The sequence below is a fragment of the Paenibacillus sp. FSL R7-0297 genome, from assembly GCF_038009025.1.
Classification (GTDB): domain Bacteria; phylum Bacillota; class Bacilli; order Paenibacillales; family Paenibacillaceae; genus Paenibacillus_AQ.
Genome location: NZ_JBBPAQ010000001.1, coordinates 3,800,733 through 4,262,105, shown reverse-complemented (window position 1 = coordinate 4,262,105; position 461,373 = coordinate 3,800,733). Strand labels below are relative to the sequence as shown.

Sequence of the window (461,373 nt, the reverse complement as noted above, 5' to 3'; positions counted from 1 at the left end):
CAATCCGCAGGAACGGAATCTCGCCGCGCAGGAAACGGGCAACGGCAATCTCATTCGCTGCATTGAAGGCGGTTGTAGCCGTCCCCCCCATGGTGCCGCAGTCGATAGCCAGCTTCAGGGCCGGGAAGCGCTCATAGTCCATCTCACGGAAAGTGAGACTGGCTACTTTGGCCAGCGACAGCCGCTCAGCAGGCGACTGCCAGCGGTCCGGATAGGTGAGCGCATATTGAATTGGAACCCGCATATCGGGCGTTCCCAGCTGCGCAATGATACTGCTGTCACGGAATTCCACATAGGAGTGAATAATGCTCTCCGGATGCAGCAGCACATTAATCTGTCCATACGGGAGGGCAAACAGATGATGCGCTTCGATTACTTCCAGCCCTTTGTTAACCATAGTTGCCGAATCAATTGTAATCTTGGCCCCCATGCTCCAATTCGGGTGGCGCAGTGCATCCTCAACAGTAACATTCTTAAGCTGTGATCGCGTATAATCACGGAAAGATCCTCCGGATGCTGTGATGGTAATCGAAGCAACATCTTCGCGGTTCTCGCCATTTAAGCATTGAAAAATAGCCGAATGCTCGCTGTCAATCGGCAGGAGCTTAACACCTTTGCGGCCCGCCAGCTCTGTAACCAGGTGTCCGGCGGTAACCAGCGTTTCCTTGTTGGCCAGTCCTATATGTCTGCCGGCTTCAATCGCCGCCATTGTAGACTGCAGACCCACGCTGCCCACAAGGGCAGTCACAACAGTCTCTGCGTCACCGCCAGCGGCAATCTCCACCAGACCTTCATGTCCGCTGTAGAGCTCTACGCCGGCAGGCAGACTGGATCTGATCTCTGCAGCAAGCTCCGGTGTAGACACAGAAACGCGGCGCGGATGGAAGCGGCCCACCTGCTCCAGCAGCAGCCGGGTATTCGATCCCGCTGCCAGCCCGTCCACCACAAAGGCTTCCGGATGCATGGCTACGACATCGAGTGTCTGGGTGCCGATTGAACCCGTAGAGCCGAGAATACTGATTCTTTTCACAGTTGAAACCTTCTTCCTGTCGTTAATAGTAAGGCATCAGCATTACGATATGTACGAAAGGAAATACGATAATCCAGCTGTCACAGCGGTCCAGGATGCCTCCATGACCAGGCAGCAACGAGCCTGAATCCTTAATACCGTACACCCGTTTATAAGCAGACTGTACAAGATCTCCGAGCTGACCCAGAACGGCGCAGGAAACCCCGATAAGCAGTGCGCGTCCGATGGTCAGCAGATCAGGAACCAATAGGGCAAAAACAATAGATATCACGGCAGAGATTAATACTCCGCCAAGGGCACCTTCGATAGTTTTGTTAGGACTGATCGCCGGCCAGAGCTTATTGCGTCCGAAGCTTCGGCCGACAAAATACGCTCCGGCATCACTTCCCCAGATGCAGCACAGCAGCAGAAATGTCCAGAGGAGCCCATGTCCATCTCCCGCACCGCGGGCGATAGCCATATAAGAGAAGCCCATCCCTATGTATACAATGCCGGTGAACATCAAAGCGGTGATCTTAATATCCAGCTTGTTCTTGCTGAAGACCGTAACCAGCAGGAATAACAGCATGAGCAGCCAGATTCCCTGCTCCCACGATAATAACTCGGAAGTCCCCAGCAGATTCCAGGGGATCATGAAGCATACTACGGACGCATAACCAAGTACAGCAGTCCCTCCGAAGGTTGCTGTACCTGTCATTTTTACAAATTCATAATAGCCGATGAGGGCCATGGCAGTCAGCAACAGCTGATACGGCCAGCCTCCCAAAAAGCACAAGCCCAAAAACAAGGCTCCGGCAACAATTCCGGTAATCACTCGCTGCTTCAAAGATTCCCATCTCCCATCAGGCTACTTCAATCCACCATAACGGCGTGTGCGGCGCTGATATTCCGCCACAGCCTGCATCAGATGCGTCTTGTCAAACTCCGGCCAGTACACATCTGTAAACCATAATTCACTGTAGGCAATCTGCCAGAGCATAAAGTTACTGAGGCGCATTTCTCCGCTCGTACGGATCAGCAGATCAGGGTCAGGCAGTCCGCCGGATAAGAGCCTGCTGTCAATCAGTGCTGAAGTAATCTCATCAGGTGTCAGAATACCTGCCTGGATATCCTTGCCCAAGCCGCGCATACAGTCTTCAATCTCTTTACGGCCACCGTAGTTCAGCGCAAAATTAAGTATAAGTCCGGTATTCCCTTCGGTCCGGGCAACCGCTTCTTCCATAGCCCTGCGGGTATGGGAAGGCAAAGCCTCGGTATCCCCCATTACACGTACCTGTACATTCTTCTCAATCAGTTCATCCAGTTCAATGGCCAGAAATTCCACAGGCAAGCGCATCAGGAAATCAACCTCATCCTTCGGCCGCTTCCAGTTCTCCGTGGAGAAAGCGTACATGGTCAAGAACTCTACTCCCAGGTCATTCGCCGCGATTGTCGCACGTTTGACCGCCTTCATCCCGTTCTGATGGCCCACAATACGGGGCAAGCCGCGCCGTTTCGCCCAGCGTCCGTTGCCATCCATAATTACAGCTACATGCCGGGGAATATTATCCGGTGAAATCTCGACTGGCTCCTGCCTGTCTTTACGGCTCAGCCATTCTTGAATCCGTTTGATCATTTCCGTTTCCTCCAAGCTCTTATCAGAAAGAGACAAACCCCACCATAGACGGAGGGGCCTGAAGTCTCTTGAATTTCATTATACTTCCATAATCTCTTTTTCTTTGGACAAGAGCACTTTGTCGACTTCAGCTATGAACTTATCCGTTGATTTCTGGATATCTTCCTGATGTCCATGTGATTCGTCTTCCGAAATGCCGTTCTTCTCCATCTTCTTGATGTCATCGTTCGCATCGCGGCGGATGTTACGGATGGCTACCTTTGCTTCTTCTCCGAACTTCTTGGTGAACTTTACAAGCTCGCCGCGGCGTTCTTCAGTAAGCGGTGGAATGGACAAACGGATGATTGTACCGTCATTGGCAGGCGTAATCCCGATATCTGACTTCATAATCGCCCGCTCGATGTCAGACATCGATGTTTTGTCCCACGGCTGGATCAGCAGTGTCCGGGAATCCGGTGTGCTGATGTTAGCCAGCTGATTAAGAGGAGTCGGAGCACCGTAGTACTCCACTTGAATGCGATCCAGCAGTGACGTCGAAGCACGTCCTGCCCGCAGCGTAGCCAAATCGCGTTTTAGCGACAAAATCGCTTTTTCCATACGCTCTTCGGCATTTTTCTTCACCGATTGTGGCATTAATTTACACTCCCTTTAACAATCGTCCCGATCTTTTCGCCGAGAACGACACGTTTAATATTGCCTTGCTCTGTAATAGCAAACACAATGAGCGGTATATTATTATCCATGCAGAGAGAGGAAGCGGTGGAATCCATAACACCAAGGTTCTTGTTCAGAATATCCATGTAAGTAAGTTGCTCGTATTTCACGGCAGTGCTGTCCTTGAACGGATCCGCGGAATAGACACCATCTACTTTGTTCTTCGCCATCAGAATCACTTCGGCTTCAATTTCGGCCGCTCTGAGCGCTGCCGTTGTATCCGTCGAGAAGAACGGATTCCCCGTTCCTGCGGCAAAAATAACTACACGGCCCTTTTCCAGATGCCGGATTGCCCGGCGGCGGATATAAGGCTCAGCAATTTGCTGCATGGCAATAGAGGTCTGAACCCGTGTAGGGACATCGATCTGCTCCAGGGCATCCTGAAGTGCCAGCGAGTTCATGACTGTTGCCAGCATCCCCATATAATCCGCTGTCGCCCGGTCAATGCCGCTTGCACTTCCCGCGATTCCGCGCCAGATGTTACCTCCGCCGCACACAATGGCAACCTGAACTCCAAGCTCAACGACTTCCTTGACCTGCTCCGCGATGGAGATGATCGTTTCGGCATCGATGCCATAGCCATTCTGTCCGGCAAGTGATTCACCGCTAACCTTAAGGACTACTCTCTTAAATACCGGCTGTTCCAATTGTATACCCTCACTTTCTTACAAAAGACGGAACACTACGTGATATGTGTTCCGCTCTTTTGATGCTTGCCTTTATTCAGTTCTTAATACAAAATGCTTCTCAGCTATTATTGGTTCACTTGTGCCATTACTTCTTCAACAAAGTTATCGACTTTCTTCTCAAGACCTTCACCCAGCTCGTAACGAACGAAACGGCGGATGGAGATGTTTTCGCCAATAGTGCTGATTTTTTCGTTCAGCAATTGGGAAATAGTCTTGTCTGGGTCTTTAACGAATGGCTGTTCAAGCAGGCAATATTCTTCATAGAACTTGCTGATGCGGCCCTCAACCATTTTTTCAACGATTTTTTCAGGCTTGCCTTCGTTCAGCGCCTGGTTCTTAAGAATTTCTTTTTCTTTCTCAACATCTGCAGCCGGTACTTCTTCACGGCGAACATACAGCGGGTTCGCTGCTGCGATTTGCATTGCGATATCACGCGCGAAATCTTTGAAGGAATCTGTTTTACCTACGAAGTCAGTTTCGCAGTTGATTTCTACCAGAACGCCGATACGGCCGCCAGCGTGGATGTAAGATTCTACTGTACCTTCAGTAGCGATACGTCCAGCTTTGTTAGCTGCTGCGGACAAACCTTTTTCACGAAGCAATTCAGCTGCTTTAGTGATATCATTGTTTGCTTCTTCAAGTGCCTTTTTACAATCGAGCATTCCTGCTCCTGTTCTTTCACGAAGTTCCTTTACTGCCTTTGCATCTACTGCCATTGTTATTCCCTCCAGATAATTGTCGTTGTCATACGCGGGCTCAAGGCCCATTATCCTAAAAAAAGGGCAGTGAGAGGTTATCCACCTGCCAACCACCCTTTTCATTTAAGTTCTTGTTTTATGTCCCGGATACTACTTAAGCAGTAGTTGTGTCTTCGCCCTGATGAGCTTCAACAACAGCGTCAGCCATTTTACCAGTCAAGAGCTTCACGGCGCGGATAGCGTCGTCATTGCCTGGAATTACGTAGTCGATTTCGTCCGGATCGCAGTTAGTATCAACGATAGCTACGATAGGAATACCCAATTTGCGAGCTTCTGCTACAGCAATACGCTCTTTACGCGGGTCAATGATGAACAGCGCGCTTGGAAGACCTTTCATGTTCTTGATACCGCCCAGGAATTTCTCAAGACGATCTTTCTCTTTGCGGAGAAGGATAACTTCTTTCTTAGGCAATACTGCGAAGGTACCGTCTTCTTCCCAAGCTTCCAATTTCTTCAGACGGTCAATACGCTTCTGAATAGTCTGGAAGTTAGTCAGGGTACCACCCAGCCAACGTTGGTTAATGAAGAACATACCCGAACGTTCAGCTTCTTCTTTTACGGAATCCTGTGCTTGTTTCTTTGTTCCTACGAATAGGATTGTGCCGTTGTCGCCAGCGACGCTCTTTACAAAGTTGTAAGCTTCCTCTACCTTTTTGACTGTTTTCTGCAAGTCAATAATGTAAATTCCGTTTCTTTCAGTGAAGATATAACGATCCATCTTTGGATTCCAACGACGAGTCTGATGACCGAAGTGTACCCCAGCTTCGAGAAGCTGCTTCATGGAAATTACTGCCATCTTCACACACCTCCTAATTTTGGTTTATTGTGTGTCTCCTCCGCCGCGTGTCATCTTTCTACAAGACTTTCTTCAGAAGAAAGCACCTCTTGTCGAAATCAACCGGCGTGTGTTTTAACACCGTCAATTACTATACCATATTAAAACATTCTATGCAACGATTACTGTGAATTTATAAATTTCTTATCCAGAACACTTATTTCTCCACAGTAATCAGCTTATCAATAATAGAGTCCATGCTCTCGCCCTTGGCAAAACTGTAGCTTCCGTATTGGATAATCTTGTTCACTTTACGGCTGTTCGCCGTCTTAAGAAACTCCGCTTTATCTTGAATAACTCCGGCATTGGCCAGCACATCAGCAGTTTGGGCGAGTGTAATTCCTGTAGGAATCCGCACAGAAATATCGCCGTTCACTGCAACCGCAGGCGCTTCCGGACTGGCTGGAGCTACAATCCCCGTGTCTGCAGCGCTGCTCTCCGGCTGTACAGGCGCTGACGGCTTGCCGGGAGTCACAGCTGCACTCGGCTCCACTGCGGCCTTAGGTGTGGCTGCAGGAGCCGGAGAAACAGTTGCCGCCTGCTCGGCGGGTACCTCGGAAGACTCAGGCTTTCCCGGAGGAGTGCCTTGCTGTGTTTCCTCTTCCCCGCTGACCGCCCCTTCATCTGCGGACTGCACATGATCCACCACGGTCAAATTCAGCCGCTCCGCTTCCTTGATCAGCTGTTCTTTGGAGAGCGGAGCAGCCTTTCCAGCAATCATCAGCTGCAACAGCAGTGCGCCAGCAATCAGCCCGACTCCTAACCCGAGCATGAAGAACCGGTTCTTGATCATACCGATTCCTCCTGATGGGCCAACTGCAGAATCAGCTGGACCTCGCCCCGCTGGAGACCTGCAGTCTTGGCGATAGAATCTATCGATTTGCCTTGTTCATGCAGTTCGAACAATCGCGGATACCTCAGCTTAATAGAGCTGACCGGCTTTTGCCTAGCAGGCTGGGCTTCAGCTTCAGCAGCGGGTGCTGCAAAAGCATTCTCCGCAGACTGAGCAGCCGAAGGCTCCCTTGAGAAGGTTGTCGCCAGCTGAAGCAGACCTTTTTCTTCAGCCGTCAGCCGGGCATCCAGAAGCAACAAGCTCTTACTAAGCCCAGTCACCTGCTCACGCAGTGCGCCAATCTCTTCCTGCAGGGCTGTTTTGTTACTCTGCGACTGCGCTTTGATGCTGCCGACCAGTTGAAGCAGTTCTGTATTCTCATGTTCGATATCTGCCATATATAACTCCAGAGCGGCCTCCGTCTCCTTAAGGCTCTTCTTCTCATCCGAGTCTTCCTTGCTGGCCTTTGCCGGCAATTTCAGGGCATAAACGATAGCTACAGCGCCTACCAGCACGATATATACCCATGGGTCCAAGTGTCTAATCTCCTTTTACATTCAATTCATTGAAGCTTACTCTTTCAATAGCTTAACTGGACTCAAAGACTGAGATCTATCCGGTGTCCTTTATAGGGATGCTCGGCATCGTGGACAGTCTCCGGCTTCCGTGGCTGACGCGGATTAGCGTGGCTGTCCGGCTGATTCTCCTTGCCCCCGTCCCGGAGGGCTGATTCGGAAGATTCGTCTACCTCACTGGAGCGCATGGCGATTTCCTGGCTATGCTTGACGTTCTGGCCTGCCAATTGCTGCTGGTCAAGCGCCGGACGTTGCTGCTGGCTGTTCTGAACTTTAGCGGCATCATGTGTCCGAGGCAGGGCGATTTGCAGTTCCACCGGTTTCAGACTCATACGATCTCATCTCCCATAGTCCATTTAGAATCAAGGAATAGCAGGCCGCCCCCGCTGCCTGCTTAAATGTACGGTGTTATCGTTATGTCCCCTTCACTGTAAACAAAGGATACCCGTTCTGTAGGATCTTTAACGAATCTGGTATACCTGCCAATAACAATCTTTGAACCACCATAGATTGTTTTGATAACATCCACCCGTGCTCTGCCTGTATCCTCAAGCATCCGCTCGATCTCGAGTACGCGTTCTTTGATTCTCTTTTCATCACGCATATGGGATTGCTTGGTCGCATTGAGCTTCACGCGGAGCGCCACCTTATCTGGGGAAAGCTGACCGTTGTTCGCCAACTGATTGAGAAGGTATAGTGCCTTATTGGTCTTGTCTTCATTCTCAAGAAGTTGACGCAATTCCTGGCGCAGCTCATTAATCTCATTTCTCAGCTCGGGAACAACGCCCACCTCAACCGCTGTAGCCGTCGACATCGTATTTCCGATAGTCCGTGCAACAACTTTATCGCCTGCCTGTACTATCCCGCCTACAATCAAACCTTTGGCACCGTTGCAGAGCACATCACGTCCTGCTCGGATGTTGGAATGCATAATGCTTTGCGAGACAATCACGTCTTCTCCGGCCACCACATTGCCATCCTGGATAAATGAGACTTTGACATTTTTCCCGGCGTTTACGAGACCTTTATTATAGCCGATAATTCCGCCGGTAATTTCGATGGAACCGCCAGATATCAGCTCGGCACCTTCCACCCCCCCAACCACTCGGATATCTCCAGCTGATTTGACAGTAAAGCCGGTAAGTACGTTGCCGCGTATGACAACCGTGCCGACAAAATCAATATTGCCTGTACTGTAATCCACATCACCATTGACCTCATATACAGGGAATACATTGATCTTGCCCTTGTCTGTCAGCGTAACCAATCCATCTATCGCCGAATACATGGAGGTCTCTTCCTGATCCACCAGTACATTCTTGCCAACCTTGAAATGGGCTTGCTTCCCTGCTCGATACGGAAGCTCCTCCCCAGTCACTGTCTTTCCGCTTACACCATTCTCTGCCGGAACGATTCTGGCTATAAGCTGGCCCTTCCTCACATTGTGAAGCCGGACCAGATCCTTGTAGTCAACCTTGCCATCTTCTTTCTCCAACGGCTTACGGTCTTCCTCCAGATCCACGGTCAGGACCATCCGTCCATCCTTGCCATTGACAGCAGGCTGGCCGATTGCGATTGGCACCCTGTTCCAGAAATATTCTTCCGGGTTGCTGCAGATCCGCTGAACAATATCCCGCTGGATACCAAATCGAATGTTGTGACTGACCAGGAAGCTTTCAAGATCCTCAATTGTACAGGAGAAATTCTCATCCTTCTTGATGAACTGGAGGTAAGCAATCCCTTTATCATCCGAAAACGTAATACTTAGGTATTGGCCCAAAACATATTGACCGATCAAATTCTGCTCCCCCTTATCACCGGCGCCCGGTTAATCATTTTGCATAAGAAGATCACGGTTCTTCTCAAGTGTTCCTCTTAGCCGCAAAATAGCCTTCGAATGAAGCTGTGAGATCCGTGAAGGAGAGAGTGACATCACTTCAGCGATCTCGCTCAAAGATAAATCCTCATAATATAAAAGGGACACGACGGTCCGTTCTTTCACTGTTAATTTCTCGATGCCTTTAGTCAGCGTATCACGTAGATAGAACTCATTCACTTTCCGGTCCGGATTCTTAGCCTTATCATCCACCAGAATAGACATCCGTGTCTCTGATTCTTCTTCACGAATAGGATCTTCTAATGAGCAGAGCGACATGACTGCAACATCCTGCAGCATAGTCTGAAACTCCGTTTCTGTAATGTTCAGATACTGGCTCATTTCATCGTCACTAACGGATCTCAAATACTTCTGTTCCAGCTGCTGGTAGGCATCCTCGATTTTTTTCGCTTTTTCGCGCACGGATCTGGGAACCCAGTCACTTTGCCGCAGAGAGTCAAGGATCGCTCCTCTCACCCGCCAGGAAGCATAGGTCTGAAATTGCAGTCCCCGCTTGTAGTCGAATTTCTCGATGGCATCAATCAGTCCCATCACACCATTGCTGGCCAAGTCATCTTTGGATACATTTTTGGGTAATCCCACTGCCAGACGGCTTGATACGTAATCTACAATATGGAGATAACTCTCAATCAGCTTTTTTTTGGCCTCAGGATCACCTTGCTCTTTCCATTGTTCCCATAGTCCATCTGTTTCTGACTGAGCAGCTTTATGCTCGTTCAACGGCTTTCACCCTTCCCAAAGTTTAGTCAGCGGGTACCATGCGGCGCAAGATTACGGACTTTCGCCGCAGCACTCGCTTATTCTTCTTTCAGGTGACGAACGGCCTTGGCCAATTCTTCAGGATCTTTCATAGAGACCAGTTTTGGCGGCTGCAGAGGTGTGAAACCACTCAAGTCCACACTTCCCGCTTCCGGTTTCGGTGTCAGCAGGTCCTTCAATTCCTGATCCTCTTCCGGCGTCTGAATATCAAGCTTGGCACCAAGTGCCTCACCGTTATCTTCAAATCCGGCTTCAAGGTCTGAAGATTCAGAGGATTTCCCAATAATAACACCCAATACCCATCTTAGAAGGAAAGCAAGCACAAACCAGATAATAAATCCATATATTCCCCGGATCAGGCTGGTTCCAACTAAATTATGTCCGTAGTTTGTAAGAAACGTAAATAGAAATCCAATCAACCCGAGGCCTGTGCTTAATAATATTTTCTTGCTCATGGCTATATTTCCTTCGGGCCTTTTTGAACGCTGCGGATAAAGAGCACCCCGGTATTGCAGGCGATCTCTATCGTACGTCCATAATTGCCACCCGTGTCCTCCGCGATCAGCGGAATGTTCAATGCGTCCAATGCTAGTTTGCAGGATTCCACATTACGAGGCCCGATCCTCATGGTGTCACTCCCCCCGGAAAATGCGAACATCTGCGAGCCTCCGGCCATCTTGGCCACAATCCGGCTCCGGACCGCCCCTAGCGCCAGCAGGCGGGATAAAAGCTCAGGAACAGCGGTATCGGCAAACTTGGCAATATTCATCTGTCCTTCCCGGGCAATATCTGACGAGGGCAGCATGACATGTGCCATACCTGCAAGTCTTTTGCCGGGATCAAACAGTGTCAGGCCAACACAGGAACCAAGACCGGTCGTACGGATAAGACTGTCCTGGCTGCCAATGTTAAGATCCGCCATGCCTACTTTAATAATGCTCTGTTCTTCAATCATTATCAAACGGTACTCCTAATGCCTTAAATATTTTGGGGAATGATTCGGGATCGGGAATAAGGAAAAATTGCCCTTCAATCTCATTTTGGCCTTCCAGGAACGTCGTATCGATCAGTAGCGCATCATCACCCATCTGACCGAACTGCAGCAGCCCGTATCCAAGAATCGCACCGGCCATATCCATAGCAAGCGCTGGTACTGTCGGATACATGGAGAGTGAGGTGAAGTCAGCCAATGATGAAAGGTAGGAACCGGCAAGGATATTGCCGATTTCGCTCAGTGCGGATAACTCCATTTCACTGAGCTCTTCACCGCCTGAGATCTCAATTCCGGCAATCCGGCTTAGCAGATTGGTCGCTGCTTCCGGAGAGAGAATGAAGAACAGATTGCCAGGAGCTTCACCTTCTACACGGAGGAAAACAGCATACACCAATTCTTCAGCTCCGCCGACCTTATCGGTAATCTCCTCAAAACTGAGAAGCTGTACCTTAGGTACAGCCATATCAATCGGCTTATTAAGCAGCTGTGACAACGCGGTGGCGGCGTTGCCGGCTCCAATATTCCCGACTTCTTTCAGCACATCCATTTTGAAGTCCTTGAAGTTTTTGAATAGCTCCACTGGCTAGCCCTCCAGGCTTTCCAGTTGCACGATTTCGCCCTTGTTCAGAACTTCGGACAAGTTAAGCATAATCAGCAGACGGTCTTCTCCAATTTTGGCCACCCCGTCCAGATACTTCGCTTTGATCCCACCTACAACATCCGGTGGTGTATCAATAATGTCACGGTTGAGATCAATAACATCATTCGCAGAATCGACGATGAAGCCTACTTCCATCTCATTCACATTCACAATAATGATCCGGGTCTGGTCCGTATGCTCTGCTTCCTCAATACTGAAACGACCGCGCAGATCAATTACAGGTATAACTACACCGCGCAGATTGATTACACCTTTGATAAACGAGTAGGTCTTGGGGACGCGGGTAATGGGCATCATACGCTCGATAGTCTGGACTTTCTCCACTTCAATGCCGTATTCTTCAGTGCCAAGCTTAAAAACTATGACTTTGATATCTTCAGCCATGGAATGAACCTCCCTGTTCTATCCTGATTATTTAATAAAAGCATTCGGATCAATAATAAGTGCAACTTGTCCATCACCAAGAATAGTGGCTCCGGAAATCCCTTGAACATCAGGCAGATACTTGCCGAGATTCTTGATGACAATCTCATTCTGCCCGATAAAGTCTTGAACCGCCAAGGCAACCAGACGTTCTCCCTTACGTACAACCACAATCTCTGTTTCCTCTTCGGTGCTTTCATCATAGTCCGGAATAGAGAAGATCTTGCTCAGTGAAACGAGCGGAATGTGGCTGCCCCGGAATTCCAGCATTTTGTTGCCGTGAATGGTACGGATCTGGGACTGTTTCACAATACCTGTCTCTACTATAGATGAGAGCGGAATTGCATATTTCTCTGAACCCAGACGAATCAGCATGGCTGCGATGATCGACAGTGTCAGCGGAAGCTGAACGGAGAAGTTCGTTCCTTTACCCGGTGTAGAGTAGATGGTGACGTTGCCGCCCAGTGAGGAGATCTTTGCTTTGACTACATCCAGACCGACCCCGCGGCCCGATACATCAGAGATTACCTCTGCTGTACTGAAGCCCGGAGCAAACAGAAGCTGATACGCTTCATCATCAGACATTGCATTGGCCTGCTCCTGGGTAATGGCGCCCTTCTTAACAGCAGACCCCAGAATCTTCTTCGGATAGATGCCTCTGCCATCCTCTTCAATCTCAATAAAGACATGGTTGCCGCTATGGAAAGCCCGGAGGTGGACGGTCCCTGTCTCCGGCTTGCCGGCAGCGACACGGTCCGCTATGGACTCAATACCGTGGTCTACTGCATTACGCAGCAAATGCACAAGTGGATCACCAATCTCGTCAATTACAGTACGGTCCAGCTCTGTTTCAGCACCGGTAACGATCAGATCAACTTTCTTGTCAAGCGATTTAGCGAGATCGCGCACCATCCGCGGGAACCGGTTAAATACGGTATCCACCGGTACCATGCGCAGCTTCATCACTATATTCTGCAGATCCCCGCTGACCCGGCCCATATGTTCAACCGTTTCGGTAAGATCCCCGTTCTGCACTTCGGAAGCCAGCTGTTCCAGACGAACGCGGTCTATAAGCAGCTCACTGAACAGATTCATGAGTACATCCAGACGCTCGATGTCCACACGGATCGTACGCGAAGGAGAAGGCGCTCCGCCAGCTCTGGCCGGTGCTGCCTTATTCTCTTCCTTGCCATGTGCGGAAGCAGCCGGTGAAGCGTTAGAGGCAGCAGGAGCAGCCTCCGCCGCAGGACCCGGGGCAGGCGCTTCTGCGGTAGCTGCAACACTTTCCTGTCCCATCTGACGCAGGGATTCCTGATCAAGCGCTACGGCTGTAACCGTATCGATCTCCGACAAATTCAGAATCATCTTCTGAATTTCACTGGCATCCTTTTGGGTTATGTAGTAGAGGGAGAATCCGTAATCGAATTTCTCCTGCTCTATGTCCTGAACCGAAGGGAAGGACTTAACCACTTCTCCTGAACGCTCCAGAAGGTCGAAGACCATATAAGCACGCACTGCCTTAAGCTGACAGTCCTTGCGGATAGCAACATCAACATACAGCACTTGATGGCCTTCCTGCAGCGACTGCTCCAGCACAGAGTACTGGAATTCATCCAGAAACACCTGGGCATCCGTGGCATTGCCAGCAGCAGCCGCAGTAACTTCTGCAGCAGCTCCACCAGCAGCGGGAACCTCTCCCCGGACAATAGCCTGGAGGGAAGATACAATTGCCGATACATCAGCCTTCCCCTCTCCCCCGGCTGTGATGTCCTCCACCATGGATTCCAGAGCATCAATACTCTTGAACAGGGTGTCAAAAATGAAATCCTGCATCCGAAGTTTATTGTTACGCACCAGATCAAGCACATTCTCCATTTGGTGCGTAAGCGAAGCCAAATCCTCAAAACCCATTGTAGCCGCCATACCTTTCAAGGTATGGGCAGAGCGGAAAATCACCTGGACAATACTCAGATCTTCAGGATTTGCTTCCAGCCCCATCATGCTTTCGTTCAATGACTGCAGATGATCATTTGACTCATCAATAAACATGGATAAATATTGGTTCATGTCCACTAACGAGCACCTCCCCTTCGAGTTCGCTTTTCCTTTATTTAACGGCTTGCACCAGCCTTGGAGCAATTTCTTGCAAAGGCAGGATATGTTTCACGCACTGTAGCTCCACTGCAGACCGCGGCATTCCGTAAACGACACAGGTCTCTTCACTCTCGGCAAAGGTTGACGTCACACCCGAGTCATAGAGTGCCTTCATCATTCGGGCCCCGTCGCTGCCCATCCCGGTCATAATGACCGCATGACGTTCAAGCGAAGTAAGCTGCAGTACCGATTCGAACAGTGTATCTACAGAAGGCCTATGTCCGTTGCGGGCTTCTTCCTTGGTAAGCTCAATCACATATTGGCCGCCGGCCGCCAGAGCAACCTTCAGATGATATCCGCCAGGAGCTATATACGCAGCCCCCTGCCTCAGAACCATGCCATGCTCCGCTTCAGCAACCTCCAGCGCGCTGAAGGTATTCAGCCGCTGAGCCAGCGATTTGGTGAAATTAGGCGGCATATGCTGAACAATGACAATCGGTGCCGGAAAATTACCGGGGATGTTCTCCAGGAACGCCTTGAGCGCCCGCGGACCGCCGGTAGAGCATCCTACCGCCACCAGCTTGCGCAGGCCCCTATTTCCGTTCACAGGGCCTGCCTGCGCAACAGGAGGATCAAAGAAGCCTCCTGCAGCCGTCTCAGCGGCAGCAGCCCGCAGATCGGGCAATGCTGCTCCCGTATCCCCTTGAGTCCGGCTTCTGAAGCGTTCGGATGCAGGTGGTGGCACTGTTGGAGCCGGCTTGCCCGGCCGCTTCGTAACTTCACTGACCGGGCCTTTCACTGGAGGGATCTTGTCTGCCGGCAGCTCCTGAGGGGCTCTGCCCTTCGGCATCAGCGCACTCTGAGCCGGCTTGCGCAAGGAGTCCGTTTCTTTCTTAAGCGGCTCTGCCTTACGTTTCAATGGTTCTATGACCGTGCGCGGAGCAGCAGGCGGCGCTGGCAGAACGTGCTGATCAGGAGGCAGCAGTTCAGGGGCCTTGTAAGCAGAAGCGCGTGCTTCACGCTGTTCGCGCGCCAGCATGGCTTCCTTCATCTGCTCGCGGAGTGATTCCCCGACTGCGATAATATCCTGGGAGTTTGAAATGGACGGCTTTCGGATGAAATCGAAAGCCCCCCATTCCAAAGCCAGAATGGTTTCCTTCATCCCCTCCTCATTAATCCCCGACAGCATAATGACTGGCAGCGGACGCTGGGCCATTATTATTTTCAGCGCCTCCAGACCATTCATTTCCGGCATTTCCACATCCATGGTTACCAGATCCGGACGAAGCTCGTTCACCTTCTCAATAGCTTCACGGCCGTTGGACGCCGTTGCTGTTACCTGAAAGTCAGGATCGTTTTCAATTAAATCGGAAATGATTTTACGCATAAAAGCAGAATCATCAACGACCAAAACCTTGTATGGCCTCATAGCATTTCCACCTCTGTCCCTCAAATTCAGAACAATTATTTGTTTCGTTTCAACCACTTGCTGATAAATCCCTTGATGCCCTGTACTTTAGCGGTTTCTACTGAATCAACAGCCAGATAGCTCAGCGCAAGCCGGTGCACATCTTTAGCTGCTATACTGTTCGGAAAAGCCACTGAGAATGGAATTTGTTTCTTCACTGCCTGAACTACATGGGGATCACTGCTTATATAGCCCAGAAACGGGAGTTCGAGCTGCAGAAACCGGCTGGCGGCCATGCGGATTTTATCACTGGTCACTCTTGCTTCCCGTTCATCCCCCGCCTGGTTGACAATCAGCCGGAATGAAACCTCAGGATGCGAGTTATGAACAACTTTCATCAGCGCGTATGCATCCGTAATCGCGGTAGGCTCAGGCGTCGTTACAACCAGACAGTCATCTGCAGAAGTGATAAACTTCATCGTTTCCTTCGACAATCCAGCCCCTGTGTCAAAGAGTATAAAGTCCATCGTGTCGGCAATTTGCGCAATCTGAGCGGTAAAGTAGTCCAGATCAGCTTCTGAGAGTGAGAATAGCTCATCCATTCCGGAACCGCCAGCGATAAAAGGTAAGGATTCCGGACCCAGCTGAATGATCTGTCCGATATCGGCTTCCCGCTTAAGCAGATGGTACAGATTGTATTTCGCTGACACGCCCATAAGCACGTCTATGTTAGCCATGCCGATATCGGCATCGAACAACAGAACTCTCCGCCCCAGGGATTTCAGTGCAAGCGCAAAGTTAAGGGTGAAATTCGACTTTCCGACTCCCCCCTTTCCGCTGCATACGGTAATGATCCGGGCAGAGACTCCGCTGCCGGTGAGCTGCCTAGAATCCTGGGTGGATACTAACCGTCTTAAAGCTTGCGCCTGATCCATCACTCGCCCCCTGTTCCCAGCAGCATTCCGGTAATCTGCTCTCTGGTAGCCATCAGAAGATCATCAGGAACATTCTGGCCATTCGTAATATAAGAGAGCTTTAGCGGAAAATCATTCAGAACATTGAAGAGCGGGCCATAGCTGCCTGTTTCATCCAGCTTCGTGAAAATAACCTTATCCAGCGGGTATCTGCCAAAGTGCTCAGCGATCTTTTTCATGTCGCGGCTTTTTGAGGTCAGGCTAAGCACCAGGAAGGTTTCGCTTTTGAGCTCCTTGGCAAGCAGGCTCTGCAGTTCGGCCACCAGCATTTCATTGCGGTAGTTCCGGCCTGCAGTATCCATAAGTATCAGATCACAGCCCTCCAGGCGGAACATGGCTCTTTGCAGATCCCCGGGCGACTGGACAACCTCCAGCGGCATATTCAAAATGGATGCGTATGTTCTAAGCTGCTCGACCGCTGAAATCCGGTAGGTGTCCGAGGTAATCAGGCCCACTTTGCGGCCCTGCTTAAAGAGCTGCTCCGCCGCCAGCTTGGCAATGGTCGTTGTCTTGCCTACACCTGTAGGTCCGGCAATGTATACGATCTTTGTATCGGGAGCAATTCCTTTGCCGATGCGTCCAGCCAGGAATTCACCGATTTGCTCTTCCAATGCTTCACCGAAGCGGTCCGCCCTCCAGCCGCTGCCTTCTCCCCGGTAGCGCTCCAGAACATTTCCAATCCATTCATCCACAAGTACTGCGTCTGTCTCCTGATCAATCAGACGGCTTTTGAGCACTTCCAGTGCGTCCGGCAATTCAGCTGCCCCGGAGGAATAACGCGCTATACGCTCCATCCAGTGCTTCATATCCCTGATTTCACGAAGGACATCGCTCTCTTGTGCAGGAACACCGCCAGGGGCAGGCTCTTCGGCGACAAGGGAATCATAGATTGCCGAGAGAGATTTGCGGCCCTCCTCCGGATTTGGAACCGGCTGCGGCTCTTTAGCGGGTGCAACCGCCGTAATGTCCGGCTCCTCTGTCTTAGATAGTGCCTCCATCACCGCTACGCCTCCGCCGCCCTGATCACCAGGATCAGAAAGTGCAGCGGCAATCTCGGCAAATGAGCGGGCTGATGTTGGAGCAGATGCTGAAGCCGCCTTTTGGTAAGCTTGCGGAACAGCGCTTCGTGGTATATTCATCGGTTGAGCAGGTGCTTTCTCGGGCACGGCCGGCTTCTGGGCATTCTCAACGGCTGCCACGACTTCGATTTTCTTCTTGGTGAACATGCCCATAAATCCGCCGACTTTAACCTCTTTGGTGCTTAAAATGACGGCGTCGCTTCCAAGTTCGCTGCGGATGGAATGCATGGCGTCAGGCATCGTATCGACCACATAACGCTTCACTCTCATAAATTCACCACCCCAACGCTTTGAATTTCAATATTTGGCTCGAGCTCGCTGTAAGACAACACCGGAATATCCTGCATCGTCCGTTCAATCACCTGCCGCAGGTACATTCTAATGGTAGGAGATGTCAAGACGATCGGCTGCTGTCCGGATTGCAAGAGACGGTTGATCTGCTCCGTAAGCCGCTGATAGACGGTTTGAGTGGAAACAGGATCAAGTGCCAAATAGCTGCCTTGCTCTGTCTGCTGAACACTTTCGGTAATCTTCTTTTCAAGTGTGGGACCTACTGTAATTACACGCAATGTTTCACCCGATTGTGAGAATTGCTGTGTAATCTGCCTGGACAGGGACTGCCGGACATATTCCGTTAGAATATCAGGGTCCTTGGTGTATGTGCCATAATCCGCCAGAGTCTCGAAGATCGTTACCAGATCCCGGATGGAAATCTTCTCACGGAGCAGCTTGCCAAGGACTTTCTGAATATCACCAACCGCCAGTATGGAAGGAATGAGTTCGTCCACCAGAACGGGATAGTTCTCCCTGAGATTATCGACCAGCTGTTTGGTCTCCTGACGTCCCAGCAGCTCATGACCGTGACGTTTGATTAGCTCTGTCAAATGTGTGGCCACAACCGAAGGGGGATCCACTACCGTATAACCGGATAACTCCGCCCGTTCTTTAACAGATTCATCAATCCATAATGCAGGTAATCCAAACGATGGTTCGATAGTCTCAATCCCGCTAATCGACTCGTCATCATAACCGGGACTCATGGCAAGATAGTGATTAAGTAATAATTCACCGCCGCCAACGTTATTTCCTTTAATTTTGATGACATATTCATTCGGTTTTAGTTGAATATTGTCGCGAATACGAATAACCGGCACGACTAGACCCATCTCAAGCGCACATTGCCGTCGAATCATGATGATACGGTCGAGCAGATCGCCGCCCTGTCCCGTATCTGCCAAAGGGATCAGGCCATAGCCGAATTCGAACTCGATCGGGTCAACCGTCAGCAGATTAATGACACTTTCGGGGCTGCGCACTTCTTCAATCTGCTTCTCCTCTACCAGCTGTTCATCGGCAATCTGCTGCCTGCTGGCCTTCTGGCCCATGCTGTAGGCCGCATAAGCCATCAGACCCGCTAGAGGCAATGTAGACATCACCGTGATCGGGGTGAAGAAACCCAGAAAAGCAATGGTCACTGCTACAATATAGAGAAGCTTCGGATAAGAAAGCAATTGTCCAGTCAAATCTTCAGCCAGATTGCCTTCCGAAGCCGCCCGGGTTACGATCAGTCCGGAAGCGGTGGAAATAAGCAGTGCCGGAATCTGGCTGACCAAGCCATCCCCGATCGTCAGTATGGAGTAGGTCGAAAGTGCATCCTGGAAGGACATTCCGTGAATTGTCATCCCGATAATAAAGCCGCCGATCAGATTGATCAGCAGGATGATAATACTTGCAATGGCGTCACCTTTAACGAATTTACTCGCACCATCCATGGCTCCGAAGAAATCCGCTTCGCGCTCAACATTACGCCGGCGTTCGCGCGCCTGCTGCTCATTGATCATCCCTGCATTCAGATCCGCATCGATACTCATCTGTTTACCGGGCATCGCATCCAGTGTAAAGCGCGCCCCCACCTCGGCAACGCGCTCAGAGCCTTTGGTGATAACAATGAACTGCACAACAACCAGAATCAGGAAGACGATGAAACCTATAGCGATTTGTCCACCTGCAATCCAGCTTCCGAATGTAGCTACCACTTCACCGGCATGACCATCACCAAGAATCAGTTTGGTGGTGGAGATATTCAAGGCTAACCGGAACAGTGTAGTGATCAAGAGTAATGAAGGGAAAATCGAGAACTGCAGCGGATCTTTCGTATTCATTGCGACCAATATAATGGTCAGGGCTATTGAGATATTGACAATTAACAGTACATCCAGAAGCCAGACAGGGATGGGCAGAATCATCATAAGCACAATGCCGATAACGCCCAGTAGAACTGTTAGATCTCTAGCTTTCAATGTCCTTAACCTCCCCCGGCTTATCTCCTCTTACCTTTAAGCTTGTATACATAGGCCAGCACTTCGGCAACAGCCTGGAACAAATCGGCCGGAACCACATCACCGATTTCCGCTCTCTGGAATAGCGCCCGTGCCAGCGGCTTATTCTCCATAGTCACAACACCATGCTCCTTGGCCAGCTCCCGGATACGAAGCGCCACATAATCCTGGCCCTTGGCTATAATCTGCGGAGCCTCCATTTTGGAACCGTCATACTTCAGGGCAACCGCAAAGTGGGTCGGGTTCGTGATGATAACATCGGCCTTAGGGACCTCCTGCATCATCCGCTGCATCGCCATTCTGCGCTGACGTTCCCTGATTTTACCTTTAATGATGGGGTCGCCCTCCATCTTTTTGTACTCGTCCTTGATGTCCTGCTTGGACATTTTCAGACTTTTCTCATGCTCGTATTTCTGATAAATATAGTCCAGAACGGCCATGATAAAAAGAGCCGCCGCAATCTTGATGCCCAGGCTCATGGTCAGCTTCGCAGCGAAGCCGAACACACTTTCAGCGCTAACACGTGCGAGGGAAGCAAAGCTCTCCTTCTCCCCCCAGAGCGTGCTGTAGACCAGATAGGCTATCAGCACCAGCTTGAAGATCGACTTGAGAAACTCTACAAACGAACGCATGGAGAAAATATTCTTGAAGCCTTTGATCGGATTAATCTTCTCGAACTTAGGTGTAATCCCTGCACCGCTAGCCATGAATCCCACCTGCGCGAAGTTGGCCACAAGCGCCAGAAGGAAGGTGATGCCCAGCAGGGGAGCCAGCAGAATCAGAATCTGCAGCCCGTACTGGTTGAAGAGCTTGGAGATATTCTCCGCTGTTACTTCCATCATCATCCGGTTCTGAAACACATCTGTGAACAGCTTGACAAAGCGTTCTTTCATGAAACCGCCGAAAATGCTCAGCGACAACAATGCCGAGAACAGCACCACTGCGCCGGACATCTCCGCGCTCTTGGCTACCTGCCCTTTCTTGCGGGCGTCCTGCCGTTTCTTCGGGGTGGCCTTCTCAGTCTTATCTCCCCCGAACAGCTGAAGATTTAATTTATATCGTTTTGGCTTAGCCATGACACTCTCTCCTTACCGTTACCTAAGGACTCTTCCCCACGAGGCCAAGTAAGTTATGCATGGACTCAAACATAATGTCGAAGAGATTCTGGAACAGCACAGCCAGCCCCGGCATCAGTATAAGAAGTAGCGCCAGACCTACAATGATTTTGAGCGGAACCCCGATGACGAACACATTATATTGCGGAGCAGTTCTCGCCAGGAAGGCCAGACCCACATCCGTTAAGAATAGTGCTGTAACCAGCGGCGCCGACATTTGAAAGGCCAGCATGAAGGATTGTGCGAAGGTGCGTATCAGGAATTCCGACAAGCTTCCGTCGATCATTTTGAGGAACAGGTCATTGTCGATAGGCACCCATTTATAACTGTAAACAATGGCATCCAGCAAATAGTGATGTCCGTTCATCGTCAGAAACAGCAGCAGCGCAATCATATACTTGAAGTTACCGATAATAGGGGCTGATGCGCCAGTCATCGGGTCAATTACATTGGCGATACCAAACCCGATCTGAATATCGATAAAAGAACCCGCCGTCTGAATCGTCATAAACATCAGATACGCGACAAAGCCAAGCAGCAGTCCGATTAAAGCTTCTCTGACGATCAGCAGAATAAAATTCAGATCCTGCGGAACGGTGATGTTCATCCCGCCTGAGCTGAAGATAACCATGGAAACAAAAAAAGACAAACCAATTTTGAATGTTGTCGGCACACTTTGCGAAGAAAAGACAGGAACGACAACAAAAAAAGCAGTAATTCGACAAAAAATCAGCAGAAAGACAGGAAAACTTTGCAGCAGGGTCTCTATATTCATAATCTCAACCGATATACATATAGAGGCTGCCCAAAATTTGACTGGTGAAATCCACCAGCTTCGTTATAATCCACGGACCGAATAGCAGTAATGCGAGCAGTACGGCAACGATTTTGGGAACAAACGCCAGGGTTTGCTCCTGAATCTGGGTTGTGGCTTGAAATATACTGACGATCAGTCCTACCACCAGACCAAGAATCAGCATGGGTGCGCTGGTTTCCAGCACCAAATATACGGCTTGGCCGGCTAGACCGATAATAAAATCCGCATTCATCCCTTACGCCTCCTCTTAAGGGTCAGGTGTTAAAACTTAGCAGCAGTGATTTGACTACTAGGTACCAGCCGTCCACTAGTACAAAGAGCATAATTTTGAAAGGCAAGGATATCATGACCGGCGGCAGCATCATCATCCCCATGGCCATAAGCGTACTGGATACTACGATATCAATAATGAGAAAGGGTATAAAAATCATAAAGCCCATCATAAATGCTTTTTTCATCTCACCAATCGCAAACGCCGGTACCATAACTGTCAAAGGGATATCATTGTAGCTGGCCGGTTTGACTGTTGCATTGTTGCCGGTATAGTTCATGAACAGCAGCAGGTCCTTGGTATTGGTCTGCTTGAACATAAATTCCTTCAGCGGTTCCTGCGCTTTATTGAGCGCCTCGCTCTGGGTCAGCGTGCCTTTCATATACGGCTGTAAGGCCGTTTCATTCACTGTTGCCAGTGTCGGTGACATAATAAATAGTGTCAGGAACAGAGCCAGTCCCACAAGCACCTGGTTTGGGGGCATTTGCTGCGTACCGAGCGAAGTTCTTACGAACCCCAGTACGATTACTATTCGGGTAAAGCTTGTCATTAACACCAGAAATGAAGGAGCTATGCTCAGAACCGTTACCAGCAGCAGTATGGAAATTGAACTCGTGCCACCGCTTGCAGTATCGTTATCACCGACCTGAATACTAATGTTGGGAATAGGATCCGCGTGAACCGGATGCAGAAGAACAATACTGAATATACCTAGAAGCAGTAACGAAAGAATCAGCTTTTTTTTCATAAATCCCTCGACTCATTCTTAAGGTCATCATCCCGCAGCAGCTCTTCGAGCTTCTCTTTACGCTCAGGCGCAAGCGCAAGCTTGGACTGCAGCGTCTCATAGAAAGACGAAGTCTCATTAAGTTCAATTTCCTGGGACGGGACTTCACCGCGCAGCTTTGATTTGATTTTGGCGATAAGCGGTGTAATAAAGTTGTCAGTGCCTGACGTTTGATCTTCGAATGCGGAAATGATTAAAGCAACTTCTGCCGGATCGGTGATTTTATCCATCATGGATATATTCTCACCCACTCCGATAAGATAGAGGCTGCTGCCGAGTTCGATGATCTGAATCGACTTATTCGGACCGAGCCCCATCGCACCAAGTGTACGGATGGAACGGCCGCTCATCAATGTCTGATTGCGGCGTCCCAGAAAACGGATCAGCAGCACGATAAGAATGACAATTACTGCAAGAACAAAAACAACTTTGAGCAGATTCAGCAGGGCATTACTACCGTCTCCGAGCGTTCCGGAATTGGCTAACATACCTGATTCCTACACACCCAACGTTTTATTGATAGCTTCAATTACACGGTCAGCCTGGAAAGGCTTAACGATAAAGTCCTTCGCTCCGGCTTGAATTGCATCAATGACCATAGCCTGCTGACCCATGGCTGAACACATGATGACTTTGGCATTGGCATCTACTTTTTTGATTTCTTTTAGGGCGGCGATTCCGTCCATTTCAGGCATGGTGATATCCATCGTGATCAGATCCGGACGCAGTTCCTTAAATTTCTCTATAGCCTGTGAACCGTCCTGGGCTTCACCCACTACCTCAAATCCGTTCTTCGACAAAATGTCCCGGATCATCATTCTCATAAATGCTGCATCGTCCACGATTAGAATTCGGTTAGCCATTTTTACAAAATCCTCCCTAAGTATGCTTATTGTAATTTTTGTATACGGTCCCACTGGCTGACGATATCCGTAACGCGGACACCGAAGTTTTCGTCTATAACTACGACTTCCCCTTTGGCAATGAGCTTGTTGTTAACCAGAATGTCAACAGGCTCGCCCGCCAGTTTGTCCAGTTCGATAATCGAACCTTGCGACATTTCCAGAATATCTTTGATCTGCTTCTGGGTCCTTCCTAATTCTACGGTCACTCTCAGTGGTATGTCCATCAATAAATTTAAATTATTTTCGTCAATATTGCCAAAAGCCCCTGCACTGAGGTTAGCAAATTGTACCGGCTGCACATTCACATTGCGATTAGGTGCAGAATTCTGCGGCGGCGCCTGCGGATATGGCATTCCTTGAGGCGGCATTCCGTAAGGCGGCATACCCGGCATTCCATAGGCTGGCATACCGGCCGGAGGATAATAATAGCCACCTTCAGGCATTCCCGGATATGGCGGCATCCCCTGCGGCGGATATTGAGGAGGGATCCCTCCAGGGTCAGGTGCCGGCATCTGCTGCTGTACCGGAGGTGCTGCCGGAGCAGGTTCTGGTGCTGCGGCGGGTTTGGGAGGTGTTGCGGTCGACGTAACGGCCGCTTCCTGGTCAGCCTGGCTGACATCGCCCAATAGCATGGTCACCATGTCTTTGGCGAACGGTACCGGTAACAGCTGCATAATCGTGGAATCGATCAAATCGCCGATCTTCAGCCGGAACGAAATCTGGATTAATGTTTCATCATCCGGCAGGCTTCCAACCCCTTCTCCACTGGACATATTTAGAATATCGATGCCTGGAGGAGAAATATTGACGAATCTGTTAAATATAGTCGACATGGAAGTAGCGGATGAGCCCATCATCTGATTCATGGCTTCCTGCACGGCGCTGATATGAATTTCATTCAATTCCTCGTCTTTGGGTTCTCCTTCACCGCCAAGCATTAAATCGGCAATGACCTGTGCATCCCTGATCTTGATGACCAGTGAATTGATCCCTTGGAAACCGTCCACATACTGTACATGAACTGCGACATGGGGTTTAGGAAATGCATCCTCGAATTCACTGCGGGTAATAATCGATACCTTTGGAGTCGTGATATCAACCTTTTTGCCGAGCAGAGTAGATAGCGCAGTCGCTGCACTGCCAAATGTGATATTACCGATCTCTCCCAGCGCATCCTGTTCAAAAGGTGTTAAATAATCATCCACTGTCTTCGGCGAGGGAGCCAGGTTACCTTCCGCAGACTGTCTAAGAAGAGCATCTATCTCTTCTTGGGACAAATAATCTTTACTCGTCAAACTCTTCAACCCCTTCGCTGACAATCTCGTCTATTTGCACAGCCACTCGTTCTTTGATTATCCCAGGACTTCCGATGAATTTCAGCTTGTCCCCTACCTTGATTGACAGTCCGGAATCCACAGTCTTGTTAAGAGAAATCACGTCGCCGACACTGAGCCCGAGAAATTCAGCAATGGATAACCTCGATTCACCCAGCTCTGCTACTATCGGAAGCTGAGCCCGGTGAACTCTTGCCCGGATGGCTTCAAGCTCAACCTCATCCCGCACCTTCTTCTCGGATACAAACCACTGGTGAACAGACAGCCTCGACATAATCGGCTCAAGAACAACGTGAGGGATACAGAGGTTGATCATCCCGGTGGTATCTCCAATTTTGGTGCTGAGGGAGATAAGGGCAATCGTTTCATTTGGCGATACAATTTGCATAAACTGCGGATTCGTTTCCAGTGCTTCCATCCGTGGATGGATGTCCAGAACTGTCTTCCAGGCTTCCTGCAGACTTTCGAAACATCTGCTGAAAATCCTCTCCATAATTGTCGTTTCGATTTCAGTCAGGGCGTTAATCTTCGAAGGTGCTATACCAAATCCGCCAAGCAGTCTGTCCAGCATGGCAAAGGCAATGTTCGGATGCACCTCCATAACCATCCGGCCCTCTAGAGGTTCGGCTTCAAAAATATTCAGTATCGTCATTTTGGGAATGGAGCGGATAAACTCATCATAAGGGAGCTGCTCTACTTGAACGACACTGATTTGTACAAAAGTGCGCAATTGGGCCGAAAAGTACGTTGTCAGGTAGCGGGCAAAGTTATCATGGATCCGTGTAAGACTTCGGATATGATCTTTGGAGAAGCGTACAGCCCGTTTGAAATCGTAAGAGCGGATTTTTTTCTGGGTTTCTTCTTTTTTCAGTTCGTCGGCATCCATTTCACCGGATGAGAGTGCAGCAAGCAGAGCATCAATTTCATTTTGTGATAGTACATCAACCAATTTCAATCACCCCCCCATCAAAGAATTATCCCGCCAGCAGTTACATTGGTGCCAAGATGAATTTGGTGAATTCTATCTGGGTAATCGTGCCTTCAGTCAAATTCTTATTGATTATGTTCACCAGCTTGCTGCTGAATTGATCTTTGCCGCTGGCCCCGTTTAATTCCTCAGGCCGGGCATCGGCAATCGCTTTGATAATAAGCGGTGTAATTTTAATAGCTTTTATCTTTTCGAATTCTTCCTTGGACTTCGCTGAATCTAGCTGAAACGCGATGTCAACTGAAAGGATATAATCGGGATCGGCAAGATTAGTTTTGATATCAGTGATTACCGCCGTCAAGGCGACGATTTCATCCGCGCTTAGTCTCTTAGCTTCCACGTTCTGGACAGCCTGGTTCACATCATTCGCATCACTGGGGAAAAACCTGTCCATTAGTAAAAATGCGGCTACTACAATGAGCGTAATCGCCAGTAAAATCGTAATGAGCCATGGCATCATCTTCTTCATGAAAGCTCCTCCATCGATTGGACTTTAATGGTGGCAGCATGTGTGCCTATGTCCCTGTTGTATTCCTTGATCTTCTCAATGACTTCATCAGCCTTTTCAAGCACAATCAGCCTTTTGCCGGTTACAAGCGTGATATACGTATCCGGGGATTCCTCAACCATTTCAACCAGCAGGGCATTTAACCACATCGCCGCCCCATTCAATCTTGTTACCGAAATCATAACAGGCCTCCTAACAAAATAGGGGGAGGAGTCCCCCCCACGACTATAATAACGATACCGCCACAGGCGAAAAGTTATTATTATACAGCAAGTTTATGACTAACCCTCATATTCCCAAAAACTTAACGCTTGAGGTTAACTACTTCCTGGAGTACTTCATCTGAAGTTGTAATAATACGTGAGTTCGCCTGGAAACCACGTTGTGACACGATCATCTCCGTGAACTCGTTCGTCAGATCGACGTTAGACATTTCCAGCTGGCCTGCAACAATTGAGCCTGTTCCCACTTCAGCATTGTTGGCAGTAGTCGGTTCCAGTGCTCCCTCTGCGTTGGCATTCAATGTCATCCGGTACAGATTGCCGCCGATTTTCTCAAGACCTTGCGGGTTGCTAACTTTGGCAACGGCGATTTGAACCCCTTGTTCAGTCGTCCCGTCAGCCATCGTCTGAATAATCGTACCGTCACTCGAGATAGAGAATGCGGTAGCCTCTTCAGGCAATTGAATGGATTCCCCATCAACACTCACGACATGAAGACCATCGGAAGTAATGAGATTACGATTAGAATCCACATGGAAATCTCCTGCGCGCGTAAGGAAAGGCGTCTCCTGATCACCCGTGAGTTTTACCAGGAAGAATCCGTCTCCGTCAATCCGCAGATCCGTCGGATTATTGGTTGTCATTGCACTGCCTGCCAAATGCATTGTGTCCACAGAACCAATGCTTACCCCTAACCCGATCTGTTTGGCATTAACCCCGCCTTGTCCGCCTTCAACAGGTGCCGTAACACCGGATACCGTCTGGCTCATGATGTCCTTGAACATTACGCGGCCTGATTTGAAGCCGATGGTGTTGACATTGGCAATATTATTACCGATAACGTCCAGCTTGGTCTGGAACCCGCGCATACCTGATACTCCTGAATACATAGATCTTAACATTGTTTATCGTCCTCCCAGATATAGAGTCTTTCAGACTCTTAATTGTTAGAATATTGGAAATTGGAGTGATGTCCGCGTCAGTCGGTCGGCGGCCATTTCGGCTCTCCAGTTAGGACCAGCCGGTTCAAGAAATGATTACTGCACTGTCAATCTGTGTGAATACGTTATCTTTCATCGAATTGCCGTCCATAGCCGTAACTACAGTACGGTTCGCAACACTTACGATTAACGCCATATCTTTCATCAGGATCAGCGATTCTTTGCTGCCCTTGGCCGCTGCCTTGTCTACCGCAGACGAGATTTGATCCAATTGGCGGCTGCCAAGCTCAATTCCCCGCTGCTCAAGCCGCTTTGCCGCATGATTGCTGAACTTCAGCATATTTTTCTGCAGCACGCTCTCAAAAGAAGCTTCAGAGCTTACTGAACTCTTGGCTGACTGCTGACGCTGAAGCGTTGAAGGGTGTACACTCGCCGGATACAGTTGGCCTATTGTCAGTCTGTCGCTCATGTGGTCCCCCCGCTCTCCCCGCCGCCCGTCGGAGTATCACTGCCCGCTGCCGGTTCAGCAGAAGGATTCTGAATTTGTGTGATATCTGGTAAGGCGATCCGCTCACTGCCTACAACCGCGTACTGTACACCGCTGCTCACAACAATGGATTCTACATTGCCTGATTTCGGTAATTTGGTTTGGGCATCCATCCAAGTGACATCTTTGCCAATCAGACCGGATACAGAACCTAGTGACTGATTCAGTGCCGTAAGCTGGGTGGAAATGTTCATTAACTGTTCGACAGATGAGAACTGGGCCATCTGGGCGATAAATTCCTTATCCTCCATCGGCTGCATAGGGTCCTGATTCTGCAGCTGGGTAATCAATATTTTAAGAAATTGATCCTTGCCCAGTGTCGAGCTGCCTGTTGTCTTGGTAGTTGAACTATCCGATACATAATTCCATGAGTTACTGCCAGAAACGGGATTCGTTGTTGCCATTTCATTTCACCTCGCTTGTCCAGTTATTATATTTTGGCCGAAAAACTGCCGTTCTGATTATTATCTTGCTGCGTTGCCGAAACCCAATCTTTCCATTCTCCATTAAGCTCTGCGGCAAGCACCGCATCTGCGGATTCTTCCTGGCGCTCTCGAGAGCGTCTACCCTGCTGTTGTCCGCCAGCTCCCGTCTGTTGCCCCTGCTGTCCAGTCCATTGTGACTGAGCTGATGGGTTGTTCTGAGTCACCTCAAGTTTTTCTACCTGAAGGCCTTGGGACTGTAAAGCTAAACGAAGCTGGTTCATCTGCTGTTCAAGAATATCCTTCGTTCCGCTATGCTGGGTCAGGAATTGGGCAACCAGATTACCATTTTGCATCGATATCTTCACATCGACTTGTCCAAGATTCTCCGGGAATAGAGTGATTGTAGCTTCAGCTACTCCGCCTTTTTTGACGATTTCCAATTTACCGCTGATAAAAGTGTTCATTTCCTGAGCGAATTGCTGAACCGGCACCGGTGAGGATGGTGCTTTCAGTGGTGCGGAAATTCCGTTACTAAGCGATAATTGGCCTGCTGTAACGATTTCAGGCTCGCCAGCTGATATTTTGGCGGCTGGCAAAGCTTCCTCGGACGTTGCCGTCTCCTTCACTGGAGCTATCCCCGTGGAAGGAATCTGAGGGCTCTCTTCTGCAGTTACATTTGTACTATTTAGTGCTGTTGGTACTGAAGCAGACTCCGTCTTAACTGTGGCATCCAAAAATGTACGGATATTTGAAACTACTCTTCTACTATCATCAACATTCTGTTTGGTTTCTGTTCCGGATGCCTGCTTAAGCGATACTGACGAAGCCTCTGTTGTACTTACAGTCTTAAGCTTGGGTTTGTTATCGGCAGGCACGCTTTCAGCCAGAATAGCTGAGAATTGATTTAACAGTGCAGCACCTTTGGTTGCCGTTTCTTCACTTCCGCTTACAGCTGCATCCTGAACCAGTTGGACCAGGCTGTTCAGCTCATCCTGGACTGCAAAACGCAGGGTTTCCGGGTTCTGGGCAAGGGGCGACAAACCTGCTGTTGCCAATGCTCCAGTGTCTAATGCGCCTGTCTGATCAGCCGGAGTATTACCGGATAAGAGCGCCGACACTTGAAGAATCCACCCTTGAAGAGCAGCGAGCAGCGCGGGATCAGCCTCCAGACTTGCATCCAGATTCTCCATGTCCTGAGTGAGGCTTTCAAGAAGTTCTGCTTTCTTGGCATCTGTACTGACGGATTCCTCACCCTTGGTCTGTACCGCGTTCAGAAGACCCTGCAGCAAGGAAGCCAGATTGCCCAATAGAGGTGCTTCCGTCCCTTTAGAAGTAGTGCCTCCCATGCTCTGTACAAGCGTCTGGGCAAAAGGTGTAGCCGTACCGGCAGTTCCACTGGTACCCGTTGACGTTCCACCGGCAACAGCCAGGTTACCTGCACTTAATGTTTGTACGATTAAACTCATCTTTTTCACCTCCCTTCAAGTATTATTTACCGCCCATCAGCCGGTTTACAATTTTGGCTGTCTGTGCGCTGTCATTCTTGGTCATCTCCACCAGGATAGAGGATCGTACAGTATCACTAACTGTATTCAGTATAGTGATGACCTTGTCCGGGCTAATGCTGTACATCGAACCCAGCAGTGTAGCCGCGTCAGCAGCAGGCATTGAAGTAAAAGTCTGGCTGAGCTTTTCCTGATCAAGATTGGCTGAGGCTGCAGCCGTGGTTGTACCGGCTTCATCCTGTTTCAGTCTCGATTGAAGGGCTGCAATAGCCATATCGGTTGAATTGGTTGTTTCTTTTAGCTTTATAGATACATCCGCAGCTTTTTTCGGGTCCATCTTTTCCAGGATGGCCGTTTTGCTGGCATTGCTCATCACACTGAAAATTTGGACCATTTCATCTGTAGTCAAGTTCTCCATAATCGGTGCAGCTTTAGAGGCTTTCATTCCCGCATACAGCTTGGCCAGATCCGTGACCTGCTTGAGATATGGATCTTCATCTTCCTCAGTGGCTGCAACTGCCGCCGCTTCTTCTTTCATCCCGTCAATCTGTTTCTGAAGCGCCTCAGCTTTGTTAGCCTCGGACGTCTTATCTTCTTCTGCCTGTTTCAGCTGCGCTGCCTGCGCGTTAAGCTGAGACTTCAGCTCTTTAATTGTACTCTCCGAGCTGGCCGCCTGCTCTTTACTTTCAGCTTGCGGATCATCTGCGGTTTCTCCGGCGGTATCCGAATCCGGATCTGTGGCAGGTTCAGGCACCCATTTCTCCACAACAGGAATCTTGTTCGCAATCTCAAGGACATTATTGCGGATATCCATATTAAATAGGGTCAACAGTACTCCAAGCAGTACAAGCGTGAAGATGATTGGGATCATCAAGAATAAAAAACGCTCAAATTTACCTGCCGACCCTTCATCTTCAAGTTCCATTTGATTATTTGCCACTAGCGGAAACCTCCCGGGTTAGAGGGATTTCATCGCGAAGCGGACGGTAGCCATCTCATCCAGTTCGTTTTGTTCCCGTAAACTCATATTCTGCAGAAATGCTGTTTGTGCTTTGTCTTTGGCCTTGAGCCATACCTTCTCATCCAGAACCTTGGTACTGAGATGGTCCTGCTTGCTCTGAACCTCTATATGCGCCCGGCTGATATCGGAATGTTTGCGGGCAATGCACTTATCCAGATAATCCACATAATCCTGCATTTCGCGAAGCTTAGCCATAGGTGTCTTTTGCTCAGCAGCACTCTGTAAGGACAACATCACCGCATTGCGCTGTATAATTAATTCATCAAGGCTTTTTTCCTGTGCCTGCAGTTCTCCGAGCGCGCTTGAGAGCATCCACTCTGCCTGTGTTTTTTCGTTACCCTTCAAGTCCACCACTTTTTGAAAAGTATAATGGAATCTCATGATCAATCAACTCCTCGAGAACTGTGAAATTAAAGACTGCTGCACTTCGCTAAGAGTTACCTTCTCGTTTACTTTTTGCTTGGTGAAATCCCAGATGCTGTCGATGTAATGCATCGATTCATCGATTTGGGCGTTCGACCCTCTTTGGTAAGCTCCGATATTGATCAGATCCTCGGAATCCTTATAAACCGCCATAAGACGCTTTACATTCTCGGCTGCAGCAATCTGCTCTTCCGGTGCTATATCCTTCATAACACGGCTAATGCTGGAGAGAACATCGATTGCCGGGAAATGTCCTTTATTCGCGATATTCCGGTTCAGGACAATGTGTCCGTCCAGGATACCTCGCACAGCATCGGCGATCGGCTCATTCATATCGTCACCGTCAACCAGCACGGTATAAAATGCGGTGATTGATCCAGTAGGGCCTGTTCCAGCCCGTTCCAGCAGCTTAGGCAGACTGGCGAACACCGAAGGGGTGTACCCTCTCATTGCAGGAGGTTCTCCTACCGCCAACCCAACCTCGCGCTGGGCCATGGCATAGCGGGTAACCGAGTCCATCATCAGCATGACATTCAGTCCGCGGTCACGGAAATATTCGGCGATTGTAGTAGCGATCAAGGCACCTTTGATCCGGATCAGCGCCGGCTGATCCGAAGTAGCCACGATAACCACCGAACGCTGCAGTCCTTCCGGCCCCAGGTCGCGCTCAATGAAATCAAGTACTTCCCTGCCCCGTTCACCGATAAGGGCAATAACATTCACATCTGCCGAAGTGTTACGGGCGATCATTCCCATCAGTGTGCTCTTGCCGACACCAGAGCCCGCAAAAATGCCGACCCGCTGTCCTTTACCGATGGTGAGAAGCCCGTCAATCGCTCTGACCCCGATGCTGATAGGTTCAGCTACACGCGGACGGTTAAGCGGATTGGAAGGAATGTTGAAGGTTGAACTGTGCGGCATACGGGCAGGAATGAGTGAGCCGTCAAGCGGCTGGCCCAAACCGTCAAGCACCTTGCCCAGCAGCTCCGAGCCTACCTGTACACTCAGCGGCTTGCCTGTGCCGACAACATCACAGCCAGGCCCAATAGCCTGCAGTTCTCCAAGCGGCATCAGCAGCACCTTGTTGTCACGAAATCCGACGACCTCTGCCTGAAGCGGCTTAGTTCCTTTCGCGGGATAAATAAAACACACATCACCGATGCTGGCATCCGGTCCTTCCGACTCCACCATCAGTCCGATGACCTGGGTAACCTTGCCGTTAATCCGGACCGGGTCAAAATTACGCAGCTGTTCTTTGTACCTTCCGCTGTCAAGCATCGTCTTCCCCATTTCTGTGTTCACCTACATCCAGGGCAATTCGCAGCAGTTCCTTTTTGATCTCAGCCAGTTGGGTATCCACACGTGCGTCGATGCTGCCAAAGGAGGAGCGGATGACACAGCCCTGATCCTTAACCGTTGAATCCGGAAGAATCTGCAGTTCTGCCTGTGAGTCCACAGCAAGTGAAAGCTCTTCTCGCGCTGCATTAACAAATGCGAACTGTGCCGGAGAGACACATAAGGAAATCAATCCCTGCTCGCGCTTGCGGGCCAGATTCTTGCGGATCAGCTCCATTGCAAATTGCGGTTCCACGGTCAGCTGCTTATCCACTATTTTCTCGGCGATATCGCAGCTCAGCTCTACAAGAAAAGGTTCAGCTTCTTGAATAATTACATCTTTTGCCCGGTACGCTTCCTGAAGTACGGTTCTTGCTTCCTCCATCATCTCGGCAAGCCGCTGGGACATCTCCTGCTCCGCATGGGCGAGACCTTCCTGGTAGCCTTGCTGAAATCCTTCGGACTTGACGGCTTCCACAAGATGCTCGTCCTGCTCTCTGCGCTGCCGCCACCATTCTTCAGCTTCATTCCGTGCTGATTCCATAATATTCTCAGCTTCCTGAGAGGCACTGCGGACCTGCCCTTCAGCAAACTCCTGGGCATCTTTCAGCATTTGCTTGCGTGCCTGCTCTGCCGCTTCCCTGGCGGGATCCTGATAGTGGACTTCGCCTGGAACCTCCTCGGCAACAGGATCTTCTGTAAGCCCTGCATGATGTCTGGCCTGCTCCAGCCGCTTCAGTACATCTACCGGAACATATTGAGAATGTTTGATCAGCTTAGACAATAATGTCATCTCCTCCGCCACGGGCGATGATAATTTCACCAGACTCTTCGAGTCTGCGGATCGTGCCTACGATGCGGGTCTGTGCTTCCTCCACATCACGCAGCCGCACAGGACCCATGTATTCCATTTCTTCGCGGAAGGTTTCGGCCATACGCTTGGACATATTGCGGAAAATAACATCCCGCACTTCCTCGCTGGCCACCTTGAGCGCAAGCTGCAAATCCGCATTGTCGATATCTTTGATGATGCGTTGGATTGAACGGTTGTCCACATTGACGATATCCTCGAAGACGAACATCCGCTTCTTGATTTCTTCCGCCAACTCCGGATCCTGTATTTCCAGCGAGTCGAGAATGGTACGTTCTGTACCACGGTCAACGCCGTTCAGAATCTGTACAATCGATTCAATACCGCCCGCATTTGTGTAATCCTGGGTAACTGTAGCCGACAGCTTCTGTTCCAGAACCCGTTCTATTTGCGTAACAACCTCTGGAGAGGTGCTGTCCATAATCGCTATTCTCCGGGCAACCTCTGCCTGCTTCTCCTGAGGAAGGGAAGACAGGATAGAGGCAGCCTGTTCAAACTGCAAATAAGAGAGCACTAGTGCAATAGTCTGGACATTTTCGTTCTGGATAAAGTTAAGAATCTGGTTCGGGTCTGCTTTGCGGGCAAAATCGAACGGTCTTACCTGCAGCGTCGCCGTCAGTCGGTTAATAACTTCAAGCGCCTTGGCTGAACCCAGTGCTTTCTCGAGTATCTCCTTGGCATAGTTAATACCACCTTGAGAGATATATTCTTGAGCCAGACAGATTTGATGGAATTCTGACATGATCGACTCTTTCTCCACGCTGTCCACCTTACGGACATTCGCAATTTCCAGAGTCAGCTGCTCGATTTCCTCATCTCTCAAATGTTTAAATATTTGTGCCGATACTTCAGGCCCTAGTGTGATAAGCAGGATCGCCGCCTTTTGACGGCCGCTAAGTCCCTGCTGGCTAGCTTTTGCCATTCCTTCACCTCTGTTCTTCAGCAAGCCATGTACGCAGCAGATTTACGAATTCATCCGGCTTTTTCTTCGCAAGACTTTCCAGCTGCTTACGGACCTGACTTTCATTCGTCACGCTCTCCATATTAATAGAAGGAAACTCGGTAGGAACCTGCAGCGGAATGTCATCTTCCGCTTCTTCCTCCTGCTTATTCTTGCGGCTGCGGTAGATGAGGTAACCGCCGCCCGCACCGACCAGCAATGCGGCTCCGCCAATTGCCCAGATCATCCAGCTAGCCAGTCCGCCAGATGCTGCATCCGCCGCCGTACTGCCAAATTGTTGCGAGAACACCGAAACTTTTTTGGTTAAATCGGCGTCTGTATAAGTAATACCTGAATCTGCCAACGAAGCACGGACAATATTGACCAGAATATTCTGGATCGCCGCTGAAGTTGTATCATCCAAAGTTGTTTGCCCATTAGGTGGTTCAACTGCAACATTTATGGTTAAATCTTTAACAGTATATGGACTTGCAATAATATCTTTGGTGATTCGATTCACTTCATAGTTCCTGGTCTCCGATGATTCCTCAGAAGAAGTAGTACCCGTGTCAGTCCCCGAAGGATATCCAGAGACATCTTCCGATCCTGTACCAGCAACCCCACCGGATGTATTCCCTTGACCCGAATAAGTATTGCTGATAATTTGCGAACTGATCTCAATCCCTTTCATATTCTCCGCATCTACCGGCAGTACGATTTCTTCCTGACGGTTCTCCTTATCGAAGTTGAGCTTGGAGAACACCAGAACATCCACTTTATCGGGCCCTGTGAGCGTACTCAGGAATTGCTTGACATCTTTCTTGACATCATCTTCGAATTTCTTCTGCAATGCGAAGTTCTCTTCGACTTGGCTTGACACGCCAGCTTGCCCGCCTTTAGCTGTCGGCATCAATTCGACCTCATTATTAGTGATCGTAATGTTATCAACCGGCAAATTCGGCACGGCGGTCTTTACGAGATTGAAGTACCCGTCGATATTATCCTGTGTAGGTCTAAATCCTGGATTAAAGCTAAGCACCACAGAAGCCAACGCTTTCTCCTGGTCCTCCTGTGAGGCAAACACAGTTTCCTTCGGCAGGGTAATCAGAACCTTGACATCTTTAATCCCCTGCATTCTTCTCATCAGTTGCTCAACTTCGCCGTTCAGCGCATTGTTGTACTTCACGTTGAATTCACTGTCTGTAGTCCCAATCATCGAAGAAGATTGATCAAATACTTTGTACCCGATGGAACCTTCCTTTACGATCCCCTGCGAACCAATAGCTATCTTGATGCGCGCGGCATCAGTACTGGGTACTGAGATACTCTTTCCATCCGGACTTAAGCGGTAAGAAATTCCTGAAGTATCCAAATAACTCATAACTCCCGCTGAATCGGTACTATCCAGATCCTGAAAAGCAACTTCGTATTCTGTCTTTGATAATTGCATGGTCAAAACTACGATTATTATTATGATGATAAACAGAGTGGAGAAAAATAATATTTTCTGTTTACCGCTGAATCTGTTCCAATACAGGGTAATCTTCTCCCGGTACTGGGCCAATCTTTCATTCACAGTGTCACCCCATCCGAAACGTAGCTAGGATTATTTAGATTTGAGTTCTCATAATTTCCTGATAGGCTTCAATTACTTTGTTCCGGACTTGTGTAGTCAACTGCAAACTCAGCAATGCCTGTTGGGACGAAATCATTGCTTCATCAATGTTGACTTCTCCCAAAACAAATTTGTTACTCATATCTTTAGCCTGTTTCTCCTGGTCCGCCACCTGATTAAGAGCATTCTCCAGGTATGAACCAAAGCTTTGTCCCGTTTCGGAGACGGCTGATGCTTCTGAAGCTACGGGTTTCATAGCCAGCGGCTGTACAGCCTGAGTTCCAATCAATAAGTTCTGTATCAATTATTCTCCTCCTAAACAATCAATTCAATTAACGGCCGATTTCAAGCGCCTTACCCACCATCGCTTTGGACGCATTAAGCATCGTTACATTTGCTTCATAAGAACGTGAGGCAGACAGCATGTCCACCATTTCCTTCGTAAGGTCCACATTCGGCATGTACACATATCCGTCAATATCAGCATCCGGATGACTTGGATTGTATACGGGCTTCAGCGGTGAAGTATCCTCAATAATCGACTTCACTTTAACACCTTCGCTGCCGCCGCTCATTTTTGAATCGAGTATATTAGAGAAGCTGTCAGCCTGGGATGTTTCCAGTACTACAAGCTTACGGCGGTAAGGTACGGCTTTGCCGTCAACCACGGAGGCCCTGGTTGTCTCTGCGTTAGCGATATTGGAGGAAATTACATCCATCCGCAGGCGCTGGGCAGTCAATGCCGAGGCGCTTATTCCAAAGCTGCTACCAAAGTTCATTATTGATTACCCTCCCTGCACAACTGTACGCATCATAGTGATCTGACTGTTCAACTGTTCAATGTAAGAGTTATACCTTAGCTGGTTCTCAGCGCTCAGCGCCTGTTCGCGGTCCATATCCACATTATTGCCGTTGTTGTTCATAGAAGTAGTCTCATCTGTACTGACAACAGCAGCCGGCACAGCGGTTACTGTTCCAAATTGGAAATGGCGGGAGTTAGATACTTTCGCACTCAGCGTAGGTTTTACACCGCTCTCCTGTTGTCTCAGGAAACTTTCAAAGCTGACATCAGAGCGTTTAAAATTCGGCGTATCAGCATTTGCTACGTTATTCGCCAGAACACTTTGTCGTTTAGTGGCGGCATCTAGGCCTCCCTGTAATCTTTGAAAACTGACACTGTTCAGCAAACCCATGGTAATCCCCCTTCCAAACCTATCATAATGAAAAGAATTCCACAACTTCCCCCGAATTCCTGCTTGCTTTCGACAAAAAAAACTAAATTTTTCATTATTTTGTCGAGAACAGGTCGAACAATGTCGATGGATGATTCTTATGTCAATCTCACATACATTGATTCTCTTAGAATTTGTATATTATTACAATAAGAAATAAGCCCTATCTTTTCTGAAAAGAGAGGGCTTAAAGCATGTTTTTACAATATTCTACCTTTTTTATTCCAAATAATTCTTTTATTTTCTATTATTTAACTCTTTATGCACGTTTTTCGAATTGAATTTGGATAGCAATAATTCTTAATACCTAATTTAACGGGATATCACGCTGTCGCTTTAAAGAATATATTGACTTAAATCGCGGTCCTGTGCGATTCCTGCCAGTTTTTCGCGAACATACTCCGGAGTAATGACCATTGTCTCCAGTGTTAGTTCCGGCGCTTCGAAGGACAAGTCCTCCAGCAGCTTCTCCAGAATCGTATGCAGGCGCCGGGCACCGATATTCTCCATATTCTGATTCACGGAAGCGGCGATTTTGGCAATTTCCTGAATCGCTTCCTTCTGGAACTGAATTTCGATGTTCTCGGTCTGCAGCAGATGAACATATTGCTTCGTCAGTGCGTTCTCCGGTTCGGTCAGAATAGAGACAAAATCCTCAAGAGTAAGACTGCTCAGCTCCACACGGATCGGGAAACGTCCCTGAAGCTCAGGAATTAGGTCAGAAGGCTTGGCAATATGAAAAGCTCCGGCGGCGATGAATAATACGTAATCCGTCTTCACAGGCCCGTATTTAGTCATCACAGTGGAACCTTCAACGATAGGCAAAATATCGCGCTGCACCCCTTCACGGGATACATCCGGACCGGAGCCTTTACCCTGGCTGGCCACCTTATCAATCTCATCGATAAAAATAATACCGGACTGCTCTGCGCGGGCTACCGACTCCTGAATCATATCATCCGTATCAATCAGCTTGGCAGCCTCGTCCTGAATCAGCACCTTACGGGCTTCACGGATCGGCAGCTTGCGCTTCTTCGTACGCTTGGGCAGCAGGCTGCCGAACATTTCCTGCATGTTCATGCCCATCTGGTCATTGCCTTGGCCGGCAAACATATCCATCATTGAAGGAGTGGTGTCTTCTACATCGATTTCAATGATATCGTCCTCGAGCTGACCCGCCAGCAGCTTAAACTTAATGCCTCTGCGGCGCTCGCTCAGACTACCGTCCTCCGGCTCTTCTTTGGCTTCCTCTGCACCGCCGTTATTACCGCCAAAAATCATCTCGAACGGATTGCGCTGCGATTTGCCCTTCGAGGTCGAAGGAACCAGTATGGCTACAATGCGGTCGTTCGCCAGTTCTTCAGCACGGTCCTTCACCTTTTCGGTACGTTCGAGCTTCACCATACGGATTGAAGTCTCTACCAGGTCGCGGACCATCGATTCCACATCACGGCCTACGTAGCCGACTTCGGTAAATTTCGTGGCTTCCACTTTGATGAACGGTGCATTGACCAGCTTGGCCAGACGCCGTGCGATCTCCGTTTTACCGACACCTGTAGGACCAATCATGAGAATATTCTTAGGAACAACCTCATCCCGGAGCTCTTCGGATAAAAGGCTGCGCCGATACCGGTTGCGGAGAGCAACGGCCACCGATTTCTTAGCCTGCTTCTGACCTACGATATATTTATCCAGCTCTGCTACGATCTGGCGGGGTGTAAGCGATTGATTCACCATTGTGACTTCCTCCCTTTTTCTATGGCACCATGCCTATAATTGTTCGACAATAATATTGGAGTTGGTATACACACAGATCTCGGAAGCGATCTGCAGAGCTTCCCTGGCAATATCGGCTGCGCCAAGATGCGATGCATGACGTTTGAGCGCGCGACCGGAAGCCAGCGCAAAGTTGCCGCCGGAGCCAATTGCCAGCACGTCATCATCGGGTTCAATAATCTCGCCGTTTCCGGAAATAAGCAGCATGCCTTCCTTGTCCATCACGATCATGAGCGCTTCAAGCTTACGCAGGATACGATCCTGGCGCCAGTCCTTGGCCAGTTCTACTGCAGCCCGCTGCAGGTTGCCGTGATGCTCCTCCAGCTTACCCTCAAACTTCTCAAACAAAGTAATCGCATCCGCTACGGAGCCCGCAAAACCGGCAATTACTTGTCCTCTGTACAGGCGGCGGACCTTTTTTGCCGTCGTCTTCATAATGACGCTCTCTCCGAATGTAACCTGACCATCGCCGGCAATCGCAGCATGACCGTCATGTCTTACCGCACAAATCGTAGTCGCATGAAAGCTGGGTAACATAATGGGCACCCTCCTAAAGTTTTGTGAGCATAGCTTCCTTGAATCACTTAGAACAAACCTGATCCGGAAGCATACACTTAGTGTTGTGGCATAAGCATCCCGGACCAGCTTCAGACAATCCGTCCAGGAGCTTACGATTAAGTTTTATTGTGCTGGACTTTCCGCTTCGGTAAGCTCAGGTTCTACAACCTCCGGCTCAGTATAGGCCAGGCCTTTGTCGGCAGCATAGGCAGCAAGACTGTCCAGCGCACGGTAAGCCAGGCGTTCGTTTTTCTCTTTTTTACTGCGGAATCTCGTTTCAAGCTTTGGCAGCAAACCAAAGTTGGCGTTCATTGGCTGGAAATGCTCGGGATCTGCGGAAGTAATGTAGGCTGGCATGCTGCCCAGCACGGTATCCTGCGGGAAGATCAGACCGTCCTCACCGAGCGCCGCTCTGGCAGCATTCATACCGGCGATCATGCCTGAAGCCGCAGACTCCACATAACCTTCAACCCCTGTCATCTGGCCGGCAAAGAACAGTCTTTCCCGTCCCTTCATTTGATAGGTGGGATGCAGCAGCTTGGGAGAATTGATAAATGTATTGCGGTGCATGACACCATACCGGACATACTCTGCGTTCTCAAGACCGGGGATAAGTGAAAACACGCGTTTTTGTTCGCCCCACTTCAAATGGGTCTGGAAGCCAACCAGGTTATAAAGCGTTCCGGCTGCATTATCCTGACGAAGTTGCACAACTGCATAAGGAAGCTTGCCTGTATGAGGATTCATCAAACCTACGGGCTTCATCGGCCCGAAGAGTGCTGTCTGCTTGCCGCGCTTCATCATAATCTCGATCGGCATACAGCCTTCAAAGTAAATCTCTTTCTCAAAATCTTTGAGTGCGGCAGTCTCAGCCGAGATCAGTGCATCATAAAAAACATCGAATTCCTCTTCCGTCATCGGGCAATTCAGGTAAGCAGCTTCACCTTTGTCATATCGGGAGGCCAAATACACCTTGCTCATATCAATGGTGTCCTTCTCGACAATCGGGGCAGCCGCATCATAGAAGTAGAAATACTCCTCGCCAAGCAGCCCTTTAATCTCTGCGGAGAGTGACGGAGAGGTCAGCGGGCCTGTCGCAATGACAACAATCCCTTCCTCCGGTATATGCGTAAGTTCTTCGTTTATGACTTCCACCAGAGGGTGATTATGCAGCATCGACGTAATCTCACCGGAGAAACCATCGCGGTCTACGGCAAGTGCGCCTCCGGCCGGAACCGCATGCCGGTCGGCTGCACCTAGTACCAGAGAGTCAAGACGGCGCATTTCCTCCTTGAGCACACCTACCGCATTACCAAGGCCGTTGGCCCGAAGAGAGTTACTGCAGACCAGTTCGGCGAACTGGTCCGTATGATGCGCCGGTGTCTTCACAACCGGACGCATCTCATATAATCTGACCGGAACCCCTAGCGAGGCAATCTGCCAGGCGGCTTCACTGCCGGCAAGTCCGGCTCCAATCACAGTTACTTTAGCTATATCAGTCAATTTCCTTTCCTCCTGTAACACATTTATTCTGCCAGTTCTTCGTTGTCCAGCACTTCCTCGGTATGATCACAAGAGGTGCATTGCAGCTTAGTTCCCTGTTTGTTGCGCTTCTCTACCATCCAGGAGCCGCAGACAGGACATGGTTTAACCGACGGTCTATCCCAGGATACAAAGTCACAGCCCGGATACTGATCGCAGCCGTAGAAGACACGGCCTTTCTTGCTGCGGCGCTCCACAACCTTACCCTCATGACATTTCGGACAGCTGACTCCGATATCCTTGATGATCGGCTTCGTATTACGGCAGTCCGGGAATCCGGAGCAGGCCAGGAATTTACCGAAACGGCCCAGCTTGTAGACCATCGGCTTCCCGCATTTCTCGCATAGCTCGTCGGAAACTTCATCTTCAATCTCAATTTCCTTCATTTCTTCTTCGGCGTAGAGGAGACGTTTCTCAAAAGATTCGTAGAACTGGGCCAGCACTTTCACCCAGTCCTCAGCACCTTCCTCCACATGGTCAAGATCCCCTTCCATATGGGCTGTGAATTCCACATCCAGAATTTCCGGGAAGAACTCTTCCATTTGCTCTATGATTAGCTCACCGAGTTCGGTTGGCATAAACTTCTTCTCTTCAATCGCTACATATCCACGCTTCTGGATCGTCTCCAGTGTTGGCGCATACGTACTCGGACGGCCGATCCCCAGTTCCTCCAGCGTTTTGACCAGACGCGCTTCCGTATATCTTGGAGGCGGCTGAGTGAAATGCTGCTTCGGCTCAATATCATGTTTGGTTAAATCATCGCCGGCCTTAAGCGGCGGAAGATACTTCTCCTCATCCGTTGTGCCGTCATCATTGCCTTCCACGTACACCTTCATGAAGCCCGGGAAAGAAACCTTGGACCCGACGGCTCTGAAAATCGCAGTGCCTGCTGTAATATCCACAGACAGTGTATCAAGCAGGGCGGAAGACATCTGACTGGAAACAAAACGCTCCCAAACCAGCTTATACAGGCGGAATTGGTCACGGCTCAGGAATCCTTTGACCATGTCAGGCTCTCGGAGCGCAGAGGTAGGACGGATCGCTTCATGCGCATCCTGGGCTCCCGCAGCTTTCTTGGAGTACTGGCGCGGTGTCTCGGGAACGAACTTCTCACCGTATTTGGAGAGGATCAGCTCCTTAGCTTCTTCCTGGGCCGTAGGAGACAGACGGGTGGAATCCGTACGCATATAGGTAATTAAACCGACAGTGCCTTCCTTGCCCAGCTCAACCCCCTCATAGAGCTGCTGAGCAACAGACATGGTCTTGGATGCGCGGAAGCCCAGCTTACGGGCAGCTTCCTGCTGCAGTGAGCTTGTCGTAAACGGAGCGGAAGGATGCCGTTGTCTTTCCTTCTCTTTTACCTCTTTAACCTGGAAGGCGGAATTTTGAATAGCATCCAATACTTCCTGTACATCGCTCTCCTGGCCCAGCTCTTTTTTATCGCCATTCAGCTTGTGGAACTTGGCTTCGAACAGGGAATCGCGGATGCCCAGCTTCGCAGTAATACTCCAGTATTCCGTGGGAACAAAAGCAGAAATTTCGTTCTCGCGGTCCATTATAATCTTCACAGCTACCGATTGTACCCGTCCTGCGGACAGGCCTTTTTTGACTTTCTTCCATAATAGGGGGCTAATCTTGTATCCGACGAGCCGGTCCAGAATACGGCGGGCCTGTTGGGCATTCACAAGATCCATGTTAATTTTGCGCGGAGTCTTGAATGCATCCTTCACAGCCTGCTTCGTAATCTCATTAAAGACAACCCGGCATTCCTGTGTGTTGTCCAAATCCAGCGCATGCGCCAAATGCCAGGCAATAGCTTCACCTTCGCGGTCCGGGTCAGCTGCGAGATAGACTTTTTTCACTTTTTTGCTGGCATCCTTGAGTTCCTTCAAGATAGAGCCCTTGCCGCGGATTGTTATATATTTGGGGTTGAAATCATTCTCCACTTCCACACCAATCTGACTTTTCGGCAAATCTCTGATATGTCCCATTGATGCCTTTACAATATATTTACTGCCCAGATATTTACCAATCGTTTTTGCTTTTGCCGGTGACTCTACAATAACCAACGCATCTGCCATAGGTTTTCCTCCCAAAAGTTGTAAGCATACATCCTCCTGAACCTGCCCTCAGGCCCGGCCGGAAATCAAGAGTCTATGCTTAACACGGTTACTTCTATATTAAATTACCTTATAAATTGCACCCGGCAATTGTGTTACCGCTTTTTTTATGATTAAAGATAACAGAACTGAATGCAAATGTCCAAAATCCCACCTCGTGGACGCCAGTAGCTCATCGAGTGTAAAGGGGCCTTGATGCAGTATATGGTAAAGGTGTAGCTCCTCACTTGTCAATTTCTTTTCGATTAACCCGTCTCCGGCGAAAGGCCCGGAACCGCTTGCCGAAGACTCTGAAGTACCCTTTCCAGGCAGATAAGCTATGTATTCTTCTACGATATCCGCTGAGCTTGTCACCACCTTCGCACCTTGTTTAATCAGCTCTAATGCGCCTCTGCTCTTGGGCGAGGTTAGCGGACCCGGAACAGCAAACACATCTCTTCCAGCTTCTAGCGCAGCGTCGGCCGTAATCAGGGAACCGCTGCGGCTGTCTGCTTCGACCACCACCGTGCCGAGCGACAGTCCTGCGATAATCCGGTTGCGCTGCGGAAATAACCCGGGATGGCTCGGGGTGCCCAGCGGATATTCGCTTAGCACAAGACCGACACGTGAAATCTGCCGCTCCAGCTCACGGTTCTCAGGCGGATAGACCTTGTCCAGCCCTGTTGCAACCACCGCAATGGTACTTCCGGTTCCCGTTAATGCAGCTTCGTGGCAGACACTGTCAATCCCTCTCGCCAGGCCGCTTATAACCGTGAGACCGGCCGCACTAAGCTGTTCAGCCAGCATTTCACCAATCTTGCGTCCATAGGCAGTCGGCACACGGGTACCAACCATGGCTACAGAAGGACGGGAAGCCAGCTCCAGACGTCCGCGATAATACAAAACCCAAGGCGGCTGGGGTGTTTCCTTTAACTGGACAGGATACCCTTCATCCAGCAAAGTCACCATTGAAACACCGCTTGCTTCCATTAAAGAGCGGCGCTGCAGAATCCATTCTTCATTGAAGAGAGCGTTAAGCCTCGCCGACATTTTGCCTCTGATTCCAGCCCGCTCCCAATCTGTAACGGAACAGGACAACGCTTCATTCGTCAAAAGGCCCGCCTGACGTATTCTGTCCATACTTTTCCAGCCAATGCCTTCTACTTCATTTAAACCGAACAGCAGATCCCGCGTTTCCATATGCACTCTCTCCTATACGGAAGGGCCAGCCTTCCTTATTGATTACATAACCTGCTAAAAAAGACAAAAAAAGCAACCTTTCGCCCCGGCACTCCGGAACAAAAGGTTGCTTACCTTTAAGATGATTATACATGAATCAACGGTAAAAGCAGTGATCTTTGTGTGATTCTACAAGCTGAGCTCTAGTGGGTGGTAAAAGCATTCAGAATGCCGCGTTCCTCAAGCACACTGACGAGCGTAGATCCCATCTCCGCAGGCGTTGGCGCGACTTTGATCCCGCAGGACTCCAGCACAGCGATCTTCTCGCTGGCCGTTCCTTTGCCGCCTGAAATAATCGCTCCGGCATGGCCCATCCGTTTGCCAGGAGGTGCAGTAACGCCCCCGATAAAGCCGACTACAGGCTTTGTCATATTCTCTTTAATCCACAGAGCCGCCTCTTCCTCTGCCGTTCCGCCGATCTCTCCGATCATGATGACAGCTTTGGTGCCCGGGTCATCGTTAAACAGCTTCAGAATATCTATGAACTCCGATCCCTTGACAGGATCTCCGCCGATACCTACAGCCGAAGACTGGCCGATACCACGCTCTGTCAGCTGATGAACAGCTTCATAGGTTAATGTTCCGCTCCGCGAGACAACACCTACATAACCCGGCATATGAATATAACCCGGCATAATCCCGATTTTACATTCTCCTGGCGTGATAACCCCCGGACAGTTAGGACCGATCAATACAGTAGAACGGCCTTCCATATATCTTGATACTTTAACCATATCCAGCACGGGAATGCCTTCTGTGATACAAATGACGAGTTCCATTTCAGCATCCACAGCTTCCATTATGGAATCAGCCGCGAAGGCAGGCGGTACATAGATCACACTGGCGGTTGCACCTGTAGCTGCTTTTGCGGCAACGACCGTATCAAATACCGGGAGACTGGCTTCCGTGCCATTTTCAAGCGTGATCTGAACAAAGGTTCCTCCCTTGCCCGGGGTTACCCCGCCTACCATCTGGGTGCCGTAATCCAGTGCCCCTTTAGTATGAAATAAGCCCGTAGCGCCCGTAATTCCCTGTGTGATGACTTTCGTATGTTTATCTACAAGAATGCTCATGCGTCAGGTCACATCCTCACTTTTATTGTCGAATATTACACCAGAGCAACAATTTTACGGGCACCGTCAGCCATGGAATCGGCAGCAACTATATTCAGTCCCGAACCGGCGAGAATTTCTTTGCCCAGTGCTACATTCGTGCCTTCAAGTCGTACAACCAGCGGCTTCGTTAACCCGAGCTGTCTCGCTGCCTCAACTACACCGGTAGCAATGACATCACAGCGCATGATTCCGCCGAAAATATTAACAAAAATCCCGCTGACCTTATCATCCGAGAGGATGATCTTGAAAGCTTCAGTTACCTTCTCCGTGGTTGCGCCGCCCCCTACATCCAGGAAGTTGGCCGGCTCTCCGCCGTAATATTTAATAATATCCATGGTAGCCATCGCGAGGCCCGCGCCATTCACCATACAGCCGATGTTGCCGTCAAGCGCGATATAGCTAAGATCGTATTTGGAAGCTTCAATCTCTTTGGCATCCTCTTCGTCCAGGTCACGGAGCTCCAGAATATCCTTATGCCGGAACAGCGCGTTAGAATCGAAATTCAGCTTGGCATCGAGCGCCATCACATTTCCGTCAGCCGTTACAACCAGCGGATTAATCTCCGCGATAGAGCAATCTTTATCCACAAAAGCCAGATATAGCGCTTGCATGAACTTGACCGCTTTATTTACCAGCTCTGAAGGTATGGCTATGCTGTAAGCCAGTTTACGCGCCTGGAAGGTCTGTAGTCCTACTGCCGGATCAATGATTTCCTTGAAAATCTTCTCCGGATGTGTGGCCGCCACCTCTTCGATCTCTGTACCGCCTTCCTCGGAAGCCATCATGACTACCCGGCCGGAACCACGGTCTACAACCAGTCCGATATAATACTCTTTAACAATCTGGCAGCCCTCTTCAATCAGCAGCCGCTTCACTACCTTGCCTTCGGGTCCCGTCTGGTGGGTGACCAGCGTCTTGCCGAGGATTTCAGCCGCATAGGCACGAACCTCATCACTGTTCTTCGCCACCTTGACGCCGCCGGCTTTACCGCGTCCGCCTGCATGAATCTGAGCTTTGACTACAACTACCGGTGTACTCAGCGCTGCGGCAGCTTCCACTGCTTCCTCCACTGTATAAGCTACTTTTCCGTTCGGTACGGCTACGCCGTACTTCTTAAGTACTTCTTTTCCCTGATACTCGTGGATATTCATACCGGAAGCCTCCTAAAGTTTTGCGGTGGCCGTGTAGCAGGCAGCCTGCAGCCATTCCGCATTCCGTTTTGATTGTCCAAAGCCGGGTCCAGACCGGTGAAAACTGGCAATATCCCGGCACATGCAGAAAACCGCCGCCTGAATATTAGATCCGCAAACGGTACAGTTTTCTGCTAGTGGCATATAGAACATATTACAGAGTGATATCTATAATTACCTATATGCCAGAATGTGAAACCCAGAATATTGTAACATGTTTTATAAGCGCTTTCCTTAAAAACTTTCACTATTTATACATACATTTTCGCTCGATTTCATGCCGGAATGCGAACGATTGCATTGACTTTGTGTTAATAGACTATTTCGAGTTACTAATATTGCTTTCATGAACACGGGCGAGCAGGTCTTTGAACTGGCCAAGCAGTCCAATAAACTCCTCGGGGGAGAGCATGGTGCCTTCGGCCATTTTACCGGGAATGCACATCGCATCCTGCTGCAGAGCCAAACCTTGTGCGGTTAATGAAATTAACACCTTCCGCTCGTCCTGTAAAGAACGTTCCCGCAGAATCAGGCCTGCAGCCTGCAGTCTCTTAAGCAGCGGAGTCAACGTACCGGAGTCCAGGAACAGAGCTTCACCAAGCTCCTTGACCGTACATTGCCGTCTCTCCCAGAGGACAAGCATAACCAGGTACTGCGAATACGTTAATCCGATCTTGTCCAGGTGAGGCTGGTACAGCTTCGTAAATTCACGCGAACAGGCATAAATCGTAAAGCAGAGCTGATTCTCAAGCATTAGCTCCGGTGGGGTCATAGTTTCTTCTTGCATATCTTCTTCACCTGCCTTTGTGACATTAGTTTATCACAATTCATTCATAATATCATGTTAATAGCGGAAAATAGATTGACTTTTATTTTAATTGTGTTAAATTAAGTTGTGTACAATACAATTTGAAAACGAACGGGAGCGATTTATAATGATGACTATTCAACAGAAAATGTATGAAACAACAGTAAAAGCGGTTGGAGGAAGACAAGGATATATCGAATCTGAAAGTCCTAAGCTGAACCTTACGATCAGCACACCAAGAGAAATGGGCGGAGCCGGCGGTGAAGGCACTAACCCTGAACAGCTCTTTGCAGCAGGCTATTCCGCATGCTTCGACAGCGCACTGAATATGGTGGCCCGTATGGGTAAAATCAAGATTGAGGGCAGTGAAGTAACAGCAACTGTAAGCTTCGGCAAAGTTGAAGACGGCGGCTTCGGCATTGCCGTGAAGATGGATGTTCTGGTCAAAGGCGTAGATCACGAAACTGCAGTCCAGCTGGTTGAAGCGGCTCACGGCGCATGCCCTTATTCCCGCGCAACCCGCGGCAATATTGAAGTTGAACTGAATGTTCTGTAAGAAGAAATAGCGATATTTTCTTAGTATTAACACCCTGTCCGGCGGCACCGGACAGGGTGTTTGCCGTTAACCGGCAAACATTATGCTATTGGTGCGTGTTACACTTAACTATCAAAAGAGTTGCTGACGCGCGTTCCCCGGCGGACCAGTTCCCGATCATTTCAGGCTCATGAACAAGATAACACTTCTCAGTCCGCTTCATTCTTCTCACTGCTCACTCAGTATTCCTCCTCTGCCGTCACCTGGCGGTCCAGATTACGGTACTGGACAGCTTCGGCAAGATGCGCAGATCCAATCTCCTCTGCCCCTTCCAGATCAGCGATGGTGCGGGCCAGCTTAATGATCCGGTCATGCGCCCGCATGCTGAGGCCAAGACTCTCCAGAATATGGTTCAGCAGCATACTCTCTTCATGCCTTAGAACTGCGTAACGGCGTAACGCCGCTCCGGAAAGCTCACTGTTCCAGGAGATCGGCAGGTGCTGGTAACGCTTAGCTTGAATAGCCTGAGCCCGCAGAACATCCTCACGCATTCGAGCTGTAGACAACGCCGGCATATTCCGGTCCCATTCTTTCGGGCGGGGGACATCGACCTGCATGTCCATCCGGTCCAGCAGCGGTCCTGAGATTTTGGCGCGGTACTGGGCGATTCGTGCCGGACTGCAGGTACACCGCTGCTGTGAGCTGCCGTTCCCGAGAAACCCGCACATGCAGGGATTCATGGAGCAGGAGAGCAGAAACTGGGCGGGAAATGTGAACGACGCCCTGGCCCTGCTGATGGTCACTACCCCGTCCTCCAGCGGCTGGCGGAGCACCTCAAGTACCGTACGGGAGAATTCAGGCAGCTCGTCCAGAAACAGAATTCCGCGGTGCGCCAGGCTGACTTCTCCCGGCTTCGGTATTCCCCCTCCTCCAATCAGTCCGGCAGCCGAAATCGTGTGATGCGGGGAACGAAACGGGCGGAGTCGCATCAGACCCTCATTGCCGTCCCTCAGCTTACCCGCGGCACTGAATATCTTCATTACCTCCAGCGATTCATCATCGCTCAGGTCAGGAAGAATACCGGGAAGGCGTTTAATCAGCATCGTTTTGCCTGTCCCCGGAGGGCCGATCAAGATGATGTTATGCATTCCGGCAGCAGCAATAGTAAGCGCACGCTTCACGTGATTCTGTCCAATGACATCGCTGTAATCCTCCTTCATCAGATGATCCTCACGGCTCGGCGCAAGAATCTTTCTCCCTTCCGGCTGATATCTCAGATGGTCCAGCGTCATCACCTGAACTGGCGGACGGTTCCTCGGGGATGACTCATTGCTAACCGATACCGGAAAAGGCAACTCTGTCTGCGGCATGGGTAGTTCCTGAACTTCCGAATCCGGAACTTCTGCAGGTAATGGCGGTTCCAGTCCTGGACCTGACTCTTCCATAACCCTAGAAGTAGGCACTCCGGCAGCTGACGGTTTTAATTCGCGCAAATGTCCGGCCGTATATACACGGATTCCCGTAATCAACGCCGCTTCGGCCGCATTTCCCGGTGGTACGAGGACTGCCTGAAGCCCTGCCCGGCGCGCTGCCTCTACCATTGATAACACCCCATTCACCGGACGCAGACTGCCGTCCAGCGCCAGTTCTCCGATGAGCAGCATTTTCCCGGCATCCGGCATAATAAGCTGGCCGCTTGTTGTCAGAATCCCCAGGGCGATGGCCAGATCGAACGCCGATCCCTCCTTGCGCAGATCTGCAGGTGCCAGATTGATCGTAACGCGCTGCTGAGGATAGCTGTAGCCGCAGTTTTTAACCGCAGCCCGGACTCTCTCTACCGCTTCCCTCACAGCAGAATCCGGCAATCCGATGATTATCGTCTGCGGAAGCCCGTTCGCCAGATCAATTTCCACGCCGATCATTACGCCTTCAATCCCGTACAAACATGCACTATGCATTTTTCCGTACACAAAAAAACACCTCTCCTCCTGAAATACGCCCGGAACGGGCGTTTATTTCCAAGAAAAAGGGTGCTTCCTCTTTTTTCCGTTAGCTTTATTATGTTGAGTATACCTAAAGCCCCTGCTGTCATGCAAGGACTATTACGCACAAGCCGCTGCACAAATCCCAACTTACATCCAAATTGCATAATTGTGCATATATGACTAGAGAATCAATTTGTTAGCCTTCCTCACTGGCCACAACGGCATCCCTGATCTGTTCAAAGGACAACGGCGCGTAATTCCAGTGCTCTACACAAATGTTAAAATGGCTGTTGCCTTCATATTTCTGTCCATGAATATGGCCATGCACATTTACGTAAGGCATATGCTTGTTCATATACATAGGTTCATGGGAGAGCATAAAAAACTCTTTATAAATGATCGGGTATTCACTGACCTCGTCAAACCCCGCTTCCAGCCACCAATTCCGCCCGCGTCCGCGGTCATGATTCCCGAGAATCAGGATTTTGTAGCCGTTCAGCGCGGAAATGATATTCCGGGTGGCCTCTTGATTCAAGAATGAGAAATCCCCCAGATGAAAAATCTTATCCCCTTTGCCGACCACAGCGTTCCAGCTGGCGATCATCGACTGATCCATCTCCCCAGCACTGCCAAAGGGACGGGATTCGAAATCTATGATCAGCTTATGGCCAAAATGATGATCCGAGGTAAAAAAGACATTAGTCAAAATAGCTCCCCCATTTCAAGTACTTCAGGAATGGTTCATTTATTCCAGTTTCTTTTGGACGAACGCCGATTGACGTCAACCTGAATCAATTCGGCCAAAGGAGGGGTTTCCTCATGCTCAATCAGCCATTGACGCATTTGCTTAATGGCCTCTACTTGACCGTTCCCCTTATCTTTCCAGGTAAGCAGCTCGATGACATTGATGACCAGTGACAACAAGCTGCTGTTGCTGCTTTCCGTTTTTTCCGCACGCATTTTATGGAATAAAGCCTCATGCTCCCAGTCAATTAATATCTCTTCCGCTATTGCAGGCCGCATAACGGTAAATGTCTTATTACAGTTGCTGCAGCAGACAACGGATAGTGGCTCTCCGCCCAATTCCGCTACGACTCTGTGCTCGCAATGCTGGCAAGTAAAACTTACCTGTATATCAATCGGTTGATTTCTCACTCGGACAGCCCTCCTCATGGTGACATTAAAAGTTACACTAATGTTTACCCATTTCTTTCGAGAAATGACCCATGGAGTCCATGATATGTCAAGGATAAATAAGCAAAATCGTTGAATACAGGCAAAAAAAGAGCTAAAATGCCTCACGGATATGCCGTAGTGAAGCAATACTTAAATCTCTATTTAGCTGTACGGCGATTACATCAAAGGAAATCACCGCATCATGCAGACCCTGCATATGTAAATACACCTGGGCTGTACTTCTCACCTGGCGGATTTTGCGTTCATCCACTGACTCCTCCGGGGTTCCCTGCACACCAGCCCCGCTCCGGCTGCGCACTTCAATGAAGACAATCCCCTCTTCGTATTCAGCAATAATATCAAGCTCTCCGCTGCGGCAGCGCCAGTTGCACTCCCTGATTATGTATCCCCGGGAGGACAGATACAGACTTGCCGCCTGCTCGGCAGCGGCCCCTTTTTGCCTGCGGGTATAATTCGCCCTGTCCACCCCGTGGCTCACTTCGGTCTCCGTTCCCCGGCAGAACGGTCACTCTGATATACATAACTCAGAATCTCCGCGACCAGCTGGTATAGCTGAGGCGGAATCTGCTGATCGAGATCCAGCTTAGAGAGGACCTCCACCAGCGCGGCATCCTCCTGTACAGCAACCCCGTTTTCTTTAGCTTTTTGCAGAATGATATCGGCTACCGAGCCTTGTCCTTTAGCAACAACAACCGGGGCTTCGCTTTGGCCAGGGATATATTTAAGGGCAACCGCCTTTTTGAGGTTCTGTGAAACCTCATGTTCCGACTCACTCATATGCGGTAATCGACTCCTTTGTAGGAATCCGGAACATAATCGGACTGTTTGGCGGGAGCTGCAGCCGTACTCAGCTCGGGCAACGGCTCCGTGCGCAGGCTGGACAGCTGATATCCTATAGATTCAACCGCTGTTTTAATGTCCTCACGGCGTCCTTCCAGCAGTTCCAGCACCCAGGGTTCATTATTATGCAGCTTAAGGCTGACAATCCGGTCAACGACCTGTACGTCCACCATAGTCTGGCCAAGCTGCTTCATATCCAGGTCAAACCACAGGCGGCAGTTCGCCGCATCCAGCTCGCCTTTGCGGCCGCGACGGGACTGGATATGGACGGAAGCCGTCTCCTGGCCGTCCGGCCCCCGCAGCGGCAGGAACATCGTCACCTGCGCGAACGGCGCGGTGCGGTCTGTATTCAGCAGCAGCTGCTGTCCAGTTAGCTGCTGCACCAGCTGGCCCGCGGCTTCCTTGACCGCGGGCGGGGCCTCGCTGCTGCCGAGAACCTGCAGCAGCACGCCCTTGAGCGTATCGGCGGCATCCTCCGCGCCGCCGGACGCCCCCTGCAGCGCCGCAGCCGGCAGCGCTGCTTCACGCCCGTGCGCGGCTGCGGCAACGCCTCCGCGCACGGCCTGCTGCTCGTGCTCCGCACCGAGCAGCTTCAGCACCCGCCCCACCCACGACTCCGTGTCGGGGGCGGGCGTCATGCTCTGCTGCGGCTGCGCAGCCGCAGCAGAGGCGTCCCCGCGCGGCGCAGCGGGGACTTGCCCTTGCCCCGCCGGTGCTGGCGGGGCGGCATTGCCCTGCGGCGGCTGCGCGGCCGTAGGGGCAGGGCCTTCGCCCGCCGCTCCGGAGGCGGGCGGGGCTGAGGCGAGCTGCGGCAGCGTGCCGCGCAGCTCAGTGAGCACGCCCTGCAGCTTCGCGAGCAGGGCGGTCCCCGATACAGTGCTCTGCGGCTGCGGACCACTGCTTACCTGCGCAGCGGCACCCGCGCCTTCCCGCACGCCTGCGGCTTCGTTCCGGCCAGCCGCAGCAGCTCCCGAGCCTTCCCGCACGCCTGCGGCTTCGTTCCGGCCAGCCGCAGCAGCTCCCGAGCCTTCCCGCGCTCCTGTGGCCTCGTTCCGGCCAGCCGTAGCCGCTCCCGCACCTACCGGGTCAGTGCTGCCGCTTCCACTGGCCACCCTCGCTCCCGCAGGCGCAGCTCCAGCAGGCTCTGCACCTCCTGCAGACACAGCCTTATTGGCGGACGCCACCTCGGAAATCGGCAGTTTCTGCGCCGAGCCTCCAGGCAGCTCCCCCTCTGCTGCAGCATCTGCATTCAAAGCTGCAGCCGTCTGTACTGGATTGCCTGTTGCTTGCGTATTGCCAGCACTGCCGCTACCATTATTACTCCCAGTGTTGCTTACCATTCCTGATCCAGACTGGGTTTCTAGAGAACCGGCAGTTCCCGAAGGAACATTATTACCTGTAGCGCCAGCTCTCACTGCCGGAAGGTCAGCATCTGCATGGGTTCCCGGCAGCACACCAGCCGTTACCGTACCGGTCGCAGAAGCTTGGGTGCCTCCTGTGAGCACACCTGCCGCAGGTTTATCCCCCCCTGCCGCTTCTGCTCCCTTACCAGCATCACCCTGCTGCGCCCATACGTTCAGCTCAGATTCCAGCGTTGCCAGCAGCTGATGCAGCTTCGGCCCGAATACTGCCTGCTGCAGCCCCTTCACCGTCTCAGCTGTAACCGGCAATCCGCGCTTCACGGAGATGACGGCCGCTTCCAGCCATTCCGAGGCTGGTACACCAGGCGGCTTGGCATTCATGACCGCATCCAGCTTCGCCGCCGTCTCTTTGGTCAATCCCAATCCGCCGGACTGCATCGCCTGAATAATCTCCCGCCCTGCCTTCGAATTCGTAAGGCCAAGCGATTCAATAGCTTCCCCCATACTCTGCGGTGAAGCCAGGGCCGCTTCACCAAGAGAGACCGGCTTCAGCACCGGTAAGCCATTCTCACCGGGTGTACCCACTTGCAGGTTCATTGTCTGTCCAGGCGTAAGCGGTGTTTCCAGTTCAGCACGGACAGGAGTCCCCTGAATCTGGACCACGGCTTCCTTGCCTGAATCAGACACGCTGAGTACAACGCCGCGAACAACCTGACCTTCCTTAAGCTCTACAGATTTAGGCTCTCCCGCCTTGCTGTCCCCGAGCAAGCCGCGAATGAGTGATCCGATATTCATGTTGTCCGCCTCCTGTCTCTTCTATTTAATATCGGAATTATCTGTCCTTTTGATAACTGCTTATATCCTTAGAACAATGTCTGCTGTTCAGCAAGAATATTACCGATGAAGCTGCGCCGGTGCATAGGCGTTACACCCAGCGTCTTAATCTGTTCACGGTGCAGCTTGGTTGCATATCCTTTATGTAATTTAATCCCGTAATCCGGGTATAATTCCTCCCACAAGCCTTCACAGAGCCGGTCGCGTGTAACCTTAGCTACAATCGAGGCGGCAGCAATCGACTGGCTGCTCGCATCCCCCTTGATGATCGAACGCTGCGGCAAAGGCAAGTCCACTTTCTCTGCATCAATCAGCATATAATCGGGCTGCTGGATTAATCCTTCAACTGCCTTGCGCATAGCCAGACGCGAAGCCTGCTTAATATTTATTTCATCGATCACCGTTGATTCTACATGCCCTACACTTACCGCCAGTGCCTGATCCATAATAATCTCATACAAGGCGTCACGCTTCTTGGCCGACAGCTTCTTGGAATCATCCACACCTTCAATAATCAGCCCGGCCGGCAATATTACTGCAGCAGCCACCACATCCCCGAACAAGCAGCCTCGGCCCACTTCATCCACACCTGCAATGTGCTGATAAGACAGCTCCCAGCCTTCTTTTTCATACAACAGCATATCTATTGTGCTCACTTCTACCCACCTGCCAATCAGCAATTTATCCGGTTCCTCTACTAGCCAGCTTAACATACGTGGCCATTACGGTCATCCGTCATTATAATGATTTTTTGACTTGAAGCTTAGCCTTCCCTGCGGTGAACATTTCGATTTCCAGCCGCTGCCCGCCACCAGTTTTCTTGATCTATTCCGCTGTTCGCAGTTGAATTCGGTAAACTAAACCGCCCGCTAGCGCTCGTACAAGACCAAAATTCTCTCTGTTTTTTTCGCTTTCGTTAATTCTCGCTTGTCATTAAATAGTCGGGGTAATTACTGCATCATATCAGTCTCCCGATTAACATTCCTGCACCAAATAAACATTCTCTTCACTATTTCCGCCCCAATCGAAAATTGTTGTATAAAATTGCAGCATTCCCCCTCCTCCAAGCGACTCAACGGGATTATTGTTGTATTTCATACAACAATCCAGCAAAACATCCAGTTATCCATAACCCAAAGCTGCATTAAGTACACCATTTCTCCGCACTCACCCGTTCTCATCTCCAACTCCCGTCCTGCACGCAAAAAAAGAGCCAGTCCACAAACTCGGATGGCTCTTCCATTCCACAATTCAATCTTAAGTTAAGGCGTCTCCAGCGTAAAGCGTCCAAGCTTGCCGGCGCGCAGCTCATGCAGGAGTGCGCGTGAAGCCTTCTCCAGATCTACGCGTCCACCGCTGAGCAGACAGCCCCGTTTACGTCCTACCGCTTCCATCACGGCAACGATTTCGTCCGGGTTTTCCAGATCCTCAGGCAGCTTGTCGATGCCGAAACGCTCCTGGAACCGGCTGCCGTAATCCTTCACCAGATATTTTACCGCATAGAACGCGATATCCTCAATGTTCAGGATTTCTTCTTTGATTGCTCCGGTTACCGCCAGCTTATAGCCTACAACCTGGTCCTCGAACTTCGGCCAGAGGATACCCGGGGTATCCAGAAGCTCCAGATTCCCGCCTGTTTTAATCCATTGCTGGCCCTTGGTGACCCCTGGACGGTCTCCGGTAATCGCGATACTTCTGCCCGCCATCCGGTTAATGAGTGTCGATTTGCCTACGTTGGGAATACCGACGATCAATGCGCGCATTGCCCGCGGGTTGATTCCCCTGGAAATCTGCCGGTCAATCTTTTCCTTCAACAGCAGCTTGACCTGCTCAGGAATCTCCTTAATGCCTGTCCCCGTAGAAGCATCTACAGGGTAGGCAACATGGCCCTGTTCCTTGAAGTAAGCAAGCCACTTGCGCGTTGCTTCCGGATCGGCTAGATCCGCTTTATTCAGTATAATCAGCCTTGGCTTATCCCGCAAAATATCGTCAATCATCGGATTGCGGCTGGAAAGCGGCAGACGGGAATCAAGCAGTTCTATTGCAATATCAATCAGCTTCAGCTTATCCTCAATTTGCCGTCTAGCCTTCGTCATATGACCAGGAAACCATTGAATGGCCATTGCCGTCACCTCCTTTGACTTCTGTCAGCTTAATGGTTAATTAATGTAATATCTTTGACCGGCCAGAAAATAAGGTCCGCACGGCCGACAATATCACCCAGCGGCACATAACCGATCATCCGGCTGTCTGTACTGTCTGAGCGGTTGTCCCCCATCACAAACACGTGTCCTGCGGGCACTGTGCCATCCGTAAAGTCTTCATTAGGGAAGTTCTTATTGTTGTACAAAGAGTTGTTATTATGCGCATCATCAATTGCGCCTTGGATATACGTCTCATTTACCGGTTCGCCGTTCACAGTTACGACATCCCCTTCAACTTTTACCGTATCGCCCGCTACACCGATGACACGTTTAATGAAGTCTCTGCCTTCAGACGGCACATGGAATACGATGACTTCACCACGCTGAGGTTTACGAATATCATAGAGAATTTCATTAACAATAACCCGTTCGCCAGTATGGAAGTTAGGCTTCATGGAAGGTCCATCCACGATAAATGGTTTGAACAAAAGCCAGCGTATTAGTATAACCAGAACCAATGCAATCGCAATCGCTTTAATCCATTCCAGGACTTCATTCTTAGGCTTCTGGGGGCTCTGGCTGTTAGATTCTGTAATCTCTCCTTGCCCTGGCTGCAAATCCTGCTGCATAGTTCACCGTCCTCTCCATATGTTGTTATCTCCACTATACAATACAAAAAAACTCCTGCCAAAAACTCCCCCGCGATTACTCCTTCAGGAGGCCTTTTCGGAGAAGCTGTTCCTAAGGCACATATTTCTTAATTCATTGTTTTGATTACATAGTAAGAATAAACGAAAGGGGCTTGAATTCAAGCCCCTTTCACTTGCCGCTATTCTAGCGACGGATTTCTTTAATTCTTGCAGCTTTACCGCGCAGTTCACGAAGATAGTACAGCTTCGCACGACGAACTTTACCACGGCGAGCCACTTCGATTTTCTCGAGCTTAGGGGAGTTGATTGGGAATGTTCTTTCCACACCAACACCATAAGAGATTTTACGAACTGTAAAAGTCTCACCGATACCACCGCCGCGACGTTTGATTACAACGCCTTCGAACAACTGGATCCGTTCACGAGTTCCTTCGATAACTTTTACATGCACCTTCAAAGTGTCACCCGGGCGAAAACTCGGGATATCTTTGCGAAGTTGCTCTTGCGTAATTGCTTGTAGGATATTCATTTAGGACTTCCTCCTTCCGTACAGGTGTTCTTGCCTCTTCCGGAGAGCCATTGCTCTCCCTCATTATCCGCAGAGGACCACCGTATTCCACACAACAGAAATAATATTATCACAAAAGACAGGCCTATGCAATATATATTTATTCTTCAAAGCGGCAGCATATCTCGTTTCTTCGCCTTAACCTTGCAATCCTTGCAGAGTCCGACCACACTACCGTTATCCTGGGCATAAAAAACCAGTTTGCCGTTTTTCTTCTTACAGGAAGAGCAAAGCTGATCTGCAGTGTTCTGCTTAGCCTTGCGGTGCCCTTCCATAGATATTACGTTGCTGGCTTTAACCATTCTTGGTGCCTCAGACTGCTCCCTGTTCGTCCGGTTGCGGGATATTACATAAACAACTGCACCAACCAACAAAATAATGAAGACCGCCGCATATTGCATTTGGCTCATCCGCTCCTCTGACTTCATCAGTCAAAATAGTAAACAGACCAGGCTCAGCCTTACCTTCTGTGCCGGTCTGTTCCAGATTCCGGTCTTTAGATCTAACGCTAGTTTAACATATTGCTGCATCAAAATGTAGTCAACAGGCTTACTGGACTATGGTCCAGTACAGCAACCCGCCGCCAGCCCGTTATCCATCTATTTTCCATAATATATAATAATGAATATACATAAGCAAATCACTAACCTTCAGGAGGGTATATATATTGAAGAAAAATCACAACACCGCAATTATTGCAGCAGTAGCCGTCTTCTCCATCGCTTTACTGGCCGGATGCAGGGACCTTCCCGGCAAAGAGGCAGCAGATCATCAGCTGGAGCAGCGTCTGTCCGGAAACTTCCAGCAGGAGGCCGCAGAGGCGGTTAAGCAGAGTCTTAGCAAGGCAACGGTCACGCTAGGAGATGCAGTCCAGACAACAACGGATAGGATTGAACAAAACATTATTGATGAGGGCATCAGCAGGGAATTCTCCACGTCCCTACCGGCGGGTTCAGCTACTGAATTTAAGCTTGATAATGTTCTGGGTGAAATCACCTTAGTTCCCGCATCCGGGGACGAGATTGTTGTCAAAGCCACCGTCGTTGTCCATGAACGTACATCTAACGACGACGCCTCCAAGGTACTTGACCACGCTGAAGTATCGATTGAACATAAAAGTGGCGTGCTGACCGTCTCTACTCACGGAGAGAATAGTCCGAAGAAGAATCTCTGGGACTGGTCACAGAAGGAATACGGGCATTCAGACTTCAGTATTAATTATGTAGTTGAGCTTCCGGATACAGTGAACCATATTGAGATCAATAATAATGTAGGCTCCACACAGCTTCGCGGTATGCAGGGTACCTTTGATATCGTCAGCAATATCGGAAGCATCATCCTTCAGGATACTGTTTTTACAGGCAAATCTTCTATTAAGTCAAATACAGGAAGTATCGAGCTTGGTATTTCCGGTATGGATAGCGGCAGCAGTCTTAAAGCTACAAGCGATATAGGTAAAATATCCGCCGATCTCGCCAGTTCAGTGCAATGTACTGTGGAAGCTGAGAGTGAGCTTGGTCATATAGCCGGCGCTTCCGGCGGCAAGCAGGATTATAACGGTGGCGGTCCGCTGGTAACACTAACAACCCAGATTGGAGCAATATCCGTTAATAACTAGACATTCCTTATGGATTTGGATCAAATATTCTCTTCGGCTCTGGCAGCCGGTACACAAAAAGTGGGCGTTCCTGTTTTCCAGGAGCCCACTTTTTAATTTGTGCTATGATCAGATCAGCGCAATGGCCAGCAATGTAAATAGGCTGAGTGTAAGGATTTCGCTGCCATAACCGAAGTACCCTCCATAATAATTCCCCGCGCCCCCCGGATAGAATGCCGAAGTTTTCATTTTGCCGTTACCTTTTGTTTTCAGGTACACATTGTTCTGGTCCACATCCACAATAACCCCTTCATGACGTTTGCCGTCAGTGGTCAAAATGCGCACCCGCTTATTTTTGCAATGGAGACAATTATAATAAGCTTCCATCTGCTGATTCCTCCTCAATCGTATTTCTGTATCTTATGAGGGGAGGGATAAGCCGGCAACGGCAATCGCCATGAGGCAAATGTCTATAATTATATTAGCTGTGAATTCAAGAACTTGTGAACATTGTGTATCATTTTCCGAAGAAAAGGGGTATTATTAAGATAATAATACGAATTGAAGCGCTTACGATTGTGAACAATAATCTACAATTCATAAGGAGGCAGGAATCATGAGCACAGCAGGCAGACGTTTCATTAATGAAGGAGTACTTCGTATCGCCTGGTTCATCATATTCACATCGCTCACCTACACGGTGCGCAATTATACTTGGGCTATAGTACTGCTTATGGTTGTTGCTGTATATTCGCTGGTCACCGGGATCATCATGCTTACCCGCCAGGATAGGGATAGGGACAGGGGTAGAGCTTAACCGGCGTTAATCGCATAAAAGTTAAAAACACTTCCACAGAGCTAACCGCCCTGACGGAAGTGTTTTTTTGGATCGGAGTAACAGGATTCGAACCTGCGGCCTCATCCACCCCAAGGATGCGCGCTACCTGGCTGCGCTATACCCCGACAGCTATGTATGCTTGCCTACGAAATAAGATACGCCCCCTCTTTTAACATTATGCCGGAAGGCGGTTACTTCCTGTTTATTTTTATATATACCGCAGAATTATTTTACTTTCAAGTACCTTATATATTTATTTTTTAAACTATTATTCAAATTTTATGGATTTTTCATATAAGCTATGCTATACTCTTGGCACAAGGAAAGGAGGTGCGTTCACATCAAGCATGACATGCTGAACGTATCCCTTACCCGGACCAACGGCTGAATCACTGGCCCTGGTGGCGCGGGATACGGATCAAAGTTACAAACTAGCGCCTCGGGTAAAAAGACCGTCTACGGACGGTCTTTTTTTATGGGATCAGAATATAGACGGGTTATTTTGCGTCTATAGACCTGTTCCTCTATAATCCATCACAAAATAAATAACCGCTAAAGCCAGCGTACCTTAGGTCCGTCTGTCTTTAGCGGTTATTTGTGTGCTCTGCTACAGTATCACTGAGCCTATTGAACCTGCTGCCAGGGTCTTGTTCATTCCTTGAGTTAGAGGGTTACGATTTACGATTCTTATAAAAATCAATAATATCGCTTACTGTGCGGAGCGGCTCCGCCTCCTTGTGGACAGTGTCCACGGCTGGCTTGAAGGGTTCATGCGTATTCGTAGTCACTTTCAGTCATTCCTTTCGATAATTAAGCTAGCTGCGTCTAAAGCTGCATGTATGATCGCGGCACCTCTATTCATTACCCTAAAAAAAGGGCATTAACGCACATTTGCTCTTATTTTTTGTGTGAATCTTCTGTGTCTGCTAATTTGTTCTATGGATTTGATCAGTCTCCACTTCTCAGCACATAACAAAAAACGCCTCCCTAACGTAATATACGTTAAAAAGACGCTATCTATGACTCTTCTCCGGGCCCAAATTTCATTTATTTGTTATTCAGGCTTGCCTGCTCCTGCAGCCGCTTCAGTGTCAGCTTATCTTTCGCAGAAAGCTCTGCTGTCTCCAGCAGATCCGGTCTGCGCTCAAGTGTGCGCTGCAGCGCCTGCTCGCGCCGCCATACCTCAATGTTGGCATGATGTCCGCTCAGAAGCATATCAGGCACCTTCCAGCCGCGGAATTCCGCAGGACGGGTATAATGCGGATATTCCAGCAGCCCCGTGCTGAAGGAGTCCGTTACTGCAGAGGTCTCATTACCCAGTGCCCCCGGCTGCAGCCGCACTACCGAGTCAATGACGGTCAGGGCAGGCAATTCGCCGCCAGTCAGTACATAGTCGCCAATCGATAGCTCGTCCGTCACCAGATGCTCGCGGATCCGCTCATCGTAGCCTTCATAATGGCCGCAGATGAAGATCAGATGCTGCTCCTGCGCCAGCTCCTCGGCGATCTGCTGATTATACGTCTGGCCCTGCGGACACATGAGAATTATCCGGGGCTTCGCCGGCGGGTCTATAGCGGATTCAGCCGCACCTGCTTCAGCGCTGGTCCAGGCCAGCACATGCTCTACCGCCGCAAAGATCGGGTCTGGCTTAAGCACCATCCCCCCGCCTCCGCCATACGGCGTATCATCTACGCTGTTATGCTTGTTTCCTGAGAAATCACGGAAGTTCACGGCATTCAGCGATACGATGCCTTTGTCACGGGCTTTGCCGAGTATGCTTGTGCCGAATACACCTTCACACATCTCCGGAAAGAGTGTCAGCACATCAATCCGGATCATGGAAGCAGCCCTTCCATAATGTGCACCGTGATTTTTTTGGCCTCGATATCGACGTCAAGTACTACATCATTGATGACCGGAATCAGAATATCCTGGCCTTTGGCCGGCTTCACCACCCAGACGTCATTGGCACCCGGCTGCAGAATTTCCGTGATTGTACCCAGCGGCTGGCTGGCGTCTTCATCGGTGTACACTTCACAGCCAACGATTTGGTGGAAGTAATATTCATTCTCCGGCAGTTCCACCAGGTCATCGCTTGGCACTTTAAGCATACTGCCCTTATATTTCTCAACCTCATTAATATTGGTATAGCCCTTCAGCTTGGCTATATACATACCTTTGTGTTCTTTCGCGGATTCTACGGTCACCTCAAATCTCGGGCTTCCGTCCGCCGGAATCAGCAGCAGCTTTTTGCCGGGTGCAAAGCGCACTTCCGGGAAATCGGTATGTGACAGGATTTTGACCTCTCCGCGGATACCGTGGGTATTCACCAGTCTGCCTACTGTTAACTCTTCCGTCATGTGATCCTCTCCTTTGACAAAGTTTCGAACTTTATATATTTCAACAAAAAGGAGCCGGGATATACTATCCCTAGCCCCTCATTGTACGCACACTTAAGATAAAATATCTACGGTAACGCGTTTATCGCTCTTGACTGCTGCAGATGTAACTACGGTACGAAGCGCTTTGGCGATCCGCCCCTGCTTGCCGATGACCTTACCGACATCATCAGGATGTACGGAGAGCTCATAGACAATCAGGTGATCCTTCTCCACGGTCCGTACGGTCACATCCTCTGGATGATCCACTAAAGCCTTAGCAATAACACCAACTAATTCTTCCATAGAGGACCCTCGCAATCAGTCATTATTTCTGTTGCTTCAGCTCATGGAACTTCTTCATCACGCCAGCCTTGGAAAGCAGGTTGCGGACGGTATCAGATGCTTGTGCACCTGTTTGAAGCCATTTAAGAGCTTTTTCCTCATCAATCTTAACGATTGCCGGTACTTCAATCGGATTATAATAACCGATTTCCTCGATAAAACGACCGTCACGAGGGGACCGGGAATCGGAAACCACTACACGGTAGAAAGGCGCTTTATGTGCTCCCATTCTTTTCAAACGAATACGTACTGCCACGAAATTCACCTCCTTATAAGAATATCGGAAATTTGGAAACGGTTTGGGAAACCCTTTTCGATCCCTCCCAAACCCTCCCTTCCAAGGGAGGGCCCCAAGGGCTCTGCCCTCTGGACACCCGGCTAAGTGCAACTAGCGTAGGCGTTCAGACTGGCGGGACCTTGAGATGTTGGAGCAGGAACGCTTTTCTTCCCTGCGGGATACGCTTGACTGCGGCGTTACCTTGATACAGGGTAAAGATTTTAAGATCAAGAGATTAAGATCAAGAGATTAAGATCAAAACCCTTACGATCATCTGATGTTGTACTATGTCTGATCTATAAAGAACAAAACCCTTGCGATCATCTGATGTTGCACTATATCTGATCTATGGTAAACCTTATTAAGATTAACGGAAAGGGAACTTCATACCGCCCTTGCCGCCAAGGCCTTTAAGCTGCTTCATAGCGTTCTTCTTGCCGCCCTTGCCTCCGCCGCCCATCATGCCGGAGAACTGCTTCATCATCTTGCGCATTTCATCGAACTGCTTGATGAGCCGGTTAACCTCGGCGACGTTGGTACCGCTGCCGGCAGCGATACGCTTGCGGCGGTTATGGTTGATGATCTCAGGCTGGGCCTTCTCGGCCTTGGTCATGGAATGAACAATGGCTTCGACGCGTCCCATCTGCTTATCGTCAACCTTCAGATCCTTCATGCCCTTGGCTTTGTTCATGCCAGGCAGCATATCAAGAATCTGGTCGATCGGACCAAGCTTCTTGACCTGATCCATCTGCTCCAGGAAATCATCGAACGTAAATTCCGCATTACGCATCTTACGTTCCATTTCCTTCGCTTTCTCGGTGTCGATATTGGCCTGAGCCTTCTCGATCAGCGACAGCATGTCGCCCATGCCGAGGATCCGTGATGCCATACGTTCCGGATGGAACGGCTCCAGTGCATCGATCTTCTCGCCAAGAGCGGCGAATTTGATCGGGCAGCCGGTTACAGCCTTGACGGACAACGCGGCACCACCACGGGTGTCACCATCAAGCTTCGTCAGCACTACGCCGGTAAGCTCCAGCTGTTTGTTGAAGCTGTCAGCCACATTCACGGCATCCTGACCGGTCATGGCATCGACTACAAGCAGCACTTCGTCAGGAGTTACGACGTTATGTATCTGCTTCAGCTCTTCCATCAGCTCTTCATCAATATGCAGGCGGCCTGCAGTATCGATAATGACATAATCAAGGTTGTTGTCCTTCGCATGCTGAACACCTTGTCTGGCAATTTCCACCGGACTTGTCTGATCACCCAGCGAGAAGACCGGAACCTTGATTTGCTCTCCCAGCACCTGCAGCTGCTTGATCGCCGCAGGACGGTAGATGTCAGCCGCTACGAGCAGCGGGCGGTGATTGCCCTTCTGCAGCAGCTTCGCCAGCTTGCCCGAAGTGGTTGTCTTACCCGCACCTTGCAGACCTGTCATCATAATGACGGTCGGCGGCTTGTTCGACTTCGCCAGCTTCGCCTGGCTTCCGCCCATCAGCTCAGTCAGTTCCTTATTAACGATGTCGATAATGACCATGCCTGGCGTGAAGCTGTCCATCACTTCCTTGCCGACGGACTTCTCTTTCACCTTGGACACGAAGTCCTTGACGACTTTGAAGTTAACATCGGCTTCCAGAAGGGCCAGCCGCACTTCGCGCATGGCTTCGTTAACGTCTTCTTCGGACACTTTCCCTTTGCCGCGCAGTTTGCTGAACACATTCTGCAATCTTCCGGTTAAACCTTCAAATGCCATATGCGGCTTGCTCCCTTCATGCTACTCTAACCTCTGCAAACGATCCACGATGTCCGTGAACCGCAGTTTATATTGCTCAGGCAGCATCCCATTGTCCGGCAGTCTGCGCAGTTCTTCTAAATATCTGTTGCGGTCTTCATGTTTGGACAGCAGTCCAAGCTTCTCTTCGTAATTCTCAAGAACTTGCTCTGCCCGCTTAATATGCTCATACACAGCTTGACGGCTGATTTCAAATTCCGCTGCGATCTCACCCAGGGAGAAATCATCGTGGAAATAATATTTGAGAAACGTTTGCTGCTTGTCAGTAAGCAGCCGTTCGTAGAAAGCAAATAACAGGTTGATCCGGTTGGTTTTCTCGAGCCTATTCTCCTGACTCATTAAGGGCACTCCCTTCGTCAAGGAAAAACACTTTACAGCTTCACAACGTCCCTTATGATACCGAAAACAAAGAAAGATGTCAAGCCTTTTTGCTTGTCATCTTTTTCTTTGCCCGAAACCGGCATTTCGGAGGTAAATTCCGGCCTGCTTAGTGAATCGGCAGGATGTATATGAATACAACGAAGAAGTGAAGAATCGTCCCTGCAAGCACGAACAAATGCCAGATGGCATGATGGTACGGGAAGCCGCGCCACACATAAAAAACTGTGCCAAGCGTATACAGCAGACCGCCTACCATCAACAGAGTCATGCCGCCGCTGGCTACAACCTCAGACAGAGGGCTCCAGGCGATCACGATCATCCAGCCCATGGCGATGTAGAATATGGTCGACATGAACAGGAATTTTTTGACGAAAAACGCTTTGAAAAAGACGCCGAATACCGCTACTCCCCAGGCGATTCCGAATAAAGTCCAGCCCAGCGGCCCCCGGATCGCCACCAGCATAAAGGGTGTATACGTTCCGGCGATAAACAAATAAATCGAGGAGTGGTCGAGGAATTCAAAGAAGTCCTTCGCCTTGCCGTCCCTGAGACTATGCACCATTGTTGAATTAAAATACAGCAGCAGCATAGTTACCCCATATATGGAGAAACTGACAACATGCCAGGCCGTACCATTCTGGACAGCATATACGACCAGCAGAACCAGCGCAGCAATACTTAATACTGCACCAATCCCGTGTGTAATCGCGTTCGCAACCTCTTCCTTGCGGCTGTAAGTGTGAGTATTAGCCATCCCACTATTCCTTCCATTTGCGGTTTCCTTCTATTATAGCTCTTTCCCTGAGGTCCTTCCAGCTTACGGCAGCCGCAAGGAATACTTATCCGTTTACAGCTTGTACAGGTCAGTGTACTTTGCTTCCAGATAATCCGCCAGATAATCCGGATTCAGCGGCTCCCCTGTTACCTGCTCGATAATCTGCGAGGGTGTCAGGCTCTGACCGTAGCGGTAGATTTTGTCGGTGAGCCATTCTTTAATCGGCAGCAGGTTTCCGGCAGCAATCAGCTCCTCGAACTCCGGAAGCTCCTTGCGCAGCGTATTTAGCATTTGGGCTGCGTACATGTTGCCCAGTGAATAAGAAGCGAAATATCCGAAGTCTCCTCCCGACCAGTGAACATCCTGCAGCACGCCAAGCGCATCCGTAGGAGGGGTTATGCCGAGATATTCCTGATACTTCGCGTTCCAGGTCTTCGGCAGATCCTTCACTTCAAGCCCTTCATTGAAAATAAGCTTCTCGATTTCGTAGCGAACAATAATATGCAGGTTGTATGTCAGCTCATCGGCTTCGATGCGTATGAAGGAATTGCCAACACTATTGATGGCGCGGTAGAAATCCTCCATCTCCACATTGGCAAGCTGTTCCGGGAAATGCTGCTGCAAATCACCGTAGTAACGCTGCCAGAAGGCCCGGCTGCGGCCGATCATATTCTCCCATAGTCTGGACTGGGACTCGTGAATCCCCATGGATGCGCCTTGAGCCAGCGGTGTACCCATAATCTCTTGACCGAAATTCTGCTCGTACAGGGCATGTCCGCCTTCATGCAATGAGCTGAAAATCGAACTGGTCACATTATCCAGCAGATAATTTGTTGTGATGCGCACATCGCCGGGATTCAGGCCCGTAGCGAACGGATGCACACTTTCATCCAGACGTCCTGCCTCAAAGTCGTAGCCCATCTGCTCAAGCAGGAAGAGGCCGAACTTCTCCTGCTGCTCTTTGGGGAAAATCTGACTAAGGAATTCCGTATCCGGCTTGTTCGGCGACGCGCTGATCGCTTCGGCAAGAGGAACAAGACGGCTGCGCAGACGGCTGAAGATGTCGTCCACTTTGGCCACCGTCAGATCCGGTTCATACATATCCAGCAGCGTATCATAACGTGAGCCTTCTACTCCCCAATAATCGATGAACTCCTGTTTGAACTCAACAATCTTGGTCAGGTAAGGCTCGAAGGAGGCAAAATCATTGTTATCCTTGGCTTCTTCCCAGATGGTCTGGGCATGGGCGGTCAGGACAGAGTACTCCTCGAATTTTTTGGAAGGAATGCTCTTACTGCGGCTGTACTCCTTGCGGGTATCCTTCACGATCTTGTTCTCATTATCGCTTAACTGGCTCATCACTTCCGGACGGCTGAAGAATTCGGTAAAAGCACCGATCTCCTCCGATACCTGCAGTTTGAACGCTTCTGCACTCAGCATGCCAAGCGTGGCTGATCGCATCTCCACACCTTTACGCGGCGCACCTGTACGCAAATCCCAGCCCAGGAGCCCAATAGCTTCATAATAACCTCTGATTTTGGATAATAGCTCTTTAAATTTATCCCACTCTTCTTTGACCAATTGTTCCATTGGTTGAGCACCTGCCCTTGTCTAATTTATCCACTCCTCTTGATGATACTTTTATTAATGGCTATAATCAAATTCAGAATAGACATCTTCAATTTGAAATACTTATATTCTAATGAATACAGTGAACCCGGGGAATTCTGATTACTGACTTTAAGTTCGCGGCAAGAAGATGTAGAATGAATAACAACTTATTGCGTAAGCTTCCCAAGGGGGAGCTGTACGAGGGGATTTCAGAAGAAGTCTATTATCATTTAACTTTGAGGAGGCAGCACGCTCATGAGTCAGGTCACAGAAATTATGAAATTTAACAAGCATTTTGTTGAGGAAAAAGAATACGAAGCCTATCTGACCAGCCGCTTTCCGGATAAAAAAATGCTGATCATCACCTGCATGGATACCCGGTTAGTTGAGCTTCTGCCCAAAGCGATGAATTTCAAGAACGGCGATGTCAAAATCATCAAAAATGCCGGAGCCGTCATCTCCCAGCCGTTCGGAAGCGTAATGCGCAGCGTAATGGTTGCGCTGTATGAGCTGGATGCGGATGAAGTTATCGTCGTCGGGCATTATGAATGCGGCATGGCCTCCCTGAATGCGGACCGGATGATCAATTCTATTAAGGAACGCGGTGTTTCGGAGCAGGTGCTCGACACTTTGGAGAATTCGGGAATTAAGCTGACCAAATGGCTGCGCGGGTTTGACAATGTGGAGGAAGGGGTAATTCAGACTGTGGAGCTGATCAAGCGCCATCCCTTACTCCCCCCAAACGTACCTATTCACGGCATGATCATCGATCCGGCAACCGGAGCGCTTGAGCTTGTCTCGGATGGATACGCGGAGCATAAGGCAACTCTCTGAAACTGCTGTTTGCGTGGATCCAGGATCCACGCACTTTTTTTTGGCCTGCTGGAGCCTTGAAGCCAGTTAACATTTCTATTTGTGATTATTAAAAATTGAAACCTCCTGAGGGTAACCTGCGTATTACCGGGCAGACACACAGAAACTAATGTGAACAAGATGGAGGTTCTCGTATTAAATGAAATCAATGAAACGTGTAATGATGATCGTCATGGCTTTCACTCTATTCTTTGCCGTAACTGCTCCTGACTTTGCAGATGCCCGCCGTGGCGGTGGCTTCAAATCGGGAAGCCGGGGATTCACCACTACCCCGAAGAAATCAACAACAAACAATGTGAAACAAAGTGATAGCACCAAAGGCACCACAGCCGGAAGCACAACGAAGGCAAACCGCGGATTCTTCAGCGGCGGCAGTCTGATGAAAGGCCTAATGATCGGCGGGATCGCAGGCTTCCTCTTCGGTGGAATGTTCTCCGGCATGGGCGCTTTCGGCAATATCATCGGCCTCTTCATTAACATGCTGGCCATTTATCTTGTCGTTATGATGATCATGTCCTTCTTCCGGCGCAGACAGGAACGGCGCAGAATGCAGGAAAGAGACGGGCGTTACTAATGAGTGTTACCGTACTCAGTATGGACGAGATTATCAATGCAATCTGCCTGCATATGGCTGAACGCAAAGCTGTACGGGTGGAGGAAGTCCGGGTGGAGCTTAGCTGGGACGAAGACACCGGCTACACCGCAGAGGTCTGGGTTCAGGGCCGCAGCCAGTTCCTGGTCGAATCCAATTTGATTGAATCGATTCTGCGTTATCTGCACAGCGAATACGGTATCCGCGCTTACCGTGAAAATGTACGCCTGGAGCTGGACGAGGAGATCACCGCTGTTGTTACTATGTAAAACTTGAATACCGTCTGCTGATTCATTCAGCGGGCGGTTTTTTTGTGGTACGCCTAGCATGGGCGTACCACAATAACCGGATCGGCAAGATGCTGATCCGGTTATTTTTCCATGTGCAGGTTATCCCCTTTACTCACAGCACTTAATACAATAACCTCAGTATTCAATCGCGCATTCGGGCAACTCTCGGCCCGCCCCGCCTCAGATTAACGAAATAGCCAGCAGTTCGAATAATACCAGCGGCAGGATGACATTATTATTCACTGGCCCCGGAAAGGGATAACCTGGACCTGGATAAGGCTTGTAGTACGGATTATAGTATCCGCGTCCCATTTCTGTAGTTATAGTCACCGTGAGGTACAGATGTTTGTTATCCATGCCGGCAATGGTGCCTTCATGCATCTGTCCATCGATGGTCTGTACCTTCACATTATGGTTCAAATAAGGCTTGCATGACTGGTGCAGAGACTCGCGGACACCGTGCAGATGCTGGACCACCGCAGGGTCTGCCTGATAGATAACCGCCGTTTGCGGGCCACTATGATATGTCGACATGAATGTTTGACCTCCGTATAAATGGATTTGCTACATTCTATGCACATGCCCAGCCCAGGGTGCCTAGCCGCTGCCGTCCCTCCACCCCGCTTCCTGTAATTCCTCCGCCTCTATACCAAAGCAAACTAAAAAGCCGTACACCGGAAAGTCCTTGTATACGGCTTAGCTATTCACTTATTCTCCATTAAATCTGCTGCAGCAGCCTAAAAAGCAACGCCGATTCCGCCTTGTCCTGCATATGTACCCATCACAGGTCCCATGGTGGACAGCAAAATTTCTTTGAAGGGATGCTTCTCCAGAATACGCTTCTTGATCTCCAGCGCCAACGCCTCACAATTGCTGTGAACAATGGCGATCACCGCCTGTTCATAATCATGCTGCTTCTGATCCAGCTTCGCCAACAGATGAGTCAGCGCCTTAGGAAGTCCCCGGGTCTTCTCGACCACTTCAACAGTTCCCTCATCGCTGATCTTCAGCAGCAGCTTAATGTTCAGTACAGAAGCCACGGCACCGGAGATCCGGCTCAGCCGCCCGCCTTTGATCACATTCTCCAGAGTATCCAGTGTGAAATAAGCAGTGGTTTCTTCAACCTTGTGCATTACTTTATCTTTCAATTCAGCCAGACTTGCTGCCGTCAGCGACCATTTCGCTGCCATAGCCACAATCAGTGTCAGTCCGCCTGAAAAAAGCTTGGAATCTATAATTTCAATCGCATTCGGATGTCCTTCTTCCTCGTACATCTCCTTGGCGATCATTGCGGTCTGATAAGTACTGCTGATATTAGAGGACATGCAGATGACCATAATGTCAGTGCCTGCTTCCACTTGTTTGAAATTGTCCAGGAATACCTGCGGACTTGGGCTTGCCGTAGTCGGCAACTCCTTCGCTTCATGCATCTTCGCATAAAAGGTCTTCGCGTCCGTATCATAAGGCATGAGTTCATGTCCGAAATGAACCGGCAAGTGAACAATGGAAATGTCGTACTGCTCTACGTAATCTGGGGGTAAATCGGAACCGCTATCCGTAATAATCTTGATGGGCATCAGAGTGCTCTCCTTTCAATTCTATACTAGTATAGTCACCTTTTATGTAAACCAATAGTACAATTTATAACTTGTCAAAAGCATTTTTTTGTGCTCAGTGTTATTTTTCACAGCTCAGCAGACTATTCTCCCTGAAGGATTGTGACTCTCTGCGGCTACCCATAGCTGCATCAGGTTCTTTCTTAACTTCCCGTCTTATGATATGGTTTATGCATAAGTGAATAGAAATGGAGTGTAACGATGAGCAAGAACAGAGTGTGGAACAGAGGCAAACATAATGGTGCCGGCCTGTCCAAAAAGACCCCCGCTAACGTAGAATCCGAAGGCGCAGCAGAGACGGCTCCGTCAGAGGACATCAGCCCCCTGGAGACTCCGAATCCGCGGATTGATACGGTGAAGCCGATGAACCGCAGCAATTGGGTATCCAGACCCGCCCGCGTGAAGCCGCAGAACCCTGAGCGCAATAAGTAGCTTGCCTTGTATAGGCAGCAGCTGAAGATTACCTGCATCCAAAAAAGAGGATCCGCATGCCTTACGCGGCTCCTCTTTTATCATAAAACGCACACTCTTAGCTGGTTCCCGAAGTGCAGCTGCTATAGATTCAAGCTTCGCATACTCTGCTCCGGATAACGCATGCCCGAGGCAGCCCCTTGAGGCGCAGCCTCATCAATCTGCTGCAGCTCCTCAGCGGTCAGCTCTATGTCCAGTGCACCTACGTTCTCTTCCAGATACTTCGTCCGTTTCGTTCCCGGGATCGGCACGATGTCCTCCCCTTGCTTCAACAGCCAGGCCAGCGCAAGCTGCGAGGGCTCGCAGCCTTTCCCGGCAGCAATCTGCTTGATGCGTTCCACAAGATCCAGATTCTTCTTGAAATTATCCCCCTGGAAGCGGGGGGAGTTGCGGCGGTAATCGTCCTCGGCCAGATCCTCGAAGCTCTGAATCTGTCCGGTCAGGAAACCGCGTCCCAGCGGACTGTACGGCACGAAGCCAATCCCCAGCTCGCGGACAAGCGGCAGAATCTCGTCCTCCACCTCACGGCTCCACAGGGAATATTCGGTCTGCAGCGCCGTTACCGGATGAATGGCATGAGCGCGGCGGATAGTAGCCGGCCCTGCCTCAGACAGCCCAATGTAGCGGATTTTGCCTGCTGCAACGAGATCGGCCATCGCACCAACGGTTTCTTCAATGGGCGTGTTCGGATCTACCCTGTGCTGATAATATAGATCAATATGATCAACGCCAAGCCGCAGGAGACTGGCATCGCAAGCCGACTTCACATAGTCCGGACGGCCATTGATGCCGAGCATCTGCCCTTCCGGACTGCGCACATTGCCGAATTTGGTCGCCAGCACAAGCTCGTTCCGTTTGCCTTTAACCGCTTTGCCGACCAGTTCCTCATTCCTTCCCACACCATACATATCTGCCGTATCCAGAAAAGTAACGCCCAGGTCAATAGCCCGGTGAATCGTGCGGATGGATTCCGCTTCATCCCGGCCGCTGTAGAAATCGGACATGCCCATGCAGCCCAATCCTAATGCGGATACCTTCAGTTTACCGCCTAACACTCTAGTATTCATTCCCTGCCTCCGCCTCCCGGTTTGAAATTGAACGCTTGTCTTCCCAGATCATACCACAATCAAGTTTGAATATCATTCTGCGTTGCTTCAGAGCAGGCCCTCCGGCAAATATGAATTCCGCCTCAGGACAGTCTGTACAACTGAAAGTGTATCTTGAAACACCGGAATACCTGTAGTTCTATGCAGCTGGAGCCAGCGCAGACAAGCCAGCGCCTCGAATAGCTCAAGCTCTGCTGCTGAGTAACTGCTTTTGGCGAGAAATGCCGCACGGTAGACTTCTGAGTACTGCTCCCCCGCATAGATCCGGAGGATTAGAATAGACCAGGCTATATCATATCTAGGATCGCCCAGCTGGACATTCGTCCAGTCAATAATGGTGTATGATCCGGCTGCCTCCAGAATATTGCCCGCATGGTAGTCTCCATGAATCAGATGATGCGAGGTTATTCCAGCCTTGTCTGCCAACCCCAGCGCCAGCCTTCTGATCTCCGGCTGACCTCCCCACTCCGGGAAGAAGTAATCTGCGAAATCATATGCGGGTACGTTTATTCTGGTTAAAGATTCGCCCGGAAGGTTATGTATATCCAGCAGATTTTCTGCTATGGCTGTAAGAATTGAGGGATTCGCTTCCTTGAGGGGCACACCGTCGAAGCTGGTTAACAGCACCTGATTGTCCTCAGGGTCCAATCCCCAGGCATACGGCTGTGACACCGCGCAGCCGTGCCTGTACATCTGCTCCAGCACTTTATATTGAAGAGAGATATCCGGCCGGGAATCCCGGTTCCATATTTTGAACACAAGCTCAGTATCCGGCATTGTAACTTTGTACACCTCGGCTTCCAGCCCGCCCTTAAGCGGGGTTATAACTGCCTCACCAGCGTTACCCAGTAGCAACTCACACTCTGTACTTCGATCTTTCCAGCGGACATTGCTTAGAATATTATTCATGGTTATGAACCTTCCTTTCGGTTGAATTTCTTATGAATGATTCCTTTACGCCTTGCATTATGCAGCTGCTGTAAATTCAATTGCTTGTATTCTAGGCACTTTCCTCAGGCGCCTGAATAATATATCCCAATTAAACAATACAACGGATAAATGAGGGAAGCTATATGGAACATTGGATCAGAGTCGAACCGAACGTGAAGATTTATATTAATGATATCAACCCTCTGGGCAGCCGAACGATTCTCTTCATCCATGGCTGGCCTGCTAACCACCAGATGTTCGAATATCAGTACAACCAGCTGGTGCCGATGGGCTACCGTTGCATCGGGATGGACATGCGGGGATTCGGCAAATCGGATAAACCGCTGGGCCGGTACGACTACAACCGCTTAGCTGATGACATCCGCTGTGTGATCGGAGCTTTGGGACTGCAGGATATTACGCTCGGCGGGCATTCAACCGGCGGAGCCGTAGCGATCCGTTATATGGCCCGGCACCAGGGATATGGTGTCTCCAGGCTTGCACTATTCGCTTCGGCAGCCCCCAGTCTGATTCAGCGGCCGGGTTTCCCTTACGGGACGACCAGAGAAGCTATTGAGCAGATCATTCAGACTACTTATGAGGATCGTCCCAAGATGCTGCATGATTTCGGAGAAATTTTCTTCTATCAAAAAGTATCGCAGCCGTTCTCAGACTGGTTCTTCCAATTAGGGCTTGAGGCCGCAAGCTGGTCTACCATCGCTGTCTCCAAAGCCTGGCTTGAGGAAGAGCTGTTTGATGATCTTCCCCGGATACTGGTGCCTACGCTGATTCTGCACGGTATTCATGATCAAGTGTGCTTTTTCCCGCTGGCTGAGGCACAGCATCAAGGAATCCGTAATTCGGTACTGATCCCCTTCGAGAATAGCGGCCACGGCTTATTCTATGACGAACGCGACAAATTCAACCTGGAGCTATCCCGGTTCGCCAAGTAGAGTCATCCGCCATATAACAACAGCCGTTTCTTTGCGGAAGCAAAAAAACGGCTGTTTAGTCATTTTAAATCACGTATCAGTTAGTTCATCCTTAATCTTTCTGTATCCAACCTTACAGCTCCAGCGTCTCTCCATAAGCAAGTGCTGTACCACGGATTCCCGCATCTTCCAGCGCCTGGACGAAAGCTCCCGCATCCTGGCGGATCGGCGGGAAGGTGTTGTAGTGTACCGGCAGCACACTCTTGGCCCCCAGCCATTTCGCAGCAAGGAGTGCATGCTCAGGTCCCATAGTGAAATGCCCGCCGATCGGCAGAATCGCCAGATCAATCTCGTACAGCTCCCCGAACATTTTCAGATCACTGAATAGCCCAGTGTCTCCCGCATGCAGGATAGTCCGTCCCTCAGCCTCAATAATGAAACCCGTAGGTGTGCCTCCATAGATGCGCTGTCCGTCTTCGAGTGTAATACTGGAGGTGTGGAAGGCATGGATCATCGTCGCTTTGGCAAAACCAAGATCCACCGTCCCCCCAATGTTCATGCCAATCGTCTTGGCACCCTTCCCTTCGAAGTAAGAAGCTAATTCCACAGTGGCTACAATTGGGGCGCTATTGCGCTCAGCAATCGGTGCAGCGTCCAAAATGTGGTCCCCATGAGCGTGCGTCAACAGCACGGCATCTGTCTTAATATCCTCGACCTTCGTGACAGCAGCGGAATTGCCGCTAATGAACGGATCGATAATCAGTGACTTGCCGTTCACCTCAATTTGCACACAGGAATGGCCGTGGTAGATAATTTTCATAGATTGTCTCTCCTCTTCGTTGTTATTTTCAATGGGCATTAAGCGATTGAATCGTGCAAAAACCCAAAGTTTACGTTACAATGACACCAAGCTGCTCTGAAACCAGACATGCTAGTGAATCGATACAATATAACTATTTTTAATACGTTCGTTCGTTTTTATGATATATTCATTTCTGCCAGCTGTCAAGAGAGGTGTGAAGAACATTGCTGTCCGTTGAGAAAACCATGCTGTTCCTGGTATCCAAGGTGGAGCAGATGGGCGCCCAGCAGTTTGTTGAGATTTACGAGCAAAGGGGATATACCTCCACCTATATCCGCAATGCCCTGTCCCGTCTGAAAAAGGAAGGCTATATCGCTTCCCCGTCACGCTCCTGGTACAACGTTACTGCCGAGGGCCTCGCTTACATTAGAGCGATTAACAGCAAGCCCGCCCGGTATCAGGAGCAGTGGGATCACACCTGGGATGTGGTCATGCTGGAGGTTCCTGAATCTGAACGCAAGAAGCGCGACCAATTCCGTACGGCGCTCGGACAGCTGGGCTATGGTCTTCTATATAACAGTGTGTACATTTCACCTTGGAACTATCGCGATGAAGTCGCAGCGTATATCCAGAAGCTGGAGCTGGAAGGTAAGGTGTCCATTCTGCAAGGCCAATTCCAGGAAGGCTCCATTACACCGCACAAAGCACAAGCGATCTGGCATCTGGACGAAATTGAAGCCATGTATCAGCTAAAATCGGTCTGGCTGCAGGAAGAATTCGTTCCATCTTTACACGAAGCTCTCCATGCGGGTCAGCCTCTGCAGCTATTCCTGCTATATTTGCAGATGGGAGAGGAGTTAAGCGGGCTGTTTATGGCCGATCCTTATCTCCCGGATGAACTGCTGCCGGACCATTGGCCGGGTAAACGGATTATTGCTGCCATGAACGAACATATGCGTAGAGCCGCACAGGCAATTCCTGCGGATTCGTTCTATGCCCCTTTCGTCCGGTAAGATATTCTTGGCAAAGCACTTAACACAAAGAGCAGCCCAAACCGCAGGCTGCTCTTTGTGTTATATACTAACCCTCGCGATTACCGGAGGCCAAAAGCTCCCGGACCGCCTCCATATTCGTAAGCGGCGCACGACAGGCAAAGTTACGGCAGACATAGGCGGTCGCATCGCCGCGAATCGCCCGTTTGTCCGCCAGATGAGGCAGTAGGCGGAGAATGCCTTCGCTATCCCCTTCCCAGTTGACGATTAACGCAGCGTCAGGCAGATAGGCCTGCTGGACCTGAGCCAGCATTCCGTGCAGAGCCGGGTCTTCTTTTTTGCCGGAAAGGACCCATTCCCTGCCGCCGGAGGCCATCGCCAGATGAGCCTGCAGATACATCGCATAACCAGGAGGATACTCTGCTGCTGCAGATGAGAGCACCGCAGCTGTACGCTCTGCAATGCCTTTCAACTCTACATCCTGGGCAATCACCGACAGCTTCCAGAGCAGCTTCGCCGCTACCGAATTCCCGGATGGAATGGCACCGTCATATAATTCCTTCGAGCGGATCGGCAGTTTCTCCCCGTCATGGCCGGTGAAGAAGAAGCCTCCGCCTTCAGAATCGTGGAACAGCTCCAACAGCCCATCCTTAAGAATCAGAGCGCGTTCCAGATAGACCGCTTGACCCGTAGCCTCATATAATTCGCTGAGTCCCCAGATCAGGAAGGCATAGTCATCCACATAAGCCGGAATCGCCGCCTCCCCGTCACGGTAACGGGCCAGCAGCCGGCCATCCTCACGCCGCAGCTTGTCCCAGATGAAATTCGCCGCCGCTTCTGCGGCCTGGGCATATTCCGGCTTTTGCAGCGCCATGGCCCCTTGGGCCAGCGCCGCGATCATCAGCCCGTTCCACGAAGTGAGCACCTTATCATCCTTGAGCGGATGAATGCGCTGCTCCCTGTACTCAAACAGCTTCCCGCGCCATTCCTCCATCCGGGTCCGCAGACCCAGCGGGTTCATGCCCATGCGCTCCGCCATTTCTTCCGGCAGCCCCTGCAGCAGATTCGGAATATTAGCTCCCTCGAAGTTGCCTTCCGGGGTAATCCCGTAGACATGACAATACGAATGCATATCTTCCAGCCCCAGAGCTTCCTCAATCTCATCACGGGAGAAGACGTAGAACTTCCCTTCCACACCTTCCGAATCCGCATCCTCCGCAGAGTAGAAAGCGCCTTCGGGAGAGGTCATATCGCGCAGGACATAGGTGAAGATCTGCTCGGCAATCTCCGCATACAGCGGTTTCCCGGTAATCTGGAAGGCTTCCAGATAGACGTTCGCAAGGAGTGCGTTATCATAGAGCATTTTCTCAAAATGCGGCACCAGCCATTCCCGGTCCGTGGAATACCGCGAGAACCCGAAGCCTACATGGTCGTACATTCCGCCCCGGTACATCGACTCCAGCGTCTTCTCCACCATGCGGAGCGCTTCCGGCTGATTGTGCATCTGGCTGTACGCCAGCAGGAAGGACAAATTATGCGGTGAAGGAAACTTCGGCGCATTGCCGAACCCGCCATATTCCTCGTCGAACTGGCGCCGGTACAGCTCATACGCCTCATGCAGCAGCTCATCGCCCGGGATACCGCCGTCCACATCAGCCGAGTTATACGCATTCTTACGGTCAAGCGTATGCAGCTCTTCAAGCAGGTCATCGCCCAGCTTATTCAGCGCCTCGCCATCCTGCTCCCACTTCGTATGAATCTGCTCCAGCACATCCATCAGCCCGATCCGCCCGAACATCTGCCGCTTCGGGAAATACGTCCCGGCATAGAACGGCTTCTTCTCCGGCGTCAGCAGCACCGTCAGCGGCCATCCCCCGCTCCCCGTCAGCGCCTGACACACCGACATATACAGCGCATCAATATCCGGCCGCTCCTCGCGGTCTACTTTGATGGCTACGTAGTGATTGTTGAGGAGCTTCGCGACTTCTGGGTCCTCGAAGGATTCGCGTTCCATTACGTGACACCAATGACAAGTTGAATAGCCGACTGAAAGGAAAATCGGCTTGTTCTCGGCCTGCGCTTTGGCAAAAGCCTCCTCTCCCCATGGGTACCAGTCCACGGGGTTGTGGGCGTGTTGTAAGAGATAGGGTGATTTTTCGTTAGCTAATCTATTAGATGATTTGTGAATTGTCACGGGGTGTCCCCTCATTTCGGATAATTTGGGTAAAGTATTGTCTAGGGATAGTTTACCCAAAATTGTGGGGGTAGGCGCAGTTAATAAAAATGTCTTTACACTAGAGTATATTATTTTCTTGTTGTTAATACCCTATTCTCATGCGAGATCATAGCGAATACCATGGTCGAACCTCTGTATTCCTCATTTATTTACTATAAAGTTTAAATAATCCGCTTCTATTTCCATATTCCCTCCCTCAACAATCACACTTTGAAAGGCAACAGCGGTTCCGAACTTTTACCTACCTCAAATCACTGACGACGAAGTGTTTGACTTCTGATTGCTCAAACTCAGCGATTATATACATAGAGACGAGGGATAGAATTCTTATTGTTCTTCGCAAAAGAATGTCTAAGTACTTACTTGTTCCTACCGAAGTTATAGTGTTATCCTGCCCTTAAGCTGAATATGCAGCCGATCTCTCGGCTGCATATTGTCATAGTATTATCGATTCCCTTTTGTTGGACTTAATCTAAACGCCAAATTGCTTTAAATGATGGTCCAAATGCTTGTAAATCCCTTTCCCCCACTCCTCGGAAGTGAGTACTCCGAAAAAAGGATGTGGACGATTGTTACAATTCTTAGGACCATCACTTTGTAATATTAGTATATTTTGTTTTAGCTTTTCTTTTTCTACTTCAAATTCTCTCTTATCCACAATCATTATGGTTTGAATAGTAGACATATTGCGAGGAAGTGGTTTGTCGTTATAAAAAATTGGTTTTGCAAATTTTCCTATCAACATTCCTAACCAACTTCTTGGGGAATGGGACTTTCCCATTGCTATATCTTGAAAAGAGGAGCAATGCGCTAGCATTTGAGCAACATCCATTCGACCCCATTGCGGTTGAGTGCTTTGCATTAATTGATCAATGCGCACTAAAATTTCTTTTGAATGTGATAGATCAAATATATTATTCACTAGGACAACGACCTCCTGGCATTTCAAAAAATATTTGATTAATTATTAATCGATTAGGCTGTTTGCCTTCCTTGCTCTCCATTTATGTAGCCTCCTTAAGCGGTTTTGATCATAGTCAGTATTACCCGTTAAAAGGAAAAAAGACACTAAGGGAAGTTAGTGTCTCATAGTTTCGCATACCTAATCCATGTCTTACTTATGGATATTATAGAAGTTCAATAACTTAGAAAAATAAGCAGACCCTATACCTTAGAAATTATTTTTTGTTTTCTTTACTTAACAGATCGGCGAGTTCTTCCGAATTATGATCCTTTAAGTCCAGCATCTTTTCACTATTACTTTGTTTAATCAAGAAGCCGTTTTTGGTTTTAAAATCCATATAAAGGCTGTATTCAACAACTTTAGAATTAGCGTAAGTAACAGTCATTCGATAAGTTGGTGGACCCACATCAACAGACCCGCGTACTTTTTTAACAGTTCTTATAGCATCTTCGAAGATTTGAACGCTTTCACTGTCAGAGTAAGTGATCTCATTCGTTTCGGACACAAGATTAACACTAATGATATCTGGTTTTGGTCTGGCAAATACATAAATCAAAATGACTAAAAGTATAATTGAAATTGAAAAGATACTCATTTTTTTCATGAATTACCTCCTACTGAAGAAATCTGGAGACTGAATATTCAGCCTCCAGACAATTCTATAGCTCATTTGAGTAAGTGTTAGTAACTTCATTTAGCAAATTATCTTTGATATCATTATCTCGTGTCCCTTAAATGAGTCAAATAATACCTATAAAAGCAACATCCGCATATGTATGCCATGAACCATTCTGTTATCCACGTCAATCGCCTCTTGTCTAGAGAAGATTATCTGTAAATCGCATAACGAACCTCCCAAACGACGACATTGTGTTTACTTATAAGGTTCACCGTAATTGCACTTGCAGACCTAATCGGTAAGCCAATCCTGTAGCAAACTCTTTTTGAGAGTTTAGCTTCAGTTCGTTAAACACTCTTGTCATGCGAGCCTGTGCTTTTTCCATGTCACCTATTGAGCAATAGAGTACCGTTAAGTAGTGGGGATTCTCGTAAATCCCATCTTTCTCTCGTAACTCCATTACTTTGATTACATCGTTAATACTTTCAAACTGCCGAAGGTGAGGGAGTATATACTCTGTAATGTCTTTCATTATCATTCGTTTAAGTTGTTCAATGTTAGTATTGATAGTCAATCTGTACCAACTATCATTTTTCGTTAGTTCAGTGCCACGAATCCGTAAAACGGAGTTTATTTCCATTGGAAAAGATGGTTTCGGGTATAAATAAACTGTTCCGAATAATTCCTCTATATAAATGCCTGTATTGAAAAAGAACTCAACTTCATCTTGTGTATTCCACTTTGATGACTGAATGTTCACTGTCGCAGAGATGTTAGAACAAACATGGGCAAAGTTATTGCCCTGCTTCTTAAACCCCTCTACCTTAAACAAGGGAGCAATGGTTTCTTTTACAACTTCCTTCAATACATCCTGTATTGTCATGCGTGTTGATCCCCTTAGCGATAAAATCCTGTCTTCATTCGTCCATGTTATCCTCGACACATTTATCAGATATAACTTCAAAGTCACCTTTGAATATCAAATGCTTAACCACTTCAGCTGTTAGGGATTGGACGACTTTTTCAATTTCAGCATCAAACTCATCTATAGGTGCTTCTGGTAATAAACCGCATGGATTCCATTCATGAATAACTTGCCGTACAATATTTCCCATATGTATCTAGTCCTTCCTCAGCTATAGCCATGTTTACACTTCCAGACCTAACCGCCAAGCCAATCCTGCTTCAAATACCCAAATTCTCATTCACATACAGCTCGCTGGGTTGAATTCGGTGCTGGCCGGTATGTAACAGCTCTGGCAAACGCCCTATGCGCTCAGCCAAGCGGGATAGTTGTTGCTCATGAAAGTTAGATAACCCCGTATGAATCCGGTCTTGAAAAGGTTCAAGCCATCTCGCTTCCAAGCTGTCCGAGCCGAAATACACCCCGAGCAGCGAACCTGCTGTTGCTCCGAAGCTGTCCGTATCATTGCCTTGCATGACCTGCTTGCATATCCCGTCACCGACATTGTCTGCAAATCGAAATGTATTCATTAAAGTACCCATTTCCTGATACACCTGACAGTGGGAATAATTCGCATACTTCTGATGAATGCCCTGATAAGCTTCCAGCCAGTTATCTGCATTCCCTACCATCTGCAGGCAATCCTCGGTAATCTCATAGAATCGGCTCCTTCTAGGTACGAATTGTAGTGCAGTGCTTAGTATTTCAAGCGGATCGCGCAGTACGTGTGCGGCAGCAATTGCAGCGGCAATGAACATCGTGGCATAAATCCCCGTCCGGCGATGTGTAAAACTTGCATCACGCCAAGCCAGCTCAGCGGCAAGAGCGGGTTGACCGGGGCAGGCATAGCCGTAAGCATCTGCACGAATCGCCGCCCCGCATAGTTCTGTATCTTGCACCAGGAAGTCGGGCCAAGCCTCTATTTCAGAAGGATTGAATCGTTCCCGGTCATGCTCCAAATAGCTAATCCCCGACCGAATCAGGATGGCCCTCTCCGGCCCCCACGTTGTACTTATCGGAAGATGATTGATCCATAAATCTCTTAGATTCCTTTTCGTAAAACCCTCACCAAATTGCTCTAACGCCATCATTCCCATTAAGGTGTAATTGATATCATCATCAGGTGCTACATAACGAATCCGCCCCCGCGTTGTCTCGAACCAGGACCAATGACGACGATCCAAGGCATGGAGAACTTCTTCAGAAATATAATCATTCAGCGGCCATTCGCCTGCCGAGATTAACGCTTGACGTAATTCAGACAAATTGGGATTGATCTCGATCGGTTTGCCCAACATTGAACCACAGACTGAAGCGAGGAATCCTGCCTCTACACGCTTGGAGCTGTCCTTCAGATTCAATACTCCGATCTGGCCTAGAGGTCTATCCGGGTCGCATTCCCGCCATATCTCCTCCAAATCATCCGGCTCATAGTAAGGCCAATTGTCCCGCATTGGAATATCAGCCAGGCTATGGGCGAATTCTAAATAGGCATCATAGCTTGCGGGAAGCTGTCCCAACCGGGCTAGATAACCGGAGGTTTGGTGCCCCTGGGCAAATTTATTACGCAGAATCCCCTCTAATTGATGTTTAAGAAACGCAAGTGATGGTAGCATGTTATATCTCCTTTGCTCTGATTATTAATCTGCATGATGGAACAGCAGCCTGTCTTCCTTAACAGATGCTAACGTGATTCCGCGGATAAAGAATCTTTGGTGATACTTGGCGATCTCATTTCTTCCAATACTCTATCGTCACATCTGAATATTCATCTTCACTCAGAACAAATCCAAAACCCAGCTCCTCCGTTACCACAATCAAATCATTATGCATTTCATTCATTAATTTCATAATCATTTCTTTACAATCCAGTAGCGGGACTGCTACAGCAAGCGGAAAATTCAAATAAAGCTGATCCTCAGTCCTTAAAGCCACCCCAAACAATAGTGGTAACAATAATTGCGATAACAGAAACCACAACCGCAAGTAACCATCCCTTAGAGTCCGGCACTTCGTTCAACTTCATAACATCAAAGGATAAAGACTCTCCAGTCGATAAGGGGATAGCGCTATTAAAGGATATTCTAGAGAAAGATGATCATGACTGTAGCGGATTGCGGAGTTTTGTTAAAAATGATTATTTAAAAACGTTAATTAAGTCTGAGTTCTTAATGAAATATATTTTTATCAAAATAAGATAAACAAGCGGCAGAAATGACAACCACCGCTTGTATGTGTGTTAGATATTAGTGAACCTTGGCAGCAATATAAACCGTAGAACTGTTATAAAAATTATAGTAGATACCATTGCTCCAGATAAAATTACTTGGATCAGTAATTCCAGTATTTTGCGATGGATTTGGACCGTGTTTTTCTGACCAGGTTCCTGTGCTATTTTGAAGCATAAAATGATAATCGACATTATCTCCACCAAAACCATACTGGTCGGGAAGGTCAACTTTACCATTACCATTGGTATCAATCCAACCTATTCTTAAAGCTATTCGATGTTCATCGGCGTTAACGGCAGCAGTTCTGCTACTTAGTATTCGCCAGCCAGATATAAAATATAATGGATTTGTATTTCCATCTTGGACAACCAGGTTAGCAACATAATTTACATTCGTAAAATATTGTGAATCTGCGAGATTCGAAACACCATCTCCATCGCCAGGATTCATTTTCCCTGGGGCTTTGGTAGCATAACCATAACAGTTAACTGCAGAACTATTAACAGCCGAATAGGGCCATGCATGACCATAATCGGATGCCAAGGTGGCAAAAGATTCGTTTGGGAGTTCAAAAGTGGGAGTTAGTAAGTCCGGTTGAATTAATACGTCTCGGATAGTTGTAGATTCTGTTGGAAATACTAAACTTGATGTTTTTTTGAGTTCCCCAGAGGTAGTAACATTGCCAAGGGAGTCAACGATAATTGTATCCTCCCCCTGCCATTCACCGACCCAAGTCTTATCTGCCCCAGATGTTTGCACCTGTCTCAATGTACTATTATCAATTGGAGCAGCCAAAACTACCGAAGAGAGAGAAAGACTCGCAATTAATGTAAATGAAAATGCATACAAGGTTAATTTTTTCAATAATACCAATCCCTTCTTTTTTGATATAAGAACTTTACCATAAATTACTAATATATTGCATGAATAATGTCACTATATAAGCTGAACTTAACAATGTTGGCGAGCCGGTGAGCGAACCTCTTGCTGAGCAAGGACTTCACTGATGCAGTAAGTCAGATTCTTAAGTTCACTCTATATAAGTCAAATTTAAAGCCGCTTTGAAACTAAGTTAGACCAAATTAAACCAGAAAGTGTAATTGAAAATTAAATCAACTATTAAGGAATTTTTCCGAATGAGTAACATGAAAAGGTATGTACTATTATTTATGATATGTCTAGTTTTGAATCCGACGCCTATCTTTGCATCCACCCCCAGTTCAAAGTTTGTGAAAGTATCGTTTCTATAGAATCATGGTCTTTTATTAAAGGATGACAAAAGCTTCTGACCCTTGGGGGATGAATGACAAAGGACAACTGGGCGACGACGTTTCGCTCTTCGCCTGTACAAGTGCAAGGGCTTCCGAGAAGTAAAGGAATTTTAACAGGATATGATTTTTCTGCATCTTACCGAGTACGGTGTAGTGTATACATGTGCAGCGAACGATCAGGGCCAATTGGGGACATCCAGCAAAAAATAAGTTTGAAAAAACTGCTCTCGTCCATAAGTTTCAATATTCGTTTTAACCTAACAGTGAATATCGCCATAGCTCCCTGAATTTCCACGCCAACTAAACCCGAGGAGGATGCAACATCGTACCCGTGTCTGTGATTGAGTTCGCTATTTTCGGCTTCAATTTTGTAGCGTTCTTTAGTTTTGGCTTTAAAGGCTTCGCTTTCCTGAAACGCAGCTTGCTTTACATGTTCGTTGTTCTTTCACCCTTTGCCTTACATCTAAAATAATATCCGACCGAATCGACCGGACCTTTAACCGTTTGATAGGCTGCGAATGGTTTAAGGCATTCCACCTCAAATTCCGGATTAATTCCTATCGTATCAATTCTTGTCTCATTTCCTTCTATTTCGTATACATCTAATCCAGTCTCTTCTTTAACCTCTCTGATCAGTGTTTGGATCAACGACTCAAAGGGTTCAATTCTCCCCCCGGGAAGCTCGAACTTAAAGGAGGAATCTGTTTTCATTCTTCTTTGTATGACAATCTCAGGTTCTCCATCATTGAATCGTTCAATGATTGCTCTTGAATTAACGTAGAACATCGGATCCACCCTTTCTTAGATATGTGACACCCATGGCATAACGAATCGTTGCGATTCTTAATATTTCATTAGCTGCCAAACTTTGCTTCCCATTGCTCTAACCAAGCTTTATAACTCATAGAATGCACTTCTTCTAATGTTCTTCCATCTAATGACCATACGCCGCCATCCATGGCCTGATCGATTACTGGATAAGAATGTCCGCCTACTGCCTGGTTATCCACGACATAGATCCAAATTGCGGTTTTCCCTTTAGATTTAACAATATTCTCCGGTTTGGCGCTTGTGGATTTCCAGTTATCCAATGGATGGTTTGTTACTATGAACTTTTGTACGTTAACCTCTTTGTCCAGATAAACACTGGGATCTTCGGTTTGCAGCCCCCAGTAATTGGAATACGGTAAATTCATTAACTTTTCTTTTGTTAAGGTGTAGACTTCACTGGAGCCTTCATACGAAGAGACCTTGTAACCCTTAGATTCCAAATAATCTTTTGCCGCAGTAGCATTGTGGTCTAATGTTGTGGCACTATGGGAAGCGGAACAGCCCGTTAAACTGAATAGAAGCGTCATTAATGTTAAGACAATTCTGACCAAACCGTCCCCTCCTCCATTGATTTCTCGCTCTTATTGGGAACCATTACTCATTGACTATAACGAAATGAATTCAGCTTTGTTACACGTACGAAGATATATATGGAGTAGTTGATCATGGTTTGGGAGGTTTATCGTATGTAAGAGGAAATACCGATTGGAATTCACTGGCACGTTGTTCTATAGTATCTGCGGTTATAATCACAGCTGTGTAGTTTTGTATGTTAAGTACACCCAATTATAACCGCCGATTTCAATCTGCCTTACCCGGCGATCTACTCTTATACCCTCTCCTTAATCGGAAACAATAAATCAAGCTGTAAATCGTCCATTTTACCGCCTTTTTGTACGTAATTATAAAAATTCAACGTTTCTTCAAATCCTTGCCCCGCAACCGTCTCCAGCGATGTCCAGCGCGGAGAATCCCAATCATTATCATATTTATTGCTTGCGTCAACCCATTCTTTTAATAAACGCCAGTCCTCGAAGTCCCATGCCCTGAGCACATGTGCGGCATATAACCCGCCGTCGAACGTTCGTTTGACTAAAGGCGCGTGAACCTCTGTGTCGCCCGGAATGGATACCCACACCTCATATACATGAGATGGTTCTCCGATTCCTGCTGCCCCCTTAGAGCAGTCAAAACCAAAACTCCGGGCGTCGGGTTTAATGGTTAGCAGTCCGCTTTCGGTTACAAATTGCGTGATCATATCCAGTGCTTTGCCTTCGCAGCCTTCTCCTGTTGCATAAGCAGCAGCTACAGTCATGGGCGGCAGATAGACAATCCGCACATCTTTGTCCGCCAGCTTGTTTAAATTTTCATTTGCCTTGTTTAATTCTTCCATTGATTTTTCCTCCTTGAAGTTGATTTTCGAGACAGTCAAGGAATCCACAACCTCCAGTAAACTTGCGTCGTCAGGCAGCGCGAATTTCGCACCTCTGAGATTCAGATATTCGACAAAGGCTTTGATGACGCTGCGAATGGTAGAGAGCGCGGTGATTTCGTCCTCAATATCCGCAAGGTTACGCTCAAAGGCTTCGATGGCAACGCGCGCTTCCGCGCTCTGCAGAATCCCGGCAATTTGTTTGAGCGGTATCCGCAGTTTACGCAGAACGATAATCTGACGCAGACGTGTAATGGCTTCGGCATCGTATGCGCGGTATGCGGAATCTTCCTTTTTCGCAGGCGTAATCAATCCGATTTGCTCGTAATACCTAAGGGTACGGGTAGAGACTGAAAAGTGCTTTGACACCTGACTGATGGTTTGCAGTTCGATGACTATCCCTCCTTCTGAGAGTAAATATACAGGTTTACGCGACGTTAGAGTCAAGAGACCTGGTACCGGAAGCTTATGTAATTATCCTTAAGTATTACGATGTTACTCTATCTTCATCCATAGAGCATTCTGCCGGTCATCTGGACTTGATAAAACCATCATCCCAGATTGATGACCTTCAGGAACTAAGAATCCAACCCAACCGTTGAAGGGATTTCCTTCGGATACGCTGGGCGAATATTTGGAGAACATAAAAGAAGGGGTTCTCTTTAAAGTTACCGCGTCAATATACTCAAACCTATAATTATTTATTGATAGCGATGCCCCAGGTTTTTCAGATGCTAAGATTTCAAGGTTCACTTTTACAAGAACATAGGTATAACCGCTTGGAGCAGTTCCTTTTTTCTCCTCTAGGTTTTTCAAAACGTCCTTTCCCGTATTCGCTTCTTCGATAGAGACTGAACCAATGAATTTATCAAAATTTTCATTCATTTCGAAATACGCTTTTGAACCAAACATTAATGGATTGGACTCATTGTACCCGCCGTACATACTTATATCTCTTCTCAAAATACTAATTGTATTCGACTCAGGCATGACATGATATGATCCACCCATCCCTTCAATAACTGTGCGCAAAGGTACATAGGTCACTCCATCAATGACTTTAGCTTCCCCTTTAATGGCAGCCCCGTTTACCCTTAAAGAGTATGCTGCAGTGGCTGCATAGACCGTAATGGATAGACATACCACTGAAAACATGATAAGAAAACTAGACATTATAAACTTTTTGTTCACTATTGGCACACTCCCTGACCGATTTGCTTCCCATAATCTTTTTAATATTCGACAATATCCCCTTTTGCCCTTCCAAAAGAACTTCCCCCATGTGATTTTTTTCCAACAAAAAAACCGAAGCTTTATTTTCACCCCGGTTTCCATTGCTAACGTACTCAGTTACAAACTTTTCGGGAAAGGATTCTGTAAAATATTCATCGGAAGTTAGAATATAAGATAGAGCAAGGTATCTCAGGAAATTGCAGCCACTGCAATACTCCTCATACAGTATACCTAATATCTCCAGTTGCTCAGATTTTGCCTCATTGATTAAAAGATCATTTAACATGTTTGTTATTCTCTCTTGTTCAAACAGCCCGAAGCGGACTAGTCTTCTAATTTGCTTTTCTATTTCATGATATGCAAATTTGTCCTTATAGTCTCGGGAGATGAATTCAAAGTATTCTTGTATAACCTCTTAATTTTACACGAACTTAATAATGTCCACCTAATGAAAACATATCTATCACTTGTCCTCTCTGAAAAGGCAACATATCATGTGAGTTTACACAACGAAAACATAAATTGGGTTAATTAACATAGTTTTCACACTTTCGCTACATACGAGCTGTGGGAACTGGTTTATAATCCAAAAATAGATGGGAATTTTTTCTTTTATTTTTAATAATTCTCATAATAAAGGAGTGATTGGATGGCAGTTAAGTCCGTAGTATTGAATCGCACTTTAGCACAGCAATTTGTTAATGAAGTGAAAGCCCAGTATCCGAAGAAGGCGTTTGGTTTCTTTCTGTCTAATGAGAGATCCGGGGCCCCCACGGAGTACATCATTATGAAAGAGGACCAGAAGGACAATATGATGGATAAGTTCTATGATTACGGAAATTATTATCTGGATCATAAAGACGCCGGATTCTTAACCTCTCCGGAAGAGACGGTGCGGGTTGAGAAGTACATAAGAAACAGCCACCTGCACAAAGTCGGCGTCTTTCACAGCCACCAGCGCCATCCTGCCATTCTGGCCAAAGTGGATGTTGATTTGCATCCTTCCCCGGAAGTATGGCATTTGCTTATTTCGCTTCGGACCGTTGAATATCCGCAAATTCGTATCTTTTCGGTGGATTCCGCCAAGCGGGTGGGCGAAGTTGATATCCAATATACTTCATAAGGGGATGGTAAGGTGAGCAAGGACGCAGCTATTGAGCTACTGGAGCAGGAAACCGTACCGGATGATTTGATCCGGCTGGTAAGGGAAATATTCAAGACGGACCGCTTCGGCCGCCCCGTCGTTACCGACGGAGAAATTTTGTACAACGGTTATCAGCTGCTGAAGCAAATGCCCCACGCGCTGGAGGAAGAAATTCTATATTACCGGTTCTATAAAGACCGGAAGGAGCGCTACGAAGCGCTCATAGCTCCACATATGGTGGATCTGAAGCCGCAGCCTTTCAACATGGGCTCGGGACCTGACTCTAAGTACTTGTATTGTGGAGAGGAGCCGTTGCATCCCGTCAGACTGTCACCCTACAGGATCTCCAAAATTCCTGTAACAGAGGAAATGTATCATGAATATAACGCAAGCTATGAGGTATCAGGCAGCCGGTTTCCTGTGGTAAACGTGACTTGGTATGACGCCTTCATGTTCGCGGTCTGGTGTGATGCAGAGCTGCCCACTGAAGCTGAGTGGGAATATGCCTGCCGCGGCGGCATCTACGGCCCTTTCTTCTGCGCCGAGGAGCATTTAGCCGCTCATGCCTGGTTCAGCGAGAATTCAAAAGGTTCTCTGCATGAAATCGCCCAACATGCCGCTAACCCATACGGGCTGTACGATATGCTCGGAAATGTATGGGAATGGTGTTTGGATACGTATGATAGTGAATTCTATCACAAGAGCGATGTACTGAATCCCGTCAACTTGATGGTTCCCGGTAACAAAAGCTGCCGGGGTGGAAGCTTTCACTCTTTTACAGATATGTGCCGTCCTGCGTTCAGACATCATGAGCCCGCTTCTTTTTACGCATATGACTTGGGTTTCAGAGTATCCAAAAGATAAATGGAGGTTGACCTATGTCCACAGTTAAAGTATTGATCCCGCAATTTTTGAGCCACCTGATTGAACAAAAGCAAGAATTGCATGTTGAAGCTGGCAGTATGGAAGAGTTGAAGACCTTCTTCCAACAAAGCTACTCCGAATTCGGCGAAAGAATCTGGACCGAAGAAGGAGCGGCCAAACGGAATGTACTGTTCGTGCTTAACGATGAACTGATCAAGGCTAACAACGAGAATACCGAATTTGCTTCCGGCGATGAGCTTGGCATCATCCTGCAATTTGCCGGCGGCTGAAGCCCCTCTGCTAACAAACACTAATTAGATAAGGATGTGCACCGCATGACCACTCATTCCGAAACGGAATTAACGCAAGACGAGCTCGCACGGTATAGAAGACAGCTGATCTTACCGGAGATTGGCCCCGAAGGACAACAACGCATCAAAAAGGCCAAAGTCCTGGTCATTGGCGCGGGCGGCATCGGCTCTCCGCTGCTGCTGTATCTCGCCGCCGCAGGCATCGGACATATAAGCATCTATGATCATGATGTTCTGGACCTGACTAATATGAACCGGCAAATCATTCATGATTCCGGCAATGTCGGTGTCCCCAAGGTACAATCGGCGGAGCAAACCTTGAATCGTCTGAACCCCGGGCTACATTACGAGCTTCATGCGGAAAGATTAACCCGTGAAACCGCGCTGTCCATCGTGCCGCAATATGATATTGTCGTGAACGCCGTCGATAATCTGGATACCAGATATATGCTGAACGATGTCTGTGTAGAGCTTCGCATACCTCTGGTGGAAGGTAGTATCTTTCACTTTGAAGGTCAGGTGATGCTCATCTCTCCGGACGAGGATAGCGCGTGCTATCGATGCGTATATCCGGAGCCTCAGGAGCCGCCCAAGAAACAGGAATTTGGTGTAATTGGCGTAACCCCGGGAATTGTAGGCACGCTTCAAGCGGCGGAAGTGCTTAAATATGTGGCCGGAACGGGTCGATCGCTCAAAAACCGGATGATTTATTTTGATTTATTATCTGCCAGCTTCCGCGAGATTGAACTGAAGCCTGATCCGGATTGTCCGGTATGTTCGAAACTAAAACAGCAGCCGGTTCTTCTCTAGAACACATTCGCCAGCTGCAAAGGAGAACAAATTATGAAATCCATGCTGCGCCGTTTCGAACCTGTAGAGCTTAGCGCGGAAGAGATGGAAGAAAGCTTGATCTATGTTTGTTATGACCGGGTGATCTATCATTTTTTCAAAAGAAACCTGGGCATCCGCAATTTTTCCTGGCTGTTCTCGGACCGTTATTGGGGTTTCCATTATTCCGAAGCCAACGAGCCGGTCCAGCCGGTCCACAATGGTCTTGCTTCTATCGTTGATGCGCTTGGAGAGCATGTCTCGGTATCCCCCTCTAAACTTGGGGAAGCGATACGTCCAAGACTTGCGGATGGCTGGAAAGCCAGTGCGATGGTCCGCTTCGAACGTCCTGACGGAAGCTCTCATTACACCAGCACTTTAATTGAAGGAATGGATAACGACATTGTCATCTACACCAAAACCAACGAAACTTCTTCCCGGGCATGCCTGCCTCTGCCGCTTGAAGAATTCGCGGAACGATTGGCGAGAAATGAGGATACTACCGTCAGCCTGCAGTTCTTGCAGGCTTCCCCGGCTCTGCTGAACAGTCTGCAGGGGGAAGGTGTTGCCCTTTATCAGCGGATTCATCAGCTGCTCTACAACCATGGCGAACCACGTACTTTAACCACAGACGGTCTGGATGATCTGTTAGCCGACATTGACAAGCGCAGGCAGGAATTGCTCACCCCGCCTTTAAGCAAGAGAGATCAGCTGAGAATGCATAAGCATGTGGCGAATAAAATAGAGCCTTTATTGTGGGCCTGGTCCTCCATTGCGTCCGATCCGGAATGTGCGGCGCGGCTCGGGGATCACCGCTCGCATGCCTTGTTTGCAGCCATAAACAGCATCGCCATCCGGTTAAAGGCCGTTTTGAAATGGACCAGTCTTATTTGCTCCCGTCCGAGGCCCGGCTTTCTGGATTCCTATGTGCAGGAGTTCTCGGAATTGATCCGGGAATTCAGCGTATTGCAGAACCTTGCTGCCGAAGCGGACAAGCTTCTTTTAAGCTCAGCAGCTGCGGGAGTCCAGGCAATGATGATAGGAGAGGAAAGTCATGAACAATAAACTTGAAGGGATCTTCAGCGGACTCGTTCCTCCGGAGACTCTGCAGCAAATCGCCTGCCAGTATGATGATATCGCCGATACAAATATTAAAGAACTGGGCGTGGATTCTCTCGCGATTATGGAGCTTGTGCTACGGATTGAAGAATCACTGGATATTATCATTGATTACGAGACATTCTCGGTAGAACAAGTGGCAACTCCGCGCCTTATCATGAATATGCTGGCTTCCGGACAAGTCAGCTGACAGCTACCGTACATATTCGTACGCCCCACTACAATTTGAAGGCGAGGTATAATTATGGCCCATCGAACAGTTGCTATTTTTTCGGACGACGAAACCGGTCCTCTGCTGGCCGATGCCGCGCAAAGAGTCGGCGTTGAGCCGCATTTGTTTTTTGTCAAACCGCCTTCCAAACCGTTAAGGCATCCTTGGCATCAGGCAGATCCTTATCTTCCTCCAGAGCAGCTTGGGACAGTGATACAGGAAGCAATGGGGACTCCGCTCGGCATCGTGTCCTGCATCGAACAACTGTCAGTGAACTTAGCCCGAACGGCCGAATGGCTCGGGATTTCCCCCGGTCCGGTCACCGCATGTGAAATTTTGCGCAGCAAATCGAGGATGAAATCCATTTGGGAAACGGCAGGTGTGCGCACTCCCTCTTCCGCCTTGATCCAGCGTACTTCAGAGCTTCAATCCGCCCGCTTGGATTATCCCGTCATCGTCAAGCCCACGCATGGCGCAGCAAGCGCCGGGGTACGAATTGTCGGCAATGAGCAGGAGCTTGTGAAACAAATCAGGCAAATCTTCCGTTTCAATGCGACGACCCTGGGTAACGAAGCGGTGGAACAGCCCGGAGCGCTGATTGAAGAATATATCGACGGTGAGGAGTACTCCGTGGACACGATCTGGTACAAGGGCCAGCCTCTAATGGACGGAATTATGAGCAAAGGAAATCCGCAGGGTCCCACCTTTCCGGACCGCTTATATTTCACCGACCCATCCCTTGACGAAGAGATTGAACAGCAATTGCTGGCCCTGTCCCATGCCGCCGTAAGTGCGGCCGGTGTGTATAGCGGAGCGAGTCATACGGAAATCCGTATGCGCAAGCAGGAGGGTTATGTGCTGGAGGCGGCTCTTCGCCCGGGTGCGGGCGGATGCTTCTACGAATTATTCGAGCGGGCCACCGGCCTTCCATTCTCCGAAGCCTTTATTCTAGTTTCTCTTGGAGCACATTCACCGGATGATATCCGCTATCTGAAAGAACTGTCTTCAAGGTCGGCCAAGCATAAGACACGGATGTACTGGTACAACATGGGCTATAAGGGCTACGGCATCATTAACAGCATTCACGGAACCGAGAAGGTGTTGTCCAATCCTTATGTGAGCAAGCTGGCGATCCGTAAGAATACCGGTGATTACCTTAGCCCGGAAAGCGACTCCTTTGCTTATTTCGGCTGGATTACGGGACAATTGCCAGAGCCGGATCCGGCTCTGGATTACCATGAATGGCTTAGTCGGCTGGAGACCTCAATTGAAATTGGTTACAAAACTAGCTGACCGGATATTACGGAGGGAGAATCATGAACATTCGGTTTACAAATCCCAGAATGTTATTGCCACTTGGAGTTCTGATTACCAATATAGGGAACGGTATGTATACTTTGGCTGTCGGCAAACTGCTGTACGATCAGACCGGTTCCTCCACTCCCTTTGCGCTGCTGCTGATGATGGAAGCGGTATTGACCTTCTCTACCCAGGCTATTGCCAGCTCCGCCGTTGACAGAGGACGTGCCAAGCAATGTGCATTTATCGCCGAATCGATACGCGGCTTAGCGGTTTTGACAGCAGCCGCTTTCGTATTCGCCGGTCATCCGGCAAGTATCTTGCTCGCTGCGGTCATTATCAACCTGCTGCGCCCGTTCTACAGAACGGCCAGCTTCGCCATCGGCCCCATGATTGCCGATGGCAAGCAGCTAGCCGTTTATAACGCCCGGACCAGCACCTTTTTTCAGATTGGACAGTTCTTGGGAGCCGGTATCGCCGGTGTGGTTATTTCATTCCTGTCACCCGAAGTGGCCATCGCCCTTAACGGTATCTCCTATCTTCTGTCAGCACTCTGTATAGGTTTAGCAGCCATTCCGGGACAAAAGCTCAGAGCCCGTCAAGGCAGCGGGTTCGGTTCCGCTCTGGCCTCCATCAGTCCCAAGCGCTTTTGGCGGGAATGGACCGATCTGCTTGCGCTGGTGCTCAGAAAAAATGCAAAGGTACTGGGATTGGCCGTGCTGTGCACTGCCGATTTCATCGTTGTATCCTTCATCAACATTTCCTATGCGCCAATTCTGGAGACTATGGATGCACCCTCCTGGTGGCTATCCATATGGGATTCCGCCTTCTCGATTGGCGCCATTGCCGGAGCCTATCTATTCGGAAGGATGGACCATTCCCAAATCCGTATGAACCGCACCGCGCTGGCGCTGGTTGTGCAGGGACTGAATATTGCCGCAATCGGACTCATGAACCACCCGGTCTGGCTCTCGCCATTAATGCTGTTTCTGGGAGTCTCCAATGCTTTCTCGGTATCGAGCTTCACTTATTCGCTCCAGCTTACGGCGCCGGCGGAGTTCCATGGAAGAATATCCGGCATCCGGCAATTTTTTATTTCCGCGGCCACAATGCTTGTAATTCCGTTGCTGTCCTTCGCCATGAACGGAGGCGTGTCACTGTCCTCCTTGCTCGCCGGCGTAATATGCCTCGGTGTTGCTTCCGTGGTTCTACTCTATTTATCACCGCTGCTGAGCCGTCCCTTAAACCATTCCGGCTCTATAGCGGGTGAACAGGAGGTGAGCTGATGCTTGCGCAGGCTCTCGTTGCCTCCGCCCGGCGCCACTCTGCCAGGGCAGCCGTCCGGTATGGCGGTCAAACCCTCACTTACGAGCAACTGATTACCCAAGCCAGTGCCGTTGCAGCAGAGCTTCGCCGGCTCGCAGACCGGATGGAGCTGCCAGAGGATGAACCGGCCTGCGGACTGCTGTTCAATCACGGCATTCAGGGAATTATCGGGGTCGTTGCTTCCGTTCTGGCCGGACTTGTCTATGTACCCCTGGACGCCTCTTACCCACCTGGCCGGTTATCACAGATTGCCTGGCATTCGGGAATCCGTATTATGGTTACTGACCTTGATGGATTGGCAGCTGCAGAAGCCATAGGCTCCGGGCTTCCATTTCCGGAGGATATTGTAAGGGTTGACGCCCACTCCATCAAGCCAGGCAGTAAAGCTGAAATTCCGGAAAAGGTACATAAGCGTCTTTATTTGCTGTATACCTCCGGCTCTACAGGCATACCCAAAGGTGTAGTCCAGCAAGGCGCGTCTATCGTCCATTTTGCAGAGGCCTATATCCGCGAGCTGGGTATTACCGCAGATGACCGGCTGACTTTATTCTCTACCTTTGGTCACGATGCCGCTGTGGTGGACATTTTTGCCGGACTGCTGTCCGGTGCTTGTCTGTATCCCCTGGATTTGCGCATTCCAGAGAATCTGCTAAGATTACCCGGCTGGCTTGAAGGCAATGGCATCACCGTGTGGCACAGCGTACCGAGCCTGTTCCGTACATTCTTCACCTCAGTCCGCCGGCTGCCTCAGCTTCCTTCTCTGCGTCTTGCCGTCCTGGGGGGAGAAGCGCTACGCGCAGGTGATTACAGCCTTTGTTCCGGGAGACTTCCGGGCACGAAGTTATACAGTCTCTACGGACAGACCGAATCCTCTTATTCAGCCGGCCATTTCATATCCAGCGCCAGGGATGCATCAGCTGTGGGCTTACCCCTCGCAGGCACGAAGCTGCTTATCGCTCGCGGAGAAGGGAGCTTCACCGTTATCTCTCCGCGGGGGAGCTTAACGCAAGAAAGCTGCGAACTTCTGCGGACTCATAGAATTCCGGCGGGTGAGCTGCTAATCGCTTCTGTCTATGTAGCTGAGGGATACTTCAATGCCGCAGATGCATCGGAGCAAGCATTCATTACCTCCCCTGCATTCGGTACCATCTATCGGACCGGTGATATGGCCGAGATAGACGATACCGGCAGGATCATGTTCAGGGGAAGAATAGACGCTCAGATCAAAATCCGGGGATACCGCATTGAGCCGGGAGAGATCGAGTCGCATATTCTCACCATCGCAGGGGTTAAGGAATGCGCGGTGCTTCCCATAGTACGGGACGGGCAGGCCACATTGACAGGATTCATTCAGGCCGACCACTCCCTGTCACTTGCCTCGGTTAATCTGTGGTTGTCCCAACGGCTGCCTGATTATATGCTGCTCTCCGAAGTTATAATGAAAGAACAATTCCCTCATACCTTAACCGGCAAGATTGACCGGAGAGGTCTTGCAGACAATTACGGCGAGATGATTATAAGCTAGAACAAGAAGGGCTGGATCAGGGCATCACCCCGATCCAGCCCTTTTTGCCTTACCTGTGTTAAGGCTCAATCCCCCACACCAGCTGGCCATTCATATATCCGGTCACCTGCTCATTGTTAACAAATTGACTAGCGGATGCCTTGAACGAGTAATCGTTAGCCTGATTGTAATTGGACCAGTCGGTTTTGGAGAAGCGGGTCTGGATTTCGGCGCTCTGGCCGGGGTTTAGCGTCCCAGCCGAACTTGCGAAGCCAATTTCAAGAGCATACTCGGCACCGTTAGCCGGGGTATCCAGCTTCACGAATCTGCTGGTTACATTCGCGCTGCCGACACTGGACCAGTCGATCCAGGAGCTCTGATCTTTCTCGCCGTCAATCGTGTAGTAATACCGGAGCTTCACATCACTAAGCTGAACTGCCGAATTACCGCTATTGACGACTTTGAATTTGGCCGAAATTCCGTTAGTAGAGGCACTGGTGTTGCCATTAAAAGCCTGGATCGTCAAATTGCCCGCTGGTACCGGTACACTGCTATCCGCAGCATTCACTGTAAGCACAGCGTTATTTCCTCCATTGAAATGGAAGGTGATCGCATTCTGACCAAGCGGCAGCGTAGAGAGATAGGATTTTTTCAAGACGATCGTTGCGCCTGATGCCGTATAATCCTGGCCCGATACAAGCGTGTTGCTTCCATGCGTCAGGTTTGCAAGCTGATGTCCGTTTAAGGTAAGGGCTACGGAAATATCCTGCGCTTGGGCCGGCGCTTTATCAAAGTCCGCGCTCACAGGCGTAATAGATGCGCTTGGAGTTGGATCATTAATTGTTAAATCAGGCAGCTCATCCAGCGTAATCACATAATCGCTCTGATATAGCGTGGTCAGTGTAGCCGGATAATTAAAGGCAGAACTCATGAGATGCTCGCCATACCACGGCAGGAAATAGAGCCAGCCCGACTTCTCCTCGGTCAGATTCTGTACGCTTGGGACAGTATCATTCTCGGTCATGGCTACCATTTTGGTGCCGCCAGTTAGATCCACCAGCTGATAGAAGGTCGAGGTAATCGCATCCTCATTGGGCACACCGGACAAACCGTCATAGCGGTTGTAGACGGTATTGTATTTGTCGTAACCGACAATATCCACCTGATCGTTACCGGGATACCAGGCGGGAGAAGTGCTGTACACATAGCTGTTATACGTCCAGATCAGGTTGTGCAGGTCGTAGGTTTCTGTAAGCTCGGTATAGAGCTGATCCCACAGCTGCTTATATACCTCTGCGCCTGCCGAGGCCCACCAGAACCACGCGCCTTGCCCGTTCAACCCGCCGTTGCCCTCTGCTTCATGATAGGGTCTGAAAATAACCGGCACGTTGTTATCCTGCAGAATCTGCAGCTGCTCCGCCAAATCCGCTATGGCCAGCATTACGTACTGGTACTCTTTTGTCCCGGGAATTACCGCATTAGCTGTATTGAAATTAGTTTCCGTCGGCTTGTAGGTCGCTTCCTTCCAATCTACGAATTCCCCGAGCTGATAGGCGGTGAAATCCCGGGGAACTGTGAGATGCCAGCTATTGGTCGCGATCCCGCCCCGGTTGTTCACCCAATCGATCATCCGGGCAGTTGTGCCGTCCTCCCAGCCATACAGCGGATTGTAGTTCATCAGATCGAACCCGCGGATAGCCGGATACTTGCCGGTTAAATTATGAATCCAGTCGAACTCCAGCTCGGAATTCCCGTCATTGCCTCCCCCGTAAATCTCCTGCTGGCCGGAGAGCACATGATTGCCGTACACCTCTGTCATATAATTCATCAGCAGCTGAGTTTCCGGTGTAGCTTGAGTATCACTGAGGACAGGCTGCACATCCAGGGGGTCCAGATCGGCAACCTCCACAGTGAAGCTGTCAAAATAAGCGAAGCCCCAGCCTGCCTTCAGCTGGATGATGTTACTGCCCTGATTCAGCTTGTGATAGCCAAAATCGAAATCCGACCAAGTGGTCGTGTAAGGCAGCATATACGAACCTTTCGTAACGCCGTTAACGTTCAACGATTGAAGCCGGCCGTCTGCGCTGAGCTCCTGCATATAACGGGTAGAGATCGTGTACATGCCAGTTTCCGGGACCGTCACATTGAAGGTAAGGGTGCCTGAATTCTGCATCCAGACAAAACCGCTCCCGGTGTAGCCGGGCTTAGGTTGTCCGTAAATTTGAGTCGTCACTTGAAGATCGGAGGTGAGCTGAGCATTTTCGCTTTCAATTGTGAAAAGTGCGTTATCTGCATGAACGGGCGGCGCTGTCATCACTCCAAGCAGCAGAGTAAATGCCAGAATCATTGTGCTTGCCTTCTTGAGCAAATTTTTCATTTCCACCTTTCCTCTCTACGATAAAATGGCAAATACTTTATTAACCTTTAAAAATATGGTTACGCTTTCATAGAAAACATAGCACAAATTCCATATTATGTAAATCTACTTTTTTTGAAATTTATTATATGTATGTATTCTGGAATTCCTGAAGGTTGTTCTCCATGGAATACCGACGATGTATACTCGTATGGCTTCGATAGCATAGGTATGATCAGGTGTTTCTACAAGCCTCGAAATAGCGTTCAGCACATCACCCATGCATGTAAAAAGCTCCTGCAGCACAATGGCTGCAGGAGCTGCTTCATGTATCTATTCCGCTTACAAATACCTCTTGATTATGCGCCTGCCAGGGCCGCAACCTGAACCTGAAGCTCCTTAACCAGCTTCCGCATATCCTGCCCTTCCTTCTGCTGCTTCTGGACAACAGTAGTCAGCACACCGATGATATCCATCAGCACAACGGACTTGTGATCGGAGGTAGAGAAGATTTGCGGCACCTCCTCGGCGATAAAACCGATGTTCTGTTTCTTGGCATTCTCCGCCTTATAGTTGAAGGTCACTGGCTTCAGCTTATTCAGCAGCTCCAAGGCTCTTTTCACTGGAAGGCTGGCAATGTTCTCCTTGTAGGTTCGGGAGGAGGTCTGGGCGAAATTAGTCGCCCGCAGGTTACCGTCTACATCCAGCTTGTAATCATCGGTTGGGGTTTTGCCAATCCCCACATTGCTGCTGGAATCCAACGTTACTGCGCCTGCCACCTGGACCAGCTGATCATAGACAGCATCCTTGCAGACCAGAGTCTGCATAGTATCTTCTATACCGGCCTGCCATACATTGGCTGCAGTATCCCAGAGAATCCGGGCCTTTTTGTCCGCTCCTCGGGTAACCTCGATCCCCTGGCTGACCACAAGACTGCCGCTGATTACGGCATCCTTCGCTGTCAGTTTATTGCTGAGGACAAGGTCCTTCACTGACAGCGTAGCGGTGACCGCCGCATCCTTAGCAGTCAACGTTCCGCTGAGTGCCGCATCCTTAGCAGCCAATGCACCGGTGAGTGTAGCATCCTTAGCGGTTAATGCGCCGCTGAGCGCCGCATCCACTGCAGTCAGCTTCCCGGACACTGCCGCGTTGCCGTTCACATCCAGCTTGGCGGTTGGCGCAGCGGTGCCAATCCCGATATTCCCGGAAGCAACCTTCAGCACACCGCTCAGCTCCGTAAGCTCCTGATGCGTATGACCGCTGTAGGCAAACTGCTTCAGGCTGCCCGCAATTCCAGCCTGCCATTCCGCCTTCGTTTCGTTCCAAACAATCTGTGCCTTGGCATCTGTGCCTCTTCCCACTTCAATCCCCTGGCTGAGGATAAGACTGCCCGTGACTGAGGCATCCTTGGCAGTGAAGGTACCGCTAACGGATGCGTCCTGAGCCGTTAATGCGCCGCTGAATATGGCATTCTTAGCCGTCAGAGAACCGCTCACATTAGTATCCTTAAGTTCGGCTGTACCGCTCAGTGTTGCGTTCTGAGCCGTTAATACGCCACTAATCGACGCATCTTTAGCCGTTAACGAGCCACTGACTGTAGCATTGGTAACCGTCAATTGGCCGGATACAGCCGCGTTGCCGTTCACATCCAGCTTGGCCGTTGGTGCCGCGGTGCCAATACCCAGATTCCCGGATACAACCTTCAGCACACCGGACAGCTCCGTCAACTCCTGGTGGGTATGGCCGCTGTAGGAGAGCTGCTTCATGCTGCCTGCAGTGCCGGCCAGCCAGGCATCCAGCGATTCATCCCAGAGGATCTGCGCCTTCGGATCTGTTCCCCTGCCCACTGCAATCCCCTGGCTGAGGGTAAGACTGCCGGTGACTGCCGCATCCTTGGCGGTGAAGGTCCCGCTAACTGCTGCATCCTTTGCTGTCAGCCCACCGCTGAATGTGGCATCTTTCGCAGTCAACGCCCCGCTGACTGTAACATCCTTGAGTGCGGCCGTGCCGCTCAGTGATGCACCTCCAGCCGTCAATGTACCGCTGACCGCTGCATCAATAACTGTCAGCTTCCCGCTCACAGCCACATTGCCGTTCACATCCAGCTTGGCCGTTGGTGCTGCTGTTCCAATCCCGACATTACCTGCATCCACGGTTATCGCTCCGGACAAGGAGGCAAACTCAGGATGGGTATGGCCCTTGAATTCAATGGCCTTCAAGGTGTTCGAGATGCCGGCCAGCCATTCATCGGCGGTCTCATCCCACAGCAGCTGGGCGGGTAGAGCAGTCCCTCCGCGGAATACCTCCAGCCCGGCATTTTTGACAACCGGGGTGGCCTGAGGCGAATATTTGTTGACTCTTATGATGTTGTCCTCGACTTCGAGGGTTGCCGCATTGATCGTCACGATATCTCCATTGACGGTCAAATTGCCGTTCACAGTCAAATCCTTGGACAAAACGGCACTTACTGCACTGAGATCGCCCCTGACCGCCGCATTGCCTTGAACATCGAGCTTGGCTCCAGGATTGTAGGTCCCTATACCGACATTGCCGGCTCCGGTTACACTGAACGCAGTATCTCCACTGGATACCTTGACATCGACCAGCGCCAGCGGAGTCGTGGTTCCGATCCCTACATTGCCCTGGGCATCCGAATACACAGCAATGGTATTGCCCAGGGAATTGAACAGCTTGTTCTGGCCGCCCTTGCCTGTCCCGAATTCCGCGAGGGTATCCCCGTCGCCATAGAACCAGGCCTTCTGCTCGTTATTCCAGACAATCCGGGCATTCGGCAATTTCTCCCCGTTGCTGTCCAGACCGCGTGGGGCTTCAAAGCCTCCGGCCACCACATTGCCGCCAACGGATACATTATTGCTAATTGCAGCATTGACCGCTTTCAATCCCTTGTTAAACGTAACATCACCGTCAAACGCCGCCTCACTGTGTGCGGTAAGCTTGCCTGAGAAGGAAGCGGCCCCGGAGACCTCTGTCTCCGTACGGAAGATCGCTTTGCCCGCCACATCCAGTACTTCGGTAGGATTATCGGTGCCCACTCCCATCTTTCCGCTGCGGGTCAGGCTAAGCACCGTTTTGCCGGCGGTTCCCAGCTTCCAGCGGTCCTTCGCCCACTTGATCTGTGCACTGGTCTCTGTCCCCTGCATAACCTCTATGCCGTCTCCGACTGTCACCGTTCCGGCAATTGCGGCACTTGCTGCCGTCAATCCCCCGGAGATCACGGCACTTACAGCCTTCACTCCGCCGGAGGCACTGACATTGCCTGAGGAATCCACAACCAATGCAGCACTGTCTGTTGGTGTGGCAAGCTGCCACTGGTCCTTATTCTCGTCCCAGGACAGCTTGGCCGGCGTCTCGCCAGCGCCGCGGTAAATCTCCAAGCCGCCGCCGGAAAGCGAGGTAACCGCATCGGCATCCTTATTGATCGTAATCCAAGGACTGCCGATTTCCAGCTCATCCGTAGCAATATTGGCAGAGGTCCCCCGGATCTCCAGGTCGCCGGCTACCGTCAGGCTGCTGCCGACCGTCAGATCATGATGGACATCCACATCGCCTTCGGCACTGGCACTAAGCGCCAGTATGTCATTCTGCGGATTGTAGAGCTGGCTGTGGATGTGCAGAGAATCTGCATTTCCCGTTTGGGTAAGCTTGTCCCAGGAGCTGCCGCTTGCGACATTCTCGAGTGCAGTGCCAATGCCGATCTTCCATTTCCGCTCACTTTCGCTCCAGATCATTCTGGCCGCCGATTGCGATTCTCCACGGTAGACCTCAATCCCGCTCTCGTTCGCAGGCGGCGAGTCGCCTTCGAACTTGTTGATCTCGATGATGTTGTTGGTGACAACGAGATCCTCACGTTCAACGGTTGTTGTGGTGCCTTTGACAATCAGGTTGCCGTCTACCCGCACCTGACCCTGAACCGCCAGGCCGCCGCTGATATCTGCCCCGTTGTTGACCGTAAGTGTACCCTGCACCTCAGCCCCGTTAATGATCTCAATATCACCATCGGAAGTGGTCTGAAGCGCCGTGTTACCTTCGCTGTCACTCAGGGAGTTATGCCGGTGCAGGCCATCGGCATCGGAGCTTACTCCCCCGGTCAGCGCGTCCCAATTGCTGCCGTAGGCAATATTGGACAGCTCATCCCCCAGTCCCAGCTTCCATCTGCCCTCCGTCTCATCCCAGAGCAGCTTGGCGCTTGGATTCAGCTTGCCCCGGTAGACCTCGATGCTGCTCTGTTTCAGGGCTGAACTGTTGCCTTCGAATTTATTCATCTCAATCCGGTTGCTGACCACCACCAGATCTTCCTTTTTGACGAATGTAGTGGTGCCCTTTACCGTCAGATCCCCTTCAATTGTAGCGGAACCGCCCACTTTCAGGTCGGCCTTAAGATCCGCACTGCCCTTGGCAAGCAGGGTACCGCCAATCTCCAGATTCCCGGATGCCGACAGCTTCCCCTGCCCGTCAGCCGACAGAATGGTTCCGCCGGATGGTGTACTCAGTGTGCTGTGCTTGTGGGACGTATCGGCCACAGAGCCGTTCGTCAGCGAGTCCCACTTCGTGCCATACGGAATATCCGACATGCTGCCCTCAAGTCCGATTTTCCATTTGCGGTCCGTCTCATTCCATTCCATACGGGCTTGCGGATTCTGGCTGCCCCGGTATACATCCAGCCCCCCCTTGCTGCCTAAGGCCGTGTGATCCTCCGCTTTGTTCACGGTCAGGAAGCTGTCTGCCACCTCCTGCTCAACTTTCCTGATCACGACCTCTTCTTCCCTGACAATCAGCTTGTTCACGGTCAGCGTCTCGCCGACCATCAGCTCATGGGGAATATTCACATTGCCGTCCGCACCAATCTCCAGGGCCAGCAGGCTCTTATCTTCATTGTGAAACTGCCGGTGGGTATGCAGGCTGTCTGCATTATGACTGCCGCCGGTAAGCTCTTCCCATTGCTTCCCGTCCGGGATATCGGTCATATCCCCGTTAGCGGTGCCGATCTGCCACGATTGCGCCGCCTCATTCCAGGCGATTTTGGCATTCGGCAGCGTTGCCCCGCGGAAGACTTCAAGACCATCCTTGCCGGACACAAGCGTTCCGGATACGCTCATTCCCCTGTCTACCAGGATATTTCCCTGATCGTCAGTGCGGAGTACCGGCTTGCCGTCCGCAGCATTCAGCTGGCTGTGGGTATGCAGGCTATCCGCATTCGCTCCGTGATGCAGCTGCTCCCAGTCTGCCCCATAGGCGACCTTGAACATGCCGCTGGTCTTGTCGCCCTCCTTCAGATCCGTTCCGATCATCCAGCCTTGATTATTCTCATCCCATTGCAGCTTGGCGCCGGGCTGATCCTTACGCAGAATCTCAATGCCCATTCTGTCTTCCTCTGCGGCATTCTGATTGAGTGTAACCTTGCTTCCGCCAATCACCAGCTGGGGGACATCCAGCATCGCCATCCCCCCGCTGACTTCGATCCCGCTCTTGGCAGAGAACGGGCCCTCGGCAGTGACCGCACCGGCAATTTCCATATCGCCGGAATCATTGACCTTGAATACCTTCTCACTGCCGGAGGTAACGGACAGCCCCCCGTTTACATCCACATCACCATAGGTGCTGATGGCTCCCGCGCGGATATTCCCCGTGAATTCTGTCTGTGCAGCGTGAACATTAAGCCGGTTCCCTTCCTCCCCGTCCTCATCCTTCGAATTGCTGAGGAAAGGAATCTCCGGGTCCTCCTTGGAGCCGATAATGATCTTATCCGCCTTCAGCTTGGTCCCGCCTACAGCCCGGGTCACCAGCGCCGATCCGTCAACATCCGTCTCATAGATCTGATCAATGCTCAAGGCTCCATCCTGAGTATGCGTCAAGGTTACACGGGCCAGCAGAATATTCTTGGATACATCTGCAGGCTTCTTGGAGCTGGCCTGGATGTCCGCAAGCTCCAGCACATGAATCGCCTGACCTCCCCCCTTGATAAGATCGGGATCTGCCAGCTCTTCCTTATAGCTGACCGAAATATAGATCTGGTCCGAGGTGCTGTATCCCGAAAGATCGAGCACCCTGCCCGGGTGAGCGTCACTTACCAGAATTTCCTGACTGATCTCTTCATTGTTCTCCGGATCGGTAACACGGTTGAGGGCAAATCCCGGAGCAATCTCAACTTTGGTCAGGTCCCGCCCGGTAACCTTAAGGCCGTCCACGACTCCCCAATCATGAAAATAACGGTTATGCAGCCGCTGCACGCGCTTATGATAATTCTGATCCAGCGTCAGATCCTCTTCCTTAAGCAGCAGCCCGTTGAAATAATTCATGCGTTTCATATCCTTTGGCACAATCCCACTCCTCCCGGCTCTTCATGTGTACTGCCTGATCAGGCCTGAACGGACTCTTCTTCTGCGGCAATCAATTCTTCCAGCACCTGGATGGCCCCGCTGATCCGCGTCAGGGTATACCCCAGATTGGTACGTTTCTCGTCCAGCTCCTGGATCATCTGCCGGCCGGATTCCAGCTCTGCCTTCAGTTCATTCATTCGTGCTTCCAATTGTTCTTTCATGAGTTCATCCTCCTATGGATTAAGCACCCTTCAGGGTGTCGATTTGTTTTTGCATTCTCGCGATCGCTTTCTGCTGATCCTTCATTACGCTGGTGAGGACGGCAATGATGTCCATACCGCTGATCGCCCGCTGGTCAGGGTCGGCCAGAACTGCCGGCACTTCTTCAGCAATGAATCCCAGCGTTCTTTGCTTCGTGCTTCCCTTGTATTTAAAAGAGACCGGATTCAGCCCGTCCAGCAGCTGCTTCGCTTCCTTGACCGGGATATCCGAAATATTGTCCTTCAGCTCACGTGAGGACCACCAGTACATGCTGCCGTTGGCATAGACACCGCCGCTGGCATGCAGATAGATGCGGTCACCGGCATCATTGGATACTCCGATATCCAGCACACAGTTCTCTCCGCTGGTCGGGTAATACTTGATCCAGGCCGAGTCACCGCTGCCGCCGCCGGGATCTGACGGGAAGATGATACCGTTATTGCCGCTGCCCGCGCTCGGGATCAGGGCATTTCTCACTTCAAGACTGCTGTGAACAGAAGCATAGGACCAGTCGTTGCCGTAATTGAGCACCAGATGGCTGCCGTTATCGACCAGTGCCCTGCCGGGAGCTCCACGGCGGCCCGGATAACCGATGTAGAAATCGGCACAGCGGACAATGGCAGCAAATTCTTCGGCCACATCCAGCTTTTTGAATTTTCCGGCGAAGTTGAACACATCTGTTTTGATGCTGCCTTGAATCTGGAGATCCCCTTTGATGAGGGCGCCCCCGTTCACCTGCAGGAAGCCGTTCACATCCAGATTGTCCCAGATGGAGACTCTGCGTGATCCCGACTTTCCGTTTCCTGCAATCATGAGTGAATTATAGCTGGTGGTATCATTGCTGATTTCGGCATTATTCACAGACTGGCTCGTGAAGCCTGACCATCTGGAGGTGAAGCGGACCGGATTCTGGCCGCTCAGGACACGCAGCTCACCGGCCACATCCAGCTTATCCGCCGGGGTCAGTGTCCCTACGCCCACATTGCCGGAGGCATTCAGGGAGATATGGTCACTGCCGTCATTGGAGGTGCCGATTTCCAGCGTGCAATCCTCTCCGGTCCGCGGATAGTACTTGATCCACGCCAGATCTGAACCGCCGCCGCCCGGATTTGCCGGGAAGATAATGCCGTTATGCGCGCCGTTGCCCGCACTCGGAATAATCTCCTGTGAGGCCTGCATTTTACCGTTAACATACAGAAATCCGTTCACATCAAGCCGGTCCCAGACGGCAACCTTCCGCCCCTGCCCGGCAGACTGATTGCCGACAATCATCAGCGCTTTGTGGTCCGTGATATCGTTACTGATCTCGGCTCCGTTGATCTGGTTATCAGGGAAGCCTGTCCACGCAGAGGTGAAGCGGACAGGGTTCCTGCCGCTGAGAATACGCACGCTGCCATCGACATCCAGAGAATCCTCCAGCACCTTCTGCGGCCCGACTCCGACATAGCCGTTCTTATTCCAGGAGAGCACCGGCTTGTCTGTCCGGGAGCCGTCGCTGTTAACCGTTCTGGTGCCAAGAACCCCGCCGCTGCCCCCGAATAATACGGGGCCGTCCACCGCAGCAGCAGCGAAAGGCTTACCGGTTCCGAACCAGCCCAGACCATGCGAGCTGTCGATAGTGTCCGGGTTCGTTCCCTTCAGCCACAGGATCTTGTCATCCTTAAGCGCCAGATCAGCATCGCTATAGACCTTGTCTGCGCCCGTGAAGCCGAAGGAGAGACCTCCCGGTGACGACAGCTTGCTGTGCCGGTGCAGCAGATCGGCAAATTCATATTTGATCAGGCTATCCCACTCATTGCCATAGGCGATCTTCTTCAGATCCGAGCCGATCCCTGCCTTGAAGCATTGATCCGCTTCCACCCATACAATCCGCGCGTCATGCGTGCCGCCATCCCCGCGGTAGACTTCCAGACCGCCGTCACGCGGACCGGGAAATTCATAGTCCGGATCATCGGTATTCGGGCTGTTCACCTCGACGAAGCTGTTCATGATCCGCATTTCACTTTGAGATTTATCCTTGCTCTGCAGGATGAGCTCTCCCTCAAGCGTCAAATCTCCGGCAATGCTAATGGCTCCGGTGAAATGCGTTTCTTTTGCGTTGACCTCAAGCATCTTGCCTTCCTGCAGCGTATATACGGACGGCATGGCAGCCAGAGCTGCCTCATTCAGCTCTGTGCTGTCCATGCTGTCTTCACTTTTAGCCTTGATCACCAGCTTCTCCGTCACCAGCTTCTTGCCGGCAGCGCCTGCGTAGGTCCTCAGCGGTGTGCGGGCTGCATCACTGTCATAATCGAATATGCACGCACTGTCGATCACAATCCCATTGTCCTGCTTGCGGGGAACCACCCTGGCCAGGAGGATTTTGTCAGTGCCCCCGGGCTTCACGGTACCATGGCCGATCTTGCCCCGCTCCCAGATGTGAATCTCCTGCCCCTGGCCCCGCTCAATATTGCGTTCAGCCTCGACCTCTTCATAGCTGACCCAGATATATATGCTTTCATTGGCATTGTACTCGGAGAGATCCACTGGATTGTCAGGATGTCCCTCATACATAAGAATTTCCTGGCTGATGCTCTCGCGCTTTCCGCTGCTGGGGTCCTCGGCTACCACCTGATTCAGTGCAAGCCCTTCGGCAATTTTCACCTTCATGTATTCCGCCTGGTCCACTAGCGGCAGCACCTTCAGTCCGCAGACAATGCCCCAGGTATGCAGATAACGGTTATGCAGCCGCTGCAGGCGCAGATAGAAATCCTGATCGAGCTTGTAATCCTCCGCATTCAGGAAGAGTCCGTCAAAGTAACGCATCCGTTTTAATTCTTTTCCCATGATTCGCTTGCCTCCCGATCTATAATCTCTATTGCTCTGTCATACCCCCGAGTAAGGTCTCCATGCCCACGCGCCCATAGACCCCCAGGCACATCTGCGGAACTTCTATATTCAGGATGGAATTGGTGTAAAATGGCTTCTCCTTACGGATCACCTCCTGCAGGTTTCGCACTTTGCGCTGCAGAAGACTGCGGCTGTATGCCGGAAGGATGATATGAACGGAGAAATAGCTCGGCTCTGCCGCTCCAACCATCGTATTGATGCCTACACGCTGGGCAATGCCGCAACGTACAGGCTCCTCATAATTATGAATTTGAATGGCAGCCTCTTCACCCGCATAGACCTGCAGATATTCCGCCAAGCCGTCCAGGGTACCCCGTTTCTTGTAGAGCTGGACAATACTGCCTAGCAGCTTACGGTTGACTGTGCTGCGGGCCTCCGCAAGCGGGAGAATCTGCATCGGGGCAAGGGTGCGTTCCTGGTTATCCTGCTCTCCGTCGTATTCCACACCCTCAGCAAGCTGGAGGCCTACCCAGCCTGCAAGCCAGGGCAGAAATTGGGAAGGCGCCAGCTCCGGATCAAAATAGTGATGCAGCTCATCCAGCAGCGCTTCAATCCCCGCTGATTCGCCGGCCGTTTCCGTTGTACCGGAGAGCATCGCTTCAAAGGCCCTCAGAAAACGTCCCAGAAAATAATGTTCATCCGATTCCCCTGATTTCTGCTGGAACACTCTGGGAAGGTACTGTACGTACCTGTAATCATTCTGACTGCTCATGCTTCCACCTCAATCTTCAGGTCCTTCAGCTTAAATAATTGGAACGGCAGCAGGTCGGGAGAGTCCAGCGTCACACTCGTCACATGATCAATTCCGGTTATCCCTTCGACCAGATGATACAGATCCGAGGCATACAGCTTTCTTCCCGGAGACCAGCCCCGGCCTTCCTCTCCGCCGCTTACCGGGTCCAGAAATTGCACAATGCTGTCGTTAACGATGCTGCCGATGTTTTTGTTCCTGGAAGAAACCGTCATCTCAATCACAACCTCCCGGTAATCGGGCTCGACCACATGGACACGGGTTGTCAGCAGCTTGCGGGCATCCAGATAAGCCTTTACACTTTGTCTGATCTCCGCGACTTCCCGGAGCAGATCCTTCTGATTCTCCGTCTGCAGCACCAGAATCACGGAGACATGCCCGAAGGCTTCCTTACTCCCTCCGGTGCCGTTCTCCATATCCGTATTAATCAGACAGAGCGTGCGTACCTTGAGGTCGGGATACGTGTCCAGAATGCCCGGGATTTCCAGCAGGCATTGCCTGGAGAGCAGCTGGAAATCCTCTGCCGTTACGGCCCTGTGGCATTCAGAGAACTGCTTCGCCCCGCGGCGTATTCCGCTTGTCAGCTCCTCCTCTTCACCCAGGGCTATCCCCAGCAGCTTGAGAAACTGCAGCTTGCTCTCGTCCGTCACCTGGTCAATCCGGTAGAGGACCATTTCACTGAAGTAGGCAAACAGCTCCACCAGTGTAATACCGGGATCGGAGGGGTTATAATTCGTCCAATCCGGATCGTAGAGCGGAATCAGTGTTTTGGCATCCGCCACAAGCTGGTCAAAGCCAAGATCATCCAGGTTCAGTACTGGAAGCGGCATAAGTTATTCCTCCTTTCTAAATAAGCTGAACTTTAAATTGTCATTTGGGTTATGGTCGTAACTACGGGGAATGTTTGGACTTCCGGCCGCTACCGCTCCTACAGTTCCAAACTTCCCCTCCGACTCCTGCCCTTTTATGCATTATTTAAGTTCATCTTATATACCTCATTGCTTTTGTTACTGCTCCAAGGGAAAACAATACGGACACCGCTTCGCCGTCTCCGGCAGACCGGACAGGCCTGTCAGATACTTGCGTTCCTCCTTAAGGATGGCTTCCAGCCTGCAGTCTGACGTTGTCCCGGTCAAGTCATGGAGCAGGCCTGAACTCTTATCCATAAGATAGGGAAAGATATGCTCCTCCGGCTTGTTCACCAGCTGCATCCCGCCGCAGATCAGCTCATCCTCTTCCAGGAAAATATTCTCGCTGCTGATTCCATGGATTTTGAGCGGGGTCGTGTTGACATACTCATCCGTCCGGCTCAGGAAGACAATATCCTTCTGCTCGAATACGGCGGTTTTGACAAAAAAGGAAGCCACACCAGCGTCCAATCCATTCAGAATATAGGTGCGGACCGTCAGATCATCGGTGATGTCGAATTCAAGATCGCTGCCCTCGGGATAGCTCCGTTCCAGCGGTTCCTCGTCCAGGGTCTGACATTCCAGAATGTCGCCGTTAATGGAGCGGACAATCAGCTCTACCGGCTCATAGTTTCTGTAGCGGAGCCTGATGATTCCATTCTCCTTGAATCCCTTAAGCACCAGTGACTTCACTTCGCTCCCGGCATCCACCGGCTCTGCCAGCGCAAATTGAATGGAGTTGTCGTCAGAGCGGACCACGCTGTATTTCGGATAGGAGGCCAGGGGCTTATACGGACCGTTCTCCAAGGGCTCAAGCTTCAGCGTATAGCACTGCACCGAAGACTGGATGGCAATACCCGATACATAATCAACACCCGGCGTATTCTTGATCACAGCATAGACCTCGGACACATACAGGTTCTGGCCCAGCTCCCAGCCCGTACCTCCGTCCCCGCCATAGAGCGGGTGAAAAAACCGCTTCAGGTTGTCAATAATCCGGCCCTCCGCCACCTTCCGCTGATCTGCCGAGGTGAACGCAACGGCTGCCTCTACCCCGATCCGGACATAATCCGGACCTGTCACTTCAATTCCCGGTTCGCTTGTGTTCAGAACCGCCGAGGTCCGTTCGCACAGATAGGACTCAATTTCACTCAGCAATTCCTGACTGGGGACAGGCTTCGGATCATCAGTCTCCGGCACTACAATGATTGTGGCTGTACCCGGAACGAATTCCAGATCACGGTTCATCGCACTGAGACATTTCACCTTGGCAATCTGGGGCATCGCCTCACGCACCAGCCATTCCATATCTTCGGCGGTTACGCCTCTGTTCCAGCTCTTCAGCGTATGCGGCCCGCGGATCTCTGCCTGCTCCGCTTCCTCCTGCTCGAAGCCGCCGTCCGCCGCTACCGGGTTCGTCACCGAATCCAGCCAGCTGTAGCTGTCCCATATCTTGGTGATGGTGCCTGCGGCAACGTTGCCGGATGCTCCGCCGCCATGCTTATAATCGCACTTGATGTTATCCGTTCCCGCCTGTGGAATCATGCCGTTCTTACCGTCCCCGAAAATAACCGTTCCGCTGCTTCTGTCCAGCATGTAGTGTCTGCCGTCCGGCCCGGATACCGAAAAGGTATCGACCTCCTCCCAGAGCACCCATTCCCCTTGTCCCGATGCCTCTCGGATACTGAGGCTCTGCCCGGGGAGCACAGGCGTCTTCGATAGCTGAAAGCTCTGGTTCTCTTCGCCATTGCTGGAGCCCGGAATCTCCCCGGTTACAGCATTCGAATTGCGGGCCCATACCGCATTTGTAGTTATGGCATCGACCTGAGGGACAATCTCAAAACGTCCTTCATCCAGCCGGGCACGGATCCAATAGTGCTCTGTTCCGAACAGCGGCCGCTTCTCGATGTCCGCCGGGAAGGCAAACTGCAGGATTTCCCTGCGGGTGAAGCCCCTGATCTCGTCATTTACACTTAATGTCAGCCATCTTCTGCCGTCCCAGTACTCCCAGGCAACAACCGGACGTCCCAGCTGTTCACCGGTTAGCGGAAAAAAGAGCGAGACCGGCAGATTGCGGATGTCACGGTCAAAGCCGAGATAAAAGACAGGCTCCAGCTCTGCGCAAGGGTAGAAGGGCTTGAAATACACCCCATCAGCCAGGCATGCCGCCGACTTGTCCGCGAAACTGAAATTATTCTCTGTAAGCACGGTTTGGGGATGCGACTCCAGCGTGTAGCTGTAGGCAACGCTGAGCCTCCGGATGGAAGGCGGGGCATAGGAAGCCTGCGTAACCTTCAGCTTGGCGACATTGATGCTTCCCTCTCCCAGCTTGACCTCTTCATCCTGGTATTCATATTTCGCATCCTCACCATAATTGCCGCCCGTGATGCGGGCACGAATCCAATAGCGCTCTTCACCGCCCAGCGTCAGCAGCTTGATTCCCGGACATTCGAAGCTTAGCGTTCCACTGGCAGTCAGAGTAGCTGCGCTGCCTGTTCTGTCTTCTGAGCCCGCAGTGCCATCGCCTCGCAGCTCTTCCAGGCCGGAGATCGCGAGCCATTCCTTACCGTTCCAGTACTCCCAGCCGAGTCTCACATACGGCGTATCCGGCAGCTTGCTGATCTCCGGTTCAGACAGCTCGACCTTCAGCGTAATCCGGGAACCCGGCTTGGAGAAGGCTTCGCTGCAGGCGATATAGAAGGTGTCATTCACTTTGGGCTTGTCCCCGAAAGGATAATAATCCTTGCCCATGTCCAGCAGAGTACCGTTGTTCACCGTAACATCCGGTGCGAGCGGCAGCGGACTGACTACGTTCAGCCCGATGCGGATATCTTCGATATCCGGCATCTGAGTACTGGAGGTGATAGGCTTCTTCAGCTCGGCAAATATCCACTTGCCGGGCCATTCCCGCAGAACCTCCGCCTGTTCGTATCCGGCAAGTGTCTTCGCATGCACTCCGGACAGCTGATCGAACTGAACTACTGCCCTCCAGGCGGAATCCTCCGCGGACTCGGCCATTGAAGGGAACAGCTGCACGGTGTTCCCTTCTTCGTCGAAGCAGAACCAGTCCATATCCAGGAGCAGATCCCGGGCTCCGCGCTGGCTCTTCGCGTCTGTCGCCAGTGCTGCATCCGGCTTGTTGAAATATACCGACACACGGCTGCCCGCTTCCTGGAATCCGAACAGCTCCGGATGTCCCAGGTACAGCCTGTGGACCACCGTCGAATCACCTCGGAACAATTTGGCACTCCGGCCGGTGGGCTCCTCAGCAAAGAGATAATCCTGATTGGTCCACTGGTCCTCTTCGGGGTCAAGACTCACGGCCCTGACCAGCCGCGGCTGGATGACCGTCAAATCCTTCTCGGTTTCAAAAATCACCTCCGGCTGATTCTCGGGCTGGGCCGATACCCGGGTCCCTGCCGGAATGGTACTGAAGTTGTCCGCATCCGGCTTCAGCTTGAAGAGCAGCGGTACTTTGGCTGCTCTGGGTGGTGTGGGATGAATGCCGATCAGATTCAGAAAGGAGGTGAAGTTCTTCTCGGGGGCCTTGTTCAGCCGGCCGATGACTTTGCCCAGCATCCCGGTAAAGATATGGACCAGCGCATCCGCCTTCTTGTCTGCCGTAAGCTCCGGCAAATCTGTCCATTCTTTGCGGCAGTACTGGTAGATTAAACGTCTAAGCTCCGGAACCAGCTGTTCCTGATCCCGCTTATCTAGGGTAGGCACATTGTTTGGCATTATTTCCCCACACTTTCAAGGAAGAATGGATAGACCAGATTATATTTGCTGTTACTGGCCCTGATCGAATAGTCAATGGACACTTCCAGTTCAGAGCGGTCCGAGCGGGGAGTGACCGTAATATCATCCACTTCAATCCGCGGCTCCCAGTTCTGCAGTGCCTCTTCAATATAGCTTCTGAGCAGCGTAGCGGTGCTCATTGTATTCGGCGCGAACACCAGCTCGTTCAGCCTGCAGCCGAAATCCGGCCGCATCACCCGTTCGCCTCGGGCGGTTGACAGGATCATGATGATCGATTCCCGGATGGAAGCTTCTCCATCTGAAGAATTAATGCTCCCCCTCTGGACAGCGAAGGGATATTTCCAGCCCCGTCCCAAAAAATCTACGACTTCCATAACTCAGCCTCCTATTAAGACCGTTCCTGCCGCAACCACCTTGCCTGCCGGCAGGTCGGCCGGATCATTGCATGTCAGCGCCGGATCGCTGTTTCTGGCGGCCATTTTCCCGTTGATTTTTACCGATGCGCTTCCGGCAATGATTTTCCCCTGATTGGTTGGAGGCTTTTGAAAAGGGCCTCCCTGCGGAACATGGGCCGGTGTATTGGTGGCCGTGGAATCCACAGTAGCTGCCGGCCTGCCCATAATCTTCACATTTGCGCTAAGTGCGCCGTCCAGTATGCCTGTGAAGGGATGGGGCAAGGGTGTCGGAACGAGCGCCGATCCGGCCGGAAGCATTACGATATGTGTATCGGTCGCCAGAATACGGTCGCCTTTTTTCGCTGCAGGCTGTCCCATGAATGAAGCCCCCTCTCTAATTGATGTTGACCGTAGCCCCTTTGATATTCAGGCTGGCTGCCGCCTTGACATCCATCCCGGCCGAAGCTTCGAGCTTGGTATCTGCCGATGATTTCATTTCAATCGATTTGGCGGAGAGGGACAGCTTCCCGCTTGGTGCGGAAATGACAATATCCTGTCCGGACAGTAACGACAGCTTATTCGCTTTGGTATCCACGACGATTTGGTTCTTGCCTGATTTGTCGGTGATCCGGATCTGCTCCGCGCCGCTTGTGTCGTCCAGCTTGATGACATGGCCTTTGGCGGAAGTGAGTGTGATGCTCTCTTCTCCTTTGGTGTCGGCAAACTGCAGGATGTGTCCGCTGCGGGATTTGAACAGACGGATATTATTCTTACCGTCCTTGTTGGTCTCCGGCGGGATATCCTTGCCGTTCCACAAGGACCCGATCACATAGGGGCGGTTGACATCCCCGTTCTCAAAAGCGACCAGCACCTCGTCGTCCACCTCCGGCAGACAAAAGGCTCCCCGCTCCTTCCCCGCCATCCAGGAAGCCATACGGGCCCAGTTGGATTCCGGCATCCCCATCAGCGGGATCTTCACCTTCACCCGTCCGGGGCCGGGCTTATCCGCATGGTTCGCAGAATCATTGTTGATGACAATGCCCACCATCACACCGAAGATCCGTCCCTCGTTAATGATGCTGTCGACAAAATTGGTAATTGAAGGTCCTTCATTCATAGGCCAGTCCTCATCACCTTAAAAGTCGTTGTATAGCCCTTGCTGTCTATCTTGTGAACCGTGGATACTACATAATAAATGCCGCTGAAGCGCTCACCCATGCCCATCAGCTTCACCGTCTGACCGGCCCGCAGCTGCGGGTTCCCCCAGCACATGCCCTCCCCGGCGATGAAATCACGCAGGCGGCTGTTGTAGGCAGCGGAAGCAAGCCGCTTGGCCTCATTCATATCCAGCAGATTCTCCGCCATAATGGCGATCGGCGATTCCCCGATGGCCTTGGCGCTCAAGGAGAAGCCGTCTTGCTGTCCGCCCATCTTGGTCGTCTCGTCTCCGCTCTTAGCGCTGGCCTCCAGCTCCTTCTTCTCCTTCACATCCCAGCCCTTGACCTTCACCGTGCTTCCCCGGGTAAGAGCTCTCAGCTCCAGATTCAGCCGTTCGAAGTCCTTCTTGAAGCTCATCTCCGGCAGGGCCGGGGCTTTCACAGACCGGGATTTGACGAAATACAGCTTCTTGTCGGCCACGTAGAGCTCATAATCGAGCATGGCCGCCCGTTCCAGCAGAAATTCGTAATTGCTCTGATTATTCTGGAACAGGTAAGGGTACACAGTCCCCGTATCATCCACTACCGGGGTCAGTCCATGCTCCTTGGCGATTTCCGAAGCTATGTCGCTGTCCTTCTTCTTCAGAAAAGCTTTGCTTCTCGTTCCCATACGGAGCCTGTGCAGCAGGTCGTATCCGCGAATGTCCAGGATGGAATGCTCCGCGAAATTCAGATCAAGCGAGGTAATCTCCCCGCTGATCATCGGCTCAGGCTTGTCGAGTCCTAGCGACAGCTTCAATTGGTCTCCCGGCTGGATGCTCTTCAGATCTGTTCCCCGCCACATGCCGCTTCCGGAGTTCACCATATTCATCTGGATGGAGAAAACAGCCGGCAGATTGAGCTCATCCTCCAGCGTGACTCCTTCCACCGCCGCTGTCAGCTCAGCGGACAGCTTGCTCCCGTTCAGCTCAATCTTGTAATTCGCTACACTGGTGCCCATGCAATCCCCGCCTTAATCCGGGATGACCAAGGTTCTCCCGATATCATTTTTTCCAGGAAAGCCGATTGGGTTGACAATCCTGTTCAGCTCGGCAATCCTGCGCCACGCCAGCGGCTCCTTCAGCGCCTCATTCGCAATGAGGTCGAGCCTGTCCCCGCTTTTCACAACCCATAGCTTCCGGCAGGCATTGAGACCCATGCTGTCTTCCACGGTTTTGTCCGACTCATCTGTAATGAAGGTTACATCGAGCAGAGAGCGGACGGGTGTGCCATTATCCATAAACATCGTGAACTTCTGCTCAATCTTGCTAAGAAGGCCAAGGTAGGTGAAGCCGCCCCAGACGAACCTGCATTTCGGCGGCTTTTTTGTGCTCTTACCGCTTACCTTGGGATCAAGCAGCGAGGTTAGCTTCTTGGTCTTCTTGCGCACATCCGTGCGCTGCTCGTAGGTATCATAGAATAAGGACACCTTGAGCTCCGGCGTCTCTGTGATTTGAAATTGCTTGTTGTTCTTATCCCCCGTATATTTCCCTTCGAATGATACAGTGTACTCGTTGGGGTTGAACATGACCTCAATGGGTCCTATGGGAATATCCACGGGAATAATCTTCGCTTTCTCCGCCATTATCTAAGCCCCCTCCGATCCTTGCGAATCGCCATTTTCTTCTCAAGCACCTGATAGACCCTTTCGGCCAGCTGGTTCAATTCTGCAGCATCCATTACAGCTGGAGCCGTCTTGGTGTAGACCTGGGCTGGAAGCAGAGCCGTCTGTTCCGGATGAACCCGTTCCAAGTGCTGCTGAACCGGCTCCGGCCGGGCAGCCTTGGATGCTTCCGGCTTCCGCAGAACCAGATTGCTGCTGCCTGCGGGCTTAAGGTACTCTTCATGCTCAGGACCGGCAGTCAAGAGCCTGCCTGCAGACCTTCTTCTCTGCGAAGGAGCCGGCAATGCCTGTACCTTGGGGGTATAGACCAAGGCGGACTCCGGCGCAGCAGATAGCTTCACTCCCGGATAACCCGGCTTCGCAGCCCCGGTTAATGATGCGGAAGCATGCTGCCACCGGACCATGGACTGGGAATCTGACGGAATCCCAAGAGGCAGGAGGGTTCGCAAGGAGGGCTGTTGCCTCCGGTACACCGCTCCTGGTTCAGCAGGCAGCGGAGTCAGGAGCGCCTGACTGCTCTCCAGCTTCTCCAGCGCAGCCGTCAGCTTCTGTCCTAGCCCCAAGTGAAGCATAGAGCCCGCCAGGGAATACGAATCCGGATTTGGCCTGAAGATCAGGGATGGAGTGCTATACTGTGCTTCCACAGCTGTCCCGGCAGAGCCAGGGACTGCCTCATGTTTAGGCTTCAGTGCCATTGCCGGAGGGCCGGCCAGCTGTTCATGGGCTGACTCCTGCCCGGGCTTCTGCCTCAAGGTCTGACTCGGAATTCCATGAGCGGCCTCTTTGTACAAGCTATAGGTCCGCAGCAGCTGAAGCTGGTGACGGACTTCCTGTGTAGCCATGCCCGTAAGGGGTTCACGCTGCCGTGAATCTCGCGTTTCAGGCCGCAGCCTGTTTCCGGTAGCCCGCTCTGCCAGATTTCTTCCCGCTGCAGCCGCTGCCGCCACCGGCAGATGATGCTGCCATGCAGGGGGAGCTGCCGTCCGCACCTGATCTCTCTCAGCCCTCTGAGCGCTTGCTGGTTCCACCGTACTCTTAGCTATATTTTCAGTGCGGTATATCGTTGTTACCAGATGTTTATTACTTTGCTGCTTCCGGACTCTCTCCTGTAATACCTGTATGGAGGTAAGCCGCCCCGCTGCGGAGTGAACTCCGTTCCGTACACTATTATATTGTCCCGGATATGAAGAGTGATTGCTGCCCGCAGCTTGACGGCTGCCCTGAGTAACAAGCACAATGCGGCTTACCGTTCCCGGGTCCATCCGCCCCTGCGTTAAGGGGGAATAGACCGAATGATGAATGTAGGTTTGCTTGACAGGATAGATGTTGTTAATAACCGTGTCTGCAGGCTGCAGGGCTTCCGGCTCCGCGAACAGAAGCGGATATTGCCGCAGGATCAGGTTCTGAAACCTGCTCCGCCATCTGGTCATGCCGTACTTCCCCAGAATGGCCTGGATGAAATCGATTTGCTTCCGGTCCTCAGGTGAAGCCGTTGTCCGAATGCTCCGATTCATTACCGGTACCTGTACAGCCCGTTATGAGTCAGAACCAGACTCTCCACAGCCACCGCGCTGCTGCTGGCGCTGAACGCCGGCCCTTCCCATTTGATGGGACAAGCTTCGATGAAGTTCCACCACACCTTGGGCGTGCCGGAATGATCCAGCAGACAGATGGACCCGCTGCGCCGTTTGACTACCCCATTCACGACATTCTGATACCAATTCCACAGATATTCATCGTTCGTGACCCCGTTCTTCAAGGTCAGATCCGAGTATTTGGTCTGTCCAAGGAAAACAAATTCCTTATGGTTCTCACCGCCGAAGGTTTTACGCTCCACCTGGGTCTCAATACTGAGTCCCGAGACCTCGGAGAAGCCGGCGACGGAGATCCCGTCAATCTCCACTATGAAGTTAAAGGCAAGATATGGATCTTCCCTGTAACCGGGGGTCCAATTGCTTTTCGCACCGATATTTAGCATATTTGCCTTCATGTTATCCTCCTAAGCCTCAAAGAAGTTCTTCTTCTCTTCCCCGCCACTCAGCCTTTGGTTGATTTTGCTGACTTCGCTGCACCATCGCTCCCGTTCCGGGTGCTCCAGGTTCAGCACAGCTGTATAGTCCCAATGGAGATAGTAGGTTAGAAAGGCTACCTCCTCGTAGAGGCGGTCAAGGGGGTAGCCGACTATTCCCCCGGCGACTCCAGTTCAAGCTCAAACGGCTGCTCGCATTTGGGGCATTTCGCATGAACTGAATTCGTTCCGTTCTGGTTAATCCGGTTATACAACTCCTGCAAATAAGCAAAGTCCGACGTATACAATTCCTCGATCACTCTCGGTGTAATCATGCCAAGCCCGCCCAGGCTGGTTACTACCCTGGAGAGCAGGATCACTGTCAGATAGGCAGGATTCTGCTGGACCCGGGAATCCCGGAGCGGTGTAATTTCATCTGCAGCGGTTGCCAGTCGCATCGTGCCCTGCTTATGCAGGGTGCCCGCTTCATCCACATAGCCCTTGGGAAGGGTAAAGCTGAATTCGGTTTGTAAGAGTTCCATGATCTCCCTCGCTTCTTCTTCAGAACATTCTTGTGCCTTCGCTTTCTTCCGGCATCCCCGGCAATGAATTTGATTCCCATACCGACCATCTCATGTTTTGGCGTATTGCATCAAATTCAAGGTAACGGTGAGCGGAAAAGCTATTTCACTCTGCGTACGCCTTCATGCACCAGCTCCATCGATTCGACGGAAACCTCATTCCCTTTGGCGCTAAGCGCGCTGACATCGTACTTGATCGGCCAGGCTTCGAGGATATCCCACTGCGCCTTGTCATTGCCTTCTTCATCCACCAGGATGATCGACAAGCTCTTGCGGTTCTTCAGCGCACCCTTGTCTTCAATCGACTTGCGCCAGTTGTAGAGCTCCAGGGAGTCGGTCAGACCTTTTTTCAAGGTGATGTTCCCGAATTTGGTCAATCCGGATAGCTTGCGTGCATGCGGAGCATCGATGCCCTCGCGGTAATCCACAGCTTCTGTGGAGGTGTCCGGAATGGTTGCATCAGCGAATGCTGCGGTTTGAATACCGTCAATCACGACCCGGAAGCGGTAATTGCGGTACGGATCCAATCTTTTGCCGGTTGCCATAGGATAAATCTCCTCTCAATCTCTTATTTGGACAGGGTCTTCTGGCTGACCCGGATGACTACGAATTCAGCAGGCTTGACCGGTGCCACGCCGACTTCAATAATCAGCTGGCCTGCATCCCGCACGGCAGGAGGATTGTTCTCTTCGTCCACTTTGACGAAAAAGGCTTCTTCCTGTGTAGTTCCATAGAGTGCGCCGTCTCTCCAGACACGGGTCAGGAAGGCTGTAAGGTTGCGTTTCACCTTGCCCCAGAGGCTTGGATCATTCGGTTCGAATACCACCCACTGGCTGCCCTCATCCAGCGATTCCTCAATGTACATCATCAGGCGCCGGACGTTGACGTAATTCCATTCGGAATCGGAGGACAGCGTTCTGGCCCCCCAGACGCAAATGCCTTCCGGCAGGGAGCGGATGACGTTGATACCGTCCGGATTGAGCAGTCCCTGCTCCGCTTTGGTGATGATCTTCTCAATGCCGACTACGGAATCCAGATAGCCGTCCGTGGTGCCTGCCGGTGCTTTGTGGACACCGCGCATGGAATCGACGTAAGCATACGTACCGGCGATAGCGCCTGACGGCGGAACAAGCTTCTGCTTGCCTGTGAGCGGATCGTTAATGTAGACCCATGGATAATAGAGGGCTCCATAAGAGGTGTTGAACGAATTCCCCGAGTATTCGCCTGCGCCTTCCTTGAAATCCTTGACCTCCTGCGGGTTCAGCCCATGCGGAGGGTCAACGATGAAGATACAGTCTTTTCTCAGCTTGCAGTAGTTCAGCATGTCCAGAATCGTGCCCCGGCTGTAGGCCATATCCGCAAGGTCCGGCGCAGCCACAATGTTGATGCCGTCAATCGTATCAAAGGCATGGATGCCCGCCCGGGTGACCGAGTCGCCCAGGAAATCAATCGGAGACATCCCGTTCACACCGCCGCCGAGCGACAGGGCTGTTTCATTGAAGGCTGGTGTCTTTTCCATATTTTCGAGAATGGTCAGATCGACCAGCGGCTTCACGCTGACAAACGCGGAAACCTGATTCACCTTCTCCTCGAAATTGATCAGCAGCATATTATCGAAGATTTCGACGATTTTGCCGTCCTCGTCTTCCCCGGTGTATTCATCATCAAAATCGCTGTCCAGCATATACTGGACCACCATCTTGAAGCCAAACTGCTGCTTATTGGAGGACGGGCTGATCTTCACAGAGATCCGGTTACCCCAATCCCCTTCCGAGCGTGCAATCACCTTGAAGAGATCCAGGTTATCTGTATCTCTGACTGTAAGCGATGCAGGCCGGATATCGTTGGAAGCGGCTCTTACCACGTAGCAGGAGGTTCCTCCTTCCGCGAAAAAGCTGTACACGGCATAAGCCAGATAGCCATTCGGGATAAATTGGCCGAATTCATTGACGAATTGGCTCCAGTTTGTGACGAGTACCGCTTTGCCGATCACGCCTTTCTCTGCGATCCCCACGAACGCCCCTACAGATGTGCCTACACCGGCAATCGGCTTGACACCGCTTGAGACTTCCTCTACGTACACGCCTGGCGATAAATAATTTGCCATCTCTTACCCTCCTAAAAGTTTTGTTAGCTTCTGCTTCTGTGACATGCTTCGTACAAAACTCGCTTCGGAAGCATTCACTTAAGTTTTGTTAGCTTCTGCTTCAATGGAAGCAGCAGCCGGGTTTTGCGGATCATCCGCGGTTATGGGTGCCTTGCAACGATTTCCCTCCATGAATCACTCCTTTCAAAGAAGAAGTCAGGGCCAGTCTGTCTACATGGGATGAATCCCCAGCTCCTTAACTTCAACCCTTGGAATCATGATCGTCTTATCCGCCGGCAGTCTTACCGGTGACACCAGATAGGACAGGCTCACCTTCGCAGGCTTTCCCGGAAAAACCTCCCACAGCTGCTTGATATCCTGAATCGTCAGATTGTTGTAGGAGATCCGGATCTTCTCGTTGCCGCATTCGGCGAGATTGCCCTTCAGGTCAGTGCCGCTGAGCACCGGATGCTCATGGAACAGCTGAAAGATTCTGCCCAGAATAAGCTGCTCCGTTTCCCTGTCCTTGGCATACGGTGTGAGCAGATAGTACAAATCCAGATAAGCCGGCGGATACAGGAACTCGTTCGTGCCGCCGATCTCTTCCTTCTCACTGTTGCGCATGCTCGGGCTATGGCTCAAATAATACAAGCACATCGAGAGCTTCATCGTTGAGCTGTCAATGTCGCTGGGTGAGCCGAAGCTGATGAAGCTGTCGTCGTTCAGCTCAGGCACATTTGCCTTCAACAGCGTCTTCAGGCTGGTGCTGACATCTCTTATTACCGTACCGGTATCCACGGCCATGCCTATTTCACCTCAATCAGTGTGTGGTAGGGAGCATAATCCGACTGCAAAAAAGTTTTGCCCAGCTTGAGATATTCCCGCTTGGCAGCCAGCATAATCTGCTTCATCCCAATGGAACAGCCCTCGTGCGCAGCATAAAAGGCCGCATTCAAGGCAATGTTCTTGATGTTGCCGCCGGCGAGAATGAACTTCTCCGCCATGAAATCGTAATCCACATCCGGAGCAAGCGGCGCGCCCCCCGGGAACATCCCCCGCCAGATGAGTCCGCGCTGCTGCTTCTCCGGAAACGGGAACTCCAGCTTGAAATGCAGTCTGCGTGCAAAGGCATCGTCCAGATTCTGATTCAGATTGGTCGCCAGAATGACGATCCCCGTATATTCCTCCATCTTCTGCAGCAGATAGCTGATCTCCACATTCGCATACCGGTCATGCGCATCCTTGACCTCTGAGCGTTTGCCGAACAAGGCATCCGCTTCATCGAAGAAGAGAATGGCGTTCGAGGTCTCCGCTTCGTCAAAAATCCGCGACAGATTCTTCTCGGTCTCCCCGATATACTTGCTCACAATCTGCGAGACATCGATCTTGTAGATTTCCAGATTCAGCTCTGTCGCAATGACCTCAGCTGCCATTGTCTTCCCGGAGCCGGGCGGCCCGGAGAACAGGATGTTCAGCCCTCTGCCAAGGGACAGCCGTCCGGCAAAGCCCCATTCCCCATAGACCAGCGCCCGGTATTTCACCTGACGGCAGATTTCCTCAAGCTGGCTCAGCTGCTCGCCGGGAAGCACCAGCATGTCCCAGGTATACATGGCCCGGATCTTCGTCGCCAGCGCCTGAATCTTGCGGCTGGACTGGAAGTAACACGCTTGGTACAGGTCCTTGGCGCTAATCTCAACCTCCCTGGAACCATTCCAGACGGCGATATTCTCGCCGCCGTTCAGCGCATCCCGGATTTGACTGGAAGTGAAACGGAAGCTTCCGCTGAAGTCATCCAGCTCAATCTGCGGAGACAGCCTGTAGTCCTGCCCCAGGGCAGTCCATGCCGTCTTCCGGGCGGATGCATCCGGAAAGGGCAAGTCGAAGGGCATGAAATTCAGTGGAACCCCGGTCAAGCTGATCCCCCACTGCGCTTCTCCAAGGATAAACGTCAGAGGCGAACAGGCTGCCAGCATATCTACCAAAAGCCGGACCTGAAGGCTATAACGGTCATCCTCTGTCACTGCACTGTCGAAGCCGGTGAAGCAAAGAGCCGCATTATGCAGCAACGCATGCCGTCCAAGCAGTCTCAGCATGTCGCTGAAATTCACCTCAGGAAGCAGCAGCTTGCCCATGTCGGCAACCAGTACAGAGGTCCCCAGCTTGCCGCAGACCCCACGGATGCCGCTTAGTTTCCCGGCTTCATCCGGGCCGCTGCAGTACAGCAGGCTGCTGGGGCTACGCGGCTCCCCGCTGCTGTAATACTTCACAAACCGCAGCAGCCTGTGCTCCAGCTCTGCCGGAAAGCCAGTCTGCAGCGGAAGCGGCACAAGGCTCAGGCTCGCCGCCTTCGTCAAGCGCTCGTCCAATACCTCATAACCAAGCAGCAGATTCACCGCCCAGTCCTCCAGCTTCAGCGGCCGGGCGATCAGCGGAATGCGGCAGTCGCCGTAATCCCCTGACCGCTCCAGCAGAAACTTCATGAGCGGTGAATTTGCATCGAACAGCAGGCGGGCACTAAGCCGCTCTTCCTCCGTCCCGGTGAATAATTGCAGGACAAGATCTACCGAAAGGCGCTTATCCGACATATCATTCTGCAGGTAGGCGTAGATACGTTCATACTTCCGGTCCAGTTCAAGTGCAAGACAAGCGACAAGTATGCTTACCTCCAGTCCCGACAGCTTGAGCGCGGAAGCCACCTGCGGGAGCATCAGCCGGGGACCCTCACCGGGCGGCTGCCCGGAAGATAGCCCGTAGCTGGCCTCCAGCCGGGCAGCAATTTGCCGTTCCAGATGAGCGATTTCCGCTGTCAGGAGATTGAGGTAGCGCTCATCCTCAGGCTGGACATCCAGCAGACTTCGGATCTCTTCGTCTACCAGCGCCAGCTCTGCACCATGCTGCGGTGCCTCAAGCAGCCTTAGCTTAAGCCGGAGCTCCAGCAGCTGCAGCTCATCTGCCAGATGCTCGTGGTTGGAGCTGTAGGGCGGAGCAGCTTCGCTGCGCCCGGGTTCGGGAGCAGGAGTACAGGCCGTCGCTGGTTCGCCACCGGAATGAGCAGATGCTGCTGCGTCTGCCAGCTCAGGAGCAGCAATTGAACATGCTGCATGGCTTAAATCAGTGGCAGACCTCAATTGATCCGGAGCAGTTACAACTCCGTGTTCCGCACACTTCGTTTCCGGCGGTTCCTGTCGAAAGGTTCTGGCCAATTTTTTGAATTTCATCGGCAGTTATGTCCTCACTCTATATTTTCTCGTTCATATATAAAGTAAGTTTGGGGAGGGGGATTACAACTGGGTGAAATGATTTACGGGAGTTTTTTGTCAGAAGGATAGCTGAAAATGAAAGCACGTGGAGTGTGCATTTTTCAGTTGTGATTAAATTTTAAAAAACCGCAAGAAAACGATTATAACAAAAAAACAGATCAATTACAGTGGGAGAACTTACCATAATTAACCTGTTTTTTTATACGTATTATTAGTAATAATATATTTTAGGAATGGAAAGTAATATGACCAGTTTATTATGTCCAGTATACTCCGATTTCCTCAAATGAAGCCATACTTTCACTCAGACCTTCGGAATCTTCTGCTCCAATTATTTCAATCTCCCTTATTGTTAACGTGATTTTTTCATCAGGATTATTAACTTTTCTATCATATATGGCGATTAGCAATTCAACCTGCTCAGAAGTCATCTCATAATAATCTCGCCAAGATTCAATTGCATAGTCACTCTTCATTAACTGCCTTTCTATTAAATAACCACCACATTGAACTAGTTTGACAATATTATCAATTGAAGTAAATGTATCATTATCACCCCAAAATGCAGTTGTAATAGATGGGAAGGCTGTACCATTTTCACCTTCTTTAAGAAGGTATTCTAAAGTTTCATTTTTAGCTATCTCAAGAACTTCCTTTGGTGCATCTATAAAAAAATCAATTGCTTTAGAGATATCTGTTCGTGTAACGTTGTCATTTCGAAATGCCCCAACTAAATATTTATCTATGAAGGAAATAGTGCCTCTTCCTCCCGAACCATCAACAACACTATAGTTTTCTCCATCCCATGAATGCTCGTATGATAATTCTGGATAGTGAGCAACCATTATTGCATGAGCTATAGATGCAAGTATACAACCTCTCCATAGAATGCTTTTATTTAATTGATTATTTAATATTAATGGTTTCATTATGTTTCTCCTTTTCGGTTAAGTTGTTGGTATTGTCTTTCTAAGTTTATCAAAAGTCTTAGGGTAATTTATTGGATTTTTCTCTATTTGCTTTTCTAGATAAAACTTGAGCATTACTATAACTGTTAGAGCCACCTTTATCCCTTGGAATAATATGATCTATTTGCCATTCATTAGGATCAGGTGTAACGCCTTTCTTGCTTTTTTGGGGTTTGGTTAGTAATTCGCTTGTATCATCAGACTTAACAACGCCTCCATTTTTTTTCATATTCTCTTCAATTATCTTTTTCTTTTGAGCCGGAGTAAAATCCTTCCCAGAACCTACATACTTGGAATCTTGAATATGTGAATAAGGTCCATTACCAGATTGAAGAGTGCTTATCTTCTCTGCTTGATGTTTTTTTGGTTTTTGAGGTTTATCTTTAACCGTTTCCGCAATACTATCAAAATCAATTTTACCGTCTTCTTTTGCTACTGCTTTATTGTAGACTTCTTTTCTCTCAGAAGCCTTCAAGCTCTTGATTTTGTCATACTCAGCCTGAGTACTAATTCCTGCTTTTCTTCCATCGAGATTTTCTACTTCTTCTATAGTACCGTCAGCCAGCAGCACCCAAGGATTAACCTCGCCGTATAGACGGATATGCTTACCTTTGCGCACCAGCTTGAACTTCTTAAACTTGAACTTCTGCAGAATCCGGCCAACCAGATCCTGGAGCTTTTTGGCCCCCTTCATGAGCCCTTTCTTCAGGCTCTTGATCACGATTTTACCATTACGGATAATCATGCTGCCGGTCTTGGAGACCAGGTTGGCTCCGCTTTTCAAAAGGCCCTTGATGCCCTTGGTTCCTGCTCCGGCTGCTGCCTTCACACCTTTTTTGGCTGTTGAGGTGCTGCCCTTCTTAAGGGCTGTGCCCGCCTTATTGAGCCCTTTGCCAAGTCCCTTCATCCCAAGCGCCATGGCTAGCTCGACCAACCCCATAGCCATGGCCGTTGCCAGTGCGATAGCAGCAGGTTCAATCATCTTCTGCCAGCCCTGAACCAGGTAAGTGCCCACCTGCACGGAGGCTTGCGCTAAGGTCTGCGCGACAGAAACAATGGCCTGAGCTTCCATCAGAACAGTGATCGCATTAATAATGGGGCCAATCAGAACGGAAATAGATCCACCAGTGATGACTAGAGCAGCGCCAACGGTAACCAATATTCCCGCTACGGCTGCCAGGAGCTGTAATCCATGGGCCTTCATCCATTTTATTACAAATGATTTAATCTGGTCAAACAACATTTTCGCATTGTTCGCACGAAGCTTCGCACCGTCGGCAATTTTCCCGCCAAGGCTTTGATTCTCTTTTCCGGTGTCGAATTCTGCCAGGATGCTGTCCATCGTAGCCGGGTCGCGGCTGCCTGAGAGCTCCTTGGTTTCCCCGTCCTTGAGATTCGCTTCCTGCACCAGCGCCGGGTCCATCTCGCCTTCTTCCACCGACTCCATCTCGATATCTTCTGCGGTAAGCTTCTCTTCTGCAGCCGGACCCGCTTCTTCTACCGCTTCGCCTTCTGCCGCTGCGGCCCCCATAGGCTTGGAGATGTCTACACCGAGCAGATATTCCCACATCTTGCCTTCCAGGTGGCTGAGCGAACGCTTCGCCGCCTTGCCGAGCGCCCCAATCCGGGCAAGCACATCAAGAAAAGTGGCAATGAACAGGTTGCCTAAAGTGGAGATCAGCTTGGTATAGAAGTTCTGTACCGCTGCCAGTGCCTGATCCACCTTGGCGGCCAGGAAGTCCATGACCTGAGTGACTTTTGTTTTGAGCTTTTGCGCCAGTTGATTGACGGCCTTAATGGCCTTGTCGACGACTCCGTCAATTTTGCTGCATATTTTGGCGGCTATACCAGGGAACTTGGCAAAGACAACCGACACCAGCTTTTTAAGCAGCGCACCCAGCCCCTTGATCAGGGTGGTAATCAGCTTGCGGCCCAGTTCAATAATACCCAGCACCGCCTGTTTGGTCTTTTCAAAAATAAACTTGACCGCTTTTCGAAGACCCTCGAAAATGAAGTTGACCGCTTTCTTGACTATATTGACAACCGCCTCAAGCTTGTCCTTCACCCAGCCCAGGAAACCGCCTTTTTTCTCTTCCTTTGCCTTTTCCTCTTTGTGTTTCCCGTCTGCTTCCTTCTTGGCTTTACTGTAGGCCTGCGTGGCTTCCCGTTCAGCTTCGGACTGCTTCTTCTGTGCCTCGCGCTCTTTTTCCATCCGGACGCTGTTAATTTCGCCCTTTTTCTGCTGTGCTGCCGCTCCGGCCTGTCCGGCATAGTCGGCTTCGGCTGCATCCAGCTCACTTTTCCATTCGCCCCTGAGGTTATCCACTTCCGACTTTGCCCCAGCCTGCTGGCTTAGCTGCTTGTTCCTGGCGTCGGCCTCTGCCTGCTGGATTTGCGCATGACTGTCTGCTTTGGAGAGCTGCACCTTGCTGTCAAACTTCTCTTTTTCCTTGCTGTATTCGGCCTGCTTGGAGCCAAGCTGCTTCTTCATTTCCGGCGCAAGGCTGTGATTCAGACCGGCAGTCATGTCCGCAGGCAATCCCAGTACCGGCAGCTTCTTGGCTGCGGGTGCGGCTCCGCCTTGCAGCTCTGCTGAGGACTTCATCGTGGAACCGTCCGGCTCGGGATAGATGTCATTCTCACCAAAGGGATGGTTAATCCGACCCATCTCCGCCTGCTTCGCGGCTCCCACCTCGCGGGAGGCCTCCTGGTTAAAGCCCTCAAGCTGAGAAGGATCTGCCTCGCCTGTCATGCTGATTCCCGGTGGCTGAGCCGCTGCAGAACGGATTTCGCCCATAATGGCCTCAGGATTACCTTCCGGTCCGGAAGATCCGATATTCATTTGGTTCAGGTTCCCCGCAAGCGCGGCTCCACCGGTGCGTTCACTTTTGAACCCTCCCGGAATAGCATGCTTCAGCATCCCCGGCTTTTTCCGGGCTTGCAGCACTTTCCCCTTCAGTCCTGTCGGTGCAGGAACTGCAGGCATCCCCTGTTTGGTCTTCTGCTTCTGCTTCGCGAACGCTCCTGCGGATACATTCACAGCCTGGGCATAGGCATCCCCCAGCTCAGTGGGCTGAACCTGTGTCAGCTGATCTAGAATTTGCCCCGGATCTTCCCCGTGGATGGTCACCTTCTTGGCCTTCGCCGGCTCTTCCTTCCCGTCCCCCGCCAAAGCGCCCAGTGCCGCTCCCAGCGAAGGCTCCTTCGCAGCTCCCTTCTGTGCGGATTCTCCTTTGCCCTCCTTGGCTTCATTTGCAGGCTTCGTTTCCTTATCGGCCTTCGGCGCTGTCGCCTCCTTGGCATTCTTAGCCACCTTAGCTTCTGCATGCTGTTCTGTTTCAGCTTGTTTCCCTTGCGGAGCCGTCTTTGCCTCTACCTGCTGAGGAGCAACGGTCTTCGCTTTTCCGTCCGGCTGACCCGGAGCTAATTTCCCCTTGCGGTCTCCAGTTCCGGCAGGAGTCCCTCCAGCTGAGGGTTTAACCCACTCTTTGGAGGCAGCGCTTCCCGCTGTTTGATGATTCGATTCCGCCTTGTCCTCCGTCTTCGGTTCTGGCTCTGGGCTGACTTGCTGCATCTCTGCTTGCGCTGGTACCGGTCTTGGCTCTTGAACCGGTTTCGGCAGAACCGGCTCCCGGTCAACCTGCGTATTCTCCGGACTTCCCTGCCCTTGTTCAGCCGGCTTCGTCCCGGCAGATTTCTCTGCCTTATCCTCTTCCTTCCGGCTATCCTTCAGGCTGGATAACAATTGAACCACGGCGCGGTTGCCCAGGGTACGCTGAAGCGCCAGTTTGTCTTCACGGCTTAAGGAAGACGGATTCTGGCGGACACGCCTGATGATCTCAACCGGGTCCGGTTGCTTCGCAGCTGCCGGCCGTACGAATACCTGCGGATTGCTGTATGGTTTATGACCGCCGGGTGTTTTCTCTTTGTCCTTGCTCACGGTTGCTTGGGTCTGCAAATGGAGTCCCCCCTCTGTAAAAAATCGATCCTACAGATAAAGTAAAATCCATAGCGTTTTTTACAGCCGGAGGCACAAATAAATCCATCTATTGAATTATTTATTGAAAAACCCAATGCCAAAAAAGCCACCCGGGGGTGGCTGTAATCCGAAGCTGCTGATTATTGAATATTTGAATCTGCCGCTTGTCCCGAAGCCTGGCGCAGTTCGTTGGCCAGACGGTGAAATTCTTTTCTGGACTCCGCACTGCCCGCGGCCATATAGGCAGCTTGAATGAACGCGATGATCTTGTTAGCATCCTCTTTGTTCAGCATATAGTCATTTTCCTCTCCGTTTGTATTGCCCGGCTGTAGAGCAGCCGCAGGGAGTGTGTTCCACCAGCCCACATCTCCACTGGACAGATCCAGATCCACATTCACTCCGTGGACCGGCTGACCCAGCCCTCTGGGGCCGTTGTCGTACTGATAAATGTGAATCCCCTCTGCCTTCCGGCCTTTGCTCCAGGCGTAGGTCTGCCAGAAGCCGGTGCAGGCCTTGGCTGCCATTGCAGCCTCAATAACAGCCACGCTTCCATAGACACCTGAGCGGTAATTCCGGGCAGCCTCACCCGCTGCCTTGATATATTGGATTACCGTATCCATCTGCTTGGTAGATGCGTCGAAATCTACAGCGAAGTAGATCCGGCTTCCAGCAGGCTGCCCAACCGCTAACGCCGTCTGTTCGGCAATCACCCCGTCAGTCAGACCGGCGGTGCGTCCGCCCAGCGCACGGCTGGCAGTCGTTTCAAACACAGAGACGATCTGCAGTCCGGCAGCGCTGATGGCCGCCGCCTCTGTCCTCGTAAGCCTTTTCCAGCCTAAGGGCACGAGGTAACGGCAGGCGAACACATAACCGTCATCCCGGAACTGCTTCGCCAACTTCTTCGTCAGCGGAGCCGCACAATCAAATCCTTTGGCCATTCATGTCCCCTCCCTCTTCCTGTCAATTATCCGCTGCTGCTTCTGCTACCCGATTAATATTTTTATCAAGAGGCCAGCTGCGGCAATACACATCCCCACACTGCTGATCAGGGTTCCCACCAGCCAGCGCTGGCTCTCCCCTTGCCTGAGCTTCAATCTGGACAGTTCATCCCGCATCTCATCCACTCGCAAATGTGCTGATTTGCTGCTCTGCATAGCCTCCAGTGCAATATCCCTTGCGCTGTTCATGATGTCGAGCTTTGTTTCTACGCGGGTCAACCGTTGAAGTATTTCATTCATGTCGTCTGGCATATAGTACCCCCGGAATGGAGCTGGTTGATCTCTCGATAATAAAATATAAACTCCAAGCTGCAGCCAGTGTTTCGGCGGCAGCCTGGAAGCCGTGCAATGCTGCACTTGCCAGCTTACGGTTCCATGCCTGCAATCAGATTGCCGGAGGAGTAGGCCGTAATTTTGTTGGTATCGGTATAACCTGTTGCCGATGCATTGAAGGAATAGTCATTCGTCTGGGTATAGTTCGAATAATTGGTTTTCCAGAACCTGCATTGGATTTCCACTTCTTCACCCGGCTTCAGACTTCCGGCACTGCTGGAGAATCCGATTTCCAAGTAATAATCACTGCCGGTTTTGCTAGCGGTCTTTTGAAAGCTCCCTGTAATATAGGACTGAATGGTTCTGCTGCCGGAACTACCCGATACCCTGGAGTAATCGGTATAGAAGCTCTGGGACTTCTCGCCATCTATCGTGTAGTAGTATCTAAGCTTGATGCTCGAGAGCTGAATGGTGCTGCTGCTTGTGTTCTCAAAGGTTATTCTCGGAAAAATCGTATTCGATACGCTGCTTCTGCTGGCGTTATACGATTGAACCTTAAATACCTGAGTTACGGTTACATATTGCACCGCCGTTGATACATTGCCGTTCACATCCGTGGCCGTCCAAGTGACCGCTGTTTTCCCGAACGGGAAGCCGTCTGCCGGAGCATCATTCTTCAGCGTAAATCCGAAGATATCGGTCGCTGTCGCTTGGCCCAGGTTTACAGGAGTTTTGGTGCCGAGAGCTGGAACAGCAATATCTGCTGGTGCTTTCAGCACCGGCTTCGTGGTATCCTTCACCGTGATCTTCTGCACGCCTGTAGTCACGTTACCATTGGCATCCGTTGCCGTCCATTTCACTTCTGTCATGCCCAGCGCATAATCCGCCGGAGCATTGCTGGTCACCGTCACCCCGAATATATCCGTGGCCGTTGCCAATCCGATGTCTACCGGAGTTTTCAGCGCAGTCGCTTCCACCGTCTTATCTGCCGGAAGCTTTAGAACCGGCTTCGTGGTATCCTTCACCGTGATCTTCTGCACGCCTGTAGTCACGTTACCATTGGCATCCGTTGCCGTCCATTTCACTTCTGTCATGCCCAGCGCATAATCCGCCGGAGCGTTGCTGGTCACCGTCACCCCGTAAATATCCGTGCCCGTCGCCAGGCCGATGTCTACCGGAGTTTTTAGCGCAGTGGCTTCGGCGACTTTATCCTCCGGCAGCCCTAGCACAGGCTTCGTGGTATCCTGCACCGTGATCTTCTGCACATCTGTAGTCACGTTGCCATTGGCATCCGTTGCCGTCCAAATAACTTCGGTCATGCCCAGCGCATAATCCGCCGGAGCGTTGCTGGTCACCGTCACCCCGTAAATATCCGTGCCTGTTGCCAAGCCGATATCCACCGGAGTTTTCAGCGCGGCTGCTTCCACCGTCTTGTCTACTGGCAGCTTCAGCACCGGCTTCGTGGTATCCACCACCGTAATCTTCTGCACGCCTGTCGTACTGTTGCCGTTCTCATCCGTTGCGGTCCAGATCACTTCGGTCATGCCCAGCTCATAATCCGCCGGAGCATTGCTGGTCACGGTCACCCCGTAAATATCTGTAGCCGTTGCCAACCCGATGTCCACCGGAGTTTTCAGTGCGGCTGCTTCCACCGTCTTGTCTGCTGGCAGCTTCAGCACCGGCTTCGTGGTATCTACTACCGTAATCTTTTGCACGCCAGTGATACTGTTGCCGTTCTCATCCGTTGCCGTCCAGATCACTTCGGATGTGCCCAGCGCATAATCCGCCGGAGCATTGCTGGTCACGGTAACCCCGTAAATATCTGTAGCCGTTGCCAACCCGATGTCCACCGGAGTTTTCAGCGCGGCTGCTTCCACCGTCTTGTCTGCCGGCAGCTTCAGCACCGGCTTCGTCGTATCCTTCACCGTAATCTTCTGCACGCTTGTTGTACTATTGCCGTTTGGATCCGTTGTGATCCAGGTGACTTCCGTCGTGCCCAGCTCATAATCCGCCGGAGCATTGCTGGTCACGGTCACCCCGAAAATATCCGTAGCTGTAGCTATACCGGTATCTACCGGAGTTCTCAGCGCGGTTGCTTCCACCGTCTTATCTTCCGGCAGCTTCAGCACCGGCTTCGTCGTGTCCACCACAGTAATCTTCTGCACGCCTGTGCTTACATTGCCGTTCGCATCCTTTGCCGTCCATATAATCTCCGTTGTACCCAGCGCATAATCCTCAGGTGCGTTGCTGGTAACGGTCACATCATAGATATCTGTGGCTGTAGCTTCCCCAATCTGTACCGGCGTCTTCACTGCCGTTGCTTCTAACGTAATATCTGCCGGAAGCTTGAGCACGGGCTTGACCGTATCCGTTATGGTCACCGTTACAATGCCGATCATGGCATTCCCGCTGTGATCCTTGGCTGTCCAGGTTACCTTTGTTATTCCAAGAGGGAACTCCGCAGTTATACTATCCTCTGATGTAATTGGACCTTGTTCACCAAAACCGGGAGCATCCGTGGTTAGCGTAACCGGGAACAGCTCGACCACCTCTGGCACTTCCAGCTCTACCGGGGTTGCCAGCGCGGTTGCTTCCTTGGTCAGATGCAGAGATCCTTTGAACTTCAGCACCGGTTGAGTCGTATCCTCAACGGTAATTCGCTGTAATACTATAATTTCGTTGCCATTTACGTCCTTGGCCTTCCAGTTGACTGTCGTCGTTCCCAGCGGATAGTCGTCAGGAGCATCCGATGTAACCGTCACAGGGAAGATATCCTCCGCCGCAGCTTGCCCTATTTCAATAGGGGTCCGAACTGCGGTTGCCTCAACAGTCTGATCCTTAGGAACAATAAGCGTCGGCTTCGTGGTATCCACTACCGTAATCTTTTGAACAAAGGCAGTCACGTTGCCGCTCTCATCTGTTGCCGTCCAGGTAACCTCCGTAGTACCTAGCGGATAAGTTGCCGGAGCATTGCTCTCAACCGTAACTTTGAAAATATCTGTTGCGGTTGCTTGTCCAATCTCCACTAGTGTCTCAACCGCTGTAGCTTCTACGCTCATGTCTTCCGGTACGTTCAGCTGCGGCCTGGTCGTATCTACGACCTTAATCTTCTGTACCTTGGTAGATACATTGCCGTTCGCATCGGTAGCAGTCCAGGTGATCTCAGTTATGCCCAGCGGATAAGCATCCGGGGCGTTGTTTACAAGCGTAACTTTGAAAATATCTGTTGCGGTTGCTTGCCCGATCCCCACAGGTGTCTTCACCGCTGTAGCTTCTACGATCCTATCTTCCGGCACGTTCAGCTGCGGGCGGGTCGTATCCACAACCGTAATGGTCTGCACCTTAGCAGATACATTGCCGTTCGCATCGGTAGCAGTCCAGATGACCTTCGTTTCACCGAGCGGATAGGCATCCGGGGCGTTGTTGGTAAGCGTAACTGGATAAATATCCGTTGCTGACGCCAGTCCGATCTCCACAGGCGTCTGCACTGCGGTGGCTTCCACCGTCAGATCTTCCGGCATAGTGAGCACTGGTTTCGTGGTATCTACCACTGTGATGATCTGTACCCCAGTGGAGATATTGCCATTCTCATCTATGGCCGTCCAGTTCACTTTTGTGATACCTAACGGATAAGCCTCCGGGGCATCGCTCTTGACCGTAACCTCGAATAAATCTGTGGCTGTTGCCGTCCCAATTTCGACCGGTGTGTGTAGCGCTGCAGCTTCTACGGTTACATCCTCCGGAATACTAAGCACCGGCTTTGTGGTATCCACTACTGTAACCTTTTGCTTGCGGTTGGACACATTGCCATTCTTGTCCTTGGCCGTCCAGGTCACCTCTTTCACTCCCAGAGGGAATGAAGCCGGAGCATCGCTGGTCACTGAGGCGACTCCGAAAATATCTGTGGCTGCCGGCACCCCGAGCTGAACCGGAGTTGTACGTCCGGTGGCTTCAATTGTAATATCCGGCGTTGCAGCTATTACCGGTGCGGTATTGTCCACAACGGTAATACTTTGCGTCCCGGTACTGAAGTTCCCGTTCGCATCGGTCGCCTTCCAGGTCACAATTGTTTTGCCTAGCGGATAACTGGAAGGACCATTACTGACAACCGTTACCGGGAACAGATCCGTTGCCGTAGCCTTGCCAATATTGACAGGGGTACTAACTGCTGTAGCCTCGATGCTGATATCCTCAGGGACTGTCAGCACTGGCAGTGTTGTATCGGCTACCGTCACTTTTTGCTTGCCTGTAGTTACTAAACCGTTGGCATCCTTAGCGGTCCAGATGACTTCAGTCGTTCCCACTGAATAGACCTCGGGAGCATTGCTGGTTACTGTAACCGGAAAAATATCCGTAGCTGTTGCCTCTCCAATCACTACCGGAGTTTTAACTGCTGTAGCCTCGACTCCTACATCTGCAGGGATCTGGAGTTCAGGAGCGGTCGTATCCACTACCGTCACATCCTGTGTCCCAATCGCCACATTACCGCTTGGATCACTAGCCATCCAAGTCACTCTGGTTGTGCCGACAGGGAAATCATCCGGCGCATCGTTAATGACAGTGGTCTTGAATAGATCGAAGACAACGGGCTGGCCCAGATCAACTATGGATCTGACCGCTGTCGCCTCTACTGTAATATTCTCTGGTACAGTAAGGACTGGCTTGGTAGTATCCACGATCTTGATCTCTTGCGTACCTATAGTTGCATTGCCATGTTCATCCGTTATGGTCCAGGTCACCTTGGTCGTGCCAAGCGGGAAATCTGCCGGAGCATCCTTCGCGATTGTCACCGGGAATATTTCTGTTACCACCGGCTGGCCGATGTCCACCTTCGTTCTTTCTCCGGTCGCTTCTGCCGTTTTATTGCCTGGCAGCGTGACAAGCGGCTTCGTTGTATCTACAATTTTTACCGTCTGTGTTAGCTTGGTGCTGTTGCCGTTCTCATCGGTAGCTGTCCAGGTAACTACCGTGGTCCCAAAGATAAAGCTGTCTGGTGCATTGTTCGTAACCGTAACCTTGAAAATATCTGTAGCCGTCGCCTGCCCCAGCTCTACCGGTGTCTTAATGGCAGCGGCTTCTGCTGTAATATCCCCGGGCACTGTCAGGTGTGGCGCTGTCTTGTCTGTAACCGTGATCTTCTGCACCTGTTCCGAGACATTTCCATGCTCGTCTCTGGCTGTCCAGGTTACCAGGGTTGTGCCTACCGGATAGTCAGCCGGAGCATCATTCGTTAAAAGCACATCGAACAGATCAGTGGCTTCGACTTGTCCGGTAGCTACCTTCGTCCGTTTGGCTGCTGCTTCCACTGTAATATCCTTCGGAATCGTCAGCTCAGGCTTGGTTGTATCGGTAATCACGATAGTCTGATCTGCTGTAGAGGTATTGCCATTCTCATCTTTCGCCACCCAGCTGACCTTAGTGGTTCCTACCGGATAGTCTTCAGGCGCATTATTCGTAATACTTACCTTGAAAATATCCGTAGCGGTTGCTGTGCCAACAGCTACCGCTGTTCTTCGGCCCACAGCTTCTTTCGTAATGCCGGCAGGCACAGTCAGCACCGGCTTGATCCGATCGACTACTGTTACCTTCTGTGTAGCTGTGATCACGTTGCTGTTCGCATCTGTCGCGGTCCATGTGACCGTAGTTGGACCTATAGGGAATTCCTTCGGCGCATCATTCACCACAATGACCGGAAAGATATCAACGGCCGAGGCTCCACCAACAACAAACGGTGTTTGTACAGCCGTAGCTTCCACTACGATATCTCCCTGCACAGTGAGCACAGGTTTCGTTGTATCCTTTACGGTGATCTTCTGTACCTGTGAAGAAGTATTCCCTACCGGGTCCACAGCCGTCCACTTTACAGTTGTCGTTCCGATTGGATAATCGGTCGGGGCATCGTTCGTCAGGAGAACATCGGAGACCGAAATATCCTGCACGGAAGCTTGGCCAATATCGACAGGAGTACGTACTGCCTTGGCCTCAATAGTAATATCTGCCGGAACGGTGATTACCGGAATGGTTTTATCTATTTTCACTTCCGTTGTCTGCACAGGTGTACTGTTACCTGCCTGATCCACTGCCCAGAATGTAAGAGGTGTAATTCCTTCCGTCTGAACGGCGAACGAAGCGGTTGTTCCTGATACAGTCTTCTCTTCCCCGTCTGCTCCCAGTGTATAATGGATCTCCTTAACACCCGAGTTGGCATCTGAAGCGGTGAGCGAGACTGTGACATCCGTACTGTTCCAGCCCTTATCATTCGCTTTCGGGCTTAGAATGCTGGCAATGAGCGGGCCGCTCTTGTCAATTTTCACGGTCACTGTCCGGGCGGCTTCCGCATTCCCGGTCTTATCCACAGCCCAGTAACTGACTGCAGTTGTTCCTTCCTCGTCGATCTCAAGCCCGGCACTTGTACCCGCAGTTTTCACGGCATCATTCTCACCCAGCTTATAATAGATAGAGTCCACACCGGAATATTGATCCTCTGCGGCAAAATGCAGCGTTGCCTTCCCGTGATTCCAGCTGCCGGCTTCGGCACCCGTCACGGTTATCGCTGTAACCGGAGCGCTTTTGTCAATGTTAATGGGCCCAAAGGTCGCGATGGAATAATGGTTCTTATCCTCATCACTGGTTGCGACACTGTCAACAGCCTTCCCCGTTGCCGTCATGCCGACTCCCTCAGCTGTGAAGCTCTGATCGGAGGTCAGTGATTTGATGCCGGATAAGGTATCTTCCGCCGTGTAATGAACCGTCACCGAATGACTGGTCCAGGTTCCGGCAATGTACGGAGTTCCACCATCAACCTTCGCTGTGGCCTTAATCGTAGGCGGAGTGGTGTCGATCAGGTTGGAGCCTACGGAACCGATCTCCACCTTGAAGGTAACCGGCTGCAGACCCGGGACTGTAGCTTTCACCTCCAGTGTCTTAATGACACCGGTACTCTTAGAATAGACCTGGTAGCCTTCTCCTGCATAACCTGTGTAGTTGTTAGCAGCAGTGGCATATCCGTTTGCATCCGAGAAAACCGTGATCCCAGTGCTGTTAAGCCCGCGCATTACCGCGGTGATCGTGCTGTCCTCCGAAACGGTAAATGTAACCGGAACACCTGCCAGCGGATTGCCCGCCAGATCCTTGACAGCCACGACCTGCGGAAGCATAAATCCGCGTCCCCCTGGAATAACACCCGAGGCCTGTGACAGCTTGATCTGCTGCAGCAGCGGTGACACCGGGGCCATCGTTCCCTGTACATCGCTGGCCGCAAGCAGACTCAGCTGATACGCACCGTGATGCAATATGACTCCAAGAGTAGGGTCTAGCCCATACACCGAATCATATACGGAATTGTAGACCGATTCTTTGACTGTTAATCTATTCTGAATCGGCTCTACGGTAGGCGGAGCATCATACACTGCCGCAAAAGCTTTGCCCGCGCTCTGATCCGAAGAGCCGTCCGGGAACATTTTCGCTGAGCCGAATACGGCGCCGGGCGCCAGCATCAGAATCAGGAGTGAGAGACACAGCCATTTACTGATAATGCCTAACCGTCCTTGCTGCACATGCTTCATTTTCCTCTTTGAATGTTTCATCATGCATCCCCTAACTTTTTATTTGATAAGCGTATTAATCATGGCGAAGCTTGGCCCCTCCTTTACTAATCAAAGGGAACTGCGGGCAGGATTTCACAACTGTTTATTGCGGTTCACATAAACTTCTATTTTCGTTTCGATCCATGCTTCAAGGTCTCCGATGACAAGGCCCAGCTCCTCTTTGGCGGCCTCCCCCAAGATGACAATCGCCTTCTCTTTTGCCAGAAGGAAAGATTTCTCCATCGCGGCAGCATCAAAAGCACCTTGCTGCTTCAGCGTCTCAACGAACGTTTGATTCACAGCAATTACAGCGGATTCAACGGCATCCGCCGCCCGCTCCAGCAGACCGTTTACAGCCTCGCTCCCGATTTTTTGCTCCAGCCGGACCATTTCACGCTTGATATAAGCAATTATTGCTTTTGCCATCAGGCCAAACAGCGGAACAATCAGCACAGTAAGCATGGAATTGATAATCTCCGGTGTAAAATAATCCTTCATCGCCAGCGCCTCCAAAAATGTAATTTCGACAAACAAGCCTCCCTTTTTCTCAAAATACATGGTATTGGAGAGATTATTTTTACAACTTTAGACAGAAAAATAGTAATCATGTAAATTTATGTTTTTGTCAGTTGTGGAATCTATGGAATATTTTACTTGTTATATAAGAGGATCAGCGAATGGTGAAAACCGGCCTGGGGGAACAGGTTCTGCTGAACCCGTCTATAAAGTGTATAACTGAACATGGGGAGGTAAATTCATGATTACCTGTGATGACGAGCTAGTTGAAACCTGCAGAAAATTGTTAAAACGCTCAGCATGGAGAATCCAATATAAGACTCGCATTCAACTGATACGGGAAAGTAATCCGCTCTATGAGAATCAGCTTTATGACAACAGCTTTGAGAGTCTGGTAATTTCAGAGTTATTCGTCGACGAGCTGTTGGAAATGATCCCCTGGGAAAAATGCAGGTACATTATCAAAAAAACGGTAATAGACGGGATGGCAGAGCAAGAGGTTGCAGGCGAATTACATATGACTCAACAGGGGGTTAGCAAATGGAAGCGCAAGGGACTGGAAATTTTGAAGGAAAATCTCATCCATTCGTCGAGACAGTAAAAAAAGCGAAGAGCGGAGATAAAGCATCCATGGAGGATATTCTTAGCCTGTTCTCGGTAGACATCGAATATTTATCCAAATTCATCATGCTGCCACGGGAAGAAGCCATCCAAACCTTGAAAATCGAACTTATAAATATTGTTTATCAGGATTTGTAAATCTAGAAAGAACAATGCTCAAATCCTACATAATTTCTGTCTTATCCAATCCATGTGACCGTTTCAGCAGGAAAGATAACGATAATGGATTGCGCGAAACCTATTGATTCTTATCTGCTCAGAGTAAAGAGGGCATCCATACGGAGTTTACCGATTGGATGCCCTCTTTTATATGCAATGTTTAAACAGAAACAGCCGGAACTGTATATTATACCAGAGAAAATCCAACTATTTCCGGCCGCCGGTGCAGCTAATCCGATTCGCAGGAGTTTCTATAGAGAGGTTCAACATTAATCATACAAAACTTCAATCATCTGCCTTGTCTTCGCCAGCTGTTCCACAGTTAAATCATGCTGGGCAGAGGCATATACGCTAAAGACAATATCGAGTACAAATAATTGGGCAAATCTCGAGCTTGTTGCTGCACTGCGAAGCTTGGCTTCCGGTGCACGTGATGTAAATAGAGAAACATCCGCGAGCTGGGCAAGCTTGTTATTTCCGGGACGGGTAAGGCTAATCGTTTTGATCCCCTGCTCCTTGGCCCGTTTTGTTAATTGAATGACCTCTCTCGTCTCACCGCTATACGAAATTCCCCAGAAGACGGCGTTTTCTGATTTCGTAGCCATGGCTGCGGCCAATAAATGACGGTCTGAAATAGCATATACATTTTTGCCGAGCCGAAGCCATTTCTGTGCTGCATCCTCTGCAATGATAAAAGAGGCGCCTATCCCATAAACATAAATAACCTCTGCCTGCTGTAACAGGCTCACGGCCTGCCCGATCGATTGCGCATCCAGTTGACTGGCCGTGTTCTGAAAGGTCAATATGGTATTGGACAACATTTTATCAATGATAGAATGCACTGTTTCATTGGATTCAACATCAAAGTAGCCCACATAATTCGTGTTCTCTACTTCAGCGGATAAACGGATCTTCAGAGCGGGGAAGCCCTCGATGCCCAGTGACCGGCAAAAACGGACAACCGCCGCACTGCTTGCCTCCGCTTTGAATGCTAGCTCATGTATGGTCATATGCATCACTTCTTTAGCATTGGCAAGAATGAACTCCGCTACTTTTTTTTCTGATTCCGGAAGTTCATTCAATACCAGTTCAATTTGGGAAATCATACTTCCTGCTGCCAAGTTCTAAGCTCCTCTCCTCAGTCTATTCTCCTTATTGTAACAAAATAGAGGGGAGTAATCATTAAGTAGCAGCTGTGAAGCTAAAGCGCCTTCCGCCTTGTCTGACGTAGTCCAAAAGAGGAAGGTCCTCTTCTATCACATGACCAATCACATTAACAGCTTCATGTGCTGGCAGATCTCTTAATGTGATCTGCAGCTCATGTTCATAGCGGCCGTACAAATAATTATCGACGGTAACCGTTCCTCTAGGCCGCTTGTACGTATGCATAGGCGCAATACTTCGGGTCATTACAAAACGTTCCTGATCTGTCCGGGCAGTTTCTGAGCGAACTACATCACGGGCAGCGTCCAGGCGGTTCAGGTGGACCTTATCCCATAGGGCATAAGGCAATTCTTGGATTACCCGCAAAGAAATAATCCCTTCTTCATACTGCTGAAATTGAACCTGAGACCCTTCTGATAGGGTTAAATCGCCAACGAAAATTTTGTCCACCGCACAATCTTTCTCTAATTCCAGATAAGCTAGAAAAGAAGATTGATTCCTGTGCTTCTCTAAGGTAGGCAAGCTTTGAAATAACGGTTTTCTCTTCAGCCCGTCTCCCGGAATAAAGGCCATCGTCGTAATACCTTCCGCTTGCAGCCATCTGTTCTTCGCTATAAATGCTTCTTTATCCAGACCTGTCTCCGGGCGGGGATAATAATTATGCCAGGCTTCAATATTGTCTAGACAAATGTGATGCTCTTGTAAGGCAGCCAGGAATTCCGGGGTTAAGGTACTGGCATTTAAGGCGATTTTCATTTTGTGTGAGTAGGCTGCAATTTCAACGGCGCTAAAACCAAAATCCATCCGCAAACCTGTAACACCAGCTTCCATTAGAAAGGGAAATGAAAATTTCTCCAATGCTTTTCCGGAAATATCCGCCATCAGGTCCATTCCTAACCGCCGGGCAGCGTTTGCGATCTCCAGCAATTTCTCCTTCAATTGTCCGATATCATCTTCCGGCATATGAAGAGAGGTGAATATCTCCGTACAGCCTGCAGCCTTCATTTCTTCCATATACCTAACGTTGTCTTCTAACGAGCGGTCCGCCACAAAAATCGAAATTCCGAGCAATGGAATCACCTCAATATTTCAGGGTCGCTTAATCCTGTTCTGCCATAGCCTCTTTGGGTGTACCGAAGAGATAAGTGGCGATGAATCCGCCAGCGTAAGCTGCAATTAAGCCTAATACGTATTTCAGCCATAATCCACCCGCAATCAAGGGAATTAACGCAACTCCGGAAGGACCAATGGCAATCGCTCCAACGTTGCCGAATAAACCAATGACCGCACCACCAATCCCACCGCCAATACAAGCTGTAATGAACGGCCGGCCCAGCGGTAAGGTAACCCCGTAAATTAAGGGCTCGCCGATTCCTAGAATACCTACCGGAAGCGCACCTTTAATCATGTTCGTTAATGATTTATTCTTCTTGCAGCGAATCCATAAGGCAATTGAAGCCCCGACCTGACCCGCACCAGCCATAGCCAGCATCGGAAGCAACAGTGTCATCCCTGAATCATTGATCATCTCAATGTGAATCGGCGTCAATACCTGATGCAGTCCTAACATAACAAGCGGAAGGAACGCTGCTCCTAGAACAAATCCCGAGAATGCACCGCCAACTTCTAACGTCCAGTTAATCGCTCCGATTAAATTACTGGAAATAAATCCGGCGAATGGCATAATGAAAAATATAGTAATCAGCCCCACGACCAGCAAGGCGATTGTTGGTGTAACGATAATATCAACCGCATCAGGAATCACTTTTCGCAAATATTTCTCGACGATTGATAAAATCCATACGGCGATGAGGACGCCGATAACTCCTCCTTGTCCTGCCGTTAAAGGCGCACCCGTAAATATATTAAAGATGGGCAGGTCCGCTGTAACCCCTGTTAAGAGCGTTACCCCGCCGATCACTCCCCCGAGAGCAGGAGTAGCTCCAAATTCTTTAGCGGCATTAATACCGACATAAATCACCAGGTAACTGAAAATTGCGTTTTTAATCACATTTAAAATTGTTACATACTGCTGCCAGGTTGCAGTGTCTAAGTTGCCTGCTGTAATATTGTTAGCTAGAATCGAGCCAATTCCTGCAATTAATCCGGCTCCAACGAACGCAGGGATAAGCGGTATGAAAATATTTCCGATCTTCCGTAAAAAGTTTTTGAACGGAGTATCATTCTTCTTTTTAAGCTGCGCTTTCATATGTGCGCCTTTAGCCTGTAATTGTTCAGCCGAAGTTGAAGGATCGCCCTCAGGCCCGCTGTTTTCCAACACTTTACCGAATTCTTCAGCTACCTTGGTCACAACTCCTGGCCCGAGAATGACTTGATACGTTTCATCATCCACCACACCCAGAACCCCGTCGATTTGCTTCAAATCCGCTTCGGCGATCCGGCTGCGGTCCACAACCGTTACTCGAAGACGGGTCATGCAATGGGTATAAGAGGATACATTCGCACGGCCACCGATAGCCCCTAGTATTTTGACCGCTAAATCATGATATTTACTCATGCTTGTGCCCCTTTCTTCTTACCTTATTATTGAATCGCCTGACGGACGAAGCCTTGTGATTCTTCCAGCCGTTGCACAGCTTCTTCTTTAGTTAGCCCCGCAAGAATCATCACAATGGCAATTTTCGGTTTATGATCTGCCTGCTGCAGAACACTCTCCGCCGTTTCAGCGTCGCAATCTGTCGCATCCATAACAATCCGTTTGGCACGTTCTACAAGCTTTTCATTGGTTAACTGTACATCCACCATTAAATTTCCATACACTTTTCCCGTACCGATCATCGAAGCTGTTGACAGCATGTTGCAGATTAACTTTTGCGAACTGCCGGCTTTCAAACGTGTTGACCCGGTTAACACTTCCGGCCCATTTACGACTTCAATTGCAATCCCGGCAATTTTACCAATTGCTGAATCCTTGTTGCAGCTCACAGCTACAGTGGGTGTTCCTATAGAATTGGCATATTCTAATCCGCCGATAACATAGGGTGTGCGTCCGCTGGCAGCAATTCCAACGACTACATCTTTGGCGGACAGCTTGATATCCTGTAGATCCTGCACCCCTAATTGTTCGTTATCCTCTGCACCTTCGACCGCCTTGATGAACGCCCTCTCTCCTCCGGCAATTAACCCGATGACCTCCTCTGGTGTTGTTCCAAAGGTTGGCGGACATTCAACAGCATCCAGTAAGCCGATACGCCCGCTTGTTCCAGCCCCCATGTAAATTAAGCGTCCGCCTTGTTTGATCGCCATTGTAATCACCTCTACTGCTTTGGCAATTTGCGGAATTTCCTGTTTAACCGCCTTTGCGACCTTGTGATCTTCTTCATTCATCACTTCCAGAAGTTCAAGAGGAGTTAATTCATCCAGGTTCATTGTTTTCTTATTGCGGGTCTCTGTTGTCAAATGCTCTAACATGATTTCCTCATCATCCTTTTCTGTTTATGAAATCGCTCTCTAAGTGAAGAATAACATCACTGAAATAATATTTCAATATAAATTTTATTTAGTTAAAATTAAATATCACCGGGAGGTTAAAGGGTAAGATTAACGTGTGCACTTGAGCGGACGCTGCGCGAACGGACTGTTTAAGCGGAAAGCGAATCTTCAATCTTTTAAAAGCACAAAAAAAGAAACCGCTCCTGTGTAAAATGGAAGTACAACCTAACCATTTCAAATCAAAGGAGAAGTTTCTTACTTTTGTACATTCAACAAACCATGGACCAACCCAATTACAACCCACCCAACCGGTACATAAAAGTCTTACTTTCCTTCTTACTGCCTGTAAACTTGAACCGCAATTCTGATTTATCATCATTACTCCCTGCGAACTCAATCCCATCGTATTTAAATCCCGTCATATCCAACGGATCAATTCCGAATTCCTTGTAGAGGAGGATTGCCCGGTTAGCTCCGGTATCAATTAACGTCAGGAAGCCTTCTTGTGAGGAGCGGGCAACCAGATAATTCTCACCTATGGCTTCAATGGCGTAGGTTTGATCCGGCGTACCTGCCAGCTTCGATACGTTCCAGGCTTGCAGGACGGAAGCATCCGGCGCAATCAGCCGGACCGTGTGGCCATCGTTCATAACGGCGTTACCGCCATATGACTTCAGCTCCAGAGGGGAGAACTGCCAGTAATGGGCAGTGGATTGGCGCAGGATGGCCCCATTTTTGACAAAAAGGTTGAATACCGTAAGGTTGACCGAAGGTTCACCGCTCGAATTCTGAATCGTCACCAAATCCGCATCTTTTGAAATCTTCACCGATGTCAGCCGTGTACCCGCAATATAATAAGGTTCAAGCTTGGCTGCAGAGGCGCCCATAGAGTGAACCACTCCTGCTGCATCCCGCTTATATAAAGTGCCGTTCACCCCGTTTAAGAAATACGCGTCTTTACTGGTCTGGCCGTCACCGACAAATTCAGGATAACTGATGAGCGCCTCCCGGCTGTCCTCATTCCATTTCAGCGAGCCGCCAATGGCATCATTCACGAACCGCAGTGGGATGTAGAGCTGCTTATTCACCTGCTGGAAGGCTGCGGAATAAGTGATTTGCTTCCCGTTCACCATTGCAATGCGGCTCCCGATCTTCATGCTGCCCTTCGTGAATAGATTCCCGATGGTGATCAATTTCGAATGTTCATCGTAACTGACCGTTGCCCCCCTGACATATAGCATGTCCAGCGAGAGCATCACCGTTCCATTCATTAGGGTGGCTCCTCCTGCTGAAGAGGTGATCTGCGAGTTGTTCAAATAGATACGGATAGCCGGTAAGTTCGCGGTCTGTGCTGTACTAGTAGCTGCTGCTTCCATAGCGGGGGGATGAACAACGCCCGTTACAAGAACACTAAGACCAATGATCTGCAGAATTTTCTTAAAAGTAATCATAAAGAGCCCCTTCTTTCTCAGAAAATACCATATCTCAAATCATAGCACAAACCAGACGGAACACCAGAAATTTAATGGCAGACTGAGAAATGCCAAGAAAGCGGGCAGTAAGTATCAGTAAACTATCTTATTTCTTGACGGACACCCGAGGCGCTTGCCTTACGAATCGAATCCATCAGACGATGCAACCGGACCGCCTGGGTGAAATCAGGCAATTCCACCTCTTCCCCGTCAAGCCGCTGCGCCAATCGGGCGTAGAGATGAGCTACATTGTATCCGGGACCGGGGAGCAGCTGATGTACCTGTGATGCATACACATCCGGCGTTTCCAGCATCTCTGTCTCACCGGAAGGACGGGCGAGCTGCAGCGTCAGCCGGTCCATCTGAAACATCAGCTGATCCCGCGGAGTGATGACCAGTTCACCATCGGTTCCGATGATCCTCAGCGTAAATCCGGGGGCACCACCATTGACGAACTGTGCCGAAACAAGTGCATTCTGTGCCAGTTTCCCGCTAACGAGCACGTGATCCGGTGCATTTGCGGTCACTGATTCACCAGTCTCCAGTACGTGAACTTCAGGGTATTGCGTATCCAGCTTACCAGACACCTCAACGAACGGCGATACCATATATTCAATTGCATCAAGCACATGTGCAGCACCAATCGTCAGCTGGTCTGCCCCGTTAGCTTCATCCAGCAGATAGACATGTGCCTGGTCCACTGTTCCGTTCGAGGTCGGAAATACAGGCAGACTAACCATTATATTCACAGCTAATACACGGCCAATAGCACCTTCAGCGACCAAGTCCCTGATGTAGCGGACAGTTGGATTGCCCCGTGCCTGAAGACCCACTACATGCTTCACTCCCCGTTCTTCCGCAAGTTCAAGTAGCACCTCCGCTTCCGCAGTAGTCCGGGCAAGCGGCCATTCACTGTACACATGTTTACCGGCATCCAGGGCTTCCCGGATCAGCCGGTCATGTTCGGGTACTTTTACAGTTACCACTACTACGTCAATTCCGTCCTGCTTGGCCATCTCCGATGTACTACTATAGGAAGAGCCAATGCCGTGGAGCTCAGCCGCCGCCTGTGCACTCTCTAATCGTGTGCCGACTACGGCCTTCACCTCATATGCCTCAAGCGCTGCGAGCGCAGGAATATGAGCCACTCCACCCCATCCGCCTGCTCCGACGATTCCTGTTCCCCATGAATTTCTTGTCCCCATAGCCATATATTATTACCTCCACATTTAGCGTTGTACTGACACGATTGAATATAACCTTTATAATCAAAACAAAAAAGTACGCACTTTTTCGTAATATAGTTACCAATCGGGTACGTTGAAGGAGATCGATGATTATGACACATAAAAAGTACCACAACCCTACGGAAGCCACCCTGGAGCGGATCGGCGGCAAGTGGAAAACAGCGATTCTCTGCCTGCTGGCCGAGCAAGGAGCAATGCGCAACGGGGAAATCCTGCGCACGCTGTCACCGGTCACCCAAAAAATGCTCACCCAGCAGCTTAAAGAGCTTGAAGCAGACGGGCTTATTCTCCGGACCGTATTCCCTGAAGTGCCTCCAAAAGTGGTATATGAGCTGACGGACAGCGGAAGGTCAATCAGGATGGTTCTTGATCCGCTGTGTGAATGGGGCAAACGGTTTGTTAATACAGTAAACCGGGACACCCGCACGGGAATTGAATAAATCAAAAAAAGCTCCTATCATCTAAAATGAAAGAAGCTCCTTCACCGGCGGATTACGCATCCTCCAGTACAGATCACTTTATGTATGTCAAGCCTTAAATAAAATAACAATTTCGGTAATCAGGATCAGCCCGGCAGCAGACACGCCAAGTGAATTAATGATTGTCAGTGCGTCCGGGTAATTCTCTTTCCGAAACTGTGAACAGAGCGAAACCGTCCATAATACGCTGAAAAAAAGTCCGGCCGACCCGCAGCCCTGCTCGTTCAGAACCTGTCTTCTGCGCTGAAAGAACCGGCCCAGCCCGGCAAAAGTGAACACCATATAAATGATAAGCTCAGCCGATGAAATGGCAAGGACCTCGCCTGCAGAAAAAAGATGCATTAATGCGTACTGAATGCTAAAACCCATAATTACTAGCATGTTAAAGGAAACCTTGTGTAACCTCAAGTCTTCTTCCTCCCTTTGCGTAATAATGTATACAGCATTTAGATAACGCTTACATTATAATTGTAAACGTTTTCCTTTTCTGTGATTAATGACGCTTCCGGCCTATAGGATACTATGCATTATGGGTCTTATCAGCCAAAAATACATACAAAAAAACCGGACTGCATCGGTAGCAGCCCGGTTTCTCTACAGATTCATAAATAGATCATGATTATTTATTCATCACCGCAGTTCGGTTAGAGGTCTTGTATGTCTGCACAAAAGCCTCATATTGCACCGCCCGTTCCACAACTTGGTACCAGGCTTCACCACCGCTGCCTTTTTACCATACATTAACAATAGGTTCGTTATGCTCAAGCCGCTCTCTGCTTTCGCTGATCCAATCCTTGAACCATTGATTATCTGATGAACTGAAGGATTCGTCACCGTCGAAATTCCGGTATGCCCCGATGTAAACAATCAGTTCTCTGAGCTTCAGGAACACAGGGATTTGCTTCAGCCAATACGGCTCCAAGGTGTTCTCCCGGCTGTACCCCTTCATAAAATGATCCATAAACCGGAGAGCCTGTTCCTCACGGTGGTCCCGGCCCTCTTCCCCGCCGTATACATAGACCAGATAATATAGCTGAATGGCGATATCCTCTACAAACCAACTGTACTGCGCCTCATCGAAATCGAATAACGTGATCTTGCCTTGATCACTCACATGGAAATTCCCGAACCCCATATCCCCATGGATAAGTCCGTAAGCCTCTCTATCCTTCGGAAATTTATGGATGGTCTCTGTGATGCTGTAATAAGTCTCTCGTACGTGATGGTGCGAGGGGGGCAGAATATCGATATTTTGCAGATAATAATTGAGATTCCAGTCATGCCGCCGCACAGAGGCATCCGGATTGTCATACCGCTTGGCAAGCACATGCATCTTCCCTGTAATCCGGCCCAGCTCCTCATAGGTGGCGTTATCGTTCAGGCATTCGGGATAGCCGATCCTGTTGCCATGGGCTTTGTCAAAGCAGGCGGCAATAAAACACATCTCCGGCGTTTCTATAACTTCAGTCCAATTACCATCCTCAGAAAGAATCGGACCCGACGCTGAGATTCCGTTCCCGGTTAGATAGATAATCCAGTCCAGCTCTGCTCTAACCTGCTCTGCAGTCCGGTGCATTCCTGGAGTAATTCTTAGAATATACAATTCACCGCTCCGCTGGTATTCGTACACGAAGTTCTGAAACCCGCCTATGTAAGTTAACTCATCAGGGTTGATTTCATAGCGGCTTGCGGCAATACGCATAATATCTTTCTGTTCAAATATGTCCCTAATAGCATTTTCCATTTGTGTATCCCTCCGGTGACTTAGTTCGACTGCAATAGCGACTATAAAACTAGTAAAAAGCATCATCACACTGACGGGTGCCCAAATTCTACTCTCCCGGACACTACGTGTAATGATATTCAAGATGGATGAGTGTCTTATGAATTATCATAGACAATGTGGATGCAAAAAACCATAATGATTGTATATAAATGGTTTTTTATGAACAGGAGAGCAATTATGAAATTATCAGAAGCGTTTAAGACGGAGCGGCTGCACTTCCGCTTGCTGAATGTAGAGGATATTGATGTAGTGTATAGACAATTCTCAGACCCGGAGATGTGCAAACATTTCAGCGAACCGCCCTGTAGCTATGAAGAAGCCATAGAAATCATTGAACATTACGCCAGTCCAGAGGGAAAAGGCCATCACCGTTACGGCATGTTCGATATTGAAACGGATGCATTTATCGGGACCTGCGGCTATCATTACTGGGATCGTGAGCTGAAACAAGTCGAGATCGGCTATGATATCTGGAAAGATTACTGGAGACAGGGATATATGTCGGAAGCCTTACCTGTACTCATTAAGCTCTGCTTCGAGCATCTTAACGTAGATTGTATTTATATCTTGACCCATCCACACAATGCTGCATCAATAGCCAGTGTGCGCAAGTTTGGATTTGAAGTGTGTGAACCCTGCAGAAGCGTTGATGAGGAACCCCAGGTGTGCATGAAGTTGATGCGGGGGTAAGTGGGCTTATTAATGAGGAGCAGAAAACGGCTACTTCATCTAATTCTTTATACTGGACTCATAAAAAAACAAGGTACCTTTGTTTAGACAAAGATACCTTGTTAACTAAAGGTGGATTTATAGCCCCAGAATCTGTTTTTTCTTGGCTTCGAATTCTTCCGTAGTAATAATACCTGAATCCCTAAGCTCAGCGAGCTGTCTCAGATCATCGATCGATCCGGCCGGAGCAGGAGGAGCTTGGCGATTGCTTCTTCCGGATTTATAGCTTGCAATATATTCACGAATTTTTTCGGCGGTTTTCATTTTACCAGGCTGAATCAGCACAACGTTCGCGCTTGCCCCTTTAAGATTATCCTTTTTGGATGTTTGCAGGCCCGGTGTAATGACTTGTAAATAAGGTACTTTTAGAAAAGGTTTAACTATACTGATTGTTACTACCGAATCCAGAGGAATTGTTTGAGTTTGTCCTCCTAATTTCTGTACATTACTTGGCTTAATTACTAGGTAATCCTCATAGAGTTCGAGAGATGATGAACCCCCGCTGATCTGATGTATCATATTATCCACCTCATATTCAAGATGGGTCTATCTTAGCATATTTTTCTATATTATTGCTATATTTATCATTTACTCCAAATTTAAAATAAGCTAAACAACTTATTAATTATCGAAGATAAATCCGCCCCAGCACCGCCTCCACCTCAGCCAGATTCTCCAGAACCCCTTCCCGCTGCCTGCCCAGCTCCGCAATACTGATGTCGATGGCATGCACACGTTCCTGCAGTATGTCACGGGCGAAGCGGAGCACCCCCGCTGTCCCGCAGCCGGATTGCGCCTTATGTCGGAACAGACATTGAATCTCCTTCACCGCAAAGCCCCACTGCTTCAGCTGTGCGATGGCCTGGAAATCCCGGACTTCCTTCTCTCCAAAAGAATAACGGTTCCCCTTAAGCTCCGGTCCCAGCAAAGACAGCTCCATGTAGTAGCGCACGGTATCCGCCGTTGTCCCCATCTCTCTGACAAACGCTCCAATTTGCATCGTCCTCCGCCCCCCTTGCCATGGGGTTAACCCCATGTGATTAACTCGTATTATATCCCACTGCAAGGAGGAACAAGAATGATCTATCTCCTAATTGTATTGTACGCACTACTCATGGGTGCCGCCGCCATCATCAAACGCCGGAACCTTCAACTATCACTGACAGCAGCTAACCTTCTTGGTTCATTAGCGCTGCTCTGCACACCGTATCATCCGCTTTTTCTACCGTTTGGACTGATCCTGTTATTTTGCTGCGCACTTCGCAACGGATATGTGCTTCAGGGGCACATCCATCTGCTTCATGTGCTGGTCCGCTGTTTACTCTCGCTATACTTATATTTCAGTTACACCCTTTTTTAAAGCAACAAGCGCCGGTACCTGCGGATACTCCCGCTTCCCGGCGCTTGCTATGCTACACTCCTCTTACTCTTCCCGCTCTTTTCGCTTCCGTATTTGCTGTGACCAGAAATCCGGCTGCGCATAGCCGATGTACGAATCATCCAGTTCATCACCCTGCGGGGTGGCTAATTGAATGAGCATTACCTTTTTGAGGTCAGTGGGATGCAGATTCCCTGTTTTGATAGTCGCGACTTGAACGCCAGCATGTTTAGGGATACCTGTGACAACTACCTGATTACCTTTGGTATACACAGCTGTAATCTCCGTTTGAAAAGCAATGATATACAGATCCAGATCCGTTTTGTTCTGAAACAGCGGGAATTGAATGCCTACATTCTGCTGGAAATCGTATTGGCTGGATAAACCGATATCGTAGGTTGTAAATAACCGGTGGAGTGCGTATTGTATCCGCGTTGGCATGTAACTCCATCTTCCTCCACTATAGGTGCTATGCCAATGTTTTTCATACACAGGTCTCTGATAGAGAGGGTCATTCTTTATAATAAAGAAAGGAATTCTCTTGCCTTTTTTAATTACTCCGGAAATGGATATTATATCTTTAGGCAGATGTGCAGCAGCCTCTGTTTCCTCTGGCGAATTCATAATGGTAACGGGTTCGGGCGGCTCAAGCTCCTTCAGGCGAAATTTCAGCTGTTCCAGTTGTTTAGCGGTCTCTTCGGGATTACCAACCCCAGAATTTGGTATATCTTGAGCATTAGTAGTTATTGGGGATGTAGTACACGCGAGCGACAGGGATAAGATTATTGCTGAGCCTTTGCTTAATAATGGCATATGGACCACCTCATCCATAGCTTGTTCCCCACTCCATGAATTTATGTAGCTGAGCATAAGGTAACCTATTGAAATCTTGCACATAATACAATATTATCCAGATTTAATTAACCCAGATTCCATATTCAATTTTGTTTAAAGTTCTTACTAAGCTAAGAGGTCTCCATTCTGCCGATAATCCCTTACTTCCTCCGGAGCATTCAGACTTGGAACAAGAAGTTCAACAGATTGTACTAGATCTATTAACGGCTCTGACAGATAAGAAGGTTCCATATAGACTTCATTGTGCTCAATTTCAAGAGAGGATTCTGCCCAGCCTATACTATTCAGCATGTATGTGAATTTCATTCTTCATCTCCTGTAGCGATATCAAACAACGCCAATAACCCATCCAGACGATCAATCACAAGATCATACCTGCTCACTTCGCCAAATCCGTAACTTGCGTACACAAAAGGAATCCCGGCAATCCCCGCCGCCTTCATATCTCCCTCCGTATCGCCCACATAGACAGGACTGCTTAAGTGATTTCGCTCCATAACCAGCCTGATATTCTCGCCCTTGGATAGTCCGGTTCTGCCCGGATTCTCGTAATCTGTGAAATACTTCTGCAGCTGATGGTATTCATAAAAAGCCTCAATATAACCCGCCTGGCAGTTGCTCACGATGAACAGCATATATTTTGCAGATAATGCCTGAAGCACTTCTTCCAGCCCTTCATACAACCTTCCGCCTTGCTTGGCCAGACAAAGACACTCTACTTCACAGCATTCTCTGAGAATTCTTTGCCGGGTGTCCTCATCTATATTCGGGAACAGCTTCCGGCCAGCCTCATCTACCTGCAGACCCATGATTCCCTGTAAATCTTCCTTGGTTACTGCGCTTACGACACCTTGGTAATTGCTGAGCACACTATTCCATCCCACCACTACTGCATCCGAAGAATCCCATAACGTGCCATCCAGATCAAAAATAATGCTGTCCATTCCACTTCTCCTAACGTTCAGTTCGTAGTTGCTGCTGCGGCCGGGCCCATATCAGATGAATCATATTCAGCGAGTAGCTCTCTACCTTACTGATCTGCATCCCGGACTCCCGGACCAGTCCAATAATATCCCGGGTGTGATGGCATCCATAGACACGGTACAGCAGCGGATTCAGTGTCCGTTGCAGCGTTGACACCATGAAGTTAGAACTGATCCCATGCTCCAACAGCAGGATAGTCCCGTCCGGCTTACACCAGCGGTTAATCTTCTTCAGCATCTCCAGGGGATTCTGATAGCTGCAACAAGATAACGTAGAAACAATAGTATCGAAGGTTTGCCCGGGGAAGCTCATTTCTTCCATATCTGCACATACAAAACTGGCGTTCACGTGGTAATGTCCTGCTGCCTGCCGCGCCTTCTCAAGCATTGCGCTGCTGAAATCCGCTGCAGTAATCCTGACCTCCCTGGGATAGTAAGGGAAGTTAGCCCCCGCCCCCACTGCCAGCTCAAGCACATCCCCCTTGGCATGACTTATAAGATTCCGGCGCCAGCGTTGCTGTTTGGGATCTTCTCTTTTGCGGGCATAGTCTGTGGCCTGTTTATCAAAAATACGGATCAGCTTCTGCTTATCCATCTGCACCGGTCACTCCATTCATTAATAAAGTCGTTTCTCGTAGCTCTCCTGTATGCCTTGCCGGACTACTTCCACAGTAAACTCGGCAGAATTCACATGATCCGCTATAATCGCCGGAGCAGACGGAAGCGAGGCCTCTGCGGGCCAGGAGCCGCTGTCCCATAGCTGTGATCTTTTAAAAGCCTTGGCACAATGCATATAGCATTCCTCCACCTTCACTCCAATTCCCAAGGCAGGCCGTTTATCCCGGGCCTTCATCCTATCCAGAATATGCTCGTCTCTGATCACGAAAGCTTGACCGTTAATCCGCAGGGTCTCTTCAAGTCCCGGGATGATAAAGATTAGGCCAACATTGGGGTTAGCGAGGATATTTCGCAATGAATCAAATCTGCGGTTGCCCGGCCGCTCCGGTATCACCAAATGACCGTCATCCAGCACTACTACCGATCCAGGTGCATCCCCGCGTGGAGATACATCGCAAGAGCCGTGTTCATCTGCAGTAGACAGGAATAACAGCGGTGACATAGCGATAAAATTGCGGCAATTATGATCCAGATGATGGATCGATTTGCGCTTCACCACTTCACTGGGATAACCCAGGAGTTCTCTAAGCTCAGCTTCTGAAGTCAGAATTTCTGTAAAAGGATTATTCATCTAGCGTCCTCGATTCTGGTTTGGCTTCTAAGATATATTTTACAATCATATACCCGAAACGTTCCTCAGCGCCAGATCTCCATCCGTTCATCGAGGGTTGAAGTATGCAGCTCTAACTGGATTCCATCCGGGTCCAAGAAATTAACGGACCAGCCTACTCCACGCTGTATCGGGCCTCTTACAATTGATACATTGTTGTGATGCAGGATGCCCATAGCTTCCTTGAAATCGTTCTCTGCGATATAAAAAGCCACATGGTCCATACCGGCGAATCCGTCAGTGTGTTCCTCAGCATCCGCCCGTTCAACCAGGCAGACCCAGGCACTTCCCCACTCCAGATAAGCATCCGACCTGCCACGGTGTCTTAGGGTCATACCTAGAATGCCATGGTAGAATTCCAGGGATGTCTGCAGGTTGCGAACATTTAGCGTAATATGGCTAAATCCGGTTACATTCATATCAGTGGCTCCTTTCGGGCTTCGTTTGAAAATAATAAAACATCCTGAAATGGAGAGGTCGTAACCTCCTGAATTTTTCCTTTTTGTCGCATTTCTCCTCTAGTGACCTTCAATAATATTTCTTCAATCTTTAACTTCACTTCATCTATATTTCTTGAATTAAAAACTTCTAATGGGTTAGCCCAATCAGCGAATTGTTGCTCTTCATCATCACTTTTATGTATTAATAATAGCCTGTACTGCCCGTTTGGCTGAAATTCAGGATACCAACCGAGGTCTAATATCTTTTTCCTATTGTAGTTTACAAATTGGAATAAATCCTCATTATATTCCCAGCGGTGTTCATGTTCTTCATCTGTGAAGTCTTCCGGTGATACTTCGGTAAACACATTCCATTTTATTGTCCAACCTATAGGAATTCTTAGAGGAACTAATTGCAGGTTCATCTGAATGATCCTTTCTATTTATATTCGATTAGTTGTGATGCCCTAATTACAGCCATCGCGTAAACCGTTTATGCAACACTTTAATCTGATGTTGTTCTGCCCAATCCTTCAGATCCTTTATCCCCTGATCTTCCTTGTCAGCGAAACAGAAACAGTACTTGTACGGCACCAGCAAATTAGCCTTGGGCTTAACCGCGATTACAGGCTTAAAGTATCCTTTGATAAAAATCTTCTTAACCTTGCCCGCTTCTATCTCAGTATTCTTGATCTGAAGGACTTCAGGTTTAATCTCAATGACGAACGCTCTGCTAAATGTCAACAAGCGATAAATTAATATCCCAATGATGGTTACTGCTACCCCAATGACGAGGAAGGCCATGATTAGTTCTAATCGGGTAGATTTATTGGCTTGCAGCATGAACCATATCCAGCATAACATCAGAATACTCGTACCTATCGTAGCCATAATTTCAGCAGGACGTTTGCCTTGATGTGTGATCATCCTTTCCATTCACTTCCCCCACTTTGTTCATAATAAAGACCTATTGGATTCTTATTATAATACAGGTAAAAGATGGTATGCAGCAGTCTGTGGTAACATTCTTTGACGGATAGGCGAATCCCTTAATTTGCGTATTCATTTTTTTGACTAACCGGGTACGAAACTATAAGATAGATCGCATGAGAGTGATTACAGATCAGGAGGGACAAGCATGGAAGAGTTTGCACAGTATTTAGCGAAGATTGATAATCCGGTACACCGGGCCGCTACGGAAGAGGTACTTGCCTGGGTGATTCAGGAATTCCCCCAATTGACGCCGAAAATTGCCTGGAACCAGCCGATGTTCACCGACCACGGAACCTATATTATCGGCTTCAGTGTATCCAAAGCGCATATGGCCGTTGCTCCCGAGAAGGCGGGCATGGATCATTTTGCCGATGCCATTAAGCAGGCTGGCTTAGATCACACCAAGCTGCTGGTGCGTATGAAATGGACGAGTCCTGTTGACTTCACCCTACTCCGACAAATGATCGAGTACAATATTGCGGATAAGGCGGACTGTACAACTTTTTGGCGGGCATAGAAGGCATGGATGAAACACTGGGATCAGCCAAGAAAAAAGGACGTGCAGGATAGCACGTCCATCGTATGACATATCATTTTACAGGATAACTCCAGTGACAATCTTACGGTGATCTGATACATAAGCTCTGAATTTATTCTCTTGCGCTGCATCCTCGAACGATTGCTTAGCTATGAACCAGTATTCCTGCTGACCATGGAACAGTAAGTAATAGCCTTTATTCTCCCACACCCGGGTGAAGGAGCCCCATTTCATGATGGCCTGATCTTCTTCCGGACTGAAGTTAATCCCTTCTGCATCAAACAGATATTCGAATTCCTTGTTGTACCTTGTATCTGCCGACAGGATCTTTGGTAACAGTAAGGTACGCATAACCATCGACATCGCGATCGTAAGCACAAGGGTTATCGATATCCCGAGGAGTATGATCGATTCGTTCTTAACATATAGAATCATACAAACGGCTACAAACACCGCTTGAATCCCAATGGAGAGTATGGATTTCCACGAATGGAAATATAGTGCCCGCGCAACCTTTTGAATATGTTTTCCGTAATGAAAGCTAATTTTCTCCATCTTGCCACCCTTTATCTGTTCACTTAATAACCTCTAGTAGTATAGCATTCATTACACGAAACCCATAGCGGAGAAACTGCCCGCCATCCTCTTCATTCTACTTGGCGCCCTGATCCACCACAGGTTCTGGCCCCAGCTTCACAAAGAGCGTCGCAATCAGTGCGATAAGAAAACCGGTCGTACAGGCAATAAGAAAACCGCCAAACCCGTCTCCCAGATAAGCAGGCAAAGTCGCCAGACCCGGAAAAGCGAAAGAAATCGCGGACGAGCCGGACAGGCCGACCATTCCGCCCCCGATCGCACCCGCACAGCAGACAATGACCATCGGCTTGCGCAAGGGCAGGTTCACCCCAAACATCGCGGGCTCGGTAACTCCGAACAAGGCTGAAATAGACGCGGACAAACATAAGGTTTTGAACTTCTTGTCCTTGGCTTTGATGAACACGGCGAGCGCTGCTCCTGCCTGCGCGAAGGCGGCTGGTCCCATCAGCGCGAGGATTGTATCCGAGCCATGTACGCTGATATTGTTGATTGCCAGCGGCACCAGACTCCAGTGCAATCCGAAGATAACCATCGGCTGAATAATCGCGCCAAGCACCATTCCCGCCCCGACCGAACTGAGGTCGTATACAGAGCGGTATCCTTCAGCCAGCGCGTCTCCGGCAAGTGAACCAATGGGACCGAACACCAGCAATGTCACGGCGGACACCGTTACAATCGAGATCAACGGTGTGAAGAACTCCCGGATCACCTCAGGCAATATTTTAACGCAGAAGCGTTCTACATACACTAAGAGGCCTACCGCAAGGATGATCGGAATGGCGCTCGACGGATAGTTAACGGGAGTAATACTCATGCCGAGAAAATGTATGATTTCCTGGTTGTCAAACAGCGTGGTCAGGCTCGGGTACACCAGTACTCCGGCAATCACAACGGCAGTAAAGGGGTTGGCCCCGAATTTGCGGGCGGCTGTAAAGGCAAGCAGCAGCGGAAGGTAGTAGAACAGACTGTCCGCCATCGCATTAAGCACCATATATGTGCCTTCCGCTTTACTGATGATCTCCAGCGCAACGGCGCCGGCGAGCAAACCTTTCATAATGCCCGCAGCACTCAGAATATTAACAATGGGAAGAAAGATTCCCGAAATGCCGTCAATGATGACATTGACCACATTCCTTTTGGACTGCTTCACAGCTGTTGACTCATTATGTACTTTCATATGATCCTCCTGCAGCTATACTTGAATTCCGACATAAATGACCCGTAAGAGTGTCACTTTGTTCAAAGCTGTCCTCTTACGGGTCACCGTTAGACCAGCATGATTGCCGGCTCTTTAGAATACTTTTGTCGTCCACGATTCGCAGTTCCAGATATCCGTCACGATATCTCGGTAGAACTCAGGTTCATGGGAAATCAGCAGGATGCTGCCTTTATAAGCTTTGAGCGCACGCTGCAGCTCCTCCTTGGCATCTACATCGAGATGGTTGGTAGGCTCATCCAGTACAAGCAGGTTGCTATCACGATTGATCAGCTTGCACAAACGTACTTTGGCTTTCTCGCCGCCGCTTAAGACCGCAATCTTGCTCTCGATATGCTTGGTCGTCAGGCCGCATTTGGCCAGTGCCGCCCGGATCTCAAATTGGGAGTAGGATGGGAACTCGTTCCAGATCTCTTCAATACAGGTGTTGTAATTCGATTCCTTCATTTCCTGTTCGAAATAGCCGATCTCCAGCAGATCACCGAGTCTGACCGAGCCTGAAATGGCCTGAATCTGACCGAGAATGCTGCGCAGCAGCGTCGTTTTACCGATCCCGTTCGCACCGACGAGAGCTATTTTTTGTCCCCGCTCCATGCTCAGATCAAGAGGTCTGGACAATGGAGAATCGTAGCCGATTACCAGATCCTTGGCTTCAAAAATCACCTTGCCGGAAGTCCGGCCCTGCTTGAAATTAAATTGCGGCTTCGGCTTCTCTTTGGCAATCTCGATGACATCCATCTTATCCAGCTTCTTCTGCCGGGACATCGCCATATTCCGGGTAGCTACGCTGGCCTTGTTCCGGGCCACGAAATCCTTCAGATCCGCGATTTCCTGCTGCTGGCGTTTGAAGGCGGACTCCAGCTGGGACTTCTTCGCCTCGTACACCTGCTGGAAATACTCGTAATCGCCCACGTAACGCGACAGCGACTGATTCTCCATATGGTAGATCAGGTTGATGACGCTGTTCAGGAAAGGAATATCATGCGAAATGAGAATGAACGCATTCTCGTAATCCAGCAGGTAACGCTTCAGCCAGTTGATATGCTGTTCATCGAGATAGTTCGTAGGCTCATCCAGCAGCAGAATATCCGGCTTCTCCAGCAGCAACTTGGCCAGCAGGACCTTGGTCCGTTGACCGCCGCTGAGATCGTTAACGTCTTTGTCCAGACCGATGTCGGTAAGTCCAAGCCCGCGGGCGGTTTCATCGATTTTGGCGTCGATCATATAGAAATCCTGGCTGGTCAGCATGTCCTGAATCGTGCCGACATCCTCCAGCAGCTGCTCCAGCTCCTCCGGGGAGACCTCGCCCATCTTGCCGTACATATCGTTCATCTCTTGTTCCATATCGAACAGATATTGGAAGGCTCCGCGCAGAACATCACGGATGGATTGTCCCTGCTGCAGGACCGCATGCTGGTCCAGATAACCGGCGCGCATACGCTTCGCCCATTCCACCTTGCCTTCGTCCGGCTGCAGCTTGCCGGTAATGATATTCATGAAGGTCGATTTACCTTCACCATTGGCACCGATCAGACCGATATGCTCACCCTTCAGCAGGCGGAAGGATACATCGGTGAATATGGCCCGGTCTCCGAACCCGTGACTAAGCTTTTCTACATTTAATATGCTCATGAAATTAACACCTTTTCCTTTATTCTATATTCTCGTCATATTATAAAGGCTAAAGCGCCACAACTCCAGAAGGTTTGCAAAAAAAGCAGAAAAAACACTAACGCGGGGGTTAGTGTCTGCTTACGCCTTACGCTCTCCTGTGACTTTCGCATAGTTCTTGGCTCAATCCAGGCATTTGGCGAAAAGCTCTGTTAACTGGATGCCTCTGTGCCAATCTGTTCCTCCACCTTCAATCGTCCAGCATGCCTCAAGCACGCCCCGTACCACACCCCACATCGCGATTCTGCGAGGGTCCAAGCCAAGGCGGTCGGCCATAAGCGCAATCCGGCCCCTTAGTACCTGCTCGCGATCACCACCCCGATCCATATAGTTCAGCAGATACTGGATAGTATCAAAATGAATGTCACCGATGATGCCTTTGGGATCAATAACTACCCATTGCTTTTCACCTTGTCGGAGGATGTTGTCATGATGAAGATCTCCATGCAGCAGGAGATTCTCTGTCGTGGTCATAATGAGATATACCAGACACTCTTCGGCATTCTCCACCCAACTCTCAGGCAGTGGCGCTGCAGCGTTCCCATCGTCGAACCGCTCACGGTATCGCTCTATTGCCGCGAAGTACTGCTTCATAGAAGGGTATACACTACCCGTTGGCACAGGAAGATGAAGGCGGTGAAATACTTGGCAAAAGATATCCGTCGCCATCGCATCATCCGTAATCGCCGACAACGGTGTCCCAGGGTCCGCTCCCTCCAGCAGAGCCATCCCCCAATCCTCGTCAGCATCCAGTACACGAATCGCCCCCCGGCCCTCATAGGCACGCAGCACACTAACTTCCCTGGAAAGCTCGTCCTTCAGGAAGGAGGATTTTAGCACTGCCGGCTTCCCGTCACTTAGCTTTGCCCGGAGTACAAAGTTATAGGATAAATTGGAAAAGGGAGTTTCCGGACTAAAGCCGAAGCGGTTAGCGCAGTCGGCAATTAAACTGGGCAGCGCCTCCGACCATGCTTCGCCTTGCATACCGTAGAGTTCATGCATTCTTTTAGTAAAAGTATCCGGGATTGTAAACATGCCGCAATGGCTCCTCTCAGTGAAATCGTTTGATACCACTCTCTGCTGCATAATCTGCAACTGTACTATAGCTCATTTTCCCATACTACAGGTAAAGAAGCAGCAGCACATAAGCAAGCGTGACTCCCCCGGCTATGTAATCCATCGGCGATAATCTCAGCTCTCTATAAAAAGTGCGGCCCTTTCCGGTCCCGTAAGCCCTTGCATCAATCGTCATCGCCAGCTGTTCTGCCCGCTGAACCGTAGACAGGAGTAACGGAACCACTAGCGTCAAATAAGCAAGTATCCGCTTATAGCCCTTGACCGCCATGATCTCATATCCCCTCGCTCTTTGCGCCAGCATAATCCGGTCCAGCTCTTGCACAATTGTAGGGATGAAACGGACGGCAAGCACTAGCATCAGGGCGATAGCCTCTACAGGAACCCCCCAGCGGGATAGAGGCTTGAACAGCTGCTCCAATCCTTTGGCCAGATCCAGCGGTTTGGTCGTCAATGTCAGCAGCGAAGCAAGGGAAACCAGCAATAGTATGCGCCAGATCACGAAGATGCCGTTCTCTATCCCTGCTCCTGTCACCTTAACGGCCGAGCCCGGCCAGAGCGGCGTTCCTGGGGTATGGAAGAGATGGTACACAAAAGTAAAGGATAAGATGAGCACCACCGGTTGTAATCCCCTAAGAAACATCCGCACCGGAACTCTGGACAGCAGCAGCTGACTTCCCGCAAAGACTGTCGCCACAGCATATCCGCCAACATTATGAAGAGAGAGGCAGCAAAACGTGAACGTCAGAACGCTTAACAGCTTCGTCCGGGGGTCAAGCCGGTGGAGCACCGAGCCTGAAGGGATATACTGGCCCAGCAGGATGTTATCCTTCATTCCGAAGCCCTCTTGACTGCCAGACGGTCCGCGCAAGCTGCATAATATCTTCTTCCCTGCAACTCTCCGGCTCAAGCTTCTGTCCGGACAGCGCTTCAAACAAGTGTAAGAGCTGAATAGGCTCCGGCAAAGGCAGTCCGGCTTGCTCCAGCAGCACTGCATGCTTCAGGAACAACTCATCCGCTTCCAAGTGGGCCAATAAGCGTCCCCGCTCGAAGATCATCACCTCGTCCGAATATTCGGCTACCTCCTCGAGCTGATGAGAGATGCATAGCACCGTCCGGTCCTTTGCCCTCTGCCATACCTTAAGCTGCTTCAGCAGCGCTGTCCTGCGTACGGGGTCAAGTCCGGCGGTCGGTTCATCCAGAATCAGCAGCTCCGGCTCCGCAATCAGCACAGAGGCGATGGCGACAAGCCGCTTAAGCCCCCCGCTAAGCTGGAACGGCTTCTCCTGAAGCAGCTCTGCGGGGAGTCCCAGCTGCTCCATAACCGTCTTGATGGCTTTGTCCACCTTCTCTGGAGATTCCCCCTTCATGGCTGGAGCAAAGGCCAGCTCTTTATGAACCGTTGTTTCAAACATCTGCTGCTCCGGATATTGAAACACATAACCGATCTGCGGAATGACCTTCAGCTTTCCTTTACCATCCCTCGGCAGAGGCTGCCGGTTATGCGTATATTCACCTCTATAATAAGGAATCAGCCCTTTAATGACTTTGGCGAAGGTGGACTTTCCAGCCCCGGTATGGCCAATCACCGAAATCCATTTCCCCTCCTGAAGGGTACAGCAGACCGAATGGAGTATATCTTCACCGTCTAACTTTACACTTATGTTATTTAACCCGTAGACCATAAGGCGGAGACCGTCTCCTTCCAGTCCGCGCTTAAGGGGGCATCCAACCCAAGCGCTTGGTGAAGTCTTACCGCAAAAGGCAGTGCCAGCTGGTGTTCCGAAACAGATACATCGCTGAATAAGGCGGACGGTGATCCGTCGAAAGCCATTTCTCCATTGCTTAATAGCAGAACTCGCTCAGATGAAAGTATCTCTTCCATATCATGCGTGATCTGAATGATGGTCTTGCCCTGCCGGTGAAGGGTGTGCATAAGATCCCGAATATCTATTCTCCCCTGCGGGTCCAGCATGGAAGCCGCTTCATCAAAAATCATAATAGAGGGTTCCATCGCCGCAACGGCAGCCACCGCTACCCGCTGCTTCTGACCGCCCGACAATTGATGCGGCATAGCTTCCATATAGTCTTCCATATGAACCGCTTCCAGAGCCTTAGTCGCCCGATGAGCCATTTCATCTCCCGGCACGCGCAGATTCTCCAGTCCGAAGATCACTTCATCCATGACAGAGGTGGTGATGAATTGATCATCAGGATTCTGAAAAACCAGACCGGCCCGCTCCCGGATCTTCCCAAGGTCATCAGGATTCCGTGTATTCAAAAGCCCTAGCCGGACTTGTCCCCCTCTTGGCTGAAGGAGCCCGTTCATTAACTTGGCAAGCGTGGACTTCCCGCTTCCGTTCCCTCCAATAATGGAAATGAATTCGCCCTGGCGGATCTTGAAGCTTAGCTGGCGAAGAATGGGCTTCCCCATCCGGTAATAATACTCGACCTGATCAAAAGCAAGCATCTGCCTCACACTCCCTCCGCCGCTTCCAACATTCAAATTCAAAAAAATCCTCCGGCGCAGCAGTCACTGAAGCCAGCGGCCGTGGTTTCTCCCACGGTGTAATCTGCTGCCCGTTAACGCCGAACACCCTGCCCGTCAGCTCAGGGTCCGGCTGATCCAGAAGCGCACGGACGAACCGGGCCACGTCCTCAGCTTCGCCCAGCTTCCAGGCCTCCGGGAGCGGCTCATTACGCTGTGCATATTTGTCCGTCAGATGTTGAACCACCGGCCGGGTCATATCGGTTAAGGCCGCAGGAGCAACGCCATTGACCCTGATCCGTCTGGACTTCAGCTCATCGGCAAGCGTCCATACCATCCCGAGAAGTCCCGCCTTAGCAGCACTGTAATTGACCTGTCCCGCCGATCCGGCGAGTCCTGCGGTGGAGGTCATCAGCAGAATATCGCCTCCATGCCGGTTCAGATGAGCCAATGCCCGCTGGATGCAGTAGAAAGCCCCGTTCAGATGAACCGCCAGAACACTCTGCCATTCCCGGTCCGTCATGAACTCGCATTTGCGGTCATGAAGGATGCCCGCGTTATGAATAACAATATCCAAAGCCCCCATCTTGCTGCTCACTTCATCCATCATTGCCGTAACGGCAGCGGGATCGGCGACATTGGCACAGAATCCCTCCGCTGAGCCGCCTGCCCGCCGGATGTCCTCAACGACTTGCTTAATACTCCCGGCATGTAAACCATTTACGGCTACTTTATAACCGCAGCGGCCCAGCTCAATAGCTATACTGCGCCCAATCCCCCGGGCTGCCCCGGTAACCAATACCGTCTTCATGTATCCGCGATCCCCTCTGCAACGCTAAAAGAGCCTTTGGCGATGATATCTTCATGGTCCGATATCACCGTTACCTGAATCTGATCCTGATTACAACTGTGATACCGGAAGTCTACGCATGTGCCTTGGACACACGGTTTTTCAAATCTCATCGTAAAAGCTTGTATCCACTGAGAACGGTGTTCTTTCATATATAGAGACTGCGCCAGCCCCATGATGTACATTCCATGGGCTATGGGGGCCTCATAACCCGCTGTCTTTGCGGCTTCGGCATCCAAATGAATAGCTGCCTCATCCCCGGTCACAGAGGCATATTGCCGGATGGCTGGCTCAGAGATCCTGATTCTCATATCATTTCTCCTCTCCCGATCAAGACCGTTTCAGCTTCAGCAATGAGGCTGCCCCGGTGATAGCAGACCAGTGAAAGGGTATATAGCGTCAGCAGGCCGCCTCTGCCGTTTTTGTGCTCCACGGCCAGCAAGGATAGCTCACAAGCCAGATTCATACCCGCCAGCAGCGGTGCATGACAGGTTAACTGCTGCGTTCCGTGAATCATTGTTCCCTTCCCGTGGAGCCAGGGGACATCCTCTATACTCCAGAACGTTACCGGCATGGTGGAAGGAGCAATCACTGCTCCTTTTATTCGCTGTACGGGCGAAGCTATGCTGTCAGCATATTGCAGAATATTGTCCGCCATGAGCTGAACCTGAAAGCAGATCCGGTTCATAGGACCGCCTCTACCAGAACAGCCAGCCCCATTCCGCCGCCAATGCCAAGCGTAGCCAGCCCCCGTCTGTAAGGGGTCTGCAGCATCTCCGAATATAGACGCGTCATCAGGATCGCACCGGAGGCTCCGTAAGGATGGCCCAGAGCCAATGCACCGCCGCCGGGATTGACCTTACCCGGAGGAAGCTGAAGCTCCTGCAAGGAGGCCAGTACCTGGGCGGCAAAAGCTTCATTAAATTCAACGATATCCAGATCGCCGACTGCCAGCCGCTGGCGGCCCAGCAGTTTCCGGACCGCCGGGACCGGTCCGATCCCCGGATACCGGGGGTCCACCCCGGCAGCCTGCGAGTCTACAAAACGGAGGATGGGCTTTAGGTTAAGCCGTTTGCATTTTTCACGCGACATCATGAGCACCAGAGCGGCGCCATCATTAACGGGGCAGGCATTCCCGGCAGTCACGGTGCCATTCGCCGTAAAAACCGGCGGCAGGCTGCCCAGCTTCCCCAGGCTTGTATCCGGCCTTGGACATTCATCCTCTGTAATCCGGAATCCGTTAGCTTGAAGCGGTACAAGCTCCGGTGCATATCTGCCTGTACGCTTGGCGCGGACTGCCTTTTGGTGGCTCTCAAGCGCATACAGATCCTGCGCCTCCCGGGTAATCCCGTATTTGGACGCTACATGCTCTGCAGCAAGCCCCATATCAGGATCTCCGTAAGCAACGGGCGTGAACGGCGCGCGTGTGTACAGGGTTGGCGTGCCGCTCAGCGTGTGCGGTCTGAACATTTTCCAGGGTGCCCGGCTTGCACTTTCGACTCCGCCTGCCAGGAATATCTCTCCGGCACCGCTCTGAATGAGGCGTGCTGCCATGATGATGGCTTCAAGCCCTGAGCCGCATTGGCGGTCGACCGTGACTCCCGGAACTGTGACCGGCAGCCCTGCTTCAAGCACAGACTTGCGGGCAATATTCCCGCCCGGACCCACTACATTGCCTATGATGACATCATCAATCCATTCCGGCGGCAGCTGTGCTTCGGTAACGAGGAGGCGGATCAGTGGGGCAAGCAGCTGCTCCGGTTCAAGCAGGCTTAACTGCCCGCCGATTTTCCCGACAGGTGTACGCCTGGCCATGACAAGAACGGCCTCATTCATAGCCTCCCTCCGCTCACATCGTCCTTCATCCGCTGCCGTGCTATTTTTCCGCTGCTGGTATATATGAATCGGCCGACAGTAATGAACTGCTGGGGTACCTTATAGCCTGCAAGATATAGGCGACAGTAATCCCTGAGCTGATCCGGACTAAGACGCAGTTCCCCGTTCCACTCAATCAGTGCCGTTACCTGCTCTCCCCACCGATCATCCGGCAACCCGAATACCATCGCATCGCGGATCGCCGGATGACGAAGCAGCACAGCCTCCACTTCTTCGGGGAAGACCTTAAGTCCCCCGCTTTTGATCATGTTGCCGGCGCGGCCAGCCAAATGCAATTGCCTGTCCTGATCAAGGAGCACGTAATCCCCCGTTCGCAGCCAGCCCTCGCGAAACACATTTGCCGTCTCTTCAGGCAGCAGATGATATCCGGTGAACATCATTTCGCTCCGGATATACAGCTCACCAATCGTACCCGGAGGAAGCTCGCGAAACTGCCCGTCGCGGATGGAAATCTGCACGCCGCCGAACAGCTTGCCTAAGGAATCCGGCTCCTCCTCCCCGGTTATCTCCAGATAGCTGATGTAGCTGGCCTCGGAGGACCCGTAATATTCATAGAGCTTCGTCCCTTGGAATAGCTCGCGGCAGCTTTGTTTGGAGGTCCCCGGCCACTTGCCGCCGGAGCTGATTAAGGCCTGCATGGATATCCGCGCGGGGGTTACAGCAGCCAGCCGGACCAATGCGTCAATCATCGCAGGCACAACGAACAGAGTCATATCCTGTTCACGGGAGCAGAGCTTAAGGACGACCGCAGCATCGAATTCCGGGAGCAGATGAAAGGTTGCCATACTATACAGGGACTGCATCAAGGCGAACAGCGACAGGGAGTGCACGAACGGCCCAGGCGCAAGTACATGCTTCATACTGTTCAGCTGGAATGCCTTCTCTGTCGCCTCAAGGCTTCTTAACCAGGACAGATGCGTCCGCATGTACCCTTTAGGCAGACCGGTGGTGCCTGACGTATATCCGATGAACAGGAGTTCGGGGTTCTCCGCTGCTGCGGCATCCGGCTCGAAGCCAGCCAGCCACGGGCCATAGCTCCGGTCTGTCTGCTTCCCGCCGAAGTACACCTGCGGAATTTCTGCATAACGTTCTGCGAAATCAGCTGCGTGGTGCTCTTCACAAGCGATGAGCCCGGGCTCACACTGCCGGATAACCTTATTCAGTTCTTCAGGAGGCCATTTGGGGTCCAGCAGCACGGGAACACATCCCGCATAAATGGCACCAAGAACAAACTCGGCGAACTCCATACGGTTTCCGGACAGGATGGCGATGTTCCGCTCCCTGTATCTGCCATGCTTCAAACCGGTTGAAACCTGTTGCACCCGCTTCATAAGCTGGGCGTATGTACGATCTTCCCGCCCGTCCGAGATCGCGGTACGGGAAGGGCAGGCCTGGCCGCGTTCCAGAATGTGCTGTACCAGATTCATGGATTCCTCACACCTCCGCTTGTTCTTCAATCGGGCTGACGGCTTTCAGCTGCATCGTGATGACGGCTGCAAGTACAGCCTTGATGATGTCACCCGGAAGGAAGGCCGTCGCGCCGATAAGTCCGGCCCAGACCGGCGTATCCGTCAGCAGAGCCATAACAGGTGCGCCTATCAGATTCACCAGCAGTACACCAAAGATCAGGTTGATGGCTAACAGCTTCCACATGCTGACCTTCGGCCAGATTTTCTCGGAACACCAGCCAATGACGGCTGCTGCAAGCGGCCAGCTGAATATGTATCCTGCAGACGGTCCAACCAGCACCGTCAGCCCGCCGCGTCCGCCGGTCAGCACTGGCAACCCTAGGGCAATGAGGATAATAAAAATAACTAGGCTGAGGGTACCTATCCGGCTACCCAGAAAACAGCCGGCAAGCATGACGCCAAGCGTCTGGGCAGTGACCGGAACAGGAATGAAGCCAAGGGGCAAAGGCGGAATCATGCCGAGCACCGCGATGAGTGCTGCGAATAATGCGGCATACACAAGTTCTTTCGTCTTCAAGCTATTGACCTCCAGGTGGATGAAATATAGGTTGTACTGGTTAATGAATACAGCCAATACGCTGAATTATAATGGAGACTCATTCTATTGTAAACCTATTATATTTTTTAGGTTCACAATGGAGCGAAATAACACCTTAGTTTTCCTATTGTTATACAAGCATGTTAATATAAATCGATGAGGTTTGATCGGAACGTTATATTTCTGGAGGGTTATTCCCATGACAGTGAAAGAACAAATTCTATCCTTGCTGGGTAGCAACAAAGGCGGTTATATATCGGGCGAGGAGATTGCAGGGCAGTTATCCGTAACACGCAGCGCAGTCTGGAAAGCCATCAAATCGCTGCAGACGGAGGGTTATTCCATACAGGCTGTAACCAATAAGGGATATTCTTTATCCCCATTAACGGATATCTTGTCCGCGGGGGCCATTTCGAAATACCTGAATCCGCAAGGTCAGAAGCTGCGCCTTGAAGTTTACAAGACAATCCCGTCAACGAACGAAGCTGCGAAAATCCTGGCTGCAAATGGAGAGGCGGAAGGGAAAGTCATTCTCTCCGAGGAGCAGACTGCCGGGCGCGGGAGAAATGGCCGGCCTTTCTTTTCACCGCCTGGAACGGGCATCTATATGAGCATCCTGCTGCGCCCCAAGCTATCCGCTGCAGAAGCCACTCTTCTGACGACCTCAGCTGCCGTCGCTGTTGCCCTTGCCATCGAGACCGTATCCGGTAAAGACACGCAGATTAAGTGGGTCAATGACGTATTCATGGACGGCAAAAAGGTGAGCGGAATTCTCACCGAAGCTTCCGTGTCCCTGGAGAACGGCAGGCTGGATTATGCGGTTCTCGGCATTGGCATCAATGTAGCCCTACCGGCGGGCGGCTTTCCTGACGGGCTTGGCGGGATTGCAACATCTGTATTTGCAAAGAGCAATCATTATGATGATCTCCGCTGCCGGCTCGTGGCTGAAGTGCTAAACCATTTCATGGAATTCTACGAGCATTTAACGGACAGACGGTTTCTCTCCGAATATAGACAACGAATCCTTTCCCTTGGTAAGCTTGTGACAGTGGTGAAGGATAACAAACAACGCGGGGCGACAGCCATTGACATTGATAACGACTGCCGTCTGAGAGTCAGATATGAGAATGGTGACGAGGAGTATCTGTCAAGCGGAGAAGTCAGCATTACCATCTAGGTCACGACTGTAACCACACGTTATCATGAACCTTCGACTACTCTTGCTCTCCACTCCGCTTCCGTTAGCTCATAATCGATGCAGGTTTGCCATTCTCCAAGCTGATCGGTCCATGCATGATTACGCACCGCAATTTTCCGGAAGCCGAGTTTCTCATAGACATGCTGTGCTCTGGTGTTCTTAAGGTTGGTATCAAGAATGATCTTATGATATCCCAGCACCTCAAATAAATAACTGATCAGCATCATCAAAAACCGGGTTCCGGCCCCTTGATTCTGCGCTCTGAAATCACAGATTTTGATGCCAATCTCCGCTACACGCTCTGCAGCCGCACTGTAACTCATCTCTCCCACAGGAATACCATCGATCTCCAGTATCAGACGCCCTTTCCGTTCAGGGGCTGAACCGGTCTGCAGTTTGGCTAGCACCTCATGTTCAGTAGTGCCTATTCCATTAGGATACCCGGCATGTGCCATTACCTCCCCGTCGTTCCACCAGCTGCATAACAGCTGTGCATCGGCTGCAGTTGCACGCCGAATGACAAGGTTCTCTTCTTGCAGATACATATCGTGTGAACCTCCATCTCTTCCTTCGGTCTAAATGATCTCAGGTTCATCTTATCATGCAAGGATTTCCAGATTAATGGATAGTTTCGTTATACATAAACTGTACAGGGTTATCGTTCATGCTCACATTAATAGAGCCAGCTAACCCATTCCTTGAATACAAGGAAATGCAGTACTAACACGGACAGATTAAGCAGCAGTCCAAGTATAGCCCATTTATTTCTCGAAATAATCCCCAGCACACTGATGCAAATGGCGAACAGCAGGAAGAAGTATGCCAGATAGATTAAGACATCTGCGTGAAGCGCTAAGACCTGCGAACCTGAATTATTTAACCAGATTTCGTCGCCTTATGCCACTCTTAAGCGGTGTCTCACTTTTCATCCTCCGTCTGCTTTCTGACGGCTTCCCGCGAGTCATGAGGAGTATGAATGATCTCCTTTCTATTGTGTTCGGTTTTCCGCATACATTTGGCCGATGGCCTTCGCGCCAGCACATTGTGTTCGGTTTTTCGCATACATTAGGCCCGATGACCTTCGCTCCAGCACATTGTGTTCGGTTTTTCGCATACATTTGACCCGGTGGCCTTCACAGCCGCACACTGTGTTCGGTTTTTCGCATACATTCTATGCTCCCCATTTACTTTTTCGGCCTGCTTCCGGTGAAATCAGGGTGCGCTCCTCCTCATGGCTATCCATCAGCCACCCTCCGCACAATCCCAGGGAGGATTCCTTGGATTTCACCCTGTAGCTGACCTCCTGCGGCTTCCAAACGGTTGCTCTTCCTTCCGGAATGCGGCCGATTTCGGCCGCCTCAGGGGAGTTGTTTCTTTGATCGATCCACATCATCCTACGGATGATTCAAGCAACCCTTATCCCCATCTTTATACACTCCTTATCCACAACAGACGAAATCCATAATTTCCTAAACGATAAAAAAACGCTAACCTGATGTATTCCTACACCTGTTAGCATCTTTTTGTCAAGCCTGCTTACGTCCGGCGCATATATGCGCGCACCGTAATAGGAGCGAAAATGGCAACAATCACAGCGGCGCCGATGAGGGAGAAGACCAGATCGCTGCCAACTGTGCCGTGATTAATCAGATCACGGACTGCAGTGACCAGATGTGAAATCGGGTTAACATTTACGAACCACTGAAGCCAGCTCGGCATAGTGTCCACCGGCACGAATGCATTCGAGAGGAAGGTGAGCGGGAACAGCACGATCATCGAGATCCCCTGCACACTGGAGGCTGTGCGGGCAATCACGCCGAAGAAGGCAAAGATCCAGCTGATCGCCCATGAGCATCCGATGACGAGAAGCGCTGCGAGCGCAACATTCCCTAGGCCGCCTTCAGGCCGCAAGCCCATAATATAACCCATGACGAATGTAAGCACCGTTGCAATGGTATAACGGATGGTATCCGCGAGCAGCGCTCCCGCCAGAGGAGCAATCCGCGCGATCGGCAGTGATTTGAACCGGTCAAACACCCCCTTTTCCATATCCTCCCGCAGCTGGACACCGGTAACGACAGAGGTCGTAATTACAGTCTGCACTAAGATCCCGGGGATGATGACCGGCAAATAACTTGCCACATCACCCGCAATTGCTCCGCCGAAGATATAAGTGAACATCAAGGTGAAAATGATCGGCTGGAACGTTACGTCAAACAATTGTTCCGGTGTGCGCCGGATTTTGAGCAGCCCTCTATAGGCCATTGTTAGTGAATTGCGCACGGCCTGGCCGATGCCCGTATGATTCTTCAATTTCCGTTCGACCCCGGGTTTGATTAAAGTACTCATGCCAGTACACTCTCCTTATTCTTCGCTGAATCAGAGGCAAGCCCGGCCTCTTCCTTCACGCCATGGCCGGTCAGGGTCAGGAACACCTCGTCCAGTGTCGGCTTCTGCACGCTCATCTCAAGCAGCGGGATACCTGCCTCGCGGAGGGCAAGCAGCAGGTCGGTCACCCGGTCCACGTTGCCCATCGGAGCCATGATTTTGGCGGCTTCTGCCGATATATTGGACCGCACCTCCAGTACCTGCTCGATAATCCGGCGGGCATTCCCCAGATCCTGCGGGTTCACTACCTTCAGATGCAGCGATGAATTGCCGACAGAGCCCTTCAATTCATCCACGGTGCCTTCAGCGACCACTTTGCCGGTGTCAATCACCGCAATCCGGTCAGCAAGCTGATCTGCCTCTTCCAGATACTGCGTGGTTAACAAGACGGTTGACCCAGTATTCACGAGCCGCCGGATCGTATCCCACATCTGATTGCGTGTACGCGGATCAAGGCCGGTGGTCGGCTCATCCAGGAAAATGAGCGGCGGCTGCGCAATGAGACTTGCTGCCAGATCCAGCCGCCGGCGCATTCCGCCGGAGAAATTTTTCAAAGGACGCTTGGCTGCTTCAGTCAAACCGAATTCCTCCAGCAGCTCTTCCGCCTTGTTCCGCGACTCGCTGCGTCCCAGTCCGAGCAATCTGGAGAAGATAACCAGATTCTCTGTAGCGCTGAGTGACTCATCCACCGATGCATATTGGCCCGTTACCCCGATTAACTGACGCACGATCTGCGGTTCTTTTGCCACATCATGTCCGAAGATACGCGCCGAACCTGCGTCAGGCCGCAATAAGGTGGCCAGCATGCGGATTACTGTTGTCTTCCCCGCCCCGTTTGGACCCAGCACCCCGTAGATCATTCCTGTGCCTACCTTGAGATCCACACCATCAACTGCACGGTTGCTGCCGTACGTTTTGACCAGCCCCTGCGCCTCGATGGCATAGCTGCTCTTGTGCCGCGCTGTTTGCGTTTGTTGTACTTGACTCATTCTTTACTCCTCCTAGACAACTGAATGTAATAGGATGGTAACCGACTTTTTTAAACTGAATATAAACTTATCATTCATCCGCCAGTTTGCTTTTCCCAAGTTCTATTAAAACAAAAATCCGATCCCATGGGATCGGACTGGAGAAGTACGCTTGCAGACGTATGCCGTTTAATCCGTATTTTTAATCATAGCCGCCTTTAGCTTCGGGCAATTCTTTGTACGCATCCTTACCGGCTACGATGTCCTCTATGAAGGTCCGCAGCTCCAACAGCTGCCTGGAATCGTCCGTGAGTTCACAATTTTCATCAGACCAAGTTAAATTCCGGGTGACTCCGTCTACAGTGACTTGCCAGCTGTCCTCCTGATAAGGGGTTGTAGCACAATTATGACTGGCAGGCACCAGTTCCAGGCTCCCCATGATGTTGATTTCTCTCATTTGGTCATAGATGCTGCGCATTTCATCTCCGGTCAAAGTAATATTCGCCGTAGCTGTCCCGTTCACAATCAGATCTTTTGCCACGGTATCACTGTAGGTATTAATCTCATTTTTGGTGACTTCACCATAGCCGTATCGAACGAGAAAATCGAAATCCACGGGCATTTCTTCCGGCATTTCCTGCTGCTCTGGTGCTGGCTCTACTTCATTATTCATGTTACAGCCCGCTATAAGCAGCACTGCCAGCAGGAATAAGCGTACTCGTTGCACATTGCTCACCTCCACATAGAAACCTTTACAGAATCATTAGAACTGAATCATACATGGTTGTTCAACGGGACGATTGCCAATTAGTGCAGAACAGGTTATGTAGTATAGTTATAGCTGGCTAAATACTTCGCGACGACTTCCTTATTCTCATGCCACCATAGAATGGGGATTTCGCCCACTTTCGCCAAACCTAACTTAACGGCCAGATGGTTAGATGCATGATTGCCAGAGTCACAATCCCAATATGTTGTTAAGTTCCGCATGCGGCCAAGCTCTATGAACTCCTGACACAGTCTAAACGCCAAACCTTGATTCCGGTAATCCTGATGTGTAATGATGTCCGGTTCGATATACCCTCCGCCGAGATAAAAGGTGTTACAAACGCTTACAAAACCAGCTTCATTCGAATAGCTGAAACCGTAAGCCTTCTCAAGATAGGTCTCTGCGGAATCCCACAGCAAGCGGTAGGAATCATCCATCTCCTGAATATACCGCTCAAAAAGCTGCTCATCCATTCGTGTCAGCACGAATTCCCCAGCTTGTTCCTGGGATGCCCCAGAGTCTGCTGCATTGTCACTCATGATGTAATGAGTTCTGCTCAGCTCTACTGTATTATCTTTCAGCGGACCTTTAACCACCGTCAGCCAGTGTCGGGACGACAAATACAGGTCATAATAATTCGCATGATTGGCCGGATCGGCTAAGAAATCTAACAAGCTGCGATTGAACAGTTGATCGTCTTCTTCACCGAACAGATAATACTTCCCCCCGCGGCTGGTGACGATTCCGGCAGTCGGATGGTCTATATTATTCACAAATATTTTACCAGGCTGGTTAAGATCTATAACGCCTCCGACAAATACAAACTTAAATTCACCGTCTTTATGTTTCAGGAGATGCCTGATTCTGCTGTAATCACTCGTCAGTAATTCTATCATTGTTATCCTTCCTCTCAGCAAATGTCCTGGTTATGTATAACTGTAGTTCTCTTAGCAATAAGGGCTGCCGGCCACAGATTTCTGTATACCGCCAGCCCAGCTTATTAAGGTTACCGCCAATTCTTCACTTCTACCCATGCTGCATCCGTTCCGGACACGATTCATTTTGACAGGTAAATCTGCCCATTACAAGAATATCGGGGCATTTAAGGACGTTTCGCTTCCTGCACAGGTATCCATATTTCACTTCTGTACGCTGGCGAGGTTGTATCCTTGCTCTCATTCCATAGGATTTCCGGCCCTTCGACCTGCTCGTAATTGGAAGAAGGGAACCATTCGGAATAAATCCGGCCCCAGATATTCTGGAGCGTATCCGGAAACGGCCCCACTGCTTCAAATACAGCCCATGTAGACGCAGGGACTTCAAGTCTCGCATAGGATAGAGGGCAGTCCAGCGTGGTAGCTACACCAATATAATGATCGAGCTCCCCCCGTTCCGCCATCCGCCCTTCGGAGAAATTCACCGATGCGCTGATCATCCCCGCAGGAACGATGTTGGACAGCTGCTTCAGTTCTGTAATGATCTCCATATTGAGACTCTGCCACATTGCCGCGATTTCCGGATTCACTCCGTTGAACTGAATAGGCACCCTTTTCTTCAGTCCGACGATGCTAAAAGCCGCTTTCTCTTCCATACGATAATTCATTTCACTGCCTCCTCTGATCGTTAATTGAAAAGTCATCCGAGGAAAGGCCTTCAGCGGTGTCCCTGCACTTCTTGCTTCCGACGGCGTCACGCCGTGAACCAGCTGGAAAGCCTTGGTGAAGGCATCTGGTGAACTATAACCAAATTCCAGGGCCAGATCAATAATCCGCTGCTGGCTGCCCTGTAGTTTGAATGCGGCCAGTGTGAGACGTCTGCGGCGGATATATTCCGACAGCGGAATACCTGCCAGGAAGGAGAACATCCGCGTGAAATGATACTCCGAGCATAACGCCCGCCTCGCTGCCTCCCTGACATCCACCTCACCCTCCAGATTCTCTTCAATATAGAAGAGTGCTGCGTTCATATTTTCGAGCAGGTTCATCGTTTATCACCCTTTCCTCACAATCAGATTAACATCTATACAGAGAGCGGTTCCGACAGTTCCTGCACCAGATTGACGGGTACTCCCCCAGGACGCTGCAATAATTCTGCCGTGATATATAGTTGAATTTGAAGACAATCCGATCATTGACGTTTTACCATAATAGATCTCTTTCAATAAAGTGTTTCCTAGTATATATCGGTCAGTCCCTTTATTCTCAGTCCCTACTTTTGATGAATAAACATTAAGAACATAACACTCTATTTCATTCCTTGTAAAAATCTATACTAAGCTATATAAATTTATTTATTTATTGGATGGAAAACGGGCATTTATAATTGTACTTATGGAGGCTTTAACTACAAGTGCTTTATATTTAGATATTCACCTAATAGCTAATCGAACCATGTTCTTGTCCTCAACTGCTAGTTCAAGTAACAATATTTAGATTTCTTAATACCCATCCTGCCGTTTTTATAGTTTACAGATTCATCTGTTCCTTAAGAAATTTGAAAACTGTTCTGCATTATACTGCTTAATGAGGTTTTATCTATATCACTTATTATTTTAAGCGCCGAACCAACTGGGCTCTAAACATTACGGTGACCAATAATGGACGTTTTTAAACAGTCCTATGTCATGTCTGTTGCTTGCCCGTCATCCACTTTACGTTGCCTCTCTTTTGACCAGACTGTACAGCGGCGCCAGCAGCTCCACCTATGAAAATTTGAAAGCGCCTCTACGGGTTCCGGCAAGCCGGTTGGTAGAGGCGCTCTGCTGCACCATCACTTATAATAAAGCCGTTTTACTTGTCCGCAGTCCAATACTGAGCCAGAATTTGCTGCGCATCGGTTCTTTGTTCGTTCATCGCTTGGGACCAGCTGGTTCCGGTGGAAGAGGAATAGGTCGCCATCGCTTGAATGAGCTGCTCAATCTGTGTATTCTTGATCCGCGTTCCATCCTGGGCCATAAACAGCTCTGTCTGGTATGCGGCGCTCGTATACCAATTGCTCACGGTTGCCTTATCTTCACTGCCGTTAATCTGAACCACCAAGTCACTCGCATTTTTCGAAAAAATCACCTCATCGCTGTCCACCAGCAACTTAACAATGTCCGTATTCGTTTTCGTTTCATAGTCATAAATACGGTCCTGGCCGTAGCCTCTGCCGAATACGTAAGTATCGCTGCCGCTGTACGAATACGACGAGGAGTCGTTGTTGCCCTGAAGGTAATCGTCCCCCGCTCCTCCGTCCAGCACGTCGTTGCCCGCTCCGCCATACAGTGTGTCGTTACCGGCGTCGCCGTACATATAGTCGTTGCCGCTGTAGCCGTACAGCGTATCGTTTCCGGCATACCCGTACATATGATCGTTAAGACCGCTGATTCCGGAAAGGGTATCGCCCTCATCCGTTCCTTTGGTCAGCACATTCGCTTCAAGCTCGGTCTTACCCCAAACCGTGCCGTCGGCGAACGTCACCCGCTCAATCTGGTACGCGCTGCTGTTGAAGTAATACTGGACCGTCAGCTGATCGCCGGTTTCTATAATACGAAGCGACAGATGACCATCTTTTTGCAGCACCTCGATATCGGAAGGGTTAACCAGCATTTGAATGGTGTCCTTATTGGTGCTGCTGGTGTCGTAATCGTAAATGCGGTCCTGGCCGTACCCTCTGCCGAATACGTAAGTGTCGCTGCCGCTGTACGAATACGACGAGGAGTCGTTGTTGCCCTGAAGGTAATCGTCCCCCGCTCCACCGTCCAGCACGTCGTTGCCCGCTCCGCCGTACAGTGTGTCGTTACCGGCGCCGCCGTACATATAGTCGTTGCCGCTGTAGCCGTACAGCATATCGTTACCGGCATACCCGTACATATGATCGTTAAGGCCGCTGATCCCGGAAAGGGTATCGCCCTCATCTGTTCCTTTGGTCAGCACATTCGCTTCAAGCTCGGCCTTGCCCCAGACCGTGCCGTCGGCGAACGTCACCCGCTCGATCTGGTACGCGCTGCTGTTGAAGTAATACTGGATTGTCAGCTGATCGCCGGTTTCCATAATCCGTAGCGACAGATGACCGTCTTTTTGCAGCACTTCGATGTCGGAAGGGTTGACCAACATTTGGATAGTGTCCGTATTGGTGCTGCTGCTGTCGTAATCGTTAATGCGGTCCTGGCCGTACCCTTTGCCGAAGACGTAGGTATCGTTGCCACTGTACGAATATGAGGAGGAATCGTTGTTGCCCTGCAGATAATCGTCCCCCGCCCCGCCGTCCAGCACGTCGTCTCCGGCTCCGCCGTACAACGTGTCGTTGCCGGCGCCTCCGTTCATAGTATCGTCGCCGCTGTAGCCGTACAGCGTATCGTTGCCGCCGAACCCGTACATGCTGTCATTAAAATCATTCATTCCATAAAGCGTATCGGTCTCTTCCGTTCCTTTGGTGAGCACACTGGCTTCAAGCTCGGCCTTGCCCCAGACCGTGCCATCGGCAAACGTCACCCGCTCAATCTGGTACGCGCTGCTGTTGAAGTAATACTGGACCGTCAGCTGATCACCGGTTTCGATAATCCGGAGCGACAGATGACCGTCTTTTTGAAGCACTTCGATGTCGGAAGGGTTGACCAACATTTGGATAGTGTCCGTATTGGTGCTGCTGCTGTCGTAATCGTAAATGCGGTCCTGGCCGTACCCTTTGCCGAAGACGTAGGTATCGTTACCACTGTACGAATATGAGGAGGAATCGTTGTTGCCCTGCAGATAATCGTCCCCCGCCCCGCCGTCCAGCACGTCGTCTCCGGCTCCGCCATACAACGTGTCGTTGCCCTCGCCGCCGTTCATAGTATCGTCGCCGCTATAGCCGTACAGCGTGTCGTTGCCGCCGAACCCGTACATGCTGTCATTATAATCATTCATTCCAAAAAGCGTATCGGTCTCTTCCGTTCCTTTGGTCAGCACACTGGCTTCAAGCTCGGCCTTGCCCCAGACTGTGCCGTCGGCGAATGTCACCCGCTCGATCTGGTACGCGCTGCTGTTGAAATAATACTGGATTGTCAGCTGATCGCCGGTTTCCATAATACGAAGCGACAGATGACCATCTTTTTGCAGCACCTCGATGTCGGAAGGGTTAACCAGCATATGGATAGTGTCCGTATTGGTGCTGCTGTCGTAATCGTAAATGCGGTCCTGGCCGTACCCTTTGCCGAAGACGTAGGTATCGTTGCCGCTGTACGAATATGACGAGGAATCGTTGTTGCCCTGCAGATAATCGTCCCCCGCCCCGCCGTCCAGCACATCGTCTCCGGCTCCGCCGTACAACGTGTCGTTGCCCTCGCCGCCGTTCATAGTATCGTCGCCGCTGTAGCCGTACAGCGTATCGTTTCCGCCGAACCCGTACATGCTGTCATTATAATCATTCATTCCGTACAGCGTATCGTCAGCATCCGTTCCCTTAGTGAGCATATTCGCCTCAAGCTCGGCTTTACCCCAGACAGAGCCGTCAGCAAACGTCACCCGCTCGATCTGGTACGCGCTGCTATTGAAGTAATACTGGACCGTCAGCTGATCGCCGGTTTCTATAATCCGGAGCGACAAATGACCGTCTTTTTGCAGCACCTCGATGTCGGAAGGGTTGACCAGCATTTGAATGGTGTCCGCATTTCCGGCGGTAGTGTCGTAATCGTAAATCCGGTCCTGACCGTAGCCTTTGCCGAACACATACGTGTCATTGCCGCTGTACGAATATGACGGTGAATCGTTATTTCCCTGCAGATAATCGTCCCCCGCCCCGCCGTCCAGCACGTCGTTGCCCGCTCCGCCGTACAGCGTATCGTTGCCGTCGCCACTGTCCAGCGTGTCGTTTCCGGCCATTCCGTTCAAAATATCATTGCCGGTCCCGCCGAAAACTGTATCGTCGCCTCCCTGGGCGTTTATGGTATCGTCACCGCCCATGCCGTAGATGATATCATTGGTGTCATTGCCATTCAGCGTTTCGCTCTCATCGCTTCCGAGAATGCTAAGAACGGCATTGTTCACATAATCGAAATCCCACACCGTTCCGTCGGCAAACCATATTTCTTCAACCCTATACTTTCCTCCGGGGCTGAAATAATCCGATACCGTCAGCTTGTCGCTGGTCTGGTTAATTCGGATTTCCAGATGATTGCCGGTACGGCGCAGCGTTATGTTATCCGGAGACAAACTGGCTGCAAGCTGCACCCTGTCGGTGTTGCCTTCCGTACCGTCATAATCGATAATAGTATCCTGCCCTGAACCCCGGCCAAACAAATAAGTATCATCGCCATTTGCGCGTGCATAGGAAGTATCGCTGGCGTCGCCGCCGTACAGCGTATCATTGCCTGCGCCTCCATCCAGGACGTCATCGCTTGCGCCGCCGTACAGCTTGTCCCCTTCGGCTCCGCCGTACAGCAAGTCGGCTCCGTCATTGCCGTAGATCAGGTCCGCACCTGCGCCCCCGTACAGCTTGTCGTTGCCTCCTGCGCCGGACAGGATATCATCGCCGCCATTTCCGTAGATCGAATCGTCGCCTTCGTAGCCGTTTAACGTATCATTGCTCTCGCTGCCGGTGATGTTCAGTACCGCTTGCCGCACAAATGAACTGTCCCACTCGGTTCCATCGGCAAACTGAATTGTTTCCACCACGTATTTCCCGCTGGCTTCAAAATAATTCGATACCGTCAGCTTGTCACTGGTACCGGTAATGAGCAGTTCCAGGTTACTTCCGCTGCGGCGAAGTAATACATCGCCTGGGAGCAGACCGCCGGTCAAAGAGATGACGTCCGCGTTGCCCTCTGTACCGTCGTAGTCGAAAATCGTATCTTGGCCGGAGCCACGGCCAAACAGGTACGTATCGTTCCCGTTGACGCGCGTATAGGATGTATCGTATTGATCACCGCCGGACAAGGTGTCGTTACCTGCACCTCCGTCCAGCACGTCATTGCCCGAGCCGCCGTACAAGACATCGTTGCCGTCTTCACCATACAGACGGTCATCCCCTTCATTGCCGTACAGCGTATCCCGGCCGTCGCCGCCGTACAGACTGTCTGAGCCTGCTGCCCCGGACAAGGCGTCGTTGCCGCCGAATCCAAACAAGGTGTCGTCGCCTTCATAACCGTTCAGCGTCTCGCCGGCTTCGCCGCCCTGAATCAGCAGCGCCGCCGTACTGATGTGAGATCCGTTCCAAACCGTGCCGTCAGCGAAGCGGATGGACTCAACTTTGTATTTGCCGCCCGCTTCAAAGTAGTTCAACACCGTAAGTTTGTCAGCCATGCCGTTAATCAGCAGTTCCAGATTGCTGCCATTGCGCCGCAGCGTTACGTCGCTTGCCAACACGCCTGCCGCAAATTGAATAACGTCTTCATTGCCCTCCGTGCCGTCATAGTCAATGATCATGTCCTGACCTGAGCCTCGGCCAAAAAGGTACGTATCATTGCCGTTGGACCGGGTATAGGACGTGTCGTACTGATCCCCGCCGTACAGCGTGTCATTCCCGTCTCCGCCGTCTAGCACATCATCGCCGGCTCCGCCATACATAGCATCGCTGCCGTCGTCTCCGTTCAAGCGGTCGTTACCTTCGTTGCCGTACAGTTTGTCGGCGCCGTCGCCGCCGTTCAACTCATCGTTCCCTGCGCCGCCGCTCAGCGTATCGTCTCCGCCGAAACCGAGCAGGATGTCGTTGTCCTCGTACCCAGTCAGCGATTCGCTCGCCTGGCTGCCCGTGACGTTGCGCACCGCCGCCCGTAATGCGGCCTCATTCCACACCGTGCCGTCGGCAAACTGAACCGATTCCACAACGTATTTGCCGCTTGGCTCAAAATAGTTCGAGACTGTCAGCTTATCACTGGTACCGTTAATGAGTAGCTCCAGATTGCTGCCGCTCCGCCGCACGGTGATGTCGCCCGGCTTCACGTCGGCCGCAAACCGGATGACGTCCGTGTTACCCGCCGTGCCGTCGTAGTCGACAATCGTGTCCTGACCATAACCCCGGCCGAACAGGTACGTGTCGTTGCCGTTGGCGCGCGTATATGACGTGTCATATGGATCGCCACCGTACAACGTGTCGTTGCCCGCACCGCCGTCCAGCACGTCGTCGCCCGAACCGCCGTTCAAGCGGTCATCGCCGCCATACCCCCGCAGCGTGTCATTCGTCTCATACCCGGACAGCGTTTCACTGGCGTCGCTGCCGTCGATATTCAGTGCCGCCGTCCGAAGCGCCGCTTCGTCCCATACGGTCCCGTCGGCGAATACCGCCGACTCCACGACGTACCGGCCGCTGGCGTCAAAGAAGCTCGCCACCGTCAGCTTGTCGCTCGTGCCGTTAATCAGCAGCTCCAGACTGCTGCCGCTCCGTCGCACGGTAACGTCGCCCGGTTTCACGTCGGCCGCGAACCGAATGACGTCGGCATTGCCTGCCGTGCCGTCATAGTCAACGATCGTATCCTGACCGGAGTTCCGACCGAACAGATACGTGTCGTTTCCATTGGCGCGTGTATAGTACGTATCGCTGCTGTCGCCGCCATACAACGTATCGTTGCCTGCGCCTCCGTCTAGCACGTCATCCCCGGCTCCGCCCTGCAGCATGTCCGCTCCTTGACCGCCCTGCAGCCGGTCATTGCCGGCGTTGCCATACAGGGTATCGTTGCCGTTGCCTCCGTCTAGCACATCGTCCCCGTCGCCGCCGCTCAGCGTGTCGTCGCCGCCGTAACCGAGCAGGATGTCGTTGTCCTCGTACCCGGTCAACGATTCGCTGGCTTCGCTGCCCTTGACGTTACGCGCCGCCGCCCGTACTGCAGCCTCATTCCACACCGTACCGTCGGCGAATGGACCGATTCCACGACATATTTGCCGCTTGGCTCAAAATAGTTCGCGACCGTCAGCTTATCGCTCGTGCCGTTAATCAGCAGTTCCAGGCTGCTGCCGCTCCGCCGCACAGTAATGTCGCCCGGCTTCACGTCGGCCGCAAACTGGATCACATCCGTGTTACCCGCCGTGCCGTCGTAGTCGACAATCGTGTCCTGACCATAGCCCCGGCCGAACAGGTACGTGTCGTTGCCGTTGGCGCGCGTATATGACGTGTCATATGGATCGCCACCGTACAACGTGTCGTTGCCCGCACCGCCGTCCAGCATGTCGTCGCCCGCACCGCCGTTCAAGCGGTCATCGCCGCCGTACCCCCGCAGCGTGTCGTTCGTCTCATATCCGGACAGCGTTTCACTGGCGTCGCTGCCGTCGATATTCAGTGCCGCCGTCCGAAGCGCCGCTTCGTCCCATACGGTCCCGTCGGCGAATACCGCCGACTCCACGACGTACCGGCCGCTGGCGTCAAAGAAGCTCGCCACCGTCAGCTTGTCGCTCGTGCCGTTAATCAGCAGCTCCAGACTGCTGCCGCTCCGTCGCACGGTAACGTCGCCCGGTTTCACGTCGGCCGCGAACCGAATGACATCGGCATTGCCCTCCGTGCCATCGTAGTCTATAATCGTATCCTGCCCGGAGCCCCGCCCGAACAAGTACGTGTCATTGCCGTTAAAGCGGGTGGCCGAATCACTATTATCCCCGCCGTACAGTGTATCGTTGCCCGCGCCGCCGTCCAGCACGTCGTCTCCAAGGCCGCCCTGCAGCATATCCACTCCTTGGCCGCCCAGCAGCCGGTCATTGCCGGCGTTGCCATACAAGGTGTCATTGCCGTTGCCGCCGTCCAGCACATCGTCCCCGGCACCGCCGCTCAGCGTGTCGTCTCCGCCGTAACCGAGCAGGATGTCGTTGTCCTCGTACCCGGTCAGCGATTCGCTCGCCTCGCTGCCCGTGACGTTACGCGCCGCCGCCCGCACCGCGGCCTCATTCCACACCGTGCCGTCGGCGAATTGGACCGATTCCACGATATATTTGCCGCTAGGTTCAAAATAGTTCGCGACCGTCAGCTTATCGTTCGTGCTGTTAATCAGCAGCTCCAGGCTGCTGCCGCTCCGCCGCACGGTGATATCGTCCGGCTTCACTTCGGCAGCAAACCGGATCACGTCCGTGTTACCCGCCGTGCCATCGTAATCAACGATCGTATCCTGACCGAAGCCACGTCCGAACAGATACGTATCGTTCCCGTTGGCCCGCGTATACGACGTGTCGCTGCTGTCGCCGCCATACAAGGTATCGCTCCCCGCACCGCCGTCCAGCACATCGTCTCCCGCGCTGCCGTACAAACGGTCGTCGCCGCCATCCCCCCGCAGCGTGTCATTCGTCTCATACCCGGACAGTGTTTCACTGGCGTCGCTGCCGTCGATATTTAGTGCCGCCGTCCGAAGCGCCGCTTCGTCCCATACGGTCCCGTCGGCGAATACCGCCGACTCCACGACGTACCGGCCGCTGGCGTCGAAGAAGCTCGCCACCGTCAGCTTGTCGCTCGTGCCGTTAATCAGCAGCTCCAGACTGCTGCCGCTCCGTCGCACGGTAACGTCGCCCGGTTTCACGTCGGCCGCGAACCGAATGACGTCGGCATTGCCTGCCGTGCCGTCATAGTCAACGATCGTATCCTGACCGGAGTTCCGACCGAACAGATACGTGTCGTTTCCATTGGCGCGTGTATAGTACGTATCGCTGCTGTCGCCGCCATACAACGTATCGTTGCCTGCGCCTCCGTCCAGCACGTCATCCCCGGCTCCGCCCTGCAGCATGTCCGCTCCTTGACCGCCCTGCAGCCGGTCATTGCCGGCGTTGCCATACAGGGTATCGTTGCCGTTGCCTCCGTCTAGCACATCGTCCCCGTCGCCGCCGCTCAGCGTGTCGTCGCCGCCGTAACCGAGCAGGATGTCGTTGTCCTCGTACCCGGTGAACGATTCGCTGGCTTCGCTGCCCTTGACGTTACGCGCCGCCGCCCGTACTGCAGCCTCATTCCACACCGTGCCGTCAGGCGAATTGAACCGATTCCACGATATATTTGCCGCTTGGCTCAAAATAGTTCGCGACCGTCAGCTTATCGCTCGTGCCGTTAATCAGCAGTCCAGGCTGCTGCCGCTCCGCCGCACGGTAATGTCGCCCGGCTTCACGTCGGCCGCAAACTGGATCACGTCCGTGTTACCCGCCGTGCCGTCGTAGTCGACAATCGTGTCCTGACCATAGCCCCGGCCGAACAGGTACGTGTCGTTGCCGTTGGCGCGCGTATATGACGTGTCATATGGATCGCCACCGTACAACGTGTCGTTGCCCGCACCGCCGTCCAGCATGTCGTCGCCGCCGACTTCACCGCCGTCAACGGTCATCGCCGCCGTCCCCCGCAGCGTGTCGTTCGTCTCATACCCGGACAGCGTTTCACTGGCGTCGCTGCCGTCGATATTCAGTGCCGCCGTCCGAAGCGCCGCTTCGTCCCATACGGTCCCGTCGGCGAATACCGCCGACTCCACGACGTACCGGCCGCTGGTGTCAAAGAAGCTCGCCACCGTCAGCTTGTCGCTCGTGCCGTTAATCAGCAGCTCCAGACTGCTGCCGCTCCGTCGCACGGTAACGTCGCCCGGTTTCACGTCGGCCGCGAACCGAATGACATCGGCATTGCCCTCCGTGCCATCGTAGTCTATAATCGTATCCTGCCCGGAGCCCCGCCCGAACAAGTACGTGTCATTGCCGTTAAAGCGGGTGGCCGAATCACTATTATCCCCGCCGTACAGTGTATCGTTGCCCGCGCCGCCGTCCTGCACGTCATCCCCGGCTCCGCCCTGCAGCATGTCCGCTCCTTGACCGCCCTGCAGCCGGTCATTGCCAGCGTTGCCATACAGGGTATCGTTGCCGTTGCCTCCGTCTAGCACATCGTCCCCGTCGCCGCCGCTCAGCGTGTCGTCTCCGCCGTATCCGAGCAGGATGTCGTTGTCCTCGTAGCCGGTCAGCGATTCGCTCGCCTCGCCGCCCGTGATGTTGCGCACCGCCGCCCGCACCGCGGCCTCATTCCACACCGTGCCGTCGGCGAATTGGACCGATTCTACTACGTATTTGCCGCTTGTCTCAAAATAGTTCGACACCGTCAGCTTGTCGCTTGTGCCGTTAATCAGCAGTTCCAGGCTGCTGCCGCTCCGCCGCACGGTGATATCGTCCGGCTTCACGTCGGCTACAAACCGGATCACGTCCGTGTTGCCCGCCGTACCGTCGTAGTCGACAATCGTGTCCTGACCGTAACCACGGCCGAACAGGTACGTGTCGTTGCCGTTGGCACGCGTATATGACGTGTCATATGGATCGCCACCGTACAACGTGTCGTTGCCTGCGCCGCCGTCCAGCACATCGTCCCCGGCTCCGCCGTACAGACGGTCGTCGCCGCCGTACCCCCGCAGCATGTCGTTCGTGTCATACCCGGACAATGTTTCGCCGACTTCACTGCCGTCAACGTTCAGTGCCGCCGTCCGAAGCGCCGCTTCGTCCCATACGGTCCCGTCGGCAAACACAGCTGACTCCACGACGTACCGGCCGCTGGCGTCGAAGAAGCTCGACACCGTCAGTTTGTCGCTTGTGCCATTAATCAGCAGCTCCAGACTTGTGCCGCTGCGCCGCACGGTAACGTCTCCCGGCTTCACGTCGGCCGCAAACCGGATCACGTCCGCGTTGCCTTCCGTGCCGTCGTAGTCGACAATCGTGTCCTGGCCGGAGCCCCGACCGAACAGGTATGTGTCGTTTCCGTTAAAGCGGGCTGCCGAATCACTGTTATCTCCGCCATACAAGGTGTCGTTGCCCGTACCCCCGTCCAGCACATCGTCCCCGGCTCCACCGTACAAACGGTCGTCGCCGCCATAACCCCGCAGCGTGTCGTTCGTCTCATACCCGGACAGCGTCTCACTGGCTTCGCTGCCGTCGATGTTCAGCGCCGCCGTCTGAAGCGCGTCCGTGTCCCAAACGGTCCCGTCGGTAAACACCGCCGATTCCACGACATATTTGCCGCTGGCATCGAAGAAGCTGGACACTGTCAGCTTGTCGCTCGTGCCGTTAATCATCAGCTCCAGATTTGTGCCGCTGCGCCGCACGGTAACGTCGCTCGGCTTCACGTCGGCTGCAAACCGGATGACGTCGGCATTCCCCTCCGTACCGTCATAGTCGATAATCGTGTCTTGACCGTAGCCCCGCCCGAACAGATACGTATCGTTGCCGTTGCTTCGGTTGTAGGAGGTATCGCTGCTGTCGCCGCCGTACAGCGTATCGTTGCCACTGCCGCCGTCCAGCACATCGACTCCGGCTCCGCCGTACAGAACGTCGCCTCCCCCTTCGCCTTCCAAGTGGTCCCCGCCATCGTTGCCATATAGCCGATCGTCCCCATAACCCCCGTACAGCAGATCGGCGCCCGCCGCTCCGGTCAAGGTATCTTCGCCGCCATAACCGTAAATGCTGTCATTGCCCTCATAACCGGAAAGGCTCTCACTGGATTCGGTTCCGTCCACACTTAATACAGCTTGCCGGATATAATCCGTGTTCCAAACCGTTCCTTCGGAGAAGTGTACCGTTTCCACTACATAGCTGCCGTTGGCGTCGAAATAATTCCATATGGTCAGCTTATCATCGGTACCGATAACGGATAACTCCAGATGGTTGCCGCTGCGCCGCAGCTTTACATCCCCCGGCTGCACGGATTCGTCCAGCTTAACAAGATCCGCGTTGCACGCCGTGGCGTCATAATCGACAATCGTATCCTGGCCATAGCCCCGGCCAAAGAGGTACGTATCGTTGCCGTTGCCCCGGTTATTGGAGGTGTCGCTGCTGTCACCGCCGTACATCACGTCATTTCCGGCTCCACCGTCCAGCACATCGTCGCCGTTGCCGCCGTTTAAGCGATCATCACCGGTCCCCCCCACAAGCTTGTCATTCAACTCACCGCCAAAAAGGGTATCGTTCCCTCTGTCGCCGAACAGGAAGTCTTTGCCGCCGCCCCCGGAAATGGTATCGTCGCCTTCCAGTCCCCAGAACACCTCATCCATGTTTGTTCCGGTAAAGGTGTCGTTCTCCCGCGAGCCGAGCACTTCGGATCTCCCGGCTATATCGATAATTAGCGCATACTCTGGTCCCTTGGCCGCAAACGTCTTGCGGAAGCTTTCAATGTTGACATAATCCGTCAGTTCCAATTGATGAATGCTGGCCGCCACCTCGTTAAGCTTCGCCATGCCCGCCTGTTCATCTGTGGACATCACATTCATAATATCGATTGCGATCCCCGACAAATCAAATCTTACGCTTTCCGTCGTCGCATCCCAGGCCAAGGTAAGCCTGCTGTAAAATTCCTTCAATCGGGTCTGCGCCGTCAATTGGGAATACACCGTGCTTGCCAGTTGATTGAAAGTATCCGAAAGCAGAGCCGCCGCGTTTGTTATCGGGTTGCCGCCCTGTCCGTTCGTGGCTTCCTGATATTTCTTTCCAAAAAGCTTCTCTAGCGCCTCCAGCTTCCGGGCATCGATATTACCTCCACGCTGATTCGGATTGATGGTCTCGACCCCGGTCCAGGCATAAATAATGTCGACTGACAGTTGTTTGCGGAAGTTTATGTCCGGTTCAGCTGCAAATCGCATCACCAATGCTTTGAGATGTCCGGTAGTGTCCCTAAGCATCGCCTGGTGCAGACTATTGACGTTACCGAATCCCTTTAAATCCGGCAATGCCGCGATTTCGGACGTAACCGGCAGCAGCTGCGTGGAGGTGGAGTTCACCTTGTCGGTCTTGAACCAGACGTCACTCACGGCTGCAGTCGTTCCGTCGGTCCGGGTATACGTTCCGGTCTGCTTATGTTCGTTGCCCTGGGCATCGACAAAAGTGCCTGAGCTGTAGCCTGTAAAAATAGAGGCCACGCCGGTGTCCTGGAGAGATACCAGCTCTCCGGCGTCCGTTATGCCGTCCCCGTCCAGGTCCCTCCAGATGTTCAGCTGGCTAAATACGGCATCGGCGGCGTCGATTTTACCGTCATGGTTATCGTCAAGATCGGCCAGCGCCGAAAATCCATTAGCAGCCTTGTTCCCACCTGACAAAAGCGTGTTGTTGCCGAACAATTCCTGCCCGCTGTCGATCCGGCCGTTACCGTTTAAGTCCCGGACCAGCAGACCGTCGTCCTTGCCGACCCAAGCCGATTTCTCGGCAAAGCTGTTGTTGTCATGGTCAAAAGCAATACCGTTCTGGATCGTTGTCGTTTCCACTCCGTCTCCGTCCAGATCGAGCACGAGCGGGCAAGAGGTCATTGCTTCGGCGTTCTGGAACAGACCGAAGATGCTTCCAATCAGGTCGCTAAGGCCGTGTCCGAGCTCGCTTCCGACAATCCAGCCTACGATGCCCGCCCCAACCTCCAGCAAGAGTCCCGCGGCGATGCCAACCGGTCCCCCTGTCGCTCCGAGCGCCAGTGCTATAGGCGCAACGGCTTCCATAAACAACTGTGAGGTCACTAGCCCTCCCGCCGTTTCCAACGTCCAGTCGCGGATAATTGTATTGCCTAGTTCCGTATCGCCGGACGCATATGCCGCGCTTGCATCGCCGATCATATTGACAGCATCCACGGCGAGCATTACGCCGCCAACGATGCCCAGAGCCTTCAGCGCTCCCCCTCTCACACGGGTATAGCGGGCGGCATCGGCCAGAGTAGAACTCGTGCTGACGCCCGGCGTTTCCACAAGAGTCCGGTCCATGTACTGGACGATCTCGGTCGTTCTGGCGGCAACTGAATTGTTCGATCCCTTTATACTCTCAGAAATTTCGGCCAGCCTCGGATATTTGGCGTTCAATTCAGCCTGGGACAATCGTCCTTCCATTTGGCTCAGCGACTGGACGCTGGCGGTTCCCTCGGGAACGCGGGTAGACCCTCCCGTCAGTCTGGCGACATCAACCCCCAGAATTTCGCCTGGCTTAACGACAGCCTCACCTTTGGGATCTACCACAATCGTCTGCGGTCCCCTATACACATCAATCAAGGACATATTGGCACTTGATTTATAAGATATCGCTTCTCTCAAGCCATCCAGCGCCTTGGCTTCGGAGTAGCCAAGCTCTTTCATGAACCAATCCTTGGCCTTTAACAAATCCTCCTTAGGGATACCGTCAATGCTGTTGACCTGTGGCATATCCAGCAGGGTACGCAGCTCCGTCAGCGTCCAGACGCTGTCCGGCGTCGAGCCCGACGTTAATGTGATTACATTGCCGTGGGCATTGGCGAGCATAACCTCCCTGGAAACAAAATCATTAAGGGAAAGCACCCCTTCATAGCCAAACGGAGTGCGGACGCCGTTCACTTTGTAGCCGTTGAGCATTTCACCGGCGAGCTCCGGGCTGCCGGACGCCTGTTGTACTGCGGCTTTGAATTCCGCATTATTCAATAGCTCTCCGGCTTCCGTATCGCTGATATAATACAGCGTGCCTCCGCTACTGTTCGAAACCGCATCGGCGATCTGCCATGCGGGAGTATCGCCAATCCATCCATTGTAGGGAATAATATTCCCGCCTTCAGGCACCTTGAAAGAAATCTTTCCTACACTCGCCTGGATATCCTGGGCGAGCTGCACCTTTTGCGCACGGGTCAGTTCGGCGTTCTCCGGTATGCCGTGCCTGGAGCGCCATGACTCGATATCGTCGATAATATCGAACTTGGTCGTCATTGCTTGACGCCTCCCATCGCAAAGCCGGGTGTTGCGATGTAATCAAAATGGACACCGGTAACGCAATCTCTTCTGCCGGCAAATCCTTTGGCGTCCAACGATTCTTTAATCAAATCAACCAATTGTTCGTGATCCTGGAGCAGATTTCCGGGCGCTTCAATTTTAGTGATCTTCCAGAACATTTCGATTCCCGAGCTCACATTGCCCGTACCGGTGCTGTACGTATCCATGCAGATGATATTTCCCTTCCAGACAAGCGCATAATACATCGGGACGTCGGATTCATAATCGCCTTGTCCGCCCAATCCGACCAGGAAAGCGTTCCGCTCACGATCGATCGTCCAAGACCGTGATTCCAGCGGTTTACGGGTAAACGGATCTTTGAGTTGGAAGGAATTAAACCATTCTCGGTCGGCTGCAGGTATTTTTTCATTAATGAATGCCACTGATCATCTCTCCCTTGTACATTTCATTTGGCGATGCCTTCCCCTTGCCGGTCTAACCCTGCTGTAAGCGTCCGCTGCCGGACTCATGGAGCCGCGGGGAGCGCAGCGGTTTGCGTACTCAGCAATTTCAGCCCGCCCTTGTAGCTCAAGTATACCTTGAACTGGACCAAGGGGCCGGCATTTCCGGTAGAAATGCCTTCGACCTGAAATTTGCCGTTTGTCAAAGTAAAGCTGTTGTCGTCATCCGTATTCAACCCGAACTCTCTCTGCGTGATCACCTCCCCGCCGTTCTCAACCCGGATAACAATTTTATGTTTACCGTCAAAATCGTCAAATGCCGTATCCCGGAACAGCCGGGCGTTGAATTCAATCGCTCCGCTGTAGGTTGACGTCCATTTGGCGGCAACATTCGATAGAGTCAGGGAATAAGGCCCCGCATTCAGGTTCGCAAGACCGTTATTTCCCGACTTCCTTTCTTCCATTAATGAATATATAGCCGGCTTTACATAAGCCTCGGCACGTGCGCCGGATTCAACAATTCCGTTGCCGTTTACCGGCACCCCCAGCAGCAGCTTCAATGTCTCGGGCCTTGTCCCTTTAGGCACTTTGCCGGACAATGTTTGAATCGCCGCACCTCCGTACTTGATGGCGGCACCCGAGCCGCTCTCGTATTCCAGAGGATAGTACATGCCGTCCGCCGTCCCCAGATACCCTGTTAACGGATTGCTTACCGTACTCCGTTTATTCAGATTCCGCTGAACCAGCTCGATTTCAATCATATCCTCGGCTGGCCCCGGGTACACCAGCACCTGGTACAGCTGAATTTCTGACTCTCCGCCGGTAATGTCCAGCGTATACGTATCGCCCTCCCGATAGGATTTCAGGCTGTCGGCCTTGGGAATAGCGAACTGGGCGACATTGGAGTTCTGATTGTCTTCACTGCGCCCCAGCAGCACGGTCATTTCGCCCCCCGCTGTCGAATAAGGAATGGTCGCTACGACCTGCACCGACACCGGGCGGTCCGGAGAAGCGCCGAGCACTTTGTCCAGGACAAATGCTTCCGCCTTCACAGCTGCGCCGTCGATACAATAGGTTGCCTGAAATTCTGGAAGCGGGACGGCGGCATATCCGCCGCTGTATAATTCAAATTCGCTCACAAGAGCATCTTTACCGTTCGCGGGCAGGCGAAGCGTTGAGGTCCTGCGGATTTTGAAATCTCCGGAGCCGTTCGAGAAATAAACCCATCCGGAGCCCGCCAACTGTGTATTCTCCAAATCAGGCAAGGTAAAATTGGCAACGGAGCGGTACAATTCGCCGCCTTCCTGCCGGATCGGCTCCTCTATGACGATCTGAAAACCCGTTAAATTTACGTTAAGAGGCACTTCGATCTTAATAACCCGGCGCATCGTCGCCTGTGGAGACAACCGACCTTCCCCCTCGCCCTCCGCCAATTTGCCTTCATATTTATATTTCTGCCCGGTAATTCCCATCACCCGGAATTCCGGCAGTTTAATGCTGTTCACTCCTGTGTTGGCAAGGGTCAGCGTGCCCTGAATCACTCTGGTTCCTCCCTCGGTATAACCCATAACGTTGCCCAGATTAAGGGTATAGGGAGTTCCGTCCTTTGTTGCGCTCTTCGCAATCGTTAAAGTCTTGGCATGTTCGGCGTCTTCCGATTTCTCCAGCGGCAGCTTCAACAGTGGCCTGTAGACCGGATCGTCAGACTTCCCTAGCGACTTTGTAACCATCAGCCGCATACTCCGGGATTTTAACGATTTCGGAATGTCGGCCGATACGACGGCGGTAAGCTGCTCAAGAGCTCCCATTGTTGCAGGCGGGCCTGAGCCTTCCAGAGACAAGGGGTAATACAACCCGTCAATCTCCAGAAAATATCCCAAGACAGGCGCTTTGATGGCCTGCTTGCCAATATTTTTAAGCACAATCTCTGTTCCAACCTTCATCTGTGGCAAATCGGACTCCGCGAAGTAAAGAGGCTCTGCCGCAATAGACAGCTGCGCCTCATCCGGCCGGATATAATAAGCTTTCTGATTGACAGCGGCAAGCTTGTTCCAGGCCTTGGCCGGTAGGAGCGCGAAGACGTCCGTGATCAGATTCATCTCCTCCTCCTTTGCGCCTGCAAGCAGCTTGAAGCTGGAGGAGCGGGCGGTTTTCGGCAGGGAGGCATGGAGATCGTATACCCGTTTCGCTTTTGGGTTCAGTTCGTCTTTGTTGTCTGTCCCCGCTTCCAACGGATACAGCTCGCCCGAGCCAGCTTGAAGCCAAAAGCTGTATTCCGGAAGCTTGACCGGCTGATTCCCCCGGCTTTCAGCGGCGAAGGTTACAGTATAAATTTCCTCGCCGGCCGTTTCATATGTATAGAACTCTGCGGCTGAGAGCCGAACTTGATTGCCCTGCATTTGACTGAGTCTTGCGGAACCCTCAGGCACCGTGTCGGCGTATCCGGCGGGAATCTTGACACTGCCTGTGGTTTTGCTGAACCCGGGGTAATCGATGTTCCACTCCTTGACGCCCAGCCGGATCCCCTCTAGCGCCGCAGTGTTCGGTACAACCGCGTAAAAGACATAGTCCTTCCCCGCCTGCGGAAGCACTTTGGTGGTACCGCCTTCATCCTGCTGTCTTAACGCGTTGCTGGAGCCGCCGGCTGCCGTGGAGACGGTGATGCCATAACGCAGCAGATCGATGACCGACTGTCCTCCGTTAAACAAACGGATCTTGAAAGTGAGCACATTATTTTTGCCCCATTGGGTCAGGTGCGGGTCCAGGAACTCCACATAGCTGCTCTTGGTCACATAAACTTTGCCGATGGATTTGGATGTAACGTCCGTACTTTGGGCCAGACTGCGTCCGGGCGCGCCAAGAATTGCCGTCAGACTAACAATGAACACAATGACTATTCCTACAGCTACAGTTCTTCTCATGGAGTTGCTCCTTTGCCGTCATCTTAAGGTAAAGCTCTCGTCCATCGCCTTCTTGAGAGGGGACAGGAAAAAGTCGATGATCCGCCGTTTGCCGGTCTTGGCTTCAACTGTGACCGACATCCCTGGCGTCATCCGGATGAAGCTTCCGCTTGAAGTAGTGTCTGAAACCACTTTCAGCTTCGCTTTAAAGACGGGACCGAGCTTCTCATCCTCGAAAGCGTCCGGGCTGACATAGGTAATTTCCCCCTGCAGGTACCCGTATTTTTGAAAAGGAAACGTATCCACCTTCAGATTAGCTTCCTGGCCTTTCTTGATAAAGCCGATATCCTGGTTGGCAATAGTCGCTTCGACGATAAGAGGAGTATCGTCTGGAACGATGGATATTACATCCTGGGCGCTCGTTACGACCCCGCCGATCGTATAGGAAGACAGGCCATGCACTGTGCCGTCCACCGGAGAGGTCAGCTGCTGGAGCTCGTATCTCTTATTAGCCTTAGTAAGCTCGGATTCCAGGCTGTACAGCGTTTTCTCGGTTTCGACCAGCTCGTCCAGAATGGTGCGTTTATGCCGCTCTTCAAGCGAAACAACGTTTTGCTTCGCTTCCGCAAGCGCATTTTCCGCTTTTTGCACTTTTGTCTCCTGCGAAGAGATTTGCAGCTTGGCTTTATTCAGATCATTGTCGGCTTGAAGAAGGCTGGCGCTATCCTCAAACCCCTCTTCGGCGCTGCCCTCAGCCTTCATCGCTGCCAGCGAGTAATCCTTGTTAGCCAGCTCCAGGGCGGCCTTCTCAAGCTCCAGCTCCTGCTCGGTCTGAGAAACCTGGAGCTCTGCTTCCTTCCTGCCGCTACTGAATTCCTCGTCGCGTGCCTCGCGGAGCTGCATTTGCATGCCCAGTATTTCCGCGGTCTTCACGGACGGATCCAGGTTCTCCTCTTCAAGACCCTTGAACGCTGCGCCTTTAAGCTCCGCCTCCAGCATCGCCTTTTGCAGCCTGGCGACGTAAATCTGCTTGTCCAGCTCCTGGATGTCGGCCGTGGAGGTGGTAGAATCCAGCTCTACCAAAACCTGGCCCTCCGACACATGCTCCCCTTCTTTCACGAGCACAGCCTTGATCGTGCCGCCTTCCAGCGGCTGAAGTACCTTTGTTCTACCGTCGGGAATGACTTTGCCTCTAGCCGTCGCTACCTCATCTACCTTCCCCAAATAAGACCAGGACAAGATAAGGAGAAATAGGACGACGATCAGCCAAATAAGCCATCTGCCTAAAGGAGAAGGCGGCGTTTCCTCGATTTCGAGCGCGGCAGGCAGAAATTCATACTCTAGACGATCCTTTTTTAATCCGAACATGTTATTCCCTCTCCTGCTGATTATAGAGATAGTGATACAACCCTTTTTTGGCTAGTAACGCTTCATGCGCCCCCGCTTCAATGAGATTTCCTTTGTCCATAACCATAATGCGGCTAGCGGTTCTCAGCGTAGATAGCCGGTGGGCGATAATGATGACGGTCCGGCCTTCGCAGATTTTTTGCAGATTGTTCTGAATGATCCGCTCGGACTCATAGTCCAGCGCTGAGGTCGCTTCATCAAAGATAAGAATTCTGGGATTGCCGAGCAGCGCCCGTGCAATGGCGATCCGCTGCCTTTGGCCGCCAGACAAACCTTCCCCGCGTTCTCCGACCAGGGTATCGTAGCCTTCCGGCATTTCGATAATAAAGTCATGCGCACCTGCCAGGCGGGCGACGCGTACGATGTCCTGAATATTAGCCGACGGATTGTTAAGCGCGATATTTTCGCGGATACTCCCACTGAACAGGTAGTTTTCCTGGAGCACGACTCCGATCTGACGCCGCAGCCACGAGGGATCGGCCAGGGAGATATCAACCCCGTCGATCAGAATTTTGCCCGATTCCGGAACATACAGGCGTTGGATCAGCTTGGATACCGTACTTTTGCCCGAGCCGCTGCGCCCGACAATGCCGACGACCGTACCGGGCGGTATGGCGAAAGACAATTTGCGCACGATTTCTGGCCCGTCCACTTTATAGCGGAACGTTACCGATTCGAACTGAATCTGTCCGCGGATGCGCGGCAGCCGGGTCTTGGACGCGGAAATGGTGGGTTCTGGTTTGACGAGAAATATATCCTTTAATTTATCAATCGATATGCCCGTCTGCTGGAACTCCTGCCACATCTGGACCAGGCGTAGTACGGGATCGCTGACCCGCCCGGCCAGCATTTGAAAGGCGATCAGTTGCCCGACTGTGATCGTTCCGGCAAGTACCAGATGGGTTCCGTAAAACAGGATGGCGAGATTGGAAATCTTCTGAATAAATTGGGCGAGCGAGCCGGCCGTGCCTGACAAAATAAGCAGTTTGAAGCTGGAACGCGTGTAATTCGCAAGCAGGCCTTCCCACTTTTTTTGGGAAATCGGCTCTAAAGCAAACGACTTGATCGTCTGTATGCCGGATACGGCCTCTACTAGATAGGACTGGGATTCCGATCCGCGCTGGAATTTCTCTTCGAGCCTGCTGCGGAGCAAAGGGGTAAAGATGATAGAAAGAAGTGCAAAAAACGGAAGCGTGCCGAGTACGATAAAGGTTAGCCGGGTACTGTAGGCAAACATGACGGCGATATATACCGCAATAAACAACACGTCGAGCACCGCCGTAAACGGCGAGCCGGTCAGGAACTGCCGGATATTCTCAAGCTCACGGACCCGGGCGATTGTGGCTCCCGTTCTGCGATTCTCGAAATAAGATAGCGGAAGTCGAAACAGATGGCTGAATAGCTTTGAGCTGAGCGTAATGTCCACCCTGCTGGTCGTATGGGTAAACACATAGTTCCGGCTGATGCTCAGGATCAGTTCAAACACGATGATAACCAGCAGTCCGATGGCCAGAACATTAAGCGTTGACAGCCCGTGATGTGCCAGCACTTTATCGATGATGACCTGGGTTATCATCGGTGAAACAAGCCCGAACAGCTGGAGGAACAACGAAGCAATCAGAACTTCGGCCAAAATCTTCTTGTGCTTCCACAACGCCGGCAAAAACCACTTAATGCCGAATGCCTCGCTGTGCTCCGATTTGAATTGAGGCGCAAACAAGATGAGCTCTCCGCTCCACATACCAGCCAGCTCATTTGCACTCAGGTTGGACGGTATACCGATCAACGGGTCCAGAATTAAAAACTCCGACTCATTAACCTTGGCGAGTACAACATATCCGCTCTCTTTCTTGCGCAGTGCAGCCGGTAATGGAAGCTTCCGCAGCCGTTCGAGCTTTACTTCGGCCTTCTTGGCTTTAAACCCCCGCTCCTTGGCTGCTTGCAGCATCTGCAGCGTGTTCATGCCTTCACAGTCAATGGCCAGGGAATGCCGTATCTGATCGTAGTCGGCCGAAACATTGTGATAGTTGGCGATCAGGATCAAACACTGCAGGCCAGTATCCAAAACCGGAACCTCCGGCTCTCCTTCCTTACGCTTGTCCTCCTCGTGTACTTCAGCGGTTATCCCCATCGTCCAACATCCCTTGTTTTTATTGGAAAAGCTTATGTAATTTAAAGATACATTTAGACAAATAATATCACATAAACTGGAAACGTAATGTCGAAATATGTATTTAGAAGTAATTTTTTCAAATTATTCACAGTACAAAAAAAGCGCTTATTCCAGATGGAAAGGAGCGCCTTTCGTATCAACATTTAGTATTCAAATAAAGGATATAAGCTGATCAAATTCGTGCTCGAGTCCCCAATCAGCGATCCTTCTTACCTTCTCCTCCACTTTTACGAGCTGTTTGCACTGCTCTCTGATTATCAACAGATAGTTAAGTACTCAGTTTTTTTACTTTAGTTTGGGATCATCTGTTAATCCGAGAAAATAATCATTAAAATTCAAGTTCTAAATCGATTGAGTTGTTAGTTCTCCCCCATGTTTTAGATGGAAGTAAAGTATCAGATGGATAACCAATTTTATATTCGTCATTATCAAATATAGATTTAGAGTAAGTGGCAATTAAGTTGCTGATGCGCGTCATTAAAGTTGAACAATATGAACGTACTTGAGAATTCCCTTTACTTTCCTCAAATAAAAAAGTCAGTTCTATGCCCAACTCTAAATTTTTTAGTTGAGATACTTTACTATTTGAATTTTCCAAAAGATGGATTCCCTGTTTGATTACCGTTCTCATACCTGGAGCCCAAATGAGTTAATAATTAGATGTTAATCGAATTGGCAATAGTAGCATGTTCTTGTCCATTTCCACAAAGAGACCAAGTTCTTGTCCTTTGCTCAGGACAAGAACTTGGTCCCTTAAAACAGAAAAGTCGTGCTTCGAATTCTTATGGGACTTTGTTCTTGTCCACCGACAATAATAAAGCATAGATAATATATAAAAGCAATTCTCCCAGCAGAAGGACGGAGGCTGAAAATGAAGCTTGTACCCAACTGCATAACGCTCAGCCGGACCTTGCTGGCACTCCTGCTGTTCTGGCTTGAGCCGCTGGGCGCGGGCTTCACTATTGTCTATATCCTGTGCGGAATCACAGATATGCTGGACGGGCCGATTGCCAGAAAAACCGGAACAATCAGCAGCCTCGGCGCCAAGCTTGACTCCCTGGCCGACATGACGCTGGTAGGCGCTGCATTATATACATTGTATCCGTTCCTTGGACTTACACCCGGGGTTCTCCTCTGGATCATGCTGATCGCCTTAATCCGTGGTGCCTCCATGCTGACCGCGCTGCGCAAATTCCGGACCTACGGGAGCATTCATACCTATGGCAACAAACTCGCCGGACTCCTGTTATTTATCACACCTCTGCTGCTTCCGTATATTCATCAAGGAGTCTGGACTGCTGTTGTATGTACCGTAGCTACCATATCCGCTGTGGAGGAATTCATCATTCTTCTGAGCTCAAGCCAGCTGCAGCTGGACCGAAAGGGGCTGTATCGGCGGCGTTAATCCTCAGTAGATACACCCCAAAGAACCCATAACACACACAACGGGCTCTCCGGTAACACTCCCCATTCTTCTATAGTCCTGCACAACAAGAATACTTAGCCTACCGGTCCGGCATCCGCAAAGCTCCTGATTAACGCCTTGACCTGTCGTCTGGAGGTAACGGTGATGACTTGCTGATGAGCGCCGGCCTGCCGGAGTCTCGCAATGGTGTTGTCGCGGCTTCGTGTCTTGTAGCTCCAGACCCATTTCACAAACGCAAAGTCGAGCTTCTCCGGACAGCCTTCGTTCATATCGGGTCTGGTCTGGTTATGGTACATCAGACGCCGCTTCACAATCCGGTACATGCATAAGAGCCTGGGCAGATCCAGAAAAATGATGACATCCGCACGCCTGATCCTCATATCCATGGTCTTTGAATAATTGCCGTCTATAATCCACTGCTCTTGCTCCGTATATTGCCGGACTAGCCCGTCCCACTCCTCATCCGGCGTGGGAATCCAGTCCGGGTTCCAGAAAAGGGCGTCCAGATGCACAACCGGAAGAAGGAGCAGACCGCCGAGCTGCCGTGCCAAGGTGGATTTGCCCGAGCCTCCTGATCCGAGAATTAGAATCCGGTTCATAAGTTCTCCTTATTCAATATGACATAACTGCTATCCCTTCAATCCAACTGCAAATAGTCTCTAATTCCATCCACGATCGCAGAGGCAACTCCTTCCTGAAACGCTGAGGTCCACATCTTCGCCTCATCGCCGGGGTTCGTTAAATATCCCAGTTCCAGCAGCACAGCCGGCATCTCCGTCTCGCGCAGGACAAAAAAGTTTGCAACCTTAACTCCGCGGTCGTTGAGACCCGTGGCTTGAATGACATGCTTATGTATAGTTTCGGCAAAAGCCAGTGATTCGTCATGATAATAAAAGGACTCCGTACCCGATGCCGATGCATCCTCATAGGTATTACCATGGATGGAGATAAATAAATCTGCCGGGAGGTCATTCGCGAACTCCGGCCGGTACAGCTCATGCGTGGATATGAAAGCATCCCCGGTCCGGGTAAGCTCAATCTGAAGCTGCGGATCATCCGCCAGCTTCGCTGCTATTGCCTGTGATACGCTGAGGTTGAACTCCTTCTCAAACCGTCCGCTCACAGAAGTCGCACCAGGGTCTTCACCGCCATGACCCGGATCGATTACAACCTTGTACACAGGTCCGGAATACACTGGATCACTGCTTCCAGGCCCGCTTGTACGATCTGGTTCATGAAATGCCCGATTACCCGCCGCCGGAGGCGCAGCCAGACTTGAGTCTGCGCTATTCCCGCCTGAACCGTTACTGACGCCATCACTGCATGCCGCAAGCAGTAGCAGACTGAGCCATACGGCAGCTATAATGTACATCTTCCTCATTCCGGTCTCTCCTTATCGCCCACTTCAATTCGTATCCCCTTCCATTTCAGCATACCGGAGGCTGGATAGGCAAGACCTAATCTCACCTATGGATTCATATCTTCACAAAAAAACTGATGGAGGCCTATGTCATGGCTCCAATCAGTCTTGTGTTATTTCTATGCTATTTGGCGGGTGTATGCTCTGCTGCCTGCCCGGCATGACTAGAGGAATTCAGCAAGACGAGCCCCCCGATAATGGTAAGCAGACTAATGCCGGTGAGCAGGTTGAAGGGATCCTTCCAGATCAGGATACCGATGAGTGCAGTCAGCGCCGTTCCCACACCTGACCAGATGGCATAAGCCAGGCTTAACGGTATGGTTCGGAGACTAATGGACAAGCTGTAAAAGGCCACACCCATTCCAATCACTACCCCGATAGACGGCAGCACACTGCTGAATCCGTCGGAGAGCTTGAGCATTGTCGTGCCAAAGATTTCCGAGAGGATGGCAATACTTAGTGCAAGATAACTTTTCACAGTTCAACCCTCCGTTGAAAGCTTCAGGAGCACCACACCGCCAATGATGAGGAGCAGTCCTGCTACTTTTTTGACATTCAGACTTTCTTTATAGACCAGTACGCCAACTAATGCGGTTAACGCCGTTCCCACACCCGACCAGATGGCATAAGCCGTCCCGAGGGGGATCTCCTTCAGCGCGAGTGACAGATTGAAGAACGCCAGCCCCATGCCGGCGACCACCGCAATGGATGGAAGCAGTCTTTTGAACCCGTTCGATGCCTTAAGCATGGAGCTGCCGAAGACCTCACTCACAATAGCTAACGACAATAATACATAAGAATTCACTTGGGTTGCCTCCTAATTAATCATCTCCAGCAATTTGCTGACGACCTTGTCCCGCATTTCACCGCTGATTTCACCGATTCCAAATACCTCCGATAACCACAGGCCGTCTACAGCCAGCCGGACAATCGAGGAGATCACCGGATCAAGTCCATCGTTCTCCATGTTCTGCTGCCAGACCGAGTACTGTTCACGAAGCTCTTCCAGCAGATCCCCGTTATTAAAAAGCGCTGCGTTAAGCGCTACGTTCATGCCCTGCTCTTCCTTATCTGCTTCAACGGTGGACTTCAGATAGGCCCGGCTCCATTTCCCTTGATCCCGTGTATCCCGGGCTGCCCTATTCTGAACATCTGCTATGAAGTCATTCGTTATCCCTGACACCATGCTTTGAATTAAGGCGTCCTTATTCGGAAAATGATGCAGCAGACCGCCTTTGCTAACCCCTGCTTCGGCGGCTACTACTTCAAGCGTAAGCTTCTCAATTCCTTGATGCTTCACGACGTTTGAAGCGGCCGCCAGAATCAGACTACGTTTGGATTTACTGTTCAAGTGAATCACCTCTGCATTTACTATACCGTCCGGACGGTTTGAATGTCAATTAATTAACAAGAACAACGTCGCCCGGCGGAAGAATCCAACTGGAGTGTATGCATTATGCAGCTTATCCGGCCTGTGTAACTTAGGAGATATTAGGCCACCACTTACTCCCCTCAGACTTCTTCTGACAGCTACCTCTGTACAGTTCCCTGGGAAATTAAGCGCAATGCAATACTGCTCCTCATTCCCGCCTCTCGCCCACTTTCGGCGGATTCAGGGGCACTTCTGCTCCTCATTTACGCCTCCCGCCCGCTTTCGGCGGATTCAGGGGCACTTCTCGGTGCGACCCCCTTATCCCGGAGTCCTCCGTATAAAATCGGTACTTGTCGTAGCCTTGCTCTTTATTTCGCTTTTTCTCTCGGCCAGAAGAAGCAGGACTGGTCTTCTAGGGTCAGCACCCACTCCGCAAAGGTAGCTGGCGGCATGTTGCGAAGACTCGTATGCATTCTGCGGTTATTGTAAAAGTCCATGTACCGGTCCACGGCTTCATAGGCCTCTTCGAACGTGTCGAAGGCCTCTTTGCGGAACAAATCCCGATCGATATTGCTGTGGAACGATTCAATAAAAGCATTTAAATCCGGCGTTCGAGGCGGAATGCGTTCATGGGTCATCTCCCAGCTTTCACACATGTCGCCAAACAGATGGCTGATGAACTGGGGGCCGTTGTCGGTGCGGATCACCGGGCGCGCGCTGCCAGGGGCGCAGTGTTGCTCCATGGCGCGTCCCAGCGTCTGGCAGGCGTGCTTGGCCTCACACGACGATCCTCGGTGATACCCGACGATAACCCGGGTAAACACATCGATAATGCTCAGGACGAAGAAATGCCGGTCCCGGCCCGCCACATACCCGTATTTAATGTCCATCTGCCAGAGCTGGCCCGCTCCGGTAATGACTCGGTTCTCCGGCAGCTTCCGGGGATGCTTAAAGCGCTTCTGACGCTGGGGCTGCAGGATCTCCAGCGCCTGACACAGCCGGTAGCTTTTCTTGTGGTTGAGCCTCAGCCCGTGCTGGTTCCACAAGCACTTGGCCAGCAGTTTGTACCCGTACACGTGCTCTTCTCCAGCGACCAGTTCCAGGAGCATTTCCTGGATCTGCTCGTCGCTAATCTTCTCTCCCGACTCGGTCAGGGAGTAGCCGGGTAGGGGTCTTCCACGCCCCTGGGGGACGGCCTGCGCCTCCTGCTTCTTGCGTTTCTTACGGTCGTAGTACGTAGACTCTGCTAGCCCCACGAGACGGAGCACCAAGGCTGCGGTATTCCCCTGCTTAATGAACATATCGGCTACCTCGATTTTTTCGGATAAGCAGGGGTTGGCTTTTTTAGCAGTTCACGCAGAATCTCAATCTCTAACTCCTTTTCACCGAGCATCTTGACGGCCTTCTCATATTTCTGCTCGACGTCCAGCAGGCGCTTCCGTTCCTCCACCTGGTCCTGGGGATACGGATGATCTTGCTCCCCATGGGCTTCCCGGTAATCCCTCACCCACTGATTCACCGTTGATGGAGTCACCCCATACTTTCGAGCAACCACCGCCGCCTTAATGCCAGACAACACCTCTTGCGCTGCCTTCTCTCTTGTTCCTGTTAAGTGTCCCATTCCGTTCATCCTCCTCCTGTATCTAGTTTACATTTTTGTGGGGGAGGACTCCAACTTCTTTAGGGGGCTGTGGAGTTCTGCTCCTCATTTACGCTTCCCGCCCGCTTTCGGCGGATTCAGGGGCACTTCTGCTCCTCATTCCCGCCTCCCGCCCGCTTTCGGCGGATTCAGGGGCACTTCTGCTCCTCATTTACGCTTCCCGCCCGCTTTCGGCGGATTCAGGGGCACTTCTGCCCCTCATTCCCGCCTCTCGCCCACTTTCGGCGGATTCAGGGGCACTTCTGCCCCTCATTTACGCTTCCCGCCCGCTTTCGGCGGATTCAGGGGCACTTCTGCCCCTCATTTACGCTTCCCGCCCGCTTTTGGCGGATTCAGGGGCACTTCTGCCCCTCATTTACGCCTCCCGCCCACTTTCGGCGGATTCAGGGGCACTTCTGCCCCTCATTCCCGCCTCCCGCCCACTTTCGGCGGATTCAGGGGCACTTCTGCCCCTCATTTACGCCTCCCGCCCGCTTTTGGCGGATTCAGGGGCACTTCGACCCCTCATTTACGCCTCCCGCCCGCTATTTAGAGGGATTTATCCCTTGGATTCGCTCATACCGCCCGCTTTCGGCGGGATCAGAGGGACTCCTATAAGAACACATTCATCCTTCTGACGGAGAAGGCTTTGCTCTAAATTCCAATGAAACCTATCCCCAACAGACGAATATCATAAATTCCGGGCACGCCTGACACAGCAAAAAACGCCCATCCGTTGATGAGCGTCACTTAACCATTATTCCCGCACTATTAATAAGAACTTGATTATCGGCCTGCCTATAGTCCTGATAACAATCCCTTAATATAGCCGCTTAACTCTTGAGCAGTCTGCTGATGGGCCAGTAATCCCGGATGGGTTCTTGCTCCCGCCGTTTCGTCCGTCATATCCGGCAATTGAAACACTGACACCTTCTTATCGCCCGTGGCCTTCCTATAAGCATCCACAGCACGATAAATCGCCGGCATCAGCGGAATGCCCAGCATGCCATACACCCAGAGAATATGGGCAGTGTTGTTATACCGTCTCAGCTTGCCCAGGAAATTCACCACTGCCGCCTCAAAAGCTGACAGATCGTCTTCATGATAACTGCCGTCTTCCTTCAGCCGCTGCTTATATCTCTGTCCCGTACCTTCATCTTCCCATTCCGGAGAATGAAATGCACCGTCATCGTTGGTGCCAAGATTAACGACCACCACATCGGGCTGCCAGGACCCGAAATCATTCACCTTATGTGCTCCCAATGCTTCATTATGGGCTCCGGTAAGCAGGCCGCAGACCTGTTCGTAGATATCTGGAAGATTACCCTTCGGATTGTTATCCCAGCTGGTGAGCACACCCCAGCCGCTCTGCGAGATCACCCGGTATTCTGCCTGAACTGCGTCTGCTGTCATAGCCGTATAATTATGCACTCCGCTGAACCAGGCCGGTATCCAGTCCAGTTCTTCCCGGGCTCCGATAACGCCTTCACCTGAAGTGATGCTATCACCAATGAACTCAAGCCGGTAGGGCTTCGCTTCAACCGGCAGGAACTCCCCATCTGTGCGGACCGCATGGAACTGCAAATAGCAGCCCGGGTCGCCGCTCATCGCCTGGACCTCTTTTACAATCCGGATATTCTTCACCGTGTCAGGGTTCATCCCCCGGAATACACAGATCCAGTGCCTTCCGGCATTCAACATCTGTCTGCTGACCGGAACGGAGTTGATCAAGATACTGATCCATGATTCGTATTGGTCATAACCGGATTCCACCTCAATCCACAGCCCGGAAGCCTGGACATTCAGCTCGATGGCACTTCCCGTCCAGAATAACGTAACCGGGTCCAGGTCGCCTGTCGTTCTGCCATGAATCTTCAAATGCTCTATCTCAGCCAGCCGCTGTACCTGTAAATGGGCGTCCCCACTCATTCTGATCCCTCCCGCCTAGTAGCAATCGTGAAGCTGCGGACCTTCATCCATTTGCCGCCTACCCACTCGTCGATGGTTCCCTTCTTCGTCCGGACACAGAATTTATGCGCCGTGCCGCGTTCAAATCCGGTTGCCTCATACAGCAGATCATCACCTTGCTGCCCTTTGAAGTAGACCTGCTTCAGTCCGAGTCTGTTCAATAATTCCAGCTTCACACTTTCGGTATATTGCCGTGAGAATTCTTTTGACATCTATGTTCCTCCTGCACTGATTAAGTTCTTTACTGTTTTTTCGGATCGCTTATATGAGGATAACGTAAAAGCTGCTGATTTACATCTTTATTTTCAATTCCGCTGCCTCAAATCTAGTTGATTTTGAACTCTCCCATGTAATAAAATGAAAAGATTAAATAGAAAAGGATGCGCATACGCAATGCCGTTTAAGGAATCACGCTCGCTAAGTAAAAGATCGATTCTATTCTTCTCCCTAATTATGCTAGTTAAAAGCTATTTCGCCTGGTATTACCTGTTCGAAGACGGGCCGACCTGGACCACATGGCTGAAAGAGATTCCTTTTGTGCTGCTGCTGTTCTGCCTCATCGAATGGTTCGCCACGAAGCGGAAAATTGCCATCTATATGCTCGTCAATCTGCTCATTACCGTTTTATTCTTCTCTCTGATTGTCTATCATAATCATTTTGGCATTATTGCTACTTCTCAGGTCTTCGGCCAGGTCAAGCAGGTGGGAGCCGTCAAGAAAAGTATATTCGCCGTCGTGCACCCTCAATATATGCTTATTTTCGTAGACATTATTATTATCAGCCTGGTTATGCTCAGACGCAAGAAGGCGCTGGCTTGGAAGCACTCGATGTCCCGTCCCAGTAACCGCAAGGCGGTCGCTGCCTTGTTCTGTGTTTCACTTGTTATGTGTTTGATGAATATTTTTCCGAACAAGGCAAGTATGAACGAGAATGTCAAAGCCGAACAAATGGGGATTCTCAATTATGAAGCTTATGCCCTGCTGGGTGAACCGGAGGAAGAGCAGATTGATCAAGCGGAGATCTCACAGGCAGGCATCGATAAAACCAAAGGCATTCAGAGCCTAGCGAATCCGGTTCTGTACGGGGCCGCCAAGGGTAAGAATCTGATCATCCTGCAAATGGAATCTTTCCAGAACTTTCTGATCAACCTTTCAATTGACGGAACGGAAATCACACCTAATTTGAACAAGCTTGCCTCCGAAAGCTACTACTTCCCCCGTTTCTTTCAGCAGGTGGGTCAAGGTAACACATCGGATGCCGAATTCATCGTAAATACTTCCTTCTATGTTCCGCCGGATGGTCCGGCGACGGAAATGTATGCACCGAAAGATCTGCCCAGCTTGCCGAAGCTGCTGCAGGCCCAAGGTTACGATACCGCAACCTTCCATACGAATGAAGTCGATTTCTGGAACCGCGGAGAGCTGTACAATGCACTTGGCTTCAACCGATATTATGATAAGGCTTACTTCGGTGAAGAGGATCTTGTCTTCTATGGTTCATCGGATGAAGTCCTGTACAACAAAACATCTGCAGAGCTGGCCCGGATGGACCAAAGTGAACAGCCCTTCTATTCACATGTGATCTCGATGTCATCGCATAATCCATTCACCATTCCAGAGAGCAAATACAAGATGACCTTGCCGGAACGTTATGAAGGTACACTCGTTGGAAACTATATCCGGGCCGAGAACTATGCGGATTATGCACTGGGTCAATTTATGGACGAACTCAAAAGCAGCGGGGTATGGGATAACAGTGTGGTTGTGCTTTATGGCGATCACCGGGGACTTCCTATTTTCTCGCTCAAGGATGATGATAAAGTCTTAATGGAGGAAATTCTGGGGCATGAATATAATGAACGCGATCTGATTAATATCCCGCTCATCATTTCAGCTACCGGCATTACGTCTCCAAGTGTGAAGGAGCAGCTAGGCGGACAGGTTGACATTCTCCCTACTGTAGCGAATTTACTCGGTGTACCGCTGGACTATCATATTCATTTTGGACAGGATCTGTTGAATCAGACCCATTATAATCTGCTGCCGCAGCGCTATTATCTGCCTACAGGTTCCTTCGTTAATAACGAAGAGCTCTTCTTATCCGGCAGCGGGTTCGAGGACGGCCAGCATTATACATTATCCGGTGACGGGACGGAGCTCCTGCAATCGACAGAGGATGAATTCACCCGGGCACTTGAGCTTCTGAGGATGTCGGACAGTTATGTTACACAACTGCCGGACCGTGAAGTTAAGGATGAGAGCAGCTCTGATTAAAAGCTAACAAAAATAGAGCCTGGTCCTGGAGAAGCTTCTCCAGAACCGGGCTCTTTATCAGTGATCACAGCTGCTTGTTCAGGAAATCCTTCACGGCCTGGCCTGCCGGAATCGGCAGCTGCATCCAGACATAAGCATGAAGGGAGTCAGGAATGCGCGTGATTTCGTAGCTGTCCAACAGCCCTGCGAAAGCGTCTAGACTGCGTCGGATGGACTCGTCACCCCACTCTTCTTCGCTGGGAAGGAATAGTACGGGACACTCTATTTTATGATAATACTGCTCAAACGACAGATCCCAGTACTTTACGATATATTCGGTCCGGACACGATTTAAATAACAATAGGTATATTTACCGTCTGGCAGCTGCTGCAGGCTGTTCTCATAGAAGGCGGAGAAATATGGATTCCATAGCCCCTCCTTTGTCAGCTCCGCCCGTTGTTCGGAAACATACTCCTCTATGCTGTTGAACATCCGTTCCTCCCGCTCACCCAATTCTGCACGAAGCTGTTCTTTTCTCTGCGTTATTTCTTCCGCGGTACCATTGAATATTCCATATTCGCCGAATTCATTATTAAGTGCACCTTCGCAGACCAGAGACAATACCCTCTCCGGATGCGCCGCCGCCAGACTGAGACCAACCTCAGCTCCCATCGAGCTGCCGACGATATGGCACTTATCTACCTGCAGATGCTGCAGCAGCCTGTACATATCCTCCGCCATCTCATCGATATGATAGCCGGTTTCCGGTTTGTCCGACTTACCATGTCCCCGGAGATCGGGAGCAATGATGCTGTAGTCCTGCTGGAACTGCGGGAGAATGCCCTCCCACATGTTCAAATTTCCGCCGCTGAAATGTAGAAATAGAATAATAGGCTTACCATTTAAAGAATACCTGACGTTTATCGCTAGCTGTCCTAATGAAATACGTTCCTCGATCAAAATTCAAACCTCCAAGCTATGTATGAAATTACTGATAGCGGCTGAAATCTTCTTATGTATGTATTGTTTTGGCTATCAACACTTAGAGATAACTCTAACTACCAGCAGTTATATCTCCCGTAGCAAATCGTAATTATTGGTGTCATAGAGAGCAACCTTCAAATCAATAATGTTCAGATTTTTCTTCAATTCATCCATCTGCCGCAGTACTTCCTTACGGTGCTCGATCATAATGCTGCGCCGTGTTTCCTTGGTCGAATCGCCTTCCATAATCAATTCGATGTATTTCTTGATATCTTTAATAGGCATTCCGGTGTTTTTCAGGCAGCAAATCACTTTGACTAGTGATAAATCGCCATCAGAAAATATGCGGTTTCCCGCCCCGTTTCGTCCCACAAAGGGCAATAACCCCTCCTTATCGTAAAAGCGGAGCGTATGCGCAGTCACCTCGCAAATCGCAGCTACTTCATTGATACTGTACATCCTCTTTCACCTCGAAATAGGTATTTTAAAGACTGCTTGACTTCGATAAGCCTCTAAGTATTAACATTAAGTATATCGAACGGCTGGTCAACTTACAATTCAGACGCCGGATGTTAAGCATTATGGTATGGGCCATAGATACAGACAAAGGAGAGAAAGAGAAGATGGAAAAATTCCCTAAATGGACAGCTTCAAATATCCCCTCACAGCGGGGCCGCTCAGCCATCGTCACCGGCACAGGAGGCATCGGCTACGAAACGGCGCTGGAGCTGGCAAAAAACGGGGCAGAAGTCATACTCGCTGGCCGCAATGCCGCAAAAGGAGCGGAGTCGGTGAAAAAAATCCGCAGCAGTGTTACCTCAGCCAATATCCGTTTTGAAGAGCTGGATCTTGCCAGCCTAGAGTCGGTACAGGCGTTCGGCGCAAGGATGAATAAGGGACGGCACAGTCTTGATCTGTTAATCAATAATGCAGGGGTGATGACACCGCCTACCCGCAAAATCACGAAAGATGGCTTTGAGCTTCAATTCGGTACGAATTACCTTGGACATTTCGCGTTGACTGCACATCTGATGCCTTTACTGCGCAAAGGAAATAAACCGCGTGTAATAAGCCTGGGCAGTGTTGCCCACCGGAGCGGCTCAATCCATTTTGACGACCTGCAATTCGAACGCCGTTATCATGCCATGGAAGCTTATGCGCAATCAAAAATTGCCATGATCATGTTCGCACTGGAGCTGCAGCGGCGCAGTGACGCATCGGGCTGGGGCCTATTGAGCCTTCCGGTTCATCCGGGTGTTTCACGCACGGACCTGCTTCTTAATGGGGCCGGGCCGAACAGCACAGCGGGGATTCTACGCAGGTTCCTGGGGCCGATCTTGTTCCAGCCGGCTGCGCAAGGCGCGCTTCCAACTCTGTTCGCCGCGACATCGCCGGACGCGAAGTCCGGAACTTATTATGGTCCCGGCAGACTCTCAGAAACAAGGGGCTTGCCAAAGCCCGGCAAGATCGCTCCGCAGGGGCTGGATGCCGCTGTGGCAGCCAGATTGTGGGAAGTATCCAAACAATTGACGGATGTGGATTTCGACGCAATCGCGAATTCATAAAGGTTCCATAGGCACCAATCCCGCCTGCTGATCATACACAGATAGAAAGAAGGGCGGGATGCGGGATGGGTAACATGCGGAATGAACAGGAATGGGCCATCTTTCTGGCTGCCGTCTGCGGACAGACCTATGCACAATTTGAACATGCGGATGGTTCGTTCGTGGTTCCGGCGGACTTCTCGGTCGTGCATAATTTCCGGGCGAGATCCATGGGCGGGATCTCCGAGCCCTTTGGCTTCATTCTGGAATCACCGCAGGAGATTATTATTGCCTGGCGCGGAAGCAGTTCGACCACCAATTGGCTCTCGAACATGAATGCTGCGCAAAAGAAGTTCAAATATATCAGCGAGGACTGCCTGACGCACAGAGGCTTCACAGATATTTATTCGTCGGCACGGGAGGAAATCCTCTCCGTACTCGGCACCTTGTCACCAGAGAAAACGGTATACGTTACAGGCCACAGCCTTGGCGGGGCTCTAGCAACCTTATGTGCTATAGATATTGCTGCTAATTCAGCCCACAGTTCTCCCCGCCTGTATACGTATGGCTCCCCGCGTGCGGGTGACCCTGCATTTGCCAAAGCTTTCAGCAGCTATGTCCGCAGCAGTTTCCGTTATGCCAATCTTTTTGATGTCGCCACCTACGTTCCACCTACCATCTACAAGCTGCCCCGGCATGAGAAAAAATACTATTACACCCATGTGCAGACGCTGTACTCATTATCTTTCCAGAATGGCACGGTTGAGCTCAATCATGTGCTAAGAAGCTACTTCGCTGTACTGTCGAAGCAACGACCGGAATTCACAGCAATGTTATGCTCCACGAATCCCGGCTTCTGTCCGGTGCTTGAATTGATTACCTGATTACCGGGGAGAGCCCCTGCATTTCGCTAATTAATTCGCCAATATTTGGTTCAGGCTCTTCTCCAGCACTTTCAATCCTGCTTCCGGCTCAATCCGGTGGCGGATAATATTCTGCAGTTCCTCTGACATAGCAGTGAACAGAGCCGCATATTTATCGGTTTGCGGGGCGAACTTCACCTGATCCCTGGACTGGATAAACTGGGCGCGGTAAGGCAGCTCCCGGTAAGCCCGGCTCTCTGCGATGTCAAGATTCGCCGGGACATGCCCCGCCTCCCCCCAGATATGCCCGCCCACCTCTGAGAAATACTTCATGAAGTCCATCGCGCCTGCCTGCTCCTCTTCGCTGACGTAAGCCGGAACAACCAGCGTATGTGAGCTTCCCCAATGGGCGGCGCTGCCGAAGATCGGCGGGAGAGACATAATACCAATATCAAGGTCATCATTGCCCAGATGATGGCCCGCTTCCCATACTCCGCCGAACCACAGTCCGGCCTGGCCGTTATAGAAGGAGTCCCAAGGTGTATTATCGTTCAGATCACTTAATCCCTCTTCGAACAGCTGCTGGTAGAAGTTGAGGACCTTCACCGACTTCTCATTATCGACCGCTGCATGTTTCATATCGGGACTAAACAGCTCTCCGCCTGCCTCATAATACAGATCCAGGAACGATTCCTGGAAATAAGGAGTGTTGACCGCCATCGGCTGTACTCCCGGAACCCGCGCAGCGATCTGTCGCAGCATACGGATGAACCCTGAGGGAGTATTCTCTTCGAGCTTCGGTGTTCCAGATGGCGTAAGCAATCCGGCCTTGGCCAATATATGCTTGTTGTAATAGAGCATGTGAAAATGCGTATCGAGCGGGACCGCATAATATTGTCCGCTGTAGCTGACGCTCTGCAGGTTCTGTTCACCGATTTCACTCCACTGGAATCCGTCCTGCTCAGCCAGAGCATTCAACGGTACAATTTGCCCCGCCTTGATGAACGGCGACAACCGGTCCGCATGGACGACGGCTACATCAGGCCCTTTGCCGAAGGACAGAGCAGTGCTCAGCCTGGCATAATATTCGTTTGATTCAAGTCTGAGCTGCTTCACAAACACATCACTCTGGGAAGCATTATAATCTTTGATAATCCTCTCAACGAATTCACCTTCGCCGCCTCCGAACGGATTCCAGAACGACACCTCGACAGGCGCTGTGCTCTCCAGGGTACTCTGATTCCCGGAAGAGAGCTCTGCACAGCCCGGCAGCAGGAACAGATACAGCAGCAGAACGGGCAGCATACGGCCCATGGTTTTCATCTCACTCCCCCTTTCCGGAACAGGCTCACTTCAGTCATAATTTGTAAGCGTTTGCACTAAATTCCACCATCCCAGCCCTCATTGGCCGCTCTTACGGACCAGCACGCGATATTCCGACGGAGAGACACCGGTGATCTTCTTGAACACTTTGGAGAAATATTTCGGGTCCTGAATCCCGACCAAGGTACCGACATCTCCAGCCTTCAGTTCTCCGGTAAGCAGAATCTTGGCCTTTTCAATCCTGATCCGGGTCAGATACTCCAGGAAGCTCTCGCCTACTTCCTTCCTGAACAGGTTGGCGAAATAATTCTTGCTTAGGTGTACAAGCCGGCTGATCGACTGCAGCGTAATTTCCTGATCATAGTACTGCTGAATATACTGGGTTGCCTTGATAATGCTGTTCCGGTCGCTGTTATACATCTCTATCATATGCTCTACCAGCGTTTCGAAGGCCTGCATGAACCATAGCCGGCTCTGTTCAAGCGTTTCCAGCATCGACAGCTCGTCGAAGTACTGCTTCTTGAGCTCCAGAACCTGTTCTGCATCCCTGGATACATCGGGCCACAAGGTTGTTAAGATCATCAGCAGCTCTAGGGAGATAATCTGCACGAGATCCGCATCCCGGCGCACAGCCAGCTGCCCGAACAGCTGATTCAGATACTCCTCCAGCTCTCTGGTCTGGAAGGCGTACACCATAGACTGGATCTGGCGGCTGCTGATCTGAAGTGCCTCAAGCGGAGGTACTTGCGCCTTCAGTTCTTCGCTGCCGTGAACCAGAACACGCCCGCTTCCCATAAACAGCTTCTGCCCGGCAGCTTCCACGGCCTGGACATAAGCATTCTTCAGCTCTGCCCACTGCCCGTTCACTCCGCTAAGACCAATCGTTGCAGTCCAGCTAGATTGGGCCGATAAGCGGCAGATAAGCTCTTCACTACAGCGGCGCACGAAGTCTAACCAGGCAAACCCTGCAGGCTCTGAGTTAAGCTCTGTGGTTACTATAATATTAAGCTCCCCCTGTCTGTCCGGGAACATCTCATACCCGAGGGTACGCTCAACCCAAATCTGCTCCAGCAGCCTGCGGATCACGCTCTGTCCTTGCCCATACCCCGGCTCAGCACTGCTGCCCAGGCTAATATGGAGCAAATATAGCGGCCGTGAATCCGCAAGTCCCGCCTGTGCGAGTCTACTTTTGTCTATCTGCCCCTGAACCGCCCCCCGCTCCATGAGCTCCAGCAGGAAATTCTCCTTATGCACCTGCTCCGGGTAAGCAGCCGGGGAAGAGACGGGCACGTTCTTCTGCACCGCCTCCAGGCTTTCCTTCAATTTAAGCAGCACCAGTTCAAAGTCACGCGGCATCATATCCGATTTGATCATATACTCGGATACACTATGTCTGATCGCTTCCTTGGCATACTGGAAATCTTCGAGGTTGCTAAGGATAATAATCCTGATATCCGGTGAGAGCTTCCGTACCTCGGCGATTAGCTCGATGCCGTCCATTACAGGCATTTTCATATCGGTAATCAGAATATCCGGCAGCCCGGCTGCCATCACCTCGAGCGCTTCCCTGCCGTTCGACGCTTCGCCTATGACCTCCATCCCGATGGACTCCCAATTAATCATCGACCGGATTCCATATCTTACGATAAATTCATCTTCTACGATAATGACCCGGTGCATCTCAGCGGTTCCCCCTTATATCTTCTGTCATGAGTGGCAGCTTGATTCGTATTGACGTTCCTGTACCAGGCTCACTGTGAATCTCAATGCCGTACATTTTTCCGCAAATCAGCTTAATCCGTTCATCCACATTGGCCAGTCCAATGCCACCCGATTTCTCCTCCTCTTGCGCTTGCCCGGCCAGCAGACTACGCGCAAGCGCCGGGTCTATCCCCTTCCCGTTGTCCGCTACTTCGAACCATACCAGATTGCCCGGCGCTTTGCTGCACGATATACGGATGCTCCCGCCGGACTCCATCTCTCCAAAAGCATGGATAATCGCGTTCTCCACAATCGGCTGCAGTATCAGCTTGGGTGTCCGCAGGTGGCGGACTTCATCGTCCATCTCAACCACGGTCTCAATATTGAAGTTGAAGCGGAACTTTTGAATCCCCAGATAACACTGCACATGCTCGATTTCCTCTTCCACCGTAACCGTCTCTTCCCCTTTGCCCAGACTGATCCGCAGCAGGCGTGACAATAAGCTGACCATCTCTGCTGCGTTGTTGGCTTTTTGAATCAAGGCCGTCCATTTAATAATATCCAGCGTGTTGTAGAGAAAATGCGGGTTAATCTGCGCCTGCAATGCCTTGAGCTCCGCCATCCGTTTCTGATCCTGCTCCAGATATACCGCTTTCAAAAGCTCGTCGATCCGCACAACCATGTAGTTGAAATTATCGCCGAGAATATCGATTTCGTCATGCCGGCTTTTGGCTTTATAGCGGACGCTGAGCTCGCCGGACATCACCTGCCGCATCAGACGGATCATCTTCAGAATCGGATTCGTAATGGAATTCGCCAGCACCAGTGCAGCAATGACCGAGAAGACTATGCAGAGCAGCCCGACGAAGATGAAAATCTGCAGCAGACGGTTCGAATCCTGGTACAGCGCCGCCTTGGAAATCACATTCACAACCACCCAGTCATTGGTGTGCAGCTTCTTAGCATTCACAATCAGGCTGTCGCCCTTGTACGTGAGTGGAAATCTCGTCTCCTCAGGGCCGGAGCCTATGAGCTTCTCGTAACCCGCCTCACCCAGCACCTCAGTCACACTTCTGCCAATCAGTCCGCTGTCCGGGTAGGAGACCAGCATGCCGCGGCCGTCCATCACGAAGCTTTGCAGGTCCCGGTTGTTGCTTACCGCCTTCGAGACCAGCTCCTTAATGACATCCTCCCGGATATCCAGGACAGCCACAATCCCCAGCGGACTGTCATCGGATATTTTGTACAATTGCTTGGCTACCGAGAAGACATGGGTACTCTGCGAATTCAGACTGTCTACATAGGTCCCGTAGCGGGTCGGATACCAGCGGAAGTTGCTGCCGCCCTCAAGCGTCTGCAGGAACGGCTCTACCTCGGAGGGCGTGCGCTTGTTCCAGCGGTAGATTCCCTTAATATAATGCTTGCCGGATACAAAAGAAATGGACTGCACATCCTGATTGATCGCCACAATCGTAGACAGCTTCGTGGTCAGCGACAGACTATCCACATCATAACTGGCCGCGTCTGTCCGATCAAGGGTCCGCAGCATGCCTACGATCTCGTTGTTGTTCAGCACCTGCATCATCATGTCCTTGTACACCCCCAGCCGGGTATCCAGATTATCGGCGGTCTGGTACAGCAGATGCTCGGAATATTCGGTTACTTTGTGGTTGATCGTTGATTTGGAGATCGAAAATGAAATAATCCCCATGACCACCAGCGGTGTCAAGGAGAAGAGAACAAGAAGCAGCATCCACTTATAGCGCATGCTGCTCTTTATAATTTTGATCCAGGATATCAAGCGGAGCCGCATGGGCCTGGCAGAACTCTCAGGAGATGTAAGCATGCCCACTATCCTTTCCCCGTTTAAGAATTAACCTTTGACACCGGACATCGCCACGCCCTGGACAATATGCCGCTGTAAAAGAATGAACACCAGGATCGTCGGTATTGCTGCAATGGCACTTGCCGTCATAATCAGATTGAGCGACATGTTATTATTCGACAAAAAGGTGGGCAGCCCTGCCGAAAGAATCATATTCTCTTCTGAGGTAATCGCCAGATAAGGCCACAGGAAGTTATTCCAGGAGAGGATGAAGAAGAAGATTCCCACAGAGACCATGGCTGAGCGCGTAAGCGGCAGACAGATACTCCACCATAACCGGAAGCTGCGGCTGCCGTCAATCTGCGCGGCTTCAATATAATCCCTGGGTACCCCGTCCATGAATTGCTTCAGCAGCAGAATGCCGATCGGGTTGGTCAGCCCGGGCAGGATAATCGCCCAGATGTTATCAATCAGCTGCAGATGCAGCGCAGTTTCATAGAGCGGAATCAGTATAGCTTCTGTCGGAATCAGCAGACCCGAAACGATCAGCACATAGAATATTCCCCGTGTCCGGAAAGGCAGCTTCGAGAAGGAGAATGCCGCCAGCGAGCTGAGCAGAATAGAAATAACGGTGGTGAGGACACCTATGACCAGACTGTTCCACGTCCAATGCAGAATTTGCGAGTCCCGGATGACTTTGACATAGTTATCGGTATTCAGATCTGACCAATTCACCCAATCAGCCAGCGTATATACGTTCACACCGTCAGGCTTCAGGGAGGTGAGGAACATCCAGATCAGCGGAAAAACAAACAGCAGCGCAAGCAGAACAGCAGCAATATTTAAAGCAAGCTTCTTCATGAACGTCTCCCTCCTATCCGTCTTTGCGGTCTGTGATTTTGAATTGAACCACGGCGATCAGCAGCATAATGAAGCAGAAGATCATCGATTGCGCTGCGGCCAGGCCGAACATATCCTTCTTAAACCCCGTGACATAAATATAGCGGATCATGGTATTAGTGGAATCTCCCGGCCCGCCGCCGGTCATAATCTGCACCTGTCCGAACAGCTTGAGGCAGTTGATAATCTGATAAAAGATCTGGATCTTCATCACACTGGACAGCCCCGGCAGTGTAATGCTCCAGAATCTCTGCCAGGCATTCGCACCATCGATCTTCGCAGCTTCATAATGATCGGTAGGTATTTCCTGCAGCCCTGCCAGAAACAGCACCATCACAAACCCGACGCTCCACCAGTCTGTCGCTATGGTAATCGCCCACCACACGAACCTGTGGTCCGTGAGCCAGTTGATATCCGTGTTCATGCCAAGTACATGCAATACAGCATTCACCGGACCGTTCTTTGCGTCGAACAGCTTCAGCCAGATGAAGCTGACCACTGAGACGGACAGGACATACGGCAGGAAGAATACGGAGCGGATCAGGGTCCGTACCCAAATTCTCTGATTGATGATCAGCGCGAGCACCAGTCCAAGTACCAGTACGGTTGGTGCGCACAGCAGCACAAAATAGAATGAGTTCCACAAATACGAATAGAAATCCGGATTCTCTAAGATTTTCTTATAGTTAGCCAATGCAACATACTTCTGCATCCCCTGAATGCCCCAGACATGCAGGCTCATCCAGGCTCCGTTGATTACTGGCCACAAGTAGAACACTGTAAACGGTACCAGAAAGGGGACCAGATAAAAAATAGCTTTTAGTTCCTTCAGTAGATGTATGGGCTCTCTCCTGCGAAGAGGCGTTGCCGCTTTATTCTCTATTACACTCCGCTCCATCGGTTATTCTCTCCTTCAATTAAGTTTGCGCATGGGCTGGAAGGACTGGCCACCCGCCCTTACGGCGGCGGGGGCCGTACCTTTCCTGCAGAGGGAGCTAGTTCTCCAGCACTTCGTTAATCTGTTTCTCCAGCTTCGCAAGCCCGTCTTCCGGACTCTCGCTGCCGAAGATGATGTTCTGCAGCTCTTCGGAGATAGTGGTAATGATAGTGGTATACTTATCTGTCGGCGGGGCAAATTTCACAGTCTTCTGCGCCTCGATGAATTCGCTGCGGTATGGCAGACTCTTGTAAGCATCGCTGGTAGTTACTTTGCTGTTCGCAGGCACATGACCCGCCTGGCCCCAGGTTTCTCCGCCCACTTCAGAGAAATACTTCATGAACTTGGCTGCCGCCTCCTGCTTCTCAGGAGTGACATAGGACGGAATTACAAGCGTATGGGAGCTGGCCCAGTGTGTCTGGCTGCCAAAGATCGGAGGAAGCGGCATTGCGCCGATATGCAGGGACTCATCCCCGAGGAGCAGCCCCGCTTCCCATACACCGCCGAACCAGAAAGCAGCTTTGCCGTTATGGAAGGTATCCCACGGCGTTTTGTCATTGAGATCGGCATATTTATTGTTGAAGACGTCCAGATAGAATTTCAGAACATCCAGCGCCTGCGGATTGTTGATGCTGGCTTTGGTCAACTCCGAATTTAGAATATCCCCGCCGGCTTCATAATAGAGATTGAGGAACGGCTCTTGGAAATAGGGGGTATTCACAGCCATCGCCTGCACATCCGGCACTTTGGCTTGAATATCCGCCAGCGTCTTCTCGAAGCCCGCCGGTGTCATTTCACCCAGCTTAGGGGTGCCGTCCTCATTCAGCAGATCCGCCTTCCGCAGAATGTCCTTATTGTAGTAGAACATATGGAAGTGGGTATCCAGCGGGACAGCGTAAGGCTTACCCTCGTAGGACACACTCTGCATGTTGGAATCAGAGATCTCCTTCAGGTCAAATCCGACCTTGAAAGCCAGCTCATCTACAGGTACAATCTGCTGTGCCTTCACGAACGGGGAGATCCGGTCCACATGGGCAATGGCAATATCCGGGCCTTTGGAGGAAGACAGCGCCGTGCTAAGCTTCGCGTAATACTCATTGGATTCGAGGCGGAGCGGCTTCACGGTCACCTCTTTCTGCGAGTCATTGAAATCCTTGATAATCTGGTCTACGAATTCCCCTTCCCCGCCGCCGAACATGTTCCAGAACGATATCTCTACCGGACTGCCGCCTGCACTCTCTGTCTTTGCCGGTTCATTCGCCTTGGCAGGCTCACCGTTCTCTTTGTTTCCGGATGAGCAACCCGGCAGAATCAGGGCCAGTGTCAGCCCGGCCGTTACCAAACCTGTGAACTTCTTATTCATCCTCATTTGAACAACCCTCTCGTCAAAAAAGTTTGTGTGCGAGAGCCCTCTCATACATTCATGTAAGGGCTTTCTTATCTCTCACTCTACAGGGGATGAGGCAACTGTTGAACCGACAAACCGCTGCTCCTTGGTGAACAAACGACAGATGTTATTGGCGCGGGGCTGACGCAAAGGTAGACGATCTTAAGGAGGGTGGAGAATCGTAAGGTGCGGAAACGGGACTTCCAGTCCCCATTGAAATTAGCAACTGCTGGAAATGGCGATCATCCTCGCATCTGCCACATCTCTCGGACCTGGCTCCGGCTCTGGCTCTGACTCCGACTCTGACTCTGACTCCGACTCCTACTCTGGCTCCTACTCCGACTCTGACTCTGGCTCTGCATAGCAGTTGTATAAATGTATCTTAATTTGAAGGTTTTGGCGGTTTTGAGGGAATTAGATGGATAAACGTCATTTAATTACATGCCTTCACCCTACTGTGAATTATTCCCGGCCTATTAAGTGCTGTTTATCCACCTGTTGCCCGGCAAGGGCGCCTCCGTTCATAAGCAAGTGGAGAAAATCCAACTATATAGATGGTACTTGGATCAATAAAAAAGAGCCCCGAAGGGCTCCAGAAAGGAATCGCAGATTAGTTCACTGTAATATTATCGAAGCTTACGCTGTTATTGAAGCCGCCCCGCACCCCGATGGTGCCCGAGGTATACACCGCGTCATTCAGGTTAATCTTAGGCACAGCCATATCACCAACATATACCTTGATATTGCCGCTGCCCACAACCACCTTCATATGATACCAGCTGTTTACCGCAAGGGGTGTAGCCACTGTCTGGAGCGGGGTCCAGTTGTTGTTGAAGCGTCCCAGCCAGACCTCGCCGGCGGAGTCAATGCCCGCAGCATAGCCTTTCTGTGAATCTGCACCGGTACCCGGACCCGTCAGATTGAAGACCAGACTGCCCTGGCCGGCATTATTCAGCCTGATGTCGCCTTCCAGCGTATAGTTCATTTTAGATGGATACGGGGTAAGCACGGATTTGTCCGCATTGACCGAACTGAGGTTATAGGCTCCGCCGCTCACGGCCCAGGTTCCCCCATAACGAACCCATCCGTTGTCATTCGCCGCAAAATCATTGCTGTATGCACCGCTGAGTGTGCCGAACCGGACCTGGACATTATGCCCGCCAACACTCCGCTCGACCGAATCCACAAAAGCAATCTCATTCACCCCGGTCTGGTACATCGCCGTCCACCACGAATTCCCGAACGCGGGAACATCGTTGTCCACCCATGTTGTCCCGTAATCGTTACTTAGAGACAATACATTGGAGTTGGAGCTGAGCAGCAATCGGCCGTCGGTTAAGGAGAGCAGATATGGCCCGCCCTGCTGATTGGTCGATACCTGGGTGCCGATACCGCTGGACCACGTCTTGCCATCTGTACTTTTTTTGGTGAAAATCCGGCAGTTCTGCGTTCCGCACACCTCAAAGGCGACAATATACTGTCCGTTCGTCATCTTGCTCCAGACCGGCATCCCCGGACGTGCCCCGGCGTTAGACGGGTCCCAGGCCACATAAATCTCATTCCCCCAGCTGGCTCCGCCGTTGGTAGAGACTTTCTCGGAGATGATCTGGCTGTAGGAAGGGTTCTCGGTCACATGCTTCTCACTCGCATACATGACAGCTACCGAGCCGTCATTCAGCAGCTGCATATGCGGCTCATATACCCCTTTATCCGGGTTCCCCAGGGAACCAGCGGTGCCGTTGTTCTCATCAATTGTACTCAGGAAGCTCCAATTCGCGCCTCCATTCACACTCTTATACACTCTGAGCTTATACGACTCCTGCCAGCGGACCGAGCGCATGGCCAGCAGAATATCGCCATTGGCCAGCTGCACGAACTGCCCGTTGTCGAGGTCACGGCCGTCTTCCCACAGGGTGGACATTAGCGACCAGGTGCGGCAGTTGTCTGTGCTGCGGAAGACTTGCAGCCGGGTGCCGCCCCAGGAGACCTTGGTATAGCCGTTGTTATCGTAGATAGCGGCGACCGCCAGCCAATCCCCGTTCGCCAGCTTGATCATCCGGGCATATTCCGCCCCGAAGGTTCCGGGTCTGAGCCCGCGGGCATCAGTACCCGCATCGGTGAAGGTGTTAATATCGGTAATCGTGGATGAGGTACCCCACACCACCGGGCCATTCGCGGCAAATGCCGGAATGGCGGTAAGGATCAGAAGCAGACACAGGGAAGCCGACAGCGAGGTGAATAGTTTTTTTAACAAATAAGCCCCTCCTCTTCATCTTCAATTATGAAACCTGTTGACCGCACCTACATGTAAGTGCTTTCACTGAAGATTCTAAAGGGCTTTCTCTTGTCATTGAACCGATAATTCACCGTTTTTTGGGTACCAATGTTACGATTATTCCTTCAGCTGCAAATTGGCCTTCCGGATCACTTCCAGCGGAATCTTCGGTGTCCGGTCCGCAGTAAGCAGCCCGTTCACTTCTTGCTGGACATCCGTAATCTGCGTATAGCAGTATCCGCAAATATAAGGGGTGTCCTTGATGGCCTGCGTAATCTTGCTGAACCGCTCAATGAAGGCATCGGTGCTGCTTACCTGCTCTCCATACCCCCAGCCTTCGCCGGAATCAAAGGCAATGCCCCCGAATTCGCTAACTATCACCGGCTGGCCGCGGTATTCATAGCCCTGAGCCATGGCATATTTCCAGGTGTTGAATGAGGATGCCCTGCCAAGAATGCTGGTGGAGTCTGCATAACGCTCAAGCAAGACATCTCCGCTCTCTTCATAATCATGCAGGGTGATGATGTCGCTGATGGTATGCTCCCAGCCGTCATTCACAATGACCGGACGATTCGGATCGATGGATTTGGTCAGGTGATAGATCCCCTCGGTGAATTTCTGCTGCAGCTTGTTCGTGTAGACCTGCGGAATGCCCCAAGATTCGTTAAAAGGCACCCAGGTGATAATCGAAGGATGATTATACTGCTGCCGGACAATCTCCGTCCATTCGTTCGTGAAGTTCTCCACTGCCTCATCGTTGAACTCAAAGGTCGCCGCCATCTCCGACCAGACCAGCAGCCCCTTTACATCGCACCAGTACAGGAACCTGGCATCCTCGATCTTCATATGCTTGCGCACACCGTTGTAGCCCATCGCCAGAATCGCGTCGATATCGGCAATCAGCGCTTCTTCGGACGGCGGGGTCAGATGGCTCTCCGGCCAGTAGCCCTGATCCAGAATGAGGCGCTGATACACCGGTGTATTGTTAAGCAGCACCTTGCCTTGTTCGATTGTAATTTTGCGGAGTCCGAAATAGGAATATACCCGGTCAATGACCTGATTATCTTTGTAGAGAATAAATTCTACTTCGTACAGGGTCGGCGCAGCAGGTGACCAGGACTGCAGCTTCCACGGTCCATTCGCTTCGTGAGTCAGCTCCACATCCAGCTGCAGCCAGGTCCTATCTACATGGAGCGAGATCTGCTTAAATATCTTCTGCCCCGTGCTGATCTTAGTCTCCAGGCGGAGATTGTCGTCCGCTGCCTGTGTCTGATATTCGAAACGGACAGAGCGGTTATCGAGATCCGGAGTGATTTTGACAGCCTTGAGATAAGAGGGCGACACATACTCTACCCACACACTTTGCCAGATCCCCGTTGTCTGCACATAGAAGCACTCGAAATTCTCATCCACCCAGCGCTGCTTGCCCCGCGGCTGAGTACAGCTCTGGCTGTCTTCCGCTTTGACGACCAGCCGGTTGGCCGCTCCCGCATCCGTATTCACATAATCCGTAATATCCAGCGAAAAGGCCGCATAACCGCCTTGATGACCTCCGGCATAGCTGCCGTTAACCCACACCTTGGCGGTATAATCCACCGCCTGGAAGTTGAGCATCACCCGCTTACCGTTCAAGTCCGCAGGTAGCTGCAGTTCCCGCTCATACCATACATAAGGATGAAAGGTCGTCTCGCCGATTCCGCTGGCCTTCGTCTCATACGTAAAAGGCACCTGAATTTTCAAATCCCCGTTCAGCTGCTCATTCCACCGCTCCCGTTCACCAACGTTGCCATCGTCAAACCGGAAGCTCCATTCCCCGTTTAAGCTCTGCCATTCCTTACGGACGAACTGCGGACGCGGATAATCCTTAATATAATGCTCAGTTGCCATTGTATTGCACACGCTCCTTAAGAACAATATTTTTGTTTAATTACAATAAATATGTATTAATTATTGCAGAATCTGCTGAAATGTCAATCACCGATTGTACAGCAAAAAGAACCTGCGCCTAAGGCATCAGGTTCTTCGCTGGTCCGTCACTTGACGGTATAAAAGATCTTCATCACCAGATCCTGCTCATAATCGCCGAACTTCCGCCCGAACAGATTCATTCCGCCCTTGAAGACCGCATTCTCCTTCACACCCAGCCGCAGATCCACATGGTTCTGCTCTGTAAGCTTCAGCTGGCTCAGATTGACGGCGGATAACTCTTGGTGGTCGATCGTGCTGCGGGTATTGTCTACGCTCCAGGTCTTGAGCGAGCCGAACTGGGTACCCGTATCGATCCACCAGGAAGGATTCAGCTTCCCTCGTCTGCCGCCGAAGTCGCCGGGCGAGGTCCAGGTGCCAACCTCCACATTGTTGATCCACAAGGTAATATCCGAAGGCCAGTCATTCTCATAATTCGGCGCCTCGGAGCAGATCTCCATCGAGAACTGGATCAGGCCGACCGCTGCCCCCTGCGGAATCTCCAGCGGATAGCGGTATTCGAGATACCCCTTACGCAGCCAGAGCAGCTGGGCATGAACACGGTCCGGATGGAAAAATCCCGCCGGTGAGTCCTCCACAATAATCGGCCCTGCCTCACTGACCATGCCGCAGGTAGGCGCCACTTCACAAGCTGTGAAATTGCCAATCGGCATCTCGATTTCGTAGCAATAGTCTCCTTGGTCCGCCTGTGCGCGGCGATCAGGGACATTAATGATGATCTTGATATCATCATAGATGCGGCTGCAGACCTTCATGGAGCCGCGCGAAGCCGGCAGCAGCTCAGTCTCAATCAGCCCCGCCTGCTCCAGCACCTTCACATTCGAGGCCGCAGTAGACACCGGTATCTCCAGCGCCTCGGCTAATTCCATTACATTCATTCTCCGGCTGTTGAGCAGCTCCAGCATTCTTAGTCTAAGCTCCGTAGACAGCGCATGCGTCACTCTAACCAGTTCATCAGGATGTTCCATGGATAATTCCAGAATATCGATCACCGCTTTGCTGTCATATTAACTTCAACATTCCCCTCAATAAATCAGCCCAAAGCGAAAATTGTTGTATAAAAAGCGTCAACTTAACAAACTCACTCCGCTGCGGACACTTCCGGCAGCAAAACCACCGGATCACCCAACCGGATCTCCCCGGTCCGGATTACAGAAGCATATACGCCAAAGTTCAGATTGAACTCCTTATTCACTTGTTTGAGCAGCGAGCTGTCCCGCTCCAGCGTATCGGGGTTCATCGTAATCATAACGCAGCGGTCACAATAGCTGTCCACCTGCAGCTCTGCACCGCCTATCGATAAACGCCGGCCGAGCCACTCCTGTTCCCCGAGCGAATCCTCACTTACTTTCACGACAAAGTTACCCCGGAAGCGGCGCTGATCAACCGGCTTGCCCCATAACGCCTCCAGCTTCTTCAGGCTCTTATCGGTCACGAGCAGGATACTCGCCCCGTCCACAGATAACAGCTGCGGATGTTTGGCCTCGGGGTGAGGGGCCTTGAATTCAGACATCGTAATTTGCGTGGAAGTCAGGCTCTGGATTTCATTCAATAGCTCCGTATCCCAGCCGAAGACTCTGCCGTCAGCCGCCGTCACCCGGATATCCCCGTGGATAAATTGCGCTTGATAACTAAGCATATTGGGGAGCTTTCTGGCTGTAACATACTGCCACCAATCCTTCTTCGTCATATCATAAAAAGCACAATACCGGTCCCCCTGCACCCCGTAAGATTCTATCTGACACGCTTCCAGCTCTTCGCCCGCAAAGGATTTGACCGGATAGCGGTTAATCGCCGTAATTTCACCAACTGTAATGGACACTATGTCTGCACCTCATCTGTCTATAATTTGAAGCTCTGACTATTCTCCGATTCGACAAACACCGGCACATTTCCTGTCATCATGAATAAGTTTATCACATCCGGTGTACCATCAAGAATTAGAACTCGTGTTTGAATAATGAAGTCTATATCGTATAATTTTAATTTTTACTGAATAGTGGTTTTTGTTAGGCCGCTTTCTCTATCCCAAAATACATAAAATATATAAGCATGCTGAAGGTTTTGTTGATCATACTTTTTTTCTAGCTGTCCAACAAATATCATGGGTCTATCATTATTGAATTGCCAATCTGGATTTTGAACCCATACCGGCTTTTCATCTAATATCTCAAAATCTTTTGCAACAATAGTTCTCAACAAATCTTTAAGTGCATCCTCCTTAATACCTTGATAATTTTCCAGGAGTTTTATAAAGTATTTTTCACTTTCAATACAATAAAGAGGATCAAAAGAATACTCTTTTCCTAACTGTAATAAGATTTCCATTTTATCCAAAGGTATCTCCGATATAAAATCATCTACATATTCACTCATTTATGTCCCCTCCAGCTTTATCAATAAAATATTATTTAAACCTAATAAAATCATAATTAATTTTTCTTCCTGGCGGTAAAAGTTTTTCATGATCCCATGGCCATACTTCTCGAAGATTTATCGGCTCATCAAACCCGGGAATCCCACGATTTCCATTGGCATGATGAAGTTCTTTGCTGACAAGCTTCTCATAGATTTCTCCTGTTCCCCTATCCTTTACTCAATCTCTGCCGTCATTATTCAATTGCTCCCATCAGTTCAGTAATCATTTGAATATGTTCGAAAATCCTTACTTTTTGTAAATACCCTTCTTCTTCCAATCCACCCATGCCCAGTAAAGGAACATAGCCAAAACCATCTTCATAAGTAGGTATCCCTAGTTTATCTACAGCTTCTCCATATGGAGTCCAATCCAGATGCCTGCTGCAAAAAGCCTCATCCAACAAATCAGAAAAAAACAAATTAAAACTTGTAGGAATTATTGAAAAGTTTCCTTTTCTGTATTTCACTAATCTTAAATATTTATTTTCCTCAAATGTAATAATATCACACATAGACGTCGTAAATATCGGAATAGAAAGTTCACTTCGGAAATACGAGATATTTACAAAACCACAAAATCATCTGGGTCTATTAATTTTAAATAACCATTTTTAATACTACCCTTTCCAAATTTATCCCATATATTCAATAAATCAATTGGTACTTTGCCTCGATATTTTTCTATAGTACTAGCTTGAATTTCGCCATATGGGATAAAGTCACTTGAAAAAATATTGATCATCTACATAACCTCCAAGTTACTGTGTTAATTTTACATTTATATATCTAGTCTTCTTCTGGGCTTCGGACATTCCCACAGCAGCCTTTTAAATTTGCTCATCAACAGCATCAATTCTATACTTCCATTGTGCGCCCAATGATGAATTTACTCTTCTGTCACCCATTCCACCAATTGACGAAGCATTTCCTCCTGCTATTTGATCAGGATTGTGAAGAGCAGCTTGAGTATCCATCCATTTCGACGCTTCTTTCTCAGCTGCTTCAGAAGTTAGTCCCTTTTCTCTTAATTCTATAACTTTATCAGTATGCGCTTGTTCTCTAGCGGCTTGTTGAGCTAAATCACCTTCTAATGCTCTGCCTTCGTCTATATATTTTTGTCTATTTTTCAAATAATCGTAAACCGTAAGTTTGTTCATGCCCTTTTCCTGAGCTTTCAGTTGCCTTGTAAATTCAGCAGAATCATGCTTTACATTCTGGTTAAACTTAACTTCAGTTTCAGGAAGCCTTAGAACATCACCCGTCCCCTAAGTTGTAATCTTAAACTGGGGAATAAAGAAGGTGGCAACTGGTCCTTCCAATTACCACCATTATATCAGCTTGCCTGACGCTCTAATAGAGTTGCCGCCCGATACTCAGTCTTGTTCTTCATCATGCTGTAGATGATGTTTACGAGCCTTCTCATGACGCATATCAGGGCTTGCTTCTTCGTCTTGCCTTCTGCTAGCTTACGTTGGTAATACTCGTAGAATTTAGGATTCCGTTGCTTCTTGTTTTCACCTTTAGCGACTTGGATTTGTTGAACGGCTAGGTTGTGGAATATGGCGTTCAGCACCCGATTTCTTTGTCCGCTTGCTTGGTCTTTGCCCTTGCCGCCCGAACTAAAGCGGACAGGAGCGATTCCGGCAAAACGGGCTAGCTTATCAGCACTAGAGAAGCGGCGAATATCTCCGATTTCAGCAATCAGTTCCGCCGCTGTAACGGTGCTAATACCGTCCATCGAATCCAGTTTGTAATCTGTCTCAGACAGTACCTGACGTAGCTGTGCTTCTGTCTCTTTAATCAGTTCTCTGCTCCCCTTCATGTCCTGTACCATATTTACAACAAGAAAGTCTCTTGATGCTTGGTAGTTTCGCTTTGTTTCTCCGTCTTTCTTCACCAGTTCCAAGATTTACTCTGCTTTACGGGTAGAACAGGTGTTATGGCTTGCTTTGCGGAGGTATGCCGCTAGTTCCTCCGCCCCCACCGATTCCAAGTGATACGGAGCAGGGTACTTTTCCCAAAAGGCAAGAGCGGCTTTCCCGTCAATATCACAGAAGAATTTCTTGTAAGATGGATAGTGATAGCTTAACTGCTGATGAAGTTGGTTCTTGACCGTAGCGGCATGTTTGACAATAGCGTTCCGCCTTGCCACCAGTTGCCCGATTGTCCAATACATATCCTGCGGATTCGCATCAGGCAGTTCATCAAGCCTGGAAAGCGACACTTTGGCGATGCAGTACGCATCCCAACTATCGCTCTTTTGGGTCGTAGCGTAGCTTTTACGTTCATTGTAGGATAGAGCGGAGTTAACTTCCTTGACGATTTGTTTCTTCTCAACAAGGTGAACGGCTAACGCTCTGCCATTGCCGCCCGTATCCTCTAATCCATAGACAGGGGTCATTCCTTTTGGCGTATGCTTCTTGACGAACTTCATCAACTCGTCAAAGGCAGATGGCTTATTCTCGATTTGGATTTCGCCAAGCCGTTCATTCCAACAGTCGATAATAACTGCTGTATGGTGGGCTTTATACAGGTCTAAACCAACGAAAACATGACGCATTTTTTAGTGCATAAAAGAAATCACCCCTGTGTACGGATTGTTAGTTGTCGTGATGGGTAAAGAATGGGGGCAACCTCAGTTCAAGCGTTAACCTTTCGGTTCGCAACGGGATGCAAGCCTCACCACTCAATACTTGTCACAGTATGGCTTCATGCAAGCCATCAGCTTCTATATTTCCATAGCGGTATGTGCAGTTATAAAAATCACGTTTGTCCAAGATTCTTTTGATTTGCACTTTCGTAAACAGTCTGCCTTGTTGCGTAGTAAAGCCTTCTTCATTCATCGCTTCTGCAATTTGGGTCAATGACCATGCCGGATGTTCTTCCTTTAGCTGAAATACTCTGCGGACGGTTATTGCTTGCTTCTCGTCCACTTGGATGTACTTCTGACCTTTCTTTGCCTTGTAGCCGAAGGTGGCTCTCCCTCCGGCATAGCCCCCCTGCTCCGCCTTCTTATACCGCCCCCTGCCTAGCTTGAGGGCGATTTCGAGCCGTTGATACTGGTCAAGCAGTTCCATTAATCCGTTAATTAAGAAGTCGTTCGGGTCTTTCTTGTAAATACTATAGGTTGGCTGTTCAATGCTCCGAACGTCCACCCCATGCTTCTTAAACTCACGATGTACCAACACTTTCACAATGTCAGACCGCCACAAACGGCTTGTGTTGGTTTTCGGAGCAAAGACTAACTTGTAGGAGATATGCAGGAAGTGTTCTCCCGTATTGATTCTGATACGGTATTAAATCCTCTTTTCCCCACCGTCATCCTGACCCCGTAATAGTGACAGATGCGTTTATGGAACTCATTGAAGAAGTCCCAATATACGACTGTAAAGTCAATGACAATACGGTCGATGGATAAAGCGCCCCCTTTCATGTGCCGCCCCCTCACGAATTTTTTCATGAATTTCGGGCTTAATTAGAGGGCAGGTGGCTAGCCTTTAACACATGACCTTCCCGTTGTTAAATGTTCAGTTAAGTCCTGACAATATAGTTGTCGGGGTATCCTATGAATTAGTTGCGATGCTCTCGACACTATATCCATCGGGGTATCTATTCGCAAAGTTGCGATTGATTTGAAAAAACCGCAAGAAAACGAAGATAACAAAAAACAGGTCAATCATGGTGGTATCTGACCATAATCAACCTAATAGATGTAACGGAATAGCGTTACTTAGGGTATAAAATTCAAGCTTTTGCGTGCGTACAACCGGAATGACAAAATCTTTACACGGGTATCACATGGGTTATATGTGTTATTCATTTAATGGTAGGTTCATTCGTCACCCACCCCCTTCAAAAGAAGAAACCTTGAGAGGCATGAAGCCAATCAAGGTTCTGTATGTTAGCATCGTCATTTATGGGAGTATGCGCTCCCCCACTTAATAAATTTGTCCCAAAAGTTTTCGTCAAATACCGACTCTTTATCTAATCCAAATGACACCGCCAGTTTCTTCCACTGCTCGAAATTAAAGTTGGTCGGGTACTTATCAGTCGAGTAGAATTCTATTACCAATCCTTCAAACGACATTTCGTACTCTCCATGTTCAAGGTAGTGCAGAACACCTTCTAAATCATCTGAAGAAAGTACGCTCTCCGACATTTTAATAAGTTCAATTAAGCTATTTTCCAGTTCTTCATGCATAGAAACACCTCACTTACTTGGATGGGTTTGCAGGGACATTAGTAGGGTATGCTGTCGATATTTGACCTGCATATTTATGATTGTTTGGATAAAAATCAACACGAATTTCAATGCCATCACGCACACCAATGGCATAAGGAGAGTCATACTTACCAACGCCTCTTATTGCATTAGGGTCAGAAGCCACGTCAGAAACCTGATGCAAAATTCTATCATCACTCCAACTAGCAGGGAACTCTGTTTTCTCAGGCTTTCCTGCTCCTGCTCTATGTCGATTAAGAATATGGTCTTTTCTGTGACCAGTTAAATCAACATAGTTATCAATTTTTGTTAGAGAATTACCCGTCCCCTCAGCCCCACCCTCTTTTTGCTCCAAATACTGTTCAACCTCACTGATCACAGGCGCGATAGTTTCAAGATCTGAATTCACTAGTTTTTCTCGTGGTGTTGCTTCTATCTTGGTATTGTGTTCTTTTAATTGCTTGATTCGCTCGTGAATTTTAGAATCTTTATTTCCAACTCTAACCTTGTCTAAATTCCCTATCCGTGTCGTAAATCCCTCTATAATTTTGGGTACGGGTCGTTTATTCTCACTAGCCATCATCACTACATGCCCGCTGCCGCGCTTCTCGACCCAGAGCTGGTGGCTTTCCTGGCCGATTTTGAACTTGACCAGCAGACCGGCAATGGCGTTCTTGAGCTTACCGGCACCGGCCGCCGCAAGATCAACCCCTGACTTCAAAAGCTTCTTGCCGAGGGCTAACAGGCGGGTATGCACGCCTCCCTTGACGGTGCCGATGAAGTCACCGGTGGTTTCTTTTTTGGCAGCGCCCGCTTTTCCGCCGGCTTTGGGTTCTTCTTTTTTGCCTGAGCTGTTTTTGCCTGAGCCGTTTTTACCTGAGCTGTCTTTACCCGCTACACCGGTGATCCCGGACAGATTGGCCATCAGCTTCGTGCCGTTGCCGAAGACCTGATTGGTCTGCGACTGGGCTTCATCCACAAGTCCCGTTGCTCCTTCCGTGGCTTCGTCGATCAATCCGCCTACCTTTTCCACAGGCCCCTGAAGCGGCTGCAGCAGGCCCTGGACCGGGCTGGACGCTGCAATTTTGTTAATTAACTTGTCTGCGAACGGAATATGCTGGCGGATCAGGTCAACCAGTGATTGGCCCGCCACGGCTTCAATCCCTTTGAATACGGCCTTAATCAGTGCTGACGGCGGATTGGTGATGATAAAATTCAGTACCAAATCGACGCCTTTGTTAGCCAAGACTGACATAAGCTGGGCCGGTTTTCCGAGCAGCTGGACCTTTGCTTTAATGCCGCCGGCGGCTTCGGTTACTTTCTCACGTATTCCCTTGAACAAGCCTCCAGCCGCTTCCTTCAGCTTGCCTGCCCCCTCACTCAGAGCCTCGGAAGGGTTCTTCAATACCTCCAGACCCTGAACCATACCGGCATACACCATGCTGAACGGGTTGAACCACGACTTGCCCGAGATGTTGATCACCGGCAAAGCCTTGTTAATCGCGCCTGCAACCTTGCCGACTGTCTTTTGCAGAATTTCGAACACGCCCTGAAGAAGCTGCAGCACCTTCATCAGCCCTTTTTCCTGGCTTCCGCCTTTCGGGGCCTTGCCTCCATCCTTGTCCTTCTCCTTGTCATCTCCCTCGGCCGTCTGCAAAGGCTGAAGTTCACCGAACAGCCCCTTGACCAGAAAGCCGCCCAATCCCGCCGGATTCAGGAACTGCTTCAGATTCTGTACTTTGAAATTCCGCAGGGTATTGACCACAGTCATGACTGTGTTGGCCTGACGCAGAAGCTTAGGGAGGGTCGAGGTCAGCCAAGTGACGATTTGCACCAGAACGCTGCCTCCACCCGTAGCAAAAGCAGCGGCAATCTCCGCAGCAATCTGGGCAACCTCCAGAGCCTTGCCGAAATTTATTTTGAAATCACCGCTTAGGAATTTCCCGATTCCCGAGAATATGCCGTTATACAGCGACTGGGCACCAGCGAACAGCTTATCCACCGTTTTACCCATGAAATCCAGGGCGGCGCTGACCCCCTTCTTCAAGCCGCTTGCGATAGTATTGACGGCTTGAAGCGCCTTGTTCACCGCACGGTCGATCCAGCCGTTGATCTTCTTGGCAATGCCCGGAAACCGGGCGAATATTGTATTGGCAATTCCCTTCAGCACGTTCCCGAAGCCTTTAATGGCGCTGACAATCAGCTTCCGGCCTGCTTCAATCAGCCCCACAACCGCTTGCTTGGCTTTATCGAAAATAGTTTTGACAGCCTTGCGCAGATGGGTGAAGAGGAAGTTCATGCCTTTTTGGATAGCCTCGCCGAGCTGCTTGCCCTTTTCCTTGATCCATTCCCAGGGGTTTTTGGCTTTTTTCTTTTGTTCGCCCTCAGCCTCGCCTTGCTTTTGCTTCTCCTCTGCCTGAGTCTTCGTGTTCTTGTATTCCTGCCGGGATTCGGTTTCGGCATCAGACAGCTTGCGCTTGACCTCGCCTTCCTTCTCCTCCCTGATCCCGGTAATTTCCTTATTCTTCTCTGCTGCGGCTGCCCCTGCTTCGCGGTCGTACTCCCCGCTGGTGGTCTTGATCTCTTCCTGCCACTGCGTCCGATACCCCGAGACCTCCGCCTTGGCCGCAGTCTGCTCGTTTCGCTGCTTCTCGGATGATTCGGTTTTCAGCCGTTCCACTTCTGCCTTCGTATCGCTTTGGGCAGTAGTGAGTCCACTGTCAAACGGTTCTTTGCCTTTCTGATACTCCGCCTGACTATTCTGCATGTAGGCCTGGAGCGGACCCTCCAGATGAGGGTTGAGGTATCCGGCAACATCGGGCGGAATTACACCGGTGGATTTCAGCTGAAAAGCTGGCGGCGCCACGGAGCGGATAGCATGCCCAGACCGGAGAATGCCAGGGTCCGGCTTAGGCTGAATCCGGTTCTCCCCGAAATCCTGCCGGGTCTGCTCCAGCTCGGAAGCCTGTACAGTCTGCATATGCTGCTTGGCCTCTGCCTGAAAGCTCTCCACCTGGGAAGGATCGGCTTCACCTGTCAGGCCAATCTCCGGCGGATTGGCTGCATATCTGCTTGCCTCCTCCATAATTTGGTCTGGATCTGCCTCCTCTGAGCCTTGGGGAAAGCTGTTCATCCCTGCAGACGGATTCCCGCCTTGCTTGCCGCTCTGAAAAGCAGGCAGCTCGAAAGCGGGCACCGGATCTGCCCCTGTCCGCTTCGGAGGATCGGCAGCTTTGCCTGGCGCGATGCCGGTGGGAGTAGGAATGGCAGGCAGCACCTTCTCAGCCTGCTGTCTTTGCTGCCCCAGCGCCTCACCGGAGACACCCACTGCCTGGGTGTACGCCTGGGTAATTTCTGCCGGAGCAATGCTGCCGAGCTGCTGGATCACGCTGCCCGGATTATCGCCTTTAATATGTACAACCGGAGCTTTGGCTGGTGCTTTTGAGGCTTGCACCGGTTGACCGGCAGTCAGCGGACCTGTTGCAGCGGATCTCTGTACAGGTGCAGCTGGTATGGCTGCGGACTTCTTGTCCGTCTTCGCTTCCGTTTTGCCTTCCGGCTTCGCACCGGACCTCACTTTCGCCTGAGGTTTCGATTCAACTTCTTGCTGGGCATTTACGGCAGGCTCCGCTTTTCTTTCCGATTTCGCTTCGGCTTTAACTATCGCAGGCTTCTCCTCTGACTCCCGCTGCTGCCCGGCTTCAAGCTGAGAGGTTTTTCTGGTGGCATGGATAGCCCGGGCCGGAGCCGGTTTTTCTGCAAGCGGCAATGGCTTGCCTTCAGCAGCTCTTTTGAGGCCTAGTGTGTTTCGGTTGTTTGTTTCAGCTTTCGGGCGGGGCTCTGCCTTCCCCTTGTTCCGGTTACCTTGGTCAAGCAGCATAAGAGCACTCCGCAGGCCAATGGCACTAGTGAGCATCGTGAACTCACCGGAGGTCACTGTTTCAGGGGCTGTTAACAGACGGTTGGTTAGCTGTTTGAGCTCAAGGGGCGTTCGCAGCTGCGGCTTCAATGCCGCTTTGTCAGCTAGTGGGACTTGTGCAGAACTCTTTCTCGTCCCGGCCTGCGGCTCTGCCGGCTTGTGTACAGCAATCTTGCTAGGCATTGAGGGTCACTCCCTGAATATTCCGTATACAAGTAATGGCAATTTCAGGGGTTGAATTACAGCCTTTTGGGTGAATTAATTTATTACTAGTACAGCATCAGAACTAAAGAAGTGAATTCATTCAACCCTGCAGCAAATGATGGACTGAGTTCCAAGTGGAATTTCAGTAATAGTTGTAAACTGTACAATTAAAAATAGCGAAAAGGTAGGCTTGCGTCTTTTAACTGTATTCTAGAGTCAATTTCATAATTCAGTTTGCTGAATAGTTAGACTCGGCCCCAAATCTGAGGTCATTTTTTAGAAAATCAGGCTACTTGCTGGGATTTGCTCAACTGTTTGTTCAACTTGTCCAATGCAAACTTACTAAGATTGTAAGCTAGTGTACTGAGCTGGAAATCGACACTTGCCCGTACGCCGCGGTGACGTGTGCGTTTCATGCCAAAATACTCTTTGAGATAGGCAAAAACACGTTCCACTGCCGTACGCTTTTTGTACAGCTCTGTAAAGCTTTCGCTCCCTCTTGCGGGATAGGTATGCTTACGCAAATCCGTTTGGATGCGGATTTTAAACACCTTTTGGCATCCGGAACCCAGTAGTGGGCAGCCTTTGCACTCGCTCGGCTGGGTATACTTCAGCGTTTCGTACTTGGCATCAAAACTGTCGTAGCGGTAGGCATGTCCGTGGGAGCATACCGGCGTGTAGTCCACGTTCATTCCCTCGGGCGGATCTTTGCGGTGAATCATGGGAATCGCCGGATAGGCACCTAACGAATGAATCAACTGGTAGATAGACGCGCAGTCGTACCCTTTGTCGCCCAAGATATGCTTTACCTTCAGTGTGGGAAACTTCAGGGGCAGGCCTTTGAGAAGAATAACGGCCATGCGCTGGTCATTCGGATTCGCCGAACTAAAGAGGCCGCTCAAGATATACTGGCAGTCCGTATCGACGAGCAGATTCGCCTTGAACCCGTAGTAGCTCGTCATTCGACCCTTCGTATTTTTCTTGTCACAACGCGCGGCATGCCGGGGCAGCGCGGCCAGCAGTTCGTCATACGTGTAAGGTAACATCGCTTCAATGGTTTTCTGAAACGGTCCGAGACTTTGGTCATATGCTTCCTGTTCCTGACGCCGGCGTTCCCTTGCCGCATTCGTTGGACGTCCACGCTTGTCGTAGACGGGTTTCTTCGGTGGTTCGTTCACAGCCGCCTCAGGCTCAGGCTCGGGAAGTTTGAACTGAAGTTGCTGGGCTCCTGGAGCCTCATTTGGCTTTTGCCCTCGGCGAGCCGCACGGCGCTTGGCGGCCGATTCGCTAAATTGGCAATCCCAAGCCTCGACCATGGAGGAATCCACGGCAATATGTGTGCCGGTTACAAAGCCTTCTTCTAGGGCAGAGGTCACCAAGGTATCCTGCAGTTTTTCAAGCATCCCCGTGTGCTCCAGCGCATGAATCAAACGGGAATACGAAGATTCGCTCGGGATATTATCGGAGCCGGTAAATCGGCACTGCGCCCGAAACTCTTCGCTATGGGTAAGACGCCAGACCAGGGAAGAAACAAACTCGATGTTCTCCATTTTAGCGATGAGCAAGGAATAGATCATGGCAGGTACATTCAGTTGTTCGGGCCGGCCCCGGTTGTTCTTTTTCCGAAGAACGTGCAGAACCTTGGCGAGATCTAAGTGTTCAAAGATTTGGCTGTATTTATCTTCCGGGCGCATCAGGAACAATTCCTTGAAGGAAAACAGTTCTTCTTGTCGAATGGAATAGATAGGGATTACCTCTTTTCGTTCTCGGGTGTTGGTTTGGTCGCCTATATCTTCGAGAACTTGGGGAGGTACTCCTTTTTCTATGCCTAAAAAAAACAGTCCCAGCAAGGGTTTGGAATTATGAAATTGACTCTTCTATACAACTAAATTTGCCCAAATGGGTGAGAACCAAGGCCGAATCGTAGGTTGGGAATCTTATCTTTTAGTTGTACAACGTGCACTTAAGCATACGGCGTATCCCGTAATCGGGTTACTGCAAACCCTCAGCAAGCGATTTACCAAAGTGGTCTTCACTAGTTTAAATCTGATGCTGTACTAGGTAAGCACAAAGACAAGACTGGGCATAAAAGTGTGGGCTGTCAGCGTTTCTTTCTATTATTCCACGCAAAAAAGAGCAGGCTATTTTTTACATAACCTGCTCTTTTTCTTAAATATTGGCCCTCTGCCTTAACTTAATGACAGTGCCTTCTAGCTATCCCTTTGTATTCTATGTCTTTATAATGATTCCCGGATCACGCGCTTGTAATACAGCACGGACAGCAGGCCGAAGATTGAATACAGCACGGTATAGACCGCCATAACCACAAACATCGGAGTAAGCATTTCCGTACCGAACAGGAACCAGCCCGACTTTACCGCGAAGTAGCTGTGGCAGAGACCGACAACCAGCGGAATGCCGAAATTGAACAGCTGCTTGAACTGGATGCCGCGCAGCAGATCTCCCTGAGTGAAGCCCAGCTTGCGCAGAATGGTATATCCGTCCTTCTCCTCCTCGCCTTCATCCATCTGCTTGAAATAGAGAATACAGCCGGAGGTGATCAGGAAGGTCAAACCGAGGAACCCGACAATGAACATAATTAAGCCCATGCTGGTCCGTTGGTTGAGCTCAAATTCATATTGCGAGAAGCTCGGAAATTCCGGCTTCTGGTCCAGATAGATCTCATGGGCCTGTTTGGCCTGTGATTGATCGGTCAGATTAATCCCGTAATATAAATCGCTGTCCGATGTTTTCCTCTGAGCTTTCGGATCTTTATGCTTAACCAGTTCAGTAAAGACCGTATCATCGACCACAACCACTCCCATTAGCCCGGCGCCATAATAATAAGGAAGGACAGATTTGTCAGATAAACCGGTGAGCTGCTGCGTGATGGTGCTGTCTTTGGTAATAAACCCGATTTCACCACTGTCTTTAAAGGTTACCATGCTTTTGAGCGTATTGTTGTAACCCGTCATCAGTACCTCACCCGGGTGCAAATCCATTCCCTTCAAGCTGCTGTCACTGATTACGGTAGCAGTGATGTTCGTTAATGCGTCTTCCTTAAAATTATATCTCTCAATAATATCCTCAACATTTAGAAAGACTGCGATGTTAGGAATCTCCAGCACTTCATAACCTATCTTCTCCTTATCCAGTGCCTGAAGGAACTTAGCCTCAGCCTCCTGCCGGATAAAGCCGAAATCATGCGGCGAGCTTTCCCTTGCTGAGGTTTCCACCGAATAATAAGAAATGTAGCTCAGTGACAACAGGCCGATCGCGAGTGCGGACACCGTCGTAATAATGGTAAGCAGCAGGGCATTTGACTTCATGCGGAACATAATCGATGAGAGTGACAGCACCTCATTGATTGACAGGTAACCTTTCTTGCTCTTACGGATCATATTAAAAATAAAGCTTACCGAACCTTTATAGAATAGATAAGTACCGATGATGACCAGTGCCAGGATCACGATCATCGCGATCATAAGCTCAGTCATATCTGTATATTTCCCGCCAAACAGCTGGCTGGAAATATAATATCCACCGCCGATGCAGGCAATGCCGAGCAGTCCCATAACAATTTCCCACAGCGGCATTTTACGGATACGCTGCTGGGTCGTGGATGTCGCCTTGAAGAGGGACAGGATACTTTGCGCTTTGATGAAGGTGTAGTTCATGATCATAATCAGCACATACACGGCGGCAAACACCAGAATCGTCCGCTCCAGCGCCTCCGGGGAGAACCGCAGCTTGGCTAGATTCTGGATGGCTAGAATTTTAAACAGAATCATCAGAACCAGCCGGGACATGATGAACCCTGCACCAATACCGATAAACATGGACCCGAAATACAGAATCAGATTCTCCGCACTCAGCAGCGTGAAGATCTTCCCCTTCGTCAGCCCAATCAGCTGGAACAGCCCGATCTCCTTACTGCGCCGCTTGATGAAAATCGTATTCGCATAGAGCAGGAAAATGGCGACAATAGCAATCAGCAGGACAGAAGAGGCTCCGATAGCTGCACCGCCTTTGATCGAAGCACCAACCTCGTCCATTGCCGGATCAAATTGCAGCGTTACGAACGAGAAATATAGAGCAACACTGAAAATAAGCGCGAAGACGTACAGATAATAGTTTTTAATATTCTTCTTCAAATTGCGCAGGATGATGTAATTCAGGCTCACTCGGCAGCACCGCCAAGCACCCCTTGAGTATTGATAATATCGTTGAAGAAGGACTGCCGTGATTCATCGCCTTTATTCAGCTGGGTGTAAATTTGCCCGTCACGGATGAACACCACCCGGGTGCAATAGCTTGCGGCAGCCGCATCATGCGTGACCATCACTATAGTGGCCTCACGTTTACTGTTCATAGCAGAGAGCTTGTTCAGCAGGTCGGAAGCTGATTTGGAATCCAGTGCGCCCGTAGGCTCATCGGCAAAAATAATACTAGGATCATGCACAAACGCCCGCGCTGCCGACGTACGCTGCTTCTGCCCGCCGGAGATTTCCGCCGGATATTTGTCCTTCAGCTCATAGATTCCCAGCTCGCCGGACACCTGCTCGAATTTCTGATGCGCCTCTTTCTTGGACATGCCTGTGATGGAGAGCGGCAGCATCACATTCTCCTTCACGGTCAGCGTATCCAGCAGATTGTAGTCCTGAAAAATAAACCCGAGATGAGATTTGCGGAACTCCGCCAGCTGCTTCTCCTTCATTCCCGTGAACATCTTGCCCTCAATCTCAATGGTCCCCTGGCTCACCCGGTCGATGGAGGACAGGACATTCAGCAGTGTCGTTTTGCCGGAACCGGAAGGACCCATGATCCCCACGAACTCACCTTTATTTACCTGAAGATCGATTCCCTTTAATACTTCCTGCTTATTAAATTTGTTGCCATAGGTTTTATGGATTTTGTTAGCCTGCATGATAATCATCTGTAACCCACTCCTTTTCTATAGATCTATCATAAGCGGGCTGATGCTCCTTTTCCTGCGCTTCGCCGAACAATGTGAAGAAGCATGTGACATTATTGTCACATGCCAGTCACTCTCTGAAAGTCGTTCTCCCGGGGGAAAGTCAGCGTAAATATACTCCCTTCCCCGGGTACGGATGCTGCATGAATGCTAATCAGCAGCGGCTCCGCCACCTGCCGGGTCAGATAGAGGCCCATACCGGTGGCTGCGCTATCCTGACGCTCGCGCGATGACGTGAAGCCTTTGTCATAAATCCGCGGCAGATCCCTGGGATCAATGCCCTGGCCGCTGTCTTCGATGGTAAGCACGATATGACCGTCCGTTTCACCGCTCCTGATCAGGATATCCGAGGCTGCGCTGTATTTCACCGCATTCGTCAGCAGCTGTCTGAGCATGAAGGCCAGCCATTTACCGTCGGTCAGCACGTCTTCCACCTCAAGGTCTACATCAAATCCGATTCCTTTGGAGATACACCATGATTTCAGCGCCCGGATCTCCTGATTCAGAATCGGCTCCAGTCTTACATTCTCAATGAACAGATCATTGCGCATGAAAGGAATCCGTTTCTGATGAAGCTGCTGGTCGAGCAGATGATGAATCCGCAGCCATTCGTACATCAGCTGTCTTTGCAGGGTTTCATCCGGCAGCCGCTCAATCATCAGCTGCATGGCAGTGAGTGGTGTTTTGACCTCATGAATCCAGGACAGCAGCTCATCCTTCTCAGACTCCAGCAGGTGGTAATTGACGGAGGATTCCCGCTTGTACCTGTCAGTCTGGGCGATAACCGCCTCATGGACGATCCACTCCAGCGGACTGCCGGGCTCCATCACAGCATGAAGGTCATAGATCTGATCCCAGGCTTCCAGGCTTCTGTAGAACCTCGTCTCCTTGGAATACCGCAGAAATACGAAGCCCAGACAGAGCAGTGTATTCAGCAGCACAATGTACAGCACTGGCAGCAGGGGAATGGCAGAATCAACATAGGCCACGAAAATAATGATCAGCTGCAAGGCGGCAAGCAGCAGCAGCCAGCTCCGCTTCTCGGTTATGTATTTCCTTATCATTCTGCCGCCTCTTCGGTCGCCATATACCCTTGCCCGACCTTGGTCTCAATGAATGAATCCAGTCCCAGCGGTTCGAGCTTTTTGCGCAGCCGGTTTACATTTACGGTCAGGGTATTGTCACTCACGAAATGCTCATTGTCCCATAAGCTCTTAATCATCTCTTCGCGGTCCACAATCTGATCTTTGCGTTCGATGAGTATTTTCAGGATCAGCATCTCGTTCTTGGTCAGAAGAGCCGCTCCCTGGCTGTTAGTTACCGTATTCTTCACGAATTCAATCGCCGCCCCGCGCCAGGTCTTTAGCTCTGTACGTTCGGAGCTATAATTGTAGACCCGGCGGAGTGTGGCCTGGATTTTGGCAATCAGCACTTCGAAGTGAAACGGCTTCTGAATGAAGTCATCCGCTCCCAGCTGCATGGACATCACCATATCACTCGGATGATCACGGGAGGAGAGGAAGATAATCGGCACGTTGGAGTGAGACCGCAGAATCCGGCACCAGTGGAATCCGTCGAACTGCGGCAGCTGAATATCAATCACCACCAGATCCGGCTTCACCTCCGTAAATTCCTGCAGGACCTTGCCGAAATTCGTGATTCCGTATACCTCATACGACCACTGGGACAGTCTTTCCTTAATCTCCCCGAACAGGGTGATGTCGTCTTCAATCAGCATAATTTTAAACAATAGAGACTCTCCTTCTGTAATAATGCTATTCATTAATCCAATTGGAAACTGATTAGCTGATTCGGCAAAACACTTTTGATAACCTCAGAGTTACTGGAGTACAGCGCCGTCATATACTTGTCGAAGGTTAACGTGCTGTCATTCGTCAATAAAGTAACTGTTGTGTCTCTTGAAGGATTTCCGGATTTGCCCCTCAAGGTTAATAAATAAGAAAAGGGTGCTGGTTCACCGCTCTCATTAGCACTCTCAAATATACAATATTTGCCACCTTGAAAGAATAAGTCAGAATAAGAAGAAGAAATGCCCTCTTCATTGTCATAAAAAGCGGCCAGCCGAATCCCGTTATCCAAACCTTGCGCAGACGCTTTAACAAACCGGTCCCATACTGCCCCGCCTGCAACCACCTCTAAATTGTGCTTAACCACATAACCGCGGGCTGCGGCATCCATCATTGTATAATCTCCGGGCAGTCCTGTGAACCCTGTATAGAAACCTCTCATATCCAGCATCTGGGCAACTGTATGACCGGCAGTTTCACCCGCAGCATTATTAACGGTATTCCCCTCATTCTTGCAGCCTGCCAGCAAACCCGCAGCACATATGACCGCCAGCACACTTGTCATCATCTTAAGTCTCTTCATCCCCATTACTCCCCGCTGGAAATTGTAATTATTGGATAATTATACTTCACATTGATGAATTGACAAAGGCTTGGGCAAGTTGTAGCCTTCACTCATACGGTCTGCCGCTCAATCATGTTCAATTGAATCTCTTCATGGGCCTGGCCCCCGTCCACCGCCTGCAGCAAAGCCCTCCGGCCGATCTCCACCAGCGGTATCTCGAAGGTCGTGATGTGCATCATTCTGGCGATCGGCTGATTGTCGAACCCTACAATGGCAAGCTGACCCGGCACCTCTATCCCATTCTCCCGGCAAAAGGACAGAATTCCCGCCGCCACCTGATCACTGGTAACCAGCAGGGCAGTTGGAGGGTCGTCCATCTTCAGAATCCGCTGCATAATCCATTCCCCGTCTTCCAGCTGTACACAATCATAGAACATATAGTCATGGTTATAGGCTTCATTCCGGTTCATATAGAAGTCCCGGTAGGCCGCCTCTCTTAAATTGCTGTTAGGACTGGACTGTCTGGCCAGGCAATAGCCGACCTTGTCATGGCCTTTGCCCCTCAAATAGGTAAGCGCACGGGTGAAGCTCTGATAATGATCCATAAATATGGATGACACATGATGTCCCCTGCCATCCTCCAGCACAATAATAGGCCCGTACTGCGTATACTCGTCAACAATCTCCCAGCTGCAGGTCCGCGAACAGATAATCAGCGCATCAATTTGTTTCAGCTTCAGCATCATCAGTGCATCCAGCTCCCGTTCCACTTCATAGTTGGACTGAATCAGCACCAGCTTATAATTATCCTTGATAGCCTCATCCGCTATTCCTTCAACGACCATCCCGAAATACGGCCGCGTGATATAGGGAACGACCACCCCAATCAGGTTCGTCCTGCCCCTGCTTAGATGGACTGCATTAATATTACGTTCATAATCAGCCGTCTCCATGGCCTGCAGAACGGCTTCCCTCTTCGCCTTGCTTACATAAGGATGACCGTTAAGAACACGGGATACCGTTGTGACCGAGACTCCGGCCAGCTTCGCAATATCTTTGATATTCGCCATAATTTCACCTTCCCATGCTTGCTGCATACAGCCTGTACTCCTCTTAATTTTACCTCAAACCGCCGGAATGCGTTACATTCAGACCACAAATAAAGCATTTGACATGGAAGGCGTTTCATAAATTACAGTGGTTCTGTAATAAGGCTTAATCCGGGCTAAGTATTGTAAAAGAGGTGAGTAGAAGATGTACAACGAGGATGACGGAGCTGATCCAAAGAATCACCACCGGGAATTATGGAATACATATGAGGCTCTGGCTGGATTCATGGGTGCGCAGCTGATCGGGCACCCTTTTCCGCAGACTATGGGGTCTCTTGTTTCGCTTGAGCTGATGACCAAATTCCATACGTCATTGCTGGCAGAACGCCTGCTGCTGAACTCAGGTTTCTGCCATGAGGCTTATTGCATACTGCGCCTGATGCTCGAATATACGATTACCTTGAAATTCATTCTGCTCCAGCCCGATGAAAGGGCTGTGCGCTATTTGGATGACACCGCCGCAGCTTCCCGGCCGTTTGATTTCGACATTCCGCTGATGGCAGACGAAACCAATATGCAGGAGTGGCTACCTGTCATTGAACACCCTCTTTCCGGCTGCTCCAGCCCGCTAGAAGCCGGTGATGTGCTGGCGAAATCCTGTGAGCTGACAGCCCTGATGCTGGAAACCTGCCGGAATAGATAAGATAAAAAAAGATTGTCGATGTTCACATTTCCCTCTGTATGTCCGTACAAGAAGTGTAGTCAGCTTTGAACAGTCTCTTTCATCCATCTGGCGACTAGAGCAGGCAATTCCGCCCGCTTGAACTCCAAATCCGTACTATCCGTAATCTTCACAACGGCCCTATCTCCCGTGATCCACTCCAGCAGTCCGGAAGTATCCGTGAACAAGGGTACCGTTGCAGCCTCCTCCTTCACCTTCGCACCGGTATGGAAGATCAGCCGGAAGAAGCCTTTCCCCTGCAAGTTCATGGTTACACGGTCTTGCTGGTTGTAGCAGAAACTCGGCGCGTTCCACTTTATCTGCTCCGTGATGTCTTCATCCGCACTCAGGATTATCTTCCGCACTTCTTCGATCTCATCTTTAAGCGGATGCTCCAGCTCCTTCAGAAATAAGGATACCTGTTCCGGTCCGGTCAGTTTCACGGTCTTGCTGCGCCCATCTGCGGGTACTTTAGAGCTTGAGGCCATGGTTAGACTCACCCTTTCATAATGGTTACCCTGAAACAATTCGCTTCACACCCAATAATTCCTTTATAGAACTCACCCTGTAAATATAGCAAAAAGCAGCGCCTCCCGCTAACAGGAGCTGCGCTGCTTGTATCATTCCCCCACGGGCCGGCTCTACTGATTGTCTCAGCGCAGCCTTAAGGCAGGATCGTCGGTCTGATCACAATCTCATTCACACTCGTATCCGCAGGTTCATTAATCGCATATACGATCGCTCTGGCAATACTGTAAGGAGATATTGCCATGCTATTCATCTGGCCCGCAATTGCCCGGATTTCCGGACTGCTGATCGTGTGGGTCAGCTCTGTATCCGTCATCCCCGGCGAGATAATGGTCGAGCGGATATGTGAGGCAGGGGATTCTTCCTGCCTTAATCCCTCGGAGATGGCGCGGACGGCATATTTGGTGGCGCTGTATACCGCTGATGACGGACTTACGCTATAACCTGCTACTGAGGACAGGTTGATGATATGCCCCGACTGCTGCTCCCTCATAATCGGCAGAACGGCTGCGATGCCATACAGTACGCCTTTGATATTGACATCGATCATCTGATCCCATTCATGTACCTTCAGCTCCTGCAGCATGGATGCGGGCATTACCCCGGCATTATTCACCAGTACATCGATCCGTCCGTATTGCTGCAGGGCGAACCTTGCCAGCTTCTCCAGATCCTCCGCAGAAGTTACATCGGTCTGCAGATATACGGCATTACCGCCTTCCTGCACAATTTCACTGACGATGGTCTGCAGGCGCTCGGTTCTTCTGGCTGCCAAGACGAGCTTTGCGCCGGTTTGAGCCAGCAGCCGGGCTGCAGCTTCGCCTATACCGCTTGAAGCTCCCGTAATGATGATTACTTTGGATGGTTTATTTTCCACGTGTGACCTCTCCTTTATTCAACTTGTGTTGATTATCTGACTGGTGTTGATTATTATTATATAGAGATGAGATGGCAATTCAATCGCTAATGTAAGCAGAAATGTCCTATATGCAACATGCGCAGGCCATGTGTTCATTAACTGAAGGAGGTTCATCATCATGGGTACCGGAATCAAGACAGACAGACGGATTCTGAGAACAAGAGAAGCGATTAACAGAGCTTTTCTTGAGCTTTTTGGGGAGAAGGAGCTGGAACAAATCACGATTAACGATATCGCGGAACGGGCAAATGTAAACCGGGGGACCGTCTATCTGCACTACACCGACAAATATGATCTGCTCAACAGATGCATCGAGGATCACCTGGGCAGAATGTTCCTATCCTGCAATATGACCCGCACTCCGGACGGAGATGTTGGACTCATCAGCGAAATGAAGCCGGTATTTCTCTATTTCGAACAGAACTTCCTGTTCTTCTCCGCTATGCTTGCCAACCAGAGAACCACAATCTTCCGTGAACGCCTGCTGGAGATTGTCTCGGCGAATGTAATTCATAAGCTGGAGATGGAGAAGTCTGTTCCTGAAGGAATGGATAAGCAGCTCATTGCCCATTTCATGGCCTCGGCCTTCGTGGGCACTGTAGAATGGTGGATTCAGAACCGGATGCCGCATGCTCCGGAAGAGATGGCGCAGCAGGTGCGGAGCTTGTTTGAGGGTAATACAATGTATAGGGGACATCAATAATCCCGCACCCCTTCCACTTGGGAAAGATGCGGGATTCGCAGCCGGGGATCAGGGCTTCCGGGTTAACCACTAGGTACGCTGAATTAGATTAACTTATTGAGTTCGGTTAATAATGCCTGCTTCAATTCGGCCAGTCTCTCCTCACTGGGTCTGCAGCTGTCTGAATACATCGTTTCTCTGGGTGTCAACCAGACGGGATGTGCCGGATTCGGTTCTGTCAGCTGTCTCGGGAAAATATGCCAGTGCATATGCGAATCGCCGTTTCCCAGCAGCTCATAATTTAATTTGTACGGCTTGAATGCCTTATACACCGCTTCTGCTGCGATGCTCATTTCGACCAGAAATTTCTGTTTGTAGCCGCTGTCCAGTTCATGCAGCTCGCGTTTATGTTCCTTACCCAAAAATAAAGTGTAGCCTTCGAAATATTGATGGTCTCCAAGTACCACATACCCTGTCTCGAGCTCGGCTACAAAGTACTTATTCGTGCCATCTTTGATCATATTAATGCGGCTGCAAATCAAACATTCTTCCATATTGTGAAACCTCCCATAAGATAAGTAACAGTCCATTATCACCACTTATATCAGCTGAACTTAAAAATGATGGCCAGCCGATAGACAAACCTCTTTCGGAGCAGGGCATGGTCCATGCAACAAGTCAGATTCTTAAGTTGACTCTGTATAGCAATAATTATTTATGAGATATCCCTAAATAATAACATTACAGATGTCGATAATACTAAAGCAATATAAATTCCTTAGAAAGGAAAATAAATATATTATTGAGATTTTAATACATAGGACAAATATCATATAGTGAGTAGGAGGAATTATTTAGTATGAATATTACAAAAAAAGTATTTATCTCTTCCATTTTGGCTACCGGGTTGTTATGCGGGGCTGTAGGGGTTTACGCTGCAGACGGGGTTTCGTTAGTACAAGCTTACCTTAATAGTACTATTAAGTTTACTGTGAATGGCGTTTCGTGGACTCCTAAAGATGCAAATGGAAATAAACTCTCCCCTCTAGTATACAATGGTTCAACCTACCTTCCTGCCAAGGCAGTCGGTGAAGCAATGAATGCATCCGTTCTTTGGAATGCCGGTACTAAAACCGTCGCCATTACAACTACTGGAAGTGCCAACGCCGGAGAACCTTATAATGATTCATCATCAGCTACGACTACACCAGTCACCAATGTACCAGTAACAACTGCTCCAGCAGCTACCGCCCCTGCCTCTCAGTCAAGCAGCCTTCCAAGTGGACTGCTCACCCTGCCTTATAATCATGATCTCACTGCAGTAGGCGAAAACAACAAATCTGTAGCATTAGCTTTTATCCAAGCTTACGGAAATGCCTTAACTTCCGGATCCAACTCAAGCTATAATGCTTTAATCGATAAGTATGTGATTGACGATTTAAATGACTACGACATGGGCTACAAAAAAACATCGAAGGACAATGCAGCTAAATCGATCTCCGGGGTAGTAAAATTGAATGAAAGTGCAGTTATTACGAAATATGCGGGCATTTTAAAGAGTGCCACACTTAGTGATGTGAAATTAGACACAACCTGGTCTGAAAAATATTCAACCTCTACTACATTGTGCTACAAAGTAGAATTACCCGGTTTCTTCATATCTTCATTCAGTGTCTTTTTTGAATTTGATATGGATAAAGAAACGAACACTTATTATCTTGTAGCAGTCAATATCTAACTTCCAAATGAATAGAAGGTGTGCGGGCCCATGATGGCTTGCACACCTTTTTTGGATATACCCAAAAGAAATAGAGCTTCTCAAAAGTTTGGTGGATGATGCCTCTCGCGCGGGAAGCTGCAATAATGTACTATAGCCATTTCCCTGCCGGGTGTATATTCATGTGACTACTTCACCTGGAGGCCATCATGAATATCGTTTCTTTCATCATCTATTGTATTGTGGTAACCTTCACACCCGGCCCTACCAATATTGTGATTCTATCTTCCGTGCAGCATCACGGGGCCAAAAAAACAATGGGATACGTCGGCGGAGCCACTCTGGCGTTTGGACTGCTGCTTGCCGCCTCCACCCTGCTGAACCGCATGCTTGCGAACATCATCCCGCATATTCTCGGCGTCATGCAGATCATCGGCAGCTTGTACATGCTCTACCTGGCTTACCAGGTCTACAGGATGGGCCGTACCGAGGACAATTCCCGCCACTCCTCCGGCTTCGTCTCCGGGCTGCTGATGCAATTCGCCAATCCGAAGGTGCTGCTGTTCACGCTGACCGTTATCCCGGGTTATGTTATGCCTTATTATAGTTCACCCGCAGCAGCCTTCATCTTCGTTCTGGTAATTACTGTGATCGGTTTTCTGGCATTCACTACCTGGGTCGTATTCGGCTCCATATTCAAGAGCTTTCTGCAGCGGCATCAGCGGGTGATGAATAGTATCATGGCACTTTTTCTAGTATACTCTGCTGTAATGGTATCCGGAATTTTATAGAGGGCGGTGATTAAGGTGGAACAATTCAATTATAGAAAGTCTGCAGAGATTCTCGCCTTATCGGCCAGCATGACGGATTTCACTTACAAAAAGCATTGTCACGAAGAATATGCCCTGGGCGTAACACTGCGCGGTATCCAGCAATATCATCTGGCTGGCAGCCTGCACTCCTCCCATCCGGGCGGTGTCATGTTGTTTAACCCCGAACAGTACCACGACGGCAATTCCTATGATAGAGCAGGTATTGATTATGTCATGCTCTATATTAAGCCGGCCAAGTTTGCAGAGATTCTGGGCAAGCAGGAGCTGCGGTTCACCTCGCCTATCGTCTATGACAGGGAACTGGCACAATCCGTCTATTCCTTGAACCAAGCGGTCCAGAACGGCGCTGACAACGCACTTTGCAGTGAATTGCTGCTTCAGCTGGCCCATCTGGCCGCCCATACCGAAATCGAAGCCGCCATGCGGACCGATAATGCCTTTGTTCAACAAGCCAAGGAAATGATGTACTACAGCCTCGGCCAAGTGCTTAAGCTTGATCACATCTCACAGGAGTTAGGCCTGTCCAAATATCAGTTCATCCGCGAGTTCAAATCACATACAGGCATCTCGCCTTACCAATTCTTCCTGAACTGCAAGGTTGAACATGCCAGACAATCGATCGAGAAGAACAAGGATATCTATTCCGCAGTAGCCGAATACGGCTTCACAGACCTGACTCACCTGAACCGGCATTTCAAAAGTGTCTTCGGCCTTACAGCCTATGAATACATGTCACAGCTGGCTTAATCCATATTCTTCTGCGCCAGCATAGCTCTGTACCTTTATCTACTTCTTATGCTGCGGAATCCACTCTATTACTCTGGTGCCAGCACCTTATCCACCAGACGGTCCTGCTCAAGGCTCAGAAACCGCCCGTAATGCGGGTAACGTTGGCCCTCATGCCTTGTCTCGAATCATCCCTCCCTCTATTCGATGTCAACTTCTACGAAACGGTTGGTTGTTGCATTCATATAATACAGCTTGTTATCCACGATATGGATATATAAGGTCTTGTCATCGCTCTGCTTCTCGCTGGTATAATCGCTAAGATTGAGCCGGAACAGCTTCTTGCTGTACTCGGAGTAATTGCTGAAGTACAAATAGTTTCCGCTAAGATTCATCTCTCTGCCATTCAAAGCGGAAATTTGGGTTAATCCGGTTCCATCTATATTCATCGTATATAAATGCTCTTTGAAATTGAGGTACATGATATCATCTTTCATCACTATATTAGTGATGTATCCGCCATCCAGCAGCTTCTTCTTGCGGCTGCCGTCAAGGTCCATAACAAACAGCTTGCTGAAGTCAATCGTATAGTAGATCTTGCCGCCATACACCGCCAGGCTGGATACCCCGTACTGTTCAAGCACCGTTCTGGAGCTGCCGTCGGTCTTCATCCGGTAGAGCGGCTTATTCATCGACGAGTTCCCCTGCGTGAAGTAGATCCAGTCATCAACAACCGACACGAGGTTCTTCCCGACGGCAAAATCTCGAATCATCGTCCGCGCCGACCCGTCCGTATTCATGCTGAACAGCTTGTTGTTGTCGCCCGTATAATACAGCTTTCCGCCTACAAGATTAATATAAGCCGCAAATTCGTCATCGCTAAGCTTCTGAAGTTCAGTACCGTCCTTCTTCTGTTTATAGAGTCTCCCCGAGTCTAGCGGATTATTGAAATAGACCCATTCATTGTCGGCCGCATACAAGCCCCAATTGTTCAGATTGCCTATCGAATTCCCCATTACACCAGGACCTGCGGGTTGTACGGATTCTTCCTGTGTGATCGCGACCTGCCCGTCTGCATAAGTAACCGAGGCTTCAAAAACCTCAGAAAGCACCCGGAGCGGCACCAGCATCCTTCCATTCACCAGCCTCGGAGCAGCTGCCAGTGTGAAGGGCTGCTGGTTCTTGTAGGCTGCGGTAGACCCCGCCGTTATACTCAGTGTAATGGTTCCTTTGGAAATTAGGATTGCTTTATTATTCCCCGGAACAATCATCCCGCCCAGTTCATCCGCCACGAAGCGGAGGGGAACATATACCGTACCTTGATCATTCACAGGCTGTACATCGAAATTCACCAGCTTACCATTGACTGTAACTGTAACCGCCGGCTGATCCGCCGGAGCTGCGAAGATTGTCGCCATACCCGTTAAGCTAAAGAGCAGCGGGGCAATAATGATCCATTTCCTCAAGGAGAACACCTCTCAGTTATTTATTTCTGAACGTACAGCTCCTATGTATTCTACACCTCCGTTCATCATTCTTCCACAATATCAATAAATCTCCATCCGGTAGATTAGCGTCCGCACACACAATATTCACTTTACAATTTCTAGCATATGGTTTATTTTAACATTAAGTCGTCATTAAATGTTGTGATATTCAACCCAATATTTAATATCAAATTTAAATGCTGAACTGGAGGACCTTATGAAGGATACTTTGCAGGAGACCTTACTGAAGAATATCCGTTTTGAGTACAACGAAGCTGTCGAGCTTGTGGTTTCCATGGCAATGCTTGCATGTGAAGACCAGGTGGCGGAGTTGGCCAAGGATTACAAAATCGAAACCGATGAGCTGCTGGGAACCTACTTCGATGATGCACGCAGATTATTGTCACCTCACTTCACCCGTGAGCTGATGTTTTTCTTCCGGTATGACTTCTTTCATAATGCCCTGGATTTCCCCTTATTCGAATCGGTCTTCACTCACCGGGAAACGCTGACTGCAGAGGAGTTGATCAACCGGCTGGAGAACAGCTCTGCGGAGCATATCGTTTCAGAGATGGTCTACGGCGTCTACAACGATAATATGGAGGCATTATTGAAAGGCAACGATTGGGAGATTGTTAAAAAGGATCTTGCGGCGCTTACAGAATTGGTGTCCAATACAAAACCCCAGCCGGAGGTTGCAGAAGCTCATGCGCCGCTGCTTGAATGTCTTGCTCATCCTGAGGAGACCAAGCTGCGGTATCTGCAGCTTTTGCGTCAATTCAACCAGGATGTATTTGTTCACTGGAAAGAACGGATCCGCGAGCTTTCCGAGCAGGCCTCCCGCAAGTATGAGGCCCAGTTCCTCAGCAATCCGGAGGTTTTCATTCGTGAAGTCCACAAGAATGAGCCTTCACTGTTCGACATCCCGACCACTTTCCATGTCAGCTTTGTCTCTCAGGTCAACAACAGCTTCTTACAGTTCCATACGGATGCCGGACAGGTCGGCTGGGTCATTTTCGGCGTACATAATGACCGGGTATATGGACCTGCAGCAGACAGGGAGAAAACTGAATTATTCCTCAAAACCTTCTCGGATAAACGGCGGCTGGACTTCCTGATGTTATTGAAGCAGCGTCCACACTATGGCCAGGAAATTGCCGAAGCCCTCGGTATTACACCTGCTGCTGTGAAATATCATTCCAATTTCCTGTTCTTCCTGGATTTGCTGGACATCCAGCGGATGGATCACCGGCTGTATTATGTACTTAGAACCGATACTTTGCGCAGTCTGCTGGCCTTGACGGCTAAAGTTATGCTGGACAAAGACCATTTCATAAATTGATAGCTCGGGAGGGGTCCACTTGAACGGGATCACGAATACCGGGGCAACGCCGCTGAATGAACAGCCCGCCGCTGCCCAGAATACATTTATCCGGTTGCTGAAGCTCGGCAAACCCTATACAGGCTGGTACATCATTCTTTGTGTTCTGGCAGCGGTTATCTCACTCACAACTGTAGGTCTGGCTGAGTCGCTGCGGCGGATTATCAATGCGGCAACTAACCACAATACGTCCGGTCTTACAGCGGGAATGACCTTCGCTGCTGTCATCGTCATTACGGATGCCGGAGTCCACTTTCTGAATACATATCTCTCAGGGCTGCTGGAGATCAAATCCACCTCTAAGGTTCAGATCTCCATGCTGACAAGATTACTGAATGTTCAGATGAAGGATCTGGACCGTTATCATTCCGCCGATCTGATCAGCCGGATGAATGACTCCGCTCCAGCCGCACAGCAGGGAATAAACCGGAAGACGATTGACCTGATCAGCAATCTGCTGCAAATCACATTTCTGCTCACTTATCTGCTGTCTCTGCAATTTGCTCTGACACTGGGGACAGTCATCATCTGTGCACTGGTTCCTCTGGTTATGTTCCCCTTCACCTCACGGCTCCGCACCATGAATGAACAGCGCCAGAGCATTGAGAGCGCTCAACAGGCATTCGTTCAGGATTCGATACAAGGCGCTGAGGTGGTGCGCGCCTTCTCCCTTGCTCCCCGTCTACTCGGGCAATTCACCAGCAGAGTCCGGCAATTTAACACAGTCCACCTGCCGGTCTCACGGATAGAGGCTGTAGGTTACAATATGCCGTTGGCCGTTATTCTGGGCGGATTGCTGTATGTACTCTCCTATGGCGGCTATCTTGTAATTGGAGGGCGGATTGATGTAGGCGCCGTTGCTGCTTTTCTCATTTGCTTTGAACAAATTTCGAATCCGGTATCGCGGCTTGCCAACCTGTGGACAGAACTGCAGGCTTCGCTGGCACAGGGGAAGCGTTTATTTGAAATCATGGATTTAACCGAAGAAGGCATCAGCCCTGCTAATCCCGGTACCGCAGGGCATCTGGCTGAAGCATGGGATACCGTTAATCTGCCACTTGCCGGACAGGAGCCGCTCATATTCAACAATGTCAGCTTCGGGTACGGACAAACGAAGGTATTAACTGAAACTCAGCTGCGGATTGAGCCAGGTAAGGTTACCGCTTTCGCCGGAGCCAGCGGGAGCGGCAAGAGCACAATTCTTCAGCTAATGCTTGCCGCTTATGTGCCTGACGGAGGAAGCATTCATCATGGCAGTATGCCCTTACAAACCATTCCGCCGCGTAGCTGGCGCAGCCGTATCGCCTATGTATCGCAGGAGCCTTATCTATTCTCAGGAACACTATACGAGAATATTGCCTGGGGGCGGCAGGAAGCCTCCCGTGAAGAGGTGATCTCTGCCGCACAGAATGCAGGCATCCACGATTTCATTATGCAGACTCCACAGCAGTATGAGACGGTCATCGGAGAAAGAGGGCTTACGTTGTCGGGAGGTGAACGCCAGCGGCTCTCCATTGCCCGGGCATTCGTCCGCGAGCCGGGACTGCTGCTGCTGGATGAACCTACGGCTGCGCTTGACAGCCATAATGAGGAGATTGTCCAGCAGGCCTTGAAGGCCCTGATGACGAACCGGACAACGGTTGTAGTCGCCCACCGGCTCTCAACTATTAAGTACGCTGATCATATCTACTTCATGGAGGCCGGAGCAATTGTTGAACAAGGGACCCATATGGAGTTAATGGCACTGCAAGGCAAATATCATGCTATGGCCCAGGCGGGCATTCAGACAGAGGCTGCTGCCGGAGGAGGACTGCAAAATGAATACTAAATCATCTTCATCCGGCCGAATCCGGCTCCGGGAAGCCCTCCAGCGGCTGCTTCCTTATGTCAAGCCATACCAGATCGGCTTTCTGGCAGCAATAGTGCTGCTAATGGCCAGGCTTGCCCTGGATGTCGGATTTGCTACGGTTCAGCAGGTTTTCATTGATACAATTAACAGTACCAATATGCAGTCCCTGACACGGATAACCCTAATTTGTTCGCTGGCCTGCTTCCTGATTATTCTCTGTCTTATGCTGCAGCATTATCTCCGCTTCACCGTACACAGCCGGATGGCCTGGGATTTCCGGACGAAGCTGTTTGATGCCAGCCACCGGCTGACTTACCGCCAGCTGGAAGCCATGCATTCCGGAGATTTGACCTCCCGGAATACCAAGGATGCCGGAGCGGCCATGGGGATGATTAGCAGTCTGGTCTACGATCTGGGTTATAATCTTCTGCTCTGCCTGGTTGCATTTCTGTATTTGGCCAGTATGGATGTCTGGCTTGCACTCCTTGCACTTGGAACGGGCCCCGTTGTCTTTCTGTCCGGCCGTTTCTTTGACCGCAGACTGCGCAAGCTGTACACACAAATCTATGCCCAGGAAGCCTTGCTGCGGGGAATCCTGCAGGAGACCCTCCAGGGGATGAAGGTTATCCGTTCATTTTCACTGGAGAATACGCTGCTGGGCAGGTATGCAGCTGAACGCGAGCAGCTGAACCGGCTGCAGAAGCAAAAAACGCTGCTGAACGCGCTGCTCTGGCATTCTTCTGCATTCATTAATAATGTTGTAATGATCAGCTGCGCTATCCTTATTGCCAGGTCAGCGCTGCGGGGTGAGACCTCGGCGGGTGAAGTGCTTGCCTTCATCATCCTGATGGGACGTGTTCAGTGGCCATTCGTCCACATGTCGCAGACTTGGGGCGGGGTACAGGAATCACTCGGGGCGGCTGACCGTGTATTTGAGATTCTTGATGCTCCCCGGGAAGGGGCAGCATCTGGCATTGGACAGGATACTGCCGTATCCGCAGCGGTAGCCGCCGCTGAAGCAACCGCCTTGGCGGAAGCTGCTGCACTAAGCATACAGGGGCTGCACTACAGCTTCGAGGGACCCCAGTCCAGGGAGGGAAGCTGTCTGAGCGGGATCCGTCTTGAGCTGAAGCATGGCGAGACGGTTGCCGTTGTCGGCCCCAGCGGCTCGGGCAAGACGACACTTGTACGGTTGTGCTGCGGACTCTATGAACCGGAGGCCGGCAGTATTACCGTGTGCGGTTATGGTGTACATGATCACCTTGAGGCGGCGCGCCGGAGGATCTCCTATGTACCGCAGAATCCTTACCTGTTCTCCGGCAGCATCCGGGATAATATCGCGTTCAGTGCTGAACATGCCAGCGATGAAGAAATCCGGGAAGCTGCCCGCCTGGCAGGTGCAGATGAATTTATTATGCGGCTGCCTGAAGGATACGACACGCAGATCGGTGAACACGGCTCTACTTTATCAGGCGGTCAACGGCAGCGCCTCGCCATCGCCAGAGCTTTTCTGCGTAATGCGCCGCTCCTGCTGCTGGATGAAGCTACTTCAGCACTCGACAACGAGTCCGAACGGCTGGTTCAGCAATCGCTTGATCTGCTGATGAAAGACCGGACCACCCTCGTGATTGCCCACAGGCTCTCAACGGTAAGGGAGGCTTCGCGGATCATTGTTCTGGATCATGGGAGAATTGTTGAAGAAGGCACACATGATGCGCTCATTGAACAGGATGGGCTCTATGCGGAGCTGTATCATTTACAGTTTAGAACATCACCGGCTGAAGAATTGGAATCCGCATCCTATGCGAAATCCCTTACTTCAGTATTACCGGCATAACATAACATTAGTTATCCTTGGGAATAGATCACAAATACAGACGAAGACCCTGGCAGTCCGTGTCCGCACGGCGCCGGAGTCTTCGTCCTCTTTTCAGGCAACTTATAATAAAGATTCTTAAGTAAGCTCACCTTCATCAATAGGCCAATAGAGAAATGTTGTACGTTTTGCAACTCGGGATCATTGATAACTGGGTATTTGGGCGGAATGTTGTATGAAATACAACAATTATCCCATTTATCGGCTTGATGACGGAGGAATACTGCATTTCGTACAACAATTTGCGATTACGGCTGATATTACAAGGAAATTGTTGTACTTTGTGCAACACTTCCATCATCGAAGGGGGTGAGAGTGCCCCCACACTTTTATTTTCATTTACCAAGCGGAATCGCTCCGCTGTCTCTTGCGTCTGTTATTATTTTGGATGCAATCATTCCCTCCGCTTCATCAAGTCCTTCAATCTCAAACGGGACACCCGCCGTAGCCGGCTGAAAAGCGAACCAAATCGTCCGGTCTGATCCGACTTTAATAAGCTTCGCCTCAGATTTATCCGTCCCTGCCTCCTTCTGCTCGACTGTAATATGCTGAATGGACGGGTTCAGAACTTCTCCGATCACCATGGGAAATGGAGTCGAAATATGCTCCAGTTCAGGAAAACACATATAGTTTAATGCAGAGCTGTCCGGATCTCCGCCCATTCCGTAGCCGCCTCCCCATACCCACTTCCATCCGAGCCAGGTTTTGCGGACATACTCTACTTGAAGATTATTGCTATCTTGCTGGCCCGCCCGGGTAAGAAATACCAGCTCCCCTCTGGCTGCAGGCTCCTGATGAATTACTGTCATCGAGTCGGAGCCGCGGAACAGCCGGACAGCTTCTTCCGGACTTTTGCCAAGTGGAATTTGGAGGGTCTGCTCCATTCCGAGTAAGCGGGACATCCGCTGGTCAGACCATCCGCCAGGTCTTTCATACATATACAAAAGTAAATAGAGTACGGCTACGGAAACTAGAATCACTCCGGCAGCCATCCCCAATCTCCGGCTATTCTTCATGAATAATTGCATCCCCTGTCCCATGTGTTTACGCTTACAATACCTTCCATAATACTATAGAATATTTCCGGACAGAATACAAAAAAGCCCATAGAGCCAGCCCCAGAGGGCCTGTCTACAGGCTGTTTGCAATACAATATACTAATGTAGCTGCTGTATTAGGATTGAATTATTTAACTTCATTTGCTCCGGTTACTTTGCCTTCGATCACAGCAGTAGCCTTCACATCTTCACTTGCATAGTACAGGTTGCCGTCGATGGTAGCATCTTTGTACAGGTTGAATCCGTTAGCTTCTACATATACGTCACCTTTGATTGTACCGCCTTGAACGCGGAAGTTCTCGCTCTGCACAGTTACTTTAGGTGCTGTCAGAGTATAGGTAGCTGTAACCTTGTGGTCTGCATCTTGTGCATACAGGGCAAGCTTACGATAGATTGCTGCACTTGCATCGCCTTTGTCATGGAATTCACCGGCTACAACAACATCCTTGTCCACGGTCAGATCGTTCAGAACCGCTATAATCCAGTTGCCGCTTTCGCTTACAGCAGCAGTGAAGGCATCTGCCTGGTTAACGATCGAAGCCGTGCTTTTTGCATCAGTCTGCTCTGTGGCTGGAGCTGTAGTTGCTGCTGCCCCTGCATCATTAGCTGCATTATTATTCGATCCACAACCCGACAACAATGCTGCGGATACCCCTGCTACTACTAAAACTTTGAATAATTTCATTTTTATTCCCCCTGTTTCTTTTAATTAACTTTATTATATATTAAAATTTTATGATAACAAAGTGATAGTTTTCACGAATTTGTGTCTTTTTTCACAAACAAGCATTTTGATTGTTTCATATCGTGCAAAATGCAGGCATTTCATGCTTATTTGTCTAATTTTGTACGCGAACCTTCAGCGGCTGATCCTTTCAATTCTAAGGCCTCCCACTCCTCTCTAAGCAGTCCCATTCGAATAGAATCATAGAATTGCCCGTCGTAGTACCGGCATTTCCGGAGTCTTGCTTCCATCGTCATGCCTAATTTCACCCCGGTCCTAATCATCCGCACATTCCCGGACCATGTGGTATAGCCTACACGGACCAGCGGATAAGCATTGAACAGATGACCGATCCATAGCCTGAGAGCTTTTGTCCCGTAACCACTGCTCCAATATGCCGGATCATAGATGATAATGCCCATTTCCAGCCATAAGGATGGCTTATGCTCCCAATAGTAACTGACGTCGCCTATAACCTCGCCCTCTACTTCTATTACCCAATTATTTCCGCATCCAACAATCTCCGCTCTGTTCCCATAATACTCTTCCCACGGAATCCGCTTGTGTTCGTAGTAAGGCGCATCCCATTTCTTCCACTCCGGTGCTTCCTCTTTATGTGAGAGCTCCCACAGTCTGAACAGATCCCCTTCAGCTATGGGCCGGATCACCAATTCCTTATCCTGATACATAGATACCCTCCGATGCAGCTAATATTTTACATACTGATATTATATTAACTGAATAGGTGAGGCGGTTGCCGGTAGTGAACATTTATAATTAAGGAATACTGGATGTAACGGCTGCTGTAAACTTTTCACGGAGCTTAGCGTTGTATAGGGGAAGGGGGCAGGACATGGCCAAAGAAACCATTCATCACTTTCTGCAGCAAGCCGGAACTTTGCTATACCGGTACTTGAGAAAACGCGGACTCGCCCGCGAGGATGCTGAAGATATCGTTCAGGACACCTGTTATAAATACTTAATCTATCAGGATGGCATCGGCCCGAAACAAGTCATGGGCTGGATGTTCCGGGTAGCAACTAATCAATTCTATGATCTTAAGAGGAAAGATAAACGCCATCCCACGGTCGATGTTGACGACATTCAGCTTCTTTCTTTGACCCATCTGCCGGAGATTCAGCTGCTGAGGCGGGAAACCGCACAGAATATCCGCGACACACTGTCTCTGCTCTCTGAGCAGCATCAGGAGCTGCTGATTCTCAAATATGAGCTGAACCTGACCTACAAGGAGCTCTCATCCCTGTACGGTATGAATGAGAATACGCTCAAGACTCATGTTACGCGCGCCAAAAACCAATTCATCAAACACTATAGGGAGGGTCAATAAATGGAACAGAATCAAGAACAGGACCAGTTTATTTTCGGAGGGAAGCAGGCTCAGCAGCTCATTCACAAAGCCAGACTCCGCTCCACCCTGAAGACCATTGGCATCATTGTTATCGTAACCCCCATTATTCTCGCCGTTATCTGGTATGGCCTCTACCATTTGAGGCTGTATCAGGGCAGCAAGGTACAATCAGAGATTCTCTGGAAAAATGAGATCAGCGCCCCCAATGTGCACATCAGCAACCAGTCGGTGAAATTAGATAGCTTTGGCGGCGAAACCTACAATCAGACTTACAAATGGCTGGGAAATAAGCCTTATATCTGGCAGCCCATCGAGGAATCCTATAATCTGCTGGGCCGCTCCACCGGCAGGTATGGCGCATTCGGAGCGATTTCTCTGCCGGAACAGCTGAGCACAGCATCCACACACCGTTACAACTCTGCCACAGGGGACCGGGAAATGATCTTTTACCATCCGGAGATCGCTTATGAAACGTACGAGGACAGCATCAGTCTGCTGAAGCAGCTGGAAGACGATACACTTGTGGAGCTGGCTTTGTCTTTTGACCAAGCCTATACGCTGGAAGAGACCCGGAAGCTTATCCCTGCCGGGGTGCAGCCTGTCTGGTTCTGGACGGATGCATATACCCCCTCTTATAAAAAATACCTGAAGGAAACGCGGCAAACCATCGCGGCTGATTCGATGATTATCTACGGATTTCACGGCGAGCAGTTCGCTCCTTACGGCGGTGTGGACTCCTTCATTAACAGTGTCGAGCAGCTGCGCAAGCACGGCAGGAACTTCACCTGGGAAGCAGATCAGGTTCATCAGAGCCTGGCCGGGGATAATGATATTCTGGAGCCGGAGGATATCACAATCATTGGCGCAGTCGTAACCGGCACCGCTAAACAGCTGGAAGCTCTGCAGAACCAGGCTTATATCAAAGGATCAACCTTCGGTGTTGTCTCTGATACCACCTCGCTTCCTGACTAAGCTGCCTTGGATTGGACATCTATACAGCAGACTGAGATAATACAAAGGAATCCTTCAAAGGTGGTGTAAGCAGATGCCGGCGACCTGGACATTTCATGCAAGCAGAATCAGAGTATCCCCCGCTCTTCAGTAATCATTTACAGGGGGAATGAAAGTTGAAAATTTCAGACCGTTTATTGAAACAATATCTGAAGCATGTGTATTGGATTTGCGGAGGGCCGTGCGGGGGTAAAAGCACCATGGCCGAATTGATATCCGCCAAGTGGGGAATGAATTATTATTCTTCCGATGATCATTCGTTTGAATATAAGCAGCTGGCTAATCCGCAGGACCATCCGGCGATTCTCAGGTATTTCGTTGACTGGGAATGGTATTTCCTTGGACCGGATAACGACAGGAACCAGTGGCTGGTGTCTGCTGCGGAAGAAAGCGTAGAATTTATCATTCTCGAGCTGCTGCAGATGGGTAATGCCAAGCCTATTGTGGTGGACACGGATATTGCACCGGAATTTCTGCGGGCTATAGCTGGTGACGAGCGGATCGTATATGTGTATGCGGAGGACGAGCTGATCCGCAGGGACTACTTCAACCGTGATCATCTGCGGGGAATGCTGGATCTCTTCCCTGATCTATCCGATCCGGAACGGGCTAAGCGTGAGACGCTGGATGGTATCATTGAGAATACACATCGTTCTCTGCAGCAGGCAAGACAGCATCACGTGCAGCACTATATAAGAAATGCCCATACTACCAAAGAAGAGATGCTGTCCAGAATTGAGGCGCATTTCGGATTACATTAGAACCACCCGGCCACCGTTCATACGGTGGCCGGGTGTGTTTCACGAAAGGACACAACTATGAACCTGTCAGCACTTTCCGACTCCCTTGAGCCGCTGAACCTGCGGAGCTGTCTGATCCAGCAGCAGGGCCGTCTGATCTTTGAACATTATAGAGATCAGCGCACTTCTTCCGAGATTGCCAAGATCAACTCCTGCACCAAGAGCATACTCTCCGCGCTGGTCTGCATCGCGATGGACCAAGGCCAGCTTTCCGGTCCTTCGGCTCCTATCAGCGAATTCTTCCCGCAGCTCAGCCGTGACGCTGATACACGCAAGCAGCAAATTACAATCGGACAGCTGCTCACCATGTCTGCCGGCTTTCGCTGGACCGAATTCGGCGGCGCGAATTCCTTCCCCAAGATGACCCGTTCCCCCCATTGGGTGAACTATGTACTGGAGCAGCCGCTTGCGGATGAACCGGGTACCCGGATGGAGTACAACTCAGGGATATCGCAATTACTGTCGTCTATTGTGGTGCAGGCTTCAGGAATGAGCACAGCAAGATTCGCCGAGCAATATCTCTTCGGACCTCTCGGAATTACGGAGTATGAGTGGGAGAGTGATCCCCAAGGCATCCATACGGGCGGATACGGGTTGAAGCTGGGGCCTGCCAGCCTGCTGAATTTCGGACAGCTGTATTTACAGCAGGGAGTCTGGGAGAATTCGCAGATTATTTCCAGCGAATGGGTAGCACGTTCGGCACAGCCCGCTATGCAGACTGAGCCGCCCCGCCATGGCGGATACGGCTGGCACTGGTGGACAGACTCAATAGCAGGTGATACCAGAACCGGAGAGTCTGCTGCGGTGGATTATTATTATGCACGGGGCTATGCAGGGCAGTTTGTATATGTACTGCCGGAGCTTGAGACGGTGGTCGTGCTGACCCGGGACAATATGCGGGGCCGCAACAATCCGCCGCCTGACGTATTCGGCGAGTATATCGCACCGCAGCTTATGAATCCAAGCGGACTTTAGCAGCTTGCAAATAAGCTGCCTCTCCGGTGAAACCAAGCAGCTCCCCGCCTTCTTCCTGTACGCTGAAGAAATTCAAAAAACTCCATTTCAGCCGGAAGGGCGAAATGGAGCAGCTTATGTATATACGCATAAATCCCCGCTGCCTGATTGCTTGAGGCACGGGGATTTATGTGTTAATTCCTGTATTCACTTCAATCATTTCCTCCTGGTAACAAAGCCATATCCCTGACATGGTGATTGTTCTAATTTCATATTACCGTGTTGCCCGTTCGCTCCTATTCGGAGTGTTGCTCCATGTCCTGCATATGGGGTGGATTCCCGCGTACACGATTTCACGAAAAACGTTTTCACGGACGCTTTTCCTGCTGTGAAGAATCGTTTTAGTACGCTTCGCTAACCTTTTTCAACGGAATCACGCTCTTTCTTCCGCAAGATTACTCTTGCTTGAATGAATAGCTTTGGTTCATCTTCAAAGATTTGCTCTTGGGTTCCCGCATACCCACGATCTGCCAGAAGATGTTATCATCCACCTTCCCTATCAGCAGCCGATTCCGGCACGCTTCGCTAACGCTAGTACATCGGGATTCTCTCCTTTCCTTCATTCATTGCTAAATTTAGGAATGAGGCAATCACCTGTGGTTACCACCTGTATATTGTTGCTTGTGGTTCCTTTGGTGATGTCTACATTATACACTGGGATCGATAAAATTTAAAACTTCAAAAAACTGCATATCCCGTCATTATCCTTGATATTCCCCACTCTTTATGAGCAGAATGCCCATGTCTAACGATTACTCTTTGTAAAGATTATTTGCTCCCGCATGCTGTATCCATGTCATGTATGCGTTATCATTGAACAGATTTCCGGCCGGCATTCGGGATAAATTTCAGAATGCCGGCCGGTTTATTTACATGGACAGACTATTATTTTCATTCCGCCGGGTCAAGACCACTAACAGATAGATACCATAAATTAAGTACATGATATTCAGAATACCCACAAAAAGAACCTCATTCTCCACATTGTCATTGCTGACCATCGCCAGAGCATCATAAATGAAATGAAAGGCGATCAGCGGAATGATATTGTTGCCTGCCTCAATCAGTAAGGCGAGGACGCAGCCCAGCAGCAGTGCATTGGCAACCTGGAGAAGTGTGCTTATGATATCTTTTCCGCCAAACGCATTGACCATATGTAGAACACCAAAGAATACGGACGAGAAAATAATATAAAATACAGGGCCCTTATGCTTCAGCTTATCTCTGATGATTCCCCGGAAAATGGATTCCTCAGTATACCCCACAATCATCGTCATGATCACGATACTGATCACTTCAGCCGCCGTCATCTTCACATTGATTCCAGCCATAACCGGCTGGGCTACCGCAAGAATCAGCAGGGGGATGTAGAACAGCACAGGTTTGGCCTGCTTGGCGTCAAGCTTGCGGAAGCCGAATCTCACTAGTGAGGAATCCTTCCGCTTCATATATACAGTAACGATGATGGCCATAACCAGGAAAGCACAGGCCTGGGCATTCCTTATCCCCATGTCTCCAAACTCCTGAATGGATGCTACTGCAGATGCTACTGAAACTAGAAAGGTCAGGACGACTCCCAGCATCAGCGAGAAAATAACAGGGTGTCCTTTGGCAGCGGTGTTCTTCATCTCTTATCTCCTTTTATGTAGTTGGTTTCATCATTGTCATCCAAGGACAATAATGGATTTATTGTAAACGATCCCTTGGAAATATACTACAATTTTCACTGCAGTTCTCATTCCTCTACTAGCGAACACATGAATGGATTCATCCGCTGACTTGCCGCCTTCTACAACAATCTGTTTTTAATCAGCAGAACTGCTTCATCCAGCCCCATCTCACTTGTATCCACCGTATGTGAATGCATTCCTGCATAAGTTCTTATCCGTTCCAGACTCCGATTGATCTGCTCCTCCGTTCTATGATCTTCCTGCATCCGCTGCCTGAGTGCTGATGAACTCTTGCCAACGCCCATTGTACCGTTTACGATGATGAGCTTTTTCAATACAATCTCTCCTTAAAATAACCGTATTGTCATATCCTACATTGTAATAGCTACTGCAATATATCACATCACTTTACCTAATATTCCAGTGGGAAATACGGCTGACGCATGCTATAATCTCTGAGTCCTATAGTGAGAATTGAACATACGTATGGGGGTTGCAGGAGGTTTCGCTCAACATGAACAGTCCTATTAAAATCTTTAAAGTAACCGTCCAGCTGGAGAAGGATGAATATGATGTCGATGTCACTCATTGGAGACTGCTGACGGAAACGAACCGCTACTATGAAATCAAACCCGAAAGCGGCCCTGTAAAGCGGATTTACAAAGAAAAATTGAATACGGTAGTGGATGATACCAAATCCTATACAGATGGATATCTGGCTTGTTCGGCATTCTGTATCGAAGACCGTATTCATGATATGCATATCCTAATGCTGCACAAGCTGCAAATGAAGGTCAAAGCCTATATGGATGAGCTGCAGCTGAATCAGCAGGCCATCGAGCTGCAGATCAAGAGCCCCAAGGCTGTACCGCACAAGAAGTAACCCTATTCAGCTGGCGGCACGCAAAAAACCGGAAGAATCGCAGTGTGCTGCGGAGCTTCCGGTTTTTTGCGCATCTGATTCAATTACAGCAATCCGGCGTTCTTCAAGGCATGTTCCCAGCTCGGAAAATAATGCAGCGCACTGCGCATTAACTCCGGATCCTGCTGCTTGACCTGTTTCTTGTTTACGGTACCTCCACCAGACTGAAGCTGCTTGATCCGACTGATAACTTCATCTGAAGCCAGCGTAATATCCAACTCTCCACCCCTTTCTGGTACGTCTTTCCATATTTTTCACAACTACAGCGTTTTCTATACAAATCCTGCAGCAATGAAATTAATGGCTGACCAGATAGGAGGCATCCAGAATCAGCGCAACCCGCCCATTCCCCAGAATTGTTGCCCCGGAGAGATGATTCATCGTCCCCAAATACACACCCAGCGACTTAATGACCACCTCCTGATTACCAATGATCTCATCGACGGCAAAGGCGGCGATCCGGTCCACGGACCGGACAATCACCAGCGGGATGGTCTTGGAGCTGCGCTCGGTCCGCGGGTAATGCAGCTTGTCTCGAAGCCAGGAAAGCGGCACAATCCGCCCGTGGTTAATAATCGCCTGTTCACCTTGAATGATCTGAATGTCTTCGGGGGCGATACGCACTATTTCCGCTACATTATACATGGGAAGGATCAGCACCCGGCCGGATACATTCACCAGCAGCCCCTTAATGATGGCCAGTGTAAGCGGCAGACGGATTATGAACACAGTCCCTTGGCCCGGTACCGTTTCGATATCAATGATGCCGTTAAGCCGTCCAATCTGGCTGCGTACGATATCCATCCCCACCCCCCGGCCCGACACCTCACTTACTTCGGCAGCCGTTGAGAAGCCGGGCTCAAAGATCAGGTGGATGGCTTCTTGAGCCGTTAAGAACCCGGCCTGTTCTTCAGTGATGATGCCTTTGCTAAGTGCGGAGGCTTTAATTCTGCCGGCATCTATGCCCTGCCCGTCGTCCTCCAGGCGGATAACCACCTGATTCTCCTCATGAAAAGAGGTGAGTGTAATCATACCCTTGGGGGATTTCCCGCGTTCTACGCGGGCTTCCGGACTTTCAATCCCGTGATCGGTGCTGTTGCGGATCAAATGGATCAACGGATCACTCAGCTCTTCTATAATCATCCGGTCGAGCTCGGTCTCGCCTCCCTGGATCAGGAGTTCAATCTCCTTCCCCAGCTTATGGGCCAGATCCCGGACCAGACGCGGAAACCGGTTGAACAATTGATCTATCGGAAGCATCCGGGTCTTCATTACACCTTCCTGCAGCTCCTTGATAATAGTGCCCATATGATCCGACACTCCGCCTATACCCGGCAATACCTTAGCCGGATCATTCCGCAGGCCGGCTGCACTCAGATCGGCCAGCGAGGTCTGCTCGATCAGCAGTTCGCCTACCAGATTCATCAGATGGTCCAGACGTTCCACACTTACCCTTACCGTCGGCTGGGTACTGTTCCCCCTTTCCATGTTCGGGGAAGACGGAGGCCCCGCCAGTGACGGTTCAACCGCCGCCGCGCCAGTAACCGTTTCGGGACCGGGCACGAATGGAGTGACGGCAATACTCTGGACGTCAGAATCACCCGCCAGCTGTTCTGATATCTGCTGAATATCTTTGCCGGCAGCGGCCACTACTGCAAACCGGATGTAACGCGAGTCTTCATCTGCTCCGATGGCCGCTGCTGCCGCCAGCGCGACAGCAACGACCTTACCGCATACATCTTCGATACGCTGCAGCAGCATATAATGCCGTGCCGCCTTCATCAGGCACTCCTCTTTGAGCGTTACCGCAACGGACAGCAGCGAGTACCCGGCAACCACGGCTTCTTCGGCCAGGAGCCTCTCCGCCGGACTTAAGACGGGCAACCGGACCGGCTGTGGTTCAGCCGGCAGATTAATCAATGCCTTAATCTCCGCAACGACGGCGCTGCAGTCGGCGTAATCACCGCCGCTGATATATTGGGTGCGAAGCAGCTTCATGGCGTCGAGCGCCCGGAAGAGCGTATCAATCAGCTTTCCGGTAATCTCCGGTTTCTTCTCCCGGACCCATTCAAGGGCATATTCAACCTCATGCGTCAGATCGCTCATTTCACGGAAGCCCATGGTTGAGGCTGAGCCCTTGATGGTGTGGGCTGCGCGGAATATTGTCTGGACTAGCTCAGGTGCCGGTGCATGCTCCAGCGTGAGCAGGGATTGGTCGATCCGCTCCAGTTGCTCATTCAGCTCTTCTATAAAAATATCGCGGTAGGCAGATAGTTCCATCATCATTACTTGTTCCCCTTCCTAACCGCCCAATATTTCCTCGAGCTTGAGAATGCCAATCAGCTGATCATCCCGTTGACCAATCCCGTGGAAAACCGCTTCGCGGCTGCGGCTATGCCCGCCCGCAGGAGGGTGGATCTCAGCGTACGTAGTCACTTTATTGACCTTATCCACAATGAGACCCACGAACTCCTCCCGGTAGTTGACCACAATAATTCTTGTATTCCGGGTGTATGGCTCATCCGCCATCCCCAGCAAATTGCGCAGGCTCATTACGCTGACCACTTTACCGCGCAGATTGACCACACCCTTCACTTCATTCCGGGTAAAAGGGATATCTGTGATGCTGAGCATTTTGATAATTTCATGAATCTCTTCGATACGGATTGCGCAGGTTTCGGCTCCTACAGCAAGCTCGATATACTGTTCCTTCTGTAAGGATGACATGGCTTCACCTTCAGTCTGTAGAATTAATGAGTCTTGAACGCAGCAGCCGACTGGGCTAAATCCTCGGATAAGAGGGCCAGAGCCTGGCAGGTAGCTGCCGTTTCCTCTGAAGCCGCTGCGGATTCCTCGCTGGAGGCGGCAATGGACTGGACCGAGCTCATCACTTCGGCTGCCTGAGCGGATTCCTCTTCACAGGCGGCAGCAATTTCATTCACTTTGAGTGAAGAAGTATTAACCATACTGATAATCTGTTCAAAGGCCTGGCTGGTCATCGAAGACTGCTCAACGCTTTCCGCTACTGCCCGGACGCTTTGCTTCGTATTCTCCTGCATGGCCTTGATGATCTTCGTGATTTCCTTCGTGGCATCACTGCTGCGCTCGGCAAGCTTGCGGACTTCATCCGCCACCACTGCGAAGCCGCGGCCCTGCTCTCCGGCACGAGCAGCTTCAATCGCCGCATTCAAAGCCAGCAGATTGGTCTGCTCGGCAATATCATCAATCACTTCGATGATGTCTCCGATTTTGCCGGAATCCTCTTCGAGCTGTTTCATCTGGTGATTGACGGTCTGCATTCCGTGCAGCGAGGTCTCAACCACGTATCCGCCTTCCCGGGCTGTGCGCACCGTCTCATTCGACAGCTCCGCCGCTTCCTCTGCGCTGGAGGCTACGGAATCAATAGCCAGCGACAGCTCCTTGAACAGTTCGGTAATGTTCGTTGCCGCCGCAGACTGGTTCGTGCTGGTACTGGCGATTTCCTGGGTACTTGCTGAGATTTGCTCGGAAGACGCAGCTACACTCTGTGAATTCATAACAATCCCGTTGATCAGGTCCTTCAGGTTATGAACCATCCGGTTCAGCGCAGCAGCCAGTTGGCCCACTTCATCCTTGGTGGAAATATCGGATTGCTGGGTCAAATTACCGCTGGCCACCTCTGAGGCCAGCCGCAGCATCTGCATAAGCGGTTTGGAGATGGATCTGGCGATCAGGTAACCTATAAGAATGCTGATGATTACAGCAGCCGCGACAACTGAAATGGTAATCACCAGCGCCGAGGAATAGGCTGATTGGGAGTGGCGGTTCGCTTCATCGGCCAGCTCCACGTTAAATTCGATCAGACCATCCAGGTTCTCAAGCACTTTCTCTCCCTGCGCATTCAATTGGGTCGTCAGGAAAGTATTAAATTGAGCTGGATCATCCAGTTCAGCCAGGGCAAGCGCTTCCTCAAACAGCTTCAGATAGACCTCATACTCCTTGTCAAAATCGTTCAGCAGCTCTTTCTCCGTGCCGGTCGTGGCCAGCGGACGGTAATTGTCCACCTTCTGGATCAGATCCTGCCGGGAAGATTCAATCTTGTCCTGATAACCGGCAATTTGGGTTGCATCTGTGGTGTTGCTCATATCGCGTATATATACCCGGATGACCTGATAATTGATTTTGACAGCAGACAGATCTCTGACCGAAATCAGATTGTTGTTATACATGGCCTTCATATTCTGATTACTGCTGCTCAGCGAGAAAATGGAATACACCCCGAGTCCCGCCAGAATTAAAGAGACCACCATAAAAGCTGAGATAATTTTTGTTGCTGTTTTCATGTTTCCGAACCATTTCATGTGATTTCCCCCTGTGGTTAACTTCTTAGTGTCCATCCTGCCGTAATCCTGTTGTATTCACCCATACACTCCCCCATCAGCCGGACACATCAGCTATATTTCGACATTTTTCGTTAAATAGTTAATATATAATTTTTGCTTTATTAAATTTTTAATTTATTTTCTGTAATGCGCTTCCACATTGTCTCTATGTAACGGTTATCCCGCCGGCAGCGTTAGCTATATTCAGCTTGACAGAACATCAAAAAAAGTTATAAATAAACATAATTAGTAAATGGTACAACCCTACATATACACAACGAAAAGAGGACTGCCCATTGACAACAAAAGTACCTTTGGCTGAGAAAATGGTGTTCTCCGGCGGCTTGCTGGGCCAGAATATGCTGTACAGCTTCATGTCGATGTATATTCTGTTCTTCTACACGGATCTGCTGGGTATTCCGGCGACTACTGCCAGCGTCATACTGGTAGTGGCGAGCATCTTCGATGCTTGTCTTGATCCGCTGATGGGCATGATTACCGACAAAACACGCTCCAGGTGGGGCAAATTCAGGCCTTATCTGCTGTTCGCCCCCTTCCTGATTGCGCTGGCAACCATCGTCTGCTTCTGGGACTTCGGAGGCTCCTCTACAACGACGCTGGTGATCGCCACCGTATCGTATCTGCTCTGGGGGATGCTGTATACAGTCTGTGACACGCCACTTTGGGCCTTGTCGTCCGTCATTTCTACAGAACCGGGTGAACGGACATTGTTCGTCACTTTAGGCAAAATCGGCGGAACCCTCGGTGCGGTCGTGATCACAGTCGGCGGTATCCAGCTGCTGCTGGCCTTCGGCGGTGAACGGAGCACACAAGCTTATCTGTATTCCGCAATTATTATAGGAATCATTGCCGCTTTCTCTATTTTCCTGACCGGAATTCTTACCAGGGAAAGGGTCGCCCCTTCTCCCGTGAAGATCTCGTTCCGGCAAAATCTGCAAACGGTGTATAAAAATAAACCGCTGCTCACCCTGCTTGCCTCGCTGCTGATTATCAATCTGGTTAACGGCATCCGGCAGAGCATCCAGCTGTATTATGTGGTCTATGTCTGGGGGGATGCCGGTTATGCAACCCAGGTCGGGATTAGTCTTGTTGTAGGCATGCTGCTGGGAATGACGGCTACGCCGCCGCTTTTGCGCCGCTTCTCCAAGAAGAAGGTATTCATCCTCTCCTGCATACTGGGGAGCTTGTCCTGCATCCTGCCTTATCTTCTCGGTGACCACAATGTTCTGACCACGCTGGTGTTCTTCGCGGTCAGCTTCTTCTTCTCGGGCATGACAACCATTGTGAGCACATCAATGCTGCTGGATACCATAGATTATTCGGAGTGGAAGCTGGGCTTCCGGGGCGAGGGGATTGTGTTCTCCACGAACACCTTTGTTACTAAATTCAGCGGGGCATTGTCACGGCTCATTATCGGTGCAAGTCTGGGCTTGCTTAGCTATGTTGAGAATCAGCCGTCGACTCCAAGGCTCCAGCAGGGGCTCAGCTTCGTGATGTTTCTCTTGCCCGCCCTCTGTTTCCTGGCCGCAATTCTGCCGATTCTGTTCTACAATATCAGTGACAAGCAGCGGCTGCAGACACTGAATGATTTGGAGAATACCCGGTCCGTATAGAAGGGACCCAGGCATTTATCTAATATAAGGAGTGATCATGAACATGGATATATCCACTATGGCCGCACTGATGTCCCCTCCCGATCTGACAGGCTGCCGCAGAATATTATGCGTACAGCCGCACCCGGATGATAATGAGGTGGGCATCGGCGGGACAATCGCCTCTTTGGCGGAGCGGGGCTGCGAGATTCATTATTTAACCGTGACGAACGGGGATCTCGGTGCGGTGGACGAGCATTTGTCTTCTGCCGAGATTGCAGCCGTCCGCGCACGTGAGCTGGAAGCCGCAGGGCGGTTGCTGGGTGCCACAGTGTTCCATCAGCTGGCCCACGGCGACGGCACCCTGGAGCATATTCCGGCGCTGGCAGAAGAGATTGCCGGGATCATCCGTACCGTGCAGCCGGATGTTATCCTCTGTCCTGATCCGTGGCTGAGCTATGAGGCACATTATGATCATATCGTTACAGGCAGAGCCGCAGCCCAGGCCTTCCTGTCGTCCGGACTTCCGCTGTATCCCCGGGGGACAAGCACCCGCCCCTGGCAGCCGAAGGCCATTGGTTTCTATTTCACCTCGGAGCCGAATACGGTGGTTGACATTACAGAGCACTTCGAGCGGAAGTTCGCAGCCTTAGCCCTGCACAGCAGCCAATTCAGTGAGGAGACTCTGGCGATGTACCGGATCTATTTCCGCGAAAAAGGCCGCCAGCTCGCCGAAGGCAAAGACTTCGAGCTTGGCGAAGGCCTGAAGCTGCTGTCCCCGTTGCATCTGCATTGCTTCGTGGATGCCCGGCTGATCTGACATCTGCAAGGCCTTTAGCTGCTTCCTCCTGCTTGCCGAGGAGATAAACCCCAATATCGTTAGATAATGATAATATTATCTCCGGAAAACTCAATAAAAAAGAACGCCCGCCGGCGCCCTTTTCGTGTCCATTAGATATATCGCCCTGTCTCTTAATCATTCGGCCAAGCGGTAATAAGGGATGTACAACGACGGTTTGAAGCCGAGCTTCTGAGCCAGTCTATATGAACCCTCATTCTCCTGGCGGCAGCCCCACACCGGCTCCAGCCCGTGCTCCAGGCAGTAATCAATCAGTGCGGAACATACGGAGAAGGCAAAATGCTGCCCCCGGTGGCCCGCTGCCGATTCAATCCCAATCTCCAGCTGATCCGCTGTACGGTACGCCGAGAACGCATTAGAGGCGCTCTCCCCCTCCCAGAGCAGGGTGTACCCTATGCCTGTACTTAGGAAATGCTCTGCATCTCTCCAGAAATAACGCGGAATCACAGCACCTGATTGCCCGTCAAACTGCCCGGCAGTCATCGGAACAATTACTGCATCCTTCCGGAACCATTGCTCCTTAGCACTGTGGTAGACTTCCGGGTCAAAGGTGAAATTCACTCTGGTATGAGTGTACATCCTCCGTGTATCAGCCGTTTCAGGACCGGGCTCGACCGCATTTAACAGTGCGTTATGCGCTGTAATTATTGACTCCACCAGCGGAGACCAGCCACCTGCCGGATCACCCTGCAGCCATTCCGGGGACTGCCTGTCCCCTGACTGGTTGGTAATATAATCATATAAGCTCCGGTTAAACGCCTCATTGCCCGAATCCCCATAGACCAGCGACATCCCATAGTCATGAGCCACATAAAAGGTACGGGGGTTCTGCACATTATCCACGTAAACAGTGCCGGTGGTCTGGCCCTTGAGTACTGCTTCTGCGAACAGGGTATTGATCTTCACTTGGCTTAACAGCGGCAGAGCCAGGGCATAGTCACGGCTATCCAGCTTCAGCATCATTTTCTCCTCTTTTCTCAGGATTGATTATATGTATTGTACAGCCAGCGGAAATTCCAATCAAAGATATGGGAACCCTCCCATGTATCAAACGGTGCCGGGATTCCCTTGGCGATCCATACCTCCGCGCTTTCCCCGCTCCGGACAGCTGCTGCGGCATACGTCTGAATCTCTTGGAGATAACTTAACATTTCTGCGATGCTCTCACGTCCGGCAACCCCTCCATGACCAGGGATCAGCCGGGTGAAATCCATCTCCAGGCCAATCCGCTCCACAATACCGGTCCACGCTTCAGGGAAACCATGCAGCATGGCCGGATGAGATTGGCTTAGCACCAGATCCCCGGCGATCAGCACCTTCACGTCAGCAATATATACCATGGCATCGCTGCAGGTATGCCCGCCCCCATAGGTGAACAACTGTATGGACCGCTCTGACCCGTGAATATCAAGCGTATCCTTGAATGTCACAGCAGCAGTTACTCTGCGGATCGCAGGTGTCGCCTCCAGCAAGGCCTGCTTCTCCTCGATTTCATATCCCAGCGCCGCCTGCACGCGGGTGTCCGCAGCAGTACTATGAGCCTCCTGGAGCGCTGCAATCTGTTTCTGCAGCCCTTCCTGCCATTCCCCTAGCTCAGGTGGACCCGTCGTTGTCAGCACTTCACGGGTAAGCTCTGTGGAAATGATAAGACTATCCGCAAATTCCTGATTCCCGTAATGATGATCCCCGTGATAATGGGTATTCACTATGTATTGGACCGGGTTCCCTGTCAGCTGCTCAGCCGTCTCCCGCAAGAGCTTCGCTGCCCCGGGCAGGCTGAAGGTATCGACCACAACTGTGGTATCCCCAAGATCTATAATGGAGGCATTGCCTACCGCTCCCCGGCCCGGAGTTACAATTGCCGCCCACACTCCATGGGCTACTTCCTCTATCTTGAACATACATATCCTCCCATTTATATTTTTACTTATTATACCTTAATCTGGCATGTACTTATTGACTAATTATTTGCAGGGAAAATTAGGAGTAAAAACAGATCAATATCCCCGGAAATCGTATGTTATAATACATTCAATGTCATTCTATAACCTTCATTCTGATTCGATCTGAAAGGAAACGATCTATGATTATTCCAGCACCTGAAGTGAACTTCACAGCTTCCCCATTCTATAATCCCAGTCTCAAAAATGTAGTTATTCTGGCCACCGGCGGCACCATTGCCGGCAGCGGCGAAGCGCATAAAACCTTGAACTACGAACCCGGTGCCCTGCCCGTGCAGGATCTGCTGGATAGTGTGCCCCACCTGGAACGGCTTGCCAATTGTGCAGGCGTACAGGTCAGCAATCTGTGCAGTGCAGATATCACCAGTGAACACTGGCTTACACTGGCTGCGTACATCAATACACTCGCTCTCCGGGAGGATGTGCACGGCTTCGTAATTACCCACGGCACCGACACCCTGGATGAGACTTCCTATTTCTTGAACCTGGTGATCAAGACTGACAAACCTGTGATCATTACCGGCTCCATGCGTCCGGCTACCGCAATCAGTGCCGACGGACCGCTCAATCTGTATCAGTCCGTTGCACTGGCAGCGAATCCGGATGCGTCCGGACAAGGCGTGATGGTTGTCTTCGCTGAAGGGATCTACAGCGGGCGGGATGTTCAGAAGGTGAATACCTTCAAGGCCAATGCCTTCGATGAGCGTGATTTCGGCTGCCTGGGCTATATGCGCGACAGTCATGCCTTCTTCTATACCCGGACGCTCAAAAGACATACGACTGCTTCACAATTCGATGTATCGGCCATGACCGGATTGCCGGAAGTATCCGTAGCCTACTTCCATGTCGACGCCGATCCCGGCATCCTGGATTATCTCGCCACAATCTCCAAGGGCATTGTGATTGCCGGTGCAGGTGGAGGCATCTACAGCAAGCCGTGGATTGATAAAGTCGGCGAGCTTAAGAACAATAACATCCCTGTGGTCCGCTGCTCGCGGATCTCAAGCGGAATCACGCTCAAGGACTCCTATATTGACCTGTCCGCCAATTCCATTCCCTGCAACAGTCTGGTGCCGCAAAAAGCACGAATTCTGCTCTCCCTGGCGCTGACACAAACAACCGGCTACGACGAAATTGCCGCAATGTTCAACGAATATTAAAACATTAGGAATCACTTTAAGGGGGTGTCCCGCAAGCCTTATAATGGCTTCCGGGGCACCCCCTTTTTTGACTGCTTTTGAGATAATCCCTGTCAGCCCGCTGCGGAAGGAAATTCGAAGGTTAGGACGGCACCGCCTTCCGGGCAGTTCCGGGCGGTAATCTTACCGCCGCAGCGCTCCACGATGGCGCGCGAGATGGCCAGTCCCAGCCCGGAATCACCATTTTTCCCTTTGACGAACCTGTGAAACAGGCTGGGCAGCAGCTCCTGCGGAATGCCGGGGCCGTCATCTGAAACCGTTAATGTAATCAGCCCCTTGCTTACATAACCATGGATATCAATCTTCCTGTCTGCATAACGTGCAGCATTGGATAATACGTTCAGCAGTGCCTGCAGCAGCTTATCGCGGTCAGCCCTCAGCATCAGCCCGCTGTCTCCGGAGATTTCAGTCTTGAGAGTTAGCTTTCTTGCAGCCAGCTGCGGATTGACCCGTTCTACCGCCTCTGAGAGCAGCTCTTCCAGATCGCATTCTACCGCCCGGAATATATCCTCCTCACTGTCCAGCTTGGCCAGTAGCGTCATTTCGCTCACCAGGTCCCGCAGCCGTCCGCTCTCGCCCAGGATAATATCCAGCCCTCTACGGACATCCTCACCTTCAAAAATCCCGTCCCTGATGCCCTCCGCATAACCGGATATCGACATCAGCGGTGATTTGAGCTCATGCGAGGCATTCTGGAAGAATTGCTTCTGTACCCGGTTGAACCTGTGCAATTCTCCGGCCATTTCGTATACAGTCTGGGCTACAGAACCGATCTCCCCACCCGCCCGGACCAGATTCACCTCGGCAAACCGGCGGTTTTTCACTTTTTTGAGTTCCTCACGCAGGTTCATCAGCGGATCAATCAGCTTCTTCGTGATAAACAGGCTGAACAGGAACATCACGGCTGCACCGGCGGCGAAGACGAGAATCAACCGTTTAAGCAGTGCCTGTTCGATAGCTTTGATTCTGCTGACAGGCGTCAGCAAGGTCAGTTTACCTTGGGGAAGCGCATTTACCTGCACAAGATAACGCTGGTCATTACCGTCCCATAAGCTCTGTAGGCTGTCCGGCTCCGCTGCAGCAATACCGGTAACTGCCCCCGTCTGCCCGGATGCAGGGATGGTGCCAGAGACCACCTTCCCCTGCTGATCCGTCACAATCGCCTGTACTCCGCTGGAAAGCGTAGCGTATTGAACCGGAAACAACTCATTTTCTTCAATTGGGACTGCACTTATTGCTGCGGCGGGCTGCTGCTGCATGCTGGCGGTCAGTGTAGCGCCTAGCGTCCGCAATCCCTCCTGTTCCTTACCGATGAAATGGTCCATCAGTACAAAATGAATCATCACGCCTGTGATAGACAAGACAAGCACCATAGACAGTCCAAAGGCAAAATTGATCTGATGCACCAGCTTCAACTTCTTCATCTGCCCGTTTAGCTTCATCCGTATATTCATCATTCCAGCCCTTCTCTCATCCGGTAACCGTGTCCCCAGACCGATTCCAGCGGTAAGCCGTCTATTTTTTTGCGGATGCGTTTGATCAGATGGTCCACTGCGCGGTCACTGCCGAAATAATCATCACCCCAGACATAACCCAGCAGCTCTTCCCGCGTAAACGCCCGGTTCGGATGTCCGGCAAATACCTTCAGCATCAGGAACTCCTTACTCGTCAGCTCCACCTCTGATCCGTGCCAGAAGGACCTCCTTTCTTCCGGAAGCAGCAGCAGGCCGCCCAGCTCTATGCCTGAAGGGGGCTGCAGCGCAGCTGCGGGCAGAGGCTGTTGGAGGCGTTCCCACCTTGCCAGCTGCCGTTTGATCCGGGCCACCAGCTCACGGGGACTGAACGGCTTGACCAGATAATCGTCGCTGCCCAGCTCAAGACCCAGTATTTTATCGACTTCATCATCTTTGGCTGAGATCATAATGATCGGCACCTCTGCTTCATCACGGATGCGTCTGCATAGTTCATACCCGTCCATCCCCGGAAGCATGATATCGAGCACCCACATGCCGGGAGGATCGCTTGTCCACAGGGCCCAGGCTTCTTCGGCACTTCCCAGACCAATGGTGCGGAAATTCTCCTTATGTAAATAAGCCTCGACCAGATTGCGTATATTCTCATCATCGTCCACAACAGCAATGACCGTCTGATTGTTCATCGTAACCCTCCACAGTTTTGTCTGCTCCATTATAACAAGCTGCCGGAGGCGGTAGGGCCCTGCCATTGTTTTTCCACAAATCCACCAATTTCCTGCCACAGTAGAACGCTATATTGGGAGCTGTAAGACAAACCTCACCCATAAGGAGTGTTAGTTCATGAACCGTTTAATCTTGAGAAGAATGGCCCTCTCCACCCTGCTGCTGTCCTCCATCGCAACCCCGGTGTTTGCCGATGCAGACCGCACGCCGCAACAGACACAGGCTCCCGCAGTTACCTTAAGCGCTGCCTCCGCACCTGTGCAAGGCAGTATCATGATTGCCTCCCGTTTCCCCGACTTGCTGGGTCTTGCTGAAAGCTATGCGCCGGAGACGCTTCAGGACTGGACCGATACGCTCAGCAGATACAGTAAGGCCATCCGCCTAAATGTTAGGGTGCTTAACCTCGATACACAAGGAGAATTTACCGCTCCAGCCGTGCAACTGGCCACACCTGTAGCCTTGACAACAGCCGAACCTTCCCTTGCCGGTTCAGCGCCGTCAACCGATCTTCAGCTTGTCATAACAGACGGGACCGTCAGTGCCTTCGCAACAGGAACAGCGGCTTCATCCACTGCAGAATTCGCTGTGTTTGCAACACCTGACAGCGTCCCGTCCGCCGGACTCACAAGCTCTGGCTCCATAACAGCCGCTGCAGTCCCGGCTCTGCTCCCGATGACAGAAGATAACGGATTCTTCAAGGCGCAGGCTGCACTGGCTGAAGCCGTTGAATCCAAAGATGCCGCAGCGGTCAAGCAAGCGCTGGACGGGCTGCTGGAACAGTACAAAGAGCTTACCAAAAAGCTTGAAGAAGTGAAGTAAGCACGGAATAACGCGTCTATAGAACAGGATATGCAAAAAGCAGGCCAAGGGCGGGTACCTTTGGCCTGCTTTTCGTTTAGACAATCAATTGTCAGGAGAGCGCCGCTACCGATTCAGGGGTAAACGCCTGAAGCTCACTCACCCGTCCGTCACGGATTTTGACCGCCCAGGCGGGATCTCCGAGCAGCGCCCGTCCCACGGCCACCAGATCAAATTCGTTGTCGTTCAGCCGCTCCACAAGTCCCTCCAGTCCCGGATGTGCCCGTCCTTCCCCTTCGGCGGGATCACTGTCCATGCCAACCGACCCGACCGTAATGGTCGTCTTGCCTGTCAGCTTCTTCACCCAGCCGGCAAAGCTAAGATCGGAACCGGCAAATTCGGGCTCCCAGAAATGGCGTACTGAGCAGTGGAAGATATCTACTCCGGCGTTCACCAGAACATTCAGCAGTTCCTTCAACTGATCCGGTGTGTCCGCAAGCCTGGCAGTGTAATCGCCCATTTTCCACTGGGACAGACGCATGGCTACCGGATAATCCGGACCTACCGCAGCACGTACAGCTTCGACTATCTGAGTAGCAAACTGGGCGCGCTTCACCAGATCGCCGCCGTACCGGTCTGTCCGCTGATTGGTCTTCACCCACAAAAACTGGTCAATCAGAAAGCCATGGGCTCCGTGAAGCTCTATACCATCGAACCCGGCTTCTTTGGCATGAAGCGCTGCAGCCGCGTAAGCTTGAATCACATCCGCAATTTCTTCCGTAGTCATCGGTTCTCCTGCCTTGTTCCCCTCCAGATCCAGTCCGGATGGACCGATGGACAAGGCTTCCGGATTAGGCTGGGAGCCATTCGGCCGGATCATGCCCATATGCACGATTTGCGGGAAAATTTTGCCGCCTGCTTCATGCACCTGTCTGACCACTTCCGCCCAGCCGTTCAATGCTGCTTCCCCATAAAGCTTAGGCAATCTGGGCTCACTAGTTGCTGAAGGATGGTCTATTAGAGCTCCTTCGGTTATCACAAGACCGACACCATTCTCGGCACGGCGGCAGTAATAAGCGGCTACATCCGGTCCCGGCACACCCTCAGGCGAGAAAGCACGGGCCATCGGCGACATTACGATTCGTGTCGGCAAGGTCAGTTGATGGATCGTATAAGGCTGAAACAAGGCTTGAATGGAATGATTGTTGTTCTGCGGATGACTCATGAACCGCACCTCCAATATTATTTTGGCACCCGCAGTTAAGGGGTACGAATGCAATATTAGCAAGGCCACCTGCCCCATTCAACCAACAATCCGCGCCTTCTGTTGCTTAAGCGAAATGACAAATGTATTGTTGGTTATCCAAGGATACCTTGGTTGGCGCAGCCGCAGATGTTTATAATAGAAAAAGCATAAGTTACCGAAGGGAGCATGGATAGAGGATGCCAAGTATATTATCACCGAACCCGAACGACCCGCGTGTCATCCGGACACGCCAGTTAATTCTGGACTCATTCGCCGAGCAATTAAATAAAATGGATTTTGGTGCGATTACGATACAGGATATCACGAAAAAAGCCACCATTAACCGCGCTACCTTCTATGCTCATTTTCCTGATAAATATGCGCTGCTTGAATCCTTTTTGTCGGATGCCTTCTCGGAGCTGGTTCTCCGCAAAATAGATGACAAGGCAACCCTGACGGAGGAAACGCTCCAGAAGCTGGTTGCTGCTCTTTGCGATTATCATGAATCAAGTCATCACTGCCTGAAGAAATATGATTCGCTGGCGCTGATTATTGAAGAGAATATTAAGATGCGGCTGGAGCAATTGCTGCAAAGGCTGCTGGGCGAAGCTAACAGCACTATGGATACTCCTACACTACAAACGGCTGCAACCCTGCTAAGCTGGTCAATCTATGGGGTTACCTTCCGCTGGAATAAGGAGGGCCGGCATGAGCCCCCTGCTGCTCTTGCCGGCAGATTAGTACCATTGATCAATAATGGAGTCTCCTTGTTAACTGCCGATGTCAGAGAATAAGAGACGCTAATTCGCACAAACGCTTCTGATGATTATTAACAGCGTTATTTCCGCTTCCGCTTCTTCTGTTTAGCTCCAGACTTTTTCTGTCCCTGACTATAACGCTTACCGCTCTGCGCAGGGTGGTTCTGACGCTCTTCTGACCGTCCCTTCCCGTCCGTCAGCTCCTCCGCTGCCTCCATCTGTGCTCTGGCTCCAGGCATCTTCACCTGCAGGGCAGGCTGCCGCAGTCCGCCGGATACTCTCCCTTTACGCAGCACCCCCGCCGCGTAAATGCCCGAGAACAGCAGAACAAACATGATTCCCGCTGCCAGACCTCCGCCTTGTCCGGGAATGAGCGGCATGCTGGCGAGAATGGCCAGCAGACCTCCCATTGCAATCCATGAGCTGTACGGATAGCCGCGCAACCCGCGCTGGCCCATGAAGGGTCCTCCGTTGCGCCGGCGCAGCCGGTAGTGGCTGGCCATGATGATGAAGTAAGAGAACAGCAGCGCGAAGCCGCCGGAGCTGACCAGAAACAAGTAGACGCCCTGCGGCAACAGCATGCCGAGCCCGAGCCCGGCCAGCATCGCGCCGCCGGAGATGAGGATACCGCGGTACGGAACATCCGAACGGTCCCTCATCCAGGCCGGAGTATGTCCCTCCTCCGCCAATGAGCGGAGCATCCGGCCCAGGCCGAATACGGAGGCTAGCATCGTAGACAGAATAGCGGACACAAGGACGATATTCATTACAGTCCCGGTCCAGCCGAGTCCATACAGGCCAAGGGCAGACACAAACGGACTGATCTGTTCGGAGACCTGAGCCGGAGGCAGCAGCAGGAACAGCGCGGTCATCGCAGCCAGATAGAGGCTGACCAGGAGCAGGATTGTCCGCCGGATAGCCTTCGGAATGGTAACTCCGGGATTCCCCGTATCCGATGCGGCAAGGCCCAGCACTTCAAATCCCGCGTATGTAAACATCACCATGAGCATACTGCCCGCGATACCTGCAATTCCCCCGGGGAAAAAGCTCTGGCCGCGCACAACATTCATACCTGCAGCTCCTGTGCCCTTCGTTCCAATTCCTGCTACAATAGCCACCGCTATGACGATAAAAGCAACTATGGCCAGCAGCTTGAAGGCTGCAAGTCCGCTTTCCAGCTTGCCCAGCCGTTCAGCGCCAAGCAGGTTCAGCAGCGTTACCAGAACAATGATTCCCGTACCGGCCAGCGCCAGCGGCAGAGCAGGGAACCAGGCCCGCAGCAGGATGGATACTGCTGTTGCTTCACTCGACATCGCAAGCACAAGGCCTGTCCAGTATACCCAGCCGACTGTAAAACCCGCTCCCCTTCCAAACGCCTGCTCGGTATAAGTGCGGAACGAGCCGGGTACCGGATTCGCCACTGTCATTTCCGACAGGGCGGACAGGATGAGATAGACCAGGACCCCTCCGATAACGTATGCCAGCAGTACAGACGGGCCTGCCGCCCGGATCGCAACGGAGGAACCCAGGAAAAATGAACCGCCCACCACTGTACCCAGCGCCAGCATTGTCAGCTGCCATACGGATAATCCTTTCTTGCCCGGTTTCTCAGACTTCCCGGCCTTCCCCTGCTTGACTGGGACCGTCTGATTACCTTGTTTTCCTCTCTTCATATCGTTCTGCCTCCCGGTTTGAGATAACAGAAGTATCTGCACATTCCGGGGAATTTAGCCAAAAATTCATGCAAAAAAGGGATTTCCCGGTCTGGCGGAAGTGAATTCCGCTATCCCTTGAAATCCCCGGGTATGCAATTGGCGGTTAGCGGCGCGGATACACCGGATAAGGATAAAATGCGGCTGCCGGCTGCTGGGCTGTGTATGGAGGTACACCGGAATAAGGCATCACTTGACCGTTCGCATGGAAGGCGTTCTCTGCGGCACCGGCGACGGCGCAGCCCGGAGGCGGTCCAAGAAGAACCGATTCTTTGAGCGGTGCAACTGCCTTGGCATAATCCTTTTCATTAATGCAATAGGCCCGCTGGATAACCTGTCCGGGCTTCAGATGATAGGTCATCAGCTTCTGGGTGAACGGATCGTGTAAGCCACAACTGGGCCTTCGTCCAGTTACTTTATGCCCGGGAGGAACCATTTGACACAGATGCTGCCTAGATCAGCCGCGCGATCTTCTCTATCTCCACGGCCGAAGCTGCCATCTGCTGCATTGAGGCGGTGATTTCCTCTGTTGCTGCAGCCTGACGTTCACTTTGGGCCAGACAATCCATCAGTATTGCATCCATCTGGGTGATGTTCTTCTTGATCATCTGCAGAATGCTGGCGATATCCTTGGCGGATGAAGCGCTTGATACTGACATTTTGCGGATCTCCTGAGCGACGATGCCGAAGCCCCGTCCATGCTCCGCAGCATGAGCCGCTTCAATCGCAGCATTAAGCCCCAGGAGATTGGAGTTATCCGCTACCTTGCGGATGAAATCCAGAATCTCGTCTGTCTGCTGCAGATCCACCACCACCCTCTGGCCCAGCTCCTTCAGGTCACTTACCGTATTCGCAAGATCAGAGGCTGTTCCCGCAATCTCCTCGGAAGTCGAGCTGATTTCATCAGAGGTCACTGCCAGAGCATTCGCCGCATCGCTAAGCGTTTCCTGATTACTGAGGCTGATTCCGATTGTAAATACGCCTGCAACCCCTCCGTTCCGGTCACGGATCGGCATAGACGATGACTTAAAGGGTAACCCGTAGATCTCCTTTGGGATATTGGCACTGACTTCTTCTCCCGTGTCGAGTGCAGTCCGGATTCCCCCGTTTGGCGGAACCGGGGTCCCCTCTTGGATCCGGACATCCAATTCTGTCCCAGGCAAATTGTAAATGAACTTTTCCGTATCCGTTAATGCAAACATTACATCAATAGGGAATAAGCGCTGCACAAGGGGCAGCGTTATTTTCAGTGCCTCCAGCAATTTCTCTATATCGGTTTCATATTCGTTATTCATGGTCTTTAGCAGCTCCTGCAATTCATATTTTCCGCACTCAAATCCATACAGCAAATCGACCAGTTATAATACCACTGTGGACTTGCTCATTCTTCCTTATTTCTCGAAGAGCGTGACGCAGTTGCGGCCTTCCGCTTTGGATTGATAGAGCGCATCATCCCCCAGCTTATAGATATCCTCCTCGCGGAGTCCGTCGACAAGAACGGCCGCAACGCCGATGGACACGGTAATTCTTCCGTATTCCGGGCTAAGCTCATGCTGAATCCGCAGCTCCGCGATGCTTCTTCTGATCGCTTCGGCATATTCCCGCGACTGCTGAGGGGTGAACCCGGCCACCACAATGCCGAACTCTTCTCCGCCCAGGCGGAACGCAACACCGTCCGCCCGTTCAGCCAGCTCTTTCAGCAGCTGGCCGACTCTCCGCAATACGGTATCTCCCTCATAATGGCCGTAGGTATCATTGTATTTTTTGAAATAGTCTATGTCGAGCATCAGGTAGGTCAAATGCCGTTTGTCTACAGCTGCCTTCTCTACCTCGTCCAGGAACAGCTTATTGAAGTATCTGCGGTTATACAGCCCGGTCAGCTCGTCGGTAATCGAGATTTGCTCAATCAGTCCGATATATTTGTTCAATTCCTCGTTGTTAAACTCCAATTCCTTGGTCCGGTCCGCCACGAGCTCCTCCAGATGCTCTTTATGCCGCCGCAGCTCCTCCTCCGCCTTCTTGCGCTCGGTAATATCCTTCACGGTCCCCTGAATCGCCGGTTTGTCCATATACATGATCCGGATGACCTTGTGGATCACAATGACTTCACGGGTCTTGTCCTTGTGAACAAGCCGGGTCTCATATTCATCAGGCACCTGCTTGCCTTCAACTCTTCTGGAGTAATAGTGCATAACCTTCTCCTTCTCGGAGGGGCTGAGGAAGTTCTCGAAAGGCTGATCCAGCATCTCGTCCATCTCATACCCCAGCATCTGCGCCAGGGCCTCGTTGACATATTTACACCGCTTGTCCTGGGTAATGAATACCCCGTCCTGCAGATTGTTCACCAGTTCACGGTATTTCTCTTCCGACCGCTCCAGCTCGGTGTAGAGGCTTGCATTCTCCAGGGAGAATACCATTTCTCTGGATAACAGATTAATGATCTTCATCCGTTCCTTGGTGAACACCCCGGTAACCAGGTTGTTCTCCAGATAGATAATCGCAATCGTCTTATTCTGGTTGATCAGCGGCATACATACCATCGATTTCGGCTGATGCTTCACAATATAAGGATCGTTCACAAACATTGTCTCTGAAAAAGCATCATTGTAAATCAGGCTCTCCCGGCTCTCTTCCACCTGCCTGATAATCGAGACCGGCAAATTATCCAGCTGTGATGACTCATGAATAGCGACCGAAATTCTGTCAGTATCGGCTTTATATTCACCCTCCACCAGAAGATTCGCCTGGGAGTTCATCAGAATACAGCCCCGCTGGGCGCCGGCATTCTTGATGACAATCTCCATGAGCGCTTCCAGCAGATTGTTCAGCTCAATCTCCTTGGAGATTGCCTGGGAAGCGAGGATCATTGAATTCAGATCAATGCTCTCGGTGTAGTCCGTAACCGTCCGGCCGTGGAGGAATTCCTTCGTGTTAATTTTTTTGACTATGGAAGAGTAACGCTCGTTAATGAACCTGATCTTCTCTTTGGCGCCCCAGACCGAATAATAGTATACGGATTGCCTGAGTAAATAAGCGGCGAACTCATTGAACTCCTTATGATGATAGAACCGGGCTGCCAGCTCATTGCTCAGCGCCTTATACCGTACAAAGCTTCCTTGCTCACTGGTCTCAATCGCCAAATCATAATAGCGGCTTGCCTGATTATCGTTCCCACTGATTCTGGCCCATTCGGCCTTCATCAGATATTCATGCTGGCGGAAGGTTCCCGGCGCATTCCTGGCCCATTTGCGGACCCGCCCATACTCTTTACGCATTCTGGATTTGGCCTTACGTTTGCCGTTCACACTTAAATCCTTATAGGCATAAGCCAGATTCAGGAAAGTATACAGGGCGAATTCTTCCATAAAAGCAGATCCGGCCAGCGTTCCGATGATCGGGTAGGCCTTATCGATATACTCCAGTGCTTCGTGATGCTTCTCATAAGTGAACAACAGCTTCATTTTATAGATATAATAGATCGCAATTCCCGAATAATACCGCGCTTCTTCCAACTGGCTCAAATAGGCCTCTTCACTAAATGACTTACTGTCGAAGGAAGTCGGGTCCGGCAGTTCGCCTGCAAGACTGCGGAAATACTGGCGGGCCAGCTGCGCTGTGGCAAGCGATTCCTTATATTTCGTATTCTCAATCATAGAGATCGTACGGGTACTCTCCTGAAGTGTCGTCGCGATGTCCATCGACGGGTTCCAGAGATTCACATAGAATGCGGAATGGGCGAGATAGAGCAGATCCCCTGTCCGCAAGCTGGCTTCAATCGAGGTGCCGAACCAGTCCTGCAGCGTATCCCAGGGCTCGGTCCAGGAATGGCTAAACAGCGTATACAATACATGTGCCGCACCTTTCCACTGCAAATCATTGAACCTGTCGTTAATCCTGATCCCGAGCCGCCCGAATTCAAAGGCCCCTCTGGTATCTCCGAAGCCGGACAATAACATGGCGTATCCGATAAAAGCAAGCGCCGACTCGGGGGAGTTGCCGTATTTCAGGGTCAGGCCGACCTTTTTGAGGACCACCAGCCCAAACAGCGAACTCTCCCCTGAAATAAAAGAGGGCGGGATAAAATTAATCAGCAGCCGCATGACCAGCTTCATCTCCGGATCTTTCATTTCCGGGGATTTAAAAATCCCTTCCGGCGTTCTTCCCCGCAGCGCAGCCTTGATCACCAGCAGCTCCTTCAGTACGGAGGCCATTCCCACCTTGGCGGGGATCCGGATTCCCAGCGCTTGCAACCCTTGTCTGCCTGCAGCGATCGATTCCGGCATCATACCCAGATACATATAATGATTGGCCTGCATTTCGTAAATTTCCGCGAGTGCGATTCTGTCCGTAGTATGTTTCTGCAAAAGGGTGCAGGCCTGATCGGCCTGTTCTACATGGTGGGTGAGATAGCCGCATTCCGCATACAATCTGTAGATCTCCGCAGTCTGCTTCCTGTCCGCCAGCCAAGAATTCTCTGGCAGCAGCGTAATTGCCGCCTCCAGCAGGATGAATGCCGAATCATAACCGTAACCTGCCTTGGCTTTCTGCGCTGCACGCAGATTAAGAGCGATCACATCCTCAATTTCAGAGCGCTCGCTGATAAATTCGAGGCCTTTATTCATGTGTGTAGCAATATCTATAATCTTGTCCTCGGCATCCCCGTTGCCATAATTCTTCAGCAGAAGACGCCCGATGCTAAGATGCAGCCTTTTCCCCCGTTCAGCGTCAAGCATCTGGTAGAAGGCCTGCTGAATCCGGTCATGGGCAAATTTCAGCCAGATTTCCGTCTGCAGCGGTGCCGCCCCTGCTTCACTCAGCGTCCCGGAGAATATGGCATAGCGGTGGTCCGCAGGTAGAATATACTCCTCCTGTACGGCCCGGCTGATAGCAGCTGCAATCACCTCCGGCGGTTCTTCACCGATCAGCGTAAGCATGCCATAATCGAATATATTGCCGACGGCCGAGCTTAACATTAAGATATTGCGGACATCTCCCGGCAAATTCTGCAGCTGACCCACCAGGAAATCAACGACATTATCATTGACCGGCAGCGCCTCAATCCGCTCCAGGTCCCAGGTCCATTCCCCGCTCAACTTATCAAAAACAAAAAATCCGCGTTTATGTAGATCCTTCAGAATTTCCGTCAGGAAAAAGGAATTGCCTTTGGACCGCTTGAAGATCAGTCCGGTAAGCTTCTGCACCCTATCCTTGCTGCTATACAACGTGTCAGCAATAAGACTTTGCACATCCTCCTCATTCAGAGGCTTCAAGTGGATGCGTGTAACCTCACGGCTCTTCTCAATTCTGGCGATGGAGGCAAACAGGGGATGCCCTTCGTGAATTTCATTCTGCCTGTAGGAACAGATTACAAACAGCCTCTGCAGATGGTTATCCAGCACCAGCTTCTCCACCAGCTGCAGGCTGGAGTAATCCGCCCACTGGACATCGTCCAGGAACAGGACGAGCGGTTTGTCATTATGGGTGATCCCCTCCACAAACTTGGCAAAGGTCAGGAAGAAGCGGTTCGTCTCCTCGGCAGGATTCAGCGGTTCAACCTCTGGCTGAACGCCGATCCAGGCGGCAAGCTCAGGGATTAACCCGGTAATCACGCTGCCGTTTCCGCCCAGCGCCTTGTTCAGCGAACGGCCGATATAACTTTTGTAATCCTCATCCGGGCTCTCAAGCAGCTGGCTGATCAATCTCCGGAAGGCCTGGATCAGCGCGCTGTACGGAATGTTCTTGTTATACTGGTCGAATTTCCCTTCCGCGAACAGCCCTTTCTCCTGGCTGATGGTCTGGTGGAGCTCATGGACCAGTGCCGTTTTGCCGACACCAGCATCACCGGAGACCAGCATCAGCTGCGAGCTCGTTTTGAGGCTGCTGCGGAAAGCATCCTTCAGGCCGGACAGCTCCTGCTGCCTGCCTACAATTTTTTGCGGAATGCGAAAGGTATTCAAGAGGTCCTCCGTACCTATCACGAAATCCTCATGCCCGGCCAGACATTTCTTCAAATCCGCCTTGATTCCGTGAGCGCTGCGGTACCGGTCTTCCGAGGACTTCTCCATAAGCTTCATAATAATAGCCGACAAGCCGCTCGATACAAGGCCCCCGCTTGCCTTATAGGGAGGAATTGCCTCTTTGGCAATAATGGAATAGATCTGCTCAAGCATTTCCTGTGAATTAAAGAGCTTAATGCCGGTCATCATCTCATAGAGTACGACGCCCAGTGAATAATAATCGCTCCGGTAATCAATATTGCGGTTCATCCGTCCCGTCTGTTCAGGAGAGATGTACAGCAGGCTGCCTTCAAGCACCCCGCTGTTCTGGAATTCCCGTTTCTCTTTGGGCAGCTTCACCGCAAGATCGAAATCAATCACCTGCACAATATCCTGTTCCCGGTTCCAGATAATATTGGACGGCTTGATATCCTTATGGATCACATTCTGCTCATGAATGGAAGCCAGAATATCCACAACCTTGACCGCGAGCTTCAGCAGTTCCTCCTGCCCGTACTTCTCCTCCGCCAGAATCTTCTTGAGCGAACGCCCGTGGATATCCTCCAGCACCATGATATACAAGCCGTTCTGTTCTTCCAGCTTAAGAGGCCGGATGATCCCCTGTACGGTGTGGCTAAGCTCTGTAAGCAGCTTATATTCCTGCTTGAAGCGCATGACTGCTTCGGTTCCGGTAAATTCCGATTTTAATACTTTTAGAATGACTGTTGCTCCGGTTGTAGCTTCGCTGCATCTGTAAACCGCTTTTATATTATTATCTGAAATGGTTTCCAGTATCTGATAGTTGTCGTTAACAATCATTCCTACTCCACCTTTAGCTCTGTTCTCCCGTGACTTCGATATCGGCATCGAATTTAAACACATACGCTGCAATCAGCCAAATAATCCAGCAATTCAGCCCAAAGAATAAATAACCGAAGTATCCGAGAAGCGGCATCTCAGAGAAAATATGAAACTTGTCCAGATAAGGCACGGAATATTTCCAATAATTCGGATTGGTAGGGGCATTGTCATGGAACCACTCACTGCCAAAGTTCCAGAACTCCCAGAAGAAGCCGTTGAATACGGTAGCCAGACCAATCAGCATGACCTTAGACCAGTCCCCGTTCTTAATTGGTGTAAAAGGCGTCCAGTAGCCGGCAAGCGCCATCGCTGCAGACAACATGGGAACAAGCGCGACCCACAGCACCCAGAACAGCAGATATGGATAATAACCCATCCCAAATGCCAGGATCAGCCCGAGGGCATAATAAATGATCAGGAATACTCCGGATACCTTCAGTTTAGGGCCGTTATTATACCGGGTACGGAAAAAGCGGAAGGTCTTCAGGAGTAGATACCATTCGAAGATGGCCGGAAGAACAGTCGTATAGGATAAGGAGAACCAGAACACATTGCCGAAATTGGAGAACACTTCATTATTGGGATAATACCAGTTCTCAAGTACGAAGAAATTGAGATATTCGAAGGCAAACCAGCTGAAGCAGGAGACTACAGCCAGCAGTTGCATTACCTTGGGCTTGCGCGAGATAATCGAGGCCCCATTATTTCTTTTATACACCAGACCGTCCAGAATCAGGATGAATGACCACCATAGCGGAACAAATGTGTAGTACTCCAAGGAAACATGCAGCTTAAGCCGTGCCCACATCAGAAACCAGCTGACGGCGAGAACAGGCAGACTCCACCAGAACCAGACAGGAAAAGGTGTAGCGGCTCCCTTCTGCGGGGGTGTCTCCTGGGTTTTCTTGAAGCCAAACAGCCGGGGGAATACAAAAACCAGCGTAATGATCAGCGCTACAACACAGGCCAGGGAGAAATACAGCAGGCTAAACCCGGGGTCAGCTTCTACCTTTTGGGCAGGAAAGTCGCCGTAGCCAGGGGGCAATCCGTGCCATTTCGCCAGACTCCCGAATAACGGAAGCAAGAAGATCAATCCAAAAGTAACGATCAGAAATGGTGTTTTTTTCCAAGTTTTCATTGTTCAATACCCCGCTTATGTATGTAGTTGAAAAGTCGAATTTTGTTGATATTCGCTACTATTCGATAACCCTCCAGATTATTCCTGCTGAGGGCACACAAAAAAATGCCCCAACGTCCATTTCCATGACGTATGGAGCATCCCGTGTGAGGTTTCTAAACAATTACCCCTCCAGATCGAGCTTCATGCTTAGCGAACGTATCCCGCGCGCTTCTTCCTCTTCACCAACCGGCACAAAGCCTTGGGAAGCATAGAAACCAATGGAATTCGGGGATGAATTCACGGTAATTTGCCGCACCAAGTCTGCCTTCATCTTGTCAACCGCATGCTGCAGCAGGATTCGGCCGATTCCGGTTCCTTTGTACACATTCTTCACGAACAGCAGCGAGATGTGATTGTTGTTGCGCAGTTCTATAATTCCTGTAACTCCCTGATCGGAGGTGGTGATGAATATCTCGTGATCCTGCTGCATGCGCTTACGGATCGCGGCAAGTTCAATATACTTATAGAATTCTATAACGCCCTGCGCCGAATAGTTAACGGAAATATGTAAATCAAATGCCTCGCGGATTAATGGGGTGATCAGCTTCTCCTCACCGGGCATCAACTGTCTGATTGCTATAGCTGTCATACGGCAAGTCTCCTTTATTCTGACTGGTTGCTTCAACCCTCACACCATTTCGGCCATGAACTAAGTGATAATTCAAAATTGTTGTGCGGGTTAATTGGCTTGCGGCTTAATGATCTGCTCCAGCACGGCAACGATCATCTCATGATCCTCTTCACCGGAAAGTCCGGACACGGATATGGTTCCGACCGCTCCTGCACCCCGGATCAGAAGCGGGAAGCACCCGCCTTCGGCGGCATATTCCATCGGATCTACAAAAGCATTATCCTGAATTGTGGTATTCCATGATTTATACAATACATTCATATAATAAGAGCAATGTCCGAAATGGTTCACAACATTGATTTTACGGGCGATCCAGCGATCATTACCGGGGCCGTTCTCATTCATTTTGGCGTGAAACAGCACGGTTCCATTCTTCCGGATATCCACCGTAATCTGCTTGTCCATGATCTGTGCTCTGGCCAGAATTTCGCTGCCCACCTGGATCGCTGTCTGATTGCTGAACGCGCTGAACTGCAGCTCCTGTTCCTGCTTAAGTATCTGCTCCAATATTGGGGTGTAGTCTTCCATAATCAACACTTCCTTAGTCCGGTTATAGTTGTAGTAGATGGATCTGCTGCAGTTAATCGGGTCTTTTAAGATATTCAAGTTTGGTTAAGGGCAGACCCAGGAACAGTGCATAGCGCTCAGCGGCCTGGCGCACTCCTTCAATCCCCTTTTGATCCAAGGGTGCAAAAGGCGTTATGAACAGCTCGGCGCCTTTTTTCTTAATCGTCCGCTTCCAGGTTCCGGCTACCCGCCCGTCAGCTACCACCGTCGCCAGGAAGATGCCGTTATTGCCCGGCACGATCAGCGGGAATGACTCCGGCTCCAGCACGGCACTCCGGTCTTTATAGCCGAGAATATATTCATCAAACCCGGCCAGCAGATGAACACCTGCAGGCTCTGCTGCCGTTACTGCCGCAGGATCAGGCCTCCAGTATTCACTGCCGTCAATCACTTCTCGTTGCAGCCTGCTCCGCACTGCCTCAAGACCTGCTCTTGCATCCGTTAACGTCAGCCCTGCCCACCAGGCAAAGTCCTGCACAGTTGCAGGCCCATGGGCCGTGAAATACAGCGAGGCCAGTTCATTCAATGACTCCTCAAAAGAAAGCTCACGCGAGTATTCCACCCATTCATCCAGCAGGACGAATGTCTGCTGCTTGCCGCTACGCGGACCAAAGCAGATCAGTCCGTTATACGCACTATGCCATAGAATATGATAGCCGCGCTGGCCGGAGATGCTGATGCCCTGATCCTCCAACAGCTTCAGCAGTTCGGGACGCGGGAGCTGGCGCCCGCCCTTCAGTGCATTATAGATGATCTTCCGGCAGCGCTCCAGGAGCTTGTCGTCAAGTTCAAGCTGGGTCAGCCTGGCAGCCGCCTGACGCAGAATACGCGGGGCACAGAGCTGAAGCATCCACTTTGCATTCTCCGGCGGCACGAAGTGAAGCGTCCCGCGGAGCGTCCAGGTCAGCAGCAGCTTCCTGTCCGCGATAGCCTGCTCCACTTCTAATAATCCTGCTGATGGTGTTCGCAGCCCTATAGCCCAGACGGCATGCATATAATCCTGAGCCTGCATCGCACCGAACGCACGCACCACTTCTCCGGGCTGAAGGGATGGAGGCTGCTGAATCCGCTGATGAATCAGCCGCTGATCGGCAATACGCTTGTTGGTCACAATCATTCTCCTCTGCTGTCCCTGGCACTTTCCTCCAGTATAGGTAACTGCCTATCCGCTGTCCATCTCCAATAAGTAAGCTGCTGGTAGAGCGGCCGGCAATTTGCATCCGCAAGTATAACTCTTTTGCAGGTAAAAACTGTATTATGGCGAATTATACATTCTAAATAAACCTCACTGTAGACAACAATGTTGTACGTTTTACAACTTTGAATCACTGATAGCCGGGTGTTCGGGAAGATTGTTGTATGAAATACAAGAATAATCCTGCTAAGCCGCTTGGAGACGGTAAAATCCTGCATTTATACAACACTTTTGGATTTCGGCCGATAGGATGAGGAAAATGTTGGATTATGTGCAGGATTCCATAAATAACCTCCTGATCTCTGCCACAGAGAGTCATTGAAGCAAGGATATCCTGCGGCCCCAGCAGCTGCCCGGAAGTCCGGATATTCACTGGGTGAAGGAGTACAAATCACGAAGACATACGGGGGTGAATCATTTGCAGCAATTTATGATTGGTCAATACGGAGGATTCGATTACAGCAAATTCCACAAGGATTTCAAAACCGGCTTCTATGGAATCGAGGCCTGCTCCTTCAAGGCAGAGGAGGATTGCCGGAATCTGATCGCGGAAGCGCAGCAACACCAGTTTCACACCGGTGTCCATTTCCCGCTGCGCGCCGATCCTACACGGCTGCGGGACGCCTTGTTCCTCTCGTCGGATGAGTATGAGCGTGCCGAAGCGTTCCGGCACATCCAGGAAGAGCTGGATTATATGGTCAACCTCCGTCCCGGATATGTATTGTTTCATTATCCGAAGCCGGTCATTCTGGATGACCGCGTGGACTGGCAGCAGTGGCGGTTCGGTGACCGCCGGGAGTACATCTATGAGAGTGAAACCTCTCTGGATGAACTGATCCAGCGCAGTGAGTATCTCTTCGACTGGCTGAGCCGGACAGGGCGTGAGTATCATTTCCAGCCTATTCTGGAATTCGACGGACTGAACAGCTATGTCTATAATCAGGCTTTTCTGGAACAGCTGTTAGTTAAATATCCCGATATTAAGCTGTGTCTGGACACAGCCCGGCTGTACCTGCAGGATAAGCTTGACCCCCATTTCGATGCCCGGGCACTCCTGAGGAGATACACCAAATACGCAGCACTAATCCATCTGTCGAGTGTTCAGGTCAAGGACACTGTCCGGCACAGCCATTACCCGGCACTGCCGGAACTGAGTCCCGCAGACGGCTGGGCACCCATTGAAGACTATCTCCGCATCATCCGTGAGGAGAACAGCGGGGTGAAAATCATGTTCGAGCACCGCTCAGATCTCATCACAACCGAACAGCTGGAGCGTTGTTATGCATGGGTGGATGGGATTCTATCCGGAGTTTGATAATGATTTAAATGAGTCTGACTGCAAGCCCCTCCCGCTCCCTACCGCCCATTCCCCTTCCGTAACAAATGGCGGCCGGACAGGCCAGTGCTTCTCCAGATCGTATTTATAAATACAATACGCGAGCGGTATGCAGGCCATCATAGAATCTATGGCGCTGAGATCACAGCCATATATTTTCACAGCATAATCCTCCTGTAATTCTTGTCTCCACTTGTTTCCCTATCTTAGAGTCTGCCAAGTATATTTGTAAATAGACAGGCACATGATACAATATGACAGAACCGTGCCTGCTTAATTTAATACTTAAGGAGTGACGCATGTGGCAATTGATATCTACTTGAATTTCAACGGAAATACCCGGGAAGCTGTGGAATATTATGCTGAAGTATTCAGGACCGAACCTCCGCATATAATGACTTTTGGCGAAGCTCCTCCTGATCCTTCCCACCCTCTGCCGGAAGAAGCCAAGCACCTGGTGATGCATGCCAATCTGAGAATTGCTGGCAGCACAGTAATGTTCTCGGATGTATTTCCCGGAATGCCTTTTGTGGAAGGCAATAATATTAACCTGACACTGATGGATACGGATGAAGATAAGATCAAAGACTGGTTCCATAAGCTCAAGGAAGGCGGCACGGTCAGCATGGAGCTGCAGGAGACGTTCTGGAGCAAATGCTATGGCAGCCTGAAGGATAAATTCGGCATCTACTGGCAGCTTAGCCACGATAACGGCCAGAACGGCTAACAATTACAGTATTAACATATCTTTTTTGTTCAATTAAACCGGTAAGGATATGTTGAATCTTCCCCTTGGGAGGGCGGCATATCCTTTTATTATTTCCTCTTTGCCCTCTCCTTTACGAAGTTGTAACCCAATTGTTAATGCGCTTACATCATGTTATGTGTTTTAATTGAACTAACGTTTATGTACACATCCTACTGTAAAGGAGACTAACCTATGGAAATATCCTCTTTTTTGCTGCCCAAAGATCAGGTGGCGTTTATCACTTCCTCGATCTCAATGCGGGAAGCGCTGGAGCAGCTGGAGAATCATTATTACTCTGCCATTCCGATTATTGACGAAGAAGGCAAATATGTTGGGACCTTGTCGGAGGGCGATCTGCTATGGAAACTGAAGAACACCGAGGGTCTTAGTTTTGAGAATATGACCGGAGTGACTGTAGGCACCATTCAGCGTCATGTGCATAACGAGAGCGTAGAGATTCACGCACAGATGGAGGATATGCTGACGCTGGCCGCAGACCAGAATTTCGTCCCTGTGGTGGACGGCAGCGGAATCTTCCTCGGCATCATCCGCCGCAAGGATATCATCGAGTACTACACCCGGAATATTACCGATTAACATCATAACGCCGCATTAAGTGATAAGTTATTCATCCGCAGCAAAGGCAAAGGCAGGACTGTCCACTGAAGGACGGTCCTGCCTTTGTTCAAGTCAGCAAAACTAAATAATCTCAAACACACGAGTCAGCCGGGTCAGCTCAAAAATCTTCCGGACATTCTCATTCATCCCCGTCAGCCTAATAGTGCCGCCTGTCTCTACACATTTCTTGTAGGAGCTGACAATCACGCCAAGTCCGGTGCTGTCAATGAAACGGCAGGTCCCGAAATCAAGCATGAAGCTTGAATGGCCGCCAAGAATATAATTCCGTACTTCTTCTCTGAAATGTCCGGCTTCCTCAACCGAGAACAGCTCTGGCATCTCAATCATAATCTCGCTCAAGCTACTCACCCCTGATTATAAATTTCTCAACAAGAATCTCCAGTTCATTAGCCATAGCACTAATCTCTTGAGCGGAGGCCGCGAAATTATTAACCGTTGCCGCCTGCTCTTCCGTTGCACTGGATACATTCTCTGTATTCGCTGCCGCAAGCTCTGATATCGTACCCATAGAATCAATCAGCTTAATAATCTGATCAGAGGTTGCTACTTCATCTCTGGTAATATCCAGAATCTCCTGCACATTCTCCGTAATCCTCTCAACAGACTGAATGATATGCACGAACGTGCGGTCCGTCTCATTTACAATGCTTACGCCGCTCTCTACCGCCTCTGCTGCGCCTCTCATGGAATCTACAGCCTGGGTAATCCGCGAGACCATCTCACTAACCAGACCTGTAATTTCGCCAGCCTGGGTATGCGTCTCATCCGACAGCTTCCGTACTTCACCGGCCACTACACTGAAACCGAGGCCATGCTCACCGGCACGCGCTGCTTCGATGGCAGCATTCAGGGCCAACAGATTGGTCTGCTGGGCGATCTTATTAATCGTTCCGATCATTGTGGATACCTTCTCTGACAGCCCGCTAACCGTCAGCAATAGCTCTTCCGTCTCCTTGGTGCTGCTGTGGATCGTATCCATCGCCTGTACTGTACTGATAACTCTGGCTCTGCCTTCCTGCGCTGCCTGATTCGTGTTATCGGCATTACCGGAGGTAGCCGACGCTTTACTCTGCGCCAGCTGCACCAGACTGGATAGCTGTACAAGCACCTGGGAAGCATTGATGACCGACTGATTGTTGTTCTCGGCTCCGGAAGCAATCTCCTGGGTACTGGAGCTGATTTCTTGAATCGATGCGCTGATCTCCTCTGAAGAAGCTGCCATTTCCTCTGACATCGAGGTTAAGGATACTGAACCTGCTCTTACCTTCTCAATAATGGCCTCCTGCTTGTCAATCATGGTATTGAATGATTCACTCAGCGTCTGCAGCTCATCTCCGGAGCGGATAGAGGTATGAACGGTCAGATCCCCGTCACCAGCCAAGCCCATGGCTCTCTCCAGCTTCTTGATCGGATTCACAATATTACGTGTGGTAAAGAAGTATGCGGCTAGCATGGCAACGACGATAAAGCTCAGGATAATGACCAGTGTAGTATTACGGATTTCGTCCGCCGGAGCCATATATTCCTGTACACTTGCCGTTGTGGCTACAACCCAATTGCCTGAGGGCTGATACGAAACATATTTATGTACCCCTTCATAGCTGTAGAAGCCGTCTCCAGTTTCTCCGGCCTTCATTAACTGAACCTGCTCCTTCAAATCAGCATTACTGTTGGCGTCAACATTCTCCTTGAGCACTTTGCCCTGGTCTGGATGCGAGACAATAAGGCCGGTACGGTCAATCATATATGCGTATCCATTCTCTCCAATCTTCACCTCGGTTACCGGGGAAGCGATATTCCCAAACAAGGCGGTACCGATTAACACGCCTGTAATCTGATCATTTACCCGCAGCGGTCTGGCGATCGCTACGATGTATTCATTAGTCTCCCGTGACAGAATTACTTCACTGACGGCGTCTTTGCCTTGCAGCGCCTCCTGGAAGTATGCACGGTCCGACACATCAAGCCCGGGCGATTCAGAGCTGCTGGTAATCAGCACCTTGCCCTTGGTATCCGCGATGATCAGCGATTCCATCTGCTTTGCGTTGTCCTTTTGCACACCGGAAACATAATTAAATGCTGTGCTTTTTAGTGATGCGGCAGAAGGATTCGCAGCATATTCAGCTAGTACGCTGTTCTTGCTGGCGATTCCCAGATTATTGCCTACCGCTTCAAGCTCAGCCTCCACCGCTCTTGCAGTAGAGTTGGTAGTCCCCCTTAATTCCTCTTCAATCGTCTTCTGCAAAGCTCCCGAAGCCAATTGATAGGATACAGCCCCGGATATGCCCAGCGGCACGCTGATAATCAGAAATAACAGGATACTCATTTTGACTTTTAAACTTAATTTCACCGAAATTCTCCCCTTTTGAATTCTATAAGGGACAGATACTCTTGCTGATGTACATCGTATTATGTATCATCTCTGCACTGTCCGAGAAACAGCGGATCAGGTATAACCCTCTTCCCCCTTCTTCCAGCAGCTCATCGCTCCCGATAGCCTCCGGGAACACCAATTCGCTGTCCCCGGCCCCCGAATCCTCTATCTGCAGCTCAAGCAGCTGATCCAATAGCAGATACCGGATGGTAATCGGTTTGCTGCAATCGCTGAGGTTCCCGTGGTAATAGGCATTGGTCACCGCTTCGATCAGAATCAGGCGGATATCAAACGCATAGGCTTCTAAGTCAAGCTCTTGAATGATTCCGTCAATAATCATCTGATGACACTCCAGACCGTGAAGCATCACTTCCTTTTGAATAGCTCCCATGACTCTCTCCTTATAAGATCTGAAATCATCGTCCTGCGTATGTACACACTGAGAATCAGCCCTGCAAGCAGCGCCCCGTCTGTCACTGGATATTCAGGCCGAGCCAGGTGCAGTCATCCTGCAGTGCTGCCCCGGCAAATCTCTCGAGCAGATACCCGTAATCCCGCCCCAGCTCATCACTGTTAAACAGCAGCTCCATCCCGTCGCTATAAAAGCAAAACCGGTCCCCGGATTCAAACGGAATGCTCTTCTCTTCAAATTCACTGCTCTCAAACATGCCGAGCGGTGCACCCTTAACGGTTATTCTCTCGCAGTCCCTGCCGCGGGGAACATAAAGAAACTCATTAATCCCGGCTCCGGCTGCCTTGAGCAGTCCTGTCCCGAAGTCGAACAGGAAGCAGCAGCCGGCGATATAATCTTCACCTAAATACTGCAGCGCCTTGAGATTCAGATCATTCAGTACCTGTACCGGATTCTGCGTGGACAACAAACTATCCATGAACATCACTCGCAGAGCCGAAATATTCAGCGCTGCAGTAATCCCCTTTCCGGTAACATCACCGATAATGCCAATGACCTGCTCCTCATTGATCTTATGGAAGAGGAAGAAATCGCCGCTTAAGGTTCGGGCCGGGATGTAGAGCTTCTCCAGAACCGCTTTGCTGTCCAGCGGAAAGGATACAGCATGCCGGTGCTCCTGAAGCCGTATGGCCCGTTCCAGTTCTCTTTTACTCTCGGTGATATCCCTGATCACCAGCTGCAGAGCCTTATCTTCCTCATAAATGACCGGCACCCCGGAAATTTCGAGATCAAAGATGCGATTGTCATGCCGCCGGATCAGCCGCTGCTCAATACGGAAACGTTCTTTCAGCAGCCCCGTTGTCTTCAGCTTGTTATGCTCTGCACTCTGGAAGTACACCTCATTGAAGAAATCCTCGATTCTTTTGCCGATCAGTTCCTGCTTCTTGTTGCCGAACATCCGCTCTGTCTGCTTATTGACGAACAGGATGATACCACCGCTGTAGACCAGAATGGCCTCGGGACACAGCTCGACCAGATCTCTGTACCGTTCTTCACTTTCACGAAGCCGCTGCTCGGAACTGACCCGTTCGCTGATATCGTGAATTACGGTGTATACACAATTTTTGCCCAGCATCTTCATCATGCCGGTGTGAACCTCCACATCAATGGGTTCCCCGCTGGCCAGAACATGCCGGTCAATGAACATACGGTTACTCTGCTCATCGCCCGCAGGCAGTGCCTTCTCTACAAATTCCTGAACTCCTGATTTCGGGTCAGCCGCCAGATCGCAGATCAGAAGCTGCCTGAACTGCCGGAGGCTGTAGCCATAGAACTCGCATGCTGCCCGGTTGGCATCAGCAATTCTGCCGTTCTCCGGGTCCACCAGTAACGTAATGAGATGATTGTTCTCATAGATGCAGCCATAATGGTCCATGCACTGCGCCGGGCTGGGGGAGCGATGCAGGTTCTTACACGGTTTATCTGTTGCCATTTCACAAGCCTCTATTCTATTCAGCTTTTAGGTCTCCCCATTATATTCCATACATTTGGGATAAGACGTGAATTCCGACACAGTTAGACAAAAAAACCGGACTGCGGCATGAAAACATGACCACAGTCCGGGTTGTAACCTTGCATCCTTCATTAAATAGCAGCCAGAAGCTGTTCTTACAGCTCTGTCAAAATAATCGTGCCCTGCGGAGTCACCGCCAGCGTATGCTCATACTGTGCCGACAATCCGCCGTCAAAGGTACGCGCTGTCCACCCGTCCGCATCAACCTTGGTCCGGTAGCTGCCGGTGTTCAGCATGGGTTCAATGGTGAACACCATACCTTCCTTGATGCGCGGGCCTTTGCCTGCCGGGCCATAGTGAGGCACATCAGGCTTTTCATGCATTTCAGAGCCGATGCCGTGCCCGATGAAATCACGGACTACCGAGTAGCCGTTAGCTTCCGCGTATACCTGGATGGCATGAGCGACATCACCAATCCGATTGCCGGCCACAGCCTGCTCAATGCCTTTGAACATAGCCTCTTTGGTGGTAGCCAGCAATTTGTCCGCCTGCTCGCTAATTGTGCCAACGCCATAGGACCAGGCTGAATCTGCCAGCCAGCCGTTCAAGTTGACTACCATATCAATCGTTACAATATCCCCATCCTTCAGCTCCTCGTGCTTGGGGAAGCCGTGGCAGATGACATCATTCACAGATGCGCAGGTCGCATATGGATAGCCATGATAGCCTTTTTGTTCAGGGGTAGCACCCTGGGAGAGAATGAACTTCTCAGCAAACTGGTCAATCTCCCAGGTCGTAATTCCGGGCTTCAGCATCTGAGCGATTTGCCGGTGGCATTCGGCCAATATTTTGCCGGCCGCACGCATTTTCTCGATCTCTTCCATCGTTTTCATGATGATCATTAAATTCGCCTCTTCTGTACAGAAGCCACTGCTCGCAGCAATGGCCCTTGGTTATAATTTTGTAGTGCTACTCTATATTATGTAAGAAAACCGCCGGAAATCCAAATTCATTCTGTGAAAGGATAGAAATTAAAGCTACAGGTAACCGATCAATGCTTATGTTATAAACGGTTTATCCAAATCCCCACGCCTAATAAGTTGCTGGTAGAACCCGAGAGGCTTAAGTTTCATATTGTATAGGCTAATGTTGTATTCTGTACAGGATTTGCGCAAAACGAACCTGTCCTCCGCGTAAACGCCGGAAAACAGGTTCGTTTTATACATTACCTTGATGCCGGACAAGTCAGGATGCGTAATGCTTCGTCAGCCATCTATGATCAATCGTGGAAGTTAAGTCCCGAAGTAACGGCTTTGACATATCCGCTGCGGATCACAAAGTCTCCGAAATGCTCACCTATACTGCGTTCTTTGGCATAACGGTGAATGATCGGCCCGAGAGTATCGAGAATCTCCTTCTCGTCAATGTTCTCCTTGTACAGCTTGTTCAGCCGGTCTCCGGTAAAGCCGGCACCCAGGTACAGATTGTATCTGCCCGGGCCTTTGCCGATGAACGAAATCTCGCCAAGCGCAGGACGGGCGCAGCCATTCGGGCAGCCGGTCATGCGGATGATGATCTCTTCATTACGCAGGCCGGCTTCATCAATGATGACTTCCAGCTTATCGAGCAGAAGCGGCAGATATCGCTCAGCCTCCGCCATCGCAAGACCGCAGGTCGGCAGCGCCACGCAGGACATAGCGCTTCTGCGCAGGGCGGAATGATGAGCTCCGTCGGTCAGCCCGTATTGCTTGGCAAGCTCGGCTACCTTGCGTTTCTTCGCATGGCTGACACCGGCAATGATCAGATTCTGATTCGGCGTCAGGCGGAAATCCCCGCCGTGAATCTTGGCGATCTCCCGCAGGCCTGTCATCAGCGGATATCCCGGGACATCCTGAATCCGTCCGCTCTGGATATACAGCGTCAAATTCCATTTACCGTCGAAGCCTTTCACCCAGCCGTAGCGGTCGCCGTTGTGGTCGAAATGATATTCACGTGCCGGCTCAAGCGTCCAGCCCAGCCGCTCATGCAGCTCGCCCGTGAACCAGTCCAGACCATGGCGGTCGATCGTGTACTTGAAGCGGGCGTTCTTGCGGACCGAACGGTTGCCGTAGTCGCGCTGAATGGTGACGGTCTTCTCCGCCAGATCAATCATCTGCTCCGGACGGCAGAAGCCGATAATCCGTCCCAGCTGCGGATATGTGCTGGTATCACCATGCGTCATCCCCATACCGCCGCCGACCGAGACATTGAATCCGGCCAGCTTCCCATCTTCCAGAATAGCAATGAAGCCCAGGTCCTGGGAGAACACATCTACATCGTTGGAGGGCGGCACCGCCAGACCAATCTTGAACTTGCGGGGCAGGTACACAGGCCCGTAAATCGGTTCAACCACCTTGCTGTCCACTACCTTCTCGCCATCCAGCCAGATTTCATGGTAAGCCGCGGTGCGCGGGGCTAAGTGGTCACTGATTTTTCTGGCCCACTCGTTTACCTCGGCATGAACCTCTGACTGATACGGATTGGGTCCGCTCATGACATTGCGGTTGACGTCACCGCAGGCTGCGAGCGTAGTCATCAGCGTATCATTAATCCCCTTGATCGTCTTTTTCAGATTCCACTTAAGCACTCCGTGCATTTGAAAAGCCTGTCTTGTCGTGATACGCAGTGTGCCGTTGCCGTATTTCTGGGCCAGATCGCCCATTACGAGCCATTGCGCCGGTGTCGCCACTCCGCCTGGCGCTACAACACGCAGCATGAACTGGTAAGCAGGCTCCAGCTTGGAGCGTTCACGCTCACTGCGCAAATCCCGGTCATCCTGCATATAACTGCCGTGGAATTTCAGCAGGCGGTTGTCATCCTCCGGCAGCCCTCCGGTGATCGGGTTGCTGAGGGTTTCGACAAGCGCACCGCGCAGATAATTGCTCTCCAGCTTAATATGTTCAACATCACTCGGGGGTCCGCCAATTGGCTTCACCGCTGGTTCATTGTTTGCCACTATTGATCCTCTCCTTCCGCATTGCCTCGTGCTCTTCAAGAATTGTATCGCAAGCCCAGCGGAGGTCCCTCCGCTGGATATCGTTTAATATACATCACGCTGATAACGCTGCTCCTGCTGCAGATTCTCCAGATAAGCGGCTGCCCCTTCCGGACTCAGTCCGCCTTCCTGCTGGATTACTGTAATCAGCGCAGCGTGTACATCATGGGCCATATGCTTCTCGTCTCCGCATACATAGACATGTGCACCCTCCTGCAGCCAGGTGTACAGCTCCCGGCTCTTCTCCAGAATGCGGTGCTGTACGTAAACTTTCTCGTCTGTATCACGTGAGAAGGCAACGTCCAGCCGGTTAAGAACACCGTCCTTCAGCATTCTCTGCCAATCCGTCTGGTAGAGGAAGTCTGTGACGAAATGCCGGTCGCCGTAGAACAGCCATGACTTCCCCTGTGCCCCCTGCTCTTCCCGTTCCTCCAGGAAGGAGCGGAACGGGGCGACACCAGTGCCCGGTCCGATCATGATCACCGGCGTATCCGGATTTGCCGGAAGCTTGAAGTTCGGATTGTTCTGGATGTAAACCGGCAGTGTAGCGCCCGGCTCTGCACGTTCCGCACAATGTACGGAGCAGACCCCGTAACGTTCACGTCCATGCGACTCATAACGCACAGCCCGTACCGTGAAGTGTACTTCATCCGGGTTGGCATTGTAGCTGCTGGCAATGGAATACAATCTTGCCGGCAGCTTGCGCAGAATCGTCACGAAGCTGCGGGCCGGAACTTCCCACGGTGTGAAATCCTGAATCAAGTCCAGCAGATCACGCCCATGGATGTAATTCTTCAGCTCCTGCTGCCGGTCCGGGGACAGCAGCTCCTGCAGGGCAGGTGCTGAGTTCAGCTTGGCTGCCTGCTCCAGCAGCGGTTTCGTCAGTACGGTAATTTCATAATGCCGCAGCAACGCTTCATGCAGTGTGCCCTCTTCCCCCTTCTTGTTCAGGGGAACGGATTCACCAGCCTCCCAGCCCATGGCAGCAATGATATCCTGCACAAGCTGCGGGTGGTTCTCCGGATAGACTCCGAGCGAATCACCGGGCTCAAACGTAATATTCGAACCAGCCAGCGACAGCTCCAGATGGCGGGTCTCACGGTCTGAGCCGCGTCCGTTCAGATTCAGATTCTCCAGCACCTCGGCATGGAACGGATGATTCCGCGAATATGCCGATTCCAGCGATTCTGCGCTCTCGGCTGCCAGCACCGCGTCATCCGCGATCCCCGCAGCCTGCTGCGAACCGGAACCGCTTAGCGAGCGGATAACATGCTCGAACCATTCGGCTACAGGCTCATCATAATCGAGATCGCAGTCCGCACGAGGTGTTAAGCGCTGTGCGCCAAGCTCTTCCAGCTTCTGATCGAAATCTTTACCGGTCTGGCAGAAGAATTCATAGGAAGTGTCGCCGAGTGCAAGTACCGAGTAACGCAGCTGCGGAAGCTGCGGGGCTCTTTTACTGTAGAGAAATTCATGGAAGGCACGTGCATTATCCGGCGGTTCGCCTTCACCATGGGTACTGACCAGCAGCAGCAGATTCTCGATCTTCTTCAGTCCATTCGGCTTGAAGCTGTTCATTGCGGCAACCGTAACCTTGAAGCCCTGCTCTTCCAGCTTACGCGCAAGACTCGCCGCCAGCCGCTGACAGTTGCCGGTCTGGGAGCCGAACAATACGGTCACCTCACGGGATACCTCCGGCTGGGGCATTGTGGCTGTAGACGTTGACACTCCTGGTGCCGCTTCAGCAGCAAGGGGGAGCACCGCCGGGCCTGCTTGACCCGTGTCTCCCAGCAGAGACACAGCGGATAAATAACCGCTTAGCCATACCTGCTGCGAATGGGTCAGCGTCGGCAGCAGCTGGTTCAGAAGCTCAACCTGGCTCTCATTAAAGGGACTGTTCGTAACTTGTAATTGCAACAATATCGACCTCTCCTTAACGTGCAATCTTCTATCCTCTTAACATCATGAATTCAGGCTAACACATTAATAAGAAACGATCAACGAAGCAGATAACAGTCATTTTATGGTATAAAAGCTTAATAAAGGTACAAAACACACAAAACCCGCCTAAATCATAGTAAAAAGCTCTGATTTAGGCGGGTTTATTACAAATAATGATAACTTGCATTAGATAAAATGATAAACCGGAATAGCCTTAGGACCGCTTTGCTTCCCTTACCGGGCAGCTTTGTGTCCAAAGTGGTCAACCAGCAGGTAGACTGCAATCAGGATTGCCCCGGCATTAATCGCCAGATCCGCCAGATTGAGAATCCCCCCGCGGTTACCGAACACTAGAAAGTCCGTTACCTGATGGTAGATCACACGGTCAATCGCATTGCCGAGCGCTCCGCCGACTAGTAACCCGCTGGCTGCCTCAAGCAAAGGCCCGCGAATTTTGCCCTGCCGCCGGTAATAGAACACTGCCGCTACAAAAACCACAGCGATTATGGAAAAATACTTCCCGTAGCCCTGAAAGGAGCTGAAGGCTGCCCCGCTATTCTCATAATAGACGAACTGCAGGTGCGGACTCCAGAAGGGAATTCTCTCCCCAAGCTCCATATGAGTACGGACCAGCCATTTGGCGGCTTGGTCAATCAGCACTACCAATATGGAAATCAGATAAAAAAGCATTTGCCGCCACCTCATCCCCCTGTGATATCATCAGAATGATTTCACTTCTCACCTTCTAGTCTATCACAGGTCGGAGCCGGGAATCATCCTGCCAGCTCCAGCGGACAGGCCGCTGTCCCGGCCAGAAGTTGCTTGTTACATGATCTGGGGCATTGGTTAAACACTCTTAGATTCATTCATATCTGGAGGGTGGCAGCCAATGGAGTACGGATCGATATTCATTAAGCTGATCGCCGAAATGAGGTTGCTTATGCGATCTATGAAACGAACGGCTCGCTCAGCATTCTGAAGAAGCCGCAATAGGAACCGGTAACCCAGGAAGATCTGGATATTGACGCGAAGGGAGTTGGTCTTCCGCAATGCGTCGTTGAATCCGGCACGCATCAGGCAAAACCCGGTGAATTCTGAGCAGCTTAGTCCCACAGTCGAAGGGCTTAAACGAAAGGCCGGACTACCTCCCAAAGGATAGTCCGGCCTTTCTCGTTATAAGAACAAGAATTTGTATTGAATTATGGTACTTACAATCTTACCAGGCGTAGGCTTCCGGTGCCGGCTTGCCCGGTCCAGGGAAAATCTCGTCCAGCTTCTTCAGCACAGCTTCTTCCAGTACAATCTCCGTAACACGCAGCGAATCCTCGAACTGCTCTATCGTACGCGGCCCGATAATCGGCGCTGTTACTGCCGGATTAGCGAGTACCCAGGCCAGAGCAACCTGATCCTCATGCTCGCCAAGCTCCTTGCAGAGCGCGGAGAATTGCTCCAGCTGGCTGCGGTGCTGCTCCAGCTTGGCGGAGCGGGCGCTGCGCACACCCGTCTTGGACAAGGCGTTGCGGCCCAGCAAGCCTCCGGCCAGCGGACTCCATGGAATGACGCCCAGCCCCAGCTCCTTGGATGCCGGCAGCACTTCAAGCTCCGGTGTCCGTTCCAGCAGGTTATACAAATGCTGCTCGGACACAAGGCCGAGGAAATGACGTTCTTTGGCCTTAGCCTGCGCAGCGGCGATATGCCAGCCGGCGAAATTGCTGGAGCCGATATAATCAGCTTTGCCCTGGGAGACAAGAATTTCAAATGCGCCCCACAGCTCTTCCCAGGATACATTCCGGTCAATATGATGCATCTGGTAAAGCTCAATATGATCCGTCTGCAGACGTTTCAATGAGCCTTCGAAATGCCGTCTGATCTTATAAGCGGATAAGCCGGAGGCGGAATTGGGTCCGTCCTGCTCGTCGAACATGTCACCATACACCTTGGTGGCCAGCACAACCTTCTCGCGCCGTCCGCCCCCCTGCTGAAACCAGCGGCCGATAATTTCCTCGGTCCAGCCGCGGCGGTCCTGGCCGCCGTACACATTGGCCGTATCGAAGAAATTGATTCCCGCATCCAGTGCGGCATCCATAATCCTGAACGCTTCCTTCTCCTCGGTTTCCGGCCCGAAATTCATCGTGCCCAGACATAATTGACTGACCTTCAAACCGGATTTACCCAAATAGCTGTACTTCATCGCATTTCCTCCCATTCATTTCGGTTAGGTTGTCTGCATCGGGTTTAATATAATCCTTAGAGTAGGCTCTAAGGCAAGCTTTTTGTTGGACAAACTTCAAGCTGCAGTATTGCTGGGCCGGGCAGACGCTGGGGACTTCGCTTATGCTGGCCTAATTAACAATATAACGGATTCTCAGTCCGTTTCAGCTGTGATAAGAGCTTTTCAGTGAATATAAGGTCTTCTCAGTCCGCTTAATCTTATTTAACCAGCAAACTGAATAACGTATGAAGACTCCGGTGATGTTCTGTTTATGCTCATATATTCAAAAAAATAAGCCCTCCGCGAAGAAGGACTTGTTCAATGAATATATATAATCAGCAAAAGATTGCATTCACTCTATATAACTATGTTCTCTATTCTACGCCTACTGCTCAGTGCTGTCCGGGAAAAGAACCTCACCCGTCTTCGGCTTGATTTGCACAATATCCTGCAAGGTATTTGACAGCTCGCCCGGCGGATACGGTTTGGTCAGATATTTCTGCACTTTATCCATCATGCTCTTATCTTCCTTATCCAGCGCCGAGGAGATGACAATCGGCACATTCTCCGTGCGGGTATCATTCTTCAGCATACGGATCAGATCCCAGCCGTCCAGCTCTTCACCGAGCATCAGATCCACGACGATAGCTACAAAAGGCGTCTTCACCGCCTGATCAAATGCTTTTTGCGGATGATAGTGATGAGTCACTCTGAAGCCTTTGCCCTTAAGCTCCTCAGAGAGCAGCAGGGACAAGCTGTAATCGTCCTCAACGATCATCACATTCGGCTTTTGCTCCTTGTCGGCACTCCATTTATGCGGCTCCTCTTCATGACGGCTGCTCTCCGCTTGGAGGACCGGCAGGCTAAACCACACCGCGGTGCCTTCGCCTTCAACCGAATCGATTCCGATCATCCCCTTCTGCTTCTCAATGATCTCCTTGCAGATCGCAAGTCCGAGACCCGTTCCGCCAATCCGCTTGGATGCACTGTTATCCACCCGGCGGAATTTCTGGAACAGCTGTCCGATCTGATTCTTCGGAATTCCCAGTCCATGATCCTGTACCCGGACTATAACCGAATCCCGCTCATTATGCAGCGTTACCTTGATCTCATTGCTGCCTGGAGAGAACTTGATGGCATTGCTCAGCAGGTTGGTCAGCACCTGGATAATCTTATCCTTATCCACCTCGACCTCGGCGTTCAGCGCCTCATCCTCCACAAGGATATGGTGGGTACCGCTAAGCTTGTACTGGTCAATTACACTAAGAACGGTCTCGCTGAGATTGACCGGCTCTGCATTGTACAGCTGTGTGCCGGATTCCATGCGCTGCAGGTCAAGGAAATCATTGATCAGCTCAGTCAGACGTTTGGCTTCCTTATGAATCGTTTCCAGGTATTTCAGCTGCTTCTCCGGCTTCATTGTCTTGGATAACAGGAGCTCGGTGAAGCCCAGAACACTGGACAGCGGTGTCCGCAGCTCATGGCTGACCGTACTGACCAGCTCCGACTTCATCAGATCCAGCTCGTATTCCCGGGTGATATCCCGGTGTACAAACAACGTTCCCACCCGCGCTTCACGGCGGAACACCGGAATCGCATAGACGTCGACATGCTTCATCGCTTCCTTGCCCAGGGAATACTTCATCGTGCTGGAATCCACGGAGTGCTCGGACATCGCCTTCTGGTAGAACTGCCCCATCTCTTCCGATTCATTCACGCGAAGGGTGAAGTGATCCATCCATTGCTCTTTAGGGATCAGCATCCCCTCTGCCCACACATCATAGTCGAACAATTGACTGAGCGCCTTGTTGATATGCTGAATGACGCCTTCCGTGTTGACGAACTGGATGCCTTCGTTGACATTGTTGACTATATCCCGGTTCAGCTTGCGGCCATTCTCGATTTCCTCATACATGAACAACCGCTCGATGGCCAGCGCCACCCGGTTCATCATCCCCTGAATTTCGCTGATTTCCTCTTCGGTGAAGGAATGCCCGATTCGTGTACCACAGAAGATCGCCAGGATCTCATCCTCGGCATTGACTACAGTTGTATAGAAATCATAGCAGTAAACTTCTTTGTCGGAGATTCCCTGCTCTCTGGGGACTCCGGTCCGTTTCACAATATAGGACTTCTCCGTGCTCATCCGGTATAACATATCCTTGCTGTTGGCATCGATATAGCGCTCCACATTCTCCTGCGGAACCCCTTTGACCACCGATATCTTATCTTTGACCAGCAGGAAAAGACTGCTGTCGAACGAGTACAGCCGGTTCATGAACTTGATGAATTTCTCGGCAAATTCCTGCTTGTCCAGCGTGTAGGTAATTTCATGATTGAGCTGGTTGTTAAGCTCCAGCATGATGGTGGTCTGCTCCGTGCTTTTCAGCGTCTCGGCCAGCTCCTGCTGGACACTCTTCATGGAGGTAATGTTGTTAGCAATCAGAATGTACTGGTAAATCTGACCCTCATCATTCAGATACGGCATGATCGTCAGCTGGAGCCAGACGGCAGAACCATCTTTTGCCACAATTTGTGACTCATCGCTCCATACACCGCCAGTCGCCAGCTTGCGTATAATCTGTTCCATCTGAATATCCGAAATATTATGCAGTTCAAACAAACGGAAGGTATATCCGATAATCTCAGCGTTCTTGTAGCCGGTGTAGACGCTAATGTTATCATTGGCATAGGTGAATACTCCCTTGCTGGACAGAATGCCGACAGCGGAGGTCTGATTCAGCGCCTTCATCATACTTTCGATTTCACTGAGTGAACGCTCCAGCTTGAACTGCTGATCCTGCAGCTCATCCTGCTGGGCATGCAGCTCTTCATTCTGCATCATCAGCTCTTCTTCTTTATCCTGGATACTCCGGGCCATATTAAGGAAGGCCTCATAGAGGCGGCCGATCTCATCCTGCTTATGCAGCTTGCCGAGCAGCACAGCCTCGCCTGCCGCCAGCGAATTCGTTGCTTCTTCCAGCTTAACAATCGGATCAAGCACCACTCTAAGCATCCGCCAGATCATCAGTGTGAAGAATAACAGCAGTACAGCGCTGAGCCCGAAGGCGATAAATGTGAAGGTGTCCGCCTGCTTGATGGACTGAGAATCCATGGCGTTCAGCTTGCTGTCCGAGCTTGTTTTGAACGCTTTGGTATAGGCCAGAAATTCATTCAGAGCCTGGGTGCTGCCGCCTTGAGAGAGATTGCGGATGCCCGTATAATCATCATTCTCCACCAGCCGGATCGCTTCAGGAAGGGTCTTGGTCTTGTACTGCTCATAGAATAACTTCAGATCATCACGGTATTGCGCTTCTTCAGGCGACAGATTCAGAGCCGAATATTGCTCCAGAATTCTATCAAGGCCCGTGAGTGCAGTGTTCAGCAGCTTAAGCTCACCGTCGCTTTTGAGGGCAACATAACCTCTCGCCCGGAAAAAGACATCATTCAGCGTCGCCGCCAGCTCATTGATGGTCTCTGTCTTATGCTGCAGGACACCGCGGTCATGCTTCAGCTTGTCCTGCTGGTTATTGATGTAGAAGAACAGGCCGATACCAGATAACATAATCGCCAGAAACAAGATGAAAATAATCCGGAAATACTTGGTTTTGATGCTCACATCAGCAAGTTTATTGTTTATCACTAAGGATGCCCTCCACGATCTGCAGCAGCTCCATCGGGCTGAACGGTTTAGGCATGAAATAACGCGCTCCGGCTTCCCTTGCCCTGTTCCGGTCCATTTCCTGTGCTTTGGCTGTCAGCATCATAATAGGGGTCTTGTTCTTCAGCTCTTCATTCAGCTCACCGAGCACTTCAATTCCGGTCATTTCCGGCATCATATAGTCCAGAATCACGAGATCATAGCGGTCCGAAGTAAGCCGCGTTAGCGCCTCAACCCCATTCTCGGCGGTATGAATCTCTACATCCTCCAGATCCTCCAGCGTATCTTCAATCAGCATGCGCAGTACATCTTCGTCGTCCACAATCAGTATTTTTTGCATTAACACTCACGCTCACTTTCAGTTTATCCATGGATGGATATATTGCTATTAGAACAAGAATCTGTGGGCCAGGCGCTCAATCCGGGACAGCAGCTCCGGCACATGAAACGGCTTAATCACATAATCGTCCGCCCCCAGCTGCAGGGCATGGATAATATCGCGCTGATTATTGCGGCCTGTCAGCATAATCACCAGGATGTTCACTTCAGGATAGCTGCTGCGGATCTTCTCCAGAACCTCAAGACCGTCGAGGCCGGGCATCACCCCGTCCAGCAGAATAATGTACTTCTCCTCCGGAACATACCAGTCCGATTTCAGAAAAAGCTCGCCGTCGGCATAACTGTTCACTTTCATTCCACCGATATTCCCCGGCTCCCAGGAGGCGAAATTGCCTGTAATAATTCTGCGGATCAGCGGATCATCATCAACAATTATTACATTGAGTACCGTTTCCCTCTGGCCCGTTAACATTCCCTCGCTGTACAAGGTTGTCTGGTTTCGTCCGCTATACTTGCTGGAATACAAAGCCTGGTCTGCTTCGTCAATTAGTTTATCGGTATCCTGCTGCCGTTCGCTTATCTCTGTAATGCCGCAGGAGAAGGTAACATGGAAGCTTTCCCGTTTGGCACAGAATTCCCTGGAGGCGAATTTCTCCTGAATCCGTTCAATGACAAGCAGCGCTGAGTCCGCAGAGGTATTTGGCATGAACAGGGCGAATTCCTCTCCCCCGTAGCGGCACAGTGTATCCTCCGTACGAATTGAATCTCTGACCAGCTCCGAAAAAGTCTGCAGGACCTCGTCCCCCACAAGATGACCATACGTATCGTTGACATGCTTAAAGTAATCCAGATCCAGCAGCGCGAGCGAGAACGTCCGGCCCGTCCGTCTGAAGTCCGATGAGAGCATCTTCAGGGTCTGATTGAAATATTTCCGGTTAAAAGCACCCGTCAGCTCATCTACAATGATGGACTCCTGCCATTCTTTTTTCAGTTCAAACCGGTTCTTGATCAGCACCAGGAACAGGGCGATATCCACCGGCTTCTGGATGTAATCCATCACACCAAGCGAATAGGCATATTTCTGGACTTCCTTGGAGTGTTCACCGCTGATGATAATGATTGGAATCCGCTCTTTTTTGGCTTTGCCGATAATCTGGTTGAGCACATCAATCCCGCTGCGGTCCGGCAGCAGAATATCCAGCAGAATTAAATCCGGCTTGGTCTCATAAAAAATCTTAAGTCCGCGTTCAGCAGACAGGGCAATGCTTACATAGTAAGACTGCTTCTCCAGCGACTCGCGCAAAAAAGCCACCAGCTCCACATCATCGTCAATGACCAGAATTTCATACTGCTGGCGGGTGTTCCCATGGGACAACGCAATTCCCGGAATCTGGGGAGGCACTGCACCTGTACTTTCAGGCTCATCAAACAGCTCCAGCAGCGGATATAAATAATCCCCCCACTCGGCTTCCGTCCAGCTTCTATGGTTATCATCCGAGAAATAGAGCAAAGAGTTGCCGGAGAACGCCTCCACCGCATCAAGGCCTACTGTACCGGAAGTGCCTTTTAAATTATGCAAAAAGCGATAGATATCCCTTTCCTCAACTGCCGCCTGCTGCGACCACTTCTGCAAGGTTTGTCTGGTTCGCTGTTCAACCAGCTCTTTATATTTTCTCGTCGTCATAATAGCTCCTTCAGTTCGTTCCTTCAAATCAACAGGTCCTACAAACTTTCAATTAATCATATTTTTAAGGCGGTGTCAATTTTAATCTGATTTTGTCGAATTGCAAGCTCAAATCTCTGATCAGCCCTACAAAAAAGCTTTGGTTGATAACCTTCATTTCATTTGACATAATAATTGAAACCGTTCATTCCGTTAAAGCGGCAATGGGCGGAGAAAACAAAGTAATCTATAATAGGAGGCTTTCAATTGAAGGGGATTATTACGGTACTGGGAAAAGACAAAGTAGGAATTATTGCCAAAGTATGTACATACCTCGCAGAACACAATCTGAATATTCTGGATATTTCCCAGACGATTGTGCAGGACTATTTCAATATGATGATGATTGTGGACATTTCTGCACCCTCTAAGTCCTTCGAAGAAATCGTAGAGGATCTGCAGCATGTCGGTGAAGACATCGGTGTGGAAATCAAACTTCAGCATGAAGATATCTTCAATATTATGCACCGGATCTAGCCGGGCGGCAAAGAGAGGAACAACCATACTATGATCTCAATTGGAGAAGTGCAGGAAACCAATAAAATGATCCGGGAAATGAACCTGGACGTGCGTACGATTACCATGGGCATCAGTCTGATGGACTGCGCGCATACGGATATGAAGATCTTTAACCGCAATGTGTATGACAAAATTACCCGTTCCGCCGAGAAGCTCGTGAAGACGGGTGAGGATCTGGAGCGTCAATTCGGCGTGCCGATTGTGAACAAACGTATTTCTGTTACTCCGATCTCAATCGCCGCCGGAGCTGTACATACCGATACTTATGTTCCTGTAGCACAGATTCTCGACAAGGCGGCCAAGGAGGTTGGCGTCAACTTTATCGGCGGTTACTCCGCACTGGTCCAGAAAGGCTGCACCAAAGGCGACCGGATTCTGATCGACAGCATCCCGGAAGCGCTGGCGGTGACAGAACGTGTATGCTCCTCCGTGAATGTCGGCTCCTCGCGCAGCGGCATCAACATGGACGCCGTAAAGCTGATGGGTGATATTATCATCCAGACTGCACAGCGTACCAAAGACCGCGATTCCATCGGCTGCGCCAAGCTGGTCGTCTTCTGTAACGCCGTTGAGGATAACCCGTTCATGGCCGGAGCCTTCCACGGTGTCGGCGAACGGGAATGTGTCATTAATGTAGGCGTCAGCGGTCCCGGCGTAATCAAGCGGGCGCTGGAAGAGGTGAAGGGCCAGGACTTCGAAACGCTGTGCGAGACCATTAAGCGTACTGCCTTCAAGGTCACCCGTGTCGGGCAGCTCGTTGCCCAGGAAGCCTCCAAGCGGCTGAATGTGCCCTTCGGCATCATCGATCTGTCGCTGGCTCCTACACCTGAAATCGGCGACTCCATCGCCGAGATCTTCCAGGTCATGGGCCTTGAAGAAGCTGGAGCTCCCGGCACTACAGCCGCGCTGGCTATTCTTAACGATAATGTCAAAAAAGGCGGGGTCATGGCCTCCTCCTATGTCGGCGGCTTAAGCGGCGCCTTCATCCCGGTCAGTGAAGACCACGGCATGATCCAGGCTGTTCAGCGCGGCGCACTGACGCTGGAGAAGCTCGAAGCAATGACTTGCGTGTGCTCCGTCGGCCTCGACATGATTGCCATTCCGGGCAGCACCAGCAAGGAGACCATCTCGGGTATCATCGCCGATGAAGCGGCGATCGGCATGGTCAACAACAAGACAACCGCAGTCCGCGTCATTCCGGTTATCGGCAAGGACGTCGGCGAAATGGTTGAGTTCGGCGGCCTGCTGGGTTATGCACCGGTCATGGCGGTCAACCCGTTCAATTGTGCAGGCTTCGTTAACCGCGGCGGACGTATTCCGGCGCCGATCCACAGCTTCAAGAACTAGGACACCCTGATAGCGACAGGACGGCTGGTTGAGGACCGCCCTTAAGAACATAAAGACCCGTTACTCTCCCGGCAGGGATTTGTAACGGGTCTTTGGGTTCTGCTCCGAGATTAACTCCGCGGCGTCACCGGATGAACTGTAATATGGCTCATTTTGGCCGGGTCCATCATTAGGTAGATGTTCTGGATCTGCTCGCCGCTCCGGTCGGGAATCAGACAGATCACTCCTTTGATCTCACCCTGATGGGTGAAGATCAGGCCAGGCTCGCCATTGACTATTCCATAGTGCTGCTCCCATTCCCGGAGATAATGCATCACCCTGCGTGAGGTCAGCAGCGCCAGCACGCCTTTGCGGCCGGTCATCGGCCGGAGAATCGTATGCACTTCCTGTCCGCCACCGTCAGCAACCAGCACAGGATGTTCCCCCAGCAGCTTCAGCATGCTGCCGACATCATAAGAGGTGAACGCGGCAGTGAAGCTCCGCAGCAGATTCTCTTTGACGGCTCCGTAACCGGGAGAAGGGGAAGGCGATGTAGCCGCACGCTCCGCCTGCAGTGTGCGCTTCGCCCGGCTGAAGATTTGCCGGCAGTTGCTCTCCGTCTTGCCAACCATCCCGGCAATTTCCTCGTAGTCGTACTGGAATGCCTCACGCAGTACAAATACGGCCCGCTCCGTTGGCGCCAGACGTTCCAGCAGCACCAGAAAAGCATACGATAGGCTATCCTTCCGCTCTGCCTCCGCTTCCGGACCATCATACCCTGTGCTGACCGGCTCCGGCAGCCACTCTCCGATATAGGTCTCTCTCCGGCTGCGCGCAGAATTCAGCATATTCAGGCAACGGTTGGTGACGCCTTTGGCCACATAGGCTTTGATATTCTGAATTCCGCTCCGGTCCCGGCGCTGAAGCTCTGCGAATGTATCCTGAACAGCATCCTCCGCATCCGCAACCACACCTAACATCCGGTAGGCAATGGAGAATGCATAGCCTTTATAGTGCTGATACAGCTCCTCCATACCTAAACTCTCCGCAGACGGACTCTCAACCTTCATGCCTTCATTATCCCGGATCTCCACGCGCTGCCCCTCCTTACCCTTAAGACTATCTATTTCAAACTCAGCTGATACATCCGGGGAACATCCCCGTGGTAATTGCAATCCGGTTCCAGCTATTGATCGTATTGATCGCCATAATCCAGTCAACCATTTCCTCTTCGCTGAAATGCTCCAGTACCTTGAGATACAGCTCCTGCGGAACACCTGCCTGGCTAATCAGGGTTACATGCTCGGCGAATTCCAGCAGCACCCGTTCTTTATCAGTGAATATCGGTGCTTCACGCCAGACACTCAGCAGCAGAATATGATCAGCATAGTTGCCCAGCTTCATCAGATCCTTGGCATGCATATCCAGACAGAACGCACAGCCGTTGATTTGGGAGACACGTATTTTGACCAGCTCATACAGTACCTTATCCTTGCTGCGGCTTCCTGCATGCTGCTCCAGTATCATCATTGCCCGGAAAGCCGGCGCGTTAACCTCACGATAATTCATTCTCAGACTCATGTCCAATCGCCTCCATTCGTGTTCTACATTACTGTAGACAAGATGGGGCTGTGGTTTGTGACAGGATATAGACAAATTTATTAACTCGGATTTCTAAACACCTCTCCGCTGTTTAAGCGGGAAAATTCCATAAAGTGATTTAGTTCGTTTTAAGCGTTCAATCTCTTAGCCCTGCGGGACGAGAACAGCCGCCAGCCGGTCAGCAGCGCCGATAACAGGCAAATGCTGGACGAGGTCATGAAGACCACATGCATCCCTGAGAGGAAAATGTCCGGGCGTCCTTCGATTAGTCCGGTCACCCGGTAGCCTGCCCTGCTGCTCATCACGTTGAATAGTATGGACGTAGCAACAGTGATTCCCACGACCATCCCTACATTGCGGACCAGTGAATTCACACTGCCTGCGGAGCCAAGCTGGGTGCGCGGCACGGTCGACATCACCAGTGAATTATTCGGCGAGCCGAATAAACCGCTGCCGATTCCGAGCATGGCAATCCATACGCCGACCAGCAGTACCGGACTGCCTTCATGCAGCCTGGCCAGCCCGAACTGGGCAATGACCATAACAATCAGCCCGGCAAAGGTCAGCAGCTCTGAACCAATCTTATCGGACAACGCCCCGCTAAGCGGCGCGACAATGACCATGGATATCGGAAAGAGCATCAGCAGGAAGCCGGCACTGAAGGGCGACATATTCAGCATATTCTGTGCATAGAACGGCGCGATAATGTTGAAACAGAAGTTGGAGACAAACACCAGAAAAGCACAGAAAATACTCAGCGAGAACAGCGGATTCTTAAACAGCGACAGCTGAAGCAGCGGCTGCTTGCGGCGCAGCTCCACCATCAGAAATGCTATAAGGGTTATAGCAGCCGCTATCAGGGAGGCTAGAATCCGGTTATCCCTATATCCAAGCTGCTGGCCAAGCAGCAGACCGGCGAATAAAGTAACAATAAAGACAGCAAACAGCAGGCTGCCGGGAAGATCGATTCTGGACTTCACCCGGACTAGATCCTTCGGCAGCACCTTCCACCCGAGCACAATCGCAATCAGTCCAATCGGAACATTTACCCAGAAAATATATTCCCAGCCCATAGTGGAAACTATGATTCCCCCGAGACTTGGTCCGGCTATACTGCCCAGTGACACGAAGGTCCCGATCAGTCCCAATGCCTTGCCGCGTTCGGTGGACGGGAAAATATCCGTAACAATCCCCTGGCTGTTCGCCATAGTCATCGAAGCGCCGATCGCCTGAACCACACGCGCCGCAATCAGCAGCGGCAGACTGTGGCTTAGACCGCAGAGCAGGGAGCCGGCGGTGAATATAATCATGCCTAACTTAAAAATCCTGATCTTCCCGGCAATATCGCCAAGCTTCCCGAAGAATAGGATGACAGTGCAGATGACCATCAAATATCCGGTAGTCACCCATTCTACTTGAGCAACCGGCAGCTGCAGCTCCTTCACCAGCACCGGCAGCGCAATATTCACAATACTTCCGTCCAGCGTAGACATAAATGTAAATAAATTCAGGACGATCAGAATAATCCAGCGTTTCTTCTGAATCACTGCATCCTCCTGGTATGTAGCACTTATACTGCTCATTTGCAAACACCTCTTGCGTCATATTGAACAACTAGTTGCATGCGCAACAAAACAGCCAATCCCAGTGTACTGCAAATTAGTTGCACACGCAACCATATTGTTGTAGTATTTGAGGCAGACGGTATTCAGAGGTATCCAGAACGCCGTCATTATCCCCTGAAGAGGTGTCCGTCAGTGACTTCAAACAAAGAACCGATCGGCAAGCTGATCTCCCATCTGCACCGCCAGAATCAAAAAATTCTGGCCAAAGAGCTGTTGCCCTATGGTATCGGCAGCGGTGGGCAGCATAGCTTCCTTAAGCTGATTCTGAGCCACCCGGGGATCACACAGGATCAGATGACCAGTGAAATAAAATGTGATAAAGCCACCACCGCCCGCTCCGTGAAACATCTGGAGGCCTCGGGATATATCGAACGCCGGACTGATCCCAAGGACCGCCGCTCCTCCCTGCTGTACCCGACGGCCAAAGCGCTCGAATTCGCCCCGGTATTCCAGTCGCTGTTAGATGATTTCAACCGCAAGCTGTCTGCAGATCTAACCGGGGAAGAAATCGACACTCTGATTACTTTGCTCCATAAGGTCACGCGGAATTCAGACCTGCTGAACGGGCAGAATTGACAGCAGCTTCTCCAGCGGCTGTGCAAGTTATCCAGCTCAGGTTATATAGGATGTTATAATCCGTGAAACACAGCAGAGCAGCGGTTCTCCCGTCTTCCAGGGAGCCGCTGCTCTGCTGTTCGCTTATATTATAGTCTGCTTATAATCCCTACAGCAGATATATACCGTCCAGAATATGATCCCAGCTCTCCGCATCCCCCGCACGGTTCGGAATTGCCAGAGACGCAATACCGGGCAGCGGCCAGTCACGGTCGAGCACGGACTCCAGTCCATCGACACCGTTTACAATCAGAATATGGAAATCCCCGCCGGTTAAGGTGCGCAGCACGGTCTGAAGCTCACAGGCTTCCTCATACGTACTGCCCCAGCGGATGAACAGCGCCTTCCGGCTCATCTGCAGGGTGTCCAGCAGGCGCTGGGATCGCATATTGATTTTTTGCTTGAAATCCGGGTAGACGTGGCTCCACTCCAGCCCCTCCAGCACCGGAAAGTCATGCACTGAAATTACATTATAATGAAAGTCCTTCACGAAATAGGATTTGACCGGCTGGACGACTTCATTGTCCACAAACACATCATTGCCATCGATCACACCCATATTCGGGAGCTCCATATCCCCCGAGAAACGCTGGCCCAGCAGCCGGTTCACATCCGTAAGCGATAACGACACCACCCAGTCCAGCGGCGATGAAAATACCCGGAGGCCTCTGTGGCGCAAATGGGCTGCAGGCTCGCATGAGCTTCCCAGACTGACAATGCAATCATATCCTCCCCTGATTTCCTCAAATTTCATCCGCGCTCACCTCTCACCCTTATTTCTATATTAAATGCCGCCGGTGATTGAAATGTTTGGATCATAGATGAGGAATGTTTTGCAGAGTCTGGTGAAACAGGTTAGAATGTAACCCAATATGAAAACCATGTAATTTCAGAAAGGATGTCAAGATCATGTCGATTGCCAATGTTAAAGAACATTTCCGTAAGTTCTCCCGCGAGCAGGATGTACAGGAGTTTGCTGCCTCCAGCGCTACTGTAGAGATGGCAGCCGCTGTGATTGGCGTCATTCCGGCCAGAATTGCCAAAACCCTCTCCTTCCGCGGTGCACAAGAAGATGCCATACTCATCGTTGCGGCTGGAGATGCCAAGATTGACAACAAGAAGTTCCGCGAGACCTTCGGGTTCAAGGCACGGATGCTAAGTCCGGATGAGGTCTTGGAACAGACCGGACACGAGATCGGCGGGGTTTGTCCCTTCGGGCTGGCCCGTCCGCTGGATGTATATCTGGATGAGTCCATGAAGCGGTTCAGCACGCTTTTCCCGGCCTGCGGCAGCACCAATTCCGCCATTGAACTAACCTGTGGTGAACTTGCCGAATACTCCGGAAGCCGGGCATGGGTCGATGTCTGCAAAGGCTGGAAGGAAGAACCTACAACATCTCAGATCGGAGACAACATCTGATTATGAAATACGCTACAACCAAATCTGACGCTGCATCATCCGCTCCTTGCCGTTGCCAACGTCTTTCTCTGAGGGATCGCCGCCTTCGGGATTATGACCGGCATTCAGCTGCGGATCATGAATCTGGCACATAAAGCACCGCTGCTAGCCACCACATCCAGCCATTCGGCGCTGAATCTGGGCAATGCCGCCGGTGCTTATCTCGGCGGGGTGACCCTCAACACACTGGGAATCGCCTCGATTCCGTGGCTGGCCTCGGGACTTGCCCTTCTGGCCCTGTGCGGAGCCATGGGTCAGCTATCGCTCCACCCGCAACGATAAGGCAGAACATAGACTTGCAGCCGAAATCGGTAAAACCGCCTGAGGAAGCCGCCTATTCCTTGATATAGTCTGCCTGAACATTGCCAATAGGCCGGAGTCCTGTGAAGGGCTCCGGCCTTGGCAATGTTCAGGCTGCATCTTTTGCGGATATGCTGATCCCTGTTCACCGCATCCTGTTTACGATTCTTGTTCACCGGCTACTGCTGTTAGCCTGCTTACCCTCGGCATCCCGGAGGTTCACAATTTGCGTGACCTCCCGCGTGATTAGTCCGCCGCCCATGCTCATCCATTTCACGGTGAATTCGTCAAAAGAGCTTAGCGGCGCATCGCCGACGATAATGTTCAGAAACGTCTCACTCTCCAGCTTCTGCAGCGCCGGCCATTTCGCTGCCATATGCAGCGTACTTCCGTAATACACGCTGCGCACTCCCTCAACGGCTGTTGTGGACAATACGGCAACCCCGTATTTGTAGGCATTGGCCACCTTCCAGCCTTCCAGATTCTTCTTCGGCTGTTCTTCCTCCGCCAGCCAGCGTTCATAGATCAGCCGGGTATCGGGGTCGAGCGCATCCGGGTCAATCTTGCCGTGCAGCGCCTGCTGAATATCTGCATAATGCTGCTCGATGGCATCGCTATAGTCAATCAGCAGATCGAACGGGTAATACGCCCGCGGCTGAATACCGGTCTGCGCCGCGAAATCATCCAGCTTGCTGACCTCCTCCACGTGAGGATCGCGTCTTCTTTCCAGCCGGGTGAACACATTCAGCAGCTTCACTACAGCCTCGGGATGTCCGTATCCTTTGCGGACAACCAGATACCGGTCCGTGACCGGGGCTATATGGGCCACGAATTTGCCGGACTCATCCAGCGGTGCGGCGTAGGCCCGCCATTCGGCTTTGGTATCCTGGGCAACCGCTTCCGACAAAGGATAGAAGGGCATCCACCAGGGCCCGAAGAAAATTCCGGCTTTGCCGGCAATAATCGGCTCCTGGGTTTCTTTGTACAGCGCAAACTCAGGATCAATTAATCCCTGTTTGTACCATGCGGCGAGCTGGCCCAGCGCTTGGCGTGTCTCCGGGGTAACCGAGCCATAGACTACGTTACCGCCGCTGTCCTTAATCCAGTTGGTCGGGAAGGAATGAAAGGCGCTGAACACTGCGTCCAGACCGTTCACATACGGCTTGGTCCCGTACACAATATTCCTGTAGGCGCTAATGCCCACGGTATCACGCTTACCGTTGCCGTCCGGGTCCTTGTCGATAAAAGCTCTGGCGATTGCCTCAATATCCCCAAGCGTTCGCGGAGCCGGCAGCTCCAGCCGGTCCAGCCAGTCCTGGCGGACCCACAGCAGGGAGGTCGAATCGGCATGAATGGCTACATTGGGCAGTCCGTACAATCTTCCGCCCCGCTGCGCGTCGGCTAGGGCTTCGCCATGAGTCGAATCGTACATATCCTTGATCAGTTCGGAGCCGTACTGCTCATACGTATCGGTCAGTTCCTCAATCATATCGCTTGATATCAGCTTGCTGAGCTGATCCCGGTCCACCACCATTGCATCCGGCAGATCATTGCTGTCTATGGCCAGCTGCGCCTTTTGTGTAAACGGCTCTTCGCCTTTCGCCTCCCAGGAATGAATGACTCTGATGTTCGTCAGGCTCTCCAGATAGCGGGAGATCGGATTATTATCATTGCTGTCGCCTGTAGTCAGCCGGGAATCCGGCACCTTGAAGCCGATCCGCATCACGACCGGCTCCTCATACCGGCCGTAAGCAGCGGCATCGGCGGCATTAGCGGCTGGCACTGTCCGTTCCGCAGGCCCCCCTGCACCGCTGCTGCGGCAGGCGGACAGACTGAGCAGCAGCAATAGAGGCAAGGAATATCTCATGACCCGGTTCACCGCTCCCCCATCCCTTCTGCACGGTATTCACTGGGCAGCTTGCCTACATGCTCACGGAACAGCCTGCTGAAATAGCGGTCATCCTCAAAGCCGGACCGGCAGGCAATTTCGCAGACCGGCGCATGGGTATCGCGCAGCAGGGATTTGGCCAGTTCCAGCCGCATGCTCCGCAGACTGTCCCCGAAGGTCTCCCCGGCAAAGCGGGCAAAGCACTGGCTGAAATAGCCGCGGCTCATATTAATGGCGGCGGCTACATCGCCCTGATTGATTTTATCCCCGGCATGGCTCTTCATATAGTTCACAGCGCTGATCAGGCAGAACATCACTTCTTTGCTCATGCCCAGCTCAATCATCCGCTGCTGAACCTGAGCGGAGAACTGGCGCAGCCAGCTTTTCCACTGGCACCAGTTCCGGTTGCGGTGTGCCGATAGTGCAAGCTCCGCCGCCTCCTCCGGCTTCATCAGCAGCCCGCTCCAGTTGCGCAGCAGCTCCCTTCCAAACTCAGCAACCGCCTCCTGGCGCGGCTGCCGGGACAGAACGGCTGCGTTGAAGTCTTCCCAGGCTCCCCGCTCAAGCGTCCACCGGAGATTCACTGCACGCACCAGCGGCTCCGGTTCCTCTGCAGCGGCAGCGGGACGATGCCTTCCGGCAACCGTTTTGAGTTCATCATAGCTCAGCTTGGGCAACTCAGATTCACCGGTATAATAGAACAGTGCCTGCGGAACCGTCCGTTCCAGAACCTCCTCCAGCTCCTTCAGCGGCTGATCACGCACCCCTTCTACAAGTACAGCTGCCCAGCCTGCTCCAAGCACGGCCTCCAGCTCACGGCGGATTTCTTCCACGGCCACACGGCAGGGAAGCGGGGTCATCCACAGGTTCTGGAATGAGATCAGCGGATGGTTCTTAACCAGTGACAGTTCAAAGAGCTCCGCTTCCTTCCCTTCAGGCTCCAGGGGCAGATAGAGCAGAGCCTTGTCTGCAGACATAACCTTCAGTTCGCCGGATACCAGGGCGCCCCGGTTGCCGTCCTCCCACCTGATCCGCTCCACCAGCCTGCGGATGGTTTCGTCGGCATTCTCCACCTCCAGCAGCGTTTTAACAATATAATCGACCGCTCCCAGCCGCAGTGCCTCCTGCACATAATCGAATTCATGGTGGCAGGTGAGCACCACACAGCGGACAGCCGGAAACCGCAGCCTGACCTGGCGGATCAGCTCGAACCCGGTCATGCCCGGCATTGTAAGATCCACGAACAGCAGATCCGTCTCCTGCTCGCGGAGCAGCTCCAATGCAGCATTGCCGTCCCCCGCTTCACCGGTAATCACCACCCCGAAGGACGGCCAGTCAATCAGCGAGATGAAGCCTTTGCGCACCAGCCGCTCGTCATCCACGACCACAGCTTTAATCATTGAAGTCCTCCTTGCTCATAATGGGTATGATGATGGATACCGTTGTACCGCCGCTCTCCCCGCTGAGAATCTCCAGACTCATCTGCTCCCCGTAATACATGCGCAGCATCCGCATCACATAAGCGAAGCCGATACCAAGCCCCCGTCTCCGTACGGTCTCCACCGCAAGCAGCTCCTCAATCTTCGCCTGATCCATTCCCGCACCGTTGTCCTGCACAATGAGCTGCACTTCACTCGTACCCTGCGCGGTAATGATTACATCGACCTTGCCGTTGTCACTCAGTCCGTGATAGATGGAATTCTCGACCAGCGGCTGCAGCAGGAACCGGGGAACCGCAGCGGACAACACCTCCGGATCGGCCTCTACATTGAACTCGAATTCATAATCGTAACGGATGCGCTGAAGCTCCATGTAATTACGGATCGCTTCAATCTCCTCCCCGATGGTGACGATGATGCTCTGCTTGCCGAGGTTATAATGCAGCACCTTCACCAGCAGGGTAACCAGCTTGTCAATCTCCTTCTGTCCGTTCAGCCGGGCGAGCCACTGCACCGTATTGAGCGTATTATGCAGGAAATGCGGATTGATCTGGCTGAGCAGCTTCTCAATCTCGAACTGGCTTTTCTGCTTCTCATTGCGGGCCACAGCCAGAATCAGCTCATTCACCTGATCCTTCATCTGCTGGAAGTTGCTCAGGACAGAATCGAATTCCTCCACATTCGTGAATGCAACCGGCGTAGTGACATTCTCCGCCATGCGGATAATTTCGAGATTGACCTTGCGCAGCGGACCATAGACCCTTCTCCAGATCAGCCAGGCCAGAAATCCTGCGAACAGGAGGGTGAGCAGCGCCAGCAGAATCATTTTGTAGATCCAGGTGTAAATCTCACTGTTGAACACCTTTTTTTTGACCACGGCTACAAGCTTCCAGCCCTGCGGACTCTCATAGCGGAACAAATGATAGCCATTCAGCACCTCATGCGCAGATCCGCCGCTCCGGCCGGCCTGTTGTACGATCCTTTCCGGCACTTCACCGTCAATGACATGCGTAAGGCTGCCGCTCTGATTCACCAGCAGATGATTAACCTTCATTCCGTAGGCTTCCTGATTGAAAATTTTGCGCAGCAGACTGTAATTGGTCTCCAGATAGATATACAGCTCATGCTGCCCGCTCACCCGTACGATCCGCCGCTCCGAGAAGACGACATTATCGCCGACAGCATACATCGTGCCATGCGGACCATAATAATCAGCCCCGTTATAGCGCATGAACGAAGGCAGGCTGCTGAGATCGAAGCCCCTTCGCGTACTCATGTTGGTGAACAGCACCGGATCATCACTGTCAGGCATGATATAGGCGGTCAGACCGATATAGGGATTAGTGAAGTTGACCAGGTTGATCTTCTGATTAATCGAATTCATCATTTGCGACTTGCGGTAGATCTGCTTCTCCTGCAGAAAAGAAGACATCTCCTCCACAATCTGTCCGTCCAGCGCAAACTGCTTGGAGGCGAAATCCAGATTGTCGATGGCATTCTCCAGGCTCAGCGCTTCCTGGCGCAGACTGGCACTGATGCCGCTGCCGATTTTGCCGGACAGAATGGAATAGATGGAAGTGTAGGATATGAAGCCGACAATCAGCAGCGGCAGCAGCGTACCGATCAGCAAATAAATCACCAAAGTAGTCCGCAGGGACTTCCCCTTCGGCGGATGGCCTGCTTGCTTCTTTCCAGGCATGGGGCCGGACCTCATCTCTTAATGAAAGCGTTTCAATATATAGAATCAGAATACCAGATTTTTCTTGTTCTGAAAATAAGAAGGCAGAACAGCGCGGTCGCTGCCCTGCCTATTCCCTATCCGCTTCCGCTTACTTCACACTTTTGCGGGCTTCGAACAGCTCCTCCGCTTTCTTAACGGAGAAGTCCATCACGTCCTGATAGCCGAGACCGTTAACTTTGTCATGCATTTCTTTGTTCAGCTTATCGAATTCCGCCTGGTTTTTGGCGAAGACCATCTTCCAGGAGATCTGCTGGATCACGGTACCGATCTGCTTGTTCTTCTGCTCCAGCGTTTTGTCCATCGTCAGCGGCTCTTTGCCGGTGAAGCCCTGTGGAGCTACGGCGAGCAGATTATTTTTCTCGAAATATTCCTTGGCCGTAAGCACGCCCATCTTCGCTCTCCAGTCACTGTCGAGCTTCGACGGATTGCGTTCCAGTGTGGTCTGCCACAGATTGTGGTCATACGGCTCATTCGTAGCCGGATTCACCATCGCCGGAACCACGAAGGAGAAGTTCATCTGATTCGAGCCGTAATAGTAGTCACCGCCGCCGTATTCTTCGGGAACCTGCGTGTTCTGCTGATCGGCATAAGCCTTCCAGCCGAAGTCGGTCACGACCGGCTTGCCGCTGCTGTCAATATCCCAGGCCAGTCCCTGCGGTCCATTGGAGACTGCCGTTCCGCTGCCTGCCGATATCATCGCGCCTTCCGGTGTGTACATCCAGTTGATGAACTCCATGATACGTGCCGGCTCTTTGGCCTTGGCGCCGATGGCGATAATTCCGTTGCCGCCGTATACGTTGAAGCCTGTGGAGTACATCAGCTCATCCTTGAACGGTACAAGCGCGAACCCTTTGCCTTCTGCGGTTCTCTCCGGTGTATTGTAGTTGGCTGCGCCCAGCCACGGGAACCAGGAGAAGAGCAGGCGGCCATCCTTATATTTCGCCACCACATCATCGAATTTCTGGGTAAGCGAGTCCGGGTCAAGCAGGCCCATCTGATTCGCTTCGAAGTAGAGCTTGAGCGATTTCATATACCAGCTGTCCTCGGAGAGGAAGTCATAGTACTTCTCTTCATCCGCTTTGACATACAGCGCGGTATCCGCGATTTCATCATAGCCCATCATGTTGGCGAACTGCTTCGCCAGCGTCATTTTATAGTTGCCGTCCCAGTCGGACCACAGTGAGAACGCATAGGTTTTCTTTCCCTGCTCATTCTTCGGCTCCAGCTCCTGCATCTGCTTCAGCACCGGGAGATAATCCTCGATCTTGCTGATTTCAGGTGCACCTAGCTGCTGATACAGGTCCCAGCGCAGGTCGGGTCCCCAGGTCATATCCTTGCCCTCGGAAGGTCCCGACGGGTTGGTTGCCACGTTATTGCCGATACCGAAGACGGAGCTTCCGCCGCCAAAGGCCACTTTAGCCTTCTCGACCGCTTTGGGGAACTGCTTCACAATATCCGCGCCGTATTTGTCCAGCAGGCCGTCCTGCGTCCAGTCCAGCAGCAGCTTGCCTTTGATCGCGTTCGGATAATGGTTCTTATCATCCCCGAAGATGATGACATCGCCGAGATCGCCGGAGGCCATCATGGCTGAGATTTTGGTATCCCCGCCGGTCAGGTTGGAGGCGACAATATCCAGCTCAATGTTGAATTTGTCCTTGATGACTTTGGCGAACCAGCCGATTTGCGGGCCGGCGTAATTAGCCGTTGTCGAGAATACGGTCAGCTTGAGCGGCTTGGAATGGTCCAGCGCCCCGTCTGCCGGAGCCGCTGTGGCCTCTGTGCCGGCGGCTGGCGTGGCTTCGGCCGCCGGCTTATCCGTGCTGGCCGCCGTGCCCGAATTGCCTGAATTTCCGTTGCCTCCGCCGCAGGCTGCCAGAACCAGCACCATTATCGTGCTTAGCAGAAGTAGCGATACTTGTCTAAATCTGAATCTCATTGCTTCATACCCCCTGATATATTAGTTCGGTCAGCCTTTGACGGCCCCGATCATGATGCCTTTGACGAAGAACCGCTGAAAGAACGGATACACAATCAGAATCGGCATGACTACGATCATCGTTACCGTCATCCGCACCGACGTCGGAGTCTGCATATTCTGTATGCTGGCCGCCATATCCGGTGAATTGCGGATCAGCGCGGCGAGCGAGCTGGATTCGTTCAAATACCGCCAGAGCAGGAACTGCAGCGTGTAATATTTCGTGTCGGTCATCAGGAACGCCGTATCAATGAAGGAGTTCCACTGGTTAACCGCCGAGAAAATCGTAATCGTCGCCAGAATCGGCGTGGTCAGCGGCACAATGATGCTCCAGAATACCCGCAGGTATCCAGCACCGTCCATCGCTGCCGATTCCTCCAGGGAAGGCGGAATTGCCTCCACGAAGGTTTTGACCAGAATAATGTTGAACGGGGTAATAATCGTCGGCAGAATATAGGCCAGATAATTGTTGGTCAGATGCAGATTGTGCATCGTGATGTACCAGGGGATCAGCCCCGCGCTGAAATACATCGTGACCACAATGCTGCGGTACCAGATCTGCCGGCCCCACATTTCTTTCTTGGTAAACAGATAGCCGAGAAAAGCCGATGCCCCAACCGTCAGGAACGTGCCGACTACTGTTCTGTAGACCGAGACCAGTGCCGCGTGGCTTAGCCCGCTGATCTTCAGCACCTTGAAGTAGTTGTCGAAATGAATCTGCCGCGGATAGAACTTGATATACCCTCCGGCGCTCAGATCATTGGAGCTGATCGTGTTAATGAACAGATAATAGAACGGATAAATACAGCTCAGGGTGAATAATCCGAAGAGCAGATAGATGATTCCCTGAAAGAGGGCATTGCCCGGTTTAAGCTTGTTCCGCATGTGGAATCACCGCCCTTAAATAATGGATTCGTCACGCACAATCTTCGAGAGTGTATTGGCCGCGAACAGCAGGATAACACTGACCACCGACTTCAGCATGCTGACCGCCGTTGCGAACGGGAAGTTGTTGGCAAAAGCGATATTGTACACGTAGAGGTCAAGCACCTCGATCGTGTCCTTATTCATCGCATTCTGGAAGGCGAAATACTGCTCCATGCCGTTATTCACAAAGTTGCCGATGGAGAGCAGCAGCAGGACGAAGAAGGTAGGAATGATGCCGGGAACCGTGATATGCCAGATCTTGCGGAACCGGCTCGCTCCATCCACTTCCGCCGCTTCATATAGCTCCTGGTCAATTCCGGCAATGGCCGCAAGGTACAGGATCGCTCCCCAGCCCAGCGACTTCCACCAGTACCAGGCGATCATCGTAATCCAGACATGAGAGCTGGAGGCCAGGAAGTTGAAGCCTTCATCTGCGAAGCCGAACTGGACCAGCAGGTGATTCACCACGCCGCTGTCTACGGAGAACAGTGAGAAGGCCAGCGCATAGACAAGAATCCAGCTGATGAAATTCGGAATCGTGGTCAGCGTCTGCACCAGCTTGCGGTACCAGCCTGACCGGACCTCGGTCAGCAGAATGGCAAAGATCACGGGAAACACTGAGGTCACCAGCCCGAGTGAGCTCATCGCGACCGTATTCTTCAGCACCCGCAGCACCTCAGCCGTCTGAGTCGGATTAGCGACAATGGTCCTGAACCACTTCAGGCCGACAAAGGGCGTGTCCGACAGGGGAATGCCGGGAATGAAATCATAGAAGGCGTAAATCCATCCGCTTATCGGCAAATAGTAGAAAATAAAAGTTACCGCCAGAAACGGAAGCGCCATGAAAAAGAGCTTGTATTTGTTCTGCAGCTTCCTGCGGGGCGGCGGGGCCGGCTCCACACCATGCAGCAGTTCACCAGAGGGTACTCCCATATCGAAATCTCCTATATCCAGATTTTGTTTGCGCTTTCAGTCTAGCAGAAAGCAACCTGCTATCAGGAGAGAGGAACGGCGCCCGACGCGTGACAGCGGTAGGAGGCTATAGGACCATTTTCACAGCGCAGCGGACCATTTTCACAAACCAGCAGCCAAAAAAGATGTTGTCCATCAGCAGCACTCCTGCCGATAGACAACACCTGACCTTACCTGAATTGAATAGAGATATTCATGGTATCCATATCCAACTAGCACAATATCAGAACTGGAGATGTGAGTTGAAGTTGATCCAATATCGCAGCATGTAATAGTTGTAAAATGTGCAATTAAAAACAGCGAAAAAGCTTGCTGGCATCCTTTAACTGTATTCTGTACAACTAAATCTCCCGAATGGGTGCTAATCGTTCAACATATGGCAGTTTAATTGCACGAAATACAACTAAACTCTTAAGCCCCCTAATCGAATTGGAGTCCTAAAGATGCATAAGGTACACTAATAGAGAAGGGGATGAGGACATGAAAAGTAACAAGTTGTACGATGAACAACGGATTAAAGTTGCCCAGGAAGCGATTAATGGGACGAAGCTCTCTTTCCTCGCCCGTAAATATTCAGTTTCTCCCAGCACGATTACGAACTGGGTGAAGTTCTACAAAGAACGATTTGGTGAGCAAGCGACACCTTCAGTTAACGAACGTATTGAAGATGCCAAACGTGTCCAAGAGTTAGAGACCAAAATGGACACTGCGATTAAACTGCTGGGCGAAAAGGATTTGGAGATCGAACTCCTGCGTGAACTGCTAAAAAAGACCAACCCCGCTTACAAGACAGACTTGAAATAGCCGATGAAAGCATTAAGCGGGGCTATGCGGTATCGGTGGTACTTCGGCTGGTGGGTGTGCTGGAATCGACCTACTATGCCCGCAAACAGCGTCAAAAGGAGAACACCAAATCTACGGTAAGCTTAGGGACAGCCGGAAGACCGATCCCAGCGTATTCGTTGACGAAAGACGGCCAGAAGGTCAGCGACGAGCAGATCGAAGAATGGCTTAGCGAACTCGTTGCAGGCGAGGAACACGGCTACGGTTACCGTAACTTAGCGCATGCCCTCTACATCCAGCATGACTTAATTCTGAACCACAAGAAGGCCTACCGGCTTTGTAAAAAGCTAGGGCTGCTCCAAAAGAAACCTGACAAGAAAGTGAGATATCCAAGACGGCTTGCCCAAAACCGCGTGGTTACCGGAGCCAACCAACTTTGGCAAATAGATATTAAGTACGGATACATTCATGGCTACGACCGCTTCTTTTTTATCTTTGACATGATTGATGTGTTTGACCGCTGTATTGTCGGCTACCACTTGGGTGCAAGTTGCAGTGCAAAGGAGATCTGCACGACCATTAAGCAGGCGTTGAAGGCCCGTATACAGCCTGGAGGGGCTAGGCCTATTCTTCGCTCAGACAATGGTCCTCAATTTCTCAGTCATGCTTTTGCAGAGATGTGTATGGACCCGGATGAACCTTTGATTCATGAACGGATTCCGCCTAAAACGCCGAATATGAATGCATATATTGAGTCCTTCCACAGCATTTTAGAACGAGATCTCTACAGCAAAATGTACTTTGAAACCTTTGAAGAAGCCTACGAGACTGTCACGGAGTACATTGAATTTTACAACGAACGCCGCTTTCACGGCAGTTTAAACCGATTGAGTCCTAACCAATACCATGCGGCATGGAGAGCAGGCCAAGTGGCAGAGGTAAACATCTCACTTTAAGAAACTGCAAGAACCAGAGATTTCAAGAGAATGACTCCATAATTAAGGGGCCGAACCGTAAACGGATAACCGGTTGTAAATCAGATGTTTTAGTTGTACAAAGTGCAGTTAAGTCTACCGGAGGAACTACCGTAATCAGGGTCACTGCAACCCCTCAGCAAGCGATTTACCTAAGTGTTCTCACAAGTTTAAACCTGATGTTATACTATCCGGCGAACCTGATCACCGGTCTGCGGCAGCTTACCGAGCCATCCTGAAGCGAATAGTCCATCGCATCGACCGTGAAGGTCAGTGTATCTATGTAATACATTGGTCAGGTAATGCTGCCCCTACTCTTTGATCAAAGTAATGGATGTCTTCCGTACCCGCAGCGGGGTCATATACCCGCAATTCCCTGCTGTCAATATCCACCCAATACAGCTTGTCTTCTACCAGATCCCAATGCGGTCCTTCACCAAGCACAGACTTGGCATCGGTAACTAATTCAATTTGTCCGGTCAACGGAAACCCTCCCAGCCCTTGCCTCCGCAGCGCTATTTGTACTACCGGCTGCCTGCCAACATGACATACACCTGTCCAGTTCAGCATGGTATTCTTCATATAGCAGAATAATAATGATGAGGTGATCCGGTTGAAAGTTGAATGGAGAAAACAAGACAAGTCTCTTTACCTGCCCGCTGCCGAACCCGCGCTGATTCAAGTGCCCGCCTTTAATTATTTCATACTGCGGGGTGAAGGCAATCCGAATGCTGCGCCTTTCGCTGAAGCCGTCGGCGTATTGTACTCCCTCTCTTATGCCATTAAGATGCTGCCCAAAAAAGGGCCCGAACCGGATGGGTATTACGACTATACGGTCTTCCCGCTGGAAGGCGTGTGGGATCTCAGCGAAGCCGGCCGTAAGAAAGCGGTCCTTGATAAAGACGAATTGGTGTACACCCTGATGATCCGGCAGCCGGACTTTGTAACCCCGGAGCTTGCCGCTGAAGTTCTGGAGAAGGTCAAGCACAGCAAGCCGCATCCGCTGCTGCACAAAGCCGCCTTCGATAGCTTCGAAGACGGCCTCAGTGTACAAATGCTTCATACCGGACCTTATGATGATGAGCCGCACAGCTTCGCAAGGATGGAGCAATATTGTGCAGACCGGGAGCTGCAGCGGATTTCTCATCTTCACCGGGAAATCTATATTTCGGATGCCCGCCGGGTCCAGCCGGAGAAGCTGAGAACGGTACTGAGGTTCAAGGTATCACGCCAGAATTAACGCAGTAATTTCACCGGATTCCGTACCGTTGCGCTCTTATGAATCTCTAGGGTATCACGGTATTCCACAGTATCGATCTCGCAGCCTGTGCCGATAATAACCCTTCCGCCCCGCACAGTCTGCGCCTGCGTACTCTGCAGCTCAATCTGATCCCCTTCAATCAGCCGGGCCTGAAAGCTCATTTTCTTGCCTTGTCCGGGCCTCAGCAAGGCCCCGGTCCGGCTGCGTTTGATAGAAATGCTGCTGCCGCCGACCGCATCCGCTCTGCAAGGGCCAAACAATCCCAGCTCGAGCTTCCCTGCATTAAGCAGTCCGCTTACCTCAATGATTCCGGTGAGCAGCAGCTCCTCTGCCTCGCAATCTCCGGTAACCATAATCCCGCCGGTTAGTTTGATATCTTCTATCCGCAGGCCTGCGCCTGCCGTAAGCTGACCTTGTCCGCGCAGACTGGCTCCGTTGATCAACCCCTTAACCTCACACTCTCCGGTAATCTTCATATGCTGCAGCCGCAGATTGCCGTCCACTTTGATCTCTCCGGTCTGGCTGAACTTCAGGCAATCCACATCCCCGGTGAATTTACATTCTCCGGTCACTTTGACATCCTTGAAATACCCGCCAACAGAACTGGATGTCCCCAATATCTTCAGATCATTGCGCGTTACGGAATCATGCACCATTCTTCTCCTCCTTCTCCACACGGGCTCCGGGATGTACTGTCAGTCCCGTTCTATATTCGACCCGCCCGATGCTGCAGCCTTCCCCGATAATGACGGTGCCGCCCCGGACCACATCTGCTGCCGTATATTCCAGATCAATATAATCCCCTTCAATGAGCTTGGCCCGCAGCTCCAGTTTGAACTTGGGAATGATTCCTCCGAACAGCCTGCCCCAGGCTGCGGAGCCGGTTTTGCGGATAATCAGGCTCTCCACCCCAATTTCGCCGGCCTCTGCCAAACCATGAAGCCCGAATTCTATCCGCCCTGCACTGAGCAGCCCGCCTATAGTAAATACCCCTTCACCCATCAGCTCCTCAACCTCACAATTGCCTTTCAGCTTCAGCATGCCGTCCAGCTCACAGCGCTCGCCCCGCAGACTGCCGTCTCCGGTCAGCACACCGTTCAGCTTCATTACACCAGCCTGGAGGTTGCCCTTCAGTCTAAAATTACCGTTAATCTCCATCTCTTCCGCGGCAAGATCACCATTCATCTTCATTACGCCGTCACATTTATAGGTATGCGCACTCAGCGCTCCGTTAATCTTGCTTACGCCATTAATATTCACCTTGTTATACTTGCCTCCGGCGGCGGTATTGACCCCATCCATCTGCAAATCCGGCAGCTCCTTCTTCTCCATTGCCAGTCCTCCCATTAGCTTAATCTTATTTTCAATTGTTCTGTCAGATCGGTAAGACTAAGCCTGCTGACTACCCGGACGCCTTCATCGAAGGCCAGCTCTGCCCCGGACAGCGCCATCAGATAGAAACTGACCCCCATCTTCCGTACAAAAAACAGCTCCCAGTTCTTTCCCGCAAATCCCGGGGTATGCACTCCAAGTGTCAGATAGAGCCGGTCTGCTTCCTCCAGATTCAGCTCACCCTTGCTCAGCAGCAGATCTACAGTGAATAGATTCAGAATCTGCTCAAAGGTTAGCTGCATCCCTTCACTGTTCGGCCTGCCGAACCGCTCCAGGCTACTGTTCGAAACAATGTTACGTTCCCTTAGCTGCGCTACTGTTAATATGACCTGATGCTGAGACAAAGGCTCTGACAGCTTTCCGGCTAGTTCATCGAGAGAAAGATCATCTTTCTTCTGCAAAATATGCTGCACCCGTCCCAGTATTCGTTCCCGCGGGAAAAAAGTCTCTTGTCCGGTAAACGTGGACTTGCGGATGAACCATTCCTCAGGAATCAATTGTTTCCTCTTCCAGCGGTATAACTGGCCGTATGAGATGCCGGTTTCATCCAGCAGCTCCTTCTTGGAGATTAAATCCTCTTCCATACGATCACTCCTTGCGGCCATCGTAACATAACACTGTTACGTTGTAAATAAACAAGCATCGCTTTCGCTTTATATACTTTCTTGAATTCATACTGAGGTTCACAGTGGAATTCAGCAGACAAGGACTGACACCTCACTCCTCCAGTTCCATAATTCTCCACCGCTTTTCCCTGTCAATACAAGTTGCCGGTTAGCCGCTATGGGACTGGCGGAATACGTCAATTTCAATTTCTTACACTTAATTCGTTACCGGCTGACTTGGGACTTCTTAGAGTCAGGAAGCACTGTAGACGTAAATGTTGTACGTTTTGCAACTTTGATTCCTGGAAAGCCGGGTGATCGGGAGGATTGTTGTATGGAATACAACAATCCTCCCGATCAGTCGCTTGAATCAGGTGAAATCCTGTATTTTATACAACAATGTTGGATTTGGGCCGGCATATGGAGGGAAAAGTTGTATTATGTGCAGGATTTCAGGAAAAGTCAGCTAGAAACATCCGGCTAGGAGAAGCTGCCAGCTCCCTGCCCCGGAAAGCGGATAAACGGGGAAATTCCCGCGACAAAAGCAGCCGCCCGGAAGTGCAACTATCTACAGACATTAAGGATTGGTATTATGTTAAAACCCTTAAGTTTAGCCCATATAGTGAAGACGCACTTAAGATTTGAGCTTGAAGCTTAGTCGTCACTGCGGTGAACATTTGAACATCCGACCTCTGCCCGCCCCCGGATTTCTTGATGATTACCGCTGTTCGCGGTGGAAATCCGGTGACAAAGGCATCAAAAAAACCAGGCAACCCATTGGCTGCCTGGCTCCTCCTGCTTATTTCATGACAATAGCTCTATTCCGCACCGCCGCTAATGCTGCTTACTGCACATAAGTGTAATGCGGCGAATCATACTGCGGGCCGGATTTCTCGTAGGTGAACCAATATTCAATGCTGCTGCCTGTGCTGAGGCCGCTTACGGTCTGGCGCCAGGTTCCCGAGGCAAGCGTCATGCGGTAATTCAGCTGTGCGCCGCCGTTCACCTTATAGTGGACATCCACATACAGCGCGGACGTTACCGGTGTGATGAAGATGCTGGCCTCAGCAGCCGACACCTTCGTTACGCCTGCCGTATAATCCGCTGTCACGTGATTCCCGCTGCCGCCGGAAGCATTCGTGGTTACAGTCACGGCATTACTAGCAGCGGAGAGGTTGCCTGCGGCATCGGCCGCTTTTACCGTGAAGGTGTATGCCGTTGAAGCCGTCAGTCCGCTGACGGTTGCTGTAGTTCCGGTAACAGAAGCCGCCTGGGTGCCGCCGCGGTACACGTAATATCCGGTGACTCCGGTGTTATCGGTGGATGGCGACCAGCTTAGGCTGACCGTAGTGTCCGTTTTACCTGTTGAGGCCAGATTCCCTGGTACCGTAGGTGCTGTAGTATCTCCAGGAGTGCTGCCCCCGGTCAGATACTGGCCGGTGAACGGGTTGAAACGGTGCAGCGAGAGGATCAGCCACCCGGTGCTTGATACACAGTTCTGCTGGGCCATCACCCAGTAGCTGTTGCTTGTACCCTTGAGGGAATAAGGGATTCCGCCGAGCGACGGGCCGCTGGTTCCCTGTTTTTTGATAATCTCCGTGTTGATGGCATTCGCCTTCGTTGTATTTCCCTGCATGTAGTAGGCAAGCGACATAAAAGCCGTTCCCTCCAGCCACACATCCGCCCCCGTATTGCCAATCTGATTGCCGTTGTCGTCATACGCCGGGAGCACTTCATCCGTCCAGTCAAAATCATACCCGGAAAGTGTATTTCCGGCATCGTTATAGGTCAGGGTCTGCTTATAGCGCGGATTAGCCAGTGTTCCCGGTGTACCGGCCGCGTTCTCCACATAGGTCAGGCTTGCCCCGTAGTTGCGCGTTCCGTTCAGCCCGAGGGCGAGCACTCCCCAGGGATTTACATCCAGCGGGATTTTGGGATCGATCAGATTCGTATCATTCTTCCAGCCGCCCTTGAAGCGCTTAGCCGCATCATCCCAGACCACATTGTCCAGGAAGCTCTTCACACCCGTTGCCGCTGCTGTATAGGATGTCGTTTTGCTGGAATCAACAGAAGCATAGTACTGCAGCACGCGGTACAGATCGATATTATGCTCCGTCGAGCTCCAGGGCTCATCCGAATTGCTCCATGCGCTCCAGCCACCGGCGATCCCGCCGTTTGCTTTGGAGTATGTCAGGCACCAGTCCAGCGCCTTGAGCGCCATCGGACGATAGCGGGTATCATTATACTGCTTCTCATAAGCCATAGCCGCCATGGCCATCCAGGATACAGGTCCGACATGCTTGCGGATTTCTTCGCCATAGCCATTGTTATACCAGTAGGAGTTCAGCCAATAGCCGGACGGGTCCTGGATGTCACGCATTTTGTTCAGCACCTTCTCGGCCCGGGTCCGTTCCCCTTTGACGATGAAAGCGATGGCTGCGACGGCCTGATCATACGTATAGACAATTTGCTTGGGATTGTTCGGACCCCAGAAATCCTCGAAGCTGTCAACCAATCCGTCAAAAGCATAGCCGGCCGTTGCATCCTGCTGCACCTGCAGCCAGGTCAGCGCCCGGTTTGAAGCATCACTTACCGCATCCGCGCGGGCAATACCGGCAGCGGGCAGTGAAGCGCCCAGAATCAGCACGGCGGTCATCAGGAAGAGAATCAGCTTTCTTTTCATCCATATTCCTCCTTGGTCGATCTATTACTAAAGCGTTTTCAAAGGGCGAATAAGCGGGTGATGCTATGCCATACCATGGTATTTATCCTCATTCTCAGCTTTGATAGCGCTTTCGTCAATCTAAAACTGGGACATTTTTACTAAATGAGGCGAAACACCCGTTCGCCCCTTTTTTCGACAAAGCGAAAGTCCTGAATAGGTTTCTGCGAAATTCGTTAATATGCATTTTTTGACAGCAAGGCATGCAAAAAAAGCTCCGGAATGTTGATTAACGCTCCGGAGCCTTACTCTTATTTCAGCTGAGCTCTATGAGCGCAGGACACCCTTCTCCCGGGCTTCACGCAGCCACTTGGGATACTCATTAAACAGGCGGTCATACAAATCCTCATCACTGACCTCATCCAGATCGTCCAGCGCAAAGAAATCGGCATTATCGACATAACGGCCCTGCAGATCATCGAGCTCACGCAGCACACCATAGTCCGCATTGCCGAGCCCGACAAACTGCCAGAAGATGTTATGCTTCGAGCTTTGGATCAGCAGCTTCGAGATCTTCGGTGTCTCATAAATTCCGCCGTCACTGAAGAACACAATGTAAGCAGGCAGAGCGCCCGGCTCTTCCTTCGTATACTTCTTGATAATATCAGCCATAACCACCGGCTCATTATTGCCGATGCCCAGCCCGCCGAACATCTTCGGCCCCGGGTATGTTCTCTTCACATAATCCTCGTACCCGTGCTCATCTACACTCGGCATCCGCTTGCTCTTAGTCGCGAAGAACCATACATCCAGCCTGCCGTCGTCATCCATGCTGGCTGCCACGGCCAGAATCCGCTCAAATGCCCGCTGAACAACGCCCCTCGAATACAGCCCGGACATGGAACCTGATGCATCGAACACAACGGCCACCCTGGCCTTCTCCTGCTCCAGATTCTTCTTGCGCAGCGAGATTCCGACCTTCTGCTTCAGCAGGTCAATCTTCGTTAAGTTCAGCGGGGGCCGGGAAGCCGTCTCCTCCGCCACACTTCCCTCGGTTCCGCTATATGTAGCAGCAGCTTCCGTGTGACCCTGCATCACTTCAGCCTCCGTCTTGCTGCTGTTCTCCGGCTCTTCGTCCTCCACCTCGACTCCGTGCGCTTCAGCCAGCGGCTTCAGACCGCCGTGAAATCCCCGGCCGACGGCTCTAAGCTTGAAGCCTTCGCCGTGACGGTATAACTCTGCCAGCACCAGCGAGGTCTCGGCATTACTCTGATTTATTTCATATACCAGCTCCGTGTTGGCCGCAGCCGCACTGATTCTGCAGCCCCTGACATCAGCAAAAGTCCCCGGCCCGTCCAGCGTGGCTGCGAAAACGCATTTGGCAACCGCAGATTGCCGCAGCGCATGCAGATCGATGGCAAACTCGCCGCTGTACTTGTCGATGGCGTTGAACTCTACGATCCGTTTGGGATCGGCGGGCTGGTTGTAGAAAATGAAATAATCATCGGACGTAACCTTGCCGTTCTCCCCGACCATGAAACAGCTGATATCCAGCTCCGCCGGCGAACTGCTGCAGGAAATCTTCACCGTCGCCTGCGGCGAGGCTTCATCCAGCTTGGCATTAGAGCCGGTGACCAGCTTAACGATATTCAGATTCATGAATGCACTCTCCCTTACTTTCACAATGTATAATAGATGATTGCAGGATTCCGCTATTTAGCAAAAAGGAGCAGACAACTCCCTGATGAGGATATGTCTGCTCCCGGTTGATCAACCTTATGATCCGCATATCAGCCGGTCTAAACGGGCTGTGGTGCGGCTTGTCCAATGAACTGGACTATAAAATACATAATAAGTTACTCTTCTGTCTTGCCTTCGTCAGCTGCTTCTGCCGCTGCTGGTTCAGCAGCATCTGTATCAGCAGGCTCTTCAAGAACAAGCGGAGGTGAGATCCGCACGATCAGCGTATCTTCAGGGGTAAGGATCTCCCAGCCATCATGCTTCGGCAGATCGGAGACCAGCAATTGATCACCGATGTCGAGTCCGTTGATATCCACCTCGAAGGAAGCGGTCAGCTTGTCCGGCAAGGTACGGATATCCAGCTCATAGAGCTCTACCTGCTGGACGCCGCCGCTCTTGACACCGACAGGATCGCCGGTGAAGTGGAATGCAACCTTGGTGTCGAGTTCTGCCTTCATATCAATCTGCTGCAAATCTACATGGAGCAAAGAACGTGACAGCGGCTGGCGCTGTACTTCCTGAATGACCGCATTTTTGGAGCCTGAACCGGGGAATTCCACTTTCAGGATCGCCCGCGGGTTTTTGCCGAGAATCTCATTGAGTGTTTTGGCTTCTGCTGTAAAGGACTGGGTATCTGAACCTGCACCGTAGACGACGACCGGTACAAGGCCTTTGCTGCGCTGGGAAGAGGTAGAGCCGGATCTTTCTGTCAAGCGTACTGTGGTATTCATGATATTCCTCCTAAAGGTTTTTTAGCGGTGCATACTTTCAGGGGCTGCTCCTAATGCTGAACAAAGCTGGCCCTGCAAGCATCCGCCAAGTGGTGTCAGCATAGCTGCAAGTGATGGTTCTTCGTACAAAACTGGCTTATTGCTCAGGTAATAAAAAACAAGACCAATTAGATGTCTTAAGTCTAATCAGTCTCTTATTAACCATATTTGCCTGCTGTGGAATCAGTATAGCACTGGGAAGTAGGCAAGTCAAAATAGGTTGATATTCAATTTAAATCCATATTTAATATTTATTATACTAAATGACAGGCTACAAAATGTCCTGCGCCAGCGTCCCGGAACAGCGGAATCTCCGCCTTGCAGACCTCTACGGCAAAAGGGCAGCGCGTATGAAATTTGCAGCCTGAAGGCGGATTCGCCGGGCTTGGAATATCGCCTTTCAGCACGATCCGCTCCCGCTTCAGCCGGGGGACCGGCACGGGTACGGCAGACAGCAGCGCCTTCGTATAGGGATGCAGCGGATGCTGGAACAGCTCGTCCCTGGAGGCGGTCTCCACCATCGATCCCAGATACATCACGCCGATCCTGGAGCATAGATGCTCCACTACGCTAAGATCATGGGAAATGAACAGATAGGCAAGGCCTTTGCTCTGCTGCAGCTTGCTGAACAGATTGATAATCTGCGCCTGAATAGACACATCGAGCGCCGACACCGGCTCATCCGCAATAATCAGCTCCGGGTTCAGGATCAGCGCCCGGGCAATGCCGATCCGCTGGCGCTGTCCGCCGGAGAATTCATGCGGGAAGCGGTCGATATGATAAGAAGATAAGCCGCAGGCCTCCATGGCCTCCAGCACCAGATCCCGCACCTCCCCCCTCGTGCATAATCCATGGTCCAGCAGCGCTTCGCCTATCGCATCGCCAACCCTCACTCTCGGATTAAGCGCACTGTAAGGGTCCTGGAAGATCAGCTGCATCTGCGGCCGGATCAGGCGCATGTCCGCAGCGGACAGGCTGTGGATGTCCACTCCCTTGAACTTTACCTCACCGTCCGTTTTATCCGTCAGCCGCAGCACTGTCCGTCCCACCGTGCTTTTGCCGCTGCCGGATTCGCCGACAAGGCCGAAGGTCTCGCCCGGCTGAAGCGTAATGCTGATGTCGTCCACAGCCTTCACATGCCCCACTGTGCGGCCCAGCAGCCCTTGTTTTACCGGGAAGTACTTCTTCAGAGATTTAACTTCCAGCAGCGCTTCAGACATACACTTCCGCCTCCTCATACAGCCAGCAGGCTACCTTCTGCCCGCTTCCGGTTTCCTGCAGCTGCGGCTGGCGGGTGCGGCAGACGTCCATGCAATGTCCGCACCGGTCATGGAAGTAGCATGAAGGCTCAAGCGCAAGCGGACTGGGCACCTGGCCGGGAATGGAATAGAGCTCCTCCAGGCGCTGGCCCATGACGGGCTTGGACTTCAGCAGCCCCCGCGTATACGGATGCTTGGGATTCCGGAACAGCTCTACCACACCGCCCTCCTCAACGATCTGGCCGGAGTACATGACAATGACATAATCGGCCATCTCGGCCACTACGCCAAGATCATGGGTAATCAGCAGGATTGACATGCCCGAGTGCTCCTTGAACCCGCGCAGCAGATCAAGGATTTGCGCCTGAATCGTCACATCCAGCGCGGTCGTCGGCTCGTCCGCAATCAGCAGCTTGGGCCCGCAGGAGATTGCGATTGCAATCATAATCCGCTGCAGCATGCCTCCGCTCAGCTCGTGGGGATAGCTGCCCATAATCTGTTCCGGACGGGATATCCCCACCTGGGTGATCAGTTCAATGGCCCGGGCCCGGGCTTGCTTCTTGTTCATTCTGAGATGAACCAGGAGCGGCTCCATAATCTGCTCGCCAATTCTCATGACCGGATTCAGTGACGACATCGGCTCCTGAAAGATCATGGCGATCTCGTTGCCGCGGATGCTGCGCAGTGTATTTTTGTCGAGCCTTAGTAAATCTTCTCCCCGGAAATCAATGCTTCCCCCGGCAACCTTACCGCCCGGCTCCTCCACCAGCCCCATAATCGACATGGCGGTGACACTTTTGCCGCAGCCGGATTCACCGACAATGCAGACCGTCTCGCCTTCGCGGATACTGAAGCTTACCTCATCAACCGCGCTCACCTTTCCGTCCTCTGTGAAGAACACGGTGCTTAGACGGTCTATATTCATTAAAGGCTCCATCATTATGGCCACCTACCTCTTCTGTTTAGGATCAAGCACGTCTCTGAGGCCGTCACCAAAGATATTAATTGCGATAACCGTTGCAAAAATCGACAATCCCGGCGGAATCCACAGCCATGGGCGGTCCTGGAAATCGAGGATATTATTCGCCGCATCAATCATGTTGCCCCAGGTCGGCGTAGGCGGCATAACCCCCAGACCGAAGAAGCTAAGCACCGATTCACTGAGAATCGCACCGCCGATATTCAGCGTAGCCATGACGATCAGCAGCGGAACAATATTCGGCAGCAGATGGCCAAACAGCTTCCTGCGGTCGCGCAGACCCAGCACCACGGCGGCCTGCATGAATTCGCGTTCCCGCAGGCTGAGCATCTGTCCCCGTACCATCCGTGCCAGCCCCGGCCAGTTCACCATGCTCAGCATGAGCATGACGATGTACATCCGGTAATCCGCCTTAATCTTCCATTCCGAGAGCAGCGCACCGAAGATGAACAGCAGCGGAAGGCCGGGAATGGTCATCAGCAGATCGGCGATCCGCATAATGATCTGGTCCAGCAGACCGCCGTAATATCCGGCAACCGCACCGAGCAGCGCTCCCAGGAACACAGACAGCACCATGGAAGCCAGACCCACCGTAAGAGAGATACGCCCGGCTTGCATGACCCGGGTTAAGATATCCCGTCCCAGCGCGTCTGTCCCCAGCCAATGCTGTAGATTCGGGGCCTTGTTCATCATCGCCATATTGATTTTGTTATCCGTATACGGCGAGAAGAACGGGCCGATGAAACATAACACAAACATAAATAAGACAACCGCGAAGCCCGCCACCGCCAGCTTGTTGTGCAGAAGCCTCCGCAGGGATTGCCGGAACAGGGAAGATTTCCGCAGGTTGACCCTTGGGGCCGTTATTTCACTTACTCTGCTGTCAGCTGCCATAAGATCCTCCCCCTCCTATAACCGGACACGCGGATCAGCCACCCGGTACAGAATATCCGAGAGCAGTGTTCCGATTACGGTCAGAATAGCCAGAAACATCGTGAAGCCCATCAGCAGCGGGTAATCCCTCAGTCCGAAGGACTTCATATACAATTGGCCGATGCCCGGCCAGTTAAAGATTTGCTCAATAATAATGGAACCCCCGAACAGCGCGGGCAGCTCGAAGCCGACCAGGGTGATCGCAGGCAGCAGCGCATTGCGCAGTGCATGGGTGAACAGCACATTCCGCTCCTTCAGCCCTTTGGCTCTGGCCGTACGGATATAGTCCTGCTTGAGCACATCGATCATATTGCTGCGGAAATAACGGGTTAATGAACCCAGACCCAGCAGCGTCATGACGATGACCGGCAGGGTCATATGATGCACCACTTCTTTGAAGTAGGCGAACCCGGTGGCATTGCTGCCTGTAGTCATCATTCCCCCCGGCGGCAGCCATTTCAGGTCAACGGCCAGAATCTTGATCAGGAACAGGCCGATGAAGAACGACGGGAGCGACATCGCCGCGAAGATCGCAATCATTACCAGCGTGTCGAACCAGGAGTATTGCTTATAGGCAGAAATGACACCGATGATCACAGCAATCAGCCAGGTGAGGAACGTAGAGACAGCGGCCAGCAAAAAAGAATTCCAGATATAATCACCGAACAGCTGAAGCACCGGCTTCTGCTGGGCAAGTGAATATCCGAAATCCCCGTGAAAAGCATTGTTCATCCAAGTCCCGTAACGTTCCAGCACCGGCTTGTTCAGGCCGTAAATCTCCCGCAGCTCCGCTTTGCGCTCTGCAGTCAGCTTAATATTTCCGGTAATGAAATCACCCGGGGTAAGTGCATACAGGCAGAAGATCAGCAGCGATGCGGCAAACAGGATGATCAGCATATACAGCATTCTTTTGGTCAGATAAGTGCTCATGATCGGCTCCTTAGGATTCATCCCCTGCCCATGACGCAGGCAGGGGATGAACAATTCTTTATTTCAGAGTCCAGTTTGGCAGGCTGCCGGCAAGACCGATGAACGGACTGACCGATAGATTCTGGATGCGGCCGTTATAGGCATATACTGTTTTCTTGTAATTGGTGAAAATAATCGGCAGTTCATCGTTGAACAGCTGATACAGCTCTTTATAGACTGCTTTGCGCTGTTCAATATCTGTAGTTGCCAGCGCTTTGTTGTACAGCTCCACGAATTTCGGATTCTCATAATCGGTGATTTCGCCGTTGAAGAACTGCATGAAGCCGTCCGCCGGATCCGTCAGCATGCTGGTGGAGTACGATACGAGATCATAATCCCCGCTTTCCGTCTTGGAGACCAGCGAGTTGAAGTCAGCGAAGATCTCCGGCTGGAAGTCGATGCCGAGCGCAGCGAAGTTCTCTTTGGCCACCGCGATGAAAATATCCGAGTTCTTGCTCTTGCTCGCCAGATAATGAATGCTCAGCGGCTTCCCGTCCTTCTCGCGGATACCGCCTGCCCCTACGGTCCAGCCTGCCTCATCCAGCAGCTTATTTGCTTGGTCCGGATCATATTTATAAGGATTGATCCCTTCTTCTGTATAGGACCAGGAGATCGGCGAAGCCGGAATGTTGGCCACAGCACCCGCCCCTTCAGCTGCGTCTACATAGATGCTCTGCCGGTCCAGTCCATAGGCAATCGCCTGTCTGACCCGCTTATCCTTCAGCTGTTCATGCTTCAGGTTGACCTGCATGTAGCCGTAAGTGCTCGGGGTATAAGGAAGAATGTTTACATAACCCAGTTCCTTCAGCTTCCCGATATTTTCTTCCGTAGCCGGGAAGGACGCGTAGTCCACCTCACCCGTCTCAAGGAACTGCCAGGCATCGCCGGTCGTTGTTTTATAGATAAAGTGCTCTGTCTTCGGTTTGCCTTTGAAGTAGTTCTCATTGGCTACAAGACGGACCTCTTGTCCGGGAATGAATTTCTCCAGCTTATAAGGGCCGTCGCCCAGCGGCTTCTCATGCAGCTTCTTGATGTACTCCAGCTGGCCGAACTTATAGTCCTTGCCATAATAAGCCTTCGACAGCACATTGGAGCCGAGAGTCACCAGCGCCGTAGCATTGGGCTGTTCCAGCGTAACCGATATTGTCTGCGGATCAATGACTTTAATGCCTTCTATTGTCTGGGCAGTTCCCGCTTTGTAAGCTTCGCCGCCCTTCACCTTCAGCGATGGAAGTGATGAGCCTCCGTCATAGGCTTTGTCGTACTGAATCGTCCAGGTGAACGCCACATCATCCGCAGTGAGCGGTGAGCCGTCGCTGAACTTCAGGTCTTTGTGCAGGTGGAACGTATATGTAAGCTGATCCGCCGCCACCTCCCAGCTCTCGGCAAGCTCCGGGGTTGGCACACCCTTGTCATCTACCGTCACGAGAGACGCATAGAGCAGTGAGGATACATTGCCGTCATAGCCGCTCTCCTGGAAATAAGGGGTGAACGCCCCGCTCGGATCGGTAAGACCGACGATGATTGTATCGGTGCGCTTCTGGGCGACTGCGGGCAGCTTCGTAAGATCGGTTGCTGTAAAAGGCTCGCTGAGCGCACCGGCAGGTACAACCGCCGGGGATACCGCTGCTTCCGTACCGCCAGCCGCTGCACCCGGATCAGCTGTTGCTGCCGTGTTTACAGGGGTGTCCGTGGATGCTGCATCCGTGTTGCCGTTCTCCGAGCAGGCGGACAGCAGCAGTGAACCGGCGATTAACAATGAGGATAATACAAGCGTACTTTTTCTCATGACATCATCTCTTTTCTCTCCATTTTATAAATACTAACAATTCCTACCCACTAAGTATGATTAAAGACCGATAGTTCACATTATAGAAAGTAAAAGTTGTTCTGTAAAGAGAGAACTTGAAATTAATTCATCCCAAACAGAATAAAATTGGATGATCGCAGCAAAAAAGCCAAAATCTTCTCCATAACAGAAGTAGACTTTGGCTTTGGCGAGGCACAGGAATATTAGGCAACGCTATATTTACTTCAAATAAGCAAACAGCTGTTCATTCATCTGCTGAATCCCCTCAAGCCGCAGACTGTAAGAGGTGACGTTCTCTCCTTCGATATAAGCATTGAGCAGACCGGCGCTCCTGAGACTGGAGATATGATCATGGACAATGCCCTTGGACAGGCCGGCCTGTCTGGCAATTTCCGTGAACGATTTGCGTTCTCCGCCCAGTGACTTCAGGATCTTCAGCCGGCTCTTCTCGCCCAGACTGCGGAGCGTCCGGTGCATGGACGGCGGGATTTCCTCTTCAGCAATTTGAATTTTCCCGGCATAGTGACATATCGTCAGCGGACCAAAATTATAGATAATATTGATCGGCTGGAAGTGAAACTGCGGGATCAGCACAAGCCTGCGCAGACCGTCACCCGGCATGAAATAGAATCCGTTTGTAGTCTTATTCACAAAATCGGCTACCGGGCTGCCGGCCAGCGCCTGTCTCCGTTCCTCCGCATGCTGCTGCAGCTTCTTAATGATATCCGGACTACAGCTGCTGAAGTATTGCCGGTTCCACTCCGACAGCAGGAAGACCATGCGGCTGCGGTACTGCTCCATTTGTACCGGGAATACACTGACATAACCTGCGAGAGCCTCGTACATCTCTCCTACGGACAGGCCTTCCAGCCACTCCAGCACACGCTCCACGCTGTCTTTGTCCGGACACAGATAGATCAGCAGATTAAGCAGCTTCCAGTCATTGTCGAGATCTGTCTCTTCCAGTGCTTCCAGCAGTTCGGGGCTTAAGCCGCGTGATACTTCTGCCGCCCAGGGTGTACCCAGATCTATCTTTTTACTTCCCTTCTTGCATATAAACGTATGTATGCTGCTGATTAATTCATATACCGGCTGAAAATGAACCTCAACCTCGTAATCCATGGCTATTCCTCCTGATGCAACTTCTATTCGTTACAGCGTTAGTGCCTTAATCTTAGGGCACCGGGAAGCCAATATGCAAGTCATTCCGCTTATACTGACCTTGTATGGAATACGTATGTTATATTGCTGGCATTCCTGCCATGCCTTTTCTCGCTTTTTGCCGGGCAGGGTAGTAAAATATAGGCAATACACCGGAATGGAGTGAAGAAACATGGAACAGATTGCTAAGGGAGAAGGACGTTTCTATATAGCTGGTGACGGTAAGGACCTTGCCGAGATTACATACAGAACGGAAGAGACTACAGGTAACCTCGTGATTGATCATACCTATGTCTCCGAAGAGCTGCGCGGTCAGGGTGCCGGGGAGAAGCTTGTGCGGGCGGTCGTTGACCTGGCCCGGGAAGAGAAAGTTAAAATTGTGCCTGAGTGCCCGTATGCGGCCCATCAATTCGAGAAGCACACGGAGTACCGGGATCTGCTGACATAGGGGGAAGATAGATTGACTACGGCTGATACACTGAAAGAAATAGAAGAACTGCAGCAGCGCTGCGAGCAATACGAAGGCATCACACTCAAGCTGAATTGGGACATGCTGCGGCTGCCGGCCGGAACAGGCGGAGTGGAATGGCTGGTGACCTATGAAGAGGAGCTGCTGGTCGGCTTCATCGGGTTATACAATATCGGCGGAGACATGGAAGTCTGCGGCATGGTACGGCCGGGATACCGCCGCCGGGGCATCTTCAGCTCGCTCTGGCAACGGGCGCAGACCCTCATCTCACGAAGTAAGATTAAGACGCTGCTGTTGAATACGCCCGCGGCCTCAGCCTCAGGTACTGCTTATCTGAAGACACTGCCGCTGGAATTCAGCCACGCGGAATTTCAGATGAAATGGGATGGCGCAGCCAAGAATCATGGGGCCTCTGAAGCAAGTTCAGCCGCCGGTAACGTTATGCTCCGGCCTGCACGTGCCGACGAGACTCCGGTGCTAATCGCCTTCGATTGCGACGGATTCAACATGACGGAGGAAGACGCCGCCGAAACGTACACGCAGCTTGAGCTCGAAGGCTCCCAGGAGCATATCATCATCGAGATGAACGGCCAGCCTGCCGGCAAAATGCGGCTGTGGTCCGAAGACAACGAAACCTGGATCTATGGCCTTACCGTAGACAAGAATCTGCGCGGCCTCGGCATCGGCCGGAGTGCCCTGATGCAGACTATTGAACGGGAACAGCGGAATTACAACGGTGTGAACCTCGAGGTTGCCCTGGATAATCCGAATGCGCTGAAGCTCTACGAGAGCTGCGGGTTCGTCATTCTGAACCAGCAGGATTACTACCGTGCTGCGCTCTGAACCTTGAAGCATCATTGTTAGCCGGCTGAATAACTGTTCCGAATTACAGTAATCTGACTGTCAAGCATCCTTTCCTCCGGGCCGACCTGCCCTCAGGAAAGGATGCTTTTTGTTGTCCTTATGTTACCTCAAGGTACCTATATGACCTCAAAGTGCGTACTGTTCAGCACTCCTGAGGCAATACATAATGATGGCATACTTTGGCGAAGGAGAGCTGCACATGAACCCTATGGATTCAGACTTACGTAAAACAGCACTTGTAATCGGCGCGAACGGCGTCATAGGGCGCAACCTGATTGATCATCTGGCTGCTCTTCCCGATTGGGATATCATCGGCGTGTCGCGCCGCGGAGGGCTGGACACCAGCCGTGTGCGTTATATAGCTGCAGATTTACTCGACCCGGCGGAGAGCCGGCGGAAGCTTGGCGGTCTGGCGGAGGTGACGCATATTTTCTATGCCGCCTATCAGGACCGGCCTACCTGGGCAGAGCTGGTCCCTCCTAATCTGGCTATGCTTGTTCACGCGGTTGAGGCAGTTGAACCTGCGGCGCGCCGGCTGCAACACATCAGCCTCATGCAGGGCTATAAGGTATATGGCGCGCATCTCGGCCCGTTCAAAACACCGGCACGCGAAACTGATGCCAATCATATGCCGCCTGAATTCAATATTGCGCAGCAGGATTATCTGGAAGAGAAGCAGTCTGGCAAAAACTGGACCTGGTCGGCCCTGCGGCCTTCCGTCGTCTGCGGATACGCTCTCGGCAATCCCATGAACCTGGCGATGGTAATCGCCATTTATGCCTCCATGTCGAAGGAGCTGGGAATTCCGCTGCGCTTCCCCGGCAAGCCGGGCGCTTATCACAGCCTGCTTGAGATGACAGATGCCGGTCTGCTTGCCAGAGCAACAGTGTGGGCAGCAACAGAACCGCGCTGTGCCAATCAGGCCTTCAATATCACCAACGGCGATCTATTCCGCTGGAACGAGCTGTGGCCTAAGATTGCCTCCAGCTTCAATCTGGACACGGCGCCCCCGCTCCCGATGTCCCTATCGATGGTTATGCAGGACAAAGAGCCGCTCTGGAACCGTATGGTCGAGAAATACGGGCTGGAGCAGAACAGCTATGCAAGTGTCTCCTCGTGGGCCTTCGGTGATTTCGTATTCTCCTGGGACTATGATTTCTTTGCCGACAGCACCAAATCACGCCGGGCAGGGTTCCTTGAGTTTATGGATACGGAAGCCATGTTTATGGACATCTTTGCGGATCTCCGCCACCGCCGGATCATTCCCTGATCCGCGCAGAACAGCCGGTCTCTGAAATTCAGAGACCGGCTGTTCTATTCTTCCTTCTGCGGTTGGGAGAGCACAACTGCCGTATCCCCGTAAACCCTTTCGACATGGGCATCGCCCCATCTGCACATCAGATGCAGAATCTCCTTTAGGCTCCAGCCATAGTCGGTCAGCTCATACTCCACTCTGGGAGGCACCACATTATACGAGGTTCTTGTGATCACCCCGTCCGCTTCCAGTTCCCGCAATTGCTGCGTAAGCACCTTCTGTGTAATGAACGGCATTTGGCTGATGAACTCCCCGTTGCGCTTCTTCCCAAAGGTGAGCAAGAACAAAATGACCGGCTTCCACTTGCCCCCAATCACTTCGAGTGTCGCTTCCACTCCGGTGTTGTAGGTTCTAATTCCTTCAGACATGGGCCAAGGACACCTCCTGTGGCTTAACCATATCTTCTTTGAACGCCCCCTGCAAGGATTACGCCGAAGTTCCCGGTCTACATCAGCCCGTATCCGCGAAGGATAGGCTCATCCCGGTCGTTCCGGCGGTTTCCGTATTTCATGCAGCCTTCCGCATGCTCTTCCCGTTCCAGGAACACAGACAGCAGGCGCACATAGTCGAGCGACTCCTGCAGCGGGATGCCCGCTCCGTCAAAGATATGCCGGCGTCCATCCAGAAGCGAATAGATTCCGATCGTTTCTGCAGGTTTCCCGTAGGCCTGATGACAGAAGACGCTGGCCATATGCAGAAAGCCGGTGATGACATCTTCATTCCCGCTCACCATGAATTTCTGGATATTCAGACAACGCCCCTCCTGCCCCGAGCTCCAGGCGAGCTGAAAAATCATCGCCAGTTCAATTTCAAGCTCCGGCACAGGAACATGCCACTGTTCATACAGCATCACCGGAATCTCACCGGTGTGATTGCCGGCAACAATCCGCATCAGCTCATCGGCAACCGCTTGCTTGATATCCCAATAATGCATCAGGGAAGGAAAAGCATGACCCTTCGGCGGCCAGCGGCGCTCCAGCAGAAATTGCACAGGCGTCTCCCGGCGCACCTCAGGCTGCAGACTGTAGAAGTCATTAAGCGTATGTCCGACTGCGTACTGGACCTGCTGTCTCCAGCGGGGAACTCCCGTGGCCGGAGCTCCGCTGCCGTTCATCTCCGCTCCGCCCAGCATGATATGCTCCATCCTGAAATCATTCAGCCGGCTGTAGCGGACAGTCCCTGCATCCTGCATCTTTCCTGCGAAGCATCCTGCCCCGGCGCCCATCCTTAAGAAACCGCCGCGCAGGTCTCGATGAACTGGCGTCCGAAGCTGCGGCAGGCGTCTTTCTCTGCTGCGTTCGGCCCGTACTCAATCTTCAGGCTGGCCTGTACGATCTCGGCACCGCGTTCCTTCAGCTTCTCTTCAATCTGATCAACCGCTCCGCAGTAGATTTCATAACCGGTATCTCCGCTTCCGAAGGCGGCAGCCTTGCAGGAGCTGAGGTCGAGCTCATCCAGCTCTTCATAGAAGTCAAGGAATTCATCCGGCAGCTCGCCGTCCCCCCAGGTATACGCACCCAGCAGCACAGCCTCATAAGCCTTTATCTCATCCGCATTGCAGTCAGTGACCGATTTCAGCACGGCCTCTCCGCCTGCCTGGCGTATCCCTTCCACAATCAGTTCAGCGATTTCCTCCGTATTGCCTGTCAGGCTGGCATATGCCACTAGCACCTTAGCCATCACTCTGTCCTCCCAAGGTAAATATGAAATGTATTCTGTATAGTCCATCTCAAAAGGCCACCATGTTTTACTAATCTCATTCTATTTGATAATGATTATCATTGTCAATATTTTAAAAGCTGGCCGCTATGGGAATTCAGGCATACTTGTCCCCGATAAGAGAAGCAGCGGCAATGCCGGACTTGAACTGCTGTCCGGCATTGCCGCTGATCTTTATCCATATTTTCAGATGAAATGCATAGAAGAATGCCTAACCTATTCTGCCTTGCCGTCCGAACAAATTTCGATAAAATGGATTAATATCCGCCTTCAAGCAGGGTAATGCCGTTGCCGTCCGGATCTCGGAAATTCATTTCTTTCCCGCCGTATTCCATCGTCACCGGAGGCTGACAATCCAGCCCTTTCCCCTTAAGCTGCTCATAGGTTTCATCCAGGCTGCTGCAGGAGAATACCAGATTAACGACTCCTGTCGTGTCCTTGCCCCATTTGCTCTCGTCCCAGATAATCAGCCCCGGCTGTCTGCGGTCGAAACCAATCTTCGCGCCGTCATACTGTCCAAAGCCTTCAAACGGAATCGGGACTCCCAGCACCTCGGAATAGAATGCCGCGAGCGCCGCCGGGTCCTTGCTGTACAGATTGATGCCGTCAAAACTTGTTATCATAAGTTAAATCTCCTTCCGTAGTGTAGCTGTATTATGATCCGGCTGTGATTAGCCTGTCTGAACTCATTGTACTTCTGCCCTGCCGGGCCTGTATTGCAAAAAAACGACATTCAGCTCCGCGCATAGCTCAGGGCATCCAGCGGCGTTCTGCCGGCGAATTTGCGGAAATTGTTGATGAAATGCGACTGGTGGCTGTAGCCGTAAGCAAATACAATATCCTGCAGCCCGCCTCTGTGCAGCGGAGTCCGGTACAGCTCCAGCCAGGCATTCTGGAAGCGGACAAGATCTGCCACCTTTTTGGGAGGAAGTCCGATATGCCGGCGGAACAGGCGTTCAAGCTGGCGGCTGCTAAGGCCAGAGCTAAGCTCCAGCTCCCCTGCACTCACCACCCCGCGGGATTTAAGCATCCTGTGGACAGCATTCATCATCCCGTCACTGCTGCGGCCGGCATAATCCAGTCTCCGCAGGAGGAATACCTCTGCGATGGCGATGCGTTCAGACATCGTGTGAGTCCCCCGCAGCTTGTCTCCCAGCTCCATACGGTAGGAACGGAAGTATTGCTCCACCGGAGCATGAACATTCAGCACATCCTGCAGCTGCTCATCTGCAAACAGATGAACCGCCCAGAAATGAAACCGGATGGCGAAACGCTGTTTCCCCGCAGGCTGGCGGGCTTGTCCCACTTCAAACGGGGCATCGTTAATGCCGCAAAAAATCCCGCCAGACTCCCCTGTACGCTCGTCCCATTCCCATATGATGTCCATACAACTATCCGGTATGATCGTTTCCGGCCGGTTACTGAAAACACTTTTACTTTCACTTTCAGTTTCACTTATATCTGCTCCGTTATTCCCTTCTGTAATTCCAACGGACTGTGCATCCAGCGGTTCCGCCGTTGGTGATACAGAACCCCAGAAACAACGGATGTACGGGTGCAGCAGCCTGCCGGGCCGGTACTCGCCGCCTCCGGCCGGGTTCGCTGTAATCGGATGGTACAACTCCGAGAGGTTGAACATAACATCCGGCCTCACCTTCGTTATGCTCAGGCTGCAAGGGACGGAGTTAGCCGTTCATCTGCGCCTAAGCTGATATATTTTAATAGCCTGTAGTAAATTCACTATTGGGTTTGATCTTGTCACGAAGCCTGATATCTTCCGGGAACTGTTTACTAATTCCGTCGGTCCACGTGTAATCTGATCATACACAATCCGTGCAGGAAGTGCCAGCAGCACTACCTGCACGGTCATCCGGGACTTTGTCTTCGGAACTGCCACGGTTCAGCCTGCTCTCCTATACTTTTATGGCAATATCATACACCGGTGATCTCTTGGCTAAAATGAGAAGAGTCGCAGCTTTGCAACCAATTTGTTTGTAGCAGCAGGCTTAAATGTTGTACAATAAAGGCTAAATGACTTTTTGAAGGATGGATTAATAATGTATATAGCAAGTGACTGGAAGGACTATGAAGTGATTGATACCGGTGGCGGAGAAAAGCTGGAACGCTGGGGCGATATTATCCTGCGCCGCCCGGATCCGCAAATCATCTGGCCGCTGGCCAGCGAGAGTGCCAAATGGCGTGATGTGCACGGACACTATCACCGCAGTTCCGCCGGGGGCGGGCAATGGGAAATGAAGAAAAGCATTCCGGATGACTGGAAAATCAGCTACGGCAAGCTGAAGTTCCATCTCCGTCCGACGAACTTTAAGCACACGGGTCTCTTCCCTGAGCAGGCGGCCAACTGGCGCTGGATGATGGACAAGATCGCTGCGGCTAACCGCCCGATTTCCGTGCTTAACCTGTTCGCATATACCGGCGGAGCAACCGTTGCAGCGGCAAGTGCCGGAGCCTCCGTAGTTCATGTCGATGCAGCTAAGGGTATGGTTCAGTGGGCCAAGGAGAATGTAGCCTTATCCGGGCTTGCCGACAAGCCAGTCCGCTACATTACAGATGATGTGTTCAAGTTCGTGCAGCGTGAACAGCGCCGCGGCAGCAAATATGATGCAATTATTATGGACCCGCCTTCCTATGGAAGAGGCCCGGGCGGTGAAATGTGGAAGCTCGAAGCCAGTCTCTATCCGTTCCTGGAGAGCTGTATGGAGATTATGAGCGACCGGCCTTTGTTCATGCTGATTAACTCCTACACAACGGGAATTTCGCCTACCGTACTGCGCAATATGCTGTCAATGACCATGGGCAAACGCTACGGCGGCAAGCTTACCTCCGGTGAGATCGGACTGCCGATTACCTCCTCAGGTATGAATCTGCCTTGCGGAATTCTGGGCCGCTGGGAGGCGTAAGCCATGACCGTGCAGAACAACGGAACAACCGGGAAGTCCGGCAGCGGAAAGTCCCGGTTTGAGATTTTATATGAGGACAACCATCTGCTCGGTATCGTGAAGCCCGTTAATATTCCGGTGCAGGAGGATGCTACAGGCGATGCGGATCTGCTGACCCTGCTGAAGGAAGATGTGAAGGAACGTTTCGCCAAGCCGGGGAATGTCTTCATGGGCCTCGTTCACCGGCTGGACCGGCCTGTAGGCGGCGCGATGATCTTCGCCAAGACTTCGAAGGCAGCCTCACGGCTGTCTGAGAGTGTCCGCACACACGCCTTCCACAAGGTGTACCTGACCGTCGTTCATGGCAAGCCCCCTGCCTCCCAGGGCCGGCTGATTAATACGCTGCTGAAGGATGAGCGGAGCAACACGGTCAGTATTGTCCGCACAGGAACACCGGGCGGCAAGGAAGCGATTCTCGATTATACGGTACTCGGCAGCGCTGAGGGCTACACCCTACTCAAGATCGACCTGCTTACCGGACGCTCCCATCAGATCCGTGTGCAGATGAGCGGCATCGGCTGCCCGCTGTACGGAGATCAGAAGTATGGGGCCGCAGTGAACAGACCCGGCCAGCAGATTGCGCTGTGGTCAGCACTTGTCGGGTTCCCGCATCCGGTGACCAAAGAGGAAGTTGCATTGATCTCCCTGCCTCCACAGACCTATCCCTGGAATCTGTGGACCCCGCAGAACCAAAAGCAGGCTATCCGGTAACGGACAGCCTGCTTTTGTGTGTATGCATGTATATGAGGTCAACACTGGACATCTATTAAGGAGTCGAACCTTCCGGAGCCGGAGCGGGAGCTACCGCCATCTTCCCCATCAGATAGAGCAGCAGCTGCTGGTTATGTGATGAAATGGGATCGAGCGCTTCGGCAAAAAAATCGCTGCGGATCTTCAGTCCGCGAGAGGTCTCGTTCTTGCCAGTCTCGGTGATGCTTACCCAGACGATCCGCCTGTCGGAGGCATCGCGTTCACGGATAATCAGATTATGTTTCTCCATCCGGTCAAGCAGCATAGTTACAGCCGCCGGGCTGGTGGCCAGATGCGGAGCCAAATCAGAAGGTTTCATCGCGTCACGTTCCTGCAGCAATTCCAGTACGGTAAGCTGGGCATCGGTCAGTGTAGGGGCAAGCTTGCTATCCATATGTAGCTTATAGTCCTTTAATATCTTATGCCAGATTTTACTGAATTCAGTGGAGTGCACACTTATTCCTTCCTTTCCCTGCGGATCTCTATCCGGTATACCTAAACATTTTCGCGAAATAAATTCCATTTCCTGCAAAAGAAAAAAATAAAATCACGGCCGCTAGTGAATTTAAGGTACGTACTTACAGATTTCTCAATGAACCCGCTTTTTGTGGTGGTGATGGAGTGACTGCTGATTATACCTTGGTATCCATGAATCAAAGTTGTAATACCTGCAACATTAGTCATTCTATACACTGTTTGACGGGACTCGGAGCGAACCGTGTAATTCTCCGTTGCCTGACCAAACTTGTAAATCCGGGCTAATACAAATAGACGGCGTTCGGAGCTCTTTAAAATTGAGCAGCCGGACGCCGTTTAAATTAATTAATATTATAAGCTTCTGCCCCGGCTATTTGACTGCCGGGTACAGGCTAATGATCTCATCCTTCTTCTCGACAGCAACCAGCTGCTTGCCGATGGAACGGCGCTCACCAATCGGTGCCGATTCGGAGGAGAAGGTATGAACCGCACCGCTCTGGGTGATAGCGGTCAGCTCCACCGGCTCTTTGCAGTAGAAGGCCCCCACAAGTCTGCTGCCGTTCGGGCGAACCCGTTTGCCTTCTTTGAACTCGAATGTCGGCATCCCTTTGCCTCCGCGGCTCTGTGAAGGGTAATCCAGCAATAGAGAGCGTTTGGCATAGCCAATCTCGGTAACCGCAAGAATCTCCCCTTCGTCCTCACTGACCCAGAAGCTGGAGACAACCTCGTCGCCTTCTCGCAACTGAATCCCTCTTACCCCGGTGGCAACACGGCCCATAGGGTTAACTTCACTCTCCCGGAAGCGGATACTCATCCCTTCACGGGTCACTAGCACGATGTCCTTGTCTCCGCTGCTCAGCGCCACTGTAATGATCTCATCACCGTCAGCTACCTTACAGGCGGCAACGGCTCCGGAACGGCTTGTAGAGTACTCCTTGAGCTCTGTACGCTTCACCTGTCCCTTACGAGTGATGAAGACCAGACTTGCCAGCGGGTCCTCCAGGTTGCCGACCGGCAGCACACTGACAATGCCATCACCCTTGGCGAGACCGATCACGTTCACAATCGCCGTACCAGGCTCCTTCCATTTGAATTCCGGTATCTGATGAACCAGAAGCAGGAAGTATTGGCCCTTGCGGGTGAACACAAGCAGGCTGTCCCGGGTATTCAGGTCCAACAGCCTGACGATATGGTCGCCGTCCTTGACACCCGATGCGTGGCGCTCTCCGCCTGAACGGGTGAAGGATGGCATGCCTGTCCGCTTGATATAGCCACCCTCAGAAATAGCGACCAGCACATCCTCCGCATTCACGAGAACCTCCATGCTGACCTTCAATTCCTCCACTTCACCCTGAATCAGTGAACGGCGGTCGATCCCGTATTTATCACGGATCTCGAGCAGCTCTTTGCGGATGACGGCAATCAGCTTCTTGTCACTGTCCAGAATGCCCTGCAGGACAGCAATCTTGGCATGCATCTCATCAAGCTCCTTCTGGAGCGAATGAATCTCCAGATTGGTTAACCGGTATAACTGCAAGGTAAGGATCGAATCGGCCTGGCGTTCGCTGAAGCCGAACATCCACACGAGATTATTCTGGGCATCCTGGCGATTCTTCGATGCCTTGATTGCGGCGATGACTTCATCCAGAATGTTCAGAGCTTTAACCAGCCCTTCCAGGACATGGGCCCGGTCCTCTGCACGCTCCAGATCAAACTGGGTGCGGTGGGTAACCACTTCACGCTGATGGGCGATATAGGCTTCAAGGATCGACTTCAGGCCGAGCTGCTGCGGAGCCTTGTTAACGATGGCCACCATGTTGAAGTTATAGGTGATCTGCAGATCGGTTTTTTTGAGCAGGTAGGCCAGAATACCATTCGCATCGGCTTCCTTCTTCAGCTCAACCACAATCCGCAGACCCTCACGGCCACTCTCGTCGCGGACTTCGGCAATGCCTTCGATCTTCTTCTCCAGGCGGATGTTCTCCATGGAAGTCACGAGCCGTGACTTCACAATCTGGAAAGGCACTTCGGTAATAACAATCTGCTGCTTGCCGCCGCGCAGGTTCTCAATCTCCGTCTTCGAACGCAGGTAGATGCGGCCTTTACCAGTGCGGTACGCATCCATAATGCCATCGCCGCCCATAATCGTTCCGCCCGTAGGGAAGTCTGGACCTTTGATGAAGGTCATGATGTCCTCCAGCGCGATGTCCGGCTTCTGCATGACAGCGATACAGGCATCGATGACTTCACGCAGGTTATGCGGCGGAATTTCCGTGGCGAACCCGGCAGAGATCCCGCTCGTCCCGTTGACAAGCAGATTCGGATACCGGGATGGAACCACGACCGGCTCCTTTGCCGTATTATCGAAATTGTCTTTGAAAAGCACGGTGCGTTTCTCAATATCACGCATCATCTCCAAAGCGATTGGAGACAGGCGCGCTTCTGTATAACGCATAGCTGCTGCAGGGTCATCATCCATTGAACCCCAGTTGCCGTGTCCGTCGACAAGCACATGTCCCATCTTCCAGGGCTGAGCCATCCGGACCATCCCGTCGTAGATCGAGGAATCTCCATGGGGATGGTAGTTACCCATGACGTCACCGACTGTTTTGGCCGACTTGCGGTATGGCTTATCCGGCGTGTTGCCCGAATCGTACATCGCGTACAGAATCCGGCGCTGCACGGGCTTCAGCCCGTCGCGGACGTCCGGAATCGCCCGGTCCTGAATGATATATTTGGAATACCGGCCAAATCGGTCACCAACGACCTCTTCCAGAAAAGCCGGCAAAAATTGCTCTGATAAACTGCTCATTCCCTATTCACCTTCTGTTCCTCAATCTGTCCACGTCTTTAAATATTGATGATCTGACCGCTGCGCTCTTGCGTTATTAAATTCAAAAACCAAACAAAATTTTGATAACAGGTAAGTCGTAACTGCGGTGAGTTTGGACTTTCGGCCGCTGTTATATTTAGATTCTAGTCATACGCTTAATAGATTGAACTTAAAATGAATCCAATGAGATGTTGTTCATAACTGCGGTGAATGTTTGGACTTCCGGCCGCTGTTGTCTCCGGATTTCTTGATTCTTACCGCTTATAGCGATTGAAATCCGGTGACAAAGGCGGACGCTGTCGCTCCTACAGTTCCAAAATTCCCCTCCGTTATTCTCATCTGTTATTGTCTTCTTCAGTTCAAGCTATATAGCGGATGAAATCTAAATACAAAGGCGGACGCTAGCGCTCCTACAGTTCCAAAATCCCCTCCGTTACTTTCCCTTGTATCAGTTTATCAAGACATAGTTCACCATCCATTGAATTCAAGAACCAACCGCTGCGCGTAAACCGATCATCAAAAAATTAAAAACAGCGGAAGTAATCGTTACTTCCCCACTAACCCCTACTCTACTATCTCTGTAAAGTCGACGTTCTCGACGATCCAGCGCTTACGCGGATCAACCTTGTCGCCCATCAGTGTGGAGACGCGGCGTTCCGCCTTGGCGGCATCCTCGATCTGCACCTGCAGCAGCGTGCGGGAATCCGGATTCATCGTTGTTTCCCACAGCTGGTCCGGGTTCATCTCACCGAGTCCCTTGTACCGCTGCAGCTCGAAATTCTTGCCGAATTCCTTCAGGTAATTCTGCAGCTCCTCATCACTCCAGGCGTAGCGGACGGTTTCCAGCTTACCCGATTTACGCGTCAGCTTATACAGCGGAGGCTGGGCAATGAAGACCTTGCCGGCATCGATCAGAGGCTTCATGTAGCGGTAGAAGAAGGTCAGCAGCAGCACCTGAATATGCGCACCGTCCGTATCGGCATCGGTCATAATGATAATTTTGGAATAATTGCTGTCTTCCACGGCAAAATCAGGACCTATGCCCGCGCCAATCGCCGATATAATCGCCTTGTATTCATCGTTCTTCAAGATATCCAGCAGCTTGGCCTTCTCCGGATTCATCGGCTTCCCCTTCAGAGGAAGAATGGCCTGAATCTTCGAATCACGGCCCTGCTTGGCTGAGCCTCCGGCGGAGTCGCCTTCTACGATGAAGATTTCGGTACGCGTAACATCCTTGGATTGTGCAGGCGACAGCTTGCCGCCAAGATTCGAGCTCTCGCTGCGTTTCTTGCCGCTGCGGATTTCATCGCGGGCTTTGCGGGCCGCTTCGCGCGCCTTGGAAGCCTGGATCGATTTCTTGAGCAGGCTCTGCGCGACCTGGGGATTCTCCTCGAGGAAGCGCGCCATTTTCTCCGAGACAATAAAGTCCACGGCACTGCGGGCAGAAGCACTTCCCAGCTGATCCTTCGTCTGTCCGACAAATTCCACATCCGACATCTTAATGCTGATGACCGCCATCATTCCCTCGCGGAGATCATTGCCCTCCAGATTCTTATCCTTCTCCTTAAGCAGCTGCGTCCGCCGGGCATAGTCGTTCAGCACACGGGTATAGGCTGTCTTGAAGCCGGTCTCATGCGTCCCGCCGCTGCGCGTAGGAATCGAGTTGACGAAAGAAGCAATGGTCTCCGTGTACCCCGCATTGTATTGCAGTGCAATTTCCACTTCAATCTCATCCTTCTCGGAGCTGAAATGAACCACATCATGCAAGACATCCTTACCCTCATTGAGGAACTGTACAAACTGGCTCGCGCCGCCCTCATAAAAGAACTCATCCTGCCGCCCGCTCCGCTCATCGCTGAGGTTGATCCGCAGGCCCGAGTTCAGGAAGGCGATCTCCTGCACCCGTTCCGCAAGTGTATCGTAATTCAGTGAAATGCCAGTCGGGAAGACGCGAATATCCGGCTTGAAGGTGATCTTCGAACCGGTCTTATTCGTATTTCCCAGTACCTCAAGGCCAGTCACAGGCTCGCCGACATGTTCTTTCCCGTTTTTGTCGACCCAATATTCGAAGCGTTGCCGGTGGATCTTGCCTTCACGGTAAATCTCCACTTCCAGCCACTCGGACAAAGCATTGGTTACTGATGCCCCTACGCCGTGCAGACCGCCCGATTTCTTATAGCCGGAGCCTCCGAATTTACCACCCGCATGCAGAATGGTGAAAACAACCTGCGGAGTCGGCACTCCCGTCTTGTGCATTCCGGTCGGAATTCCCCGTCCGTTGTCAATTACGGTGACCGATCCGTCCTTGCGGAGTGTGATATCAATCTTCGAGCAAAACTTGGCCAAATGCTCATCTACGGCATTGTCCACTATTTCCCATACTAAATGGTGCAGTCCCGAGGAACTCGTACTGCCAATATACATGCCGGGCCGTTTGCGGACCGCAACCAGACCTTCGAGCACCTGAATGTCGTCAGCATCGTATCCAGTCCGGCCAACTTCGGCGTTCTTAGAGACTTTTGCAAACATATCGATCTGTTCGAGCATTCATGCTCCTCCTTCTTGTGTCACTATCTCTATAAAATGCAAACAAACGTTTTCGTTCACTTTGTACATTCTAATTCAAAATATCCCGTTTCGTAAAGACGGCGAATGAAATGATTACTGCAGCCAGTCCCCAAATCGCCAATACCGCCATCGAAAATGCCAGTGTCATGCCCTCAATCGGTGCGGGAGTACCTGCTAAATACCCGGTAAGCCCCATATTAACCATAAATAAATATTTGGCCGCAGTCCAGGCTGAAGCCATATTCGTCAGGATCGTGCCTGCAATCAGCGCCGCCATCATCACCACGATACTGGCTGCCGTACTGCGTACCAGAACCGACACCATGAAGGCCAGTAGAGCAACAACTACGCTGACGAACCAGATCAGACCGCCCTGCATCAGCAGGTATTTCCATTGCGGCACGGCGTGAACCGTGGTCATATCGACCGTATCCCCGCTTAGCTGAAAGCCAGTGAACACCGGAACATCGAATCCTTTATATCCAAAAGCCAGCCCTGACACCAGGTAGCTGATGATAAAAGCAGACAGGACGATTAAGGAGACAAACATCATGAGGGCCGTCATTTTACTGAACAGCACCTTCCAGCGTTTGACCGGACGCGTCAGCAGCATCTTGATCGTTCCTGTTGTTCTCTCTCCTGAGACCAGATCCGAGGCCACCGCCATAATCAGCAGAGGAATGAACAGGGATACGGAATTGTCCAGAAACTCACGGGTAAAGGTAACGCCGCTTGGCTCGTTCGGGTTCACATCGTGATCCAGATAATACTGCAGCTGCTGGACAAAAATCCTCCGGTATGACTTCCATTCTTCCGGAATCCGGTCGCTGCCGAGGGAGTTCTGGTTATCGGTAATCTGCTGCTGGACCTCCAGCCTCCAGTCAGAGTTAAACTTATCCCGGCTCCGTTCTGCTATCCGCATCTGTGCATAGGTAAACATAGGCACAAGCACAAGCAGAATCAGCAGGATGACATAAAACCGTTTCTTTTTTATGATTTTGAGGCACTCATTGCGGATGAGCGGCAGCAGGTTAGTCAATAGTTTCACCTTCCGTTAGCTTCAAGAATAGCTGTTCCAGTGTTGGGTTGATTTTATGCACAGCCCGGACCTCCACCTCATCTGTAACCAGTACGGCGACAATTTCCGGGATTAGCTCCTCTTCCATAACCGTGATCAGGGAATTCTCTCCCATGCCTGCGATAATGGAGTCGTCCAGTGTTACCTCATCCAGCTCTAGCAGACGGATATCCGGCCGGCTGTTTAATAGTTCTCTTGCCTGCTTCAGCGGCTCCAGCTCCCATAGGACGTATGGAGAATTGCGGGCAACGAGCTCGTCCACACCGCCCACGGCGAGTACCCGCCCTTTACTGATGATCGCCACACGGTCGCACAGCAGCTGAATCTCGCTCAGCAGATGGCTGGAGACGAACACGGCCAGCCCTTCATCCGCCAGCTTGCGGATGAATTCGCGCAGCTCCTTGATGCCCTTCGGGTCCAGGCCGTTCGTCGGCTCATCGAGAATCAGCAGCCGTGGCCGGCCCAAGAGTGCCTGGGCAATGCCCAGCCGCTGGCGCATCCCCAGTGAATACGTGCTCACCTTGTCATGAATTCGCTGATCCAGCCGTACAATATCCACAACCTCGGCAATCCTCGCCTTGTCCACACCGGGCTGCATGCGGGCGAAATGCTGCAGGTTCTCCCAGCCTGTCAGATAGGTATATACCTCGGGATTTTCGACGATGGAGCCTACGTATTGCAATGCTTTTTCCGGGTCACGGTTTACATTGTAGCCGCAGACGGTAATTGTTCCTTCACTTGGCCGGATCAGGTCAACCAGCATACGAATTGTCGTTGTTTTGCCGGCACCATTGGGACCCAGGAAACCGAATATCTCGCCTTTCCGGACGTCAAACGTAACATCATCTATGATCCATTTACGGCCTATTTTTTTGCGGACCCCTTGTACGGACAGGACTACCTCCCCTGAGGCTTCTTGCATTGGTTTAGCCATCGATATCCAACTCCTTGCTGCACTCATTTCTGTTCACAATGCTCCTGTTCTGGCTCCATTCCAATCCCTGTGTTCCTTACTAGTGCACAGCTTGAACAATCCGTTCACTTATCCGCTGATAACCGTCCCCGTTCGGGTGGAAATGATCATTCGAGAGATACTTGTTCAGATGCCGGTTGAACAAATCGAAGGTCGGAACGAGTGTCATATTGCTATGGGTGTTGATGATATCCATCGCTGCATTGTTCCAGGCAGTTACAGCCTGATTGCCCGGAACCAGCAGGTCCGCAATATCTCCGAAGGGATTATACAATCCCACGTAATAAATCTGTGCCTGCGGATTAATCCCGGCAATGGTGTCAAGAATACTGCCCAGCCGCCCCGATGCATCAGGCAGAGCCGAGAGCAGAGACTCGGGAGTCAATTCGTCGGTGGAGGCTGTAGGCACGGGTGCTGAACCTTCTACCGTGTTATTCGCAGCGGATTCAGTCCCGAGCGGTGCTATTCCGTTCGTAGGATTCTCCGTATCTGCTGACGATGCTGCCTCTCCGCTACTGCTGCCTGATCCCATAATATCCGAGCCTCGGAACAGGTCATTGCCGCCTATAGAGATCAGGATTACATTCGCCTGGCGCAGCGCGTACTGTACACCCTCCTCCTGAAGCTTGCTCTGCAGTCCGGCTGTGGTTAAGCCGTTAATGCCCATGTTGCCGAGCAGCTCCGCCTTGCCTCCGTCCGCCGATAACGCCTCCAGCGTACGCTTCACAAACCCCTGTCCGGAATTGTCGCCGGTCCCTTTGGCCAGAGAATCCCCCAGCGCCAGTATGTTCAATTCATCCGTTGCCGCTGCTGTCGGTGCAGCTGTTTCCTGCGGGAGAGAAGACAGGAGTGTCTCCCCTTTGGGGTTGATAATATCGCTTACCGCGTACACAAACCCTATAATTAAAAGTAAAGTTGCCAGGATGGATACCAGGCCCACTGCCCTCCAGGTCCATTTGGAATCGTTCAATGCTATCCCTCCGTATGCCGATCTATTCTCCATTGTTCCACATTTTACAAACTTCTTAACTATGTAGATAAACATAATTCTTCTTTGCTTAATTTGCAAATAAAGCGGGGGGTTTAGGTGATGGGCGCGGCTGCGGTGATTTTGGGCTTCCGGCCGCTGTTGTCCGCTCCTACAGTTCCAAAATCCCCTCCGCCGCTTCCACCTAAACGGTGTGGAGCAGGCAGGGCGGCACTATAGCGCTGCGCTGATCGTGCGAAACCGCAAAGCTCCATCCACTCTCACAAGTGGAAAAATGTATCTAAAATTCGTCAATTTCTGAGCAGTGGACGGAAGCAAGTGGATAAACAACATCTAATAATGTAAGTTTTCGCTACTTTGGGTGAAAGGACATAATTTAAGTGTTGTTTTTCCAACTATGGTTTTAACGCGGTCCATTGCTTCTTCAGCAGATGGACAAAATCCAACTAATTTCATTTCCCAGCAAAGCCCGGGCCTATCGAGTTCATTCTTCAAGTGTCATTCCCGCTCCACTATTATCCACCATAGACGATTGTGATATTTCCTAAACCTCAAAAAAAGTCCCCCGGCAAGCCGGAGGACGAGTGAAGCCTTACAAATGAAGCATAAGAGGTTAGTTGATTTACGTTGAGTTGTTATATTATTTACCGATGAATTCTTGAACCCAGTAATTATTGTCAAAGCCTACGCCGATGTAGTTGAAATTCGTACTCAGAATGTTAGCCTTATGGCCCGGGCTGTTCATCCAGGCAGTCATAACTTCCTGCGGCGTTTTCTGGCCCATTGCGATATTCTCTCCGGCTGCCTGATAAGTAATACCGAACGCGGACATCATATCAAAAGGCGATCCATAGGTCGGGGAAGTATGGGAGAAATAGTTGTTCGTACGCATATCCGTAGCCTTGGCCGCTGCCACTTTGTTCAGGCTGTCCAGTGCGGAGACAGGAGCCAGTCCTGCAGCAGCGCGTTCTTTGTTCACCAGGGCTACAACCTGCTGAATGTAGCTTGAAGCGCTGTCTGCGACAGCTGGAGCTGGTGTAGCTACTGGCTTAGCTGTGGCCACAGGGGCAGCCGTCGGTGCTGGTGTAACAGCAGGCTTAGCCGTTGCTACTGGCGCAGCTGTGGCTACTGGTCTAGCTGTCGCTACTGGTACAGCGGTAGCCACTGGCTTAGCTGTTGCTGCCGGGGCTGTCGCTACCGGATTCTTATAAATAACGGTTTGGGATACGGTGAACGTATTCCCGTCAAATACAAATGCCTTCGAATTGTACTGTGTGAAATATTCCATGAATTTTGCGAAATTCGTATCTGAAGCGGTTGCCGTAGTGGCTCCAGCTGCTGCGCTTGCCTGTAATGGAAGTGAAATGCTAAGTGCCATAACAGCGGCTACACTTCCACCTATCATTGCTCTTAAAGTCTTGCTTTTCATTCTGCCATCTCCTTATTCTTGTTGTAGAATTACCTGGCTGCCGAGAGTTGCGGACATCAATTGTTACAAAGTTGTAATTTGTTCCTCAGTCATTGTAACATAAAAGTTCCCGCTGTGCGCTTCTAAATTATGACATTTCCCTTCAGGCCTGAGGCTTGTCCGTTCCTCTACAAAAAAGTGGAAACGGCTTGCCGTTCCATAATAAGGACGGTACCGTTTCAGCGAGAAATAGTAGGATAATCTATAGAGCGTGAAGCATATACATTCTTATATTTCAAGAAACCGTCCTCTTCAGAACGGTCGCATGTTCTTATAGTTAATATCGGCATTTCACCGGCCGCCGCTTAATGAAAGGACTGCCAGAATTCCCCTTCTGTCGAGATCAGGCCCATAATTTCGGCATACGGAATCCGGAATGTTGGAAAGCCCGCAGCATACGGAGCAATTTCATAAGGGGCAAAATAGAGATACAGCGCTTCGCCATCTACATAAAAAGGCTGGTCAGCCGTAATGCCTTTGTACGTATCCGGAAAAACATAGGAATACTGCGGATCATTCGCAATCTGTTTTCCGACAATATCACTGAGTTTCTGCACATATCTGCTGCCAGGCTTGAACAGATCACTCAGCGTGTAAAATTTGCCGTTGCGCAAATTGATATGCTCATAGAGCATTGTCGGCATCCCATGTGCCGCCCCAAATGGAAAGCGGTATCCGCTGAGTTCCAGTACCAGCAGATTCTTGCGGAAGAAGGATACGGCAAAATCTCCCGTATAGCTGAAATCCTGACCCGCTCCCCCAGTTCCCGCACCTTCTGCGAGTGAGAGACTGCGCAGCTTGTCATTGACGGCTCTGGACACTTCGGAGATGGCAATACCTTCCACGACCGGATAGTAGACCAGGTAATCCCTGTTCGGTTTATATTTCTTCTCCAGCACGGAATACGGCGGTCTGAGCGGAATGACCCCATTTTGCCGCCATACCTGCTTGCCTCTGCGGTCATAGTAGGCAGTACGCTGGTCTACATCCGCACGGATGAGGTTGCCGCTGAAGGATAGCGATCCTGAGCCGGCAATGACCGGCGGCTGGGCAGCTTTTTTACCGCTTTTATCGATAAAATACGTATCCTTGGCATCATACACCGACGCTAGCCCGTTCTGATAATTGTTCACCCCGAGCAGCGGATGGGTACTGAGAATTCTTCCTGTAAGCGCATCTGCGATCACATAGCGTGAGCCCCGGTACGGCTGATCGGCATAAAGTGGAGTTCCCAGCGCAACCCGGTTCTCACCAAGCTGCTGGACTTCATAGTAAGTTGCCGGAATAATGGCTTTGCCCTGCTTGTCGATCAGGCCGTAAGCATTACCGTAATTCTCTGCTGTGTTGATTACCGCACGCCCTTCGGAGAAAGGCAAGGCTGCTGTAAACTGCGGCTGGATGGCAATGCTGCCGTCTGTGTGGAGGTAACCGTATTTCCCGTTCTCTGTAGCCTGAAAAGCCAGCAGACCCTCCCCCGGATACCCCACGAATGGATATTTGTACGTATGCAGCACCGTTCCCCGGGGATCAATCAGCGCGTACTCACCCTCAGCGACTTTGACCAGAGCCGTTCCGTCATTGAAATCCCCGGCATCCAGATACACCGCTGGCAGCACCTCTTTGCCTTGGGCATCCAGATATCCGTAGTATGAGTTCCCCCCGGTTGTATTCTGCTTGGAGAACAGCGCGCGGCCTTCATGCAGCGAATTCAGATAGTCATACCGCGCGGACGTGACCTCTTTGCCTTTTTCATCAATAAAAGTGTAGCCCTTAGCATCCGAAACCACAGCCCGCCCTTCGGCAAACGGAGCAATAAAGGAATATAGCGGTTTGACCTTCTCACGCCCGGAGCTGTCAATCAGGCCGCTGTAATTCTTGCGCTGCACTACCGCCAGGCCATTCTCCTGGAAATCCTCCGCATAGTCGTATCTGGGCTCGATCACAGTTCGTCCGTCGTTATTAATGTAGCCCCACAGGGTTCCCTCTTTAAGCTTAAAAGGAGCCGGGTGCAGCAGCTCCGCCCGCAGCCCGCTGGCATCTACCTCCGGAAGGATGATAAGCGCCTCCAGCGGCTTTTTGGAGTAGTCTACGCGGTATAATCCCGCTTCTGCCGGGATCGTCACGAACAGCTCATCATCCGCTCGGATGAAATCCTCCTCCTGCTGCGAAATAGCCTCATTCCAGCCGATCCCGTCCCACCGCCATACCTCCGCCATAATCAGACCATTGTCATTCTCTTTTCCCAGCTCGTTCAGCTTAATCCTCAGCATTCTGTCGCTCTCCCTTACAAAGGCATTTGCCTATAGAATATGAGAGTGAGGGGGAAAGGGTGTTTATGTGCCTGGGGCTGCCGAGACGCTTGAGTATGAGCGTCAACGTGAGTGTGGAATACGTTAAGAGCGTCGAATGCATTAAGAGCGTGAGGGCATACATGCGTTAAAAGATTAGGAAAGGTGCGGCCGTAACTGCGGTGAATGTTTGGACTTCCGGCCGCTGTTAGGTTTGGATTTCCTGATTTTGACCGCGTTCGCGGTAGAAATCCAAACCTAAAGGCGGACGCTATCGCTCCTACAGTTCCAAACTTCCCCTCCGTTACTCTCCACCTTTCTGCAGCAAAACCAAGGTCACTGGCACAAACTACATCAAAGCATAAACTGCAACCCTAAGAGCAGCACAAAAACACCCTTTCAGAGGGTGTTAGCCGGATGTTCAAGGGCTGCTTCGCCTGCCCTTTCACTTGTTATTGGGGTTCTGCAGCTACGTGCGCTGGCATTGGAGAGAAAAAAGAGCAACTTCACTATCACTACTTCCTCTTCAATATAAAATCCTGCACCAAATACAACATTTATACACCTGGTTACTTTTCGGGTGTGCTGCACACTTAAGTGTGCAGATATTTGGCATGGTTGTGGAGCAACGTTGCGACAAAATCAACAATCTCAAAGCAAAAGGCGTTTGCGAAATACCGCAAACGCTTAAGATGCTCCCTCCCACCCCGGTGAGGTGATGGGAGTAACGAAGGTAAAGTTTGGAACTGGAGGTACGGCAGCACCATTCTTGCATTCAATCGAAATGTGAGATGGACTATGAACTGTTAACCTATATAAGGTAAGAGTAACGGAGGAGATTTTGGAACTGTAGGAGCGATAGCGTCCGCCTGAAAGCTTTCCAAAGGAAAGCTCACTTCGGAAGCATACTCTTGTTTGGATTTCTACCGCAAACAGCGGAATAAAATCAGGAAATCCAAACCTAACAGGGGCCGGAAGTCCAAAACTCACCGCAGTTACGATCATACCTGATATTTAAGATTTCCAGTTCATTTTACATCTTACATGGACATTGAATGCAAGAAATCCGGGTGCACCAGCACCCGGAAGTCCAAACATTCACCGCAGCTACGGCTAATCACCGAACCACAATTATTTCTTCGAAGAATATTTACGCATATCGAACGAGACAGCTGCGATGATGATGAGGCCTTTGATGATCAGCTGGTAGTAAGGGCTGATGCCGATAAAGGTCAGACCGTAGTTGATCAGGGTGAAGATGATAACACCGACCAGGACACCCGGCACAGTACCGATACCGCCTGTTGTGGATACGCCGCCGACTACGCAAGCCGCGATGGCATCAAGCTCGTACATGTTACCATAGTTGTTGGTAGCGCCGCCTGTTCTTGCAGCTTCAAGCACACCGGCCAGACCGTAAAGGGCACCAGCGATAGCGTAGATGTAGATCAGGTTCTTGGAAACGTTGATACCGGAAACCTTAGCAGCCTGCATGTTGCCGCCGATAGCGTACATGTTCTTACCCAGTTTGGTTTTGTTGAACAGCACCCAGACCACGGCCGCGACCGCCAGGGCTATGAGAACGATGTAAGGTATTGAATATTGGCCGCTGCCGATAAAGCCGGAGCCGATTTTGGTGAAGTCAGGACGCAGACCACCGATTGGCTGCGATTGGTTAGGGTCCATATCGAAGTACAGGGAGTTAAGTCCGTACACGATGAGCATGGTACCCAGGGTAGCGATAAATGGCGGTACATTCAGCTTGGAGACAATGATACCATTGACGAGACCGCAGAGCAGACCGGCAACAATGGCAATCAGGATGGGAAGCCATACTTGGACCTGCGGCAGATCAGGGAAGAACCGGCGTGAGTAATCCGGTATCTGGAGCATGGAGGCGGAAATAACCGCCGTGAAACCAACTACCCGGCCTGCTGACAAGTCGGTACCCGCTGTGATGAGGATAAAGGCTACCCCCAGCGCGATAATTACGCGTGTTGACGACTGAATCAGTACGTCACGCAGGGTGTTGATGGACATGAAGCTTGGTTCATATATGATGATCCCCATAATCAGCAGTACCAGCACGATGTAAATTGCGTTTTGAGTCACAAAGGACTGAGCTTTTTTAACGTTCATTAGTAGTGATCCCCCTTAAAATTACGCGAGCATATTCTCCTATCCGTACTCCTTAATGCTGTGCAGCGAGACGCATAACTTCGGTTTCCGTAGCTTGCTCGCCTTCTAATATTCCTGTAAGCCGTCCTTCCGACATCACCATTACACGGTCAGACATGCCCAGCAGCTCAGGCATTTCCGAAGAAATCATGATAATGCTCTTACCCTGCTTCGCCAGATCAGCAATAATCGTATAGATTTCAAATTTGGCACCAACGTCGATACCTCGGGTCGGCTCATCCAGCAGCAGGACTTCAGGCTCTGTAAGCAGCCATCTAGCCAGCAGCACCTTTTGCTGATTTCCGCCGGAAAGATTCATAATTTGTGTTTTGGTTGTTGGTGTTTTGGTACGCAGCTTCTCGATCATTTTATCGACTTCTTCTTTCTTCTTTTTGCCGTTAAGCAGGAAGTAAGGCGTCTTATAATGGTCAAGGTTGGCGATTGCCCCGTTTTCATGCACGGACAATACCGGGAAGATACCGGTTACACGGCGTTCCTCTGTCAACAGGGCCAGGCCATGCTTCTTGGCATCCTGCGGCGAATTGATCTTCACCTTCTTGCCTTCAATGGAGATGGAGCCGGATTTAATGGCGCGGAGACCGAATAAGGCTTCGATAACCTCTGTTCTCTGCGCACCCACGAGACCGCCAACACCGAGAATTTCACCACGTCTCAGCTCAAAGGATACATCTTTGAATGATCTTGGCTCCGGTGAGGTCAATCCTTCCACCTTCATGTAGACTTCGCCCGGAACATTTGTGCGTTCAGGGAATCGGTTAGTAAGGTCACGGCCGACCATTTTGGAGATAATCAGATCTGTGGTAAGCTCGGCCGAAGGCCAGGTGCCGATCTTTTTACCGTCACGCATGATGGTTACTTCATCAGAAATCTCCAGAATTTCTTCCATCTTGTGAGATATATAGATAATAGCTACGCCTCTTTTTTGCAGATCCCGGATAATCCGGAACAAATGCTCAACTTCTACACTAGTTAAGGAAGAGGTTGGTTCATCCATGACAATGACGCGTGAATGAAAAGAGACAGCCTTCGCGATTTCAATGGATTGGACCTTGGATACGGACAGCTTGCCCACCAAAGTTTCGGGATTCAGATCGATATCCAGATCTTTAAATAAATTTTCCGTGTCCGTGAACATTTTTTTGTGGTCAATGAACTGAATCGGCCCGATGCCCTTGGTCGGAAAACGTCCTAGCCAGATGTTCTCCATGACGCTGCGGAAAGGTACCGGGTGCAGCTCCTGGTGAATCATCGAAATTCCGTGCTTAAGTGCATCGTTGGAGTTAGAGATGGTGGCCTTTTGGCCATCCAGGAAGATCTCACCGGCATCCGGTGAATAGATTCCAAAGAGACATTTCATCAGTGTCGATTTGCCTGCACCGTTCTCGCCCATAAGTGCATGAACCGAACCCGGTCTTACCTTTATGCTGACTCCGTCCAGCGCCTTAACGCCGGGAAATTCTTTAGTAATGCCGTTCATTTCCAGCAAAAACTCAGCATTTGCCATGTTGTTACGCCCCCTACGCTTTTTTTCTTTTTCCATGAGAGGCACAGCGGTTCCATCCTGTTCCCTACCCGAAAGGAATTCCGGAGAGCGGGTGACCACTCTCCGGGATTTTTGTTTATGAAGCTTATCTGTATCTGGAGCAATCTAACGATTATTGAGCGTCAGCTACATTGTCTTTAGTGATCTTTTTGTAGGAGATCCATACGTATTGGTTGTCAGTGATGTCGAAGCCTACGGTTTCTTTGGTAGGTGTTTCGCCTTTAGCCAGCAGGGACGCCAGGACGATTGCCGCTTTACCCTGATTGTTAGCGTCGTTCAGTACAGTACCGAGCATAGTACCGTCTTGCAGCGCTTGAACCGCTGGAGCAGTTGCATCAACGCCTACTACCGGCATGTATTTGTCGCCAGTGAAGTATCCTTGAGCTTTCAGAGCTTCAATTGCACCGAGAGCCATGTCATCGTTGTTGGCAAGAACGGCTTCAATCTTGTCGCCGTGGGAGCCGAGGAAGGCTGCCATTTTTTCCTGTCCTTTTACGCGATCCCACATTGCAGTATCTTCAGCCAATTTCTCAACCTTGATGCCGGCATCTTCGATAGCCTGGATGGAGTAGGTGGTACGCAGCTCAGCATCCTGGTGTCCCGGTTCGCCTTTGAGCATTACGTATTGCAGCACGCCGTCGCCGTTCTTGTCAGCTTCAGGGTGAGCCTTCCAGTAGTCAACAATCAGCTGGCCGGACATCGTACCGGACTCTTCTGCTTTTGCGCCTACATAATAAACTTTATCCCATTTCTTCATATCTTCAGGAAGCGGTTCGCGGTTCAGGAATACAACCGGAATGTCAGCTGTTTTTGCTTTGTCGATGATAACACCTGCAGCTGTGCGGTCAACCGGGTTGATCAGCATGCCGTCATATTTTTTGGTGACGAACAAATCCACCTTGTCATTTTGTGTAGGCTGGGAGTTCTGGCTGTCTACAATATCTACAGTGGCGATGCCTTTGGCAGCAGTATCAATGGCGTTTCGGACACCCGTCATGAAAGTATCATCAAATTTGTAGATCGCTACGCCAACCTTTGGAGTTTCAGCAGCTGAACCAGAGTTTGCAGTTGCAGGAGCGTTGCCTGTGTTAGCTTTGTTACCAGTGTCAGCAGCGTTATTGTTGCCGCCGCAGCCTGCAAGAGCAGCACCCAGCAAAGCACTAGCAAGTAAAACGGAAGTGATTTTTTTCATAATCAATTGACCTCCTGAGGATATTTCTTTTTTGTTATCCCGGTGTGTCCCGGGTACATCCTTATTATGCCCTACATGAAAACGGTTGCGAATATAAAATACTACTCATTTTCATGAAAATTCTAATGTCTAAAATCTGATTTACTCCTATCTGACAAAAGGGAACAGCAGCTTCTGGTTCTCGGGCCATAGCATATTCTCCAGATCAATCAGCTTGGTACCAGTGTCCACCCGCTCTGGAATAGTCACACCTTCAAGCGCTTCTACGGCGTATTTTACGGCTAAATACCCGTTGCTGAAAGGGTTCTGGATCACGGTCGCCTGCACCGTGCCATCTTGCAGCGATTCCATCATGGAAGGGGAACTGTCAAACGCAACCATCTTTATGTTGCCCATTTTTAAGCTTTGTATGACTTTGGCTGCTCCCTGGGATGCTATTTCATTCAAGGTGGCAATCCCGCGCAGATTCGGATGCTTCTCCAGCATTTCCCGGGTCAGGGTCTCGGCCTCCATCGTGCTTGAGGAAGTGTAGGAGATCTGCACCACTTTGACATTCGGATAACGGGCTGCGTAATTGAGGAATCCTTTCTCGCGCTCATCCGCATCTCTGGCCCCGTAATCAATGCTGCCTGTAGACCCCGGGCCCGCATTCAAAGAGGAGTTGGTGAAATTGATAATTCCGACTTCGCCATATCCCTGCAAAAGCTGGATCAGCCTCTCCGCAGATTTCTGTCCCGCTTCATAACCGTTCGACCCTACATAGGCCTGTACCCTGGCTGATCCGACTTCCGCATCAACTGAAATCACAGGGATTCTGTAATATGCTGCCTGGTCTACGACCTGAGCCAGTCCCATATAGCTGCTGGCAGCGAGAATAATCACATCCGCCTTCTCTTTAATGGATTCCTCCACCATAACCACCTGCTCATCGATATCACTCTCCGAATCCGGCGCTTTGAACGTCAGCTTGACATTGAATTCCTTCGCTGCAGCTTCCGCTCCCAGCTTCACCGTATTCCAGTAATCCCCTTTATTCATCTTGACGATCAAATGAATATTGCGCGTCTTGTTCGTACTGATGTAAGCAGGTGACGAATTAAAGCAAGACGACACGGAGATCCAGAGCACCCCGCACAGCAGCAGAGTCAGCCAAAAACGTATGCTTCTCACCGGTTTGTCTCCTCCTTCTCCTCTTCCAGTCCTTCACCGGCCAGGCGGGCCGGGAATGTGATGGTGACGATTGTGCCTTCCTCAATTTCGCTCTGAAAAGCAAGCCCATATTCGCGGCCATAATATAAGCCGATCCGTTCATGAACATTCCGTACGCCGACTCCAGACCCGCTTCCGCTTTTAACGCCTCCGCTCAGAATCACGTTCATCGTTTCCATGGACATCCCGAGGCCGTTGTCACTGACCCTGATGATAATGAGTCCATCCTGAAGCTCAGCGCTGATCGAGATCAGCCCTTCATCCGGCATCATTTCGATCCCATGGTAAAGTGCATTCTCAACGATTGGCTGCAGGATCAGCTTAATCGTCTGGTACTGTAATACTTCATCCTGTGCCGTTATTTCGTAACGGAACTTATTTTTGAAACGGAAGCTCTGAATCACCAGGTAATGGCGGATATGATCCAGCTCCTCCTGGATGGTAATTATATTCTTGCCCTTGCTCAGACTGATCCGGAAAAATTTCGAAAGGGACTGAATCATCGTGACGACCTCATCCGTTTTGCCGCGCTCTGCCAGCCGGATGACCGAATTCAGTGTGTTGTATAAAAAATGAGGGTTGATCTGCGACTGCAGGACTTCAAGCTCGCCTTTGCGTTTGGTCTCCTGCTCATAGATGATCTGATCCATCAGCTGCCGGATACGCTGGAGCATCATATTGAAGCGTTTGGACAGCTGCTCCACCTCGTAGGCGCCGCTGACATTGATCGGGGTATTGAGATCTCCCTCGCCCACCTGCTTGACCGTACGCTCCAGCTTGCGGATCGGACTTGCAATCAGCCAGGACAGGAACACAGATACGGCGGTTACACACACCAGGACAACTGCGAGGAACCAGGACAGAAATTGGTTCAGATCGCGTTTGGTCGTTACAATCTCATCATAGTAAGCGACACCGACGATCTTCCAGCCGGTCTGAGCCAGCGTGCGCACGGTAATAAACCGCTTCTCTCCGGTGGACTCATCCAGATAGCTGCGGAAGGCATATTCCAGCACCGGCTCTACATTCTCATATTTGAGGCCGGCATAGATCAGCTGCTGCTGCGGATGGTAGACGATATTCCCGAGCGGATCGAGAATGTAAGCGTATCCTCTTTTACCGAGCTTCACTTGCCGGCTTAGCTCATCAATCGTCCTGAAATTGAAATCCAGCAGCAGGACACCGGTTTTCAGCTCACCCTTCTCCCTGTACTGAATCATTTTGCTGATCGATACGACCCAGGTATACCGTCCCTTGAACAAATTCTGAATATGCGGGGCTGAGTAGGATATCTCCGAGGTCCGCTTGGCCGTAGTGAACCAGCTCTGGCTCTCCAGCTGAGTGTTCAGGCGCATGCTTTGACCAGGCGTACCTACTACATATTTGCCCTGTGGTGTAAAAACAGCCATGGATACCAGGTCCTCACGGCTGCTCATTAGTGTGTACATCCGTTCATAGAGCAACGGAGAGTCAATGGATTGACTCGTGGTGATCTGCTTCTCCGCCGTCTCAAAAATACTGCCCATCCCTTTAACATACAGCTCCAGATTATAATTCACCTGCTCGATAATCTGCTGCATATTGAGATTGGCATTCTCCTCCGCCGTGTTGGCAAACTTCCCGTACAGCATAATGCTGACGATCACCGCTACTGCCACAGTGACCGCCGTAAAAGTCAGGGTAATAATTAGCTGAATGCTGCGCAGCTTGGACGACAGGCGGATTTTGCCTCTCTTGCGGGGCTGCGGGCGAAGCGGAAAGAAAGTACCCTTCGGCTTATTCATGGGTTATCCTCCCCGCGAGCTGTTCTTATACTCTTTGGGTGACTGTCCGTATTTCTTGCGGAAGCAGAAGCTGAAATAGTTCGGATCGGCAAAACCGATCCGCTCGGCGATTTCAAAGGCCTTCAGCTCGGTCGAGCGCAGCATTTCCTTCGCCGCCTCCAGCCGGATCTGCAGCAGATAGCTGACAAAGGTCATCTTCATTTCTTTCTTGAAAATACTGCTGAAATAACCTGTGCTGATATGCAGATGCTGGCATACCTTGCCGATGGAAATGTCGGACTCCTCATAATGGGCACGGATATAATCCTTGGCCTGGTCAATCAGCTGCTTATAGCTCGACTGCCGCTCGGATGCAATGGTATCCATCAGCCGGCTGCACACCGTGATAATCCACTGCTTGGCTTCCCCCATATTGTTGAACTTATTAAGCTCAGTCAGCGATGAAATGCCTGAGCCGATAAAGTCATTCGTTTCACTTCCGGATTCCTTGGCCACCCGCAGAATCGATGTAATGATCTCCAGCAGGAAAATCTGATAATCCTGTGTCGAGACCTGCGCCGTATCCAGTCCCCCGAACAGCTCGTCCACTACTTCCCGCAGCTCCTGGACTGTACCCAGCTTGATCGTGCGGATCAGCGACTGCTGGGTCAGCTCATCATAGGCCAGCATCTGGCTGGATCTCGACTCCACATCCTCAATCCAGATCACACGGTTGTTGCCGAGAATCAGCCGGTAATCCAGTGCCTGCAGTGCATCCCCGAAGGAATTGAACAGCATGGACGGCATCCGGCATACCGTTCCTGCACCTGCAGTCACTGTGAGTTTCAGGAAACGTTGTACATTCTGGCGGATTTCTTCAAGAATGGTGAAGGTTCTGGCTGTCATTTCGCTCTCATCGGTTCCCTGGCTCACGGAGAGCAGCACCACATCATCGCGGTGGATGAACACCTTGCCGAAGCTGTGCTTCTGGCAGATTTCCTCGGCAATATTCAGGACGGCAAAGAGCTGCAGATTACGGTCCCCGGTGTCACGCAGGGATACCGGCCTGGCCTCAGGAACGCCGGAGCTTCTGTCCGGACGGATATAATCAATGCTGATAACAGAGGATTGAAATAACTCCCCGCTCAGATTGATGCCATATTCTGCGCTTTTCTCGGTAATTTCTACGGAGCGCAGACGGCGTGACACAAGAGAGGACAGGAACTGCTCACGCAGCACCGGCAGGCTCTTGCGGTAATGCTCGCTGAGCACGAATACATTCTCCTTCTCGGCAATCTCGGTCTCAATAGCAGCTCTAACCTTCAGCAGGACATCAATCAGCTCCTGAGAAGAGAAGGGCTTAAGAATATATTCATCAATCTGCAGCTTAATCGCCTTCTGGGCATATTCGAATTCATCATAGCCGGTCAGAATGATTATCTTCGTGTTAGGGTGACGGCTACGGATCCATTCCGCCAGCTGCAGTCCATTCATGAACGGCATTTGGATATCGGTAACCACCACATCCGGCAGCAACCGGTCTATCGCATCTGCGGCTTCACGGCCGTTCTCCGCCTGTTCCACCACTTCAAATCCGTATTTCTCCCAGTCGATCTGGGCGATAATGCCTTCTCTTACATCTTCCTCGTCTTCGGCGAGAATTAATTTATACATGCTTCATCCCTCTTCGGATATCGTTTGGAGTTTTACAGCATTATAATAGCTGATTCAGTAAGCTCAATCTATGTTTAAATAATGAAAGCTGCAGTAGCGGATCAAGTCAAATATGGGGAGCAATTCACTATATAGGCTGAGTGCATTTATTGCAAGTAAATATTATGTACATACATAGTGCGAATCCATTACAGAATGAAATTCCCCGGACCGCCTGACGCCGCTACATTCTTGAATCACACTCCTATAGGTGAGGTGCGGTCCATCCCGCTTCATGAACAATAAGTGGAATTTGGACACTTAATTTCATCATATAATTGGGCACCACCATTGTAAGTGGAATAACAACACTTACTCCCTTGATTCGAGCGCCAGGTGACGAATGGTGGATAAATAAATGTATTTTTTCCAACTACTGTTCAAGAAACGTCTGTTCCGGCAAAATTAGATGCTCTTTTTCCACTAATTACTTGAGGAAACGTCTTCGTCGCTGTCAATCATGAATAAGGACTACCGTTTCAGAAGGAAATAGATGGGTATGTTATCGTGTGAGACTTATAAATTCTGTGAATCGGCATAAAAAAAACCATCCCGCTTATGCCGGGATGGGGATGTTCGGTCACGTATAGGAATTATAGCAATGCTTTGTTGAAGCGGTAGCCTGTTGTCTTTTCGAACCCGATATGGCGGTAAAAGGCATGTGCCGGTGCACGCTCCACACGGTTGCCGCTTCGCAGGAACAGCTGGCAGCAGCCTTGATGGCGTGCCCATTCTTCCGCTGCGGATACGAGTCTTTTGCCAAGGCCTTGTCCTCTAAGTTCCTCTGATACGATCAGCGCGGTAATTTCCGTAATACAATCTGCATGTTTGTAATAGGACTTCACCTGCCGGAGTCCGATCATTCCCACAACTTCGTTATTGAGTTCTGCGACCATTGTGCAGTGGAGCGGATCATGCTCCATGCCTTCCATTCTCTCTTTCATCACGCTAAGCGTCGTCGGATAGCCGAATTCCCGCAGAAGGGCTGTAACTCTCTCCAGATCATTCATGCCACATTTGCGAATTTGCAGTACCTGCTCCTGAGTACTACTGTTCATCCTCGTATACCTCCACTTTTAGCATAGACGCCGCCTGCTTGGCCGTCGTCCGCGCGATTTCCACATCTTCCGCTGAACTGAGTGTTACTGCCATCCGCCGTCCAGGGCGGATCTCCGGTTTGCCGAATACACGGACTTGCGTTCGGGGAAAGGTTAGCGCCTTATCTATCCCGGTTACTGCAAAAGCTTGTCCAGTTCCTTCGGCCTTCAGGGTAGCTGAAGCACCCGGTGTTAACAAACGTACCGATTCCAGCGGAAATCCAAGAATGGCTCTGACATGCAGAGCAAATTCCGACAAATCCTGCGTAATCATTGTAACCATACCTGTGTCATGCGGTCTGGGTGATACTTCGCTGAACAGTACCCCGTCCGGGGTCAGAAACAGCTCCACTCCAAAAATCCCATATCCGCCAAGCTCATCCGTAACGGCCCGGGCCATCGACTGTGCTTCGGCAAGCAGCGCTTCACTCATCTGATGCGGCTGCCAGGACTCCACATAATCGCCATCCTTCTGAATGTGGCCGATCGGCGGACAAAATACGGTTCCGCTAACCGAGCGGACGGTAAGTAGTGTAATTTCACTCTCAAAAGTGACAAAAGCTTCTACAATGACGCGTGTACCTTTGGCACGTGCTCCTTCCAGAGCCGTATTCCAGCATTCTGCGGCATCCTCAGGTGTCCTGCAAATACTCTGTCCCTTGCCGGAAGAGCTCATGATCGGCTTGATCACACACGGTGTTCCAAGCTCACTTACGGCCTGGTGAAGTTCGTCCAGACTGTCAGCGAACCGGTATCCGGCGGTCGGCAGACCCAACTCTTCAGCCGCAAGGCGGCGGATGCCTTCCCGGTCCATCGTCAGTCTAGCGCTACGTGCGGTCGGTACCACGAGGAAACCTTCTTCCTCCAGTTCCACCAGCGCTCCGGTAGCAATGGCTTCGATCTCGGGGACAATCAAATCCGGTTTCTCTGAACGGATTAATTGCTTCAGTGCCTCTGCATCCAGCATATCCAGTACATAAGAGCGGTGGGCTACACCCATCGCCGGTGCAGCTTCATAACGGTCCACAGCTACGGTCTCTACGCCAAGGCGCTGAGCTTCGATAATGACTTCCTTACCCAGTTCACCGCTGCCGAGCAGCAGCAGCTTCTTACTCCGGGCTGAAAAAGGAGCTCCCCACATTGTCGACTCCAACCTCTTTTCGCAAATTTGACTGCCGACTTCTCTATTTCTGTAAATTGTCGCAGTTTCATTGTAAATTTTCAGGCTTCTTTATTTTCATCCATCAACCAGCAGATTGCAAGCATTCTTCGACATTTTCCTACAAACTTCACAGATGACTGTCCACCATATTGACGAAAGATTGCTCCATGAGCGATAATTCGCGGGCAATTTGGCCCCAGTGCTGCGCTGAATCACCCCCTTTCAGGAGTTCCGACATGGCCGCTTCCTGCTCGGCCAGACCTTCACGCAGCTGCTCTGCGGCAAGGGAAAGTGCCGCCGCTGCCGCACCGGTATAGAAAGACAGCAGCCGTTCTTCCTGGCTTACAGCCGCAGCAGCAATAGCCTCCTTGAACCAGTGCTCGGCAGCTGTGCGGATGTCTGCCCGTCCAGGGCCTTCAAAGAAATGACGCGGTGATCTGAAGCGGCTCCACAGTGCTGCCCAATCCAGAGGGGCTAGGGAGCAATCGAGCTTTGCCGGGACGGGCCAGCGCTCGTCTGAATTCTCCAGCAGCTGAAGCTCCTGACCCGGGATGGAAAGTTCTGCGGCTGCGGCTGCAGCCGCCTGAGTTACCAGCCTGCGCCCTGCCGCCTCCAGCCGCAGGGTGGTCGCCCACAGCTCCTGCTCCAGTTCACGCAGGATACTGCGCTCCAGCTCCCGGCCGCAGGCAATGAAGATGTCTTTCAGATGACCGCCCTCTTCCCGGAGGATAGAGGGATGGAACGATTCCTGAAAGGAACGGCCGAAGGAGAAGGACAGGCGCTGCCGGACATGATAGAGAAGCTCCTCACCCTCGCGGCGCAGATCCCGGATGGGCCGCTCTTCCCGCTCAAGCTGTGCCAGCCGGAGGCCTGCGTCATCCCGGCGCTGCCGGAACAGCCGCAGCCCTTCTTCCCGCTGGTCCGCTGCCATAAGCGCCATATGCTGCCATTCCTCCGCGCGGAGCCGGACCGAGCTTAAGCTATCCCTCGCCGCCGCCAGTGACAGGCGTGGCAGCTCCTCACCCGCAAATTCAGACAGCGCTTCTTCGAAGCTGCTGAATCCGGAAGCCTCGTAGGACTCCCGTACCCCGCGCGACTTGCCCTCCAGGGCAAGCAGACTGGACAAGGCATAGATCCGCGGGGAGGTCAGGCCGCCGGCACGCAGATTCTGCGTCACATGCTGCTTCACTTCTTCCAGCTCTGCCTCGTCTGAAGCGAGGTCGGACGCATTGATGATGAAGAACATTTTATCCAGGGCAAAGCTGTCCTTGATTCTTCCCAGCTGGGCCAGGAGACTGCGGTCGGCTTTGGAGAAGGCATGATTAAAGTAGGTCACGAAGCAGATCGCATCCGCATTCTTCATGTAGCCAAAGGTTACACCGGTATGCCGGGCATGTAAGGAATCCGCTCCGGGGGTGTCAACCAATACGATGCCGCTCCGTGTCAGAGGGCTGTCATAATAGAGGTCAGTACTCTGCACGAAGCAGGCCCGTTTCTCATCGGCTACCAGGCTTCGGTATTCCTGCAGGCTGACTGTACGCTCTGTTCCGAGCAGCGGGCCGGATTCCTCCCAGCCCGCTGCCGCTGCGCGCAAGAATCCGGCATGAGGCAGCGAGGACGGATGAAGCCCGCCGGTCTGCAGGCGTGCCACCGCTGCAGTCCAGGTGGTATGCTGCGGCGGTGCCAGCTGCAGCACACTGAAGGAATGGAGGATATCGTTCCAGAAATCCTCCGCTGACTTCATGGTCACGGCCGCAGTCGCGTGGGCGAATCCGCCCTCGGGGGCCAGTATGCGGCCGACGGCAGCCGTGGCGGGATGCGGAGACACGGGCAGCACCTCTTCGCCCAGCAGGGCGTTGGCGAAGGAAGATTTGCCGGCGCTGAACGCTCCGAACAGCGCCATCGTGAAGCGGCCGCCGGCGAGGTCCTCCGCCCGCGCCGCCAGGCTGCGCGCAGCCGAGGCCATGGCCGGCTCGCGGCGCAGCAGCCCGGCCGCAGCGTGCAGCGCCGCTGCGGCCTGCGTCAGCCGGCGGCGCCCGCCCGCCGGCGAAGCCGTACCCGCCGCCCACGGTGCGGCGGCGGGGTGAGCAGCCGCTGCGCTGCGCGGCGGCTGCTCAGGGCTGGCGGCGCAAGGCGCGCCAGCCGTATGGGCCCTCACCTCCGGCAGGACGCCGGGGTGAGGGTACGGCGCGGCGGCAGCAGCGCCGCGAGTTCGTCCGCGCGCGCGGCAGCCGCGCGGTCCAGGGCGGCCAGCGCGGCGTGCGCGTGCGCCTGCCGCTGCAGGGCCGCTTCGCGGCGCGAGAGCTCCGCGCGCCGCTCGTCCAGCAGCGGCGGCAGCTGGGCCAGCAGCTGCTCGCCGAAGGCCAGAGCCGCGCGGCGGAACTGTGCCTTAATTTCTGCCGCAAGCGTGCGGCAGAAATTAAGCAGCGCCTCGCCCGACGACCCGGTCCCCGGCTTCACCTGATCCGCCAGCCACTGCTGGCTCACCGCCGGGAACGCCTGCTTCAGCAGCGGCTCTGCCCCTTCCTGCCACAGCCCTGCGCCTTCAGCCCAGTCACGCACGAGCTGGAGTATATGCCACTCCAGCTGGGCAGTGATCTCTCTCTGCTGAAGCCCGTGCCAGTGGAGAAGCCGCGTTGCCTGCTCCTTCTCCCGCTTCGCCGCGGTGAACAATAGCCCGCGCCGGAAACCCGGGCTGCTGCTCTCGATATAAGCTCCAGCAGCATCCCTTACATCGGCTGGCATCAGATTGCTGTTGCCAAGCAGGGCATCCAGCTTACTGCGCAGCTCCAGCCGCATCCGCTCCGGCAGCTGCACGAGCAGCTCCTCAGCCTGCGAAATTTCCCGGATTTCTGCCTCCACCGCTTCCTTACCGGCATCCCCGGCCGCTTCCAGTAACTGAGAGCGCTCCTCCTGCTGCTCCTCGCGGTAAGCTGCAAGCACCGCAGCCGCCGTATGGTGGATGGAACGGGACAGACTGTAGCCGAGCAGTTCTTTTCGCTGCTCCAGCAGAGCTGCAATTACCGCGAGCAGATCATCCCATTGGTTCAGAGGGTGATCCTTCACTTTGAGTGAAGTGAACAACAGACCAGCGGAATGAATCCCCCATTCCCGGAAAGCGCTTTCCACTTGCTGCCGGTATTCCACTATGGAGATTTCCAGTTCTCTGTGCTTGTCGATCTGATTGATGATAAGGTACAGCGGCTTGCCCCAGTCGCTGAGACTTTTGGCAAACGCCAGATTATTCTCCGATTGCACATGGTTGTAATCCATAACGTAGAACACGGCATCAGCCAAATGCAGCGCCGAGTGAGTCGCCGCCTGATGCCCCTCATCGGTGGAATCCACCCCCGGAGTATCCATTAGAACGCCGTGCTTCCCCAGCAGCGGGACTTCCTCCCAGACCTCAATCGCTAAATATTCAGCACCCTGGCGGCAGTACTCCTGCAGCCGGTCTGGTGTAGTTTCTATTGCCGGTGCATGACTCCCAGGTGCCTCCGGATCTGCATGAAGCACTACCCGCGGAGCCCCGCTGCGGATCGATACAATATTGGCGCTGGTTGGAACCGGACCTGATGGCAGCACAGCTTTTCCGCATAGGCCATTAATCATACTGGATTTACCCGCAGAGAAATGTCCGCAGAAGGCAAGGGTCAATTCTCCCGCTTGCTCTTTAAGTATCAAATCTGCTGCTATCTGCGCACTATTCTGTTCGCCCCAGCTCTCCAGCTTCTGCTTCAGCAGCATAAGCGTTGACGTACTGGATATTACTTCCCTCATCCTGCTCCGTTCTGCTCCCACACCAACCCCACCTTCTGCAATCTACAACATGTGCATCCATTTATTTATAGATAAGAATAGATAAGCTTCGGGCTTCCACTTATGTGAAGCTATAACATTAGTATGTTTATCTGATCAGCAAGAATAGAATAATTACATTTTATCATCAGATTGTCACAAATCAACTAGCCACTTTTACAAAATCAGCTATAATCCTTCACGAAAAACAAGACTTCGCTGGACTAATCGACCCCTTGACAGATGATTCCAGATTTATTACTATATCCATAATGGATATATCATAGTTGGATATAACCAATTACGATATATATCTTAGGTTCTTCTATTATCGGACAGGAGGTGTGTAATGACCAAGAATAACCCATTGCAAACGGAGCAATTATCCGACTCAGCTTATTATATTCTGCTCGCGTTGCTCACTCCGAAGCACGGCTATGCAATCATGAAGTACATCGAAGAGCTAACCGAAGGCGAAGTCAGGATGGGACCCGCTACACTCTATACACTAATCAAGAAACTGCAGAAATCCGGCTACATTCTATTGAACGAGGATGAGGATGAACGGCGCAAGACCTATCAGATTACTTCAAGCGGAACGGGTCTGGTGGAGGCTGAGATTGAACGGAGACTGCGCATGTCGAGGCACGGGAATATAGCACAGCTAAATGCTAAGGAGGCGTTGACTCATGAAAACTAATAAGCAGACACGGTACATTCCGTCTAAAGGACTGGCTTTTGCCGAGCAGAATGAAATGACTAAACTAAGCAGGTTGTCGGAGAAAGGCTGGCTGCTGGAGCGGTTCTCCCTGTTTGGTTCTGGCTTCATTGTCCGCAGAGGTCCAGCGCATAAGCAAATTTATTGTCTGGACATCCAGCATGTGCCGCAGAAGGACCAGAATGAGTACCGTGAAATGTTCGCTGACAGCGGCTGGGGTTATGTGTGTTCCGCCGGGGATATGCATATCTTCGTTGCTGAACCGGGAACCGTTCCCATTCATACAGACCGCTCAACACTCTATGAGAAATACCGCAAAATCACCCGTGCCAGCAAAGTTTTCGCTATTGTAGTCATGCTGCTGACGCTCATCACTTGTGTGCTGCTATATCTTTCCCGGCAGGTGTGGGACCATCAGCTGCTTCAAAACATCTCGCATGTTTCCCTGCTGCTGTGTGCCGTGTTCTTCCTGCCTTCTCTTATGGTTTACATTGCCTATTCTCTAAGGCTTAGAGCGTTCTCAGATTAGCCAACCACGCATATAACACCACAAGACTAAGGCCTTATCTTCGATGATTACTCAGGAATTTGCCGGGTCCCAGACATATATATTCTTATCGTTTGACGCAAAAAGCCGGCCCTCGGGCCGGCTCTTTGTACATATGAATTGCTATTAAGCTGTTTCCAGGACTGGAAGCAGGATTTCGAACACTTTACCGTGCTGCAGAATGGTAAGGCCGCGGGCTTTGTCCTTCATAACAACCACTTCAGGCTTCACGGACATACGTTCCAGGTAGAACTCAGGCACATCGCCGGAATGGCTGATTGTGATGCCCTCTACTTCCTGCTCTTCATTTTCTTCCATAGGGCTGTCCACCACACGGTCAAAAATATCGGAGAACGCTTCAAAATTATCGGTGTATACAGAAATGCACTTCATCTCTATCCCATCCTCTTCTTCATCTCTAAATCTTTGTTTGATTTCGTATGAACCTTATCTTTCCTGATTACAGCGGTTTTCATACGTTTTTTGCCTTCCCGGCATACATCCAGCAGCGGGCAGACCTGACATTGCGGATTCTGCGACTTACAGTGATAACGCCCGAAAAAGATCAGCCGGTGGTGCGTTAACGTCCATTCGTCACGCGGCACCGCCTTCATCAGCTTCTTCTCCACTTCCAGCACCGAATCTTTCCAGCCCGCAAGCGCGAGCCGTTTGGCTACCCGTTCCACATGAGTATCCACGGCAATGGCCGGTACGCCGAAAGCGTTGGATATGACCACATTCGCAGTCTTGCGGCCGACACCCGGTAAGGTTACCAGCAAATCATGGGCCTGAGGCACTTCTCCGCCATACTGCTCAATCAGAATGGAGCAGAGGTTCTGAATATGCTTGGCCTTGTTGCGAAATAAGCCAATCCGCCGGATATCCCGCTCGAGCTCTTCAAGCGGCACTGAAATGTAGTCGATTGGAGCTTTATACTTCTGAAACAGGTCCTCGGTCACCTTGTTCACTGTTGCGTCCGTACATTGGGCCGAGAGCAGCACCGCTATAGTTAGCTCAAAAGCGTTACTATGGTTCAGCTCGCAATGCGCATCAGGGAACATGCCTCCGATGGTATCCAGGATGTGGCGGACTTCTGCAACTTTCATAGCGTCCCCTCCACGGAGTACTTACACCCGCAGTTTCATACGGGCATAACTTCTCTAAATAAAAGAAATATAAGCAAAGAATACATTATATCGTATACTTCCATAGCGTTCAAGTGAACACAGCGCTGTCCTTATATTTCAAAAAAAACGTCTTGATTCAGGACAAAATCCTGAATCAAGACGGTGTTTCACACGGAAAATCACCAAAACGATTATTGTTTCACTATTTCCACGATCTTGTCGTTGTTGAAATACATTATAATATTATCATTTTCTTTGAGAGATTGCACGGGTAAAGTCGTGTCACCTTGATGAATATATGCATTTGCCGCAAGTACAAACTTATAATTTTCATTCAGAGTGGCGCGTTTGGTCATGACTTCACTCGTTGCACTCTCATAGCGTGCGAAGGTGCGGCTAAGCTGACTGAATACTGAAATAATAATTACTCCACTGGCATCCTTACGCGCTATCACACGGTCCGCTGTAGTAAGGCCACTCAGATCAGTAGTGGTTACACCGTCACGGGTAATTCTCACCCCAGCACTGGCGGCGAAATTCTGGGACACACCGGAATAATCCTTTACAGTGAAAGTTCTGGCTGCAGCGTCAACCGCAGAGACTTGACCGGAATACTGCTTAACCGATTGCATCGACAATGCTGTGGCTCCGTCAAAGTTAATATTCACATAATCGCCTGTCTTTATTTCACTAAGTGTGATTGTCTGGCCCGCCTCATTACTAAGAGGAACGGCCGCTACATAAATATCGCTGGTTCCGCTGCCTGACTTGACAGTGACTTTGTTAGTATTGGCATTCACTCCTGCAACCTCAAGCTGTACCGATGAGGCTACCCGCAGGACCGAAATTATCTCTTGATTGCCGGTGAGCACTGCAGTTACTGGTACATTCACCGAAACATCTGCCATAGTCGCACTGGTTTTGCCAAATATATCTACGTTAAGCGGATATCCCATGGTCATCAGCTGGCCATTGCTCATTTTGAAAACAATGGTCCTAGTCGAGGCATTAATGGCAGTCAGTATACCGGAATATTTGGTAGATAGCTCAACTGACAATGCCCGCTCATTAATCGAAGTCACATCTACTTTCCGGTTTTCGGCAAGCCTTGCACCCATACTGGTAATTGATGTTGTCGGGGTACCATCATAAGACATCTTAGTATTTGTATCGAGCTTGATTACATGTGCTTTGCCAAGATTATCAGTGAAGGTAAGGAATTGGGTCTTCGCGTTAAAATCAACCACTGTTGCTCCGGTAAACTGATTGATTTGCCGGCTGACCACCTCAATATGGGTCACCTGATCACTGCTGTTCAGCGTAAGCTGAACATTGTCTCCGCCTGTTTTATCAGAGATTAGATCACCTATCACAGGATTAGCCACATTTGGAATTACAATTACCGGTTTACTGGCCAGAAGTTTAACTTCACGGCTGCCATCTGTCTTTTGATAGACAATGGTAGAATCCGTCAACTCATATATAAAGCCCTTAACAGTACGCTCTATACCAGAAGTAACCTCTACAGAACGGATCAGGTTATCCTTGATCGTGTAGGAGACGGCAGCACCTGCCTTCAAATCAGCCGGCAGAAGAATGGAATTCTGGGAACTGAATAATGAAATCCCATCCTCCCACTTAAAGCTTTCCGTTGTTCCGTCTGTATTCTTGAACGTTATGCTCTTGGAAGCCGCATCTACATTCTGAATCGTGCCGGTTGCAGTCTTATTAACTACGCCAGAGGTCACTTGGACCTTCACCACTTTATGAGAACCGCTGAACGTTTCACGGGTCAATCTTATCTTGCTGCCTGCAGTAATCGATGACGGCTGGATCACTGTACCATTCACATCGGTGAATACAGTACCGGCATCATAGTCATACTGATCATAACCCAATGCTGAATCCACCCAGACAATACCTGAAGAGACCTTGGTAAAAGTACCCTCAGCCTGATCGAGTTGTTGTGTCGGATCAGTCAGCTCTACATAAGCTGCGCTATACGTTGCACCGATAACGGTCACTTTGGTGTAGGGCTGTATCTCGTTCAGAGAGATGCGGGTCTCTGAAGTACTTGTGAAATAAGCAGTGTTCGCATTCAAAGTGAAGTCCGTAGTGCTGCCGTTACTAAATAGTGTCAGCTTGCCGTCTTTCAGTGAACTTACCGTTCCTTTGAATGTATTATCGTAGTCAAGCGTGTTGTGCGCCTCAGCACGGCTGAAGAAGGTGGCAAGCTGGGCACGGGTTACTGCGCCCTGCGGGTCGAAGCGGTTGCCGTCCAGTCCGTTGGCCAGGCCTAGATCAACTGCGGTGTTAATATAGCCGCGCTTATTCGCAGATACCTTGGAATCATCGGCAAAACCGGTCGGTTCACCCGCTGCCGCTGCTGCAGATGCACTCTTACCCAGTGCCCGGACCAGTAATTCTGCAACCCACTCTCGGCTGGCCTTGCGTTCTCCCCAAGAGGTCTTCAGGTTATCTACAGCCATTTCTACCGTCTTATCCAGCAGTCCCTGCTGAAATGCTAGCACAACATAAGGCTTGTAATAGTTAGTTACCATGAAATCAGCAGGAAGAACCACATCTGTGCTTGTGTTTACGTTGCCCTGCAGTTTCATAAAGCGCAGCGCCATCAGAACAGCCTCTTGCTGGGTAACGGAGTCACCCGGACGGAATAAGCCGTTATTACCGACAACAATACCTTGGGAAGCCAGCTTGTAAATATGCTTTTCGGCCCAGAAGCCCGTTTTAACATCACTAAATATCCCTGCAGCTGTTGCTGCACTCTGGGTAGTTACCGCTGCAATTGGTGTTCCGGTTGAGGTACTGTCGGCAAACACCGCTCCTGTACCGCCAAGCACCATAGTGCCGGCCAGAACAGCGGACACCGCTTTAGCAGAATAAGACTGAACCTTACGCTTTAATTTTTTGTGACCGGACAATTCGATATTCCCCTCTCCATGGCTTATCTGAATTTCTATGTTGGCTATTTCGTCAGCCATTAGCCTAATTCCTGCGTAATGCTTACAATCCGTTATTCTCTCGGGTCATTGGATGCACGAGGTCCACATGTCCCATCAGGCTCTCGACTTGTTCTCCGTCTACCAGAACATCGATATTCTTCACTTCTTCAAACTGGAAGAAGGTCTTGGATAACGCGCTGATTGCCAGGGCTTCACCGCCTGCACCAAGCTGTGCTTCATCCGGCTTATGAATATCCAGAACAATCTGTCCATTCGTGAATTCCAGAGATTTCAGCTCAATTTTGCTCCAAAGCGGAATCTGGTCGGCATTCTTGCTGCTCTGGAGAGACTTAAAGGCCTCTGAGTATTTTTCTTTGGCATCTGTGAAGCTGACAGAGACTTCGGCCGCCACCAGATCAGTCTGCTGAGGATCTGTATAATAGACCTGGATATTCTGGCTTTGCTTCTCTGGCGCTGCCGGCTGCTCAGTAGCTACAGGAGCTTCCGTAGCTGCAGGCTCCGGCGTACTTGTAGCCTGAGGTGCATTAGTGCTATTAGCACTGCTGGCGTTCCCTGCGTCCCCTTCCGCTCCGCTCGATACGGCGGATGAATCCTGTCCGGCTGCATCGGCCGGTGAGGCGGTTGGTTTGTCACCGCATCCCGAAATTACTGCGAGCAGTAATACTGCTATACCTGCATATGTCAATTTCTTGTTCATCACTAAATAACCCCCTCCATATGAATACGGGCGGGACAGGGCCGCAAAGTCTCTTTGACCCCAATCCATGGCCGAAATCCGACTTTGCGGCCCTGGCTACCGCCCGTTGTTATTGAACCCCGAGATATTCCTTAATCCCGCTTACCATTGATGCAGCAACTTTGTTCTGAAGTGATTCCGTGAACAGAAGTGCCTCATCATTCTTGTTGCTGAGGTAGCCAACTTCAAGCAGTACCGCAGGCATCGTTGTCTCGCGTATAACGTGGAAGTTGCCGTAACGTACGCCCCGGTTACTAAGTCCGGTAGCCTGTACAAGATACTTGTGCATCACATTCGCCAGAGCCTTGCTGGCTTCGCGCTGATAGTAGGTCTCCGTTCCGCTTGCTGCGGAAGAGCCGCTGCTGTTGGCATGGACAGAGATGAATAAATCAGCCTTGAGGTTGTTAGCAATTGCCGCCCTGTCCTTCAGTTCAAGGAAGGTGTCATCACTGCGGGTCAGAACCACGTCAATTTTGTTCTCCTGCTTCAGCAGCTCCGCCGCCTTCAGAATAACAGCCAGATTGAAATTCTTCTCGTATTTACCGGTAACACCAACGGCCCCGGAATCCTTGGCGCCATGCCCGGCATCGAGCACCACCAGTTTACGCCCGCTGTTGCCGGGCTGTGTAGAAGTATCTCCAGTGCTCTGCGCATTCAAATCAATGACAATCAGCTTGGAGACATCGCCCGAAACTTCAACGCTATAATTTCTCGAAGTAGTAAGGTCAATTACAAAACGTACAGTGTACGGGGCGGTACTATAGAGCGAGTAACGCACACCGGATACATCCGGATAATCAGTAACCGTAAGCATACCGTTCAGGTTGGGATCCAGCTGTTGTCCTGTACCGAATACATCCGAGAAAGTGGCATTCGGCAAGTCAATTACAATCCGGTCCGGTCCGCTCACTTTGGAAACCATCGGCTGGGTGTTGCCCTCAAGTGCAATGGTTAGCCTGTTCTCATTGAAGCTGATTCCGTTAATCATGCTCAGGCCGCTTGCCGCATCATCCGGCGGGACTACAACAGTTCCCCCGTCTCCGTTACTTCCACCTGTTTCTGTGTTAGTATCCGGGATTTCCGGGGTAATAAGATCTACAATCTTATTCGTATTGTCCCATTTGACTGTAAGGCCAAACTGCTCTCCGATGAATCTGATCGGCACGAGAGTTGTACCGTTCCGCAGAAGCGGTGACGTCGTCAAGATCACGGTCTTACCGTCTACGGAGGCTGCAGTCTGATTAACGATCAGCTGCATAGTCTTACCTTGCTGTTCAATCGTAACGGTCTTGCTTGTCTGATTCCAGTTCACCTTGTATCCAAGGTTCTCAGCGATCATTCTTAGCGGTACCATAATGGAGTTGTTTACATTTTCCACCGGAACATCCTGCCCTGCGGTCAGTTCCTGTCCATCCAGGAAAATCTTGTTGGTAGCCGCAGCAGCTTGTCCTTGCCCCGGCAGAATCACAACAAAGAACAACAGCAGCAACAGCATACAAGCAAATTTCTTCATTCTTCACCTCTAAGACTCTAGTATTCCGCCCCCAAACGAGCGTTCTTGGTGCAATCCTACTGACAATCTTCGACATAGTTTAGACGCCCGATGAACCTAAAAGTTGCGAATAAATACCATTAAAAATCAGGACTCTTCACACGCAGCTCCCTTGCCACGTTATTTAAAGCCCAAGATATTCTTTAATTCCCGCCACAATTTCCCGTGCCAGATTATTTTGCATCTGCTCGCTGTACATAGCCGCTTCATTTCCCGGATTCGTCAGATAACCTGCCTCCAGCAGTACGGCTGGCATGCTTGTCTCTCTGGTGACATGCAGACTCTTCGATCTGACGCCGTTATCTTTGAATCCTGTACCGGCAACCAGATGCTTTTGCATGATTTGGGCAAGCGGAAGACTTTCGCTGCGGCTGTAATAGGTTTCACTGCCATTGACTTTGTCACGGTTCGGATACCCTACATCCAACGAATTCCCATGCAGCGAAACAAACAGCGTAGCCTTTGCGGCTTCAGCAGTTTTCACTCGGTCCTGCAGACCGAGAGTAACATCAGATGTTCGTGTGTATACAACATTCGCCCAACCCTCTTGTGTCAGAATCGCTCCAACTTTAAGGATAACCGCAAGATTGAAGTCTTTTTCCGCTTTGCCTGTGAGACTGATTGCTCCCGGCTGTGTGCCTCCATGACCTGCATCAAGCGCTACAATTGGCTTGCCGGTAAGTCCTGTATTCACCGGTGTACCAGCTCCGCTATTCTCCGTATTGAGATCTACTGTCACCAGCCCTGTACTGTCATCCGTACTCAGCTGGTAATTCTGGCTGCCTGCGGTTTGGATTACGAACCGGACCGTAGAAGGACTGGTGCTAAATAGCGCATAGCGTATTTCAGATACCAGCGGGTAACCGCTTACGTCCAGCCTTCCCTGCGGACTGCCGCTGGCAGATACCCCCGGAAAGCTACCGCTGAAATCAGAGGCAAACGCAGCTCCCTGAAAATCAACTACAATCCGGTCAGGTCCGGTAATCTTGGTTACCGTAGGCTTGGCACCTCCGGCAACCGCAACAATAAGACGGTTCTCACTGAATACAGCCCCCTTAACAGTCGGGGACGTAACTGCTGGAGTCGGAGAGGCCGTAATGCTGCCCTCGACCTCTTCAGGAATCTCTGTATTGGTCTGAGGCTGCGGTGTCGGAGCAGGGGATTGCACTGCCACCACAGGGCCTGGAGAGGTTGCAGGCGCCACGGTAGCTGAAGGCAGAGGATCTGCAGATACAGGTGTATCCAGAGTTATTCCGCCGCTTAAGTAAACTGTTTTGTCGGAATTATCCCAGCCGACACTGAGTCCGAACTGTTCACTCACGAAACGGATAGGAACCAGTACCGTACCGCCATTCTGCTTGGGAGCGGCATTCAGCAGCAGACTTACGCCATCGGCTTCAGCCGTCTTGCTACCTACTGCAAGCTGTACCGTCTTGCCGTCCTGCTGGACGGTTACTTTGCGGGTGGTCTGCTCCCAGAGCACTTCAAAACCAAGATTCTCCACCACCACCCGGATTGGAATCATAACGCTTCCATTCACGTTTTCAAGGATGACCCCTTTGGGCAGCGCAAGCTCCTTACTGTCCATTACAATCCTTCCCTGGCTGCTTGCGGCAGCGGCAGTATCATGAACGGGGAATGACAGTAACAAGAGCGGCAGCAGCAGTAGGAATAACATCCGTTGTCCGGCTTTCTTCATCCTTTCCTCTCCTTTTGTCAATTGATAGAACCATAGATAAGATTAAGACGACAGAAATCTCCAAAAGTTGCCTTCACAGGCAATGAATATATCGATTATAGCAAAAAAACTTCTATTTCCGACACCGGAAATAGAAGTTTTGTGTAAAAATTGTAAAGTTTACGAATTCTTCGCCAGATGTTCACTCTCTTCCCTGCAAGCATCCCGACATTGCTTAGCCGAAAAGCTTGGCAGCATGACGTTCTTCGTACGCTGCAATCTCATCTGCATGCTGAAGCGTCAGACCGATATCATCCAATCCCTGCAGGAGAAACTGGCGGCGGTGCTCATCCAGTTCAAACGTAATGGCAAGGCCGTATTCATCGCTCAATCTGTTGTTCTCCAAATCTACGGTCAGTGTATAGCCTTCATGCTCTGCGGTACGGCTGAACAGGTCATCCACCTGTGTTTCCGACAGCTTAATCGGCAGAATGCCGTTCTTGAAGCAGTTGTTATAGAAGATGTCGGCATAGGACGGGGCGATTACCACTCTGAACCCGTAATCCAGGATAGCCCAAGGCGCATGCTCCCGGGAGGAGCCGCAGCCGAAGTTCGCACGCGAGATCAGCACGGATGCTCCCTGATAGCGCGGCTTGTTCATCTCAAACGCTGCATTATCATTTCCTGCTTCATCAAAACGCCATTCGTAAAAAAGAAATTGTCCAAACCCGGTACGCTCGATCCGTTTCAGGAATTGCTTCGGAATGATTGCATCCGTATCTACATTAACCCGGTCTACCGGGGCTACGACACCTGTTAATTTTTTAAATTCTTCCATTTTCTGTGTCCTCCTGCTCTCTCAATTATTCTATGAGTTGACGGCTTCCGTCTTGTAATTCCAGTCGCGGACATCGGTGAACCGTCCTTTAATTGCAGCCGCAGCCGCCATGGCAGGAGAGACCAGATGCGTGCGTCCGCCGCGTCCCTGGCGTCCTTCAAAGTTACGGTTGGAGGTCGATGCGCAGCGTTGTCCAGGCTGCAGAACATCCGGATTCATGGCCAGGCACATACTGCAGCCTGCTTCACGCCATTCAAAACCGGCTTCTGTGAAGACCTTGTCCAGACCTTCCTTCTCAGCCTGCAGCTTAACGCGTCCGGAGCCCGGTACAACAATTGCCGTCACCTTATCGGATACCTTATGGCCTTTGGCTACTTGAGCCGCAGCCCGCAAATCCTCAATCCGGCCATTGGTGCAGGAGCCAATGAAGACATAGTCAATACCGATTTCAGAGATAGGCGTACCTGGAGCCAAATCCATATATTCAAGCGCTTTTTCAGCGGCTTTACGTTCGTTCTCAGTGGTGAAGTCTGCAGGATTCGGCACACTGGAGTTAATGTCCGTACCCATTCCCGGGCTGGTGCCCCAGGTAACCTGCGGAATCAGCGTTTCTACATCGAATTCCACTATGGTGTCATATTGTGCGCCTTCATCGCTTACGAGACCTTTCCAGATCTCCACAGCAGCATCATACGCTTCGCCTTGCGGCACATATTGACGTCCGCGCAGATAGTCGAATGTAGTCTCGTCAGGTGCGATCAGGCCGGCTCTCGCTCCGCCTTCGATCGACATATTACAGACTGTCATGCGTTCTTCCATCGACAGTTCACGGATTGCTTCGCCTGTATATTCGATAACATAACCAGTGGCAAAATCCGTACCGTATTTGGCGATGACGCCGAGAATCATATCCTTGGCGGTCACTCCCGGATTACGGTTACCCGTAAAGCGTACTTCCATTGTCTTCGCCTTGGACTGCTGCAGACACTGGGTCGCAAGCACATGTTCAACTTCGCTGGTGCCGATCCCGAAGGCTAGCGCACCAAACGCTCCGTGTGTGGAGGTGTGACTGTCCCCGCAGACAATGGTCTTGCCGGGATGTGTCAGGCCAATTTCCGGCCCCATAACGTGTACAACACCCTGATCAATATCATTCAGATCGAACAGTCTGACACCGAAATCACGGCAGTTCTGTGAAAGGGTATCTATCTGCTGCTTGGAGATCGGATCTGTAATATTGTAGCGGTCCTTGGTAGGCACGTTATGATCCATAGTCGCGAAAGTAAGCCCCGGACGGCGGACCGGACGGCCGCTCAAGCGCAATCCTTCAAAGGCCTGTGGAGAAGTAACCTCATGAACCAGATGCAGATCGATATAGATGATACTTGGCTTGCCTTCCTCTTGATGAATAACGTGATTTTCCCAAATCTTTTCAAACATTGTCTTGTTGCCCATGAATTTCACCTCATATAGTAGAATCGTTCCATTTGGATGAGAGCGTGGAGTCTCTCTTGAATGTTCTAAATATAACATCAGTACGTTTATAATTCCAAGATATGATTTCTATAGCACTTATAGGTTCATCCTATAGCGCGCGCCTGCAGTACAACCGCCGAAAGTAGTTCCTTACTCTTTTAGCTTCTGCTGTTTCCTTATTGATACGTACCCGCAATGATTCCACGCTGAATGTCCATTTCCAGCTTAATCTCATTAAAAACATCTTCCAGTGTCCTGCTCGGAAGCAGTGTGTTCTGCCTGATATGACTGAGTACGACAGCCGTGCTCCGCTCGAATTTGTGATAATGTTCGCTTTTGACATTGACGAGAACTTGGCTGCAGAGAGCGGTTAATTGCAGGTAATCCGCCAGCACATGCTTCTGCATATAGGCCTGATGAGGCTGTGGCTTAGACCAGAAGCCGGTCTCCCCGTATAGATAGTTATGATTCTCATCCAATGGCTCGATGGCCGAATTATTATGAATAAAATACCCCAGCTGTTCTTCGAGCTCGTCAAATGATTGTATTAATCTTGCCAGAACGCCCATAATACCCCCCCCCGTTTATTTCGAAGAACGTATGCCTAGAGCATGCATAAGGGCTCCTGAAGAATAATTTAAGTATATCCTTATGTTCAAAATAAAGATATTTAATATGCAGATTATGTAAGATTATCAACCTGCTGAAGCACACCACTCTCTTCGCTGCCAAACATCCACCTATACTAAATCGGATATCTATAGGTTATACTTATAGACAGATTATCCATTCTTTTTAATAAAGGAGCCTATCCGTGGAACTCAGACAATTGCAGTACACACTTCAGATCGCTGCAGAAAGAAACTTCTCACGAGCAGCAGACAAGCTGCATATTGCCCAGCCCTCCTTAAGCCAGCAGCTCTCCAAACTGGAAAAAGAGCTGGGTGTTCTTCTCTTCCAGCGTAATACCAGCTCCGTTGAGCTGACCTATGCCGGGGAGAAATTCGTTGAGCAGGCCCAGGCGATCATTGATGCCGTGGAGCTGCTGCGCCAGGAAATGTCCGATATCTCCCAGCTGCGGACCGGACGGGTCGTGGTAGGCAGCATGCCGATCACTGGTGCGCACCTGCTCCCGCATGTACTGCCGGTATTCAAAAGTACATATGCCGAGGTTGAAATCACCCTGCTGGAGGACTCCTCTATGAATCTGGAGAAGCTGACCGCCAGCGGCCAGACGGATCTAAGCCTGCTCTCCCTGCCGCTGGAGATTCCGACTCTGGCTTATGAGGTCCTTGGCGAGGAACGGATCGATCTGGCGGTCCCGCCTGAGCATCCGTTGGCAGCGCGGAGTGCTCTGGGTATCCGCACCTCACTGCATGAGCTTAAGAATGAACCGTTCATCGTGCTCAAAGAAGGTCAGGGCTTCCGTAAAATGACCGTTGAACTCTGCCGTGAAGCCGGTTTTGAGCCGCAGATTGTATTTGAAAGCAATAATATGGAGACCGTTCAGTCGCTTGTAGCCACCGGGATGGGTGTAACGCTGGTGCCCCATTTCATCGCACGTGCTCCGAGGAGTGAATTTGTACCTGTCTACCTGCCTTTGGCCGATCCGGTACCCAGCCGTACCCTGGTGGTCGCTTACCGGCGCGGACGCTACTTATCCCGGGCCGCTGAAGCTTTCATTGAAACCTTCAAAGCAACGGTTGCCGGACTGGCGGACGAATAAACAGCAGAACAATGCAAATACCCATCCGGCACCTGTCTGGAAGCCGGATGGGCATTTGCTGTATTTTTCGCGGGAAGTAATTATTTATTTGCGCAAATTATGCTGCGTGATCAGGCGGTTCTGATCATCCGGCAGACGGCCTGTACTCTCATCAACCGGTCCCCTAGTGCGGGTATCCCCGGCCTTATCCTCGACAAACTCTCTGATCGCCTTATTTTGAACTTCAGCGGCTTCTTTGGCATTTTGCTTCTGTTCCTGCTGGATATTAGTGCTCTTACTCAATTCAATCCACCTCCTGGTAACAGATTATAAATACTTTACCCGCCCCCCTGAAGATCAAACATTAATTTTGCTCCCCTCCATCCCAAAAAAATTCGCAGGACGGCTCTTTGCAAACCCTGCTTGGCCATGGTATCCTAAATGACAAATAGTGAAACGTGCAGACGGGACCAGTAAGAATTGACAATGATTCGCGCGCAGAGAGTAAATTCCGGAAGGCTGGGAGAATTTACCGCGGATGTCCATTCCGAATCCTACCCCCGAGCGGCCTGCCCAGCAGGACGGATACTCCCGTTACGAGAATGAAGTCGGATGAACCCTCATCAATGAAGGTGGTACCGCGGAAGTTAACCAAGCTTTCGTCCTTTGCTAAGTCTAAGGATGGGGGCTTTTTGTCATTTTCGGGCTTACAGCGATTGAAATTTGAGAGGAAAGTGAAAGACAATGACGACAAGAATCGTGGTCAAAATCGGCAGCAGCTCACTGAGCGGCCCTGAGGGCGGATTGAACCGGTCTGCGGTCGCCTTCTTCGCCGCCGAGATTGCCGCACTCCGTAAGCAAGGCTGTGAAGTTCTTCTGGTTACCTCAGGAGCGGTGGCGGCCGGATTCCGTGCTATCGGCTATCCCTCCCGCCCCAAGCTGCTGCACGAGAAGCAGGCCGCAGCAGCGGTAGGACAGGTTATGCTCATGCAGGCTTATCAAGAAGCCTTTGCCGGGCACGGTATTCCTACAGCACAGATTCTTCTGACCCGCACGGACTTCTGCAGCCGCCGCGCCATGAACAACGCCATGATGACTGTGGAGGAGCTGCTCCGGCAGGGCGCAGTACCCGTGTTCAACGAGAATGACACTGTATCGGTAGACGAATTGAAATTCGGTGATAATGATACCCTGTCGGCGCTCGTCGCCAATCTCCTGAAGGCCTCACGGCTGTTGGTCCTGACGGATATGGACGGCGTATACAGCGGGGACCCTCGCAAGCATCCGGATGCAGTCCGGTACCAGCATATAGAAGAGATTACACCGGAGATCTATGCTATTGCAGGCGGCGCTGGCTCAAGCGTAGGCACTGGCGGCATGCGTTCGAAGATCGATGCTGCCAAGATTGCCACTCGGGGAGGCGTTCCTGTCTTTGTAGGCAGAGTTACGGAGCCTGGTGATCTTTCACTGGCAGCTGAAGGCACAGGCAAAGGCACATATTTTGCCACAACCCTCTCCTCCCTGCCTGTCAAGAAACAATGGCTTGGATTCATGTCCACCCCGCTGGGCTCCCTGTATGTTGACGACGGCGCGGTAGAAGCTCTGCTGCATGGAGGCCATAGCCTGCTGCCGGTCGGGGTCAGACGAATCGAGGGCAGCTTCCATTCCGGAGATGTTGTAGAAGTACTCGGCCCGGATGCCAAACTGCTAGGACGGGGCATCGTCAATTATGATGATACCCAGCTCCGCAGCATCCAGGGGCTTCCCAGCCGCGAGGTTGTCCCAAGACTCGGCGAAGTGCACCGGCTCGAGGTTATCCACCGCGACGAATGGATCACACTTCGGTAAGCTCACCATACTTAGCGTATGCTTTCAAAATGAGTTTTGTACGAATCAGTTTCATAGATGCATAATGCCAACATAACTTTTAGGGGGAATCGTCATGAGTGAAGTGGTAAACAAAACGACGCTGGCCAAAGCGACCACAGGGGTACTCGCAAGCTTGACTACCGGTCAGAAGAATGAAGCGCTGCTTGTCATGGCCGCAGCCCTGCGCGCTGAAGCGGATTATCTTATTGCCGCCAACGCCGAGGACTTGAATCGCGGGCGGCTAAACGGCACACCGGAGTCGATGCTCGACCGGCTGGCACTGGATGCAGGCCGGATTGACAGCATAGCCGAAGGCTTGCGGCAGATCGCCGTACTGCCGGATCCGATTGGTGACAATCTGGAAACCATCGAACGCCCGAACGGCCTTTTCATCGAGAAGGTCCGCGTTCCGCTTGGCGTTATCGGCATCATCTATGAGGCCCGTCCGAACGTAACCGTTGACGCTGCGGGCCTGTGCCTCAAAACTGGCAATGCCGTGGTCCTGCGTGGCGGCTCGTCCGCTCTTTCCTCTAACCGTGCGATCGCAGAGGTACTGCACCGAGCTTTGGCGGGAACTGCAGTGCCGCCTGATGCCCTTCAGCTGATCGAAGATCCGGACCGTTCCTCTGTGGATGAAATGCTGAAGCTGAATGGTCTGCTGGATGTCATCATTCCGCGCGGCGGAAGTTCACTCATTCAGAATGTCGTGCTTAACGCCACGGTACCGGTAATTGAAACAGGTGCAGGCATATGCCATACTTATCTGGATGCCACTGCCGAACCCGGGATGGCGCAGCGGATCAGCCTGAATGCGAAGGCGCAGCGTCCTTCTGTCTGCAACTCTATGGAGACCTTACTCGTTCACCGTGATTTTGCCGCCAATCACCTGCCGGCTTTGGCGGAGGCCTTCCGCGGTGTCCATGTGGAGTTACGCGGCTGTCCGGCTACAATCGCTCTTGTCCCTTGGGCTCTGCCGGTTACACCGCAGGATTTCGCCACGGAATACAATGACTATATTCTCAATGTCAAAATCGTGGACACTCTTGAAACGGCTCTCGGGCATATCGCTGAGTACAGTACCAAACATTCCGAGTGCATTGTGACCGAGGATGCCGCGAATGCCGCCCATTTCCTGCAGGAAGTGGATGCTGCCGCTGTATATCATAACGCGTCCACCCGATTCACTGACGGCTTTGAATTCGGCTTTGGTGCCGAAATCGGGATCAGCACCCAGAAGCTGCACGCCCGCGGCCCGATGGGGTTGCCTGCGCTGACTTCATGCAAGTACATTATCCATGGCTCCGGCCAAATAAGGGGATAAGCAAGTGGCTTCGGATACAAGTTTTAGGGGAAGCAGAAGCGGGAAACTGCAGAGATCCTAAGCTAACATAACTTTTAGGGGGACTACCAGCCATGTGTCAGCAACCATCCATTCCACTTCTCAATATTAATATCGTTTTTTATGGCGCAGGCTCGATGGCTGAAGCAATTGTGCGCGGAATGATCACCCGGAACGTAGTGGAATCCGGCAAAATCATCATGCTAAACCGCAGCAGCAGCGAACGTCTGGCTGAACTACGCAGCCGTTATGGTGTTCTGGGTTACAATGCTCCTGAGCAAAAAACAGAAGCTCTGCGTACAGCTCCTGTAATTGTGCTTGCGATGAAACCTAAGGATGCTGCAGAAGCCTTGCGTAATCTGGGCCCGCTGCTGTCACCGGATCAGCTCGTGATCTCCGTGATTGCCGGACTTACGATCCGCACCATACAGGGTCTGCTGGGTACACAGCAGCCTGTAGTCCGCTCGATGCCCAACACCTCCAGCTCCATCGGACTGGGTGCAACCGGCATAGCCTTCTCCAGGGAGGTTGACGAGCAGAGCCGCCGCACAGCCCTTAATATCTTCGAAGCTGTCGGGTTAACAGCCGTAATTGATGAGGAGCGGATGGAAACCTTAACAGGAATTTCCGGCAGCGGCCCGGCCTATATCTACTACATGATGGAGGCCATGATTGCCGCCGGCATCCGCGGCGGACTGCCGGTTGAGCAGAGCCGCGAGCTTACGGTTCAGACCGTGCTGGGAGCTGCCCGGATGGTGCAGCAGACGGGTGAAGAACCTGCCGCGCTCCGCAAGAAGGTCACCTCGCCGAACGGCTCTACCCAAGCCGCGATTGAAGTGCTGGAACGCGGAGATTTTTTCGAAACGGTCATCGCTGCAGTTAACCGCTGTGCCGAGCGTTCCCGTGAAATGGGATCGGCTTTGGAGAAAGAGCTGCAATAATTCTTTAGCATTTGTTCATGTTACATTAACCCTATCTCCACAAAACAGCCCGCAGACCGCTTCCCTGAAGCATCTGCGGGCTATTTGTTGTCTGCCTTCCCCCTACCTGTGCTGCTCCATCCAAACCGTTGCCCAATCTACCAATGACCTGAGTTCCATTAATCTTACCTCTGCATTCCCGGCCCGGTGAATCTGCAGATTCACCGCCTGCTCATACTCCTGCCCCAATGGGACAAAATCACTGTCATCCACTGCCTGTGTCGGGTAAGTTAACCACTCGCGGACACCATTCACCAAAACAGCACTGCTCTCATTAACCATCTGCTTCCCCGGATAGTCAGCTCGGGTCTCGGCCAGATGCAGCGATGTATTCTTGTCATAGCCTACGCCCACCAGAAGAATATGCCCGTTCAGCTGATACAATTTGTCCAGGGGTGAACCGGCGCCAAAGATATTGCTCAGATCATGGTCTTTTACCAGATACTCCGCATGTTTGCCAAGCGCGGCAAAAGAACGGGCCGGATGATCCGATCTGGTGGCTCCCGGCCATTTCCGGAACATTTCTGCCACTACTCCCATCCCGATCGCCGGAGTAACTTCCTTGTCGTACGCAGGCCAGTGCTTACGAATGAGCGGCCACCACTCCGCAGGCTCTTCCCAGTGCACCCCGGTCTCAGGATCGAGATTCTTCCAGGTCTGCGAAGGCATCATCAGGGTGCCGTTCACACCGACAAGCTCCAGCAGCGCACGAATTAACGTCTCCGCCCCGCCAATCACGAAACCCAGTCGGCTGAGGGATACATGTACTATCAAGCTCTGTCCTTCCTTGATCCCGCAAGCCCTTAATTGTTCCACCAGCTCTTCCTTTGTAAGGATCTGCCTGGGTTCTTTACGTTCGGTCATACGCTCCACTCCCTTTTCTGAACTCAATATATATACCAAAAAGACAACCCCGCAGTAAGCTGCGGGGTTGTCTCCGGTGTACCCTGGAAAGCAGTGCCCTTGAATTCACTTCATTCTATGACAGGCATGGTAACGTTATAATTTCATCTTCCGCCGCTGCGGAATTTCTGGGAATAGGCTTTGACATCCTGGGCATTCTTCACCCGGTTGCGGGCCCATTCCAGCAGAATGCGGTCAATATAGCGGAAATGGACTTTCCCGGCGAAGACAGATTCCTTCAGTGCAAGCAGAATCAGCTCTTCTGGATACCTGTCCTCATCGACCCAGCCGGAAATCGACTCACATTCCATCGGAGACAGCGGACGGCCGAATTCCTTCTCGAAAATACTGAACAGACTGCGGCTCTCCTCGGTTTCCGTGCCCCCCGGCGCGGCCGGCCGGCCATAACCGCCCTCCGGAGCAGGTGACCCGGAATAATGGGCAGCAGCTCTGGAACCAGGCTCACTCTCAGCTCGGCTTCGCTTCTCCTCCGAATACTCTTGCGAGACTTCGGCCAGATAAGCACCGAGCTTACCATACAGTCCGGAGAAGTTGTAGCGTTCATAATGGATATCGCGAAGCTCGTCGTTATCTCCGTCGATGCTGATGAATCCTTCCTTCATGAGCTTCTGCAGCTCACCGGCAATCACTGAGATACTGCGTCCAGTTACGGCCTGCAGCTCCTCGAGCGAAGGGAAATCAATTCCCTCCACTTGCCGGAACGAGAGCAGATGAATCAGCAGCATTGCTTCACTGCCGGTCAGATTCAACTTCCGGTAATATTTCAAGAGTGCATAAGGAATGACGGCCATTCCGTTCTCCAGGCCGAAGGCTACGCCTTCGCCCCAGGTATTCCATCCTTTTCCGTCCATACTTAAGCCCCCTTTGCCCATCCTTACGGGTAAAGACGGTACAGCGTACGAGGGAAGGCAATCGTTTCACGCACATGGTCCAGACCGCAAATCCAGGCCACGGTACGCTCCAGCCCCAGACCGAAGCCGGAGTGAGGAACGGAACCGTAAGTGCGGAGATCCATGTACCATTTGTAGGTATCCATCGAAAGATTATGTTCCTTGAAACGGGCTTCCAGGAGCGCTGGATCGTCGATACGCTGTGATCCGCCGATAATCTCACCGTAGCCTTCAGGAGCGATCATATCCGCGCACAGCACCACTTCTGGACGCTCAGGATGCGGCTTCATGTAGAAGGCTTTGAACGAAGCCGGATAGTGGGTAATGAAGACCGGCTTGTCGCTCATTTCGGCAATAGCCGTTTCATGAGGTGCACCGAAATCATCGCCCCAGGCGATTTCATAGCCTTTTTCATTCAGGAACTTGATCGCATCATCGTAAGAAATACGCGGGAACGGCGCTTTGATGTTCTCAAGCTTCGAGACATCGCGGCCAACCGCTTCCAGCTCAGCACGACAGTTCGTAAGTACAGACTGTACCACAAAGCTGATGAAATCTTCCTGCACGCGCAGGCTTTCTTCATGATCAGTGAACGCCATCTCCGGTTCAATCATCCAGAACTCGATTAAGTGGCGGCGGGTTTTGGATTTCTCCGCACGGAAGGTAGGTCCGAAGGAATATACGCGTCCAAGTGCCATAGCTGCGGCTTCCATGTACAGCTGTCCGCTTTGGGTCAGGTACGCATCCTCTTCGAAGTACTTCGTATGGAACAGGTTGGTCGTCCCTTCAGCTGACGTTGGTGTCAGAATCGGCGGGTCAACCTTCGTGAATCCACTCTCATTGAAGAACTGCTGAACCGCACGGATAATCTCTGCACGAATCACCATTACTGCCCGCTGCTTGGAAGAACGCAGCCAGAGATGACGATGATCCATTAGGAAGTCGACACCATGCTCCTTGGGCGTAATCGGATAATTCTCAGTAAGATGCAATACCTCTATGCCTGTAACCGTCATTTCATAACCTGACTGGCTGCGGGGCTCTTCACGGATAATTCCGGTAACATACAGCGAGCTTTCCTGAGTTAGGCTCTTGGCATCATCCCAGACCTGCTCAGGTACTTCCGATTTGACCACAACGCCCTGGATATAGCCTGTACCATCCCGAAGCTGCAGGAACTGAATTTTACCGCTGGAGCGCTTGTTGTTAACCCAACAGCCGATAACAACGCTCTCTCCGACATGCTCATTCACGCTCTTGATTACACTCTTGTTAGCCATGCCTAAGATCTCTCCTCTAATTTAGCCGTTAATTCCTTGCACAATACTGTAAGTATCGCGTGCAATGACAAGCTCTTCGTTTGTCGGAACCACAAGCACCTGAACCTTGGAACCAGCCGTAGAAATGCGGCGCGGATCGCCGGAGCGAACCTTGTTCGCTTCTGCATCCAGTTCGATTCCGAGGAACGTAAGATTGTTCAGTACTTTTTCACGCAGCAGGGAAGCATTCTCGCCCACACCGGCAGTAAACACGATCACATCTACGCCGTTCATAGCAGCTGCATAAGAGCCGATGTATTTACGCAAACGGTACTCATACATTTCAAAAGCAAGCGTAGAATTAGGCTCGCCTTTCTCCGCACCGTCAATAATATCACGCATGTCACTGCTAACGCCAGAAATAGCCAGCAGTCCGCTGTGCTTATTCAGCATGGAATTCACTTCACCGACAGACAGCTCTTCCTTGTTCATCACATAAGGAACGATTGCCGGGTCAAGGTCACCGCTGCGTGTACCCATCATCAGGCCTTCAAGCGGAGTCATACCCATGGAAGTATCTACCGACACTCCGCCAGCAACTGCAGTTACGCTGGCACCGTTACCGATGTGGCAAGTGATAATCTTAAGTTCGCCCAGAGGACGGTCCAGATAATCTGCAGCAGCTTTGCTGACGAAATCGTGGGAAGTTCCGTGTGCGCCGTAGCGGCGGACTTTGTATTTGTTGTACAGCACTCTTGGAATAGCATACATATAAGCCTTCTCTGGCATCGTCTGGTGGAAGGCAGTGTCAAATACAACAACCTGCGGTACTCCAGGCATATTCACTTCAGTTGCCGTAATCCCCATCATCGCAGCCGGGTTATGCAGCGGCGCAAGGTCAAACAGCTGGCGGATCTTTGTCTTCGCATCTGCATCCACAAGTGCGGAAGCTTTGAAGAATTCCCCCCCGTGTACTACACGGTGGCCGACAGCATTGATTTCGTTAATGGAAGCAATCACGCCATGCTCTTTGTCAGTCAGACAAGCAAGCACTTTGCGGATTGCCGTGTTGTGTTCAAGAATTTCACTTACTTCTGTTACTTCCTGTTTGCCGGTTGGCTTATGGTTCAGAATGGAGGAATCCATTCCGATCCGTTCTACCAGACCTTTGGCAAGTACAGATTCATCAGTCATATTGTACAGCTGGTATTTCAATGAAGAGCTGCCGGAGTTAATTACTAAAATATTCATATACGGTCACCATCCTTGTCATACTTGAAGAAGCCTTCGCCCGATTTCGCACCCAGTTGTCCTGCACGTACCATCTTCTTAAGAATCGTTGAAGGACGATACTTCAGCTCGCCGTATTCGCGGAACATGTTCTCAAGTGCGGCAAGGACGGAGTCCAGACCAAAGCGGTCTGCCATTTCAAGCGGCCCGTTCTGGAACTGATAACCGATACGCATAGCATCGTCAATATCTTCAGGGGAAGCAACACCTTCCTGCAGAACGTGCATAGCCTCGTTGATGAACAGGCAAATGAGGCGTGAGCTTACAAATCCGGGGGATTCATAAATCATAACGCCTTTTTTCTCAACGATCTCATCAACAAAAGTTTTGGTATCTTCAAAAGTGCTGTCGGAAGTTTTCAGTCCGCGCACAATTTCAACCAGATCAACCTTCGCTACAGGATGTATGAAGTGCATGCCGATTACGCGTTCCGGATACATTGTCGAGCTTGCAAGCTCAGTCAAACTTAAAGTTGACGTGTTGCTGGCAAGGATAATGTGGCTCGGACACACCTGATCGAGCTGATTGAATACCTTTTGCTTCGCTTCCAGATCTTCAACGATGGTCTCAATGACCATATCGCACGAGCTCAGTTCAGCGAAATGTGTTACTTTCTGGATACGGCTAAGAATAAGCTTCTTCTCCGCTTGGGTAATAGCCCATTTCTCCAGCTGCTTGTCGAGACTGGTCTCGATCATTTCGTAGGAGTAGTTCAGTCTGTCTGCAGTTTTCTCCACCAGCATTACATCCAGGCCCTTGGCTGCCAGCATTTCAGCAATCCCTTGACCCATTGTGCCACCGCCGATGACACCAATTTTTTTAAAGTTCATTTAAAAGTCTCCATCCTTTCAGGTATCTATACTTTTGTATTGTACCTTGTCTGTCGTAAAAAATATGTAGCCCGACATATAATGATATCTTAGCATGTCTGAAAAGTAAAAAAAAATAACCGGCATAAAGAATTATGCCGGTAAAAGGACACTGTCACGAAATTGACAACGAAATTGCTCTCCGGAGAGAACTTCTTCCTTCATTAAAATGTCAAGAGAGTAATCAAATACATTTCTTTGCTTATTGAGCAGGTCATTCGTGCGGACCATCAGTTCATCCAGAATTTTACTATTCTCTTTCATCAGCTCTTCAGTGGTTACCATTTGCAGATTCGCTATTCCGAGAGAGGTGAGTCCTGACTTCATCATCGTCTCTACAATATTCAGCGCCTGGTCAAAGTCTCCGCGTGAACCGGTACTGCGTCCGCCGTAATACATCTCTTCGGCAGCTGCTCCGCCCAGGGCAATCATGATCTGATTCTCCAGATAATCCTTCGTGTACAAATACTGCTCGGTCTGCGGATTATGTCTTACATATCCGAGAGCCTGTCCACGCGGAGTCAGAGTAACCTGGCTAACGCTTCCCGGACGCAGCAGTTCAGCCATAATAGCATGTCCCAGCTCATGAATCGCTACCCGCTGTTTCTCTTCATGATTCGTTTCCCGGTCGGTCTTCTCACCCATCATCACTTTGTCAATGGCCATCGAGAGATGACGCTGCTCTACCTGGGTCAGATTCTCACGCATCATGTAAATCGCCGCTTCGTTCATCACGCTTTCCAGCTGCGCACCTGAGAAGCCATAAGCTTCCTCGGCGATTTTATCCAGACTTACCGTTTCATGCAGCGGTTTGTTCTTGGCATGCAGATCGAGAATCGACTTGCGGCCTTTCTTGTCCGGCATGTCCACATGGATGTGACGGTCGAACCGGCCCGGACGAAGCAGTGCGGAGTCCAGCATTTCCTTGCGGTTCGTTGCTGCTACCAGCAGAATGCGCGGGGTTTCATTGTTATAGATCCCGTCCATCTCGGTCAACAGCTGATTAAGCGTCTGATCGTATTCACGCTGCTGTCCGCCTTCACGCTTGCCGCCGATGACATCAATCTCATCGATAAAAATAATGGCACTTTGCTTATTTTCCTTAAGCGCACGGGTACGGGCATCCTTGAACAAATCACGGACACGTCCGGCGCCGACACCGACATACATTTCCACGAACTCACTGCCTGATGCAGCCACAAAAACTGAGTTGGTATAATGTGCCGCAGCCTTGGCCATCAGCGTCTTGCCGGTTCCCGGAGGGCCGGTCAGCAGAATCCCCTTCAGCGGGCGAATCCCGAATTTGCTGATTTCTTCATGCCGGATCAGAAAGTCCAGTGCTTCCCGCAATTCCTGCTTAGCGTTGTCCTGGCCGCCGATTTCTTCAAAAGTCAGCTTGGAGGGCCCATTCTTCTTACGTTTCTTATCTGCGCCTGCATTTACCGTCAGACCGCCGCGTGCGTGGGCAATAAACAGGAGAGCAATGACCATGCCGAATGCAATAATCACAGGGAAAATGTTAATCCCGACAAAAACCATAAAAATCAGCATGACCGGAACAAATCCGGCCAGCACCTCTTTCCAATACTTAGGCATTGTTCCACACTCCCATCGTAGCCGCCGCACGCGGCAGAATGATGAACTTACTCTCTGTACCGTTGCTTAGACTCACATACACGTTGTTGTCATCAATTTCCGTTGTTGCTGTAACCCCGCTGTACTTGCTGTCTTGCGTCTTCAGACCATCCAGCTTGGCAGGTATTAATGTATACTTCCGGCTCTCCATCGCCTCTGCAACAGAGAACATGGCTTTATCCCAATACTCATCCAGCAAAGCGCTGGAGTTCTGCTGCACATCCAATTTGAGCGTCCGGCCGTTGATAGCTGAGCTGCCCTCTTTGGATACATACTGCACGAGCTCACGTAATTTCGTGCCTGGCTGCAAATCAAGTTTCAAAGTAACCTCATTGCGTTTAATACTAATATGGGAATCCTTCACTCCCTCATAGGATGACACAAGCTTTTGCAGCGGCTCCTGCACAGCGAACTGGCGGTACGAATACCAGCCACTGAATAACAAAGCAGCGGACAGCAGAGACGTTAGCAGTACAGGCATAAGACGCAGTTTCAAGAAACGTCCTCCTCTCAAAAATGACCGAGCATAAATCTATAATAATGACCAAACTAGCGTGTCTAGCGCCCTTCCGAGACTGACATGCTCTTAAGCATGTCTTGATACAAGTAGTAGTATATCATAAGTGTATATACCATTTTACATAAAAGTGTGAATATATTTAAAATTTTTGATTCTAATTTCTGGATGATCCAGTAGATTATCTTTCTTATCGGCAATACATGTGGACAGATTTAGCTTTGCTGGTAGGGTAACAGAAAAAGAGCGCCCTCTAGGCAATATATGCCTGTGGCGCTCTCTTTTTGTATGACATGGACTTAGGAGTCGCATTAATTCCTCCAGGACCAAAGCTGAAGCGGCTTTACCCTCTTTGTGAGGGTCGACGCTTCCATTATCCGTCTGCCGCTGGTGCGGACTCAGGTTCCGTTAATTGTGCAGATTAGGCGGATTTGCGGGCCCAGCGGACTCAGGTTCCGTTAATTGACCGATTACAACCCATTTCAGGCTCAAATGAACAAGATAACAGAATCTCAGTCCGCTTTGATGCCAAAATAAGCTTTTTAGAAGAAATAGGGGCTTCTCAGTCCGCTTCACTCAGCGATAGTTTGAATTTACACTTTAGCTTGATGCTGTCTGATTTCGCCGGCCATGTATTCTGCATAATCAATTAATAACGCATGATCATATCCGCCGCCGCTTATCCCTCCGCTATATTCATCCAGGCATTGCTTAAGCAATCCGTGATATTTAGCCGGCAAATGCTGCAGGCCCCACTCCCCGCCTTCCTTTTTGGAAGACACAGCTTCTTCCCGCACAAAATACAGCACCCGGCACAAATTCAGTGTGTAGTACACTGGAGAATCTATGATTTGCTGAGCTGCATCCCCAATATCACCAAGGATAGAATCCAGGTAATATTGCCGGTCCACCGGCAGAAACGCATCGCGGATAGGTTCGCCGTACAAAATAAATCCCCGCTGATAGACTACGGCAAATTGAGCCGCAAGATCTCTATCCTCATAACCGCCGCACAGATAATGCTCATCCTTTCTGTACCGGTCCAGATGAAAGTCCGAGAAATGAAACTCAAAAGGAGTAGGATGTACAAAGTTCTTCAGGTATTGCTTCAGTACAACAGTTAGCTCAATCCCGCGCTGGTTAGGCAGACTGTCGTGATAAGCTATCACTTTCTTGGCCAGTTTCCGGCTGACCTCTACAGGCAGCTTGTCGTGTATGACAATCAGCAGATCAATATCACTTTTATCCGGATGAAAGCAGCCCATCGCCAGCGAACCGTGCAGATAAATCCCGGACAAATTTGTCCCCAGCTCCTCTTTGAACAACGTTACCGCCTGATCTAAATAGGCTAGAATTTCCAACTTCGTGATCCTCCTGAATGTCAGTTATGGTTGAAGCAGATGCCGGGAATGAATACTTCCGATATGACAATCCGGTATGTATCATCGCATATACTGAGATGCTATCCAGCTGTCAAGCCATCGAAATGGATTCATCTATTCCTCCCCTATTATTAAGCCATAGCTCCAAGTAGGCTACAAGTCCAAGAATGGTTATAGATTGTTCTCTCCCTTGAAGAACCATTTAAAAAAGCGGGAGAACAGTTCAACTGTCCCCCCGCTCCTGCTGTAGTCCATTCTTGCTGCCGCTTACCGGTTGGGCAGGCTATACCCTTCACCGATGGCACTGCCGTCTGTGAAGCGATAGAAGCTGTAATAGAACCTGCCGTCCTTTTTGTAGAACAGCTGCCAGGCATATTCTCCGTTATACACTCCCGGCAGCAGCCGTTTAATCGTAATACCCGGAAGCTGGGCAGCTATACTATCACGGATCTGCGCCTCCGAAGTCCCTTTGCTGAGCTCCTCCGCATATAAATCATTTTCGCCTCCGGCTGGCTGGCCTTCCTTGGTAAAGCGGACCCAAACCATCAGCTCGGTTCCAGCATCATTTTTTCCGGTAAGCACCCAGTAAATCGCATTTTCATCCCAGACGGATTTCTGTGCTTTGGATACCTCAGTTAAGCCAGCCCGTGCTCTGGCAATCTCTTTGGCTTCACTCCGCTCGTTCCACTGATCCTTCATAATGTAGGCATAAAACTGGCTTAGTCCGAACAGAAGGAGCAGAACCAGGGAAATCCCCAGCGGAAGCCATTTTCTCCTCTTCTTCAACATGCAGCTTCCTTTCCAAATAACCTAAATTACCGTTTCAGCAGTCCTTCGAACGTTTCCTGCGCTTTGCGGCGGATAGCCTCTTCATCTAGTGTCAGACATTGTCCGTGCTTCACAATCTGTTTACCGTTGACCCAGACATGTTCCACATCCTTGGCACTAGCCGAATACACGGCATGGGACAAGAGGTCGGTATGCGGCAGCAAATGCGGCTGATCAATATCAATCGCAATGAAGTCAGCCTTCATCCCTGCTGCAAGCCGGCCTACCTGGTTCAGGAAAATCGAATGTGCACCATATTCTGTCGCCATGAGCAGCGCCTCAGGAGCAGGTACTGCCGTTGGATCACCGCTTACGCCTTTATGAATCAGCGCGGCCAGCCGCATTTCCTCAAACATATCCAGATTGTTGTTGCTTGCCGCGCCGTCCGTACCCAGGGAGACCTTAACTCCTGCTCTAAGCAGCTCAGGAACACGGGCTACTCCGCTGGCCAGCTTAAGGTTGCTGCCGGGATTATGAGATACGCCAACATTATGGCGGGCCAGAATCTCAATCTCTTCATCGTTCAGATGAACACCGTGGGCGATCAGGGACGGCCGGGTGAACATTCCCAGCTTCTCCAGATGCGCGACCGGTCGCAGGCCGTAATCGGCCACATTCTGCTCCACTTCATGGCGCGTTTCGGACATATGCGTGTGCATCGGCAGATCAAGATCATGTGCCGCCTGAACAAACTTCATGAAAAACTGCGGAGGACAGGTGTAAGGCGCATGGGGCGAGAGCATTGCAGTAATTCTGCCGTCAGCCTTGCCATGCCAGTTCCGGGCAAAAGCAATCGCCTCCGCCAGCTTGTGGTTCTGCACCTCTTCCGGACACAGGCCAATAACACCGCGCATAAGTACTGCACGGATGCCTGACTGCTCCGTAACCTCAGCAACCCGGTCCATATGATCATACATATCGAGGAAGGTCGTAGTGCCGCCCTTCAGCATCTCAAGAACGGATAGTGAGGTGCCCCAGTATACATCTTCACCGGTGAATTTCTCTTCCATCGGCCACATTTTTTCCTGCAGCCAAGCCTGCAGCACCATATCATCGCCGTAGCCGCGCAGCAGCGACATCGCCGCATGGCCGTGGGTGTTGACGAGACCCGGCATGAACAGCAGCCGGCTACCGTCAATAACCTCGGCATCCTCTTCAATTACAGGCTTCGCTTCACCTATGTAAGTAATCAGATCATTTTCGATGGTCATATAACCGCTCAGCACCGGCTTATCGCTGCCAGGAACCAGAAAACGGCCGTCTTTAATAATGGTTTTATTGCTGCTCATCTTCAGCTTCGTCCTTTCCGTCATGCAAATAATAAGCCAGACTCTGCAAATCCGTAGTGAAATCGGCGGCATGAATCCGGATATTGGATGGAGTCTTAAGAATTACAGGAGCAAAATTCAGGATCGCCTCAATACCCGAATCCACCAGAATGTCAGCAACGTTCTGTGCTTCACTGTCCGGAACGGTAATAATCCCAATGCGGATGCCCTGTGCACGGATGGTATCCCCCAGCTCACTCATCGGCTGGACAGTCAACGAGTTGATCTGCTGGCCTACCTTAGGCTCATAAGCATCAAATACAGCTGTAATCTTCATCGTATCCTTCAAGTAGGCATTGTAATTCGACAAGGCGTGGCCGAGATTACCTGCACCTACCAGAGCTACATTAATCTGCTGGTCCAGCTTCAGAATATGCCGGATCTTCTCAATCAGATAAGAGACATCATAACCAATGCCCTTTCTGCCAAAATCACCAAAATAAGCCAGGTCCTTGCGGATCTGGGCGGGGTTGAGATCAAGCTTCTGTCCCAGCTCCTGAGAAGAAACTGTTGAGATTTCACGTTTTTGGAGATCGTTCAGGAAACGCAGGTACACTGGGAGTCTGCGAACGACGGCCTCCGATATTTTATCCGATTTCATGTTTTCTCCTCCTAAAAGTTTTGATAGCATATACTTCTTGAATGACTTCGCAAAACTTGCTTCGTAAGCATACGCTTGTTTTGAAAGCATATGCTGCTTGATCAAGCTTCACTGCTGTTAAGCCGATTATAGGAACCGTGCTCCAGGCCTGCCCGTTTAGGCAGGAGCCGTGGAGCGCGGGACTTCAGAACAATAATTACTTATACATAATATCAGCCGCCGACGGATTATTAAACCCCGCCATCTTCAAGCCATTCTGCAATCCGCGGAACGATCTGATCCGTCAGCATATGCTCCATCTTGGGTCCGGGCAGCGAATACAGGAAATACTTCCCATAATAAGATTCGATTACCCTGGTATCATATACAATAACGATTCCGCGGTCCTGCGCGGTGCGTACCAACCGCCCGAAGCCTTGCTTGAAGCGGATTACGGCCTGCGGGACGGACAGCTTCATGAACGGATTCTTCTTCTGTGCCTGAAGCAGCTCAGACTTCGCTTCAGCCAGCGGATGATTGGGCGGCTGGAACGGCAGTCTGACAATAGCCAGACAGGTCAAAGCATCCCCGGGAATGTCTACACCTTCCCAGAAGCTGCTCGTCCCCAGTAAGACTGACGCCGAGCTGTCCTGGAACCGACGGATCAGCTTGCTCCGGCTACCGCCTTCTACGCCTTGTCCAAGCACAGCGATATCCTGCGAAGTCAGGGCTTCTTTGAGCGGATCATAGACCTGGCGCAGCATCTTGTAGGAGGTGAACAGCACCAGCATCCGCCCGCGGGTAGCCACAGCAGTTTCTGCCAGAGAATGAACCAGTGTGTCCACAAAGCGGGCATCCCCAATGCTTCCCTTGACACTAGGGAAGTCACGTGGAATGACAAGCAGTGCCTGCTCACGGTATTTGAACGGTGACGGAAGCAGAGCTGTCTGTAGACGTCCCTGCTCTGCAGCCTCACCAAGACCGAGATTATCGATCATGAACTGGAATGACTTATCCACAGACAAGGTAGCCGATGTCAGGATGATACTCTTCTTCTTATCGAAGAACAGTTCCCTGAGCTGAGTGCTCACATCCACCGGAACGGCATACATCTGCAGCGACTTGCCGCGGTAATTGCCGCTCCCCTCCAGCCAGTACACGATATTCTCGTCATTCAGTCCCATAAAGAAACGGATCTGCTCCCGGATGGAGGCCAGGTCCTTGAACAACCCGCCGATATCCGTCACAAGACTGTCCGAAGAGGACTGACTGTCCGTATCACGCATCTCACTGAGCATTTTATCACCCTTGCGGATGATATCGCTCAAGCTGAGATGGAGTGTATTCTCCAGAGCGGCCAGCTCCTCCCACTCTTTGGGCTTCTTGCCCGGCTGCAGGCGTACGACCAGTTGGCCGGCTTCACCGGCTCCGGCATCGCTGCGTTCAGGCAGCAAGCCGAAGAGCTTGTCGCTGAGCGTATCCCAGGACTCCTTGACAGTAAGCAGATCCGGATAGATCCGGTCGATAACGCCGCTCCATTCCGAAGCCTGCTCACTGCCGGACGATTGCAGGGTCTGGCGCAAGGCCGGCAGCTGTCCGCTCCGGCTGTCCTTGTACAGACGGGTGAGCGTATGCGCCACGGTAAAATATTTCATCTGCATTCCGAGATGTTTGCCGGCAATGTCCTCCAGATGATGAGCCTCATCAATTACGAGATGCTCGTAAGCCGGAAGCAGCTGATGCCCGGCCTTAACATCTGCGAATAACTTGGAGTGGTTGGTCACCACCACATCGGAAATACCGGCTTCATGCTTGGCCCGGTGATAATAACATTTCCGGAACCATGGGCATGAGCGTCCCAGACAAGAGTCGGTATCACTGGCTACGGTCTCCCAGAAATCACCGCCGCGTCCGCTTAAGTTCAGCTCTTCATCATCGCCAGTCTCCGTCTGGGTCAGCCAGACCATCATCTGGGCGGCCGTAAGCGCTTCTTCCCTGGGACTTGTGAAGTCCCTTTTATTCATTCTATGTTCAAACTTGCGGAGACACAGATAGTGACCTCTCCCCTTAAAGATCGCTGCCTTGAACGGGAAGGGCACAACACTCGTCAAAAGAGGGATGTCGCGCTCACGCAGCTGATCCTGAAGATTGATCGTATGCGTGCTGACCATGACCTTCTGATTACTGCGCACACTGTGATATATGGCTGGAAGGAGATAGCCCAGCGATTTGCCGGTGCCGGTTCCTGCTTCAATCAGCAGATGCTTATCCTGATCAAGCGCCGTCATGACCTCCTGGATCATCAGTTCCTGGGCTTCACGGCTCTCATACTGCGGCAAGGTATCCTTCAGGCGCTTGGTTACCTCTTCCATATACTCCCTGAAGGTAATATTCTGCAGAGGGTTGTCAGATCCTTCCTCCCGGGGAGGAGCCAGCTCTGCCCAGTCGCCTACAGCAAGGGCCAGCTGGCGGTAGAAGGTCAGCTCCCCTTCCGGCTGGAAGGTCTCCATTTCGCGCTCACGCAGCAGACCGTCGAAATACCAGGCCAGGTCACTATCTTCATCGGCGAATAGCTCATTAAGCCGCTGGATGGTCAGGAGAGGCAGGCTGTCCAGCTCCTCCAGACATTTCAGCAGCACAAGCGCAGTCGCGAGGGCATCACTGTCCGCCTGATGGGGACGCTCATGCGTAAGGCCGAAATGGCTGCTCACGGACCCAAGCTGATAGGTAGTCAGCGAGGGAAAGCATATTTTGAGAAAATCGATCGTATCCAGAATCCGGCCCTGAAACGGCAAATAACCACAGCGGTCCAGCGCATTCTGCAAGAAATGAAAATCAAACGCCACATTATGTCCAACCAGCACAACATCATCGAGCAGCGGCACCAGTTCCATCATCATCTCATCAAGTTCCGGCGCATCCTGCACATCACTGTCTGTAATTCCGGTCAAGCCCGTAATAAAAGGAGGAATGGGTGCTCCGGGCTTGACATAGGAACCATACACCCGGGAGATGGACCTGTCTTCCTCTATAATGGCAAGGCCAACCTGGATGATCTCTCCAACAGATTGGGTTCCCGTAGTTTCAAAATCAAGCACGGCAAATTTCATTATAAGTTCTATTCCCTTTCACTTGAGACTCTTTATCAGCATAACAGAAGTTACGAAAAAAGGCGATGCACACCCTGGTGAAGCAGGGCCACATCGCTTGAATGGATGAATATTAATTATAAAAGCGAGACCAGCTGTTGTCCGAACTGAAGCTTCCCGCCCCGCTTGCGGCAAACCTCCAGGTTAACGTTCGGCTCAGGAAGAGCGGGATCATGCAGCAGAGAAAGACTGAACAGCTCACTAGCTTCATTAAAACGTTCCTGAGAAGCTCTGATGCAGCCAAGCGCATTATAAATCATCGCCTTCAGCTTCGCTTCACGGATGAGGCCGAGCATATGATTCAGATGCCCCCATGCCGTCTCCCCTTCACCCTCCTGCAGATAAGCCATGGCCAGATACAGCCGGGCAGCCAGACTGTCCGGATGCCGTGCAGTGACTTCCTTGAACTGCTCAATACATTTGCGGTACATAAGCAGCTTATAATACCCCTGACCCCTGACAAAAGCATCCATAGCAAGCTCTGGCGCTTCCTCCTCAGGGATTTCCTGCTCCGGCTGTGGCTGAAAATCTGCCTGATCGCGGAACTGGCTAAGCTTCTCAGCAAAGGCCAGCCATTCATCCATTACATCATCGCTGATCCTGTGGAGCATATTATATTTGGATAAAAGGTCGTTGCGGCGGGCACCCTCCGCAGTAGGATAGTCAGCACTGATCTCCTGCAGCATCTTGTTCATCTCAGCAAATAAATGTTGAAACACCGGACATCCCACCCTTACTGATAATGAAGTCAGCTTAAGCTTGCCTGACTTCATTTTTCACAAGTCTGGGTGTCTTCATCCCTGCCATTGATTACATGGCTCAAACAGCGGGATTTAGGCAATCGTCGCGTGAATCTCATGATCCGCCAGCTTCACCGGCTGATTGTCGGCATCTACAAATACAACAGTCGGCTTATGGTCCGCCAATTCTTCGGATGACAGCATCGCGTAGGAAATGATGATAACGGTATCCCCCGGCTGCACGAGGCGAGCGGCTGCACCGTTCAGACAAATAACGCCGCTGCCGCGCGGGCCCGGGATTACATAGGTTTCCAGCCGGGAACCATTGTTGTTATCCACGATCTGCACTTTCTCGTTCTCCAGCAAATCCGCGGCTTCCATCAGATTCTCATCTATGGTAATGCTGCCGACATAATTCAAATTGGCTTCGGTGACGGTAGCACGGTGAATTTTGGATTTCATCATATGTCTAAACAAGAGCGTGAGCCTCCTTGGGAATAAATACATTATTGTCGATCAGGCGGGTTCTGCCAAATTTCACAGCAAGTGCCATAATCACCTCTCCGCCGGCAGCACTCAGCTTACTGCCGCCTTCCAGGCTCTCCAGATCCGGGAAAGTCAGGATTTCCGCGTAATCGATGACCGCAAGCGGGGATTCAGCAATAACCGAAACCAGCATCTCCCGCGCCTCATTCACTGTTCTCAGCTTGCCGTCTTCCAATGCCTGGCGGACTTCGCGCAGGGAACGGGACAACACCAGTGCCTGTCTGCGTTCTTCAGCGCTCAGATATACATTGCGTGAACTGAGAGCCAGTCCGTCTTCTTCCCGCACGATCGGGCAGGCGATAATTTCAACATTCATATTCAGGTCCGCTACCATCCGGCGGAGAACAGCTACCTGCTGGGCATCCTTCAACCCGAAGAAGGCATAATCCGGCTGAACAATATTGAACAGCTTGCTGACCACCGTAGTCACTCCGTCAAAATGTCCCGGACGCGAAGCTCCGCAGAGCTGTGTAGTAAGTGAAGATACCGATACTCCCGTGCGGATCGGCTGGGGATACATTTCCTCGACACTAGGTATAAATACAATATCCGCACCCTCGCGTTCAGCAAGCGCCAGATCACGCTGCTCATCGCGGGGATAGGAAGCGAAATCCTCATTAGGGCCAAACTGCAGCGGATTGACAAATATACTCATCACCACTGTGCCGCTCTTCTCACCTGCTGCGCGCAGCAGGCTGGCATGGCCTTCATGCAGATAACCCATGGTAGGTACAAAACCGACCGGCCCATGGCCGCCTTGACGCATATATTCCAGCGCTTCACGCATCTGTGCAATCGTTCTGACTACTCTCATCTTATTTCGCTCCTTTGCCGGTACCGCCGTATAGGGATTCCAGTACCGTTTCATCCGCATTAAACACATGTTCCTCTGCCGGGAAGGAGCGGTCTTTCACTTCCCGTACATAGCTGCTGATGCCTTCACGGATCAGACTGCCGACATCGGCATAGGTTTTGACAAACCGTTTCTCCCGGTAAGGGGAGGCATAGCGCAGCACATCATGGAAGACCAGGACCTGACCGTCACAATAGCGGCCAGCGCCAATGCCGATGGTCGGAATACTGATTGCCTTGGAGATGGCTGCGGCCACTTCTTCCGTCACCAGTTCAAGCACGATACCGAAGGCTCCGGCAGCTTCAAGCGCCTTCGCTTCATCGATCAGCCGCTGTGCATCCTTGGCATCCTTGCCCTGGATCCGGTAGCCGCCGATCATATTCACCGATTGCGGAGTCAAGCCGATATGTCCGAGAACAGGCACGCCGGCGGCAACTACAGCGGAGACCGCATTGCAGATTTCAAGGCCGCCTTCCATTTTGACGGCATGGGCCTGGCCTTCCTGCATCAGCCTGCGCACCCCGCGCAAGGTCTCATCCACACTTCCGTGATAGGTCATAAAAGGCATATCCGCGATGATAAATGTGTTCTGCGCCCCGCGCTTCACCGAACGGGTATGGTAGACCATATCGTCTATGGTAACCGGCAGGGTGGTATCGTAACCAAGCACGACATTCCCGAGCGAGTCGCCTACCAGAATCAGGTCGACACCTGCCTCCTCGGCGAGCAGGGCTGATGGATAGTCATAAGCGGTCAGCATGCTCAGCGGCACACCTTCCGTTTTCATTTTTTTCATTTTGATAATATTCAGCGGATGTTTCTCAGCCATTAGCTCTCATTCCCCTTTTCCATAAAATACGCGTTACCGCGCAAACAAAAAAACCTTTTAGCATGGTCCGCTAAAAAGGTCCGAAGGGCAAAAAAGAGTCACTCGCGATCGTCCCTTCTGTCTCGGTCCTTACGGCTCAGAGCAGAATCCAACGTAACCGTTACATACAGTTATGAAGGTAAATCCGGTAAAACAATTCTATAAAAATTCAGTTGCTTAAGTACAGCTCGCCATAGCGATGCCGCCTCTGAGGCTATTATAACAAAATCTGCAGACAATTACACCTAAAAATATGACATAAGGCGGCATGTCTTGACGCTCAGATCATTTCGATTTCCCCTGACAGCACGCTGGTAATCTCACCTGCGCTATTGCGCAGCCGCAGTCCTCCGTTGTCATCCAGACCAACGGCCGTGGCTTCGGTGCGGCCTTGCGGCGTATTCACACACACCTGGCGGCCCAGCGTAACCGACATCGACTCCCAGAGCTCCCGAATAGGCCGGAAGCCCTGCTCTATGTATTGAATGTACAGAAATTCGAGCTCAGCCAGCACCGCTTCCGTAAGCCTGGTACGGTCAACGGGAATGCCGCCCCCTTCAATCAGCAGGGAGGTTCCCACCTCCTGCAGTTCAGCCGGGTAATCTTCACGGGTCAAATTAACGGCAATGCCGATTCCGGCGATACAGTAATGAAGGCCGCCTTCCCTAAGGGAGGATTCAAGCAGAATGCCGCAAATTTTGCGTCCGCCGGCCAGCAGATCATTAGGCCACTTGATGCCGGCAGGAACCCCGGTAACCTCACGGATCGCCGTGCAGACAGCTACACCTGCCAGCAGAGTCAGCTGCGGGGTCAGGGACAGCGGGAGATTCGGACGCAGCACCAGGCTCATCCAGATTCCCTTGCCGCGCGGGGAATGCCACTTGCGGCCCATTCTGCCCCGGCCGCCGGTCTGCTCCTCGGCCATAATCGCGGTGCCCTCAGGAGCACCGTTCTCGGCCAGCTTCTTGGCCTCCTCTTGTGTAGACGCCACCGAATCCATCCGTACGATTTCGCCAGGCCAGCTTGAAACAAAGGTCTCCCGCTTCATATGGCCGGACGGCAGCGTATCATCACTCTTCATCTCTATCCATCCTTTGTGCTTCCTGCAGCAATAATTGTTTGTCATTCGCAGTGTCGCCGGCAGCTGCTGCCAGCAGAAGCTTGTTCAGCAGCACGCCAAGCCATGGCCCGGGCTGCTTCTGCAGCAATTCTGCCAGCTCGTGGCCCGTCACCGCCAGCTCCGCAAGACTGCGGAGCGGCATAGCTGCGGTCCAGGAGCGCAGAAGCCGGGCTTGTGTGCTGGCTGTGCCGGGGGCTGGCCGGGCAGGCGCATCGGCGGAGGGGCTGGCTTCGCCGGGGGCTGGCCGGGCAGGCGCATCGGCGGAGGGGCTGGCTTCGCCGGGGGCTGGCCGGGCAGGCGCATCGGCGGAGGGGCTGGCTTGGCCGGGGGCACGACTGGCTAGCGCCGCGCCCGCTAAGCCCTGCGCCAGATCCGGCGCAGGGACAGGCCCCGCGGCGGCATCCTCAGCCGCCGCAAGCAGTGTCAGCCACCCTTCGGCGGCTGACTGGCCATGGGCCAGCACGGCGGCGATCCACCGCCGCCGCAGGCCTTCGGTGGCACCCGGAGCCTCCGGTGCCACCGAAGACAGCGCCGCGTCCCAGGCTTCGCGGACGCGCAGCACGGCGACGACGCTTACCCGCGTCGTCCCCGGGAACGTCCATGCCCGCAGGAGCTCATCCGCCGCAGCGGCGGACGAGCCCAGGGCATGCAGCAGGAGCGCCCACCGCAGGCGGGCGTCCTGCAGGTTCTCCAGACCGGCTGTACGGGCGGCGGCTGCCGCCAGGTCATTGCCGGTCCACGGGAACGGCGCTTTGCCGCGCGGCAGCAGACCGCTGCGCAGCAGGAGGGCCAGCCCGCGCTGCGGATGCGGGCCCTCTACGATGCGCTCGACCTCCGCGCGCACCCGCTCCACAGCAATATGCGCCAGCTTATCCCGCTGGCGCATCAGGCCGCGCCATGTATTCTTGGCGATAGCGAAATCAAGAACGGAGGCGAAGCGCACACAGCGCAGCATCCGCAGCGCATCCTCGCCGAAGCGTTCCTCCGCCTGGCCCACACAGCGGATACGGCGGAGCTGCAGATCCCGCTCCCCGCCAAAGGGATCAATCAGCACACCATTAAGCCCGGTGCACATGGCGTTGATCGTGAAATCGCGGCGGCGGAGGTCCTCCTTCACATCACTCACAAAAAAGACGTGCTCCGGACGGCGGTGATCGGCATAGCCGCTCTCCGTCCGGTACGTCGTAACTTCAAAGCTATAACCATTCTGCAGCACAGTTACCGTGCCATGAGCCAGCCCGGTAGGAACACAGCGCGGAAACAGGGCCATAACCGCCTCCGGCAGAGCAGAGGTGGTCAGATCCATGTCATGCACCGGTCTGCCCAGCAGTTCATCGCGCAGGCAGCCGCCCACGAAATAAGCTTCATGCCCGCCCGCCAGCAGACCGGTGATGACGGTGCCGGCGGCTTCCGCCATGCCGGATGATGCCATTGTCCATTCCATGCCCTGCTCCTTACCCCCGGATATGATCCAATCCGAGTACCTTGCGTCCAAGCACGCGGTAATATATATCTTCATATTGATTCGTAATCATATCTCTGCTGAAATCATGACAGGCCCGTTGCAGACAGGCGCATCTGAAGCTTTCTGCCATCGCATCGTCCGAGAGCAGTTGAACCGCATAGTCAGCCATCGCCTGAGTATCTCCGACCGGCGCGAGGAATCCGGTTTTGCCATGCTGAATCAGCTCTGGAATCCCGCCGGTCTGGGACCCGATGGTCGGAACGCCGCAAGCCATCGCCTCCAGGGCAACGAGCCCGAAGCTCTCCTTCTCTGAAGGGAGCAGCAGCAGATCAGCCAGTGAAATCACCTGGGCAATTTCATCCTGCTTACCCAGAAACCGCACTTTGTCATCCAGGCCCATCTCGCTGATTTTGGCCTGGATCTTCGGCAGATCAGGCCCTTCCCCCACCAGAAGAAGACGTGAAGGCAGATGTTTATTCACCTTCGCGAATACATCCACCACATCACTTACCCTTTTAACCGGACGGAAGTTGCTGATATGCATCAGGATTTTTTCATCCGGAGCAGCGAAGTCGCCGCGCAGGTCCGTTACATCACGGGGATAATACACCCGTTTGTCCACGAAATTATAGGTCAGATCAATCTCCCGTGTAATATCAAGCGCCTTACGAGTCTCCTTGATGAGATCCTGGGAGACGGCAGTCACCGCGTCACTCTCGTTAATGCCCAGGCGGATCAGATCCTTCAGGGATTCATCCTGGCCCAGTACCGTAATATCCGTGCCGTGCAGGGTCGTAACCACTTTTATGTCGTTGCCCAGGATCTGCTTGGCCAGAAAAGCACAGACGGCATGCGGCACCGCATAATGCACATGGAACAGATCCAGCTTCTGCATCTTGGCTACCTGAGCCATCTTGGTCGCCAGCGCCAGATCATAAGGCGGGTAACGGAACACATAATAATCGTTAACCTCTACCTCATGATAAAATATATTTTTTTGAAACGTTCCCAGCCGGAACGGGATGCTGTGTGTAATAAAGTGGACCTCGTGGCCCTTCTCGGCCAAAAGCTTGCCCAGTTCAGTTGCCACTACGCCCGAGCCGCCAAGAGACGGATAACAAGTGATGCCTATTTTAAGCCGGTCCATAGCTCCGCCCCTTCATTTTACATCAATCTATTACTTCAAGTAATGACATGGATTTATTATAGTTGTTTTTCGGTCTTTTTCAAATCTGCGCCTTATTTACCGGCAACACGGAAGTAATCCACCGTATGCGGCACCTTGCTGGCGAACCCTTCTGCATAAGGAATGAGCCTCCGCTGTCCGAGCAGCATATCTCTCGAACGGACGCGCTCGATATACCCTTCTGTCAAAGGGGTCTTCACAGCATCCTCACCAGGGAGTATGCCAAATTGCGACCGGTAGCAGGACAACGCCTGCTCTTTGAGCGGATATTGTTCCGATACATCGATAATCAGATCGGTACGGCCCAGATCGTTAATGAAGTAGAAATATAATTGCGGTTCAGGGATAGAAGGCATGTCCGGCATATACTTACGCAGCTTGGCGTTAAATACGGCTTCTTCCACCAGCTTGCTGCAGGCGATATGATCCGGGTGCCTGTCCTCCCAGTAAGGGGCGAACACTATGGAAGGGGCATAGCGGCGGATTTCCGCAGTCACTGCCGCCAGATAGTGCTCTGTCATATAGAGCCCCCTGTCAGGAAGTCCCAGGTTCGTACGCACCGCAGCCCCCAACACGTCTGCAGCCTGCTGAGCCTCAAGTTTACGGAGCTCCACCGTACCGTTCGAAGACATTTCCGCCTGTGTCAGATCACACATCCCCACTTTGAAGCCGGCAGCCGTATGTTTGGCGATGGTTCCCGCCATGCCGATCTCCGCATCATCGGCATGAGCACCGAATACCAGAATGTCGAGTTTCATTATTCATCCACACCCGGTTTGTATTTATGTACCAGCTCGCGCCAGCCGAAATCTCCGCGGTCGATTGCCTTTACCAGAATTTCCGCTGTGGCAATATTGGTAGCCACCGGGATTCCATATACATCACACAGGCGGAGCAGCGCCGTGATATCCGGTTCATGCGGCTGTGCCATCAGCGGATCACGCAGGAAAATAATTAAATCAAGCTCATCCGTCGCCACCATGGAGCCAATCTGCTGATCTCCGCCCAGCGGGCCGGACATATAGCGGTGAATGACAAGTTTGGTTGCTTCCATAATCCGTTGTCCGGTCGTTCCGGTGGAATATAACTGATGCCCTTCAAATACATGCTCATAGGCGGTTACGAAATTCACCATCTCATCTTTTTTGCGGTCATGTGCGATAAATGCGATTTTTAACATGTTGCTCTCCCCCGTCTATTCTATAAAATGCTCAAATCCGTAAATCAAACCGGTATATCCCATCACCTTCTGGATTCCCATCTTGACTCCAGGCATATACCCGGCACGCTCGTATGAATCATGGCGGATCTTAAGCGACTGTCCAAACCCGCCGAACACCACTTCCTCCTGGGCAAAAACACCGGGAAGACGTACGCTATGAATCCGGAACCCGTTATAGTAACCGCCGCGCGCCCCCTCAATAATCTCTTCTTCCCCAGGGTGCCCCTGGCGAAGCTCCTGCCGTGCCTCAGAGATCATCTCAGCCGTCTTAATGGCTGTTCCTGACGGCGCATCCAGCTTCTGGTCTCCATGATACTCGATTATTTCCAGGTGCGGGAAATATTTGGCAGCCTGAGCCGCAAATTTCATTAGAAGAATGGCTCCGATGGAGAAGTTCGGTGCAATGAGTCCACCGATTTCCTGATCCTGGCATTGCTTGTCCAGCTCGGCGATCTGTTCAGGCGTAAATCCTGTAGTCCCGATCACCGGACGAACGCCATATTTAATAGCCAGGGCAGTATTGCTGTAGGCAGATTGCGGAATGGTAAAGTCCACCAGCACATCTGCAGCAGCTCCTGCAAGAGCTGCCTCCAGGTCCGAAGTAACCCGAACACCACTATCCTCAAGGCCAACCATCCGGCCGGCATCGCTGTCGCCCGCAGAGCGGTCGACAGCTGCAGCCAGCTCCAGTTCATCATCCTGCAGCACCAGCTTCAAAACTTCTTTGCCCATTCTCCCTCCGGCTCCGGAGACAATAACCCTGATCTTGTCGCTCAAATGAATTCCTCCTCGCTTTCCCTGGCTCTGATATTATTGTATATATTTTTGCAGTGATTTCTGCAGATCCTTCATCAGTTGACGCAGACCGGTATCATCCGGATGCAGCGACATCACTTCTTTCAGTACAGCTATCGCCTGCAGATGCTCGTTCATCCGGCTGTGTGCAATAGCCAGCCATACATAAGCATCCCCATATAAGGGGTCAAGCGATACCGCTTCTTTGAGCAAGGTAACCGGACGGTATGGATTCACCGGTACCGCCGCCTCATCCTCCAGCAGCCGTTTCGCTTCCTGCACCAGCTGCAGCGCCTGCAAATGCTGGAGGTGCAGCTCATACTCCGGTTTGGAATCATCCAGTTTGCGCGCTGCTATAGCGTGTTCAAGAGCCTTCTCCAGCATTCCGCTGCGGGCATAGGTGATAGAGCAGCGGTACCTTACCTCAGCATCATCCGGACTGGCCGCAATGGCCGCTTCGAACAAAGTGATGGCCTCAGCGAAGTCACTGCGCAGAATAGAGCGGTATGCCGCTTTTACATAGTCGTTATGATTCATATCCTCACCATCCTCACGGCTAATTCCCGTTCGTTTGGTACAGCATATGTAGTGAAGGCCTAATCGGTGTTTTTGAGCGTCCAGCGCCCGGCATCGCGTGTATTGAACTTATGCATAACCTTGTTATGGGCTTCAGTGAGGTCTATGCCCAGTGAATTGGCGAAACAAACGGTAATGAAGAGAATGTCGCCCAGCTCCAGCTCGATCGAATTATCGGCTTCATTCGCTTTTTTCGGTTTCTCGCCAAACTGATGGTTTACCTCCCGGGCCAGCTCTCCAACTTCCTCGGACATCCGGGCCAGCATGGACAGCGGGCTGAAATAGCCTTCTTTAAATTGTGAGATATACTGATCAACCTCACGCTGTATATCACTAAGACTTTTTTCCATAAATTGTTGTTTCACCCCCCGTATGTTCTTGCCATCTGTTTGCCCCTATGTTATCGTAAAGACGTTTTGAAGACAAATCTTTTTTGAAAGTCTTCGTGGATTTGCAGCTGTATCCGTGAGAGTAAATACCTATAAACTGCCCATTAGAGGCATAGGCGAGGGATTATATGAAATCATCAATTAAATTCAGCACCATCAGCAAAACCATTGCCCCAATCATGCTGGGAGCTGCAATCTACGCCTTTGGACTTCTGTACTTCATTGTACCCAATCAGCTGATGGAAGGCGGCGTTACAGGGATTACCATCCTGCTCAACTATGCCTTTAGCATACCGATCTTTTTGACCACATTACTGCTGAATCTCCCGCTCTTCCTGCTTGGCTGGAAGGTGCTGGGGGCGAATCAGATCGTCTACACAGGCGTGGGTATCGGCGCCCTGTCCTTTTTCCTCTGGCTGTTCGAACGAATGATTAATGCAGGCTGGATTGTAACGTTCAGTACGGAGCATGATTTTATTCTTGCTTCATTATATGCCGGGGTAACACTGGGGCTGGGACTGGGGATTGTCTTCCGTTTCGGCGGTACCACCGGCGGGGTAGATATTGTAGCGCGGATCCTCGGACGCAAGTTCGGCTGGAGTATGGGACAGATTATCCTGGCAGTCGATGTGATCATTATTGGCGTATCCCTGCTCTATATCCCCCGCGAAAAAATATTGTATACCCTAGTCGCCGTCTTTATTGCTTCACGTGTCATTGATTTCATTCAAGAGGGCGCTTATGCCGCCAAAGCGTTCACCATCATCAGTGATGATGCTCCGCAGATTGCCGAGCTGATTACCGCAGAGATGGAACGCGGCGTCACATTAATCCCGGCGATTGGAGCCTATTCCAAACAGGCCAAACACATGGTGTACTGCGTTGTTTCCAGACAGGAAATCCGCCGGCTCAGCCTGCTGGTCAAATCCGTTGACCCTAAGGCCTTCGTCATTATCAGCGATGTTCATGATGTGCACGGTGAGGGATTCCGGGAAACCTGATTAGCTTTGGGGAAGCTTTTAACATGAAATCCTGCCCACAGTACAACATTTCCCTCATGTTCTTGGCCGTTATCCAGAATTGTTGTATAAAAGGCAGCAATCCGCTTCCTCCAAGCGGCTTAGCAGTGGAATTCTTGTATTCCATACAACAATCTTCCCGAAAACTCTCTATTTACATATCCAAGTTGTAAGACATACAACTTTTTGGTTTATACCTTGTAAACTGTAAGATACAGTTAAGATACTCTCACTCAGTCAGCGACATTGTACTTACCCGTTAGCTGTAGTTTCGGATGCGGTTTATAATCAAACTCACAAAAGCTCCCTTCATCCGCCTCAGCGGGAAGGGAGCTTTTGTGAGTATTGAGGATTCATACCTGAGGGGAAGTCCACCAGCTTCAGCGAATGCTTCCTCCCAAGCTATACAGCCTTCCAATCCCCGTTCTGGCCCCGGTACTTGCGGTAGGCGGCGTAGGCCAGCACGGTAAGGATGAACGCGCCTGCCAGCAGCCCCCAGGCCCCGTACTGCTGCGGGGCCAGCGGCAGTGATAACGCCGGCTCATCGCGCTCTTTGCCGAACATGACCCGGGCTGCATCCTGCCCGTAAGACACAATCTCCAGCAGCCGGGCCCGTTCCACCGGCTGCGCAGAGGTGGCGATTCCCTGGGCATAGGAGATCCAGGAATCAAACGTATTGACGGCCTCCGGCGGCCGGGAGATGATCACCGCAGGCCGGATATTATCATACCGGCTCTGCAGTCTGGCCAGTGCAGCCTTCCAGCTCTTCAGATCATTAGCGGCAGCGCTTTGCTCCATATTATTCAGATCCTCGCGGACCAGCTTGTAATACTGCAGCCACATAGGCTGTCGGGGGTGATTCAGACTGTTCGCGGCGAGCCGGAGCCTGGCTGCGGCAGCTTCCCACCGCTGGGGAGAAGCCTCTACAGCAGCCACTGCAGACTTCATGTCCATAATCACTGTAGAGAGCGCATGGATTCCCTCTACCGATGTCAACCCTTCGAAGGAAGAGGAGATGAAGATCTGCGAGATCTCCTCACTCTCCTGCCTAGCCTTGACCACATCGCCTTCAAGCACATAAGCATATAGGGCTTCAGCTGCCTGCTCCAGCCGCTGCGCCCCGCTTCTGCCGGTGAGGGCAGCGGGATCACTGACGGTGAATCCTGTTGCCTCTATGTATGCTTCCGTTCCGGAATTGGCACCAGCCACCGCTGCTTCCGCTCCGGCCAGAACCCTACCTCCATTCATGCCAGCCAACAGCCAGCACAACACAATCCCAGACAGTATGAACCTTCTCCTGCGCGGCATGAGACATCCCTCCCACCTTAATGTATGGCGGAAGGACAAGAGTTAGAACAGCCTGTCAGTGCCTCTCAGCAGGTTTGGCCGGAAGTACAGGACGCCTTGTCCTGCCGCCGAATAACCATGCGGCAGCTGTGCTGAACAAGGTAAGACCCATGGTGAAATACTGTACGGCACTGACATCATCATCCAGTACTGATGGCAGCCACGGAAATACGCCTTCAGAATAATCCACCATATCATTCGCGAAAGTCCATAACAGTGCAACGGGCAGCATTCTGCGGAACGAGAAGAAGCGCGCATAGATCAGCGCCTCAACCGCCATCCCGGTATGGGAAATCATCAGCATCCAGTCTTTCCAGTTAACCGTATCACCCTGATATCCGCCGGCAACAATCATGCTGACCGCCCAGATGCCGTATTTCACCGATGTGACTACAGCCAGCGCCTCAATCAGCTGACGAACCAGGGTTCCCGTGAGCCCCTTCGGCGGGTAGAGCAGCAGCAATAATGCAATGGTAAAGAACAGGCTGGCCGTAGGACTGTCCGGAACAAAAGGCAAGAGCCAGACAGGATAATTCTCAGCCGTGAACGCCAGCTGATTGCCATACCACATGTATCCGTAAACCGTACCCAGAAGATTCACAATGAACAACAGCCAGATGATCCTTCTGTCCCTGAATAATCTCTCAAACCAATGAACCGGCATATAGACAACTTCCTCCCGACTGTAGCAGCATAAGTTCTGCACGAGCAAAAACCTGACCGCATGCACGATCAGGTTTGCGTTAATTTTATTTTACTGTTCGCTTTTTTGTTTGGCAAGCCAGCCGGCCAGATCGTCAATATCCTGCTCGGACAGCCCCGCTCCCATAGCGGTCTCGTACATCGGAGGCATTTGTCCTTTGCCTTCTTTAATAATAGTAAGAATCGCTGCCTTATCATGCTTATCCCCGACCCCGCGCAGTGAAGGCGGCCCTCCGGTGCCCTTCATATCTACCGCGTGACAGGATACACAGCTGGCCTGCTTATAGAGCGCCATCGCCGGATCATCCTTGTCCACAATGGCAATGTCCTTTGTTTGGACGACAGTGGTGGTAGGCAAGCCAGCCGCCCTGTTCTCGGCCGCTTTCTCCTCACGCTGCACATCCTCAGGAATCTGTCCGGTCTCTGCCATTTCGTGCTTGTATTCCGTCCAGGCGGTATTGGTCAAGTACACAATGGCCGCAAGGGACAGGAACATAAGCGAGGAAGCAATCGGTCTGCGGTAGAAGCGGCGTTCACGGCCCGTATCCAGGAAGGGGGCTAGGAGCAGTGACCCAAACGCCACACCGGTCACACCAAGCGTTCCCAGTACAATATAATCTCCCGATGCATAAGGCAGCTTGAGATACTGGTAAAGGAATAGAAAATACCAGTCCGGGATAGGAATTACCGTAGCTGTGGCATTCGCGGGAAATCCGAGCGGAGCCGGCTCCGATATCGTCAGAACCAGAATACCCACCAGCACCACTACGCCAACCATCCATTCCTTAAGCAGAAAGTTAGGTATAAAAGCTTCAGATTTGCCCGGATAGGCCGAATAGTCAGGCGGAGTAATGAACCCGTTGCCCCTGCGGACCCGGGAATCCCCTACAAATACCACCTTCTCTTTGGAGTCGTCTTTATGCGCCATGACCGTTCCTCCTAAAAGTTTTGTGAGCCTCTGCTTCTCGAACCGCTTCGTACAAAACTCGCTTCGGAAGCATACTCTTAAGTTTTGGTAGCCTCAATTACAATGGGCCGGAAATTCCTTGTCTGCGGATCATAATGAAATGTCCGACCAGCAGTATAAGCAGGACCGCCGGAAGGAAGAATACATGGAGGGCGAAGAAGCGGGTCAGCGTCTCGGCGCCAACAATCGTACCGCCCTGCATCAGCTCCTTCAGCACCGGCCCCATAACCGGAACAGAGTTCGCGATCTCCAGGGTAACCTTGGTTGCGAAGTACGCCTTGTTATCCCAAGGCAGCAGGTAGCCGGTTAATCCCAGCCCCAGCATAACGAAGAAGATCAGCATCCCGACCACCCAGTTCATCTCGCGCGGAGCCTTATAAGAGCCGGTGAAGAATACGCGCATCGTATGAAGAAACATCATGACAATGACCAGACTCGCTCCCCAGTGATGCATCCCGCGGACAATCTGACCGAAAGCAACTTTGGTCTGAAGGTACTCCACACTGGCATAGGCATTTATGATATCGGGTACATAATACATCGTCAGAAACATGCCTGACAGAATCTGAATGACGGTTATGAAAAAAGTAAGTCCGCCGAAGCAATAGACAAAGGCTGAGAAGTGATGGGCCGGATTGACATGCTCGGGAACCTCGTGGTCGGCAACATCTCTCCAGATCGGCGTAATATCCAGACGTTCGTCAATCCAGTTATAGACATTTTTAAACATTGGATTCACGCCTCCTTCTTAGCTTCAGTATTTGGAACGATGTCGCCCAGATACACCCAGCCGCCGTCAATCTTGGTGGTGTACTGGTCAAGCGGCTTCGGGGCTACCGCCAGATTCTTGCCCAGTTTGGTATAACGCGCTCCGTGGCAGGGACAGTGGTATTCATCCGGGAAAGCCTTATCATTGTTCCAGCCTACCGTACAGCCAAGGTGCTTGCAGACCGGTGAAAGCGCATAAATTTGTCCGCTCTCATCTTTACGGATCCACGCCGTCAGCATTGCTGTACTGGCATACCATCCGTCCTGCTGCGGCAGTTCAAAGGTGAACTCCTGGGGTACATCGGTGATCTTGGAAGTTTCCGCTACCTTGATAAAGTCTCCTTCGCCTTTTTTATGTAATATCGGGTCTACGGCAAAACGAATCATCGGCAGAATGGCTCCGGCTCCCATAAAAGCGGTGGCACCGCCTAGTGTATAGGCCAAAAACTGTCTACGCGATATATCCTTCCGTTGGGGCTGTTCTTGCGGAAGCGGTTCCTGTTCTTCATTAAGGCTGCTCATACTGTGTGTAACCCCCTTTTCAAAATTTGAGAAGGCACCTGCAGAGTCCGTTGAAAGACAATTCTGGTAATTAATTCGTTTTCAATGAAAAAAATCACATGACATATAAGTTCAACCTAATCATAGCTTAGGCTCCAAAACCCGTCAAGAATATTGTCTAAATTGTGACAGGCATTTGCGGCTGATTTAAGAATAATTGTTGATTTTTCGTCACATTTAACTTATTTTTCTCTCAACCATAATCTCTGGATTTCATCCCGTATGCGGGAGCTTACCGGAGTATCGGAATCCCTCTCCATTTCAGGCTGGCAAAGGAGTAAATCGCTTTCATAAACCTCTTCTGTTAAAAGCACTTCATTCGCGGATGACACGATGACATACTGGAAACCAATGGATTTGACTTTTTGGCAAAGGGCATTAAGTAAAGCTATACTTTCTGCTCCTGCATACTGTACCGCCGGATAAATCACCACACGCCCTTGAAAAGGCTTCTCGACTAAATCGAGGAAATCACGCTGACGCTCCAGCGCTGCAACGGTCTCGGGAGGTGTCTCCGTCCCTTGAAGTCCTGTATACGGGATTACACAGGTATCGTAGAAATGTCCATCCACATCCCAGGTCTTACGGTCAAAATCACTGAATTTCATCGGCTGGCCCCCTTTTTTGCCGCACATGCAGCATTTAGAATATCATAATTGTAAAATAACCCCCAAAGTGAGGCTTTACCTTCGATGATAACACAGGTACTTTGCGGGAACCCCAAAACATGTAAATTCTTATCTTTTAAAAAAAGAAATGCGCTAGGCGCATTTCTCTATGCCAAACTTTTCAGTTCTTCAGTCAGGTTCCGGAAAGCCGCCTCATCTCCGGCAGCCAGCGCCGTGTCAATCTTCCGGTACAAGATGTCGGTACGACGCTTTCTTAACGCTTCATCCCAAACCATTTCTGCAGCAAGCCCCAGCATCACTTCATAAGTAGCCTTCATTTTGTCCATTCGATACACCTCCGCTGTTTAAGAGTTTCCGTATTCCAATGCCTTCTTCACATAGCTTTCACTGGTGCGTGCCATCCTCAGCAGATCCTGCTGCGTCAACTCACGGATCACTTTGGCGGGGGTGCCTAAGGAGAGCGTGTACGGCGGAATGATTTTGTTTTCGGTTACAATGGAGCCGGCTCCTATTAAAGCATATTCACCAATCTCTGCTCCGTTCAATACAATTGCTCCCATTCCGATTAATGTGCCTTTGCCTATCCGGCAGCCGTGGATAATCGCCGAATGGCCGACCGATATATCATCACCCAGAATCAGAGGTAGACCTTCAGCCACATGACCCACCGTACCATCTTGAATATTGCAGCGCTCTCCGATTATCACCGGAGCCAAATCTCCTCTAAGCACGGCATTGAACCAGATACTGGATTGTTTCCCCATCCTTACATCGCCAACAAGCTTAGCGCCCTCCGCCACATAGACTGATTCATCAAGCTGCGGTATGTAATTCCCATAAGCTATCCGCATCTCTCTCCCCCTTACTTAAGCAGCAGCTTCGGTACGGCCGCTTCACTTCCCCAGGGCGTCATCATAACCACCGGCCCTTCGGCACCTTCACCGAGTCTGATCATACCCAGATGCAGCATCATCCGCAGAATACGTTGTTCGAGTATGGCGCCGGCATCATCATAATAGAACGGCTTAATCAGCCAGCCCAACCCTTCGGATAGCGAAGCTACTGTAACCCATCTGCCTGCACTAAGACTGATCCAATAGACTAGCGACGGCAGATTTGGAATTGCGCCTTTATACAGTCTTAACCAAAAGGAGAATAACTGCATCAGCTTTTCCGATTTCCCTTCCTCCAGGAACTGCTCCCCTAAGGCTGTGAGCTTCAGACGGTAGCCCTCCTCCGAGATCCAGCGGCGGTGGCGGGCATAATCATACAGCAGGGCAAGTCTCGGCGGATAATGCTCACAGGCCCTGCCGTAGCCGAATCTCCACCCGCCTTTGCCCAGCAGGGGCTCAGCAATCTGCAAGGCATTCATCACTCCCTGCTGATTGCGTTTATACAGCGCCCCCTCCTGGCCAAGTTCAGGCTCGTTATCCTTCACATAGCGCAGGAAGAGCAGCAGATCGCCCGCCAGCAGATCACCCTCGCCCCGGTACATTGCCGGTTCAGGACTTGGAGTAATCCCTTCCTTCAGGTGCTCCCCCATCCTGTCGCGGAAGCGGTTCTTCAGATCCCGCGGGACCTGGAACAGATACCTGCTCTGCTGCGATGCACCGGTAAAGAGCCAGCCGCCGTTTTTGAACCTGCTGACCATATCGCGGTAGCTGCCGCTTTTACCGGAGGGAGTGTCAAAACATGCCTGCCTTGCAGCGGCAAGAAGATCTTCCAGACTGAAATGGCTGCGCTCATCAAATAGCAAAGTGTTCAGGAACCGCAGTTCCTCCGGGGTACAGCCCCGGATATGAGACTCCATAAACTCACGGCTGCCCAAGGTAATGAGAATACTCTGAATCAAATCATGTTTGGAATTCCGTTTGCACTCACATTCATAGCGTCCCGCAATGGCGGTAAGCTGACCAATGTCTGCGTAAGTGAGCATATCCGCCAGATTCATCTTTTATCGCCTCACCGTTTTACTACCATTATGGGAAATACAGCCCTTTTTATTCCTTATTACGCAAAAAAAATAACCCGAAGGGTCGGGTTAACGCTGATTCTGCAAGATATGACGGGTACAGTTGTACAATAACGGATTCCATTCCTGCTCGTTTTTCTCCAAAATCGTCAGGGAGAGGTTGCCGAGACGTTCCGAATACTTGTCTTTGTATAGCGCGGTATACAGCTGTGCAAGAAACCCTCCATGGGAGATGACCAGTACATTCTGATCCGGATAACGGGCCGAGAGATCCTCAAGAAAAGCAAGCCCGCGGACCTGAAGCGCCGCATCGCTCTCCTGCCCCAGTGTTAACTGATTCCAATCCTTGCCCCATTTAGCTTCGCGGGCTGCAGCCGTCATACCTTCTACCTGGCCATAAGCGCGCTCACGGATACGATGATCAGGTTCCAGTAAAGGAATTCCCAGCTTGGCGGCAACGATCTTTCCTGTCTCAGCTGCGCGGGAAAGACTGCTCGTAATGCAATAGTCCCAGTGGTAGGGCTCCTGCAGAAGCCGGTCACCCAGCATCTCAGCCTGCCTGCGGCCTTCGTCGTTAAGCGGAATGTCACTTTGTCCCTGAATCTTACCTTCCGCGTTCCAATCCGTCAGCCCGTGGCGTATTAAGCCGATCAGCATTGCCTATCACCTTTCCCTTCCATTTATGTTTGCTTAATAATGTAACACGAATGAAAACAAATGTCTTCTTTTTTAACAAAATTACAGGTCTATTCCTCACTTGGAGCTCATATCGGGATACGAAAAAGCCCTCTTCACGATTTAAGTAAAGGGGCTTTCATTGTCTGCGGTAACGGTTCAGGCGTACCAGCAGGAATATAGACAACCCGACGCCAAGCGTCGACAACACCATCCAGTATTGCGGGTGGGAGGGGCCCATATTGGCTACAAGCGGTTCAATAATACCGCCTTCTGACTCGACCGGATAAGAAGATGACCAATCCAATGTCAGTCCTGCCACCCCTGTTTCTACAATCCCGCTCTGAGCCGCAGTAGTATTCGAGGGTGTTTTGAACATGGTGAAATATAAAAAGCTGGAGATAAACACTGCCAGAAAACAGGCAATCCATAGGCTTAGCCTGCGGCGGAAAACAGCGGAGTTGCCCGCAGATTTACCGTCTCCGGGCATAAGCCAGGGACTTTCCAGATAGATCCGCTCCATAACCTTAAGGTTAATCGCTTCTGCGCGTTCATCACTAACTTCAAACCTTGAGTCCTGCATAAGCTCACTTGTCTCCTGCCACAACGTCCATTCGGCACTGCAATAGGAACAAGCCGCGATATGTTTCTCCAGTCTAATCCGTCTGGGATCCGTGGGGGGAGCGTCCCACAAGAGCGGAATGAAATCCTGCGCTTCCCTGCAATTCATTGGCCTTACACCCTCTCAGCCTGCTCATCAAATTCAGGCTCATAGAAATAGGATTCGAGCTGGAGCTTCACACTGCTCCTGGCGCGGAACAATAGTGATTTCACGGAGCTGACACTCTGATCCAGAATCACTGCAATTTCCTGATAATCCATCTGATCATATTCACGCAGAATGAGCGCAGAACGCTGCTTCTCCGGGAGATTGTTAATCGCTTCACGGACCAGATTCATCCGTTCTTTACGTAATGCCGCCTGTTCCGGGGCAACGTCAAGCGGTGCCACAGGAGTATAACCGCTCTCTTCAAGCGATACATTTCCGGCACGGTTCTTGCGCAGCTCACTTAGCACCGTATTACGGGCAATAGTGTACAGCCAAGTAGAAAAAGAAGCATCCACTTCACGGAACGAATGAAGACTCCGGAAAGCCTTGTAAAAAGTCTCAGAACAGAGGTCTTCGGCAATCAGCTCCATATGGGAATTCTTGAGCATATGATACACGAAAGCCAATATCTTCCGCTGGTAACGTCGCATCAATTCCGAGTATAATTCTGTATCTCCTTGCTTGATAAGCTGGATCAACTGGGAATCCGTCATGGTGAGTTCGGCCCTCCTCGCCCTTGCACGATTAATCCCGTCCGGTCCGTATCTACTTATACCGGTCAGGTAAGAAAAAGTTGCGGCATTGCTACAAATTCGTACGAATAAATGAAATACTTCCTATGTATATTCAACCAGCCGTTAATTAAGGCATACTGTATGTAAATACAGAAAGAAATTCGCATCTTTACAAATTTCTAATACTGTCAGATAGGCACGTGGCTCCCTATACTTGGAAGAAATCTATAAACATACTTAACCCAGTATAGCATAGATTCTAACAGGATGACATTAATAGACTTTTAGATTCAGCGGGAAGTCGAATATTGAAAGCGGTATTATTTAAGTTTGATAAAGGGGTTGACAGAATGTAACCGTATACATATAATAAAAGTACAGTATGGTTTCTCTCCACTCCTATCCAAACACTGCACGGTTCCAATACATTGTGAACTGTAACCGCTTATTATGTAAGCGGTCTTTTTTTTGTCCATTTTTACGAACATTTGGGTATTCGGGCTCCCCCCGCTTGTCCGTAAGGGCGTAACGGACTCAAATGATCTTATTTCACCGATTTCAACCACTTTTGTAGCGTTGCGGACTCAGATGTACTTATTTATGATGTTCCGGGGGCGAAACAGCGATGAATCAGCACCTTAAGGGCTTCTCAGTCCGTAAGGACGAAAAATACAGCTTTTCAAGCAAATAACGTCCCTCCAGTCCGCATTGCGCCCCGCCATCTCCAGTTCCAGCGCGAAATAGAAGGAGCAATAATTATGCGCAGCAAATAAATCCTTATATCAAAGATAAAAGCCGGGGCATCACGCCCCGGCTCTTCGCTACACATATACCGTATAATCATTCTGCTGCAATACAACCTTGGCCCGCTCCATATCATGCTCCTGGCGGAACGACAGGCGCATGATCCCGGGAACATCCTCCCGGCTCTCAATAATCTGCACGTTGCTAAGGTTGATGCCCTGGTCGCCAAGCTCTGTGGTGATGCGTCCGATAATCCCGGGATGATCGGGGACATCAATATGAAGGTCGAACAACGGGACAATCATTCCTTTGCGGCGCTCAGGCAACTGGCTGCGGAACTCATTCGCCTCATGGAAGGCCGACTCGATTCCCGCACCATCCCCCTGCTCCAGCAGATGAATGAATGAAGAAACCTCGTCATTCCAGTCCTTGAGCAGACGCAGCATAACCGAGCGGTTATTGAGCAGGATATCACGCCAGATAATCGGATCGCTCGAGGCAATCCGCGTAATATCCCGGAAGCCGCCGGCCGCAAGTGTGCTGTATAAAGAATCTGAATCATGGTAGGCATGAATCTGATTAACCAGGGCTACCGCGATAATATGCGGCAGGTGGCTGATCGCTCCGACAATCTCATCATGGCGCTCCGGGTCAAGCCGGACAATATGCGCTCTGGTATGTAGAAGCAAGGATTCCAGTGCATAATAAGCTTCCTCCGGAACACCGGGCGGAGGCGTCAGTACGTAATAGGCATTCTCGAACAGCAATGAGGAGGCTGCCTCTACACCCGAGCGTTCCGAGCCAGCCATGGGATGGCCGCCGATGAAATGCACACCGGGAAGGTCAAGGGAGACTGCGCAGGCTGCAATGCTGGCCTTGGTGCTGCCGACGTCGGTGATAATACAGCCCGGCTTCAGCGGCAGGCGGCTCAGCTGCTGAAGATAATCCTCTATCATGCCAACAGGCACACACAGAAAAATATAATCGGCGCCCAGCGCCGCTTCCTCAAGCGATAGGGTAGCCTCATCGACCACACCTCTGCTGACATATTTGATTGCTGATTCAGGACGGTGGGCATGCCCTACTACGGTCAGGCCCTCCTTGCCTTTGAAGCAAAGGGCCAGTGAGCCGCCGATCAGACCGACACCGAAAATTGCTATTTTTGTCGTCATGTTCTTAGAACTACCTGCCTTCTGTGATATCGTCAATCCTGCTTCTGATACAGGTTATGCGCGTACTCCCTGTTCTTCAAGCGCCTTCTCTAAGGCAGCGATGAAGGCTGTATTCTGCTCGGCAGAGCCGACAGTAACCCGGATGTAAGTCGGGTAGCGGTGGTGGCCTGCTCTCACGATAATACCTTGCCGCAGCAGGGCATCGAAGACCTCAAAGGCCGGCTTGCGTACATCCACCATGATGAAATTGCCGTGAGCCGGGAAGGACTCAAGGCCTAGACGCTGGAATTCAGCCTGCAGCTGCACAATTCCGGTACTGTTAAGCGTACGGCACTGCTGGACATATTCCTGATCAGCCAGTGCAGCCAGAGCCCCTACCTGGGCTAAGCGTGTGGTATTGAAAGGTTCCCGCACTTTATTGATTAAGGAGATAATCTGCGGGCTGGCCACGCCGTAACCGATGCGGAGTGCAGCAAGACCGTAGATCTTGGAGAACGTACGGAGTACAACGAGATTCGGATAGGTGTCCAGCAGCTTAATGCCGTTAGAGTAACTCAGATCGGTCACGTATTCGTAATATGCCTCATCCAGTATTACCATAACTCCGGCCGGTACTGCATCCAGGAAAGTAATCAGGGCATCCTCCGGCACAATGGTACCGGTCGGATTGTTGGGGTTGCAGATCCAGATTGCCTTGGTCCGGTCCGTAATCTTCGCCAGCATTGCATCCAGATCATGGGTCCCATTCTTCAAAGGTACTTCAATGGATACAGCACCCTCTATATCAGCGTTGCTCTTATAGACGGAGAAGGTCTGATCCGCCATAATGGTCTCGTCACCGGGCAGGAAAAATGCACGTGCGATCAGAGCAATAATCTCGTCAGAACCGCATCCGAAAATAATGTTATCACTTGCTACTCCCAGATGCTCGGCCAATGCTGCAGTCAGCTCGGCAGCGGAACCGTCCGGGTATAAATACAGATTATCCAGTTCCGCTACAATAGCGGCTTTTGCGCTTGGTGCTGCCCCGTAAGGGTTCTCGTTGGATGCCAGTTTAATAACATCGCTTAAGCCCAGCTCCTTCTTGACTTCTTCGATCGGTTTCCCCGGCTTGTAGACAGGGAGGTCGACGATATTAGGTTTCGGGTTCATGGCCCATCCTCGCTCTCTAGAAGTAATAGACTAGTATCAGGTCAGTATGCAGACCGTTATGGTCTTAATTGTGCCACAAATTCACGAATTTGCAACAGCCCTGCACTTCTTGTCTCCGGCTGGGCCAGCAGAGGAATAACATCCTCCACCTTGCGGACAATCGCACTGCCGACTACTACACCATCGCAAATTTTCGCAAACCTGGACACTTGTTCTCCAGTCGATATCCCGAATCCTACAGCGATCGGGAGGTCTGTAGAGCGGCGGACGGATTGAATGAAGTCATCCACCCCGGTATGAAAAGTAGACCGTTCGCCGGTTACACCAAGCGAAGATACGCAGTAGACGAACCCGCTGGCGCCGGAAACAATCCGCGCGATCCGTTCACTGGAAGTCGGGGCTACCAGCGGAATCAGATTCACTCCGGCTGCATGGCTGCGCTCACGCATGTCCTCCGACTCTTCAACAGGCAGATCGGGAATGATCAGTCCACTGATCTCATGGGCGTCCAGCTCTGCGAAGAAAGTATCCAGCCCCATCTGCATCACCGGATTATAGTAGGTGAACAGGATGAACGGCAGCTGGCTGCCGGCCTGACGTGCCTTAAGGGCTGTCTCCATGCAGGTGCGGAGATGAATATTGCTGCGCAGGGCTCTGGAGGAAGCCCGCTGAATGACCGGACCGTCGGCAAGCGGGTCAGAGTAGGGAACGCCAAGCTCCAGAATATCTGCACCGGCCGCCTCCAGCTCAGCGATAATATCCAGCGTAGTCTCAAGATCGGGATCGCCTACGGTAAGAAAAGGAATCAGGGCTGCCCGGCCCTCTGCCCGCAGCTTTTTGAAGGTCAGATCCATCCGGTTTGTAGTTTCGGTAGTCATTATTTCCCCGCCCCTTCCGTATAGGCCATGATCGATTCCACGTCTTTGTCGCCGCGTCCGGACAGGCAGATGACTACAATATCATCCTTGGTCAGTGTCTTGCCGAGCTTCACCACGTGGGCAATCGCATGGGCAGATTCGAGGGCAGGAATGATGCCTTCCGTCTGACAGAGCAGCTTCAGTGCATCCAGCGCCTCGTCATCCGTAACCGGCACATACTGTGCGCGGTGAATATCCTTCAGATAGGAGTGTTCGGGTCCGACACCGGGATAATCCAGTCCGGCCGAAATGGAATGGGCTTCGGTCACCTGTCCGTGCTCATCCTGCAGCAGGTAGCTGAGCGAGCCCTGGAAGACGCCGTGGCTTCCCTTACTCATAGTTGCTGCATGGAACGGAGTATCAATTCCCTTGCCGGCAGCTTCAACACCAATCATACCAACCTGCTCATCCTCCATAAAAGGATAGAACATGCCGATGGCATTACTGCCTCCGCCTACCGCGGCAACCAGCAGATCCGGCAAGCGTCCTTCTGCCTCCAGAATCTGGCGGCGGGTCTCATCCCCGATAATCCGCTGGAAATTACGGACCATCATCGGATAGGGATGCGGGCCTACGGCAGAGCCAAGGATATAGAAGGTATCCTCAACGTTGCTCACCCAGTAGCGCAGTGCCTCATTACCGGCGTCCTTCAGGGTTCTTGACCCGGAGGTTACAGGAATTACCTCTGCACCAAGCAGCTTCATACGGAAGACGTTCAGTGCCTGGCGGCGGGTATCCTCTTCGCCCATGAATACCTTACATTCCATACCAAGCAAGGCTGCAACTGTAGCGGTAGCCACGCCGTGCTGGCCGGCTCCTGTTTCGGCAATCACCTTGGTTTTACCCATCATTTTGGCCAGAATGCCTTGTCCGATAGCGTTGTTGATCTTGTGCGCACCTGTATGATTCAGGTCCTCACGCTTCAGATAGATCTTCGCCTCACCCAGATGTCTGCTAAGCCGCTCTGCATAATACAGCGGGGTCTCACGTCCGGAATACTGCTTAAGCAGGTAATCTATTTCCTCCTGAAATGCCGGGTCTGCCGAGAATTTACGGTAGGCCTCCTCCAGCTCAATCAGTGCATTCATCAAGGTTTCAGGAACGAAGCGGCCTCCAAAAGAACCAAAACGTCCGTTCTTGTCCGGTACTTGTATCATGATTGCTTCACCCTTTCCACGAAAGCTGTCATTTTTGCGATATCCTTAAGGCCGTTACTCTCCACTCCGCTGGATACATCCACGCCATATGGCGCGTAGCCGTCCAGCAGCTCGTTCACATTGTCCGGGTGCAGTCCTCCGGCTATAAATAAAGGCAGTGCGACCTCCTCCGCCGCCTGTTGATATAGCGGAATCTGTTTCCAGTCAAACGTACGTCCGGAGCCTCCGCTGCCCTGCGGGTCATAGGTATCCAGGAGCAGCGCATCGATTGTGCCGCTGTAGCTCTCCAGGAGAGCATGAATGCCGGTTCCGGCATCAGGGGCATGGCCCGCCACAGAAAGTGCTTTCCATACTTGAATCTGCGGAAAAGCCTGCTTGACCTCACTGCAGAACAGCGGACTCTCTTGCCCATGCAGCTGCACGACATCCAGCGGTACTGTTCTGAGCAGCTCAGTCAGCTCAGTAAGCTGCGGATTGACGAAGACTCCCGCAGCGCGGGGTGCTGTCCCAGTATTCCACTCCTTCAGCTCTGCAACAAGCTCGGCAGCAGCTCCAGCAGTCACTCTGCGGCGGCTCGGGGCAAATACCAATCCGATATAATCCAGAGGCAAACTCTTCATAGATTTTAGCACTTCAACGTCCTGAAGTCCACAGATTTTTACGATTGTGTCAGCCATGCAGCGCACGGTCCTTCCCTGCAGGAAGCGGTCCGAGCAGCTGATTTACTGCCTGCTCTACATCCGGCTGGCGCATCAGATATTCTCCTACCAGCACGCCGGTAGCCCGGGTCTTGCTTAAGAATGCGATGTCCTCCGGACCGGTAATCCCGCTCTCACTGATGACCGGCAGTCCCTCCGGAAGCAGTGCCGCAAGCTCGGCTGTGGCAGAAAGCGCGGTCTCAAAGGTCTTCAGATTCCGGTTGTTGATGCCAAGCAACACGCCGGGATGAACAGCCTTGCCGGTGGCCAGCACCATTTCCAGTTCGGTGCGGTCATGTACTTCAATCAGAATATCGAGGCCAAGCGCTGCAGCGGTATCGGTGAATGCGCTCAGCTGTTCAGATGTCAGAATAGCGGCAATGAGCAGAATAGCATCTGCTCCCAGCAGGCGCGCTTCGTAGATCTGCTTCTCATCAATGATGAAATCTTTGCGCAGCAGAGGAAGCTCCACCGCTGCCCTTACCTGCTGCAGATACGATCCGCTGCCCTGAAAATATTCCCGGTCCGTAAGCACCGACAGGCAGTCCGCGCCTCCTGCCGCATAGCCTTTAGCAATCTCAACCGGATCAAAATCGGCACGGATCAGGCCTTTGGAAGGCGAAGCCTTCTTCACCTCGGCGATCAGCCCCATGTCCCGGTTCCGCCGCCCGGTCAGCGCAGCGCGGAAGCCTCTCGTTGCAGGCAGAGCAGCGATAGCCCGTTCAGCCTCTTCCAATGAAAATGTCTTATTTAACGCCTCCACCTCTTTCACTTTGGTGGCAACAATCCGGTCAAGATACATAATCAAGCTCCTTCGTCATGGCTTTTAACTGTTCCAGCTTGCGCAGTGCTGCTCCTGAATCCACTACCTCTCTTGCCCGGTCTACGCCTTCCCGCAGTGTATCTGCAAGACCGGCAACATAGATGCATGCCCCGGCATTCGCTAATACGATATCACGGTATGGATTGATTTGACCTTCCAGTACTGTAGTGATAATTGCCGCGTTCTCGGCCGCATCACCTCCGAGCACATCCTCCAGCGGATGCTGGCTCAGCCCGAGCTCCTGTGGTGTAACCTCGTAGGTTGTGACCACACCATTTCTCAGCTCGGAGACCTGGGTCGGCGCCGAGATGCTGATTTCATCCAGACCGTCCAGACTGCTGACAATCATTGCCCGCTTGGAGCCCAGCTCGCCCAGCACTTTGGCCACAGTCTCCGTTTTGTTGCGGTCATAGATGCCCATGAGCTGCCGGTCAGCTCCTGCCGGATTCGTCAGCGGGCCAAGCATATTGAATACAGTACGCACACCCAGCTCACGGCGGGGAGCAGCAGCATGCTTCATTGACGGATGGTAGATTTGTGCGAACAGGAAGCAGATTCCGATGCTGTCCAGACATTGCCGGGCCTGCTCCGCATTCAGATGAATATTGACGCCGAGAGCCTCGAGTACGTCGGCGCTGCCTGCTCTGCCGGAAGCCGAACGGTTGCCGTGCTTCGCAACTCTTACAGAAGCGGCAGACGAGATGATTGCCGAGGCGGTGGAGATATTAAACTTATGAATACCGGAGCCTCCGGTGCCGCAGGTATCGAGCAGCTGGCTACGTTCCGTAAGTACCGGTGTCCCGAAACCGCGCATCGCTTCCGCGAACCCGGTGATTTCCTCTACCGTTTCACCCTTAATACGCAGCGCTGTGAGCAGTGCACCGATCTGCGCGTGTGTTGCCGCCCCCTCCATAATGGTCCCCATTACCTCCCGTGCCTGCGTGCGGGTAAGATCCTTTCCTTCAATTAATCCGGCAATTCCTGATTGTATTAACTGGCTTGCTTCCATATTGATTCCCTCCTAAGAGTTTTGTAGGCGGACTTCCTGAATCAGCTTCTTACAAAACCGGATCCGGAGCATACGCCAAAAATAGTATGGAGCATTCTCTGCTCGTCTTAGCTCATCTCTGCTTATCCCCGGCTCACGGGGTATACTCGTACATATAGTCCTGGTTGATAACCTGTTTCTCCTTCACCTCAGCGGGGAACATGGCTTCGGCCATCCGGATCGCCTTCAGCATGCCCTTGGCCTTGTTCAGGGTCTCTTCATATTCCTTCTCCGGAACCGAGTCCCAGACAATTCCGGCTCCAGCCTGTACATAAGCCCGGCCTTTGCGGAAAATAATTGTGCGAATGGTTATGCAGGAATCCATATTCCCGGAGAAGCCGAGATAACCGATGGCGCCGGCATAAGCGCCGCGTGCTTCCTTTTCCAGTTCGGCAATGATCTCCATCGCCCGCAGCTTCGGTGCCCCCGATACAGTCCCTGCCGGGAGGCAGGAGAGGAAGGCATCGAAGAAATCTTTATCGTCTGCCAGCGTCCCGGACACGTTCGAGACGATATGCATCACATGCGAGTATTTCTCGATTTCCATGAACGAGTCGCATTTCACCGTGCCGAACTTCGACACACGGCCCAGGTCATTACGGCCCAGATCAACGAGCATCAGATGCTCCGCGCGTTCCTTCTCATCCTCCAGCAGTTCAGCGGCGAGCTGGCGGTCCTGCGCCTCTGTCTCTCCGCGCGGCCGGGTTCCGGCAATCGGGCGGGTCTCGACCCGTCCGCTACTATCCACCTTAACCAGCGCTTCCGGTGAAGTGCCTACGATGATCTCTTCGTCCATTTTCAGATAATACATATAAGGTGAAGGATTCAGCGTCCGCAGCATGCGGTACACATGCAGTGGAGATACTTCGGTTTCTATATGCAGCCGCTGGGACAGCACCACTTGGAAGATATCACCAGCGCGAATGTACTCTTTGGCCTGCTCCACATTGCTGATGTATTGTTCCTTGGTCAGATTGGAGTGAATCTCACCCAGGTCAATGTCCTGCGGGATGCTGCGGCGGTTGACGTTCTCCTTCGGTCCTTCCTTTTGCAGCTCTTCAGCCATGTTCTCCAGGCGGCGGCTTAGTTCCTCGTAACCTGCGCGAATCTCGGAATCGGTATCGCCATCCTTGATATGCAGATTGCCTACCAGCAGAATCTGCTGCTTCACATGATCGAAGACGATGATGCGGTCACAGAACATGAAGCGGATATCGTCCATATTCAGGTCATCTACGGCATGCGCTGACAGCTTCTCGTAATACTGCAACAGATCGTAGCCGAAGAATCCGATAGCACCACCCGTAAACGGCGGCATCCCATCCAGCTTGGGACTGCGGTAAGAGCGGAGCAGCGCCTTAAGCTCCTCGACAGGTTTGCCAAACAGCTGTTTTTTTTCACCGCCGACTTCAACGTGGATCAGGCCTTTTTTGCCTGAAATCATCAGGAACGGATCACTGCCGATAAAGGAATAACGCGCCCATTGGCTGCCGCCTTCTACACTCTCCAGCAGGAATGCACGATCCTGCTCCGCAAAACGCTGGAACAAGCGGATGGGTGTTTCCATATCTGCCAGCAGCCTCTTCACTACCGGGATCAGATTATACTTCCGCGACAGCGACACTACTTCTTCAATGCTCGGATTCGTCACTTGGCTAACCTCCTGGGATTCTATAGGTAATGTCCGAAATACAGAAAAACCTCTACCGGAGTAGAGGTTTGTGTTAGCAAGTATGTGAATAAGCGCCTGGGACCGGCAAAAACCAAATCGAGTACAGATCATCCCCTCAAAGGATACACTTATAGCGTATGGGCAGCTGCTGCACAAACTCTATACGGGTATGCCAAAAAAAGAACGCTGATAATCAATGGTCTGCTCTTCAAAAAAAGTCCTGCACTCTGCTCAACTATACTCATCTTAACTAAACTATACTCTGCTTCACTCGGCTAACTACACTATACATGATGACGGCGGTTAATGACAACCCCGCATATGTAATTTATTACTTGCCCTGTGAGAGATCCGGACGAAGCCGCTGGGCTTCATTCAGATACACATGGCGGATGTCCCGCTGTGATTTATCCGTATTAACCTGAACCATCAGGCGGATGCATTGTGGCAGGCTGCCTTTGACCGGAATCTCCACCGAACACATCAGCGGTACCATTTCCCAGCCTTCAATCTCACGGATGGCACGCGCCGGAAAGGTGGCGTCCAGATCTGCGGTCATCGTGATCCACACACTGCAGATATCCTCGGCGATAACATCGTTGCGCTCAACAATTTCCCTCAGCAGCACAACAGTCTCGCGCAAAATTTCGGTTTCCTCATTCTTCGTTACGGTTGTTGCACCGCGTATCCCCCGGTTCACCATGGGCTTTCCTCCTTCTTGAGCTGGGCGATAACCCGGCGTACATCACTTGCCTGCACATCGCCCACAATACTGACAGCGCCGATGTCGTCCGGTACGATAAAGGTCATTCTGCCTTCCTTGAACTTCTTGTCATGCATCATGGCTTCCATCAGCTCATCCTCGCCGTATTCCGCCGGCAGTCTGACCGGCAGAGACAATGCGGTGAGCATAGATACCGTATCTTCATAGATCGCTCTGTCCCGGCCCAGCTTCGCGGCCAGCAGGGCTGATCCGGCCATTCCAATGGCAATAGCCTCACCATGAAGAAATACGCCGTAGCCGCCTACTGCTTCAATAGCATGTCCAATGGTATGCCCCAGGTTCAGAATCGCACGCTGCCCCTGCTCCGTCTCATCATTGCAAACAACGTCAGCCTTGATCGCACAGCCGCGTTCCAGTGCGTACCCCAGAGCCTCCGGTTCCAGGGCAAGCAGCTCTCCGGCATGTTCACGGCACCAGTACGCGAACTCTTTGTCAAAGATCAGACCATGTTTCACAACCTCAGCCAGTCCCGAAGCAACTTGGCGTGGAGGAAGTGTAGCAAGGGTGTCCAGATCGTACAGCACCATGGACGGCTGGTAGAAGGCGCCAAGCATATTCTTGGCCAGCGGATGGTTGACTCCAACCTTGCCGCCTACACTGCTGTCGTGGGCGAGGATCGTGGTAGGAATCTGCATGAATCCGATTCCCCGCATATAAGAGGCGGCGACGAATCCGGCCAGATCCCCTACAACCCCCCCGCCAAGCGCCAGCACTGCAGAGCTGCGGTCCAGCCCGCCCTGAATGGCTGTCGTAATGACCTCTTCATAGACGGCCAGAGATTTGGAAGCTTCACCTGCCTGAATTACATGGCTGACTACCGTATATCCGCTGCCGCGCAGGGATGCCTCCACCTGATCCAGATACCGCGGAGCCACTTCACTGTCCGTGACAACCAGCAGCGGACTGCGCTGCGGGAAACCGGCTTCTATGCAGCGTTCACCAATATTCTGCAGCAGTCCGCTGCCGATATAAATAGGATAAGACCGTTCACCCAGAGCTACCGTAATACTGCGCATCTTAATAGCTCTCCAGCTGCGCCAGGTAATTATTATAGTTGGCTTTGATCTCTTCCATGGAGTCGCCGCCGAATTTATCCAGGAAAGCCTTGGCAATCTCCCAGGCCACCACATTCTCCAGTACAACACAGGCTGCCGGAACTGCGCAGGCATCCGAACGTTCAACCTGGGCAGTGAACGGTTCCTTCGTATCAATATCTACGCTTTGCAGAGGCTTATACAACGTCGGAATCGGCTTCATTACTCCGCGGACCACCACCGGCATCCCATTGGTCATTCCGCCTTCGAAACCGCCCAGCCGGTTGCTTGCCCGGTAGTATCCTTGTGAGGCTTCATACATTATCTCGTCATGAACCTGTGAGCCGCGCAGCTTACCGGCCTCGAAGCCGATGCCGATCTCCACACCTTTGAAGGCATTAATCGACATAACGGCTCCGGCGATGGCTCCATCGAGCTTGCGGTCAGACTGCACATGACTGCCAAGGCCGACCGGCAGACCCTCGACAATACATTCCACAATCCCGCCGATAGAGTCGCCTTCCTCCTTGATCTTGTCTATGTAAGCCTCCATCTTCTGTTCCGTCTCTTTGTCCACGACTCTCACAGAGGACTCTTCTGTCTGCGCAATCAGTTCATCTACCGTAAGCTGATTGGCTGGTGCTTCGATTTCACCGATGCGGATCACTTGTCCGGCAATCTTCACCCCGAATGCTGCCAGCAATTGGCGGGCTACTGCGCCTACCGCGACCCGGGCAGCCGTCTCACGGGCGCTGGAGCGCTCCAGTACATTGCGCAGATCCGTAAGGTTATACTTCAAGCCGCCGTTCAGGTCGGCATGTCCGGGACGCGGACGGTTGACCCGGCGCTTCTCCTCATCACTGCCTGGAATCGGCTCGATATTCATAATGTTCTTCCAGTGCGTCCAGTCCTTGTTCTCCACCACCAGGGCAACAGGAGCACCCGTTGTGGAACCGTGGCGTACGCCGCCTACAATCTCGGCGGTATCCTTCTCAATCTGCATCCGGCGTCCGCGGCCGTAGCCCTTCTGTCTCCGGTGCAGCTGGAAATTAAGCTCTTCGAAATCAAGTGTCAAATTGCTGGGCAATCCCTCAATAATGGCTGTAAGCTGGGGGCCGTGCGTTTCCCCCGCTGTTAAATAGCGTAAATTCATGCTGCGTTCCCCCTTCACACTTTTAGACTGTAAACCACTAAATTGCTAAATGTCTTTGCTTATTATAGTATAGGCCATCGGCTTTGACAAGAAAGCGGTCACCTTCAAGTGCCACTCTATTCCTCAACAAGAACAGCGCCGCTCCTGCTCTTTCGAGCAGAAACGGCGCTGCTGTGCATCCCCGCCCTAAGAACCTGTCTCCAGCTGCCGGTTACCCGGTGCGGGAGGCAGGCTGCCGGTTCTGCCCTCCTCCGCTGCAAGCAGGCTCTGCAGCTGCAGCTCCTCAATCCCGAGAACCTGTCCGCATTCGCGGACTGTGAGGAAGCCGCGTCGATACGCGGCTATAACCTTGCTTTTGTCCATCTACTATAACAACCTTTCACTTGGCATACGGTTTCTACTCTTCAGTATCACTGAAAAGAAGTTAAAGTATACCTGTGGCGACAGGCCCTGCGGATAAGCAACCGTTCCCTATTTCTTGCGGTAGAAGAAGGTTTCTGTAGATTCGAATCCATACTGCGCGGGCGTGAAAATCTGTTCCGTGCTGCCCACGAACAGATAGCCGCCGGGACGCAGGCTGGCCGAGAATTTGTGATACAGCTTATTCTTGGCTTCTTCAGTGAAATAGATCATTACATTCCGGCAGATGATCAGGTCGAAGCCTTCATCAAACTTATCGAGCAGCAGATTCTGCTTACGGAAATCGATACTCTTCTTCAGCCCATCACTGACCTTGAACACGGGTCCCTCCGGAGTGAAATACCGGTCAGCCACATCTTTAGGGACATCTTTTAAGGAACGCTCCAGATATAACCCCTGCTTCGCTTTGGCCAATGCCCCGTCATCAATATCTGTTGCCAGAATACCGGTCTGGGCCAGAATATTCTTGTCTGACAGGATCATCGCCAGTGTATAAGGTTCTTCTCCGGTAGAACAGGCGGCACTCCACAGCTTCAGTCTGCGGCCGGAACGCTGAAGATCAGGCAGAATAACATCCCTTAATACTTCCCAGCGGTTCGGATTACGCCAGAATTCGGAGACATTAATGGTCATCCGGTCGAGAAATTCATAGAATAAAGCCTTGTCCTTCATCATTGCGGCATAAAAATCACTAAAAGAATTGTAACCGTTCTTCATGCGGAGCGTCGTAAGACGCCGCTTCATCTGCGCTTCCTTATACTGGGCGAGATCAATTCCGGTGCTCTGTTTGACATTATGAATAAATCCGGTGTAATCCGGGTCTGGGGTTAATGCGGGTTCTTCACGTTCTGCCATAAATATTCTCCTGTCTCCCGCCGGACCTTACATCCAGACTGAGATGTCTTTGTTATACTGGGCCAGTTCAGACGGAGCAAAGAAATTGGCAATTTCACGTGCTGCGCTTTCCGGCGAGTCTGATCCGTGGATCAAATTAAGCGGGGTGTGGCTGGCATAGTCACCGCGGATCGTTCCCGGCAATGCCTCGCCCACTTTGGTTTTGCCGATCAGCAGACGCGACAGTGCTACAACATCATCGCCTTCCCATACCATGGCAAACACAGGACCGGAGGTGATAAAGCCTACCAGTTCCGGGAAGAAATCTTTACCTTCATGCTCTGCGTAGTGCTTCTTGGCTTGTGCTTCCGTAATGGTAATCAGCTTCGCAGCAACCAGCTTGAATCCCTTATCCTCCAGGCGGGCGACAATACGCCCGATCAATCCGCGTTGTACACCGTCTGGTTTGATCATCAGATACGTTTGTTCCATAGAGTCACTCTCCATTTCCCCAATTCTTAATGAATGCTAGGTTTGTCTATACGGGATTGCATAATCAGGTTGTTCATTGTCTGATATTATCAGAAACCTCGGCATCTGTGAACGCTTAATCTACGGAAGCTGCCAGATTAATAAGCGCGTCCTGTGACAAAAAAGGCGATGTCGCGCAGATTACGTTTGGTCCTGTTGCCCGGGAGCTGCTCCAGCGCCTCCAGCGCCTTAGAGATGTAACGGGAAGCCAGCTCCTCCGCACGGGCAATTCCGTCCCCGGAAAGGATCAGGTCGATTGCACGGCCAACCCCGCCATTCCCCGCGCGGATCCGTTCCAGCTCTTCCATCAGTCCTTCGCGCAGCCTTGAGTCCTGCAGGCTGTAAATCACCGGCAATGTAATGTTGCCCTGGCGCATATCACTGCCAGGCGGTTTGCCGATTTGCTTCTCCGTTCCGGAAAGATCGAGCAGATCATCACGGATCTGAAACGCCATCCCCACGTTATATCCGTAATTATAGAGCAGCCTTGCTGTCTCCGGCTCTGCTTCTGCAGCCAGGGCGCCGAGCTGACAGCTGACGGCTATTAGCAGTGCTGTCTTGCGGCGGATTCTCCGCAGGTAATGACGTACGCTCTGCCCGCTGTTGAAGAAATCACGAATCTGCTCCATCTCTCCGATTGACATCTCCACCATAGCTTTGGAGAGAATCTGATGAATCCGGGGATTCTTCAGCTCCGAAGTCATGACCAGTGCCTTGGCATAGATATAGTCGCCGGTATACATGGCGATCTTGTCGCCCCATTTCGCCTTGACGGTGGGCTCCCCCCGCCGCAGTTCAGCATCATCGATGACATCATCGTGGACAAGCGAGGCGCTATGTATCAGCTCCAGCGGAATTGCAACACGCTTCAGCTTGTCGAGGTCATATTGTCCGAATTTGCCGCCCATGAGGACAAATACCGGACGAAGGCGCTTGCCTCCCGCCTTGAGCAGGTGCAGCGAGGTTTCTGTCAGCAGGTCATCATCACCCTGGACACTGCGGTACAGTTCCTTTTCAATCTGATCCATATCTTTGTTCAGCAAGCCGAATATTTGCATTCGCTTCATTCTTTCACCCGTGTCAGCAGATTGTGGCTCCAAAGCTCCATCTTCACTTCCTGCGGCAGCAGGCCCATTTCATAGGCATAGCGGAAATAGAGGTTGAGACCTTCCTGCTGCCTTTCCCCAAAGTCGTAACATAAATTACGGAAATAATCGTTCCAATAGGATGCCGTACCTCCGATAGTGCAGCAGGCTTCATGTGTAATTGGCCCCAGATCGCGCAGGCCCCGTCTTTTACTGACGGCAAAGGCTTCCGCAATCTCGGCAATCGCTTCCGGATTACGCAAAGCAGCCCCGCGGTTAACGGCCCAGACGGCAAAAGTCATGCTGAGTCCGGTCCATTCCTTCCATAGCTCGCCCAGATCCGTTACGTAATATCCCTGATCCTGCCAGGATGCACGGATGGCATGATCCCCGATCAGCAGGCAGGCATCTGCCTGCTCCATCATTTCGTTCAGATCAGGAGGGACACTGATGTACTCAGGGGTGGCAACTATAGCTTTGTCCATCAGAATTTTCAGCAGATTGACAGAAGTGGCCGATGTATTCGTTACGGCGATCCTGCCGCTGCCGATAGACTGCACCGGCATTCTTGAGAAGAGCAGGATCGATTTGACCGGCCCGTCAGCACTGACAGACAGATCCGGAAGCAGCAGAAGCCGGTCGCTGGCCGCTGCGTACGCGAAGGAGGATAATGCGCCTACATGAATGCTCCCGGCAGCCATGCCTTGATTGAGAATGGCGGGTACTTCACTCACCATCTCTGCCGGGAAGCTTAGAGAAGAAGGATGGAAATTATGAAATACCGGCCATGAGTTGGTGTAACTGATTTTACCGATAACGGTGTGCTCTGGATGTGTCATCCTTCATTCCCCCCATCTGCGAAATAAAGTATGTTCAATATTAAAGCTGTCCAGCACTTTGCCTACCATGAAATTAATCAGATCATCGATTGTTACAGGTCCAAAATAAAACGCCGGCATCGCCGGGATAAGCTTGACTCCCATCCGGGACAGCTTCAGCATATTCTCCAGGTGAATCGCGTGCAGCGGTGTCTCCCGGGGAACAAGCACCAAAGGGCGCCCTTCCTTCAGCATGACATCCGCAGCCCGCGTCATCAGATTGTCGGAACTGCCCTGCGCTACAGCAGACAGTGTTCCCATCGAGCAAGGCATAATGATCATCCCTTCCGTCCGGAAGGAACCGCTGGCAATTGAAGCACCAATATCTGCGATAGGGTGATACAGAAGAGAACCGGGATAGCTGCTGAACCGCCCGTCCAGAAACCCTTCCCGGTCTGAGGCCGTGAAGCCTAATTCTTCTTTGAAGACGCGCCAGCCTGCATTGCTAACCACCAGATGCACCGTGTAACCGAGCGAGAGCAGGGTTTCTGTCAGCCGGATGCCGTAGATCCCGCCGCTCGCGCCGGTAATGCCAACCACGAAATTTTTAGGCTTACGCTCGTTCATTTGTAGAACTGCACCACCAGGTCAATCAGAGTAAAGGAAAAGACTACAATACTAAGCACCCCGTTCATTGTGAAAAACGCCGTCTGCAGTTTACTGAGGTCGCTTGGGGATACGATATAATGCTCATAGAATAAAATAATGTAGGCAATCAGCATACCTGCCACATACCACCAGCTCAATTCAGTAATAAAGAGCAGCGATACAAATCCGATTCCCGTAAGCAGATGAAACACCTTGGCAATAAGGAGCGCACGGGCAACTCCGAAGCGGACAGGAATAGAGTACAGCCCTTCCTTAAGATCAAATTCCACATCCTGGCAGGAATAAATAATATCAAAACCCGCTGTCCAAAAAACGATAGTGAAATAGAATACCATGGAGGTCCAATCTACAGTGCCCGTAACCGCAACCCAGCCCCCCAGCGGCGCAAGTGCGATGGTAAGACCGAGAATCAGGTGGCAAGCCCAGGTAAAGCGTTTCGTGAACGAATAGAACACCAGCAGGAAAACAGCAATCGGCAGCAGCTTCGCTGACAGCGGATTCAGCTTAAACGCAGCCCAGAACAGCAAAAAGAACGAGAAGGCGATAAATAGCGATACTTCTCCAACCTTCAGCAGTCCTGCAGGAATCGCTCTCCCGGCTGTCCGGGGATTCTTCGCATCACTGATCCGGTCGATCAGCCGGTTAAGTCCCATAGCCGCGCTGCGTGCACCGAACATGGCAATCACAACCCAGCCGATCTGGCTCCAGGAAGGCAGTTCACCAAACATTACAACCGATCCGAGCAAAGCGCCCATAAAAGCAAAGGGTAGTGCAAAAACCGTATGTTCAAATTTAATCATTTGTAGAAAAATGCCGATTTTCTTAAACATTGCTGTTCTCCTTGACCCCAATATGTAATGCCGCGATGCCGCCGGTCAAGGGGAAGGATTCCACTTTTTGCAAGCCGGTTTCACGGAAGATCACTGCCAGCTGTTCTCTGTCCGGGAACAGGGCGAGTGACTCGGGAAGCCACTTATATTGCTCATACCGCTTGGCAAAAAGCTTGCCGAGCAACGGAAGCACACGCTGGAAATAGAAATAATAAATCCCTTTGAACGGCTGCTTCATCGGCTTCGAAAGCTCCAGGCATACCACCATACCGCCCGGCTTCACCACACGCTTCATTTCGTTCAGCACTTGAACGGGATCAGGCACATTGCGGAGTCCAAAGCCAATCGTCGCATAATCGAACGAATTATCGCCGAAGGGCAGATCCATTGCATTGCCCTGAATCAGGGATATCCGGTCCTGGAGTCCGCGCCCCTCTACCTTACGCTTGCCGACCTCCAGCATGCCTGCACTGAAATCCAGTCCCATGACACAGCCGGTCTCGCTGGCCTCAGCCAGGGCGATGCTCCAGTCGCAGGTCCCGCAGCACAGATCCACTGCCGAATCCCCGCGCTTCATGTTCATCTTACGCATTGTAAACTTGCGCCACGCTTTATGGCGGCGGAAGCTAAGGATATCGTTCATTAGGTCGTATTTGCCGGCAATGCTCTCAAATACAGAATGTACGAATTGTTCTTTCGGCTTGATGCCTTGGTCACCCATAACGGAAGTTTTATCTACGGTCATTCTCTAACCCTCCACGGCAGCTTGTCCGGAAATTTTCATTTGCAGAAGAAGGCGGTTCAGCGCAGCACTAAGCTCACTGATCAGTTCCTCGTCCTTGATACCCTGCAGCAATCCCTGAATGGACTCAAGTGATGCATGCAGCTTGTCTGTCAGCAGGGCATCACATTTGCTTCTTAGCTTAAGCTTCTTCCAATCCCTGATGTCCAGTTCCTGCTCACCCAGCAGCTGGCGCTCCTCTTCCGTCGCTGACTCCAGCACCTTCCAGTAGCAGTAGCCTTCCAGAGCACTTACTGGGTCTGTGCCGCGGCGCAGCTCCTGCGTTACGGTTTCACACTGGCTGAACTCCACCAGCAGCTTCTCCCAGCTATCCCGGAGCGGCTCCTCAATCATCGGTGTAAAAGAAAGAAACAGCCTCATATTGAGCTGTACCGTGTGCTTTAAATATTGTTCGGCTGTGAAAAGCATTCCTTTCATCTTGCCGTAAAGATTAGCTTTCATCACATTAAAATCAGCGATAGCCGTGCTTAGAATGCCCACCATCTCAATTTGTTCATGTTTGGCGAGCAGATGGTAGAACCAGCTGCTGAAGTAATCGCCGGCCAGCACCTTAAGCTGGCGGGAACGCATCATATCACCGCCGGGCTCATCCTGATAACGGTCGATGCTCTCATGTGTATCCAGCCCGAGCTGCACAAGCCCGGTCACCAGAGTGAACAGCTCTTCACTCTGGAATCCGGCACTCCTGCCGTGACCCAGAAAAATATATAACAAATGACCCCGCCCGTCTGAGAACGGCGGCAATTCCGTATGCCGCTGAATCATGTCGTAGTCGGTGTAGGGTTTAGCCAGTTGCGGTATGCGGTATGGTTTCATTTCAGCCTCCGAAGCCATTGACGTTTGACTATATCTTTGTTCACAATCTTGTCTATTATATCACATGTTTTTTGGTCACGCACGGTCGTGCATTCTAGTTTCTTTTACCCACTTCAGGGATAAATGAACTGTTTTTTCCACAGCTCGCTTTCACTAATGCGGAAGCCGTTCTTCAGAGAACCGGGCAGCGGGGAATTGCCGGCATTCTGCAGCTCATCCTGCAGCCGGGGAGACCATTCCTTCCGGCGGATGTCACCAGCCAGCAGCAGGCGGCGGGTATCCAGCCATTTATCCTCAGCCACCACACGGAGCAGCAGCTGATCAACATTGCCGGTCTCCTGAAAGGCAAAAGCAATCGCCAGCGCCATGTTCTGATACAGCTCCTGCGGTTCATGGTCATTGCCGGTCACCTTAAGATCCAGAGTTAACACCTGGTCCTTCCAGCCCGCCTTGTCTATAACCAGGCTAAAGGGAATCTCCCCGAGCATATCTACCAGATTGTCATCGCCCAGAACGGTGCTGTCCCGGCTTATAGTCTCCACTGTACCATAGGCGCCCTGGGGGACTGTCCCGAGACTGGCCAGCTGAGGCAGCAGCATGGTAGACGCCGCGGTCAGCAGCAAAACAGTTCCAATCAGCCAGCTCCGGTTCATGACAAGCCCCCTTACTCAGAATTTCCGCTGCGCAGCAGGATTATACCGTACCGCTGACAGCCCTATATCTAGTTATATTTTTAAAAAAAGCAGGCTATGCCTGCTTCTCAGCTTTCACTCTCTAATTGTCCGTGTTTGCTCCAGATTTCAGCTTTGCCGCGGATTTTCATTGCTGAGGTATGATCTGTGAATTGGGCAATGAGGACTTCGCCTTTATCGAGCTTCTCCGTATGGTGAAAGCGGGTATCCAAGCCCCTTGTCAGTCCGATGACCTGAACTCCGTTCTCTTTGGCTTTGATTACGATATAATCGCTGCCTGATGGTGCAGGATTCACTTCATTGTGCTTCTCAGTCATTTATGATCCTCCTTAAAGTTTGGTTAGCCTATGCTTCTAAAAAACAAATGCCGCCTTGGAGGGCGGCATAGTTGTTATTCAAGGACTATGGGATAGATATGTAGAAATCTCTATTTGATTCCGTCTTTCAGCGCTTTACCGGGTTTGAATGCCGGTACCTTGCTCGAAGGAATTTCGATTTCTTCACCAGTCTGCGGGTTGCGGCCTTTGCGTGCGGAACGTTCGCGCACTTCAAAGTTTCCGAATCCAACCAGCTGTACTTTATCTCCGCTTTGCAGCGCACCTGTGATAGCTTCGAAAACGGCATCTACCGCTTTAGTAGCATCTTTCTTGGGAAGTTCAGTTGCTTCTGTAACTACGTTGATCAAATCTGATTTGTTCATGTTTTCTCACCTCCCTGGGCAAATTTCCGGTATCATACACTGTTTCCGTTTCAACGCAAAATATACGTGATAATCCCGTTTATTACTGGATACTGGCGCCTCTCTTCTAGAAGCGCAACAAACTTATAGTAATACAGCCCACCCATAATTTCAAGGCGTTACTCAAAAAAGGAGCAGAAAGTAGCATGTTTCCACCTGTTTTCGGGGTATCGTGCAGTCTATTACTACCAATTATACCGTAAAAACGGAGTCTTCCCTGGGAGAATCCCCCTTTTCTCCGCTGGTAAGCTATCCTCGAAATCTTAAAAATCAGCAGCAAAAAAGAGCGGAAATTCTTCCGCTCTTCTCGCAAGCCTGCTTACATTTAGAGAATGATGGCAATCAGTCCGCCTGAACCTTCGTTAATAATTCGGCCCAGCGTTTCCTGCAGCTTATAGCGGGCATTATCCGGCATCATGGCAATCTTGCCCTGGATGCCCTCACGGACGATGGAATGCAGGGAACGGCCAAAGATATCCGACTCCCAGATCTTGATCGGGTCATTCTCAAAGTCCTGCATCAGGTAACGCACCAGCTCTTCACTCTGCTTCTCTGTGCCGATAATCGGCGAGAATTCAGATTCGACATCGACCCGGATCATATGGATCGAAGGTGCTGTAGCCTTCAGCCGGACTCCGAAGCGGGAGCCCTGACGGATCAACTCAGGCTCATCCAGAGCCATCTCGGCCAAGGATGGGGCTGCGATACCATAACCTGTAGTTTTGACCATCTCCAGTGCTTCCGAGAAGCGGTCATACTCACGTTTGGCATGGGAGAAGTCCTGCATCAGCTGGAGCAGATGGTCTTTGCCGCGGATCTCCACGCCGACCACCTCCATGAGAACCTGATCATACAGCTCTTCAGGAGCGTATAGATCGATCTCCGCTACCCCCTGGCCCATGTTCATGCCGCTGAGGCCAGCCCTGTCGATGAAATCATATTCTGTAAACTGGGAGACGAGCCGGTCCACATCCCGCAGGCGGCGGATATCCTTCACCGTATCGCGGACAGAATTCTCGTAGCTGCTGCGCAGCCAGTGATTCTCGCCCAGCACCATAACCCAGCTTGGCAGATTGACATTAACTTCATGTACTGGGAATTCATACAGCACTTCACGGAGTACCCCGGTCACATCATCTTCCGTCATATTGGCGGCACTGAGTGTCATTACCGGAATATCATATTTGAGCGCGAGCTCGTTGCGCAGCTGCTGTGCTTCCTCACTGCGCGGCCGGGTGGAGTTGATTACAAGCACAAACGGCTTGCCAACCTCCTTCAGCTCAGCGATGACGCGCTCTTCGGAATCCACATACGAGTTCCGGGGAATTTCAGCAATCGTACCGTCGGTTGTCACTACCACACCGAGTGTGGAATGCTCCTGAATCACTTTGCGTGTGCCGATCTCAGCCGCTTCCTGGAACGGAATCGGTTCCTCAAACCACGGTGTTGAGATCATACGCGGACCATTCTCATCCTCGTAACCTTTGGCACCTTCTACTGCATAACCCACACAATCGACCAGCCGGACATTGACTTCCAGACCCTCCGCCACCTTGATCTGCACCGCGTTATTCGGTACAAATTTGGGCTCAGTGGTCATAATTGTTTTGCCCGCCGCACTTTGCGGCAGTTCATCCACCGCTCTTACCCGGTCCGCTTCACTTGTGATGTTCGGAAGAACAATCGTTTCCATGAACCGTTTAATGAATGTCGATTTCCCCGTGCGAACCGCGCCGACGACGCCGAGATAAATGTCTCCGCCGGTACGCTCGGCAATGTCCTTGAAAATATCCACTTTTTCCAAAAGAGATCCCCTCCTCATATTACTCCGAAGAAAAAATGCCTGAAGAGCATCGACTTCGCGTTCCGCCGGCAAACTGACCCTTGCAGGACAACCACCGGACTAAGCTTTGTCCGCCCGAAGCCTAGCTACTGCCTGAGGCGGAACATGTTGCCCCGCGCTAAACTCCGAATGCTCGGACATGCATTTGGACTAGTATCATCATATGTATCCAGAACGGATTTATGACCCTCGTCCGTGCATTTTGCAGCTGAAATTTTGTATGCCCGCTCTAGAACGCCAATGCGTCACGACGCCCGGAAGTCTTCTCATCAATCCTATGAAGCCGGGTTTTCGCCTAGAACCACTATATGGATTGAACTCAGGAATTTCAGTCCACTTCAGCAAAAAAAGCCCGTTTGAGCATCCAGCATTCTCCTCCAGATTGCCGGCAGACAGCCAAAATAACCCGGAAACCCCGGGCAGCTGCCAGTGGAGCAATCGAACTGCGGATTATACCGGATGAACAAGAGAAGGCTGTCCCAGGCAGCCAATTCGCTGCTTTGGGACAGCCTTCTCAAGCTTCTATTCCAGCGGAGCCTGCGGAACCGGCCGGCCGTCAACCCACAAATAAGGCAATGACTTAACGGGTACGTAATACGACGCCTGCTCCAGCTCCAGACGCAAGTCTCTGTCCGCCTCAGGCGCCCCGCCATTCTTATCTATAGCTGAGCTGATATCCGCACCGTAATCAGCGTATACCGTTCCGTCCTTGTCCATAAGGAGCTGCAGGGGCAGGCCGGAATATACACTGATCAGCTTAATAGACGCTGTTCCTGCCTTCTTGGCATCAATCGCAGTGAGGTCCGGATACACTTCTTCTTCCGCCGGTAGTTCTCCACCATGTGCGGACTTATAGAGGTTAACCTTGCGCTGGACATCATTAACCTTCTGCGCGGTCACCAGGTCCATCAGCTTCACCTGAGGATCACTTTCTTCGTCCAGAATCAGAAAATACGCGCTGCCGCCCTTCTCAAAAGCCGCTGCCGGTATTTCATCTAGGTACCCAGCTTGCTGCAGCTTATTAAGATCGACCACGAATTTCTCATATCTTGGCGTTGCTTCATCGCTGGTCTTAATCGGAAGCAGGCCCTCCTGCTCCTGATAGTCATCTACCGCTGCCTGCACCCGCTTCACACTCTCGCGGTACACGCTGCCTGGCTGCCGCTGCTCAGAATCACCGGGATACATGCAGCCCCCAAGTGACCATAGCAGTAGGCCAACCCAAGGCAGCAGGGCTGCTCTTCTCAGCGATTGCCGGCGTTTCACCTGATACATGGAGTTGATAAATACGCCCCCTTTTCTGGTTATCTGCTAAGCCTTCCCAGTCACCATAAGTCCTCTGCTTCTCCACGCCGCGCAGCTTCCAGTCTGCGGCGTACGGCCGCCTTAAGCGGGTCCTCGGGAATGTGCACGCTCACATCATCCCAGACAGCGGCCTGACAGGCCAGACGGACGCCTTGATCCAGCAGGCTGCCCAGCTTGCGGCGCTCCGCCTCTGAAGGAGGTCTCAGCGCTGCTGACTCCCCGGGATCTATTGACACTTTGCACATCAGGCATCCGGCTTTACCGCCGCAGCGGGTGGGCAGAACGATTCCGGCTCTGTGTACAGCCTCAAGCAGCGATACTCCATGTGTTACGGAGACACGCCGGGTGTCGGGCAGGAAAGTGACATTTATTTTTTTATGAGGTGCCATGTTGTTATTTCCTTCCTTGGTTCATCTTAAATCTGTATGGATGTGGATATCTCCAGCAATTCCTCCAGCTTCGCCTGCAGGTGATCTTCCAGATGGTTCTCTTGAATAAGCTGATACAGCAGCGGCAGATGGGTGGCCAAATCCTGTTTGATCAGCCTTGCGATTGCCTGGCAGCGCCCGTCCCTGCCCCGCAGCAGATTAAATATCAGCTCATGAGCAACCGGCATCAGTCGCACAAGGCCAACCCCTTCGTAATTGCGTACCGGGGCATACTGCTGCATCATGCCGACATCCACTGAATATTGCCATTCGCCGCTGCCCATTCTGAACCCGCCCACCAGTTCAACCTTGGCCTCTCCCATGAAATAGAGAGCACGCAGTGAATAACAGCTTCCGCTGAAATCCTCTTCCGGCGGACTGACTGCATACCGGAGCAGTAATTGATGAAGCTGCCAGGTATCCTTCAGGTCGCAATAGATATCAATATCATGCGGCGGGGCAGCCAGTTGGGCCCCGTGCAGCAGCAGCCCGCAGCTCCCTCCCAGAAGCCATTCAGGGGGCTTGCCCAGCCCGTAGAATTCTAATTCTTCTACTATGCTGCCCAGTGCTGTCTCAAGTGCATAGGGGATTCCTGAACCGGTCATAGATCAACACACGCTCCATTCCTGTAAAATCATCAATTGATTCTGTCAGAAATACGTCTGCCTGAGCGAATTGTAAATGCTTACATAATTGAAGCGGCTCCGCCTAATATCCCAATCAGCATAATCACAAATGCAAGTACGGATAGTACGCCTCTAAGCCAGCCTTTGGTCCTGCTGCGTGCAAATGTAATCAAAAAAACGGATAAACCCATAATCAGTACCGCAATCAGAGACAGCCACATTTTCGTCATCGGATCCATGGTCCATGCCCCTCCATTTCACTATACCCGGATTGCGACTATTATAGCGTGAAACCTTAGATTTTATAAGTCTTTATACTAAAAAAAGAGCAAAAACCTCAGAATCTGGCTAGATTCCCGGGTTTTTGCCCAACACAAGCAGACAAGCAATTTACCAGCCCTGAGGGTTGGCTCCTTTATGCATGATATGCTATTTTTTCAGCAGCATTTTCATTAAAGACTCCATCGAACCGGAACCCGCGCCGCCTTTTTTAACGGCATTGATGATTTCCTGCACGGTAGCTTCACTGACTGGCACTTTGGCCATTGCTGACACCTGCTTAATTAACTGGCGGAGCTGGGCTTCATTCTGCGTGGTGCCCGGCTTGACCGTTCCGGCCAGCTTCTTGATGGCACCTTCCGTAATGTTCTTGCCCGCCTTCTTGTTAATGGCGTTCAAAGCATCCTTGGAAAAATCTCTGCTCACTATTCATCCCTCCTCCGTCAATCCCCAATACAACATATGAGGCTCTCCGGCAAAAGGTGAACGCGATCAGGAATGCCATTGCTCCCAGGTTTCCTGTGAAATGGCTTCCATCTCTGTCTTGCGGTCACGGCCCATCAAGGCTTCCACCGCATTACGCGGTGTTCTTCCCTTAAACAGCACATGATAAATCTGGTCCGTAATCGGCATCTGCACACCTAATTTAAGCGATATCGCATAAGCAGCTTCCGTTGTCCGGATACCTTCCACTACCATCCCCATGGAGTCCAGCACCTCTGCCAGCGGCTTGCCCTGGCCCAGCATGGAACCGGCACGCCAGTTGCGGCTGTGCTTGCTGGTCGCCGTCACGACAAGGTCACCGAGTCCGGCAAGGCCGGAGAAGGTCAGCGGATTCGCCCCAAGCTCTACACCGACGCGGGAAATCTCGGCCAAGCCGCGGGTAAGAAGCGCTGCTTTGGCATTGTCCCCGAAGCCCAGCCCGTCGGATAGCCCTGCACCCAGCGCGATAATATTCTTAAGTGCGCCAGCCAGCTCTACGCCGACCTGATCGCGGTTGGTATATACCCGGAAGTCATTGTTAATGAACAGCCCTTGCGCTGCAGCGGCACGGCTGTCGTCTGGTGAAGCCACCACAACAGTAGTCGGACAGAGCCGGACTACTTCCTCCGCGTGACTCGGGCCGGATAGGACAACGACCTGACTTTCATTGCAGCCGAGCTCTTCTGAAATTACTGTCGACATACGCTTCATGCTCTCCGTCTCAAAGCCCTTCGTAGCATGAATACAGAGCATATCTTCCTTCCAGAAGGGCTTCAGGCTGTGCGCAACCTGGCGCATTCCGGAAGAAGGCGCAACAATAACGACCGCCTTCGAACCGGAAACAGCCGTCTCCATGTCCGTAGTGGCAATAATGTTCGCAGGAAGAGTGACCCCCGGCAGAAAATGATGATTCGTATGGGCTTCATTAATCTCGGCAGCTTGTTCCGGCTTTCGCGTCCACAGATAAACCTCCGAGTGGTTAGCCGCCAGCACAGAGGCCAGCGCAGTTCCCCAACTGCCCGCGACCAGCACGGTTACTTTATCAGACAACGCGATTCGCCTCCTTAACTTTGGAGCCGATTTTGTTCTCCCGGCCCTGTGAAATCTTGAGTATATTGCTGCGGTGACGCCAGAACGCAAACAGTGCGATAATCAGGCTGCCCCACAGCTCAGGCGTTGTGAACCCGGTAAACAACAGGAATACCGGTGTCAATGCCACGAAGATCAGAGAACCCAGCGACACATACCGGGTCAGAACGATTGCCAGAATAGCAATCAAGCCCGCAATCAGTGCAGGCCAAAATACAAGCGTAGCCATTACGCCAATTGTCGTTGCAATGCCTTTCCCTCCGCGAAAGTGAAAATAGAGCGGCCAATTATGCCCGATGATAGCAGCGATCCCACAGCCCACTGCAATCCAGGTTCCCCAGCCGCCGGCCCATGTTCCAAGCCAGACTGCGGCAATTCCCTTCAGTACGTCCAGAAACAGCACCAGTATGGCCGGTCCCTTCCCCATCACACGCAGTGTATTGGTTGCTCCCGCATTGCCGCTTCCATATTGGCGGATATCAATGCCTTTAAGCAGCCGGGCGAGCAATACACTGAAGCTGATAGAGCCAAGCAAATAGCTTACAACGATAACCAGAAGTTCAAACGCCACTACTCTTCTCCCCTAACCTTCGTTTTCGGATTTGCGCCGTGTAAATAGACGGATCGGTGTGCCTTCGAAGTTGAATGCCGCGCGCAGCTTGTTCTCCAGATAACGCTCATAGGAGAAGTGCATCAGCGAAGGATCATTCACGAATACCACAATTGTCGGCGGCTTCGTAGCAACCTGGGTTACATAGTTGATGCGCAGACGGCGTCCTTTGTCTGTCGGCGGAGGATTGATCGCGACTGCATCGGATACCACATCGTTCACCAGATGCGTGGTAATCCGGAGTGCATGCTGCTGTGCGACATGCTGAACGACTGGCAGCAGCTTCTGCAGGCGCTGTTTGGTAAGCGCAGACAGGAACACCACTGGCGCATAGCTCATGAACAGGAAGTGATCACGGATATTGCGTTCGAAATTCTGCATCGTCTTATCGTCTTTCTCGATGGCATCCCATTTGTTGACGACAAAAATAGAGGCTTTGCCCGCATCATGGGCGTAACCGGCAATATGCTTGTCCTGATCGATAATGCCTTCTTCACCGTTGATTACGACCAGTACAACATCAGCACGCTCAATAGCCTTCATAGCTCTCATAACGCTGTATTTTTCCGTGTTTTCATAGACCTTGCCGCGTTTACGCATACCCGCAGTATCAATGAGCACATAACGTTGGCCATCCCGTTCAAACGGTGTATCGATCGCATCGCGTGTAGTACCCGCAACATCGCTGACAATTACGCGTTCTTCGCCCAGAATAGCATTCACCAGTGAGGATTTACCTACATTCGGACGGCCGATCAGCGCTACTCGAATGACATCATCCTCATATTCCTCATCGGTTTTATCTGGCAGACGTTCAACAACCGCATCCAGTAAATCTCCGATTCCGGTTCCGTGGCTTCCTGAAATTCCAATCGGGTC

426 protein-coding genes, 1 tRNA gene and 4 pseudogenes (2 of these 431 running past the window's edge) are annotated in these 461,373 nt (G+C 51.2%); 69 read left to right on the top strand and 362 right to left on the bottom strand.

What is annotated here, in order from left to right:
- The 52 genes from MKZ24_RS18750 to MKZ24_RS18495 form a co-directional block, all read right to left on the bottom strand.
- Positions 1–1,030, bottom strand: the 5' portion of a protein-coding gene (locus tag MKZ24_RS18750) for a 1-deoxy-D-xylulose-5-phosphate reductoisomerase (RefSeq protein WP_340785442.1). 110 nt of this gene lie to the left of the window's left edge; 1,030 of the gene's 1,140 nt are visible here — the first part of the coding sequence; it begins with the start codon at positions 1,028–1,030; its stop codon lies beyond the left edge, outside the window.
- Positions 1,031–1,052: 22 nt separating this feature from the next.
- Positions 1,053–1,856: a phosphatidate cytidylyltransferase gene (locus MKZ24_RS18745; RefSeq protein WP_042237115.1), complete on the bottom strand. Its 804-nt coding sequence runs from the start codon at positions 1,854–1,856 to the stop codon at positions 1,053–1,055.
- A gap of 21 nt (positions 1,857–1,877) precedes the next feature.
- A complete protein-coding gene (locus tag MKZ24_RS18740) occupies positions 1,878–2,645 on the bottom strand; it encodes an isoprenyl transferase (protein WP_039295253.1) in 768 nt (255 codons plus the stop codon).
- Positions 2,646–2,723: 78 nt separating this feature from the next.
- Complete coding sequence (gene frr / locus MKZ24_RS18735; protein WP_039295250.1) at positions 2,724–3,278, bottom strand: ribosome recycling factor; 555 nt, start codon at positions 3,276–3,278, stop codon at positions 2,724–2,726.
- Positions 3,278–4,006 (bottom strand): UMP kinase, encoded by a 729-nt coding sequence (gene pyrH, locus MKZ24_RS18730; RefSeq protein ID WP_039295247.1) that lies wholly within the window; start codon positions 4,004–4,006, stop codon positions 3,278–3,280. Before pyrH ends, frr begins: the two co-directional genes overlap by 1 nt.
- A 107-nt stretch (positions 4,007–4,113) precedes the next feature.
- The gene (tsf, locus tag MKZ24_RS18725) at positions 4,114–4,764 is read right to left on the bottom strand and encodes a translation elongation factor Ts (protein ID WP_039295244.1); all 651 of its coding nucleotides are present in this window, start codon (positions 4,762–4,764) and stop codon (positions 4,114–4,116) included.
- A 136-nt stretch (positions 4,765–4,900) separates the two neighbouring features.
- Complete coding sequence (rpsB, locus tag MKZ24_RS18720; RefSeq protein ID WP_036692565.1) at positions 4,901–5,602, bottom strand: 30S ribosomal protein S2; 702 nt, start codon at positions 5,600–5,602, stop codon at positions 4,901–4,903.
- Between the two features lie 196 nt (positions 5,603–5,798).
- Positions 5,799–6,434, bottom strand: coding sequence for a hypothetical protein (locus tag MKZ24_RS18715; RefSeq protein WP_042237117.1), 636 nt, complete (start codon positions 6,432–6,434; stop codon positions 5,799–5,801).
- Positions 6,431–7,009 carry a hypothetical protein gene (locus MKZ24_RS18710; RefSeq protein WP_042237118.1) on the bottom strand — a complete coding sequence of 193 codons (579 nt, stop codon included), beginning with the start codon at positions 7,007–7,009 and terminating at the stop codon, positions 6,431–6,433. Before MKZ24_RS18710 ends, MKZ24_RS18715 begins: the two co-directional genes overlap by 4 nt.
- Positions 7,010–7,071: 62 nt before the next feature.
- Complete coding sequence (locus MKZ24_RS18705) at positions 7,072–7,380, bottom strand: hypothetical protein (RefSeq protein ID WP_042237120.1); 309 nt, start codon at positions 7,378–7,380, stop codon at positions 7,072–7,074.
- 62 nt (positions 7,381–7,442) lie between these two features.
- Positions 7,443–8,846, bottom strand: a complete 1,404-nt coding sequence (locus tag MKZ24_RS18700) for a DUF342 domain-containing protein (RefSeq protein WP_042237122.1) — start codon at positions 8,844–8,846, stop codon at positions 7,443–7,445.
- A gap of 30 nt (positions 8,847–8,876) precedes the next feature.
- On the bottom strand, positions 8,877–9,665 hold the full coding sequence (locus tag MKZ24_RS18695; RefSeq protein WP_042138136.1) for a FliA/WhiG family RNA polymerase sigma factor: 789 nt from the start codon (positions 9,663–9,665) through the stop codon (positions 8,877–8,879).
- Between the two features lie 77 nt (positions 9,666–9,742).
- Positions 9,743–10,159 carry a hypothetical protein gene (locus MKZ24_RS18690; protein WP_042138137.1) on the bottom strand — a complete coding sequence of 139 codons (417 nt, stop codon included), beginning with the start codon at positions 10,157–10,159 and terminating at the stop codon, positions 9,743–9,745.
- 2 nt (positions 10,160–10,161) lie between these two features.
- Complete coding sequence (locus MKZ24_RS18685) at positions 10,162–10,659, bottom strand: chemotaxis protein CheD (protein WP_340785426.1); 498 nt, start codon at positions 10,657–10,659, stop codon at positions 10,162–10,164.
- Positions 10,652–11,245 (bottom strand): chemotaxis protein CheC, encoded by a 594-nt coding sequence (locus MKZ24_RS18680; RefSeq protein ID WP_216626453.1) that lies wholly within the window; start codon positions 11,243–11,245, stop codon positions 10,652–10,654. Before MKZ24_RS18680 ends, MKZ24_RS18685 begins: the two co-directional genes overlap by 8 nt.
- Before the next feature lie 36 nt (positions 11,246–11,281).
- Complete coding sequence (locus MKZ24_RS18675) at positions 11,282–11,743, bottom strand: chemotaxis protein CheW (RefSeq protein ID WP_039295214.1); 462 nt, start codon at positions 11,741–11,743, stop codon at positions 11,282–11,284.
- A gap of 27 nt (positions 11,744–11,770) precedes the next feature.
- Positions 11,771–13,855, bottom strand: coding sequence for a chemotaxis protein CheA (locus MKZ24_RS18670; protein WP_340785421.1), 2,085 nt, complete (start codon positions 13,853–13,855; stop codon positions 11,771–11,773).
- Between the two features lie 34 nt (positions 13,856–13,889).
- Complete coding sequence (locus tag MKZ24_RS18665; RefSeq protein WP_340785419.1) at positions 13,890–15,305, bottom strand: protein-glutamate methylesterase/protein-glutamine glutaminase; 1,416 nt, start codon at positions 15,303–15,305, stop codon at positions 13,890–13,892.
- A 35-nt stretch (positions 15,306–15,340) separates the two neighbouring features.
- Positions 15,341–16,222, bottom strand: a complete 882-nt coding sequence (locus MKZ24_RS18660; RefSeq protein WP_042237128.1) for a MinD/ParA family protein — start codon at positions 16,220–16,222, stop codon at positions 15,341–15,343.
- Positions 16,219–17,607 (bottom strand): flagellar biosynthesis protein FlhF, encoded by a 1,389-nt coding sequence (flhF, locus tag MKZ24_RS18655; protein ID WP_042237131.1) that lies wholly within the window; start codon positions 17,605–17,607, stop codon positions 16,219–16,221. The genes MKZ24_RS18660 and flhF overlap by 4 nt, the downstream gene beginning before the upstream one ends.
- Positions 17,604–19,586, bottom strand: coding sequence for a flagellar biosynthesis protein FlhA (flhA, locus tag MKZ24_RS18650; RefSeq protein WP_371916295.1), 1,983 nt, complete (start codon positions 19,584–19,586; stop codon positions 17,604–17,606). The genes flhF and flhA overlap by 4 nt, the downstream gene beginning before the upstream one ends.
- 71 nt (positions 19,587–19,657) lie before the next feature.
- Positions 19,658–20,752 carry a flagellar biosynthesis protein FlhB gene (gene flhB, locus MKZ24_RS18645; RefSeq protein ID WP_039295197.1) on the bottom strand — a complete coding sequence of 365 codons (1,095 nt, stop codon included), beginning with the start codon at positions 20,750–20,752 and terminating at the stop codon, positions 19,658–19,660.
- Positions 20,753–20,774: 22 nt separating this feature from the next.
- Positions 20,775–21,566: a flagellar biosynthetic protein FliR gene (fliR, locus tag MKZ24_RS18640; protein WP_042237133.1), complete on the bottom strand. Its 792-nt coding sequence runs from the start codon at positions 21,564–21,566 to the stop codon at positions 20,775–20,777.
- 4 nt (positions 21,567–21,570) lie between these two features.
- Positions 21,571–21,840 (bottom strand): flagellar biosynthesis protein FliQ, encoded by a 270-nt coding sequence (gene fliQ / locus MKZ24_RS18635; RefSeq protein ID WP_042237135.1) that lies wholly within the window; start codon positions 21,838–21,840, stop codon positions 21,571–21,573.
- 22 nt (positions 21,841–21,862) lie between these two features.
- Positions 21,863–22,627 (bottom strand): flagellar type III secretion system pore protein FliP, encoded by a 765-nt coding sequence (gene fliP / locus MKZ24_RS18630; RefSeq protein ID WP_039295192.1) that lies wholly within the window; start codon positions 22,625–22,627, stop codon positions 21,863–21,865.
- A complete protein-coding gene (locus tag MKZ24_RS18625; protein ID WP_340785413.1) occupies positions 22,624–23,154 on the bottom strand; it encodes a flagellar biosynthetic protein FliO in 531 nt (176 codons plus the stop codon). Before MKZ24_RS18625 ends, fliP begins: the two co-directional genes overlap by 4 nt.
- A 9-nt stretch (positions 23,155–23,163) precedes the next feature.
- Entirely contained in the window at positions 23,164–23,529 is a 366-nt protein-coding gene (locus tag MKZ24_RS18620; protein ID WP_019910416.1) for a response regulator, read from the bottom strand.
- A gap of 26 nt (positions 23,530–23,555) precedes the next feature.
- Positions 23,556–24,866: a flagellar motor switch phosphatase FliY gene (gene fliY / locus MKZ24_RS18615; protein WP_042237137.1), complete on the bottom strand. Its 1,311-nt coding sequence runs from the start codon at positions 24,864–24,866 to the stop codon at positions 23,556–23,558.
- On the bottom strand, positions 24,856–25,854 hold the full coding sequence (gene fliM, locus MKZ24_RS18610) for a flagellar motor switch protein FliM (protein ID WP_042237139.1): 999 nt from the start codon (positions 25,852–25,854) through the stop codon (positions 24,856–24,858). Before fliM ends, fliY begins: the two co-directional genes overlap by 11 nt.
- Before the next feature lie 40 nt (positions 25,855–25,894).
- Positions 25,895–26,362 carry a flagellar basal body-associated FliL family protein gene (locus tag MKZ24_RS18605; protein ID WP_042237140.1) on the bottom strand — a complete coding sequence of 156 codons (468 nt, stop codon included), beginning with the start codon at positions 26,360–26,362 and terminating at the stop codon, positions 25,895–25,897.
- Positions 26,359–26,583: a flagellar FlbD family protein gene (locus tag MKZ24_RS18600; protein ID WP_039295177.1), complete on the bottom strand. Its 225-nt coding sequence runs from the start codon at positions 26,581–26,583 to the stop codon at positions 26,359–26,361. The genes MKZ24_RS18605 and MKZ24_RS18600 overlap by 4 nt, the downstream gene beginning before the upstream one ends.
- A 122-nt stretch (positions 26,584–26,705) precedes the next feature.
- A complete protein-coding gene (flgG, locus tag MKZ24_RS18595; RefSeq protein WP_340785366.1) occupies positions 26,706–27,524 on the bottom strand; it encodes a flagellar basal body rod protein FlgG in 819 nt (272 codons plus the stop codon).
- Positions 27,525–27,648: 124 nt separating this feature from the next.
- Positions 27,649–28,032, bottom strand: a complete 384-nt coding sequence (locus MKZ24_RS18590) for a TIGR02530 family flagellar biosynthesis protein (RefSeq protein ID WP_042214883.1) — start codon at positions 28,030–28,032, stop codon at positions 27,649–27,651.
- A complete protein-coding gene (gene flgD / locus MKZ24_RS18585; protein WP_340785360.1) occupies positions 28,029–28,514 on the bottom strand; it encodes a flagellar hook assembly protein FlgD in 486 nt (161 codons plus the stop codon). The genes MKZ24_RS18590 and flgD overlap by 4 nt, the downstream gene beginning before the upstream one ends.
- 26 nt (positions 28,515–28,540) lie before the next feature.
- Positions 28,541–30,001 (bottom strand): flagellar hook-length control protein FliK, encoded by a 1,461-nt coding sequence (locus MKZ24_RS18580; RefSeq protein WP_340785357.1) that lies wholly within the window; start codon positions 29,999–30,001, stop codon positions 28,541–28,543.
- 22 nt (positions 30,002–30,023) lie between these two features.
- Positions 30,024–30,980: a MotE family protein gene (locus MKZ24_RS18575; RefSeq protein ID WP_340785353.1), complete on the bottom strand. Its 957-nt coding sequence runs from the start codon at positions 30,978–30,980 to the stop codon at positions 30,024–30,026.
- 18 nt (positions 30,981–30,998) lie between these two features.
- Positions 30,999–31,442 carry a flagellar export protein FliJ gene (fliJ, locus tag MKZ24_RS18570; protein WP_340785350.1) on the bottom strand — a complete coding sequence of 148 codons (444 nt, stop codon included), beginning with the start codon at positions 31,440–31,442 and terminating at the stop codon, positions 30,999–31,001.
- 6 nt (positions 31,443–31,448) lie between these two features.
- On the bottom strand, positions 31,449–32,762 hold the full coding sequence (gene fliI, locus MKZ24_RS18565) for a flagellar protein export ATPase FliI (RefSeq protein ID WP_042242743.1): 1,314 nt from the start codon (positions 32,760–32,762) through the stop codon (positions 31,449–31,451).
- Positions 32,755–33,603 carry a FliH/SctL family protein gene (locus MKZ24_RS18560; protein WP_042237151.1) on the bottom strand — a complete coding sequence of 283 codons (849 nt, stop codon included), beginning with the start codon at positions 33,601–33,603 and terminating at the stop codon, positions 32,755–32,757. Before MKZ24_RS18560 ends, fliI begins: the two co-directional genes overlap by 8 nt.
- The gene (gene fliG / locus MKZ24_RS18555) at positions 33,596–34,612 is read right to left on the bottom strand and encodes a flagellar motor switch protein FliG (protein WP_042138160.1); all 1,017 of its coding nucleotides are present in this window, start codon (positions 34,610–34,612) and stop codon (positions 33,596–33,598) included. Before fliG ends, MKZ24_RS18560 begins: the two co-directional genes overlap by 8 nt.
- Before the next feature lie 4 nt (positions 34,613–34,616).
- Entirely contained in the window at positions 34,617–36,206 is a 1,590-nt protein-coding gene (fliF, locus tag MKZ24_RS18550; RefSeq protein ID WP_042237153.1) for a flagellar basal-body MS-ring/collar protein FliF, read from the bottom strand.
- A gap of 34 nt (positions 36,207–36,240) precedes the next feature.
- Positions 36,241–36,549: a flagellar hook-basal body complex protein FliE gene (gene fliE / locus MKZ24_RS18545; protein ID WP_042237156.1), complete on the bottom strand. Its 309-nt coding sequence runs from the start codon at positions 36,547–36,549 to the stop codon at positions 36,241–36,243.
- A 28-nt stretch (positions 36,550–36,577) separates the two neighbouring features.
- Positions 36,578–37,024: a flagellar basal body rod protein FlgC gene (gene flgC / locus MKZ24_RS18540; protein WP_042237159.1), complete on the bottom strand. Its 447-nt coding sequence runs from the start codon at positions 37,022–37,024 to the stop codon at positions 36,578–36,580.
- A gap of 6 nt (positions 37,025–37,030) precedes the next feature.
- Positions 37,031–37,438 (bottom strand): flagellar basal body rod protein FlgB, encoded by a 408-nt coding sequence (flgB, locus tag MKZ24_RS18535; RefSeq protein ID WP_042237161.1) that lies wholly within the window; start codon positions 37,436–37,438, stop codon positions 37,031–37,033.
- 375 nt (positions 37,439–37,813) lie between these two features.
- Positions 37,814–39,214: an ATP-dependent protease ATPase subunit HslU gene (gene hslU, locus MKZ24_RS18530; RefSeq protein ID WP_039295151.1), complete on the bottom strand. Its 1,401-nt coding sequence runs from the start codon at positions 39,212–39,214 to the stop codon at positions 37,814–37,816.
- A gap of 33 nt (positions 39,215–39,247) precedes the next feature.
- Positions 39,248–39,790, bottom strand: coding sequence for an ATP-dependent protease subunit HslV (gene hslV / locus MKZ24_RS18525; RefSeq protein ID WP_039295147.1), 543 nt, complete (start codon positions 39,788–39,790; stop codon positions 39,248–39,250).
- A gap of 144 nt (positions 39,791–39,934) precedes the next feature.
- On the bottom strand, positions 39,935–41,314 hold the full coding sequence (gene trmFO, locus MKZ24_RS18520; RefSeq protein ID WP_340785331.1) for an FADH(2)-oxidizing methylenetetrahydrofolate--tRNA-(uracil(54)-C(5))-methyltransferase TrmFO: 1,380 nt from the start codon (positions 41,312–41,314) through the stop codon (positions 39,935–39,937).
- Between the two features lie 23 nt (positions 41,315–41,337).
- Complete coding sequence (gene topA / locus MKZ24_RS18515; protein WP_042237164.1) at positions 41,338–43,434, bottom strand: type I DNA topoisomerase; 2,097 nt, start codon at positions 43,432–43,434, stop codon at positions 41,338–41,340.
- A gap of 99 nt (positions 43,435–43,533) precedes the next feature.
- Positions 43,534–44,652 (bottom strand): DNA-processing protein DprA, encoded by a 1,119-nt coding sequence (gene dprA / locus MKZ24_RS18510; RefSeq protein WP_197072943.1) that lies wholly within the window; start codon positions 44,650–44,652, stop codon positions 43,534–43,536.
- Positions 44,653–44,834: 182 nt separating this feature from the next.
- Positions 44,835–45,764, bottom strand: a complete 930-nt coding sequence (sucD, locus tag MKZ24_RS18505; RefSeq protein ID WP_039295139.1) for a succinate--CoA ligase subunit alpha — start codon at positions 45,762–45,764, stop codon at positions 44,835–44,837.
- 35 nt (positions 45,765–45,799) lie between these two features.
- Positions 45,800–46,957 carry an ADP-forming succinate--CoA ligase subunit beta gene (gene sucC / locus MKZ24_RS18500; RefSeq protein WP_039295138.1) on the bottom strand — a complete coding sequence of 386 codons (1,158 nt, stop codon included), beginning with the start codon at positions 46,955–46,957 and terminating at the stop codon, positions 45,800–45,802.
- A 358-nt stretch (positions 46,958–47,315) separates the two neighbouring features.
- Positions 47,316–47,783 carry a MarR family winged helix-turn-helix transcriptional regulator gene (locus tag MKZ24_RS18495; RefSeq protein ID WP_042214920.1) on the bottom strand — a complete coding sequence of 156 codons (468 nt, stop codon included), beginning with the start codon at positions 47,781–47,783 and terminating at the stop codon, positions 47,316–47,318.
- A 148-nt stretch (positions 47,784–47,931) separates the two neighbouring features.
- On the opposite strand from MKZ24_RS18495, the gene MKZ24_RS18490 reads away from it, so the two are divergent.
- Positions 47,932–48,360, top strand: a complete 429-nt coding sequence (locus MKZ24_RS18490; protein WP_042214922.1) for an organic hydroperoxide resistance protein — start codon at positions 47,932–47,934, stop codon at positions 48,358–48,360.
- Between the two features lie 218 nt (positions 48,361–48,578).
- Here the strand turns inward: MKZ24_RS18490 and MKZ24_RS18485 are convergent, their stop codons facing one another.
- From MKZ24_RS18485 to MKZ24_RS18435, 11 genes are all read right to left on the bottom strand, one after another.
- Positions 48,579–50,309, bottom strand: coding sequence for a YifB family Mg chelatase-like AAA ATPase (locus tag MKZ24_RS18485; RefSeq protein ID WP_340785317.1), 1,731 nt, complete (start codon positions 50,307–50,309; stop codon positions 48,579–48,581).
- 211 nt (positions 50,310–50,520) lie between these two features.
- Positions 50,521–51,030, bottom strand: a complete 510-nt coding sequence (locus MKZ24_RS18480; RefSeq protein WP_340785314.1) for a phosphoesterase — start codon at positions 51,028–51,030, stop codon at positions 50,521–50,523.
- Between the two features lie 35 nt (positions 51,031–51,065).
- Entirely contained in the window at positions 51,066–51,479 is a 414-nt protein-coding gene (locus tag MKZ24_RS18475) for a hypothetical protein (RefSeq protein WP_340785311.1), read from the bottom strand.
- Between the two features lie 133 nt (positions 51,480–51,612).
- Positions 51,613–51,999: a YraN family protein gene (locus tag MKZ24_RS18470; RefSeq protein ID WP_340785309.1), complete on the bottom strand. Its 387-nt coding sequence runs from the start codon at positions 51,997–51,999 to the stop codon at positions 51,613–51,615.
- Positions 51,996–52,298: an EscU/YscU/HrcU family type III secretion system export apparatus switch protein gene (locus MKZ24_RS18465; protein WP_340785305.1), complete on the bottom strand. Its 303-nt coding sequence runs from the start codon at positions 52,296–52,298 to the stop codon at positions 51,996–51,998. Before MKZ24_RS18465 ends, MKZ24_RS18470 begins: the two co-directional genes overlap by 4 nt.
- Positions 52,295–54,517, bottom strand: coding sequence for a DNA ligase (locus MKZ24_RS18460; RefSeq protein ID WP_340785303.1), 2,223 nt, complete (start codon positions 54,515–54,517; stop codon positions 52,295–52,297). Before MKZ24_RS18460 ends, MKZ24_RS18465 begins: the two co-directional genes overlap by 4 nt.
- 68 nt (positions 54,518–54,585) lie before the next feature.
- A complete protein-coding gene (locus MKZ24_RS18455; RefSeq protein WP_042242746.1) occupies positions 54,586–55,197 on the bottom strand; it encodes a ribonuclease HII in 612 nt (203 codons plus the stop codon).
- A gap of 621 nt (positions 55,198–55,818) precedes the next feature.
- Positions 55,819–56,679 (bottom strand): ribosome biogenesis GTPase YlqF, encoded by an 861-nt coding sequence (gene ylqF, locus MKZ24_RS18450; protein ID WP_039309356.1) that lies wholly within the window; start codon positions 56,677–56,679, stop codon positions 55,819–55,821.
- Between the two features lie 29 nt (positions 56,680–56,708).
- Positions 56,709–57,329 carry a signal peptidase I gene (gene lepB / locus MKZ24_RS18445; RefSeq protein WP_042237180.1) on the bottom strand — a complete coding sequence of 207 codons (621 nt, stop codon included), beginning with the start codon at positions 57,327–57,329 and terminating at the stop codon, positions 56,709–56,711.
- Positions 57,330–57,534: 205 nt separating this feature from the next.
- On the bottom strand, positions 57,535–57,879 hold the full coding sequence (rplS, locus tag MKZ24_RS18440) for a 50S ribosomal protein L19 (protein ID WP_039309361.1): 345 nt from the start codon (positions 57,877–57,879) through the stop codon (positions 57,535–57,537).
- 146 nt (positions 57,880–58,025) lie between these two features.
- Positions 58,026–58,319 carry a hypothetical protein gene (locus tag MKZ24_RS18435; RefSeq protein WP_042237181.1) on the bottom strand — a complete coding sequence of 98 codons (294 nt, stop codon included), beginning with the start codon at positions 58,317–58,319 and terminating at the stop codon, positions 58,026–58,028.
- Positions 58,320–58,585: 266 nt separating this feature from the next.
- Between MKZ24_RS18435 and MKZ24_RS18430 the strand changes: the two genes are divergently transcribed.
- Positions 58,586–59,536: a hypothetical protein gene (locus MKZ24_RS18430; protein ID WP_042237182.1), complete on the top strand. Its 951-nt coding sequence runs from the start codon at positions 58,586–58,588 to the stop codon at positions 59,534–59,536.
- Positions 59,537–59,644: 108 nt separating this feature from the next.
- Here the strand turns inward: MKZ24_RS18430 and MKZ24_RS18425 are convergent, their stop codons facing one another.
- Entirely contained in the window at positions 59,645–59,902 is a 258-nt protein-coding gene (locus MKZ24_RS18425) for a hypothetical protein (RefSeq protein ID WP_042237183.1), read from the bottom strand.
- A 229-nt stretch (positions 59,903–60,131) separates the two neighbouring features.
- On the opposite strand from MKZ24_RS18425, the gene MKZ24_RS18420 reads away from it, so the two are divergent.
- Positions 60,132–60,332 carry a hypothetical protein gene (locus tag MKZ24_RS18420; RefSeq protein ID WP_042237184.1) on the top strand — a complete coding sequence of 67 codons (201 nt, stop codon included), beginning with the start codon at positions 60,132–60,134 and terminating at the stop codon, positions 60,330–60,332.
- A 68-nt stretch (positions 60,333–60,400) separates the two neighbouring features.
- Here MKZ24_RS18420 and MKZ24_RS18415 read toward each other — a convergent pair.
- The 9 genes from MKZ24_RS18415 to MKZ24_RS18375 all read right to left on the bottom strand — a co-directional run bounded on the left by MKZ24_RS18415 (position 60,401) and on the right by MKZ24_RS18375 (position 67,894).
- Positions 60,401–60,479: transfer RNA gene (locus MKZ24_RS18415), tRNA-Pro, on the bottom strand.
- Between the two features lie 921 nt (positions 60,480–61,400).
- Positions 61,401–62,189 (bottom strand): tRNA (guanosine(37)-N1)-methyltransferase TrmD, encoded by a 789-nt coding sequence (trmD, locus tag MKZ24_RS18410; protein ID WP_042242748.1) that lies wholly within the window; start codon positions 62,187–62,189, stop codon positions 61,401–61,403.
- The gene (gene rimM, locus MKZ24_RS18405; RefSeq protein ID WP_042237185.1) at positions 62,189–62,713 is read right to left on the bottom strand and encodes a ribosome maturation factor RimM; all 525 of its coding nucleotides are present in this window, start codon (positions 62,711–62,713) and stop codon (positions 62,189–62,191) included. The genes trmD and rimM overlap by 1 nt, the downstream gene beginning before the upstream one ends.
- Positions 62,714–62,806: 93 nt before the next feature.
- A complete protein-coding gene (locus tag MKZ24_RS18400; RefSeq protein ID WP_019910364.1) occupies positions 62,807–63,037 on the bottom strand; it encodes a KH domain-containing protein in 231 nt (76 codons plus the stop codon).
- A 22-nt stretch (positions 63,038–63,059) separates the two neighbouring features.
- Positions 63,060–63,332, bottom strand: a complete 273-nt coding sequence (gene rpsP / locus MKZ24_RS18395; RefSeq protein WP_039309374.1) for a 30S ribosomal protein S16 — start codon at positions 63,330–63,332, stop codon at positions 63,060–63,062.
- A gap of 388 nt (positions 63,333–63,720) precedes the next feature.
- Complete coding sequence (ffh, locus tag MKZ24_RS18390) at positions 63,721–65,109, bottom strand: signal recognition particle protein (RefSeq protein WP_042138192.1); 1,389 nt, start codon at positions 65,107–65,109, stop codon at positions 63,721–63,723.
- A gap of 21 nt (positions 65,110–65,130) precedes the next feature.
- Positions 65,131–65,487: a putative DNA-binding protein gene (locus tag MKZ24_RS18385; protein WP_039309377.1), complete on the bottom strand. Its 357-nt coding sequence runs from the start codon at positions 65,485–65,487 to the stop codon at positions 65,131–65,133.
- Positions 65,488–65,635: 148 nt separating this feature from the next.
- On the bottom strand, positions 65,636–66,283 hold the full coding sequence (gene trhA, locus MKZ24_RS18380) for a PAQR family membrane homeostasis protein TrhA (RefSeq protein ID WP_042237186.1): 648 nt from the start codon (positions 66,281–66,283) through the stop codon (positions 65,636–65,638).
- 93 nt (positions 66,284–66,376) lie between these two features.
- Positions 66,377–67,894: a carboxypeptidase M32 gene (locus MKZ24_RS18375; RefSeq protein ID WP_042237188.1), complete on the bottom strand. Its 1,518-nt coding sequence runs from the start codon at positions 67,892–67,894 to the stop codon at positions 66,377–66,379.
- A 276-nt stretch (positions 67,895–68,170) separates the two neighbouring features.
- Here MKZ24_RS18375 and MKZ24_RS18370 point away from each other — a divergent pair, with 276 nt between their 5' ends.
- The 3 genes from MKZ24_RS18370 to MKZ24_RS18360 all read left to right on the top strand — a co-directional run bounded on the left by MKZ24_RS18370 (position 68,171) and on the right by MKZ24_RS18360 (position 69,649).
- On the top strand, positions 68,171–68,749 hold the full coding sequence (locus MKZ24_RS18370; protein ID WP_039309384.1) for a beta-class carbonic anhydrase: 579 nt from the start codon (positions 68,171–68,173) through the stop codon (positions 68,747–68,749).
- A 187-nt stretch (positions 68,750–68,936) separates the two neighbouring features.
- Positions 68,937–69,362 carry a membrane protein gene (locus tag MKZ24_RS18365; protein ID WP_042242751.1) on the top strand — a complete coding sequence of 142 codons (426 nt, stop codon included), beginning with the start codon at positions 68,937–68,939 and terminating at the stop codon, positions 69,360–69,362.
- Positions 69,362–69,649 carry a YxcD family protein gene (locus MKZ24_RS18360; RefSeq protein ID WP_039309385.1) on the top strand — a complete coding sequence of 96 codons (288 nt, stop codon included), beginning with the start codon at positions 69,362–69,364 and terminating at the stop codon, positions 69,647–69,649. Before MKZ24_RS18365 ends, MKZ24_RS18360 begins: the two co-directional genes overlap by 1 nt.
- Positions 69,650–69,850: 201 nt before the next feature.
- Here MKZ24_RS18360 and MKZ24_RS18355 read toward each other — a convergent pair whose 3' ends face one another.
- Together MKZ24_RS18355 and MKZ24_RS18350 are read right to left on the bottom strand one after the other, a co-directional pair.
- Complete coding sequence (locus MKZ24_RS18355; protein ID WP_042237189.1) at positions 69,851–70,204, bottom strand: hypothetical protein; 354 nt, start codon at positions 70,202–70,204, stop codon at positions 69,851–69,853.
- Between the two features lie 203 nt (positions 70,205–70,407).
- On the bottom strand, positions 70,408–71,247 hold the full coding sequence (locus MKZ24_RS18350) for a DegV family protein (protein WP_042237192.1): 840 nt from the start codon (positions 71,245–71,247) through the stop codon (positions 70,408–70,410).
- A gap of 240 nt (positions 71,248–71,487) precedes the next feature.
- Here MKZ24_RS18350 and MKZ24_RS18345 point away from each other — a divergent pair, with 240 nt between their 5' ends.
- Positions 71,488–71,718, top strand: coding sequence for a hypothetical protein (locus tag MKZ24_RS18345; RefSeq protein WP_340785261.1), 231 nt, complete (start codon positions 71,488–71,490; stop codon positions 71,716–71,718).
- 122 nt (positions 71,719–71,840) lie between these two features.
- Here the strand turns inward: MKZ24_RS18345 and MKZ24_RS18340 are convergent, their stop codons facing one another.
- Positions 71,841–72,824, bottom strand: coding sequence for an aldo/keto reductase (locus MKZ24_RS18340; RefSeq protein WP_340785259.1), 984 nt, complete (start codon positions 72,822–72,824; stop codon positions 71,841–71,843).
- An 87-nt stretch (positions 72,825–72,911) separates the two neighbouring features.
- Positions 72,912–73,772 carry an aminoglycoside phosphotransferase family protein gene (locus MKZ24_RS18335; protein ID WP_052416499.1) on the bottom strand — a complete coding sequence of 287 codons (861 nt, stop codon included), beginning with the start codon at positions 73,770–73,772 and terminating at the stop codon, positions 72,912–72,914.
- A 164-nt stretch (positions 73,773–73,936) separates the two neighbouring features.
- On the opposite strand from MKZ24_RS18335, the gene MKZ24_RS18330 reads away from it, so the two are divergent.
- A complete protein-coding gene (locus MKZ24_RS18330; RefSeq protein WP_042237202.1) occupies positions 73,937–74,746 on the top strand; it encodes an alpha/beta fold hydrolase in 810 nt (269 codons plus the stop codon).
- 112 nt (positions 74,747–74,858) lie between these two features.
- Here the strand turns inward: MKZ24_RS18330 and MKZ24_RS18325 are convergent, their stop codons facing one another.
- Entirely contained in the window at positions 74,859–75,545 is a 687-nt protein-coding gene (locus MKZ24_RS18325; RefSeq protein WP_042237204.1) for a metal-dependent hydrolase, read from the bottom strand.
- Between the two features lie 206 nt (positions 75,546–75,751).
- Here MKZ24_RS18325 and MKZ24_RS18320 point away from each other — a divergent pair, with 206 nt between their 5' ends.
- Positions 75,752–76,540 carry a PaaX family transcriptional regulator C-terminal domain-containing protein gene (locus tag MKZ24_RS18320; RefSeq protein WP_042237207.1) on the top strand — a complete coding sequence of 263 codons (789 nt, stop codon included), beginning with the start codon at positions 75,752–75,754 and terminating at the stop codon, positions 76,538–76,540.
- 67 nt (positions 76,541–76,607) lie between these two features.
- On the opposite strand, the gene MKZ24_RS18315 is transcribed toward MKZ24_RS18320, so the two are convergent.
- From MKZ24_RS18315 to MKZ24_RS18250, 14 genes and pseudogenes are all read right to left on the bottom strand, one after another.
- Positions 76,608–78,728, bottom strand: coding sequence for a thioredoxin domain-containing protein (locus MKZ24_RS18315; protein WP_340785253.1), 2,121 nt, complete (start codon positions 78,726–78,728; stop codon positions 76,608–76,610).
- 499 nt (positions 78,729–79,227) lie between these two features.
- Positions 79,228–79,677 carry a DUF1569 domain-containing protein gene (locus MKZ24_RS18310; RefSeq protein ID WP_042237212.1) on the bottom strand — a complete coding sequence of 150 codons (450 nt, stop codon included), beginning with the start codon at positions 79,675–79,677 and terminating at the stop codon, positions 79,228–79,230.
- A gap of 256 nt (positions 79,678–79,933) precedes the next feature.
- A complete protein-coding gene (locus MKZ24_RS18305) occupies positions 79,934–80,323 on the bottom strand; it encodes a hypothetical protein (RefSeq protein ID WP_042237215.1) in 390 nt (129 codons plus the stop codon).
- 283 nt (positions 80,324–80,606) lie between these two features.
- The gene (locus tag MKZ24_RS18300; RefSeq protein WP_340785247.1) at positions 80,607–81,221 is read right to left on the bottom strand and encodes a DUF4304 domain-containing protein; all 615 of its coding nucleotides are present in this window, start codon (positions 81,219–81,221) and stop codon (positions 80,607–80,609) included.
- Positions 81,222–81,255: 34 nt separating this feature from the next.
- Positions 81,256–81,453 carry a hypothetical protein gene (locus tag MKZ24_RS18295; protein ID WP_042237218.1) on the bottom strand — a complete coding sequence of 66 codons (198 nt, stop codon included), beginning with the start codon at positions 81,451–81,453 and terminating at the stop codon, positions 81,256–81,258.
- 70 nt (positions 81,454–81,523) lie between these two features.
- Complete coding sequence (locus MKZ24_RS18290; protein WP_340785243.1) at positions 81,524–82,918, bottom strand: ADP-ribosylglycohydrolase family protein; 1,395 nt, start codon at positions 82,916–82,918, stop codon at positions 81,524–81,526.
- Between the two features lie 115 nt (positions 82,919–83,033).
- On the bottom strand, positions 83,034–83,207 hold the full coding sequence (locus tag MKZ24_RS18285) for a hypothetical protein (protein WP_197072944.1): 174 nt from the start codon (positions 83,205–83,207) through the stop codon (positions 83,034–83,036).
- 341 nt (positions 83,208–83,548) lie between these two features.
- Positions 83,549–84,397, bottom strand: coding sequence for a hypothetical protein (locus MKZ24_RS18280; RefSeq protein WP_340785240.1), 849 nt, complete (start codon positions 84,395–84,397; stop codon positions 83,549–83,551).
- Between the two features lie 630 nt (positions 84,398–85,027).
- A pseudogene (locus tag MKZ24_RS18275) lies at positions 85,028–85,249 on the bottom strand (IS5/IS1182 family transposase); the annotation flags it as partial.
- A complete protein-coding gene (locus tag MKZ24_RS18270) occupies positions 85,231–85,515 on the bottom strand; it encodes an NUDIX hydrolase (protein WP_445253835.1) in 285 nt (94 codons plus the stop codon). The gene MKZ24_RS18270 and the pseudogene MKZ24_RS18275, both read right to left, overlap by 19 nt.
- A 143-nt stretch (positions 85,516–85,658) precedes the next feature.
- Positions 85,659–86,186 (bottom strand): hypothetical protein, encoded by a 528-nt coding sequence (locus tag MKZ24_RS18265; protein WP_340785236.1) that lies wholly within the window; start codon positions 86,184–86,186, stop codon positions 85,659–85,661.
- 278 nt (positions 86,187–86,464) lie between these two features.
- Positions 86,465–87,436, bottom strand: a complete 972-nt coding sequence (locus MKZ24_RS18260) for a MerR family transcriptional regulator (RefSeq protein WP_231637908.1) — start codon at positions 87,434–87,436, stop codon at positions 86,465–86,467.
- 126 nt (positions 87,437–87,562) lie between these two features.
- The gene (locus tag MKZ24_RS18255; protein ID WP_340785234.1) at positions 87,563–88,258 is read right to left on the bottom strand and encodes a hypothetical protein; all 696 of its coding nucleotides are present in this window, start codon (positions 88,256–88,258) and stop codon (positions 87,563–87,565) included.
- Positions 88,233–88,586 (bottom strand): hypothetical protein, encoded by a 354-nt coding sequence (locus MKZ24_RS18250; protein WP_340785230.1) that lies wholly within the window; start codon positions 88,584–88,586, stop codon positions 88,233–88,235. Before MKZ24_RS18250 ends, MKZ24_RS18255 begins: the two co-directional genes overlap by 26 nt.
- 501 nt (positions 88,587–89,087) lie before the next feature.
- On the opposite strand from MKZ24_RS18250, the gene MKZ24_RS18245 reads away from it, so the two are divergent.
- The 9 genes from MKZ24_RS18245 to MKZ24_RS18205 are packed head-to-tail and all read left to right on the top strand — an operon-like array spanning position 89,088 to position 96,927.
- Positions 89,088–89,423, top strand: a complete 336-nt coding sequence (locus MKZ24_RS18245; RefSeq protein WP_340785229.1) for a hypothetical protein — start codon at positions 89,088–89,090, stop codon at positions 89,421–89,423.
- 12 nt (positions 89,424–89,435) lie between these two features.
- Entirely contained in the window at positions 89,436–90,308 is an 873-nt protein-coding gene (locus MKZ24_RS18240) for a formylglycine-generating enzyme family protein (protein WP_340785227.1), read from the top strand.
- 14 nt (positions 90,309–90,322) lie between these two features.
- Positions 90,323–90,598 carry a MoaD/ThiS family protein gene (locus MKZ24_RS18235; RefSeq protein WP_340785225.1) on the top strand — a complete coding sequence of 92 codons (276 nt, stop codon included), beginning with the start codon at positions 90,323–90,325 and terminating at the stop codon, positions 90,596–90,598.
- Between the two features lie 45 nt (positions 90,599–90,643).
- Positions 90,644–91,429, top strand: coding sequence for a HesA/MoeB/ThiF family protein (locus tag MKZ24_RS18230; protein WP_340785223.1), 786 nt, complete (start codon positions 90,644–90,646; stop codon positions 91,427–91,429).
- Between the two features lie 33 nt (positions 91,430–91,462).
- The gene (locus tag MKZ24_RS18225) at positions 91,463–92,512 is read left to right on the top strand and encodes a hypothetical protein (protein ID WP_340785221.1); all 1,050 of its coding nucleotides are present in this window, start codon (positions 91,463–91,465) and stop codon (positions 92,510–92,512) included.
- Positions 92,502–92,756: an acyl carrier protein gene (locus MKZ24_RS18220; protein ID WP_042237233.1), complete on the top strand. Its 255-nt coding sequence runs from the start codon at positions 92,502–92,504 to the stop codon at positions 92,754–92,756. Before MKZ24_RS18225 ends, MKZ24_RS18220 begins: the two co-directional genes overlap by 11 nt.
- Positions 92,757–92,810: 54 nt before the next feature.
- Positions 92,811–94,070 carry an ATP-grasp domain-containing protein gene (locus tag MKZ24_RS18215; protein ID WP_340785216.1) on the top strand — a complete coding sequence of 420 codons (1,260 nt, stop codon included), beginning with the start codon at positions 92,811–92,813 and terminating at the stop codon, positions 94,068–94,070.
- A gap of 23 nt (positions 94,071–94,093) precedes the next feature.
- On the top strand, positions 94,094–95,362 hold the full coding sequence (locus MKZ24_RS18210) for an MFS transporter (RefSeq protein WP_340785214.1): 1,269 nt from the start codon (positions 94,094–94,096) through the stop codon (positions 95,360–95,362).
- Positions 95,362–96,927: an AMP-binding protein gene (locus tag MKZ24_RS18205; protein WP_340785212.1), complete on the top strand. Its 1,566-nt coding sequence runs from the start codon at positions 95,362–95,364 to the stop codon at positions 96,925–96,927. Before MKZ24_RS18210 ends, MKZ24_RS18205 begins: the two co-directional genes overlap by 1 nt.
- Before the next feature lie 58 nt (positions 96,928–96,985).
- Here the strand turns inward: MKZ24_RS18205 and MKZ24_RS18200 are convergent, their stop codons facing one another.
- From MKZ24_RS18200 to MKZ24_RS18080, 26 genes are all read right to left on the bottom strand, one after another.
- Entirely contained in the window at positions 96,986–99,283 is a 2,298-nt protein-coding gene (locus MKZ24_RS18200; RefSeq protein WP_340785210.1) for a glycosyl hydrolase, read from the bottom strand.
- 338 nt (positions 99,284–99,621) lie between these two features.
- Positions 99,622–105,600, bottom strand: coding sequence for a tail fiber domain-containing protein (locus tag MKZ24_RS18195; RefSeq protein ID WP_340785207.1), 5,979 nt, complete (start codon positions 105,598–105,600; stop codon positions 99,622–99,624).
- A gap of 38 nt (positions 105,601–105,638) precedes the next feature.
- A complete protein-coding gene (locus MKZ24_RS18190) occupies positions 105,639–105,821 on the bottom strand; it encodes a hypothetical protein (RefSeq protein ID WP_042237243.1) in 183 nt (60 codons plus the stop codon).
- A 19-nt stretch (positions 105,822–105,840) separates the two neighbouring features.
- Positions 105,841–108,687, bottom strand: a complete 2,847-nt coding sequence (locus MKZ24_RS18185; RefSeq protein WP_340785183.1) for a tail fiber domain-containing protein — start codon at positions 108,685–108,687, stop codon at positions 105,841–105,843.
- A gap of 28 nt (positions 108,688–108,715) precedes the next feature.
- A complete protein-coding gene (locus MKZ24_RS18180; protein ID WP_340785180.1) occupies positions 108,716–109,462 on the bottom strand; it encodes a phage tail protein in 747 nt (248 codons plus the stop codon).
- The gene (locus MKZ24_RS18175) at positions 109,459–110,331 is read right to left on the bottom strand and encodes a hypothetical protein (RefSeq protein WP_340785178.1); all 873 of its coding nucleotides are present in this window, start codon (positions 110,329–110,331) and stop codon (positions 109,459–109,461) included. Before MKZ24_RS18175 ends, MKZ24_RS18180 begins: the two co-directional genes overlap by 4 nt.
- Positions 110,332–110,508: 177 nt before the next feature.
- Positions 110,509–114,147 (bottom strand): putative baseplate assembly protein, encoded by a 3,639-nt coding sequence (locus MKZ24_RS18170; RefSeq protein WP_340785174.1) that lies wholly within the window; start codon positions 114,145–114,147, stop codon positions 110,509–110,511.
- Positions 114,147–114,542 (bottom strand): GPW/gp25 family protein, encoded by a 396-nt coding sequence (locus MKZ24_RS18165; RefSeq protein ID WP_042237252.1) that lies wholly within the window; start codon positions 114,540–114,542, stop codon positions 114,147–114,149. The genes MKZ24_RS18170 and MKZ24_RS18165 overlap by 1 nt, the downstream gene beginning before the upstream one ends.
- A 3-nt stretch (positions 114,543–114,545) precedes the next feature.
- Positions 114,546–114,941: a PAAR domain-containing protein gene (locus tag MKZ24_RS18160; protein WP_042237255.1), complete on the bottom strand. Its 396-nt coding sequence runs from the start codon at positions 114,939–114,941 to the stop codon at positions 114,546–114,548.
- Between the two features lie 16 nt (positions 114,942–114,957).
- Positions 114,958–115,680 carry a phage baseplate assembly protein V gene (locus tag MKZ24_RS18155; protein WP_340785167.1) on the bottom strand — a complete coding sequence of 241 codons (723 nt, stop codon included), beginning with the start codon at positions 115,678–115,680 and terminating at the stop codon, positions 114,958–114,960.
- A complete protein-coding gene (locus MKZ24_RS18150) occupies positions 115,677–116,720 on the bottom strand; it encodes a phage late control D family protein (protein WP_340785164.1) in 1,044 nt (347 codons plus the stop codon). The genes MKZ24_RS18155 and MKZ24_RS18150 overlap by 4 nt, the downstream gene beginning before the upstream one ends.
- A 12-nt stretch (positions 116,721–116,732) precedes the next feature.
- Positions 116,733–117,344, bottom strand: a complete 612-nt coding sequence (locus MKZ24_RS18145; protein WP_340785162.1) for a CIS tube protein — start codon at positions 117,342–117,344, stop codon at positions 116,733–116,735.
- Complete coding sequence (locus MKZ24_RS18140; protein ID WP_340785160.1) at positions 117,344–118,897, bottom strand: hypothetical protein; 1,554 nt, start codon at positions 118,895–118,897, stop codon at positions 117,344–117,346. The genes MKZ24_RS18145 and MKZ24_RS18140 overlap by 1 nt, the downstream gene beginning before the upstream one ends.
- On the bottom strand, positions 118,897–119,373 hold the full coding sequence (locus MKZ24_RS18135) for a phage tail protein (RefSeq protein ID WP_042237262.1): 477 nt from the start codon (positions 119,371–119,373) through the stop codon (positions 118,897–118,899). Before MKZ24_RS18135 ends, MKZ24_RS18140 begins: the two co-directional genes overlap by 1 nt.
- A 9-nt stretch (positions 119,374–119,382) precedes the next feature.
- The gene (locus MKZ24_RS33115; RefSeq protein WP_081956574.1) at positions 119,383–119,568 is read right to left on the bottom strand and encodes a DUF6760 family protein; all 186 of its coding nucleotides are present in this window, start codon (positions 119,566–119,568) and stop codon (positions 119,383–119,385) included.
- Positions 119,565–119,933 (bottom strand): hypothetical protein, encoded by a 369-nt coding sequence (locus tag MKZ24_RS18130; protein ID WP_042237263.1) that lies wholly within the window; start codon positions 119,931–119,933, stop codon positions 119,565–119,567. Before MKZ24_RS18130 ends, MKZ24_RS33115 begins: the two co-directional genes overlap by 4 nt.
- Positions 119,934–120,073: 140 nt before the next feature.
- Complete coding sequence (locus MKZ24_RS18125) at positions 120,074–120,517, bottom strand: phage tail protein (RefSeq protein WP_019910188.1); 444 nt, start codon at positions 120,515–120,517, stop codon at positions 120,074–120,076.
- 23 nt (positions 120,518–120,540) lie between these two features.
- Entirely contained in the window at positions 120,541–122,079 is a 1,539-nt protein-coding gene (locus tag MKZ24_RS18120; RefSeq protein WP_042237265.1) for a phage tail sheath family protein, read from the bottom strand.
- A gap of 210 nt (positions 122,080–122,289) precedes the next feature.
- Positions 122,290–122,862, bottom strand: a complete 573-nt coding sequence (locus MKZ24_RS18115; RefSeq protein WP_042237266.1) for a DUF4255 domain-containing protein — start codon at positions 122,860–122,862, stop codon at positions 122,290–122,292.
- Between the two features lie 2 nt (positions 122,863–122,864).
- Positions 122,865–125,276: an ATP-binding protein gene (locus MKZ24_RS18110; protein WP_042237267.1), complete on the bottom strand. Its 2,412-nt coding sequence runs from the start codon at positions 125,274–125,276 to the stop codon at positions 122,865–122,867.
- Positions 125,277–125,575: 299 nt separating this feature from the next.
- Positions 125,576–126,247, bottom strand: a complete 672-nt coding sequence (locus tag MKZ24_RS18105) for a hypothetical protein (RefSeq protein WP_042237268.1) — start codon at positions 126,245–126,247, stop codon at positions 125,576–125,578.
- Positions 126,248–126,305: 58 nt separating this feature from the next.
- A complete protein-coding gene (locus tag MKZ24_RS18100) occupies positions 126,306–130,244 on the bottom strand; it encodes an HNH endonuclease domain-containing protein (protein WP_340785139.1) in 3,939 nt (1,312 codons plus the stop codon).
- A gap of 161 nt (positions 130,245–130,405) precedes the next feature.
- Positions 130,406–131,203: a DUF1906 domain-containing protein gene (locus tag MKZ24_RS18095; RefSeq protein WP_340785137.1), complete on the bottom strand. Its 798-nt coding sequence runs from the start codon at positions 131,201–131,203 to the stop codon at positions 130,406–130,408.
- A gap of 45 nt (positions 131,204–131,248) precedes the next feature.
- Positions 131,249–131,515 (bottom strand): hypothetical protein, encoded by a 267-nt coding sequence (locus tag MKZ24_RS18090; RefSeq protein WP_340785135.1) that lies wholly within the window; start codon positions 131,513–131,515, stop codon positions 131,249–131,251.
- 113 nt (positions 131,516–131,628) lie between these two features.
- A complete protein-coding gene (locus MKZ24_RS18085) occupies positions 131,629–139,125 on the bottom strand; it encodes an HYR domain-containing protein (RefSeq protein ID WP_340785133.1) in 7,497 nt (2,498 codons plus the stop codon).
- Positions 139,126–139,215: 90 nt separating this feature from the next.
- Positions 139,216–139,620: a hypothetical protein gene (locus MKZ24_RS18080; protein WP_052416525.1), complete on the bottom strand. Its 405-nt coding sequence runs from the start codon at positions 139,618–139,620 to the stop codon at positions 139,216–139,218.
- A gap of 558 nt (positions 139,621–140,178) precedes the next feature.
- On the opposite strand from MKZ24_RS18080, the gene MKZ24_RS18075 reads away from it, so the two are divergent.
- On the top strand, positions 140,179–140,397 hold the full coding sequence (locus MKZ24_RS18075; RefSeq protein ID WP_042237280.1) for a helix-turn-helix domain-containing protein: 219 nt from the start codon (positions 140,179–140,181) through the stop codon (positions 140,395–140,397).
- 290 nt (positions 140,398–140,687) lie between these two features.
- Here MKZ24_RS18075 and MKZ24_RS18070 read toward each other — a convergent pair whose 3' ends face one another.
- The 6 genes from MKZ24_RS18070 to MKZ24_RS18045 all read right to left on the bottom strand — a co-directional run bounded on the left by MKZ24_RS18070 (position 140,688) and on the right by MKZ24_RS18045 (position 147,718).
- Complete coding sequence (locus MKZ24_RS18070; RefSeq protein WP_340785130.1) at positions 140,688–141,539, bottom strand: MurR/RpiR family transcriptional regulator; 852 nt, start codon at positions 141,537–141,539, stop codon at positions 140,688–140,690.
- 61 nt (positions 141,540–141,600) lie between these two features.
- On the bottom strand, positions 141,601–142,662 hold the full coding sequence (locus MKZ24_RS18065) for a DUF871 domain-containing protein (protein ID WP_340785128.1): 1,062 nt from the start codon (positions 142,660–142,662) through the stop codon (positions 141,601–141,603).
- 19 nt (positions 142,663–142,681) lie between these two features.
- On the bottom strand, positions 142,682–144,100 hold the full coding sequence (locus MKZ24_RS18060; protein WP_340785125.1) for a PTS transporter subunit EIIC: 1,419 nt from the start codon (positions 144,098–144,100) through the stop codon (positions 142,682–142,684).
- Positions 144,101–144,126: 26 nt separating this feature from the next.
- Positions 144,127–145,014: an N-acetylmuramic acid 6-phosphate etherase gene (gene murQ, locus MKZ24_RS18055; RefSeq protein ID WP_042237287.1), complete on the bottom strand. Its 888-nt coding sequence runs from the start codon at positions 145,012–145,014 to the stop codon at positions 144,127–144,129.
- Positions 145,015–145,328: 314 nt separating this feature from the next.
- On the bottom strand, positions 145,329–146,486 hold the full coding sequence (locus MKZ24_RS18050) for a copper amine oxidase N-terminal domain-containing protein (protein ID WP_042237289.1): 1,158 nt from the start codon (positions 146,484–146,486) through the stop codon (positions 145,329–145,331).
- Between the two features lie 122 nt (positions 146,487–146,608).
- Positions 146,609–147,718 carry a Gfo/Idh/MocA family protein gene (locus tag MKZ24_RS18045; RefSeq protein ID WP_052416530.1) on the bottom strand — a complete coding sequence of 370 codons (1,110 nt, stop codon included), beginning with the start codon at positions 147,716–147,718 and terminating at the stop codon, positions 146,609–146,611.
- A gap of 128 nt (positions 147,719–147,846) precedes the next feature.
- On the opposite strand from MKZ24_RS18045, the gene MKZ24_RS18040 reads away from it, so the two are divergent.
- The gene (locus MKZ24_RS18040) at positions 147,847–148,194 is read left to right on the top strand and encodes a winged helix-turn-helix transcriptional regulator (protein WP_042237291.1); all 348 of its coding nucleotides are present in this window, start codon (positions 147,847–147,849) and stop codon (positions 148,192–148,194) included.
- Between the two features lie 87 nt (positions 148,195–148,281).
- Here the strand turns inward: MKZ24_RS18040 and MKZ24_RS18035 are convergent, their stop codons facing one another.
- Positions 148,282–148,641 carry a hypothetical protein gene (locus MKZ24_RS18035; protein WP_042237293.1) on the bottom strand — a complete coding sequence of 120 codons (360 nt, stop codon included), beginning with the start codon at positions 148,639–148,641 and terminating at the stop codon, positions 148,282–148,284.
- Positions 148,642–148,963: 322 nt separating this feature from the next.
- Positions 148,964–149,977: a phosphotransferase enzyme family protein gene (locus MKZ24_RS18030; RefSeq protein ID WP_042237294.1), complete on the bottom strand. Its 1,014-nt coding sequence runs from the start codon at positions 149,975–149,977 to the stop codon at positions 148,964–148,966.
- A gap of 219 nt (positions 149,978–150,196) precedes the next feature.
- On the opposite strand from MKZ24_RS18030, the gene MKZ24_RS18025 reads away from it, so the two are divergent.
- Positions 150,197–150,709, top strand: a complete 513-nt coding sequence (locus tag MKZ24_RS18025; RefSeq protein WP_052416532.1) for a GNAT family N-acetyltransferase — start codon at positions 150,197–150,199, stop codon at positions 150,707–150,709.
- A gap of 117 nt (positions 150,710–150,826) precedes the next feature.
- Here the strand turns inward: MKZ24_RS18025 and MKZ24_RS18020 are convergent, their stop codons facing one another.
- The gene (locus MKZ24_RS18020) at positions 150,827–151,267 is read right to left on the bottom strand and encodes an SHOCT domain-containing protein (RefSeq protein WP_052416535.1); all 441 of its coding nucleotides are present in this window, start codon (positions 151,265–151,267) and stop codon (positions 150,827–150,829) included.
- Between the two features lie 106 nt (positions 151,268–151,373).
- Positions 151,374–151,748: a MerR family transcriptional regulator gene (locus MKZ24_RS18015; protein WP_042237296.1), complete on the bottom strand. Its 375-nt coding sequence runs from the start codon at positions 151,746–151,748 to the stop codon at positions 151,374–151,376.
- A gap of 78 nt (positions 151,749–151,826) precedes the next feature.
- Between MKZ24_RS18015 and MKZ24_RS18010 the strand changes: the two genes are divergently transcribed.
- Entirely contained in the window at positions 151,827–152,108 is a 282-nt protein-coding gene (locus tag MKZ24_RS18010) for a hypothetical protein (RefSeq protein ID WP_042237298.1), read from the top strand.
- Positions 152,109–152,171: 63 nt separating this feature from the next.
- Here MKZ24_RS18010 and MKZ24_RS18005 read toward each other — a convergent pair whose 3' ends face one another.
- The 7 genes from MKZ24_RS18005 to MKZ24_RS17975 all read right to left on the bottom strand — a co-directional run bounded on the left by MKZ24_RS18005 (position 152,172) and on the right by MKZ24_RS17975 (position 156,628).
- The gene (locus MKZ24_RS18005) at positions 152,172–152,957 is read right to left on the bottom strand and encodes a hypothetical protein (RefSeq protein WP_231637679.1); all 786 of its coding nucleotides are present in this window, start codon (positions 152,955–152,957) and stop codon (positions 152,172–152,174) included.
- A 326-nt stretch (positions 152,958–153,283) separates the two neighbouring features.
- Positions 153,284–153,925, bottom strand: coding sequence for an HAD family hydrolase (locus tag MKZ24_RS18000; protein ID WP_042237301.1), 642 nt, complete (start codon positions 153,923–153,925; stop codon positions 153,284–153,286).
- A 10-nt stretch (positions 153,926–153,935) separates the two neighbouring features.
- Complete coding sequence (locus tag MKZ24_RS17995) at positions 153,936–154,559, bottom strand: class I SAM-dependent methyltransferase (RefSeq protein WP_042237302.1); 624 nt, start codon at positions 154,557–154,559, stop codon at positions 153,936–153,938.
- Between the two features lie 21 nt (positions 154,560–154,580).
- Positions 154,581–155,213, bottom strand: coding sequence for a pyridoxamine 5'-phosphate oxidase family protein (locus tag MKZ24_RS17990; RefSeq protein WP_042237303.1), 633 nt, complete (start codon positions 155,211–155,213; stop codon positions 154,581–154,583).
- Positions 155,214–155,278: 65 nt separating this feature from the next.
- On the bottom strand, positions 155,279–155,671 hold the full coding sequence (locus MKZ24_RS17985; protein ID WP_042237306.1) for a VOC family protein: 393 nt from the start codon (positions 155,669–155,671) through the stop codon (positions 155,279–155,281).
- Positions 155,668–156,117, bottom strand: a complete 450-nt coding sequence (locus MKZ24_RS17980) for a hypothetical protein (RefSeq protein WP_042237308.1) — start codon at positions 156,115–156,117, stop codon at positions 155,668–155,670. Before MKZ24_RS17980 ends, MKZ24_RS17985 begins: the two co-directional genes overlap by 4 nt.
- Before the next feature lie 46 nt (positions 156,118–156,163).
- Positions 156,164–156,628, bottom strand: coding sequence for a hypothetical protein (locus MKZ24_RS17975; protein ID WP_042237311.1), 465 nt, complete (start codon positions 156,626–156,628; stop codon positions 156,164–156,166).
- Between the two features lie 202 nt (positions 156,629–156,830).
- On the opposite strand from MKZ24_RS17975, the gene MKZ24_RS17970 reads away from it, so the two are divergent.
- The gene (locus MKZ24_RS17970) at positions 156,831–157,202 is read left to right on the top strand and encodes an iron chaperone (RefSeq protein ID WP_340785113.1); all 372 of its coding nucleotides are present in this window, start codon (positions 156,831–156,833) and stop codon (positions 157,200–157,202) included.
- 78 nt (positions 157,203–157,280) lie between these two features.
- Here MKZ24_RS17970 and MKZ24_RS17965 read toward each other — a convergent pair whose 3' ends face one another.
- The 13 genes from MKZ24_RS17965 to MKZ24_RS17905 form a co-directional block, all read right to left on the bottom strand.
- The gene (locus tag MKZ24_RS17965; RefSeq protein WP_042237314.1) at positions 157,281–157,778 is read right to left on the bottom strand and encodes a YcxB family protein; all 498 of its coding nucleotides are present in this window, start codon (positions 157,776–157,778) and stop codon (positions 157,281–157,283) included.
- A 97-nt stretch (positions 157,779–157,875) separates the two neighbouring features.
- Positions 157,876–158,997: a PTS transporter subunit EIIC gene (locus MKZ24_RS17960; RefSeq protein WP_340785109.1), complete on the bottom strand. Its 1,122-nt coding sequence runs from the start codon at positions 158,995–158,997 to the stop codon at positions 157,876–157,878.
- Positions 158,998–159,111: 114 nt separating this feature from the next.
- The gene (locus tag MKZ24_RS17955) at positions 159,112–160,668 is read right to left on the bottom strand and encodes an ABC-F family ATP-binding cassette domain-containing protein (protein ID WP_042237318.1); all 1,557 of its coding nucleotides are present in this window, start codon (positions 160,666–160,668) and stop codon (positions 159,112–159,114) included.
- 162 nt (positions 160,669–160,830) lie between these two features.
- Positions 160,831–161,742 carry an aminoglycoside phosphotransferase family protein gene (locus MKZ24_RS17950; RefSeq protein ID WP_340785106.1) on the bottom strand — a complete coding sequence of 304 codons (912 nt, stop codon included), beginning with the start codon at positions 161,740–161,742 and terminating at the stop codon, positions 160,831–160,833.
- 85 nt (positions 161,743–161,827) lie between these two features.
- Positions 161,828–162,616 carry an energy-coupling factor transporter transmembrane component T family protein gene (locus MKZ24_RS17945; RefSeq protein WP_340785103.1) on the bottom strand — a complete coding sequence of 263 codons (789 nt, stop codon included), beginning with the start codon at positions 162,614–162,616 and terminating at the stop codon, positions 161,828–161,830.
- Entirely contained in the window at positions 162,606–163,466 is an 861-nt protein-coding gene (locus MKZ24_RS17940; RefSeq protein ID WP_340785101.1) for an ATP-binding cassette domain-containing protein, read from the bottom strand. The genes MKZ24_RS17945 and MKZ24_RS17940 overlap by 11 nt, the downstream gene beginning before the upstream one ends.
- Positions 163,451–164,251: an ATP-binding cassette domain-containing protein gene (locus MKZ24_RS17935; RefSeq protein WP_340785099.1), complete on the bottom strand. Its 801-nt coding sequence runs from the start codon at positions 164,249–164,251 to the stop codon at positions 163,451–163,453. Before MKZ24_RS17935 ends, MKZ24_RS17940 begins: the two co-directional genes overlap by 16 nt.
- Entirely contained in the window at positions 164,238–165,080 is an 843-nt protein-coding gene (locus MKZ24_RS17930; protein ID WP_340785097.1) for an SDR family NAD(P)-dependent oxidoreductase, read from the bottom strand. Before MKZ24_RS17930 ends, MKZ24_RS17935 begins: the two co-directional genes overlap by 14 nt.
- Complete coding sequence (locus MKZ24_RS17925) at positions 165,077–165,430, bottom strand: MaoC family dehydratase (protein ID WP_042237325.1); 354 nt, start codon at positions 165,428–165,430, stop codon at positions 165,077–165,079. Before MKZ24_RS17925 ends, MKZ24_RS17930 begins: the two co-directional genes overlap by 4 nt.
- Positions 165,427–165,807, bottom strand: a complete 381-nt coding sequence (locus tag MKZ24_RS17920) for an FAS1-like dehydratase domain-containing protein (protein ID WP_042237327.1) — start codon at positions 165,805–165,807, stop codon at positions 165,427–165,429. Before MKZ24_RS17920 ends, MKZ24_RS17925 begins: the two co-directional genes overlap by 4 nt.
- Positions 165,804–166,955: a thiolase family protein gene (locus MKZ24_RS17915; protein WP_340785093.1), complete on the bottom strand. Its 1,152-nt coding sequence runs from the start codon at positions 166,953–166,955 to the stop codon at positions 165,804–165,806. Before MKZ24_RS17915 ends, MKZ24_RS17920 begins: the two co-directional genes overlap by 4 nt.
- Positions 166,952–168,442 (bottom strand): class I adenylate-forming enzyme family protein, encoded by a 1,491-nt coding sequence (locus MKZ24_RS17910; protein WP_340785091.1) that lies wholly within the window; start codon positions 168,440–168,442, stop codon positions 166,952–166,954. The genes MKZ24_RS17915 and MKZ24_RS17910 overlap by 4 nt, the downstream gene beginning before the upstream one ends.
- A gap of 7 nt (positions 168,443–168,449) precedes the next feature.
- Complete coding sequence (locus tag MKZ24_RS17905; RefSeq protein WP_340785089.1) at positions 168,450–169,001, bottom strand: biotin transporter BioY; 552 nt, start codon at positions 168,999–169,001, stop codon at positions 168,450–168,452.
- Between the two features lie 220 nt (positions 169,002–169,221).
- On the opposite strand from MKZ24_RS17905, the gene MKZ24_RS17900 reads away from it, so the two are divergent.
- On the top strand, positions 169,222–170,199 hold the full coding sequence (locus tag MKZ24_RS17900; protein WP_340785087.1) for a biotin--[acetyl-CoA-carboxylase] ligase: 978 nt from the start codon (positions 169,222–169,224) through the stop codon (positions 170,197–170,199).
- 23 nt (positions 170,200–170,222) lie between these two features.
- On the opposite strand, the gene MKZ24_RS17895 is transcribed toward MKZ24_RS17900, so the two are convergent.
- The 15 genes from MKZ24_RS17895 to MKZ24_RS17830 all read right to left on the bottom strand — a co-directional run bounded on the left by MKZ24_RS17895 (position 170,223) and on the right by MKZ24_RS17830 (position 198,499).
- Entirely contained in the window at positions 170,223–170,765 is a 543-nt protein-coding gene (locus MKZ24_RS17895; protein ID WP_340785085.1) for a GNAT family N-acetyltransferase, read from the bottom strand.
- A 991-nt stretch (positions 170,766–171,756) separates the two neighbouring features.
- On the bottom strand, positions 171,757–172,569 hold the full coding sequence (locus MKZ24_RS17890) for an ABC transporter permease (protein ID WP_340785083.1): 813 nt from the start codon (positions 172,567–172,569) through the stop codon (positions 171,757–171,759).
- Positions 172,566–173,597, bottom strand: a complete 1,032-nt coding sequence (locus MKZ24_RS17885; RefSeq protein ID WP_042237344.1) for a daunorubicin resistance protein DrrA family ABC transporter ATP-binding protein — start codon at positions 173,595–173,597, stop codon at positions 172,566–172,568. The genes MKZ24_RS17890 and MKZ24_RS17885 overlap by 4 nt, the downstream gene beginning before the upstream one ends.
- 181 nt (positions 173,598–173,778) lie before the next feature.
- A complete protein-coding gene (locus MKZ24_RS17880; protein ID WP_340785080.1) occupies positions 173,779–174,303 on the bottom strand; it encodes a hypothetical protein in 525 nt (174 codons plus the stop codon).
- A 95-nt stretch (positions 174,304–174,398) separates the two neighbouring features.
- Entirely contained in the window at positions 174,399–175,241 is an 843-nt protein-coding gene (locus MKZ24_RS17875) for a GNAT family N-acetyltransferase (RefSeq protein ID WP_340785078.1), read from the bottom strand.
- A 206-nt stretch (positions 175,242–175,447) separates the two neighbouring features.
- Positions 175,448–176,329 (bottom strand): AraC family transcriptional regulator, encoded by an 882-nt coding sequence (locus MKZ24_RS17870; RefSeq protein WP_042237349.1) that lies wholly within the window; start codon positions 176,327–176,329, stop codon positions 175,448–175,450.
- A gap of 805 nt (positions 176,330–177,134) precedes the next feature.
- The gene (locus tag MKZ24_RS17865; protein WP_340785075.1) at positions 177,135–183,143 is read right to left on the bottom strand and encodes a calcium-binding protein; all 6,009 of its coding nucleotides are present in this window, start codon (positions 183,141–183,143) and stop codon (positions 177,135–177,137) included.
- On the bottom strand, positions 183,074–185,227 hold the full coding sequence (locus tag MKZ24_RS17860) for a calcium-binding protein (protein ID WP_445324192.1): 2,154 nt from the start codon (positions 185,225–185,227) through the stop codon (positions 183,074–183,076). The genes MKZ24_RS17865 and MKZ24_RS17860 overlap by 70 nt, the downstream gene beginning before the upstream one ends.
- Before the next feature lie 7 nt (positions 185,228–185,234).
- The gene (locus MKZ24_RS33110) at positions 185,235–185,300 is read right to left on the bottom strand and encodes a hypothetical protein (protein WP_445324191.1); all 66 of its coding nucleotides are present in this window, start codon (positions 185,298–185,300) and stop codon (positions 185,235–185,237) included.
- Between the two features lie 20 nt (positions 185,301–185,320).
- Positions 185,321–190,924 (bottom strand): calcium-binding protein, encoded by a 5,604-nt coding sequence (locus MKZ24_RS17855; RefSeq protein ID WP_340785071.1) that lies wholly within the window; start codon positions 190,922–190,924, stop codon positions 185,321–185,323.
- A complete protein-coding gene (locus MKZ24_RS17850) occupies positions 190,921–191,370 on the bottom strand; it encodes a hypothetical protein (protein WP_340785069.1) in 450 nt (149 codons plus the stop codon). The genes MKZ24_RS17855 and MKZ24_RS17850 overlap by 4 nt, the downstream gene beginning before the upstream one ends.
- Positions 191,371–191,453: 83 nt before the next feature.
- Entirely contained in the window at positions 191,454–194,309 is a 2,856-nt protein-coding gene (locus tag MKZ24_RS17845) for a hypothetical protein (protein ID WP_340785067.1), read from the bottom strand.
- An 18-nt stretch (positions 194,310–194,327) separates the two neighbouring features.
- Positions 194,328–195,656, bottom strand: a complete 1,329-nt coding sequence (locus MKZ24_RS17840) for an HlyD family type I secretion periplasmic adaptor subunit (RefSeq protein WP_340785065.1) — start codon at positions 195,654–195,656, stop codon at positions 194,328–194,330.
- Position 195,657: 1 nt separating this feature from the next.
- Positions 195,658–197,826: a peptidase domain-containing ABC transporter gene (locus MKZ24_RS17835; protein ID WP_340785063.1), complete on the bottom strand. Its 2,169-nt coding sequence runs from the start codon at positions 197,824–197,826 to the stop codon at positions 195,658–195,660.
- 370 nt (positions 197,827–198,196) lie between these two features.
- On the bottom strand, positions 198,197–198,499 hold the full coding sequence (locus MKZ24_RS17830; RefSeq protein WP_156123212.1) for a hypothetical protein: 303 nt from the start codon (positions 198,497–198,499) through the stop codon (positions 198,197–198,199).
- 240 nt (positions 198,500–198,739) lie between these two features.
- On the opposite strand from MKZ24_RS17830, the gene MKZ24_RS17825 reads away from it, so the two are divergent.
- Positions 198,740–199,273 (top strand): CDP-alcohol phosphatidyltransferase family protein, encoded by a 534-nt coding sequence (locus MKZ24_RS17825; protein WP_042237358.1) that lies wholly within the window; start codon positions 198,740–198,742, stop codon positions 199,271–199,273.
- 95 nt (positions 199,274–199,368) lie between these two features.
- On the opposite strand, the gene MKZ24_RS17820 is transcribed toward MKZ24_RS17825, so the two are convergent.
- From MKZ24_RS17820 to MKZ24_RS17780, 9 genes are all read right to left on the bottom strand, one after another.
- Positions 199,369–199,893 (bottom strand): DNA topology modulation protein, encoded by a 525-nt coding sequence (locus tag MKZ24_RS17820; protein ID WP_340785059.1) that lies wholly within the window; start codon positions 199,891–199,893, stop codon positions 199,369–199,371.
- 38 nt (positions 199,894–199,931) lie between these two features.
- Positions 199,932–200,675, bottom strand: coding sequence for an N-acetylmuramoyl-L-alanine amidase family protein (locus tag MKZ24_RS17815; RefSeq protein ID WP_042237361.1), 744 nt, complete (start codon positions 200,673–200,675; stop codon positions 199,932–199,934).
- A gap of 163 nt (positions 200,676–200,838) precedes the next feature.
- Positions 200,839–201,192 carry a DMT family transporter gene (locus tag MKZ24_RS17810; RefSeq protein WP_042237363.1) on the bottom strand — a complete coding sequence of 118 codons (354 nt, stop codon included), beginning with the start codon at positions 201,190–201,192 and terminating at the stop codon, positions 200,839–200,841.
- 3 nt (positions 201,193–201,195) lie between these two features.
- Positions 201,196–201,519 (bottom strand): DMT family transporter, encoded by a 324-nt coding sequence (locus tag MKZ24_RS17805; protein WP_042138348.1) that lies wholly within the window; start codon positions 201,517–201,519, stop codon positions 201,196–201,198.
- A gap of 12 nt (positions 201,520–201,531) precedes the next feature.
- Positions 201,532–202,065, bottom strand: a complete 534-nt coding sequence (locus MKZ24_RS17800) for a TetR/AcrR family transcriptional regulator (RefSeq protein ID WP_340785055.1) — start codon at positions 202,063–202,065, stop codon at positions 201,532–201,534.
- A 389-nt stretch (positions 202,066–202,454) separates the two neighbouring features.
- The gene (locus MKZ24_RS17795) at positions 202,455–203,387 is read right to left on the bottom strand and encodes an IS3 family transposase (protein ID WP_081956614.1); all 933 of its coding nucleotides are present in this window, start codon (positions 203,385–203,387) and stop codon (positions 202,455–202,457) included.
- A gap of 5 nt (positions 203,388–203,392) precedes the next feature.
- Positions 203,393–203,707: a helix-turn-helix domain-containing protein gene (locus MKZ24_RS17790; RefSeq protein ID WP_052415919.1), complete on the bottom strand. Its 315-nt coding sequence runs from the start codon at positions 203,705–203,707 to the stop codon at positions 203,393–203,395.
- An 816-nt stretch (positions 203,708–204,523) separates the two neighbouring features.
- Positions 204,524–205,654 (bottom strand): SGNH/GDSL hydrolase family protein, encoded by a 1,131-nt coding sequence (locus MKZ24_RS17785; protein ID WP_042237367.1) that lies wholly within the window; start codon positions 205,652–205,654, stop codon positions 204,524–204,526.
- Positions 205,651–205,905, bottom strand: a complete 255-nt coding sequence (locus tag MKZ24_RS17780; protein ID WP_042237369.1) for a hypothetical protein — start codon at positions 205,903–205,905, stop codon at positions 205,651–205,653. The genes MKZ24_RS17785 and MKZ24_RS17780 overlap by 4 nt, the downstream gene beginning before the upstream one ends.
- A gap of 181 nt (positions 205,906–206,086) precedes the next feature.
- Between MKZ24_RS17780 and MKZ24_RS17775 the strand changes: the two genes are divergently transcribed.
- Positions 206,087–207,967 carry an LTA synthase family protein gene (locus MKZ24_RS17775; RefSeq protein ID WP_042237370.1) on the top strand — a complete coding sequence of 627 codons (1,881 nt, stop codon included), beginning with the start codon at positions 206,087–206,089 and terminating at the stop codon, positions 207,965–207,967.
- A gap of 64 nt (positions 207,968–208,031) precedes the next feature.
- On the opposite strand, the gene MKZ24_RS17770 is transcribed toward MKZ24_RS17775, so the two are convergent.
- Both MKZ24_RS17770 and MKZ24_RS17765 read right to left on the bottom strand, forming a co-directional pair.
- On the bottom strand, positions 208,032–208,907 hold the full coding sequence (locus MKZ24_RS17770) for an alpha/beta fold hydrolase (RefSeq protein WP_052416544.1): 876 nt from the start codon (positions 208,905–208,907) through the stop codon (positions 208,032–208,034).
- Between the two features lie 108 nt (positions 208,908–209,015).
- Positions 209,016–209,390 (bottom strand): MerR family transcriptional regulator, encoded by a 375-nt coding sequence (locus tag MKZ24_RS17765; protein WP_039293820.1) that lies wholly within the window; start codon positions 209,388–209,390, stop codon positions 209,016–209,018.
- A gap of 164 nt (positions 209,391–209,554) precedes the next feature.
- On the opposite strand from MKZ24_RS17765, the gene MKZ24_RS17760 reads away from it, so the two are divergent.
- On the top strand, positions 209,555–210,496 hold the full coding sequence (locus tag MKZ24_RS17760; RefSeq protein ID WP_081956808.1) for an SDR family oxidoreductase: 942 nt from the start codon (positions 209,555–209,557) through the stop codon (positions 210,494–210,496).
- Between the two features lie 65 nt (positions 210,497–210,561).
- On the top strand, positions 210,562–211,359 hold the full coding sequence (locus MKZ24_RS17755; RefSeq protein ID WP_042237375.1) for a lipase family protein: 798 nt from the start codon (positions 210,562–210,564) through the stop codon (positions 211,357–211,359).
- Between the two features lie 30 nt (positions 211,360–211,389).
- On the opposite strand, the gene MKZ24_RS17750 is transcribed toward MKZ24_RS17755, so the two are convergent.
- The 25 genes and pseudogenes from MKZ24_RS17750 to MKZ24_RS17630 form a co-directional block, all read right to left on the bottom strand.
- Entirely contained in the window at positions 211,390–212,661 is a 1,272-nt protein-coding gene (locus MKZ24_RS17750; protein ID WP_340785044.1) for an ABC transporter substrate-binding protein, read from the bottom strand.
- Between the two features lie 78 nt (positions 212,662–212,739).
- A complete protein-coding gene (locus MKZ24_RS17745; protein ID WP_042237379.1) occupies positions 212,740–214,341 on the bottom strand; it encodes a response regulator in 1,602 nt (533 codons plus the stop codon).
- Between the two features lies 1 nt (position 214,342).
- On the bottom strand, positions 214,343–216,130 hold the full coding sequence (locus tag MKZ24_RS17740; RefSeq protein WP_340785041.1) for a cache domain-containing sensor histidine kinase: 1,788 nt from the start codon (positions 216,128–216,130) through the stop codon (positions 214,343–214,345).
- Between the two features lie 105 nt (positions 216,131–216,235).
- On the bottom strand, positions 216,236–217,048 hold the full coding sequence (locus tag MKZ24_RS17735) for a carbohydrate ABC transporter permease (protein ID WP_042138366.1): 813 nt from the start codon (positions 217,046–217,048) through the stop codon (positions 216,236–216,238).
- A gap of 13 nt (positions 217,049–217,061) precedes the next feature.
- Entirely contained in the window at positions 217,062–217,985 is a 924-nt protein-coding gene (locus tag MKZ24_RS17730) for a carbohydrate ABC transporter permease (RefSeq protein ID WP_340785037.1), read from the bottom strand.
- Positions 217,986–218,082: 97 nt separating this feature from the next.
- Positions 218,083–219,393 carry an ABC transporter substrate-binding protein gene (locus tag MKZ24_RS17725; protein WP_340785034.1) on the bottom strand — a complete coding sequence of 437 codons (1,311 nt, stop codon included), beginning with the start codon at positions 219,391–219,393 and terminating at the stop codon, positions 218,083–218,085.
- A gap of 628 nt (positions 219,394–220,021) precedes the next feature.
- Positions 220,022–221,665 carry a sialidase family protein gene (locus MKZ24_RS17720; RefSeq protein ID WP_340785031.1) on the bottom strand — a complete coding sequence of 548 codons (1,644 nt, stop codon included), beginning with the start codon at positions 221,663–221,665 and terminating at the stop codon, positions 220,022–220,024.
- 138 nt (positions 221,666–221,803) lie between these two features.
- Positions 221,804–223,573, bottom strand: a complete 1,770-nt coding sequence (locus MKZ24_RS17715; protein ID WP_340785029.1) for a glycoside hydrolase family 2 protein — start codon at positions 223,571–223,573, stop codon at positions 221,804–221,806.
- A 146-nt stretch (positions 223,574–223,719) separates the two neighbouring features.
- Entirely contained in the window at positions 223,720–224,664 is a 945-nt protein-coding gene (locus MKZ24_RS17710) for an ArsR/SmtB family transcription factor (RefSeq protein ID WP_331281875.1), read from the bottom strand.
- An 89-nt stretch (positions 224,665–224,753) separates the two neighbouring features.
- Entirely contained in the window at positions 224,754–225,494 is a 741-nt protein-coding gene (locus tag MKZ24_RS17705; RefSeq protein ID WP_340785025.1) for an MOSC domain-containing protein, read from the bottom strand.
- Positions 225,495–225,661: 167 nt separating this feature from the next.
- Positions 225,662–226,048, bottom strand: a complete 387-nt coding sequence (locus tag MKZ24_RS17700; RefSeq protein WP_340785024.1) for a hypothetical protein — start codon at positions 226,046–226,048, stop codon at positions 225,662–225,664.
- A gap of 236 nt (positions 226,049–226,284) precedes the next feature.
- On the bottom strand, positions 226,285–226,557 hold the full coding sequence (locus MKZ24_RS17695) for a T6SS immunity protein Tdi1 domain-containing protein (protein ID WP_340785022.1): 273 nt from the start codon (positions 226,555–226,557) through the stop codon (positions 226,285–226,287).
- Between the two features lie 95 nt (positions 226,558–226,652).
- Positions 226,653–226,832 (bottom strand): GAD-like domain-containing protein, encoded by a 180-nt coding sequence (locus MKZ24_RS17690; RefSeq protein ID WP_340785020.1) that lies wholly within the window; start codon positions 226,830–226,832, stop codon positions 226,653–226,655.
- A gap of 85 nt (positions 226,833–226,917) precedes the next feature.
- Positions 226,918–227,286: pseudogene (locus MKZ24_RS17685) on the bottom strand (polymorphic toxin type 15 domain-containing protein); the annotation flags it as partial.
- Between the two features lie 137 nt (positions 227,287–227,423).
- Positions 227,424–228,650, bottom strand: a pseudogene (locus MKZ24_RS17680) (IS110 family transposase).
- Between the two features lie 136 nt (positions 228,651–228,786).
- Positions 228,787–229,314 (bottom strand): annotated as a pseudogene (locus MKZ24_RS17675) (recombinase family protein); the annotation flags it as partial.
- 686 nt (positions 229,315–230,000) lie between these two features.
- Entirely contained in the window at positions 230,001–230,291 is a 291-nt protein-coding gene (locus MKZ24_RS17670; RefSeq protein ID WP_042237393.1) for a hypothetical protein, read from the bottom strand.
- 13 nt (positions 230,292–230,304) lie between these two features.
- A complete protein-coding gene (locus MKZ24_RS17665) occupies positions 230,305–234,414 on the bottom strand; it encodes an EndoU domain-containing protein (RefSeq protein ID WP_340785014.1) in 4,110 nt (1,369 codons plus the stop codon).
- 305 nt (positions 234,415–234,719) lie between these two features.
- Positions 234,720–236,285 carry a transposase gene (locus tag MKZ24_RS17660; protein WP_340785011.1) on the bottom strand — a complete coding sequence of 522 codons (1,566 nt, stop codon included), beginning with the start codon at positions 236,283–236,285 and terminating at the stop codon, positions 234,720–234,722.
- A gap of 387 nt (positions 236,286–236,672) precedes the next feature.
- Entirely contained in the window at positions 236,673–238,619 is a 1,947-nt protein-coding gene (locus MKZ24_RS17655) for an FtsX-like permease family protein (RefSeq protein ID WP_042237394.1), read from the bottom strand.
- On the bottom strand, positions 238,616–239,371 hold the full coding sequence (locus tag MKZ24_RS17650) for an ABC transporter ATP-binding protein (protein ID WP_042237395.1): 756 nt from the start codon (positions 239,369–239,371) through the stop codon (positions 238,616–238,618). Before MKZ24_RS17650 ends, MKZ24_RS17655 begins: the two co-directional genes overlap by 4 nt.
- A gap of 98 nt (positions 239,372–239,469) precedes the next feature.
- Entirely contained in the window at positions 239,470–240,474 is a 1,005-nt protein-coding gene (locus tag MKZ24_RS17645; protein WP_340785006.1) for a sensor histidine kinase, read from the bottom strand.
- Positions 240,471–241,160 (bottom strand): response regulator transcription factor, encoded by a 690-nt coding sequence (locus MKZ24_RS17640; protein WP_042237397.1) that lies wholly within the window; start codon positions 241,158–241,160, stop codon positions 240,471–240,473. Before MKZ24_RS17640 ends, MKZ24_RS17645 begins: the two co-directional genes overlap by 4 nt.
- A 32-nt stretch (positions 241,161–241,192) precedes the next feature.
- A complete protein-coding gene (locus MKZ24_RS17635; protein WP_340785003.1) occupies positions 241,193–241,801 on the bottom strand; it encodes a hypothetical protein in 609 nt (202 codons plus the stop codon).
- A 92-nt stretch (positions 241,802–241,893) separates the two neighbouring features.
- On the bottom strand, positions 241,894–242,853 hold the full coding sequence (locus MKZ24_RS17630) for a LacI family DNA-binding transcriptional regulator (RefSeq protein ID WP_042242829.1): 960 nt from the start codon (positions 242,851–242,853) through the stop codon (positions 241,894–241,896).
- 184 nt (positions 242,854–243,037) lie between these two features.
- Between MKZ24_RS17630 and MKZ24_RS17625 the strand changes: the two genes are divergently transcribed.
- Positions 243,038–243,535 (top strand): DUF5677 domain-containing protein, encoded by a 498-nt coding sequence (locus MKZ24_RS17625; RefSeq protein ID WP_042237398.1) that lies wholly within the window; start codon positions 243,038–243,040, stop codon positions 243,533–243,535.
- Positions 243,536–243,594: 59 nt separating this feature from the next.
- Here the strand turns inward: MKZ24_RS17625 and MKZ24_RS17620 are convergent, their stop codons facing one another.
- Both MKZ24_RS17620 and MKZ24_RS17615 read right to left on the bottom strand, forming a co-directional pair.
- Positions 243,595–244,041, bottom strand: a complete 447-nt coding sequence (locus tag MKZ24_RS17620) for a DUF1801 domain-containing protein (protein WP_340784995.1) — start codon at positions 244,039–244,041, stop codon at positions 243,595–243,597.
- Positions 244,042–244,217: 176 nt separating this feature from the next.
- The gene (locus MKZ24_RS17615) at positions 244,218–244,958 is read right to left on the bottom strand and encodes an SDR family oxidoreductase (RefSeq protein WP_340784992.1); all 741 of its coding nucleotides are present in this window, start codon (positions 244,956–244,958) and stop codon (positions 244,218–244,220) included.
- A gap of 160 nt (positions 244,959–245,118) precedes the next feature.
- Between MKZ24_RS17615 and MKZ24_RS17610 the strand changes: the two genes are divergently transcribed.
- Positions 245,119–245,703, top strand: a complete 585-nt coding sequence (locus tag MKZ24_RS17610) for a TetR/AcrR family transcriptional regulator (protein WP_042138394.1) — start codon at positions 245,119–245,121, stop codon at positions 245,701–245,703.
- A gap of 83 nt (positions 245,704–245,786) precedes the next feature.
- Here MKZ24_RS17610 and MKZ24_RS17605 read toward each other — a convergent pair whose 3' ends face one another.
- On the bottom strand, positions 245,787–246,236 hold the full coding sequence (locus tag MKZ24_RS17605; RefSeq protein ID WP_042237403.1) for an HIT family protein: 450 nt from the start codon (positions 246,234–246,236) through the stop codon (positions 245,787–245,789).
- Positions 246,237–246,541: 305 nt separating this feature from the next.
- On the opposite strand from MKZ24_RS17605, the gene MKZ24_RS17600 reads away from it, so the two are divergent.
- From MKZ24_RS17600 to MKZ24_RS17590, 3 genes are all read left to right on the top strand, one after another.
- Complete coding sequence (locus MKZ24_RS17600; protein ID WP_340784986.1) at positions 246,542–247,420, top strand: stalk domain-containing protein; 879 nt, start codon at positions 246,542–246,544, stop codon at positions 247,418–247,420.
- A 188-nt stretch (positions 247,421–247,608) separates the two neighbouring features.
- Positions 247,609–248,190 (top strand): LysE family translocator, encoded by a 582-nt coding sequence (locus MKZ24_RS17595; RefSeq protein ID WP_340784982.1) that lies wholly within the window; start codon positions 247,609–247,611, stop codon positions 248,188–248,190.
- A gap of 15 nt (positions 248,191–248,205) precedes the next feature.
- On the top strand, positions 248,206–248,979 hold the full coding sequence (locus tag MKZ24_RS17590) for an AraC family transcriptional regulator (protein ID WP_042242835.1): 774 nt from the start codon (positions 248,206–248,208) through the stop codon (positions 248,977–248,979).
- A gap of 179 nt (positions 248,980–249,158) precedes the next feature.
- Here the strand turns inward: MKZ24_RS17590 and MKZ24_RS17585 are convergent, their stop codons facing one another.
- Positions 249,159–250,424 (bottom strand): DUF5050 domain-containing protein, encoded by a 1,266-nt coding sequence (locus tag MKZ24_RS17585; RefSeq protein WP_042237406.1) that lies wholly within the window; start codon positions 250,422–250,424, stop codon positions 249,159–249,161.
- A gap of 238 nt (positions 250,425–250,662) precedes the next feature.
- Here MKZ24_RS17585 and MKZ24_RS17580 point away from each other — a divergent pair, with 238 nt between their 5' ends.
- The 3 genes from MKZ24_RS17580 to MKZ24_RS17570 are packed head-to-tail and all read left to right on the top strand — an operon-like array spanning position 250,663 to position 255,512.
- Positions 250,663–251,787, top strand: coding sequence for an ArsR/SmtB family transcription factor (locus tag MKZ24_RS17580; protein WP_042237410.1), 1,125 nt, complete (start codon positions 250,663–250,665; stop codon positions 251,785–251,787).
- A 19-nt stretch (positions 251,788–251,806) separates the two neighbouring features.
- A complete protein-coding gene (locus tag MKZ24_RS17575) occupies positions 251,807–253,654 on the top strand; it encodes an ABC transporter ATP-binding protein (RefSeq protein WP_042237412.1) in 1,848 nt (615 codons plus the stop codon).
- Positions 253,644–255,512, top strand: coding sequence for an ABC transporter ATP-binding protein (locus MKZ24_RS17570; protein WP_340784973.1), 1,869 nt, complete (start codon positions 253,644–253,646; stop codon positions 255,510–255,512). Before MKZ24_RS17575 ends, MKZ24_RS17570 begins: the two co-directional genes overlap by 11 nt.
- Before the next feature lie 374 nt (positions 255,513–255,886).
- On the opposite strand, the gene MKZ24_RS17565 is transcribed toward MKZ24_RS17570, so the two are convergent.
- The 3 genes from MKZ24_RS17565 to MKZ24_RS17555 form a co-directional block, all read right to left on the bottom strand.
- The gene (locus tag MKZ24_RS17565; RefSeq protein ID WP_340784971.1) at positions 255,887–256,567 is read right to left on the bottom strand and encodes a hypothetical protein; all 681 of its coding nucleotides are present in this window, start codon (positions 256,565–256,567) and stop codon (positions 255,887–255,889) included.
- 169 nt (positions 256,568–256,736) lie between these two features.
- On the bottom strand, positions 256,737–257,294 hold the full coding sequence (locus MKZ24_RS17560; RefSeq protein ID WP_042237415.1) for a polymer-forming cytoskeletal protein: 558 nt from the start codon (positions 257,292–257,294) through the stop codon (positions 256,737–256,739).
- Between the two features lie 146 nt (positions 257,295–257,440).
- Positions 257,441–258,022 (bottom strand): GNAT family N-acetyltransferase, encoded by a 582-nt coding sequence (locus tag MKZ24_RS17555; protein ID WP_042237416.1) that lies wholly within the window; start codon positions 258,020–258,022, stop codon positions 257,441–257,443.
- 164 nt (positions 258,023–258,186) lie between these two features.
- Between MKZ24_RS17555 and MKZ24_RS17550 the strand changes: the two genes are divergently transcribed.
- The 4 genes from MKZ24_RS17550 to MKZ24_RS17535 all read left to right on the top strand — a co-directional run bounded on the left by MKZ24_RS17550 (position 258,187) and on the right by MKZ24_RS17535 (position 261,488).
- Positions 258,187–258,681 carry an RNA polymerase sigma factor gene (locus MKZ24_RS17550; RefSeq protein WP_042237418.1) on the top strand — a complete coding sequence of 165 codons (495 nt, stop codon included), beginning with the start codon at positions 258,187–258,189 and terminating at the stop codon, positions 258,679–258,681.
- Positions 258,682–259,674, top strand: a complete 993-nt coding sequence (locus tag MKZ24_RS17545) for an anti sigma factor C-terminal domain-containing protein (RefSeq protein WP_340784964.1) — start codon at positions 258,682–258,684, stop codon at positions 259,672–259,674.
- 239 nt (positions 259,675–259,913) lie between these two features.
- A complete protein-coding gene (locus tag MKZ24_RS17540; protein ID WP_231637681.1) occupies positions 259,914–260,474 on the top strand; it encodes a hypothetical protein in 561 nt (186 codons plus the stop codon).
- 57 nt (positions 260,475–260,531) lie between these two features.
- On the top strand, positions 260,532–261,488 hold the full coding sequence (locus tag MKZ24_RS17535) for a serine hydrolase domain-containing protein (protein WP_042237422.1): 957 nt from the start codon (positions 260,532–260,534) through the stop codon (positions 261,486–261,488).
- A gap of 908 nt (positions 261,489–262,396) precedes the next feature.
- Here the strand turns inward: MKZ24_RS17535 and MKZ24_RS17530 are convergent.
- Together MKZ24_RS17530 and MKZ24_RS17525 are read right to left on the bottom strand one after the other, a co-directional pair.
- Entirely contained in the window at positions 262,397–263,155 is a 759-nt protein-coding gene (locus tag MKZ24_RS17530) for a CPBP family intramembrane glutamic endopeptidase (RefSeq protein WP_042237423.1), read from the bottom strand.
- A 161-nt stretch (positions 263,156–263,316) separates the two neighbouring features.
- Positions 263,317–263,532, bottom strand: coding sequence for a hypothetical protein (locus tag MKZ24_RS17525; protein ID WP_042237425.1), 216 nt, complete (start codon positions 263,530–263,532; stop codon positions 263,317–263,319).
- A 179-nt stretch (positions 263,533–263,711) separates the two neighbouring features.
- Between MKZ24_RS17525 and MKZ24_RS17520 the strand changes: the two genes are divergently transcribed.
- Positions 263,712–264,080: a hypothetical protein gene (locus MKZ24_RS17520; protein ID WP_340784959.1), complete on the top strand. Its 369-nt coding sequence runs from the start codon at positions 263,712–263,714 to the stop codon at positions 264,078–264,080.
- Between the two features lie 83 nt (positions 264,081–264,163).
- Here the strand turns inward: MKZ24_RS17520 and MKZ24_RS17515 are convergent, their stop codons facing one another.
- The 4 genes from MKZ24_RS17515 to MKZ24_RS17500 all read right to left on the bottom strand — a co-directional run bounded on the left by MKZ24_RS17515 (position 264,164) and on the right by MKZ24_RS17500 (position 268,459).
- The gene (locus MKZ24_RS17515) at positions 264,164–264,337 is read right to left on the bottom strand and encodes a hypothetical protein (protein ID WP_197072946.1); all 174 of its coding nucleotides are present in this window, start codon (positions 264,335–264,337) and stop codon (positions 264,164–264,166) included.
- Between the two features lie 79 nt (positions 264,338–264,416).
- A complete protein-coding gene (locus tag MKZ24_RS17510) occupies positions 264,417–266,405 on the bottom strand; it encodes a chemotaxis protein CheA (protein ID WP_340784956.1) in 1,989 nt (662 codons plus the stop codon).
- Positions 266,406–266,420: 15 nt separating this feature from the next.
- The gene (locus tag MKZ24_RS17505; protein ID WP_340784953.1) at positions 266,421–266,846 is read right to left on the bottom strand and encodes a chemotaxis protein CheW; all 426 of its coding nucleotides are present in this window, start codon (positions 266,844–266,846) and stop codon (positions 266,421–266,423) included.
- 23 nt (positions 266,847–266,869) lie between these two features.
- Positions 266,870–268,459 (bottom strand): methyl-accepting chemotaxis protein, encoded by a 1,590-nt coding sequence (locus MKZ24_RS17500; protein WP_042237430.1) that lies wholly within the window; start codon positions 268,457–268,459, stop codon positions 266,870–266,872.
- 317 nt (positions 268,460–268,776) lie between these two features.
- On the opposite strand from MKZ24_RS17500, the gene MKZ24_RS17495 reads away from it, so the two are divergent.
- Together MKZ24_RS17495 and MKZ24_RS17490 are read left to right on the top strand one after the other, a co-directional pair.
- The gene (locus MKZ24_RS17495; RefSeq protein ID WP_042237432.1) at positions 268,777–270,114 is read left to right on the top strand and encodes an MFS transporter; all 1,338 of its coding nucleotides are present in this window, start codon (positions 268,777–268,779) and stop codon (positions 270,112–270,114) included.
- Positions 270,115–270,157: 43 nt separating this feature from the next.
- The gene (locus MKZ24_RS17490) at positions 270,158–270,913 is read left to right on the top strand and encodes a PIG-L deacetylase family protein (protein ID WP_340784950.1); all 756 of its coding nucleotides are present in this window, start codon (positions 270,158–270,160) and stop codon (positions 270,911–270,913) included.
- 156 nt (positions 270,914–271,069) lie between these two features.
- On the opposite strand, the gene MKZ24_RS17485 is transcribed toward MKZ24_RS17490, so the two are convergent.
- Complete coding sequence (locus MKZ24_RS17485; RefSeq protein ID WP_340784946.1) at positions 271,070–271,915, bottom strand: GNAT family N-acetyltransferase; 846 nt, start codon at positions 271,913–271,915, stop codon at positions 271,070–271,072.
- Between the two features lie 14 nt (positions 271,916–271,929).
- Entirely contained in the window at positions 271,930–272,853 is a 924-nt protein-coding gene (locus tag MKZ24_RS17480) for an MBL fold metallo-hydrolase (protein ID WP_340784944.1), read from the bottom strand.
- Positions 272,854–273,035: 182 nt separating this feature from the next.
- On the opposite strand from MKZ24_RS17480, the gene MKZ24_RS17475 reads away from it, so the two are divergent.
- Positions 273,036–274,073: an asparaginase gene (locus MKZ24_RS17475; protein ID WP_042138440.1), complete on the top strand. Its 1,038-nt coding sequence runs from the start codon at positions 273,036–273,038 to the stop codon at positions 274,071–274,073.
- A 92-nt stretch (positions 274,074–274,165) separates the two neighbouring features.
- Here MKZ24_RS17475 and MKZ24_RS17470 read toward each other — a convergent pair whose 3' ends face one another.
- Complete coding sequence (locus MKZ24_RS17470) at positions 274,166–275,569, bottom strand: sensor histidine kinase (RefSeq protein ID WP_231637683.1); 1,404 nt, start codon at positions 275,567–275,569, stop codon at positions 274,166–274,168.
- Positions 275,566–276,270: a response regulator transcription factor gene (locus MKZ24_RS17465; RefSeq protein ID WP_042237436.1), complete on the bottom strand. Its 705-nt coding sequence runs from the start codon at positions 276,268–276,270 to the stop codon at positions 275,566–275,568. Before MKZ24_RS17465 ends, MKZ24_RS17470 begins: the two co-directional genes overlap by 4 nt.
- A 157-nt stretch (positions 276,271–276,427) precedes the next feature.
- On the opposite strand from MKZ24_RS17465, the gene MKZ24_RS17460 reads away from it, so the two are divergent.
- Positions 276,428–277,129: a hypothetical protein gene (locus MKZ24_RS17460; protein ID WP_340784937.1), complete on the top strand. Its 702-nt coding sequence runs from the start codon at positions 276,428–276,430 to the stop codon at positions 277,127–277,129.
- Positions 277,130–277,220: 91 nt separating this feature from the next.
- On the opposite strand, the gene MKZ24_RS17455 is transcribed toward MKZ24_RS17460, so the two are convergent.
- Positions 277,221–278,333, bottom strand: coding sequence for an NADH:flavin oxidoreductase (locus MKZ24_RS17455; protein ID WP_340784935.1), 1,113 nt, complete (start codon positions 278,331–278,333; stop codon positions 277,221–277,223).
- Between the two features lie 218 nt (positions 278,334–278,551).
- Here MKZ24_RS17455 and MKZ24_RS17450 point away from each other — a divergent pair, with 218 nt between their 5' ends.
- Entirely contained in the window at positions 278,552–279,148 is a 597-nt protein-coding gene (locus tag MKZ24_RS17450) for a TetR/AcrR family transcriptional regulator (RefSeq protein ID WP_042237442.1), read from the top strand.
- A gap of 44 nt (positions 279,149–279,192) precedes the next feature.
- Here the strand turns inward: MKZ24_RS17450 and MKZ24_RS17445 are convergent, their stop codons facing one another.
- From MKZ24_RS17445 to MKZ24_RS17410, 8 genes are all read right to left on the bottom strand, one after another.
- The gene (locus MKZ24_RS17445) at positions 279,193–280,785 is read right to left on the bottom strand and encodes an amino acid permease (protein ID WP_340784933.1); all 1,593 of its coding nucleotides are present in this window, start codon (positions 280,783–280,785) and stop codon (positions 279,193–279,195) included.
- A gap of 145 nt (positions 280,786–280,930) precedes the next feature.
- Positions 280,931–281,185, bottom strand: a complete 255-nt coding sequence (locus MKZ24_RS17440) for a hypothetical protein (RefSeq protein ID WP_340784930.1) — start codon at positions 281,183–281,185, stop codon at positions 280,931–280,933.
- 91 nt (positions 281,186–281,276) lie between these two features.
- Complete coding sequence (locus MKZ24_RS17435; protein ID WP_042237444.1) at positions 281,277–282,119, bottom strand: methyl-accepting chemotaxis protein; 843 nt, start codon at positions 282,117–282,119, stop codon at positions 281,277–281,279.
- 96 nt (positions 282,120–282,215) lie between these two features.
- The gene (locus MKZ24_RS17430; RefSeq protein ID WP_340784927.1) at positions 282,216–287,639 is read right to left on the bottom strand and encodes a diguanylate cyclase; all 5,424 of its coding nucleotides are present in this window, start codon (positions 287,637–287,639) and stop codon (positions 282,216–282,218) included.
- A 13-nt stretch (positions 287,640–287,652) separates the two neighbouring features.
- The gene (locus tag MKZ24_RS17425; protein ID WP_340784925.1) at positions 287,653–288,819 is read right to left on the bottom strand and encodes a small-conductance mechanosensitive channel; all 1,167 of its coding nucleotides are present in this window, start codon (positions 288,817–288,819) and stop codon (positions 287,653–287,655) included.
- 163 nt (positions 288,820–288,982) lie between these two features.
- The gene (locus tag MKZ24_RS17420) at positions 288,983–289,450 is read right to left on the bottom strand and encodes a GNAT family N-acetyltransferase (RefSeq protein WP_340784924.1); all 468 of its coding nucleotides are present in this window, start codon (positions 289,448–289,450) and stop codon (positions 288,983–288,985) included.
- 90 nt (positions 289,451–289,540) lie between these two features.
- Positions 289,541–290,020, bottom strand: a complete 480-nt coding sequence (locus tag MKZ24_RS17415) for a heme-degrading domain-containing protein (protein WP_340784923.1) — start codon at positions 290,018–290,020, stop codon at positions 289,541–289,543.
- A 52-nt stretch (positions 290,021–290,072) separates the two neighbouring features.
- Positions 290,073–291,176, bottom strand: coding sequence for a winged helix DNA-binding domain-containing protein (locus tag MKZ24_RS17410; protein WP_340784921.1), 1,104 nt, complete (start codon positions 291,174–291,176; stop codon positions 290,073–290,075).
- A 487-nt stretch (positions 291,177–291,663) separates the two neighbouring features.
- On the opposite strand from MKZ24_RS17410, the gene MKZ24_RS17405 reads away from it, so the two are divergent.
- From MKZ24_RS17405 to MKZ24_RS17395, 3 genes are all read left to right on the top strand, one after another.
- On the top strand, positions 291,664–292,569 hold the full coding sequence (locus MKZ24_RS17405) for a TIM barrel protein (protein WP_340790185.1): 906 nt from the start codon (positions 291,664–291,666) through the stop codon (positions 292,567–292,569).
- A 322-nt stretch (positions 292,570–292,891) separates the two neighbouring features.
- The gene (locus MKZ24_RS17400) at positions 292,892–293,317 is read left to right on the top strand and encodes a VOC family protein (protein ID WP_042237459.1); all 426 of its coding nucleotides are present in this window, start codon (positions 292,892–292,894) and stop codon (positions 293,315–293,317) included.
- A gap of 213 nt (positions 293,318–293,530) precedes the next feature.
- Entirely contained in the window at positions 293,531–293,935 is a 405-nt protein-coding gene (locus MKZ24_RS17395; protein ID WP_039293958.1) for a CBS domain-containing protein, read from the top strand.
- Between the two features lie 102 nt (positions 293,936–294,037).
- Here the strand turns inward: MKZ24_RS17395 and MKZ24_RS17390 are convergent, their stop codons facing one another.
- The 12 genes from MKZ24_RS17390 to MKZ24_RS17335 form a co-directional block, all read right to left on the bottom strand.
- The gene (locus MKZ24_RS17390; RefSeq protein ID WP_339841658.1) at positions 294,038–294,325 is read right to left on the bottom strand and encodes an STAS domain-containing protein; all 288 of its coding nucleotides are present in this window, start codon (positions 294,323–294,325) and stop codon (positions 294,038–294,040) included.
- On the bottom strand, positions 294,318–296,327 hold the full coding sequence (locus MKZ24_RS17385; RefSeq protein WP_340784913.1) for a methyl-accepting chemotaxis protein: 2,010 nt from the start codon (positions 296,325–296,327) through the stop codon (positions 294,318–294,320). The genes MKZ24_RS17390 and MKZ24_RS17385 overlap by 8 nt, the downstream gene beginning before the upstream one ends.
- Positions 296,328–296,349: 22 nt before the next feature.
- Positions 296,350–296,742, bottom strand: a complete 393-nt coding sequence (locus tag MKZ24_RS17380) for an ATP-binding protein (RefSeq protein WP_340784909.1) — start codon at positions 296,740–296,742, stop codon at positions 296,350–296,352.
- 82 nt (positions 296,743–296,824) lie between these two features.
- Positions 296,825–298,255, bottom strand: a complete 1,431-nt coding sequence (locus tag MKZ24_RS17375) for a SpoIIE family protein phosphatase (protein WP_340784907.1) — start codon at positions 298,253–298,255, stop codon at positions 296,825–296,827.
- A gap of 176 nt (positions 298,256–298,431) precedes the next feature.
- A complete protein-coding gene (map, locus tag MKZ24_RS17370) occupies positions 298,432–299,178 on the bottom strand; it encodes a type I methionyl aminopeptidase (RefSeq protein ID WP_042237463.1) in 747 nt (248 codons plus the stop codon).
- Between the two features lie 377 nt (positions 299,179–299,555).
- Positions 299,556–301,271: an assimilatory sulfite reductase (NADPH) hemoprotein subunit gene (cysI, locus tag MKZ24_RS17365; RefSeq protein WP_340784902.1), complete on the bottom strand. Its 1,716-nt coding sequence runs from the start codon at positions 301,269–301,271 to the stop codon at positions 299,556–299,558.
- Between the two features lie 84 nt (positions 301,272–301,355).
- Positions 301,356–303,227: an assimilatory sulfite reductase (NADPH) flavoprotein subunit gene (locus tag MKZ24_RS17360; protein WP_340790184.1), complete on the bottom strand. Its 1,872-nt coding sequence runs from the start codon at positions 303,225–303,227 to the stop codon at positions 301,356–301,358.
- Positions 303,228–303,485: 258 nt separating this feature from the next.
- Complete coding sequence (gene lspA, locus MKZ24_RS17355; protein ID WP_042237466.1) at positions 303,486–303,941, bottom strand: signal peptidase II; 456 nt, start codon at positions 303,939–303,941, stop codon at positions 303,486–303,488.
- A gap of 526 nt (positions 303,942–304,467) precedes the next feature.
- Positions 304,468–305,442, bottom strand: coding sequence for an aldo/keto reductase (locus tag MKZ24_RS17350; protein WP_042237467.1), 975 nt, complete (start codon positions 305,440–305,442; stop codon positions 304,468–304,470).
- A 406-nt stretch (positions 305,443–305,848) separates the two neighbouring features.
- Complete coding sequence (locus tag MKZ24_RS17345; protein ID WP_340784897.1) at positions 305,849–309,106, bottom strand: ATP-binding protein; 3,258 nt, start codon at positions 309,104–309,106, stop codon at positions 305,849–305,851.
- Entirely contained in the window at positions 309,093–309,464 is a 372-nt protein-coding gene (locus tag MKZ24_RS17340; RefSeq protein ID WP_042237470.1) for a response regulator, read from the bottom strand. The genes MKZ24_RS17345 and MKZ24_RS17340 overlap by 14 nt, the downstream gene beginning before the upstream one ends.
- A gap of 48 nt (positions 309,465–309,512) precedes the next feature.
- On the bottom strand, positions 309,513–311,147 hold the full coding sequence (locus tag MKZ24_RS17335) for a GGDEF domain-containing response regulator (RefSeq protein WP_340784892.1): 1,635 nt from the start codon (positions 311,145–311,147) through the stop codon (positions 309,513–309,515).
- Between the two features lie 246 nt (positions 311,148–311,393).
- Here MKZ24_RS17335 and MKZ24_RS17330 point away from each other — a divergent pair, with 246 nt between their 5' ends.
- On the top strand, positions 311,394–311,663 hold the full coding sequence (locus tag MKZ24_RS17330; protein ID WP_042237473.1) for an ACT domain-containing protein: 270 nt from the start codon (positions 311,394–311,396) through the stop codon (positions 311,661–311,663).
- A gap of 33 nt (positions 311,664–311,696) precedes the next feature.
- Entirely contained in the window at positions 311,697–313,052 is a 1,356-nt protein-coding gene (locus MKZ24_RS17325) for a PFL family protein (protein WP_269322117.1), read from the top strand.
- A gap of 110 nt (positions 313,053–313,162) precedes the next feature.
- On the opposite strand, the gene MKZ24_RS17320 is transcribed toward MKZ24_RS17325, so the two are convergent.
- The 3 genes from MKZ24_RS17320 to MKZ24_RS17310 form a co-directional block, all read right to left on the bottom strand.
- Positions 313,163–314,101 carry a sigma-70 family RNA polymerase sigma factor gene (locus tag MKZ24_RS17320; protein WP_042242866.1) on the bottom strand — a complete coding sequence of 313 codons (939 nt, stop codon included), beginning with the start codon at positions 314,099–314,101 and terminating at the stop codon, positions 313,163–313,165.
- Between the two features lie 64 nt (positions 314,102–314,165).
- Positions 314,166–314,612 (bottom strand): carboxymuconolactone decarboxylase family protein, encoded by a 447-nt coding sequence (locus MKZ24_RS17315; RefSeq protein WP_340784888.1) that lies wholly within the window; start codon positions 314,610–314,612, stop codon positions 314,166–314,168.
- 149 nt (positions 314,613–314,761) lie between these two features.
- Positions 314,762–316,216 carry an MFS transporter gene (locus tag MKZ24_RS17310; protein ID WP_042237479.1) on the bottom strand — a complete coding sequence of 485 codons (1,455 nt, stop codon included), beginning with the start codon at positions 316,214–316,216 and terminating at the stop codon, positions 314,762–314,764.
- A gap of 174 nt (positions 316,217–316,390) precedes the next feature.
- Between MKZ24_RS17310 and MKZ24_RS17305 the strand changes: the two genes are divergently transcribed.
- Entirely contained in the window at positions 316,391–316,834 is a 444-nt protein-coding gene (locus MKZ24_RS17305; RefSeq protein WP_042237481.1) for a MarR family winged helix-turn-helix transcriptional regulator, read from the top strand.
- A gap of 148 nt (positions 316,835–316,982) precedes the next feature.
- Here the strand turns inward: MKZ24_RS17305 and MKZ24_RS17300 are convergent, their stop codons facing one another.
- Positions 316,983–317,627 carry a DUF1796 family putative cysteine peptidase gene (locus MKZ24_RS17300; RefSeq protein WP_042237483.1) on the bottom strand — a complete coding sequence of 215 codons (645 nt, stop codon included), beginning with the start codon at positions 317,625–317,627 and terminating at the stop codon, positions 316,983–316,985.
- Between the two features lie 155 nt (positions 317,628–317,782).
- On the opposite strand from MKZ24_RS17300, the gene MKZ24_RS17295 reads away from it, so the two are divergent.
- Positions 317,783–318,292: a YbaK/EbsC family protein gene (locus MKZ24_RS17295; RefSeq protein ID WP_042237485.1), complete on the top strand. Its 510-nt coding sequence runs from the start codon at positions 317,783–317,785 to the stop codon at positions 318,290–318,292.
- 93 nt (positions 318,293–318,385) lie between these two features.
- On the top strand, positions 318,386–318,613 hold the full coding sequence (locus MKZ24_RS17290; protein ID WP_445324169.1) for a hypothetical protein: 228 nt from the start codon (positions 318,386–318,388) through the stop codon (positions 318,611–318,613).
- Between the two features lie 190 nt (positions 318,614–318,803).
- Here MKZ24_RS17290 and MKZ24_RS17285 read toward each other — a convergent pair whose 3' ends face one another.
- From MKZ24_RS17285 to MKZ24_RS17260, 6 genes are all read right to left on the bottom strand, one after another.
- Positions 318,804–320,498: an ABC transporter substrate-binding protein gene (locus tag MKZ24_RS17285; protein WP_340784884.1), complete on the bottom strand. Its 1,695-nt coding sequence runs from the start codon at positions 320,496–320,498 to the stop codon at positions 318,804–318,806.
- Positions 320,499–320,506: 8 nt separating this feature from the next.
- The gene (locus MKZ24_RS17280) at positions 320,507–321,919 is read right to left on the bottom strand and encodes a response regulator transcription factor (protein WP_340784881.1); all 1,413 of its coding nucleotides are present in this window, start codon (positions 321,917–321,919) and stop codon (positions 320,507–320,509) included.
- Positions 321,912–323,657 (bottom strand): sensor histidine kinase, encoded by a 1,746-nt coding sequence (locus MKZ24_RS17275; RefSeq protein ID WP_340784879.1) that lies wholly within the window; start codon positions 323,655–323,657, stop codon positions 321,912–321,914. The genes MKZ24_RS17280 and MKZ24_RS17275 overlap by 8 nt, the downstream gene beginning before the upstream one ends.
- A gap of 130 nt (positions 323,658–323,787) precedes the next feature.
- Positions 323,788–325,635 (bottom strand): ABC transporter substrate-binding protein, encoded by a 1,848-nt coding sequence (locus MKZ24_RS17270; protein ID WP_076243309.1) that lies wholly within the window; start codon positions 325,633–325,635, stop codon positions 323,788–323,790.
- Between the two features lie 30 nt (positions 325,636–325,665).
- On the bottom strand, positions 325,666–326,559 hold the full coding sequence (locus MKZ24_RS17265) for a carbohydrate ABC transporter permease (protein WP_076243310.1): 894 nt from the start codon (positions 326,557–326,559) through the stop codon (positions 325,666–325,668).
- 15 nt (positions 326,560–326,574) lie between these two features.
- On the bottom strand, positions 326,575–327,534 hold the full coding sequence (locus MKZ24_RS17260; protein WP_042138501.1) for an ABC transporter permease: 960 nt from the start codon (positions 327,532–327,534) through the stop codon (positions 326,575–326,577).
- Between the two features lie 519 nt (positions 327,535–328,053).
- Between MKZ24_RS17260 and MKZ24_RS17255 the strand changes: the two genes are divergently transcribed.
- Positions 328,054–328,377, top strand: a complete 324-nt coding sequence (locus tag MKZ24_RS17255) for a transposase (RefSeq protein ID WP_042236251.1) — start codon at positions 328,054–328,056, stop codon at positions 328,375–328,377.
- Positions 328,378–328,412: 35 nt separating this feature from the next.
- Positions 328,413–329,312: an IS3 family transposase gene (locus MKZ24_RS17250; RefSeq protein ID WP_052416376.1), complete on the top strand. Its 900-nt coding sequence runs from the start codon at positions 328,413–328,415 to the stop codon at positions 329,310–329,312.
- Positions 329,313–329,517: 205 nt separating this feature from the next.
- On the opposite strand, the gene MKZ24_RS17245 is transcribed toward MKZ24_RS17250, so the two are convergent.
- Both MKZ24_RS17245 and MKZ24_RS17240 read right to left on the bottom strand, forming a co-directional pair.
- Positions 329,518–329,622, bottom strand: coding sequence for an SMP-30/gluconolactonase/LRE family protein (locus MKZ24_RS17245; RefSeq protein WP_144026031.1), 105 nt, complete (start codon positions 329,620–329,622; stop codon positions 329,518–329,520).
- Positions 329,610–329,813: an SMP-30/gluconolactonase/LRE family protein gene (locus MKZ24_RS17240; protein WP_076243311.1), complete on the bottom strand. Its 204-nt coding sequence runs from the start codon at positions 329,811–329,813 to the stop codon at positions 329,610–329,612. Before MKZ24_RS17240 ends, MKZ24_RS17245 begins: the two co-directional genes overlap by 13 nt.
- Positions 329,814–329,934: 121 nt before the next feature.
- Between MKZ24_RS17240 and MKZ24_RS17235 the strand changes: the two genes are divergently transcribed.
- Complete coding sequence (locus MKZ24_RS17235; RefSeq protein ID WP_340784866.1) at positions 329,935–330,570, top strand: GyrI-like domain-containing protein; 636 nt, start codon at positions 329,935–329,937, stop codon at positions 330,568–330,570.
- Here MKZ24_RS17235 and MKZ24_RS17230 read toward each other — a convergent pair.
- From MKZ24_RS17230 to MKZ24_RS17175, 12 genes are all read right to left on the bottom strand, one after another.
- Positions 330,567–331,247, bottom strand: a complete 681-nt coding sequence (locus MKZ24_RS17230; protein WP_042237502.1) for a hypothetical protein — start codon at positions 331,245–331,247, stop codon at positions 330,567–330,569. The genes MKZ24_RS17235 and MKZ24_RS17230 overlap by 4 nt on opposite strands.
- Positions 331,237–331,923, bottom strand: a complete 687-nt coding sequence (locus MKZ24_RS17225) for a hypothetical protein (protein ID WP_042237504.1) — start codon at positions 331,921–331,923, stop codon at positions 331,237–331,239. The genes MKZ24_RS17230 and MKZ24_RS17225 overlap by 11 nt, the downstream gene beginning before the upstream one ends.
- A gap of 14 nt (positions 331,924–331,937) precedes the next feature.
- Positions 331,938–332,567, bottom strand: coding sequence for a YhbD family protein (locus tag MKZ24_RS17220; protein WP_042237507.1), 630 nt, complete (start codon positions 332,565–332,567; stop codon positions 331,938–331,940).
- Between the two features lie 865 nt (positions 332,568–333,432).
- Positions 333,433–335,271 (bottom strand): fibronectin type III domain-containing protein, encoded by a 1,839-nt coding sequence (locus tag MKZ24_RS17215; protein WP_340784860.1) that lies wholly within the window; start codon positions 335,269–335,271, stop codon positions 333,433–333,435.
- Positions 335,272–335,577: 306 nt separating this feature from the next.
- Entirely contained in the window at positions 335,578–336,909 is a 1,332-nt protein-coding gene (locus MKZ24_RS17210; RefSeq protein ID WP_340784857.1) for a vWA domain-containing protein, read from the bottom strand.
- A 197-nt stretch (positions 336,910–337,106) separates the two neighbouring features.
- Positions 337,107–337,721 (bottom strand): 50S ribosomal protein L25, encoded by a 615-nt coding sequence (locus MKZ24_RS17205; RefSeq protein WP_340784854.1) that lies wholly within the window; start codon positions 337,719–337,721, stop codon positions 337,107–337,109.
- A gap of 293 nt (positions 337,722–338,014) precedes the next feature.
- Positions 338,015–338,980, bottom strand: coding sequence for an ABC transporter ATP-binding protein (locus tag MKZ24_RS17200; RefSeq protein WP_340784853.1), 966 nt, complete (start codon positions 338,978–338,980; stop codon positions 338,015–338,017).
- The gene (locus tag MKZ24_RS17195) at positions 338,973–339,956 is read right to left on the bottom strand and encodes an ABC transporter ATP-binding protein (protein WP_340790183.1); all 984 of its coding nucleotides are present in this window, start codon (positions 339,954–339,956) and stop codon (positions 338,973–338,975) included. The genes MKZ24_RS17200 and MKZ24_RS17195 overlap by 8 nt, the downstream gene beginning before the upstream one ends.
- 12 nt (positions 339,957–339,968) lie before the next feature.
- A complete protein-coding gene (gene opp4C, locus MKZ24_RS17190; protein ID WP_047014094.1) occupies positions 339,969–340,892 on the bottom strand; it encodes an oligopeptide ABC transporter permease in 924 nt (307 codons plus the stop codon).
- 15 nt (positions 340,893–340,907) lie between these two features.
- Positions 340,908–341,861 carry an ABC transporter permease gene (locus MKZ24_RS17185; RefSeq protein WP_340784844.1) on the bottom strand — a complete coding sequence of 318 codons (954 nt, stop codon included), beginning with the start codon at positions 341,859–341,861 and terminating at the stop codon, positions 340,908–340,910.
- Positions 341,862–341,919: 58 nt separating this feature from the next.
- Entirely contained in the window at positions 341,920–343,689 is a 1,770-nt protein-coding gene (locus tag MKZ24_RS17180) for an ABC transporter substrate-binding protein (protein WP_340784842.1), read from the bottom strand.
- A 240-nt stretch (positions 343,690–343,929) separates the two neighbouring features.
- On the bottom strand, positions 343,930–344,832 hold the full coding sequence (locus MKZ24_RS17175; RefSeq protein WP_042138523.1) for an ArsR/SmtB family transcription factor: 903 nt from the start codon (positions 344,830–344,832) through the stop codon (positions 343,930–343,932).
- A gap of 211 nt (positions 344,833–345,043) precedes the next feature.
- Between MKZ24_RS17175 and MKZ24_RS17170 the strand changes: the two genes are divergently transcribed.
- From MKZ24_RS17170 to MKZ24_RS17160, 3 genes are all read left to right on the top strand, one after another.
- On the top strand, positions 345,044–345,319 hold the full coding sequence (locus tag MKZ24_RS17170) for a GNAT family N-acetyltransferase (protein WP_042138525.1): 276 nt from the start codon (positions 345,044–345,046) through the stop codon (positions 345,317–345,319).
- Positions 345,320–345,331: 12 nt separating this feature from the next.
- Positions 345,332–346,183 (top strand): GNAT family N-acetyltransferase, encoded by an 852-nt coding sequence (locus MKZ24_RS17165; RefSeq protein WP_042138527.1) that lies wholly within the window; start codon positions 345,332–345,334, stop codon positions 346,181–346,183.
- 220 nt (positions 346,184–346,403) lie between these two features.
- Entirely contained in the window at positions 346,404–347,474 is a 1,071-nt protein-coding gene (locus MKZ24_RS17160; RefSeq protein WP_340784834.1) for an SDR family oxidoreductase, read from the top strand.
- Positions 347,475–347,518: 44 nt separating this feature from the next.
- On the opposite strand, the gene MKZ24_RS17155 is transcribed toward MKZ24_RS17160, so the two are convergent.
- The 5 genes from MKZ24_RS17155 to MKZ24_RS17135 all read right to left on the bottom strand — a co-directional run bounded on the left by MKZ24_RS17155 (position 347,519) and on the right by MKZ24_RS17135 (position 350,877).
- Positions 347,519–347,887, bottom strand: coding sequence for a winged helix-turn-helix transcriptional regulator (locus tag MKZ24_RS17155; protein WP_340784832.1), 369 nt, complete (start codon positions 347,885–347,887; stop codon positions 347,519–347,521).
- A 77-nt stretch (positions 347,888–347,964) separates the two neighbouring features.
- Entirely contained in the window at positions 347,965–348,711 is a 747-nt protein-coding gene (locus tag MKZ24_RS17150) for a hypothetical protein (protein WP_144026032.1), read from the bottom strand.
- Between the two features lie 35 nt (positions 348,712–348,746).
- On the bottom strand, positions 348,747–349,199 hold the full coding sequence (locus MKZ24_RS17145) for a flavodoxin (protein WP_340784828.1): 453 nt from the start codon (positions 349,197–349,199) through the stop codon (positions 348,747–348,749).
- 296 nt (positions 349,200–349,495) lie between these two features.
- Positions 349,496–349,861: a VOC family protein gene (locus MKZ24_RS17140; RefSeq protein ID WP_340784824.1), complete on the bottom strand. Its 366-nt coding sequence runs from the start codon at positions 349,859–349,861 to the stop codon at positions 349,496–349,498.
- A gap of 110 nt (positions 349,862–349,971) precedes the next feature.
- The gene (locus MKZ24_RS17135; RefSeq protein ID WP_340784821.1) at positions 349,972–350,877 is read right to left on the bottom strand and encodes a helix-turn-helix domain-containing protein; all 906 of its coding nucleotides are present in this window, start codon (positions 350,875–350,877) and stop codon (positions 349,972–349,974) included.
- A gap of 418 nt (positions 350,878–351,295) precedes the next feature.
- Here MKZ24_RS17135 and MKZ24_RS17130 point away from each other — a divergent pair, with 418 nt between their 5' ends.
- Together MKZ24_RS17130 and MKZ24_RS17125 are read left to right on the top strand one after the other, a co-directional pair.
- Positions 351,296–352,159, top strand: a complete 864-nt coding sequence (locus tag MKZ24_RS17130) for a class I SAM-dependent methyltransferase (protein WP_042237524.1) — start codon at positions 351,296–351,298, stop codon at positions 352,157–352,159.
- Positions 352,160–352,162: 3 nt separating this feature from the next.
- Positions 352,163–352,909 (top strand): RluA family pseudouridine synthase, encoded by a 747-nt coding sequence (locus MKZ24_RS17125; protein WP_340784816.1) that lies wholly within the window; start codon positions 352,163–352,165, stop codon positions 352,907–352,909.
- 55 nt (positions 352,910–352,964) lie between these two features.
- Here MKZ24_RS17125 and MKZ24_RS17120 read toward each other — a convergent pair whose 3' ends face one another.
- The 18 genes from MKZ24_RS17120 to MKZ24_RS17035 all read right to left on the bottom strand — a co-directional run bounded on the left by MKZ24_RS17120 (position 352,965) and on the right by MKZ24_RS17035 (position 381,279).
- Entirely contained in the window at positions 352,965–353,402 is a 438-nt protein-coding gene (locus tag MKZ24_RS17120) for a MarR family winged helix-turn-helix transcriptional regulator (protein ID WP_039309191.1), read from the bottom strand.
- A 393-nt stretch (positions 353,403–353,795) separates the two neighbouring features.
- Positions 353,796–356,237: a DNA gyrase subunit A gene (gene gyrA, locus MKZ24_RS17115; RefSeq protein WP_340784813.1), complete on the bottom strand. Its 2,442-nt coding sequence runs from the start codon at positions 356,235–356,237 to the stop codon at positions 353,796–353,798.
- A 585-nt stretch (positions 356,238–356,822) separates the two neighbouring features.
- Entirely contained in the window at positions 356,823–358,805 is a 1,983-nt protein-coding gene (gene parE / locus MKZ24_RS17110; RefSeq protein WP_042237532.1) for a DNA topoisomerase IV subunit B, read from the bottom strand.
- 70 nt (positions 358,806–358,875) lie between these two features.
- Positions 358,876–359,865 (bottom strand): ABC transporter permease, encoded by a 990-nt coding sequence (locus MKZ24_RS17105; protein WP_042237534.1) that lies wholly within the window; start codon positions 359,863–359,865, stop codon positions 358,876–358,878.
- Complete coding sequence (locus MKZ24_RS17100; RefSeq protein ID WP_042242878.1) at positions 359,858–360,826, bottom strand: ABC transporter ATP-binding protein; 969 nt, start codon at positions 360,824–360,826, stop codon at positions 359,858–359,860. The genes MKZ24_RS17105 and MKZ24_RS17100 overlap by 8 nt, the downstream gene beginning before the upstream one ends.
- A gap of 91 nt (positions 360,827–360,917) precedes the next feature.
- Positions 360,918–361,847 carry a GDSL-type esterase/lipase family protein gene (locus MKZ24_RS17095; RefSeq protein ID WP_052416578.1) on the bottom strand — a complete coding sequence of 310 codons (930 nt, stop codon included), beginning with the start codon at positions 361,845–361,847 and terminating at the stop codon, positions 360,918–360,920.
- Positions 361,848–362,505: 658 nt separating this feature from the next.
- Entirely contained in the window at positions 362,506–363,294 is a 789-nt protein-coding gene (locus tag MKZ24_RS17090) for a CAP domain-containing protein (protein ID WP_042237537.1), read from the bottom strand.
- A 344-nt stretch (positions 363,295–363,638) separates the two neighbouring features.
- The gene (locus tag MKZ24_RS17085) at positions 363,639–365,603 is read right to left on the bottom strand and encodes a WG repeat-containing protein (protein WP_340784804.1); all 1,965 of its coding nucleotides are present in this window, start codon (positions 365,601–365,603) and stop codon (positions 363,639–363,641) included.
- Positions 365,604–366,752: 1,149 nt separating this feature from the next.
- Positions 366,753–367,760 carry a galactose/methyl galactoside ABC transporter permease MglC gene (gene mglC / locus MKZ24_RS17080; protein ID WP_340784802.1) on the bottom strand — a complete coding sequence of 336 codons (1,008 nt, stop codon included), beginning with the start codon at positions 367,758–367,760 and terminating at the stop codon, positions 366,753–366,755.
- Between the two features lie 52 nt (positions 367,761–367,812).
- Positions 367,813–369,324, bottom strand: a complete 1,512-nt coding sequence (locus MKZ24_RS17075) for a sugar ABC transporter ATP-binding protein (RefSeq protein ID WP_042237542.1) — start codon at positions 369,322–369,324, stop codon at positions 367,813–367,815.
- A 151-nt stretch (positions 369,325–369,475) separates the two neighbouring features.
- Positions 369,476–370,555, bottom strand: a complete 1,080-nt coding sequence (locus MKZ24_RS17070; RefSeq protein WP_156123228.1) for a galactose ABC transporter substrate-binding protein — start codon at positions 370,553–370,555, stop codon at positions 369,476–369,478.
- A gap of 147 nt (positions 370,556–370,702) precedes the next feature.
- A complete protein-coding gene (locus MKZ24_RS17065; protein WP_042237544.1) occupies positions 370,703–371,725 on the bottom strand; it encodes a substrate-binding domain-containing protein in 1,023 nt (340 codons plus the stop codon).
- Positions 371,722–373,548, bottom strand: a complete 1,827-nt coding sequence (locus MKZ24_RS17060) for a sensor histidine kinase (RefSeq protein WP_081956590.1) — start codon at positions 373,546–373,548, stop codon at positions 371,722–371,724. Before MKZ24_RS17060 ends, MKZ24_RS17065 begins: the two co-directional genes overlap by 4 nt.
- 3 nt (positions 373,549–373,551) lie before the next feature.
- On the bottom strand, positions 373,552–375,201 hold the full coding sequence (locus tag MKZ24_RS17055) for a response regulator transcription factor (protein WP_042237546.1): 1,650 nt from the start codon (positions 375,199–375,201) through the stop codon (positions 373,552–373,554).
- Positions 375,202–375,833: 632 nt separating this feature from the next.
- A complete protein-coding gene (locus MKZ24_RS17050) occupies positions 375,834–376,298 on the bottom strand; it encodes a GNAT family N-acetyltransferase (protein WP_039307750.1) in 465 nt (154 codons plus the stop codon).
- Complete coding sequence (purT, locus tag MKZ24_RS17045) at positions 376,288–377,478, bottom strand: formate-dependent phosphoribosylglycinamide formyltransferase (protein WP_042237549.1); 1,191 nt, start codon at positions 377,476–377,478, stop codon at positions 376,288–376,290. The genes MKZ24_RS17050 and purT overlap by 11 nt, the downstream gene beginning before the upstream one ends.
- A gap of 148 nt (positions 377,479–377,626) precedes the next feature.
- Positions 377,627–379,657 (bottom strand): dynamin family protein, encoded by a 2,031-nt coding sequence (locus tag MKZ24_RS17040; protein WP_340784792.1) that lies wholly within the window; start codon positions 379,655–379,657, stop codon positions 377,627–377,629.
- On the bottom strand, positions 379,654–381,279 hold the full coding sequence (locus tag MKZ24_RS17035; RefSeq protein WP_340784790.1) for a dynamin family protein: 1,626 nt from the start codon (positions 381,277–381,279) through the stop codon (positions 379,654–379,656). Before MKZ24_RS17035 ends, MKZ24_RS17040 begins: the two co-directional genes overlap by 4 nt.
- Before the next feature lie 367 nt (positions 381,280–381,646).
- On the opposite strand from MKZ24_RS17035, the gene MKZ24_RS17030 reads away from it, so the two are divergent.
- Both MKZ24_RS17030 and MKZ24_RS17025 read left to right on the top strand, forming a co-directional pair.
- On the top strand, positions 381,647–381,997 hold the full coding sequence (locus MKZ24_RS17030; RefSeq protein ID WP_042237550.1) for a PadR family transcriptional regulator: 351 nt from the start codon (positions 381,647–381,649) through the stop codon (positions 381,995–381,997).
- Positions 381,987–382,544, top strand: a complete 558-nt coding sequence (locus tag MKZ24_RS17025; RefSeq protein WP_052416580.1) for a DUF2812 domain-containing protein — start codon at positions 381,987–381,989, stop codon at positions 382,542–382,544. The genes MKZ24_RS17030 and MKZ24_RS17025 overlap by 11 nt, the downstream gene beginning before the upstream one ends.
- A 144-nt stretch (positions 382,545–382,688) precedes the next feature.
- Here MKZ24_RS17025 and MKZ24_RS17020 read toward each other — a convergent pair whose 3' ends face one another.
- From MKZ24_RS17020 to MKZ24_RS16980, 9 genes are all read right to left on the bottom strand, one after another.
- Positions 382,689–382,955, bottom strand: a complete 267-nt coding sequence (locus tag MKZ24_RS17020) for a hypothetical protein (protein WP_039308864.1) — start codon at positions 382,953–382,955, stop codon at positions 382,689–382,691.
- Positions 382,956–382,957: 2 nt separating this feature from the next.
- The gene (gene nth, locus MKZ24_RS17015; RefSeq protein ID WP_042138565.1) at positions 382,958–383,668 is read right to left on the bottom strand and encodes an endonuclease III; all 711 of its coding nucleotides are present in this window, start codon (positions 383,666–383,668) and stop codon (positions 382,958–382,960) included.
- 212 nt (positions 383,669–383,880) lie between these two features.
- The gene (locus MKZ24_RS17010) at positions 383,881–386,631 is read right to left on the bottom strand and encodes an S-layer homology domain-containing protein (protein WP_340784782.1); all 2,751 of its coding nucleotides are present in this window, start codon (positions 386,629–386,631) and stop codon (positions 383,881–383,883) included.
- Positions 386,632–386,713: 82 nt separating this feature from the next.
- Positions 386,714–387,370, bottom strand: coding sequence for a GerMN domain-containing protein (locus MKZ24_RS17005; protein WP_042237552.1), 657 nt, complete (start codon positions 387,368–387,370; stop codon positions 386,714–386,716).
- Between the two features lie 109 nt (positions 387,371–387,479).
- Positions 387,480–388,922, bottom strand: a complete 1,443-nt coding sequence (locus MKZ24_RS17000) for an N-acetylmuramoyl-L-alanine amidase family protein (protein WP_042237553.1) — start codon at positions 388,920–388,922, stop codon at positions 387,480–387,482.
- 163 nt (positions 388,923–389,085) lie between these two features.
- Positions 389,086–390,660, bottom strand: coding sequence for an N-acetylmuramoyl-L-alanine amidase family protein (locus MKZ24_RS16995; RefSeq protein WP_042237555.1), 1,575 nt, complete (start codon positions 390,658–390,660; stop codon positions 389,086–389,088).
- Positions 390,661–390,874: 214 nt separating this feature from the next.
- Positions 390,875–391,477 (bottom strand): 3-isopropylmalate dehydratase small subunit, encoded by a 603-nt coding sequence (gene leuD, locus MKZ24_RS16990; RefSeq protein WP_042237556.1) that lies wholly within the window; start codon positions 391,475–391,477, stop codon positions 390,875–390,877.
- A gap of 30 nt (positions 391,478–391,507) precedes the next feature.
- Entirely contained in the window at positions 391,508–392,932 is a 1,425-nt protein-coding gene (gene leuC, locus MKZ24_RS16985; protein ID WP_042237558.1) for a 3-isopropylmalate dehydratase large subunit, read from the bottom strand.
- 197 nt (positions 392,933–393,129) lie between these two features.
- Complete coding sequence (locus MKZ24_RS16980) at positions 393,130–393,522, bottom strand: hypothetical protein (protein ID WP_042237560.1); 393 nt, start codon at positions 393,520–393,522, stop codon at positions 393,130–393,132.
- Positions 393,523–393,767: 245 nt separating this feature from the next.
- Between MKZ24_RS16980 and MKZ24_RS16975 the strand changes: the two genes are divergently transcribed.
- On the top strand, positions 393,768–394,679 hold the full coding sequence (locus MKZ24_RS16975) for a LysR family transcriptional regulator (RefSeq protein ID WP_042237562.1): 912 nt from the start codon (positions 393,768–393,770) through the stop codon (positions 394,677–394,679).
- An 84-nt stretch (positions 394,680–394,763) separates the two neighbouring features.
- Here the strand turns inward: MKZ24_RS16975 and MKZ24_RS16970 are convergent, their stop codons facing one another.
- Positions 394,764–394,961, bottom strand: a complete 198-nt coding sequence (locus MKZ24_RS16970) for a hypothetical protein (RefSeq protein WP_042237564.1) — start codon at positions 394,959–394,961, stop codon at positions 394,764–394,766.
- A 441-nt stretch (positions 394,962–395,402) separates the two neighbouring features.
- On the opposite strand from MKZ24_RS16970, the gene proB reads away from it, so the two are divergent.
- The 3 genes from proB to proC all read left to right on the top strand — a co-directional run bounded on the left by proB (position 395,403) and on the right by proC (position 398,807).
- On the top strand, positions 395,403–396,506 hold the full coding sequence (gene proB, locus MKZ24_RS16965; RefSeq protein ID WP_340784772.1) for a glutamate 5-kinase: 1,104 nt from the start codon (positions 395,403–395,405) through the stop codon (positions 396,504–396,506).
- A gap of 94 nt (positions 396,507–396,600) precedes the next feature.
- Positions 396,601–397,848, top strand: coding sequence for a glutamate-5-semialdehyde dehydrogenase (locus MKZ24_RS16960; RefSeq protein ID WP_042237566.1), 1,248 nt, complete (start codon positions 396,601–396,603; stop codon positions 397,846–397,848).
- Positions 397,849–397,940: 92 nt separating this feature from the next.
- Positions 397,941–398,807, top strand: a complete 867-nt coding sequence (proC, locus tag MKZ24_RS16955) for a pyrroline-5-carboxylate reductase (protein ID WP_042237567.1) — start codon at positions 397,941–397,943, stop codon at positions 398,805–398,807.
- Positions 398,808–398,909: 102 nt separating this feature from the next.
- Here proC and MKZ24_RS16950 read toward each other — a convergent pair whose 3' ends face one another.
- From MKZ24_RS16950 to MKZ24_RS16835, 24 genes are all read right to left on the bottom strand, one after another.
- Positions 398,910–399,710, bottom strand: a complete 801-nt coding sequence (locus MKZ24_RS16950; protein WP_340784769.1) for an aminoglycoside N(3)-acetyltransferase — start codon at positions 399,708–399,710, stop codon at positions 398,910–398,912.
- Positions 399,711–399,853: 143 nt separating this feature from the next.
- Complete coding sequence (locus tag MKZ24_RS16945; protein ID WP_042237569.1) at positions 399,854–400,621, bottom strand: DnaD domain-containing protein; 768 nt, start codon at positions 400,619–400,621, stop codon at positions 399,854–399,856.
- Positions 400,622–400,644: 23 nt separating this feature from the next.
- On the bottom strand, positions 400,645–401,940 hold the full coding sequence (gene asnS, locus MKZ24_RS16940; RefSeq protein WP_042237570.1) for an asparagine--tRNA ligase: 1,296 nt from the start codon (positions 401,938–401,940) through the stop codon (positions 400,645–400,647).
- Positions 401,941–401,961: 21 nt separating this feature from the next.
- Positions 401,962–403,170: an acetate/propionate family kinase gene (locus tag MKZ24_RS16935; protein ID WP_042237571.1), complete on the bottom strand. Its 1,209-nt coding sequence runs from the start codon at positions 403,168–403,170 to the stop codon at positions 401,962–401,964.
- Positions 403,167–404,039, bottom strand: a complete 873-nt coding sequence (locus MKZ24_RS16930; RefSeq protein WP_042237572.1) for a 3-hydroxyacyl-CoA dehydrogenase family protein — start codon at positions 404,037–404,039, stop codon at positions 403,167–403,169. The genes MKZ24_RS16935 and MKZ24_RS16930 overlap by 4 nt, the downstream gene beginning before the upstream one ends.
- Before the next feature lie 132 nt (positions 404,040–404,171).
- The gene (locus MKZ24_RS16925; protein ID WP_340784763.1) at positions 404,172–405,674 is read right to left on the bottom strand and encodes an AAA family ATPase; all 1,503 of its coding nucleotides are present in this window, start codon (positions 405,672–405,674) and stop codon (positions 404,172–404,174) included.
- The gene (locus MKZ24_RS16920) at positions 405,667–406,209 is read right to left on the bottom strand and encodes a hypothetical protein (protein ID WP_340784761.1); all 543 of its coding nucleotides are present in this window, start codon (positions 406,207–406,209) and stop codon (positions 405,667–405,669) included. The genes MKZ24_RS16925 and MKZ24_RS16920 overlap by 8 nt, the downstream gene beginning before the upstream one ends.
- Positions 406,210–406,823: 614 nt before the next feature.
- On the bottom strand, positions 406,824–407,591 hold the full coding sequence (locus tag MKZ24_RS16915; RefSeq protein WP_042237578.1) for an aminoglycoside adenylyltransferase domain-containing protein: 768 nt from the start codon (positions 407,589–407,591) through the stop codon (positions 406,824–406,826).
- A gap of 288 nt (positions 407,592–407,879) precedes the next feature.
- Positions 407,880–408,401, bottom strand: coding sequence for a cell wall elongation regulator TseB-like domain-containing protein (locus tag MKZ24_RS16910; protein ID WP_339841613.1), 522 nt, complete (start codon positions 408,399–408,401; stop codon positions 407,880–407,882).
- A 26-nt stretch (positions 408,402–408,427) separates the two neighbouring features.
- Complete coding sequence (locus tag MKZ24_RS16905) at positions 408,428–409,729, bottom strand: amidohydrolase (RefSeq protein ID WP_042237582.1); 1,302 nt, start codon at positions 409,727–409,729, stop codon at positions 408,428–408,430.
- On the bottom strand, positions 409,716–410,369 hold the full coding sequence (locus MKZ24_RS16900) for a redox-sensing transcriptional repressor Rex (protein ID WP_042237585.1): 654 nt from the start codon (positions 410,367–410,369) through the stop codon (positions 409,716–409,718). The genes MKZ24_RS16905 and MKZ24_RS16900 overlap by 14 nt, the downstream gene beginning before the upstream one ends.
- A gap of 230 nt (positions 410,370–410,599) precedes the next feature.
- A complete protein-coding gene (gene dinG, locus MKZ24_RS16895) occupies positions 410,600–413,458 on the bottom strand; it encodes an ATP-dependent DNA helicase DinG (RefSeq protein WP_042237586.1) in 2,859 nt (952 codons plus the stop codon).
- 116 nt (positions 413,459–413,574) lie between these two features.
- Positions 413,575–414,216 carry a tetratricopeptide repeat protein gene (locus tag MKZ24_RS16890; protein WP_340784751.1) on the bottom strand — a complete coding sequence of 214 codons (642 nt, stop codon included), beginning with the start codon at positions 414,214–414,216 and terminating at the stop codon, positions 413,575–413,577.
- Between the two features lie 114 nt (positions 414,217–414,330).
- Complete coding sequence (gene panD, locus MKZ24_RS16885; protein ID WP_039308797.1) at positions 414,331–414,714, bottom strand: aspartate 1-decarboxylase; 384 nt, start codon at positions 414,712–414,714, stop codon at positions 414,331–414,333.
- Complete coding sequence (gene panC / locus MKZ24_RS16880) at positions 414,707–415,597, bottom strand: pantoate--beta-alanine ligase (RefSeq protein ID WP_340784748.1); 891 nt, start codon at positions 415,595–415,597, stop codon at positions 414,707–414,709. Before panC ends, panD begins: the two co-directional genes overlap by 8 nt.
- Position 415,598: 1 nt before the next feature.
- Positions 415,599–416,465, bottom strand: a complete 867-nt coding sequence (gene panB, locus MKZ24_RS16875) for a 3-methyl-2-oxobutanoate hydroxymethyltransferase (protein WP_042237591.1) — start codon at positions 416,463–416,465, stop codon at positions 415,599–415,601.
- A 319-nt stretch (positions 416,466–416,784) separates the two neighbouring features.
- A complete protein-coding gene (locus MKZ24_RS16870; protein WP_445324168.1) occupies positions 416,785–417,585 on the bottom strand; it encodes a biotin--[acetyl-CoA-carboxylase] ligase in 801 nt (266 codons plus the stop codon).
- A complete protein-coding gene (locus tag MKZ24_RS16865; RefSeq protein WP_340784746.1) occupies positions 417,575–419,068 on the bottom strand; it encodes a CCA tRNA nucleotidyltransferase in 1,494 nt (497 codons plus the stop codon). The genes MKZ24_RS16870 and MKZ24_RS16865 overlap by 11 nt, the downstream gene beginning before the upstream one ends.
- Before the next feature lie 10 nt (positions 419,069–419,078).
- Positions 419,079–420,236, bottom strand: a complete 1,158-nt coding sequence (bshA, locus tag MKZ24_RS16860; RefSeq protein ID WP_042237593.1) for an N-acetyl-alpha-D-glucosaminyl L-malate synthase BshA — start codon at positions 420,234–420,236, stop codon at positions 419,079–419,081.
- Between the two features lie 92 nt (positions 420,237–420,328).
- Entirely contained in the window at positions 420,329–421,033 is a 705-nt protein-coding gene (gene bshB1 / locus MKZ24_RS16855) for a bacillithiol biosynthesis deacetylase BshB1 (RefSeq protein ID WP_042237595.1), read from the bottom strand.
- Positions 421,033–421,455 carry a methylglyoxal synthase gene (gene mgsA / locus MKZ24_RS16850; protein ID WP_039309895.1) on the bottom strand — a complete coding sequence of 141 codons (423 nt, stop codon included), beginning with the start codon at positions 421,453–421,455 and terminating at the stop codon, positions 421,033–421,035. Before mgsA ends, bshB1 begins: the two co-directional genes overlap by 1 nt.
- Positions 421,456–421,470: 15 nt before the next feature.
- A complete protein-coding gene (dapB, locus tag MKZ24_RS16845; protein ID WP_340784740.1) occupies positions 421,471–422,274 on the bottom strand; it encodes a 4-hydroxy-tetrahydrodipicolinate reductase in 804 nt (267 codons plus the stop codon).
- 33 nt (positions 422,275–422,307) lie between these two features.
- Positions 422,308–422,829, bottom strand: coding sequence for a tetratricopeptide repeat protein (locus tag MKZ24_RS16840; protein WP_042237599.1), 522 nt, complete (start codon positions 422,827–422,829; stop codon positions 422,308–422,310).
- A 59-nt stretch (positions 422,830–422,888) separates the two neighbouring features.
- Positions 422,889–423,218: a nucleotide pyrophosphohydrolase gene (locus tag MKZ24_RS16835; protein ID WP_042237600.1), complete on the bottom strand. Its 330-nt coding sequence runs from the start codon at positions 423,216–423,218 to the stop codon at positions 422,889–422,891.
- A 167-nt stretch (positions 423,219–423,385) separates the two neighbouring features.
- Between MKZ24_RS16835 and MKZ24_RS16830 the strand changes: the two genes are divergently transcribed.
- A complete protein-coding gene (locus MKZ24_RS16830; RefSeq protein WP_340784738.1) occupies positions 423,386–424,258 on the top strand; it encodes a YitT family protein in 873 nt (290 codons plus the stop codon).
- A 420-nt stretch (positions 424,259–424,678) separates the two neighbouring features.
- Here the strand turns inward: MKZ24_RS16830 and MKZ24_RS16825 are convergent, their stop codons facing one another.
- The 44 genes from MKZ24_RS16825 to der form a co-directional block, all read right to left on the bottom strand.
- Positions 424,679–425,584 carry a sporulation protein YpjB gene (locus MKZ24_RS16825; protein WP_340784736.1) on the bottom strand — a complete coding sequence of 302 codons (906 nt, stop codon included), beginning with the start codon at positions 425,582–425,584 and terminating at the stop codon, positions 424,679–424,681.
- A gap of 55 nt (positions 425,585–425,639) precedes the next feature.
- Entirely contained in the window at positions 425,640–426,287 is a 648-nt protein-coding gene (locus tag MKZ24_RS16820; RefSeq protein WP_340784734.1) for a DUF1405 domain-containing protein, read from the bottom strand.
- Between the two features lie 90 nt (positions 426,288–426,377).
- Entirely contained in the window at positions 426,378–427,253 is an 876-nt protein-coding gene (locus MKZ24_RS16815) for a menaquinol-cytochrome c reductase cytochrome b/c subunit (protein WP_042138609.1), read from the bottom strand.
- A 97-nt stretch (positions 427,254–427,350) separates the two neighbouring features.
- On the bottom strand, positions 427,351–428,022 hold the full coding sequence (qcrB, locus tag MKZ24_RS16810) for a menaquinol-cytochrome c reductase cytochrome b subunit (RefSeq protein ID WP_020427667.1): 672 nt from the start codon (positions 428,020–428,022) through the stop codon (positions 427,351–427,353).
- A gap of 5 nt (positions 428,023–428,027) precedes the next feature.
- On the bottom strand, positions 428,028–428,582 hold the full coding sequence (locus MKZ24_RS16805) for a ubiquinol-cytochrome c reductase iron-sulfur subunit (protein ID WP_039309880.1): 555 nt from the start codon (positions 428,580–428,582) through the stop codon (positions 428,028–428,030).
- Between the two features lie 221 nt (positions 428,583–428,803).
- Positions 428,804–429,229, bottom strand: a complete 426-nt coding sequence (locus MKZ24_RS16800) for a DUF2487 family protein (RefSeq protein ID WP_340784712.1) — start codon at positions 429,227–429,229, stop codon at positions 428,804–428,806.
- Positions 429,230–429,396: 167 nt separating this feature from the next.
- A complete protein-coding gene (locus tag MKZ24_RS16795) occupies positions 429,397–429,576 on the bottom strand; it encodes an IDEAL domain-containing protein (protein WP_039309877.1) in 180 nt (59 codons plus the stop codon).
- Between the two features lie 18 nt (positions 429,577–429,594).
- On the bottom strand, positions 429,595–430,101 hold the full coding sequence (locus MKZ24_RS16790) for a gamma carbonic anhydrase family protein (protein WP_340784709.1): 507 nt from the start codon (positions 430,099–430,101) through the stop codon (positions 429,595–429,597).
- 11 nt (positions 430,102–430,112) lie between these two features.
- Complete coding sequence (locus MKZ24_RS16785; RefSeq protein ID WP_340784707.1) at positions 430,113–431,201, bottom strand: hypothetical protein; 1,089 nt, start codon at positions 431,199–431,201, stop codon at positions 430,113–430,115.
- 90 nt (positions 431,202–431,291) lie between these two features.
- Positions 431,292–431,879, bottom strand: a complete 588-nt coding sequence (locus MKZ24_RS16780) for a histidine phosphatase family protein (RefSeq protein ID WP_171716671.1) — start codon at positions 431,877–431,879, stop codon at positions 431,292–431,294.
- A gap of 157 nt (positions 431,880–432,036) precedes the next feature.
- Positions 432,037–432,627, bottom strand: a complete 591-nt coding sequence (locus tag MKZ24_RS16775; RefSeq protein ID WP_340784702.1) for a zf-HC2 domain-containing protein — start codon at positions 432,625–432,627, stop codon at positions 432,037–432,039.
- A gap of 5 nt (positions 432,628–432,632) precedes the next feature.
- On the bottom strand, positions 432,633–433,220 hold the full coding sequence (locus MKZ24_RS16770; RefSeq protein ID WP_039309865.1) for an RNA polymerase sigma factor: 588 nt from the start codon (positions 433,218–433,220) through the stop codon (positions 432,633–432,635).
- 842 nt (positions 433,221–434,062) lie between these two features.
- Complete coding sequence (locus tag MKZ24_RS16765; RefSeq protein WP_042237619.1) at positions 434,063–435,157, bottom strand: prephenate dehydrogenase; 1,095 nt, start codon at positions 435,155–435,157, stop codon at positions 434,063–434,065.
- A gap of 54 nt (positions 435,158–435,211) precedes the next feature.
- On the bottom strand, positions 435,212–436,309 hold the full coding sequence (hisC, locus tag MKZ24_RS16760) for a histidinol-phosphate transaminase (protein WP_042237620.1): 1,098 nt from the start codon (positions 436,307–436,309) through the stop codon (positions 435,212–435,214).
- 56 nt (positions 436,310–436,365) lie between these two features.
- Entirely contained in the window at positions 436,366–437,187 is an 822-nt protein-coding gene (trpA, locus tag MKZ24_RS16755) for a tryptophan synthase subunit alpha (RefSeq protein WP_042237622.1), read from the bottom strand.
- Entirely contained in the window at positions 437,187–438,383 is a 1,197-nt protein-coding gene (gene trpB / locus MKZ24_RS16750; RefSeq protein WP_042237623.1) for a tryptophan synthase subunit beta, read from the bottom strand. The genes trpA and trpB overlap by 1 nt, the downstream gene beginning before the upstream one ends.
- Positions 438,380–439,060: a phosphoribosylanthranilate isomerase gene (locus MKZ24_RS16745; protein WP_042237625.1), complete on the bottom strand. Its 681-nt coding sequence runs from the start codon at positions 439,058–439,060 to the stop codon at positions 438,380–438,382. The genes trpB and MKZ24_RS16745 overlap by 4 nt, the downstream gene beginning before the upstream one ends.
- On the bottom strand, positions 439,053–439,883 hold the full coding sequence (gene trpC, locus MKZ24_RS16740; RefSeq protein ID WP_042237627.1) for an indole-3-glycerol phosphate synthase TrpC: 831 nt from the start codon (positions 439,881–439,883) through the stop codon (positions 439,053–439,055). The genes MKZ24_RS16745 and trpC overlap by 8 nt, the downstream gene beginning before the upstream one ends.
- Positions 439,873–440,913, bottom strand: a complete 1,041-nt coding sequence (gene trpD / locus MKZ24_RS16735) for an anthranilate phosphoribosyltransferase (protein ID WP_039301835.1) — start codon at positions 440,911–440,913, stop codon at positions 439,873–439,875. Before trpD ends, trpC begins: the two co-directional genes overlap by 11 nt.
- Positions 440,914–441,046: 133 nt before the next feature.
- Positions 441,047–442,603 (bottom strand): anthranilate synthase component I, encoded by a 1,557-nt coding sequence (gene trpE / locus MKZ24_RS16730; RefSeq protein ID WP_340784693.1) that lies wholly within the window; start codon positions 442,601–442,603, stop codon positions 441,047–441,049.
- Positions 442,604–442,955: 352 nt separating this feature from the next.
- Positions 442,956–443,327 (bottom strand): chorismate mutase, encoded by a 372-nt coding sequence (gene aroH, locus MKZ24_RS16725; protein WP_042138621.1) that lies wholly within the window; start codon positions 443,325–443,327, stop codon positions 442,956–442,958.
- Positions 443,321–444,424, bottom strand: a complete 1,104-nt coding sequence (aroB, locus tag MKZ24_RS16720) for a 3-dehydroquinate synthase (RefSeq protein WP_042237632.1) — start codon at positions 444,422–444,424, stop codon at positions 443,321–443,323. The genes aroH and aroB overlap by 7 nt, the downstream gene beginning before the upstream one ends.
- Position 444,425: 1 nt before the next feature.
- On the bottom strand, positions 444,426–445,595 hold the full coding sequence (gene aroC, locus MKZ24_RS16715; protein WP_042237634.1) for a chorismate synthase: 1,170 nt from the start codon (positions 445,593–445,595) through the stop codon (positions 444,426–444,428).
- Positions 445,596–445,781: 186 nt separating this feature from the next.
- Positions 445,782–445,958, bottom strand: coding sequence for a hypothetical protein (locus MKZ24_RS16710; protein WP_167549564.1), 177 nt, complete (start codon positions 445,956–445,958; stop codon positions 445,782–445,784).
- A gap of 108 nt (positions 445,959–446,066) precedes the next feature.
- On the bottom strand, positions 446,067–446,870 hold the full coding sequence (locus tag MKZ24_RS16705; RefSeq protein WP_042237635.1) for a CheR family methyltransferase: 804 nt from the start codon (positions 446,868–446,870) through the stop codon (positions 446,067–446,069).
- Between the two features lie 27 nt (positions 446,871–446,897).
- Positions 446,898–447,341: a nucleoside-diphosphate kinase gene (gene ndk / locus MKZ24_RS16700; protein WP_042237637.1), complete on the bottom strand. Its 444-nt coding sequence runs from the start codon at positions 447,339–447,341 to the stop codon at positions 446,898–446,900.
- Positions 447,342–447,478: 137 nt separating this feature from the next.
- Positions 447,479–448,447 (bottom strand): polyprenyl synthetase family protein, encoded by a 969-nt coding sequence (locus MKZ24_RS16695; RefSeq protein ID WP_340784683.1) that lies wholly within the window; start codon positions 448,445–448,447, stop codon positions 447,479–447,481.
- Positions 448,444–449,304 (bottom strand): menaquinone biosynthetic enzyme MqnA/MqnD family protein, encoded by an 861-nt coding sequence (locus MKZ24_RS16690; RefSeq protein ID WP_042237640.1) that lies wholly within the window; start codon positions 449,302–449,304, stop codon positions 448,444–448,446. Before MKZ24_RS16690 ends, MKZ24_RS16695 begins: the two co-directional genes overlap by 4 nt.
- Before the next feature lie 3 nt (positions 449,305–449,307).
- On the bottom strand, positions 449,308–449,910 hold the full coding sequence (locus tag MKZ24_RS16685; protein ID WP_042237641.1) for a UbiX family flavin prenyltransferase: 603 nt from the start codon (positions 449,908–449,910) through the stop codon (positions 449,308–449,310).
- Positions 449,907–450,782 carry a UbiA-like polyprenyltransferase gene (locus tag MKZ24_RS16680; protein WP_039301813.1) on the bottom strand — a complete coding sequence of 292 codons (876 nt, stop codon included), beginning with the start codon at positions 450,780–450,782 and terminating at the stop codon, positions 449,907–449,909. Before MKZ24_RS16680 ends, MKZ24_RS16685 begins: the two co-directional genes overlap by 4 nt.
- Positions 450,775–451,503, bottom strand: a complete 729-nt coding sequence (locus MKZ24_RS16675) for a demethylmenaquinone methyltransferase (protein WP_042242904.1) — start codon at positions 451,501–451,503, stop codon at positions 450,775–450,777. Before MKZ24_RS16675 ends, MKZ24_RS16680 begins: the two co-directional genes overlap by 8 nt.
- Before the next feature lie 27 nt (positions 451,504–451,530).
- On the bottom strand, positions 451,531–452,400 hold the full coding sequence (locus MKZ24_RS16670; RefSeq protein ID WP_042237643.1) for a heptaprenyl diphosphate synthase component 1: 870 nt from the start codon (positions 452,398–452,400) through the stop codon (positions 451,531–451,533).
- A 113-nt stretch (positions 452,401–452,513) separates the two neighbouring features.
- Positions 452,514–453,053 carry a hypothetical protein gene (locus tag MKZ24_RS16665; protein ID WP_042237645.1) on the bottom strand — a complete coding sequence of 180 codons (540 nt, stop codon included), beginning with the start codon at positions 453,051–453,053 and terminating at the stop codon, positions 452,514–452,516.
- Between the two features lie 107 nt (positions 453,054–453,160).
- On the bottom strand, positions 453,161–453,409 hold the full coding sequence (mtrB, locus tag MKZ24_RS16660; protein ID WP_042138627.1) for a trp RNA-binding attenuation protein MtrB: 249 nt from the start codon (positions 453,407–453,409) through the stop codon (positions 453,161–453,163).
- A 110-nt stretch (positions 453,410–453,519) separates the two neighbouring features.
- Positions 453,520–453,792 (bottom strand): HU family DNA-binding protein, encoded by a 273-nt coding sequence (locus MKZ24_RS16655; protein WP_019909963.1) that lies wholly within the window; start codon positions 453,790–453,792, stop codon positions 453,520–453,522.
- Positions 453,793–454,156: 364 nt separating this feature from the next.
- The gene (gene spoIVA / locus MKZ24_RS16650) at positions 454,157–455,635 is read right to left on the bottom strand and encodes a stage IV sporulation protein A (RefSeq protein WP_039301803.1); all 1,479 of its coding nucleotides are present in this window, start codon (positions 455,633–455,635) and stop codon (positions 454,157–454,159) included.
- A gap of 561 nt (positions 455,636–456,196) precedes the next feature.
- Positions 456,197–456,949 (bottom strand): hypothetical protein, encoded by a 753-nt coding sequence (locus MKZ24_RS16645; protein WP_340784672.1) that lies wholly within the window; start codon positions 456,947–456,949, stop codon positions 456,197–456,199.
- Between the two features lie 50 nt (positions 456,950–456,999).
- Positions 457,000–457,368: a 2Fe-2S iron-sulfur cluster-binding protein gene (locus tag MKZ24_RS16640; protein WP_340784670.1), complete on the bottom strand. Its 369-nt coding sequence runs from the start codon at positions 457,366–457,368 to the stop codon at positions 457,000–457,002.
- A 26-nt stretch (positions 457,369–457,394) separates the two neighbouring features.
- Positions 457,395–458,012 carry a hypothetical protein gene (locus MKZ24_RS16635; RefSeq protein ID WP_340784667.1) on the bottom strand — a complete coding sequence of 206 codons (618 nt, stop codon included), beginning with the start codon at positions 458,010–458,012 and terminating at the stop codon, positions 457,395–457,397.
- Positions 458,013–458,092: 80 nt separating this feature from the next.
- The gene (locus MKZ24_RS16630) at positions 458,093–458,272 is read right to left on the bottom strand and encodes a DUF2768 family protein (RefSeq protein WP_039301791.1); all 180 of its coding nucleotides are present in this window, start codon (positions 458,270–458,272) and stop codon (positions 458,093–458,095) included.
- 190 nt (positions 458,273–458,462) lie between these two features.
- The gene (locus MKZ24_RS16625; RefSeq protein WP_039301788.1) at positions 458,463–458,738 is read right to left on the bottom strand and encodes a stage VI sporulation protein F; all 276 of its coding nucleotides are present in this window, start codon (positions 458,736–458,738) and stop codon (positions 458,463–458,465) included.
- 66 nt (positions 458,739–458,804) lie between these two features.
- Positions 458,805–459,845 (bottom strand): NAD(P)H-dependent glycerol-3-phosphate dehydrogenase, encoded by a 1,041-nt coding sequence (locus MKZ24_RS16620; RefSeq protein WP_340784664.1) that lies wholly within the window; start codon positions 459,843–459,845, stop codon positions 458,805–458,807.
- Positions 459,838–460,455, bottom strand: a complete 618-nt coding sequence (gene plsY / locus MKZ24_RS16615) for a glycerol-3-phosphate 1-O-acyltransferase PlsY (RefSeq protein ID WP_039301782.1) — start codon at positions 460,453–460,455, stop codon at positions 459,838–459,840. Before plsY ends, MKZ24_RS16620 begins: the two co-directional genes overlap by 8 nt.
- A 12-nt stretch (positions 460,456–460,467) precedes the next feature.
- Positions 460,468–461,373: the 3' portion of a ribosome biogenesis GTPase Der gene (gene der, locus MKZ24_RS16610; RefSeq protein ID WP_042237654.1), read on the bottom strand. It continues 420 nt past the right edge of the window; 906 of the gene's 1,326 nt are visible here — the last part of the coding sequence; its start codon lies off the right edge, out of view — the gene reads right to left on this strand; it ends in the stop codon at positions 460,468–460,470.

Bases quoted from the DNA above. Each gene is read 5' to 3' on its own strand.
- MKZ24_RS18740 (WP_039295253.1), bottom strand. From the start codon at position 2,645: ATGATCAAACGGATTCAAGAATGGCTGAGCCGTAAAGACAGGCAGGAG.
- frr (WP_039295250.1), bottom strand. From the start codon at position 3,278: ATGCCACAATCGGTGAAGAAAAATGCCGAAGAGCGTATGGAAAAAGCG.
- tsf (WP_039295244.1), bottom strand. From the start codon at position 4,764: ATGGCAGTAGATGCAAAGGCAGTAAAGGAACTTCGTGAAAGAACAGGA.
- rpsB (WP_036692565.1), bottom strand. From the start codon at position 5,602: ATGGCAGTAATTTCCATGAAGCAGCTTCTCGAAGCTGGGGTACACTTC.
- MKZ24_RS18715 (WP_042237117.1), bottom strand. From the start codon at position 6,434: ATGATCAAGAACCGGTTCTTCATGCTCGGGTTAGGAGTCGGGCTGATT.
- MKZ24_RS18705 (WP_042237120.1), bottom strand. From the start codon at position 7,380: ATGAGTCTGAAACCGGTGGAACTGCAAATCGCCCTGCCTCGGACACAT.
- MKZ24_RS18690 (WP_042138137.1), bottom strand. From the start codon at position 10,159: ATGAGCAAGAAAATATTATTAAGCACAGGCCTCGGGTTGATTGGATTT.
- MKZ24_RS18685 (WP_340785426.1), bottom strand. From the start codon at position 10,659: ATGATTGAAGAACAGAGCATTATTAAAGTAGGCATGGCGGATCTTAAC.
- MKZ24_RS18680 (WP_216626453.1), bottom strand. From the start codon at position 11,245: ATGGATGTGCTGAAAGAAGTCGGGAATATTGGAGCCGGCAACGCCGCC.
- MKZ24_RS18675 (WP_039295214.1), bottom strand. From the start codon at position 11,743: ATGGCTGAAGATATCAAAGTCATAGTTTTTAAGCTTGGCACTGAAGAA.
- MKZ24_RS18665 (WP_340785419.1), bottom strand. From the start codon at position 15,305: ATGAGGCCATACAAGGTTTTGGTCGTTGATGATTCTGCTTTTATGCGT.
- flhF (WP_042237131.1), bottom strand. From the start codon at position 17,607: ATGAGAGTGAAGCGTTATGTGGTCGATACGATGCCTGACGCCATGCAT.
- flhA (WP_371916295.1), bottom strand. From the start codon at position 19,586: ATGATGATTCTGCCCATCCCTGTCTGGCTTCTGGATGTACTGTTAATT.
- flhB (WP_039295197.1), bottom strand. From the start codon at position 20,752: ATGGCTAAGCCAAAACGATATAAATTAAATCTTCAGCTGTTCGGGGGA.
- fliR (WP_042237133.1), bottom strand. From the start codon at position 21,566: ATGAATATAGAGACCCTGCTGCAAAGTTTTCCTGTCTTTCTGCTGATT.
- fliQ (WP_042237135.1), bottom strand. From the start codon at position 21,840: ATGAATGCGGATTTTATTATCGGTCTAGCCGGCCAAGCCGTATATTTG.
- fliP (WP_039295192.1), bottom strand. From the start codon at position 22,627: ATGAAAAAAAAGCTGATTCTTTCGTTACTGCTTCTAGGTATATTCAGT.
- MKZ24_RS18625 (WP_340785413.1), bottom strand. From the start codon at position 23,154: ATGTTAGCCAATTCCGGAACGCTCGGAGACGGTAGTAATGCCCTGCTG.
- MKZ24_RS18620 (WP_019910416.1), bottom strand. From the start codon at position 23,529: ATGGCTAACCGAATTCTAATCGTGGACGATGCAGCATTTATGAGAATG.
- MKZ24_RS18605 (WP_042237140.1), bottom strand. From the start codon at position 26,362: ATGAAGAAGATGATGCCATGGCTCATTACGATTTTACTGGCGATTACG.
- MKZ24_RS18600 (WP_039295177.1), bottom strand. From the start codon at position 26,583: ATGATTTCGGTAACAAGATTGAATGGGGCGGCGATGTGGTTAAATGCC.
- flgG (WP_340785366.1), bottom strand. From the start codon at position 27,524: ATGTTAAGATCTATGTATTCAGGAGTATCAGGTATGCGCGGGTTCCAG.
- MKZ24_RS18590 (WP_042214883.1), bottom strand. From the start codon at position 28,032: ATGAGCGACAGACTGACAATAGGCCAACTGTATCCGGCGAGTGTACAC.
- flgD (WP_340785360.1), bottom strand. From the start codon at position 28,514: ATGGCAACAACGAATCCCGTTTCTGGCAGTAACTCATGGAATTATGTA.
- MKZ24_RS18580 (WP_340785357.1), bottom strand. From the start codon at position 30,001: ATGAGTTTAATCGTACAAACATTAAGTGCAGGTAACCTGGCTGTTGCC.
- fliJ (WP_340785350.1), bottom strand. From the start codon at position 31,442: ATGAGATTCCATTATACTTTTCAAAAAGTGGTGGACTTGAAGGGTAAC.
- fliI (WP_042242743.1), bottom strand. From the start codon at position 32,762: ATGCTTGACAGCGGAAGGTACAAAGAACAGCTGCGTAATTTTGACCCG.
- fliG (WP_042138160.1), bottom strand. From the start codon at position 34,612: ATGGCAAAAGCTAGCCAGCAGGGACTTAGCGGCCGTCAAAAGGCGGCG.
- flgC (WP_042237159.1), bottom strand. From the start codon at position 37,024: ATGAACTTTGGTAGCAGCTTTGGAATAAGCGCCTCGGCATTGACTGCC.
- flgB (WP_042237161.1), bottom strand. From the start codon at position 37,438: ATGGGTTTGCTGAACAGTGTCAGTTTTCAAAGATTACAGGGAGGCCTA.
- hslU (WP_039295151.1), bottom strand. From the start codon at position 39,214: ATGGTGAATCAATCGCTTACACCCCGCCAGATCGTAGCAGAGCTGGAT.
- hslV (WP_039295147.1), bottom strand. From the start codon at position 39,790: ATGTTACCCAGCTTTCATGCGACTACGATTTGTGCGGTAAGACATGAC.
- topA (WP_042237164.1), bottom strand. From the start codon at position 43,434: ATGGCAGATGCGTTGGTTATTGTAGAGTCACCGGCAAAAGCAAAAACG.
- dprA (WP_197072943.1), bottom strand. From the start codon at position 44,652: ATGGAAACGCGGGATCTGCTGTTCGGTTTAAATGAAGTAGAAGGCATT.
- sucD (WP_039295139.1), bottom strand. From the start codon at position 45,764: ATGAGCATTCTTGTAGATAAACATACGAAAGTCATCACACAGGGAATT.
- sucC (WP_039295138.1), bottom strand. From the start codon at position 46,957: ATGAATATCCACGAGTATCAGGGAAAAGAAGTACTTAAGAAGTACGGC.
- MKZ24_RS18495 (WP_042214920.1), bottom strand. From the start codon at position 47,783: ATGCAAGAAGAAACTATGACCCCACCGGAGCTAATGCTTGAGAATCAG.
- MKZ24_RS18490 (WP_042214922.1), top strand. From the start codon at position 47,932: ATGATGACTATTCAACAGAAAATGTATGAAACAACAGTAAAAGCGGTT.
- MKZ24_RS18465 (WP_340785305.1), bottom strand. From the start codon at position 52,298: ATGAGTGAGTCGGAACATGAGGTTTCACAGAACCTCAAAAAGGCGGTT.
- MKZ24_RS18460 (WP_340785303.1), bottom strand. From the start codon at position 54,517: ATGAATATCGGATCACTCATTCGCGGCTTGCTCGGGGACAGCAAGGCG.
- MKZ24_RS18455 (WP_042242746.1), bottom strand. From the start codon at position 55,197: ATGCTGTTGTATGAAAAAGAAGGCTGGGAGCTGTCTTATCAGCACATT.
- ylqF (WP_039309356.1), bottom strand. From the start codon at position 56,679: ATGGCCATTCAATGGTTTCCTGGTCATATGACGAAGGCTAGACGGCAA.
- lepB (WP_042237180.1), bottom strand. From the start codon at position 57,329: ATGCAGCAGGATTTGCAGCCAGGGCAAGGAGAGATTACAGAATCTAAC.
- rplS (WP_039309361.1), bottom strand. From the start codon at position 57,879: ATGAATATCCTACAAGCAATTACGCAAGAGCAACTTCGCAAAGATATC.
- MKZ24_RS18435 (WP_042237181.1), bottom strand. From the start codon at position 58,319: ATGCAATATGCGGCGGTCTTCATTATTTTGTTGGTTGGTGCAGTTGTT.
- MKZ24_RS18425 (WP_042237183.1), bottom strand. From the start codon at position 59,902: ATGGAAGCTTATTATAATTGTCTCCATTGCAAAAATAAGCGGGTGCGC.
- MKZ24_RS18420 (WP_042237184.1), top strand. From the start codon at position 60,132: ATGAGCACAGCAGGCAGACGTTTCATTAATGAAGGAGTACTTCGTATC.
- rimM (WP_042237185.1), bottom strand. From the start codon at position 62,713: ATGACGGAAGAGTTAACAGTAGGCAGACTGGTGAATACCCACGGTATC.
- MKZ24_RS18400 (WP_019910364.1), bottom strand. From the start codon at position 63,037: ATGGAAGAATTAGTTGGTGTTATTGCTAAGGCTTTAGTGGATCATCCA.
- ffh (WP_042138192.1), bottom strand. From the start codon at position 65,109: ATGGCATTTGAAGGTTTAACCGGAAGATTGCAGAATGTGTTCAGCAAA.
- MKZ24_RS18385 (WP_039309377.1), bottom strand. From the start codon at position 65,487: ATGAGTCAGGAGAATAGGCTCGAGAAAACCAACCGGATCAACCTGTTA.
- trhA (WP_042237186.1), bottom strand. From the start codon at position 66,283: ATGGCTAATACTCACACTTACAGCCGCAAGGAAGAGGTTGCGAACGCG.
- MKZ24_RS18375 (WP_042237188.1), bottom strand. From the start codon at position 67,894: ATGGAACAATTGGTCAAAGAAGAGTGGGATAAATTTAAAGAGCTATTA.
- MKZ24_RS18370 (WP_039309384.1), top strand. From the start codon at position 68,171: ATGAGTCAGGTCACAGAAATTATGAAATTTAACAAGCATTTTGTTGAG.
- MKZ24_RS18365 (WP_042242751.1), top strand. From the start codon at position 68,937: ATGAAACGTGTAATGATGATCGTCATGGCTTTCACTCTATTCTTTGCC.
- MKZ24_RS18360 (WP_039309385.1), top strand. From the start codon at position 69,362: ATGAGTGTTACCGTACTCAGTATGGACGAGATTATCAATGCAATCTGC.
- MKZ24_RS18355 (WP_042237189.1), bottom strand. From the start codon at position 70,204: ATGTCGACATATCATAGTGGCCCGCAAACGGCGGTTATCTATCAGGCA.
- MKZ24_RS18350 (WP_042237192.1), bottom strand. From the start codon at position 71,247: ATGCCCATCAAGATTATTACGGATAGCGGTTCCGATTTACCCCCAGAT.
- MKZ24_RS18345 (WP_340785261.1), top strand. From the start codon at position 71,488: ATGAGCAAGAACAGAGTGTGGAACAGAGGCAAACATAATGGTGCCGGC.
- MKZ24_RS18340 (WP_340785259.1), bottom strand. From the start codon at position 72,824: ATGAATACTAGAGTGTTAGGCGGTAAACTGAAGGTATCCGCATTAGGA.
- MKZ24_RS18335 (WP_052416499.1), bottom strand. From the start codon at position 73,772: ATGAATAATATTCTAAGCAATGTCCGCTGGAAAGATCGAAGTACAGAG.
- MKZ24_RS18330 (WP_042237202.1), top strand. From the start codon at position 73,937: ATGGAACATTGGATCAGAGTCGAACCGAACGTGAAGATTTATATTAAT.
- MKZ24_RS18325 (WP_042237204.1), bottom strand. From the start codon at position 75,545: ATGAAAATTATCTACCACGGCCATTCCTGTGTGCAAATTGAGGTGAAC.
- MKZ24_RS18315 (WP_340785253.1), bottom strand. From the start codon at position 78,728: ATGAGGGGACACCCCGTGACAATTCACAAATCATCTAATAGATTAGCT.
- MKZ24_RS18305 (WP_042237215.1), bottom strand. From the start codon at position 80,323: ATGAAAAAAATGAGTATCTTTTCAATTTCAATTATACTTTTAGTCATT.
- MKZ24_RS18300 (WP_340785247.1), bottom strand. From the start codon at position 81,221: ATGACAATACAGGATGTATTGAAGGAAGTTGTAAAAGAAACCATTGCT.
- MKZ24_RS18295 (WP_042237218.1), bottom strand. From the start codon at position 81,453: ATGGGAAATATTGTACGGCAAGTTATTCATGAATGGAATCCATGCGGT.
- MKZ24_RS18290 (WP_340785243.1), bottom strand. From the start codon at position 82,918: ATGCTACCATCACTTGCGTTTCTTAAACATCAATTAGAGGGGATTCTG.
- MKZ24_RS18270 (WP_445253835.1), bottom strand. From the start codon at position 85,515: ATGAAAACAGATTCCTCCTTTAAGTTCGAGCTTCCCGGGGGGAGAATT.
- MKZ24_RS18250 (WP_340785230.1), bottom strand. From the start codon at position 88,586: ATGTTAAATGATCTTTTAATCAATGAGGCAAAATCTGAGCAACTGGAG.
- MKZ24_RS18245 (WP_340785229.1), top strand. From the start codon at position 89,088: ATGAAAGAGGACCAGAAGGACAATATGATGGATAAGTTCTATGATTAC.
- MKZ24_RS18235 (WP_340785225.1), top strand. From the start codon at position 90,323: ATGTCCACAGTTAAAGTATTGATCCCGCAATTTTTGAGCCACCTGATT.
- MKZ24_RS18230 (WP_340785223.1), top strand. From the start codon at position 90,644: ATGACCACTCATTCCGAAACGGAATTAACGCAAGACGAGCTCGCACGG.
- MKZ24_RS18225 (WP_340785221.1), top strand. From the start codon at position 91,463: ATGAAATCCATGCTGCGCCGTTTCGAACCTGTAGAGCTTAGCGCGGAA.
- MKZ24_RS18220 (WP_042237233.1), top strand. From the start codon at position 92,502: ATGAACAATAAACTTGAAGGGATCTTCAGCGGACTCGTTCCTCCGGAG.
- MKZ24_RS18215 (WP_340785216.1), top strand. From the start codon at position 92,811: ATGGCCCATCGAACAGTTGCTATTTTTTCGGACGACGAAACCGGTCCT.
- MKZ24_RS18210 (WP_340785214.1), top strand. From the start codon at position 94,094: ATGAACATTCGGTTTACAAATCCCAGAATGTTATTGCCACTTGGAGTT.
- MKZ24_RS18205 (WP_340785212.1), top strand. From the start codon at position 95,362: ATGCTTGCGCAGGCTCTCGTTGCCTCCGCCCGGCGCCACTCTGCCAGG.
- MKZ24_RS18200 (WP_340785210.1), bottom strand. From the start codon at position 99,283: ATGAAAAATTTGCTCAAGAAGGCAAGCACAATGATTCTGGCATTTACT.
- MKZ24_RS18190 (WP_042237243.1), bottom strand. From the start codon at position 105,821: ATGAAAGAACAATTGGAAGCACGAATGAATGAACTGAAGGCAGAGCTG.
- MKZ24_RS18185 (WP_340785183.1), bottom strand. From the start codon at position 108,687: ATGGGAAAAGAATTAAAACGGATGCGTTACTTTGACGGACTCTTCCTG.
- MKZ24_RS18180 (WP_340785180.1), bottom strand. From the start codon at position 109,462: ATGAGCAGTCAGAATGATTACAGGTACGTACAGTACCTTCCCAGAGTG.
- MKZ24_RS18175 (WP_340785178.1), bottom strand. From the start codon at position 110,331: ATGCCGCTTCCAGTACTGAACCTGGATGATCTTGGCTTTGACCAGCTT.
- MKZ24_RS18170 (WP_340785174.1), bottom strand. From the start codon at position 114,147: ATGCCAAACAATGTGCCTACCCTAGATAAGCGGGATCAGGAACAGCTG.
- MKZ24_RS18165 (WP_042237252.1), bottom strand. From the start codon at position 114,542: ATGGAAGTCGTAGATTTTTTGGGACGGGGCTGGAAATATCCCTTCGCT.
- MKZ24_RS18160 (WP_042237255.1), bottom strand. From the start codon at position 114,941: ATGGGACAGCCTGCAGCGAAAAAAGGCGACCGTATTCTGGCGACCGAT.
- MKZ24_RS18155 (WP_340785167.1), bottom strand. From the start codon at position 115,680: ATGAATGAAGGACCTTCAATTACCAATTTTGTCGACAGCATCATTAAC.
- MKZ24_RS18150 (WP_340785164.1), bottom strand. From the start codon at position 116,720: ATGGGCACCAGTGTAGCGAATTACAAGATTGAGCTGAACGGGAGCAAG.
- MKZ24_RS18145 (WP_340785162.1), bottom strand. From the start codon at position 117,344: ATGGCGGAGAAAGCGAAGATTATTCCCGTGGATATTCCCATAGGACCC.
- MKZ24_RS18140 (WP_340785160.1), bottom strand. From the start codon at position 118,897: ATGAATCGGAGCATTCGGACAACGGCTTCACCTGAGGACCGGAAGCAA.
- MKZ24_RS18135 (WP_042237262.1), bottom strand. From the start codon at position 119,373: ATGAAGGCAAATATGCTAAATATCGGTGCGAAAAGCAATTGGACCCCC.
- MKZ24_RS18130 (WP_042237263.1), bottom strand. From the start codon at position 119,933: ATGGAACTCTTACAAACCGAATTCAGCTTTACCCTTCCCAAGGGCTAT.
- MKZ24_RS18125 (WP_019910188.1), bottom strand. From the start codon at position 120,517: ATGGCAACCGGCAAAAGATTGGATCCGTACCGCAATTACCGCTTCCGG.
- MKZ24_RS18120 (WP_042237265.1), bottom strand. From the start codon at position 122,079: ATGGCAAATTATTTATCGCCAGGCGTGTACGTAGAGGAAGTCTCAAGC.
- MKZ24_RS18115 (WP_042237266.1), bottom strand. From the start codon at position 122,862: ATGGCCGTGGATACCGGTACGGTAATAAGAGATGTCAGCACCAGCCTG.
- MKZ24_RS18110 (WP_042237267.1), bottom strand. From the start codon at position 125,276: ATGAAATTCAAAAAATTGGCCAGAACCTTTCGACAGGAACCGCCGGAA.
- MKZ24_RS18105 (WP_042237268.1), bottom strand. From the start codon at position 126,247: ATGAAACCATTAATATTAAATAATCAATTAAATAAAAGCATTCTATGG.
- MKZ24_RS18095 (WP_340785137.1), bottom strand. From the start codon at position 131,203: ATGGCCAAAGGATTTGATTGTGCGGCTCCGCTGACGAAGAAGTTGGCG.
- MKZ24_RS18090 (WP_340785135.1), bottom strand. From the start codon at position 131,515: ATGCCAGACGACATGAATGAAATACTTCAACGGTTGACCCGCGTAGAA.
- MKZ24_RS18085 (WP_340785133.1), bottom strand. From the start codon at position 139,125: ATGATGAAACATTCAAAGAGGAAAATGAAGCATGTGCAGCAAGGACGG.
- MKZ24_RS18080 (WP_052416525.1), bottom strand. From the start codon at position 139,620: ATGAAGGATTATTTTACACCGGAGATTATCAATTCCATGCTTACTGTG.
- MKZ24_RS18075 (WP_042237280.1), top strand. From the start codon at position 140,179: ATGGAAGCGCAAGGGACTGGAAATTTTGAAGGAAAATCTCATCCATTC.
- MKZ24_RS18060 (WP_340785125.1), bottom strand. From the start codon at position 144,100: ATGAGTAAATATCATGATTTAGCGGTCAAAATACTAGGGGCTATCGGT.
- murQ (WP_042237287.1), bottom strand. From the start codon at position 145,014: ATGTTAGAGCATTTGACAACAGAGACCCGCAATAAGAAAACAATGAAC.
- MKZ24_RS18050 (WP_042237289.1), bottom strand. From the start codon at position 146,486: ATGATTACTTTTAAGAAAATTCTGCAGATCATTGGTCTTAGTGTTCTT.
- MKZ24_RS18045 (WP_052416530.1), bottom strand. From the start codon at position 147,718: ATGGCTATGGGGACAAGAAATTCATGGGGAACAGGAATCGTCGGAGCA.
- MKZ24_RS18040 (WP_042237291.1), top strand. From the start codon at position 147,847: ATGACACATAAAAAGTACCACAACCCTACGGAAGCCACCCTGGAGCGG.
- MKZ24_RS18030 (WP_042237294.1), bottom strand. From the start codon at position 149,977: ATGGAAAATGCTATTAGGGACATATTTGAACAGAAAGATATTATGCGT.
- MKZ24_RS18025 (WP_052416532.1), top strand. From the start codon at position 150,197: ATGAAATTATCAGAAGCGTTTAAGACGGAGCGGCTGCACTTCCGCTTG.
- MKZ24_RS18020 (WP_052416535.1), bottom strand. From the start codon at position 151,267: ATGATACATCAGATCAGCGGGGGTTCATCATCTCTCGAACTCTATGAG.
- MKZ24_RS18015 (WP_042237296.1), bottom strand. From the start codon at position 151,748: ATGCAAATTGGAGCGTTTGTCAGAGAGATGGGGACAACGGCGGATACC.
- MKZ24_RS18010 (WP_042237298.1), top strand. From the start codon at position 151,827: ATGATCTATCTCCTAATTGTATTGTACGCACTACTCATGGGTGCCGCC.
- MKZ24_RS18005 (WP_231637679.1), bottom strand. From the start codon at position 152,957: ATGGATGAGGTGGTCCATATGCCATTATTAAGCAAAGGCTCAGCAATA.
- MKZ24_RS18000 (WP_042237301.1), bottom strand. From the start codon at position 153,925: ATGGACAGCATTATTTTTGATCTGGATGGCACGTTATGGGATTCTTCG.
- MKZ24_RS17995 (WP_042237302.1), bottom strand. From the start codon at position 154,559: ATGGATAAGCAGAAGCTGATCCGTATTTTTGATAAACAGGCCACAGAC.
- MKZ24_RS17990 (WP_042237303.1), bottom strand. From the start codon at position 155,213: ATGAATAATCCTTTTACAGAAATTCTGACTTCAGAAGCTGAGCTTAGA.
- MKZ24_RS17985 (WP_042237306.1), bottom strand. From the start codon at position 155,671: ATGAATGTAACCGGATTTAGCCATATTACGCTAAATGTTCGCAACCTG.
- MKZ24_RS17980 (WP_042237308.1), bottom strand. From the start codon at position 156,117: ATGAACCTGCAATTAGTTCCTCTAAGAATTCCTATAGGTTGGACAATA.
- MKZ24_RS17975 (WP_042237311.1), bottom strand. From the start codon at position 156,628: ATGGAAAGGATGATCACACATCAAGGCAAACGTCCTGCTGAAATTATG.
- MKZ24_RS17970 (WP_340785113.1), top strand. From the start codon at position 156,831: ATGGAAGAGTTTGCACAGTATTTAGCGAAGATTGATAATCCGGTACAC.
- MKZ24_RS17965 (WP_042237314.1), bottom strand. From the start codon at position 157,778: ATGGAGAAAATTAGCTTTCATTACGGAAAACATATTCAAAAGGTTGCG.
- MKZ24_RS17960 (WP_340785109.1), bottom strand. From the start codon at position 158,997: ATGAAAGTACATAATGAGTCAACAGCTGTGAAGCAGTCCAAAAGGAAT.
- MKZ24_RS17955 (WP_042237318.1), bottom strand. From the start codon at position 160,668: ATGAGCATATTAAATGTAGAAAAGCTTAGTCACGGGTTCGGAGACCGG.
- MKZ24_RS17950 (WP_340785106.1), bottom strand. From the start codon at position 161,742: ATGTTTACAATCCCGGATACTTTTACTAAAAGAATGCATGAACTCTAC.
- MKZ24_RS17945 (WP_340785103.1), bottom strand. From the start codon at position 162,616: ATGAAGGATAACATCCTGCTGGGCCAGTATATCCCTTCAGGCTCGGTG.
- MKZ24_RS17940 (WP_340785101.1), bottom strand. From the start codon at position 163,466: ATGGTCTACGGGTTAAATAACATAAGTGTAAAGTTAGACGGTGAAGAT.
- MKZ24_RS17935 (WP_340785099.1), bottom strand. From the start codon at position 164,251: ATGCTTGCTTTTGATCAGGTCGAGTATTATTACCGGATGGGGAAGCCC.
- MKZ24_RS17930 (WP_340785097.1), bottom strand. From the start codon at position 165,080: ATGAAGACGGTATTGGTTACCGGGGCAGCCCGGGGGATTGGGCGCAGT.
- MKZ24_RS17925 (WP_042237325.1), bottom strand. From the start codon at position 165,430: ATGAGAATCAGGATCTCTGAGCCAGCCATCCGGCAATATGCCTCTGTG.
- MKZ24_RS17920 (WP_042237327.1), bottom strand. From the start codon at position 165,807: ATGAACCGGATCTGCTTTCAGGTTCAGCTCATGGCGGACAATATTCTG.
- MKZ24_RS17915 (WP_340785093.1), bottom strand. From the start codon at position 166,955: ATGAATGAGGCCGTTCTTGTCATGGCCAGGCGTACACCTGTCGGGAAA.
- MKZ24_RS17910 (WP_340785091.1), bottom strand. From the start codon at position 168,442: ATGAATCTGGTACAGCACATTCTGGAACGCGGCCAGGCCTGCCCTTCC.
- MKZ24_RS17900 (WP_340785087.1), top strand. From the start codon at position 169,222: ATGACAGTGAAAGAACAAATTCTATCCTTGCTGGGTAGCAACAAAGGC.
- MKZ24_RS17895 (WP_340785085.1), bottom strand. From the start codon at position 170,765: ATGTATCTGCAAGAAGAGAACCTTGTCATTCGGCGTGCAACTGCAGCC.
- MKZ24_RS17890 (WP_340785083.1), bottom strand. From the start codon at position 172,569: ATGAGTACTTTAATCAAACCCGGGGTCGAACGGAAATTGAAGAATCAT.
- MKZ24_RS17885 (WP_042237344.1), bottom strand. From the start codon at position 173,597: ATGAGTCAAGTACAACAAACGCAAACAGCGCGGCACAAGAGCAGCTAT.
- MKZ24_RS17875 (WP_340785078.1), bottom strand. From the start codon at position 175,241: ATGATAGAATTACTGACGAGTGATTACAGCAGAATCAGGCATCTCCTG.
- MKZ24_RS17870 (WP_042237349.1), bottom strand. From the start codon at position 176,329: ATGAACCTGCTCGAAAATATGAACGCAGCACTCTTCTATATTGAAGAG.
- MKZ24_RS17855 (WP_340785071.1), bottom strand. From the start codon at position 190,924: ATGACGACCAAGTTCGATATTATCGACGATATCGAGTCATGGCGCTCC.
- MKZ24_RS17845 (WP_340785067.1), bottom strand. From the start codon at position 194,309: ATGAGAAGAACTGTAGCTGTAGGAATAGTCATTGTGTTCATTGTTAGT.
- MKZ24_RS17840 (WP_340785065.1), bottom strand. From the start codon at position 195,656: ATGTTCGGATTAAAAAAGGATCGTCTAGAGTATGAATTTCTGCCTGCC.
- MKZ24_RS17835 (WP_340785063.1), bottom strand. From the start codon at position 197,826: ATGGGGATAACCGCTGAAGTACACGAGGAGGACAAGCGTAAGGAAGGA.
- MKZ24_RS17830 (WP_156123212.1), bottom strand. From the start codon at position 198,499: ATGAGAACGGTAATCAAACAGGGAATCCATCTTTTGGAAAATTCAAAT.
- MKZ24_RS17825 (WP_042237358.1), top strand. From the start codon at position 198,740: ATGAAGCTTGTACCCAACTGCATAACGCTCAGCCGGACCTTGCTGGCA.
- MKZ24_RS17820 (WP_340785059.1), bottom strand. From the start codon at position 199,893: ATGAACCGGATTCTAATTCTCGGATCAGGAGGCTCGGGCAAATCCACC.
- MKZ24_RS17815 (WP_042237361.1), bottom strand. From the start codon at position 200,675: ATGAGGAAGATGTACATTATAGCTGCCGTATGGCTCAGTCTGCTACTG.
- MKZ24_RS17795 (WP_081956614.1), bottom strand. From the start codon at position 203,387: ATGTTCATTAAGCAGGGGAATACCGCAGCCTTGGTGCTCCGTCTCGTG.
- MKZ24_RS17790 (WP_052415919.1), bottom strand. From the start codon at position 203,707: ATGGGACACTTAACAGGAACAAGAGAGAAGGCAGCGCAAGAGGTGTTG.
- MKZ24_RS17785 (WP_042237367.1), bottom strand. From the start codon at position 205,654: ATGAGTGGGGACGCCCATTTACAGGTACAGCGGCTGGCTGAGATAGAG.
- MKZ24_RS17780 (WP_042237369.1), bottom strand. From the start codon at position 205,905: ATGTCAAAAGAATTCTCACGGCAATATACCGAAAGTGTGAAGCTGGAA.
- MKZ24_RS17775 (WP_042237370.1), top strand. From the start codon at position 206,087: ATGCCGTTTAAGGAATCACGCTCGCTAAGTAAAAGATCGATTCTATTC.
- MKZ24_RS17765 (WP_039293820.1), bottom strand. From the start codon at position 209,390: ATGTACAGTATCAATGAAGTAGCTGCGATTTGCGAGGTGACTGCGCAT.
- MKZ24_RS17760 (WP_081956808.1), top strand. From the start codon at position 209,555: ATGGAAAAATTCCCTAAATGGACAGCTTCAAATATCCCCTCACAGCGG.
- MKZ24_RS17755 (WP_042237375.1), top strand. From the start codon at position 210,562: ATGGGTAACATGCGGAATGAACAGGAATGGGCCATCTTTCTGGCTGCC.
- MKZ24_RS17750 (WP_340785044.1), bottom strand. From the start codon at position 212,661: ATGAAAACCATGGGCCGTATGCTGCCCGTTCTGCTGCTGTATCTGTTC.
- MKZ24_RS17745 (WP_042237379.1), bottom strand. From the start codon at position 214,341: ATGCACCGGGTCATTATCGTAGAAGATGAATTTATCGTAAGATATGGA.
- MKZ24_RS17740 (WP_340785041.1), bottom strand. From the start codon at position 216,130: ATGCGCTATAAGTGGATGCTGCTTCTTGTTCTCTTCTCCTTGACACCG.
- MKZ24_RS17735 (WP_042138366.1), bottom strand. From the start codon at position 217,048: ATGAAGAAGCTTGCTTTAAATATTGCTGCTGTTCTGCTTGCGCTGCTG.
- MKZ24_RS17730 (WP_340785037.1), bottom strand. From the start codon at position 217,985: ATGGAGCGGAGTGTAATAGAGAATAAAGCGGCAACGCCTCTTCGCAGG.
- MKZ24_RS17725 (WP_340785034.1), bottom strand. From the start codon at position 219,393: ATGAGGATGAATAAGAAGTTCACAGGTTTGGTAACGGCCGGGCTGACA.
- MKZ24_RS17715 (WP_340785029.1), bottom strand. From the start codon at position 223,573: ATGGCAACTGAGCATTATATTAAGGATTATCCGCGTCCGCAGTTCGTC.
- MKZ24_RS17700 (WP_340785024.1), bottom strand. From the start codon at position 226,048: ATGAGTGAATATGTAGATGATTTTATATCGGAGATACCTTTGGATAAA.
- MKZ24_RS17690 (WP_340785020.1), bottom strand. From the start codon at position 226,832: ATGATCAATATTTTTTCAAGTGACTTTATCCCATATGGCGAAATTCAA.
- MKZ24_RS17670 (WP_042237393.1), bottom strand. From the start codon at position 230,291: ATGCATGAAGAACTGGAAAATAGCTTAATTGAACTTATTAAAATGTCG.
- MKZ24_RS17665 (WP_340785014.1), bottom strand. From the start codon at position 234,414: ATGCCTAGCAAGATTGCTGTACACAAGCCGGCAGAGCCGCAGGCCGGG.
- MKZ24_RS17650 (WP_042237395.1), bottom strand. From the start codon at position 239,371: ATGATTATCATGCAGGCTAACAAAATCCATAAAACCTATGGCAACAAA.
- MKZ24_RS17645 (WP_340785006.1), bottom strand. From the start codon at position 240,474: ATGATAAGGAAATACATAACCGAGAAGCGGAGCTGGCTGCTGCTGCTT.
- MKZ24_RS17635 (WP_340785003.1), bottom strand. From the start codon at position 241,801: ATGAAGAGACTTAAGATGATGACAAGTGTGCTGGCGGTCATATGTGCT.
- MKZ24_RS17630 (WP_042242829.1), bottom strand. From the start codon at position 242,853: ATGGCGAATATCAAAGATATTGCGAAGCTGGCCGGAGTCTCGGTCACA.
- MKZ24_RS17625 (WP_042237398.1), top strand. From the start codon at position 243,038: ATGTACAACGAGGATGACGGAGCTGATCCAAAGAATCACCACCGGGAA.
- MKZ24_RS17620 (WP_340784995.1), bottom strand. From the start codon at position 244,041: ATGGCCTCAAGCTCTAAAGTACCCGCAGATGGGCGCAGCAAGACCGTG.
- MKZ24_RS17610 (WP_042138394.1), top strand. From the start codon at position 245,119: ATGGGTACCGGAATCAAGACAGACAGACGGATTCTGAGAACAAGAGAA.
- MKZ24_RS17605 (WP_042237403.1), bottom strand. From the start codon at position 246,236: ATGGAAGAATGTTTGATTTGCAGCCGCATTAATATGATCAAAGATGGC.
- MKZ24_RS17600 (WP_340784986.1), top strand. From the start codon at position 246,542: ATGAATATTACAAAAAAAGTATTTATCTCTTCCATTTTGGCTACCGGG.
- MKZ24_RS17595 (WP_340784982.1), top strand. From the start codon at position 247,609: ATGAATATCGTTTCTTTCATCATCTATTGTATTGTGGTAACCTTCACA.
- MKZ24_RS17580 (WP_042237410.1), top strand. From the start codon at position 250,663: ATGAAGGATACTTTGCAGGAGACCTTACTGAAGAATATCCGTTTTGAG.
- MKZ24_RS17570 (WP_340784973.1), top strand. From the start codon at position 253,644: ATGAATACTAAATCATCTTCATCCGGCCGAATCCGGCTCCGGGAAGCC.
- MKZ24_RS17565 (WP_340784971.1), bottom strand. From the start codon at position 256,567: ATGAAGAATAGCCGGAGATTGGGGATGGCTGCCGGAGTGATTCTAGTT.
- MKZ24_RS17560 (WP_042237415.1), bottom strand. From the start codon at position 257,294: ATGAAATTATTCAAAGTTTTAGTAGTAGCAGGGGTATCCGCAGCATTG.
- MKZ24_RS17555 (WP_042237416.1), bottom strand. From the start codon at position 258,022: ATGTATCAGGATAAGGAATTGGTGATCCGGCCCATAGCTGAAGGGGAT.
- MKZ24_RS17550 (WP_042237418.1), top strand. From the start codon at position 258,187: ATGGCCAAAGAAACCATTCATCACTTTCTGCAGCAAGCCGGAACTTTG.
- MKZ24_RS17545 (WP_340784964.1), top strand. From the start codon at position 258,682: ATGGAACAGAATCAAGAACAGGACCAGTTTATTTTCGGAGGGAAGCAG.
- MKZ24_RS17540 (WP_231637681.1), top strand. From the start codon at position 259,914: ATGGCCGAATTGATATCCGCCAAGTGGGGAATGAATTATTATTCTTCC.
- MKZ24_RS17535 (WP_042237422.1), top strand. From the start codon at position 260,532: ATGAACCTGTCAGCACTTTCCGACTCCCTTGAGCCGCTGAACCTGCGG.
- MKZ24_RS17530 (WP_042237423.1), bottom strand. From the start codon at position 263,155: ATGAAGAACACCGCTGCCAAAGGACACCCTGTTATTTTCTCGCTGATG.
- MKZ24_RS17520 (WP_340784959.1), top strand. From the start codon at position 263,712: ATGAACAGTCCTATTAAAATCTTTAAAGTAACCGTCCAGCTGGAGAAG.
- MKZ24_RS17510 (WP_340784956.1), bottom strand. From the start codon at position 266,405: ATGATGATGGAACTATCTGCCTACCGCGATATTTTTATAGAAGAGCTG.
- MKZ24_RS17505 (WP_340784953.1), bottom strand. From the start codon at position 266,846: ATGTCATCCTTACAGAAGGAACAGTATATCGAGCTTGCTGTAGGAGCC.
- MKZ24_RS17500 (WP_042237430.1), bottom strand. From the start codon at position 268,459: ATGAAATGGTTCGGAAACATGAAAACAGCAACAAAAATTATCTCAGCT.
- MKZ24_RS17490 (WP_340784950.1), top strand. From the start codon at position 270,158: ATGGATATATCCACTATGGCCGCACTGATGTCCCCTCCCGATCTGACA.
- MKZ24_RS17485 (WP_340784946.1), bottom strand. From the start codon at position 271,915: ATGATGCTGAAGCTGGATAGCCGTGACTATGCCCTGGCTCTGCCGCTG.
- MKZ24_RS17480 (WP_340784944.1), bottom strand. From the start codon at position 272,853: ATGTTCAAGATAGAGGAAGTAGCCCATGGAGTGTGGGCGGCAATTGTA.
- MKZ24_RS17475 (WP_042138440.1), top strand. From the start codon at position 273,036: ATGATTATTCCAGCACCTGAAGTGAACTTCACAGCTTCCCCATTCTAT.
- MKZ24_RS17470 (WP_231637683.1), bottom strand. From the start codon at position 275,569: ATGATGAATATACGGATGAAGCTAAACGGGCAGATGAAGAAGTTGAAG.
- MKZ24_RS17465 (WP_042237436.1), bottom strand. From the start codon at position 276,270: ATGAACAATCAGACGGTCATTGCTGTTGTGGACGATGATGAGAATATA.
- MKZ24_RS17460 (WP_340784937.1), top strand. From the start codon at position 276,428: ATGAACCGTTTAATCTTGAGAAGAATGGCCCTCTCCACCCTGCTGCTG.
- MKZ24_RS17455 (WP_340784935.1), bottom strand. From the start codon at position 278,333: ATGAGTCATCCGCAGAACAACAATCATTCCATTCAAGCCTTGTTTCAG.
- MKZ24_RS17450 (WP_042237442.1), top strand. From the start codon at position 278,552: ATGCCAAGTATATTATCACCGAACCCGAACGACCCGCGTGTCATCCGG.
- MKZ24_RS17445 (WP_340784933.1), bottom strand. From the start codon at position 280,785: ATGAAGAGAGGAAAACAAGGTAATCAGACGGTCCCAGTCAAGCAGGGG.
- MKZ24_RS17440 (WP_340784930.1), bottom strand. From the start codon at position 281,185: ATGACCTATCATCTGAAGCCCGGACAGGTTATCCAGCGGGCCTATTGC.
- MKZ24_RS17435 (WP_042237444.1), bottom strand. From the start codon at position 282,119: ATGAATAACGAATATGAAACCGATATAGAGAAATTGCTGGAGGCACTG.
- MKZ24_RS17430 (WP_340784927.1), bottom strand. From the start codon at position 287,639: ATGATTGTTAACGACAACTATCAGATACTGGAAACCATTTCAGATAAT.
- MKZ24_RS17425 (WP_340784925.1), bottom strand. From the start codon at position 288,819: ATGAAAACTTGGAAAAAAACACCATTTCTGATCGTTACTTTTGGATTG.
- MKZ24_RS17420 (WP_340784924.1), bottom strand. From the start codon at position 289,450: ATGACAGCTATAGCAATCAGACAGTTGATGCCCGGTGAGGAGAAGCTG.
- MKZ24_RS17415 (WP_340784923.1), bottom strand. From the start codon at position 290,020: ATGGAAGACTACACCCCAATATTGGAGCAGATACTTAAGCAGGAACAG.
- MKZ24_RS17410 (WP_340784921.1), bottom strand. From the start codon at position 291,176: ATGATTGTGACCAACAAGCGTATTGCCGATCAGCGGCTGATTCATCAG.
- MKZ24_RS17395 (WP_039293958.1), top strand. From the start codon at position 293,531: ATGGAAATATCCTCTTTTTTGCTGCCCAAAGATCAGGTGGCGTTTATC.
- MKZ24_RS17380 (WP_340784909.1), bottom strand. From the start codon at position 296,742: ATGGGAGCTATTCAAAAGGAAGTGATGCTTCACGGTCTGGAGTGTCAT.
- MKZ24_RS17375 (WP_340784907.1), bottom strand. From the start codon at position 298,255: ATGGCAACAGATAAACCGTGTAAGAACCTGCATCGCTCCCCCAGCCCG.
- map (WP_042237463.1), bottom strand. From the start codon at position 299,178: ATGATCATCATGAAAACGATGGAAGAGATCGAGAAAATGCGTGCGGCC.
- lspA (WP_042237466.1), bottom strand. From the start codon at position 303,941: ATGCTTTTTTATCTGATTTCCATATTGGTAGTGCTGATTGACCAAGCC.
- MKZ24_RS17350 (WP_042237467.1), bottom strand. From the start codon at position 305,442: ATGAAGTACAGCTATTTGGGTAAATCCGGTTTGAAGGTCAGTCAATTA.
- MKZ24_RS17340 (WP_042237470.1), bottom strand. From the start codon at position 309,464: ATGCAAAAAATACTGATTGTGGACGACGAAGATGTACTGCGCATGCTG.
- MKZ24_RS17335 (WP_340784892.1), bottom strand. From the start codon at position 311,147: ATGACGACGAGAAAATATAAAGAGCTGGTTGAACAGCGAACCAGACAA.
- MKZ24_RS17320 (WP_042242866.1), bottom strand. From the start codon at position 314,101: ATGAAGGTTGAGAGTCCGTCTGCGGAGAGTTTAGGTATGGAGGAGCTG.
- MKZ24_RS17315 (WP_340784888.1), bottom strand. From the start codon at position 314,612: ATGAGTCTGAGAATGAATTATCGTGAGGTTAACGCGCCGGCTTTCCGG.
- MKZ24_RS17310 (WP_042237479.1), bottom strand. From the start codon at position 316,216: ATGAGCAGTATAAGTGCTACATACCAGGAGGATGCAGTGATTCAGAAG.
- MKZ24_RS17300 (WP_042237483.1), bottom strand. From the start codon at position 317,627: ATGAAATTTGAGGAAATCAGGGGAGGATATGATTGCATTGTCAGTCTG.
- MKZ24_RS17295 (WP_042237485.1), top strand. From the start codon at position 317,783: ATGTCGATTGCCAATGTTAAAGAACATTTCCGTAAGTTCTCCCGCGAG.
- MKZ24_RS17290 (WP_445324169.1), top strand. From the start codon at position 318,386: ATGACCGGCATTCAGCTGCGGATCATGAATCTGGCACATAAAGCACCG.
- MKZ24_RS17285 (WP_340784884.1), bottom strand. From the start codon at position 320,498: ATGAGATATTCCTTGCCTCTATTGCTGCTGCTCAGTCTGTCCGCCTGC.
- MKZ24_RS17280 (WP_340784881.1), bottom strand. From the start codon at position 321,919: ATGATTAAAGCTGTGGTCGTGGATGACGAGCGGCTGGTGCGCAAAGGC.
- MKZ24_RS17275 (WP_340784879.1), bottom strand. From the start codon at position 323,657: ATGCCTGGAAAGAAGCAAGCAGGCCATCCGCCGAAGGGGAAGTCCCTG.
- MKZ24_RS17270 (WP_076243309.1), bottom strand. From the start codon at position 325,635: ATGAGATTCAGATTTAGACAAGTATCGCTACTTCTGCTAAGCACGATA.
- MKZ24_RS17265 (WP_076243310.1), bottom strand. From the start codon at position 326,559: ATGCGGAACAAGCTTAAACCGGGCAATGCCCTCTTTCAGGGAATCATC.
- MKZ24_RS17260 (WP_042138501.1), bottom strand. From the start codon at position 327,534: ATGGGAGTACCCTCTGGTGAACTGCTGCATGGTGTGGAGCCGGCCCCG.
- MKZ24_RS17255 (WP_042236251.1), top strand. From the start codon at position 328,054: ATGAAAAGTAACAAGTTGTACGATGAACAACGGATTAAAGTTGCCCAG.
- MKZ24_RS17245 (WP_144026031.1), bottom strand. From the start codon at position 329,622: ATGTATTACATAGATACACTGACCTTCACGGTCGATGCGATGGACTAT.
- MKZ24_RS17230 (WP_042237502.1), bottom strand. From the start codon at position 331,247: ATGGTGCATGATTCCGTAACGCGCAATGATCTGAAGATATTGGGGACA.
- MKZ24_RS17225 (WP_042237504.1), bottom strand. From the start codon at position 331,923: ATGGAGAAGAAGGAGCTGCCGGATTTGCAGATGGATGGGGTCAATACC.
- MKZ24_RS17220 (WP_042237507.1), bottom strand. From the start codon at position 332,567: ATGGAAGAGGATTTAATCTCCAAGAAGGAGCTGCTGGATGAAACCGGC.
- MKZ24_RS17215 (WP_340784860.1), bottom strand. From the start codon at position 335,271: ATGAAAAGAAAGCTGATTCTCTTCCTGATGACCGCCGTGCTGATTCTG.
- MKZ24_RS17210 (WP_340784857.1), bottom strand. From the start codon at position 336,909: ATGAATCTGAATATCGTTAAGCTGGTCACCGGCTCTAATGCCAAGCTG.
- MKZ24_RS17205 (WP_340784854.1), bottom strand. From the start codon at position 337,721: ATGAATACCACAGTACGCTTGACAGAAAGATCCGGCTCTACCTCTTCC.
- MKZ24_RS17200 (WP_340784853.1), bottom strand. From the start codon at position 338,980: ATGTCTGAAGCGCTGCTGGAAGTTAAATCTCTGAAGAAGTACTTCCCG.
- MKZ24_RS17195 (WP_340790183.1), bottom strand. From the start codon at position 339,956: ATGGAGCCTTTAATGAATATAGACCGTCTAAGCACCGTGTTCTTCACA.
- opp4C (WP_047014094.1), bottom strand. From the start codon at position 340,892: ATGGCAGCTGACAGCAGAGTAAGTGAAATAACGGCCCCAAGGGTCAAC.
- MKZ24_RS17185 (WP_340784844.1), bottom strand. From the start codon at position 341,861: ATGAGCACTTATCTGACCAAAAGAATGCTGTATATGCTGATCATCCTG.
- MKZ24_RS17180 (WP_340784842.1), bottom strand. From the start codon at position 343,689: ATGAGAAAAAGTACGCTTGTATTATCCTCATTGTTAATCGCCGGTTCA.
- MKZ24_RS17175 (WP_042138523.1), bottom strand. From the start codon at position 344,832: ATGGATTACGAGGTTGAGGTTCATTTTCAGCCGGTATATGAATTAATC.
- MKZ24_RS17170 (WP_042138525.1), top strand. From the start codon at position 345,044: ATGGAACAGATTGCTAAGGGAGAAGGACGTTTCTATATAGCTGGTGAC.
- MKZ24_RS17160 (WP_340784834.1), top strand. From the start codon at position 346,404: ATGAACCCTATGGATTCAGACTTACGTAAAACAGCACTTGTAATCGGC.
- MKZ24_RS17155 (WP_340784832.1), bottom strand. From the start codon at position 347,887: ATGTCTGAAGGAATTAGAACCTACAACACCGGAGTGGAAGCGACACTC.
- MKZ24_RS17150 (WP_144026032.1), bottom strand. From the start codon at position 348,711: ATGCAGGATGCAGGGACTGTCCGCTACAGCCGGCTGAATGATTTCAGG.
- MKZ24_RS17145 (WP_340784828.1), bottom strand. From the start codon at position 349,199: ATGGCTAAGGTGCTAGTGGCATATGCCAGCCTGACAGGCAATACGGAG.
- MKZ24_RS17140 (WP_340784824.1), bottom strand. From the start codon at position 349,861: ATGATAACAAGTTTTGACGGCATCAATCTGTACAGCAAGGACCCGGCG.
- MKZ24_RS17135 (WP_340784821.1), bottom strand. From the start codon at position 350,877: ATGTTCAACCTCTCGGAGTTGTACCATCCGATTACAGCGAACCCGGCC.
- MKZ24_RS17130 (WP_042237524.1), top strand. From the start codon at position 351,296: ATGTATATAGCAAGTGACTGGAAGGACTATGAAGTGATTGATACCGGT.
- MKZ24_RS17125 (WP_340784816.1), top strand. From the start codon at position 352,163: ATGACCGTGCAGAACAACGGAACAACCGGGAAGTCCGGCAGCGGAAAG.
- gyrA (WP_340784813.1), bottom strand. From the start codon at position 356,237: ATGAGCAGTTTATCAGAGCAATTTTTGCCGGCTTTTCTGGAAGAGGTC.
- parE (WP_042237532.1), bottom strand. From the start codon at position 358,805: ATGCTCGAACAGATCGATATGTTTGCAAAAGTCTCTAAGAACGCCGAA.
- MKZ24_RS17100 (WP_042242878.1), bottom strand. From the start codon at position 360,826: ATGCAAGAAGCCTCAGGGGAGGTAGTCCTGTCCGTACAAGGGGTCCGC.
- MKZ24_RS17090 (WP_042237537.1), bottom strand. From the start codon at position 363,294: ATGAAAAGCAAGACTTTAAGAGCAATGATAGGTGGAAGTGTAGCCGCT.
- MKZ24_RS17085 (WP_340784804.1), bottom strand. From the start codon at position 365,603: ATGCTGAGGATTAAGCTGAACGAGCTGGGAAAAGAGAATGACAATGGT.
- mglC (WP_340784802.1), bottom strand. From the start codon at position 367,760: ATGAACGTTAAAAAAGCTCAGTCCTTTGTGACTCAAAACGCAATTTAC.
- MKZ24_RS17075 (WP_042237542.1), bottom strand. From the start codon at position 369,324: ATGGCAAATGCTGAGTTTTTGCTGGAAATGAACGGCATTACTAAAGAA.
- MKZ24_RS17070 (WP_156123228.1), bottom strand. From the start codon at position 370,555: ATGAAAAAAATCACTTCCGTTTTACTTGCTAGTGCTTTGCTGGGTGCT.
- MKZ24_RS17060 (WP_081956590.1), bottom strand. From the start codon at position 373,548: ATGAATAAGCCGAAGGGTACTTTCTTTCCGCTTCGCCCGCAGCCCCGC.
- MKZ24_RS17055 (WP_042237546.1), bottom strand. From the start codon at position 375,201: ATGTATAAATTAATTCTCGCCGAAGACGAGGAAGATGTAAGAGAAGGC.
- MKZ24_RS17050 (WP_039307750.1), bottom strand. From the start codon at position 376,298: ATGAACAGTAGTACTCAGGAGCAGGTACTGCAAATTCGCAAATGTGGC.
- purT (WP_042237549.1), bottom strand. From the start codon at position 377,478: ATGTGGGGAGCTCCTTTTTCAGCCCGGAGTAAGAAGCTGCTGCTGCTC.
- MKZ24_RS17035 (WP_340784790.1), bottom strand. From the start codon at position 381,279: ATGAGGGAAGTAATATCCAGTACGTCAACGCTTATGCTGCTGAAGCAG.
- MKZ24_RS17030 (WP_042237550.1), top strand. From the start codon at position 381,647: ATGACCAAGAATAACCCATTGCAAACGGAGCAATTATCCGACTCAGCT.
- MKZ24_RS17025 (WP_052416580.1), top strand. From the start codon at position 381,987: ATGAAAACTAATAAGCAGACACGGTACATTCCGTCTAAAGGACTGGCT.
- MKZ24_RS17020 (WP_039308864.1), bottom strand. From the start codon at position 382,955: ATGAAGTGCATTTCTGTATACACCGATAATTTTGAAGCGTTCTCCGAT.
- nth (WP_042138565.1), bottom strand. From the start codon at position 383,668: ATGAAAGTTGCAGAAGTCCGCCACATCCTGGATACCATCGGAGGCATG.
- MKZ24_RS17005 (WP_042237552.1), bottom strand. From the start codon at position 387,370: ATGAACAAGAAATTGACATATGCAGGTATAGCAGTATTACTGCTCGCA.
- MKZ24_RS17000 (WP_042237553.1), bottom strand. From the start codon at position 388,922: ATGAAGAAATTTGCTTGTATGCTGTTGCTGCTGTTGTTCTTTGTTGTG.
- MKZ24_RS16995 (WP_042237555.1), bottom strand. From the start codon at position 390,660: ATGAAGAAAGCCGGACAACGGATGTTATTCCTACTGCTGCTGCCGCTC.
- leuD (WP_042237556.1), bottom strand. From the start codon at position 391,477: ATGGAAGAATTTAAAAAATTAACAGGTGTCGTAGCCCCGGTAGACCGG.
- leuC (WP_042237558.1), bottom strand. From the start codon at position 392,932: ATGGGCAACAAGACAATGTTTGAAAAGATTTGGGAAAATCACGTTATT.
- MKZ24_RS16980 (WP_042237560.1), bottom strand. From the start codon at position 393,522: ATGGGCGTTCTGGCAAGATTAATACAATCATTTGACGAGCTCGAAGAA.
- proB (WP_340784772.1), top strand. From the start codon at position 395,403: ATGACGACAAGAATCGTGGTCAAAATCGGCAGCAGCTCACTGAGCGGC.
- MKZ24_RS16960 (WP_042237566.1), top strand. From the start codon at position 396,601: ATGAGTGAAGTGGTAAACAAAACGACGCTGGCCAAAGCGACCACAGGG.
- proC (WP_042237567.1), top strand. From the start codon at position 397,941: ATGTGTCAGCAACCATCCATTCCACTTCTCAATATTAATATCGTTTTT.
- MKZ24_RS16950 (WP_340784769.1), bottom strand. From the start codon at position 399,710: ATGACCGAACGTAAAGAACCCAGGCAGATCCTTACAAAGGAAGAGCTG.
- MKZ24_RS16945 (WP_042237569.1), bottom strand. From the start codon at position 400,621: ATGGACGGAAAAGGATGGAATACCTGGGGCGAAGGCGTAGCCTTCGGC.
- asnS (WP_042237570.1), bottom strand. From the start codon at position 401,940: ATGGCTAACAAGAGTGTAATCAAGAGCGTGAATGAGCATGTCGGAGAG.
- MKZ24_RS16935 (WP_042237571.1), bottom strand. From the start codon at position 403,170: ATGAATATTTTAGTAATTAACTCCGGCAGCTCTTCATTGAAATACCAG.
- MKZ24_RS16930 (WP_042237572.1), bottom strand. From the start codon at position 404,039: ATGAACTTTAAAAAAATTGGTGTCATCGGCGGTGGCACAATGGGTCAA.
- MKZ24_RS16925 (WP_340784763.1), bottom strand. From the start codon at position 405,674: ATGCCTAAGTATTGGAAAGAGGTGCTGGCCGGATTTGTTCCGGTCATG.
- MKZ24_RS16910 (WP_339841613.1), bottom strand. From the start codon at position 408,401: ATGTTGAAGAAGAGGAGAAAATGGCTTCCGCTGGGGATTTCCCTGGTT.
- MKZ24_RS16905 (WP_042237582.1), bottom strand. From the start codon at position 409,729: ATGAGCAGCAATAAAACCATTATTAAAGACGGCCGTTTTCTGGTTCCT.
- MKZ24_RS16900 (WP_042237585.1), bottom strand. From the start codon at position 410,369: ATGAAATCGGATAAAATATCGGAGGCCGTCGTTCGCAGACTCCCAGTG.
- dinG (WP_042237586.1), bottom strand. From the start codon at position 413,458: ATGAAATTTGCCGTGCTTGATTTTGAAACTACGGGAACCCAATCTGTT.
- panC (WP_340784748.1), bottom strand. From the start codon at position 415,597: ATGAGAGTAGTCAGAACGATTGCACAGATGCGTGAAGCGCTGGAATAT.
- panB (WP_042237591.1), bottom strand. From the start codon at position 416,465: ATGGCTGAGAAACATCCGCTGAATATTATCAAAATGAAAAAAATGAAA.
- MKZ24_RS16870 (WP_445324168.1), bottom strand. From the start codon at position 417,585: ATGAAGAGTGATGATACGCTGCCGTCCGGCCATATGAAGCGGGAGACC.
- MKZ24_RS16865 (WP_340784746.1), bottom strand. From the start codon at position 419,068: ATGGAATGGACAATGGCATCATCCGGCATGGCGGAAGCCGCCGGCACC.
- bshA (WP_042237593.1), bottom strand. From the start codon at position 420,236: ATGGACCGGCTTAAAATAGGCATCACTTGTTATCCGTCTCTTGGCGGC.
- bshB1 (WP_042237595.1), bottom strand. From the start codon at position 421,033: ATGAAACTCGACATTCTGGTATTCGGTGCTCATGCCGATGATGCGGAG.
- mgsA (WP_039309895.1), bottom strand. From the start codon at position 421,455: ATGTTAAAAATCGCATTTATCGCACATGACCGCAAAAAAGATGAGATG.
- MKZ24_RS16840 (WP_042237599.1), bottom strand. From the start codon at position 422,829: ATGAATCATAACGACTATGTAAAAGCGGCATACCGCTCTATTCTGCGC.
- MKZ24_RS16835 (WP_042237600.1), bottom strand. From the start codon at position 423,218: ATGGAAAAAAGTCTTAGTGATATACAGCGTGAGGTTGATCAGTATATC.
- MKZ24_RS16830 (WP_340784738.1), top strand. From the start codon at position 423,386: ATGAAATCATCAATTAAATTCAGCACCATCAGCAAAACCATTGCCCCA.
- MKZ24_RS16825 (WP_340784736.1), bottom strand. From the start codon at position 425,584: ATGCCGCGCAGGAGAAGGTTCATACTGTCTGGGATTGTGTTGTGCTGG.
- MKZ24_RS16820 (WP_340784734.1), bottom strand. From the start codon at position 426,287: ATGCCGGTTCATTGGTTTGAGAGATTATTCAGGGACAGAAGGATCATC.
- MKZ24_RS16815 (WP_042138609.1), bottom strand. From the start codon at position 427,253: ATGGCGCATAAAGACGACTCCAAAGAGAAGGTGGTATTTGTAGGGGAT.
- qcrB (WP_020427667.1), bottom strand. From the start codon at position 428,022: ATGTTTAAAAATGTCTATAACTGGATTGACGAACGTCTGGATATTACG.
- MKZ24_RS16805 (WP_039309880.1), bottom strand. From the start codon at position 428,582: ATGAGCAGCCTTAATGAAGAACAGGAACCGCTTCCGCAAGAACAGCCC.
- MKZ24_RS16800 (WP_340784712.1), bottom strand. From the start codon at position 429,229: ATGAAATTCAGTGATTTTGACCGTAAGACCTGGGATGTGGATGGACAT.
- MKZ24_RS16795 (WP_039309877.1), bottom strand. From the start codon at position 429,576: ATGGACAAAATGAAGGCTACTTATGAAGTGATGCTGGGGCTTGCTGCA.
- MKZ24_RS16790 (WP_340784709.1), bottom strand. From the start codon at position 430,101: ATGCGGATAGCTTATGGGAATTACATACCGCAGCTTGATGAATCAGTC.
- MKZ24_RS16785 (WP_340784707.1), bottom strand. From the start codon at position 431,201: ATGAATCTGGCGGATATGCTCACTTACGCAGACATTGGTCAGCTTACC.
- MKZ24_RS16780 (WP_171716671.1), bottom strand. From the start codon at position 431,879: ATGCTGATCGGCTTAATACGCCACGGGCTGACGGATTGGAACGCGGAA.
- MKZ24_RS16775 (WP_340784702.1), bottom strand. From the start codon at position 432,627: ATGAATTGCAGGGAAGCGCAGGATTTCATTCCGCTCTTGTGGGACGCT.
- MKZ24_RS16770 (WP_039309865.1), bottom strand. From the start codon at position 433,220: ATGACGGATTCCCAGTTGATCCAGCTTATCAAGCAAGGAGATACAGAA.
- MKZ24_RS16765 (WP_042237619.1), bottom strand. From the start codon at position 435,157: ATGACGACAAAAATAGCAATTTTCGGTGTCGGTCTGATCGGCGGCTCA.
- hisC (WP_042237620.1), bottom strand. From the start codon at position 436,309: ATGAACCCGAAACCTAATATCGTCGACCTCCCTGTCTACAAGCCGGGG.
- trpA (WP_042237622.1), bottom strand. From the start codon at position 437,187: ATGACTACCGAAACTACAAACCGGATGGATCTGACCTTCAAAAAGCTG.
- trpB (WP_042237623.1), bottom strand. From the start codon at position 438,383: ATGATACAAGTACCGGACAAGAACGGACGTTTTGGTTCTTTTGGAGGC.
- MKZ24_RS16745 (WP_042237625.1), bottom strand. From the start codon at position 439,060: ATGGCTGACACAATCGTAAAAATCTGTGGACTTCAGGACGTTGAAGTG.
- trpC (WP_042237627.1), bottom strand. From the start codon at position 439,883: ATGTATCTTGACCGGATTGTTGCCACCAAAGTGAAAGAGGTGGAGGCG.
- trpD (WP_039301835.1), bottom strand. From the start codon at position 440,913: ATGGAAGCAAGCCAGTTAATACAATCAGGAATTGCCGGATTAATTGAA.
- aroH (WP_042138621.1), bottom strand. From the start codon at position 443,327: ATGGTGAACCGGGGGATACGCGGTGCAACAACCGTAACGAAGAATGAG.
- aroB (WP_042237632.1), bottom strand. From the start codon at position 444,424: ATGCGCAGTATTACGGTAGCTCTGGGTGAACGGTCTTATCCTATTTAT.
- aroC (WP_042237634.1), bottom strand. From the start codon at position 445,595: ATGAATTTACGCTATTTAACAGCGGGGGAAACGCACGGCCCCCAGCTT.
- MKZ24_RS16710 (WP_167549564.1), bottom strand. From the start codon at position 445,958: ATGGACAAAAGCAAGGTTATAGCCGCGTATCGACGCGGCTTCCTCACA.
- MKZ24_RS16705 (WP_042237635.1), bottom strand. From the start codon at position 446,870: ATGGCAGAACGTGAAGAACCCGCATTAACCCCAGACCCGGATTACACC.
- ndk (WP_042237637.1), bottom strand. From the start codon at position 447,341: ATGGAACAAACGTATCTGATGATCAAACCAGACGGTGTACAACGCGGA.
- MKZ24_RS16695 (WP_340784683.1), bottom strand. From the start codon at position 448,447: ATGAAGCGAATGCAAATATTCGGCTTGCTGAACAAAGATATGGATCAG.
- MKZ24_RS16690 (WP_042237640.1), bottom strand. From the start codon at position 449,304: ATGACACATCCAGAGCACACCGTTATCGGTAAAATCAGTTACACCAAC.
- MKZ24_RS16685 (WP_042237641.1), bottom strand. From the start codon at position 449,910: ATGAACGAGCGTAAGCCTAAAAATTTCGTGGTTGGCATTACCGGCGCG.
- MKZ24_RS16680 (WP_039301813.1), bottom strand. From the start codon at position 450,782: ATGTTTAAGAAAATCGGCATTTTTCTACAAATGATTAAATTTGAACAT.
- MKZ24_RS16675 (WP_042242904.1), bottom strand. From the start codon at position 451,503: ATGGGTGACCAAGGCATCAAGCCGAAAGAACAATTCGTACATTCTGTA.
- MKZ24_RS16670 (WP_042237643.1), bottom strand. From the start codon at position 452,400: ATGAAACCATACCGCATACCGCAACTGGCTAAACCCTACACCGACTAC.
- MKZ24_RS16665 (WP_042237645.1), bottom strand. From the start codon at position 453,053: ATGAACCGGAGCTGGCTGATTGGAACTGTTTTGCTGCTGACCGCGGCG.
- mtrB (WP_042138627.1), bottom strand. From the start codon at position 453,409: ATGACTGAGAAGCACAATGAAGTGAATCCTGCACCATCAGGCAGCGAT.
- MKZ24_RS16655 (WP_019909963.1), bottom strand. From the start codon at position 453,792: ATGAACAAATCAGATTTGATCAACGTAGTTACAGAAGCAACTGAACTT.
- MKZ24_RS16645 (WP_340784672.1), bottom strand. From the start codon at position 456,949: ATGTATCAGGTGAAACGCCGGCAATCGCTGAGAAGAGCAGCCCTGCTG.
- MKZ24_RS16640 (WP_340784670.1), bottom strand. From the start codon at position 457,368: ATGGCACCTCATAAAAAAATAAATGTCACTTTCCTGCCCGACACCCGG.
- MKZ24_RS16635 (WP_340784667.1), bottom strand. From the start codon at position 458,012: ATGACCGGTTCAGGAATCCCCTATGCACTTGAGACAGCACTGGGCAGC.
- MKZ24_RS16630 (WP_039301791.1), bottom strand. From the start codon at position 458,272: ATGGATCCGATGACGAAAATGTGGCTGTCTCTGATTGCGGTACTGATT.